This is a genomic window from Pseudoxanthomonas sp. Soil82, assembly GCF_040446535.1.
Lineage (GTDB): Bacteria > Pseudomonadota > Gammaproteobacteria > Xanthomonadales > Xanthomonadaceae > Pseudoxanthomonas > Pseudoxanthomonas kaohsiungensis.
The window spans coordinates 54,566-406,371 of sequence record NZ_JBEAAK010000005.1; the positions used below are offsets into that span (position 1 = coordinate 54,566).

The window sequence follows — 351,806 nt, forward strand, 5'->3', positions numbered from 1 at the left end:
GCCCACGCCCAGGGCCAGGCGAAGCCCGCGAACCCTTCCTGCCAGGCGGCAACCCATGCTCCGCTCATCGCCGGCCCTCCATCAGCTCGAGGAAGCGGGCGCGGGCCAGGGCCGAAACGGCGGCGAACTCGCCGTCATCGAGCCGGCGGCGGAACCCGCCTTCGAGGAGCAGGCGTCCCGGGCCATGGCTGAAGCGAGCGCCGGCCGCTCCGTCGAGGAATCGCAGCCAGTCCTCCCCCTGCAGCCGCTCGGCGCCCGCCCGGTGGCGGCGAGCCGCGCGCCGCAGCAGGCCCGACATCGCGGCCAACCGCTCGGGCAGGCCACCCTCGGCGCTGGAAGCGTCGAACCAGCGCGCCCAGCGCCGACGCCGCGCGGCCCGCCATGCCCGCCACCCAATCCATGCCAGCGCGGCCGCGACCAGCGCCGCCGCCACCAGCCACCAGCCCGGGGCCGGCGGCCACCAGGACGGGGCTGCGGTCAGGTGCACGTCGCGCAAGGGCAGTCGGCTCGGGTCCATGGGCTTTTCTTCAGTCGACCAGGGCTGCGTCGACGCGGTCTTCGTCCCGCAGCGATGCGTCCCGGGGCGCCAGCCAATCCGCCGCTTCGGCGTCGGTGGACAGGCAACGCACCTGCCAGCCGCGAGACGGGAGCGTGCGCACGAGTTCGTCGGCCGGCGCGACCAGCGCCTGCTTCCAGCGCAGGCGGACGGTGGCGTTGTCCAGCCCCAGCTGCAGCCGGCGCGCCCCGGCGCGGAACGCCAGTTCGCGCCGCGGCGGCGCCGTTTCCAATGGATCCTGCAGCAGCACCAGGGTGGCCTGGTGGTGGCGCGCCAGCGCGGTCCAGCGAACCGGCGGTACGCGCGAAGCCGCCACCGGGTCGGCCAGCACCACGACCTGGGCACCGGGACGCAGCAGGCGCTGCGCATGTTCGAGCGCCATGTCCAGGCCGGACTGGTCCCCGGGCGGGCACGCATACCAGCGCGCCAGCGCGTCGAGCACGCGCATGGCCCCGCGCATGCCGGTCGCCGGCGGGATCGCCGGCTCGCCGCCGCGCAGGGCCGCGATGCGATCGCCGGACTGCAGCGCCGACCACACGGCGACCGCGCCGGCGCGCGCGGCCTGCACCGACTTGAAGCGCACGCGCGTGCCGAAGTACAGCGCCGGATCGGTATCGGCGACCAGCAGGGTCAGCCGCTCGCGCTCGGCCTGGAACAGCTTGGTGTGGGCGCGGCCGCTGCGCGCGGTCAGGCGCCAGTCCATCCGGCGCACGTCGTCACCGATGGTGTACTCGCGCGATTCGGCGTACTCCATGCCGCGGCCGCGCAGGCTCGACGGCGCCGGTCCGTGCACGCCATGGCGGCCCCGCCTTGGTTGCGGCGCACGCCGCACCTGGGCGCGAAGCGCCACCAGTTCGGCCAGCGTCGGCACGATGCCTGGCGTTACGGCATCGGCCGCGGCGGAGGCCGGGCCGCGCCCGCTCACGGCGGCGGCACCCGTTCCAGCAGCGCGGCCACCAGGCGGTCGCCATCCCAGCCCTCGGCCAGCGCCTCGTAGCTGGGCAGCACGCGATGGCGCAGCACGTCCGGTGCCATGGCGCGGATGTCGTCCGGGGTGACGTAGTCGCGTCCGGCCAGCCAGGCTCTTGCGCGCGCGCAACGTTCCAGCGCGATCGAGCCCCGCGGGCTTGCGCCCCAGGCGATGCGCCGGCCGAGCGCGGCGTCGTAGCGGGAAGCATCGCGGGACGCGAGGACCAGTTCGACCAGGTAGCGTTCCAGGGCAGGCGCCACGTGCAGGTCGAGGACCTGCTCGCGCGCGGCGAACACCTGCGCCTGCGGCATGCGTTCGATCGGCGGCGGCGGGGCCTGCAGCGTCTGCCGCGCGCGATCGCGCGCCAGCCGCAGGATCTCCGCCTCCATGCCCGCATCCGGATAGCCGATGCGCACGTGCATGAGGAACCGGTCCAGCTGCGCTTCGGGCAGCGGGAACGTGCCTTCCTGTTCGATCGGGTTCTGCGTGGCCATCACCAGGAACAGCGGCGGCAGCGCGTAGGTGTGGCGCCCCACGGTCACCTGCCGCTCGCCCATCGCCTCCAGCAGCGCGGACTGGACCTTGGCCGGCGCGCGGTTGATCTCGTCGGCCAGCAGCAGCGGGTGGAAGACGGGGCCGGGCTGGAACTCGAAGCGTCCCTCCTGCGGCCGCCAGACTTCGGTGCCGGTCAGGTCGGCCGGCAGCAGGTCGGGAGTGAACTGGACGCGGGCGAACTCCGCATCCAGGTGTGCGGCCAGCGTGCGGATCGCGGTCGTCTTGGCCAGGCCGGGAGCGCCTTCGACCAGCAGGTGGCCGTCGGCCAGCAACGCGACGAGCAGGCGCTCGACCAGGGCGGACTGGCCGACAATTTCCGCCGAGAGCTGGTCACGCAGACGGAGGAAGGCCGCATGCGGGCCGGAGTCGGCGGCGGGACTGGAAGCAGCGTCGAGAGTATCCATGTCCCGATTCTGACCGATCCGGCACGCCTGTGGTTCCCGGCGCCGGGCTCCGAAAACCGGACCCCGGAATGTGAAACGGGGCCCGAAGGCCCCGTTCCCTATCCGCGCGGCTGCCGCGACTCCGGGATCTGAGCCTGCGGCATCCCACCGCGCTTCTCGACGCGCATGACCTTCGGGGTCAGGAAGATCAGCAGCTCGGCCTTGTCCTTGCTGCGGCTGGTCTTCTTGAAGAACGCGCCCAGGAACGGCACGTTGCCCAGGAACGGCACCTTGGCCACGCTGTTGGCGTCGGTGAACTCGTAGACGCCGCCGATCACCACGGTCTGGCCGTCGTCCACCAGCACCGCGGTGTTGATCTCGCGGGTGGCGATTTCCGGGACCTGGCCGATGCTGGTGTCGATGAAGCGCAGCACCTCGTCCTTGGTCACGTGCACGGCCATGAACACGCGGTCGTCGTTGGTGATGGTCGGGGTGACCTTCAGCTCGAGCACGACGTCCTTGAACTCGACCGTCGGGGTCGGGAAAGCCTGGCTGCCGCCGCCGGTCAGGGTGACGTAGCCGACCTCGCGGCCCTGGCGGATGACCGCCTCGCGCTGGTTGGAGGTCACCACGCGCGGGTTCGACAACACTTCGCCGCGACCTTCCTGCTGCAGGGCGGACAGCTCGATGTCGATGGCGAAGTTCGCACCCAGCAGCGTGTAGGCCAGCGCGCCCACGTTCATGCCACTGGCGGTGGTCGCCGGCAGGTCGAAGTTCAGGCCGCCGGGGATCTCGTACTCGCCGTTCTGGATGATGTTGACGTTGTTCTCGAGCGAGCCACTGATGACGCGGGTGTTGTTGCCGATCTCGCGGCCCTGCACGCCGAAGCGGGCGCCCAGGTCGCGGGCGAACGAATCGGTGGCGATGACGATGCGGCTCTCGATCAACACCTGGTCGACCGGCCGGTCGATCACGTTGATCAGCTCGCGCATCTGCGCGACCTTCTTCGGGATGTCGCTGATCATCAGCGTATTGGTGCGCTCGTCGGCGACGATGCGGCCGCGCGGCGACAGGAAGCCGTTTTCCTGATCGTTGCTGCCGCCGCCGCCGCCACCACCGCTCTGGTTGCCGATGCCCTTGGCCTCAGTCAGCGCCTTGAAGATCGCCGCGGCGTTGTGGTAGTTGATCTGGATGTAGTCGGTAACCAGGTCGACGCGGTTCTCGAGGTCGATGCGCGCATCTTCCTTGGCCTTCTCGAACGCGGCCAGCTCCGGCTGCGGCGCCACCCAGATCACGCTGCCGTCGCGGCGCTTGTCCAGGCCCTTGGCGCGCAGGACGATATCCATGGCCTGGTCCCAGGGCACGTTCACCAGGCGCAGGGTCACGTTGCCGGTCACCGTGTCGGACGCGACGATGTTGAGGTTGGATTCCTCGGCGATCAGCTGCAGGACCGTGCGCACCGGCACGTCCTGGAAGTTGAACGTCACCGGGCGACCCGAGTAGCCTTGCTTGGCAAGCCTGGCCTGGGCGCTGCTCACCCCCGGACCGCTCACCGCGCCCACTGCCGCGGTAGAGGTACGCGGCGTGATCTCGACCACGTATTCGTTGCCGGTCTGGTAGGCCAGCGACTCGTACTCGCCGCGCGTGCTCAGCACCAGCTGGGTACCGCCGCCGTAGGACTTGGCATCGATGCGCTGGACCGGGGTGGCGAAGTCGACCACATTGAGCGGCCGCTGCAGGTCGGCCGGCAGCGTGGCGTTGGCCACGTCGACCACGACGCTGCCGTCCTGGTTGCGCAGGTCCGGAGCGGCGCCCTCGCCGTCGAAGCGCAGTATCAGGCGTCCCGCGCCGCCGTCGCCGCGCTTGAAGTCGATCTGGGCCACCTTCGACTTGGCGGTCGCGGCGGCGGGCTGGGCCGCTGGATTGGCGGCGGCGGCCAGGCAGGGTGCAGCCAGGGCAAGCGCGAGCCCCAGGCCGCAGGCCCGCATGATTGCCGGGCGCCGGGCGCTGCTCAGGCTCTGGGCATTGGAAAAGGTCATCGTGCTATCCCCTAATCATTGATCTTCGAGCGCGATGGAGGCCGGACGTTCCAGCCAGCCGCCCGCACCATCGGGCACCAGTTCAACCAGTTCGATCTTGTCCTCGGCGATCGAGGTCACGCGACCGTCGCTTTGCCCCAGGTAGGCGCCCGGACGGATCCGGTGGGTCACCCGGTCCGGCGCCATTACCAGCGCGACCAGCCCACCGCCGGCACCGATCGTGCCCACCATGTCCAGGCTGTCCAGCGGGTACTGTTCAAGCGGTTCCTTGCGCCGGTTCGGATCCGGGCGCAGGCCCGAGCCGCCATCGGGATTGGCCCAGGCGTCGCTGAACGGATCGCGCAAGTCCTGTGCGGCGTACTCGAAAGTCTCGAACTGCTGCATCACCGGCAGCGGATCGAGCGGCGGTGCTGGGCGTGCACGCACCTCGGCGATCCACTTCTCGAGGTTGGGCGCCTCGCCCGGTGTGCTGGTTACGCCACGACCGCAAGCCCCCAAGGCGAGCACCAACATCGCTGCACCCAGCCACCGAAGCGTATGCTTTCCACGGTTACGGTCCATGCTCATGCGCCGCCTCCGGTCGTAGCATCCGCACCACTATTGCCATCGGCGCCCGCCGCCTGCTGGGCCGCCTTTTCCTGCTCTGCGATTTCAAGTTCGTCCAGGTAACGGTACGTCTTCACCGTACCGGACAGTTCCAGCGCACCGCCACGGGTGATCGCCTTGCCATCCTTCGGCTGCAGCTGGATATCGTGCATGGTCAGGATCACGACGCGCGGCAGCGAGGCCACGCCGCTGACGAAGGCGCCAAACTGGTGGTAGTTGCCCACCATCCGCAGCGCGATCGGCTTCTCGGCGTAGAACTCCTTGGGCGTCTCCGGACCTGGCTGGAACAGCTCGTTGGCCAGGCCGCTGGACAGCGCGGTCTGCGAGATGTCGATGATCAGGTCCGGCATTTCAGTCTTGCTCGGCAGCTGGCGCAGCATCTGCTGCAGCACCTGCTCCATCTGCGCCAGTTGCTGGCGCAGCGGCTCCAGGTTGGCGGCCTTGCCCTGCTCGTCCTCGAACTCCTGGCGCAGCGTGGCTTCCTGGCTCTCCAGGCCGCGCAGCTCCTCGACCTTGCCGCGGATCAACACCAGGTAGGCCATGATGAGGATGAACAGCGCCAGCAGTACGCAGAAGACGATCTTCGCCTGCTGCGGCCATCCACCGATGTTGTTGAAGTCCAGGTCGCTGATCTTGACCTTCTTCTTCTGGCTCATGACGCCGGCCTCCCCTCGGTCTGCGCGGCCGGTTGCGGCTGTGTTGTGTTGGCGGGCGCGGACGGCGCAGCGGGCGCGGGCGCGGTTGCAGGTGCGGTCGCCGGCGTGGCGGCTGGTTCAGCGACGGGCGCGACGCCAGCCTCGGGCGCCGCCGGGCCGGGCAACACGGCGCCTTCCACCATAGCCTCGTCCGCCGCCGGCACCCCGCCTTCGGCGGTGGCCGCGTTCGGGTTGGCCAGCTGCACCTTCAGACTGAAGGTGTAGGGCAGGGTCCTGCTGGCGCTGGTGGCGGCAGGTGCGCTCGCGTCGTCCTTCTTGACCTCGATGATCGACAGGTCAGGCTTGGTCATCCAACCCGAGACCTCCAGATTGCGCATGTACGCACTGACCCGCGCGTTGGACTGCGCGCTGCCCTGCAGCGTGAGGATCTCACCTTCCTGCTTGATGTTGTTGAGCGTCACCCCATCCGGGATGGTGCGCACCAGCGAATCGAACAGATGGACCATCTGCGAGCGGTTCGCCTGCAGTTCCTCAATGACCTTCTTGCGCGCGAGAAGGCGGTCCTTCTTGGCATCGAGCTCCTTGATTTCCTCGTTCTGCAGCTTGACCTTGGCGATCTCGTCCTGCAGGTAGTTGTTGCGGGTGTGCTGGCCGCTGATTTGCTGGCTGAAGTAGAACCAAACCAGGAACGAAAGCAGGACGCCGGCGAGCGCGGCCAGGCCGAGCATGCCCTGGAACTCCCGCTGGCGCTGCTTGCGGCGCTCGGCGCGCCACGGCAGAAGATTGATCCGTGCCATCAGTCGAAGCTCCTCAGGGCCAGGCCGGTGGCGATCATCAGCGCCGGCGCGTCCTGGGCCAGGGCGTGCGCCTGCACGCGCGGGCCGAGGGTCATCTGCGCCAGCGGGTTGGCGACCTGGGTCGGCACGCCCAGCTGCTCCTCGACCATCTCCGGCAGTCCGGCGATCGAGGCGCAACCGCCGGCCAGCACGATCTGGTCGACCCGGTTGAATTCGCTGCCGGCATAGAAGAACTGCAGCAGGCGGCTGATCTGCTGGACGGTGGCTTCCTTGAACGGCTCCAGCACCTCGACCTCGTAGGTCTCGGGCAGGCCGCCCTGGCGCTTGGCCTGGCCGGCTTCCTCGTAGGTCAGCCCGTAGCGGCGCATGACCTCGTCGGTGAGCTGCTTGCCGCCGAACACCTGTTCCCGGCTGTAGAGGCTGCGGCCACCGCGGAGGACATTCAGGGTGGTCATGGTCGCGCCGATGTCGACGAGTGCGACCACGCCATCGCGCCCCACTGGCAGCTCGTCGGCGATCAGGGCGAAGGCGTTCTCGACCGCGAAGGCCTCCACGTCCATCACCTTCGCCGTCAGGCCACCCAGCTCCAGCGCCGACTCGCGCAGCTCGACGTTCTCCGAACGCGAGGCCGCCAGCAGCACCTGGACCATCTCCGGATTGCTGGGCATCGGCCCGAGCACCTCGAAGTCGAGGTTCACTTCCTCGATCGGGTAGGGGATGTAGTTGACCGCCTCCAGCTCGACCTGGGCTTCCAGTTCGCCCTCGTCCAGCTCAGCCGGCATCGGGATGATCTTGGTGATCACCGCCGATCCCGCCACTGCCGCAGCGGCGTTCTTCACCTTTGTGCCGGAGCGGTTGACCGCGCGCCGGATGGCCTCGCCCACCGCCTCGACCTCGACGATGTTCTTCTCGACCACGGCATTGGGCGGCAACGGCTCGACCGCGTAATGCTCCACGCGGTAGCGGTTTCCACTGCGCGACAACTGCAGCAGCTTGACCGCAGTCGAGCTGATGTCGACGCCTATGAGCGGCGACTGACTTTTCGGGATGAGCCCCACGGTTTCTCCCCTGCCGACGGGCACTTGGCTGAACTACCTGTGCCCGCGCATTAGATAACGGTTTTTTCAGGCTTGGCAACACCCCCTTGCGCAGGCTGGGATGCCTGTCACGGGTGGTATTGGCCCCTGCCCCCTTGCTGTTCCCCGGGACACCCCCTGCCCTTGTCCCTGGCTAATCTATACTCTGCGGCCGCGAAATCTGCAATCGGATCCCTTCTCGATGCCCCGTCTCCGCCGCCTCCTGCGCTGGGCGCTGATCGCCTCCGCAGGCCTGGCCCTGCTGGCCGCCATCGGCCTGGGAACCCTCTACGTGGTGCTCTCCTCGCGGCTTCCCGAGGTGGAGTCCCTGCGCGAAGTGGAGATGCAGGAGCCCCTCTACGTCTACTCCGCCGACGGCAGGCTCATGGCCGTCTTCGGCGAGAACCGCCGTTACCCGGTCGCCATCGAGCAGGTGCCCGAGCGCCTGCGCCAGGCCTTCATCGCCATCGAGGATGCGCGCTTCTACGAGCACGGCGGGGTCGACTACAAGGGCGTGGCCCGCGCGGTGTGGCTGCTGGCGACCACCGACGGCAAGCGCGTCCCGGGCGGCTCGACCATCACCCAGCAGGTGGCGCGCCAGTTCTTCCTCAGCCCGGAGTACAGCTACCAGCGCAAGCTGGCCGAGATGCTGCTGGCCAGGAAGATGGAGCGCGCGCTGAGCAAGGACGAGATCCTGGCCCTGTACCTCAACAAGAGCTTCTTCGGCAACCGGTCCTACGGCGTGGCCGCGGCCGCCGAGTACTACTACGGCAAGAAGCTGGAGGACCTGTCGCTGGACGAGATGGCCTCGCTGGCCGGCATCCCCAAGTTCCCGTCCAGCGGCAACCCGATCAGCAATCCCGAGCGCGCCCGGATCCGCCGCGACTACATCCTCGACCGCATGGCCGAGCTGGGCTTCGTCAGCGCCGCCGAGGCGGCCGCGGCCAAGGCGGTGCCGATGCACGCCGCCCCGCACGAGCCGCCGGTGCAGGTCTCGGCCCCTTACGTGGCCGAGATGGTCCGCCAGGAAATGATCGCCCGCTACGGTCCGGAGGCGGTCACCCGCGGCTACCAGGTGACCACCACCATCCTGCCGGACCTGCAGGCGGCCGCCGACAAGGCCGTCCGCGACGGCCTGCACCTGTACGACCATCGGCATGGCTGGCACGGAGTGGAGCGCCAGGCCGAAGTGGCCGCCGATGCCGACGATGCCACCCTGGCCAAGGCCCTGGCCGGCACCCCGTCCCAGGCCGAACTCCTGCCAGCGATCGTCGCCGGCACCGCCGCCGACGGCAGCGCCCGGGTGGTGCTGGCGGACGCCAGCAGCGTCACCCTGCCCGCCTCCTCCGCCCGCTGGACGGGCAAGAACCCGGCCGCGCTGCTCAAGCGCGGCGACGTGGTCCGGGTCCGCCGCGGCGAGAAGGAAGGCGAGTTCCTGCTCGACCAGGTGCCGCGCGGCCAGTCCGCGCTGGTCTCGCTCGACGCCAACAACGGCGCCCTGCGTGCGCTGGTTGGCGGCTACAGCTTTGCCGGCAACAAGTTCAACCGCGCCACCCAGGCACGTCGCCAGCCGGGCTCCAGCTTCAAGCCGTTCGTCTATTCGGCCGCGTTCGAGAAGGGCTTCAACCCGGCCTCGATCGTGCTCGACGCTCCGGTGGTTTTCCGCGACCGCCGGGGCAACACCTGGTCGCCGCAGAACGACGGCGGCGGCTTCAAGGGCCCCATGCGCCTGCGCGAAGCGCTGGTGCAGTCACGCAACCTGGTCTCGGTGCGGCTGCTCGACGCGATCGGGGTCAACTTCGCCCGCACCTACATCGCCCAGTTCGGCTTCGACGAGGCCGAGCTCCCGCCCAACCTGTCCATGTCGCTGGGGACCGCCTCGCTGACCCCGCTCTCGATCGCCCGCGGCTACGCCGTGTTCGCCAATGGCGGGTCGCGCGTGACCCCCTGGTTCATCGACGAAGTCCGGGACCGCAACGGCGAGTTGCTGTTCAAGGAGGACCCGGCGGTCGCCTGCCGCAGCTGCGGCGCGATCGCGGCCAACGGCACCGCGCCGAGCCAGCCGCAGGTCGTCGACGGGTTCAACTTCGGTGCGGCTGCGCCCGCCTCCCCGCCGGCGCAGGCCCCTTCCAGCGAGGCCGTCGTGGCCGACGCGAAACCCGCCGCCCCGCCGCCGTCCGGGAAGGTCGCCCCCCGCGCGATCGACGAACGCTCCGCCTACCAGCTGGTGTCGATGATGCGCGACGTGGTCCAGCGCGGCACCGGCACCGCGGCGAAGGTGCTCGAGCGCGAGGACGTGGGCGGGAAGACCGGCTCGACCAACGACCACCGCGACGCGTGGTTCTCCGGTTTCGGCGGTCCGCTGGCGACCACCGTGTGGGTCGGCCGCGACGACTTCCAGTCCCTCGGCTACCGCGAGTACGGCGGCAAGGCCGCCCTGCCGATCTGGATCGACTACATGCGGGTGGCGCTCAAGGACCAGCCGATCGCCGCCAACGAGCCGCCGGCCGGCATGGTCCGCGTGTACGTCGACAACGCCGGGCACATGTCGACCGAAGGCGGCGGCCTGGCCGAGTACGTGAAGGTCGAAGACCTCGAGCGCATGCGCAACAACCTCGACTTCCTGGGACCCGAGCAGAGCGACGAGGAAGCGTTCGACATCTTTTGAGGTCGTCGGGATGCGCATCGGCGTGGGTGATTGAACCCTCACGCCGATGCGGTAGAGTCGCTCCACGCCCCGCCTGGAGTGTCGACATGCACCGTGCCCGCCAGCATGCCGAGACCCGCACCCGCGAACGCCGGCACCGCCTTGCCCACGAAGCCGCCCGACTCATGGCCGAAGGCGGCATCCGCGACTTCCACCAGGCCAAGCTGAAGGCCGCCGCGCGCCTGGGCATCCACGACGATGCATCGCTGCCGCGCAACCGCGAGATCGAAGACGCCCTGCGCGAGTACCAGCGCATCTTCCTCGGACAGGGCCAGGCCCGTGCGCTGCGCCAGCGGCGCGAGGCGGCGGCGCGCGCGCTGGAGTTCCTGGCGCCGTTCGAGCCACGACTGGTCGGCCCGGTGCTGGACGGCACCGCCGACACCACCTCGCCGGTACTGCTCCATGCCTATACCGACGATGCCGACGCCGTGGCACGCTTCCTGGACGAGCATGGGATCCCCGCCGAACCGCGCGAGCGCCAGCTGCGCCTGGACCGCGAACGCCGTGCCGATCTGCCGGTATGGGTGTTCGGCGCCGAGGACCTGGCCTTCGACATCACCGTCCTGCCCCTGCATGCCCTGCGGCAGGCGCCGCTGTCGTCGGTGGATGAGCGGCCGATGCGCAGGGCCTCGCTGGCGCAACTGCGGCAGCTGCTGGCCGAGGACGAGATCGCCGGCTACGAAGGCGGCCTGCCGTGACCGGCGTTCGCGCGCCTTCGTAGAGCGGGGCTCACCCCGCTGCTGCCTGGCTCTGCTTCGCACGGGACAAGGACAGCGGGGCGAGCCCCGCTCTACGCAGTGCAACCGCCGGGCAAAAGAAAACGCCCCGCGCAAGCGGGGCGTTCTGTCGACGCGAGACAGCGGCGCGGTCAGCGCTGGCCCATGCCCTTGTAGTCGCGCACGTCGTGGCCGGTGTAGATCTGGCGTGGGCGGCCGATCTTGGCTTCCGGGTCGACCTGCTGCTCCAGCCAGTGCGCCACCCAGCCGGCGGTGCGGCCGATGGCGAACATGACCGTGAACATCTCGGTCGGGATCTTCAGCGCCTTGTAGATGATGCCGCTGTAGAAGTCGACGTTCGGGTACAGCTTGCGCTGGATGAAGTACTCGTCCTTCAGCGCGGCCTCTTCCAGCTTCATCGCCACTTCCAGCAGCGGGTCGTTGACGCCCAGCTCGCCGAGCACCTTGTGGGTCATCTCGCGGATGATCTTGGCGCGCGGGTCGAAGTTCTTGTAGACGCGGTGGCCGAAGCCCATCAGGCGGAAGCCGGACTCCTTGTCCTTGGCCTTGGCGATGGCGCTCTCGACATTGTCGGGAGTGCCGATCTCCTCGAGCATCTTCAGCACCGCCTCGTTGGCGCCGCCGTGCGCCGGGCCCCACAGCGCGGTGATGCCGGCCGCGATGCACGCGTACGGGTTCGCACCGGTCGAACCGACCAGGCGGACGGTGGAGGTGGAGGCGTTCTGCTCGTGGTCGGCGTGCAGGATGAACAGCAGGTCCAGCGCCTTGGCCACGACCGGGTTCAACTCCAGCGGCTCGCTGGGCACCTCGAACATCATGTGCAGGAAGCGGCTGACGTAGTCGAGGTTGTTGCGCGGGTAGCGCGACGGCCAGCCGATCGAGTAGCGGTAGGCGGCGGCGGCCAGCGTCGGCACCTTGGCGATCAGGCGGATCGCGGCCTGGCGGCGCTGCTCCGGATCGTTGAGGTCCAGGGTGTCGTGGTAGAACGCCGACAGCGAGGCGACCGTGCCGGCCAGCATGGCCATCGGGTGCGCGTCGTAGTTGAAGCCCTGCAGGAAGTTCTTCAGGGACTCGTGCATCATCGTGTGATGCGTGACTTCATGCTCGAACTTGGCGAACTCGGCCTGGCTGGGCAGCTCGCCGTTCATCAGCAGGTAGGCCACTTCCAGGAAGCTGGAATGCTGGGCCAGCTGCTCGATCGGGTAGCCGCGGTACAGCAGCACGCCGTTGTCGCCGTCGATGTAGGTGATGGCCGACTTGCAGCTCGCCGTGGCGGTGAAACCGGAGTCGTAGGTGAAGAGACCGGTTTCCCTGGTCAGCCTGGAAATGTCGATGCAGTCGTTGCCCAGGGTCGGCTTGAGTACCGGCAGGGCTACCGACTTGTCGCCGGCATTCAACGTGACCTGGTCGAGATTGGACACGGTGTGCGCTCCTCTGTGGGGTAGGCGAGGCACGTGGCGCAGGTGCGCCGGGTGCGTTCGCGGGAGGGGGTCCGCGGCGCAGCGCCGCGAAGCCTCGGAATTATCGCACACCCCGTACGCCCGGGTACCCCGGACGGAAGTCGTATGGCGCGCGCGTCGGATCCCCGCGCCGCGCATGCATGCGCGCGCGGCGTGGCGGGCCGGTTGGCCTCGGGCGGCACGCATAGCAGAACGGCCGCGCAAGCGCGGCCGTCCCGGCAACATCGTCCGGCCACGCCCGCAGGGGGCGTGGGACCGGGATCAGCGCGCGTAACGACGCTGGAACTTGTCGATGCGGCCGCTGGTGTCGACGATCTTGTGCTTGCCCGTGTAGAACGGGTGCGACGCCGAGGAGATTTCGATCTTCACCAGCGGGTATTCGTTGCCGTCTTCCCACTTCACGGTTTCCTTGGAGCCGCCGGCCATGGTCGAGCGGGTCAGGAACTTGAAATCGGAGGTGACGTCGTGGAAGACGACTTCGCGGTAATCGGGATGGATGCCGGCCTTCATGGCGTACACCGTAAGCAGTTGACGGAACAGAGCCCGGCATTCTAGCCGGGCCACCTTCGCGGCGCAAGGCCGGGGTCAGGCGGCGGCCAGCGCGGCCTCGACCCGGGACTCGAACCGGGCCTGGTCGTAGCGCAGCAGGATCCGGGCATTGTCCGGAGCCCCGGTCTGCCGGTTCCAGTCCACCGCGGTCAGCCCCCGGGCCAGGCGCCCTTCCGTCTCCACCGCCACCGGCCGCTCGGCCTGCTCCAGCGCCCCTTCAGGCTCCAGCGCCCAGGCCATGGCCAGGGCGTCGGCCGAGTGCCACAGCTCTCCGCGGCGGTCCTCCGACCAGAGCCGGGTCTGCCTCGAGATGGCTTCGTAGAAGCGCGCGCGCGGCGAATCGGCGGCCAGCCAGGCCTCGGCCCGCCGATGGTGGAAGCCGTGGGCGATCGTCGCCTCCCAGTCGGCCAGGTCGTAGCGCGGGAATTCCGACAGGACCACGTGCGCCGACTCGGGGTCGAAGCCGATGTTGAACTCGGCCACCGGGGTGATGTTGCCGTGCGCGGTGACCGCCCCGCCCATCACCACCAGGCGCGCGATGCGCTGCGGCAGGGTCGGGTCCAGGCGCAGCGCCAGCGCCAGGTTGGTCAATGGACCCAGCGCGACCAGCAGCAGCCGGCCGGCGTGTTCGTGCGACAGGCGCAGGATCGCCAGCGCGGCGTGTTCGTCCGCCGCCGTCCCGGCCGGCTCCGCATAGCCGATGTCGCCGAAGCCGTCGCGGCCGTGCACGTGCGCGGCATCTTCGCGGGGCACGTGGACCAGCGGCCCGCTACAGCCGGGGAATACCGGCACGTCGGGCCGGCCGGCCACTTCGCGCAGCTTCAGCGCATTGCGCACCGTGTGCTCCAGGCCGACGTTGCCGGCGGCGATGGTCAGGCCGACCACTTCGTGGGCGTCGGAATGGAAGGCCATCAGCAGCGCCAGCGCGTCGTCGACGCCGGGGTCGGTATCGATCAGCAGCGGGATCTTCTCGCTCATGCGGCGTGGGTCCGGTGGTCCCTGGAGGACGGCCGGCCAGTGTCGCCATTCGACCGGACGAGGGCAAACCGCGCGTCCGGCGGCGGTGGAGCCGGTCAGGCGGCCGCGTAGCGCGAAGCGCCGCCGACCCAGCGTGCGACCAGGCGGTCCGCGGTATCCGGTGCGTGCGCGAGCAGGTGGTCGGCCAGCGCGTGCACCTGCGGCAGCAGGCCGGCATCGCGGGCCAGGTCGGCGATGCGGAACGCCGCCAGGCCGGTCTGGCGGGTACCGAGCAGTTCGCCCGGGCCGCGCAGCTCCAGGTCCTTCTCGGCGATGAGGAAGCCGTCGCTGGTCTGCCGCAGCACGTCCAGCCGCTGCCGCGCCAGCGCCGACAGCGGCGCCTGGTAGAGCAGCACGCAACTGGACGCCGCCGCGCCGCGCCCGACCCGGCCACGCAGCTGGTGCAGCTGGGCCAGCCCCAGGCGCTCGGCGTTCTCCACGATCATCAGCGAGGCGTTGGGCACGTCCACGCCGACCTCGATCACCGTGGTGGCGACCAGCAGGTCGATCGCGCCTTCCTTGAAGGCGCGCATCGTGGCCTGCTTCTGCGAGGCCTTCATCCGGCCGTGGACCAGGCCCACGCGCAGGCCGGGAAGCTGTTCGGACAACTGGGCGAACGTGCGTTCGGCCGCCTGCGCCTGCAGCTTCATCCCCTGCCCGGGCTTGCCCTCGTCCTCGGGCTCCTCGATCAGGGTGCACACCCAGTAGGCCTGGCGCCCCTCGGCACAGGCCGCGCGGATGCGCTCGACCAGCTCGGGCCGGCGCTCGGCGCTGACCGCCACGGTCTGCACCGGCGTGCGACCGGGCGGCAGTTCGTCGATCGCCGACACGTCCAGGTCCGCATAGGCGGTCATCGCCAGGGTGCGCGGGATCGGCGTGGCGGTCATCACCAGCTGGTGCGGCACGTGGCCATGCGCCGGCCCCTTGTCGCGCAGCGCCAGCCGCTGCTGCACGCCGAAACGGTGCTGTTCGTCGACGATGACCAGGGCCAGGTCATGGAAGGCCACGCCCTCCTGCATCAGGGCATGGGTGCCGACCACCACCTGCGCCTGGCCGGAGGCGACGTCCGCCAGCGCCTGCGCACGCGCCCTGCCGGTGACCTTGCCTGCCAGCCAGGCCACCTGGATTCCCAGCGGCTCCAGCCAGGCGCGCAGGTTGGCCAGGTGCTGTTCGGCGAGCAATTCGGTCGGCGCGGCCAGCGCGACCTGGCAACCGCGTTCCACCGCCATCGTCGCCGCCAGCGCGGCGACGACCGTCTTGCCGGAGCCGACGTCGCCCTGCACCAGCCGCTGCATCGGCGTGGGCCGGGCGAGGTCGGCGCGAACCTGCTCGAACACGCGCTGCTGCGCACCGGTCAATGCGAACGGCAGGCGCTCGCGCAGGCGCCGCGCGAGCACGCCCGGGCCATCGAGCGCACGTGCGCTCAGCGCCTGCTGGGCCAGCCGTTGCCGGCGCAGGCTCAGGTGGTGGGCGAGCAGTTCTTCCAGCGCCAGCCGGCGCTGCGCCGGATGGGTGCCTGCGCCCAGCGCGGCCAGGTCGGCATCCGCCGGCGGACGATGCAGGACCAGCAGCGAGTCGCGCAGCCCCGGCAACTGGGCCAGGCCCGGCAGCGAAGCCGGCAGGAGTTCGAGCGTGGCCGCCTCCGGCAGGAGGTCCAGCGCCTGGCCGATCAATCGCCGCAGCACCGCCGGGCCGACGCCCTCGATCGCCGGATAGACCGGATCGAGCGCCTCGCCCAGCACCGCCTCTTCCGTTTCGCCCAGCACGCGGTAACTGGGATGGACGATCTCCAGTCCGTGCTGGCCCGGCCGCGGCGTGCCGAAGCAGCGCAGGCGCACGCCCGGGCGGAACTGGGCCACCTGCGCGGCGCGGAAGTGGAAAAAGCGCAGCACCACGGTGGCGTGCGAATCGTCGCCGATCGCCACGCGCAGCAACGGCCGGTATCGGAAGCCGCGCTCGACCGCCTCGACCGTACCGTCCACCTGCGCCGGTACACCCGGCTGCAGCTGCCGGATAGGCGTGAGCCGGGTGCGGTCTTCATAGCGCAACGGCAGGTGCAGCCACAGGTCCTGCACCGTCGCCAGGCCGCGGGCGCGCAGCTTCTGCTCGACGCTGGCGCCGACGCCACGCAGCGCCGCGACCGGCGTGGCGCCGCCCGCCAGGACCGGAGCGGACGGCCGCGACGCCCCCATGCCCATGCCCGTCGGACTCAGCCGCGAGGCCTCACTCGACCACCATCACCGCATCGGCCTCGAACGCCACGCCCTTGGGCAGTGCCGACACGCCGATGGTCGACCGGGCCGGGAACGGCGCGGTGAAGTATTCCTGCATCACCGCATTGACCGCGGCGAACTGCGACAGGTCGGTCAGGTACAGGCCCAGGCGGACGATGCGGTCCAGCGAACCGCCGGCGGCCTCGGCCACGGCCTTGAGGTTGTCGAACACCTGCCGCGCCTGCGCGGTGATGTCGCCGGCGACCACCTCGCCGGTGGCCGGCACCAGCGGGATCTGGCCGGAGAAGTACACGGTGTTGCCGCTGCGCACGGCTTGCGAATACGGGCCGATGGCGGCGGGCGCCTTGTCGGTCTGGACGATCTGCGACATGCGTGGCTCCACGAATGGGGGGAATGCCGCGATTCTACCGGCTGGCGGGCCGGCGCATCGGGAACGACGCCGCCGTGGACCGGCCCGGCTTCCAGCATGGCAGCGTCGTAGAGCCGGGCTTGCCCGGCTCGGTGTCCGCAGAATCCGGGGCGGAGCAGCGGGGCAAGCCCCGCTCTACTGCCGGCGAACGGCCTGGACGACGTTCAGGCGGCGCAGGCGCCGGATCACTTCGGCCAGGTGGTTGCGGTCGCGCACCTGGATGGCGAAGCGCAGTTGCGCCGCATTGACGTCGCGGTCGAGGTAGTCGACCCGCTCGATGTTGGACTGGCTCTGCGCCACCGCCGCCGCCAGCTGCGCCAGCACGCCGGTGTGGTTCTCGACGTCCACGATCAGCGAGGTGTCGTAGTCGCCGGTCACGTTCGGATCCCAGTCGATCGGCACCCAGCGCTCGGGCGACTTGCGGAACTCGGCGAGGTTCGGGCAATCGAGCCGGTGCACGACCACGCCCTTGCCGGAGGTGTGGTAGCCCATGATCTCGTCGCCCGGGATCGGCTGGCAGCAGTTGGCGAAGCTGACCACCCCGCCCTCGGTGCCATTGATCAGGATCTTTTCCTGCGAATGCTTGGAGTGCCCGCCGCCGCGCAGTTCGGCGTACGCCATCAGCGCCTGCGCGGCCTGGCTGGGCATCCAGTTGCCCAGCGCGACCTCGGCCAGGAACGCCTCCAGCCGCGGGAACCGGTGCTCGACCAGGAACGATTCCAGGCGCTTGGCCGGCAACCGCTCCAGCGAACTGCCCATCGCCTCCAGCGCGCGGTCGAGCATGCGGTGGCCCAGCTGCACCGCGTCCTCGTGCTCGAGCTGCTTGAGCTGGTGGCGGATGGCGGTGCGGGCCTTGCTGGTGACCACGAACTCCAGCCACTGCGGCTTGGGCGAGGCCGACTTGGCGGTGATGACCTCCACCGTCTGCCCGCTCGACAGCTTGGTCCGCAGCGGCACCAGCTTCTTGTCCACCCGCGCGGCCACCGCCTGGTTGCCGACGTCGGTATGCACCGCATAGGCGAAGTCCAGCGCGGTGGAGTTGCGCGGCAGGGCCAGGATCCGGCCCTTGGGCGTGAACAGGTAGACCTCGTCCGGGAACAGGTCGACCTTGACGTTTTCCAGGAACTCCAGCGACGAACCGGCCGCGCGCTGCGAGTCGATCAGTTCCACGATCCAGGCGTGCGCGCGGCTCTGCGCGCTGTTGGGGCTGTCGCCACCGTGCTTGTAGGTCCAGTGCGCGGCGATGCCGCGCTCGGCGATCAGGTCCATCTCCTCGGTGCGGATCTGCACCTCGATCGGCGAACCGTACGGCCCGAACAGCACCGTGTGCAGCGACTGGTAGCCGTTGGCCTTGGGAATGGCGATGAAATCGCGGAAGCGGCCGTCCAGGGGCTTGAACTGCGCGTGGACCACGCCCAGCGACCGGTAGCAGTCCGGCACGCCGCGCACCACCACCCGGAAGCCGAACACATCCATCACCTGGTCGAAGCTCTTACCCTCGGCCTGCATCTTGTTGTAGATGCTCCAGGGGGTCTTGATGCGGCTGACCAGGCGGTGCTCCAGGCCGTCGCGTGCCAGGCCCTGCGACAGCTTCACCTCGACCTGGGCCATCGACTCGCGGCGCACCACCGGCTGGCTGCGGATGTGCTTCTCGATGATCGCATGGCGCCAGGGATGCAGCGCGCGGAAGCCCAGGTTCTGCAGTTCGGACTTGACCAGGCTCATGCCCAGCCGCTGCGCGATCGGCGCGTATATCTCCAGCGTCTCGCGCGCGATGCGGATCCGGGCCTCGGTGCTCTGCGCGCCCAGCGTGCGCATGTTGTGCAGCCGGTCGGCCAGCTTGATCATGATCACGCGCAGGTCGCGCGACATGGCCAGCAGCATCTTGCGGAAGCTCTCGGCCGCCGCCTCCTGGCGGTCGCGGAACTTGAGCTTGTCGAGCTTGGTGACGCCATCCACCAGCTCGGCCACGTCCTCGCCGAACTGCGAGGCGATCTCCTCGCGGCGCAGCGGCGTGTCCTCGATGGTGTCGTGGAGGATCGCGGCGATCAGCGTCTCCACGTCCAGCCCCAGCTCGGCCAGCACGCCGGCCACGGCGACCGGATGGGTGATGTACGGCTCGCCCGACTTGCGCGTCTGCCCGGCGTGGGCCGCCGCCCCGACCCGCCAGGCCTCGCGCAGCAGCGGCAGCTGTTCACGCGGCAGGTAGGCGGCGGCGCGCTCCAGCTCGAGGACGTAGTCCGGCACCGCGTCGCCGGGGGACGGCGAAACGGTGGCGACTGCCTGGGCGGAATGGCCTGGGTTCATGCGCAAAGCCTATGCCAGCGGCCTGCCGGCGGCAAACTGAACAGCGTGGCTGACGCGGCACTCCTGTCGTCGCGATCGCACGCCGGCATCGCGCCTCCTGGCCGCGCGGGCAGCCATCCAGGGGGGCGAACCCACTGCGACACCGCTCCCCGTCGTGTAGGAGCCGATCTTTATCGGCGACACGGGGCTCGGGGTCGCCGGGAAGTTGCCTGTGCCTGCGGCGTCGGGTCGCCGATAAGGATCGGCTCCTACAAAAAACGGCGCCGGCCATGGCCGACTACCCCAGCCGTTGCGCGCGCTCCACTCCCGGCAGCGCGTCCAGCTTTCCCAGCAAGGTCGACAGCTGGCCGTAGTCCGACACCCGCAGGCGCATGCGCAGCTGCACGCGACCGTCGGGGCGCACGTCGCTTCGGATGTCGGCCACGTGCGCGTCCTCCTGGGCGATCAGGGTGGTGACGTCCTTGAGCAGCCACTTGCGGTCCACGCCGCTGAGCGCGACGTCCACCTCGTAGCCGCCGCCGGCCGCGCCCCACTCCACCGGCAGCACGCGCTGCGGCGAGGCCGCGGCCAGCCGCGCGAACGCGGCGCAGTCGCCGCGGTGCACGGTGACGCCGCGGGCGCGGGTCAGGTAGCCGGCGATCGGCTCGCCGGGGACGGGCTGGCAGCAGCGCGCCAGCTGGACCAGCAGGTTGCCGACGCCCTGGACGGTGAAGCCGGCATCGGCCTTGCGCTTGCGTGCCTGCCGCGGCGGCGGCCGCGGCGACCCGGTGGCCGGCTGCGGTGCCGCGGCGCGCTCGAGCTCGTGCAGCGCGCGCCCGACCTGGTGCGGACCGACGTCGCCCAGCGCGACCTGGATGTAGAGGTCGTCGACCGTTTCGGCGTGGAACTTCTTCGTCACCGGCGCCAGGTCGGCAGGGTGCAGGCCCAGGCGCTTGAGCTCGCGTTCGAGCATCTCGCGCCCGGCCTGCACGTTGCGCGAGCGGTCGAGCTTGTGGAACCAGGCGCGGACCTTGTCGCGCGAGCGGCCGCTGGCCAGGTAACCGTTGGCCGGCAGCAGCCAGTCGCGCTTGGGATCGGGCTCCTTGCCGGTCATGATCTCGACCCGGTCGCCGCTGCGCAGGCGATGGCCAAGCGGCACGATGCGGCCGTTGACCTTGGCCCCGCGGTAGCGGTGCCCGACCATGGTGTGCACGTGGTAGGCGAAGTCGAGCGGCGTGGCGCCGAGCGGCAGGTCGACCACTTCGCCCTTCGGGGTCAGCACGTAGACGCGCTCCTCCACCAGCTCGGTGTCGAGCGCGCCGGCCAGGCCCTCGTCGCGGCCCTCGGCGGCCTGCTCCAGCAACTGCCGCATCCAGGCGATCTTGCGCTCGAACGCGCGCCCGGCGCCCTTGCCCGCCGCGCTGCCGCCGGTTTCCTTGTAGCGCCAGTGCGCGGCCACGCCCAGTTCGGCCTGCTCGTGCATCTCGCGGGTGCGGATCTGGACTTCCAGCGTGCGTCCTTCCGGGCCGACCACGGCGGTGTGCAGCGAGGCGTAGCCGTTCGGCTTGGGCCTGGCGATGTAGTCGTCGAACTCGCCGGGAACGGGCGCCCACAGTGCATGGACCACGCCCAGCGCGGCATAGCAGGCGGCGACGTCGTCGACCATCAACCGCACCGCGCGCAGGTCGTAGAGCTTGTCCAGCGGCAGGTGCTTCTTCTGCATCTTCCGCCAGATGCTGTAGATGTGCTTGGACCGCCCGCTGATGTCGGCCGCCAGCCCCTGCGCCTTCAGCGCCTTGCCCAGTTGCACCTTGACCGCCTCGATGTAGCGCTCGCGGTCGGCGCGCGTCTCGTCCAGCTCCCGCGCCAGGTGGCGGTAGGTGTCCGGCTCGAGGAAGCGGAACGCCAGGTCCTCCAGCTCCCACTTCAGCTGCCAGATGCCCAGGCGGTTGGCCAGCGGCGCGTGGATGTCGCGGGTGAGCTGGGCCAGCGCGCGCCGCGCGGCCTCGGGCTGGCGACCGGCCGCGCGCATCCGCGCCAGTTGCCGCGCCAGCAGCACCGGCACCACGCGCAGGTCCTGGATGATCGCCAGCAGCAGCCGGCGCAGGCCTTCGCCGTTGCGGCCGGCCTCGCGTCCGGCGTGCAGCGCCCAGACCTGGTCGGCCGCATCCTGGCCATCGAGCAGTCCGGGCACCGCCGGATAGGCGGAGGCGAGCCCGGCGGCGGTGGCCGCGCGCAGGCCCGGCAGGTCGAACAGCAGCGCGGCGATCAGCGCCGACTCGTCGGCTTCGAGCCGGACCAGGGTCTGCAGCGTGTCGGCGATTTCCGGCCAGCCGGCCCGCTGGACTTGGTCGGTGCCCGGCGCCTCCCATGCACGCAGCAGCGACTCCCGCAGCGCGGCGGGCAGCCGCGCCGCGGAAGCGCCCTGCAACAGGGCGTGCAGACCGTCGATGGGGGAGCGTGACAAGGCCGTTCCGGCGTCCTGGGATGCCGACTACACTAGCGAGCAACGTACCGGAGGAACAAGCATGAAACGTCGTCCGCTGCACGCATGGTCCCTGCTGGCGCTGGGGCTCGCCCTGGCCACCTCCGCCACCGTTGCCGCGGCGCAGTCGCCCGCGCCGGTTGCCACGCTGATGGAACAGCGGATGACGCCGGAGGAATTCAAGGCCGCCGGCCTGCACAAGCTCAGCCGCGAGGAACTGGCCGCGCTGCAGGACTGGATGCAGCGGCAGCAGGGGGTTGTCGCCGCACCTGCGGCGTCCGCGCCGGCCGCCGCTCCGCTGCCGGCCGGCGCTGCCGCCGCCGCCGGCGCCGTTGCGCTCAGCGCCGCCGACGTCGAGCGCATCCGCGAGGAAGCACGCGAGGAAGGCCGCAAGGAAGTGAAGGAAACCAATCGTGGCTTCTTCGACTTCGGCTCCGACGAACCGATCAAGAGCACGCTGGTCGGCGAGTTCCGCGGCTTCGCCAAGGGCAACACCTACACGCTGGCCAACGGCCAGGTCTGGGAGCAGGTCGAGCCGGCGCGCCTGGAGGGCGTCAGGAAGACCGACCCGGCGGTGACCATCAAGCCCGGCCTGCTCAACGTCTGGTTCCTGCGCATCGACGGCTACAACACCGCGGCGAAGGTGCGGCGGGTCAAGTAACGGCAAGGCCCGGAGCCCGGCCCATGACGGGAGCCGGGCACGCCGACGCGACGTCGTCGATCCGCGCGCCGCCTTGGCGATCGCGACTCCGTCGCATCGCCGGCAGGCGGCGCTTCTAACCCAGCGAGGCCAGCCGCTGCGCGAGCTTCTTCGGCGACACGCCGCCTCGCGAGCCCAGCTCCTGCGCGAACAGCGACACCCGCAGTTCCTCCAGGTCCCAGCGCAACGCCTGCCAGCTCGGCTCGTCGGCCTGGCCACGGCGGCGGGCCTGGGACAGCGCGTCGGCGAAGGGCTTGAGTTCCAGCATCCGCGCCTGGTCGCGCGCCGGGTCGCGCAGGGCGCGCTCGGCGCGCAGGACCATGCCCTTCAGCCAGCGCGGGAACTGCGCCAGCGCCTCGGCCGGCGTATGCCGCAGGAAGCCCGGGTGCACCAGCCCCTCCAGCTGCGCGCGCAGGTCGTCGAGGTTGCCGCTGGCCCAGCCCATCAGCGGTGCTTCCAGTTTCGGCTTGAGTTCGGCGACGACCGCCAGGATCTGCTCGGCCAGCTGCAGGCGCGCCATGGCCTCGGCGAACAGCTGGCGCCCGGCCGCCTCGGCGCGACGGCCGAACGCGCCGGCGTCGCGGATTCCGTCAAGGCCCTCGGCAAGCACGGCATTGAGCGCGGCTTCGACCAGGTCCGCGCGCAACTGCTCCTTCTCGCGCACCTTGGCGTCCGGCCCCGGGCCGAACTGCTCGATGGCCGCGTACAGCAGGCCCAGCTTCGGCGATACTGGCAGCTGCTTGCGCGCCTGGCGCGCGCGCTCGGCCAGGGCGATGCGCAGCAGGCGGTCGACGCCACGCGGATGCGCGGCCTGCGCCCCGGCCGGGTCGGCGAAGACCCGCAGCAGGACGTGGTCGCCTTGGTCCACCAGCGCCGGATAGCCGGGCACGCCGGCTTCGCCGGTGACCTGCTCCGGCAACGGCTCGGCGGGGAATTCGCGCAGCTCCAGGCTGGCGGCGGCCAGCGCGCGACCGGCGCGCGCCGCGAACGCCTGGCCGGCGCGCTCGCCGAACCGCGCGCGCAGCGCGTCCAGGTCGCGGGATTCGGCCAGCACCTCGCCGCCCCGCTCGGGTACCTCGCGCAGGCGCAGGTTCATGCGCAGGTGCGGTTCCAGGGCCGCTTCGTCGAAGTCCAGCGCCGATACCGCCGCGCCGGTGGCGCGCGACAGGAAACGCGCCAGCTCGCCCTGGACCGCGTCGGCCGACGGCGTGCGGAACGCCTCGGCGAAGGCGCGGCCGAAGTCCGGCGCCGGCACGTAGTTGCGGCGCATCGCCTTGGGCAGGCTGCGGATCAGGCCGGCCGCCTTGTCGGCGACGAAGCCCGGCGCCAGCCACGACAGCCGCGCTGGATCGAGCGCGTTGAGCAGCGGCAGCGGCACCTCCAGGGTGACGCCGTCGTCTGCCGCGCCGGGCTCGAAGCGGTAATGCAGCGGCAGGCGCGCGTCGCCGAGCGCGAAATACCTCGGGAACTGTTCCTCCTGGCCCCCTTCGCCGGGCAGCAGGTCGGAGGCGGTCCAGCGCAACGCCAGCGCCTGCTCGCGCGGCAGCTTGCGATACCACCCGTCCAGGCCGGCCGCGGAATGGATCTCGCCCGGCACCCGGTCCAGATACCAGCGCGCCTGCCAGCCCTCGTCGACGACCAGGCCGGCGCGGCGCAGCTTGGCCTCTTCTTCGCGTGCCTGTTCCAGGGTCTTCAGGTTGGCGTCCACGAAGGATGCCTTGGTATCGATCTCGCCGGTGACCAGCGCCTGGCGCACGAACAGCTCGTGCGCGCCGGCCGGATCGATCCGGCCGTAGTGGACCGGCCGCTTCGGCGCGAGCACCAGCCCGAACAGGCTGACCTGTTCGGAAGCCAGCACGTTGCCCTGGGCGCGCGACCAGCGTGGATCGAAGTGCTTGCGCGCCAGCAGGTGCGGCAGCTCGGTGATCACCCAGTCCGGTTCGATCGCCGCGGCGGTCAGGCCCCAGACCTTCTGCGTGTCCAGCAGCGTGGCCACCAGCACCCAGGGGGGTGGCTTCTTCGCCAGTGGCGAGGCGGGAAACAGCTGGAAGCGGCGCTGCCGGGGCGCCTGGTAGTCGCCCTTCTCGGTGCGATGGCCGACCTGCGTGGGCAGGCCGGCGAGCAGGGCGCGGTGCAGGGCCTGGTAGGCCGCTGCGCGTTCACGCGCGTTGAAACGCGACGCCTTGTCTGCCGCCTCGTCCCTGCCCGCTTTGCCGCCAGCGCCGGTGCCGGTGCCGGTGCCGGTGCCGGACGGTGTCGGCGCGGCGGCCGCAGGCACGGCCCTGCCCTCGCGCGCCAGCCGCGCGGCGCGGTGCAGCTCGCCACGGGTCGGTCGCGCGGAGGCAGAGTGCCCGTCGCTGGCCGGCGCACCCGCCAGCAGCGGCAACACTGACTGCCCTTCAGGCTCCTCGCTCCAGCCCAGCTCCCCGCACAGCAGCTTGAGCTGGCGGTGCAGCTCGCGCCATTCGCGCATGCGCAGGAAGCCGAGGAAGCGCTTGCCGCACCAGTCGCGCAGCCGTGACTGGTTGAGTTCCTCGTGGGCCGCATCGTAGGCCTGCCACAGGCGCAGGATGCCGACGAACTCCGAGCGCGGGTCGGCGAACTGCGCGTGCGCGTTGTCGGCGGCCTCGCGCGCCTCGGGCGGGCGCTCGCGCGGATCCTGCACGCCGAGGAACGCGGCGATCGGCAGCATCGCCCGCAGGCACCCATGCGACTGCGCCGCCACCAGCATGCGCGACAGCTTCACGTCCACCGGCAGGCGCGCCATCTGCCGGCCGGTCGCGGTCAGCCGGCGCTGGCCGGTGCCCGTCTCCTCGATCGCGCCCAGTTCGGCCAGCTGCTGCCAGCCGTCGGCGATGGCGCGCTCGTCCGGCGGCTCCAGGAACGGGAAGTCCTCGATCCGTCCGAGCCCCAGGTGGAGCATGCGCAGGATCACCCCGGCCAGGCTCGAACGGCGGATCTCCGGGTCGGTGAACTGCGGGCGGGCGAGGAAATCGGCTTCCGCATACAGGCGATAGCACACGCCCTCGGCAATGCGCCCGCAGCGGCCCTTGCGCTGGTTGGCGCTGGCCTGGCTGATCGGCTCCACGTGCAGGCGGTCGATCTTCGAGCGCGGGCTGTAGCGCTTGATCCGCGCGTCGCCCGGATCGACCACGTAGCGGATCCGCGGCACGGTCAAGGAGGTCTCGGCCACGTTGGTCGTCAGCACGATCCGCCGTTGCGGACCGGGATTGAACACGCGGTCCTGGTCGCGCGCGGACAGCCGCGCATAGAGCGGCAACACTTCGGTGGAGCGGTACTGGCGCTTTTCCAGCGCGCGGTGCACGTCGCGGATCTCGCGTTCGCCGGGCAGGAACACCAGCACGTCGCCACGCGGATCCTCGGCGGTGATCTCGTCGATGGCCGAGGTGATCGCCGCCAGCGGGTCCAGCTCGCGATTGCCGCGATCGCGCCGGGAAGAGAAGCCGGGGTCAGGGTCGCCTTTCCGTCGACCGGGCTCGGGCTCCGCCGCGCGCCCGGGGAAAGGCGGCCCTGACCCCGGCCTTTCCTCTCCCGGCGGGCGGTAGCGTACTTCCACCGGATAGGTGCGGCCCGCCACCTCCACCACCGGCGCATCGTCGAAATGCCTGGAGAAGCGCGCGGTGTCGATCGTGGCCGAGGTGACGATGACCTTGAGGTCGTCGCGCCGGCGCAGCAGCTCCTTGAGGTAGCCGAGCAGGAAGTCGATGTTGAGGCTGCGCTCGTGCGCCTCGTCGATGATGATGGTGTCGTAGGCCGACAGCCAGCGGTCCGAGGCGATCTCGGCCAGCAGGATGCCGTCGGTCATGAACTTGATCCGGGTGTCGGCGCCGACGTTGTCGGTGAAGCGCACCTGGTAGCCGACCAGGCCGCCCAGCGGCGTCTTCAGCTCATCGGCCACGCGCGCGGCGACCGCGCGGGCGGCGATCCGGCGCGGCTGCGTGCAACCGATGGTGCCGGCCACGCCGCGGCCGGCGGCCAGGCACAGCTTCGGCAGCTGGGTGGTCTTGCCCGAGCCGGTCTCGCCGGCGACCACGACCACCGGATGGTCGCGGATCAGCTGGACGATGCGATCCGCCTCGGCCGCCAGCGGCAGCGCCGCGTCGACCGTCACGACGGGCACGTTCGCCGCGCGCGCCTGGCGCGCGGCCCGCGAGGCCGCCAGGCCTTGCTCGAACTTCGCGCGCAACCCGGCGTCGGCCGGCTGGCTGCGCCACCGCGACCACAGGCCGTGGAGGCGGCCGCGGTCGCGGCTCAGCGCCTGCCCGATCCCGTCGCGGCCGGCTTGCAGTTGCGTGCGCAATTCCTGGGGGATCGATTCCATCGCTTCGGCCGTGTGAAACTTTGCATAACGCGCGGGGGTTTAGTGTCTATTGTGACAGCCCCATCTTCCCCCTGTGGACCACCCCCAAAGGAGCCGTTCATGGCCAAGACCAAGACCAGCAAGCCGAGCAAGTCCAGCAAGTCCAAGGCACCGGCCGCCCGGGCGCTCGACCCGGTCGCCTCGACCTCGCGGATCGACATCGGCATTTCCGCGGGCGACCGCAAGGAGATCGCCGAAGGACTTTCGCGCTACCTCGCCGACGCGTTCACCCTGTACCTGAAGACCCACAACTTCCACTGGAACGTGACCGGGCCGATGTTCAACTCGCTGCACAACATGTTCGAGGCCCAGTACACCGAGCAGTGGAACGCGCTGGACGAGGTGGCCGAGCGCACCCGCGCGCTGGGCTTCAACACCCCCGGCTCCTATGCCGAGTTCATCCGCCTGACTTCGATCCGCGAGGAGAAGGGCGCCGACGGCGTGCCGGACTGGAAGGGCATGGTGCAGCAGCTCGTTTCCGGCAACGAGGCGGTATGCCGCACCGCGCGCGCCGTGCTCAAGACCGCCGACGATGCCGGCGACGACCCGACCGTGGACCTGATGACCCAGCGCCTGCAGACCCACGAGAAGTACGCCTGGATGCTGCGCTCGCTGCTGGAGTGAAGTGTCGCGGCGGCCGGTCGGCCCCGCAGTTCGCACGACGACGGCCGCCCCACAGGCGGCCGTCGTCGTTTGGTGCGGCGACTTTTCACGTAGAGCGGGGCTCGCCCCGCGGCTCCTATTGCCGGCCTGGCTCTGGCAACCCTGGAGTTGCGACCGCCTCGCTCACCGGGACGGAGCAGCCGGGCAAGCCCGGCTCTACGCCCGGTCCGCCGCGCGTCAGCCCTTGGCGAACACCAGCTGCCCGCCCCCGGCATCGACCTTGACCGTGTCGCCGTTGCCGAACTCGCCGGCGAGGATCTTCTGCGCCAGCGGATTCTCGATCTGCGCCTGGATCGCGCGCTTGAGCGGGCGCGCGCCATAGACCGGGTCGAAGCCGACGTTGCCGAGCAGCTCGAACGCCTGCTCCGACAATTCCAGCTTCAGGCCGCGCTCGGCCAGCCGCTTCTCCAGGCCGCGCAACTGGATCCGCGCGATCTGCTTGATCTGCTGCTTGTCCAGCGGATGGAAGACCACGATGTCGTCGAGGCGGTTGATGAATTCCGGGCGGAAGTGCGCCTGGACCACGCCCATCACCGCCGCCTTCATCTGCGTGTAGGCCTCGGCGCTGCCGTCGCCGCTGAGCTCCTGGATCTGGTGCGAGCCCAGGTTGGAGGTCATCACGATGACGGTGTTGCGGAAATCGACCGTGCGGCCCTGGCCGTCGGTCAGGCGGCCGTCGTCGAGCACCTGCAGCAGGATGTTGAACACGTCCGGGTGCGCCTTCTCGACCTCGTCGAGCAGGATCAGCGAGTACGGCCGGCGGCGCACCGCCTCGGTCAGGTAGCCGCCCTCCTCGTAGCCGACGTACCCCGGGGGCGCGCCGATCAGGCGCGCGACCGAGTGCTTCTCCATGAACTCGCTCATGTCGATGCGCACCATCGCGTCGGACGAGTCGAACAGGAACTCGGCCAGCGACTTGCACAGCTCGGTCTTGCCGACGCCGGTCGGGCCCAGGAACAGGAACGAGCCGATCGGCCGGTGCGGGTCGGACAAGCCGGCGCGCGAGCGGCGCACCGCGTCGGACACGACCCGGATCGCCTCCTCCTGGCCGACCACGCGCCGCCCCAGGTCCGACTCCATGCGCAGCAGCTTCTCGCGCTCGCCTTCCAGCATCCGGTTGACCGGGATGCCGGTCCAGCGCGAGACCACCTCGGCGATCTCCTCCTCGGTCACCCGGTCCTGGACCAGCTTGAACTCCTTCTGCTCAGCCTCCTGGGCGGCGGCCAGCTGCTTCTCCAGCGAGGGCAGCGTGCCGTACTGGATCTCGCTCATGCGCGCGTAGTCCTGGCGGCGCTGGGCGCCTTCCAGCTCCAGCCGGGCCTGTTCGATCTGCTCCTTGATCTTGGTCGCGCCCTGCAGGGCGGCCTTCTCCGACTTCCAGACCTCGTCCAGGTCGGAGAACTCGCGCTCGAGCTTGTCGATGTCGCTTTCCAGGTCGGCCAGGCGCTGCCGGCTGGCGTCGTCCTTCTCCTTCTTCAGCATCTCGCGCTGGATCTTGAGCTGGATCAGCCGGCGCTCCAGCCGGTCGAGCTCCTCGGGCTTGGAGTCGATCTCCATGCGGATGCGCGACGCGGCCTCGTCCATCAGGTCGATCGCCTTGTCCGGCAGCTGGCGGTCGGTGATGTAGCGGTTGGACAGCGTGGCCGCGGCGACGATCGCCGGGTCGGTGATCTCCACGCCGTGGTGCACCGCGTAGCGCTCCTTCAGGCCGCGCAGGATGGCGATGGTGTCCTCGACGCTGGGCTCGCCCACGTAGACCTTCTGGAAGCGGCGTTCCAGCGCGGCGTCCTTCTCGATGTACTGGCGGTACTCGTCCAGGGTAGTGGCGCCGATGCAGTGCAGCTCGCCGCGCGCCAGCGCCGGCTTGAGCATGTTGCCGGCGTCCATGGCGCCGTCGGCCTTGCCGGCGCCGACCATGGTGTGCAGCTCGTCGATGAACAGGATGATCTGGCCTTCGTTCTTGGCCAGGTCGTTGAGCACGCCCTTCAGGCGCTCCTCGAACTCGCCGCGGAACTTGGCGCCGGCGATCAGCGCGCCCATGTCCAGCGACAGCACGCGCTTGCCGCGCAGGCCCTCGGGCACCTCGTCGTTTATGATGCGCTGGGCCAGGCCTTCGACAATGGCGGTCTTGCCCACGCCCGGCTCGCCGATCAGCACCGGGTTGTTCTTGGTCCGGCGCTGCAGGACCTGGATCGTGCGGCGGATCTCCTCGTCGCGGCCGATCACCGGGTCGAGCTTGCCCGACTCGGCGCGCGCGGTCAGGTCGATGGTGTACTTCTCCAGCGCCTGGCGCTGGTCTTCGGCATTCTCGGACTGCACGGTCTCGCCTCCACGGATCTTGTCGATCGCCGCCTGCACCTTGGCCTTGTTCGCACCGGCCGCCTTCAAAGCCTGGCCGGCCGCGCCGCCGTCCTCCAGCGCGGCCAGCACGAACCACTCGCTGGCGATGAACTGGTCGCCGTTCTGCTGGGCCAGCTTGTCGGTCAGGTTGAGCAGGCGGGTGAGGTCGTTGCCCACCGACAGGTTGCCGGCCTGGCCGCTGACCTTCGGCAGCTTCTCCAGCGCCTCGCCCAGGCGCTCGCGCAGCAGCGGCACGTTGACGCCGGCCTGAGCCAGCAACGGCCGGGTGCTGCCGCCGGACTGGTCCAGCAGCGCGGCGAGCACGTGCACCGGTTCGAGCAGGTTGTGGTCGCGGCCCACGGCCAGCGACTGCGCGTCGGCCAGCGCCTGCTGGAAACGCGAGGTGAGCTTGTCCATCCGCATCGGGAATCCCTCGTCGAGAACGTGGCCGGCCGTTGCCGGCGAAGGCTCCACCGCGGCGGAGCCGATCATGCTAGCCAGATGAGGTTGCGCTGGGCCGTTTCAAGTGCATGTGAGATGGATATTCAGGCCGCGTCGGCGGCCCGATAATGCCGGCATGGCCGACGCCCGCCCGTGGTACCTCTACCTGCTGCTGTGCCGCAACGGCGCCTGGTATGCCGGGATCACGCCGGACCTGGAAGCGCGGATGCGCGCCCATGCCGACGGCACCGGTGCACGCTACACCCGCGCCAACCCGCCGGTGCGCCTGCTCGCCAGCCGCGCCTATCCGGACCGTTCGGCCGCCTCGCGCGCCGAATGGCAGGTCAAGCGGCTGCCGAAGGCGCGCAAGCTGGCCTTCCTCCAGGAAGGGGCGACCAGCGTGGCGGACCGCCCGCCAGGCCGGGACGCTGACGGGCCGGCTCAGGCTCCCGCTTCGTCCGCCGGCTCCAGCCAGCCTTCGTAGCGGACCACGGGCCCGAGCAACGGCAGCGCCGCCTCGACGCGGAACTCGTAGCGGCCCGCGTAAGCCCGCTCCCGGCACTGCACGCGCCGGAACAGTCCCGCCGGCAGCGGCAGCAGGCCCAGCAGCCGCACCCCGGCCACGTTCCAGTAGATCGCGCCGTCGGCGATGTGCAGCAGGAAGCGCAACTGCAGCGGCCCCAGCCGCTCCACCAGCAACCCCTTGCGGCACCGGAGCCTGGAGTTCATCGGATGGCCGCCGAACGCACGCCGCCAGGTCTCGCTCCGGGCATCGGCAAGGAACTCCACCCGCAGCGGCGCATCGGCCATGGCCGGCGGCAATCCGGCGATGGCTGCGCACAGGCGCGCCAGCGGATTGCCGCCGCGCTCGACCGCCACGCGGCCGGCATACACGGCACGACCCCGGACGGAATGCAGCATCCGCACCGGATCAGGCAGGTTGAAGAACGGCGCCCGCAACACCTGCTGGAACACGGTGGGCTCGATGGCGGTCGACAGGGCGGGCGTGGAAACCATGCGGAAGGCGCGACCGTTGCGGAGGCCACAGCATAAGCCGGCGCGGGCGTCCCGGACGCGCCCGTCCGCTCAGCCCTGCGCCAGCGCGCCGCGGAGCGACCGCAGCTGGCGCTTGACCCGCTCCCGCTGGTCCGGCGACAGCCGCACCAGCGCCTTCTGGCCGACCGACAGGGCCTCCAGCACCGGATCGGCGAAGCGCACCTTGCCATCGGCGCCGTCGACCACCTGCAGCGGCTGCGCCGGCTCGGGCGCCTGCAGCAGGTGGTCGATCACCGCGACCAGGCGGTCGTTGAAATAGGCGTCGCCGCCGGCGATCTCGGCGTAGGCCTGCTGGAACAGCGGATAGAACCGCCGGTACGCGGCCGCCACGCGCTGCGGATCGGCCTGCGCGAACGCGGCCACGTACGGCTCGTAGCGCTGCGCGTTGGCCTGCGCGATCCAGCGCGTGGCGCCGTCGCCTTCCGCGGACAGCCCGCCCGGCAGCGGCCGCATCGCCAGCGCGCGCGTGGGCATCCGGGGCTCGGTCAGGTTGTCGATCATCACCACCAGGCGGCGGACGATATGCTCGCGCAGCAGCACGTCCAGCAACGCCGGATCGCCGGCCAGGCCGGACAGCGCCTCCCATGCCACCGCGTCGCTGTCGGCCAGGGGCGGGATCGCCGCGTCGGCGGCATCGATGTCGATCGGATGGGCGATCGCCGGTGCGCGCGTGCCATCCGGCGCCGGGCGCGCGGCCGGGTCCGCCGACGGCGTGGGCGCGGACGCGGCTCCGGGTGCGCCGGCATCGTGCCGGGGCCACAGCATCCACCCGGCCGCGGCGAGCACCACGGCGGCGACGAGCACCCAGGGCCAACGAGGGGAAGTCTTGCGCATGCACTTTCCTGGATTGCGGAACGTGCAAGCTACGACCCCGCAGGTGCGCGCAGGTTCCGCAACGGCGATGCGCCGGCCGGGAGGCGGTCAGCCTTCGGCAGCCGGATGCCTTTGCAGCGAGAGCAGCGCCAGCAGTGCCGCGAGCGCGGCATAGGCCGCCGCGAACTGCCAGGCGATCAGCCGCGGCAGGCCTTCCAGTGCCCAGGGCACGTAGATGCCGCCGCGCGGATCGACCGAGTGCACGAAGCCGAACAGGGTCAGCACCGCGCCCAGCAGCAGGACCGCCGCGGCGCGGCGCGTGTGGCCGTCGATCATCGCCACCAGCGCGGTGCCCCAGACCATCGCGGTGATGATGAAGCCGTTGCCCAGGGTCACGATCGCGGCCATTTCCGAGAGCCCGTGGCCGTCGCCCGCCGCATACAGCGCGGCGTGCTGCGCCGGCGCGATCCACCCCGGATTGCCCAGCTTGATCGCCAGCAGGTAGGCGACCGACGGCAGGAACGCCAGCGCCACCGCCGGCGCATGCCGGCGTTCGGTGGCATGGAACGCCTGCACCGTGATGTCCAGGCCGACGTAGACGATGATCGGCGCCAGCACCGCCACCGGCAGCCACTGCACCAGGCCCGCCAGGTAGCCGAAGACGCCGCCGAGTCCGACGAACAGGCCGGCCAGCAGCGTGTAGCCGTGGCGCGCGCCCATGTGCTTGTAGGCCGGCTGGCCGATGTAGGGCGTGGTCTGGGCGACGCCGCCGCAGACCCCGGCGACCAGCGTAGCCACCGCCTCGACAAGCAGTACGTCGCGGGTGCGGTAATCGTCGCCGGCCGCGCGCGCGCTTTCGGCCACGTTGATCCCGCCGACCACCATCAGCAGGCCGAACGGCAGCAGCAACGGCAGGTAGGGCACCGTGGCCGGCAAGCCGGCGATGAACCCGGCATTGGGCAGTGGCAGCGCGAACACCAGCGTCACCCCCTGCGGCAGCGCGAACCCGGGCATGCCCAGGCCGGAAAGCCCCAGTGCGTAGTACAGGAACGTGCCCACCAGCAGCGCCACCAGCACACCCGGCAGACGCACCGGAAGCGGGCCGCGCGCGACCAGCACGTACAGCAGCAGGCCCAGGGTCACCAGTCCCGCCACCGGCGAGCGCAGGGTCTCGACCAGCGGCAGGAAGCCGAGCAGGGTCAACGCCGCGCCGCCGATCGAGCCCAGCAGCGCCGCACGCGGCACGGCGCGGGTGATCGCGTCCCCGCAGAACGACAGCACCAGCTTGAGCGCGCCCATCACCACCAGCGAGGCCATGCCCAGCTGCCAGGTCGCCAGTGCGGCGGCCTGCTCGTCCAGCCCCTGCTGGCGGAAGGCGAGGAAGCCGGGCCCCAGCACCAGCAGGGCCATGCCGATGCTGGTCGGCGCGTCCAGGCCCAGCGGCATCGCGGTGACGTCGGCTCGCCCGCTGCGTAAGGCCAGTCGGCGCGCCATCGCGGTGTAGGCCAGGTTGCCGACCAGCACGCCCAGCGCGGTGCCGGGGAACATCTTCGTGTACACCACCTCGGCCGGGAACCCGAAGATCCCGACCAGCGCCAGCGCGATGAAGCCCAGGATCGACAGGTTGTCGACCACCAGGCCGAAGAAGCCGTTGAGGTCGCCGGCGACGAACCATCGCGGCGGACGGCGGGAATGGATGTCGGTCATCGGGATCCTTGTCGACTGCGGGCCGCGTTCCTGCCTTCTGTAGGAGCCGATTCATCGGCGACCGGCGTCGGAACACAAGGGCGACGCCTGTGCCGACGGCGTCGCGTCGCCGATGAATCGGCTCCTACAAAACCCCCGGCCCCCGACCGCTGGCTCAGAAGCTCCAGCGGAATTCAACACCCCAGGTCCGCGGCTCGTTGATGAAGCCGGTGAGGTTGTTGAAGTCGATGCCGCCCACGATCCGGGTCTGGTCGGTGATGTTGCGGCCGAACAGGGCCAGGTCGTAGGCGCCGTCGCCCCAGCCGTAGCCCACGCGCAGGCCGCCTTCCACGGAGGAGCGGCCGCGGAACTCGGCCGACTCGTACAGGAAGAAGTTGACCTCGCTGCGGTAGGCCCAGTCGGTGAAGAAGTACAGCTCGCCCTCGCTGAGCGGGATGCCATAGCGCAGGGTCAGGTTGTGGATCCACTTCGGCGCCTGCGGCAGCGAATTGCCGTCGATCAGCGCGTAGGTGCCGCCGCCGATGGTCACGGTCGGGTCGGTCACGGTGCAGCCGCCGCCGCAGACCGCCACGGCCAGGTCCTCGTCGTCGATCCGCGTGTCGTTGTAGCTGCTGCCCCAGGTCAGCAGCAGGCCCTCGGCCAGCCACGCTTCCAGGTCCAGCTCCACGCCCTGGCCGACGGTCTTGTCGGCGTTGAGCAGGGTGGCGATGTTGGCACCGCCGCCGACCGCGATCAGCTGCTGGTCGCTGACGTCGTAGCGGAACAGGTTGAAGCCCACGCGCGCGCGGCGGTCGAACAGGTCGGCCTTGATGCCGGCTTCGTACGAGATCACCGTCTCCGAATCGGCGGTGGACACGCCGCCGTTGGGTGCGGCGGCCGAGGCGAACAGCAGGCGGCCCTGGATCGACGGCGCGCGGAAGCCCTTGGCCACGCGGCCGTACAGGTTCACCGCCTCGTTGACCTCGTAGACCGCGCTGGCGTCCCAGCTGACGTCGTCGACGTCGGTGTCGACCGTGTACGGGCCGCCCACCGGCGCACCGAACGGCGCGCCTTCCAGCACGCTGGCCGAGAAGTCCTTTTCGTCCTTCGTGTAGCGCACGCCGCCGCGCAGCTTGAGCTTGTCGGTGGCCGCGTACTCGACCGAGCCGAACACCGCCCAGGCGGTGTTCTCCTGCTCCTGCACGGCATGGCCGGCCTGCGGGTTGCCCGGCGCCAGCGAGTCGTAGTTGAAGCTGTCGATGGTCAGGTCTTCGCGGTACCAGAAGAAGCCGGCCTGCCAGTCGAAGCGGCCGCCGTAATCCGATTCCAGGCGGAATTCCTGGGTGACCTGCTTGTGGTCGGGGATGCCGTCGGCCGATTCGGAGGCGAACGGAATGAAGCCGGGCCCGGAGTCGGGCAGGAACGCCGCGCCGTAGCCGCCGTCGATGTCGCCGCGGTTGAGCGACTCCAGCGTCTCGTAGCCGGTGATCGAGTGCAGGCTCAGGTTGCCGAAGTCCCAGCGCAGGCGGGCGCTGCCGCCCCAGGTCTCCAGGTCGGAGAAGTTGACGCCGTCCAGCGCCACCTCGTCCTTGTCGAAGCCGGGCACGAAGCGGTTGCTGCCCGGCTCGATGATGTTGGCGCGGAACAGGCGCGCGGTGCCGTTGAGGTCGCGGCGGTGCAGGTTCAGCAGCGCCTCGAACCCTTCGCCTTCGTACAGGAACTGCACGCGGGCGGCCGATTCGTCATAGCCCTCGAAACCGTCGTTCGGGCCCGGATAGGTGTTGGTCACCCAGTCGTCGCGGCGCTGGTACAGCGCCGACACGCGGCCGGACCAGTTGCCGCCCAGCGCGCCACCGACGGCGCCCTCGAAGTTGACCATCGCGTCGCTGCCATAGGCGAGCTGGGCGTAGCCATCCAGGTCCTGCGACGGCCGCACCGAGTCGAACTTGACCACGCCGGCCGGGGTGTTGCGCCCGAACAGCGTGCCCTGCGGGCCGCGCAGCACTTCCACCCGCTCGATGTCGAACAACGGGAAACCCTTGAGCAGCGGGTTCTCCTGGACCACGTCGTCGTACACCAGCGACACCGGCTGCGAGGCGTTGAGGTCGAAGTCGGTGTTGCCCAGTCCACGGATGTAGAAGCGCGGGAACGCGCGGCCGTAGGACGATTCGATGTTCAGGCTGGGCACGCGCGCGGACAGGAAGCGGATGTCGTTGCCGCCGGAGCCGAGCACGTGCAGCTTCTCGGCATCGATGCTGGTGATGGATACCGGCACGTCCTGGATGTTCTCCACCTTGCGCTGCGCGGTGACCTGGACCGCATCCAGGGTCGTGGCGGTGTCCTGCGCCAGCGCCGGCGGCGCCAGCAGGATGGCGGCAACGGCGAAGGCAAGCGTGCTGCGGGAGGGCGCAATCCGGGCCGGTCGGCTCATGGCGGGATATCCTGGGGTGGAGGGGGCATTAACGATAATGCAACATTCCGGACCCGCAGGCACGGCCCGGTCGGGGTCCGGGCCCCGGGGTTGGATCCCTGCCGGCAGGGGGCCCGGCGGACGCCGGCGGTGTCGGCGCGACCCGTCGCACCGCAACCGCCGCCAAGGCAGGGCAGCAATGGACCAGGACCAGCGCCACCGTGGCATGCGGCGCTGGTGCAATCCGCCGCGTCGCGGTGCCGTGCACGGGGACGGCAGCATCCGGACTTGGCGGCCCGGCAGGCAGGCGCGCAGCCGTTCGCGCCAGGCCCGTCGTCGCCATGTCCGTGGGGCGTTCGTGGATCGCGCTGCGATCGAATGCGCATGGCATGACCCGGGCATCACGGCCGGGTGGTGCACAATGGCTGCATGGCCGACGCGAATCCCCCACGCCCGTCGCCGCCCCCACTCGACGACGCCTGCGCGCTGTTCCTCGACGTGGACGGCACCCTGGTCGAGTTCAGCGACGATCCCGCAGCCGTGCGCGTGCTGCCGCAGGTCCTGGAGGCCATCGGCGCGATCAGCGACCGCCTGGGCGGTGCCGTGGCGCTGGTCAGCGGGCGGCCGCTGGCGCAGCTGGACGCGTTGTTCGCGCCGCTGCGGCTGCCCGCGGCCGGACTGCACGGGCACCAGTTCCGCAGCGACGCGCAGGCCGCGGCGGACCTGCCCGACGACACCTCCAGCTTCCTGCACGAGCTGCATCGCGAGGCGGCGCACCTGGCCGCCGCGCACCCGGGCGTGCTGGTCGAGGACAAGGGCGTGAGCCTGGCCCTGCACTGGCGCGCCGCACCGCATGCGGCCGAGGCGGTGTCCGGCTTCGCGCGCCAGCGGATCGGCGCGCTGCCCGGCTACCGCCTGCAGCCGGGCGACCATGTCGTGGAGTTCGTGCCCGAAGGCAGCGACAAGGGCCGTGCGCTGGAGCGGATGATGGCGCGCGCGCCGTTCGCCGGCCGCGTGCCGGTCTTCGTCGGCGACGACCTTACCGACGAATACGGCTTCGGCGCCGCCAACCGCGCCGGCGGCTGGAGCGTGCTGGTCGGCCAGCGCGACGGCAGCCTGGCCACGCATGCGCTGGCCGGCACCCGCGCCGTCCATGCCTGGCTGGTCGCCAACGCCAGCCCCGCGGGGGCCGGGCGATAGCGCCCGCGCCGCCGCCTCGCATCGAAAGGGGAACAACGCAATGCAAGTGAACGAATCGAACCTGCAGCTGGGCGTCATCGGCAACGGCAGCTTCGGCGCCCTGGTCGACGCGCGCGGGCGCGTGGTCTGGAGCTGCCTGCCGGCGTTCGACGGCGACCCGGCCTTCTGCGCGCTGCTGTCGCCGCGTGCGCACGACGGTGGCGACTTCGCCGTCGAGCTGGAGGACTTCGCCCGCGCCGAGCAGGCCTACGTGCCCAACACCGCGATCCTGCGCACCGTGCTGCACGATGCCCACGGCGGCGCCGTGGAAATCCTCGACTTCGCCCCGCGCTGGCGCCAGAACGGGCGCTTCTACCGCCCCGTCTCCATCGTCCGCCGGATCACCCCGCTGTCGGGCAGCCCGCGGGTCCGCCTGCGCGCCCGGCCGCTGGCCGACTGGGGCGCGCGCGTACCCGAGCACACCTGGGGCAGCAACCACATGCGCTGGCTGCTGCCCGCCTTCACCCTGCGCCTGACCACCGACGCGCCGGTGCGTTTCGTCCGCGACGGCCTGCCCTTCGTCCTCAGCCACCGGCTGCACCTGGTCCTGGGGCCGGACGAGCCGTTGACCCGTTCCATCGGCGGCTATGTCGAGGAAGCGCTCACCCGCACCCGCGACTACTGGTGCGAATGGGTGCGCTACCTGTCGATCCCGCTGGAATGGCAGGACGCGGTGATCCGCAGCGCGATCACGCTCAAGCTGTGCCAGTACGAGGACAGCGGCGCGATCATCGCGGCCATGACCACCTCCATCCCGGAAGCGCCCGGCTCGTCGCGCAACTGGGACTACCGCTACTGCTGGCTGCGCGACGCGGCCTTCGTGGTGCGCGCGCTCAACCGGCTCGGCGCCACCCGCAGCATGGAGGAGTTCCTGCGCTACATCTTCAACATCGCCACCCACGACGGTTCGCTGCAGCCGCTGTACGGGATCGGCTTCGAGGAGACGCTGGACGAGCACGAGGTCGAGTCGCTCGCCGGCTACCGCGGCATGGGCCCGGTGCGGCGCGGCAACCTGGCCTGGATCCAGAAGCAGCACGACGTCTACGGCAGCGTGGTGCTGGCGTCCACCCAACTGTTCTTCGACCAGCGCCTGGTCGATCCGGGCGACGCGCACACCTTCGCCCGGCTCGAGCCGCTGGGCGAGCGCGCCTTCGCCCTGTACGACGTGCCGGACGCGGGGCTGTGGGAGTTCCGCGGGCGCGCCGAGGTGCACACCTACACCGCCGCCATGTGCTGGGCCGCCTGCGACCGGCTGGCCAAGATCGCGCTGAGGCTCGGGCTGGACGAGCGCGCCGGCTACTGGCGCGGACGCGCCGACACCATCCACGCCGCCACGCTCGAGCGCGCCTGGCGCCCGCAGGCCAACCACTTCAGCGCCTCCTTCCAGAGTGACTACCTGGACGCGTCGCTGCTGCTGCTGGCCGACATCGGCTTCGTCGCCGCCGACGATCCGCGCTACGTGGCCACGGTCGAGGCCATCGGCGCCGAGCTGCGCCATGGCGACGGCGTGTTCCGCTACGTGGCACCGGACGACTTCGGCACTCCCGAGACCAGCTTCACCATCTGCACGTTCTGGTACATCGACGCACTGGCCGCGATCGGCCGCATGGACGAGGCGCGCGGGCTGTTCGAGCGGGTCCTGGCGCGGCGCAACGCGCTGGGCCTGCTGTCGGAGGACATGGCCTTCGAGGATGGTGAGGGCTGGGGCAACTTCCCGCAGACCTACTCGCACGTCGGCCTGATCATCGCGGCCATGCGCCTGTCGCGTTCCTGGCAGGAGGCCTCGTGAGCCGGCTGGTGGTGGTGTCCAACCGGGTGGCGATCCCGGGCGAGAACCGCGCCGGCGGCCTGGCGGTGGCGTTGCAGGGGGCGCTGGGCGAACGCGGCGGGCTGTGGTTCGGCTGGAGCGGCAAGACCGTGCGCGAGGCCAGCGGCGAGGTGCACGAACAGGTCGACGGCAACATCCGCTATGTCACCGTGGACCTCAACCGCGCGGACCTGGACGCGTACTACAACGGCTTCTCCAACCGCACGCTGTGGCCGTTGCTGCACTTCCGCCTCGACCTGGTCGACTACGACCGCGCCACCCGCGAGGGCTACCGCCGGGTCAACGCGCTGTTCGCCGACAAGCTGGCGCCGCGGCTGCGCCCGGACGACATCGTCTGGATCCACGACTACCACCTGATCCCGCTGGCATCGCTGCTGCGCGAACGCGGGGTCAACTGCAGGATCGGGTTCTTCCTGCACGTGCCGGTGCCCTCGGCCGACCTGCTGATGGCCATGCCCGACCACCAGCGCCTGATGTCGACCCTGTACGCGTACGACCTGATCGGCTTCCAGACCCGCCGCGACAAGGACCGCTTCCAGTCCTACGTGCGCCTGTACGGCGGCGGCCGCATCATCGACGAGGACGTGCTCGAGGCGCCCGGTGGACGCCGCTTCCGGACCGGCGCGTTCCCGATCAGCATCGACACCGCGCACATCGAGCAGCAGGCCGCCGCCGCGATGTCCAAGCCGGCGCTGCGCCAGCTGCATACCAGCCTGGAGCGGCGGATGCTGGCGATCGGGGTGGACCGCCTCGACTACTCGAAGGGGCTGCCGGAACGCTTCCATGGCTTCGAGCGCTACCTGCAGCGCCATCCCGACCAGAAGGGCAGCCTGACCTACCTGCAGATCGCGCCGGTGTCGCGCGGCGACGTCGGCGAATACCAGCAGCTGCGCAACCAGCTCGAGCAGATCGCCGGGCACATCAACGGCGGCCATGCCGAGCCGGACTGGACGCCGCTGCGCTACGTCAACCGCAACTTCCCGCACGCGACCCTCACCGGCTTCTACCGCAGCGCGCGCGTGGGCCTGGTCACGCCGCTGCGCGACGGCATGAACCTGGTCGCCAAGGAGTACGTCGCCTCGCAGGACCCGGAGAACCCGGGCGTGCTGGTGCTCTCGCTGCTGGCCGGCGCCGCGCAGGAAATGGACCAGGCCCTGCTGGTCAACCCGCACGACCTCGACGGCGTGGCCGACGCCATCGCCACCGCGGCAACGATGCCGCTGGAGCGGCGCAAGGAACGCTGGCACGCGATGATGGAACACCTGCGGAAGCACGACATCCATGCCTGGCGGCGGGACTACCTGCAGGCGCTGGAATCCGCCTGATTCGCGGGCAAGGGCAGCGGGGCAAGCCCCGCTCTACGGGGTCGACCGAGCGCCCCGACGCGTAGAGCCGGGCTTGCCCGGCTGCCGCGCTGAGTAGAGCCGGGCTTGCCCGGCTGCCGCGCCGGCAAGGCGTCGGTGGGCAAAGGCCAGCAGCAGCGGGGCGGGCCCCGCTCTACGTCGCGCTGCGCCAGACCAGGGTCGCCATGCGGCCGGTGCGCTGGTCGCGGCGATGCGAGTAGAAGCGCGCGGCGTCGCCGATGGTGCACAGGCCGCCGCCATGGATCGCATCGGCGCCGATGCCGGCCGCGCGCAACCGGCGGCGCGCCAGCGCATACAGGTCCACGCGCCAGTGTCCCGGGCGCGTGGCCACGAACGCCGACGCCGCGCCCGCATCGTGGCCGACGAACGCCTCGTGCACCTCGGTGCCGATTTCATAGGCCGCCGGACCGGCCGCCGGGCCGAGCCAGGCCTGCAGGTGCGCGGCCGGCGCGCGCATCGCGGCCACCGTCGCTTCCAGCACGCCCGATGCCAGCCCGCGCCAGCCGGCATGCGCGGCGGCCACCTCGCTGCCGTCGCGCGCGGCGAACACGACCGGCAGGCAGTCCGCGGTGAGGATGGCCAGCACGGTCCCCGGCGACGAGGTCACCGCGGCATCCGCCTCCGGCTCGGCTTCGATATCGCCAGCGATGGCCGCCACCGCGGGCGCGTCGAAGCGCAGCACGCCGGTGCCATGCACCTGGTGCAGCCAGTGCGGTGGCGAGGGCAGGCCGGCGCGATGCGCCAGTTCCGCGCGATTGCTGGCCACCGCGGACGCATCGTCGCCACAGCGGGCGCCGGCGTTGAAGGTGTCGAACGGCGCGACCGACACGCCTGCGCCACGCCGCAGCGTGGTGAAGGCGACCACGCCGGGCGGGGCCGGCCAGTCGGCCAGCAGCAACGCGGGATCGTGGCGGAGATCGGCCGGAGTACCCATGGTCCGCGCGGCTCAGCGCCGCTGGCTCTCCTCCCACGCGCGGGTGTCCTCGCGCAGCACCTGCAGCAGCCCGACCATGTCCGCCGGCAACGGGGCCGAGACGCGCACCGGCTCGCCGCTGACCGGGTGGGCGAACTCCAGCGTCTCGGCATGCAGCGCCTGCCGCTTGAAGCCGCGCAGCGCGGCGGCCAGCGCATCGGTCGCGCCCTTGGGCAGCTTCAGCGGGCCGCCGTAGAGCGGATCGCCGACGATGGGGTGGCGCAGGTGCTGCATGTGCACCCGGATCTGGTGCGTGCGGCCGGTCTCCAGCCGGCACTCCAGCGCCGTATGCGCGCGGAAGCGTTCGCGCAGGCGGAAATGGGTGACGGCATCGCGGCCGTCCTCGCGCACGGCCATGCGCAGGCGGTCGCGCGGATGGCGGTCGATGGCGGCGCTGGCGGTGCCGCCGGAAACCAGTGCGCCCACCACCACGGCCAGGTACTGGCGGTGGACCTCGCGCGCGGCCAGCTGCGCCACCAGCCCGGTGTGCGCCGGCAGCGTGCGCGCCACCACCATGACTCCGCTGGTGTCCTTGTCCAGCCGGTGCACGATGCCCGCGCGCGGCAGCACGGCCAGGCCGGGGTCCCGGTGCAGCAGCGCGTTGACCAGGGTGCCGGCCGGATTGCCGGCGCCGGGGTGGACCACCAGCCCGGCCGGCTTGTCGAGGACGAACAGGTCGGCGTCCTCGTACAGGATGTCCAGCGGGATGTCCTCGGGCACGGCCTCGGTCAGGACTTCGGCCACCGCCGCCAGGGTCACCGTCTCGCCACCGCGCACCGGGTCGCGCGGCCGCGCCGCCTGCCCCGCCAGCAGGGCGTCGCCGGACTTGATCCAGGCCGCCAGGCGGGAGCGGGAATACTCGGGGAACAGGTCGGCCAGGACCGCGTCGAAACGGCGGCCGGCGGCCTCGTCGGGGACGGTGGCCTGGCGGGGAGCGTCGGAGGGCTGGGACATGGGAGCAACCGGTGCGGGGACGGTCCGGCGCGCTGGAGTCAGTCGCCGGACAGGCCACTAGGCTATCATCGGCCTTTCCGTTTCCGCGCCGCTCGCCTTCCGATGGCCCATCGCCCCCGTTTCGCCCTCCCCGCCCCGCTGCGCCTGGCCGGCCTGCTGCTCGCCGTGGTCGTGCTGGCCACCGGCTGCGGCCGCAACAGCAAGGAAGACGCCGACGAAGGCCTGCCGGTCACCGAGCTGTACGAGAAGGCCCACAACCAGATGGTCCGCGGGAACTGGTCCGACGCCGAGCGGACGTTCAAGCGCCTGGTCGCCCAGTACCCGTACGGGCCGTACACCGAACAGGCGCTGATGGAAACGGCCTACGCCCAGTTCAAGGCCGGCAACCACGAGGACGCGGTCTCGACCATCGACCGCTTCATCCGCACCTACCCGACCCACCGCAACATCGCCTACTTCTACTACCTGCGCGGCCTGGCCAACTCCAACCGCGACGCGGTGTTCCTGCAGCGGGTGTGGTCGCTGGACCCCAGCCGCCGCGACCTGGCCTCGCCGCAGCAGGCCTACGACGACTTCGCACGCGTCGTCCAGCGCTACCCGAACAGCAAGTACGCGCCCGACGCGCGCCAGCGCATGGTCGAGCTGCGCAACCTGTTCGCCCGCCACGAAATGGACACCGCGCTGTACTACATGCGCCGCGGCGCCTGGCTGTCGGCCGCCAGCCGCGCCCAGTACATCCTGGAAACCTATCCGCAGAGCGAGTTCCAGAACGACGCGGTGGCCGCGCTGGCCGCCTCGTACGAGGCGCTGGGCAACGAGGCCTTGGCCGCCGATGCCCGCCGCGTGCTGCAGCTCAACGACCCCCAACACCCGTTCCTGAGCGGCGACTGGCCGGACTATCCGATGGCGATCCGCAAGCTGAACCCGTTCGCCGGCGAGGTTTCGCCGACCGGCAACCGCAACGCCACGCGCGACCGCTGAGGCCGGCGGGACAGGAAGAAAAAAGGCGCGCTTCGGCGCGCTTTTTTGTTCATGGATCGGCGGGAGCAGCCGGGCAAGCCCGGCTCTACGGGCGGTCTGCTGCCGGACAGGACCGGCGGCGCGTCGATCAGCCGGAAAATCCGTTGCTGATCGGATAGCGCCGCTCGCGGCCGAACGCGCGCCGCGACACCTTCGGCCCCGGCGCGGCCTGGTGCCGCTTCCACTCGCTGGTCCGGACCAGGCGCAGCACCCGGTCGACCACTTCGGCGGCGTAGCCGGCGGCGACGATCTCGTCGCGCGACTGCTCCTGGTCGACGTAGCGGTAGAGGATGCCGTCGAGCACGTCGTAGGCCGGCAGCGAATCCTGGTCGGTCTGGTTGGCGCGCAGTTCGGCCGAGGGCGGCCGCGCGATCACCGCCGGCGGGATCACCGGCGCCCCGCCGACCGTGTTGCGCCACTTGGCCAGGCCGAACACCTCGGTCTTGTACAAGTCCTTCAGCGGCGCGTAGCCGCCGCACATGTCGCCGTAGATCGTGGCGTAGCCGACCGCGTACTCGCTCTTGTTGCCGGTGGTCAGCAGCAGCCCGCCGAACTTGTTCGACAGCGCCATCAGGATCGCGCCGCGGCTGCGCGACTGCAGGTTCTCCTCGGTGACATCCGTATCGCGGCCCTCGAACATCGCGTCCAGCGCCTGCAGGAAGCCGGTGAAGGCCGGCTCGATCGCCACCGTTTCCAGCTTCACGCCCAGCGCGGCGCACTGCTCGGCGGCCAGGTCGTTGGACAGGTCGGCGGTGTAGCGCGATGGAAGGCGCACGGCGGTGACGTTCTGCGCGCCCAGCGCGTCGACCGCCAGCGCCAGCACCAGCGCCGAGTCGATGCCGCCGGACAAGCCCAGCCACACCTTCGAGAAGCCGTTCTTGCCGCAGTAGTCCTGGATCCCGCGCACCACCGCGCGCCAGGCCAGCGCGTCCATGCTCTCGTCGCCGTCGTCCATCCACTGCACCGGCGCGAAGCGGCGCCCGGCGACGTCGTAGTCGACCAGCAGCCACTGGTCGGTGAACGCGGCGGCGGCCGGATGCACGGTGCCGTCGCCGTCGGCCACCACCGAAGCACCATCGAACACCACCGAATCCTGGCCGCCGACCAGGTTGAGGTAGGCCAGCGCCGCACCGGATTCGCGGGTGCGCTCGGCCAGCAGCGCGTCGCGCTGGGCGTGCTTGCCGCGCTCGAACGGCGAGGCGTTGGGCACCAGCACCAGCTGCGCGCCGGCGGCCACCGTGTCGGCCAGCGGCTCGGGGAACCACAGGTCCTCGCACACCACCACGCCGACCGGCACGCCATCGACCTCGAACACGCAGGGCCCGCCGTCCGGGTCGACCTCGAAGTAGCGGCGCTCGTCGAACACCGCGTAGTTGGGCAGTTCGCGCTTGCGGTAGGTCGCCTCGACCCGGCCGTCGCGCAGCACGCTGGCGGCGTTGTACAGCACGCTGCCGGCCGACTCGGGCCAGCCGACCACGGCCACGATCCCGGTCGCCGCCTTCGCCACCTCGTGCAGCGCCGCCTCGCAGGCGGCCAGGAACGAAGGCCGCAGCAACAGGTCCTCGGGCGGGTAGCCGCTGATCGCCAGTTCCGGGAACAGGACGATGTCGGCATCGAACTCGTCGCGCGCCTCGGCGATCATCCTCGCGATCCGCTCGGCGTTGCGCGCCACCGCCCCGACCGGGAAGTCGAACTGGGCCAGGGCGATGCGCAGGGAATCCTTCATGGCGGCGACCGTTCGTGGGATGCGCCCATGATACCGGCGCGACGTTGCGGACTTGTGGTCGTGCCCGCCGCGGTCAGCCGCGCTCGAACTCGGCGATCTCGTCCAGCAGCGCGCGTCCGCGGCGGATCGCACCGCTCTCGTCGAGGAGCCCGCCCTCGCGCCCCGCGCGCCGCGCACGGCGGCTGGACAGCCAGGACAACGCATACGTGCCCAGCCACCCCGCCACGCCCAGCGCCAGGCTGATCTGGATCCACAGCGGCGTCCCGGCGGCCGGGTCCACCTGGCCCAGGCCGGCGAAGGCGACCACCACCAGCACCCACATCACCCACCAGGGCGCCCCGCAGACATTGGCGCTGGCCGCATAGACGCAGCGCAGCCGCGCCATCTGCTTCTGGATCCGCAGCACCGGTGCCGAGTAGTCGAACGTACCGATCATTCCCAGCGTGATACCGGCCAGGGCCACGTGCGCCACGCCGAAGGCATGCACCAGCACGCCCGTCCAGAACAGCCCCGGCACCGCGACGTTGCGCGTCCAGCAGGCCACGCCCAGCACGATCAGGCCGATGCCGAGCAGGAACTGCAGCGCCTGTCCCCAGGCGAGCGGGCGCAGGCCGCGGCGCACGTGCTCGAGCTTGCGCTCGCGCAGCAGCTGCCACTGCAGCGCCTCCTGCCGTTCCAGCTGGCGGCCCAGCACCTGCCAGGCATTCTTCAGTTCGTCGAGTTCCATGGTCGTGTCCATCAGGGGTCCGGTCGTGGGAATCAGTCGTGGAAGGAGGCGGCGGCGTAGTCGCGCAGGCGCTGCTTGATCCGCCCGATCCGCGTGGTGACGTTGCTCTCGCCGATGCCCAGCACCTCGGCGATCTCGCGCCCGCTGCGCTCCTCCAGGTAGAGCAGCAGCAGCGCCCGGTCCAGCGGCCCGAGCGTGGCCATGAACCGCTGCAGCAGGCGCAGGCGCTCGTGCGTCTCCGGGTCGAACGCCGCGCCACCGGCCAATGTGTCGGCGTGGTCGTCCAGCGGCACCGAGCGGTCCGCCTGCGCCTGGCCGCGCAGGAACGAGATCGCGGTGTTTAACGCGATCCGGTACATCCAGGTCGAGAAGCTGCGCGCCGGGTCATAGCCGGGCCACGCCCGCCACAGCTGCACCGCGATCTCCTGGGCCAGGTCGGCGCGGTCCTCTGCGCCGCGGGCGTAGCTGCCGGCGATCTTGAGCACGATGCCGCGATGCCGCTGCAGCAGCGCGTCGAAGGCCTGGGCCTGGGTGTCGGTCATGGGCGTGGCGAGTTCCATGCGGGATCGCTTCCGTGGGTCATTGTGTCCAATGCACGGGTGATTCGCCGGGCCAACCGGTTTGTCACAGGCCCCGCCTGCCGGGGTCGGCAGCGGGATCACAAGGCGAAAGCCCCGCGGCCGGGGCCCGGAGCCTTGCGCGCAAGAAAAAAAGCCTTGCGATCGGGGTTCGCAACCCTGCGCGCAAGGCAGGAAGCCCCGGCGTCGGGGCAAGAGAGCACCGGCGACGAGGCAAAAAGCCCTGATGCCGGCGCTCGGGAGCATCGGCGGCGAGGCCGAGAGCCACGATGCCGGGGCACGAAAGCATCGCCGGCGAGGCAGGAAGCCCCGCTGTCGGTGCTCGGAAGCATCGGCGGCAAGGCCCGCGAGCATCGGCGGCGGGGCCTCGGGGCACCGACAGCGGGACAGAAAGCCCTGGATCCGGAGCTCGGCGGCACCGGCGGCCCAGCAGAAAGCCGCGGCCGCGGGGGCCGGCATCGGGTGGGACAGCCGCAACAGCGCAGCTTCGGGCTGGGCCGTGGCAATACGTGTGTTGTCGAAGCCGCGACCTCGACGCCACCCGAGGACGCCGTCCTGCCGGGGCATGGCACAAGTGGCACATGGATGTGCCACGACCCGAGTGCGGACAGGGATGTCCGCCCGAGGGATGGGCCATGCCCCGGCAGGGCGGCGGCCCCCCGCCGAAGCCACCGCCTCGCTCGAACGCCCCCCGACCGAAACCCGCGCTCCTGCCCCGCAGCCTTGGCCAGAACACAAAAAAAGGCCGCCCGGAGGCGGCCTTTTCTCAGTGACGCACGGCAGCGCGGATCAACCGCCCAGGCGGGCCTTGATCGCCGCGCCCAGGTCGCCCGGCGAACGCACCGTGGTCACGCCCGCCGCTTCCATCGCGGCGAACTTGCCCTCGGCCGTGCCCTGGCCGCCCGACGCGATCGCGCCGGCGTGGCCCATGCGCTTGCCCGGAGGGGCCGAGGCGCCGGCGATGAAGCCCACGACCGGCTTCTTCACGTGCTGCTTGATGTACTCGGCGCCCTCTTCCTCGGCGCTGCCGCCGATCTCGCCGACCATGATGATGCCCTCGGTCTGCGGATCCTCGTTGAACAGCTTGAGGCAGTCGACGAAGTTCAGGCCGTTGATCGGGTCGCCGCCAATGCCAATGCAGGTCGACTGGCCCAGGCCCACGTCGGTGGTCTGCTTGACCGCTTCATAGGTCAGCGTGCCCGAGCGCGAGACGATGCCGATCTTGCCCGGCTTGTGGATGTGGCCCGGCATGATGCCGATCTTGCACTCGCCCGGGGTGATGATGCCGGGGCAGTTCGGGCCGATCAGGACCACGTCCGGATGGCCCTTGAGCACGTTCTTGACGCGCAGCATGTCCAGCACCGGGATGCCCTCGGTGATGCAGACGATGACCTTGATGCCGCCGGCGGCCGCTTCCAGGATCGCGTCGGCCGCGAACGGCGGCGGCACGTAGATGACCGAAGCGTCGGCGCCGGTCGCCTTGACCGCATCGGCGACGGTGTTGAACACCGGCAGGCCGATGTGGGTCTGGCCGCCCTTGCCCGGGGTGACGCCGCCGACGACCTGGGTCCCGTACTCGACCATCTGCTCGGCGTGGAAGGTGCCCTGCTGGCCGGTGAAGCCCTGCACGATCACCTTCGTGTTCTTGTTGATAAGAACGGACATGGTTTTAGTCCTTGTAGTTCGTATTGGACGCCGGCTCCGGAGACGCGACATCGGCTTGCGCCGATGTCCGGTGCGTTCCTCCAGATCCCCCGACCCGCCGCTTCGCGGCGGGCCACCCCCTTGACTCAAGGGGGATGGGATCGGAATCACGCCATCCGGATGCCGTCGATAATGATTAGGCGGCGACCGCGGCGACGGACTTCTTGGCGCCGTCGTTGATGTCGTCGGCGGGGATGATGGCCAGGCCGCTTTCCTTCAGCAGCTTCTTGCCCTCTTCCACGTTGGTGCCTTCCAGGCGCACGATCACCGGCACCTTGACGCCCACGTCCTTGACCGCGGCGATGATGCCCTCGGCGATCATGTCGCAGCGGACGATGCCGCCGAAGATGTTGACGAAGATCGCCTTGACCTTGTCCGAGGACAGGATCAGCTTGAACGCGGTGGTCACGCGCTCCTTGGTGGCGCCGCCGCCGACGTCGAGGAAGTTCGCCGGCTCGCCGCCATTGAGCTTGATCACGTCCATGGTCGCCATCGCCAGGCCGGCGCCGTTGACCATGCAGCCGATGTTGCCGTCCATGGTGACGTAGTTGAGGTCGTGCTGGCTGGCCAGCACCTCGGTCTCGTCCTCCTGGCTCTTGTCGCGCATGGCGACCAGGTCCGGATGGCGGAAGCTGGCGTTGTCGTCGGAGTTGACCTTGCCGTCGAGCGCGTACAGGTCGCCGCTGTCCAGGATCGCCAGCGGGTTCAGTTCGACCAGGGCCAGGTCCTTCTCGTTGAACAGCTTGTAGAGGCCGGTCATGATCTTGACCAGCTGGCCGACCTGCTTGGCGTTCAGGCCCAGGGCGAAGCCGACGTCGCGCGCCTGGTACGGCTGCAGGCCCTCGACGAAGTTCACGTTGAGGGTCTGGATCAGGTGCGGCGTCTCGGCCGCGACCTGCTCGATGTCCACGCCGCCCTCGGACGAGGCGATGTAGGTGATCGACTTGCTGCCGCGGTCGACCAGCACCGACAGGTATAGTTCCTTGGCGATCTCGCCGGCCTCGGTCACCAGCACCTGGTTGACCGGCAGGGCCACGCCGCCGGACTGGTAGGTGGCCATCTTCGTGCCGAGCATGCCGATGGCGGCGTTGAACACGTCCTCGGTCGTCTTGCAGAACTTGACGCCGCCGGCCTTGCCGCGGCCGCCCGCGTGGATCTGGGCCTTGACCATCCAGGGGCCGCTGCCGAGGGCCTTGGCCGCATCGACCGCTTCGGCCGGGGTGGACGCGACGCGCCCGGCCGGGACCGGGATGCCGTAGTCGGCAAACAGTTGTTTCGCCTGGTACTCGTGGAAATTCATGCTTCACCAGTGGGGTGGGGAACGACCGCCGGGCCGGCCGTGGGTCCGGGCCGATGGGGGCCGGGGCTGCGGGGCGGGGGGCGGTATTGTCGCCGACAAGCCCGCAGCGGTGCAAAACGCCCGCCCGGCGGGGCCGGCAGCGGCCGCGGACGCCCGGTGACTGCCCCTATACTGGCCGCCGGCCGCGTCACGGGAGCCACGGCTTGACCCCACCCTCGCTCATCGACCGCCTGGAATCGATCCCCCGGCGCGAGCTGTATTTCTTCAGCCTGTACCGGGTGCTGGAAGCCGCGATCATGGCGGCACTGGTGTTCAGCCCGCTCTCGGAGATGGTCGGCCAGGCGCGCAATGCCGTGCTCGGCGGCATCGTGGCGGTGGTCTACATGGTCGCCGCGGTGGTCCTGCTGCTGCTGGGCCGCAACGAGCGCTGGCTGGTGCCGCTGGTGTTCGCCGGGGCCTGCATCGACATCCTCGCGGCGACCCTGATGACCCATGCCCTGCCCCCGGTCGCGGCGGGCATCGCGATGATGCTGCTGTTCAACGTGGCCGCGGCGGCGATGCTGCTGCCGCTGCGCTATGGCATGGGCGTGGCGGTGCTGGCGAGCCTGGCCCTGGTCCTGGAGTTCCTCTGGTCGGCCTTCGCCGACGGCGAACGGCCGCGCTCGCTGGCCGAACTGTCGATGTTCGTCACCAGCTACCTGGCCCTGGCCTGGCTGGGCTACCAGATCGGCCACCGCGCCCGCTCCAGCCAGCGCCTGGCCGAGCAGCGCACCGCCGAGGTCGCCAACCTGGTGGAGATCAACGAGCTGATCATCCGCCGCATGCGCACCGGCGTGCTGGTGGTCGATGCCGACAACCACATCACCCTGGCCAACGAGGCCGCGTCGCTGCTGCTGGGCGATGGCGGGCAGAACGGGCCGACCAGCCTCAACCAGGCCGCGCCGGAACTGTCGCGCCGCCTGCAGCGCTGGCGCGGTGGCTGGCAGGTCGACGACACCCCGCTGCAGCTGTTCCCCGACCAGCCCGAGGTGCAGCCGCGCTTCGCCCGGCTGCTGGCCGACAGCGACCTGACCCTGGTGTTCCTCGACGACAGCACGGTGGTGTCGCGCCGCGCCGAGTCGCTGACGCTGGCCGCGCTGGGCAGGTTCTCGGCCAGCCTGGCCCACGAGATCCGCAACCCGCTGGCGGCGATCAACTACGCGGTGCAGCTGCTGGAGGAGTCGCGGAACGTCGATGACGCCGACCGGCGCCTGCTGCAGATCATCCACCAGCAGTGCCTGCGCACCAACGGCATCGTCGAGAGCGTGCTCGGCCTGGCCCGGCGCGAACGGGCCAACCCCGAGAACCTGGACCTGGGCGCGTTCGTCCGCCGCTTCGTCGAGGACTACCGGCAGACCCTGTCGATCGAGACCGACAGCCTGGAGGCGATCGTGCCCTCGCAGCCGGTCCAGTCCCTGGTCGATCCCAAGCACCTGCAGCAGATCCTGACCGCGCTGGTGCACAACGCGCTCAAGTACGGGCGGATGATGGACGAGCCGGCGCGGGTCCGGCTGCGCGTGTTCCAGGACGGGCGCAACGCCTACGTGGACGTGCTCGACCGCGGCCCGGGCATCCCGGAAGGCGTGGTGGCGCAGTTGTTCCGGCCGTTCTTCACCACCTCCGAGCACGGCACCGGGCTGGGCCTGTACATCGCGCGGGAACTGACCCGGGCCAACCAGGCCACCCTGGAATACGTGCCTGTCCCGGGGGGCGGGGCCTGCTTCCGGGTGGCCCTGCCGGGCCCGAACACCATCCTGTCCCTGTGACGGCCATCCCAGACTTGGCCCGGCTCCCCGACTCGGATATCGTGCCGGCATGAGCCAAACCCGCAGTGCCCTGATCGTCGATGACGAGCGCGACATCCGCGAACTGCTCGTACTGACCCTGGGGCGGATGGGCCTGCGCGTGGATACCGCGGCCAACCTGGCCGAGGCCCGCGAACTGCTGGGCCGCCACGCGTACGACCTGTGCTTCACCGACATGCGCCTGCCCGACGGCAGCGGCATCGAGCTGGTCGGCGAGATCTCCCGCAACCACCCGCAGACCCCGGTGGCGATGATCACCGCCTTCGGCAGCATGGACCTGGCGGTGGAGGCGTTGAAGGCCGGCGCCTTCGATTTCGTCAGCAAGCCGGTGGACATCAACGTGTTGCGCGGGCTGGTCCGGCACGCGCTGGAACTGAACAACGCCGAGCGGCCCAAGCCGCCGCCGCCGCCGCCGGAGCAGGCCAGCCGCCTGCTCGGCGACTCGCCGGCGATGGCGACCCTGCGCGCCACCATCGCCAAGGTGGCCCGCAGCCAGGCGCCGGTCTACATCCTGGGCGAGTCGGGCGTCGGCAAGGAACTGGTCGCCCGCACCATCCATGAGCAGGGCGCGCGCGCCGCCGGCCCCTTCGTCCCGGTCAACTGCGGCGCGATCCCGGCCGAGCTGATGGAAAGCGAATTCTTCGGCCACCGGAAGGGCAGCTTCACCGGCGCCCATGCCGACAAGCCCGGCCTGTTCCAGGCCGCCAGCGGCGGCACCCTGTTCCTGGACGAGGTCGCCGAGCTGCCGCTGCCGATGCAGGTCAAGCTGCTGCGCGCGATCCAGGAGAAATCGGTGCGCGCGGTGGGCGCCGCCAGCGAGGTCGCGGTGGACGTGCGCATCCTCTCGGCCACCCACAAGGACCTGGCCCAGCTGGTCGCCGACGGCCGCTTCCGCCACGACCTTTACTACCGCATCAACGTCATCGAGCTGAGGGTACCCCCGCTGCGCGAACGCACCGGCGACCTGCTGCAGCTGGCCGGCTCCATCCTGCAGCGCCTGTCCGCCGGCCAGGGCCGGGCGACGCCGGAGCTGACCGCGCCGGCGATGGCCGCGCTTGCCGCCTATCCGTTCCCCGGCAACGTGCGCGAACTGGAAAACGTGCTCGAGCGCGCCCTGGCCCTGGCCGATGGCGACAGCATCGACGCGGCCGACCTGCACCTGCCGCAGGCGCGCGCCCCCGGCCCGGCCGAGGCCGGCACGGCCCAGGCGCCGGCCGAAGCGGTGATCGACCTGGACCCGGGCACCGGCGCCCTGCCCTCCTACATCGAGCAGCTCGAGCGGGCCGCGATCCAGAAGGCGCTGGAGGAGAACCGCTGGAACAAGACCCGCACCGCCGCGCAGCTGGGCATCACCTTCCGCGCGCTGCGCTACAAGCTCAAGAAGCTGGGGATGGACTGAGGCGGCCTGGCGGCATCCATCGCCACGACCGGCGATAATGGCGCATGACCAGCAGCCACCAGCCCAAGAAATCCCTGGGCCAGAACTTCCTGCACGAGCGCGTCTACATCGAGCGCATCGTCCAGGCCGTCGATCCGCGACCAGGCGACCGCCTGGTCGAGATCGGTCCCGGCCAGGGCGCGATCACCCTGCCGCTGCTGCGCCGCCATGGCGCGCTGACCGTGATCGAGTTCGACCGCGACCTGGTCGGGCCGCTGGCGGCGATGGCCGAAGGCGTGGGCGAGCTGACCATCGTCCACCGCGACGTGCTGTCGGTGGACTTCACCGCGCTGGCCGCCGGCACGCCGTTCAAGCTGTGCGGCAACCTGCCCTACAACATCTCCTCGCCGATCCTGTTCCATGCGCTGGACCACGCCGCGGCGATCCGCGACATGGTCTTCATGCTGCAGAAGGAAGTGGTCGACCGCATGGGCGCGCCGCCCGGCAGCAAGGTCTACGGGCGGCTGAGCGTGATGCTGCAGGCCTACTGCCAGGTGCAGCCGCTGTTCGTGGTGCCGCCGGGCGCGTTCCGGCCACCGCCGAAGGTGGACTCGGCGGTGGTGCGGCTGGTGCCTCGCGATCCGGCCACGGTGGGCATCGACAGCCGCGCACGCTTTGCCGAGGTCGTGCGGGCGGCGTTCGGGCAGCGCCGCAAGACGCTGCGCAACGCGCTCAACGGCGTCTGCACGCCGGCCCAGTTCGAAGCGGCGGCAGTGGCGCCGGACGCCCGCGCCGAGCAGCTGGAAGTGGCGGCCTTCATCCGCCTGGCGAACGCCCCGTAGAGCGGGGCCTGCCGCGTTGTCCCCGGCGACGGCCGCAACCGTAGAGCGGGGCTTGCCCCGCTGCTTACGGCGCCGGCCGCAACACCGTAGAGCGGGGCTTGCCCCGCTGCTCGCGGCGACGGCCGGAATCATGCGGCACAACCCCGCCGTGCGACGGCAGCGATCGCGGAACGCGGCGGCGCCGGCTCCGTCGTCTCGGCCGTCACGCGCTTTTTGCTTACACTGTCGCCATGCCACAGGCCATGCCCTACGCGATCGAGGTCGCCGTCGAACCGCGCTTCCTCGACGATCAGTCCGAACCCGATGCCGGGCGCTACGTGTTCGCCTACACGATCCGCATCCGCAACCGTGGGAGCGTGGCCGCGCGCCTGCTGGCGCGCCACTGGGAAATCACCGACGGCAACGGCCGCGTCGAGGAAGTGCACGGCGACGGGGTGGTCGGCGAGCAGCCCTGGCTCGAACCGGGCGGGGACTACGAGTACACCTCCGGCGTGGTGCTGGAGACCAGCGAGGGAGCGATGCAGGGACGCTACGACATGCTGGCTGCCGATGGCACCCGCTTCGACGCGCCCATCCCCCCCTTCCTGCTGACCGTGCCGCGGACCCTGCACTGAGGCGGCCGCGATGAGCACCTGGGCCATCGGCGACCTTCAGGGCTGCTACGACGCCACCCAGCGCCTGCTGGAGAAGATCCGCTTCGACCCGGCCGGCGACATGCTGTGGTTCTGCGGCGACCTGGTGAACCGCGGGGGCCAGTCGCTGGAGACGTTGCGGCTGGTGCATTCGCTGCGCGAGCGCAGCATCGTGGTGCTCGGCAACCACGACCTGTCGCTGCTGGCCATCGGCGAGCGCGCGCCGGCGGAGAAGCGCAAGGTCAACCCGGACCTGCAGCGCGTGGTGCTGGCCGACGACGCCGACGAGCTGCTCGGCTGGCTGCGCCGGCAGAAGCTGGTCCATGCCGACCGCAACCTAGGCTGGCTCATGGTCCATGCCGGACTGGCGCCGCAGTGGACCACCCAGCAGGCCGAGCAGTACGCGCTGGAGATCGAGCGCCAGCTGCATGGCGACGGCTACCGCGGCCTGCTGCGCAACATGTACGGCGACAAGCCGAACTGGTCGCCGGGACTGCGTGGCTACGAGCGCTGGCGGGCGACCATCAACTGGTTCACCCGCGCCCGCTACTGCACCCCGCGCGGCCGCATCGCGATCGAGGAGAAGGGCCCGCCGGGCACCCAGGCCGCCGGCCTGTATCCCTGGTACGAGGCGCCCGGACGCGTGGAGCGCGACCTGAAGATCGTCTGTGGCCACTGGTCCACGCTGGGCCTGACCCTGACCGGCGGCATCCACGCCATCGACACCGGCGCGGTCTGGGGCGGCAAGCTCACCGCCCTGCAGCTGGACAGCGAGGACCTGCGCGTCGTGCAGGTGCCCGGCCGCGACGTGCCGGCATTGCCCCCGCACCTGCGCAAGGAATAACGGCACCGGCGGCGCGCCCAAGCGGGGCAAGCCCCGCTCTACGATGAAACGCGACGGTATTCGACGAATTCGAACGCATGCGCATGCCGGTCATCGGCCGCGCGCGCCTGGCGTTCGACCTCCCGCCACTGCGCGCGATCCCACGCAGGGAAGAAGGTGTCGGCATCGGCGACCACTGCGTCCACCTCGGTCAGGTGCAGCACGTCGGCGCGCGGCAGCGCCAGCGCATAGACCTCGCCGCCGCCGATCACGCACAGCTCCTGCGCGCCGCCGGCCCGTGCCACCGCCACGGCCTCGTCGATCGAGCCCACCGCCCGCATGCCCTCGAACGGCACCTGCCCACCGCGCGTGAGCACCAGGTTGGTCCGCCCGGGCAGCGCGCGGCCGAGCGATTCGGCCGTCCGGCGCCCCATCAGCACCGGCTTGCCCAGGGTCAGCGCCTTGAACCGCTTGAGGTCGTCGGGCAGGCGCCACGGCAGATCGTTGCCGCGACCGATGCCGCGCTGGCGATCGAGCGCGGCGACCAGCGAAACCTTCATGGCACCGTCCGCATCGCGGTCAGACCGCCACCGGCGCCTTGATCGCCGGCAACGGGTCGTAGCCTTCGATGGCGATGTCCTCGAAGGTGAACGCGAACAGGTCGTCCACGTCCGGGTTGAGCCGCAGCGTCGGCAGCGCGCGCGGCGTGCGCGCCAGCTGCTCGCGCGCCTGCTCGTAGTGGTTCGAATACAGGTGCGCGTCGCCCAGCGTGTGCACGAAGTCGCCGACCTCCAGCCCGGTGACCTGGGCGACCATGTGGGTGAGCAAGGCGTAGCTGGCGATGTTGAACGGCACGCCGAGGAAGATGTCGCCGCTGCGCTGGTACAGCTGGCAGCTCAGCCGGCCGTCGGCCACGTAGAACTGGAACATCGTGTGGCACGGCATCAGCGCCATCTTCGGCAGGTCCGCCACGTTCCAGGCGCTGACGATCAGCCGGCGCGAATCGGGATTGCGGCGGATCTCGTCCAGTACCCAGCGGACCTGGTCGATCTCGCGGCCATCGCTGCCGGTCCAGCGCCGCCACTGCTTGCCGTAGACCGGCCCGAGCTCGCCGTCGTCGTCGGCCCACTCGTCCCATATGCTGACCTTGTGGTCCCGGAGGTAGGCGATGTTGGTCTCGCCCTTCAGGAACCACAGCAGCTCGTGGATGATCGAGCGCAGGTGCAGCTTCTTGGTGGTGACCAGCGGGAAGCCTTGGGACAGGTCGAAGCGCATCTGCCAGCCGAACACGCTGCGGGTGCCGGTGCCGGTGCGGTCGGCCTTCTCGGTGCCGTGCTCCAGCACGTGGCCCAGCAGGTCGAGGTACTGCTTCACTTGGCGCCCTCCTGCCGCGTCGAGGCCAGCGGCTGCGGTTGCAGCACCGGCGCGCTGTGCGAGCGCCACAGCAGGAACAGGCCCAGCGCCACCAGCGGCAGGCTCAGCAGCTGGCCCATGGTCAGCCAGCCGAAGGCCAGGTAGCCCAGCTGCGCATCGGGCACGCGCACGAACTCGACCACGAAGCGGAACACCCCGTACAGCAGCGCGAACATGCCCGACACCGCGTAGCGCGGCCGCGGCCTGGACGAGAACCACCACAGCACCGCGAACATCACCAGCCCCTCCAGCACGGCCTGGTAGAGCTGCGACGGGTGGCGCGCGAAGGCGTCCAGCGCACCGGCGTCGAACTGCGCCTTCAGCGCGGCCGGGTCCAGGTGGCGGTACTGCTCGGGCAGCCCGGTCGGGAACACCACGCCCCAGCCGGCCTCGGTGTACTTGCCCCAAAGCTCGCCGCCGATGTAGTTGCCCAGGCGCCCGAAGCCCAGCCCCGGCGGCACCAGCGGCGCGATGAAATCCATGGTGTCGAAGAAATGCAGCCGGTGCCGGCGCGACCACAGCCAGGCCGCGGCCAGCACGCCGATCAGGCCGCCGTGGAAGCTCATGCCTCCGTCCCATACCCGGAACAGCATCAGGGGATCGCGCAGGAACTCGCCCAACCCGTAGAACAGGACGTAGCCGATGCGTCCGCCCAGGACCACGCCGAGCATCGCGTAGAACAGCAGGTCGGAGAACGCGTTGCCGTCCACGCCCGGCAGGCGGCCGGCGCGGATCCGGCGGTGGCCCAGCCACCATGCCAGCAGGAAGCCGAGCAGGTACATCACCCCGTACCAGTGCACCCGCACCGGGCCCAGCGAGATGGCGATCGGATCGATCTGGTGCAGGACGATCATTGCGTGTCGGCTTCCGGAACGTTGGGGCTATTGTGCCCGAGCCTGCCTGAGCGGGCGCGATGGCCCGGACCCGGCAGTCCCCGGCCGGCGGGCGACCCGGGCGCGGGCACACGAAGTATCGGCCGCGCCAGCGGCGTCGCGTCGCGGGCAAGCCCCCCGCTGCTACAGCAGCACCGGTCGATCGGGAAGCTCGTCGCCACTGCCGCCGCTGGCTGCCGGAAAGTGCATCGCCACCAGGGCCGAGAGCCGGGCGATGCCGTCGACCACGGCCTGCGCCGGATCGCCGCCGGCCAGGCCCGCCTCGATCGCCGCGCACACCGCCTCCCATTCGCCGTCGCCCACGCGGTCGCGGAAGCCGCGGTCGGCGACGAGCTCGATCGCGTGGTCGGCCAGGAGCAGGTACAGCAGCACGCCGTTGTTGGCCGCGGTATCCCAGACCCGAAGCCGGGCGAACACTTCGTGCGCACGGTCGCGCGGCGCAGTGCCGGCCACCAGTGCGGCCCAGGGCAGGCCGGCCTCGACCGCGAACACGATCTCGCCATCGTGCAGGCGCTCGCCGGCCGCGATCGCCTCGCCGATCCGCGCCAGCGCCGCTTCGGGAAAGCGGGCCGACGCCGATGGCGCGAACAGGTGGCGAAGCCAGCGTGTCGCGGCCATCACCAGCGCCCCGACGCCCCGCCGCCGCCGGACATCCCGCCGCCGCCCGACCAGCCGCCGCCACCGCCGAAACCGCCGCCGCCAAGGCCGCCGCCGCCCCAGCCACCACCACCGAAGCCGCCGCCGCCCCAGCCGCCGCCGCGCCCGGAGCGGACGTAACGCCCCGCCTTGAGGCTGGACAGGCCGATCATCAGCCCGACCAGGGCGCCCAGCCCGGCCGCGACCACGCTGGACGCGATCCACCATCCCACCGCGCCACCGGCCACGGCCACCAGCGGTCCGCGCAATGGCGCCGGCAACCAGCCGAACAGCGCGCGCAGCACGTTGGCGACGATGAAGGCGACCACCAGCGCCGGCAGCCACGCGCCACCGCCGCGCGCATCCCCGTCGCGGTTGCGGCTGACCGGCTCGGGCAATGGTTCGCCATCGACCAGCTTGACCAGCACCGCGGTCGCATCCTCGATCCCGCCACCGAAATCGCCGGCGCGGAACTTCGGCACCAGGTATTCCTGGATGACCCGGTTGGCGACCGCATCCGGGATCGCGCCCTCAAGCCCGTAGCCGGTTTCGATGCGCACGGCGCGGTCGTCCTTGGCCACCAGCAGCAGCACGCCGTCGTCCACGCCCTTGCGCCCGAGCTTCCAGGCCTCGAACACGCGCACCGCGTACTGCTCGATGCTGTCCGGCTGCGTGCTCGGCACCACCAGCACCTGCAGCTGGCTGCCCTTGCGCTGTTGCAGCGCGCGCGCCTGCGCGTCCAGGCGCTGCACCGTGGCCGCGTCGAGCGTGCCGGTGGTGTCGACGACCGGGGCGTCCAGCGGCGGAATGGCCGCAGGCGACGCCGGCTGCGCCCACGCGGCCAGGGTGGCCGCCAGCAGCAGCCAGGCTGCCATCAGGCGCACGCACAGTGCGCGCATGCCGGTCACCGGTTCAGTTGGCCGGCGCGGGCGCCGGAGGCGGCTGCGGGGGTTGCGGCGGCTGCGCCGGCGGGGTGGCGCCGAAATCGACGCTGGGTGCGCGCTGCACCTGCGCTTCGTTCTCCACCGTGAAGTTCGGCTTCTGGCCGTAGCCGAAGACCTTGGCCGTGATCACCTGCGGGAACGAGCGCACGAAGGTGTTGTAGTCCTGCACCGAGGCGATGTACCGGCCGCGGGCCACGGTGATCCGGTTCTCGGTGCCTTCCAGCTGCGCCTGCAGGTCGCGGAAGAACTGGTCGGCCTTGAGCGTCGGGTAGTTCTCGCTGACCACCAGCAGGCGCGACAGCGCCGAGGACAGCTCGCCCTGCGCGGCCTGGAACTGCTGCAGCGACGCCGGGTCGTCGGCATTGACCTGGACCTGGCCCACGCGCGCCCGGGCCTCGGTCACGTCGGTCAGCACCTGGCTCTCGTGGGCGGCATAACCCTTGACCGTGGCGACCAGGTTCGGGACCAGGTCGGCGCGGCGCTGGTACTGGTTCAGCACTTCGGACCAGCCGGCCTTGACCGCCTCGTCCTTCTGCTGGATGGCGTTGTAGCCGCAGCCGGAGAGCAGCATCGCCGTGGCCGCGACCGCCAGCATGGCGGCCCACCTGCGGATCGTCCCTTGCCTGGCAAACATGTCACCGCTCCCTTCGTGGAGCCGGCCGGTGGCCGGTGCGGTGCCATTCCAGCACCGCCCCGGACCGCCGCGCAAGCGAGGCGCCGTGAAGGCCGGCGCCGGGCTCAGAACTCGCCGGCGCCAGGCACGTGCTTGCGCGCGGCGTTGCGGCGCATGAACAGGTTGAGCGTCTCCACCAGCACCGAGAAGGCCATGGCGAAGTAGACGTACGGCTTGGGCACGTGCACCTCGAAGCCGTCCAGGATCAGGACCACGCCGATCAGCAGGATGAAGGCCAGCGCCAGCATCTTGATGGTCGGGTTGGCGTCGATGAAGCGGCCCAGCGGATTGGCGGCCAGGAGCATGATCGCCACCGCGGTCAGGATCGCGAAGATCATCACCGGGATGTGCTGGGCCATGCCCACGGCGGTGATCACCGAGTCCAGCGAGAACACGATGTCGATGATCGCGATCTGCACGATCACCATCCAGAACACCTGCGAGCTCTTGGTGGTGCGCGGGTCCTCGTCCTCGCCGCCGGTGATCAGCTCGCGGATCTCCATCGCGCCCTTCACCAGCAGGAACGCGCCGCCCAGGATCAGCACCAGGTCGCGGATCGAGAAGCCCATGCCGGCCACGGCGAACAGGTCGTTCTGCATCCGCGCCAGGAACGCCAGCGAGACCAGCAGCGCGATGCGGGTGATGCAGGCCACCGCGATGCCGAACTTGCGCGCGAACGCGCGCTGGTGCTCGGGCAGGCGGCCAACGGCGATCGAGATGAACACCAGGTTGTCGATGCCCAGCACGATTTCCAGCGCGCTCAGGGTCACCAGGGTCAGCCAGACGTTCGGGTCGGCCAGGAATTCGAGGTTCATCGTCGATCGGTTCCTACGGTTGGTTCATTCATAGCAGTCGCGGGCCGAGCACCAGGCCCCAGACCAGCAGGACGTTCATCATCAGCACGAACACCGCGGCCGACCCCATGTCCTTGGCCCGGCCGGCCAGTTCGTGGTGCTCGGCGCCGTAGCGCTCGATCACCGCTTCGACCGCCGAGTTCAGCAGTTCGGCCGACAGCACCAGCACCATCGAGCCCACCAGCAGCGCCCGTTCCACGCCGTCGGCGCCCAGCCACAGGGCCAGCGGCGCCAGGACGACGAACAGGTAGACCTCCAGGCGGAACGAGGACTCGTGCAGCCAGGCCGCGCGCAGTCCCTGCAGCGACCAGACGGTGGCCTTGAGGATGCGGCCGGGACGGCGCGGCAAGTGCCCGGTTTCGTCGGCCACGGCTCAGGCGCCTGCGGCGGCGTGCGCGCGGCCAGGCCGGGCACGGGGCGTCGTGGGCGGAAATCCGGGGAGCGGCATGGCGGGTTCGGGCGACAACGGGCTGCAGATTTTGCCACATCGCGCCCGGCGGCCCCGGGCACGGGAGCGCCCGCCCGGCCCGGCAGGCCCAGGAGAGCGCTCAGGACGCCTGTTTCGCCGCGCGTTGCAGCTGCTGCTCGGCCAGGGTCAGGGCGACGTTGTCGCGCAGGTAGGCCGGTTCGACCCGTTCGGGCGCCAGCGCCTGCCCGGCCGCGAAGGCCGCCGCGGCCAGCCGCGCCAGATGGGCGGCGCGCGGAAGCGCCGAGGCGTCGACCGCGGTCATCCTCGCGGCAAACTGCCGGGCCAGCAGGCCTTCGGCAGCGGCGAAACCGCTGCCCACGCCCTGCCACGTGCCGGTCGCGCCCGCGGGCAGCTGCACCGCCTCGGGATGCAGCACGCGTTCGGCGTCCAGCGGCACCAGCGCGGCGCCTTCCCGCCTGAAGCTGGCGGCGTAGACCTCGCCCATGCGCGCGTCGATCGCGGCGAGGATCTGTTCCGGGCCTTCGCCCGGCGCACCTGCGGCCAGCACCGCCAGGGTCGATACCGGCACCACCGGCCGGTCGAGGGCCAGCGCAATGCCTTGCGCCAGCGCGATCGCCAGGCGCACGCCGGTGAACGCGCCCGGGCCGCGGCCGACCGCGATCGCGTCCAGCTGCGAGCGCGCCAGCCCGGCCTCGGCGAGCAGCGCATCGGCCCACGGCAGCGACAGCTCGGCGTGCCTGCGCGGGGCGATGTCGAAGCGCTCATGCACCTCGCCGTCCAGGTACAGCGCGACCGAACAGGCCTCGGTGGCGGTTTCGAAAGCGAGCAGCTTCATCGGGGGCGGCAGGATCCGGCGGACGGACGGAAAGGGTAAACGATGGCCGGCAGTGGCGACGACGACGCCTTTGTAGGAGCACAGCTTGCTGGCGACACGGGCGCAGGGATCATGAGGGGCTTCGCCTGTGCCTGTGCCTGTGCCGGTGCCGTCGCTTCGCGGGCAAGACCGGCTCTACAACGACACGCGCGTCGGGAGCACGACGGCGTCGCCTGCGCCGACGGCGTCGCGTCGCGGGCGCTTTCCCACGGACGCATGTCCGGTCTCCCCGGCTCCTACGCGCGCGCGAAGAACGCCTGCACGTCCTCGATCCGCCGGGTCACGGTGAACCCGGGCAGGGACTCCATGAACACCCGTCCGTAAGGCTTGGCGGTCAGGCGCGGGTCGCACAGCACCAGCACGCCGCGGTCCGATTCGGTGCGGATCAGCCGGCCCACGCCCTGCTTGAGCGCGATCACCGCCTGCGGCAGCTGCTCGTCGCGGAACGGGTTGCCGCCACGGCGGCGCACCGCGTCCAGCCGCGCCTCGAACACCGGGTCGTCCGGCGCGGCGAACGGCAGCTTGTCTATCACCACCACGCTCAGCGCATCGCCGGCCACGTCCACGCCTTCGCGGAAGGTCGCCGAACCCAGCAGCACGCCGTTGCCGGACTCGCGGAAGCGGCGCAGCAGCTCGGCCTTGGGCGCCTCGCCCTGCACGAACAGCGGCCACGGTCCTCCACGCAGCGCTTCGGCGGCCTCGCGCAGGGCGCGGTGCGAGGCGAACAGCAGGAACGCCCGGCCTCCCGAGGCAGCCAGCACCGGCCGCACCGCCTCCAGCATGGCTGCGCCGAACTGGCGCGTGTTCGGCTCGGGCAGGTTGCGCGGCAGGTAGCACAGCGCCTGCCGTGGCCAGTCGAACGGGCTCGGCTCGAGCAAGGTGTCCGGATCGAACAGTCCCAGCTTGCGGCCGACATGGGTGAAGCCGCCGCCCACGGCCAGCGTGGCCGAGGTGAAGATCCAGGCCGCGTGCGAGCGCTCGCGATGCGCGCGCAGGGGCGCCGACACGTCCAGCGGCGTGCGCTGGCAGCGGAACCCGCGCGCGCTTAGCTCGTACCAGTAGACCTCGCCGCCCCTGGCTGCGGCCTCGGCCAGGCGCGCCGGGTCGAGCGCGGCATCGCCCTCGCCGGCCACCGCCTCGACCAGGGCCTGGTCCTGGTCGCCATCGAACGCATCGGACGCGGCGCCGCCGTCGCGCCAGCGCTCCAGCCGTTCGCGCAGGTCGCGCGCGCGCGCCACGCAGGCGTCGAAGCCGGGCGAAGTCGACGCCAGCGGCGCCATCGCCTGTTCCAGGGTCGCCAGCGCGTCGGCCAGCACGTCCAGGCCGTCGGCCACCGCCGGCAGGGTCAGCGCGCGATAGCGGGTGCCGCGCGGCGGCAACGCTTCCATCGCCGCGCGCAGCTCGCGCAGCGCCTGCTCCAGCGCGCGCACCGGCACCTGCACCACCGCCAGCGCGCCGGTGGTCTGCTTGCACTCGGCCACGCAGTCGCGGCCCAGTTCCTGCAGCTGGCGCATGCCGAAGCCCTCGCCGAAGAAGCTGGCCGCCAGCTCCGGCAACTGGTGCGCCTCGTCGATCACGAACGCCTGCGCACCGGGCAGGATCTCGCCGAACCCCTCCTGCTTGAGCGCCAGGTCGGCCAGCAGCAGGTGGTGGTTGACCACCACCAGGTCGGCGGCCTGCGCGCGCTGGCGCGCCTGCACGACGAAGCATTCTTCGTAGAAGGGACACTCGCTGCCCAAGCAGTTGTCGACGGTGGAGGTGACCAGCGGCAGCAGCGGCGAATCGTCGGGCAGGCCTTCCAGCTCGGCCATGTCGCCGGCGCGGGTGCGCCCGGCCCAGGCGACGATGCGCTGGAACTGCGAGGCCTGCTCGGGACTGGAGAAGCGCGCATCGCCCTTGGCCTGCTCGGTGCGGTAGCGGCACAGGTAGTTGGCGCGGCCCTTGAGCAGCGCGCTGCGCAGGCCGACGCCCAGCGCCTCGCGCACGCGCGGCAGGTCGCGGTGGTAGAGCTGGTCCTGCAGCGCGCGGGTGCCGGTGGACACGATCGTCTTCAGCCCCGACAGCAGCGCCGGCACCAGGTACGCGTAGGTCTTGCCGGTGCCGGTGCCGGCCTCGGCCAGCAGCACCTCGCGCTGGTCGATGGCCTCGGCCACCGCCGCGGTCAGGCGCTGCTGCGCCGGCCGCGCGACGAAGCCTTCGACGCGTTCGGCGAGCGCGCCACCATCGCTGAGCGCTTCGCGGCTGGCGTGGGCGAGACGGGACATCGGCAGGCGCGGACGCGTCGACACGGGCCGCGGGCGAGCGCCGGTCGGCGCTGCCTGCGGCCACCGCGCCTACATCCGCTTGAGGCCGGGCACCGTGCAGGTGCCGATCTGGGCCTTGGCCGAGGCGGCGTTCTCCGCCTGCCCGCGCGCCAGGCGCGACTGCTCGATCGTGGCCCAGTGCCGGCGGCACAACGGACCGACCCGGGAACCGACATCGAAGGCCCTGCGCGCCAGGGTTTCGGCGCGGTCGTACTGGCCCTGCAGCAGCGCCACCTCGGCCCGTTCCTGCAGCACGGCCGGATCGTCCGGGACGATCAGCAGCGCCTGGTTCAGGAAATCGGCTGCATCCGCGGGGCGGCCGGCAACCAGCGCCTGCGATGCCTTCTCGCGCAGGTCTTCGACCTGGGTGTCGCGCAGCGGCTGCACGCTCAGTTCGGTGTCTTCGGCACCGGCGGCCGCGTGCACGGCGGCGAGCCGCTCCTGCGGACCGGGGCCGGGCGCGACGACCGGCGATGGCGTCGTGGTGCCGCACGCGGCGAGCAGCAGGCACGCCGCGAGGACGGCGGAAAGGCAGCGAACGGGGGGATTCATGCCGCCCATTATGGCGCAGGCGTCGTGGCCGATCCGGCGGGTTCGGCCTGCGCCGGCTCGGCCGGCCTGTCGCGACCGAACAGGCGGCTCCAGAAACCAGGCTCGCCGGTATCGCCGCTGTCGGCGGCAGGCTCGGCGTAGGCAGGCGCGCACGGGGCGTAGGCCGGCACGGCGCCGGCGACGAACGCGAAGCGGCGCGCGCCCGGGCAGTCGGCATCGGTGATCGACGTGCCCTGCGGCAGCACCCACTGCCAGTCGAGGCCCTTGCCGGACACGCGCAACGGCGCGCTGGGCAGGCGCGCGAACAGGCCCGACCAGACCCGCATCGCGCCAGTCGCGCCATACAGCCCGGTCTGTTCGTTCTGGTCGTTGCCCATCCACACCACCGCCAGGTGGTCGCCGGTGTAGCCGGCGAACCAGCTGTCGCGGCCGTCGTTGCTGGTGCCGGTCTTGCCGGCCGGCGACAGCCGGCCCAGTCCATCGGCCAGCAGGCGGCGGCCGGTGCCTTCGCTGACCGCCTGCTGCAGCGCCACCGTGACCAGGTTGGCGGCGATCGAATCGCCTTCCTGCGCCGGTGCCGGCGCGGTGTCATAGCGCTTGAGCAGCTTGCCGTCCGGGTCGAGCACGCCGCGCACCGCGCGCAGCGGCTGGATCTCGCCGCCGGAGGCGAGGAACTGGTACAGCTGCGCCATCGCGTACGGGCTCTGGTCGGTCGAGCCGAGGATCAGCGACGGGTTCGGCTCGGCCTCGATCCCGGCCAGCACCTTGACCAGCTGCGCCAGCCGCTGCGGGCCGACCTGCATGCCGATCCGCACCGTGGCCTGGTTGTAGGAACGGGCGAGCGCGTCGACCAGGCGCACGGTGCCGTGGCTGGTGTTGTCGGAGTTGTCCGGCGACCAGGTCTTGCCGCGTGCCAGTTGCACGGTCACCGGCGTGTCCTCGACGAAGCTGGCCAGCGAGAACCGCTGCGGCTGCGCCAGCGCGAGCAGGTACACGTACGGCTTGAGCAGCGAGCCGACCGGGCGCTTCGCTTCGACCGCGCGGTTGAAACCATGGGTGGCCACGTCGCGCCCGCCGACCACCGCCAGCACGTCGCCGGCATGCACGTCGGTGACCACCACGCCGGCCTGCAGCGGTGGCCGCTTGCCGGTCTGCAGCGCCTCGGCCGCGCGCACCACCGCGCCTTCGGCATAGGCCTGCGCCGAGGGCGACATGCCGGTCAGCACGGTCAGGCCCGCGCCCTGGAGCGCGCTTTCCGGGTAATCGTTGGCCAGCTGGCGGCGGACCAGGTCGATGTAGGCCGGGAAGCGGTTGGCCGCGGCCACGCCCGGCTGCTTGGTCACGCCCAGCGGCGCGGCGCGCGCGCGCTCGTATTCGGCATCGTCGACCAGGCCGGTGTCGTGCAGCATCGACAGGGCGATGTTGCGGCGCTCCAGCGCGCGCTCCGGGTGCCGGCGCGGGTCGTAATGCGACGGCCCCTTCACCAGTCCGATCAGCAGCGCCACCTGTTCGGTGCTCAGGTCGCCCAGTTCCCGGCCGAACCAGAACTCGGCGCCGGAGGCCATGCCGTGGATCGCCTGGCCGCCCCGCTGGCCCAGGTAGACCTGGTTGAGGTAGGTCTCCAGGATCGTGCGCTTGTCGTAGCGCGACTCGAGGATGATCGCGTAGAGGATCTCGTTGAACTTGCGGGTCCAGGTCTGTTCCTTGCCGATCCCGAGCAGGCCGCTGCGCGCCAGCTGCTGGGTGAGCGTGCTGGCGCCCTGGCGCTTCTCGCCGGCCAGCAGGTTGACCCAGGCCGCGCGCGCCATGCCCGACACGTCGATGCCGTGGTGGTGGGCGAAGTCCCGGTCTTCCACCGCCTGCAGGCCGGTGACCAGCAGCTCCGGCACCTCGTCGATCCGGACCAGGCGCCGCTCTTCCTGGCGCTGGCCGTAGAGCGTGGCGATCCGCGCCGGATCCAGGCGCGCGGCCTTGACCGCCTTGCCGCTGCCGGCATCGCGCAGCCCGGCCACGCGGCCACCGGAAAGGGTGACCTGCAGGCGCCGCGCCGGCACCTGGCCGTCGACGTCGGCATAGCCGCGGCTGGAGATGGTGAAGCGGCCGCCGTCGGCGGCGTAGCTGCCGGGCCGCTCGCCGGCGCCATCGTCCTGGTAGCCGGCGGCATCCAGCTCGGTCTTCAGCGTGCGCACGTCCATCGCCAGCTGCGGCCGGAGCTGGAGCGGACGGGCGTAGACGCGGGTCGGGATCTGCCACTGCAGCGCGGCGAAGCGTTCGCTGACCTGGTGGTTCAGGTAGAGCGTGTAGGGAACCAGGAAGCCGGCAGCCAGCGCGGCCCCGGCCAGCACCGCGGTGAGGAGGTGACGGCGCCAGGCGGGGCTGGCGCTGGCACCGGGCTCCATGTCGTCGATGTCGTCGATGTCGTCCGGATCGTGGCGTCGGGGCACGGGAATGCGAGAATGCGTGGGTCGGCCGAGTCTAGCGCAGCCGTCCGCCTGCGCCGTTGGCGCCGTTCACCTGCCTTCAGTCGGAGTTGCAGACCGCAATGCCCCCCTCGCCGCTGGCCGACCTCCGCTACTGGCTGGCGCACCTGCGTGGGCTGCTGCGCCGCGGCCTGTCCAGCCTGCGCGCCCGCGGCTGGCGGGTAACCTGGCAACGGGCCGTGCTGCAGCTGCGACCGCCGCCGGCACCGCCGCGCACCCCCCTCTACCGCCCTGCGCCGGGCCCGTTCGCGCCGTTCGCAGTACCCGCGACGGCCGAAGGCGGCGTGCCGCGCGCCAGCATCGTCATCCCGGTCTACAACCACGCCGAAGCGACCCTGGCCTGCCTGCGTGCGCTGGCCGCGCACCCACTGGCGGCGGCTTGCGAGGTGATCGTGGTCGACGACGGCAGCAGCGACGAGACGTCCGCGTGGATGCCGCAGGTGGCCGGCCTGCGCTACCACCGGCGCGCCGCCAACGGCGGCTTCATCGCGGCCTGCAACGACGGGGCTTCGCTGGCGCGCGGCGAGGTGCTCGTGTTCCTCAACAACGACACGATCCCGCAGCCCGGCTGGCTGGACGCGCTGCTGGCCACGTTCGACGCGCGGCCGGACGCGGGGCTGGTGGCGGCGCAGCTGCTGTATCCGGATGGCCGCCTGCAGGAATCCGGCGGCGTCGTGTTCGACGATGGCAGCTGCTGGAGCTACGGCCGCTTCGAGGCGGCCGACGACCCGCGCTACGCCTACCTGCGCGAGGCCGACTACGGCTCGGGGGCGGCGCTGGCGATACCGCGCGACCTGTTCACGGCCCTGGGTGGCTTCGACTCCCGCTACGCACCGGCCTATTACGAAGACACCGACCTGGCCTTCGCCGTGCGCGCGGCCGGCAGGCGCGTGCTGGTGCAGCCGGCCAGCCGCGTGCTGCACGACGAGGGCACCACCGCCGGCACCGACACCGGCAGCGGGATCAAGGCCTACCAGGTGCGCAACCGCGGCGTCTTCGCCAGCAAGTGGAGCGATGCGCTGCGCGCACAGCCTCCGCCCGGCGTCGTGCCCGGCCCGGCCCTGCTGCATGCGCGGCAACGCCGCGTGCTGGTGGTCGACGAGGCCGTGCCGCGCCCCGACCGCGATTCGGCCTCGCTGCGCCAGTTCAACCTGCTGCGGATGCTGCGCGCCGCCGGCGCGCACGTCGCGTTCCTGCCCACCGGCCTGGCGCACGCGGGGGAAGCCACGCAGGCGCTGCAGCGGCTCGGCGTGGAAACCTGGTACGCGCCGTTCGCCACCTCCGCCCCGGCCTGGCTGCGCGACCACGCCGCGCGCTTCGACGTGATCGTGCTCACCCGCCACCACCTGGCCACCGCCTTCCTGCCGCTGCTGCGCCGGCACGCGCCCGGCGCGCGCCTGGTGTTCGATACCGTCGACCTGCACTACCTGCGCGAGCGGCGTGGCGCGGAGGTCGCGGGCGACGCCGCGGCCCTGCGCGCCGCCGAGGCGACCCGGGCGCGCGAACTGGCGGCGATGGCCGCCGCCGACCTGACCCTGGTGGTGAGCGCGGAAGAACGCACCCAGCTGCTGCAGGACGTCCCGGGACTGCGCGTCGAACTGCTCTCCAACCTCCATGACGTGGCGGGCGCGGGCGCCCCGTTCGACGAACGCAGCGACCTGGTGTTCGTCGGCGGCTTCCGCCATCCACCCAATACCGACGCGGTGCTCTGGTTCGCCCGCGAAGTGTTCCCGCGCATCCGCCGGCAGCTGCCGCAGGTGCGCTTCCACTGCATCGGCAGCGAGCCGCCGCCGGCGGTGCAGGCGCTGGCCGGCGAGCCGGGCATCGTGGTGCACGGCTATGTTCCGGACGTTTCGCCGTACATGGAGCGCGTCCGCCTGGCGGTGGCACCGCTGCGCTTCGGCGCCGGGGTCAAGGGCAAGGTCAACCTGAGCATGGCCCATGGCCAGCCGGTCGTGGCCACGTCGTGCGCGGTCGAAGGCATGCACCTGCATGATGGCGTCGACGTTTCCGTGGCCGACGATGCGGCCGGCTTCGCCGACGCGGTGGTGGCGCTTTACGGCGACGCGGCGCGCTGGGAGCGGCAGGCCCGCGCCGGGCTCGACAACATCGACCGGCACTTCTCGCCAAAGGCGGCCGAGGCGACCGTGCGGCGGGTGTTCTTCGACTGAGGCCTCAGCGCGTGGCCGGATCCGCGCGCGCCAGCCGCGCGGCGAAATCCTCCAGTCCCGTAGCCGACGGGTCCAGCCTGCGCGCCGCTTCCAGCGCGCCCGCCGCGGCCCCGACCTCGCCCGCGCGGAGCCGCTCGTCGCCGACCGCCAGCCAGCGCTGCGCCAGCCGCTGGCGTGCCTGCGCGAGCGCCGGATCCGCCGGCGCCAGCACCTGCCAAGCGTCGTGGCAGTCCTGCGCCGCGCGCAGGCGGTTGTCGCGCAGGGCATCGTCCACGCACGCGCTTGCGGCGCGGAGCATCCGCCCGACGGCAGCGCGCACCGCCGGATCCTGCGGGGCCATGGCCTGTGCGGCGCGCAACCGGTCGTAGGCGCTGCCGCCGGGTGGCTCGATCCAGTCGCCGCGCCGCATCGCCTCCTCGAAGCCGGCCAATGCGCGCTGCAGCGACGCCTTCATGGCCGGTGTGGCGCGCGCGGGCGGGCGCAGCCGCGCGGCGGCCTGCCGGCCACGCTCCAGGTCCATGGCGGCCCTGGCCACCTCGGCCTGGGCCGAGGGCGCCAGCGTACGCGCCGCTTCCAGTGCGGCGTCGGCCTGGTCGAAGCGGAAGTCGGAAGCGAGCCGGCGCGAGTGCGCTGCCAGCGCCCGGGCGGTCCGCTCGGCGGCCTGGTGGATGGCCGGATCGTCCGGTGCGGCTTCGCGCAGCGCGACAAGCAACGCGGCCGCCGGTTCCGGCCGTCCGCGGCGAAGCAGGTCCTCGGCGCGACGTACGTCACTGGCCACCGCCTGCGCCCACGCGGCGCGCAGCCGGGGAAGGTCCACGTGCCCGGGGTCCTGCCGGCGCGCCTGCTCGAGCCAGCGCGCCGCCGCGGCCAGGTCGCCCTCGTGCAGCGCCGTGGGCACCCGCTCCAGCAGCAGCGACAGCGCATCCTCGCGCCCCTCGAGCGCGGCACTGTCGCCCGGCGCGACCGCCAGCCACTGCGCGTACAGCGGCAATGCCGCGTCGGCATCACCGGCGGCCAGCGCGGCGGCGGCCCGCACGCGGACCCGTTCGAGGTCGATGCCGGCGGTCTCGGCCTGCCGCAGGGATGCGGCGACCGCGGCGACCTGCGCCCGCGGCACCTGCAGGTCGGCGGCCAGGTCCAGCCAGCGGCGCGCCTCGGCCAGGCGGCCGCCGCTGATCGCCGAGCGCGCGCGGGCGAGCGCCGCCTGGCCGACCTGGGCCAGCCCGGCCCGTGCCTCGCCGCGGTCGCTGTCCAGCGCCTGCGCGGCCTCGAACTTCTGCCGCGCGCCACCACCGCCGGCCTGGTCGAGCCGCCCCTCGGCCAGCGCCTGGCGACCCTCGGCGAGCAGGTGGTCGATCCGCGCCTGCGGCCAGAGCCGTTCGCCCAGGGGCTCGCGCAGCAGCACCAGCGACAGCAGGACCAGCACCACGACTCCGGCCAGCCATGGCGCGTGGCGGCGCCATGCGGCTGGCAGACGCCCCCTTCCGGGACGTGCCGACTCCATCCTCAACGGGCGTGGATGCGTTTCACCCGCGCAGCTTAGCGCCCGTTCGTGCAGGCCCCGTCAGCGCGATGCGGCGCGAAAAAAGCGAAGGCCCGCGCGAGGCGGGCCTTCAGCCGGGTGTCGCGGGCGCCGGGCGCTACGGTCAGTCGTCGCCCTTCGACAGGTCGTCGTCGGCGACCACCTCGGCGGCGGCCCACTCCAGCGCCTCGCGCTCGGCGCGCTCGCGCTCGGCCTTCTCGACTTCGTCGATGAGGGCGTTGTCGATGGTGCGGGCGGCGATCTCGCGCAGCGCCAGCACGGTCGGCTTGTCCTCGCTCTCGCTGTTGTCCAGCGTGGCCGGCACGCCATTGGCCAGCTGGCGGGCGCGCTTGGAGGCCATCATGACCAGTTCGAAGCGGTTGTTCACCACTTCCAGGCAATCTTCGACGGTGATACGGGCCATAGGGGTTCCAGGCGACTGCGGTCGCCGCTCGCGAAAGGGGGATCGGGCGCGGAGTTTAGCCGGCGACGCCTGCAGGGAGCAAGCATCCAGGCTGAACGGGCCTTTGCAATCAACCAGTTACCCGCGGACCCAGGCCAGTCGGCATGCGCCGCCTGCGCCGCCGCGGGCAGCCGGCCGTGCGCCCCAGGCGGCTCGGGCCCGGGTCCGGACGGGAACGGCCGCCCCGGCGGCCGCGCTCCCGTCGGCGTCGTTACGGGGTATCGGGTGCCAGCAGCGCCTCGATCAGCGCACCGTGCCGGACCTGCTGCTGCGCGCGGCGCAGCCGGCTGGCGACGAAGACCGCGCACATCTCGTCCACCGCGGTGTCGAACACCTCGTTGACGATCACGTAGTCGAACTCGCCGTAGTGCGACATCTCCTCGCGCGCTGCCGCCAGGCGCTGGGCGATCACCGCCTCGCTGTCCTGGCCGCGGTGGCGCATGCGCTGCTCCAGCGCCTGCCGCGACGGCGGCAGGATGAACACGCTGACCGCATCGGGCACCTTGGCCCGGACCTGGGCCGCGCCCTGCCAGTCGATCTCCAGCAGCACGTCGTGGCCGGCCGCCAGTTGCGGCTCGACCGACTGCCGCGCGGTGCCCTTCCAGTCGCCGTGCACGCGGGCGTACTCGAAGAAGTCGCCCGCGTCGATCATCGCCTGGAACTCGTCGGCCGAGACGAAGTGGTAGTGCTGCGCGTGGCGCTCGCCCGGGCGCGCGGCGCGCGAAGTGAACGAGATCGAAAGGCGGATCTGCGGATCGCGCGCCAGCACCGCGTTGACGATGCTGCTTTTCCCGGCGCCCGACGGCGCGGCGACGATGAAGAGGGTGCCACGCATGCTCATTCGATGTTCTGCACCTGTTCGCGGACCTGGTCGATCAGTACCTTCAGCTCGACCGCGGCGGCCGAGGTGCGCGCATCCACCGACTTCGAGCCCAGGGTGTTGGCCTCGCGGTTGAACTCCTGCAGCAGGAAGTCCAGGCGCCGGCCCACCGGCTCGCGCTGGCCCAGCACCCGGCGGATCTCGACGATATGGCTGTCGAGCCGGTCGAGCTCCTCGTCGACATCGAGCTTCTGCAGCCACAGCACCAGTTCCTGCTCGGCGCGGCCCGGGTCCACCGGGTGCGGCAGGTCGGCCAGGCGTGCGGCCAGCTTGGCGCGCTGTCCCTCGCGGATGGCCGGGATCAGTCCGCGCACCTGGCCGGCGATGCGCTCGACCGCGTCCACGCGCTCGGAGATCGCCGCGGCGAGCTTGGCGCCCTCGCGCTCGCGCGCCAGCACGAATTCGTCGATGACCTGGTCCAGCAACTCCAGCGCCTGCACCTGCAGTGCCTCGCCGTCGGCGACCGGCACCCGCAGCACGCCGGGCAGCTGCAGCAGCTGGGTGAACTCGACCCGCAGGCTGGGGAATTGCGGCTCCAGCCGCTGCGCCAGCGCGCCCAGCTGTTCCAGCAGCGGCTCGTTGACGGCGAGGGCCACGGCGCCCTCGGGCGTGCGCAGGCGCAGCGCCAGGTCGAGCTTGCCGCGCTGGATCCGCGAGGAGACGCGTTCGCGCAGCAGCGGTTCCAGCGCGCGCAGCTCGTCGGACAGGCGCAGGCCCAGTTCCAGGAAGCGGTGGTTGACCGAGCGCAGTTCACAGCCCAGCACGCCCCAGGGGGTGCCGCGTTCGCCGCTGGCGAAGGCGGTCATGCTACGGATCATGCGGGGTCCTTTCGGTGTGCCGCCCACGGCCAGGCGCGTCGGGCAAGGCGCGAATGGTAATCTAGCCGGCCATCGACGGCACGTCCGCGTCGCGTCGCGCGCGATCGGATCATCCCCGCCGCGGGCCCCGCCCCCACCCCCCACCGGAACTGCCCATGACCGTCGTCCGCCCCAGTGGCCGCGCCCCCGACCAGTTGCGCGAGGTCCGCATCGAGCGGCATTTCACCCGCCACGCCGAAGGCTCGGTGCTGGTCAGCTTCGGCCACACGCGCGTGCTGTGCACCGCCAGCGTCGACAACAAGGCGCCGCCGTTCCTGCGCGGCAAGGGCGAAGGCTGGGTCACCGCCGAATACGGCATGCTGCCGCGCTCCACCCACACCCGTTCCGACCGCGAAGCCGCGCGCGGCAAGCAGGGCGGGCGCACGCTGGAGATCCAGCGCCTGATCGGCCGCGCCCTGCGCGCCTGCGTGGACCGCTCCGCACTCGGCGAGCGCACCATCGTGCTGGACTGCGACGTGCTGCAGGCCGACGGCGGCACCCGCACCGCGGCGATCACCGGCGCCTACGTGGCCCTGGTCGATGCGGTGCGCTGGCTGCTGGCACGGCGCGAAATCAGCCGCGACCCGGTGTTCGGCGCGGTCGCGGCGGTATCGGTCGGCGTCTACCAGGGCCTGCCGGTGCTGGACCTGGACTATGCCGAGGACAGCGCCTGCGACACCGACATGAACGTGGTGATGAACGACGGCGGCGGTTTCATCGAACTGCAGGGCACCGCCGAAGGCCACGCCTTCCGCCGCGCCGAACTGGATTCGCTGCTGGCCCTGGCGCAGAAGGGCATCGGCGACCTGCTCGCGCTGCAACAGGCCGCCCTGGCGCGGCCATGAATGGCGTGGCCGTGGACCGGCGGATCGCCCTGGCGACCCTGGTGGTGGCCGATTACGACGAGGCCATCGCCTGGTACACCGGCGCGCTGGGATTCGAGTTGCTGGAAGACACCGCGCTGGGCAACGGCAAGCGCTGGGTGACCGTCGGCCCGGCCGGCAACGCCGGTGCGGCGCTGCTGCTGGCCAGGGCCAGCGGCGACCTCCAGCACGCACGCGTCGGCGACCAGTGCGGCGGCCGGGTCGGCTTCTTCCTGGAGACCGACGACTTCGCCCGCGACCACGCCGCCATGCGCGCCCGTGGGGTGGAATTCCTCGAGGAACCGCGCCACGAGGCCTACGCCACGGTGGCGGTGTTCCGCGACCTGTACGGCAACCGCTGGGACCTGCTGGAGCCGAAACGATGAGCACGCGCCTGGTCCTGGCCAGCGGCAATGCCGGAAAGCTCGCCGAGCTGCAGGCCCTGCTCGCCGACACCGGCGCGGAGCTGCTGCCGCAGTCCGCCCTGGGCGTGGAGGACATCGAGGAAACCGGCCTGACCTTCATCGAGAACGCGCTGCTCAAGGCGCGCAACGCCGCGCGGGTCACCGGGCTGCCGGCCCTCGCCGACGATTCGGGCCTGTGCGTGGACGCGCTCGGCGGTGCGCCGGGCCTGTACTCGGCCCGCTATGCCGGCGGCCACGGCGACAGCCTGGCCAACATCGGCAAGCTGCTGGGCGAGCTCGAAGGCCTGAACCCGCAATGGCGCACCGCCCACTTCTACGCGGTGATCGTGCTGTTGCGCCATGCCGACGATCCGCAGCCGCTGGTCGCCGAGGGCGTCTGGCCGGGCCTGGTCCTGGACGCGCCCCGCGGCAGCGGCGGCTTCGGCTACGACCCGGTGTTCCTGGACACCGAGCATGGCCTGTCGGCCGCCGAGCTCGATCCGGCGGTGAAGAACCGGATCAGCCATCGCGGGCGTGCGCTCGCGGTCTTGCGCTCGCGCCTGCCCGCGGTGCTGGCGACCTTGCGCTGAGCGCGGCCGCACCCTCCCACCCGCAAGCCGCCACCGCCGGTGCGCACGCCAACGCATGACTCCCGCCCTGATCCCGCCGCCGCTCTCGCTGTACGTGCACCTGCCCTGGTGCGTGCGCAAGTGCCCGTACTGCGACTTCAACTCGCACGCCGCCAACGGCGCGCTGCCGTTCGATGGCTATGTCGACGCACTCGTCCGCGACCTCGAGCACGACCTGCCGCTGGCCTGGGGCCGCACGGTGCACAGCGTGTTCTTCGGGGGCGGCACCCCGAGCCTGTTCCCGCCCGCGGCGATCGAGCGGATCCTGCAGGCGGCCAGCGCGCGGCTGCGCTTCGCACCCGACGCCGAAATCACGCTGGAGGCCAACCCCGGCACCGCCGAGCACGGCCGCTTCGACGGCTACCGCGCCGCCGGCGTGAACCGGGTCAGCTTCGGCATCCAGAGTTTCGACGACGGCTGCCTGCAGCGGCTGGGCCGGATCCATGACAGCGGCGAAGCCGAGGCGGCGGTGAAGCTCGCCCAGGACGCCGGCTTCGACAACATCAACCTGGACCTGATGTACGCCCTGCCGGGCCAGGACCTGGCGATGGCCGAACGCGACCTCGAGCGCGCCTTCGCGTTGCAGCCGGCGCACATCAGCCACTACCAGCTCACCCTCGAGCCGAACACGGTCTTCTTCGCCCGCCCGCCGCAGGGCATTCCCGACGACGACGCGGCCTGGGACATCCAGGAGCGCTGCCAGGCCCTGCTGGCGCAGGCCGGGTACGGCCACTACGAGACCAGCGCCTACGCGCGGCCCGGGCGCCAGTGCGCGCACAACCTCAACTACTGGCGCTACGGCGACTACCTGGGCATCGGCGCCGGCGCGCACGGCAAGGTCACCCTTGGCGCCGAGCAGTCGATCCTGCGGCGCTGGAAGCAACGACACCCGGCGGCCTGGATGGCAGCGGCCGGCAGCGCCGCGGCCATCGGCGGCGACGACCGGATCGACCCGCAGCGCCGTCCGTTCGAGTTCATGCTCAACGCCCTGCGCCTGCACGAAGGCTTCGCGCTGGCGGACTTCGAGGCGCGCACCGGGCTGTCCCGGGACACGCTCGCCCCGGCGCTGGCACGCGCGCGGGAACGGGAATGGCTGTCGGTTACGGACACTCGGGTGGTCCCGACCGCACTGGGCCGGCGCTTCGCCAACGACGTGATCGAACTGTTCCTCTGAGCGTGGCCCGCGCTGTAGTCGGGCCGCCGCAAACGTGTTAAATACGGCGCTCAGGGGAGCCGGGCCACCGGATGTCAGCCAACGTCGGTCCAACATCGAAAACCAGCGCCGGTCCGCGTACGCTCGCGGGCGCCGCGCTGCCTGCCCGCGTGCGCCACATACTCGAGGCGGTCAACACGCTGGCCGGCCAGAGCCTGACCACCTCGCTCAACCTCGCGCTGAACGAATTCGAGCGCCAGCTGTTCAAGCAGGCCGACCGCGCGCGCAGCAGCCAGCAGCAGTCCGAGCACTTCGCCGAGCTCCAGCGCCTGCGCCAGCATCGCGCCGACGTGGTGCCGCGCTACCTCGCCGGGCTGGAGACCTCGCTGGCGCGCCTGCGCGAGGCCGCCGAAGTCGAAAAGCCCGAGGAGCCGGCGCAGGATCCGCTGCAGTTCCAGCGCCTGACCCTGGTCGAGGACACCGACCTGGACCGCGACATCGTCCTGCGCGAGATCGGGCGGCGCGAGGCGCAGCGCGGCGGCACCCCGCTGCTGCTGCTGGGCCAGCGCTTCGGCGTGCTCGCCGGGCGGCCGGCATTCGATCCGGAGCGCCTGCCGATCGGCCCCTACGCGCTGTGCCGCGTGCTGCGCGATGCCGGCGAGGCGCTGCACATGAGCCTCGACTCGCAGCTGCTGCTGTACCGGGTATTCGAGCGCCAGGTGATGGAGCGCTACGGCGAGCTGGTCGAGCGCCTCAACGTGCTGCTGACCCACGAGGGCATCCTGCCCGGACTGGTCTACCTGCCCTACCGGCCGCGCACCCAGGGCCAGAGCCGCAGTCGCAGCCCGGCGGCAGGCTCGGCCGGCGCGGTCAGCCAGCGCCCGCTCACCGGCTGGCACGGCCAGGCCCGCCCCTCCGCCTGGAGCGGTGCGCTGATGGCCGGCCTGGCTGCCCGCCATCCGCACGCCGGGTCGGCCGACGGCGCCACCGGCGACGAACCGGCCGATGCCGGGACCGCGGCCGCGGACATGCCCGAGCAGGCGGTGTTCGCCGCCCTGCAGAACATGCTGGCCGATCACCGCGGCTTCGCCGGCGACGCGGCGCCATCGCCGCCCGGCGTGATCCTGCCGATAGACGCGGTGGTCAACGTGCTCGGCGCCATGCAGGCGCTGCCCGCCCCCGGCCGCAACGCGGGCCGCCCGCGCCGCACCGTGGACGACCTGCGCCAGGCGATGCTGGCGCGCATGCGCGAGTCGCACGGCCCCGACGCCGGGCTGTCGCAGGAACACAACGACACCTTCGATCTGCTCGGGATGCTCTACCGCGAGATCGGCCGCGAGGTGCACGTGGACGCGCCGGCCCAGGACCTGCTCGAGAAGCTGCAGGTGCCGGTGGTGCGCGCCGCGGTCCAGGACCGCAGCTTCTTCGTCCGCGACCAGCATCCGGCGCGCGAACTGCTCAACTCGGTGGCCGAGTCCGGCGCCACCTGGCTGGCCGACGACGACGCCGATCCGCAACTGGTCCTGCGCCTGGAACAGGCGGTGGACAATGTGGTGGAGGAATACGACGGCGACGAGACGGTGTTCGAGCGCGCCAACCGCGAAGTCCAGGAGCACTACCGCGCGCAGGCGCACAAGGCCGAGGTCAGCGAACGCCGGCAGATCGAGGCCGCGCGCGGCCGCGATCGCCTGGAGACGGCCAAGCAGAGCGCCGCGGTAGCGATCGCCGCGCGGCTGGGCGGACGCAAGCCGCCGCAGTTCGTGCAGGCATTGATCAACCAGGCCTGGGCTGACGTGCTCACCCTCACGGCGCTGCGCCATGGCGAGGAGTCGCCGGAATGGCACGAACGCGAGAGGGCGACCGAACGCATCATCGAGATTACCTGCGCCGCCGACGCGGTGCCGGACCCGGAGCTGGCGGGGCAGATCGACACCGCCCTGCGCCAGGTGGGCTACCACGAGGACGAAGCCAGCGCGATCGCGCGCCGGCTCTCGTGCAGCGACGAGGACGAGAACACCTCGCGCACCGAGCTGACCGCCAAGCTCAAGGCGCGCGCACGGCTGGGCGAGGGCGAACAGGCCGAGGCCCGCAAGGTCAAGCCGCCGCCGCGCACGGCCGCCGAACAGGGCTGCTACGAGCACCTGCGCACGCTGCCGTTCGGCACCTGGTTCGAATTCGTGCAGAACCAGCAGGGCGACGTGCGCCGCCAGCGCCTGTCGTGGTACAGCCCGGTCACCGACAACGCACTGTTCGTCAACGCGCGTGGCCACAAGGTCGGCGAGCAGTCGCTCGACAGCCTGGCCCGGCTCATGGCGCACGGCCAGGCGCGGATCGTCACCGAGGACAAGGGGCGCCTGATCGACCGCGCCTGGCAGGCCACCCTGCGCGCCCTGCGCGGACTGGCCGGCAAGCCCGCCGACGGCGCACTGGGAGCGGCCAGCGCATGATCCACGATTCCCGCCGCGCGCCGCGCCGCCACGTCACCGAGAGCATCCCGGTGATCGACACGATGACCGACGAGATCATCGGCCAGCTCGGCAACCTGTCGGAGAGCGGCATGCTGCTGATCGCATCCGCGCCGCTGGTCGAGGATGCGCTCTACCAGCTGCGTTTCCACCTCGGCGCCCGCGGCATGGGCGCGCCGGTGAACGTCGGCGTGCACCTGCTGTGGTCGGTCGACGCCAACACCCCCGGGCAGAGCTGGTGCGGGTTCCGTTTCCTCACCATCTCCGATGACCAGCGCGGGCATATCCGCGACTGGGTCCGCGCCGGGGAAGAAGCCGCCGCCGGCTGACGCCAGCGGCGCGGGCGCGCGGTTTTCAGCACGGGTTGGAGCCGGATCGGGCAGAATCCGCGGTTTCCGTTCCCGGACCCGCTGATGCATATCGTCGACCCCGCCCCGCTCTACCCGCACCACCTGGCCACGCTGTGCGCGCGCGCCGACGAGGCGCTGGCGCGCAGCGGGCACGACCACCTGCTCATTCCCAGCGGCCGCCGGCACTACCAGCTGTTCGACGACCGCGACTATCCGTTCGCGGTCAATCCACACTTCAAGCACTGGCTGCCGCTGACCCGCGTCACCGACAGTTGGCTGGCCTACACGCCCGGCCAGCGCCCGAAGCTGGTTTACCTGCAGCCGTTCGATTACTGGCACGTGGTGCCCGAGGCGCCGTCGGGCTGGTGGGTCGAGCACGTGGACGTGCACGTGATCCGCACCCCGGAAGAGGCGCTGCCGCTGCTGCCCGCCCCCGCCGCGCGCTGCGCGATCCTGGGCGAGGCCAACAGCGCGCTGGGCGACTACGTGCCGAACAACCCGGCTGCCGCGCTGGACTACCTGCACTACCAGCGCTCGTACAAGACCCCGTACGAGGTCGCGCTGATGCGCGTGGCCCAGCGCAAGGCCGCCCATGCGCACCGCGCCGCCGAGCGCGCGTTCCGCGCCGGCGCCGGCGAGTTCGACATCCACATGGCGTACTGCGAGGCCGCGCGCCAGGACGCCACCGAGGTGCCCTACCAGAACATCGTCGCGCTCAACACGCACGGCGCGGTGCTGCACTACACCGAGCTGGACCGCGACCCGCCGGCGCACTCGCTGAGCTTCCTGATCGACGCCGGCGCCAGCCATTGCGGCTACGCCTCCGACATCACCCGGACCTATGCGGCCGATCGCGGCAGCGAGTTCCAGGCGATGATCGACGCGGTCGACGCCGCCCAGCAGGCGATGTGCGCCGGCGTGCAAGCCGGCGTGGACTACCGGCAGCTGCACGTGGAGGCGCACCTGTCGCTGATGGGCATCCTGAAGGACTTCGGCGTGCTGAAGGCCTCGCCGGAAGCGGCACTGGCCACCGGCGTGAGCGCGGCCTTCTTCCCGCACGGCCTGGGCCACCCGATCGGCCTGCAGGTGCACGACGTTGCCGGCTTCGCCGCCAGCGACCGCGGCGGCACGATCGCCCGGCCGGAGGGCCACCCCTACCTGCGCATGACCCGCGTGCTCGAGCCCGGGATGGTCGTGACCATCGAGCCGGGCCTGTACTTCATCGACATGCTGCTGGAGGAGGTCAGGAAGAACGGCCACGCCGCCAGCATCGACTGGGCGCGCGTGGACGAATTCCGGCCCTACGGCGGCATCCGCATCGAGGACGAGGTGCTGTGCACGGACGGCGCGGCCGACAACCTGACCCGCCCGGCGTTCGCCTGATCCCACGTAGAGCGGGGCTTGCCCCGCTGCTTTCCACGACGCCTGGAACCGGCGGAAGAACCGCCGACCGGCATCGGTGGGAAGAGCAGCGGGGCAAGCCCCGCTCTACGGCCGCCGCCGGTGGCTTGCCCGACGCCGACGGTCGGGCCGTGCGGCTCAGACCGGGATCAGCGTGTTGATCACGTGCTCGAGGTACTCCTCGAACTCTTCGTGGGTCATCTTCGGCTGGTGCGGCCGCAGCTGCAGGAACCCGACATAGGCCGCGTAGGTCAGGCGCGCGCGGTTCTGCGCCTCGTTGCGGCCCAGTCCGGCCTGGCGGAACGAGGCGGTCAGGTATTCCAGGCGCCGCTGTGACACCCGCTGGATCACCGGACCGACCGCAGGATGGTCCAGGGCCTTGAGCAGCTCGCTGTAGATCGCGTGCGGCTTGGTCTCGTGGCCGACCAGCTGGAACAGCATGCGCAGGCGCTCGCGCGGATCCGGCACCTCTTCCAGGCTGCCGAACACCTGCTCCTGCTCCACCTCCTCCCAGCGTTCCAGTGCCGCCTGCAGCAGCGCATCGCGCGAGGGGAAGTGCCAGTAGAAGCTGCCTTTGGTGACGCCCAGCCGGCGCGCGAGCGGCTCGACCGCCACCGCGGCCACGCCTTGCTCGGCGATCACGTCCAGGGCGGTCTGGGCCCAGTCGGCAGCGCTCAGGCGCGCGCTGCGGGCGGGGGCGGGGGCGGGCGGAACAGCGGGTGTCGTGGTCATGTCCGGATTTAACCATACGGCGCAGTGCGTTGCAGTACGCCGTTGCCGGCGAAACCGTGACCGGTCAGCGGCTTGGGCCGAAACTGGGCCTCATGCTGCACTGCCATACGCCTTCGTATTGACTTTGTGGAAGCGACGTCCATACCATCTCGTATGGACTTGGCCGCCTCCCATCGCCCGTCGGTCACCGACCTTCGCCTGCCCGGCGCGGAATTGACCCTGGCCGCAAGCCTGCATGCGTGCGCGACGATGCCCGGCCAAGCGCCCGCGATCCTCTACGCCCACGGCTTCGGCCAGACCCGCCGGGCCTGGTCGGCGACGGCCGGCATCCTTGCCGCGCATGGCTACGCCGGCCTGGCGTTCGACGCCCGCGGCCACGGCGCCTCGGATCGCAACAAGGGCGACGATCCGTACACCGGGCACCAGTTCACCGACGACACGATCGTGCTGGCCGGCGAGATGGCGCGGCCACCGGTGCTGGTCGCCGCCTCGATGGGTGGCCTGTTCGGCCTGCTGGCCGAATCGCGCTGGCCGGGGCTGTTCCGTGCGATGGTCCTGGTCGACATCACCCCGCGCTGGGAAAGCGCAGGCCTGGAGCGGATCCTCGGCTTCATGACCGCTTTCCCGGAAGGCTTCGAATCGCTGGAGCACGCCGCCGAGCGCATCGCCGCCTACCTGCCGCACCGGCGCCGCGAACCAGGCACGGCCAAGTCGCCCGGTTCGCTGCGCGAGATGCTGCGCGAAGGGACCGACGGCCGCTGGCGCTGGCACTGGGATCCGCGCCTGGTCGACGAACTGGCGCGCGACAGCGAGCAGCACCAGGACGACATCGCGCAGGCCACCCGCGCGGTGCGCTGCCCGCTCCTGCTGATCAGCGGTGGCCGCAGCGACCTGGTGTCCGAACGCACCGTCGCCGATTTCCTCGAGCTGGCGCCGCACGCACGCCACGTGCAGCTGGCCGACGCCACGCATATGCTGGCCGGGGACGACAACGACCGCTTTACCGCCACCGTGCTGGAATACCTGGCGGAACTGGACCGGACCGAGGGGACCGGCAGTTCCGCCGTGCAAAGGGCGCACGCGCCCGTCACCGGAGCAAACCCATGAGCATTGCCGCGCCCATCCTGGCCTTCCTGTTGATCGGCGGGTTCGCCGCCTACCACCGGCTGCGGCTGGCCAGCTGGGCCGCGCTGCTGGCCGTCGCCCTGGTCGCCTGCTGGCTGCTGGGCGCCCATCGCCCGACGGTGGCGGTGATCGGCATCCTGTCGGCGCTCATCGCCGTACCGCTGCTGATCCCGGCGATCCGCAAGCCGCTGATCGTCGCCCCGCTGCTCAATGTCTTCCGCCGGATCCTGCCGCCGCTGTCGCAGACCGAGCGCATCGCGCTGGAAACAGGTTCGGTGGGCTTCGAAGGCGAGCTGTTCACCGGCGACCCGGACTGGAACATGCTGCTCAACTACCCCAAGCCGCAGCTCACTGCCGAGGAGCAGGCCTTCCTCGATGGCCCGGTCGAAGAGCTGTGCAGGATGATCAACGACTGGGAAATCACCCACGTCCACGCCGACCTGCCGCCGGAGCTGTGGGACTTCATCAAGAAGAACAAGTTCTTCGGCATGATCATCCCCAAGCAGTACGGTGGCCTGGGCTTCTCGGCGCTGGCCCACCACAAGGTGATCCAGAAGATCGCCTCGGTCTCCAGCGTGGTCAGTTCGACCGTGGGCGTGCCCAACTCGCTGGGCCCGGGCGAGCTGCTCAACCACTACGGCACCCAGGAACAGAAGGATTACTACCTGCCGCGCCTGGCGATCGGCCAGGAAGTGCCGTGTTTCGGCCTGACCGGCCCGTTCGCCGGCTCCGACGCCACCTCGATCCCGGACTTCGGCATCGTCTGCAAGGGCGAGTGGAACGGCGCCAACGTGCTGGGCGTGAAGCTGACCTTCGACAAGCGCTACATCACCCTGGCCCCGGTGGCCACGCTAATCGGCCTGGCGTTCCGCATGTACGACCCGGACGGGCTGATCGGCGACACCAAGGACATCGGCATCACCCTGGCGCTGCTGCCGCGGGATACCGCCGGCGTGGAGATCGGCCGTCGCCACTTCCCGCTGAACTCGCCGTTCCAGAACGGCCCGATCCGCGGCCGCGACGTGTTCATCCCGCTGAGCCAGCTGATCGGCGGCGCCGAACTGGCCGGCAAGGGCTGGAACATGCTCAACGAGTGCCTGGCGGTGGGCCGCTCGATCACCCTGCCGTCCACCGCCTCGGGCGGCGCCAAGTTCGGCGCGCGCGTGACCGGCGCCTATGCCCGCATCCGCAAGCAGTTCGGCCTGTCGGTCGGCCGCTTCGAGGGCGTGGAGGAAGCGCTGGCCCGGATCGGCGGCAAGGCCTACACCATCAGCGCGCTGTCGCAGGCCACCGCCGCGGCGGTGGACCGCGGCGACGTGCCGTCGGTGCCGTCGGCGATCGCCAAGTACCACTGCAACAACATGGGCCGCGAAGTCATCTCCGACGTGATGGACGTGATCGGCGGCAAGGGCATCATCCTGGGCCCACGCAACTTCGCCGGCCGCAGCTGGCAGGCCGCGCCGATCGGCATCACCGTCGAAGGCGCCAACATCATGACCCGCAGCCTGCTGATCTTCGGCCAGGGCGCGATCCTGTGCCATCCGTGGGTGATGAAGGAGATGAAGGCCGCGCAGGAACCCGACCGCGCCGCGGCACTGGACAGCTTCGACGAGAGCCTGTCCGGGCACGTGCGCTACGGCATCTCCAACGCGTTCCGTTCGTTCTGGTTCGGCATCACCGGTTCGAAGCTCGGCGGCGCCCCGGGCGACGACTACACCCGTCCGTTCTTCCGCAAGCTCGACCGCTACGCCGCCAACCTGGCGCTGATGGCCGACGTGTCCATGCTGCTGCTGGGCGGCAAGCTCAAGTTCAAGGAATCGCTGTCCGGCCGCCTGGGCGACGTGCTCAGCCACCTGTACATGGCCGGCGCCGTGCTCAAGCGGCACCACGACGAGGGCGCGCCGGAGGCCGACAAGCCGCTGCTGGCGTGGAGCATGTACAACAGCTTCCACGTGATCGAGACCGCGCTGTCCGACGCGCTTCGCAACTTCCCGATCCGCCCGGTCGGCTGGGCGCTGTGGGCGCTGGTGTTCCCGCTCGGCCGCCGCGCCGAGGCCCCGGGCGACCGCCTCAACCACCGCGTCGCCTCGCTGCTGATGACCCCGAACGAGGCGCGCGACCGCCTGGGCGTGGGCGTGTTCCTGACCCCGTGCCCGAACAACCCGGGCGGCCGCATCGACAGCTACCTGGCCAAGGCCGTGCAGGCCGAGCCGGTCGAGCGCAAGTTCCTGAAGGCGCTCAAGACCAAGGGCATCGAGGCGCTGGAGTTCCCGGCGCAGCTGGACGAGGCCGTGGCCGAGGGCGTGATCACCGCCGAGGAGCGCAAGCTGCTGGAAGAGCTGCGCGCGCTGACCCTGGAGACGATCACCGTCGACGACTTCGACGCGCACGAACTGCGCGCGGCCAGCTACTACGACCAGCCGCGCCCGGGCGCGCGCGAAGCGGCCTGAGCCCCCGGCCCGGGCCGCGCGCACCGCGAACGGCATTGCAGCAATTCGACGGCGGGCTTCGGCCCGCCGTTTTCATGTCGATGGCGTGGCAGCCGGGCAAGCCCGGCTCTACGTATCGACTACGAGCGAACCCCTTCTCGTAGAGCGGGGCTTGCCCCGCTGGCTCCCGGACCATCCACCACCGCCACCACAGGACGCTCCCATGGCCAATCGGCTCCTCGACACCTGGCACCGCCTGCAGCGCTGGCCGGCCGGCGATTGGCTGTTTTCGCGCGCGGTGTGCTTCAAGGCGCCGTATTTCGCCACCATCGCCCCGCGCATCACCCGGCTTGAACCGGGCCGCTGCGAGGCGCGCATCCGCCACCGCCGCAAGGTGACCAACCACATCGGCACGGTCCACGCGATCGCGTTGTGCAACCTGGCCGAGCTGGTCGCCGGGGTGATGACCGACGCCAGCCTGCCAGGCTCGATGCGCTGGATCCCGCGCGGCATGACCGTGGAGTACCTGAAGAAGGCCAACGGACCCATGCACGCGGTGGCCACGCCCGACGTGCCGCTGGTCGAAGCGTCCGAAGGCTACGACCTGCCGGTCGGGGTGGTGGTGCGCGACCGCGACGGCGAGGCGGTATTCCGCGCGCGCATCGCGATGTGGGTTTCGCCCAGGCCGGCGCGGCAGGGCTGAACCAGGCCGCCGCGCCGGCACGATCGAAGAATCCGTCCGGCGCCGACGCATCCACCTCCCCGACCCGATGCCGCTACCGAGGACACGATGTCCCAGGACCTTCCGCTCCTGCTTTGTGCCCTGCACAGCTTCGCCTTCGCCGCCTTCCACCTGGCGTTCTGGCGCCTGTTCGGCTGGAAACGCGAGTTGGCCAAGGTCGGCCTGGCGACCCGCGCGATCGCCCAGATCCTCAACCTGCGGCTGGTCTATGTCCTCATGGGCATCGGCACGGCCTGCCTGCTGTTCCCCGCCGAGCTTCGCGGCACCGCACTGGGCCGGGCGCTGTTGTGGTTCATGGTGGCCTTCTGGATCGGCCGGACGATCGAGCAAGTCGTGTTCCTGCGCATCAACCATGCGCTGGTGCATGCGCTGACCGTGCTCTTCGTGCTCGGCGCCGTGCTGTTCGCGCTGCCACTGCTGTCGACCTGAGGCGTCTCAGGCCGGCTCCGCGCCCGCGACCGGGGCCGCGTCGCGCATCCCCGGCAATTTCTTTTCCTGGCGCAGCAGCTGCAGCGCCGAGAACGTCATCATGCCGGCGACCAGCACGCCGAAGCCGAACACCGCGCTGGAGCCGAACGCCGACAGGAACTTGTGCAGCCAGACGAAGGTGAGGTCGGCGCCGCGGTAGATCACCGTGTCGATCGCCGCCCCGGCCTTGTAGCGCCATTCGCGCCCGACCCGGGTGTAGATCGTCTCGCGCGCCGGCTTGGCCAGCGAGAACTCGCTGGCGCGGGTGAACACCTGCACCACCGCGACCAGCATCGGCAACGGCGAGGCGGCCAGGATCGAGAAGCCCAGGATGATCGCCACGCCCGGAATCAGCAGCGCCGGGGCGATGCCGAAGCGCGACATCAGCGCGCGGGTGACCAGCAGCTGCACCACCAGGGTCAGCGAGTTGACCGCCAGGTCCAGGGTCGAGAAGAACGCGGCGCGCTCCTCGGCGGTGGCGAACGCGGTGCGCGCGATCCGGTTCTGCTCGTTGTACAGCAGGGTGCCGATGCCCACGCCCAGCACCACCAGCAGCGCCAGCCAGCGCAGCAGCGGCTCCTTCGCCACCAGCTTCAGTCCGGCCAATATCTGGCCGCCCATCGGCGTCTCGCCGCTGGCCAGGCCGCGCTCGGCTTCGCGCGCCACCGCGTACTGGCGCAGGCGCGCGATGCACACGACGCAGACCGTCAGCAGCGCCGCCGAGACCAGCATCATGTTGGCGATGCCGACCCGCTCGACCAGCACGCGGGTCAGCACCGGCCCCAGGAACGCACCCATGGTGCCGGCCGCGCCGATGTAGCCGTAGTAGCGCCTGGCCTCGGCGTTGCTGTAGATGTCGGCCATGAAGCTCCAGAACACCGCCACCGCGAACAGGTTGAACACGGTGATCCAGAGGATGAAGGCCAGCCCGCGGCCGGCCACGCCGCTGTCGAACATCGCGTAGAACAGCAGCAGCGTCGCGATGAAGAACACGTAGATCGCCGGCAGGAACACCCGCCGCGGGAACCGGCTGACCAGCCAGCCGTACACCGGCTGCAGCAACAGCATGATCACGAACACCGCGGTGAAGATGAACTGCAGGGTGAACTCGCCCAGCGCCACCCCGCGCTCGGCGAAGAACGCGATCAGCGCCGGCGGGAACACCACCTCGATGTCGCTGGAGGCGGCCATCGCCTCGCGCACCGGCCGCAGCACGTAATAGCCGCTGAGCAGGCAAAAGAAGTACGCGAAAGACCACAGCAGCGGCGGCGATTCGGCCAGCGCCGAGCGGAACCGGCCAAGCCGGGTGGAGGCCGTGTCTGCAGCAGTCATGGGCGAGGCAGTCCTGGAGGTCGCACCGGCCCGCGGCAAGGGCCCGGCCTTTGGCGCGCACGGTATCCGATGCACTGCAACATCGCCAGCGTCGGCAGCCGGCGGGCTTCGCATCGCCGCGGACGGGCGGCCAGCGGACCCGGGGGACTTGCGCCGGATGCCACGCCTTGGAGAGCATCGCCCAGGTCCGCGCCTCCGGCTGCGGCTTCGGGGAGAACGTGTACGACTACATCGTCATCGGCGCCGGTTCGGCCGGTTGCGTGCTGGCCGCCCGCCTCAGCGAGGACCCGGCCTGCCGCGTGCTGCTGCTCGAAGCCGGACCGCGGGACTGGAATCCGCTGATCCACATGCCCGCCGGCCTGGGCCGGCTGGTCAACAACCGCACCATCAACTGGGACTACAGCACCGAGCCGGAGTCGCAGCTGGACGGGCGCCGGCTGTGGTGGCCCCGCGGCAAGGTCCTGGGCGGGTCCAGTTCGATCAATGCGATGTGCTACACCCGGGGCGCGCCGCGCGATTACGACGAGTGGGAGCAGGGTGGCGCCGCGGGCTGGAGCTGGGCCTCGATCCTGCCGTACTTCCTGCGCGCCGAGGGCAACGCCCGCGGCGCCGGGCCGCTGCATGGCGGCCAGGGCCCGCTGCGCGTGTCCGACCTGCGCCACGTCAATCCGCTTTCACGGGCCTTCGTCGAGGCCGGTATCCAGGCCGGCTGGCCGCACAACGACGACTTCAACGGCCCGGTGCAGGCCGGCGTCGGCCTGTACCAGGTGACCCAGCGCGACGGCGCGCGCTGCTCGGCCGCGGCCGCCTACCTGGCACCGGTGCGTGGCCGGCCGAACCTGCAGGTGGTCACCGGCGCGCAGGTGCGGCGCATCGTGGTCGAGCGCGGGCGCGCCACCGGCGTGCAGTACCGCCGGCGCCGGCGCCTGCACCACGCCGGCGCCAACGCCGAGGTGCTGCTGTGCGGCGGCGCCGTCAACTCGCCGCAACTGCTGCTGGGCTCCGGCATCGGACCCGCCGGCGACCTGCACGCACTCGGCATCGGGGTCGCCGCGGACCTGCCCGGGGTGGGCGCCAACCTGCAGGACCACCTCGACATCTGCACCCTGCACCACTGCCCGCCCGGGGTCAGCTACGACCGCGCCAGCGAGCTGAGGATCGCGTTCGACTGGTTCCTGCGCGGACACCGGGGCGCCGGCAGCAGCAACATCGCCGAGGCGGGCGGCTTCGTGCGCTCGTCGCTGGCCCCTGACGAACGGCCCGACGTGCAGTTCCATTTCGTCCCGGCGATGCTCGACGACCATGGTCGCCACCGGCTGGACGGCGACGGCTTCACCGTGCATGCGTGCTTCCTGCGCCCCCGGAGCCGCGGGCGTATCCGCCTGCGCGATGCCGGCCCGGACACGCCGCCGCTGATCGAGGCGGGCTACCTGTCCGATCCCGACGGCTTCGACCTCCGGATGATGGTCGAATGCGCACAGCTTTCGCGCCGGTTGCTCGCCCAGCCCGCGTTCGACCGCTGGCGCGGCGCGCCGATCTTCCCGCCGCGCGTGGACCTGTCCGACGCGGAGCTGGCGCAGTTCGTGCGCGCCAAGGCCGAGACCATCTACCACCCGGTCGGCACCTGCCGCATGGGCACCGACGAGGGCGCGGTGGTCGACCCGCAGTTGCGCGTGCGCGGCATCGAGCGGCTGCGCGTGGTCGACGCCTCGGTGATGCCGTCCCTGGTCGGCGGCAACACCAACGCGCCGGTGATCGCGATCGCCGAGCGTGCAGCCGACCTGGTCCGCGGTCGCACCGCCCTGTAGCCGCCCGGCTCGCCGGCTGCGCGGCGCCGGGACGAAGCCGGCGGCGCCCGTGTCGACGCCGACACGCGCGCACCAGCCGGCGCCTACGCCCGCTCCAGCAGCGCCGGCAGCGGGCAATGCAGGACCGCGCATACCGTGCGCAGCAACTCGGCCTCGGCGACATTGACGCGCTGGTCCTGCGATACCGCATCGACCAGTGCCTCGACCAGCATCTCCTTGGCGGCCGGCACCAGCGCATCCAGCGGCTCCCAGACGGCGTCCAGCGCCTGCACGCCTTCGGCTGGCGGCGAGTACGGCAGGTGGTCGCGCGGCAGCACGCGCTGCAGGCCGGCCAGGTAGGCGCGCTGGGCCTGCGCCGGCGCATCGGGATGTCCGGCCTGGGCCAGCACCGCCAGCAGCGTGGCGAACTCCTGGCGCACGCCGGCGGCCTTGTTGCGGCCGAAGCGCGCGTGCCGGGACGGATCCAGCGCCTCGCGCACCTGGACCTGCAGGAGCTTCGACAGGCAGTACTCGAACACCGAGACCCGGCCGTCGGTGTGGACCATCGCGTCGATGGTGTCGAGGAAGCGCTCGAGCTCGGGACGCGGGCGCTGGCGCAACACCGGGAAGGCCAGCGAGGCCAGCGGCAGCCGCAGCGCCGGATGCAGCGCCTCCAGCTGCTGCCGGCGCAGGTCGAAGGCCTGCTGCGCGAGCGCCTCGCCGCAGCGGGCGACGATCTCGCTGCGCTGCCGCGCCGCGACCACCGCGTCGGTAGCCAGCAACAGGCCCAGCAGCAGCGGCATCACCGCCTCGCGCTGGCGCGCCAGCGCACGCAGGTCCGGGCCAAGGCTTTCGACCAGGTCGTGGGCGCGACGGTAGTCATCGTCGCCCGGGGCGGCGACCTGGCCCGCTACCATCGGCGGCGTGACCGCCAGCTGCGCGCCGGCGGACGGCAACGGCGGTGGCCCGCCCGCCACCACGTCGCGCCCGGCCAGGCCCAGCGCCAGGTCCTCGGCCAGGCCATCGGGTGGCGCGGTGCGCCAGCGGGCTTCGAGCTGCTGCAGCTGGCGTGCGTCGAAGGTCGGCTCCAGCCGGCGGATGCGCTCCACCAGTGGCGGATGCGTGGCGAACAGGCCCAACAGCGCTGCGCCCGGGCCGAACAGCATGTGGCTCACTTCCTCCGCGTCGGCCTTGTCCTGCAGCTTCGAGCCGGCGTCCAGGCCGCCGATCTTCTTCAGCGCGCCGGCCAGCCCGCGGGTCTGCCGGGTGAACTGCACCGCCGATGCATCGGCCAGCAACTCGCGCTGGCGGCTGACGCCCGCCTTGATCATGCGGCCGAAGAACACGCCGATCGCGCCCACCGCCATCGCCACCAGCGCGGCGACCAGGATTGGCGTGCCGTCGCGGCTGCGCCCGAGCCGGCCGTAGATGAGGATGCGCTGGCCGATCAGGCTCAGCATCAGGATCCCGAACAGCAGCCCGATCAGGCGGATGTTCAGGCGCATGTCGCCGTTGAGCACGTGGGCAAACTCGTGCGCGATCACGCCCTGCAGCTCGTCGCGATTGAGCCGGTCCAGCGCGCCCCGGGTCACCGCGATGGCGGCGTCCGACGGGCTGTAGCCGGCGGCGAAGGCGTTGATCCCCGCCTCCTGCTCCATCACGAACAGCCGTGGCACCGGCACGCCGGAAGCGATGGCGATCTCCTCGACCACGTTGCGCAGCCGCCGCAGCGAGGGCTCGCGGGTGTCCTCGGGGACGAAGGTGCCGCCCATCTGCGCGGCCACCACCGCCCCGCCGCCGCGCAGCGAGGCGATCCGGTACAGCGAGCCCAGCGCGATCACCAGCAGGGTGGCGACCGTCGCCGCCGCGGTCGCGCCCCAGCTGCCCGTGAACAGCAGCGTGGTCAGGTCGACCGCCAGCACGATCCCGGCCACTGCCAGCAAGAACAGCAGTACCAGCCGGCCCGAGCCGCGGCGTGCCGCAGCCTGATGCTCGAAGAAGTTCATCCGCCCCGGCTCCCCGTCTGTCGCGCCCGGCCCGGGCTCAGAACTGGACCTTCGGCGCCTCGCGCACCTGGGCCTTGTCGGCGGGGATGTCCAGCAGCGCGGCGTGCGCGAAATTGAACATGCCGGCCACCACGCTGGACGGGAAGGTCTCGCGCTTGTTGTTGTAGCCCATCACCGCGTCGTTGTAGGCCTGCCGCGCGAACGCGACGCGGTTCTCGGTGGACGACAGCTCCTCGCTGAGCTGCATCATGTTCTGGTTGGCCTTCAGGTCCGGATAGGCCTCGGCCACCGCCATCAGCCGGCCGAGCACGCCGTTGAGCTGGCCCTGGCTGGCGGCCAGCTGCGCCATCGCCGCCTCGTCGCCGGGATGGGCCTTGGCGGCGGCCAGGCCGGACTGCGCCGCCGAACGGGCGGCGATGACCGCTTCCAGCGTCTCGCGCTCGTGGCCCATGTAGGCCTTGGCCGTCTCCACCAGGTTCGGGATCAGGTCGAAGCGGCGCTGCAGCTGCACGTCGATCTGGGCGAAGGCGTTCTTCCAGGCGTTGCGGCTGGTCACCAGGCCGTTGTAGATGCCCACCGCCCACAAGGCCAGACCCACGACCAGCGCCAAAAACACCAACAGGATCAACAAACTGCCCATTCATCTTCTCCTGGTTTGTGCACACGCGAAATCCGGCGCTAGAATCGGCCGCAGCGGTAGCTTACAGGCATCAAAACCATGAAAGACGGGCGAGTCCGGACGAGCAGGCCACCGGCAATCCGACCACTGGCTATCCGCGCGGCAACCAGCGGTGCGCTGGCCCTGCTGCTGGCGATGGCCCTTCCCTCGACCGCGCAGACCCCGACACTGGCCGCCGGTGCGCTGCCGCCACCGACCCAGCCGTTGCCCTACCGCACCTACGTCCGCACCGACGCGCAACCGGTGGCCCCCGGATTCGATGTCGCCCGCTTCGAGGCGCTGGCCGAGCAACTGGTCCAGGGCCAGCGCGTGCCGGGCCTGGCCATGGCGATCGTGCAGGACGGACGGATCCTCAGCGCCCGCGGTTACGGCGTCACCGATGTCGTGCGCCCGCAGGCCGTCGACTCCCACACCGTGTTCCGCCTGGCGTCGCTGTCCAAGGCCTTCGCCGGCACCATGGCCGGCCTCCTGGTCAACGACGGCAGCCTGCGCTGGGACAGCAAGGTCATCGACTACGTCCCCGGCTTCCATCTGGTGGAGCCGGCCTACACCTCGCAGGTCACCGTGGCCGACCTGCTCAGCCACCGGGTCGGCCTGAAGGCCCACAACGCCTTCGACCGCGACATCGAAGGCAACGCCGAGTACTACCAGGTCGCGCAGAAGCTCGGCTCGGCTCCGCTCACCTGCGCACCCGGCCAGTGCTACGCCTACCAGAACGTGGCCTTCAGCCTGGTCGGCGACGTGGTCTTCGCCGCCTCCGGCAGCTTCTACGAACAGGAAGTGCAGCGCCGCCTGTTCAAGCCGCTGGGCATGAACGACGCCAGCCTGGGCCTGGCGGGCATCGAGTCGAGCCCGCACTGGGCGCGCCCGCATGTGCGCAGCCGCAACGGCTGGGTCTCGGTCAACCCGAAGCCGACCTACTACCGCCTGCCCCCCGCCGCCGGCGTCAACGCCAGCATCAGCGACATGGCGCAATGGCTGCTCGCCCACACCGGCCATCGCCCCGACGTGCTGCCCGCGCCGCTGCTGGCGACGCTGCATGCGCCGGTCGTGTCCACCCCCGGCGAGATGCGCTCGGGCTGGCGCCGCGATCGGCTCAATGCCGCCAGCTACGCGCTGGGCTGGCGGGTGTTCGACTATGCCGGCGAAGAGGTGGTCTTCCACGCCGGCGCCGTGCAGGGCTACCGCGGCCTGACCGCGCTGCTGCCCGGCCGCGACCTAGGCATTGCCATCCTCTGGAACAGCGAGAGCTCGCTGCCGAGCGGCCTGCTGCCCACCATCATCGACCGGGCCATCGGCCTGCCGGCCGAGCGGTGGCTGGACGTGGACGTCGACTTCGGTGCCGACAACCTGATGGCGGACGGCGTCGAGCCCACGGCCGCTCCACGCGGGCAGGGCACCTCGTCCTCCACCTCGGCCGCCTCGCCGCACTGACGGCCCGCCAGCGGCAGCACACCGCCGCCGGCCCGTTCGCCTCCCTCCGCGCCTACCCCACTACCCCACCCGCCTCCCGCGGGTGGTCCGCACGCGTCCGGGGCCCACGCGTGCCATGCCGGCGACGGCAGTGCAACGCGCATAAAAAAACTCCCCCCCCGCTGGGCTTCGGGGAGGGAGTCATTCTGGTACGGCTATCGGGGTTTTTTTAGATCAGCGGAGCCGGGGTTGCCGGCAGCGCGACCGGGGCCGCCTTCTTCTTGGCGACCTTCTTCTTGGCGGCCTTCTTGGCCGGCTTCTTGGCAGCAGCCTTCTTGGCCGGCTTCTTGGCAGCCTTCTTCGCAGCCTTCTTGGCGGTCTTCTTGGCCGGCTTCTTGGCGGCGGCCTTCTTCACCGCCTTCTTGGCGGTCTTCTTGGCGGTCTTCTTGGTCGCCTTCTTGGCGGCCTTCTTCACGGCCTTCTTGGCGGTCTTCTTGGTTGCCTTCTTGGCGGCCTTCTTCGCCGGCTTGCGGGCGACCTTCTTGGCAGCCTTCTTCGCCGTCTTCTTGGCGGCGGTCTTCTTGGCGGCCTTCTTCACGGTCTTCTTGGCGGCGGCCTTCTTGGCGACCTTCTTCACCGCCTTCTTGGCGGCCGGTTTCTTCTTCGCAGCTTTCTTCGTTGCCATGGTTGGCTCCTCGTCAGTGAACTACGGATGGGTAACGCCCAGTGCGAAAACCCGCGGCGGTGACCGCCGGGGGGAGTTCCGTCGGCGCGATACGCACGTCGATACGGATACGGGAAATCCCGCGCGGTGCGGCGGCGCGGGCGGTAGATCGGGGGTTCGCTGCTTTTCTTTGAGGGAAGCGGGCCTGCTCCACCGTCTGAAGGTTCCTGGCGGATGCCCGAGTTGTGCTTCGCGTTGTGGTGTTGATTCGACTCACTCGCTTCGGCAGGCAGCGTCTGCTGGGGCGAAACCTAATCACGCTTTTTTTCACTGTCAACACCCGCACGAAAAAATCTTCCGCCCGCGCCGCCCGTCCTTCGCCCCGCCGCGCGCGGCTGTGGCGGCGGCGCGTCGCGCCCGCCGCCGCCGCGGTCCGGGATGCATTTCAAACGGATGCGGAAAACAAGCGCTTTTCTTCGATGCGATCGGGACGGCGTCGCAACGGGCGTGTCGCGCTGGTGGTCGACGCCGGCGCCAACGGGGCGCTCCGGGCGGCTTTCGCGGAGGCAAAAAAAAATCGCCGGAAGCGGTCCGCTTTCGCGCCGCACAAGCCGATTTGCGCAGAACTGCGCGAACCCGAACGACGGGTTTCGCGTCGCCTGCACACCTGCCGGAGCGAACATCGCGGTCGCGAACAACGGTGCGCTTCGTGCTCCATCCCGGGTCGGGCATCCGGCGCGACGAACCACGATGTCCATCGCCCGCACCCGGGCTTCCACCACCCCCACCACGACCGGCGCGATCCTGGAAAAGAAAACGCCCGCACTGGGCGGGCGTCTCCGGACGAAGGGTGGCGGCCGACGCTCAGTCGTCCTCGCCCTCGATCAGCTCGGCGTAGTCGTCGGGGGAGAGCAGCTCGGCCAGCTGGTCGGCGTCGCTGGACTCGAGCACGAACAGCCAGCCTTCGCCGTAGGCGTCCTCGTTGATCGTCTCCGGCTTGTCGGCCAGGGCCGAGTTGACCTCGACCACCTTGCCACTGAGCGGGCTGTAGACGTCCGAGGCGGCCTTGACCGACTCGACCACGGCCACCGCGTTGCCGGCTTCGACGCTGTCGCCGACGTTGGGCAGCTCGACGTAGACCAGGTCGCCGAGCAGGCTCTGGGCGTGGTCGGAAATACCGACGGTGACGCGGCCGTTGCCTTCGACGCGCGCCCACTCGTGGGACTTGAGGAACTTGAGGTCGCCGGGGATCTCGCTCATGGGGCTGCTCCGGTCACGCGATGGGTCTGGATGGGGCGGCTAGTTTAGCGGAGGACTCCGCCGGGCAGGAACAACGGCGGCGGCGCACCTCACCGCCTGCCCGTCAGCCGAGCACGCCCGGTTGCGCCTGGCCTTCGCGCACGAACGGGAACTTCACCACGCGCACCGGCACCTCGCGGCCGCGGATGTCCACGCGCACCTGGCCCGGGTCGCCGGCCGGAACGCGCGCGAACGCGATCGCCTTGCCGAGCGTGGGCGAGAAGGTGCCGGAGAGGATCTCGCCCTCGCCCTGCGCGGTGAGCACCTTCTGCCCGTGGCGCAGCACGCCCTTCTCGTCCATCGCCAGGCCGATCATCTGCCGCGGGGCGCCAGCCGCCTTCTGCGCCTCCAGGACAGAACGGCCGATGAAGTCGCGCGGCTGGCCGGGCGCGGCATCGTCGAGCGCCACCGTCCACGCGAGCGCGGCCTCCCAGGGCGTGGTGCCCTCGTCCATGTCCTGGCCATAGAGGTTCATGCCCGCCTCCAGGCGCAGGGTGTCGCGCGCGCCCAGGCCGGCCGGCTTCACGCCCGCCTCCAGCAACGCGTTCCAGAAGGCGACGGCGTCGCCCTCGGGCAGCACGATCTCGAATCCATCCTCGCCGGTGTATCCGGTGCGCGCCAGGAACAGCGGCACGCCGGCGGCCGACTGCGCTTCGTGCGCGGCGAAGCGGCCGAGCTTGGCGGCGGCGGCGCGGTCTGATTCGCGCAACAGGCCGATCACGCTCTCGCGCGCCTGCGGGCCCTGCACGGCGACCATTGCGAAATCGGGGCGCTCGATGACCTCCACGCCGAACGCCTGGGCCTGGCGGCCGATCCAGGCCAGGTCCTTGTCGCGGGTGGCGGCGTTGACCACCAGGCGGAAGAACGCCTCGTCCATGTAATAAGTGATCAGGTCGTCGATCACGCCGCCGCGCTCGTCCAGCATGCACGAGTACAGCGCCTTGCCCGGGACCTTGAGCTTGTCGACCGAGTTGGCCAGCAGGTGCCGCAGGAACTCGCGCACGCGGGGGCCGCGCAGGTCGACCACGGTCATGTGGCTGACGTCGAACATGCCGGCCGCGCGCCGGACCAGGTGGTGCTCGTCGAGCTGCGACCCGTAGTGGATCGGCATGTCCCAGCCGCCGAAGTCGACCATCTTGGCGCCGAGCGCGCGGTGGGTATCGTTGAGGACGGTCTTGCGGGTCATGGCGGTCTCGCACCGGAGGAAAGACCGCCATTATCCCAGAGTCCTTTCACCCGGAACCAAATGCCGGGCGCGGCCGGCTGGATCCCGGCCGACGTTCCGGGATCAGGCTTCCTGGACCTTCAGCACCATGCCGTTGACCGCGACCACGCGCACCGCGGTGCCGGCGGGCAGCTCCGGGCCTTCCACCACCCAGAACGCGTCGCCCAGCTTGATCCGCCCGCGCCCGCCGACGATGGCCTGTTCCAGTGGCGCGACCAGGCCGATGGCCTGTTCGGCCCGGCGGTTGAGGAGGGGCTGGTCGCTCGCGCGTGCGGCCTTGCGGAACCACTTCCGGTAGACCTGGATCGAGACGAAGCTGAGCACCACGAACGCGGCCACCTGCGCCAGCACCGGGATGCCCGGCACCAGCAGAACGGCCACGAAAACCGCAACCGCGGCGAAGCCCATCCACAGCATGAAGGCGCCGGGCGCCAGGGTCTCGGCCGCGAGCAGCAGCAGCGCCAGCGCCGCCCATCCCACCACGTCGACGCGCATGGCTCAGGCTCCCAGCTTCGGCGGCGGCTGGCGCGGGGCCCCCGCCTTGCGCTGCTGGTCGGACAGCGCCTCGCGCGCCAGCTCGGCGATGCCGGCGATCGAACCGATCACGCCGCTGGCCTCCATCGGCATCAGCACGAACTTCTGGTTCGGCGCGGTGGCCAGCTCCTTGAACGCCTCCACGTACTTCTGGGCGACGAAGTAGTTGATGGCCTGGACGTCGCCGTTGGCGATCGCCTCGGACACCATCTGCGTCGCCTTGGCTTCGGCCTCGGCCAGGCGCTCGCGCGCCTCGGCTTCGCGGAATGCGGCCTCCTTCTGGCCCTCGGCCTGCAGGATCGCGGCCTGCTTGTCGCCCTCGGCGCGCAGGATCTCCGAGGAGCGGTGGCCCTCGGCCTCCAGGATCACCGCGCGGCGATCGCGCTCGGCCTTCATCTGCCGGGCCATCGAGTCGACCAGGTCGCGCGGCGGCTGGATGTCGCGGATCTCGATCCGGGTGACCTTGATGCCCCAGGGGTTGGTCGCGTGGTCGACCACGTTGAGCAGCTGGGCGTTGATCCGCTCGCGGTTGGACAGCGACTCGTCCAGGTCCATCGAACCGATCACGGTGCGGATGTTGGTCTGCACCAGGGCGATCATCGCCACTTCCAGGGTGGCCACCTCGTAGGCAGCCTTGGCCGCGTCCAGTACCTGGAAGAACACCACCCCGTCCACGCGGACCACCGCGTTGTCCTTGGTGATGACCTCCTGGCTGGGCACGTCCAGCACCTGCTCCATCATGTTCACCTTGCGGCCGACGCCGTAGATGATCGGGATCAGGAAGTGCAGGCCCGGATCGAGGGTATGGGTGTACTTGCCGAAGCGCTCGACGGTCCATTCGTAGCCCTGCGGCACCATGCGCACCGTCTTGAACAGCACGATCACGCCGGCGACCAGCAGCACCATCGCCAGAAAACCCGATGACATCATCCCCCTGCTCCCGGCCGCGCGCGGCCTCTCCCAAGTCCGGAGACCAGTATAGGCACGTTGCAGGTCCGGAAAACGCGGTTCCGCCAGCGCGCGAATGCAGGAGGCAGCGGCTGCGACATCGTCGCTGCGGCAGGTCTCCGCCCGCGACGTCGGTCGCGGGCGTGCCCGTGCGCGATCCGGGCTGGCGGCGCTGGCAGGTGCGTCCAATCCCGCGGCGCGCGCGGCCGGAAGCCGTCTGCGCTACTTGGTCAGGATCAGTTTGTCGTTGCTGGTGTGGCGCAGGCGGTAGAGCTTGTCGCCATGGCGGATCAGGATTTCGCGGCGGCCGTTGAGCAACTCTTCGCTGCCCAGCACGACCTCATTGGGGTAGAGCGCCGGCGCGGGGGCGCGGGCGGGTTCGACATGCGACAGGGTCAGGCGATGCACGTTCATGGCGGGCTCCAGCGGTAAGGGACGTGGAACACGGTTAATGATAATTATTCGCATTCATGTGTCAAGCGGCACGACAGCGGGCGCGTGCCCTCCCGCGAGCGCTGGTCGGCGCCGCAGCCGACACGCCCGTCCGCTGCGGCGGCCTGCGTTCACACCGCCGCAGCGACCTCCAGCCGTCGCCAGACCGGTTCGTCGTACTTGCCTGCCAGCTCCAGCGCGCGGAGGTTCTCCAGCAGCTGCGCCGTGGTGCTCGCGCCCAGGATCACGCTGCTCACGTGCGGATTGCGCAGGCACCAGGCGATCGCCAGCGGCGCCGGCCGTTCGCCGAGTTCGGCGGCGACCTCCACGAAGCGCTGCGCGCGATCCAGCCGGCGTTCCTCGCTGTGCCCGACGACCAGCCGCTGCAGCCATCCAGCGTCGGCCTGGGCCAGCCGGCCTTCCCGTTCGATGCCGCTGGCGTACTTCCCGGTGAGCAGGCCCGATGCCAGCGGCGACCAGGTGGTCGTGCCCAGCCCGAGTTCGGAGTAGAGAGAGGCGTACTCGAGCTCGACCCGTTCGCGGTGCAGCAGGTTGTACTGCGGCTGCTCCATGCTCGGGCCGGCCAGCTGGTTGGCGCGTGCGAACCGGGCGGCCTCGCGGATCAGCGCTTCCGGCCATTCCGACGTGCCCCAGTACAGGACCTTGCCTTGGCGGACGAGCAGGTCCATCGCCGCGACGGTCTCTTCCACCGGCGTGTCCGGATCGGGGCGATGGCAGTAATAGAGGTCCAGGTGCTCGACCCGCAGGCGCCGGAGCGCGGCATGGCAGGCCTCGACCACGTGCTTGCGCGACAGGCCGCGCTGGGTGGGGCGTGGATCCTCCACCGCGCCGAAGAACACCTTGCTGGACACGCAGAAACCGTCGCGCGGCAGGCGCAGGTCGGCGATCACGTCGCCCATCACGCGTTCAGCCTCGCCATTGGCATAGGCCTCGGCATTGTCGAAGAAGTTGATCCCGTGGTCCCAGGCGGCGGCAATGAGCTCCCGCGCCTGGCCACGCCCGATCTGGCGGCCGAACGTCATCCAGGCGCCGAAGGACAGGGCCGACAGCTGCAGGCCCGAGGCGCCGAGGCGGCGGTATTGCATGGGCGGATCTCCGGAAGGAAGGGAGCCAGTGTAAGCGCCGGCCCGGCCGGTCCCCGGCCACGAGGACCGGGGACTGGCCGCACGATCGCCCGTCATCGACCGAACCGGATTCTGAATCCGGTTCAGGCGACCGCGGCGCCGGGCGTCGTCGCTTCCGACCTGCTAGGCTTTCGCAATTATTTAACATCCGCAGGGAATTCAATGTTCGAGGCACTGGGTCGGATCGGTTTCGGCCTGTTCGGGTTGGCCGTGCTCATCGGCATCGTCTGGCTGTTCTCGAACAACCGCCGCGCGGTGGACTGGAAGCTGGTCGCCACCGGGCTGGTCCTGCAGATCGCCTTCGCGGCGGTCGTACTGCTGGTGCCGGGCGGGCGCGAGGTCTTCGACTGGCTCAGCCACGGCTTCGTCCGCATCCTGGGCTTCGTCGCCGAAGGCTCGAACTTCATCTTCGGCAGCCTGATGGACCTGGAGAAGAACGGCTTCATCTTCGCCTTCCAGGTGCTGCCGACGATCATCTTCTTCTCGGCGCTGATGGGCGTGCTCTACCACCTGGGGGTGATGCAGGCGATCGTGCGCGGCATGGCCTGGGCGATCACCAAGGTGATGCGCGTGTCCGGTGCCGAGACCACCAGCGTCTGCGCCAGCGTGTTCATCGGCCAGACCGAGGCGCCGCTGACCGTGCGCCCGTATATCGCCAAGATGACCCAGTCCGAGCTGCTAACCATGATGATCGGCGGCATGGCCCACATCGCCGGCGGCGTGCTGGCCGCCTACGTCGGCATGCTCGGCGGCGGCGACCCGGAGCAGCAGGCGTTCTTCGCCAAGCACCTGCTCGCGGCCAGCATCATGGCCGCGCCGGCCACCCTGGTGATCGCCAAGATCCTGGTGCCGGAGACCGGCGAGCCGCTGACCCGCGGCACGGTGAAGATGGAGGTCGAGAAGACCACCGCCAACGTGATCGACGCCGCCGCCGCCGGTGCCGGCGACGGCCTGCGCCTGGCCCTGAACATCGGCGCGATGCTGCTGGCCTTCATCGCCCTGATCGCCTTGGTCGACGCGCCGCTCAAGTGGTTCGGCGAGGTCACCGGGTTGGCCGCCGCGCTCGGCCAGCCGACCAGCCTGTCGACGATCCTCGGCTACCTGCTGGCGCCGATCGCCTGGGTGATCGGCACGCCGTGGGCGGACGCGACCACGGTCGGCGCGCTGATCGGGCAGAAGATCGTGCTCAACGAGTTCATCGCCTACAGCCAGCTGTCGAGCATCATCAACGGCCAGGTACCGGGCGTGGCGCTGGGCCCGGAAGCCACCCTGATCGCGACCTACGCGCTGTGCGGGTTCGCCAACTTCAGCTCCATCGCGATCCAGATCGGCGGCATCGGCGGCCTGGCCCCGGAACGGCGCCAGGACCTGGCCCGCTTCGGGCTGCGCGCGGTGCTGGGCGGATCGGTGGCCACGTTCATGACCGCGACGATCGCAGGCGTGCTGACCCACTTCAGCTGAGCCGTCGCCGCACCGCGCCCTCCGGCGGGCCCACCCGGCCCGCCATTTCCGTTTCCCGTTCTGATTCCCATCGCTCGAGGTCCCATGAATTCGGTCATCGTCGTCGGCTCCTTCAACGTCGACCATGTCTGGCGCTGCGCCGAGCTGCCGGCGATGGGCGCGACCATCGCCGGCCAGTACAGCACCGGGCCGGGCGGCAAGGGCTTCAACCAGGCCGTGGCGGCGGCGCGCGCCGGTGCCGCCACCGCCTTCGTCTGCGCGCTCGGCGACGATGCCGGCGGCGCGCTGGCGCGCCAGCTCGCACGGGCCGACGGCATCGACCTGCGCGTCGAGGCCAGCGACCAGCCGACCGGAACGGCGGGCATCTATGTCGATGCCCGCGGCCGCAACAGCATCGTGGTCGGCGCCGGCGCCAACGGCACGCTGGGCGCCGAACACATCACCGGTGATCCCGCGCTGCTGGAAGGCGCAAGGGTCCTGCTGGCCCAGCTGGAATCGCCGGTGGAGACGGTCGAGGCCGCACTGGCGATGGCCCGCCAGGCGGGCGTGACCACCGTGCTCAACCCGGCGCCGGCCAATGCGGCCAGCGGCATCGGCCTGCTGCGCCTCGCCGACGTGCTCACCCCGAACGAGACCGAGTTCGCCGCCCTGCTGGCACGGCATGTCGGCGAACGCGTCGACCCCGAGGCGGTGGCCACGCTGGACGGCGCCACCCTCCATGGCCTGAGCCGCAAGCTGCTGCCGCACGGCACGGTGGTGATCACGCTGGGCTCGGTCGGCGTGTTCGTCTCGCACGCCGAGGAACAGCTGCGCGGCGATGCCCAGCCCTACTACCGGATCGGCGCCGAAAGCGTGTCCGCGATCGACACCACCGGCGCCGGCGACGCCTTCAATGGCGCCCTGGCGACCGCGCTGGCCCGCGCGCCGGCGGAGCCCTTCTCGGTGCACGTGCGCTACGCGAACCGGTTCGCTGCCCTGTCGACCGAGCATCCGGGCGCGGCCGCGGCGATGCCCCGGCATGACGAGGTCGCCGCGCGCTTCGGCGCCTGACCGGACCGCGGCCGCCATGCAGATCGGTCCCTACCGCATCGAACCGCGCGTGGTCCTGGCGCCCATGGCCGGGGTCACCGACAAGCCGTTCCGGTTGCTGTGCAAGCGGATGGGGGCCGGGCTGGCGGTGTCGGAGATGACGATCAGCGATCCGCGCTTCTGGAACACGCCCAAGTCGCTGCGGCGCATGGACCATGTCGGCGAACCGGATCCGGTCAGCGTGCAGATCGCAGGCACCGAGCCAAAACTGCTGGCCGAGGCGGCGCGCTACAACGTCGACCATGGCGCGCAGATCGTCGACATCAACATGGGATGCCCGGCGAAGAAGGTCTGCAACGCCTGGGCCGGCTCGGCGCTGATGCGCGACGAGGCACTGGTGGGCCGCATCCTCGAAGCGGTCGTCGGTGCGGTCGACGTGCCGGTGACGTTGAAGATCCGCACCGGCTGGGATGCCGACCACCGCAACGCGCCGGCGATCGCGCGCATCGCGCAGGAAGCGGGCATCCTGGCACTGACGGTGCACGGCCGTACGCGCGACCAGCATTACACCGGCCAGGCCGAGTACGCGACCATCGCGCGGATCAAGGCCGATGTATCGATGCCTGTGATCGCCAACGGCGACATCGATTCTCCGCAGCGCGCCGCGCAGGTCCTGCGGGACACCGGTGCCGACGCGGTGATGATCGGCCGGGCCGCGCAGGGGCGACCGTGGATCTTCGGCGAGGTCGCGCATTACCTGGCGACGGGGCAGCTGCTGCCGCCCCCCGGCGTCGGCCAGGTGCGCGACATCCTGCTCGCGCACCTGCAGGCGCTGCACGGCTTCTACGGCGAGGAGCAGGGCGTGCGGATCGCGCGCAAGCACCTGGGCTGGTACGCCAAGGATCGCGCCGAGAACGCCGCTTTCCGCGCCGTGGTCAATCGCGCGCAGACAGCGCAGGAGCAACTGGCGCTCACGGCCGCGTATTTCGACGCACTCGAGGCCGGCGTGCCGGCCGCGCTGCACGCGGCCGCATAGTTGCGCGTGCGTACGGTTGCTTCATGTAACCGTCCTTCGAATAAACGTGACTCGGGTCACCCTGCACTTCGGCACTGGGCGGGTTGCGCCGGTAGCGCGACGCTGCCGGAGCCGGGAAACCGCCGGCCCGTGGCGACCCCACGGCCACCCGATGGGCCACCGCCCGCAGGAGGCAGTCATGTTGTTCGCACGCATCGCCGTTGTCGCGGCCGCGCTGGCCGCCGCTCCTTCCGCCTTCGCCAACGACGCCACCATCGCCGACCTGTCGCGCGAGACCGGCGTGAGCGAGCGCCATATCCGCATGGTCGCCGGCGCCCGCACCCCCTATCCCGAGTACCGCATCGTCTTCGACCGGGTGGAGCGCGAGCTCAAGGGCGCGCTCGGCGCCGATGGTTACAAGTACCTGCTGAAGGGCGAAGTCGCCGCCGCCGTCGAGGTCCGGCGCGCTCGCGTCGCCGAACAGGCCGCGCTGGCCGCACGCACCGAGGCCGCAAAGGCCAGGCAGCGCGAAGGCTGAGTGCGCCTGCGTCAGTCGTCGGCCCGGGCGTGCGGACCGGGCACGACGGCGACGGTCGGGCTGTTCCAGATGCGGTGCCACATCGTGCCCAGCCGGCGCCGGGCCTCCCACGGCGGGCGTAGCTGCTCGGGCGCGACCGGTTGCCAGGCGCCGGCGTCGCGCCGTGCGACCACGAAGACGAACGAGTAGTCCGGTTCGGCTCCCATCCGCAGGTCGCTCAGTTCGAGCCGGCCATCGCGCTCGCGGGCCTTCATGAAGCCGCGGTTGAACCAGGCCAGCCGGCGGACGGCCGGCAGGTCCCGTGCCTCGGCCAGCGCCTGGGTGTTGGAGGCGTAGCCGCGGAACTCCATCGGCCCGCGATCGGCCCACAGCGAACGTTCGCCTTCGACGAATCCGTCGGGCGTCATCGCCACCACGCGCCACAACAAGGTGTTGAACGGCATCGGCACCGAGAACCGCGGCGCATCGCCCAGGCCGAGCGCCGCCAGGCTGCGCTGGGCCTCGCGCTCGACCATGCCCTTGGCGATCAGCGACCAGCCCAGGTACGCGCTGCTCAGCGCCAGGCCGAACACCAGTGCACGCTGGGCGAGGACGCGTTCGCGCGCGAACCAGGCCACCACGCACGCAAGCAGCAACCACAGCGTGTAGCCCGGATCGATGATGAACACGCTCGACCACATCGTCGGCGCGACCGGCAGCGGCCACCACAGCTGCGTGCCGTACACGGTGAACGCGTCCAGCAGCGGATGGGTCGCCAGCGCCAGCTGGATCGCCCAGAACCAGCGGCGCGGCGCTTCGGCCACCCGCCCCTGGCCGAAGCGCAGGAACAGCCACCACACCAGCCACCCCACCAGCGGCAGCACGAACAGCGAGTGGCTGAAGCTGCGGTGCACGGTCATCAGCGTCACCGGATCGTCGCTGAAGAGCATGATCGGCAGCGAATCCAGGTCCGGCAGGGTACCCAGCGCGGCGCCTGCGAGCAGGGCGGCACGGCGGTGGCGGGCGGGGGCGACGGCGGCGGCGATGGCACCGCCGAGCAGAATCTGGGTCAGGGAATCCATGGGCGAATGCTAGCAGCGGCGGCCGGAGCGGCGGCCGGGATCCCGGGCGGCGGCGCGCGCGGGTTCAGGCCACCCGGCCGATCGGCAACCGCCATGGCTCGCGCGGCGCCAGGGTCGCCAGCACTTCGCCGCCGTGGGTCAGCAGGCGCAGCCCGCCGTCGGATTCCTCGACCAGCGCGGTCAGGCTTTCCACCCAGTCGCCGTCGTTGGCATAGACCAGGCCGTCGCGCTCGAACAGGCCGGCCCGGTGGATATGCCCGCAGACGATGCCATCGAGCCCGCGACGGCGTGCATCGTCTAGGCCTGCCTGCACGAAGCGGGCGATGTAGCGCTCGGCGACGCTGCTGCGGCGCTTGATCCAGTCGGCCAGCGACCAGTAGCGCAGGCCGAGCCGTCGCCGTGCCGCGTTCGTCAGCCGGTTGCCGGTGAGGATCCGGTAGTAGAGCCAGTCGCCGAAGCGCTCCTGGAGGCCGCCGAAGTGCGTCACCGCGTCGTAGTCGTCGCCGTGCACCACCAGCAGCCGGCGACCGTCCGCGGTCTCGTGGATCGCGCGTCGGCGCACCTGCATCGCCGGCAGAACCAGGCCGCAGTAGCGCCGCACCGGCCGGTCGTGGTTGCCGGGCACGTAGACCAGCTCGGTGCCGGCGGCGGCCAGCGCATGCAGCGCTTCGATCAACCGGTGCTGCCCGGCGCCCCAGGCGGCGCGGCGCTGGGCCATCCACCAGAAATCGACGATGTCGCCCACCAGGTAGAGCTGGCCGCAGCGCAGCTGGGCCAGGAAGTCGGCCAGCTCGGCGGCATGGCAGTGGCGCGAGCCGAGGTGGACGTCGGAAATGAAGACCGCGCGATGCCGGGGCGGGAGCATCGTCGCGGCCGGCCTCATCGCGCGGGCCTTTCCGGTTCGGTGAACGCTGCGGCCGCGGCCGCCGGCACCGGCAGCCGCAGGCTGCGTACCACGGGGGCCGGGCGCAACCGCGTCGGCGACGGCGTCCGCGAGGCGACGGGACGGGCGGCGCCGAAGGCGTGGATACCCATGGCGTCGGGATTGCATCGGACACGGCGCATACGGGTCTCCGGATCACGCTCCGGCCGGAAGGGTGGCCGTTTCCGGCGTCAGCGCCATTGCCGTCCCGCGACCGTGGCGTGACAGCGCGCGGCCGCCTTAACAGCGGACCAACCCGCCCCCTGCGACCATGCACCCCACCGCGCGGCCGTGTATCATGCGCACCCATCTTTTCATCCGAATACAGGGATATAGCCGAATGTCCAGCTATCTCTTCACCTCCGAGTCGGTCTCCGAAGGCCACCCGGACAAGATCGCCGACCAGATCTCCGATGCCGTGCTGGACGCCATCCTGGCCCAGGACAAGCGGGCCCGCGTGGCCTGCGAGACGCTGGTCAAGACCGGCGCGGCGATCGTCGCCGGCGAGGTCACCACCACCGCGTGGGTCGACATCGAGTCGCTGGCGCGCAAGGTGATCAACGAGATCGGCTACGACAACTCCGACGTCGGCTTCGACGGCCACACCTGCGCGATCATCAACATGCTCGGCAAGCAGTCGCCGGACATCGCCGCCGGCGTGGACCGCAAGAAGCCCGAGGAACAGGGCGCCGGCGACCAGGGCCTGATGTTCGGCTACGCCTGCAACGAGGCGCCGGAGTTCATGCCGGCGCCGATCTACTACTCGCACCGCCTGGTCGAGCAGCAGGCCAAGGTCCGCAAGAAGAAGAACTCGCCGCTGCCGTGGCTGCGCCCGGACGCCAAGTCGCAGGTCACCCTGCGCTACGACAACGAGCACAACGTGCTCGGCCTGGACGCGGTGGTCCTGTCGACCCAGCACGACCCGGGCATCAAGCAGAAGGACCTGGTCGAGGGCGTGTACGAGCACATCCTCAAGCCGGTGCTGCCGAAGAAGTGGCTCGAGTCGCTGCCGAAGAAGAAGGTCCATATCAACCCGACCGGGATCTTCGTGATCGGCGGCCCGGTGGGCGATTGCGGCCTGACCGGCCGCAAGATCATCGTCGACAGCTACGGCGGCATGGCCCGCCATGGCGGCGGCGCGTTCTCGGGCAAGGATCCGTCCAAGGTCGACCGTTCGGCCGCCTACGCCGCGCGCTACGTGGCCAAGAACATCGTCGCCGCCGGCCTGGCCGACCGCTGCGAGGTGCAGGTCTCCTACGCCATCGGCGTGGCCGAGCCGACCTCGATCTCGGTCACCACCTTCGGCACCGGCAGGATCAGCGACGAGCAGATCGAGAAGCTGATCCGCAAGCACTTCGACCTGCGCCCGTACGGCATCGTCAAGATGCTCGACCTGATCCACCCGGTGTACCAGGCCACCGCGGCGTACGGCCACTTCGGCCGCAAGCCGCAGCAGGTCACCTACATCGACGCGGCCGGCAAGAAGCAGGCCGCCACGGCGTTCTCGTGGGAGAAGACCGACAGGGCCGAGGCGCTGCGCGCGGATGCCAAGCTGAAGTAATCAGCGGACAACGCCGCCATGAAGACGGGCCGCTCGCGCGGCCCGTTTTTCTGCGTGGTGCCGGTGGGTAGTGAGTGGGGGATCGTGGGTGTCTGGAAGCGCTGGCGCCTTGGGGGGCCGCCGCACCCAGGGGCTATGGCCCACCCTTCGGGACGACATCCTGTCTTTACGAAGGGCCGTGGCACATCCATGTGCCACTTGGGCCATAGCCCCTGGGTGCGGCGACCTCCGCCCAACGTGCAGGTCATGGCTCCGATCGTAGGAGCCATGCCTGGTGGCTCTATGGCCTCGCAGACCAGCAATCCCGGCCATACCGATGTCCGCCATGGACCGCATCGCCTAACCGGATGCCGCGCCCCGCGGCGAAGGAACGAAGCCATGCCCCACCCGCGCCGAAGGACGTCGTCCTGTCGCCATGGGGGTCGAGCGGCACAGGGATGTGCCGCGGTCGCGAGCTGAGGCAGGGACGCCGGCGCGAGCGACGACCCCCATGGCGGCAGGACGGCGGCCCCGTCCGAAGCCCACGCAACACGATGCTCTTGCTTCGGCTTCCGCTTCCGCCCGGCTTCGGCGAGGACGTGCCGTCGTCGGCCTTCCATCCGGCCCGGCGCGGGAGCGCGGGCGCGCGGGCGCGCGGGCGCGAAGGCGGACCGGATCGGAACCCGCCGTCAGCCGGTGTTCTGAACGCCCTGCGAGACGCCATTGACGCTGGCCACCAACGCGCGCAGCAGCGCATCGTCCTCGCGGCCGCTGGCGCGCCACCGCTCAAGCAGGTCCGCCTGCAGCACGCTGATCGGATCCACGTACGGATTGCGCAGGCGGATCGACAGGGCCAGGCGCTGGTCGTGCTGCAGCAGGAACTCGTTGCCGTTCAGGGCCAGGACCCATCGCCGCGTGAGCGCATGCTCGGCCTGCACCCGCGGGAAGAACTCGCCGTGGAGTTCCTCGCCAGCCAGGCGCGAGAACATCCCGGCGATGCCCATGTCGCCCTTGGCCAGGACCATCGAGACGTCGTCGAGGAAGGTCTTGAAGAACGGCCAGTCCCGGCCCATCTCGCGCAGGGCTTCCTCGCCGAAACGGTCCACCGCCGCCTGCAGGCCCGTGCCCACGCCGTACCAGCCGGGGATCACCGCGCGCGCCTGGCTCCAGGCGAATACCCAGGGGATCGCGCGCAGGTTCGACAGCGCCGCGTCCTGGCCCAGCCGGCGCGACGGGCGCGAGCCCAGGGTCATCCGCTCGATGACGTCGATCGGGGTGGCGCTGCGGAAATAATCCATGAAGCGCGGCGCACCGACGAAGCCCCGGTAGGCCTGGCTGCTGGCCTGCGCCACGGCGTCCATCACCTCGCGCCATTTCGCCTCGCGCGGCTCCGGCGCGCGGGGCCGGATGCTGGACACCAGTACCGCGCCGGTGGCCTGCTCCAGTGAGCGGAGCGCCAGGGCGCGGATGCCGAACTTGCGGTGGATCGCCTCGCCCTGCTCGGTCACGCGCAGGCGGCCGTCTACGCTGCCGCGCGGCGACGCATCCACCGCGCGCGAGGTCTTGCTGCCGCCGCGGCTGAGCGAGCCGCCGCGGCCATGGAAGAACGTCAGCTTGATGCCCAGCTCCTCGGCCGCCTGCATCAGCTCGACCTGGGCGCGCTGCAGGCCCCAGCGCGACGCCGCGATGCCGCCGTCCTTGCCGCTGTCGGAATAGCCGAGCATCACCATCTGCACGTTGCCGCGCGCGGCCAGGTGTTGGCGGTAGACCGGGTCGGCGAGCAGGTCGCGCAGGGTGTCGGGACCCTGGCGCAGGTCGTCGACGGTCTCGAACAGCGGCGCGATGTCCAGCGGCACCTGCCCGTCCTCGACCAGGCCGCCGCGGCGGGCCAGCGCCAGCACGGTGAGCACGTCGGCACGGCTGCGCGCCATGCTGATGATGTAGGCGCCCAATGCGTCGGGGCCATGCCGGCGGCGCGCGTCGCTGAGCGCGGCAAAGACCGCGTCCAGGCGCGCGTTGCCCGGCTCGTCGACCGCCGGCAACACCCGGCTTCCGCCCGCATACGGGCCCAGCCGCGCCGCCTGCTCCACCGGTCCGCGCGACTCCCACTGCTCGTCTTCCAGCGCCGCGGCCACCGCGCGCGCGTGCACGCCCGATTCCTGGCGCACGTCCAGCCGCGCCAGGTGGAAGCCGAAGGTGCGCAGCCGCCACACCAGCCGGCGCACCGAGAACCAGCCCGCGTGCACGCCGCGGTTGTGCTCCAGGCTTTGCCGGATCAGGTCGATGTCGTCGGCGAACTCGCGCGGGGAACCGTAGCCCTCGGCGCGGTCTTCAAGCGTCGCCTGCAGGCGCGCGGCCATCAGGTCGATCAACAGGCGGTACGGCATGTCCGCATGGCGCGGGCGGGCGGCGGCGGCGGCCTCGGGCAGCAGCCCGCGGTAGCGCTCGACCTGCGCCAGCACCTGCGCATCGACCCCGACCACGCCGGTGGACTGGCTCAGCACGTGGGTCAGCTGCTGCAGCTCGGCGCGGTACCTGCCCAGGATCGCGCGGCGCTGCGCGTCGAGCGTGCTGCGGATGGTTGTCGCGTCGACATTCGGGTTGCCGTCCATGTCGCCGCCGACCCAGGTGCCGAAGCGCACCAGCCGCGGCAGGTCGGTGGCGATGCCGAAGTACTCGCCGATGGCGTGGTCCAGGGTCTCGTAGAACACCGGCATCACCCGGTACAGGACCTCGGTGAGGTAGAAGCCCACGTGCTCGCGTTCGTCCTCCACCCCCGGGCGCACCGGCGAGGAGTCGGCGGTCTGCCAGGCCGACGTCAAGGCCATGCGGAAGCGGGCCAGGTCGGCGGCGCGTTCGCCGGGCGTGCGTGCGCCGTCGAGGTCGTCGATCAGCGCCGCGACCATGATCTGTTCCTTCTCCAGCAGCGCACGCCGCACCGCCTCGGTCGGGTGGGCGGTGAACACCGGCTCGATATCGATGCGTTCCAGCCAGTCGCGCAGCTCGTCGGGCGAGACGTCCTGGCGCTTCAGGCGCAGCAGCGCATCGTGCAGGCTCTCCGGCTGTGGCGTCCCGGTATCGGCGCGCTGGTAGTCGCGGCGGCGGCGGATGCGATGCACGCGTTCGGCGATGTTGACCACCTGGAAGTACGTGCTGAAGGCACGCACCAGCGCCTCGGCGTGCGCCGGCTCCAGCCCGTCGAGCAGCGCCGACAGCGATTCCATCGACCCGCCGTTCTGGCGCCGCGCGATCGCGGTGGTGCGCACCCGCTCGACCTCCTCGAGGAAGGCCGGCGAAACCTGTTCGGCAAGCATGTCGCCGACCAGCGCGCCGAGGCGACGCACGTCGTCGCGCAGGGGCAGGTCCGGTGGGGCGAATTCGAGCTGGCGGGGAGCGTTCATCGACACGCGCGGCAGGAGTGGAAGGCGACCTCCGAGCTTAGCCGCGTTTTGTGCGGCGCCGCAAAAGTTTCAGCAGCACCAGATCCGGCCCGGCCCGAGGCGGGCCCGCCGCCGCGACCCCCAGGTGCCACCGGGTTCATCCACCGATCCCGATGGACCGATATAATGCGCGCCGCCCGCCGAGGGGCGCTGCGACCATGGACATGCGGATCTTCCGCAGAGCCGCACTTCGTGTGGCTTCGATCCACGGCCAGGCTCGGCATGGCATTACCGCGACAACGGCGCCCGGCGACAGCGAGACCCGTCTCGCCATAGACCCGGAGCACACCATGAACGCACTGCCCAAGACCTTTTCGACCGAGGGCGACTACAAGGTCGCCGACATCTCCCTGGCCGACTGGGGCCGCAAGGAGATCGACATCGCCGAGCACGAGATGCCGGGCCTGATGTCCATCCGCCGCAAGCACGCCGCCGCGCAGCCGCTCAAGGGCGTGCGCGTCACCGGCTCGCTGCACATGACCATCCAGACCGCGGTGTTGATCGAGACCCTGAAGGACATCGGCGCCGACGTGCGCTGGGCCTCGTGCAACATCTTCTCGACCCAGGACCATGCCGCCGCCGCGATCGCCGCGTCGGGCACGCCGGTGTTCGCCTGGAAGGGCGAGACCCTGGAGGAGTACTGGGACTGCACCCTGGACGCGCTCACCTTCACCCTGGCCGACGGCACCCTCACCGGCCCGGAGCTGGTGGTCGACGACGGCGGCGACGTGACCCTGCTGATCCACAAGGGATACGAGCTGGAGAACGGCAGCGACTGGGTCAACACCCCGTCGGGCAACCACGAGGAGCAGGTGATCAAGGACCTGCTCAAGCGCGTGGCCAGGGAGCGTCCCGGCTACTGGGCGCGCGTGGTCAAGGACTGGAAGGGCGTGTCGGAGGAGACCACCACCGGCGTGCACCGCCTCTACCAGCTTGCCGAGGCCGGCACCCTGCTGGTGCCGGCGATCAACGTCAACGACTCGGTGACCAAGAGCAAGTTCGACAACCTGTACGGCTGCCGCGAGTCGTTGGCCGACGGCCTCAAGCGCGCGATGGACGTGATGCTGGCCGGCAAGGTCGCCGTGGTCTGCGGTTACGGCGACGTCGGCAAGGGCTCGGCGCATTCGCTGCGCGCCTACGGCGCCCGCGTGATCGTCACTGAAATCGACCCGATCTGCGCGCTGCAGGCGGCGATGGAGGGCTTCGAGGTCGCCACCGTCGAGGACAGCCTCGGCACGGCCGACATCTACGTCACCACCACCGGCAACAAGGACATCATCACCCTCGAGCACATGAAGGCGATGAAGGACCAGGCCATCGTCTGCAACATCGGCCACTTCGACAACGAGATCCAGGTCGACGCGCTGTACGCGTCCGGCGCGGTGAAGACCAACATCAAGCCGCAGGTGGACAAGTTCACCTTCGCGGCTTCCAACGGGAATGCAGGCAACAGCATCTTCCTGCTGGCCGAGGGCCGCCTGGTCAACCTGGGCTGCGCCACCGGCCACCCGTCGTTCGTGATGTCCAACAGCTTCTCCAACCAGACCCTGGCCCAGATCGACCTGTGGGCGAACAGGGACGTCTACGAGAAGACCGTGTACCGCCTGCCCAAGAAGCTGGACGAGGAAGTGGCGCGCCTGCACCTGGAGAAGATCGGCGTGAAGCTGACCCGGCTGACCCAGGCCCAGGCCGACTACCTCGGCGTGGCCGTGGAAGGGCCGTACAAGCCCGAGCACTACCGCTACTGACCGCGACCAGCGATCGGACTGCAAGAGCGGGCGCCGCAAGGCGCCCGTTTCCGTTCCGGGCAGTGTGCGGGCGGCACGGAGCCGCCCCCAGGCAACCGCTCAGGCGGCACCGGCCGCGACCGGAACCGCTGTCGCGGGCGGCAACGGGGCGGCGGCATGGGGACGCTCCGGTTCCACATGGCGTATGCCGGTCTCCCCGGCGTCCGGCGCCGAAGCAACCTTCAGCGCGATCGAGCGCATCGCCTCGGTCACCGCGCCCAGCGGCACCCGCTCGGCCAGTCGCCGGAACGTGTCGCGGCTGTCGTAGCCGGAGCCATCGCGCGGATACATGTCGTACATCGACAGCAGCTCCTCGCAGGCCGCCGCGAGCGCCTGCTGGTTGCCGCCGGCCAGCGCCCGGCCGACCCGGTCGAAGGTATGCAGGCAGTCGGACAGCCAAAGCAGGTCGTAGCGGGCCTTCGCCGGTTCGGGGCCGTGGTGCCCGCGGGTGAACGCGCTGTAGCCGCGGATCGCCGCGGCCACGCGGGCCACGTGCTCGAACAGCAGGCCGATCTCGGCGGAGATGTCGAGGCTGTCGACCACCACCATCGGGAACGAACGCCCCGCAGCCGACTGGCCCTGCTCCCGCGCCTGCGCACCGGCGTCCGCGTCGACGTTCCGCTTCAGTGCCAGGTAGTCGCGTTCAAGCGCCTCGAACTGCGCGGCGGTGGCGGCCGCGCGCTCCTCGAGCCTGCGCACGGCGGCGCGATAGCGGGCGTTGTGCTGCTGCGCGGCCTCGTGGTCCAGGCGCTCGCGGCGCAGGCGGCCGCCCCAGACCAGGGCAAGGACCGTCGCCAGCATCGCCCAGCCACCGAGGACAGTCATGAGGATGATCGGGAACGTACCCATGCGCACCTGCGGGAATGGCCGACGAAGATTGGTCCCCGCGCTGCCACACGCTCGCGGCGACGCGACCACCCGGAGGGAGGGGGACCTGACCTACATCGGCAGCCGACGCCGGATCCTGAAGGCCTGCCGGCCCCGGGGAACACGGCAAGGCTCGAGGCCGGCCGCTCAGGGACGCCAGTTGGCGTTGGCCTCCCAAAACTCGACGCTGCGCCGGTAGGCCTCGCGGTCCAGCGGCACGCCCGACCCGCCCTCGTCCACGCCCAGCGCATTGCGCATCATGGTCACCGGCGCCATCGGGATCTCCTCCGGCTGCAGGGTGTAGAGGCAGCCGACCACGCCCCAGTCGGCTTCGATCGGCGTCCCCTCCCGTGCCAGCTGCTCGCGGCTGTAGAGGATCACGACCAGGTACTCGGCCACCGGCGGCTGCACGCCCTCGAACCAGCGCACCAGCACCGGCAACTCCTCGCGGCTGCGCGCCTCGTAGGCCGAACGCAGCAGGTGCCGGTTTTGCGCCGTCACCGGCACGGTCAGGCAGCGGGTCGAGGTCCAGTTGCGGTGGACGTGCAGCTTGCAGAACGGCGCGTAGCCATCCAGCACTTTCACAGGCGCGTGCCCGTTGAGATGGCGCTCGAACTGGTCGGGCGTGCAGTCCTGGATCGCATTGCCGCGCGGCGTGCGCGGGAACAGGCGGGCGCGGGCGAAATCGGTGAGGACAATCGACATGCGGCAGTCCGGCGGTGGGGGCGACAGGGTAAACGCGCCAGCGACCGGTGCTGCCGGGACCGCGACCGTCCAGCAATGCTTCACATCCATCGCGATAAAGAGATATTATCCGGGCCGACCCGCCGGAACCCTGCGATGACCGCCCCCGTCAGCTTCGAGTTCTACCCGCCCAAGACCGACGAGCAGCGCACCCAGCTCGACCGCGCCGCGGCCAGGCTGAAGGCGCACGCACCCGAATACGTGTCCTGCACCTTCGGCGCCGGCGGCTCCACGCTCAGCTACACCTCCGAGACCGTGCGCCACCTCAACCAGCACCACGGCTTCGAGGCCGCGCCGCACCTGTCCTGCGTGGGCGGCAACCGCGAGGAGATCCGCGAGCTGCTCAAGCTCTACCGGGCGATCGGCTGCCGCCGCATCGTCGCCCTGCGCGGCGACCTGCCGTCCGGCATGGGCTTTCCCGGCGACCTGCGCTACGCGGCCGAGCTGGTGCAGCTGATCCGCGCCGAACACGGCGACCGCTTCCGGATCGAAGTGGCCGCCTACCCCGAGACCCACCCCCAGGCCGAGGACGCGCTGGCCGACCTGCGCCACTTCAAGGCCAAGGTCGATGCCGGCGCCGATGCGGCGATCACCCAGTACTTCTACAACGCCGACGCGTACTTCCGTTTCGTCGACGACGCGCGCCGGCTGGGCGTGGAGGTGCCGATCGTCCCCGGGATCATGCCGGTGTCCAACTTCACCCAGCTGCGACGCTTCTCCGAAGCCTGCGGCGCGGAGATCCCGCGCTGGATCGGCAAGCGGATGCAGGCCTTCGGCGACGACGCCGAGGCGATCCGCGAATTCGGCGCCGACCTGGTCGCCGGCCTGTGCCGGCGCCTGGTCGCCGGCGGCGCCCCCGGCCTGCACTTCTACACGCTGAACCTGGCCAGGCCCACCGAGGCCGTGCTCGCGCGCCTGTGACCGGCGTGCTTTCCGCGGATGCAGGCCGCGGCTAGGCTGGCGGCATGGAACGGCTCCTGCCCCTGCTCGCGTGCGTGGTCCTCGCCGCGTCGCCGGCAACGGCGCGCACCCAGCAGGTGCAGCGCTGCATCGGCGCGGATGGACAGGCGGTCTACACCGACCGGCGCTGCGACGACCTCGGCGCGGTATCGCGCCTGCCACCGGCCGCGGCGGGAGAAGGGCCGCGCCTGTTCCGCGGCGGGTGCCCGCGCCGGCTGAGCCAGCTGGTCGGCGAGATCGGCGCCGCGATCCAGGGCCAGGACATCAACCGCCTGGCCAGCGTCTACGACTGGAGCGGGGTGTCCGACGCGTCGGCCGCGCGGCTGCTCGACCGCCTCGAAGGCGTGGTCGAACGGCCGCTGGTGGACATCGCGCCGGTCTACGCGGGCAACGACGCGCCGGCCTTGCCTGCGCCGCCGCCGGAAGTCCCGGCGGATGCGCAGGAGCCCACGACGACGCCCTCGAGCGGTCCGGCGGCATGGATGCCGAGCTGGAACAGCAGTGAAGGCGCCGGCGCCGCTCCGCCGACCGAAGCCGCCCCCGTCCAGGCGCCCGTTGCGGCGGCTGCGCCGGCACCCGCCCGGTCGCGACCGGTCGCCCTGCGCGTCGAGCAGACGCTGTCCGGCAGCGCTACCCCGGTCCGCACGGTCTTCGGACTGCGCAGGAATTACGGCTGCTTCTGGATCAGCCTGTAGGCGCCGTCCGATGGCGTGCCGGGTCGGGACGGACCCGGCGCTGCCCGCGCCCTGCCCTTGCGGCAGAATAGACCCCTCCCCCCGCGCGGAGCAGGCCGATGCAGTTCCCCGAGAAGATCTGGCACAACGGCGCGATCAAGCCCTGGGCCGAGGCCACCACCCACGTGATGGCGCACGCGATCCACTACGGCTCCTCGGTGTTCGAGGGCATCCGCGCATACGATACTCCGCAGGGCACGGCGATCTTCCGCCTGGCCGACCACAACCGGCGCCTGTTCAACTCGGCGAAGATCTACGACATCGCCATTCCGTACACGCTGGAGCAGATCAACGCGGCCTGCCGCGACATCGTCAGCGCCAACGGCCTGCGCGCGGCGTACCTGCGGCCGGTCGCGTTCCGTGGCGCAGGCAGCGTCGGCATCGCCGCCGACACCCCGATCGACGTCGCCGTGGCGGCGCTGGATTTCGGCCGCTACCTCGGCGCGGAGGCGCTGGAGCAGGGCATCGACGCCTGCGTGTCCAGCTGGCAGCGGTTCGCGCCCAACACCGTGCCCGCCGGCGCCAAGGCCGGCGGCAACTACCTGTCCGGACAGCTGGTCACGCGCGAGGCGCGCCGCCACGGCTATGGCGAAGGCATCGCCCTGGCCTCGACCGGGCTGCTGAGCGAAGGCGCCGGCGAGAACCTGTTCCTGGTGTTCGACGGCGTGTTGCACACCACCCCGGCCAGCGCCTCGATCCTGACCGGCATCACCCGCGACTCGATCATCCGGCTCGCGCGCGATGCCGGGATCGAGGTGGTCGAACGCGACATCCCGCGCGAGTACCTCTACCTGTGCGACGAGCTGCTGATGTGCGGCACCGCCGCCGAAATCACCCCGCTGCGCTCGGTGGATGGCAAACCGGTCGGCGACGGCAGGCCCGGGCCGGTGACGCGGCGGCTGCAGCAGCTGTTCTTCGGCCTGTTCGACGGCACCACGCCGGATACGCGCGGCTGGCTGGACTACATCTGAGGTGCGGCGGCGACAGGCGCGTGCAGGCAGCGGCGGGCTTCAACCAGCTCCACCCGCGGTGGCCGGCGGCCTGCCGCCTCCGAACGACAGCGTCGCCACCACGCCCTGCTCGCCGTCCTGCCGCGGACGCACGCTGACGTCCCAGCCATAGAGGTCGCACAGCCGGCCGACGATCGACAGGCCGATGCCCGCGCCCTGCGAGTGGCCGGCGTGGGTGCCGCGGTAGCCGCGCTGGAACAGCCGCGCCGCGTCCTCCTCGCTCAAGCCCGGGCCGGTGTCGACGACTTCGACCGCATCGGCCAGCAGGCGCAGCAGCACCTCGCCCTGCGGCGTGTACTTGACCGCGTTGCCGACCAGGTTGCCGAGCGCCACCGACAACGCCGCTTCCGGGGCATCGACCACCAGCCCCGGTTCGCCCTCCATCCGCAGTTCCAGCGGCTTGCCGCCGAGCTGGGCGCGGTGCGATTCGAGCAGCTGTTCGGCGACCCTCGCCACGTCGCTACGGCCCTGCCCGCGCTCGTTGCGCGAGAGCAGCAGCAGAGAGCCGATCAGGTCGCTGCATTGCTGTTCGGCACGCTGGATCCGCAGCAACCGCGCCCGCGTGCGCTCGTCCAGTTCCGGGCGCGACAGCAGCAGCTCGACCGCGCCCTTGATCACCGCCAGCGGCGTGCGCAGCTCATGGCTCACGTCGGCGTTGAACTCGCGGTCGCGCTGGACCACTTCGGTCAGCCGCTCGGAGTAGTCGTCGAGCGCCTCGGCCAGCTGGCCAACCTCGTCTTCCGGGAAATGCGGTGCCAGCCTGCGCGGCTGGCTGCTGCCGCGGTAGGCGCGCAGGCGCGCCGCCAGTTCGGTCACCGGCCGCATCACCCGGGCCGCCGACCACCAGCCGATCACCAGCGACAGTGCGCTGAAGATCAGGATGGAGACGTACAGCGCGCGCTTGAGCTGGGCCTCGCCGCGCAGCGTCTGGGTCATGTCGTAGGCGAGGAAGAACCACTCCTCGGGGGTCTTGCGCACCGCCAGCTTGTAAGCGAACTGCTCGCCGTTTTCGTCGCGGCCGGTGATGTTGTGGATGCCGTCCGGAAGTTCGTACCAGTCCGGCTGCATCACCCGAAGCAGCTCGAAGTCCTCGCGCTTCACCACCCGCCCGCGCATCTGCTGCACCGGCAGGTCGGGATTGCGACTGGGATCCACGTAGAAGCGGCGCGCGAACTCGTCGATATTGCTGTTCAGCACGTCCTCGACCAGCTGGTTCTCCACCCGCTGGCGCGAGTAGTCGGTCAGGAACGCGAACAGGGCCGTCAGGCCGGTGCCCAGTAGCAGGAACGAGAGGATGATGCGGGTGCGCAGCCGGCGGCGGAAACGCCGTGGGTTGCGCGCCGGGGGACCGGCGCCGTCGGCCGCCGCGCCGTCAGTTGCCAACGTCGGGCGCCGCGATGCGGTAGCCGATGCCGTGCCGGGTCTGGATGTAGGGAACGGGGAACGGCTTGTCGACCACCGCGCGCAGGCCATGGATGTGCACGCGCAGGGAGTCGGAATCGGGCAGCTCCTCGCCCCAGACCCGGGTTTCCAGTTCCTGGCGCGTGACCACCGCCGGGGACGCCTCCATCAGCGCCTGCAGGATCTTGAGCGCGGTGGGGTTGAGCTGCAGCAGCCGCCCTTCGCGCCGCACCTCGAGGGTGTCGAGGTTGTACTCGAGGTCGCCGGTGTTCAGCACCCGGGTCTGCACGCCCTTGCCGCGGCGCGACAGCGCGTTGAGCCGCACCTCGACTTCCTGCAGCGCGAACGGCTTGATCAGGTAGTCGTCGGCGCCGGAGTCGAAGCCGGCCAGCTTGTTCTCCAGGCTGTCACGGGCGGTGAGCATCAGCACCGGGGTCTGCTTGCGCGCTTCGTTGCGCAGCTTGCGGCACACCTCGATCCCGTCCATGCCCGGCAGGTTCAGGTCGAGCACGATGGCGTCGAAGTCGTGGACCACGGCCAGGTGCAGTCCGGTCACGCCATCTGCGGCGAAATCGACGGTATGGCCGCGGTCCTCGAGGTAGTCCCCGAGGTTGGCCGCGATGTCGCTGTTGTCTTCGATGACGAGGATGCGCATGGGGTCGGGTCGCAAGTGATCAGGTACCCGGGCAGCTCACGCCCGGCACGCACACCACCCGCATGTTGGTGCGCAGGGCACCCTGGCTCTGCTCCATGTCGCGGCGCCGTTCGGCGACCGTCTTGCACATGGTGGTGGTGCGGTGGGAGCCGACCTTCTTCTCGCGGGTGCAGACCTGGCGGCTGTCCTCGCGCGCTTCCGTCAGCAGCGTGTTGACCAGTTCCTGCTCGTTGAAGACCTCGACCCGGGCCTCGATCGCGAGCTGGTCCACGTTCTGGACGCCGCCCAGCAGGCCGGCGATGCGATCGAGCGAAGTGGTGACGCGTTTGCGGTCGTCGGGGCTGATCTCGCTGTAGGTCTTGCCGTCGCCGAGCGCCTTGATGATCGCGTTGCGCTGCGCCTCGAAGGACTGGCTGACGTCCAGGCCCTTCTCCGGCGAGAACGCGCTGCCCTGCGATGCGATCTTGGCAACGGCGAACGTGGGCGACAACACAAGGGCAATAAGCAGGACCAGCTTGTTCATCCGTGACCTCGCACGTGGGGATGGATTGGGGACTGCAAGGAGCCGCCAATGAGCGGCCGCACCTCGATTCTGCCTGCCGATGCCGGGCCGGGCAAACGGCGGAGTCCGGATACAAAAAGGCCCAGGCCGTGGAAACCGCCTGGGCCAAAGGATTGCCCCGATTACCGTATCTCGTATGACGGCGGGGACGAGGATCCCCGCCTGACGATGGAGCTGCGGTCCGACGGAGCCTAAGCCGGATTCGATTAAAGGGGTGTTAAACCGGGCGTTTCGAGACCCCCTGAGACGCCAACAAGTTCGATGCAAATATCTGATTCATATTGATATTTTTTTTGATACGAAGTCGATGATCGCCCCCGCCACGTCCGCCCGGCAGGCGCCTTCGACGCCCTCCAGGCCGGGGGTGGAGTTCACCTCCAGTACCAGGGGACCGCGCTGCGAGCGGATCAGGTCGACGCCAGCCACGCCCAGGCCCAGGGCCCGCGCCGAGCGCACCGCCACGGCCTGCTCCTCGGCCGAGGCCTCGGCGGGGGAGGCTTCGCCGCCGCGGTGCAGGTTGGAGCGGAACTCGCCCTCCGCCGCCTGGCGGCGCATCGCCGCCACGACCCGGTCGCCGACCACGAAGCAGCGCAGGTCCGCGCCGCCGGCCTCGGCAACGAACTCCTGGACCACGAAGCTGGCATAGAGCCCGCGCAGCGTCTCGACCACCGCCCGCGACGCCGAGACCTTCTCGGTCAGCATCACTCCCGCGCCCTGGGTGCCCTCGTTGAGCTTGATCACGTGGGGCGGCGGGCCGAGCAGGGACAGCAGGTCGTCGGTGTCGTCCGGGTTGTCCCCGAACGCGGTCGACGGCAGGCCGATGCCCTGCGCGGCCAGCAACTGGTGCGCGCGCAACTTGTCGCGGGCGCGCAGGATCGCGTCGGAGGGATTGGGCGTGTAGCTGCCCATCAGTTCGAACTGGCGCAGCACCGCGGTGGCATAGCGGGTGATCGAGGTGCCGATCCGCGGGATCACCACGTCGTAGCCGTGCACCGGCTTGCCCTTGTAGCGCATCGAGAAGCCGTCGGGCGCGATGCGCATGTAGCAGCGCAGCGGGTCCAGCACGCGCACGCTGTGGCCGCGCAGGCGCGCGGCCTCGACCAGCCGGCGGGTGGAATACAGCGAGGCGTTGCGGGAGAGGATCGCCAGCTTCATCGGTACGCCACCGGGGCCACGAAGGCCTTGAACGCGAAACGCCGCGGGTCTCCGCGGCGTCAGGCGAGGCTTGGAGCGGGTGATGGGAATCGAACCCACGTTAGCAGCTTGGGAAGCTGCAGTTCTACCATTGAACTACACCCGCGAGGTCCGGAAGTCTATGCGCCCGCACCGGGCCGCGCAACGCCGGCCCGGTGCGTCCTACCGGCCCCGCCCGGCGGTCAGAACGTGCCGCCCAGGCTGAGGAACAGGCTGGTGTCGCTGCCACCGTCCTGGCCCGCACTGGCACGCGCGCCGACATCGGCCGACAGGCCGAAGGCGTCGAAGCGCGCACCCAGCACCACGGTGCCGTAGTCGCCGTCGAACTCCACGGCGGGAACCGCATATTCCTGGCCCGGCATGGTCTGCAGGCGGGCGAAAACCTCCTCCTGCCCGTCCTCGAACTCGTGGTCCCAGGTGGCGCGCAGGTACGGCGACCAGCCGCCGGTGTCGTAGCTGGCCTGCCAGCCCAGGCTGCCGACCAGCGAATCCACCGACTGGTCCGAATAGGCCAGCGCGGTGGACGCGGGATTGCCCTCGCTGTAGCCGTCGACGTCGATGGCCTGCCACAGCAGGCCGGCGATCGGCCCGTGGCGGAACGCGCCCTCGCCGAACCCGTAGCCGCCGTTGATGCCGAAAGCGGTGTTGCTGCCGTCGGTGGACCCGGCATGGCGGCGCATCGCCGGCCCCATGCGCACGTCGCGGGTCACGTCGTAGTCGAGGCTGGTGTAGCTGGCCTGCGCATTGACCCAGCTGCGCTCGCCGTACCAGCCGAGGAAGCCGCCGAAGGTCGCATCGGCCTGCTGGAAGTCGCCGCGGTTGCCGCCGAAGTCGGCATCCATGCGGCCGTAGCCCAGGAAGCCGCCGGCGACCAGGCCGTTGCCATTGGCCCAGTCGAGGCCGAACAGGCCGGCCGGGGCCATGCCGTCGTAAAGGTCGGCATGGTCGTAGCGCTGGGTGTCCGCGCGCAACCCGCCCCACCAGCTCAGGCCGGCGGCTTCCGGCGCCTGCGGAAGGTGCCAGGCGACTTGGTCGGCGCGGCTGCGGCCGATCACCTGGGCGGAATGCGGCAGGATCCCGACCAGCTGCGGTCCCTCGAGCACGGAGATGGCGTAGTCGGCCAGGATCGCGTGCGCGCCGCCGCTGGGGTGCACGCCATCGGCGAACAGGTAGGTCGTGGCGGCGTCCGGCGCCACCAGCGACGACGGATTGCAGGTCAGCGAGCTGCCGCTGGGCGGCAGGCAGGCGGTCTGGGTGACGTTGCGCATGCCGTAGGTGCCTGGGCTGGCCACCACTTCGCGCAGCATGCTGAAAGTGTCCAGCGGGATCACCCGGTAGCCGGCCTGGGCCAGCGCGCCGTACATCGACGTGTTGTAGGTCGTGGCCAGCTGGGTCAGCGTCGCCTGCGCCACCGGGCCGGCGGCGATCGCATTCGGGGTGATGCCCATGTCCGGCAGGCTCGGCACCAGGATGTAGCGCGCGCCGGCCGCATCGAGCGTGCCGACGATCTGGACGACGCCGCCGACGGCGGTGGCGAGGGTCTCCTGCGGCGGTGCGCCGGCGGCGACCGCGAACAGGTCGTTGGCGCCCGTCCATACCGTGTACAGGGTGTCGGGATTGGCCTTGCCGCCGTTGGCGGCCAGGTAGCGGCCGACCTGCGACACCGTGGACTCGGCCGCGCCGTTCTGCACCGTCACCCGCGAGCCGCCCTGGGCGTAGTTGTCGCCGCCCTGGTTGTCGGTGAAGCCGTTGCCCTCGTAGCGCTCGGCCAGGTACTCGGCCCAGACCCAGGCCGGGTTGGTGGTGAACTTGCCGGTGACCGGCCGCACGCTGGGGGGCAGCTGGTTCTGGAAGTGCCCGGAATCGGTGAGGCTGTCGCCGAAGAAGACGGCACCTTCGAACTCGCCCGCGAGGGCCGGTGCGGCCGCGAGGGCCAGGGCAACGGCGAGCGCCGAGCGGAGCGGACGGGAAGCGGACATGGAATCTCCTGGTGGGTTCTTGCCTGGGGTCCGGCAGGACGGTCGGCGCATCACGTACGGATGCGCATGGTCGCCATGGTCCGCCCAAAGGCCGGCAGCACTCACGCTGCGCTGCGGCAAGCGGGGCGGCGATGCGACAATGCGCCCATGGACATCGCATTGAACGGGGAGCCGCGCACCCTGCCGGGCGGCACCACCATCGCCGGCCTGCTGCAGGCCGAGGGCCTGGCCGGGCGCCGGGTGGCGGTCGAGGTCAACGGCGAGATCGTCGCCCGCGCCGCGCACGACAGCCTTGCGCTGCAGGCGGGCGACCGGGTCGAGATCGTGCACGCGCTGGGCGGCGGTTAGGCCATGCAGCCGGGGGGCGGGAACCCGCGCCCGCGCGCCAGACGGCCTGGCGGTGGCCATTGGCCGTTGGCCGGTGCCCCGCTTGCCGATGCGGTTCGACCTCGAGTTCCCGCCTTCGGCCTGTTCCGGCCAGGCGTGGCGGGCGGACGGCCGCAACGATCCGGGCGCTGGCGACGGCGACGGTTCACGCCCCCGGCGCCGCGGGCCATAATCGTCCGATGGACAACACCCCCGCACGTGATCCGCTGGCCATCGCCGGCCGGACCTTCCACTCGCGCCTGCTGACCGGCACCGGCAAGTTCAAGGACCTCGACGAGACCCGCCGCGCCACCGAGGCCGCCGGCGCGCAGATCGTCACCGTCGCCATCCGGCGGACGAACATCGGCCAGAACCCCGGCGAGCCCAACCTGCTCGACGTGCTGCCGCCGGAGCGCTACACCATCCTGCCGAACACCGCCGGCTGCTACACCGCCGAGGACGCGGTGCGCACCTGCCGCCTGGCGCGCGAACTGCTCGACGGCCACAACCTGGTCAAGCTCGAGGTGCTCGGCGACCAGCGCACGCTCTACCCGGACGTGGTGCAGACGCTCAAGGCCGCCGAGCTGCTGGTCGCCGACGGCTTCGACGTGATGGTCTACACCAGCGACGACCCGATCCTGGCCCGCCAGCTCGAGCAGATCGGCTGCTGCGCGGTGATGCCGCTCGCCGCGCCGATTGGTTCCGGCCTGGGTATCCAGAACCGCTACACGCTGCTGGAGATCATCGAGAACGCCAAGGTGCCGATCATCGTCGACGCCGGCGTCGGCACCGCTTCCGACGCGGCCATCGCCATGGAGCTGGGCTGCGACGGCGTGCTGATGAACACGGCCATCGCCTCGGCGAAGGATCCGGTGCTGATGGCCAGCGCGATGCGCAAGGCGGTGGAGGCCGGGCGCGAAGCGTTCCTGGCCGGCCGCATCCCGCGCAAGCGCTACGCCAGCGCATCCTCGCCGGTGGACGGCCTGATCGCCTGACGATGACCAACCCGTTCGAAAGCGAAGGCGCCAAGGCTCCGCCGAAGCCCTACACCGCCGGCGAAGGCCGCCGCGAGATCCGCAGCTTCGTGCTGCGGCAGGGCCGCTTCACCCCGGCCCAGCAGCGCGCGTTCGACGACGCCTGGCCGCGTTTCGGGCTCGACTACACCGGCACCCCGCGCGACCTGGACGCCGCCTTCGGCCGCAGCGCGCCCAAGGTGCTTGAGATCGGCTTCGGCAACGGCGAGGCGCTGCGCTTCGCCGCCCGCCAGGATCCCGCCCGCGACTACATCGGCCTGGAGGTCCACGCGCCGGGCGTGGGCCGCCTGCTCAACGCGCTGGCCGAAGACGGCAGCGACCACGTGCGCGTGTACCACCACGATGCGGTGGAAGTGCTGCGCAACGAGATCGCCGACGGCGCCCTGGACGAGATCCGCATCTATTTCCCGGACCCCTGGCACAAGAAGCGCCACAACAAGCGCCGGCTGGTGCAGCCGGAATTCGCCGCCCTGCTGGTGCGCAAGCTTCGCCCGGGCGGGCGCCTGCACCTGGCCACCGACTGGGAGCCGTATGCGGAGCACATGTGGGACGTGCTCGAGTCCACGCCCGGACTGGCCAACCGCGCCGGGCCGCGCGGCCACGTGCCGCGCCCGGAATGGCGACCGGAGACACACTTCGAGCGGCGCGGCGTGCGCCTGGGCCATGGTGTGTGGGACCTGCTGTATGACCGCACCGACGCGGCGGCGCTAAACTCGCCCCCAGCATGAGCCACGCCCCGCCCGACCCGGACACAGCCCGGACCGCCTGCCCCGGTCGCGCCCGGCGCGTTGCCTCCGCCACGCCCTAAGGACCCCGGCGCGCAATGGAATCCGGCCTGACCCTGACCAACGACATGCGCCTGGTGCTCGGGTTGGTCGGGTTCACGATGGCCATGTTCCTGTTCGAGCGCATCCGCGCCGACCTGGTGGCGCTGTCGGTGCTCGTGGTGCTGGGCATCACCGGGCTGATCGCACCGGAGGAGATCTTCAGCGGCTTCTCCGGCAACGCGGTGATGAGCATCATCGCCACCATGGTGCTCGGCGCGGGCCTGGACCGTACCGGCGCGCTCAACCGCCTGGCCGGCTGGCTGCTGCGCCGCGGCCACGGCAAGGAGCAGCGCCTGCTGGCGATGACCTCGCTGGTGGCCGGCCTCAACTCCTCCTTCATGCAGAACCCGTCGGTGATGGCGCTGTACCTGCCGGTGGCCGCGCGGCTGTCCGGGCGCAGCGGCCTGGCGATGTCGCGCCTGCTGCTGCCGCTGGCGGCGGCGATCGTGATGGGCGCGGCGCTGACCATGGTCGGCAACTCGCCGCTGATCCTGCTCAACGACCTGCTGGTGTCGGCCAACAACAACCTGCCCTCGGGCATGGCCACGCTGGAGCAGCTGCCGATGTTCGCGCCCGCGCCGGTGGGCGTGGTGCTGCTGGCGGCTTCGCTGCTGTACTTCCGCTTCTACGGCAACCGCAAGCTGGCGGCGCTGGAAGACGGCGGCGGCGAGAACGTCACCCCGGCCCGCACCGAGAGCTACTTCGCCCGCACCTACGGCATCGAGGGCGACGTGTTCGAACTGGCGGTCAGTGCCGAAAGCCCGCTGGTGGGCATGTCGGTGGCCGAGGCCGAGTCGATGCACGATGCACCGCTGCTGCTGGCGCTCAAGTCCGGCAACGACACCCGGCTGGCGCCGCCGGCGGACATGCGCATCTGGGTCGGCAGCGTGCTCGGCGTGATGGGGCCGCGCCAGCAGGTCCACGATTTCGCCCAGAACCACTTCCTGCGCATGTCCTCGCGGCTGCGCAACCTGGGCGACCTGTTCAACCCGGCGCGCGCGGGCATCTCCGAGGCGGTGGTGCCGCCGACCTCGCGCTTCATCGGCAAGACCGCGCGCGAGCTGCGCCTGCGCCAGCAGGCCGGGATCAGCCTGCTGGCGATCAACCGCGACAAGCAGGTGATCCGCGACGAGGTCCGCTCGATGCCGCTGCGCGCCGGCGACATGCTGGTCTTCCACGGCATCTGGCAGGACCTGGCGCGCGCGGCCGAGAGCCGCGACTTCGCCGTGGTCACCGACTACCCCAAGGGCGAGCAGCGCCCGCACAAGTTCAAGATCGCCATGGCGATCTTCGCGGTGACGATCCTGATCGCCCTGTTCGGCAAGCTGCCGGTGGCGCTGACCCTAATGACCGGGGTGGTCGGCATGCTGCTGGCCGGCGTGCTGAAGATGGACGAGGCCTATGCGGCGATCAACTGGAAGACCGTGTTCCTCACCGCCGGCCTGATCCCGCTGGGCTGGGCGATGGACAGCAGCGGCGCGGCGGCGTGGGTCGCCGGCCACACCCTGGACAAGCTGCCCGACGGCACCCCGCCGTGGGCGCTGCAGATCGTGGTGGCGCTGCTGACCACCGGGTTCTCGCTGGTGATCAGCCACGTCGGCGCGACCATCGTGATGGTGCCGATCGCGATCAACCTGGCGCTGGCGGTGGGCGGTGACCCGACCGCGTTCGCGCTGATCGCCGCGCTGTCGGCCTCCAACAACCTGATGACCGCGTCCAACCCGGTGATGTCGATGATCACCGGCCCCGCCAACTACTCCGCACGCGACCTGTGGCGCGTGGGCGGGCCCCTGGCGCTGGTCTACACCGTGGTCGCGGTGGGCGTGGTCAACCTGATGTTCTGGGGCGGCCGCTAGGCGCATTCGCCAGGCTCGGACGCGGGCGAACGTGTCGGCGGCCGAATCCCCGTGCCCTGCATGGGCTCGTGCAGGGAACCGCCGCCCGCCATTGAATGTAGGAGCCGATTTATCGGCGACCCTAATCCCGTTCCAGTGCGGGTGATCCCGTATCGGGTCGCCGATAAATCGGCTCCTACAAAGGCGAGGGCGACAGCCAGACCTGGCCGTCTCGCACTTCCACCGCGACCGGGCGCAGCGCATCGCCGCGGCAGGGGCCGGCCACGCACAGTCCGCCATCCAGTTCGAACGACGCCCCATGCGCCGCGCAGACCAGCAGGCCCTCGCGACTTTTCAGGAACTGCCCCGGCGCCCAGTCCAGGCGGCGGCCGGCGTGCGGGCAGACGTTGAGCCAAGCGCGCACCGCGCTGGCCTGGCGGTACAGGATCAGCGATTCCGCGTCCTCGCCCAGGCGCACCTCGACCTCGGCCAGCGCGCCCTCCGGGATCGACTCCAGACTGAGCAGTGGTTCAGCGTTTAACGATCCCATCACAACCTCGCCGGCGCGGGCGCCGATACTGGCGACCGTTCGCCATTCTGGCACGTGGACTCCGATGCACGCCCGCTCCTTCCGTTTCGATACCACCCAGCTCCATGGCCTGTTCGCCGCGCCGCGCAAGCCACGGATGCCGCTCCTGCGCGTTGCGCTCGGCCTGGTCGGGCTCGCGCTCCTGGCCGTGCTCGTGTTCTTCGGGGTGTTCATCGGTGCGGCGATGCTGGCCGCGGGAATGGCCTGGCGCCTGTTGCGCAGGCCGCAGGCGCGCCGGCAGGCGGGAGGCCAGGTCGTCGACGCCGACTACCGGGTAGTGAGCAAGCCGGAACTGCCGACCCCGCGCTGAGCGCCCGCCCGGCCGCTGCGCGTAGACTGTCCGGCCCCCCGTCGCCGGACCGATCGATGAGTGACGCACGCGCCCACGAGGCCAGCCCCGCCGCCCCCCGGGCGGACGTGATTCCCGTTCCCGCCGTGCCGCGCGTGGACGTGCGCGGCGGCGGCCGTTTTCCGGTACACCGCATCTACTGCGTCGGCCGCAACTTCGCCGACCACGCCCGCGAGATGGGGGCGGTCGCGCCGGCCTCGAAAGCCGAGCGCGGCACGCCGGTGTTCTTCATGAAGCCGGCCGATGCGATCGTCACCGGCGAGGTGGTCGCCTATCCGCCGGGCACCGCCGACCTGCACCACGAAGTCGAGCTGGTGGTGGCCATCGGCCACGACGCACCGCCGGGGGTGCTGCCGGTGGAACAGGCCCAGGCGCTGGTGTTCGGCTACACGGTCGGGCTGGACCTGACCCGCCGCGACCTGCAGGCCGCGGCCAAGGCCAAGGGCCTGCCCTGGGACACGGCCAAGGGCTTCGACCAGTCCGCCCCGATCGGCGAGCTGGTGCCCGTCGCCGAGGCCGGCGAACTGGGTGCGCGGGTGCTCTCGCTGCACGTCAACGGCCAGCCGCGCCAGCAGGCGCCGCTGTCGGACCTGATCTGGGACGTCCCGGAAATCCTGCACGAACTGTCGAAACTGTACGCACTGCGTGCCGGCGACCTGGTGTTCATGGGCACGCCGGCCGGCGTCGCCGCGCTGCAGCCGGGTGACCGCTACGAGGCAAGCCTCGAGGGTATCGCGCGCCTGCAGGGACGCATCGAGGCGTGATCCGCCGGCGATGCGCCCCGGGTTAGGCTAGGCGGGCCCCGCACCGGGGCCGACATCAAGGAGACACGCATGGGCATGATCAGCGAGTTCAAGGAATTCGCGATGCGCGGCAACGTGATCGACCTCGCCGTGGGCGTGGTCATCGGCGCCGCCTTCGGCAAGATCGTCACCGCGCTGGTGGAGAAGGTGATCATGCCGCCGATCGGCCTGCTGCTGGGCGGCGTCGACTTCTCCAAGTGGGTCTGGGTGTTGAAGGAAGCCAGCGTGGACGCCGCAGGCAACCCGGTGCCGGCCGTGGGCATTGGCGTGGGCGAATTCCTCAATGCGATCGTCCAGTTCGTGATCGTGGCCTTCGCCATCTTCATGCTGGTCAAGGCGATCAACCGCATCTCGCGCCGCGAGGCGCCGCCGCCGCCCGGGCCGACCGAGGAAGTGCTGCTGCTGCGCGAGATCCGCGACTCGCTCAAGCGCTGAGCCACCGTCACCCGCCGCTCCCGTGACCATGCGCACGGGAGCGGGATGGTGGCGTTTGCTAGGCTCGACGGATTGCCTGCCGGAGTCCGTGATGCGCCTCGCCCTGCTTGCCACCGCCCCGATCGTTTCGATACTGCTCGGCTTCGCCACCCCGGCGACCGCCGCCGAAACACGCATTCCCGAACGGGCCCTGGCCCAGGCCGAACAGCTGCGCGAACGCGCGCTGGCCGACGACACCGGCTGGAAGGTCACCGAATCGCTGACCACCGAGGTCGGACCGCGCCTGGCCGGCAGCGAGGCCGATGCGCGCGCGGTCGCCTGGGCCAAGGCCAAGTTCCAGGAGCTGGGCTTCGACCGCGTCTGGACCGAGCCGGTGACGTTCCCGAAGTGGGTGCGCCGCAGCGAGAGCGCGGCGGTGGTCGGCGCGCATGCGCAGCCGCTGCAGATCACCGCGCTGGGCGGCAGCCCGGCCGGCACGGTCGAAGCGCAGGTCGTGCGCTTCGCCGACCTGGCCGCGCTGGAAGCGGCGCCGGACGGTTCGCTGGCCGGGAAGATCGCCTTCGTCGACTACCAGATGCCGGCCGCGCGCGACGGCAACGGCTACGGCAAGGGCAGCGCGGTGCGCTCGAAGGGCCCGTCGGCGGCGATCCGCAAGGGCGCCAGCGGCTTCCTGATGCGCTCGGCCGGCACCGACAACCACCGCGTGCCGCACACCGGCATTACCCGCTATGACGAAGGACTCACCCCGGTACCGTCGGCGGCGCTGAGCATTCCCGATGCCGACCAGCTCGCGCGGCTGCTGGCGCGCGGCCCGGTGACCGTGCGACTGGCGGTCGACGCCGGGTGGGACGGCGAGTACACCTCGCAGAACGTGATCGGCGAGATCACCGGGCGCAGCAGGCCGAAGGAGATCGTGCTGATCGGCGGCCACCTGGACTCGTGGGATCTGGGCACCGGCGCGGTCGACGATGCGGCCGGCATCGGCATCACCATGGCCGCGGCGAAGCTGATCGCGCAGCTGCCCAGGCGCCCCGCGCGCAGCATCCGCGTGGTCGCGTTCGCCAATGAGGAGCAGGGCCTGCACGGCGGCAAGGCATACGCCAAGGCGCATGCCGCCGATGTGGCCAGGCACCAGCTGTCGGCCGAGAGCGACTTCGGCGCCGGCCGCATCTACGCGTTCAACACCGGCGCGCCGGAGCATGCGCGCGCGGCCACCGCGCAGATCGCGCGGGCGCTGGCGCCGCTCGGCATCGAGTACGCGCCGGACAAGGGTGGCCCCGGGCCCGACATCGGTCCCCTGGCCGCCCAGGGCGCGACCTGGGCCTGGCTGGCCCAGGACGGCACCGACTATTTCGACCTGCACCACACCGCCGACGACACGCTGGACAAGATCGATCCGGCGGCGCTGGCGCAGAACGTGGCCGCCTACGCCGTGTTCGCCTACCTCGCCGCCGAGGCCGATGGCGATTTCGGCAGCAGCGCGAAGTCCGGCGACGCCGCGCCCTGAGCCCGCGGCGCGCTGCAGGCGGCGTATGCCGCCTGCGCCATGAGGGTATTCCAGACACGACGCGGACTTGCGGTTTACCCTGCCGGGCGTGCCCTGGAGGGATACCGGAATGCCTGCGAGTCGCGCCCTGCTCCTGACCATCGCCCTGCTGGGTTTTGCTCCGCGGGGCGAAACCGCTCCTGCCGCACCGCTGCAGCTGCAGTCGCCCGGCGGCCAGGCGAAGGTCGTACTGTCACTGGATGGCGAAGGCCGCCCGTCGTACGCGGTGGAATGGAACGGCAAGACGGTGCTGCTGCCCTCGCCGCTGGGCGTGCAGCTGGGGCCGGAGGACCGGCTGGATCGCGGGCTGCGCGTGGTCGACGCGCGCCGTGGCGGCAACGACAGCACCTACGAACTGGTGGCCGGCAAGGCCAGCCGCGCGCGCGACCACTACCGCCAGCTCGAAGTGGACCTGGCCGACGCCGACGGGCGCACCCTGGGCGTGGTCCTGCGCGCCTACGACGACGGCATAGCGCTGCGCTACCGCGTGCCGCTGCCCGCGCGCGGCGACCTGGTGGTGAAGGAGGACCTCACCGGCTTCCTGTTCCCGCGCGACTACGCCTGCTGGATGCTCAACCTCGGCACCTTCGGCACCAGCCACGAAGGCGAGTACGACCGCTTCGCCGCCTCGAAGCTGCGACCAATGCACCTGATCGAGTTGCCGCTGGTCTGCCGCACCGGCGACGGCGACGCCAGCTTCGCCATCGCCGAAGCGGACCTGGACCGGTTCGCCGGCCTGTACCTGAGCGGCCGCGGCGACGGACGCCTGGGCGTGGAAGCGCGCCTGTCGCCGCGCCTGGACGAACGCGGCATCGCGGTGCGCCTGCCGCGTGCCCAGGTCGCCGCCGGCGGCCACCTGACCCCCTGGCGCGTGCTGATGCTCGGCGACAGTCCCGGTGCGCTGGTCGAATCCAACCTCATCTCCAGCCTCAACCCGCCCACCCCGATCAAGGACACGTCCTGGATCCGCCCCGGCAAGACCGCCTGGGACTGGTGGTCGGGTGGCCTGGCCCCGGACGTGGCGGACGCGGGCATGAACACCGCGACGATCAAGCGCTACATCGACCACGCCGCGGCGCTGAAGCTGGAGTACATGCTGATCGACGACGGCTGGTACGTGGGCAGCCTCGGCAACGGCCTGTACAACCCTGAGGCCGACATCCTGCGCGCGGTGCCGGAGCTGGACCTGCCGGCGGTGGTCGAATACGCGCGCCAGCGCGGCGTCGGCATCTGGGTGTGGGCGCACTGGAAGTCGCTGGAACCGCGCATGGACGAAGTCTTCGCGCGTTACCGCGACATGGGCATCCAGGGCGTCAAGGTCGACTTCATGGACCGCGACGACCAGGACATGGTCGCCTTCTTCCACCGCATGATGGCCAGCGCCGCCGAGCACCGGCTGATGCTCGACCTGCATGGCGCCTACCGTCCCACCGGCCTCAACCGCACCTGGCCGAACTTCCTCACCCAGGAAGGCGTGCTCGGTGCCGAGTACAACAAATGGAGCCGGCGGATCACCCCGACCCACAACGTGACCCTGCCGTTCACCCGCATGCTGCTGGGACCGATGGACTACACGCCGGGAGGCTTCCGCAACGTGACGCCGGAACAGTTCCAGCATTCCTTTACCGGACCGAAGGTGATGGGCACGCGCGCCCACCAGCTGGCGATGTTCGTGGTCTACGAAAGCGCGCTGCAGATGGTGGCCGACAGCCCGGACGTCTACGTCGGCAAGGAGGGCGGCCTGGCGCCCGGCGCCGACTTCCTGTCGATCGTGCCGGCGACCTGGGACGAGACCCGCGTGCTGGCCGGCGAGATCGGCGAGTACATCGTGGTCGCCCGGCGCAGCGGTCGCGACTGGTACATCGGCGCGATGACCAACGAGCAGCCGCGCACGCTGGAGGTGCCGCTGGACTTCCTGGCCGGCGCGGACTACCAGGCCACGCTGTGGCGCGATGGAGGCGCGCCGACGGACGTGCGCCGCGAGGAGAAGCGGATCGATGCCGGGCACCGGACGCTGTCGCTCGAGCTGTCCGGCGGCGGCGGCGCGGCGGTGCACCTGGCGCCGCCGTCGCCCCGCATCACGACCGCTTCGCGGGCCCCGCGGTAGCCGGCGCCCTGCCGGCCGCACGCCCGCGGAAATCCAGGGAAGTCCGCTCGCGTCCGACGCCGCGGTCAACCGCGCGCCGCCTACGCCTGCCGGCGCGCCGCCCAGCGCGACAGGAACACCGCGGTCGCCGCCGCCACGTTGAGGCTTTCCACCGCGCCGCTGCCCGGAATCGACAGGCGGCGGTCGCAGGCGGCGGCGAGGGCCGCATCCATGCCCTCGCCCTCGGCGCCCATCACCAGGACCAGGCGCGCCGGAAGCTCCACCGCGAACAGGTCCTCGCCGCCACGCACGACCGTGGCGGCGAGCTGGAACCCTGCCCTGCGCAACGCGTCGATCGCCTCGACCGCCGGTGGCAGCCGCACCAGCGTCACGGCTTCGGCGCCGCCTTCGGCCACGCGCGCGGCCGCGCCGGAGAGCGCCAGCGGCGAACCGGCGGGCAGCAGCACCGAGGCGCCGAAATGCGCGGCGGTGCGCAGGATCGCCCCGAAGTTGTGCGGGTTGCCGACGCCATCGAGCCATAGCGCCAGCGCCGCCGGGCCCAGCCCGTGCAGCCAGCCGTCCAGCGGCTGCGGCTCCACCCGCAGCACGTCGGCCACCACGCCTTCATGGTGCGAGCTGGCAGCCAGGCGCTCCAGGTCGCCTTCCTCGACCACGCGGTAGCCGACCCGGTGCTTGACGCACCAGGCCAGCAACGGCTTCAGCGCGGGGATGCGGGATTCGACCAGGTAGAGCTTGCGGATCGCCTCGGGCCGGCGACGGAACACCGCGTCGACCGCATTGAGGCCGTACAGCCGCACTTCGCTGCGCGCGGCGGCCGGCACCGCCGGCTGCGGATCGCGCGACGCCGTCGGATGCCGACGCGGGCGATCGGCACCGGGGCGTGGACCGCTCGGGGGCTGTGCGCGCGGTGGTCGCTTGTCCCAGGGTCCGGCCATCTCAGCCGCGCGCCTTCCAGAAGTCGGCGTTGCGGATGCCCAGCGCCTCCGGGTCGAACACCGGGTCCAGGCCCAGCTTCTTCTGGCGCTCGTAGTCGCGCAGCGCCAGCAGGGCCGGCTTCTGCAGGATCAGGATGGCGATGACGTTCAGCCACGCCATCAGGCCGACGCCGATGTCGCCCAGGGTCCAGGCCATCGCGGCGTTGTGGTAGGCGCCGAACACCACCATGCCGATGATGCCCAGCCGCAGCAGCAACGTGGCCAGCGGGTGGGTCTTCTTCACCCCGGCCAGGTAGGTGAGGTTGGTCTCGGCCATGTAGTAGTACGCCATGATCGTGGTGAAGGCGAAGAAGAACAGCGCCAGCGCCACGAACCCCGCGCCCCATCCCGGCAGCACCGACTCCACCGCCGCCTGGGTGAACTGCGCGCCTTCCGAAGGCTGCACGCCGGGCACGCCCTCGACGATCGCCACCAGCGCCTGCTGGCCGTTCTCTGTCACGGCTTTGAACGTGTTGTACATGCCGGTGGACAGCAGCAGGAAGGCGGTCGAGGTGCACACCAGCATGGTGTCGAAGTAGATCGCGAACGCCTGCACGTAGCCCTGCTTGGCCGGGTGCGAGACCTCGGCGGCCGCGGCGGCATGCGGCCCGGTGCCCTGGCCGGCTTCATTGGCGTAGATGCCGCGCTTCACGCCCCAGGCGATCGCCTGGCCGATGATCGCGCCGAACGCCGCGTGTGCGCCGAACGCACTCGAGAAGATATCGGCGAACATCGCCGGCACCTTGCTGGCGTTGGCGATCATCACGATCACCGCCATCAGGATGAAGGCCAGCGCCATGAACGGCACCACGACTTCGGCGAAGGTGGCGATGCGCTTGATGCCGCCGAAGATGATCAGCGCCAGCACCGCCGCCACGCCCACGCCCAACCACAGCTTCAGTGCGCCGGGACCACCCACGGCCTCGCAGGCACCGGCGCCGCACAGCACGTTGCTGGCGCTGTCGGCGATGGCATTGGCCTGCACGCCCGGCAGCAGCAGGCCGGTGGCGACGACCGTGGCCACGGCGAAGGCCACCGCGTACCACTTCAGGCCCATCGCCTTCTCGATGTAGTACGCCGGACCGCCGCGGTAGCGGCCCTCCGCGTCCTTCTCCTTGTAGATCTGCGCCAGGGTGCATTCGATGTACGAGGTCGAGGCGCCAAGGAAGCCCATCACCCACATCCAGAACACCGCGCCCGGGCCGCCGTAGGCGATGGCGGTGGCCACGCCGGCGATGTTGCCGATACCCATGCGCCCGGCCATCGAGATTGCCAGGGCCTGGAACGAGGAGACACCGGCGTCGGACTTCTGGCCGGTCACGGTGAGCCGGCACATCTCGGCGAATCCGCGCACCTGCATGAAGCGGGTGCGGAACGAGAACCACAGGCCGGCACCCAGGCACAACGCGATCAGGGCGTTGCTCCAGATGATGCCGTTGATCCAGGCAAAAAAGGCTTCCACGGGGATGGGTCTCCGGCCGTCGTGTCGCGGGTAAGGGATGGGGCGGCGGTCGCCGTCCAGTGCCTGAAAGATACCCGTAACCTGCGCCGCTGCGCAGTCCCCGTGCGACGCGTCAGCGCGACCAGAGCCGCCCGAACAGCCGCAGGTCATGGAAACCGTCGGCCTTGAGGACCGCAGCGCGGCGCCGCCCTTCCTCCTGGAAGCCATTCTTCTCCAGCACCCGCGCCGATGCGGGGTTGCCGTCCAGCACGCTGGCCTCGACCCGTCGCAGTCGCAGCGCCGGCACCACCCAGTCGAGGTAGGCGGCGACGATCCGGGTCATGCGCCCCTGCCCCCAGTGGCGCCGGCCCAGCCAGTAGCCCAGCTCGGCCCCGTGCGCGCGCTCGCCCTGTCCGGGCCGCACGGCGACGCTGCCGCAGGCCTCGCCGGCGATCTCGATCGCCAGCACGGGGCCGTCCAGGTCGACCACGCGCCCGGCCAGGAAGGCTTCGCCGTCGGCGCGCGTGTAAGGATGCGGGAAGCGCTCGCTCAGGCCGCGCGGCACCTGCGGATCGTCGGCATGCCGGAGCAACGCGCCGAGGTCATCGGCGCTCCATGCGCGCAGGATGAAATCCTCGCCCTGGACGCGCACGCCGGCATACGGCCGCGAGCCCGCCTCAGCCATGGCCCCCGACCGGCGGCGTGTCGGCCTCCAGCTTCTCCAGCCGGTGCGCCAGCGCATCGGGCGAACGCGTGTACGGCGCCAGCAGCGAATAGAACGCCGGCACCACGTAGAGCGAGAGCAGCGTGGAGAAGGTCACGCCGAAGATGACCACGATGCCGATGGTCGCGCGGCTGGCCGACCCCGGCCCGCCGGCCAGTACCAGCGGCACCGCGCCCATGACCGTGGCCACCGAGGTCATCAGGATCGGCCGCAGGCGCACCTTGGCCGCCTCGGCGATGGCGCCGTGCACGTCCGCCCCGTCGTCGCGCAGCTGGTTGGCGAACTCCACGATCAGAATGCCGTTCTTCGCCGCCAGGCCGATCAGCATGACGATGCCGATCTGGCTGAACAGGTTGAGCGTGCCGCCGGTCACCCACAGTCCGATCAGTGCGCCGAGCACCGCCAGCGGCACGGTCAGCATGATCACCAGCGGATGCAGGAAGCTCTCGAACTGCGCGGCCAGCACCAGGTAGACGATCAGCAGCGCCAGGGTGAAGGTGAGGAGGATCGCGCCACCGGCCTCCTGGTACTCGCGCGATTCGCCCTTCCAGTCGACCTGCGCGTAATCGGGCAACTCCTCGGCGACCACCTGGCGGGTCCACTCCAGCGCCTCGCCCATGCTGTAGCCGGGCGCCAGGCCCGCGCTGATCGTGATCGCGCGCAGGCGGTTGAAGCGGTTGAAGCTGCCCGGCTCGGCCAGCTCGGATAGGGTCACCAGGTTGGACAGCGGCACCAGCTCGCCGTTGCCGCCACGCACGTAGGTCTGGGCCAAGTCGGAGGGATCCACCCGCTTCTCGCGGCCGGCCTGCAGGATCACGTCGTACTCCTCGCCGTTGTCCACGTAGGTGGTCACCTGGCGCGAGCCCATCATCGTTTCCAGCGTGCGGCCGATCTCCTGCACCGGCACGCCCAGGTCGGCGGCGCGGTTGCGGTCGATCTCCACGCGCATCTGCGGCCGCGTTTCCTTGTAGTCCGAGTCCGGGTCCTGGATGCCGGGATTGGCCTCCATCCGCTGCATCACGCGGTCGCGCCACTGGGCCAGTTCGGCATAGTCGGGGCCGCCGAGCACCAGCTGGTAGCGCTGGCCGCGGCTGCCGACCAGGCCACCGGGCACGTTGGCGCGCGCCTGCACGCCAGGCAGTTCGGCGAACTGGGCGCGCAACTTGCGCACGACCTCGTCGGTGGGCACGTCGCGTTCGTGCCAGTCGTCCAGGAACACGATCACCTGGCCCGTATGCATGTCCTCGCCGCCACCCCAGCCGCGCGGCACGCGCGAGTTGGCGCGCTGCACCGGCTTGCCGTCGCCGACCTCGGCCAGCACGATCTTCTCCACCTGCTGCATCTGGCCGACGGTGTAGTCGAAGCCCGCGCCCTCGGGGCCGTCGACCATCACGAAGAAGCGTCCACGGTCCTCCGCCGGCGCCAGTTCGCTGGGCACGCGGACGCCGAGCACCACGATCGCCGCCGCGCACAGCCCCATCGCCACCGCCAGCAACGCCAGCAGGCGCCGCCCGGGCACCGCGACCAGGCGCCCGACCTGCCGGCCATAGCCTTCGCCGATGCGGTTGAGGTTGCGCTGGGTCCAGGCATGCAGGCCGCGCGGGGTGCCGTGCGGGCGGACCAGCTTGGACGACATCATCGGGGTCAGGGTGAGGGCGACGAACGCCGAGATCGCCACCGCCGCCGCCAGCGCCACCGACAGCTCGCGGAACAGGCGCCCGGTGTTGCCCTCCATGAAACCGACCGGCAGGAATACCGCCACCAGCACCGCGGTGGTGGCGATCACCGCGAAGGCGACCTGGCGCGTGCCGCGGCGCGCCGCCACCAGCGGTGGCTCGCCCAGGTCGGCTCGGCGCTGGATGTTCTCCAGCACCACGATCGCGTCGTCGACCACCAGGCCGATGCACAGCACCAGCGCCAGCAGCGTCAGCAGGTTGATGGAGAACCCGAAGGCGTACAGGGCGATGAATGCCGACACCAGGCACACCGGCACCGTCACCGCCGGGATCAGCGCCGCGCGCAGGCTGCCCAGGAACAGCCAGATCACCAGGAACACCAGCGCCATGGCCTCGGCCAGGGTCCAGTACACGCGCTCGATCGAGGCCTCGATGAAGGTGGTGCTGTCGTAGGCAACGAAGATGTCGGTGCCTTCGGGCAGGGTCTTCTGGATGGTCTCGGCTTCCGCACGCGCGGCCCGGGCCACGTCGAGGGCATTGGCGGTGGAGGTGCGCACGATGCCCAGGCCGACGTTCGGCACGCCGTTGCTGCGCAGGTACGCGCGCCGCTCCTCCGGGCCCAGCTCGACCTCGGCCACGTCGCCCAGGCGCACGACGTAGCCGTCGACGCCCTTGCGCAGCGGCAGCTGGGCGAACTGCGCCGGCTCGCGGTAGCCGCGCTCCACGCGCAGGGTGAAATCACGGTCGAGCGACTCGATGCGGCCGGCCGGAAGCTCCACGTTCTGCGCGCGCAGTGCGTTCTCCACGTCGGAGGTGGTGATGCCGCGCGCGGCCATTGCCTCGCGGTCCAGCCATATCCGCATCGCGTAGCGCTGGCCGCCGCCGAGCTGGACGCGGGCGACGCCATCGAGCGAGGACAGCCGGTCGACGACATAGCGGTCGGCGTAGTCGGTCAGCTCCATCGTGTCCATCGCGGTGGAGCGCATGTTGAGCCAGACGATGACATCCGCGTCGGCCTCGACCTTGGATATCTCCGGCGGATCGGCCTCGTCGGGCAGGCGGTCCATCACCCGGCTGACGCGGTCGCGCACGTCGTTGGCGGCCGCCTCGATGTCGCGGGTCAGGTTGAATTCGATGGTGACGTCGGAGCGCCCGCTGCGGCTCTGGGACTGGATGGTGTTGATGCCCTCGATGCCGGCCAGCCCGTCCTCGAGGATCTGGGTGATGCGGGTTTCGACCACCGCCGCGGAGGCGCCCGGGTAGTTGACCTCGACCGACACGATCGGCGGATCGATGTTGGGCAGCTCGCGCAGGGTCAGGCGCATGAACGACATCACGCCCAGCACCACCAGCAGCAGGCTCACCACCGCGGCGAACACCGGGCGCTTGATCGACAGGTCCGAGAGATTCATCCGCTCAGTTCCCGTCCGGAGCCGTGGCGGCGGCGGCCGGTTCGGGGCCGGCCGGCGCCGCCTCGGCCACCACCACGCCCGGTCGCAGCTTGCCGGTGCCATCGACGACGATCCGGTCGCCCGGCTCCAGGCCCTCGATGATCTCGGCCTTGCCGTCGCGGCGCACGCCGACCCGCACCGCCGCCTGCTCGACCTTGCCGTCCTGGCCGACGCGGTACACGAACGAGTCGCGCCCGACCTGCACCACCGCGATCTCCGGCACCACCAGCGCCTGGCGTTCCGGACGGAACAGGCTCACGTCCAGCAACATGCCCGGGCGCAGCAGGCGTTCGGGATTGTCGAACACCGCGCGCACGGTCACCGCGCGGGTACCGGCATCGATCCGCGCGTCGGCGGTCTGCACCTCGCCCTCGAACCGCTTGCCCGGCCAGGCCGCGGTGGTCGCGCTCACGCGCGCACCCGGCACCATCGCCGACAGGGTCGCCTCGGGCACCTGGAAGTCGACGTACATGCGGGAGATGTCGTCGAGCGTGGCGATCACCGCGTTGGGCGTGAGCAGCGCGCCCGGGCTGACCTGGCGGATGCCGAGCACGCCGGCGAACGGTGCGCGCACGTGGCGGTCGCGGATGTCGGACTTCATCTGCCGCACGCGCGCGGCGGCGACGTCGCGCAACGCGCGCTGTGCGTCGAGGGTTGAGCGGGCGACCAGCTGCTGGTCGGCCAGGCCCTGCAGGCGCCGGTATTGCTGGTCGGCCTCGGCCAGCGTCGACTCGGCTTCGCCCAGCGCCGCCTCCTGCGCGTCCACGCGCAGGGTCACCAGCGGCTGGCCGGCTTCCACCTGCTGCCCGCTCTCGAAATGGACCTGGTCGACGATCTCGCTGACCTTGGCGGTCAGGGTCACCGATTCGCGTGCATGCGCGGTGCCCAGGGCCTGGACCGTATCGTTCCAGGCGACCGGCTGGACGGTGGTGGTGGTGACCGGGATCGCAGCCGGTGCTGAAGTCGCGGCGGCCGGGTCGCGGCCACAGGCCACCGTCGACCCCAGTACACCCGCCAAGACCAGTCCCCTGGCCAGGAATCGTGACACCATCGACCGCCTCGCTGCGTTCATCCACAAACCGCCGAGTGTAGCGAGCGCGTGTTAACGCCTGTATGTGCCGTTGGTTGACACGGGCGCGTGAACGAGGCGGCCGCGGGCGGTCCGCGCGGCCGGCTACAGCCAGGACGTGCCGCCGCTCCAGTCCGGGTCCAGCGCGTGCATCGCCTGCAGCACCTGCGCCACCATAGCCTCGGGCGTGCTGGTCGCCGCGTGCAGGTGGACCTCGGCGTGCTCGGGCGCCTCGTAGGGCGAATCGATGCCGGTGAAGTTGGGGATCAGGCCGGCGCGCGCCTTGCGGTACAGGCCCTTCACGTCGCGGGCCTCGGCCACCTCCAGCGGCACGTCGACGAACACCTCGATGAACTCGCCGTCGGCGAAGCGCTCGCGGGCCATGCGCCGCTCGGCGCGGAACGGCGAGATGAAGCTGACCAGCACGATCAGGCCGGCGTCGGCCATCAACCGGGCCACCTCGGCCACCCGGCGGATGTTCTCCACCCGGTCCTCGTCGGTGAAGCCCAGGTCGCGGTTGAGCCCATGGCGGACGTTGTCGCCGTCCAGGACGAAGGTGTGGTATCCCAGCGCGTGCAGGCGCTTGTCGACCAGGTTGGCCACGGTCGACTTGCCGGCGCCGGACAGGCCGGTGAACCACAGCACCTTCGGCACCTGGCCCTTGATCCGCGCGCGCGCGGCCCGGTCCACGTCCAGGTGCTGCCAGTGCACGTTGTCGGCGCGGCGCAGGGCGAAATCCAGGGTGCCGGCGGCGACGGTGTCGTTGTTCTGGCGGTCGATCAGGATGAAGCCGCCCAGCGCGTGGTTCTCCGCGTACGGAGCGAAAGCGACCGGCTCCTCGAGGCTCAGGTTGCAGTAGCCGACCTCGTTCAGCTCCAGGCGCTTGGCCGCCAGGTGCTCCTGGGTGTTCACGTCGACCCGGTGCTTGATCTCGCTGATGCTGGCCGACACGGTGCGGGCACCGATCTTCAGCCAGTACGGCCGGCCCGGCAGCAGCGGCGAGTCGCTCATCCAAAGCACGTGCGCGGCGAACTGGTCGGCCACCGCCGGCGGATCGCCGGCCGCGGCGATCACGTCGCCGCGGCTGACGTCCACCTCGTCGGCCAGGGTCAGGGTCACCGCCTGGCCGGCGAAGGCACGCTGGACCGGGCCATCGGGGCCCAGCACCTGGGCCACGGACGAACGGCGCGCCGAAGGCAGCACCACCACCGCATCGCCCGGGGCCACCTCGCCAGCGGCGATCGTACCGGCGAAGCCGCGGAAATCCTGGTTGGGCCGGTTGACCCACTGCACCGGCAGGCGCAGCCCACCGCCGGCATCACCACCACCCAGGACCACTGTTTCCAGATGTTCAAGCAGGGCCGGGCCCTCGTACCAGGGCGTCTTGTCCGAGCGCTGCAGCAGGTTGTCGCCTTCCAGCGCCGACAGCGGGATCGCCTGGACGTCGGCGATGCCCAGCTGCGCGGCCAGCGCCCGGTAGCCCTCGACGATACCGTCGAACACCGCCCTGTCGTAGCCGACCAGGTCCATCTTGTTCACCGCCAGCACGACATGGCGGATACCCAGCAGCGAGACGATGTAGCTGTGCCTGCGGGTCTGCGCCAGCAGTCCCTTGCGCGCGTCGACCAGGACCACGGCCAGGTCGGCGGTCGAGGCGCCGGTGGCCATGTTGCGGGTGTACTGCTCGTGGCCCGGGCAGTCGGCGACGATGAACTTGCGCTTGTCGGTGTCGAAGTAGCGGTAGGCCACGTCGATGGTGATGCCCTGCTCGCGCTCGGCGGCCAGGCCGTCCATCAGCAGCGCGTAGTCGATCCGCTCGCCCTGGGTGCCATGGCGGCGGCTGTCGACCTCCAGCGCCGACAGCTGGTCGTCGAACAGGCGCTTACTCTCGTACAGCAGGCGGCCGATCAGGGTGCTCTTGCCGTCGTCCACGCTGCCGCAGGTGATGAAGCGCAGCAGCGGCTTGTCCTCGTGCTGGCGCAGGTAGGTACTGATGTCGGCGCTGGTCGCGCCGGTCGCGTCGGCGGCCATCAGAAGTATCCCTCCAGCTTCTTCTTTTCCATCGAGGCGGTCGGGTCCTGGTCGATGACCCGGCCCTGGCGCTCGGAACTGGTGGCCACCAGCATCTCGGCGATGATCTTCTCCAGCGTGTCGGCCTGCGACTCGATCGCCCCGGTGAGCGGATAGCAGCCCAGCGTGCGGAAGCGGACGTTGCGCAGTTGCGGCGTTTCGCCGGGGCGCAGGGGCAGGCGTTCGTCGTCGACCAGGATCAACGCGCCGTCGCGCTCGACCACCGGGCGCGGGGCGGCGAAGTACAGCGGCACCACCGGGATCTTCTCGCGGAAGATGTACAGCCACACGTCCAGCTCGGTCCAGTTGGACAGCGGGAAGGCGCGCACGCTCTCGCCCTTGCGCACGCGGGCGTTGTACAGGCTCCACAGTTCCGGGCGCTGGCGCTTGGGGTCCCAGCGATGGTTCTCGTTGCGGAAGGAGAACACCCGCTCCTTGGCCCGCGACTTCTCCTCGTCGCGGCGCGCCCCGCCGATGGCGGCATCGAACTGCCACTGGTCCAGCGCCTGCTTGAGGCCCTGGGTCTTCATCACGTCGGTATGCACGGTGGCGCCGTGGGTGAACGGGCCGATTCCCTGGGCGACGCCATCGGGATTGATGTGGACCCGCAACTCCACCCCGGTCTCGGCGGCGCGACGGTCGCGGAAGGCGATCATCTCGCGAAACTTCCAGCGGGTATCGACGTGCAGCAGCGGGATCGGCGGCGGCGCCGGCGCAAACGCCTTGAGCAGCAGGTGCAGCAGCACCGAGCTGTCCTTGCCCACCGAGTACAGCAGCACCGGGTTGCGGAACTCGGCGGCGACCTCGCGCAGGATGTGGATGCTCTCCGCTTCCAGGCGGTCGAGGTGGGACAGGCGGTGCGGCAGGGTCATCGACGGTTCGGCGGTGGGAACGGGGCGTGGGACGGGGCGGCACGGGCCGGGGCGTCCCCAGGCCGCGCAATGCCCCGCAGCCCGGGCGCGGGCCCGGGACGGCGAATGTTCGGGGCGCAGGCCGGGCCAGCGAAATAAGCGCAGAGCATAAGCCAATAACCACAAGCCGTTTCAGCTTGGTGTCGTGGATTCCTACCATCGGTGGCCCGTCTAGCCAAGACGCCCCGCCGAGCCCGCCAGGATGACCGCTGCGTCCACCGCGCTGCCCCCCAGTCCGCTCAACGAGGACCGCAAGGTCCTGTTGGCCCGGCTGGTCGAGGGTCTGGACGGCCCGTCGCTGTGGTGGCTGTCCGGCTATACCGCTGGCCTGGCCCAGGTGCAGGCCCCGCCGCACCTGGCGGTCCTGCCGGGTGGTGCGGCCGCGGCCGCGCCACAGGCCGGCCAGCGCCTGACCGTCCTCTACGGCAGCCAGACCGGCAACGCCCGCCGCGAGGCGGAGAAGATCGCCCAGGCGGCCGAAGCGGCCGGCCTGGCGGTGCGCCTGGTCCGTACCGATGCCTATGCCACCCGGGAGCTGGCCGGCGAGCGCCTGCTGTACCTGGTGATCAGCACCCAGGGCGAGGGCGATCCGCCGGACGATTCGATCGGCTTCACCGAATTCCTGCTCGGCAAGCGCGCGCCGAAGCTGCCGGAGCTGAAGTTCGCCGTGCTCGGCCTGGGCGACACCAGCTACGCCGACTTCTGCGGCATCGCGCGCAAGCTCGATGGCCGCCTGGCCGAACTGGGCGCGCAGCGGGTGGCCGAGCTGGGCCAGGCCGACCTGGACATCGATACCGTCGCCGGACCCTGGCGCGAGCGCGCGCTGGTCCAGGCCCGCGAGCTGCTCAAGTCCGCCGCCGCGCCGGCCGCGCACCTGGCCACGGTGACCCCGCTGCGTCCGGCCGCCGCGGCCTGGTCGCACGAGCGCCCGTTCCCGGCCGAAGTGCTGGCCAACCAGCGCATCAGCGGCCGCGAGTTCAAGGGCCAGGGTTTCCTGCAGTACGGCAGTGGCGACAAGGACGTGCGCCACATCGAACTGTCGCTGGAAGGGTCCGGCCTGGCCTACGAACCGGGCGACGCGCTGGGTATCCGCCACCGCAATCCGCCGGCGCTGGTCGATGCGGTGCTGGGCGCCACGCGCCTGGACGGCAACGCCGCTGTCACTTCCGGCGAGCAGACTCTGCCCCTGTCCGAGTGGCTGGCGACCCGCCGCGAGCTGACCCGGCTGTCGCGCCCGTTCCTGGCCGCGCATGCCGAACGTTCCGGCGCCAGGGCGCTGACCGAGCTGCTCGACCCCACCCAGTCCGCCGGCCTGGCCGCGCTGCTGGCCGACCACCAGCTGGTGGACGTGCTGCGGCGCTGGCCGGCGGATTGGGACCATGACGCGCTGCTGGCCGCGCTGCGTCCGCAGGCCCAGCGCCTGTACTCGATCGCCTCCAGCCGCAAGCGCGTGGGCGAGGAAGCACACCTGACCGTGGACGTGCTCGGCTACCACGCGCACGGCCACGAACACGGCGGCGCCGCCAGCGGTTTCCTGGCCGCGCTCGACGAAGGCGGCCAGGTGCCGGCCTACATCGAGCCCAACGAGCGCTTCCGCGTGCCGGCAGACGGCGCGCGCGACATCGTGATGATCGGCCCGGGCACCGGCGTGGCCCCGTTCCGCGCCTTTGTCCAGGAGCGCGCCGAGACCGGCGCCACCGGCCGCAACTGGCTGTTCTTCGGCGCCCAGCGCTTCAACACCGGCTTCCTCTATCAGGTCGAGTGGCAGGATGCCCTGCGGCGCAAGGAACTGCATCGCCTCGACCTGGCCTTCTCCCGCGACCAGGCCGACAAGGTCTACGTGCAGCACCGCCTGCGCGAGCGCGGCGCCGAGCTGTACGACTGGCTGCAGAACGGCGCGCACCTGTATGTCTGCGGCGCCATCGCCATGGGCAAGGACGTGCACGCCGCGTTGCTGGACATCGTCGCGGCGCACAACGGCGGCGATGCCGAGGCCGCCGCCGAGTACCTCACCTCACTGCAGACCGGGGGCCGCTACAGCCGCGACGTCTACTGACGCCCGGCCCAGCCAACGCATGAGCACCACCACGCACTCCGTCGAAGACATCAAGGCCGACAGCCACCGCCTGCGCGGCTCGCTGCTGGAAAGCCTGGCCGACCCGGTCACCGGCGCGCTGCGCGAGGACGACCAGACCCTGATCAAGTACCACGGCAGCTACCAGCAGGACGACCGCGACATCCGCGACGAACGCCGTCGGCAGAAGCTCGAGCCGGCGTACCAGTTCATGATCCGCACCCGCACGCCGGGCGGCGTGGTCACCCCCGAGCAGTGGCTCAAGCTGGACGCGGTCGCCACCCGTTTCGCCAACCACTCACTGAGGGTCACCACCCGCCAGGCCTTCCAGTTCCATGGCGTGATCAAGCGCGAACTGAAGGCGACGATGCAGGCGATCAACGCCGCGCTGATCGACACCCTGGCCGCCTGCGGCGACGTCAACCGCAACGTGCAGGTGGCGGCCAACCCGCTGCTGTCGCGCGCCCACGCCGACCTGTACGGCGATGCAGCCGCCACCTCCGAGCACCTGCTGCCCAACACCCGCGCCTACTACGAGATCTGGCTGGACGAGGAACGCGTGGCCGGCAGCGGCGAGGAAGAGGAACCGATCTACGGCGACAAGTACCTGCCGCGCAAGTTCAAGATCGGCTTCGCCCTGCCCCCGGTCAACGACGTGGACGTGTACGCCAACGACCTGGGCTTCATCGGCGTGCTCGGTGCCGATGGCCAGCTCGAAGGCTACGACGTCACCATCGGCGGCGGCATGGGCTCGACCCATGGCGATGCGGAGACCTACCCGCGCCTGGCCAACAACGTCGGCTTCATCCCGCGCTCGGCCCTGCTGGACGTGGCCACGGCGGTGGTCACGACCCAGCGCGACTTCGGCAACCGGGTGCTGCGCAAGCGCGCGCGCTTCAAGTACACCATCGACGACCACGGCCTGGAGTTCATCGTCGCCGAGATCGAGCGCCGCGCAGGCGTGGCGTTCGCCGCACCGCGCGCCGCCGCGTTCGAACACAATGGCGACCGCTACGGCTGGACCGAGGGCGAGGACGGCCGCTGGCACCTGACCCTGTCGCTGCCGGCCGGCCGCATCGCCGACCGCCCCGGCGCGCCGCACCTGACCGGGCTGCGCGAGATCGCGAACGTGCACCGGGGCGAATTCCGGATGACCGGCAACCAGAACCTGGTGATCGCCGGCGTACCGGCCGGCGAGCGCAAGCGCATCGACGCGCTGGTCCGCGACCACGGCCTGGACGCCGGCAACCGCGCCCCGACCGCGCTGGCGCGCGCGGCCATGGCCTGCGTTGCATTGCCGACCTGCGGCCTGGCCATGGCCGAGGCAGAGCGCTACCTGCCCGACTTCGCCGCGCGCCTGGAGCCGCTGCTGGAACGCCATGGCCTGCGCGATGCGCCGATCCTGGTCCGCATCTCCGGCTGCCCCAACGGCTGCTCGCGTCCCTACCTGGGCGAGATCGCCCTGGTCGGCAAGGCGCCTGGCCGCTACAACTTGATGCTCGGCGCCGACCACCGCGGCCAGCGGCTGAACACGCTGTACCGCGAGAACATCACCGAGGCCGAGATCGTCGAAGCGCTCGACCCGCTGTTCGCGCGCTACGCCGCCGGACGCGAAGACGGCGAAGGCTTCGGCGACTTCCTGCACCGTGCCGGCATCGTCGCCCTGCCCGCCTACCCGACCCACGTCCGCGTCGACCCGGCTTCGGCCGCGCTCGGCGAGGCCGCCTGACATACCCATGCCAACACGAAGCCTGCGTCCGGAGCCTCCGATGAGCCTCACCGCCCCCGTCGAACACGAAGCCGCCAACAGCCCGGAAGCCGTGCCGGCGCTGGACCTGGCGGCGATCAACGCACGGCTGGAAACCCTGGACGCCGAACAGCGCGTGGCCTGGGCGCTGGAACACGGCCCCGGCACCGCGGCGTTGTCGTCAAGCTTCGGCGCGCAGTCGGCGGTGACCCTGCACCTGCTGACCCGGCAGCGGCCGGACATCCCGGTGATCCTGGTCGACACCGGCTACCTGTTCCCGGAAACCTACCGCTTCGCCGACGAACTGGTCGCGCGGCTGGACCTCAACCTCCAGGTCTATCGCCCGCTGGTCAGCCGCGCCTGGATGGAAGCCCGGCATGGCCGGCTCTGGGAGCAGGGCGTGGTCGGCCTGGACAACTACAACCAGCTGCGCAAGGTCGAGCCGATGCGTCGCGCGCTGGACGAACTGGGCGTAGGCACCTGGTTCACCGGCCTGCGCCGCAGCCAGTCGGCCAGCCGCGCGGACACCCCTATCGTGCAGCAACGCGGTACCCGCCTGAAGATCAGCCCGATCGCCGACTGGTCCGACCGCGACATCTGGCAGTACCTGAAGAAGCACGACCTCCCCTACCACCCGCTGTGGCACGAAGGCTACGTCTCGATCGGCGACTTCCACACCACCACCCGCTGGGAACCGGGCATGCGCGACGAGGACACCCGCTTCTTCGGCCTCAAGCGCGAGTGCGGGATCCACGAGGACATCTGACTGGATAGACACCCCAGGAACGGCCGACCGGCTGGAAGCCGTACGACCGGCTCCGCCATCAAGGCCCGCAAAGCGGGCCTTGTGCATTTCTGCGCGAGGATGAACCAGGCCCTTGCCGGGCCATTGCCTCGCGCTCCGGGGCGATGCCGCATGGCGGAGAGGCGGCCTGCTGGTCCGCGCCCGGCGCTTCCAGCGCAAGGCCGGACTATCGAGCGGATCGCCGATGTCCGCCCTGCCTTGCAACCTGCGCCCGCGGAGGAGCCGCGGCAGCGCCCCCCCCCCCGCCAAAGCGTCTGTCGACGGGGCAGCGCCCCGCGATCTAGTTGCGGTCGGCCGACGCGTGCGCCTCGTCCGCGCGCTGCGCGGTGGCGCGGCTCTGCGCGAACTCGGGGAAGGTCTCCGCCAGCGAGGCCTTGTCCGGCAGGATGTAGAACACGCCGCCGCGCTCGAACGTCGGGCTGACAATCGCCTCGTAGAACTCCGGCGAGACATTGATGCAGCCATGGGTGACGCGGTTGTCGTCCGGCGAAGGCGATGCGAGGCGTTCCGGACGCCGCTCGGCCGGGACGCCCGTCGCCGTGGGATGCATGGAAACCGCCGAATCGTAGTCCACCCACAGGACGCGGCCGGCATCGACGGAGGGGCCGAAACCGCCCACGAAGCGACCGGCAGGAGTGGTGCGATCCCGTCCGGGGATCTCCCGCAGCGCGAGGCCGGCGATTCCCGGCGCCGTGTGGTCGCCGACCGCCGAACCGAACAGACCCGGGGCGGCGCCACGAAGCCGGCCATCACCGCCGAACACCAGGACCTGCGCTGCCGCCTTGTCCATGATCACGAAGGGGTAACCGTGGCTGTCCCTGGTCGCGACGATCCAGCCGGCCAACTCGATCACCGTGTCGGAAACGTCCTGACCGGGAGGCAACTGGTCGCCGGGGACTGCGGCCGGCGCACCGGCATCCTGCTGGGCGCTGGCAACGCCAACGCTTGCGAACCCCAGCGCCAACACGAGCGCGCAACCAGCGACGCGTATCGCGGGATGAATAGACGTACGGATGGGACGGTTCCTCGCAACTGGGTAGTCAGGAAAGGAGACCGGCGGCCAGCAGGGGCCGCCGGTTCCAGGGTTCAAACGTTTCGATACACGCTGCGCAGGAAGGAATTACCCGCGCGGCTTGCGGGTCGGCGCCGATTCGAGCTGCTGGACGCGGCTTTCCAGCTGGTCCAGCCGCTGGTTGGCCTGCTGCGCGGACTGGTTGGCGGATTCGGCGCTCTGCGCCGCACCCTGCACCCGGGTATCGAGTTGGTCGAGGCGCGAGTTGATGGTCGCGAACTCGTCGTCGTAGGTAGCGCAGCTGGCAAGACCGAGAGTGGCGACCATCGCCACGCCGAGCATGCGGGCCGTTCTCAGATGGTTGGCAGAAAACATGACAATCCTCCTTCGTCCATGGGGCATCGGAATATAGCGGGCTTCGTGCGGAAGCCGTGAAGCGCCTTCAGCTAACGTTGGAATACGTTTATGGACTGTGAAGGCAGGGAGAACAACGAATCCGTTGCGTTTGATCGGCCACCTGAATACGGAATTTTGCGTCGAATCGCGGTCATACCCGCGAATTCGGTTGGCCTCGGTCGAGCACGCAACCGCCGGCGGTGCCGAACCGCATGTGACGGGCGACACACTCGCGCATGCGCATGGCGAGACGCCGCATGAGGAGCGAACCCGGGCCGCCCCGGAGCGGATCCCTCCCCGATCGATGTCGAGGAACGACCGCATCGCCATCAGCCCACGGGGCCGAGAGCGCCCGGGTGCCGGCGCTCAACGGTACTGCTTTTCCTCCACGAACTGGGAACCGGCCAGGCGGTTGATCTCGTTCTTGAAGCCGACGCGCTCGCCGTTGCGTGCGGCCACCGCGCGCGCCAGCTCGATGAACCCGCTACCGAAGTCCTGCGCCGCTTCCTTGGCGCGCAGCGCGTCCTGCACGTCCCACATGCGCTCGTTCACCGCGCGCAGCTGCGCCTTCAGGCCAGCCAGTTCGGCCGAGCCTGCCGACAGCGATTCCCACAGCGGCAGCAGGCCTTCGAGTTCGACCCGCACGTTGTGGCGCTTGTCCGGCGCGGTGATCCGCTCGGCCTTGATCTCGAGGATGGTGATCTTGTCGGTGAGCTCCCCGACCGAAACGGGAACCATGATCGTGTTCATGCGGGCGACCGGCTGCGTGGGAAGCAGTCATTCTAGCGGCCGCGCACGACACCGCCGTCGCGCAAGGTCCACGCAGCTGCGACGGCGGCAACGAGGGGCGCTCAGCTGGTGATGGTCTGGGTCAGCGATTCCCAGGTGGGCGGCTCGGGCCAGTCCGGCGCCTGGTTGCCGTCGAGCACGCGGCGCAGGTCGCGCTTGTCGATCTGCGGCGCCAGCACGTTGACCATTTCCAAGGCGTAGTCGCGCAGCACCCGCTCGCGCGGCAGCACCGCCCAGGCGATGCATTCGCTCATTTCCTTCGGCGCCGGCCAGCCGCGCAGGTCGGTGTCGCCCACGCCCACCGCCATCTCCGCCAGCAGGCCCACGCCCAGGCCGGCACGCACGTAGGTCTTGATCAGGTCCGCGTCGAGCGCGGTCAGGGCCAGGTTCGGCTCCAGGCCGACGCTGGCGAAGGCGCGCTGCAGCGAGGATTCGGGGCGCACCGACGACTCGTAGCTGATCAGCGGATGCCGCGACAGCTCGGCCATGTCCGGCGCCCGCCCGGCGCGGTCGAGCTCGTGGCCGCGCGGAACCAGCGCCAGGCGGCGCCAGCGGTACAGCGGCACCGCGATGCCGCCCTGCGGCTCGCCGCCGGCCGTGCTGACCACGGCCATGTCGGCGTCGCCCTGGCTGAGCAGGTCCAGCGCGGCGCCTTCGGCGGACTGCTGCAAGTGCACGCTCACCTGCGGGAACTCGCGCTTGATCCGCGCGATCGCCGGCGGCAGCACGAAGCGGGCCTGGGTATGGGTGGTGGTGATGGTCAGCTGGCCATGGCTCTCGCGTCGCTGGTTGGCGGCGTAGGCGCGGATGTTGGTGGTCTCGGCCAGGATCACCCGGGCCCGCTCCAGTACCTCGGCGCCGGCCGGGGTGATCGCCTCGAGGCTGCGGCCCTTGCGCACGAACAGCAGGAAGCCCAACTCGTCTTCCAGCTGCTTGAGCTGCTTGGACAGGCCCGGCTGGGTGGCGTGCACGCGCGCGGCCGCCAGGGTGATGTTCAGCCCGGCATCGGCAATGGCGACGAGGTAGCGCAGCTGGGTGAGCGTCATCGGAGGGGTGCCGGGGGCACTCGGGGAACGCGGAAGGGGCAGGCCAAGGACTGTAGAGGCAATCGCCCGCCCAGCATATAACCGGAAGGCATGAGCACGGTGCGGCAAGTTATTTCCGGCGGTTATGAGCCGGCGCTACGGTCGGCATCCCGGCTCCCTCCGCCCCGCCCTTCCTGCCGTGACCCCATCACCGCCCCCCGCCAGCGCGCCCTTCGACCTGCCGCCCGGCGGCGTGGCCCTGGTCGGCGCCGGCCCGGGCGACCCGGGCCTGCTCACCCTGCATGCGGTGCGGGCGCTGGAGGCGGCCGAGGTGGTGCTGTACGACCGCCTGGTGGGCCCGGGCGTGCTGGCCCTGGCCCATCCCGACGCCGTGCTGGTCGAGGTCGGCAAGTCCGCCGGCCGCCACAGCATGGCGCAGGAAGACATCCATGCGCTGATGCTGGAACACGCCCGCGCCGGCCGTCGCGTGGTCCGGCTCAAGGGTGGCGACCCGTTCGTGTTCGGCCGCGGCGGCGAGGAGCTGGAAGTCCTGCGCGCGCACGGCATTCCGTACCGGGTGGTGCCGGGCATCACCGCCGCGGTCGCCTGCGCGGCCTACGCCGGCATCCCGCTGACCCACCGCGACCACGCCCAGTCAGTCCGCCTGCTCACCGCGCACTGCCGCGACGGCGTGGACACGCTGGACTGGGATGCGCTGGCCCAGGAGCGGCAGACGCTGGCCGTCTACATGGGCGTGGCCGGGCTGGAGCGGCTGCGCGAGCGCCTGCTGGCCGCCGGCCGCGACCCAGGCACGCCGTTCGCGCTGGTCGAAAACGGGTCGCGGCCCGAACAGCGGGTGGTCACCGGCACCCTGGGCGACCTGCCCGACACCGCGCGCGCGCACGACGTCGCCTCGCCGGCGCTGCTGATCCTCGGCGAGGTGGCCGCGCTGGCCGCGCACCTGCACTGGTTCGGGGCCGCGCCCCTGGGCCCGCCGGTCGCTGAACCGGCCTTGGCCCGCGCCGCCTGATTAACGCGTATCCCCTCCCACTTCCCGCCTTCCCGCGACTTCCGGAACAACGCAATGGCCATCTACAACAGCATCCTCGACACCATCGGCCGCACCCCGGTCGTCAAGCTGCACCGCGTCGCGCCCGCGCACGTGGAGCTCTACGCCAAGGTCGAGGCGTTCAACCCGGCCGGCTCGGTCAAGGACCGCCTGGCGCTGGCGATCGTGCTCGACGCCGAGGCCAAGGGCCTGCTCAAGCCCGGCGACACCATCATCGAGGCGACCTCGGGCAACACCGGCGTGGCCCTGGCCGCGGTGGCCGCCGCGCGCGGCTACAAGTTCGTGGCGACGATGGTGGAGACCTTCTCGATCGAACGCCGCAAGCTGATCCGTGCCTACGGCGGCAAGGTGATCCTCACCCCGGCGGCCGAGCGCGGCAGCGGAATGGTCCGCCGCGCCGAGGAACTGGCGAAGAAGCACGGCTGGTTCCTGGCCCGCCAGTTCGAGAACCCGGCCAACCCGGCCTACCATCGCCAGACCACCGCGGCGGAGATCCTGCGCGACTTCGCCGGCCGCCGGCTCGACCATTTCATCACCGGCTGGGGCACCGGCGGCACGCTGACCGGCGTCGGCGAGGTGCTGCGTGTGGCTCGGCCCGAAGTGAAGATCACCGCCGCCGAACCGGTCAACGCCTCGCTGCTGGCAGGCAACGAGTGGAAGCCGCACAAGGTCCAGGGCTGGACCCCGGACTTCGTCCCGGCCGTGCTCAACCGCGAAGTCGCCGACCAGATCCTGGGCGTGGGCGACGACGAATCCATCGCGACGTCGCGGCGCCTGGCGGCCGAGGAAGGCATCTTCGTCGGCATCTCCGCCGGCGCCACCGTGGCCGCCGCGCTGAAGGTCGCCGCCGACGCGCCCAAGGGCTCGGTGCTCCTGGCGATGCTGCCCGACACCGGCGAGCGCTACTTCTCCACGCCGCTGTTCGAGGGCGTCAACGAGGGCTCGGACGACGAGTGGCTTGCATCGCTCGGCTGAGCCTTCGACACATCGCGTGAATCGACGGGCGGCACGCAGGTGCCGCCCGCTTTTTTTTCTGCATCGACCCGTGCGCACCCCAGCGCGCGGACCCGGAAGCGAAGCGCGGACGCGCGCGCCTCGCGGGAACCGGAGGCGGAGGCCCTGGGGTCAGGCCCGCATCGTGCCCGTCTCTAGGAAACGCTGGTGCCAGGACAGCGCCTCGGGCAGCAGGTGCGGCGTGTGCCGGCCGCGGCTGTGCAGGCAGGCGCGTTCGAAGTAGTCCTGCAGCATCGGCCGGTAGTCCGGATGCGCGCAGTTCTCGATGATCTTGCGCGCGCGCTGCTTGGGCGACAGGCCGCGCAGGTCGGCCAGGCCCTGCTCGGTGACCACCACCGCCACGTCGTGCTCGGTGTGGTCGACATGGCTGACCATCGGCACGATCGCCGAGATCGCGCCGTTCTTGGCCGTGCTCGGAGTGAGGAAGCAGGAAAGGAAGCCGTTGCGGGCGAAGTCGCCCGAACCACCGATGCCGTTGATGATGCTGGTGCCGGCCACGTGGGTGGAATTGACGTTGCCGTACAGGTCGGCCTCGACCATGCCGTTCATGCCGATCACGCCGAGGCGGCGGATCAGTTCGGCGTGGTTGGACATCTCCTGCGGGCGCAGCACGATCCGCTCGCGGTAGCGGTCGATGTTGGCGACGAAGTCGGCGACGCCCTGCGGGCTGAGCGCGAATGAACTGGCCGAGGCGACTTCGATGGTGCCGTCGCCGATCAGCTCGAGCATGCCGTCCTGGATCACCTCGGTGAAGGCGGTCAGGCCGCGGAACCCGGCGTCGCGCAGGCCGGCGAGCACCGCGTTGGCGACGTTGCCCACGCCCGACTGCAACGGCAGCAGCTGCTCGTGCAGGCGCCCGGCGCGGATCTCGTGGCGGAAGAAATCGACCAGGTTCGCGGCGATGCGGCGCGAGGTGTCGTCCGGCGGCGCGAATGCGCCGAGCCGGTCCGGCGCGTCGGTCTCCACCACGGCGATCACCTTGGCCGGATCGCAACGCAGGTACGGCTCGCCGATGCGATCGCCCGGGTGCACCAGCGGGATCGGCTTGCGCGCCGGCGGCAGCGCGGTGCCGTAGTAGATGTCGTGCATCCCGTCCAGGCCGGGCGGCTGGCGGTGGTTGACCTCCAGGATCACCTTGTCGGCCAGGTCCAGCCAGGTCTTGTTGTTGCCCACCGAGGTCGACGGCACCAGCCGCCCATCGGGCAGGATCGCGCTCACCTCGACCACCGCCACATCCATGTGGCCTAGGAAGCCGAACCAGGTGTACTGCGCGACATGGCCCAGGTGGATGTCCATGTACTCGATCTCGCCGGCGTTGATGCGCGCGCGCAGTTCCGGGTCGGACTGGTAAGGCAGGCGGAAGTCGATGCCGCCGGCACGGGCGAGCGCGCCGTCGAGTTCGGGCGCGGTCGAGGCGCCGGTGAGGATGCGCAACGCGAAGGGTTCGCCACGGTCGCGCGCCGCGGTGATCCGTGTCGCCAGCGCCAGCGGAATCGCCTTCGGGTAGCCGGCGCCGGTGAAGCCGCTCATGCCGACCGACATGCCCGGGCCGATGAGCGCGGCGGCCTGCTCGGCGCCCATCCGCTTCGCGGCCAGTCCAGCGTGCGCGATCCTGTTGCTCATTGGTGGTGTTCCGGTGGGGATGCGGCAATTCTATCGACCCTGTCCCGTGCGGCCGTGATCCAGCACATTGCGCGGACTTCGATCTTCGGCTAATTGCATCGGCTTGCGGCCCGTGTGCAAGACCGCGGCCACCTAGCCTTCGTAGAGCTCCAGCGGCAGCCCGTCCGGATCGGCGAAGAAGGAGAAGCGGCGTCCGGTGTACTCGTCCACCCGCACCGGCTCGCAGTCCACGCCATGCGCGCACAGGTGCGCCCGTGCGGCGTCCAGGTCGGCGACCCGGAACGCCAGGTGGCGCAGCCCGCAGGCCTCAGGGCGCGACAGTCGTGGTGGCGGTGCGGGGAACGAGAACAGCTCCAGCTGGGTGCCGTCGGCCAGTCGCAGGTCGAGCTTCCACGAGTCGCGAGCCTCGCGGTACGCCTCGGCGACCACCTCCAGGCCAAGCACGTCGACATAGAAGCGCTTGGAACGCCCGTAGTCGGAGGCGATGATCGCGACGTGGTGGATGCCTGCGAGTTTCATCCGCCGATCATCGCCCGGATCCGGCGGCCCCGCGCTCAATGCGCGGCCGCCGCCGCATCGGAGGCACTGCTACCGGTGTCGTGGCGCCCGCTGTGCATCAGCAGCACCAGCGGCATCGCGCACAGGGTCAGCACCATCATCAGCCAGAAGTCGTTGGCGTAGCCGATCGCGGCCGCCTGGCGCGTCACCTCGGCGTTGAGCATCGCCGCGCCGGAAGCGGTGGCTGGATTCCAGATCGCCGGCAGCAGGCCCTGCTCGGCGCCGTAGGCGGGAATCCGCGCGGCGATCTCGGCGTGGTTGACCTGGGTGGCGCGCGCCAGCAGCGCGACCACCATCGAGATGCCCACCGAGGAGCCGATGTTGCGGACCAGGCTGAACAGTCCGGCGGCCTCGGTGCGCTGCGCCGCGGGCAGGGTCGAGTACGCGATCGTGGAGATCGGCACGAACACCAGGCCCAGGCCCATGCCTTGCAGCACACCCAGCCAGACCACCGCCTCGATCGAGGCCTCGGTACCGAACTGCGACATCCCGTGCAGGGATAGCACCATCATAGCCATGCCGACCAGGATCGGGATCCGCGCGTCGATCCGTCCCAACATCCGCCCGACCAGCATCATTGTGAACATGGTGCCGATGCCGCGCGGCGCCAGCACCAGGCCGATGGTCAGCACCGGATAGTGCATCAGCGTGTTGAGGTACGGCGGCATCAGCGCCAGCGTGGCGAACAGCACGATGCCCACGACGAAGATCAGCACGCAGCCGACGGCGAAGTTGCGGTTGCCGAGCATGCCCAGGTCCAGCAGCGCGCGATCGCGCCGGCTCCACCACCACAGCCCGTACAGGTACAGGGCCAGGAAGGCGAGCGCCGCCTCGACCTGGATCTCGAGGCTGCCGAACCAGTCCATGGTCTCGCCGCGGTCCAGGAACAGCTGCAGCGCGCCGATGCCCAGCGCCAGCAGGGCCAGGCCGATCGCATCGAGCGGACGCGGGCGCGGCGTCTCGGGCTTGACGCTGGCCAGGATGCCGACCAGCGCGATCACGCCCACCGGCAGGTTGATCAGGAACACCCAGTGCCAGCTGTAGTACTCGGTCAGCCAGCCGCCCAGCGGCGGTCCCAGGATCGGGCCCACCATGATCCCCATGCCCCACATCGCCATCGCCGCGCCGTGCTTTTCCCTGGGGAACGCATCGAGCAGCAGCGACTGCGAGATCGGCACCAGCGAGGCGCCGAACACGCCCTGCAGGATGCGGAACATGACCATCTGGCCGATGCCGGTGGCCATCGCGCACAGCACCGAGGCCGCGGTGAAGCCGCTGACCGCGATGATCAGCAGGCGGCGCCGGCCCAGCCGCGCGGCGAGCCAGCCGGTGACCGGGGTCAGGATGGCGGCCGCCACGATATAGCTGGTCAGCACCCACGAGGCCTGGTCCTGGGTGGCCGACAGCGAACCCTGCATGTCCGGCAGGGCGACGTTGGCGATGGTGGTGTCCAGCGCCTGCATCAGCGTGGCCAGCATCACCGAGCCGACCAGCAATGCGCGGCTACCGCCTTCGGAACGATTCAGGCGCGGGATCATGTCGGGTACCGGTTCGATGGCGTCACGGCCAAGGGCGCGTCCGTGAGCGGGCGGGTCAGTGCTGGCCGGCGGCCACGGCCGTGGCCGCGTCGGCGGCAGGCGCATCGCGCAGGTCGACCTTGACCTCGGCGCTCATGCCGGCACGCAGCACCGGCGGATCGTCGCGGTCGGCGCCGTCCAGCTCCAGGCGGACCGGGATGCGTTGCACGATCTTGACCCAGTTGCCGGTGGCGTTCTGCGCCGGCAGCACGCTGAACTCGGCGCCCGAAGCCGGTGCGATGGAGGCCACGTGCGCCTTCCACTCCACGCCCGGATAGCTGTCGACCTCGATGGTGGCCGCCTGGCCGACCTGCATCTTCGCCAGCTCGGTCTCCTTGAAGTTGGCCTCGATCCACACCGGATCGGCGGCCACCAGCGGCATCGCAGTCTGGCCGACGTTGAGGAACTCGCCGACCTGCAGGTCATGGGTGCCGATCACGCCGTCCACCGGCGCGCGCACCTCGGCATGGGCCAGGTCGAGCCTGGCCTTGGCCAGCATCGCCAGCGCGGCGCGGTAGTCGGGCAGGTCTTCGGTCGGCGTGCTGGCCTTGCCGCTGAGCGAGGCGGCGGCTTCGCTCTGCGCGGCGATGGCGTCGGCCAGGTCGGTGCGCGCTTCGGCCACGGCGTGGCGGGCGTCGTCGACCATCTTGCGCGAGACCAGCTGCTGGTCGCCCAGCTGCTGCAGGCGCTGCAGGTCGCGCTGGGCCCAGGCCAGGGTTTCGCGCGCGGCCTGGATCGAGGTGCCGGTGCCGGTCACCTTGGCCCGGCTGGCGTCGACTGCATTGGCCATGTGCGCCAGCAGCGCCTCGTTCTGCGCCACCGCGATCTCCAGCGGCTGGGTATCGATGCGGAACAGCAGGTCGCCCTTCTTCACCGGCTGGTTCTGGCCGACCGCCACTTCGACCACGCGGCCGCCGACCTGCGGCGCCACCAGGATGCGCTCGGCCTTGACGTAGGCGTTGTCGGTGTCGACCTCGCGGCCGGCGTACAGCCATTGCCAGCCGAAGAAGCCGGCCACCGCGAGCGGGCCGGCGACCCACAGCCACAGCGGCACGCGGCGCTTGCGGACGGGAACCTGGGCCGCCTGCGCGGCGGCGTTGTCGGACTTGCTGGTCATGGGGCTCAACTCTGGGAAGAAGGTTCGCCGCGATCTTCGCGGTCGATCCGGGAAAGGTTGTCGCGGACGCGGTCCAGCACCGCCAGCGTGGTCGCCAGGTCGGCGGCGGAGATGCCGGCGGTGGCCTCCTTGCGCAGCGCCTGGGCGACCGCTTCGACCGGACCGGTCACCCGCGCAGACTGCGGCAGCAGGTACAGGCGCCAGACCCGGCGGTCGGCGGGATCGGCGCGGCGCTCGACGAAGCCGGCCTTCTGCAGCCGGTCGATGACCCGGCCCAGCGCGATCGGCTCCATGTCCAGGCGGTCGGCCAGCTCGACCTGGGTGACGCCTTCGGCGTGGCCCAGGTGCTTGAGCGCGCGCCACTGCACGCGGGTCAGCTCCAGGTGGGCGACGCGGCGGTCGAAGACGCGCCCGAACAGGCGGTGCAAGTCGGCGACCTGGTAGCCGAGGCTTTCGCGGGGATCGGTCTTGGTCATGGCTGCACAGGATATAGATGCCTAGGCAGGTATTTCAACCCGTCCGGCTCCGCCATTCACCGTAGAGCGAGGCTCGCCCCGCTACCCACGCCCGGGATGCCGGCCACACGAGCCCCCACCTCGTCCGCCCGCGCACGCATGCGGCGTCAGGCGGGGTACGCCGGACGCTGGAAAAACCCGGGAACCAGCCGGGGGAAGCGGGGCGAGCCCCGCTCTACGCGGCCATGAACGCTTCGATCTCGTCGGCGGAGCGGGCCAAACCGTCGCTCAGCACGCGGTGGCCGTCGGCGGTGATCAGCACGTCGTCCTCGGTGCGGATGCCGATGCCGCGCCACTTCGCGTGCACGGCCTTGTCGTCGGCGGCCACGTACAGGCCCGGCTCGATGGTCAGGACCATGCCCGGCTCGAGCAGGCGCGACTCGCCGTCGATGCGGTAGTCGCCCACGTCGTGCACATCCAGGCCCAGCCAGTGGCCGCTCTTGTGCCGGTAGAAGCGCTTGTAGTGGCCGTCGGCGATGTTCTTTTCCAGCGAGCCCTTGAGCAGGCCCAGCCGCAGCAGCCCTTCGGTGAGCGCTTCAACCGCCGCGTCGTGGATCGCCAGCCACGGCACGCCAGGGCGGGCGCATGCGCGCGCCGCCGCCTGCGCCGCGCCGACCAGGTCGTGCAGGGCCCGCTGCTCCTTCGAGAAGCGGCCGTTGACCGGAAAGGTGCGGGTGATGTCGGCGGCGTAGTTGCGGTATTCAGCGCCGGCATCGACCAGCACCAGCTCGCCGTCGGCCGCGCGCGCGGAGTTGGCCACGTAGTGCAGCACGCACGCATTAGCGCCGGCGCCGACGATGCTGTTGTACGCCGGGCACGCGTCGGATGCGCGGAACACGCGTTCGAGCTCGGCCTGCAGTTCGTACTCGTGCACGCCCGGGCGCGTGGCGCGCATCGCCGCCTCGTGGGCGCGCACGCTGATCTGCGCCGCCTTCTCCATGAGCCGGATCTCGTCGCGCGACTTGAACAGCCGCTGCTCGTGCAGCAGGTGGCCCAGCTCGAGGAACTCGTGCGGCGGCTGCGCACCATGCCGGACCTGCGCCCGCACCCGGTTGACCCAGCCGATCAGCTTGAGGTCGAACTCGGCGTCGCGGCCGAAGTGGTAGTAGACCCGCGAGCGCCCCTCCAGCAACCCGGGCAGGATCTCGTCCAGGTCGTCGATCGGGTACGCGTCGTCCATGCCGAAGTCGGCGACCGCGCCTTCCTGGCCGGCGCGCGGTCCGTCCCAGCCCTCGCGCTCGGGATCGCGTTCGCGGCAGAACAGCAGGGTTTCGCCGTGCTTGCGCCCCGGCACCAGGACCAGCACCGCCTCCGGCTCCGGGAAGCCGCACAGGTACCAGAAGTCGGAGTCCTGCCGGTACGGGTAGTGGGTGTCGTGGCTGCGGACCCGCGCCGGCGCGGCGGGCAGGACCAGGATCGCGTCCTCGCCGGCCATGCGCATCAGCTGGCGGCGACGGCGCGCGTACTCGGCCGCGGTGATGCCGGTGAGCTGGCGCAGCATGTCAGTTCAGGCTGCGGCGGTGACGCGGGCCCAGCACGCAGTCGCCGTGCAGCAGCAGGACGGCGACGCGGACGAACTCCTCCAGTTCCGACAGGGCCGACTCGTCTTCGTCGTCCTCGTCGATCTCCTGCACGCTGGCGCCGGCGAGGCGGGCCAGGTCCTGCAGCGCTTCGGCGCCCTCTTCCGACAACGGCGGCTGCGCGCCGGCGGCCAGGCCGAATCCGCCCAGGAAGCTGCGGCACCAGTCGAACAGCGCCTGCGCGCGCTGGCGCAGCGGCAGGTCATCGTCGCCGAGCAGCAGCTCGAAGGAGAACTCGCCGTCGCCCAGCTGCGCGACCGTGGCCCGGCGCAGGCCATCCAGCGCGCTGCCCGGCGCCGGCGCCGGCAGCCCCGGATCCGCCAGCACGCGCGCCGGCCAGGCCGCGGTGTCCTCGCCGCCGCCGGCCAGCCAGCCGCACAGGCCGCCGTGCAGTTCGGCCACGCTGGCGCCCAGTTGCAGCGCGCGGCTGGCTTCGTCGATGTCTTCGGGGGTCGGCAGGTCGGGCATTCGGTTCGAGCGGTTGGCGAGGCGGAAATCCAGCGGCAGTGTATCAATCGCCCCGGTGGCGCCGCTTGTGGCCGTTCCCCAGGCATGCCTACACTCGGGGGGATCGCCCATTCAGCCCGCCTCCCATGCCGTCCGACGTCGTTGCGCGATACCGCAAGGCAGGACCCCGCCGGACCGGCCCCCGATGACCGCCGCGCTCATGGCGGTCGCAGCGGGACTGACGATCGCGGTCCTGCTCCTGCTCTGGCGCTGGCGCAACAGCCACCTGCGCCAGCACGAGGCGCTCAAGACCCGTGAGGAACACCTGACTGTCGCCCTGTGGGGCTCGGGCGAACAGTTCTGGGATTTCGACCTCGACCGTCGCGAACTGCACCTGCTCCATGCCGACGAATCCGGAGCCGAACCCGGCATCGGCCTGTCGGTGAGCAGTCGCCGGGTATCGCTGCCGGTGGTGCATCCGCACGACCGCGCCAGCCTGCGCCGGCGGCTGCGCGCGCACCTGCGCGGCCGCGACCCGGTGTTCTCGTCCGAGCACCGGGTCGATGCCGACGGCGACGGCAACTGGGTATGGATGCGGGTCCACGGGCGCACGGTCGAGCGCGATGCGGCCGGGCGGCCACGGCGCCTGGCCGGCACCGCGCGCGACACCACCTCCAACCGCCACGCCGAAGCCGAGCGGCGCATCGCCAGCGAAGTCCTGCGCAGCATGAGCGAGGCGGTGGCGGTACTGGACCGCGAGCTCAACTTCGTCGCGGTCAACCCGGCGTTCTCCCAGATCACCGGGTACGACGACGTGGAGGCCCTCGGCCGCCCGTTCACCATGCTCGACAGCGACCACAGCGAGGGCCGCGGCAGCGCGCTGCGCCAGGACCTGGGACGCCAGCACTGGCAGGGCAACGTATGGATGACCCGCCGCGACGGCGAAGAAATCCTGTGCCACGTCAAGCACAACGGGATCCTCGATGCCGGCGGCGAGGTCAACTTCCACGTGGTCGTGCTCAGCGACATCACCGAGCAGAAGCGCGCCGAGCAGGAGCTGCGCTACCTGGCCAACTACGACGCCCTGACCAGCCTGCCCAACCGCTCGCTGCTGTCGGAACGGTTGGCGCGCGCGATCGTGCGGGCGCGCCGCGAGGGCGGGCACGTCGCGGTGCTGTTCCTGGACCTGGACCGGTTCAAGGACGTCAACGATTCGCTCGGCCACGCCACCGGCGACCGCGTGCTGCGCGCGGCCGCCGAGCGCGTGCAGCATGCGGTCGGCCCGCAGCACACCGTGGCGCGGCTGGGCGGCGACGAGTTCACCGTGGTCCTGGAGGGCCTGGCGGCGCCGGAGGAGGCCGAGGAGGTCGCCCGCCGGGTGATCGAATCGTTCGCGCTGCCACTGGCGCTGGACGAGCACCACGAGATCACCGTGTCGCCGTCGATCGGCATCAGCCTGTTCCCGGACCACGCCCAGGTCCCGACCGAACTGCTCAAGCATGCCGACACCGCGATGTACCAGGCCAAGGCCGCCGGTCGCCGCACCTGGCAGGTGTACTCGGCGCGGATGGACGAGGCCACCCGCCGGCGCGCGACCCTGGCCGGGCTGCTGCGCCGGGTGGTCGAGCGCGACGAGCTGACCCTGGTCTACCAGCCGCGCTACTCGCTGCACGAGCAGCGCGTGGTCGGCACCGAGGCCCTGGTGCGCTGGCACCACCCGGACTTCGGCCTGGTCCCGCCGGACCAGTTCATCCCGCTGGCGGAGGACACCGGGCTGATCCTGGAGATCGGCGAATGGGTCCTGCGCGAGGCCTGCACCACCCTGCGCCGGTGGCACGAGGCGGGGCTGGAGGGCATGCGCATGTCGGTGAATGTCTCGGCGATCCAGCTGCTGCGCGGCGACCTCGCCGCGACCCTGGCGCGGATCCTGGCCGAAACCGGCGTCGCCTCCGGCCAGCTGGAACTGGAGCTGACCGAAAGCGCGATCATGGCCAACGTCGGCCGCAGCGCCAGCGTCCTGCACGCCTGCCGGATCCTGGGCGTGGGCGTGGCGGTGGACGACTTCGGCACCGGCTACTCCTCGCTGGCCTATCTCAAGCGCCTGCCCCTGACCACGCTGAAGATCGACCAGGAGTTCGTCGGCGACCTCACCCGCGACCCGGACGACGAGGCCATCACCAGCACGGTAATCGCGATGGGCCATTCGCTGTCCCTGACCGTGGTCGCCGAGGGCGTGGAGACCGCCGGCCAGCTCAAGTTCCTGCGCGACCACGGCTGCGACGAGGTCCAGGGCCATTACGTCGCCGCGGCGATGGACCGGGACGAGTGCCTGGCCTTCCTGTCGCGGCCGGTACCGGTCCCGGCCTGAGCCGCCGCGCCGCTTGACCGCCCGTACGGGCGCTGCCTATCGTGGCCGCCATGGATCCTTCCGACGCCATCGCCCAGCTCCGCGCCCTGGCCGCGCGCGTGGAAGCACTGGTCGAGCGCAGCCAGCGCCTGGCCGACGAGAACCGCAGCCTGCGCCAGCAGCAGGAGCAGCTGTTCGCCGAACGCGCGCAACTGCTGAACAAGAACGAGCAGGCACGCTCGCGGGTGGAAGCGATGATCGCCCGCCTCAAGTCGCTGGAGCAGCACACGTGAGCAACAGCGAACCGGTAGGCGTCCGCGTCCTCGATCGCGAGTACACCGTCGGCGTCAGTGCCGAGGAACGCGACGGGCTGCTCGCCGCCGCCCGCCTGCTGGACGCGCGCATGCGCGAATTGCGTGGCAACAACCGGATGGTCGCGCTGGACCGGATCGCGGTGCTGGCCGCGCTCAACCTGGCGCACGAGGTGCAGCAGCTGCGCCAGGAACGCGATTCCCAGCAGCGCGAGCTGGCCGGCACGCTGGAAGCGCTGAACAGGCGCCTGGACGGCCTGCTCGGTAGCAGCGCCGGCTGAATGCGCCGTCGCGTCGTTGTGCGTCGATAGGCGCGATCTTGCATGGCTGAACCCTGCATTGCCGATTTCTTCCCGCCTACCGACGGACGGGCTAGGCAGGGAGAGGCGGAGCGCTATAATTCCCCTGCGTTCTCTGCCGTGTTCGACAGCTGGCAAAACATTCGCCTTGTCCCTTAAAAACGACACCGGGGATGCGACGACGCCGGGTGTGCATGTCCGCCACGTAGCGGAAAGCCCGATGGTTTCCTAGCGTTCCCACTTGGACCTCGGGTTCAAGGTCGTTTCGCCGCATCGGCATGGTGGAGAATGCCTTCTTCTGGCCAACGCCTCCTTCGGGAGGCGTTGCCGTTTCCGCGCAGGCATCATTGCCGTGGGCGCCTTGGCGCCGGTGCCGAAGTCCGCGATCATGCGCGCCACCGCTCCCGCTTCCGATGGCCATCCGCCAATGACCCAGGACCGCGCCTCGCTGCGCCGCGAATTGCGCCAACGCCGCCGCGGGCTTCCCGCCGCCGCGCGGATCGCCGGCGCCGAGGCACTGGCCGCGCGGATCCTGGCCCTGCCGTTCCTGCCACGCGAAGGTTATGTCGCCGGCTACTGGGCGCTGGACGGCGAAATCGGACTGCATGTGCTGCAGCTGCGCCTGCCGCCGGGGCTGGTCTACTGCCTGCCCCTGCTGCACGGCGACGATCAGTTGCGCTTCGCGCCGTGGCGTCCGGGCGACCCGCTGGTCACCAACCGCTTCGGCATCCCCGAACCCGACGTGGAGCCTGCCTCCGGCCTGCCCGCCGAGGCGCTGGCGATGGCGGTGATGCCGCTGGTGGGCTTCGACGACGCCGGCCGACGGCTGGGCATGGGAGGCGGTTGGTATGATCGCGCCTTCGCCTTCCGCCACCGGCGCTCGGCCCCGCCCTGGCTGGTCGGCGCCGCATTTTCCGCGCAGCAGGTGCCGGCGCTGGACGCGGCCGGTTGGGACGTCCTGCCCGACGCGATCTGCACCGAAAACGCCACGTTCCTTCCCCGCCGCGAACCCCGAAGCGAGCCTGCATGACCGCCCGCAAGCGCTACTGGCTGATGAAGTCCGAACCGGACGCCTTCTCCATCGACGACCTGCAGCGGGTCGGCACCGAGCCCTGGAACGGGGTGCGCAACTACCAGGCGCGCAATTTCATGCGCGACGGCATGAAGGTCGGCGACGGCGTGCTGTTCTACCACTCCAACGCCAAGGTCCCCGGCATCGTCGGCATCGCCCGCGTCGCCAGCACCGCCTATCCCGACGAGACCCAGTTCGACCCCCGGTCGGACTACTACGACCCCAAGGCTACCCGCGAGCAGCCGCGCTGGTTCCTGGTCGACGTAGCGTTCGAGCGCAAGCTCGCGCGCACCATCGCCCTGGACGAGATCAAGCAGCACGCCGAGGCGCTGGGCGAAGCCTTCCCGCTGGTGGCGCGCGGCAGCCGGCTGTCGGTGTTCCCGGTCACCGCCGCGCAGTGGAAGCTGCTGCTGTCGCTGGAATGAGCCTGCCGCCGCGTCCCGGGAGCCCCCCGCCCGGCCGGCACCTAAACTAACCGCATCCCCGAGCGAGCCCGCCCCATGTCCGAAGCGAAACGCCTGGCCGGCGAAAAGGCCATCGATTATGTCGAGGACGGCATGGTCGTCGGCGTCGGCACCGGCTCCACCGTGGCCTATTTCATCGATGCGCTCGGCCGGATCCGCGACCGCATCGCCGGCGCGGTGTCCAGCTCGGAGCAGAGCACGGCGCGCCTGCGCGCGCTCGGGATCGAGGTCCTGGACGCCAACGCCGCCGGCCCGCTGAAGCTCTACGTCGATGGCGCGGACGAGTGCGACCCGCACAAGCGCCTGATCAAGGGCGGCGGTGCCGCGCTGACCCGCGAGAAGATCATCGCCGAAGCCAGCGAGACCTTCGTGTGCATCGTCGACCCGGCCAAGCAGGTGCCGGTGCTCGGCCGGTTCCCGCTGCCGGTGGAGGTGATCCCGATGGCGCGCAGCCTGGTCGCGCGACGAATCCTGGCCCTGACCGGCGGCCAGCCGGTGTGGCGCGACGGCGTGGTCACCGACAACGGCAACTGGATCCTGGACGTGCACAACCTGGCAATCACCGATCCGGTGGGCATGGAGACCGAGCTCAACCAGATCCCGGGCGTGGTCAGCGTCGGCCTGTTCGCGCGACGGCCGGCCGACGTGGTGATCGTGGGCGGCGAGCCGCCGCTGGTGCTCTGAACCATTCCCACCCCCCTGCGGAGCCGCGCCGATGATCCGATCCCTCGCCCGCCTGTCCCTGCTGCCGCTGCTGCTCGCGCTCAGCGCCTGCGCCTCGGCGCGCACGCCGTGGGTCGAGGTCGGCGGCGAGCGCTTCCAGGTCGAGGTCGCCGACGACGACGCCGAGCGCGCACGCGGGCTGATGTTCCGCGACGCCATGGCCGACGACCACGGCATGCTCTTCATCCACGACCGCCAGGAACCGCAGGCGTACTGGATGAAGAACACCCGGATTCCGCTCGACATCCTCTACTTCGACCGCGACCGGCGGCTGGTGTCGCAGCAGCGCGACGTGCCGCCCTGCTCGGCCGGCGACCGTTGCCCGCCCTATCCCAGCCGCGCCCCCGCGCAGTACGTGCTGGAGCTCAACGCCGGCCAGGCCGCGCGCCTGAAACTGGAGGACGGCGCGCTGCTGACCTTCGGCCCGGGCATCGCCCCCGAGGCCGGCGACTGAGTCCGGCGCGCGGCCCCGCCGCGCACGCCGGCGCGGCGCCTGCGGGGCTTGATTGTCGCCATCGCTGGCCCCAGTCTTGCGCCATGGGGATCGATCGCATGCCACTGCCTGACTGGACCGCACTGGCCGCGCTGGATGACGATTCGCTGCCGCTGCTGCCGGCCGCGCTGCTGATCGCCCGCGACGAGTATCCCGACCTGGACCCGGCCCCGTACGAGGCGCTGGTGCAGGCCCATGCCGACCACCTGCGCGAGGAAGTCGCCGCCATCGGCCAGCCACCGCTGAAGATGGCGGCGATCAACCGCCACCTGTTCGAGGAAGTGGGCTACAGCGGCAACCACGACGAGTACTACGACCCGCGCAACAGCTATCTCAACCAGGTGCTGGACCGGCGCCTGGGCAATCCGATCTCGCTGGCGATGGTGCAGATGGAGGTCGCGCGGAGGCTCGACATCCCGCTGGACGGCGTGTCCTTCCCCGGCCACTTCCTGGTCCGCCTGCCGGTGGATGGCGGCCTGCTGGTGATGGATCCGTTCAATGGCGGCCGGCCGCTGGCGGTGGAGGAGCTGCGCGAGCGGGCCAAGCCGCACCTGGGCCAGGCGCCGGACGACAGCGTCCTGCTGCAGATCCTGAGCCCCGCCCCCGCGCGCGCGATCCTGGTCCGGGTGCTGCGCAACCTGCACGGCGTGTACGCCGAGAAGAACGAGTGGGACCGCGCGGCGCGCAGCGCCGACCGCGTGCTCCGGCTGATGCCCGGCCAGTCCGAGGCCCTGCGCGACCGCGGCCTGGCCTACCTGGAACTGGACCACCTGCGCGGCGCCCGCCAGGACCTGGCGCGCTACCTGGAGCTGGTGCCCGACGCGGCCGACGCCGAGGCCATCCGCGACCGCCTGGTCGATGCGGGCGGCATGCGCGCCTCGCTGCACTGAGCCGATGCCGGCGGCCTGGCGCCGTGGTGGCGGATGCCATCGACGGGGACGGCGTGGGTTCGCGGCTGGACCGGCGCCTACAGCTCGACCATCTCGAAGTCGTCCTTGGTCACCCCGCAGTCCGGGCAGGTCCAGGTGTCGGGGATGTCTTCCCAGCGCGTACCCGGGGCGATGCCCTCTTCCGGCAGGCCGTCGGCCTCGTGGTAGATGAAGCCGCAGACCACGCACATCCAGCTGCGGTAGGTGGTGGCATCGGGTTCGCTCATCGGATAATGCAGGCTTCGGCACGGGCGCGGGACGGCATTGTCCCACTGCCGCCGCCGCAGCGGAAACCCCGATGGAACCCCGGCAAGGCCGGCCGCCCCGCGGCCTCTACCTGATCACGCCAGACGAAACTGACACCGCGCGCCTGCTGGCGCGGGTGGCGCCGCTGCTGGGGCAGGACGTGGCCTGGCTGCAGTACCGCAACAAGGCCGCCGGCGCGGCGCTGCGGCGCGAGCAGGCGGCCGCGCTGCAGGGGCTGTGCACGCCCGCCGGCGTGCCGCTGCTGGTCAACGACGATGCCGCACTGGCGCTGGCGATCGGCGCCGCCGGCGCGCACCTGGGCGAGGACGACGGCGAAGTCGCGGCCGCCCGCGCCCTGCTTGGACCCGACGCGATCGTCGGCGCCTCCTGCTACGACCGCCTGGACCTGGCCGGGCGCGCCGTCGCGGCCGGCGCCAGCTACGTGGCCTTCGGTGCGTTCTTCCCCACCAGCAGCAAGGCCACCACCCGCCGCGCCACGGTCGACCTGCTGCGCGATGCCGCCCCACTGGGCGTGCCGCGGGTGGCCATCGGCGGGATCACCCCGGCCAACGCCGGCCCGCTGGTGGACGCCGGCGCCGACCTGGTCGCGGTGATCGGCGGGGTGTTCGAAGCGCCCGACCCGGTCGCCGCGGTCCGCGCCTACGCGCGCTGCTTTCTGTAAGAACCGATTCATCGGCGACCCGGGGGCGTCGGCACAAGCGACGCCCCCGCCATCCCGATGCTCGTGTCGCCGATGAATCGGCTCCTACAATGTCCCTCTCGCCGTACAGGATTCCGCCGATGAACCACGACCGCTCCCACGCCCTTTTCTCGCGCGCCCAGCAGTTGCTGCCGGGCGGGGTCAACTCGCCGGTGCGCGCGTTCAAGTCGGTGGGCGGCGAGCCGTTCTTCGTGCAGCGCGCCGACGGGCCGTACCTGTACGACGTCGACGGCCACCGCTACATCGACTACGTCGGCTCCTGGGGCCCGATGATCGTCGGCCACAACCACCCGGTGGTGCGCGCGGCGGTGGAGAAGGCGATCGGCGACGGCCTGTCGTTCGGCGCACCGTGCGCGGCCGAGGTGACCATGGCCGAGACGATCACCCGGCTGGTGCCGTCGTGCGAGATGGTGCGCATGGTCAACTCCGGCACCGAGGCCACGCTGTCGGCGATCCGCCTGGCGCGCGGCGCCACCGGCCGCCAGCGCATCGTCAAGTTCGAGGGCTGCTACCACGGCCACGGCGATTCGTTCCTGGTCAAGGCCGGCAGCGGCATGCTGACCCTGGGCGTGCCGACCTCCCCCGGCGTGCCGGCCGGGCTGAGCGAGCTGACCGCCACGCTGAGCTACAACGACTTCGAGGGCGCGACCAGGCTGTTCGACGAGATCGGCGGCGAGATCGCCGCGCTGATCATCGAACCGGTCGTCGGCAATGCCAACTGCATCCCGCCGCGCGAAGGCTACCTGCAGCACCTGCGCGCGCTGTGCACGAAGCACGGCGCGCTGCTGATCTTCGACGAGGTGATGACCGGCTTCCGCGTCGCCCTCGGCGGCGCGCAGGCGCACTACGGCATCACCCCGGACCTGACCACCTTCGGCAAGATCATCGGCGGCGGCATGCCGGTGGGCGCCTATGGCGGCCGTCGCGACCTCATGCAGCAGATCGCGCCGGCCGGCCCGATCTACCAGGCCGGCACGCTGTCGGGCAATCCGGTGGCGATGGCCGCCGGCCTGGCGATGCTGGAGCTTGTCCAGGCACCGGGCTTCCACGACCGCCTGGCCGCGGCCACCGCCGCGCTGTGCGAAGGCCTGGAAGCGGCCGCGCGCGACGCTGGCGTGGCCGTGACCACCACCCGCGTCGGGGCGATGTTCGGCCTGTTCTTCACCGACCAGCAGGTCGAAACCTACGCCCAGGCCACCGCCTGCGACATCGCCGCGTTCAACCGCTTCTTCCACGCGATGCTCGAGCGCGGGGTGTTCCTGGCGCCGTCGGCATACGAGGCCGGCTTCATGTCCAGCGCACACGACGAGGCCGTGGTCGCCGCCACGATCGACGCCGCACGCGGGGCGTTCAAGGCGGCGGCCGCGGGCTGACGGCGGTGGCGGCCTGCGCGATGGCGGTGCGACGGTCGACGGACCGGTGGCGGCGCCGGGCGCATGCCTCGCGATGATCCCGCCGCACCTGGACCTGCTGCTGCTCGACTTCGACGGCGTGCTCGCACGCTATGAACGGGCGCGCCGTTGCGCGCACCTGGCGTCGACCGCAAGTTGCGAACCGGCAAGGGTCGCCGAAGTGCTGTTCGCCTCCGGCCTGGAAACCGCCTACGACAGCGGCGCCCTGGCCACCGGCGACTACCTGCGCCGGCTCGGCGATGGACTGGGTGCCCGGGTCGACGAGGACGCCTGGATCGAGGCCCGTGTCGCCGCCTGCCGCGCCGAACCGCGGGTCATGGCGATGGTCGCGGCGGTGGCTCGGCAGCTGCCGATCGCCGTGCTCACCAACAATGGTCCGCTGATGGCCAGGGCGATCCCGCGGATCGTCCCGGACCTGTTTCCCGCGCTTGACGACCGCGTGCTGTGCAGCGGCATGTTCGGTGGCCGCAAGCCGCATGCGGCGGTCTACGCACAGGCGCTCGCGCGGCTGGGCGGCCAGGCCGCGGGTACGCTGTTCGTCGACGACCTGTTCGTCAACGTCCAGGGTGCGCGCCGCGCCGGCCTGCATGCGGATACCGTCCGCGATGCCCGCTCGATGCGCCGCGTGCTGTCGCGGTACGGCCTGCTCGCGGCCGCCTGATGCGACGGCGGCCGGGAAAGCCCGGCCGCCGTCGCTTCCCGCTTCGGGCGTTCGCGACCGTCAGTGGCCCACGCCGCCGGCATTGCAGCGGTCGCCCTGGCCACGGCAACGCCTCCCGCGATCCTCTTCGTACCCCAGGCCGGGCTCGTCGATGTACACCGGCGCTACGCCCGGCTGGCTGCCGTAGCGCACCTGCAGGCCGATGCTGTTGCTGCGCAGGCTGTTGCGGCCCTGCTCGTGGCCCAGCAGCAGCGAGAACATCCAGCCGCTGTCCAGCTGCAGGTCCAGGCCCGCCCCCAGCGCCAGCATGTCGTCGTTGTAGCTGCGCATCGCTAGCGCGTAGTCGTTGCCCAGCGGGCGCTGCACGTAGTTGATCGCCACGTCGCCCTGGTTCTCCAGCGCAATCCGGTACTCCACCGTCCAGAACGGACGCCAGCTCGCACGGATGCCCTTGAACGGATGGTCGCCCTCCAGGCCCACCGCCAGCGCGCTGTTGTCCACCTGCTGGCGGCCGTAGACCAGGTCGTACATGCCCAGCCCCGTCTCGACGTAGCCGTCCAGGTCGGCGCGATGCCCGTCGTAGCGGCCGTAACCGGTCAGGCTCATGCCGCTGGCGCCGCGATGCTCGTAGCCGAACGTCAACGAGCCGAACCACTGGTCGCCATCGCGGGTGGCGTGCGCGGTCGCCCCGGCAGCCTCGCTCCAGCGCGCCAGCTCATAATCGAGCCGGCCGGTGGCGAGCATGCCGTCGACGAACAGGTGCTCGCCGGCGCGCCACAGGCCGTACACCGCCAGCGAGCGCTGGTCGGCGTCGACCTTCGACGGCGTGCCGTCGAAGTCGGTGCCCTGCCGGCCCCAGCTGGCGGCCATGCCCAGCAGCGTGTGCTCGCCCAGCGTGCGGTCGGCGCCCAGGGTGATGCCGCCGGTGTCGAAGTCGAATGCGCCACCCGCACTGCCATTGCGGCCGCTCTTGCCGAACGTGGCCGTACCGGCCAGCCACACGCCCCACCCCTGCGGCATCGCCGGTATCGCACCCGTGGCCGCCTGGCCGACCGGCACCGACAGTCCCGGCATGTGCTCGCTGCCGGCATAGGCCAGGGTGAGATTCGTACTGGACGGGTTTTGCCCGTTGCGGACCTGGCGCAGGCGGTCGCGGATGTTCGCCTGCTGGACCTGGGCGAAGCGCACCGCGGCATCCACCTGCGCCTGCAGGCCGCCGGTGACCTGGCTGTCGTTCGTGGGATCCGGCCGCGCCGACACGGTCAGCTGTACCTGCACCGATGCGGCCAGGTAGCTGCCGCTGGCAGCCTGGGTGGCGACCAGCATGGCGGTACCTTCACCGACCAAGCGGACGGTGCGGCCGCTGACCGTGGCCACGGCCGGATCGCTGCTGGTGAAGGCGAACGCCCCGGCGCTGTTGCTCTGCGGGTCGGGCAGGTCGAAGTCCTCCTCGCCGAGTACCTTGCCCAGTTCGGCCAGCCAGCTCAGCACCGGCGTGGCCGCGGCAATGGTCACCTCCAGCCGCGCCTGCGGGGCGGCCTGGTACACCGCATCACCGGCCTGGTCGGCGGTCAGCGCGCACACGCCGGCGGACAGCATGGTCACCGTGCCGTCGTGCACCGAGCACACCGCCGGGGTAGTGCTGGCGAACAGCACGGCATTGCCCGAAGCGCCACCGCGTGCGGACACGCCGAAAGTCCCGCCCTGTGCGTAGACCGGTTCGGTCGGGTTGGCCAGGAAGTCCTCGATCGTCTGGGCGACCGCTTCCACCGTGAGGCTGAAGGCGTGCTCGCCGGTGAACCCGTGCGCATCCGCGGCCTGGACGGTGAACGCATAGCTGCCCGCGGCCGTGGGCGTGCCGGAGAGGTCGCCCGACGCGGACAGGGTCAGTCCGTCCGGCAGTTCCCCGGCGGTCACGCTAAAGCGGTAGGGCGCCACGCCTCCGGTGGCGGTCACCGCCTGGTGGTAGTCGCTGGCGCCGGCCGCGGCGGGTAACGCGCCAGGGCCGACCGCGATTGCCGGCGCATTGACCTGCAAGGTGTAGCTGTACGCGGCGGTGAACGGGCCCGCACCGGTGCTGCTGTCGGTGGCGGTGACGGTAAAGGCGAACGCGCCGGCCACCGTGGGCGTACCCGAGAGCATGCCATCCGGCGACAGCGTCACGCCTGCCGGCAGCGCGCCGGCGGTGACCGCATAGCTGTAGGGCGCCGCGCCGCCGCTGGCCGCCAGTGCCTGCGTGTACGCGCTCCCGGCGGTGGCCTCGGCCACGCTGGTGGTATCGATCGCCACCACGGGCGCCGAGACGGTGATGCTCACCGTGGCCGGGGCCGACGTGCTGAATGCGTCTGACGCGGTGTAGGTGAAACTGTCCGTGCCCGCATATCCGGCCGCCGGGGTGTAGCTGAGGGTGGTGCCGCTCACCGCGACCGTGCCGTGCGCCGGCGCGGTATCCACGGCCACCGAGGTCGGCGTGCCGGTGATGTCCAAGGTGATGGGCGTTGCCGCCGCGCCGAAGGCGACCGTGGCGCTGACCGGCCCGGCCACCAGCGGAGGCAGGAGGGTCACGCTGTTGGAGGCGGCCGAGGGGCTGCCCGTTCCGGACGAATTGGTCGCGGCGACGGTGAACGTGTAGGTACTCCCCGGCACCAGGCCGCCCACCCGGATCGGGCTGGCGCTGCCGGTACGGGTCGCACCGCCCGGATTGACCGTCACGGTATAGCCAGTGACTGCGGCGCCGCCGCTGAACGCCGGCGGGGTGAACGCGACGTCCGCCTCGCTGCCGCTGGCGGCCACCGCCGTGCCAATGGTGGGTGCGCCTGGGACCACGGCATTGACCAGGAACGAGCGGGTGACCTGGGGGGCCGCCAGGTAGCTGCCATTGCCCGCCTGGTCGGCATTGATGGTGCAGGTGCCGGCCGCGACGAAGGTGACCGCGCCGCCGGACGTGATCGTGCACACGGCCGGCGTCGACGAGGTGAAGGTCGGACTCAAGCCGGCGTCGGACGTGGCGGTGAACGTCGGCGTGGTGCCGAAGTTCTGCGCGCCCGGATTGTTGAACGTGACGGTCTGCGTCGCCTTCGGCGTGATCGAGTTGGACGCGGACGATGCCGGGCCGGTACCGGCGGCGTTGTCGGCCGTCACGGTGAAGGTATAAGCCTGGCCGTTGGTCAGGCCGGTGACCACGATCGGCGAACCCGCGCCGTTCACCGGCGCCACGTCCGCCGGCGAAACCGTCACGGTGTAGCCGGTGATGGCCGAGCCGCCGATGTTGACCGGCGCGACGAAGGCGACGGCGGCCTGGGTATCGCCGGCGGTCGCCACCACCGAGGTGGGTGCGTGGGGCACGACCGGCGCGACGGTGAACGAATGGGTGACCTGGGGGGCCGGCAGATGGCTGCTGTCGCCAGCCTGGTCGGCGTTGATGGTGCAGGTACCGGCGGCGCCGAAGGTGAGCACGCCACCGGTGGTGATCGTGCACACGCCGGGCGTGGAGGAGCTGAAGGTCACCGCGAGGCCGGAGGTGGCGGAGGCGCCGCCGCCCAGGATGCTCAGGTCCGGATTCGTGCCGAAGTTCTGCGTGCCTGGATTGGCGAAGGTGATGGTCTGCGGCTCGGCCGGGACCACCGCGTTGGAGACCGCCGAGGCCGCGCCGGTGCCGGCGGCGTTGGTGGCGGTGACGGTGAAGGTATAGGACACGCCATTGGTCAGGCCGGTCACCGTGATCGGCGAACCGGCGCCGGTACCGGTGGCGCCGCCAGGATTGGCGGTGACCGTGTAGCCGGTGATGGCGGCACCGCCGCTGGAAGCCGGTGCGCCGAAGGCGATGCTGGCCTGGGTGTCGCCGGCGGTCGCGGTGCCGATGGTCGGGGCGCCAGGCACGATCGCGTTGACGGTGAAGGTCTGCGTCACCGTGGCGGCCGCGTTCCAGGCGCTGTCGCCCGCCTGGTCGGCATCGATGGTGCAGCTGCCCGCGGTCACGAAAGTGAGCGCGCCCCCCGAGCTGATGGTGCACACGCCGGTGGTGGAGGAGCTGAACGTCGGCGCCAGCGGGGAAGTCGCGGTGGCCGACAGGGTCGGGGCCGTCCCGAAATTCTGCGCACCCGGATTGGCGAAAGTGATGGTCTGGTTGGCCTTCGGCGTGACCGCATTGGAAGCGCCCGAGGCCACGCTGGTGCCGACGGCATTGGTCGCGGTCACGGTGAAGGTGTACGCGGTGCCGTTGGTGAGGCCGGCGACGGTCGCGGTGCAGGCCGCCGGGCCCGCGCAGCTGCCGGATGCGCCGCCGGGGCTGGCGGTCGCGGTATACGTGGTGATCGCCAGGCCGCCATCGCTGCCGGGCGCAGTAAAGGTCACCGTGGCCTGTCCGTCGCCCGCCGTGGCGGTGCCGATGGTCGGGGCACCTGGGGCGGTCGGCACCGCCACCGTGTGGGTGGTGCCGCTGGTGTAGGACGGGACGCCGTTGCCGGCGTCGTCAACGATGTTGGTCGAGCCGTTGAGGTTGACCTTGATCGTGCCGTTGCCGCTGATGCCGGCGACATTGACGTTGAAGGAGTTGCCGCTGGAGGTCGACACGCTGGCGATGGTGCCCGAGGCGCTGCCGGTGCCCACGAGGGTGAAGTCGTCGGTGGAGACGCCAGCCACCGCCTCGTCGAAGGTGACCGTGAAGGCGACCGAGGTGTCGGTCGAGGCGGGCGAGCCACTCGCCACGATGCTGGTGACACCGGGTGCATCGTTGTCGACGGTCGCGTTGGTCGTGTCGGAGGTGCGGGTCGCATTGCCCGCGTTGTCGATTGCGGTCACCGAGACGTTGCGGTTGGTCGCGTCGATCGATCCGGAGACGATCGTGTAGGTGGCCGTCCAGGTACCCGAACTGTTCGTCGCCGTGACTGCCGCGCCGCCGCCGAAATCGGTGAAGTCGACGGTGACGCCGCTGATCGCGTCGGAGTTGTTGTCGCCTCCGGCGGTGTTGTTCCAGGTGGCGGTGACGGTATCGCCGATCTTGTAGGCGCCTGCCGTTCCGGACGCCCCGCTGATGCTGATCCGCGCATCGGTTACGGTCGGCGCGATGTTGTCGACCACGGCATTGGCGGTGTCGGCGGTGGTGGCACTGCCGCCGGGCCCGGTGGCGGTCGCGCTGACGTTGCGGCCGGTCGCGTCGATCGCGCCGGAGACGAGGGTGTACGTTGCGGTCCACGTGTTGCTGCTGTTGGTCGCGGCCACGGAGGCGCCGCCACCAAACTGGCTGAAATCGATGGTCACGCCGGTAACGCCGCTGTTGTTGTCGCCGCCGACGGTGTTGTTCCAGGTCGCGGTGATGGTGTCGCCGATCTTGAATGCACCACCCATGCCGCTCGCGCCGCCGATGCTGATGTTGCCCGCGGTAACCGTCGGCACGCCCGATGTCACGACCAGGCCGAGGCCGCCGCTGGTCCATGTGTACGGACCCGTGCCGGTGGAGCTGTCGGTGATCTGGACGGTGAAGTTGAACGTGCCCGTTTGCGTGGGCGTCCCGGTGATGGCGCAGTTGGAGTTGAGCTGCGTGCCAGCCGGCAACGATCCGGACGCGAGCGTGGTGGCGCAGGTGTAAGGCGCCCTCCCCCCGCTGGTCTGCACCGAGACGCCGGACAAGGAGATGCCCAGCACGCCGGATCCGTCCACGCTGGAGGACGGGGCCGGATTTCCGACCACCAGGGTGACGGTCGCCGGGTTCGAGGTCCCGCTCGCATTGGTCGCCGTGTAGGTGAATGCGTCGTTCCCACGGAAGCCGGCTGGCGGCGTGTAGCCGACGTCGCCGGCCGCATTGATGGTGACGGAGCCGCCGTTGGCGGTGGTCGCCGAGCCCACGGCGTAGCTGGTCGGCGACTGGCTGACGGCGAATGCCAGGTTGAAGTTGTACGGGACGTCGGCGCCATCGTTATAGGCGACCACCGAACCGTGGGTGAAGCTGCTGGCGACTGGAGCCCCGTTGTAGGTGACGTTGAATGTATTGAGCGTATTTGCCGGTGCGTAGGGCGGGCCACCGCCGGGCAGATCGGGGCCGTCGTACGAGTAGAGGGTGATGGTGTCGGTACTACCGGCAGGTGCGGTCTTCAGCGTGATGCTGACCACGCCGGTGCTCAGGTTGTGCGAGAACGTGTAGACGCCGCCATTACTGACATTGCTGCCATCGACGTCTGTCGGCTGGGGCGCACCGGTCACGGCATCGACGCCTATGCCGTATACATTCTGCGCATCCGTTCCCGCGACTCGGAACAACCCGCCATACTCGCCCCCGGTGGCAGCGTAGGAATCGCAGCTACTGGTGTTCACCTGGATCGTCTGGCCGACGCTGGTGAAGCTGAGCGGCCAGTCGCACGCGGCCAGGGCGCTGGCGGCCGGGACAAGCCAAGCCAGCAGGAGCGGCAAAGCGCTGCACCTGATCCTCGACATCAACGAATGGGGCATCTTTCCGGGCATGCGGGTGTCCTGGTGCGTGCGTCGATCGTCCGCCTCGGTGCGGATGGCATCCGGGCTGGCTTTGCGGTTTGCGTAGGCGTGGGTGCGCCCCGCATGTTTCCGTTCCACGGCGATGCTTCCCCGATCGCCGAGGTGTGCGCGGATCTCGGGACCGCATCCAGCCGTCAGGTCAATTGACCCGGCCATCGCCGAAGTTGCGCGCAGAGGCACGATCGCCCCATCGTCCAGCGCGTGGACGAGCCTGGCCAATGACATCTATTTCCCCCTGAATCGTCGATACGCGCACGGCACGCCCTCGATGGACGTGCCCTGCTGCATTGCGGTTCTGCAACCCCAGTTACACAACTACCGCGAAAAACGGGTACATCCCATCACCCACGGAAAACCCGGAACTGCGTCACAGTCAGCGAGGCGCAAGTCTACAGGCTCGAAGGCCTCCTGAGTCTGGTTTCGACCGGATCGACCGGATGCCTGTCCCGTGGCGTGGGCCGCCTCCGTCCACAGCCGCCGGTGGGGCAGCTCGAGCCTCGACGCGAACGGACCCGGAGCGGCGTGGTGCCCGCAGCAGTTCAACCGCGAGCCAGGAACCCCGCCACTGCCGCGCGCAGCCGCGCCAGCCCCTCCGCCACGTCGGCGTCGGTGAGGTTCAGCGCCGGCACCAGGCGCAGTACGTCCGGGCCTGCCTGCAGCAGCAGCAGGCCGTGCGCGGCGGCGTGGTCGAGGATCTCGCCGGCGCGACCGGCGAACGCCGGCTCGAGCACCGCCCCGAGCATCAGGCCGCGGCCGCGGACCTGCTCGAACAGGTCGAATTCGGTGCCGATCGCCAGCAAGCCCTCGCGCAGCGCGTGCGACTGCCGCGACACATTCGCCGAGACCTGCGGCGAGGCGATCTTGCGCAACGCCACCCGCGCCACCGCCGCGGCGAGCGGATTGCCGCCGAAGGTGGTGCCGTGCGCGCCGAACTGCATCACCTGGGCGACCTTCGGCCCGGCCAGCATCGCGCCGATCGGGAAGCCGCCGCCCAGCGCCTTGGCCAGGGTCACGATGTCCGGCACCACGCCGTCCTGCCAATGCGCGAACAACGTGCCGGTGCGGCCCATGCCGGACTGGATCTCGTCCAGCACCAGCAGCGCGCCATGGTGGTCGCACAGCTCGCGCACCTGGCGCAGGAAACCCGATGCGGCCGGCATCACCCCGCCCTCGCCCTGCACCGGCTCGAGCATCACCGCGGCCACGTCGCCGGCGGCCATCGCCGTCTCCAGCTGGGTGATGTCGTTGAAGTCGACGTAGCGGAAGCCGCCGGGCAGCGGTTCGTAGCCTTCCTGGTACTTGGGCTGGGCGGTGGCGGTGACCGCGGCCAGGGTGCGGCCGTGGAAGCTGCCGCGGAAGGTCACGACCACCCGCTGCTGCGGTGGCCGGCCCTGCGAGGCGGCCCATTTCCGCACCAGCTTGATCGCCGCCTCGTTGGCCTCGGCACCGGAGTTGCACAGGAACACGCGTTCGGCGAAGCGGCTGGCGACCACCAGTTCCTCGGCCAGGCGCAGCGGCGGCTCGCTGAAGAACACGTTGCTCGTGTGCCAGAGCTTGCCGGCCTGCTCGACCAGTGCGGCGTGCAGGTCCGGATCGTTGTGGCCCAGGCCGCAGACGGCGATGCCGGCGGCCAGGTCGACGTACTCGCGGCCCTCGCTGTCCCACAGGCGCGCGCCCTGGCCGCGCTCCAGCACCAGCTCGCGCGGGCGGTAGACGGGCAGGTAGTAGCGGTGGCCCAGATCGAGCAGGGCGGCGGTGCCGTCGGCGGGAAGCGTGGTGTCGTTCATGGCGTGGCGATCGCGTCCGGTGTCGCCGGCGGCGGCCGGCGGGCGCATTATCGGCCGGCTCCGCGGCCGTCCGCCATCGCCGGCGGCCGGCGCAGGTTGACCCGATGCCTTCCGGCGACGATCCTCCGGCGCATGCGCCTGTTCATGGCTCCCCAGCTCAATCCCGCGCGCGATACCGGCTGGCGTCGGACCTGGTACGACATCATCCACCGGCACGACACCCCACCGTCGCGCAATTTCGACCTGCTGCTGGTGGCCGCGATCGTGGCCAGCATCGGGGTGGTGATGCTCGACAGCGTCGAGCGGCTCCACCAGCGCTATGCCGCCGTGTTCTACATGGTCGAGTGGGCCTTCACCCTGCTGTTCACCGCCGAGTACCTGCTGCGCATCGCGGTGGTCAAGCGCCCGCTGCGCTACATGCTCAGCGTGTGGGGCGTGATCGACCTGCTGGCGATCCTGCCGACCTACCTGTCGCTGCTGGTGCCCGGCGCGCAGAGCCTGCTAGCGGTGCGGGTGATGCGCATCCTGCGGCTGTTCCGGATCCTCAAGCTCACCCGATACGTCGAGGAGAGCGGCATCCTGCTGCAGGCGCTGTGGCGCAGCCGGCGCAAGATCCTGGTGTTCCTGTTCTCGGTGCTGACCATCGTCACCGTCGCCGGCGCGCTGATGTACGTGATCGAGGGGCCGCGCAACGGCTTCACCAGCATTCCCACCAGCATGTACTGGGCGATCGTGACCATGGCCACGGTGGGATTCGGCGACATCGTCCCGCAGACGGTGCTCGGCCGTTTCGTCACCTCGCTGCTGATCCTGACCGGCTACAGCATCATCGCCGTGCCCACCGGCATCTACACCGCCGAGCTGGCGACCAGCCTGCGCCAGAGCGAGGACGAGGCACGCCGCTTCGACCAGCGGGGCTGCCCGGAGTGCGGGCTGGAAGGCCACAGCCGCGATTCGCGCCACTGCCGCAGCTGCGGGCACCGGTTGCCCGATCCGGCCTAGGGCGTCGCGGGCAGCGCGGTCGCGGCCAGTGCGGCGGGTGGAGGCAGCGGGGCAAGCCCCGCTCTACGCTCGCCTACCGGCGAAGCGGGGGGCTTTCCGGCGGCGCGCGGTTCACCAGCTGCCGGTATTGGGCATCGACAGCCAGGGCTCGGCCGGCGGCAGCGCGTCGCCCTTCTGCAGCAGCTCGATCGAGATCAGGTCCGGCGTGCGCACGAACGCCATGCGGCCGTCCCGCGGCGGGCGGTTGATGGTCACGCCCAGCGACTGCAGGTGCGTGCACAGGGCATAGATGTCGTCGACCTGGAACGCCAGGTGGCCGAAGTTGCGCGCGTTGCCGTAGTCCTCCGGCGGCGAGCCGTCGGCCGGCGGCCAGTTGTACGTCAGCTCGATTTCCGCCTCCGGGTTCTCCGGCGCGCCGAAGTACACCAGGGTGAAGCGCCCGGCCTCGTGGTCCATGCGCCGGGTCTGGCGCAGGCCCAGGCCCTCGGTGAGGAAGCGGCTGGTCGCGTCCAGGTCGTGGACGCGGATCATCGCGTGCAGGTACTTCATGGTTCGGCTCCCTTGGAGAGACGTGGTTGGTGGCGGTGCGCCCAGGCGTTGGCCAGCAGGCAGGCGATGATCAGCACGCTGTACTCGGCGCCGTTGCGGCCGAGGCCGACCACGAACCAGCCGGCCGGGGCGTGCACCAGCCAGATCCCGCAGGCGTAGATCGCGGCGAACACCAGTGCGACCGGCGTCACCCACCGGCCCCAGGCCATCACCGGCGCGGCCACCAGCTCGAACACGGTCACCGCCCACGCCAGCACCAGTCCGGCCGGGAAGCCTTGCGCATCGAGGAACGCGCCGAACGGTGCCACGCCGCCTGCCAGCACGCGGGCCAGGCCATGGATGAACAGCAGCGTCGCCAGCACCCGGCGGACCAGGTCCAGGCCCTGCCTTGCCGCAAGGGTCGTCATCGCCGCGCCTCGCATCGGGGCGGGCCAGCATACGCCGGTGGCCTGCGGCACCCGGCGCGGAACCGGCGCATCCGGCTCACGGGTCGAGGAACAGGTCGGGCAGCAGCGGCTGCGAAGGGTCCACCGCGTAGCCGGAGAGGTCGGCGACACCGGCCTCGGCCAGCACCTCGTCGTCGACCAGGAAGCGCCCGCTGAACCCGGCCGCCGGCCGCACCAGCACCGCATGCGCCGCATCGGCCACGATCTCCGGGCGCCGGCCGTTGCCGGCGCTCACCCCGGGGATCATGTTCAGCGCATCGGTGCCGATCAGCGTGCGTGGCCACAACGCGTTGACGGCCACGCCACGTGGCCCGAATTCGGCGGCCAGGCCGAGGGTGACGAAACTCATGCCCATCTTGGCGAGGGTATAGCCGGTGTGCGCTCCCCACCACTTCGGATCCAGCGACGGCGGCGGCGCCAGGGTCAGGATATGCGGATTGGGCGCCTCCAGCAGGTGCGGCAGGCAGGCCTGCGAGCAGAGGAAGGTGCCGCGGGCGTTGACCTGCTGCATCAGGTCGAAGCGCTTCATCGGCGTGTCCAGGGTGCCGCGCAGCCAGATCGCGCTGGCGTTGTTGACGAGGATGTCGATGCCGCCGAAGGCGTCGACCGTCGCCGCCACCGCCGCGCGCACCTGGTCCTCCTCGCGGATGTCGCATCTCAGCGCCAGGCCCTGGCCGCCGGCGGCGGTCACCGCATCGGCGGCGCTGTGGATGGTGCCGGGCAGCTTCGGGTTGGGCACCGAGGACTTGGCCGCGATCGCCACGTTGGCGCCATCGCGCGCCGCGCGCAGGGCGATGGCCAGGCCGATGCCACGCGAGGCACCGGTGATGAAGAGGGTCTTGCCAGCCAGCGTGGCCATCGTGTCGCCTCGGGATCGCGGATCGCGTAGTTGGCGCATTGTCGCGCGGATGGCCGCTGTTGTAGGAGCCCGGGAGACCGGACATGCGTCCGTGGGAAGGCACCCGCGACGCGATGCCGCCGGCACGGGCGGCGTCATCAAGGCTCCGGCGCCCATGTCGCCGGCAAGCCGTGCTTCTAGCCCCGCACGACGGGAACTCCCGGCGGCCAAGGCCCGCCAGCCATCCGCGCTTAAGCCTGGCGCCGGGAGGCGCCACCTATAATCCGCGCCATGGATTCCTCCTGGATGGACGCCGTACTGGCCTGGATCGGGAACCACCCCATCCTCGCCGGTGCGGTGGTTTTCGCCGTCGCCTTCCTCGACGCGCTGATCGTGGTCGGCGCGGTCGTGCCCGCGTTGCCGCTGCTGTTCGCGGTCGGGGTGCTGATCGGCATGGGCGAGATCTCCGGCCCGTATGCGGTGGCCAGCGCCACCCTGGGCGCGTTCCTGGGCGACGGCCTGAGCTACTGGATCGGGCGGCGCTGGGGCGACCGGCTGCACGGCGTGTGGCCGTTCCGCCGCTATCCGCAGTTGCTGGGACGCGGCGAGATCCTGTTCCGGCGCAATGCCTTCACCAGCATCCTGGTCGCCCGCTACGTCGGCGCGGTGCGGCCGTTCGTGCCGGCCATCGCCGGCATGGCGCGGATGCCGGTCCGCCGCTACCTGTTCGCCAGCGGCCTGGCCAGCCTGTCGTGGGCGTTGCTGTTCCTGGCGCCGGGCTGGGTGCTGGGCCGCGCCTACGATGCGGTCGCGGCGGTGGCCGGCCACCTGTTCATCGTGCTGGGCCTGCTCGTCTTGGTGCTGGCGCTGGCCTGGGCCTGGGTGCTCTATACCTACCGCTGGTTCGCCGACCATGCCGACTCGCTGCTGGCACGCGCGCTGGACTGGTCGCACCGGCATCCGGTGATGGGCCGGCATTCGGCGGCGGTGTTCGATCCTTCGCACCGCGAATCGACCTCGCTGGCGCTGCTGGCGGTGCTGCTGCTGGCGATCGGCTGGGCCTGGTTCGCGCAGCTGGTGGTGGTGATCGGGCACGGCGAGCCGCTGGCCATGGACCTGGCGGTGCACCAGATGATGCTGGCGCTGCGCAACCCGCTGGCCGACTATCCGATGGCGGCACTGGCCTCGCTCGGCGACTGGCCGGTGCTGGCGCCGGCCTGCGCGATGGTGCTGGGCTACTTCGTCTGGCGCCGGCGCTGGATGGCCGCGGCGCACTGGCTGGCCGCGCTGGCCTTCGGCCTGGCCCTGACCTGGTTGCTCGGCAATACCGTCGACGTGGTCCGCCCGCCGGGCGCGAGCAGCGGCTTCGGCTTTCCGTCGATCGCGGTCACCATGACCACGATCGCCTTCGGCTTCTTCGCAGTGCTGATCGCGCGCGAACTGCCCGGGCGCGACCGGGTCTGGCCGTACCTGGTCTCCGGCGCGGTGGTGGCGGTGATCGGTTTCGCCCGGCTGTACCTGGGCGCGCACTGGCTCAGCGACGTGATCGGCGGGATGCTGCTGGGCATCGTCTGGCTGCTGGTACTGGGCATCGCCTACCGCCGCCGCTTCAACCGTTCGTTCTGGATCAAGCCGATCGGCTGGCTGTTCTACGGCACCTTCGCCGCGGCGGCGCTGTGGTACGCGCCGCGCAACGTCGAGGCCAAGCTGGCCAAGTTCGAGCCGCCGCCGGCGCTGCCGGTGGTGCAGGACCTGGAGGACTGGTGGAGCCACGAGTGGATGCTGCAACCGGCACGGCGCAACGAGTTCGACGACCAGCTGCGCTGGCCGCTGGACGTACAGGTCGCCGGGCCGCTGGCGCCGCTGCAGCAGCGGCTGGTGGCCGCCGGCTGGCGGGTGCAGCCACAGGCGAAGTGGATGCAGGCCATCAGCCTGCTCGACACCGACTCCGGGCCGGACCAGGTGCCGGTACTGCCGGCGACGCTGGACGCGCGCACCGAAGCCCTGCTGATGGTCCACGATACCGCCGACGGCAAGCTGCGCCACGTGCTGCGGCTGTGGCCGACGCCCGTGCACCTGCAGCCGGGCGACGTGCCGCTGTGGGTGGGCACGGCGCAGACCCTGCACTTCAAGCACGACCTCGGGCTGCTGGTCACCTGGCGGCCGCTGCCCGGCGCCGATCCGGCGCTGGAACAGGCGCTGGGCCCGCTGCGCGACCTGCCGCACGTGGTCGCCCCGCATCCGGAGTCGCACCTGCCGGTGCTGCGCCTGCGCACCGACGGCATCGCCGTGCCGCCGGCTACTGCTACTCCTCGTCCATCCACTCCAGCAGCCGGTCCAGGCGCCGGTGCGGATCGTCCTCCTGCAGCAGCGCCAGGCGCTGCTCGTCGCTGAGCGGCAGCAGCTCGGCCAGGCGCCAGCCGACCCAGGCGGCATCCTCCAGCTGGCGGAGGTTGGCGCCGGCATGCCCCAGGCCGGGATATTCGCCGCCGACCTTGTCCAGCAGTTCGCCCAGCAACGTGGCCAGCGCGGCATGCTGCGGCAGCAGCGACGGCGTGCCGGCGTCCTCGCACCACAGCACGTCGCCGACCAGCAGGCCGCTGTCGCGGGCCCGGCTGCGGGCCACGCGGAAGCGACGCTGGCCGCGCACCTGCAGGGTCAGCAGGCCGTTGCTGTCGCTGCCGAAATCCTCGATCCGCGCTTCCACGCCGAACGCCGCCGGCGTGGCCGGCGCGCCGACCTCTTCGCCTTCCAGGATCATGCAGATGCCAAAGCCGCGACCGTTGCGGCCGCATTCGGCGACCAGGTCCAGGTAGCGCCGCTCGAACACGCGCAATCCCAGCGGCGCGCCAGGGAGCAGCACGGTGTGCAGCGGGAACAGCGGCAAAGGTTCGGTGGGGGTCACGGCGTGGCGGTGGCGTGCATCCGGCTCAGGTTAGCGCGAACCCGGCGCGGCGTGCGTCCATGTCCCGTCAAGGGCGCGGTCAGGGAACCCCGCCGAGCATCGCCACGAAGCGACGCGGCGCGCCGTCGAAGCCGCCGTTGGACATGAACACGACGTGGTCGCCGGGCGCGGCCATGTCGCGCAGCGTCTCCAGCAGGGTATCGGCGTCGGCCACGGCGCGCGCGTCGCCACGCACCGCCGCAACCACCTTGCCGGCATCCCAGGCCAGCCCGGGCCGGTGCAGGAACACCACCGCATCGGCCAGTTCCAGCGAGGGCGCCAGTGCGTCGGCATGCGCGCCCAGCCGCATCGAGTTGCTGCGTGGCTCCATCGCCACCACGATCCGCGCGGCACCGACCTTCGCGCGCAGGCCCTCGAGGGTGGTGCGTATCGCGGTGGGATGGTGGGCGAAATCGTCGTAGACGGTGATGCCACCCTGCGTGCCGAGCACTTCCAGGCGGCGCTTGACGCTGCTGAAGGCGGCCAGTGCGCCGGTCACCTGCGCCGGCGCGACTCCGATCGCATGCGCGGCGGCCAGCGCGGCCAGCGCGTTCATGACGTTGTGCCGCCCGACCAGCGGCCAGCGCACGGTGCCGGCTTCCTGTCCGCGATGCAGCATGGCGAAGGCGCTGCCATCGGCATCGAGCAGGCGCGCGCTCCAGTCGAAGCCGGCGCCGCCGTCGGCGCGCGCGATGGCCACGGCCGCCTGCTCGATGCCGAAGGTCTCCACCGGCGTCCAGCAGCCCATCGCCAGCACCTGCGCCAGGTGCGCGTCCTCGCCGTTGACGACCAGGCGGCCGGCGCGCGGCACCGTGCGCACGAGGTGGTGGAACTGGCGCTGGATCGCGGCCAGGTCGGGGAAGATGTCGGCGTGGTCGTACTCGAGGTTGTTGAGGATCGCGACCCGCGGCCGGTAGTGGACGAACTTGCTGCGCTTGTCGAAGAACGCGGTGTCGTATTCGTCGGCCTCGACCACGAACTCGCGACCGCCGCCCAGGCGCGCGGACGTGCCGAAATCCTCGGCGACGCCGCCGATCAGGAAGCCCGGGTCGCGCCCGGCCGCCTGCAGCAGGAAGGCCAGGATCGAGGTGGTCGTGGTCTTGCCGTGGGTGCCGGCCACCGCCAGGGTGGTGCGCCCGGGCAGCACGCGCTCGGCCAGCCACTGGGCGCCGGAGATGTAGCGGCGGCCATCGTCGAGCACCTGCTCCACCGCCGGGTTGCCGCGCGACAGCGCGTTGCCGACGACGATCTCCCCGGCATCGGCGGAGATGTTCTCCGGCAGGTAGCCCTGTTTCAGCTCGATGCCCAGCCGTTCGAGCTGGGTCGACATCGGCGGGTACACCGCCTGGTCGCTGCCCTCGACGGTGTGGCCCAGTTCGCGCGCCAGGGCGGCGACGCCGCCCATGAAGGTCCCGGCGATGCCGAGGATGTGGATCTTGCTCATGCCGGTGATTGTCGCCGAAGCGTCGCGGTTTTTGGGCTGTTCGGCTGGGTGGCCTGGCTGCGGGCTTGCTTCCATTCCCAATGCACCGGTTTTCTTCGGAGCCGCGCTAAAGGCGCGGAATCCTGGAACCACCGTGAACCTGGGTATTTGAGCCGGGTCGCGGGGCGTCGGCTTCGGAAGGGGCCGCCGTGCCCTGGGGGCGGGGCGCATCCCTCGGGCGGACGTCCTGTCCGTACGCGGGTCGTGGCACATCCCTGTGCCACTTGCGCCCCACCCCCAGGACACGACGTCCTCGGGCAGCTGGCAGTTCGTCGCTTCGATCAGAAGCAGAACGCGGTTTTCTGGAGAACGTGATGCTGCTTCCTGGCCGCCGTCGCCGCAGGTGGGCGCGGCGGAGCCCGGCTGTCGGCCTGGACGCTGGATCCGTGGCAACGCCGCCGATCCCGACGACACCGGGCACCGGGGCAAGGCCGGCTCTTGCCGGGATCAACGCCACGATCTGGAAGCCCCAGAAGACGTGGCAGGCCGGGGGTGTCGCAGCAGCGGCCATGGATGGCCGCGGTAGCGAGTGCGTACAGGGATGTACGCCCGAGCGGCTGCGACACCCCCGGCCTGCCGCGGCTCCCGCCGAAGCCAGCCGCGCTGCCGTTACAGCGGTTGCCGTTGCGGTTCCAGTGGCCGTTGCGTCGCGCGGCCGCAAGCACACGCCGCCGCCCCACCCGGAATATCGCCCAAAAGAAAACGCGCGCCGCCCCGGGGGCGACGCGCGTCGATTTCCAGCGCGGCGGACTCAGCCCTTGAGCGCCGCCAGCACCCGCGCGGTGATCTCGTCCATGCTGCCGACGCCGTCGATCCGGGTCAGCGTGCCGCGGTTCTCGTAGAAGCCGATCACCGGGGCAGTGGAGTCGTTGTAGACCTGCAGGCGCTTGCGCACCGATTCGGGATTGTCGTCGGCGCGGCCCTCGGCCTGGGCGCGGCCGGCGATGCGCTCGACCAGCAGGTCGGTGCCCACGTCCAGCTGCACCACCGCGTCCAGCGGCTGGCCGATCTTGGCCAGCAGGCCGTCCAGCGCGCCGGCCTGGGCCAGGTTGCGCGGATAGCCGTCGAGGATGAAGCCGTTGTCGACGTCGTCGCGCCCCAGGCGCGATTCGAGCATGCCCAGCAGGATCTCGTCGGAGACCAGGTCACCCCGGGCCATCACTTCCTTGGCCTGCAGGCCCAGCGGCGTCCCGGCGGCCACCTCGGCGCGCAGCAGGTCGCCGGTGGAGATGTGGGGGACGCCGAGGGTTTCCTTCAGGCGCGCGGCCTGCGTTCCCTTGCCCGAGCCGGGCGGGCCCAGAAGTACCAGTCGCATCGATCGCTCCGATGAAGAAATGTCCCGTGGCGGCCGGGGGCGCTAGACTTCCGTCGCTGCGCACCACTGCATTGCACCGCACCATTCGGGTGCAGCTTACCGCATCCAGTGGCGCTGTCCCAGAATTGTCCCCTCCGGAGGAACCGCGTCCATGGCCCGAGCCACCCCGCAAGGCACCCTGCTCTATGCCCAGTCCGGCGGCGTCACCGCCGTCATCAATGCCACCGCCAGCGGCGTCATCAGCGAGGCGCGGGCGAAGGGAATCAAGGTGCTGGCCGCCCGCAACGGCATCCTCGGCGCGCTGCGCGAGGAACTGGTGGACACCTCGAAGGAGTCGGCCGCGGCCATCGCCGCGCTGGCCCACACCCCGGGCGGCGCATTCGGCTCGTGCCGCTACAAGCTCAAGTCCGTCGATGCGGACCGGGCCAAGTACCAGCGACTGCTGGAGGTGCTCAAGGCCCACGACGTGCGCTGGTTCCTCTACAACGGCGGCAACGACTCGGCCGACACCGCCTGGAAGGTCTCCCAGCTGGCGGCCGAGTTCGGCTATCCGCTGACCTGTATTGGTGTTCCCAAGACCATCGACAACGACCTGGCGGTGACCGACACCTGCCCGGGCTTCGGCTCGGCCGCCAAGTACACCGCCGTGTCGGTGCGCGAGGCGGCGCTGGACGTGGCCGCCATGGCCGAGACCTCGACCAAGGTGTTCGTCTACGAGGCCATGGGCCGCCACGCCGGCTGGCTTGCCGCCGCGGCCGGCCTGGCCGGGCAATCGCCCGATGACGCCCCGCAGATCATCCTGTTCCCCGAGCGCGCCTACGACGAGGCCGCGTTCCTGGCCCAGGTCGACAAGGTGGTGAAGAAGGTCGGCTGGTGCGTGGTGGTGGCCAGCGAGGGCATCCGCGATGCCGATGGCAAGTTCGTCGCCGATGCCGGCGGCGGCAAGGACGCGTTCGGCCATGCCCAGCTCGGTGGCGTGTCTTCGTACCTGGCCGGCAAGGTCAAGGACCGGCTCGGCTACAAGGTGCACTGGACCCTGCCCGACTACCTGCAGCGTTCCGCGCGCCATGTCGCCTCCAAGACCGACTGGGAGCAGGCGCAGGCGGTCGGCAAGGCGGCGGTCCAGTACGCGCTCAAGGGCATGAATTCGGTGATGCCGGTGATAGTGCGCACGTCCAGCGCGCCCTACCGCTGGAAGATCGAGCCGGCCCCGCTGCACAAGGTCGCCAACCACGAGAAGACCATGCCGGCCAACTTCATCCGCAAGGACGGTTTCGGCATCACCGCCAGGGCGCGCGAGTACCTGGAACCGCTGATCCGCGGCGAGGCACCGCTGCCCTGGGGCCGCGATGGCCTGCCGAAGTACGTGGCGCTGAAGAACGTGGCGGTCAAGAAGAAGCTGCAGGCCTGGGAAGGCTGATGCGATGACTGCGCGCGCGCCGCTGGCGGCCGCGCTGCGGCCTTACGTCGGCAGCCTGTGGGTCGGGCACTCCGTGCGCGCGCGACGCGAGCACGTCATTCCCTCCGGCGAGATGCACCTGGCGGTCCGCATCGACGGGCCGCCGCTGCAGTTGTATGCCGGTCGCGGCGACCGCGCCGGCCAGGCGATCGACACCGCGGTGGTCTGCGGCGCGCGCAGCCGCTATTACGCCAAGCGCACCGAGCCGGGCTGCACGGTCGGCGCGCAGCTGCTGCCCGGCGCGTCCTGGGCGCTGCTGGGCGTCTCGGCCGCCACCCTGGCCGAACGGCACGCACCCCTGCGCGACTTCTGGGGCGAGGCGGTCGACGAACTGCACGCCAGGTTGGCGCGCGCCGACACGCCCGATGCACGCCTGGCGGTGCTCGAGCGCTCCCTGCTGGCGCAGCTGCGACCGGTCGCGCCGCTGGCCGCCGAAGTGGACCATGCCATCGCCGCGCTCGATCGTGGCGCCGACCTGCGCGACGTGCTGGCGCAGGCAAGCTGCAGCCATCGCCATCTCATCGCCCGGTTCCTCGACGCGACCGGGCTGGCGCCCAAGCGCTACGCGCGCCTTCGCCGGTTCCAGCGCGTGCTGGCGCAGGTGGACGGGTGCCCGGACTGGAGCGGGCTGGCCGCCGAGCACGGTTATTTCGACCAGGCGCACCTGGCGCGTGACTTCCGCCAGTTCGCCGGCCTGCCGGCCCGTTGCTACCGGGACGGCCGCCTGCATCCACGCCACGTCCGGGTGGATTGAGCGGTCAGTTTTTTCCAATATCCGGTGGCCGGCGACGGGCCATCCTGCCGGCCGGTCCCCTTCCGCCAGCGAGGCAGCCATGGCTACCCACGAACTGTTCGCCTACCTCTGCGTCGCCGACGCCGCGCGCGCGATCGACTTCTACCGGCACGCCTTCGGCGCCACCGAGAAGTTCCGCCTGGTCGAACCGGGCGGACGCATCGGCCACGCGGAAGTGGATTTCGACGGCACCATCCTGATGCTGTGCGAGGAATTCCCGGAGCTGGGCATCCGCAAGCCCGACCCGGCGCACGGCCACAGCACCACCCTGCACCTGCACGTGGACGATGCCGACGCCACGATCCAGCGCGCCGTCGCCGCCGGCGCCACGCTCGAGCGCGCCGCCAGCGACGCCTTCTACGGCGAGCGCTCCGGGGTGGTCATCGATCCGTTCGGCCACCGCTGGAACATCGGCCACAGCATCGAGGAGGTGACGCCGGAGGAGATGCAGCGGCGGTATGTGGCGCTGTTCCCGGAAGGCTGACGCGGCTCAGCCGCAGCGGCCCGCGAGTTCCAGCTGCGCCGAATATTCCGGAAGCTCGCGCATCTGCCCGGCGGCTGCCTGCTTCTGCGCATCCTGCAGGTAGATCCGCACCCGGCCCTGTCCGTCCAGCTCCAGGGTCTGGTCCACGGGCTTGCGCCATACCCGCACCAGCGCCTGCCGATCCGGGCAGGCCGCATCCGGAACGCGGACCAGGTCATCGAGCACCCATCCGGCACCGGCGTCCGGCCGGGCCTGGGCCGGGTCCACGTAGCGCGCCCGCTGCCGGCATCCGGGTGCGGTGTCCACCGGCTGCAGCCGGTACGGCTGCGCCGGATCGCCCGTGTACATGCCTTCCAGTCGGGTGCACGCCTCGGGGATGGTGCGGACCGTGTGCAGCGCCCCGGTCGCCTGCGGCGTCCCGGTGCGCTCGCGCTGCGGCGCCTGGGCCTGCAGCGGCGCGGCGACGGCCGCGACCGCCACGAGCACGGCGAGCAGGAAGGCCTGGCGGAAGATCTCGGCCGGGCCCGGACGCGGTTCCATCGACGCCGGGTGCGGCCGGGACTGCTTCTCGGGTGGCGAGTGGGGCGCGTGGACGGGCATCGGCGCTCGATCGGCGGGGAGGGGCATCGATCCTGTCACCGTCCGCATGAACGCCATGTGGCCTTCCGGCCGGCCATGCGGTCATACTCGGGCTGCTCCAGGGATGTTGAACACGGTGTGACGCGCCTCTCGGGTCCGCTCCAGTGCTTCACGACTTGCCCGGCGTGCCCTCCTGTTCACCCGTCCACTGGGTGGCATCCATCAACCTTGGGAGGGGTTCATGCTGGAACAATACGGTTTGGCGTTGGCACTGCTCTGCGCCGTCCTCGCAATCCTCTACGGCATCGTGTCCGCGCGCTGGATCCTGGCGCAACCGGCGGGCAACGAACGCATGCAGCAGATCGCCGCTGCCATCCAGGAAGGCGCCCGCGCCTACCTCAACCGTCAATACCTGACCATCGCCATCGCCGGCGCGGCGCTGTTCGTGCTGGTCGGGTTCTTCCTCAGCTGGTACACCGCCATCGGCTTCGCCATCGGCGCGGTGCTGTCCGGCGCGGCCGGCTACATCGGCATGAACGTGTCGGTCCGCGCCAACGTGCGCACCGCCGAGGCCGCGCGCCGTGGCCTGGGCCCGGCGATGGACGTGGCCTTCCGCGGCGGCGCGATCACCGGGATGCTCGTGGTCGGCTTGGGCCTGCTCGGCGTGGCCGGCTACTACTGGCTGCTGCAGCGGCTGGGCCTGAGCCAGGCCGACAACCTGCACGCGCTGGTCGGCCTGGCCTTCGGCTCCTCGCTGATCTCGATCTTCGCCCGCCTCGGCGGCGGCATCTTCACCAAGGGTGCCGACGTGGGCGCCGACCTGGTCGGCAAGGTCGAGGCCGGCATCCCCGAGGACGACCCGCGCAACCCGGCGGTGATCGCCGACAACGTCGGCGACAACGTCGGCGACTGCGCCGGCATGGCCGCCGACCTGTTCGAGACCTACGCGGTCACCGTGATCGCGACCATGCTGCTGGGCGGGCTGATGATCGACGAGGTCGGCCGCAATGCCGTGCTCTACCCGCTGGTGCTGGGCGGCGTGTCGATCGTGGCCTCGATCATCGGTGCGTTCTTCGTCAGGGTGAAGCCCGGCGGCTCGATCATGGGCGCGCTGTACAAGGGCGTGATCGTGTCCGGCGTGCTGGCGGCGATCGCGTTCTGGCCGATCACCATGTCACTGATGGGCGACAACAGCCACGGCGCGCTGAACCTCTATATCTGCGCGCTGATCGGCCTGGTCCTGACCGGCCTGATCGTGTGGATCACCGAGTACTACACCGGCACCCAGTACGGACCGGTCAAGCACGTGGCCCAGGCCTCGACCACCGGCCATGGCACCAACATCATCGCCGGCCTGGGCGTGTCGATGAAGTCGACCGCACTGCCGGTGGTGGCGGTCTGTGCCGCGATCTGGTTCGCCCACCTGCACGGCGGCCTGTACGGCATCGCCATCGCCGCCACTGCCATGCTGTCGATGGCCGGCATGATCGTGGCGCTGGACGCCTACGGCCCGATCACCGACAACGCCGGCGGCATCGCCGAGATGTCCGAACTTCCGCCGGAGGTGCGCAACGTCACCGACCCGCTCGACGCGGTCGGCAACACCACCAAGGCGGTGACCAAGGGCTATGCGATCGGTTCGGCCGCGCTTGCGGCACTCGTCCTGTTCGCCGACTACACCCACAACCTGCAGGCCAATAACCCGGGTGAAGTGTTCGCGTTCGACCTGTCCGACCACACCGTGATCATCGGCCTGCTGATCGGCGGCCTGATCCCGTACCTGTTCGGCGCGATGGCGATGGAGGCGGTCGGCCGCGCCGCCGGCGCGGTGGTGGAGGAAGTGCGCCGCCAGTTCCGCGAGATCCCGGGAATCATGCAGGGCACCGGCAAGCCGCAGTACGACAAGGCAGTGGACATGCTCACCCGCTCGGCGATCAAGGAGATGATCGTGCCGTCGCTGCTGCCGGTGGCCGTACCGATCGTCGTGGGCCTGTTGCTGGGACCGAAGGCGCTCGGCGGCCTGCTGATCGGCACCATCGTGACTGGCCTGTTCGTGGCGATCTCGATGACCACCGGCGGCGGCGCCTGGGACAACGCCAAGAAGTACATCGAGGATGGCCACTTCGGCGGCAAGGGCAGCGAGGCGCACAAGGCCGCGGTCACCGGCGACACCGTCGGCGACCCTTACAAGGACACCGCCGGCCCGGCCATCAACCCGCTGATCAAGATCATCAACATCGTGGCGCTGCTGCTGGTGCCACTGCTGTAACGGAGCGCCACGGTTCCGGATGACCCGCACGGCGGCCTACGGGCCGCCGTGCTGCTTCGGGTCACACTGCACACGCGGCCCTGGCGGCGCGGCGCCGTCGCAACAGGCGCACGATCGCCCATCCCGCCAGGGCCAGCGCCGCCACGAGGGCGGCCGCGAGCACCGCGAGATTGCGCACGGGATCGGTGAGCACGAAGTTCGCATGGCGTGCGTAGAAGCCGTTGAATCCGGCCAGCGCATCGGGCAGCGCGAGCACGTCCGCCTTCGCCAGGCCCAGGCCACGCTCGCGCGGATGGTGGGTCGCGCCGTGGGGATAGAGTTCGCCATCGACATCGAGTTCGACGTGGCCACCCAGCACGTGCGGGATCGAACGGTCGCGCACGAACGCGGCGATGCGCCGGGCGCTCGCCTCGAAGGCGTCGGCGTCATCGACGGTGATGCGGCCCGGCAACAGGAAGTCGCCCGTGAACAGGACCCCGGTCTGCCCATCGTGAAAGACCACGTGCGCGGGATGGTGCCCCGGTGCGGGCAGCACCTGCACGACGCGCGCGCCCAGGTCCAGGCGCGCGCTGCCCTCCGGCCAGCGGTCGAACCCGTAGAAGCGGCGCATGCCGTCCACGTCCGCCGGCACGATCCGCACGCCTGGCAGCGCGGCGAACTGCGCATCGCCCTCGCGATGGTCGCGATGCCCATGGGTGTGCGCCACGAGCAGCGGCAGCTTCGCGCCTTCGCGTTCGGGGAGTAGCGCGATCACCCGCCTGGCGAGCGGCATGAGCGCGGGATCGGCGACCGCGCCGCTGTCGATCAGCAGCGCGCGCTCGTTGCCGATCAGCAGGTAGAGGAAATTCGCCTCGAAATCGACGCAGAGCCCCTGACGGAGAACGAAGGTCGTGGCGTCCAGGCGCCGTACCTGCAGCGGCGGCTGCGAGGCGGCCTCGCAGTCATCGGCCCCCTCGTTCCACGCCATGGCCTGCCACGCCGCCGGCTGCGTCGGCGCGGCCGTTGCCAGTGCCGCCCACAGCAGCCCGGCAAGACCTGCAGCGAACCGTCCGTTCATGGCCCCCTCCGGCTTCAACCACCCGCAGGGTATGGGGTCCAGGCGGAAATCCCCACGGCCGGAAGTCACTTTCGCCCCGGTCCGGCCGGAACCATGTCCCTGCCGCTTCCGCTTTGTGCGCCGCAGCAGCCGAAGGCGTAAAATGGCCGCCTTTCCCCCCATCCAGCATCGCAACGGAGCAGCACATGGGCCTCGACCAGGTCAGCGCCGGGCGCAATCCGCCCGAGGAAATCAACGTCATCATCGAGATCCCCAAGGACTCCGAGCCGGTGAAGTACGAAGTGGACAAGGAAAGCGGCGCGATCTTCGTCGACCGCATCCTCTCCACCCCGATGCGTTATCCGTGCAACTACGGCTACGTGCCCGACACCCTGTGCGGCGACGGCGACCCGGCCGACGTGCTGGTGGTCCTGCCCCTGCCGCTGATTCCCGGCTCGGTGGTGCGCTGCCGCCCGGTTGGCGTGCTGAAGATGACCGACGAGGCCGGCAGCGACGAGAAGATCCTGGCCGTGCCGGTGTCCAAGGTGTTCTCCGGTTACGCGCACGTGGAAGACATCGGCCAGGTCTCGCCGCACTGGCTGGAGCGCATCGGCCACTTCTTCGAGCACTACAAGGACCTGGAAAAGGGCAAGTGGGTCAAGCTCGACGGCTGGGGCGACGCCGCCGAGGCCAAGCAGATCCTGGTCGACGCGATGAAGCGCGCGGCCGACAAGGCCTGACCGCCGCGCCCCGGCGCCGGCTGCGGTCGGCGCCGGGGGCCTTGCCGGTCCACCGGACCCCGGCAAGGCCGGCACCGGCCGCCGGCGATCGGCCTGCCGCGGCAGCAAACGGGAACTGACGCACAGTTCCGCATCTTCGCGGCGCCACCCGGCGCCACCCGCTCAACTTTCCCTGCCCTCCGACCGATACCGGTTACGGACATCCGGCCCAGGCCGGCCCTCCGCCTGTTCCCGCGTCGCCCCATGGGAGGTTTTTCGTGCGCATTCTGTTTGTCGGCGATGAAGCCGTGTTTCCGGCCACCCTGGTCGAGCTGGTGGCCGAGCTGGGCCAGGACTGGGAAGTGGAGCGTTGCGACGACGCCGGCGGTGCGATGGCGCGCGTCGCCGCCCAGCCACTGGACGTGATCCTGGTCGCACCCACCCTTCCCGACATGCCGCCGGCCACCCTGCTGGGCCAGGTGCGCACCCTGCGCGCGGAAGCCTCGCGCGTGGCGGTGATCGACGGCGACCAGAACCCGCCGGCGCGTATCATCGGCCTGGCCCACCGCTTCCTGCCTGCGCCGCTGGCGCCGGAAGTGCTGCTGGAGGCGATCGGCAGCCTCGAGGAACTGCGCGAACTGCTCGACAACCCGGTCCTGCGCGAGCGCATCGGCCGGGTCGAGCAGCTGCCCTCGCCGCCGCAGCTCTACCTGCGCCTGATGAACGCGCTGGAGACCGACGAGGACACCAGCGCCTCGGACATCGCCCGCCTGGTGGCCGGCGACCCGGCGATCGCGGCGAAGGTGCTGCAGCTGTGCAATTCGGCCTATTTCTCCAACGGCCGCACCATCGCCGACCTGCGCGCGGCGGTGACCCGCCTGGGCATCTCCACGCTGCGCGACCTGGTCCTGGCCAGCGAGGTGTTCTCGCTGCCCGGGGCATCCGGCGTGGACCGCGCGGCGCTGCAGCAGCGCGCCCTGCTGGCCTCGCGCCTGGCCAAGCGCATGCTCCCCGAATCCAGCGCCGAACTCGGCGCCACCGCCGCGCTGCTGGCCGACATCGGCCTGCTGCTTCCGGGCGTGCGCGACGAGCGCGAGGCGGCGATCGATGGCGATGCGCGCCCGGGCCATGCCGAGGCCGGCGCCTACCTGCTGGGCCTGTGGGGCCTGCCGATGCCGATCATCGAAGCGGTCGCGTTCCACCGCTCGCCGTCGCGCTCGAGCACGCGCAGCTTCTGGGTCACCGGTGCGGTCCACACCGCCATGGCCCTGGCCGCCGGCGAGGAACCCGACGAGGCCTACCTGACCCGCACCGGCGTCGTGTCGCGCCTGGGCGACTGGCGCGGCTACGCCGAAGCACTCAACGCCACCCCGCTGGCGGCGTGAATGAACCGGCGCCGCCGCGTCAGCGGCGGAGCAACGCCTCCGCGCGCGCAGCGGCGGGCTCCCACAGCGGGCGATGCGCCTCGATCGCCGCTTCGTGGCGACGCCATTTCTGCGGATCGGGCGCGGTGAGCGTGTAGCGCGAGAGCGGCAGGCTGGACCCCAGCCGCCGGTCCCAGTCCAGCCCCGCCCAGCCGCACAGGCGCTCCATCTCGCCCTGCGGATCGGCCAGGAAACGGGCGTGCACGATCGAGGTCCAGGTATCGGCGGGCAACGCCTGGAGATCGTCCAGCAGCGTGGTCGCGGCGCTGGCCCATTGCCGGGCGACGACCTCCTCCAGCGGCCGGCCGCTGCCTTCCCGCCAGCCCGGCGTCAGCAGGAACGACCAGGCCGGCCCCTCCCAGCCCGGCAACTGCGGGTACATGCGGAAGTCGCCCGATCGCCAGCCATCGATCATGCTGCCCAGCACCTGCCGGGGATCGCGATACAGGAACACGAAGCGCGCTTCGGGGAACACCGCACGCAGGAACGGAATCCGCAGCGCGTTCTTGGGCGTCTTCTCCAGCATGCGCACCGGTGCGGCACCGGCTGGACGACCGCCGCGGTCCCGGAGCTGGCGATGGAAGCGCTCGCGCAGGATCGCCGCCGTCTCCGCATCGGCATCGGTGGCCAGCAACCGGTTCGAATCCCAGCCGTGGGCCGCCGGGGAAAGGCCGCGGAGGCCTTCGATCAGCGCATGGCTTTCGTCCCCCGGCGAGAACAGTCCAGGCGCGCCGGCCAGGGTCTCGAACAGCAGGGTCGACCCCGACCGCGGCGGACTGATGATGAACAGCGGGCGATCGAACACGGGATCGCGCGACCCGGCACCGGGCACGCGCAGCGCCGGCCTTTCCGGCACCGCGGCCGCGCCCGCGTGCATGCCGCCATGCGGATCGCCGTGAGAGTCGCCGTGCCGGTCCATGCGCGATTCGTCGCCGGCGGACGCCGGCGAGGCCACCGCCATGTCGAGCACGTGCGAGCGCAGCGCATGCAGGAACCCGAGCTCGTTCTTCAGCCCGATCTCGCCCGCACCGAGGGATTGCAACTCGCCACCGATGCCTTCGAGCAGCGCGCGGTAGCGCGGCACACCCGCGTCGCCGTCGCCGGTCGCGGCCCACAAGGCCTGCCAGCGCCGGGCGAAACGCAACAGCGCCTGCTGGATCGCGGGCATGCGCGGATCGGCCACCGCCTCGCCGAGCAGGAAGACGATGTGCTCGCGCAGTTCCCAGGGCGACATGACCTTGGGCGCGTTGAAGTTCTCGAACTCCAGCGCCGGCGCGGGCCGCCCTGGTTGGGGCGCGACGAGCGCAGGCCGCCACTCCGGACCGCGTTGGCCCGGCGGCCGCGCCTGCGCCAGCAGGTCCCAGAAGCGCTCGCCGCCGACGGTGTCGACCACCAGGTGGATGCGGGTCTCGTTGCCCGCGTTGAGCACCCGGTGCCGGCGCCAGGTATCGAAGATCCAGCACTCGCCCGCGGCCATGTTGACCTCGCCTTCGCCGCACTGGAAACGCACCGACGGCGTGGTCACGATCGGCACGTGCACGCGCATGCGCTCGCGCCAGTAGTAGTTGATGTCCACGTGCGCGCGCACTTCGGCCTGGCCGGACAGGCGCATCAGCCGCGAGCGGCCGAGGGTGACGCCGAGGGCTTCGAGCACCTGCATCAGGTACGGGCATTGCGCCAGCGCCGGCGTCGGCCGCATCGGCCCGCTGAGCTCGTCGCTGTCCGGATCGCCGTGGGTGGTGACCAGGGTCAGCGCGCTGTTGCCGTCGTCGTTCTGGGTGCGGCCGCGCCACCAGCGCGCATCGATCGCCGCGATCTCCGCGGCCAGCGCGGCATGGTCGAACAGGAGCGGCAGCTGGAGGAAGGGAACCTGCAGTTTCATGGCGTTGCTGGATGCGTCGGAGGCACGCAGTCTGGCAGACCCGGCCGCGGCTGGCACAGTGCCGGCCGCCATGGGTCGGCGTTCAACCCCCGCGGCCGCGCCTTACCACGCTCAAACCGATCAGGCGCGATACCACCAGCGCGATGTACATCACGCCGGCGAACTGGGCCAGCATCGCCAGCGCGCGCGCCTGCGGCAGCACCGGCACGACGTCGCTCAGGCCCACGCCGGAGAGCAGGCTGAAGCTCAGGTAGAGCAGCTCCATCCAGGTGCGCTGTGGCAGTTCGGAGGTCGCATCGAAGCTGCCCGGATTGACGATCTGGCAGACCGAGAAGGCGAACGCGAACGCCCAGGCCAGCAGCGTGAAGGTGGCGCCACACGCATACAGTTCGTCGCGCGTGACCTCGTGGTCCTCGAGCATGTACGCGGTCAGGCTGCCGGCCGCGTAGAAGTACAGCAGGCTTTCCAGCGCCTGCGACATCGCGGTCAGGGCCGGCTTGCCGAGCAGCGCCGCGGCGATCGACAGCAGCACAGCCGGCAGCGCCAGGCACCAGGCGACCCAGCCCAGGGCCGGGCTGCGCTTGACCACCCAGACCGCCAGCAGCAGCACGACGATGCCGAACGCGCCGAACAGCGCGCGCCCGGCGGCGGCCTGTTCCATCACCGGGTACAGCATCACCCCCAGCAGCTGCACGGCCAGCAGCAATGCCGACGGATGGCGGCGGATCCGGACCACCCAGCGCAGCGGCGCGAACGCGGCCATCGTTCAGCCGAAATGCTTGAACAGCGCGTAGTAGACGACGTAGATCCAGCCCAGGATGCCGTGGATGATCACCCACAGCAGCGACTTGTTGGCGGTCCACGAAAGGGTGATCGCCAGGGCGGTGCCGAAGCCGATCCCCGCCCTGACCACACTGGTGCCTGCGCTCATTGCCATTCCTTGCCGGTTCCGGGACAGCGGCGACGATAGCGCATCGCCGCCGCTACCGGCAGGTCACCCCGGGCGGTAGACCTGCGCCCCCTGCTCCAGGAACTGCGCCGACTTCTCGGCCATTCCGGCCTCGAGCGCGGCCTGCTCGTCGACCCCGTGCTCGGCGGCGTAGTCGCGCACGTCCTGGGTGATCTTCATCGAGCAGAAATGCGGGCCGCACATCGAGCAGAAATGCGCCAGCTTGTGCGCATCCTTGGGCAGGGTCTCGTCGTGGAACTCCCTGGCCTTCTCCGGATCCAGGCCCAGGTGGAACTGGTCCTCCCAGCGGAACTCGAACCGCGCCTTGCTCAGCGCGTTGTCGCGCACCTGCGCGCCCGGGTGGCCCTTGGCCAGGTCGGCCGCGTGGGCGGCGATGCGGTAGGCCATGATCCCGTCGCGCACGTCCTGGCGGTTGGGCAGGCCCAGGTGCTCCTTGGGCGTCACGTAGCAAAGCATCGCGGTGCCGAACCAGCCGATCATCGCCGCGCCAATGGCCGAGGTGATGTGGTCGTAGCCGGGCGCGATGTCGGTGGTCAGCGGGCCGAGCGTGTAGAACGGCGCCTCGCCGCACTCGCGCAGCTGCTTGTCCATGTTCTCCTTTATCAGCTGCATCGGCACGTGGCCGGGGCCTTCGATCATGGTCTGCACGTCGTGCTTCCAGGCGATCCTGGTCAGCTCGCCCAGCGTCTCCAGCTCGCCGAACTGGGCCGCGTCGTTGGCGTCGGCAATGCAGCCCGGGCGCAGGCCGTCGCCCAGCGAGAAGGCCACGTCGTAGGCCTTCATGATTTCGCAGATGTCCTCGAAGTGCGTGTAGAGGAAGTTCTCCTTGTGGTGCGCCAGGCACCACTTGGCCAGGATCGAACCGCCACGCGACACGATTCCGGTGACGCGCCTGGCGGTGAGCGGCACATAGCGCAGCAGCACGCCGGCATGGATGGTGAAGTAGTCCACGCCCTGCTCGGCCTGCTCGATCAGCGTGTCGCGGAAGATCTCCCAGGTCAGTTCCTCGGCGCGGCCGTCGACCTTCTCCAACGCCTGGTAGATCGGCACGGTACCGATCGGCACCGGCGAGTTGCGGATGATCCACTCGCGGGTCTCGTGGATGTGCTTGCCGGTGGACAGGTCCATCACCGTGTCGCCGCCCCAGCGGATCGCCCAGACCAGCTTTTCCACTTCCTCGGCGATGCCCGAGGACACCGCGGAATTGCCGATGTTGGCGTTGATCTTGGTGAGGAAGTTGCGGCCGATGATCATCGGCTCGCTTTCGGGATGGTTGATGTTGTTGGGCAGGATCGCGCGGCCGCGCGCGATCTCGTCGCGCACGAACTCCGGGGTGATGATCTTCTGGATGCTAGCGCCGAAGCTCTCGCCCGGGTGCTGGACCAGCAGTCCGGCGTCGCGGACCGCGTCCAGGCGCTGGTTCTCGCGGATCGCCACGTACTCCATCTCGGGCGTGACGATGCCACGGCGCGCGTAGTGCATCTGGGTGACGTTGGCGCCGGCGACGGCCTTGCGCGGCAGCGGCCGGCCGGGGAAGCGCACCGCAGCCAGCTTCGGATCGTGCTCGCGGGCGCGGCCGAATTCCGAACTCAGCGCCGGCAGCGCCTCGGTATCGCCGCGCTCGGCGATCCACTGCGCGCGCAGCGCGGGCAGGCCGGCAGCCAGGTCGATCCGCGCGTCCGGGTCGGTGTACGGACCGGAGGTGTCATAGACGGTGACCGGCGGATTCTCCTCGCCGCCGAACACGGTCGGGGTTCGGGTCAGCGCGATCTCGCGCATGGGCACGCGCAGGTCCGGGCGCGAACCCTGGACGTGGATCTTGCGCGAGCCCGGAATCGGGCGGGTCACGGACTCGGAAAGCTGCTCGGTCTGCTGCAGCAGCGTGGCGGGGATGGCATTCATGCTGGGTGTCCGCTGTAGGTGCTCGGGGGCCACCGCACCGGAGTGCGGTCCACGGCAAGCGGGCACGCGTGCATGCATGCACGACGCGGCCCGTTGCCCGGAGCGGGCGGACACAGGACGGACGGGGGTGATCGCACCTGGCGAGCAGGCCGCAAGTCCTGCGAAAGCTTCCCTACGCCGGTATCAGCCGGATCAGGTTCCAAGGGACTGTCTCAACCATCGACCCGTGCCGGCGTCGGCGGTACCCCCGCTTCCGCCGGCATTAGACCATACCGGGGCGGCGGCCGACATGCCGCCGGCGGCCCCGGCCAGCCATCAATCCGGCAGCGCGTGCACGGACCGGGCGTGGCCGGACACGATGCCCAGGGTGGAGGTATCGCTGTCGAACAGCGAGAACAGCCCTTGCGCCTCCTGCGGCGGATCGCCGGTGAACGGGTCGCCCGGCGCCCACATCCAGTCGGCGTTGGTGGTGCGGCCACGGCCGCCCCAGGCCCAGAAGTTGGAACCGGCGATGGCGTCGCCGGCCTGCATCCGCTCGAGCAGGCGCGCGTAGATCGCGCGGTAGAAGCGGTCGCGCGCCTGCGTGCCCGAGGCCGGGTCGTAGGCCCCCTGGTCGCGGTTGAGGCCGAACTCGGACAGGACGATGGGTTTGCCCAGTTTCCCCGCCACTTCGACGTGCCGGTCGATGTAGTCGAGCGAGGTCGCCAACCCGGCTTCCAGCCTGGCCGCCGGGTCCTTGTGGTCGATCCAGCTCCAGTTGGACGGCCACAGGTGGAAGGTCAGGTAGTCGACGTTCGGCGTGTCGTGGGCGCGGACGAACAGCGCCATGTCGCCCGCCGAACCCTTCTCGCCCTCGCTGCCGGTGCTGACCAGCTGCCTGGGCGCGAGGCCACGGATGTACCCGGCGGTCTCGTCGATCCAGCGCACGTAGGCGTCGGCATTCGCCTTGCCGCCGGCATCGCTGCCTGGCCGCGGCTCGTTGGCCAGCTGCCAGGACATCACCGTGGGATCGTCCACGTAGGCCACGCCGGTGATGCTGTTGGTGCGGCCGACCACGGTGGCGATCGCGTCGCGATACCAGGCCTGGGCCTCCGGGATCGCGTAGAAGCGGGCCGAGTTCTGCATGAACCCGTTCCAGTCGCCGGTCAGGTCCGGGTCGTGCTCGGACACCGAGCCGCCGGTGGCCCAGGCCACGTACTGCGACATGCCGCCGGACCACTGCCAGAAGTTGTTGAGGTAGAGCACGGCCTTCATGTCGCGGCGGGCCATCTCCGCCAGCAGGTAGTCCAGTCCCTGCAGCATCGCCTCGTCGTACTGGCCGGGCGCGGACATGATCGCCGGCCGCACGCCGCGCTTGAAGCCGCTGGCCTCCGCCATGGCCAGCACGCGCAGGTTGTCGATGCCTGCGGCCTTGAGCTGGTCGAGTTCGGCGCGCAGGCGCTCGCGGTCGCCGACGCCGTCGGGCGCGCCCAGGTAGGCGCCGTACCAGAAGTTCGCGCCGGCGAAGCGGTAGGGCTTGCCGTCGAGCACGAAGCGCGTGCCCTCGACCGTGACGAATCCGGACTGACTGTCCGGCACCGCCGGGCGGTCCGCAGCGGCGGGCGCTGCTTCGGCCTTCGCAGCGGCGGCGTCTTCCGCCGCAGGCTTGCCCGAACACGCAGCCAGCAGGCCGGTCAGCGAAAAGACAACGCACAAAGCGATGCGGCCGAAACCGTTGGTCCACCCGGCAGACACGTGCATGGAAGCGCTCCCCGTCCAGTCAGCCCGCGATCGCACGCGGATGCGCCGCACCTTACACGTTGGCGGCGCCCCCGCGACACGCATGCGAACGGCGCATATCACCTATTCCGCGCACGCGTCGCCCATGGACGGGAAGGGAATCGAGTCGACGGCGCGTGGCGCGGCGATGCGTGGTCCGGAGAACATGCTCAGTAGCCGGCGGCTTGGCCGTCCTTGCGGCTCTCCGAAGCGCCGAAGTACACGCCGTTGTCCGCCCGCAGGATCGCCTGGTAACCGCCGTAGGGACCGTCGGCGAAGATGATGCGATGGCCCTTGCGCATCAGCTCGCGCACGGTCTCGTAGGGGAATCCGGTTTCGAGGTTGACCTCGCCGCCGTCGCTCATCGCCGTGCCCTGCCCGGTCGGTTCGGTCGAGCCCTCGTGCTGGATCCGCGGCGCGTCGCCGGCTTCCTGCAGGTTCATGCCGAAGTCGACCAGGTTCATCACGATCTGCACGTGGCCCTGCGGCTGCATCGCGCCGCCCATCACGCCGAAGCTCACCCAGGGCTTGCCGCCCTTCGTGATGAAAGCCGGGATGATGGTCTGGAACGGCCGCTTGCCCGGGGCGTAGCAGTTCGGATGGAGCGGTGCGCGGTCGCAGCCGGCCAGCACGAACATCTCGCCGCGGTCCTGCAGGATGAAGCCCAGTCCCGGCGGCGCCATGCCGCTGCCCATGCCGCGGTAGTTGGACTGGATCAGCGAGACCATCATCCCGTCCGCGTCGGCGGTGGTCAGGTAGATCGTGTCGCCCTCCTCCAGCTGCTTCGGGGTGCCCGGCTGGGCCTCGCGCAGGGCCCTGTCCATCGAGACCAGCTGGCGACGCTGGGCGGCGTACTCCTTCGACACCAGCTTCGCCACCGGCGCCGGCTGGAATGCCGGGTCCGCGTAGAACCGCGCGCGGTCGGCGAAGGCCAGCTTCTTCGCCTCTACGAACAGGTGCACGTGCTCGGGGGAGCCGAAGGCGATCTTCGAGAAGTCGTAGCCTTCGAGCACGTTGAGCATCTGCAGCGCGGCGATGCCCTGGCTGTTGGGCGGCAGCTCCCACACGTCGACGCCGCGGTAGTTGGTCGACACCGGCTCGACCCACTCGCCCTGGTGCGCGGCCAGGTCCTCGTAGCCGAGGAAACCGCCGTTGGCGCGGAAGTAGGCGTCGATGGTGCGGGCGATGTCGCCCTTGTAGAACGCGTCGCGCCCGCCGTCGGCGATCTTCTGCAGGGTGTCGGCCAGGTTGGGGTTCTTCCACAGTTCGCCCTTGCGCGGGGCGCGGCCATCGATGGTGAACTGCTCCTTGAAGCCGGGATACTGCGAAAGGCGCGGCACCGAGCGGTCCCAGTAGTAGGCGATCACTTCGTGCACCGGATGGCCTTCGCGCGCATAGCGGATCGCCGGCGCCAGGTTGTCGGCCATGGCGCGACGGCCGAACCGGCCGTGCAGCGCGAACCAGCCGTCCACCGTGCCGGGCACCGATACCGGCAGCGGGCCGGTCGGCGGGATATCCCTGAGGCCGCGGCGCTGGAATTCGGCCAGGGTCAGCGATTTCGGCGAGCGACCGGAGCCGTTGTAGCCGTAGAGCTTCTCCGTCTTCGGATCCCACACGATCGCGAACAGGTCGCCGCCGATGCCATTACCGGTCGGCTCCATCAGCCCCAGCGCGGCGTTGGCGGCGATCGCCGCGTCCACCGCCGAACCGCCCTGCTTCATCACGTCCAGCGCCACCTGGGTGGCCAACGGATGCGAGGTGGCGGCCATCGCGTGCGGTGCGATCACCTCCGAACGGGTGGCGAACAGCTCGCCGGTGATGCGGTCGGCGGCGGAGGCGCCGGCCGGCAGCAGCAGGGCGGCGCACAGCAGGGAACGACGGAGCAGGGACATGGGGTCGGACCGTGGACGATTTACCGGAAAGATAGCCGATCGCGGCGCACGGCCGCCGGGACCGGGTTCGCGTCCGGGTCAACCAGCCGGGATCGTCACCAGCGGCGAACCGGAGCCACCGCCGGTGTCGGCGATCGACATCATCACCTGGGTGAGCAGGAACATTCGTTTGGACGGCTCGTCATGCCCGTCGATCCAGAACCAGGAATCGCCGGAGCGCACCGCCACGTGCGCATCGGCTGGCGCCTGCGCGCCGCTGCGGATCCGCACCAGGGCCGACGCCGGCGGCGGCGAACCCGGCATCTGCACGCCCTGCGCCAGCTCCATCAGGATCTCGAACATCGAGCGGGTGGCGATCGCCAGCTCGCCGCGGTCGTGCGGGTAGGTCGAGAACACCACCCGCAGCTCGCCGGCGCCGCGTTCGATGCCCAGCCGCTCGGAGAGGAAGGTGATGTCCGCCAGTTCCTGCGGATCCAGCGCCGGGCGCACCCGCGCCAGTGCCTGGAAGGTCTCCTCCTTTTGGCGCACGCGGATCGCGAGCGCCTGGGTGCGCTGCAGCCGGCGCAGCGCGGCGACCACCGCGGCGAAGTCCGGGTCGGCCCGCTGCTCGAACAGCGGCGCGCTGCTGCCGTTGCCGACGCCGTTGATGGAGCGCACCGCCAGCGGGAACAGCAGGTCCGAGGCCCAGCCCGCCTCCATCGTGGCCAGCACCACCGCCGGCGTCAGCGGCGCCAGCATGCTGCGCGAGAAGCGCTCGCCGGTCAGCGGGGTGTAGGTCACCGTGGGCGATTCGCGCAGGACCACCGATCCGCCGATGGCGCCGGCGTCGTTGTCGACCGCCGGGGCGATCGCGGCCTGCAGCTCGCCGGTGCTCTCGCGGCTGTACTGGCTGATGACCGAACTGACCTCCAGGAACATCGGCGCGTCGCCGTGGCGCAACGCCACGATGTTGGCCAGCAGCTGCTCCTTGTCGCTCTGCCGCAACTGCCGCGTGTAGTCGGTGCGGTCGATCCCGACCCGCTGCACGCCGATGCTGGTGCAGCCGGCCAGGGTGGCGGCCAGCATGACGGCTGGCAGCAGGGCCAGCCACTTTCCCGCAGCGCGTCCCATCGCCCTCTCCCTCGCCGAGCCGTCGCCAGATTACGCCAACTGGCGCCGGCCGCGGCCTGGCCGAACGCCCTTCCGGACCGCACAGCGCGGGAGCGGCATCCGGGCGGCGGGGCCCTCCGCTCAATCGGCCTGCGGCAGGTCCAGCGGCATCGGCGGTGCCGGCACGAAGACACGGGCATCGCCGAACTCCGGCCACCCGGCGCGCAGTGCCGCCATCACCGACGGGTCGCGCGCATGCGCCTCCAGCAGCCACGCGGCGATGTCGTCGCAGGGCACGGTGGCGGCCATCCGGCACAACAGCGGGCCGGGCGGGATCGGCGCGGAGCGCCACAGCTCGTGCAGGCCCGCCGGCGAGGCAGCGTCGTAGACGTCGGCGGCCAGCGCGGCGACATCGGCGTGCCCGTCGAGCAGGACCTGCAGCGCCGCCGCATGCGAGCCGGCATGGGCCACCGAGTCGAAGTCCGCCTGCGGACGCAGTCCCATCGCCCGCAGACCGGCGACCGGAACGAATCCGCCGGACGCCGAGTCCGCCCCGACCAGGACCAGCCTCAGGCCCGCGGCCTGCGCCTGCAGCGCCCGGATCGAATCGATCCCGCCGCGGGCCACGATCACCGCGCGGTAGCGGTCGGCCTGCGCGACCGGCACGTCGGGCACCGGCAGTGCACGGATGTCGCCGGAACCGGGCCGCGCCTGCAGGTAACCGTGCAGGTTCGGTACCGCCACGTCGACCTGGCCCCGGCGCAAGGCATCGACCAGCGCGGTCGGCGACGGCAGCACGGCCACCCGCACCGGATGGCCCCCACGGTGGCCGAGATAGTCGGCCAGCGGCCGGATCGCGGCGGCACGGTCGCGCTGCGGGTAGGCGTAGGTGGCCACCACCCACGGTGCGGCCTCACGGGCCGGCGCCGGCAACGGCGCCAGCAACGCGAGCGCGGCGGCGGCGAAAAGCGACCTGGCGAGCCTCACGCGCCGTCGAGCAGCGCCTTGTCGCGCACCGCTCCCTTGTCGGCGCTGGTGGCCAGCAGGGCGTAGGCCTTCAGCGCGGTGCTGACCTTGCGCGGACGCGGCTCGGCCGGCTTCCAGCCCTTCGCGTCCTGCGCGGCGCGGCGCGCCGCCAGTTCCGCCTCCGGCACCAGCAGGTTGATCGTGCGCGCCGGGATGTCGATCCGGATCCGGTCGCCGTCGCGGACCAGGCCGATCGCCCCGCCGGCCGCCGCCTCGGGCGAGGCGTGGCCGATCGACAGCCCCGAGGTGCCGCCGGAGAAACGGCCGTCGGTCAGCAGCGCGCATTGCTTGCCCAGCCCCTTCGACTTCAAGTAGCTGGTCGGATACAGCATTTCCTGCATGCCCGGCCCGCCCTTGGGGCCTTCGTAGCGGATCACCACCACGTCGCCGGCCTGCACCTCGTCGCCGAGGATGCCCTTCACCGCCGCGTCCTGGCTTTCGTACACGCGCGCGTTGCCCTCGAACACGTGGATCGATTCGTCCACGCCGGCGGTCTTCACCACGCAGCCGTCGACGGCGATGTTGCCGTGGAGCACGGCCAGGCCGCCCTCATTGGAGAACGCATGGGCCATGTCGCGGATGCAGCCTTCGGCGCGATCTGTATCCAGCGACGGCCAGCGCGTGGCCTGGCTGAAGGCGACCTGGGTTGGGATCCCGGCCGGACCGGCCTTGTAGAACGTGTGCACGGCCTCGTCGGCGGTGGCGGTGACGTCCCAGGCGGCGATCGCCTCGCCCAGGGTCTTCGCGTGCACGGTCGGCACCGAGGTGTCGAGCAGTCCGCCGCGCGCCAGCTCGGCCAGGATCGCCATGATCCCGCCAGCGCGGTGCACGTCTTCGATGTGGTACTTCTGCGTGTTCGGCGCCACCTTGCACAGTTGCGGCACGCGCTTCGACAGCCGGTCGATGTCGCGCATGCCGAACGGCACCTCGCCCTCCTGCGCGGCGGCCAGCAGGTGCAGGATGGTGTTGGTCGAGCCGCCCATCGCGATGTCCAGCGTCATCGCGTTCTCGAACGCGGCGAACGTGGCGATGCCGCGCGGCAGCGCGCTGGCATCCTCCGCGCCGTACCAGCGATGGCACAGTTCCACCGCGGTCACGCCGGCGCGCTTGAAAAGCGCCTCGCGGTCGGCATGGGTGGCCAGCACGGTGCCGTTGCCCGGCAGCGACAGGCCCAGCGCCTCGGTCAGGCAGTTCATCGAATTGGCGGTGAACATGCCCGAACACGAACCGCAGGTCGGGCACGCGCTGCGCTCGACCGCGGCGACCTGCTCGTCGCTGGCGCTGGGATCGGCGGCCATCACCATCGCGTCGATCAGGTCGAGCTTGTGGTCGGCCAGGCGTGTCTTGCCCGCCTCCATCGGCCCGCCGGAGACGAACACCGTGGGGATGTTCAGCCGCAGCGCGGCCATCAGCATGCCGGGGGTGATCTTGTCGCAGTTGGAAATGCACACCAGCGCGTCGGCGCAGTGCGCGTTGACCATGTACTCGACCGAGTCGGCGATCAGCTCGCGGCTGGGCAGCGAATACAGCATGCCGTCGTGGCCCATGGCGATGCCGTCGTCCACCGCGATCGTGTCGAACTCCTTGGCCACGCCGCCGACCCGCTCGATCTCGCGCGCGACCAGCTGGCCGAGGTCCTTGAGGTGGACGTGGCCGGGCACGAACTGGGTGAACGAGTTGGCGATGGCGACGATCGGCTTGTGGAAGTCGTCGTCCTTCATGCCGGTGGCGCGCCACAGCGCGCGCGCGCCGGCCATGTTGCGGCCGTGGGTGGAAGTCCTGGAACGGTAGTCGGGCATGGTCGGGAGAACGCTGGCGGACGCTGGCGCGTGGGTGGAGGGCAAGCCGCGCTCCTGCGGGCGCGCGGTCGGGACGGCGTGGAATCCGGTACCGGAAGCGGCACGAATCGTGCTCGATTGTGCGGCGTGCGCGGGCCATGTCCACGGTTGCAACTGCAACAGTAGCGCGTCCCTACGATCGCTTGACAAGCCGCGAACGGGCGTGCTTTCCTCCGTTCCATGCTGCATCGCCACACGCCCTCGACCAACGCCAGCAACGCGCCCCGCGGCGCGTCGTCGCTCGTCGTCCTCGTCCTTATTACCTCGCCAACAGGTGCGGGACGAACCGGCGCGTAAGCAGAAACACCACGCCAGATTCGCAAAACCCCGCACCGAAAGGCGCGGGGTTTTTTGTTGGCCGTCACGGCGGCCGGAAATTATCAGCAGAAACAAATCGTTTACGGCACATTCCACCCCCTTCGCTTCCACCATCACCTCCACGCAACCGCACAGGACCACGCCATGACCAGCAGCACCTCCTCCCACGCTCCCATCAAGAGCGTCGCGATCGTCGGCTACGGCAGCCAGGGACGCGCGCATGCGCTGAACCTGCGCGACTCCGGGTTCGACGTGGTCGTCGGCCTGCGTCCGGGCGGCCCGACCGAAGCCAAGGCCCAGGCCGACGGCTTCGTGGTCAAGTCGCCGGCCGACGCGGTCAAGGATGCCGACCTGGTCGCGGTGCTGACCCCGGACATGGTCCAGAAGAAGCTCTACGAGGACGTGCTGGCGCCGAACATGAAGCCCGGCGCCTGCCTGCTGTTCGCGCACGGCCTCAACGTGCACTTCGGCATGATCAGCCCGCGCGATGACCTGGACGTAGTCCTGGTCGCGCCGAAGGGCCCGGGTGCGCTGGTCCGCCGCGAGTACGAGATCGGCCGCGGCGTGCCGTGCATCTACGCCGTCTACCAGGACAAGTCCGGCAAGGCCGAGCAGCTGGCCCTGGCCTATGCCGGCGGCCTGGGCGGCGCGCGCGCCAACATCATCAAGACCACCTTCAAGGAAGAGACCGAGACCGACCTGTTCGGCGAGCAGGCCGTGCTGTGCGGCGGCGCCTCCTCGCTGGTCCAGGCGGGCTTCGAGACGCTGGTGGAAGCCGGCTACCAGCCGGAAATCGCCTATTACGAGGTCCTGCACGAGCTGAAGCTGATCGTCGACCTGTTCTACGAAGGCGGCATCACCCGCATGCTGGAGTTCGTCTCCGAGACCGCGCAGTACGGCGATTTCGTCAGCGGCCCGCGGGTGATCGACGCCTCGGTCAAGGCGCGGATGAAGGATGTACTGACCGACATCCAGAACGGCACCTTCACCCGCAACTGGCAGGCCGAGTACGACGCCGGCCTGCCGAACTACCGCAAGTTCCAGCAGGCCGACAAGGACCACCCGATCGAGAAGGTCGGCAAGGAACTGCGGGCGAAGATGGTCTGGCTGCAGGCCAACGCCAGCCAGCCCGATACCGATGACGCCAACGCGAAGAGGACCGCCGCCGCATGAACGCGACCTCCCCCACTGCGGCGGCCGGGCTGCGCAATGGCGCGGCCTGGGTCGCGCATGCGCTGGAAGCCGAGGGGGTGGACACGATCTTCGGCTATCCGGGCGGCGCGATCATGCCGTTCTACGATGCGCTCGTGGACTCGGGGCTGAGGCACGTCCTGGTCCGCCACGAACAGGGCGCGGCGCTGGCCGCCAATGGCTATGCGCGCGCCAGCGGCAAGGTCGGCGTGTGCGTGGCCACCTCCGGCCCCGGCGCGTCGAACCTGGTGACGGGCATCGCGGACGGGCTGCTGGACTCGGTGCCGATGGTCTGCATCACCGGCCAGGTCGCCACGCCGCTGCTGGGCACCGATGCGTTCCAGGAGCTGGACGTGTTCGGCATGACCCTGCCCATCGTCAAGCACAGCTTCCTGGTGCGGAAGGTCGACGACCTGCCGCACGTGCTGGCCGAAGCCTTCCGCCTGGCCCGCGAGGGCCGGCCCGGACCGGTGCTGATCGACCTGCCCAAGGACGTGCAGGTGGGAAGCGCCGCACACCTGCCGGCGCACGTGCCGGCCGAGGTGGCGCGCGAGCCGGCGCCGGCCGACGCGGCGCTGGCCGAGGCCATCGCCGCGATCGCCTGCGCCGAGAAGCCCGTGGTCTACGGCGGTGGCGGCATCGCCCTGGGCGAGGCGGTGGAAGAGTTCCGCCAGTTCGTCGAGGCCACCCGCATCCCGACCGTGCTGACCCTGCGCGGCCTGGGTGCGCTGCCCGGCAACCATCCGCACTTCCTGGGCATGTTGGGCATGCACGGCACGCGCGCTGCGAACATCGCCGTGCAGGAGTCGGACCTGCTGGTGGTGGTCGGCGCCCGCTTCGACGACCGCGCCACCGGCAAGCTGGTCGAGTTCGCGCCGTTCGCCCGCGTCATCCACCTGGACGCGGACGCCTACGAGATCTCCAAGTTGCGCACCGCCGACATCGCCCTGCCCGGGGACGTCGCCGCCGGCCTGCGCACGCTCGCCTCCGGTGCGCGCAAGGCCACCGCCAACCGCGCCCAGGACGAATGGCGCCTGCGTTGCGCCAAGAACCGCGAACGCCATGCCGCCCGCTACGACGCGCCGGGCCAGGACATCTATGCCCCGGCCCTGCTCAAGCGCGTCAGCGAACTGGTGCCCGATGCGGTGGTCGCCTGCGACGTCGGCCAGCACCAGATGTGGGTCGCCCAGCATTGCCGCTTCAGCCATCCGCGCAACCACCTCACCTCCGGTGCGCTGGGCACGATGGGCTTCGGCCTGCCGGCGGCGATGGGCGCCCAGTTCGCCTGCCCGGAGCGGCCGGTGGTGCTGGTTTCCGGCGACGGCAGCTTCATGATGAACGTGCAGGAGCTGGTCACCGTGGCGCGCTGCAAGCTGCCGGTGAAGATGATCCTGCTGGACAACAGCTCGCTGGGGATGGTCCGGCAGTGGCAGGAGCTGTTCTTCGACAAGCGCTACAGCGAGATCGACCTGTCCGACAACCCGGATTTCGCCGCGCTGGCGCGGGTGTGCGGGATTCCCGCCACGCGCATCGAGAAGCGCGCCGAGGTCGACGATGCGCTGGCCGCGCTGCTGGCGTCGCCCGGCCCGGGGCTGCTGCACGTGGCGATCGACGCACGCGCCAACGTCTGGCCGCTGGTGCCGCCGAACACCGCCAACAGCACCATGCTGGAGTCCAACCCCAACGAACAGAAGGCGGAGTCCGCGCATGCGTTACCGGCTTGACCTGGTGCTGAAGCCCGTGGAGGGCGCGCTGGTCCGGGTGATCGGGATGACCGAGCGCCGCGGCTTCGCGCCGCATGCCATCGCCGGGGGCTCCGACGGCGAAGGCGGGCGCTGGCGCCTGCAGCTGGTGGTCGACGGCGGCCGGCCGGCCGAGACGCTCAAGCGGCAGCTGCAGAAGGTCTACGACTGCGAGTCGGTCGAGATAAGCCCGATGGAAACCGCTCCGGTCGCGGCGAGTCCGGTCGAAGCCCGGCCGCTGGAGGCCGCGTCGTGAGCCTGCGCGCGGCCACTCCCCGTTCCGCCATGGCCGCCCGCGCTGAGGCCGTGGTGCGGAGGTGCCTTCTTCGACATCGCCCGGCGACGGTCGCGCGGCATGCCTGACACCGGTCGCGCCAGCGCCAGCAGCGGAGAGCCCGACGTCGGCGACGTCGGTCGCTCCGGCGTGGTGCCTGCCGGGAACGCGGCTGCCCAGGCCATCCGGCCCGGGGCGGACCCCACGGAAGTCGGCGTCGCCGACGTCCTGGCCGCGCAGTCGCGGTTGCGCCGCTACCTGCCGGTGACGCCGATGCATCACGCCGAACGCTTCGGCGTCATGCTCAAGCTGGAGAACCTGCAGCGCACCGGCTCGTACAAGGTGCGCGGCGCGCTCAATGCGATGCTGGCCGCGCGCGAGCGTGGCGACCAGCGCCCGGTGATCTGCGCCTCCGCCGGCAACCATGCCCAGGGCGTGGCCTGGGCGGCCTACCGCCTCGGCGTGCAGGCGATCACGGTGATGCCGCATGGCGCGCCGGCAACCAAGATCGCCGGCGTCGCCCACTGGGGCGCCACCGTGCGCCAGCACGGCGACAGCTACGACGAGGCCTATGCCTTCGCCCGGCAGCTGGCCGAGCAGAACGACTACCGCTTCCTGTCGGCGTTCGACGATCCGGACGTGATCGCCGGCCAGGGCACCATCGGCATCGAGATCGCCCCGCACACGCCGGACGTGGTCATCGTCCCGATCGGCGGCGGCGGTCTGGCCTCGGGCGTGGCCCTGGCGCTGAAGTCGCAGGGCGTGCGCGTGGTCGGCGCCCAGGTCGAAGGGGTGGATTCGATGGCCCGCGCGATCAAGGGCGACACCGCCGCGATCGATCCGGCGCGCACCCTGGCCGACGGCGTGCGGGTCAAGGTGCCCGGCCTGCTCACCCGCCGGCTCTGCGCACGCCTGCTGGACGACGTGGTGATCGTCCGCGAGGCCGAGCTGCGCGAGACCCTGGTCCGGCTGGCGCTGGAGGAGAACCTGATCGCCGAGGGCGCCGGCGCCCTGGCCCTGGCCGCCGGCCGCCGCGTCGCCGGCAAGCGCAAGTGCGCGGTGGTGTCGGGCGGGAACATCGATGCGGCCATGCTGGCCACCCTGCTGTCCGAGGTCCGGCCGCGGGCGCCGCGCAAACCGCGCCGGCGCACCGCTGAACTGGTGCCCCCCGACCCGCCCAAACCGCGACCGCGGCCGCTGGAAAAGCGCCGCGCAACCGCTACCCTGTCCGCCCCGCCCGTCATCCCCGCCCCAATGGCGCCCAGCGCGCCGCAGCCCGTCAGTGAAGAGGAGTTCACCTGGTGAACGCGCCCCAGTCCCCCGCCCACCCCCAGGTCTCCCCGGCCCGCATCCGGGTGTTCGACACCACCCTGCGCGATGGCGAGCAGTCGCCCGGCTGCAGCATGACCCCGCCGCAGAAGCTGGTGATGGCGCGCGCCCTCGCCGAGCTGGGCTGCGACATCATCGAGACCGGCTTCCCGGCCAGCTCGCAGTCCGACCGCGAGGCCATGGCCATGATCGGCCGCGAGCTGCGCGAACCGGTGCTGGCGGTGCTCTCGCGCTGCCTGCGCGCCGACGTCGACACCTCGCTGCGCGCACTGGAGGCCGCCGCGCGTCCGCGCCTGCACGTGTTCGTCTCCACCAGCCCGCTGCACCGCGAGCACAAGCTGCGGATGAGCCGGCAGCAGGTGCTGGACATGGCGGTGGACAGCATCCGCCACGCCAGGCAGTACATCGACGACATCGAGTTCTCGACCGAGGACGGCACCCGCACCGAGGAGGACTTCCTGCACGAGGTGGTCGCCGCGGCGATCGCCGCCGGTGCCACCACGATCAACGTGCCCGATACCGTCGGTTTCACCACGCCCGAGGAGATCCGCGGGCTGTTCCAGCGCCTGATCGCCAACGTGCCGGGTGCCGGCGACGTGGTTTTCAGCGCGCACTGCCACAACGACCTGGGCCTGGCCGTGGCCAACACGCTCGCGGCGATCGAGGGCGGCGCGCGCCAGGTCGAGTGCACCATCAACGGCATCGGCGAGCGCGCCGGCAACTGCGCGCTGGAGGAGATCGTGATGGCGCTGAAGGTGCGCGGCGCGTTCTTCAACGCGGACACCGGGATCGACACCCGCCGGCTGGTGCCGACCTCGCAGCTGCTGCAGCGGCTGGTCGGCATGCACGTGCAGCGCAACAAGGCGGTGGTCGGCGCCAATGCGTTCGCGCACGAGTCGGGCATCCACCAGCACGGCATGCTGCGCCACCGCGGCACCTACGAGATCATGCGTCCGCAGGACGTGGGCTGGCCCGATACGCAGATGGTGCTGGGACGGCACAGCGGCCGCGCCGCGGTCGAGCAGCGCCTGCGCGCGCTGGGCTACTACCTGGAAGAGGGCGAACTGGACCTGGTGTTCGCCGACTTCAAGGCGCTGTGCGAACAGCAGCGCGTGGTCACCGACGCCGACCTGCAGGCACTGATGCAGGACACCGGCGACGCCGAGGGCTACCGGCTGGCCTCGATGACGGTCAGCGACCGCGGCCAGCGCGCGATCGCCACGGTCGAGCTGTCCGACCCGGAAGGCAATCGCGTGCTGGAGAGCGCCGAGGGCGACGGCCCGGTCGACGCGCTGTTCGCGGCGCTGTCGGCGGCCACCGGCGTGCGCCTGGCGCTGGAGAGCTACCGCGTGCACAGCGTCGGCCTGGGTGCCGACGCGCGTGGCGAGGCCAGCCTGAGCGTGCGCCACGGCGAGGCCGAGTACGAGGGCACCGGCACCAGCCGCGACATCATCGAGGCCAGTGCGCTGGCCTGGCTGGACGTGGCCAACCGGCTGTTGCGCCAACGGCGCGTGGTGGCCGGCAGCGAACAGCTCGCCACCGCCTGAGCGGCGGCACGCTTCTTGCACCGGACCGGCGGTCCCTGCCGCCGGCGACGGTCGCCCGCAGCGCGTGCCGCGCCCACACCCGGCCAGGGGATGGCCGACACTTCCCAATCCACCGCTTCTCCGGACGTCGCCCCGACATCCGCCGCCAGGAACGTTCCCGATGCCGATCGCCGACACCAACCAGGCCGCCGCGCTGACCTTCGACGCGGCAGTGAACCGCGCGCTCGCGCGACGCCTGTCCGATACGCCCTATCCGCACAACGGCGCGCACGCGGCCTCCCCCGCGACTTTGCGTGGCGACGGCGACGCTGACGCCGCCGCCGCACCGGCCACCCCGCCGGCCGAGTAACCGGCGCTCCGCCGCGCGTCCGCGCCGGCCGCCTTCCCTACCCACGCATCCACGAGGCCCCATGCACGCCAACATCGTCGTCCTGCCCGGTGACGGCATCGGTCCGGAAATCATCGCGGCCACCCTGCCCGTGCTCGAAGCCGTCGCCGCGCGCCACGGCCACACCTTCGAGTTCGAAGAGCACGACATCGGCGGCATCGCGATCGACCGCCACGGCGTGCCGCTGCCGGATACGACGCTCGAAGCCGCGCGCAAGGCAGACGCCATCCTGCTGGGCGCGGTCGGCGGCCCGAAGTGGTCCGATCCCAATGCCAAGGTACGCCCGGAACAGGGCCTGCTGGCGATCCGCAAAGGCCTGGGCCTGTTCGCCAACCTGCGCCCGACCAAGCCGCATCCGGCCGCACTGGGCGCCTCGCCGATCAAGTCGCACCTGCTCGAAGGCGTGGACATCCTGGTCGTGCGGGAACTGACGGGCGGCATCTACTTCGGCGACAAAACCCGCAGCGACACCGACGCCACCGACCTGTGCCGCTACACCGTGGCCGAGATCGAGCGCGTGGTGCGCAGCGCCGGCCGGCTCGCCCGCCAGCGGCGCGGCCACCTCACCTCGGTGGACAAGGCCAACGTGCTGGAGACCTCGCGGCTGTGGCGCGACGTGACCAGCCGGGTGATGCGCGAGGAGTTTCCCGACGTGGCGGTCGAGCACCAGCTGGTCGACTCGATGGCCATGCACCTGCTGTCCAAGCCGCGCGCCTACGACGTGGTCGTCACCGAGAACATGTTCGGCGACATCCTCACCGACGAGGCCTCGATGCTGGCCGGCTCGCTGGGCCTGCTGGCTTCGGCGTCGCTGGGCGACGGCAAGGTCGGCATCTACGAGCCGATCCACGGCTCGGCCCCGGACATCGCCGGCAAGGGCATCGCCAATCCCTACGCGACCATCCTCAGCGCCGCGCTGCTGCTGCGGCACTCGCTGGGACTGGAAGCGGAAGCCGCGCAGATCGAAGCCGCGGTGTCCGCCGCGCTGGATGCCAAGGTGTTCACCGCGGACCTGGCCGCGCCGGGGCAGGCGGTCGACACCCGGCAGGCAGCGCAAGCGGTGCTCGCGCGCCTGGGATGAGCCAGGCCCGGATTTCCGCCCCTCCAACGCGGCAGGCCTGAAAACGAAGACGCCGCCCGCGGGCGGCGTCTTCGTTGCAGGCAGGCACCGGGGTCAGGCGCCGGCGTCGAACAGCCAGGGCTGCGCGGCGCGATGCCTGGCCTCGAACGCGCGGATCGCCTCGCTTTCCTGCAGGGTCAGGCCGATGTCGTCCAGGCCGTTGAACAGGCAGTGCTTGCGGAAGGCGTCGATCTCGAAGTGGTACTGCACGCCGTCCGGACGGGTCACGCTCTGCGCGGCCAGGTCGACGGTCAGCGTGTAGCCTTCGCTCGCCTCGCACTGCGCGAACAGTGCGTCCACCTCATCGGCGGCCAGCACGATCGGCAGCAGGCCGTTCTTGAAGCTGTTGTTGAAGAAGATGTCGGCGAAGCTGGGCGCGATAATCGCGCGGAAGCCGTACTCCTCCAGCGCCCACGGCGCATGTTCGCGCGAGGAGCCGCAACCGAAGTTCTCGCGCGCCAGCAGCACGCTGGCGCCGCGGTAGCGGGGGAAGTTGAGCACGAAATCCGGGTTCAGCGGCCGGTTCGAGCTGTCCTGGCCGGGCTCGCCGACGTCGAGGTAGCGCCACTCGTCGAACAGGTTCGGGCCGAAACCCGAACGCTTGATCGACTTCAGGAACTGCTTGGGGATGATCTGGTCGGTGTCGACGTTGGCGCGGTCCAGCGGCGCGACCAGGCCGGCATGGGTGGTGAAGGCTTTCATCTCGACGGTCTCCTCAAGTGCCCATCAGCTCGCGCACGTCCACGAAGCGGCCGGCCACCGCGGCGGCCGCGGCCATCGCCGGGCTGACCAGGTGGGTGCGCCCGCCAGCGCCCTGGCGGCCTTCGAAGTTGCGGTTGGAAGTCGAGGCGCAATGCTCGCCATTGCCCAGCTTGTCCGGGTTCATCGCCAGGCACATCGAACACCCCGGCTCGCGCCACTCGAAGCCCGCATCGAGGAACACCTTGTCCAGGCCCTCGGCCTCGGCCTGGGCCTTGACCAGGCCCGAGCCGGGCACGACCAGCGCCTGCTTCACGCTCGCGGCGACCTTGCGTCCCCTGGCCACCGCCGCCGCGGCGCGCAGGTCCTCGATCCGCGAGTTGGTGCAGGAACCAATGAACACCCGGTCCAGCCGGATCGTGGTGATCGGCTGGTTGGGCTGCAGGCCCATGTACTTGAGCGCGCGCATGATCGAGTCCTTCCTGACCGGATCGGTTTCGCGCTCGGGATCGGGCACGTTCTGGTCCACCGCCAGCACCATCTCCGGCGAGGTGCCCCAGCTGACCTGCGGGCGGATGTCCTCGGCGCGCAGTTCGACCACGGTGTCGAAATGCGCGTCGGGATCGGACACCAGCGTGCGCCACAGCGCGACCGCGCTGTCCCAATCGGCGCCCATGGGCGCGAACGGGCGGCCCTTCACGTAGTCGATGGTCTTGTCGTCGACGGCGACCATGCCGACCCGTGCGCCGGCCTCGATGGCCATGTTGCAGATCGTCATCCGGCCCTCGACCGACAGGTCGCGGATCGCGCTGCCGGCGAACTCCAGCGCATGGCCGTTGCCGCCGGCGGTCCCGATCCTGCCGATCACCGCCAGGACGATGTCCTTGGCGGTGATGCCAGGGCCCAGCGTGCCTTCGACCCGGACCTGCATGTTCTTCATCTTCTTGGCGACCAGGCACTGGGTGGCCAGCACGTGCTCGACCTCGGAGGTGCCGATGCCGTGCGCCAGCGCGCCGAACGCGCCGTGCGTGGAGGTGTGCGAATCGCCGCAGACCACGGTCATGCCCGGCAGCGTCGCGCCCTGCTCCGGGCCGACCACGTGGACGATGCCCTGGCGCACGTCGTCCATCTTGAACTCGAGGATGCCGAAGTCGTCGCAGTTCTCGTCCAGGGTCTGCACCTGCAGGCGCGAGACCTCGTCGACGATCGCCTGCAGGCCGCCGGCGCGCTCGGCGCGCGTGGTCGGCACGTTGTGGTCGGGCGTGGCGATGTTGGCGTCGACCCGCCACGGCCTGCGCCCGGCCAGGCGCAGGCCCTCGAACGCCTGCGGTGAAGTCACTTCGTGGAGGATGTGGCGGTCGATGTAGACCAGCGAGGAGCCGTCGTCGCGACGGGTCACCTCGTGCATTTCCCACAGCTTGTCGTACAGGGTCTTGCCGGCCATGCGCTGCCTCGGATCGTCTGGCGGTGGCAAGCGGCCACGAGGGCGCCGGGCCACCGGGCGGAAGGCCATCCTGCCCCCTTGCCATCGATAACTCAAATGGATATTTTTCATCCATTGGATTCCAACAAGGAATCGATTGACCGGGAGCCGGGATGGACTGGGCCAGCCTTTCCGCGTTCGTCGCCGTGGCCGACCATGGCGGGTTCTCGGCCGCCGCCGGCCAGCTGCACCTGACCCAGCCGGCGATCAGCAAGCGCATCGCGTTGCTGGAGGCGTCGCTGCAGGCGCGCCTGTTCGACCGGCTCGGCCGCCAGGTGGTCCTCACCGAGGCCGGGCGCCTGCTGTTGCCGCGCGCCCGGCAGATGCTGGCCGAAGCCGAGGCGGCGCGCCGTGCGCTGCAGGACCTGGGCCAGGACATCGGTGGACGGCTGAGCGTGGCCACCAGCCACCACATCGGCCTGCACCGGTTGCCGGCACCGCTGCGGCGCTTCACCGCGCTGCACCCGCGCGCGGCGCTGGACATCCGTTTCATGGATTCAGAGCAGGCCTACGCGCAGGTGCTGCACGGCGAGGTGGAGCTGGCGGTGACCACGCTCGGACCCACTGAAGCACCGCTGCACGCGACCATGGTCTGGGACGACCCCCTGCACTTCGCCGTGGCGCCCGATCATCCGCTGGCGCGATTGACGAAGGCGACCCTGGCCGACATCGCCGCGCACCCGGCAGTGTTGCCGGACCCGGGCACGTTCACCCATCGCATCGTCGCCGACGTCTTCGCCCGCCGTGGCCTGTCGTTGCAACTGCGGATGACCACCAACTACATGGAGACGATCAAGATGATGGTCTCCGTCGGCCTGGCCTGGAGCGCGCTGCCGCAGACGATGGTCGACGCGCAGGTGCAGGTGCTGCCGGTGGCCGGGATACAGCTGTCGCGGCGGCTCGGCTACGTGGTGCACGGCGGCCGCACGCTGTCGCGCGCGGCGCAGGCGTTCATCGCGTTGCTCCAGGGCGAGGCTTCGTCGTCCTGATATGCGAGGGCGGCGGCGAGGTGCCTGAGGGTCCGCCGTGATGCCTCCTGACCTCCATGTCCCCCGGCGCGGCCCTGCGGCCCGCACCTCCTCCTTTACTTACGGTCAGGAGGCATCACGGCGAACCCTCCAGAAGTGGGGAGCGCCTTGGAGGACCAGCCGCTGGGACCCCGGTTGATCGCGGGAGCTCGTCCTGGCGCTCGTCCGCCTACAGGAGGCGACACGGGAACGAAGCGATAGCAATCGGACGCCGGAAGACGTGGCCGGCCAGGGGTATCGAGGCAGCGGCCATGGATGGCCGCGGTAGCGAGTGCGTACATGGATGTACGCCCGAGCGGCCTACCCCTGGCCGGCGGCGGCTCCCGCCGAAGCCGATCGACCTGCCGCCCCAGTGCCTTGGTGCTGTCGGATTGCGCGCTGTCGCGAACCGGAGAAAGAAGCTCCGCTCTTCGTTCCCTTCGGGCTCCCGTCAGCCCGCCGCTTCCTCCGGCTTCACCCGGAACCACGCCGCGTACAGCGCCGGCAGGAACAGCAACGTCAGCGCGGTGGCCACGATCAGGCCGCCCATGATCGCCACCGCCATCGAACCGTAGAACGCACTGCGCGACAGCGGGATCATCGCCAGCACCGCGGTGAGCGCGGTCAGCACGATCGGCCGGAACCGGCGCACGGTCGCGTCGACGATGGCGTGCCAGCGGTCGTGGCCGGCGGCGATGTCCTGCTCGATCTGGTCGACCAGGATCACAGAGTTGCGCATCACCATGCCGGCCAGCGCGATCGTGCCGAGCATGGCCACGAAGCCGAACGGCATGCGGAAGACCAGCAGGAACCAGGTCGCCCCGATCAGGCCCAGCGGCGCGGTGACCAGCACCATTACCGTGCGCGAGAAGCTGCGCAGCTGCAGCATCAGCAGCGTGGTGACGACGATCAGGAACAGCGGCATGCCGGCGGCGATCGAGTTCTGGCCGCGCGCCGAGTCCTCGACCGAGCCGCCGACCTGCAACAGGTAGCCCTGCGGCAGCCCGGCGCGGATCTCGTCCAGGGTTGGGTCGATCTGCGCGGTCACCGCCGCCGGCAACAGCTCGTCGCTGAGGTCGGCGCGCACGGTGATGGTAGGCAGGCGGTCGCGGTGCCAGATGATGCCGTCCTCGAACACCTGGTGCAGGCGTGCCACCTGCGACAGCGGCACGCTGCCGCCATCGCCGGTCGGCACCGCCAGGCTGCCGAGCAGCTCGAGCTGGTCGCGGTCGCCGGCACCGCCTCGCAGCATGATCCCGACCAGCTCGTTGCCCTCGCGGTAGGTGCTGGCGGTATAGCCGGACAGCTGCGCGCTCAGGAACTGCGCCAGCTGCGCGCTGCTGATGCCAAGCGCGCGGGCACGGTCCTGGTCGACCTCCATCCGCACCACCTTGCTCGGCTCGTCCCAGTCGAGGTTGACGTTGGTGGTATGCGGGTTGGCGCGCACCTTCTCCGCCACCTGGCGCGCGATCGCGCGGACCTGTTCGACGTGCTCGCCCGACACGCGGAACTGCACCGGGTAGCCGACCGGCGGGCCGTTCTCCAGCCGGGTCACGCGCATCTGCAGTTCGGGGAACTGCGGCACCACGTCCTTGAGCAGCCAGTTACGCAGTTCCTCGCGGGCGCGGGTGTCCTCGGCGAGCACCACGAACTGGGCGAAGTTGGTCGCCGGCAGCTGCTGGTCCAGCGGCAGGTAGAAGCGCGGCGAACCCGTGCCCACGTAGGCCACGTAGTTGCGGATGTCGGCGCGCTCCTCCAGCAGCGTTTCCAGCTTCTTCGCCTGCGCCTCGGTGGCGCGCAACGACACGCCCTCGGCCAGTTCCAGGTCGACCATCAGTTCAGGACGGGTCGAATCGGGGAAGAACTGCTGCGGCACGAAACGGAACAGCACCAGCGACAGCACGAACAGGCCGATCGTCGCGCCGATCACGAGCCAGCGCCGGCGCAGGCAGGCATCGAGCAGGCGCCGGAAGCGCTGGTAGAACGGGCGCTGGTAGGGGTCGTGGTGGTGCGCGTCCAGCGGCGCCGGCGCCAGGGCGAAGGCGAACTGCGGCCAGCGGTCGGCCAGCCGTTCGCGGAACGCGCGGCGGCGCGCGGCCAGGCTGCCGGGTTTCGGCGGCTGCGGATGGGCCAGGTCCGGCAGCATCCTGTCGCCCAGCCACGGGATGAACAGCACCGCGGCGATCCACGACACCAGCAGGGCGATCGTCACCACCTGGAACAGCGAACGGGTGTACTCGCCGGTGCTCGAAGCGGCTGTTGCAATGGGCAGGAAGCCGGCCGCGGTGATCAGCGTGCCGGTCAGCATCGGGAAGGCGGTCGACTCCCAGGCGAAGCTGGCCGCGCGTAGGCGGTCGAAGCCCTGCTCCATCTTGATGGCCATCATCTCCACGGCGATGATCGCGTCGTCCACCAGCAGGCCGAGCGCCAGCACCAGGGCGCCGAGCGAGATCTTGTGCAGGCCGATGCCGAAATAGTGCATCACCGCGAAGGTCATCGCGAGCACCAACGGGATCGACACCGCCACCACCAGTCCGGTGCGGAAACCGAGCGAAAAGAAGCTGACCAGCAGCACGATGGTCACCGCCTCGGCGAGCACGCGCACGAACTCGCCGACCGAGTCGCGCACCGCCTCGGGCTGGTCGGAGACCTTGCGCAGCTCCATGCCGGCGGGCAGGGTTTCCTGCAGATCGGCGAAACGCGCCTCCAGCTCGTCGCCCAGGCGCAGGATGTGGCCGCCGTCCTTCATCGCCACCGAGATGCCGATCGCATCCTGGCCCATGAAGCGCATGCGCGGCGCGGCCGGATCGGAGAAGCCGCGGTGCACCCGCGCCACGTCATCCAGGCGGATGGTGCGGCCGCCGGCGCGGATCGGGAACGCCCGGATTTCCTCGACGCTGCGGAACGGGCCATCCACGCGCAGCTGCACCCGCTCGCCGGCGGTCTCGAAGAAGCCGGCCGGTACGACCGCGTTCTGGCCTTCGAGCGCCTGCTGCACCACCTGCAGCGGGATGCCCAGGGTGGCCAGCTTGGTGTTGTCGATCTCGATCCAGACCTTCTCGTCCTGCAGGCCGACCAGCTCGACCTTGCCCACGTCGGCCACCCGCTGCAGGTCCAGCTGGATGCGGTCGGCGTAGTCCTTGAGGATCGCGTAGTCGAATCCCGGACCCGTCAGCGCGTAGATGTTGCCGAAGGTGTCGCCGAACTCGTCGTTGAAGAACGGGCCGACCACGCCCTCGGGCAGGGTCGGACGGATGTCCCCGACCTTCTTGCGCACCTGGTACCACAGGTCGGGCACGTCCTTGGAAGGCATCGAGTCGCGCGCCATGAAGATCACCTGCGACTCGCCGGGCCGCGAGTACGAGCGCACGAACTCGTACTTGCCGGTGTTCATCACCGCTTTCTCGACCCGCTCGGTGACCTGCCGGGACACCTCCTCGGCGGTGGCGCCCGGCCACAGCGTGCGCACCACCATCGCCTTGAAGGTGAACGGGGGATCCTCGCTCTGCCCCAGCCGCAGGTACGACCAGCTGCCGATGATCGCCAGCGCGACCATGAAGTACAGCACCAGGCCGCGGTTGTGCAGCGCCCACTCGGAAACGTTGAAGCGGCGCATGGCTCAGTCTGCCTTCGGCTGCGCAGCGGCCGCCGCGGCGGCCCCGGCGACCGGACGGTTTTCGCGATCCACCGGGGCCACCGCCTCGCCCTCGCGCAGCAGGTGGCCGCCGGCGGCCACCACCCAGTCGCCGGCCTGCAACCCGCCGCTGACCGGCACGCTGTCGCTGCCGAACTTGCCGGCGGTCACCGGGATGCGCAACGCCTTGCCCTGGCGCACCACCCATACCGCCGCCGCATCGCCTTGCCCGCGCTGCAGCGCCGACAGCGGCACCTGCAGGCTGCCGTCGCCGCCGGCCTGCGCCAGGTAGACGCGCGCGCTCTGGCCGAGTTCGACCTGGTCCCGGGCGCCCGCATCCAGCGCGACGCGCGTGGCGAAGCTGCGGGTCTGGGCGTCGGCGGCCGGGGCGATCTCGCGGATCGTGCCGGGCAGGCGCCGGCCCGGTGCGCTCCACAGCTCCACCTGCGCCGCATCGCCGACCTTGAACTGGCGGATGCGATCCTCGGGCAGGTCGATCGCGACCTCCCTCCCGCCGTCGGCCGCCATCACGAAGATCGTCTGCCCGGCGGCGACGACCTGGCCGGCCTCGGCCTGGCGCGATGCGATCACCCCAGCGTCCGGGGCGCGCAGTTCGGCGTAGCCGGCCTGGTTGCGGGTCACTTCCCATTGCGCGCGCGCGGCGCGGGCCTGGCCGGCGGCGGCCTCGTAGGCGGCCTTCTGCGCGTCGTAGGTGGAACGGCTGACCAGTTGCTGGTCGACCAGCCGGGCGTAGCGGTCCAGGTCACCCTTGGCACGCACGAGCTCGGCTTCGGCCGCCGCCAGCTGCGCCTGCGCGGCTTGCGCCTGCAGCGCCTGGTCGGCCGGGTCCAGTTCGGCCAGCACCTGGCCGCGTTCGACCCGCGCGCCGGCGTCCACCGCCCGCCGCACCAGCTTGCCGCCGACACGGAACGACAGCGGGCTTTCCTCGCGCGCACGCACCTCGCCGGGAAAGGCCAGGGCCGCGCCGCCGCCGGGCTGGGGCTGGACCACCCATACGGGACGTCGCGCATCGACCGGCGCATCGTCGCTGCCGCAGGCGGACATCAGTGTCACCATCACCGCGAGGGCCGTGCCGCGCAGGGCCTGGAATCCGTTCTTCATCACCGCCGCCATCCTGCTGTTCAATATTGAACCAGCGGGTATGGTATAAATAGAAAACCGAGTAGTCTAGTATTCCCGCATGACCCCGAAGCACGCCACCACGCCCCCTCCTGCCAGGTCCGCCGGCCCCGGCCGCCCCAAGGACCTGGGCAAGCGCGCGTCGATCCTCGCCGCCGCCAAGCGTCTGTTCCTTGAACAGGGCTACCAGGGCGTGAGCATGGACCAGATCGCCGCCGCCGCCGGCGTTTCCAAACTGACCGTCTACAGCCACTTCGGCGACAAGGAGTCGCTGTTCTCCGCGGCCATTACCGACAAGTGCCAGGAAGTGCTGCCGGACGACCTGTTCGTGCGCCCGCCGGAAGGCACGCTGGACGAGCAGCTGCGCGCCATCGGCCATGCCTTCTTCCGGCTGATCACCAGCGAGGAGGCGATCAGCATGCACCGCATGATGAACACCCCCGGCACCACGGAAAACACGCTGCGCGAGCTGTTCTGGAATGCTGGTCCGCGCCGCGTGCAGGAGGTGTTCGCGCAGTTCCTGCAGGCGCGGATCGACCAGGGCCAGCTGCGGATCGACGACACCGCGCTGGCTTCGTCGCAGTTCTTCAGCCTGCTCAAGGGCGAGCTGCACCCGATGATGGCCTGCGGCCTGTGCACGCAGCCGACCCCGGCGGAGGTCGCGCGGCACATCGATGCCACGGTCGAGTTCTTCCTGCGCGCCTATGCGGCCTGAGCCGGCCACGCAGGCCTCGGGGACGGAGGTCGCGGTGACTTCCGGCACTGCGAGGCGCCCGGCGCCCACAGCGATCCTTGCCGGCAAGCCGCGGCCGGGCCCGGTAGAATGCCCGGCCTCCCGCGTTGGATGACCCCCCATGACGATCGATTACGCCCGCGCCCGCGAACTGATGGTGGAGCAGCAGGTCCGCCCCTGGGACGTGCTGGACATGGCCGTGCTCGACGTGATCGGGCGCCTGCCGCGCGAAGCCTTCGTGGCCGAACAACACCAGGCGTTGGCCTATGCCGACATCGAGCTGCCGCTGGGCCATGGCGAGAAGATGATGAAGCCGGTGGTCGAGGGCCGCGCGCTGCAGGCGCTGCAGCTGCGCCCCGGTGACAGCGTCCTGGAAGTGGGCACCGGCAGCGGCTACCTGAGCGCCTGCCTCGGAATGCTGGCCCGCGAGGTCGTCAGCCTGGAGCTGGTGCCGGAGCTGGCCGCCGCCGCGCGCGCGCGCCTGGACGCCACCGGCCTGGGCAACAATGTCCGCATCGAGGTCGCCGACGCGCTGCGTTACGACGGCAGCCGCCAGTTCGATGCGGTCTGCGTGACCGGCGCGGTGGCCGAAGTGCCGGAGCGCTTCCTGCAGTGGCTGCGTCCCGGCGGGCGCCTGTTCGTGGTCCGCGGCCATGCCCCGTCGATGGAAGCCGTGCGCCTGGTCAAGGGCGAGGCGGTCAACGCCGTGGCCGCCGAATCGTTGTTCGAGACCGAGCTGGGCTACCTGCACGGCGCCGGCCCGGTCCCCAAGTTCCTGTTCTGAGGTCGCGCCAGGCGGCGTGGCCAGCACCGACATTCCCCCTCGACGGCCGGCAACCCACCGCTGGCCGCACACCTAGAAAGGAAGCCGCTGATGATCCGCCGTTCCCTCGCCCTGGCACTGGCCGCCGCCCTCGCCTCCGGCTCCGCGCAGGCCACCGACCTGCTCGAGACCTACGAGATGGCACGCAATGGCGACCCGCAGCTGGCGATCGCCGAATCCTCCACCCTGTACGACAAGGAAGGCGAGGTCCAGGCGCGCGCCGCCCTGCTGCCGCAGGTTACCGGTGACGCGTCGCTGCGCAGGTCCCGCACCGAGTACGAAGGCACCAGCGGGACCTTCACCACCACCTCGCGCAGCTACGGCGTCAACGCGACCCAGACCCTGTTCAACTGGGGCCAGTTCTCCAGCCTGCGGGCGCAGCGCTCCCTGAGCCAGGCCGCCGACTTCACCCTGGAAGCGGCCAACGACGACCTGGTCGTGCGCACCGCCGCGGCGTATTTCGACGTGCTGGTGGCGATCGAGTCGCTGGCCGCCGCCGAAGCCAACGAGGCCGCGGGCAAGCGCCAGTTCGACTACGCCGACAAGCGCCTGGAGGTCGGCCTGGCGCCGATCACCGACGTGCACGAAGCTCGCGCCCAGTACGATGACGCCCGCGCCAACACCATCCTCGTGCGCAACGCGCTGGCCGACGCCTACCAGGCGCTGGCCGAGCTCACCGGCCAGCCGGTCCAGAACCTGCGCGGCCTGCCGGCCGACTTCCGCCCCGAGTTGCCGGCCGTGCATGCCGACGCCGACGGCTGGGTCACCCGCGCGGTCGAGAACAATCCGGCCCTGCGCGCCTCGCAGCTGCAGACCGACGCGGCCGAGACCAGCGTGCAGATCGCGCGCGCCGGCCATTACCCGACCCTGTCGCTGGGCGGCGGCTGGGGCAAGGACGCGGCGTGGGGCGACAGCATTGGCGGCGGTGGCGGCGCCACCGGCGACAGCACCGGCACCAGCATCGGCCTGACCCTGAGCGTGCCGATCTTCAGCGGCGGCGAAACCCAGTCGCGCGTGCGCCAGGCGCTGGCCCAGCGCGACCAGGCCCAGGACGGCTACGAGCAGCAGCGCCGAGCGCTGGACCGCAATACCCGCAACCTGTACCAGGCACTGGTCGCCGGCGTCAGCGAAGTGGAGGCGCGCCGCCTGGCGGTCGTGTCGGCGCAGAGCGCGTTCGACGCTTCGCAGGTGGGCCTCGAGGTGGGCACCCGCACGGTGCTGGACGTGGTCCAGAACCAGCGCACGCTGTTCCAGGCGCAGGTCGAGTACGCGCGCTCGCGCTACAACTTCCTGCTCAACCGCCTGCTGCTGACCCAGGCCACCGGCGACCTCGACATCGAGCAGCTGCGCAACATCAACGCGATGCTGACCGTCGACGCCGAGGCCCAGCTGGCCAACCCGCCGTCGCAGCAGTAAACGCAGGCGGTCGCCTGCCGGACCAAGGGGCCGCCGCAGGGCGGCCCCTTCGTTTTTGCGCTCAGGACGGGGTGGCCACCGCGCTGGCGATTTCCTCGGCGGAAGCCGGCAGGTCGGCCGCCACCAGCGCCAGCGTCCGCTGCAACGCCCCCTGGCCCTGCTCGATCAGCGTGGTGCCGGCCTCGACCATCGCCCGGCGTGCGCCGGGATCGGCCAGCAGGGCTTCCAGCGCCGCAGCGACCGCATCGGCATCCTCGCCGATGCGCAGGGCGCCGGCCTCGTCCATGCGCCTGGAGATCTCGGCGAAGTTGTGCAGGTGCGGGCCGGTAACCGCCGCCGTGCCCACCGCCGCCGGCTCCAGCAGGTTGTGCCCGCCGATCGGCTGCAGGCTGCCACCGACGAAGGCGACGTCCGCGCAACCGTAGAACGCCATCAGCTCGCCGAGGGTGTCGATCACGAACACGTCGTCATCCGGCCGCGGCCAGTGCCCGCCCCTGCGGGTGCCGACCTTCCAGCCGGCTTCGGCGGCCAGCGCCTGGACCCGCGCGAACCGCTCGGGGTGCCGCGGCGCCCACAGCAGCAGCAGGTCCGGCCAGCGCGCGCGAAGGCGCCGGTGGATCGCGATCACAGCCGCTTCCTCGCCCTCGTGCGTGCTGGCGGCCAGCCACACCGGGCGCGGCCTGGCCAATGCGGCGGAGAACGCCGCGCGCACCGCGTCCAGGCCTTCGGGCACGGCGACGTCGTACTTGAGGTTGCCGATGACCTGCACCTGCGCGGCGGTCGCCCCGAGCTTCTGGAAGCGGCGTCCATCGGCCGCGGACTGCGCCGCCACGCACTTGACCGTGCGCAGTGCGCGACCGATCAACGGCCGCAGCAGGCGATAGCCGCGCAGCGAGCGCGCCGACAGCCGTGCATTGAGGATGTAGACCGGGATGCCCAGGTCGCGGCAGCCGAAGAGCATGTTCGGCCACAGCTCGGTTTCCATGATCAGGCCCAGGCTGGGCTGGAAGTGCTGCAGGAAACGCGCGGTGCTCCCCGGCAGGTCGTAGGGGAGGTAGACATGCTCGACCCGCTCGCCCCACAGCGCGCGCACGCGCTCGGAGCCGGTGGGGGTGATGGTGGTGATGACCCAGCGGATGTCGGGCCGCTGCCGCAGCAGGACGTTCACCAGCGGCGCGGCGGCATTGACCTCGCCCACCGACACCGCATGCAGCCACACGCACGGGCGCCGCGGCTGGCTGCCGTAGGTGGCGTAGCGCTCGTCCCAGCGGCGGAAGTATTCGTGGACGCGGAAACCACGCGAGATCAGGTGGTACAGGGTGAACGGCGAGAGCACGTACAGCGCGAACGAATAGAGCGCGCGCAGCACTCCCTCGCCCGGTTCCTTCCGCTTGGCTACGTTCGGCATGCGCGCAGCATAGCCGAGGCGATGGGCCCGGGCTGTGCACGAAGCCGTAGAATCGGCCCATGACCGCGCCCGACACCCCGCCGCCGCGTCCGCCCCTCACCCCGCGCCACTGGCCGATGTGGCTGGGCCTGGGCGTGATGGTCGTGGCCGCGCGCCTGCCCTGGCTATGGCAGCGCGCGATCGGCCGCGGCGTCGGCTGGCTGGCGCTGCACCTGGCCGGTACCCGCCGGCGCGCGGCGCAGGTGAACATCGACCTGTGCTTCCCCGACGAACCGCCACAATGGCGCGCCCGGCTGCTGCGCGACAGTTTCGATGCGCTGGGCATCGGCCTGTTCGAGTTCGCCCGCGCCTGGTGGGGTGGCATCGGACCGATGCGCCGCGACCTTCGCATCGAAGGACTGGAGCACCTGCGCGCGTTGCAGGCCGAAGGCCGTGGCGTGCTGCTGGTGTCCGGACACTTCATGACCCTGGAGATGTGTGGCCGGCTGATGTGCGACCACGTGCCGCTGGCCGGCATGTACCGGCGCCACCGCGATCCGGTGATGGAATGGGCGGTCAAGCGCGGCCGCCTGCGCTACGCATCGGCGATGTTCGGCAACGGCGACATCCGCGGCGCGGTGCGGCACCTCAAGCGCGGCGGCTTCCTCTGGTACGCCCCGGACCAGGACATGCGCGGCAAGGACACGGTATTCGCGCCGTTCTTCGGCATGCCCGCCTCGACCATCACCGCCACCCACCAGCTCGCGCGGCTGACCGGGTGCGCGGTGGTGCCGTTCTTCCACCGCCGCGAAGGCGGGCGCTACATCCTGCGCGTGGCGCCGCCGCTGCCGGCATTCCCGGGCGAGGACGTGGTTGCCGATACCGGCCGCGTCAACGCGGCGATCGAGGCGATGGTGCGCGAGGCGCCTGCCCAGTACCTGTGGATCCATCGCCGCTTCAAGCGCCAGCCCCAGGGACGCAGCACGTATTACGAGCGCGGATGAGCGCCACCGCGGCAACCGCCTTCCGTAGAGCGGGGCTTGCCCCGCTGCTTTCGTTACGAAGGGGTCGGTGGCTCCGGGGAGCAGCGGGGCAAGCCCCGCTCTACGGGCGCTCGTCGCGCCCGTGCAGCGCGCCGGCATAGAGCCCGGCCAGCAGCAGCGCCAGCCCACCCCAGAAGGTCGAGTAGAACGCAAGGTGGGTGTTGAGCGGAAACACGGTGACCGCCAGCGCGAGCAGCGCGGGACGGGCGCGATCACGGGCGACGGCGTCGGCGCGACGCCAGCTCCGCCACACGATCCAGGCGCCCGCCAACCACAGCAGCAGGCCGATCGCGCCAGTCTCGCTGAGCAGTTCCAGTAGCAGCTGGTGGGCGTGGTAGGCCTCGCCACCGCCCCAGGCCGGCGCCTGTCCCGGTGCCGGATCGCAAACGGGCCAGGCCACGCGGAAGCCGCGCACGCCGACGCCATTGAAAGGATGCGCTTCGATCATGCAGGCCGCGCCGGTCCAGATCCTGCCGCGGCCGGAGAGCGCGCCATCGATGCCGGCGCCCTGCCCGGCCTGGAACGCCAGCGCAGTCCGCTCCGCGCGCTGCTGCAGCTGCGGCGACGCCGCATACAACACGACCAGGCCGACCAGGCCGGCCGCGGCGAAGGCCAGCAGCTTGGGACCACCCAGCGTGCGCCAACCGGAAAACAGCAGCACCAATGCATAGGCGATCCACGCTGCGCGCGCGCCACCGAGCAGGATGGCGATGCCCAGCGCCGCCGCGGCCACGCACCAGCCCGCCGCGCCGAAGCGCCGCGCCGCCTCCAGCGCGAACGGCGACAGGCTCGCCAGCACCAGTCCGAGCTTGAGGTTGCACGGACCGAAAACGCCGCCCAGGCGATCGACCGCGGCGACCTCGGCGGCGGTGCAGAAACCCTCGCCGCCGAAGGCGCGCTTGAGCGCATCCAGGCTCCAGAACAGCGGACTGGTGCCCACTGCCGCCTCCAGCAGGGCATCCACCGTCCACAACGCGAGGATCGCGGCCAGCCCGCCAAGGACCACGCGCCGGCCGGCCGGCGCATGCAGCGCGATCGCCACGCCCCACAGGAACGGCAGGTAGCGCAGGTCGGCCGCCACCTCCTTCCAGGCGCGGCCCCGGTCGAGCGCGTCGGGTGCGGACAGCAGCTCCGGCAGCCAGTACACGGCGAACAGCGCGGTCGCCAGGCCTGCGGCCCACCGGTCCAGCGGCAACTTGCGGGCCTTGCCGAGCGTGACCGCCAGCTGCACCAGCACTGCCAGCGCGCCGAGTGCAAGCACGCCCTCGGCCGGCCCGGGCAACGGCCACAGCGCGACGAATGCCAGTACCCAGTACGGCGTCCAGGCGAACGCGCGCAGGCGCGCGATGTCGTGCTCAGCCGGCCAGTTCGGCATACAGTTCCAGGGTCGCCTGCTGCATCGCCTGCAGCGTGCAGGGAATGGTGTCCGGAGGGCGCGGCGGCGCGCGCAGCAGGGCGGCCGCGGTGGCGGCCAGCGCCGTCGCGTCGAAGGGCGCCACCGCCCCCCGGGGTTGCAGCTGCGCAAGCAGTTCGCCCACGCCGCCATGCGCCCAGCCGAGCACCGGCCTGCCCACCGACAGCGCCTCGACCACGGTGCGCCCGAACGCTTCGGGCTTGCGCGAGAGCTGCAAGACCAGGTCGCTGGCGGCGTAGGCCGCGGCGATGCGCGAGGTGGGCGCGCTGAATAGCACCGCCTCGCCCACGCCCAGTTGCGCGGCCTTCGATTCGAGCTCGCCGATGTAGGCGTCGCGCCCGGCCTCGCGCGCGCCGGGCAACCACAGGCGCGCATCGGGGAACGGCCCGGCGCGCAGCGAGGCCAGCAGGTGCAGTGCGTCGGCATGGCCCTTCAGGCGGGTACCACGGCCCGGCAGCAGCAGCAGGGGACCCTGCCCGGCCAGCACCGGGTGTTCGGCGGCCAGCTGCGCGCGCGCCTGGGGATCCGGGTGCGGGCGCCGCGGGAACCGCGCCGGATCGATCCCGCGCGGAATCACCCGCATCCGGTGCGGGTCGGTCGCCGGGTAGTGCTCCGCCACGTAGGCGCGCACGGTTTCCGACACGCAAACCACGCGTTCGCCGCTGGCCATCACCGCGCTGTAGCGGCCGGGTGAGTTCAGCCCGTGCACGGTGGTCATCCAGTGCGGGCGCCCTTGCGCGGGCAAGGTACGCAGTGCGATCCGGCCGAGCCAGGCCGGCAGGCGCGAACGCGCGTGGACGATGTCGACGCCTTCGCGCTGGAACAGCGCACGCAGCGCCGGCACGCGCGCCAGCACCGCCGGCGACTTGCGGCCGATATCCAGGGTCACGTGCTCACCGCCGCAGTCGCGCAGCGCCGGCAGCAGCCGGCCGCCGGCTGACACGACGATCGCGCGATGCCCGGACGCGACCAGCGCGGCGGCAACTTCGAGGGTGGAGCGTTCGACGCCGCCGGACTCGAGCGCCGGCAGCAACTGGACCACGGTCAGGCGGCGTGGCACGGGTCGGCCGGCCTGCTTGCGGGTCGCGGGATCAGTCGGCCAGCTGGTAGACCGCGCCGCAGTACGGGCACTGGGCCTGGTGGCCCGGGTCGTCCTGGATTGGCAGGTAAACGCGTGGATGCGAGTTCCACAGCGCCATCTCCGGGGTCGGGCAGCTCAGCGGCAGGTCGGCGCGGTGCACGGTGTAGCGCTTCTCGGCGTTGGCGGGCGCGTTGGCGATGGTGGTCATGGTGGGCGTCGACGATGCGGAAGCAAGGCGCCAATTCTAGCCCCCCGCCGGTCGCGGCGGACCGTTGCGGGAGAAAAAGGCCGGCTTGCGCGGGGCTGCGGGGATCCGGACCGCGACGTTCCCGGGCTCGAGCGCACGGGAAACACCAGCCCCTTGCAGCCGGTACCCAGGAGCCCGTCGCTCACCCGGACGGAGGTATGAACGCCAACGCCGCGTGCAAAAAAACGCCAGCCCGTCGAAACGGGCTGGCGCGCGGCGGTGGGGAGGGAGACCCGCCGGCTTGCGTGGCCAGGCTTGCGGCCCGGCTTGCCTGGTCGGCTTACTTGGCCTTCGGCACCGAGGCCTCGGTGGTGATGCGCAGGCTGACTTCGTCGCTCACCGCCGGGGCGTAGTTGCCGACGCCGAACTCGGTGCGGCTGAGCGTGGTGGTCGCGTCGAAGCCGATCGTCGGCGCCTTGGTCATGGGGTGGTCGGCGGCCTTGTTCAGGGTGACGTCGAGCACGACCGGGCGGGTGGTGTCCTTGATGGTCAGGTCGCCGGTGACCTTGAGCTTGCCTTCGCCGGCGGCCTCGACCTTGGTGCTCTTGAAGGTCGCCTTCGGGAACTTGGCCGCGTCGAAGAAGTCGGCGCTGCGCAGGTGCTCGTTGAACTTGGCGCTGAAGCCTTCCAGGCCCGACAGCGGCAGGGTCACCTCGACGCTGGACTTGGCGACGTCGGCCACGTCGTAGACGAGCGTGCCCTCGACGTTGCCGAAGCTGGCCGAGGGGTTGGAGAAGCCGAAATGGTTCCACTGCGCCAGCACGGTGGTGTGCGTCGGGTCGATCTTGTAGGTCACCGGGGCCGCGAACGCCGGGGCGGCGGCGAAAGCGAGCAGGGCGGCGGCGGAAAGCAGGCGGATGCGCATGGGATGCTCCTTGTGTAAAGCGGACGGGGTGGGTCGAGGCGGCGCGCGCGTCACTCGATGCGCGCGGCCTCGTCGAACGACAGCCGCGGCGAGCGCGGGTAGATGCTGGCGGGATCGCCCTGGCCGAGATTGACCAGGATGTCGGACTTGATGTTCGTGCCGGCGAAGAACGCCTCGTCGACCTTGCCGTTGTCGAAGCCGGTCATCGGGCCGGCGTCCAGGCCCAGCGCGCGGGCGGCGACGATCAGGTAGGCGGCCTGCAGCGAGCTGTTGCGCAGCGACGGCTTTTCGCGGCCTTCGCGCGGGCCGTCGAACCAGGACTTGGCGTCGGCGTGCGGGAACAGGTACGGCAGCTTTTCGTGGAAGTCCTCGTCGCGGCCGATGATGACGGTCACCGGCGCGGCCATGGTCTTCTTGTAGTTGCCTTCCGCCAGCGCCGGGCCGAGCTTGGCCTTGGCCTCGGCGGACTTCACGAATACGAACCGGGCCGGGGTGGTGTTGGCCTGGGTCGGGCCGAACTTCAACAGGTCGTAGAGCTGGCGCAGGGTGGCGTCGCTGACGTCGCCGGTGAAGGCGTTGTAGGTGCGGGCGGTGCGGAACAGCTGGTCCAGCGCGGCATCGTTCAACGGGTGCGGCATGATCGGTCCTTGGAATGGCGGGTCGGAAGGCCGGTGGTGCGTCCCCTGCCCGGCCTCCAGGCAGGCGGCCAGTGTAGAGTGTTGCATCCATGATTTTGTGAACCCATTCCGGAACGAATTGATGTCGTTTCCGCAACAAAAAGCACTGGATTCCACGACCTGGCTGCTGACCGACGGACATGCCGGCAACGTCCGCCAGGCCGCGGCGCTGGCCCGTGCGTTGGGCGTCGCCGCGCCAGTGACGCCGGCGCTGGACCCCGCCGCACCCTGGCGCTGGCTGGCGCCACGGCGCCTGCCGGGGGCCGCTCGCGCCTTCGGCCCGGCATTCGCCGCAGCACTGGCCGGAACGATCCCCGCGCTGGCCATCGGTTGCGGCCGCCAGGGCGCGCTGGCCACGCGGCTGGTGGGCGCGCGTGGCGCGCGCACCGTGCAGGTGCTGGATCCACGCATCGATCCGCGGCACTGGGACCTGGTGGTCGCGCCCAGCCACGACCGCCTGCGCGGCGCCAACGTGGTCCCGATGCTCGGTAGCCTCAATCCGGTCGACGACGCCTGGCTGACCGACGCGAGCGCGCGCTTCCCCGCGCTGCTGGCGCTGCCGCGGCCACGCATCGTGCTGCTCGTGGGCGGACCCACCCGGCATGCGCCCTGGACGACCGCGGCGCTGCAGGTGCTGCTGGCGCGGTTGCGCGAGCGGATACGCGCCGAAGGTGGAAGCCTGCTCGCCACGGTCTCGCGGCGCACGCCGGCTCCGGTTGCCGCCTGCCTGCGCGAAGGCCTGCGCGACATGCCCGGCCTGCTGTGGGACGGTGCCGGCGACAATCCCTATGCGGGCCTGCTCGCCTGCGCCGACCGGCTGGTGTGTACCCCGGACTCGGTCAACATGCTCTCGGAGGCCTGCGCCACCGCAGCCCCGGTGTTCGTGCTGGACCCCGGTTGCGCGGGCGGCCGGATCGGCCAGTTCCTGGGGGCGCTGCAGGACCGGGGGCGGGTCCGCGCGGTGGGCGACGGGAGCCTACCATCGTTCGCCGCACCGGCGCTGCGCGAGACCGCGCGGGTGGCCGCGGAAGTGCGCATGCGGCTGTGGCCGAAGCTGGTCGACGGCGACGGGACATCGCGCGGCTGAGCGAAACTCAGGCGTCGCTGCCGGCGGCCGGCTCGAAATCGAGACCGCATGCGCGCAACGCCTCGTCCACCGCCGCGCGTGCCTGCGCGATCGCCTCGGTGGGCGCGGCCAGGCGCGGGCGCCGGTCGAGGGTGCAGGCCAGGCCCACGTCCAGCAGCACCGCGTGCGCCGCGTGCAGCGAACGGGCGATGTCCGGCGCGAGCCATCCGCAGGCGGCCAGCGCGTCCAGCAGCGCCGGCGTGTCGCGCGGCTGCAGCAGGCCGGCATGGGCGGACGCCTGCGCCAGCACGCCGAACTGCACCAGGAATTCCAGGTCGACCAGCCCACCGGCGCCCTGCTTGAGGTCGAACCTCGCCGCATCGCTGCGGTCCAGCTCGGCGCGCATGCGCCGGCGCATGTGCATCACGTCGCCGGCCAGCGCCGGGACGTCGCGGTGGCGGCCGAGCGTCTGCGCGCGCACCCGCTCGAACGCTTCGCGCAGCGAAGCATCGCCTGCCACCGGCCGCGCCCGCACCAAGGCCTGGTGCTCCCACGTCCAGGCACGTTGCCGCTGGTAGTCCTCGTAGCTGGACAGGGTCGAGACCAGCAGGCTCTTGCCGCCGTCGGGGCGCAGGCGCATGTCGGTCTCGTAGAGCCGGCCGGCACTGGTCACCGCGCCGAGCAAGGCGACGACCTTCTGCGCCAGCCGCGCGTACCAGCGCGACGCCTCCAGCGGCCGCCTGCCTTCCGAGACCGCGGCCGGATCGGCGTCGTAGAGGAACACGAGGTCCAGGTCGGAGCCGAAACCCAGCTCGCGTCCACCCAGGCTGCCGTAGCCGATGACGGCGAAGCGGCCACCGGGCAGCGCGCCATGCGCGGCGAACACCTCGGCTTCGGCCATGCGCAGCACCTCGTCCACGACCGCATCGGCCAGGGCCGCCAGCTGCCGGGCGCTGTCCTCTGCCGGCTGGCGGCGATCCAGCGCGGCCAGCGCGATGCGGAAGCTCAGGGCCTGCCGCACCTCGTTGAGCGCGCGCAACGCCGCTTCCGGATCGCCCTCGTCCTGCGCCTTGACCGCGGCCACGCAGGCGGCGCGCATCGCCGCCTCGTCCGGCATGGTGCCGGCGACGCGCGCATCGAGCAGTTCATCCAGCAACAGCGGATAGCTGGCGATGCGCTCGGCCAGCAGCGCGCTGCGCGCGAGCACGTCGACCAGCCGCGCCAGCGCGCTGGGCTGCTCGTCGAGCAGCGCCAGGTAGCTCGCGCGACGCAGGATCGCCTGCAGCAATGCGAGCAGGCGCCGCAGGGCAGCTTCCGGCTGCGCCGAGCGCGCCGCCGCGGCCAGCAGTGCCGGCACCACGCGATCGAGCCGCTTGCGCGCCGCATCGGACAGCGCGCGCACGCCATTGCCGCGGGCGAAGTCGCGCAGCGACGCGTCCGCCCCTTCGGCATCGCCGAAGCCCGCATCGGCCAGCACCTGCGCCTGCCCCGCTTCCGGCAGGCCGCGCCAGTAGCTCTCGAGCGCGTCCGGCGCGGCTTCGCCGCGGCGCGGCACCAGCAGCGCGTCGAACTCGGCCGACACCTGCGCCCGGCATCGCGCCAGCGCCCGGGCCAGCGCATCCCAGTCGGCGTAACCGAGCGCCAGCGCCACCCGCGAGCGGTCCTCCGCGTCGGCCGGAAGCGCGTGCGTCTGCGCATCGCGCAGCATCTGCACGCGGTTCTCCAGCCGGCGCAGGTAGCGGTAGGCGTCTTCCAGGTCCCGGCCGTGGTCCGGCGCGATCTGCCCGGCCGCGACCAGCGCGCGAAGCGCGGGCAGCAGGCGCCGTCCGCGCAGTTCCGGTTCGCGACCGCCGCGGATCAGCTGCAGCGACTGCACCAGGAACTCGATCTCGCGGATCCCGCCGGGGCCGCGCTTGAGGTCGTCGGCCATGTCGCGGCGCTGCACCTCGGCGACGATCGCCGCCTTCATCGTGCGCAGGCCGTCCAGGGCGGTGTAGTCCAGGTAGCGGCGGTAGACGAACGGACGCAAGGTCTCCAGCCATGCTTCCCCGGCGGCGGTGTCGCCGGCCACGGCACGCGCCTTGAGCCAGGCATAGCGCTCCCAGTCGCGGCCCTCGCGCTGGAAATACTGGTCCATCGCCGCGAACGACCACGCCACCCGGCCGGCGTTGCCGAACGGGCGCAGCCGGAGGTCGACCCGATGGCAGAAGCCGTCGGCGGTCGCCTCGTCGAGCAGCTTCGCCAGGCGCTGGCCCAGGCGCGCGAAATAGTCCTCGGCCGCCAGCGTGCGGCGTCCGTCCGACTCGCCGTCGTGCGGGTAGGCGTAGACCAGGTCGACGTCGGAGGAGAAGTTCAGCTCGCCCCCGCCGAGCTTGCCCAGCCCGAACACGACCAGGCGCTGCGCACGGCCGTCTGCATCGCGGACCACGCCATGGCGTTCTTCGAATTCGCCCTCGACCGCCGCCAGCGCCAGGCGCAGGCACGATTCGGCCAGGCGGGTGCTGCCGGCCAGGGTCGCATCCACGTCGTCCAGGCCCAGCACGTCCCGCCATACCAGCCGGGTGGATTCGGCGGTGCGGTACAGGCGCAGCAGGGTGGGCCAGGCCAGCGGCTGCGCCGGATCGAGCTCCGGCTCCGGCCACGGGCCCGGATCGGCCGCCGCCAGGTGCGCCAGCAGCGCTGGCTGGCGGCGCAGGGTTTCGATCGCGAAGTCGCTGGCCAGTGCCACCCGCGCGATCCGCTCGCGCAGGCCGGGATCTTCGAGCAGCAATTCCACCTGCGGCGAGGTGGCGCCAAGGGTAGCCAGCGCGCGGGCACCGATGCGCTCACGCAGCACGGCAGGACTGGCGGATGGCGTTGCGGAAGCGTCGTCGGGTGGCAGGCTCATCGCGCCGATTGTGGCACGCGCCTCCGCGGCCCTCCGCCGCGCGCCGCGCGCCGCGCCCCGCACCGGGCGCCGGACCACGCTTCGGCAGGCATCGGCGCCGCCACTTCGCGACGCGGCCACTACGGCACGCCACCCTGCGCATGTGCGCCCCACAGGCGCCAGGCAATAAAAAAGCCCGCTTGCAGCGAACTGCCAGCGGGCCTGCTCCCTCCCCCACGTCGGGATGCGGGGCCATCGTGAAGGAGCCGTTAGGCGCTTTGCACGCTGCACTGCAAAACAGCACCGGGAGGTTCAATTTCCCGCTTTTTTCCGGCCAAAACTGAATACGGATAACCGACGGGATGACACCGGTGCCACCGATACCAGTCGCTCTAGCGCAGCATGGCCGGCTGGGCGTTGAACCACTCCTGGGCGCGGACCAGGTGCATGTCGCGCTGTCCGTTCCGCAGGTCGACACCCGCCGACAGCAGGCCCATTCGCGCGAGCAGTTGGCCCTGGCGTTGGCCATCGGCCAGGCGCAGGCGCGCCTGCACTTCGTAGCGGTCGTTGCTGGCATGCACGCTGTCCAGGACCAGGGTGTCGCCCTGCCACCGCACCTGCGCGCGCGCCTGGACCTGGCCCGAGTCGACCAGCCGGTCCATCCAGCGCGGATACCCCTGCCCGCTGCCGAACAGGTCAAGCAGGAAACCGACGTCGCGCGCCTGCACCTTGACCTTGCCGGACACCGAGTCCGGCGCGGCCAGGTCGATCCGCGCGCTAGGCAGGTCGACATTGGCCCACCAGCCCTGCCGCGCCTGCCCGTCCGCGGACTTGAAGCTCACGTTGCGCAGCCGCACCTGGCTGCCGTCGAGGACGAACTCGCGTTGGGCCAGGTCGGCGCGCCGCAGTTGCGCGTCGAGCGCCACGTCGCCCTTGAGCTGCCGTCCACCCATCGACATGCGCGCTGCATGGCCCTCCACGCCCACCGTGCCGTGGCCGATGTTGCCGACGCCGTCCAGCCGCAGGTCGGCGCTGGCAGTGCCGCTGCCGCCATCGATCCGCATCTGCTCGGACAGGAAGCGGTTGTAGACGCGCAGGTCCGGCACCTGCGCGTCGGTGAAGCGCAGGTGCGCGCTGGTCGCACCCATGGCCCCGCCCTGCATCGGCCGGCCTTCGATGGTGAGGTCGAGCTGCAGGTCGTCGCCCTTCGCATAGGGCGCCCCGGTACCGGCGGCGCCGGCGATCGAGTACCCGTCCAGCTGCACCGCCAGGCGGGTCTGCAGCGGACCGTCGCCTTGGGCGACCAGGTCGGCACGCACCCGCCCCTGGCCGCTGATGTGGTTGTCCATGACCACCGCCGTCACCGCCACCTGCGGCAGCTCCACGTGGCTGCCCGGGGCCGGCCGGCCCTGGTCCAGCCGCAGGTCGGCGACCAGGTCGCCCGAGCCGTCCAGTTGCAGCCAGTCCGGCGCGTTGAACATCGTGGTCACCCAGGCCAGCGACGGGAAGCGCCAGTGGCCGACGACGTGTCCCGAGGCGCGCGGCAGGACGGCGGGCAATCCGCCCTGGGTCGGGAGCTCGCGGCCCTGCAGGCGCATCTCCGCGTCGACGTCGAGGACGCCACCGTCGCGCTGGGGCACCTGCAGGCGCAGCGCAATGTCGTCGTCGACGCTGGCCTGCACCTGCAGCTGGCCGCCCAGCGGTGCACCGGTGATGCCGACGCCCCGCATCGGTGCGGTCCAGCTCAGCGTTCCGCCCGGCTGCAGCACGCCATCGCGCATTTCCAGGCGCGCATGCAGCTGGCCGCCACCGGGCGTGGTGGCGACATGGAAACGCCCCTGCGGATCGAAGTAGCCGCGCAGCGAGGAGCCCTCGCCGTCGATCGACACGCTGCCGTCGGTGAGCAGCAGCTTGCGCATCCCGGGCGCCTGGGCGCGGGTATGGCGCTTGATCGCGAAGCTGCCGTCGACCCGGATGCGGTCCAGCAGCGGGTCGCCGTCGGCCAGCAGGCGCGCACTGTCGAAATGCAGCGACGAGGGCAGGATCTGCATCGGTCCGCCGCGCAGCTGCTTGGAGAAGCCGAACACCGCCTGGCCATCGCCTTCCAGCACCAGTTCATCGAAATGGCCGCGCAGGACGTGGTCGGCGGCGATCCGGTCGAACAGCAGGGTCCAGCCGCCCGGGCGTGGTGGTGGCGGCTCGCGGTTGCGCTCCACATGGCGCGCACCGCCGGTGACGCCCGAGGCGACCACCTCGGGTACGCGGATCTCCTTGCGCAGCAGCGGCCACAACGCCAGCCGGCCGCGCATCCGCTGCGCCTGGACGTCCCAGTAGATCTGCCGGACCTGGCCCTGCAGGCGCACGTCGCGCGCGACGACATGGCCCGGATAGAGGGTGAATGCCCGGCCCCACTGCGCCTGGAACTTTTCCGGCTGGCGGTTTGCCGTCCAGGGGCCGACCGGGGTGTTGAGGAACAGGTTGCCCAGCAGCAGGTACGCGCCGTAGGCGACCAGCAGCGTCCACAACGTGCGTCGCAGCCAGCGCGGCCGGCCGCGCCAGAAATCCAGCCAGCCGGCCCACCCTCGCCGGATCGCGCCGCTTACCGAATCGAACGTCCGCGTGCGTGCTTCCATGGTCGACGACCTTCCTGCAGCCGGGGCCAGCGCACGCTACCGCGAATGCGGGCGACGCGCACCTGCGTGGAAGCGCCCGGCGCGCCGCCCGGTGGCGACCCGGACCGCCGGCTGCCGTCGCGCCGCAACCAGGCAGCGATCAGGCCGCCACCTCGGCTGCGGCCTGCATGCGGCGCACGCGCACCGCCGCGGCCAGGCGCTCGAGCACCTGCACCGAACGTTCCCAGTCCAGGCAGCCGTCGGTGATGCTCTGCCCGTAGACGAGCGCGCGGCCGTCGACCAGTTCCTGGCGGCCACCGACCAGGTGGCTTTCCACCATCACCCCGATGATGCGCCCGTCACCACCACCGACCTGGGCGGCAATGTCGTCCACCACGGCCGGCTGGTTGTCCGGGTTCTTGCCGCTGTTAGCGTGGCTGGCATCGATCATGATCCGCGGCGCGATCCCGGCCTTGACCAGCACGTCGCTGGCCGCCTGCACGCTGGCGGCGTCGTAGTTGGGGGCCTTGCCGCCGCGCAGGATGACGTGGCTGTCCGGATTGCCGCGGGTGGCCACGATCGCCGTGCCGCCGGCCTTGGTCACCGAGAGGAAGTGGTGCGGATGCGAGGCCGCGCCGACCGCATCGGCGGCGATCTTCACGTCGCCGGTGGTGCCGTTCTTGAATCCGACCGGGCAGGACAGGCCCGACGCCAGCTCGCGGTGCACCTGGCTCTCGGTGGTGCGCGCGCCGATCGCACCCCACGCCACCAGGTCGGCGATGTACTGCGGCGAGATCACGTCGAGGAACTCCACGCCTGCCGGCAGGCCGAGCTCGTTGATCTGCTCCAGCAGCCCGCGCGCCACGCGCAATCCCTTGTTGATGTTGAAGCTGCCGTCCAGGTCGGGGTCGTTGATCAGGCCCTTCCATCCCACCGTGGTGCGTGGCTTCTCGAAGTACACGCGCATCACGACCTCCAGTTCGCCGGCCAGCGCGTCGCGCAGCGGGCGCAGGCGGCGTGCGTAATCGAGCGCGGCGTCCGGATCGTGGATCGAACATGGGCCGATCACCACCGCCAGGCGGTCGTCCTGGCCATGGAGGATGCGGTGCAGCGCCCGGCGCGAGCCGTCCACCGTTTCGGAGGCGGTCTCCGAGCACGGCAGTTCTGCGATCAGCTGGGCGGGTGGAACCAGTGCATCGATGCGGCGGATGCGCAGGTCGTCGGTATGGGGGGCCATGGGGGGAAACTCCTGGGATCGTGTTCGCTTCCCGCCGGAGGCTGGCGACAAAAAAGCCGCCAGGATCTCTGGCGGCTTTCAGGGGATGTGTTCTTCGGATCAACTCAGAACGCGCGTACCCCTTCCTCCGCCAGTGGCTTCGGAAAGTAATACCAGAAGTAAAAGCGGGCGCGCTGCGTGTTCACGGCGCCATTGATAACAGCCGGTTCCGGGGCGCGCAACCGTTTCAGCGGCAACGTGGCCGGGGTGCGTGCGAGCGTCTGCGCGTAGAAGAAGCGGCCTTCTAATGCGGGGCGTCGGCCACCGAGGCTTCTGACTTCCAACTTCGGGCGTGCTTGGCTGAAGCGCGGCTCCGGAAGGGGCCGCCGCAGAGCGTGGCTTCAGGTGCATATGGCCACGGAGGAAGCAGAGGGTAATGAGAGGCAGGACGCCGGCGCGAGCGACGACCCCCATGGCGGCAGGACGGCGGCCCCGTCCGAAGCTAGATCGCCCCCCAACAAATTTCGATCCGGCCCGGCAACGGATGCGCATCGGCCACTCGGGCCAGCAACGTCCCGCAACCGTGGGGAGAGGCAAAGAAAAACCCCGCCAGGCGGCGGGGTTTTCCGTGGTGCTTGCAACAGAGGCGGAGCGGATCAGAAATCCATGCCGCCCATGCCGCCCATGCCACCGGCGCCCGGCATCGCCGGCTCGTCCTTCTTCGGGGCCTCGGCCACCATCGCTTCGGTGGTGATCATCAGGCCCGCGATCGAAGCGGCGTTCTGCAGCGCGGTGCGGGTGACCTTGGTCGGGTCCAGGATGCCGAACTGCACCATGTCGCCGAACTGGCCGTTGGCGGCGTTGTAGCCGAAGTTGCCCGAACCGGCCTTGACCTGGTTCACGATCACCGACGGCTCTTCGCCGGCGTTGGTGACGATCTCGCGCAGCGGCGCTTCCATCGCGCGCAGGGCGATCTGGATGCCGTGGTTCTGGTCTTCGTTGATGCCCTTCAGGCCTTCGATCGCCGCCTTGGCACGCAGCAGGGCGACGCCGCCGCCCGGGACCACGCCTTCTTCCACCGCCGCACGGGTCGCGTGCAGGGCGTCTTCGACGCGCGCCTTCTTCTCCTTCATCTCCACCTCGGTGGCTGCGCCGACCTTGATCACGGCCACGCCGCCGGCCAGCTTGGCCACGCGCTCCTGCAGCTTCTCGCGGTCGTAGTCCGAGGAGGTCTCCTCGATCTGCGCCTTGATCTGCTTGATGCGCGACTCGATGGCGGCGGTGTCGCCGGCGCCGTCGATGATGGTGGTGTTCTCCTTGGAGACCTGCACCTTCTTGGCGCGGCCCAGGTCCTTGATCGTGGCCTTTTCCAGCTGCAGGCCGACTTCCTCGGAGATCACGGTACCGCCGGTCAGGGTGGCCATGTCTTCCAGCATCGCCTTGCGGCGGTCGCCGAAGCCCGGGGCCTTCACGGCCACGACCTTGACGATGCCGCGGATGGTGTTGACCACCAGGGTCGCCAGGGCCTCGCCCTCGACTTCCTCGGCGACGATCAGCAGCGGCTTGCCGGCCTTGGCCACGCCCTCGAGGACGGGCAGCAGGTCGCGCACGTTGGAGATCTTCTTGTCGTGCAGCAGGATGAACGGGTCATCCAGGTCGGCGCTCTGCGACTGCTGGTTGTTGATGAAGTACGGCGACAGGTAGCCGCGGTCGAACTGCATGCCCTCGACCACGTCCAGCTCGTTGTCCAGGCCCGAGCCTTCCTCGACGGTGATCACGCCTTCCTTGCCGACCTTCTTCATCGCCTCGGCGATGATGTTGCCGATCGACTCGTCGGAGTTCGCCGAGATCGTGCCGACCTGGGCGATCGCGTTGTCGTCGGCGGTCGGCTTGGACAGGTTCTTCAGTTCGGCGACGGCGGCCACGACGGCCTTGTCGATGCCGCGCTTGAGGTCCATCGGGTTCATGCCGGCGGCCACGGCCTTCATGCCCTCGCGGATGAAAGCCTGGGCCAGCACGGTGGCGGTGGTGGTGCCGTCGCCGGCGTTGTCGGAGGTCTTGGAAGCGACTTCCTTGACCATCTGCGCGCCCATGTTCTCGAACTTGTCGGCCAGCTCGATCTCCTTGGCGACGGACACGCCGTCCTTGGTGATCGTCGGGGCGCCGAAGCTCTTCTCGAGCACGACGTTGCGGCCCTTCGGGCCCAGGGTCGCCTTGACGGCGTTGGCGAGCACGTTCACGCCGCGGACCATGCGGGCGCGGGCGTCTTCACCGAAACGAATATCCTTGGCAGCCATTGCGGAATTACCTCAGTTCTGTGATTGCGGGTTTGGGATGCGGCGAAGCGGCGGGCTCAGCCCAGCACGGCGAAGATGTCGTCTTCCTTCACCACCAGGTATTCGGTGCCGTCGAGCTTGACCTCGGTGCCGGCGTACTTGCCGAACAGCACCTGGTCGCCGACCTTGACCTTCGGCGCGCGCACGTTGCCGTTGTCGAACACCTTGCCCTCGCCCACGGCGACGACCTGGCCCTTGATCGGCTTCTCGGTGGCCGAATCCGGGATCACGATGCCACCGGCGGAGACCTTCTCTTCCTCGGTGCGCTTGATGACGACGCGGTCGTACAGCGGCTTGATGTTGCTCATGTTTCAATCCCTCTCAAGTGATTGACTGGGTTGGAAAAAGGGCGGTAACTCTAGCACTCGCCTGTTGCGACTGCCAGCACCGCGGGCGCAGAAAACCCGGATCGGGGACCGGGATGAAAGGGCAGATGGGGCGCGGACGCCGGGCTTTCAAGGGCCGCCCGGCGAGGTTTCTCCCGGACGGGTCCGGGGCGACGCCGGCTCCCGTGGAGGACCCGGCCGGGGCGTGGGAAGTCCGCGCGCGTCGCCTGCGCCCACGGCCCAGCGTTGCCGGCAAGCCGGGCGCCCGGGGGCGAGCCCCGCGCGCCCGGCCCGGTACACTTCCGCCATGCCGGTCCACCTCGTGTTCTGCAGCTGCCCCGACTCCGACACCGCCCAGCGCCTGGCCGCCACCCTGGTCGAGGCCCGGCTGGCCGCGTGCGTGAGCCTGCTGCCGCCGATGCGCTCGGTATACCGCTGGCAGGGCGCCATCGAGCAGGCCGACGAGGTCCTGCTGCTGGCCAAGACCGCGGCCGACCGCACGCCGGCCCTGGTCAGCCGGCTGCGCGAGCTGCATCCCTATGAACTCCCCGAGATCGTGGCGGTCGAAGCCGCCGCCGGCCTGCCCGCCTACCTGGACTGGGTGGCCGATGCCACCCGCGAGTGAACCCCGCCCCATGCCATCCACGTTCCGTCGCCTGATCCCGGCCCTGCTCCACTGCCTGCTGGCCGCTCCCGTGCTGTTGGCGGCGCTGCCCGCCGCCGCGATCGACCAGGACGACCTGCTGCCGGTCGACGAGGCCTTCGTCCTCACCGCCAGCGCCCCCTCGCGCGACCGCATCGACCTGCGCTGGAAGATCGCCGACGGCTATTACCTGTACCGGCACCGGACCGCGGTCACCGCCAGCGGCGGCTTCAGCGGCGGCACCCTGCGCCTGCCCGACGGCACCCGCCACACCGACGAGTTCTTCGGCCCGGTGGAGACCTACCGCCGCGAGCTGGTCGCCACGCTCGACGGCAAGGCGCTGGGCGACGGCCCGGTGCAGCTGGAGGTCAAGTACCAGGGCTGCGCCGACGTGGGTATCTGCTACCCGCCGCAGACGCGGCGCCTGCAGGTGGCGCTGCCCGCGGCCGCATCCACCGGCCGGGCGCAGGGGACGCCGTCGGGCCTGCCCGGCCTGGCCGCTTTCGGCGGCACCGCCGCCGGTGCGCCACGCGGTCTGGCCTTGCCCGGCCAGGTGCCGCTGCCCGACGCCCAAGCCTTTGTCGTGGAGGCGATCGCCGACGGTGGCAACCGGATCCTGGTGCGGATGCAACCGGCCCCTGGCTACTACCTCTACCGCGACCGCAGCCGGTTCGTGCTGGAGGGGGATCCGGGCCTGGCGGCGCAGGCGCCGCGCTGGCCCGAAGGCACGCGCCACCACGACGAACACTTCGGCGAAGTGGTGGTGTTCTTCGACCCGGTCGAGGTCCAGGTGCCCGTGCGGCGGGCCCATGCCGACCCGGCCCAGGCCACCCTGGTGGCGACTTTCCAGGGATGCCAGACCGATGGCATCTGCTACCCGCCGATGACGCGCCGCCTGCCGGTCGACCTTCCGGCCGGACGGATCGATGCCGCCGCGCTGGTGCCGGTGCAGGCCGGTCCCGTTGCCCCCGCCGAAGCGCCTGAGGTGGCGACGGCCGCGCAAGCCGGCGAAGGCGAGCCGGTCGCGGCCACCGCAGGCGAGGCAGCGGCCGGCCCGTCGACGGATGCATCCGCCGGCAACGCGCAACGCACGCGCGCACCGCCGCCGGTCCAGGCGCCGCGCCTGGCCGGGATCCTGCTGCTGGCCCTGCTCGGCGGCCTGGTCCTGAACCTGATGCCGTGCGTGCTGCCGATCCTCTCGCTCAAGGCGCTGGGCCTGGCGCAGAGCGGCGAGAGCGCGCACCGCGCGCGCCGCCACGCCCTCTGGTACACGGCCGGCGTGCTGGTCGCCTTCGCCGCGGTAGGCGCGCTGGTGGTCGGCCTGCGCGCGGCCGGACAGGCGGCCGGCTGGGGATTCCAGCTGCAGCAGCCCTGGTTCGTGGCCGCGCTGGCCTACCTGATGTTCGCCGTCGGCCTGAGCCTGTCGGGCGTGTTCACCCTCGGTGGCGGGATCGGCGGCGGACTGGCGGCGACGCGCAGCGGACCGGCCGGCGACTTCCTCACCGGGGTGCTGGCCTGCGTCGTCGCCAGCCCCTGCATCGCGCCGTTCATGGGTCCGGCGCTGGCCTACGCCTTCGCCGCACCGGCATGGACCGGGATGCTGGTCTTCCTGGCCCTGGGCCTGGGCCTGGCGCTGCCGTTCCTGCTGATCGGCTTCGTGCCCGCGCTGGCCCGCCGCCTGCCGCAGCCTGGCGCGTGGATGGAGACGCTCAAGCAGCTGCTCGCCTTCCCGATGTACCTGACCGCGATCTGGCTGCTGTGGATCCTGGGCCGCCAGCGCGGCGCGGATGCGATCGCGCTGGTGCTGGCAGGGGCGACCTTGCTGGCACTGGCGTTGTGGTGGTTCGAGCGCAGCCGCTGGCAGGGGCGCCGGGCCGGTACCGCGCTGGCCGCGGCGCTGGCGCTGCTCGCCCTGGCGCCGGTGTGGGGCGTGACCCGGATCGCCCCGGCGGCCGCCGCGGCGCCGACCGACGGCGTCGTCGCCTACTCCGCCGACGCGCTCGACCGCCTGCGCGCCGGCAACCGCGTGGTGTTCGTCAACATGACCGCCGACTGGTGCGTCACCTGCAAGGCCAACGAACGCAACGTGCTTTCCAGCGACGCCTTCCATGGCCTGCTCGAGCGCACGCAGGCGGTCTACATGCGCGGCGACTGGACCAACACCGACCCGGCGATCAGCGCGTTCCTCGAACAGCACCACGCGGTCGGCGTGCCGCTGTACGTGGTCTACGGACCCGGCGCGCCCCCGGCGGTCCTGCCGCCCGTGCTGACCCCGGCCATCGTCGAAGACGCGCTGCTGCGCGCCGCGGCGCGATGACGCCCGGGCGCCTCCTGCTGGTGGTCGCCGCCGCGGCCGCCGCGCTCGGCCTGGTGGCCGGCCTGTGGCACGGCCGCAGCCCGCTGCAGGACAGCGAAGCGGGGCAGCGCGCCTTGCAGGCGGCCGCCAACGCCAGCGCGCCGGCCCCGCCCGCCGGGGTACATCCGGCACGTCCGGGCGACCCGCTGCCGCCGATCCGGCTGCCCGACCTGGACGGCAACGCCGTCGATCTGGCCTCGATCGCGCCGGGCCGGCCGCTGCTGGTGAATGTCTGGGCCAGCTGGTGCGGACCCTGCGTGGAGGAGATGCCGGAGCTGCAGCGCTTCGCCCGCTCCCAGCCTGCGGATGGGGTGCAGGTGGTGGGGCTGGCCCTGGACACGCCCGAGGGCGTGCGCGGCTTCCTGGCGCGGGTGCCGGTGGACTATCCGATCCTGCTGGAAACACCGGGACCGGCCGATGCCAGCGTCTGGCTCGGCAACACCCGTGGCCTGCTGCCGTACACCGTCCTGGTCGACGCCCAGGGGCGGGTGCGGAAGCAGAAGCTGGGTCCGTTCGCCGAGGGCGAGGTCGCGGACTGGGCGGTGCATTGACGGCCTGCGCACGCGGAGTGCGCACCCGTCCGCAGTTCACCCGGATTCAATCATTCGCTTGAAACGCGCTTAACTTCGCCGAACTGGACAGTAATGGCGCCTTCGCGCAGACTGCCGCCCTTTCCGGTCCCGCAACCCCGATGGCCCGACTGCTGGTCCTGCACGGCCCCAACCTCAACCTGCTCGGCAGCCGCGAGCCGGAGGTCTACGGGCGCACGACGCTGGCCGACATCGATGCCGGCCTCAGCGCACAGGCCGCCGCGGCCGGCCATGTGCTGGAGTCGTTCCAGTCCAACGCCGAGCACGCCCTGGTCGACCGGGTCCAGGCCGCCCGCGGCGACGGCACCGCCTTCATCCTGATCAACCCCGCCGCCTTCACCCATACCTCGGTCGCCCTGCGCGACGCGCTGGCGGCGGTGGCGATCCCGTTCATCGAGATCCACCTGTCCAACCCGCACGCCCGCGAACCGTTCCGCCAGCACAGCTACTTCAGCGACAAGGCGGTCGGCGTGGTCTGCGGGTTCGGCGCCGACAGCTACCGCTACGCCCTCGATGCCGCGCTGGCGCGGCTGACCGGCTGACGTTTCCCCCTGTAAACCGCGCGCCCCCGGCGCGGCGCTCCCACCACAGAGGCCACCATGGACCTGCGCAAGATCAAGAAGCTCATCGACCTGCTCGAAGAATCCAACCTCGCCGAGATCGAGATCAAGGAGGGCGAGGAGAGCGTGCGCCTGTCGCGCATCCCGACCGGCGTGGCCGTGGCCGCCCCGGCCGCCGCGCTGGAAGTGCGCTCGCCGGCGGCCGCCGCGCCTGCCGCCGCGCCGATGCCGATGAGCTCGCCCACCGAATCGGCCACCGGCGGCACCGCCAAGGCCGGCGCCGACCTGCCGCCGGGCCATGTCGTGCGCGCACCGATGGTCGGCACCTACTACGCCGCGCCGGCGCCGGACAAGCCGGCCTTCGTCACCGTCGGGCAGCAGGTCAAGGCTGGCGAGACCCTGGGCATCATCGAGGCGATGAAGATGTTCAACCCGATCGAGGCCGACGTCGCCGGCACGGTGGTCGCGATCCTGTGCGAAAGCGGCCAGCCGATCGAGTTCGACCAGCCGCTGTTCGTGATCGGGTAAGCGGGACGTTCGCGCGCCAACGGCGCCGAGCCCGCGAACGCCCACCGGCCTGCTGGCCGGCGGCTGGAAGAACGAACTGGGAAACGAACATGCTCGATAAAGTCGTCATCGCCAACCGTGGCGAGATCGCCCTGCGGATCCTGCGCGCCTGCCACGCCATGGGCATCCGCACCGTAGCCGTGCATTCCACGGTGGACCGCAACCTCAAGCACGTAGCCATGGCCGACGAGTCGGTCTGTATCGGCCCTGCGCCCTCGGCCGACAGCTACCTCAACATGGCCTCGATAATTGCTGCCGCCGAGGTCACCGACGCGCAGGCCATCCACCCCGGCTACGGCTTCCTGTCCGAGAACGCCGACTTCGCCGAGCGGGTGGAGCAGTCCGGCTTCATCTTCATCGGCCCCAAGGCCGACACGATCCGCCTGATGGGCGACAAGGTCGAGGCGATCCGCGCGATGAAGGCCGCCGGCGTGCCGTGCGTGCCCGGTTCGGGCGGCCCGCTGGGCGAGGACATCGTCGCCAACACCAAGATCGCCCGCGAGATCGGCTACCCGGTGATCATCAAGGCCGCTGGCGGCGGCGGTGGTCGCGGCATGCGCGTGGTCCATTCGGAAGCCGCGCTGGCCAACGCCATCACCACGACCAAGACCGAAGCCAAGGCCGCGTTCGGCAATGGCGAGGTCTACATGGAGAAGTTCCTGGAGAATCCGCGCCACGTGGAGATCCAGGTGCTGGCCGACGGCCAGGGCAACGCCATCCACCTGGGCGAGCGCGACTGCTCGATGCAGCGCCGCCACCAGAAGGTGGTCGAGGAAGCGCCAGCGCCGGGCATCACCACCGAACAGCGCGCGCAGATCGGCAAGGTCTGCGTGGAAGCCTGCATCCGCATCGGCTACCGCGGCGCGGGCACGTTCGAGTTCCTGTACGAGGACGGGCGCTTCTACTTCATCGAGATGAACACCCGCATCCAGGTCGAGCATCCGGTCACCGAGATGGTCACCGGCATCGACCTGGTCGCCGAGCAGCTGCGCATCGCCGCCGGCAACAAGCTGTCGATCCGGCAGGAGGACGTCGTCCTGGAAGGCCACGCGATCGAATGCCGGATCAACGCCGAGGACCCGGAGACCTTCATCCCCAGCCCCGGCCTGATCCAGCACTTCCATGCCCCGGGCGGTCCGGGCGTGCGCGTGGACACCCATATCTACGAGGGTTACCGCGTGCCGCCGAACTACGACTCGATGGTCGGCAAGCTGATCGTGCACGCGCCCGACCGCGCCACCGCGATCGCGCGCATGCGCGTGGCGCTGAGCGAGATGGTCGTGGACGGGATCAAGACCAACATCCCGCTGCAGCAGCGGATCATGCGCGACCAGGGGTTCCAGGCCGGCGGCCAGAACATCCACTACCTGGAAAAGCGCCTGGCCGAGCGCAAGAACAAGTCGATCGCGCTGGGCTGAGCGGTGTAGCGGGGACCAGCTCCCCGCGTACGCTGTTGTAGGAGCCGATTCATCGGCGACCCGAGGCCGCGGGCACAGGCGATGCCGCCCGCGATCCAGGCGCCCGTGTCGCCCATGAGGATGGGCTCCTACACAAATGCCGACATGGCGGCCCTGGGTAGGAGCCGATTCATCGGCGACCCGACGCCGCAGGCACAGGCGACGCCGCCCGCGCTCCAGGCGCCCGTGTCGCCCATGAGGATGGGCTCCTACACAAATGCCGACATGGCGGCCCTGGGTAGGAGCCGATTCATCGGCGACCCGACGCCGCGGGCACAGGCGATGCCGCCCGCGATCCAGGCGCCCGTGTCGCCCATGAGATGGGCTCCTACACAAATGCCGACACGGCGGCCCTGGGTAGGAGCCGATTCATCGGCGACCCGACGCCGCAGGCACAGGCGACGCCGCCCGCGATCCAGGCGCCCGTGTCGCCCATGAGGATGGGCTCCTACACAAATGCCGACATGGCGGCCCTCTGTAGGAGCCGATTCATCGGCGACCCGACGCCGCGGGCACAAGCGACGCCGCCCGCGCTCCAGGCGCCCGTGTCGCCCATGAGGATGGGCTCCTACAGCAGATCGGCGGGTGGGCCGCGTGAGACAATCGGCGTCCGCCCCACGCGCCACCGCCGACATGCCCTACCTGGAACTGAGCCTGCGCAGCACCGAGGCCGAGCAGCCGCGCTACGAGCGCGCGCTGGAGGACGTCGGCGCGCTGTCGGTGACCCTGCTCGACGCCGACGCCGACACGCCCAACGAGCGCGCGATCCTCGAACCGGGCGTGGGCGAAACCCCGATCTGGAAATCGCTGGTGCTGACCGCGCTGTTCGACGCCGACACCGACGCGCTGGCCCTGCTGGCGGCGCTGGAGGCGTTCGACCCCGGGCTGGACTGGGCCAGTGCCGGCTTCCGCAAGGTCGAGGACGAGGACTGGGAGCGCGCCTGGCTGGACCAGTTCCAGCCGATGCGCTTCGGCGATCGCACCTGGATCGTGCCCTGGAACCATGAACTGCCGGCGGAGGCCGACGTCCCCGGCGCGGCAGTGGTGAGGCTCGACCCGGGCCTGGCATTCGGCTCGGGGACCCATCCGACCACCGCCCTGTGCCTGCGCTGGCTCGATGCGCTGGCCGGCGATGGCCTGCTGCGCGATGCGCGCATGCTCGACTTCGGCTGCGGCTCGGGCATCCTCGCCCTGGCCGCGCTGAAGCTCGGGGCCGCGGCCGCGGTCGGCGTGGACAACGACCCGCAGGCGCTGCTCGCCACCCACGACAACGCGCAGCGCAACGCGGTCGACGCGCGCCTGGCCGTATACCTGCCGCAGGACGAGCCGGCTTCGACATACCCCGTGGTGGTGGCCAACATCCTGGCCACCGCGCTGGACGCGCTGGCCGAAGTGCTGGCCGCACGCGTGGCTCCCGGCGGGCGCATCGCCCTGTCGGGCATCCTGCAAGGCCAGGAGCCGGAGCTGCTGCAGCGCTACGCCGCCTGGTTCGACGACCTGCAGGTCGCCGTCGACGGTGACTGGGTACGGATCGACGGCGTCCGCCGCTGACCTGCTGGCAAACGGGTGCGGGAAGCAGCGTCGACATGCTTGAATAGCCGCATGTTCTTCCCCTGCCCGCACTGCCAGTTCCTGGTCGCCTACCACCCGCAGTCGCGGCCGCTGCCTGCGCAATGTCCGCGCTGCGGCCGGCCGTTGCAGGAGGACATCGACACGACACCTGGCGCCAGCGAGGGGCCACTGGACGGACAGGCGCAGGACAGCGCCGCGCCCGTCGATGCGCCGATGCCCGGATCCGGCCGGGACGCCGATGCGGTGCCCGGCGAGGCATCGATCGCGATCGAAGCGCAGGCCAACCCTACGGCGCCCGCGCCTCCAGCCGGCACCGGTTTCGCAGGACGACTGCACCGCCGGGGCTGGGAACGCTGGCAGTGGCCGCTGGTCGCCCTGCTCGCGCTGCTGCTCGCCTTGCAGGTCCTGTTGGCCGACCGCGCCAACCTTGCCGCCGACCCGCGCTGGCGTCCGCTTGTCGGAACGCTCTGCGACGCGCTGGGCTGCGAGTTGCCGGCCTGGCACGAGCCGACCGCGTTCACCATGCTCGACCGCAAGGTGCGGCCCGAAGCCGGGCGTCCCGGAGCGCTGCGCGTGGACGCGACCTTCCGCAACGATGCGCGTTGGCCGCAAGCCTGGCCAGCGTTGCAGCTGGCCCTGTCAGATGCGGACGGGCGGGTGCTCGGCAGCCACGTGTTCGCCCCCGGCGATTACCTTGGCGCCGAGCCGGGTACGTTGCTGTCGCCCGGACAGAGTGCGCAAGTCACCTTTCTGGTGCAGGAACCGTCGCCAGGCACGGTCGCCTTCTCGTTCGAGTTCCGCTGAACACGCACGGGCGCGGCCGGCCAATGGCAGCGGGGGGAATCCCGCGCTAGACTCCCCTGCCCGCTTCGAAGCGGCCCGCACTTTCCCGGAACTCCCGTGCAGCAGAACGCCACCGCCCGCGCCGATACCGGCCGCACCGCTTCCCGTCCGCCGTTGCGCGAGCACGTGGCCCAGTCGGTCCGCCGCTACCTGCGCGACCTGGATGGCGTCGACGCGAACGACGTCTACGAGATCGTGCTGCGCGAGATGGAGATCCCGCTGTTCGTGGAAGTGCTCAACCACTGCGAAGGCAACCAGAGCCGCGCCGCGGCGCTGCTGGGAATCCATCGCGCCACTCTGCGCAAGAAGCTCAAGGACTACGGCCTGGCGTAGAGCCGGGCTTGCCCGGCTGGGGTCCCGCCGGCGATTCCGGTCCGGCCAGGCAACCCCGGCCCCGACGGTAGCCATATCCAGCGGAGCGGAGCGATCCGGCCCGGTACAATACCGGCCCCGTTCCGCTGCCCCCTCCCCCATGACCGCCGATTTCCTGCCCGTCCGCCGGGCATTGCTGTCCGTTTCCGACAAGACCGGCCTGCTTGAGCTGGCCCGCGCCCTGGCCGCGCTTGGCGTCGAACTGCTCTCCACGGGCGGCACCGCGCGCGCGCTGCGGGAAGCCGGCCTGGCGGTGAAGGACGTGGCCGACGTCACCGGCTTCCCGGAAATGATGGACGGGCGGGTCAAGACCCTGCACCCGCTGGTGCACGGCGGCCTGCTCGGGCGCGCCGGCGTGGACGAGGCGGTGATGGCCCAGCACGGCATCGGCGCGATCGACCTGCTGGTGCTGAACCTGTACCCGTTCGAATCGGTGACCGCCAAGGCCGACTGCACGCTGGCCGATGCGGTGGAGAACATCGACATCGGCGGCCCGGCGATGCTGCGCTCGGCGGCCAAGAACTTCGCCCGCGTCGCCGTGGCCACCTCGCCAGGCCAGTACCCGGCATTGCTGGCCGAACTGCAGGGCAACGACGGCGCGCTGTCGGCGGCGACCCGCTTCGCGATGTCGGTGGCCGCGTTCAACCGCGTCGCCCAGTACGACGCGGCGATCAGCAACTACCTGTCGGCAGTGACCGACACCGCCGCGCAGGTGCCGGTGCGCGCCGAGTATCCGGCGCAGATGAACTCCACCTTCGTCAAGGTCATGGACCTGCGCTACGGCGAGAACCCGCACCAGTCCGGCGCCTTCTACCGCGACCTGTACCCGGTGCCCGGCACGCTGGCCACCTTCACCCAGCTGCAGGGCAAGGAACTGAGCTACAACAACCTGGCCGACAGCGACGCGGCCTGGGAATGCGTGCGCCAGTTCGACGTGCCGGCCTGCGTGATCGTCAAGCACGCCAACCCGTGCGGCGTGGCCGTGGCCGCCGACGTGGGCCAGGCCTACGAGCTGGCCTACGCCACCGACCCGACCTCGGCGTTCGGCGGCATCCTGGCGTTCAACCGCACGCTCGACGCGGCCACCGCCAAGGCGATCCTGGACCGCCAGTTCGTCGAGGTGCTGATCGCGCCGGACTACGAGGAAGGCGCGCTGGATTACGCGAAGAAGAAGGCCAACGTGCGCGTGCTGCGCATCCCCCACGGCGCCGGCCTGAACAACTACGACTCCAAGCGCGTCGGCTCCGGACTGCTGCTGCAGTCCTCGGACAACCGCGGCATGAGCGCCGGCGAACTGAAGGTGGTGACGAAGCTCGCTCCGACCGACGCGCAACTGGGCGACCTGCTGTTCGCCTGGCGGGTGGCCAAGTTCGTCAAGTCCAATGCGATCGTCTATGCCAGGGACCTGCGCACCATTGGCGTGGGCGCCGGCCAGATGAGCCGCGTGTATTCGGCGCGCATCGCCGGGATCAAGGCGGCCGACGCCGACCTGGTGGTGGAGGGCTCGGTGATGGCCTCCGATGCGTTCTTCCCGTTCCGCGACGGCATCGATGCGGCGGCCGCGGCCGGGATCAAGGCGGTGATCCAGCCGGGCGGCTCGATGCGCGACGCCGAGGTGGTCGCCGCGGCCGACGAGCACGGGATCGCCATGGTGTTTACCGGCGTGCGCCACTTCCGCCACTGAGGCGGCGAGCGCCGCACGGTCGCGACGCGGGGTCATCTTCGGCGCGCTGGCGGCGGCAACGCCGGCCCGGCGCTCGGCCAGCGATTCCGCGCGCATGGCGTGCCCGTCCGCCGGGCGCATAACGCGCCTTGACGCCGGACCGGCTAGGCTGGCTGCCTGTCCATCCAGGGAGGCGGCGCCATGTGGATCCGCGAGGAAGGCCCCGACGACGTCGATGCGATACACGACCTCGTGCGCAAGGCCTTCGCCGGCTATCCCGGCGAAGGCAAGCTGGAAAGCCGTACCGTCGACACGCTGCGCGCCGATCACGCGCTGGCCGTGTCGCTGGTGGCCGACATCGACGGCCGCATCGCCGGCCATGTCGCCTTCTCGCCGGCGCGGCCCTCGCGCGATGGCGATCGCTGGTACGTGCTCGGCCCGATCGCGGTCGACCCCGCCGACCAGGGCCATGGCATCGGCGCCGCGCTGGTGCGCGCCGGCCTGCGCATCCTCGAGGAGCGCGAGGCCAATGGCTGCGTCGTGCTGGGCGATCCCGCGTACTACGCGCGCTTCGGTTTCCGGCCCGACCCGTTGCTGACCCTGCCCGCCGCACCGGACGGCGCCTTCCAGGCGCTGCGGTTCACCGACGCCGGTTCGGCCGGCGAGGTGGTGCTGCACGCGGCGTTCGGCCACCACGAGTACGACTGAAACGATCGACGGCCGCGCCGCGGCGGCTGGGCGGCACGGGCGGGCACGGTAGAATCGCGCTCCCTCCCCAGCCATCGAGCCCGCCCGCATGTCCAAAGTCCTCGTGATCGGATCCGGTGGCCGCGAGCACGCGCTGGCGTGGAAGCTCGCCCAGTCGCCGCGGGTGACCGAAGTGATCGTCGCGCCGGGCAACGCGGGCACCGCCACCGAGGCGCGCTGCCGCAACGTGGCGGTCAAGGTCACCGACATCGAGGGACTGCTGGCGCTCGCCCGGGACGAAGGCGTCAGCCTGACCGTGGTCGGTCCGGAGGTGCCGCTGGTGGCCGGCGTGGTCGACCGCTTCCGCGCCGCCGGCCTGCGCATCTTCGGGCCCACCGCGGCGGCCGCGCAGCTGGAAGGCAGCAAGGCCTTCGCCAAGGATTTCCTCGCCCGCCACGGCATCCCGACCGCGTTCTACGCGGTGCACACCGATGTCGACGCCGCGCTCGCCTACATCCGCTCCAAGGGCGCGCCGATCGTGGTCAAGGCCGACGGCCTGGCCGCCGGCAAGGGCGTGATCGTGGCCATGACCCTGGAGGAAGCCGAGGACGCGGTGCGCGACATGCTCTCCGGCAACGCCTTCGGCGACGCCGGCGCACGCGTGGTGATCGAGGAGTTCCTGGAGGGCGAGGAAGCCAGCTTCATCTCCATGGTCGACGGCCGCACCGCCCTGCCGATGGCCACCAGCCAGGACCACAAGCGTGTCGGTGACGGCGACACCGGCCCCAACACCGGCGGCATGGGTGCCTACTCGCCCGCGCCGGTGGTCACGCCCGAGGTGCACGCGCGGGTGATGCGCGAGGTGGTCGAACCGACCGTCCAAGGCATGATCGCCGATGGCGTCGCGTTCACCGGCTTCCTCTACGCGGGCCTGATGATCGACGCCTCCGGGGCGCCCAAGGTGATCGAGTTCAACGTGCGCTTCGGCGATCCGGAAACCCAGCCGGTGATGCTGCGCCTGCAGTCGGACCTGGTCGAACTGGTGGAGGCGGCGATCGATGGCCGCCTGCACGAAGCCCGGGCGCAATGGGATCCGCGCCCCTCGCTGGGCGTGGTGATGGCGGCGCGGCCCTATCCGGAAACGCCAGTCACCGGCGACGTGATCAACGGGCTGAACGCCGTTCCGGCGGGGGCCAAGGTTTTCCATGCCGGCACCGCGCTGGACGCGTCCGGCAACGTGGTCAGCGCCGGTGGCCGGGTGCTGTGCGTGGCCGCGCTGGGCGACTCGGTGGGCGACGCGCAGCGGCGCGCCTACGCGGGCGTCGACGCGATCCACTGGGCCAACGAATTCCACCGCAACGACATCGGCTGGCGCGCGATCGAGCGCGAGCGCGGCTGAGCCGCGGCGCCCGCCACGCAGGCATTCAGACGTTGGCGTCCTCGGGAGGCAGGCCCGTGGCCAGCGGCGCGGCGCCGGGGGCATCGGCAGCGGTTTCCGGGCAGCGCGCGTCGAGCGTGTAGGCGGTCATCGACAGCGAGCCGTACGCGTACCCGTCGACCAGCACCTCGGCGGCCCGCCCGGCCGCCGCGGACAGACCCGCCACGTACAGCAACGGCAGGAAATGGTCCGGCGTGGGCACCGCCAGGCGGAAGTCCGGGTGCGAGCCCAGCGAGGGCACGTCGTGCGGCCGCTCGAGCATCAGCTGGCGCGCATGCTCGTCGAAGCGGCGGGCCCAGTCGAACGCGCCGTCGGGCTGCTGCCAGTCGATCGCGCGCAGGTTGTGCACGACGTTGCCGCTGCCGACCACCAGGACCCCACGCTCGCGCAGCGCGGCCAGCTTCGCGCCAAGCGCCAGGTGCCACTCCGGCGGCTTGCGCGCGTCGATCGACAGCTGCACCACGGGGATGTCGGCCTCGGGGAAGGCATGCACCAGGACCGACCAGGTGCCATGGTCGATGCCCCAGCCGTCGACATCGGCGCCGACATGGTCGGGACTGACCGCGTCGGCGACCTCGTCCACCAGGTCCGGCAGGCCCGGCGCCGGGTACTGCACGTCGAACAGCGCCTGCGGGAAACCGTAGAAGTCGTGGATGGTGCGCGGCCGCGCCATCGCCGTCACCGCCGTGGCGTTGACGTACCAGTGCGCCGACACGGCCAGGATCGCGCGCGGCCGCGGCACCGCCGCGCCGAAGGCGCGCCAGGCCTCGGTGAAGCGGTTGCGCTCCAGCGCGTTCATCGGGCTGCCGTGGCCGAGGAACGCGGCCGGCATCGGCCGCGCTGCGACCGTGGTCGGAATGCTCATGGGAACCTCGCGACGCATGGGGGCCACCACTCTAGCCAAACGCGCGGCCGCGGGACGCATGCGCGGCGCAACGCACCGTGCCAGTCCGGCCGCGCGCGGCCGTTGCCCCGCCGCCGACGCGCCGCGGCCATTCCGGTCTGCTAGGCTCCGCGCAGCCCCGCGGAGACCTGCATGTCCGGCCACAGCCAGTTCGCGCTGCTGACCCAGCGCCGCTTCCTGCCCTATTTCATCGTGCAGGCGCTGGGCGCCTTCAACGACAATGTCTACCGCCAGGCGATCATCGGCCTGCTGTTCTTCCTCGGGGTGACCACCGAGCAGCGTTCGCTGTACGCGATGCTCGCGCCGGCGATCTTCATCCTGCCCTACTTCCTGTTCTCGGCCATCGCCGGCCAGGTGGCCGAGAAGCTGGAGAAGCAGCGCCTGATCGTGATCACCACGGCCATGGAGATCGCGATCATGTCGCTGGCCGCGGCCGGCTTCCTGCTGCAGAACATGCCGGTCCTGCTGGTGGCGCTGTTCTGCACCGGCGTGCAGTCGACCCTGTTCGGCCCGGTCAAGTACTCGGTGCTGCCCGCGATCCTCAAGCCCGAGGAGCTGACCGGCGGCAACGGCCTGGTCGAGATGGGCACGTCGATCTCGATCCTGTTCGGCATGATCTTCGGCGGCCTGATCTTCCAGTTGGCCGGCGCGCAGGGCCCGGCCGTGGCCGCCACCGCGATCGTGCTGCTGGCGGTCACCGGCAACCTGGTCGCGCGGCGGATCCCGCGCGTGGATGCCGGCGCCCCCGGCTTGAAGGTGCACTGGAACCCGCTGCCCGAATCGCTGGCGGTGCTGCGCATGGCCCGGCGCCAGCCGGCGGTGCGCAACGCGATCCTCGGCGTGTCCTGGTTCTGGTTCTTCGGCACGCTGCTGACCTCGCAGCTGCCGGCCTACGCGGAAGTGAACCTGGGCGGCGCATCCGGCTCGGCGGCGCTGTACATCGGTGCGCTGGCCCTGTTCTCGATCGGCACCGGCGCCGGTTCGCTGCTGTGCGAGAAGCTGTCGGCGCGCACGGTCGAGATCGGACTGGTGCCGCTGGGCGCGTTCGGGATGAGCGCGTTCCTGCTCGACCTGTATTTCGCCCGCTCGGGCGCGGCACCGGTGGGCGGGCTCGACATCGCCGGCTTCCTGGACCAGCCCGGCAGCGTGCGCATCATCGTCGACCTGCTGGGCATCGGCCTGTTCACCGGCTTCTTCGTGGTGCCGCTGTTCGCGCTGGTGCAGAGCCGGACCCCCGCATCGGAGATGTCGCGGGTGTTCGCCGCGGTGAACATCCAGAACTCGCTGTTCATCGTGACCGCCGCGCTGGTCGGCATCGCCCTGCAGCAGGTGCTGGAATGGACGATTCCGCAGGTGCTGCTCGCCCTGGCCATCGCCAACCTCGTGGTCGCGGGCTGGATCTTCGCCCTGGTGCCCGAGTTCCTGATGCGGTTCCTCAGCTGGCTGATGGTGCGCGCGCTGTACCGCATGCGGCCCCGCGGCATCGAGGACAACGTACCCGACGAGGGCGCCGCGCTGATCGTGTGCAACCACGTCAGCTACATGGATGCGCTGATCCTGGCGGCGAGCATCCCGCGGCCGGTGCGGTTCGTCATGTACTACCGGATCTTCAACATCCCGGTGATGCGCTGGATCTTCCGCACCGCCAGGGCCATCCCGATCGCCGGCGCGCGCGAAGACCCGGCATTGATGCAGCGCGCGTTCGACGAGATCGACGCGACCCTGGCCGAAGGCGAACTCGTGTGCATCTTCCCCGAAGGCGCATTGACCAAGGACGGCGCCATCGCCCCGTTCAAGTCCGGCGTGGAGAAGATCCTCGAGCGCGCCGCCCAGGCCGGCCGGCCGGTGCCGGTCGTGCCGATGGCCCTGCGCGGCATGTGGTCGAGCATGTGGAGCCGTCGCGACGGCCGGCTGGGCCGCATGCGCGTGCCGCGCCGCTTCCGCGCGCAGGTGGAAGTGGTCGCCGCCCCCCCGCTGGACGGGCAGCCGTCGGCCGCGGAGCTCGAAGCGCGCGTGCGCGAACTGCGCGGCGATGCGGCCTGAACGGCGCGCCCGCCTTTGCCGCCGGCAGCCGGTCGGTTAGGCTTGCCAGGACGCGCCGGGGGACGCGGAGCGGCGACCGGGAGGCCCGGCGCCATGGATTACCCGTCCGCCGCACCACGCGGCGGCGCAGACGTACCGCCGTAGCGCACGATTCCATTACCCGAAACCGCCAGGAGGCACTGCCATGAGTTACGTCCCGCCGCCCACTCCGAACGCCGCGCCGGTCCACGAGCCGATCCCGAACCACCTGGCCTGGGCGATCGTGTCCACGGTGCTGGCGACCTGCCTGTGCTGCCCGCTGGGCCTGGTCGGCATCGTCGCCATCGTGTTCTCGGCCAAGGTCAACGGCCTGCTGCGCGCGGGCGACCTCGACGGCGCGCGCCGCGCCTCGGCCAACGCCAAGACCTGGTGCTGGGTCGCCACCGCGCTGGCCATCATCGGCCTGCTGATGAACATCTACTTCTTCTCGACCGGTGGCATGGCCGAGTACCAGCAGATGCTCGAGCAGATCGAGTCGATGCAGTAACGGTCCATGGCAGTCTCGCGCACGCTGCGCATTGCAGGCGTGGCATCGGCCGCGGTCGCGGCCGGTGCCGGCGTCTGGCTGTTGCGGACGTTCGACCCCAACGCGGCGGGAAGTCCCTTCCCGCCGTGCATGTTCCATGCCTTCACCGGCCTGTACTGCATCGGCTGCGGGCTGACCCGCGCGCTGCACGCGCTGGTGCACGGCGACCTCGCCGGCGCCCTGGCCATGAACCCGCTCGGCGTGCTGATGCTGCCGCTGATGGCGCTGATGGTCGCCTGGTCGCAGGGCTGGCAACCGCGCGTGCTGCGGCCGCTGATGGATGTGGCGATGGAGCCGAAGCTGTGGCTGTGGGTGCTGCCGGGCTACTGGGTGGCGCGCAACCTGCCGTGGCTTCCGTTCACCCTGCTGGCGCCGGGCTGAGGCGCGGCATCGCACGCGCTGCGGCGGCCCGCTAGATCCGTACCACGTAGAGCGGGGCTCGCCCCGCTGCCCGCACGCACCATCTTTCCATCAATGCGTGGGTGACCGGGCTGGAACCGGCTCGATCGCCATGGAGCGCAATCAGCTCACCCAGCCGGCGATGACCAGCAGCGCCAGCAGCGCCAGCCACAGCAGCAGCATGCGCCAGACCAGGCTCATCGCATCGCGCAGCTCGACCAGCTCGCCCATCACCGGCACCAGTCCTTCGCTGCGGTAATCCTCGATCTCCTCCGCCAGCTCGCCGCGCACCGCGGCGCGACCGGCGGCCTCGAGGAAACCGCTCGCCGGCTGCCAGCGGTCGCCGCCGGCCGCGCGCCAGGTGCGGAACACCAGGTCGAAATTGCCGGCCAGCGCCAGGGCCAGCGTCATCAGGTGCGCCACCGGCCACTCCAGCCATTGCAACAGGACGCGTGCACCGGCCGCGTTCTCCGCCGGGAGCACCGGTCCATCGACGACCACTGCACGCTCGACCAGGCGGTACAGCACCGCGCCGGCCGGGCCGAGCAGCAGGAACCAGAACAGCGGCGCGAACCAGCGGCGCAGCGCACTGCGCATCACCACGCCGGGCAACGCCGGGCCTTCGACGACCGCAACGCCCGGCTCCGGTGCCAGCCGTGCAAGGCGCTCGGCACGTGCCTGCGGATCGGATGCATCGAGCACCGACTCGACGTCGATGTCCAGGTCGCGCGGACCCCAGGTGCAGACCAGCACGACCACGCCGAACAGCAGGGCCGGAAGTCCCATGAGCCAACCGGACAGGGCTAGCTGCACGGCGCCCACCAGCAGCACCAGTGGCAGCAACGCCAGCCAGATCCCGTGCCGGCCGTACCAGAGGCCACCGTCGTCAGGGTGCGACCCGAGCCACAGCAGCCACCGGGCGTACCAGGGGTGTTCGCGCAGCGACCGGGCCAGCGCCGGTGCGACATGCCCCAGCACCAGCGCAGCGATGACGGCGACCAGCGTAGTGAACATCGGTGTGGACCCTCCCTGCGCCGATTCTAGCCGCAGGCCGGCATCGCGGACGCTAAGCGCGCGTGAGCATCGCCCCGTTCGCATGCCAATGGCGGATGAGGGACCGCGCGATCGAAATCGGCGGCGACAGCAACAGGCCCTCGGGTTCCGATCCGTCGCGCGCCAGCGCCTCGCCGATCTCCTCGCGGGTGAACCAGCGCGCGTCCTCCAGCTCGCCGTCGACCCGTGGCTCGTCCGGTTCGGCCAGCGCCTCGAACCCGAGCATCAGGGCACCGGGAAACGGCCACGGCTGGGCCCCGAGGTAGCGGCAGGCACGCACCCGCACGGCGGTCTCTTCATGGACTTCGCGGACCACGGTCTGCTCGGGTGCCTCGCCGGGTTCGACGAAACCGGCCACGACCGACCAGCGCCGTGGCGGCCAGCCGGGCTGGCGGCCCAGGAGCAGGCGCTCGCCATCGCTCACCGCGACGATCACCGCCGGGTCGACCCGCGGGTAGTGGTCGTTGCCGCACTTGGCGCAGTGGCCGAGGAACCCTGCGCGATCGAAGGCCACGTTGCCGCCGCACACGCCGCAATAGCGGTTGCGTGCATGCCAGTACAGCATCCCGCGCGCATAGGCGAAGAGGCTGGCCAGGTCGGCGGGCCACTGCGCCGCGGCGCTGCGCAGGTCGATCCAGCGCGGCACGTCCACGCCCGACAGGGTGGCCGCCTCCAGCGCGAACCAGGCCTGTCCCGCGGACAGGCCCAGGAAAGTCGAGGCCCCCGGCCCGCCGCCAAGCCGCGCGCCGCCCAGTTCGAGCACCCTGCCCTCGGCATCGGCGGCGGCGCGGCCTTCGCCATCGAGCACCAGCAGCCGCGCTTCGGGCCACAGGCCGCGCAGGGCCGCGGCATCGGCGCGCAGCGCATCGGCGCGATCGAACGCGGGGGAGCCCGCGAACGCGAATCCATCCAGGCGCTGCGGGAATGGCACCGCGTCGCCCATACGGCTCAGACGCTGAAACTGCTGCCGCAGCCGCAGGTGGTCTTCGCGTTCGGGTTGCGGATCACGAACTGGGCGCCGCTCAGGCCCTCGCTGTAATCCACCTCGGCGCCCATCAGGTACTGCAGGCTCAGCGGGTCGACCAGCAGGGTCACGCCGTCGGTGTTGACGGCCATGTCGTCCTCGGCCTGGTTCTCGTCGAACTCGAACCCGTACTGGAAGCCGGAGCAGCCGCCGCCCTGGATGTAGACGCGCAGCTTGAGGTCGCCGTTGCCCTCCTCGGCGATCAGCTCGCGGACCTTGGAGGCGGCGGCCAGGCTGAAACGCAGCGGCTGCTCGAGTTGCTGGTAGCTGGGCAGGATTTCCATGGCGCCAAGATGGGGGCGGCGGGCGCCCCGATCAAGTCTTTCACGCCTTGGCGGCCTTGGCCGCGGTGATCGGCGTGGCGCCGGTGTCCTGCGCCTGCAGCGCGCGCGCCTCCTGCGACTGGACATGGACCAGCCGCCCGGTGAGCTGGGCGCCGGCGCTCATCTCCACCACCGAGTAGTGCACGTTGCCCTCGACCCGCGCCTTCTGCGCCAGTTCGATCCGCTCGCCGGCATGGACGTCGCCCACCAGGGTGCCGTTGATGATCACCACCGGGGCGCGGATCTCGCCCTCGACCGTGCCCTGCTCGGCCAGCAGCAGGCTGGCCGGCTTGCCCTCGGCCGCGACCACCTTGCCCAGGATCCGGCCCTCCACGTACAGGCCGCCGCTGAACTCCAGGTCGCCCCGGATGACCACTTCCGGCCCGATCAGGGTGTCGATGGCGAAGCCGTCGCGCTGGGTGGACTTGTTCTTGAACATGTTCATCTCGCTCCCCCGCTACCCGCGAGTTTCCAGTCGAAAGTCTGCTCGGTGCCCCCCGCGCCGCCTCGCAGCGAGACTCGCACATGCTGCGGGGTGAAATCCTTGGGCAGCATCACGTTGCCGGTCAGTTCCTGGAAATACCGGAACGAATAGTCCTGGCCGGGCGCGTCGTCGCGCTGGTTGAGGTCGCCCCAGTCCAGGGTGGCCAGCTTGCCGGCGCGCACGCCCTCGATCGAGAAGCGCAGCTGGCCCTGGCTGATCGCGCCGCGGTTCAGGTTCTGGGTCAGCACCGCGCGGTAGTTCCAGCTGCCGGCCTCGGTGGGCGCGAACTCGATCGAGTGCACGTTCAGGCCCTTGCGCTGGGCGGTGGCGCCGACCAGCCGCTCGTAGAAGGCCACGTCGGCCCGCAACGCGGCGATCTCCTCGTCGCGCTCGGCCAGGGACGACTGCAGCTCGGTGTTGGCCGCGCGGCTGATCTGGTCCGAACGCGACAGGGTGACCATGCGCTGGCTCAGTTCCTCCAGCTGGCGCTGCTGCTGGGCGGCGGTGCGCTCGGCCGTGCGCAACTGGCCGCGGGTGTCGCCCAGGCCCGGGGCGGCGAACCAGGTCGCCAATGCCCAGGCGCCCGCCAGCGACAACAGCCAGGCGATCGCGATGGCGATGATCCAGCCGCGGGCCGGGAATCCGGGCTGGCGCGGAACCACGCGGAAGCGGGGAACGGGTTCTGTCATGGGGGACTGGGCAGGCCGGCGTCGGACCGATTCTGCCTATACTGCGGATCGACCGGGCCGGCTAGTGTAGCCCGTGTTTCCTGACCCCACCCCGCGACGCGGCGGACCCGGGAGGAGTGCCCATGACCGATGCCCACATCTACGTGATCGGGATCCTGCTGGCCTGGATGGCGGGCATCCGCGCCTACCTGACCGTCTTCGGCGTCGGCCTGGCCGGCCTGATGGGCTGGGTCGACCTGCCGCCGGCGCTGGCGCCGACCCAGTCCTGGTGGGTGTTGGGCACCTCCGGCGCGCTGGCCCTGGCCGAGTTCTTCGCCGACAAGATCCCGGGCGTGGATTCGGTCTGGGACCTGCTGCAGACCCTGGCCCGGGTACCCGCCGGCGCCTTCCTGGCCGCGGCCACGCTCTCGCCCGACGGCCAGCTGGGGGCGGGCGCGCTGGCGGCCGGCGCCGGCGTGGCCCTGGTCAGCCATGGCCTGAAGTCCGGCACGCGCGCACTGCTGAACACCTCGCCCGAGCCGGCCAGCAACTGGGTCGCATCGGCCGCCGAGGACACGGTGGTGGTCGGCGGCCTGGCCCTGGCCATCGCCCATCCGTGGATCGCGCTGCTGCTGGTGGTCGGCGCCAGCCTCTTGGGCGCGTTGCTGGTGTGGTGGGTCTGGCGCACCCTCAGTCGCGGCGTGCGCCGCCTGTTCGCCTCGCCACCGGCCTGAAGCGCATGCCCCGCGCACTTGTCCTCACCCGCGCAGTTGGTCACATAATGCGGTCCCAGCAGGGGGAAGACTGATGGCCGTGAGAGAACCCGCTTCGTTGCCGGAGGATGCGGCCGCGCGCCAGCGCATGCGCGCGGAAGCGCCGCCCCCGCATTACTGGCGGCGCTGGACCGGGGACGCGGCCACGATGCCGGCCGCGGCAACGCCCGCCGCCGACCCGACTCCCCCCGCACCGGCCGCCTCCCCTTCCACGGGTGGCGAAGCGCCGCGCGACAGCAATGCCGAATCGCCTTTCCGCATCCTGATCGTCGAGGACGACCGCACCCAGGCCCTGTTCGCGCAGAGCGTGCTGCACGGCGCCGGCATGAAGGCCGAGGTGCAGATGCAACCGGACGGCGTGATCGATGCGATCGGCCGCTTCGACCCCGACCTCATCCTGATGGACCTGCACATGCCCGGCCTGGACGGCATGCGCCTGACCACCCTGATCCGGCAGCAGCCGGAGTTCCAGCTGCTGCCGATCGTGTTCCTGACCGGCGACCCGGATCCGGAGCGCCAGTTCGAAGTGCTCGAGAGCGGGGCCGATGATTTCCTGACCAAGCCGATCCGGCCGCGCCACCTCATCGCCGCGGTGTCCAACCGCATCCAGCGCTCGCGGGCGCAGCAGCGCCAGCCGTCGCCGCAGGCAAGCGCGGTGCTGCGCAGCCACCCGGAAACCGGGCTGGCCACGCGCGGCTGGTTGCTGCAGCAGGTCGACGAAGCCTTGCGCGCAGGTGCCAGCGGCGGCCTGTTCTTCATCGAGATCGCCAGCGCCCTGGGGTTGCGCGAGCGCTACGGCTATGCGGCCTTCGAGCGCCTCATGGCCCAGGCTGGCATGTGCCTGGCGCGGATCGACGCGACCGCGCCGCTGGCCCGCCTCAACGACAACAGTTTCCTTGCCCTGGCCCGCGGGCTGGACGAATCGGCGCTCGAATCCCATGCGCAGCGCCTGCGCGCAGGCCTGGCCGAACATGGCTTCGCCGTACGCGAGGACGAACAGGTGCAGCTGCGCAGCGCGGTCGGCTATACCGCGCTTTCCCTCGGATTCGAGGATGCCGGCTCGGCGCTGGAGGCGACCGAGCGCAGCGCGCTGCAGGCGCGCCTGCACAGCGAAGGCGTGGCCGCCTACGTGCCGCCCAGCGACACCGAGGCGCAGGAGCGCCTGGCCCTGCTCGAAGGCCAGCTGGAGCTGGCCTACCAGCCGATCGTGGCCGTGGCCGGCAACGAACAGGCCCAGTACCAGGTGCTGCTGCGCCTGCGCCGGCCCGATGGCACCCTGCTGTCCGCCGGCCAGGTCGTGCCGGCAGCGGAGGCCAGCGGACGCATCGCCGACCTCGACCAGCAGGTGATGGAGCACGCGTTGGACATGATCGCGCAGCGCGGCGCCGAAGGCCGGCCGTTGCGCCTGTTCGTCTCGCAGTCGCCGAGGACGCTGGCCCGCGAAGCCTTCGCCGACTGGCTGCTGCAGACGATCGCGCAGCGCGGGATCGACGGCACCTCGGTGGTGATCGACCTGCGCCTGGGCGATGCGCTGATCCACAGCGTGACCCTGGGCGAATTCTGCCGCCGGCTGATGGCAGCCGGGGTGCAGTTCTGCCTGAGCCAGTTCGAGCCCGGGACCGAGGCCGACGCCCTGCTCAACCAGTTGCCGCTGGGCTACGTGCGCATGGCCGCGCGCTTCGCCGGCGCCCATGCCGACGCCACCCTGCGCGACCAGTTGCGCGGCGTCATCGACCAGGCCCATCGCCTGGGGCTGCAGGTGATCGGGCAGCAGATCGAGGATCCGCAGGCCGCCGCGGCGATGTGGATGGGCGGCATCGATTACATCCAGGGCAACCTGGTCAGCTCGGTGGGCAGCGAACTGGACTTCGATTTCCAGAACGCGGTGCTGTGATGGCGGCGATGCCGGCGCAGCGCCGATTCTGGCCCGTGGTCACCGCCATGTCCGGGGCCTGCACGCTGCTGGCCATGGGCCTGGGACTGAGCGGCAACGGCGGCACGTCCTGGGGACTGGTGTCGGCCGGACTGGCGTTGCTGACCATGGTGTCGGCGATGTTCGCGCTGTTCTCCAATGCCGCGCTGGCGCGCGACCTCAACGAGGCCAGCGCGCGCGCGACCGCCGCCGAGGACGAGTGCAACCTGCTGCAGCGCGACGTCAACCGCCACGACCAGCTCGAGCAGCAGCTGCTGCAGGCCAAGCGTGCGGCCGAGTCCGCGGCGATGGCCAAGGGCGAGTTCCTGGCCACCATGAGCCACGAGATCCGCACGCCGCTCAACGGCATCATCCCGATGCTGGACCTGATCGCGCGGGGCAGCCTGGCGCCGGACCAGCGCGAGATGCTGCGCACCGCGCACGAATCCTCGCAGCAGCTGCTGCGCATCGTCGACGACATCCTCGACTATTCCAAGCTCGAGGCGAACCGGCTGGAGCTGGAGATCACCAGCTTCAACCTGCGCGAGCTGCTGGAAGCGGTGATGCAGCTGATGCAACGCCAGGCCGAGGGCAAGGGCCTGCGCCTGGACCTGCAGATCGACCCCAACGTGCGCCTGCCGGTGCGCGGCGATCCGGTGCGGCTGCGCCAGGTGCTGACCAACCTGATCGGCAACGCGGTCAAGTTCACCGAGCGCGGCGGCATCCAGCTGGGCGTGCGCCGGCTGGGCGAGACCGCGGCCCAGCACATGCTGCGCTTCGAGGTGTGCGACACCGGCATCGGCATCGGCCAGGCGCAGCAGCAACGGCTGTTCCGCGCCTTCACCCAGGCCGACGCGTCGACCACCCGCCTGTACGGCGGCACCGGCCTGGGCCTGGCGATCTGCAAGCGCATCGTCGACCTGATGGGCGGCCGCATCGGCGTACAGTCCGAGCCGGGCCAAGGCTCGACCTTCTGGTTCGAGATCCCGCTGCTGAAGGTGATCGGCGACGTGCAGATACGGCAGACCTCGCAGGACGCGCGCCGCGTGCTCGCGATCACCCCGAACCTGCGCCTGCGCCAGCGCATCGCCCTGCTGCTGCCCAACTGGGGCATGACCGTCAGCATCGTCGAGACCACCCAGGAGGCGCTGGAGCGGCTGCGCCAGCAGACTGCGCCAGGGCAATCGGCCGGCTTCGTGGCGGTGGTCGCCGATTACGACGGCCTGCGCCACAGCGCCCGCGCCCTCCACCGCGCCCTGCTGCGCACGCCGGCCTATGCCGGCGTGCGCCTGCTGTGGCTGTACGGCGACGAGGAGATCCCCGAGGAACTGCGCGCCGGCACCGACCTGCTGCCGCGGCTGGCGCCCGACGTGGACCTGCGCGGCGCCCTGCTCGAACCGGCCGGGCGGGCGGCGCCGCCGCCAGCGGCCAGCGAACCGGCCCCGGCGCCGGAACCGCTCGAGGTCGCAGCTGCCGAACCGGTCCATGCCGGGCCGCCGCCGCGCCTGCTGCTGGTCGAGGACAACCCGGTCAACCTGCTGGTCGCGCAGAAGCTGCTGTCGGTCCTGGGATACGAGTGCGATACCGCGCCCAATGGCGAGGTGGCGTTGTCGCACATGGCCAGCGGCAGCTACGACCTGGTGCTGATGGATTGCCAGATGCCCGTGCTCGACGGCTATTCGGCGACCCGGCGCTGGCGCGAACACGAAGCCGGCCAAGCCCCCGGAAAACGCCTGCCGATCGTGGCGATGACCGCCAATGCCATGGCCGGCGACCGCCAGCGCTGCCTCGACGCCGGCATGGACGATTACCTTTCCAAGCCGGTGGCGCGCGACCAGCTCGACGGCGTCCTGCGCCGCTGGCTTCGCACCGCACCGTCGCGCACGGCTGCCAAGGCGGCACTTGCGCCGGCGGCCAGCGCCGCGGCACCTGCGGCCACCGACGCTCCGCCGTCCGGAGTATCCCGGCCGGTGGTGCCGCCTGCAGCGACCCCGGCAGAGCCCGTCGCTCCAACCGCCAATGCTCAGCCGGTCGAAGCGCAGGCTGCCGCGGCATCCTTGCGCGCGCCCGCCCCCGCGCCAGCACCTGCTCCCGCCCAGCCTCCAGCAGTGGCGATGACGCCGGACATGCCGATCTTCGTTCCGCCGCCTGGCAGCCCGCCACCCGAGGCGTCCGCGGGCCCGTCCGAGCCGCGGGCCGAGGAAGACGCGCCCACCGTACAGGCGCCGCCGCCGCCGGTGCTGGAGCCGGAGATGCTCGACGAACTGCGCGAGATCGCTGGCGACGAGGCGCTGTCGATCGTCAACCTGTTCCTCGAGGATGCGCCGCGCCTGATCCGGCTGATGGAGCAGGCCTCGGCGATGCCGGACCTGGAGGTCATGCGCGAGGCCGCGCATGCGCTGAAGTCGTCGAGCGCCAATGTCGGCGCGCTGGCCCTGTCGGCCGCGGCCAAGCGCATCGAACTGGGCGCGCGCGCGCATGCGCTGGAGCGGCCGGCCGTGGCCGTGGCCCTGCTGATCGCCGAGTTCGCGCGCGCGCGCGTGGCCCTGCAGGGCTGGCTGTCGACCGCCGGCTCGCCCGCTCAGTCCTCGAGCTTGCTGAGCAGGTAGTTCGGTTCGCCGATCCGGCCGATCAGGTCGAGCTGGGTTTCCAGCCAGTCCACGTGCTCCTCCTCGGAATCGAGGATCTTCACGAACAGCTGCCGGCTGACGTAGTCCCCGATCGAATCGGCGTGTGCGATGGCCTCGCGCAGCAACGGCAGCGCCTCCATTTCCAGGGCGAGGTCGCACTCGAGCAGCTCGCGCGGCGTCTCGCCGATGCGCAGCTTGCCCAGCGCCTGGAAGTTGGGCAGGCCTTCGAGGAACAGGATCCGCTCCGACAGCCAGTCGGCGTGCTTCATCTCCTCGATCGATTCCTTGTACTCGTGCTCGGCCAGCTCCTTCAGGCCCCAGTTCTTCAGCATCTTGGCGTGCAGGAAGTACTGGTTGATGGCGGTGAGCTCGTTGTAGAGAGCCTTGTTGAGGTACTCGATGACCTTGGCGTCGCCTTTCATCGGGCTGCGCTCCTGCTGCCGGAAACCGCGCGCACTGTATCGCGCCGCGGGCGGCGGCGAAGTAACGCGAATCGTGTTCATTCCGGCGCGATCGCCGGGGCTGCCCTCAGGCGGCGCAGGCCAGTACCGGCAGCGGCAGCTCCGCCTGCATCTGCGCGATCATGTCGGCGGCCATGTCCAGGCACGAACCGCAGTTGGCGCCGCAGCCGGTGCGCATGGTCAACTCGCCGATGCTGCCGCAACCGTTGTCCACGGCTTCGCGGATCTGGCGATCGGTGACTCCATTGCAGAGGCAGACGTACACGGGCGGGAACCGGCTGGAGCGATGGTCCCATTCCAGCAAGAATGAGAATGGTTGTCAATTAAGAGGGGGTCGCATCGCTGCCCGTCTCCCCAGCCGCCATTCAGCCCGATGAACGCCGCCCCCGCGAACCGTTCGGCCTGCGCCGCGGACGGTCATGGCCGGCGCTGCTGCCCGGCAGCCACGCCTGCTGGGCGGCGGCCGGCATCTGGCGGAGCGAGGCGCCTACGCCCTCGGCGAGCGGCGCCAGGTGGCGCAGGGCGCGGGCATAGACGCCGCGCTTGAAGGTCACCACGTGCTCGACCGGGTACCAGAAGTCGACCCAGCGCCAGTGGTCGAACTCCGGCGTATCGGTCGCGTCGAGCCGGACCTGGGATTCCTCGCCGACCAGGCGCAGCAGGAACCAGACCTGCTTCTGGCCGATGCACAAGGGGCCATCCCCGCCGCGGCGGATCGCCCGGCCCGGCAGGCGATAGCGCAGCCAGCCCGGCGTGGCGCCGAGCAGCTCGACGTGCTCGGGCAACAGCCCGGTCTCCTCCTGCAGCTCCCGGTACATGGCCTCGGTCGGGGTCTCGTCGCTGCGCATGCCCCCCTGCGGGAACTGCCAGCCGTCCCGGCGCACGCGGCGCGCCCAGAACACCTGCCCGTCCGGGCGCATGAGCACGATGCCGACGTTCGGCCTGTATCCGTCCGGATCGATCACGATGCGGACTCCCAATTCGACTGGCTTGGACTGTGCCACGGGGCCGGCAGGCCGACAAGCGCCGGATTGACAGCCGGCCGGCGAAGGTGAAGAATTCGCGGTTCTCCGCGAGGCTATGTAGCTCAGCCGGTTAGAGCACAGCACTCATAATGCTGGGGTCGGTGGTTCGAGTCCACCCATAGCCACCATGCGGAAACCACGGAGAACCCCGCCAGTGCGGGGTTTTTTGTTGCCCGGCCGCGGTGCTCAGGGCGTGTCCTTGTAGACCACGCCATCCTTCATGATCACCTTGAAGCTCTGCTCGGGCCGGGCGACCAGCGAGATGTCCACGGTCGGGTCGCCGTCGACCAGCAGCAGGTCGGCCAGGGCGCCTTCCTCGACCACGCCGATGGTGCCCGGGTAGGGATTGCGCTTGCCGCTCAGCTGCAGCAGCTCGCCGTTGGTGCCGGTGGCCATGACCAGGGCCTCGGCGGGGGTGTACCAGCGGGTGAGGCTGGCCAGAATCGCACCCTGCTGCGCGGCCAGCGCGGCGGAGAACAGCACGTCCGTGCCCCATGCGGTCTTGAGCCGGTGCTTCCTGGCCAGCTCGTAGGCGTGGTTGTTGCCGGTGAACACTTCCTCGAACTTGGCGCGCTCCTCCGAACCGGGCGGGAAGGCGTTGCCCAGTTCGCGCGGGAACGGCTGGATGCTCAGCCACACGCCCTTCTGCGCGATCAGGCGCGCGGTGGCATCGTCCATCAGGCTGCCGTGCTCGATCACCTTGACCCCCGCTTCGACCGCCTCGCGCACGGCCGCGGCCGTGTAGGCATGCACGGTGACGTAGGTGCCCCAGTTGCCGGCCGCCTCCACCGCCGCGCGCAGTTCGGCCGGGGTGAAGGTGATCGCGTCGAGCGGGCTGTGCGGCGAGGACACGCCGCCGCCGGCGGTCAGCTTGATCTGCGCCGCGCCGCGCATCAGCTGCTCGCGCACGCGCATGCGCACCTCGTCGGGACTGTCGGCGATGGCGGTATCGCCTTCCAGGTCGGTCGGGCCCGGCGCTCCCATCGTCCGCGGCAGGTCGCCGGCCTGGCGGAAATCGCCGTGCCCGCTGGTCACGCTGATCATCGCCCCGGACGCATAGATGCGCGGGCCGGGCAGCACGCCCTCGTCCACCGCCTGCTTCAGGCCGAAGGCATTACCGCCGACGTCGCGCACGCTGGTGAAGCCGCGCATCAGGGTACGGGTGGATTCGGCGGCGGCGATCGCGGTCAGGTAGCGCTGGTCGCCATTGAGTATCGCACCCAGCGAAGGGGCGGCCATCATGCTGTGCCAGTGCGCATCGATGAGGCCGGGCATGAGCACCCGGCCGCCACCGTCGATCACCCGTGCCGCCGGATCCGGCGCCAGGCTGACGCCGATCCGCTCGATCCTGTTGCCACGCACCAGCACATCGCTCGGACCGGACACGCGGCCGGACTTGCCATCGAAGATCCGCACATTCCTGAAGAGCACCATGCCCGGCGCGTTGGCCGCCGGCGCCACGGCCTGCGCTGCTTGCGCGGCCAGGGGGAAGTCATGCGCGCCGGCACTGCCGGCGGCCATGCACGACGCGAGGAAAGCCACCGCAGCAACCCGAAGACGTGGAACGGGTCCCATGTTTCCTCCTGCCGTACTGGACGGCCCGATCATGGCACATCTGTCCGGCGGGCAAGGTGACCCGTCCGAGGCGGCCTACTTGATGAAGTCGTACTTCAGCGAGGTCTGCAGCCGGAACGCATCGCCATCGGTTCCGTCCTGCTGTTGCAGCTTGCCGTAGACCAGTTCCAGACCCCAGCTCCAGCTGGGCAGCGGTGCATAGATCAGGTTGGCCGCGGCATAGTCGCTGCGGCGGAACGCCTCGGGCGCCAGCGCATCACTCCGCTCCAGGTACAGCCGGCCCCAGGTCACGGTCGAACGCCAGTGCGCGTTCCATGGATGGCCGTAGCCGATCCAGCCGCCCCATTCGTCGAGCGGCGCAAGCGAGCCGTCGTCGTCCACCACCGCGTCCAGCCCGATGCCTCCCAGGTCGCCGACATAGGTGGCGATTCCGCGGCCACCGACCGCGCCCCAGGTGATGTAGTTGCCAGCCTCCGCGCCCCAGGCGCCGCTGACCGTCAAGCCGCCGGCCATGGCCTCGTCACTGGCCGCGTCGTCGCGCCAGGCCAGCTGGCGCACGACCGCACCCACCTGCATGTGCCCGGCCGATCCTTCGTGGCGTGCCGCAAGGACCAGGTTCGGCGCGGTCGTCCGCGCCCCACCGGCGGCGGCCGTGATCTCCGGTGGCGCATGCTCCAGCGCGAACACCAGCTGGTTGCCGTTGGACAACGGCAGGTACTGGCGGACGCTGGCCAGGCGCGCGAACGGGACCGCGCCCGGACCGGCGAAATCGAGCGTATCAGGCCCGGAGTCCAGGTCCAGGAACGCCGAGAACCCGTAGCCGGCGTAGGTGTTGCCGAGCTGGCCCCAGGCATGGCGCAGGTTGTAGCCGTACGAACCGCCTGACCCATAGAAGTCGTTCTGAAGCACGAAGCGCAGCCAGCCGTAGTCGGTCTGCCGGCGCGCTTCCACGGTGAAGCGGGTCTGGCGCGCGTGCATGTTGAAGCTGTGGTCGCCGCTCTGCTCGCCCGCCGGGATGGTCGAAGTGATGAACTGGTCGCTCTCGCCCGCGTCGTCGCTGTCGACCATCGCGTCCAGCTTGGCGTAGCCGCTCAGGCGCAGCCATGTGGAGGTTCCGCGGACCGGGAAGAAGCCCTCCTGCCCGTCTTCGCCGGGGGCCAATTCGTTGTCCACCCGCGAGGTCGCCAGCTCGTCCTCGCTGAAGGAGGGATGGGCGGGCAACGGCGATTGCCCCGGAACCGGCATCAGCATCGGTTCCGACGGACCATTGGAAGGCGCGGCAGCTGACATCGCCTGCGGCCGCGGCGGTGGTTCCGCTGCCGGTGGTATCGCGGCCGTCACCGGCACGCCCGCGCCTGCGGATGGCGGCATCGCCTGCGATGACCCCGGAACCGGGGACGCGGGTGTCGAAGCGGCCGGTACCGAGCGCTCGGCTTCAAGCACTTCGATCCTCCGCACCAGCCGGTCGACCGTCTGCCGCAGCCGCTCGATCTCCGCGTCGCGCTCGTCGTCGGTCTTCTGCGCCTGCGCGGGCAGTGCGAACGAGAACGCCAGCAGCCAGGCCACCCCTGCCGCAACCCAAGCCCTGCGCATGATCCACCTCCCTGCTGGCCGCGGAGGCATGCGGCGTTCGCCGCGCCTTCCGCCAAGCCACCACGTGGGCACGGGCGCGTACGCTCCGGCCCTATCCTTGCGGCACGCCAGCCATGTTGGGCAGCTGGTGGGCGATGCCCTTGTGGCAATCGATGCAGGTGCGCTCACCGGTGCCCAGCCACAGCCGGTGGATCTGCGCGGCGCGGGGGCTCTGCCGGGTCAGGTCCATCGAATCGAAGTCATGGCAGTTGCGGCACTCAAGCGAATCGTTGGCCTTGAGCCGCGACCACTCGTGCGTGGCCAGCACCAGGCGCTCGTCGAGGAACTTCTCGCGCGTATTGATGGTGCCGAAGATCTTGCCCCAGACCTCCTTGGACGCCTGCATCTTGCGCGCGATCTTGTCGGTCCAGTTGTGCGGCACGTGGCAGTCCGGGCAGGTGGCGCGCACGCCGGAACGGTTGGTGTAGTGGATCGTGCCCTTCAGTTCCTGGAAGACGTTGTCGCGCATCTCGTGGCAGCTGGTGCAGAACTCCTCTGTGTTGGTGGCCTCCAGCGCGGTGTTGAAGCCGCCCCAGAACATCACCCCGGCGACGAACCCGGCCACGGTCAGGAAGCCCAGGCTGTAGTAGCGGCTGGGCGAACGCAGGGTCCGCCAGAACCCCAGGGCGTGCCGCTTGGTCCATGCCCACATGGCTCACTGCCCTCCCGGCGGCGGCTCGGCGGCCAGGACGGTGTCGATGTCCTTGAAGCCGTTGGCCACCAGGGTCGGCGCGTCGGTCTGGACGACGTGGCACTGGCTGCAGAAGTAGCGCCTGGGCGACACCGTCGCCAGGAACTGGTCGTCGCGGTCCATGTAGTGGGTCACGCTGACCGGTGGCGCCTGGAAGGTCGCGGCATTGGCGCGCGCGTGGCACAGCATGCAGCGGTTGCTGTTCTTGTCGACCTGGTAGCCATCGATGGTGTGCGGGATGGTCGGCGGCTGCATCGGATAATTGCGCACCCGGCGGATGTCGGTGTTCTGCACCCGCGCCATCGGTGGCGGATGGCCTTCCTGGTCGACCGGGACACCGCGGCGCAGCGCATCGATCTCGCTGCCGCCGGGGATGAAGATGGCCCGCGCGTCCACCGGCGTGGAGGTGGCGGCCGATGCCTGCACCGGTGCCGGGCGCTTGAGGCCGCCGAACATCCAGCCGGCGGCGAATGCCAGCACCGACAGCAGGGCGACCAGGGCGACCGCGACGATCAGGGGTTTGTTGCGCATGGCATGTCTCCTAGGCGATCACGACCTTGCAGGCGCACTTCTTGTAGTCGGTCTGCTTGGAAATCGGGTCGGTCGCGTCGAGCGTGACCTTGTTGATCAGCTGGCCGGCATCGAACCAGGGCACGAACACCATGCCCACCGGCATGCGGTTGCGCCCGCGCGTCTCCACCCGCGAGCGCATCTCGCCGCGCCGCGACACCACGCGCACCTCGTCGCCACGCTTGAGGCCCCGCGCGCGCGCATCATCCGGATTCATGAACACGACCGCCGCCGGGAACGAACGGTACAGCTCGGGAATGCGCATGGTCATCGAGCCGGAATGCCAGTGCTCCAGCACGCGCCCGGTCACCAGCCACATGTCGTACTCGGCGTCGGGGGACTCGGCCGGTGGCTCGTACGGCAGCGCCCACACCACCGCGCGGTTGTCGGGGAAGCCGTAGAACTTGTGGCCCTCGCCCGGCTTCACGTACGGGTCGGCGCCCTCGATGTAGCGCCGGCGCGTCTCCTTGCCGTCGACCACCGGCCAGCGCAGGCCATGGGCCTGGTGGTACATGTCGAACGGCGCAAGGTCGTGCCCGTGGCCACGCCCGAACGCGGCGTACTCCTCGAACAGGCCCTTCTGCACGTAGAAGCCGAAGGCTTCCGACTCCTGGTTCGCGTAGCCCTCCTCGATGTCCGACACCGGGTAGCGGTCGACGTTGCCGTTGCGGAACAGCACCTCGAACAGCGTCTTGCCCTTGAACTCGGGGTTGGCGGCCAGCAGTTCGGCCGGCCAGCACTCGTCGGTGGTGAAGCGCTTGGAGAACTCCATCAGCTGCCACAGGTCGGACTTGGCCTCGCCCGGCGCGTCGACCAGTTGGTGCCAGAACTGGGTGCGGCGTTCCGCATTCCCGTAGGCGCCCTCCTTCTCCACCCACATCGCCGCGGGCAGGATCAGGTCGGCCGCCTGGCAGGTCACGGTCGGATAGGCGTCGGAGACGACGATGAAGTTGTCGGGGTTGCGGTAGCCCGGCCACGTCTCCTCGTACAGGTTCGCCGCCGCCTGCATGTTGTTGTTGACCTGCACCCAGTAGGCGTTGAGCTTGCCGTCGCGCAGCATCCGGTTCTGCTGCACGGCGTGGTAGCCGGGCTTGGGGTTGATCAGGCCGTGCGGGACCTTCCAGATTTCTTCGGCGTGCTTGCGGTGTTCGGGGTTGGCCACCAGCATGTCCGCCGGCAGGCGGTGGCTGAAGGTGCCGACCTCGCGCGCGGTGCCGCAGGCCGACGGCTGCCCCGTCAGCGAAAACGGGCTGTTGCCGGGCGTGGATATCTTCCCGGTCAGCAGGTGGATGTTGTAGACCATGTTGTTGGCCCACACCCCGCGGGTGTGCTGGTTGAAGCCCATGGTCCAGAACGAGGTGACCTTCACCTCCGGGTCGGCGTAAAGTTCGGCCAGCTGCTGCAGCCAGCCACGCTCGACCCCGCTCATCTCGACGGCCTTGTCGAGCGTGTACGGCTTCACGAACTCGGCGAACTCCTCGAAGGTGATCGCCTCGCCGCCGCCCGGATCGTCCGCGTTCTCGGCCGCCAGCTCCAGCGGGTGGTCCGGGCGCAGGCCATAGCCGATGTCCTGGTTGCCGCGCTTGAAGTTCAGCCGGTTCTCGACGAAGGACTTGTTGACCTTGCCGGTCTGGATGATGTGGTTGGCGATGTAGTTGAGGATGACCAGGTCGGTCTGCGGCCTGAACACGATCGGGATGTCGGCCAGCTCGAAGCTGCGGTGCTCGAACGTGGACATGACCGCGACCTTCACGTGCGGATGCGACAACCGCCTGTCGGTGACCCGGGTCCACAGGATCGGGTGCATCTCGGCCATGTTCGAGCCCCACAGCACGAACGCGTCGGCGGCCTCGATGTCGTCGTAGCAGCCCATCGGCTCGTCCATGCCGAAGGTGCGCATGAAGCCCATCACCGCCGAGGCCATGCAATGGCGCGCATTGGGATCGATGTGGTTGCTGCGGAACCCGGCCTTCATCAGCTTGTTGGCGGCGTAGCCCTCCCAGATCGTCCACTGGCCGGAGCCGAACATGCCGATCGCATCGCCGCCCTTGGCCTTGAGCACTTTCTTGAACTGCTCGGCCATGACATCGAAGGCTTCCTCCCACTCCACCGGGGTGAAGTCGCCGTCCTTGGCGTAGACCCCGCCCTTCTTGCGCAGCAGCGGCTTGGTCAGGCGGTCCTCGCCGTACATGACCTTCGAGAGGAAGTAGCCCTTGACGCAGTTGATGCCGCGGTTGACCTCCGAATGGACGTCGCCGTGCGTGGCCACGACGCGGCCATCGCGCACGGCCACGTTGACCCCGCAGCCGGTGCCGCAATAGCGGCAGGGCGCCTTGCTCCACTTCAGCGAGGTGAGGTCGCCCTCGGTGATGACGTTGCTGCCGCCACCGGGGAGCGGCAGGCCGGCGGCGGCCGCGGCGGTGGCGACGGCGCTGCTGCGGATGAAATCTCGGCGTGTGGTGCTCATGCGGGTGTACTCGCGTCGGCAACGGGAAGGGGTTCGTCGAGGGCGTGGCCCGGCTCGGCGTGGTGGTAGACCAGCAGCACGTTCAGCACGCCGGGCACCTCCTTGAACTGGTCCACGCGGTCCATCACCGCGTGGCGATCGGCGGACTCGCACAGCACGACGCTGCGGGTGTCGCCGGGCACGGCAAGTTCGAGATCGGCATGCGCGGCGATCATCGCCGCCAGCGCGGGCCCGGCGCCCTCGCGGTGCTGGACCACGAAGCTCGCGATATGGACTTCGTCGTCACGGCCATTCGCATTCATGCGGGCATCTCCATCGGCTCGATCGACAGTGCGATGGCGCCGGCCGGGCAGATGCCGACACAGGCGCCGCAACCGGTGCAGCGCTCGGCGTCGATGACGGCCGGGCCGCGCGCGCCCGGCGCCACGTGGATGGCCGTTTCCGGGCAGGCCTCGCGGCAGCTGGCGCAGACCACGCCGCGCGCCGACAGGCAGCCGCCCCCCACCCGCGCGCTCAGCTCCCACGGCGGCGAGATCGACGCATCCAGCGCAGCGCTTTCGCACGCCTTCACGCAATCGCCGCAGAACGTGCATTCGCCCGATGTGGCTACAAAGCGCGGCAGTCCATCCCCGCCGCGCACCAGCACCTGTTCCGGGCAGGCGCGCACGCACGCATCGCAGCGGGTGCAGCGCGAGGCGAAATCGGATTCGGGCAGGGCCCAGGGCGGGCGAAGGGCGGGCGCTTCAGTCGCCTGGCGGCCGAACAGCAGGGAGCGTCGGGTCAGCATCGACATGGCGATCGCTCAACCGGTCGGCGGCCCGACGAACAGCAGCTGCCACATCCAGACCAGGAAGCCGTAACCGGCCACGATCATGATCGCCAGCAGCGGGAATATCACCGCCACCACCAGCAGGAACGCGAGGCGCTCCTGGTTGCGGGTCGCTCGGACCTCCTGGCCGTCCTGCTCCATGTGCCTGCCCTGTCTGGGAATGGGTGCGCAGCAGTGCTCGGCCCGGAGGCTACCACACCCCCGTGCAGACGGGGTGGTGATCGGCGGGCACGAGGCACGGGCCTGCAGCGTGCGGAGGAAACCGACCGGGTACCGGCCTTCGATCTGCTGCAGCGCGATGGTGCCGGCCTACCAGTCGATCGTGACCTGCAGTCCTCCCAGGGCCGAGCTGCCGAAGTGCAGCCTGCCTTGGCTCGAGCGCACCAGGTCGCGGACGATGAGCAGGCCCAGGCCGTCGCCGGCGTAGCCGCTGCTGTCCAGCGACTGGCCCTGGTCTTCCTGCAACGCGCGCAGCCGCCCCACCGGCAGGCCCGGGCCATCGTCCTCCACCGCCACCCGCACGCCCGTCGCGGTTGGGGCCGCGGTGACCCTGATCTGCCGCAATGCGTGGCGCGCGGCGTTCTCCATTAGCGCACCCATGATCTCCGACAGCTGTTCGGGTTCGAACGGCAGGCGCAGGCCCGGCGCGACGTCGATGCCCAGGGCCAGCGTTTCGCCCTTCTCGGTGTGCTCGATCACGTTGGCCAGGCGCTCCACTACTTCGCCCACGTCGGCGCTGGCGCCGCGGTTACCGCGCAATCGCGCCAGCCGCATGCGTGCCAGCTCCCCATCGACTACCAGCCTGATCGTGGAGATCGCCTGTTCCATGCCGTCGGCGGCATCGGCCGCCCCGGCTTCGCGCGCGCGCCGGCTCTGCGCCGCCAATGCGGCCAGCGGGGTCTTCAGCCCGTGCGCCAGGTCCGAGGCGCGACGGCGCGCCTGTTCCAGGTCCTTCTGCCGCACGTCGGCGAGCGCGTTGATCGAATCCACGAGCGGCTGCACCTCCTGCAGCGACTGCGGCGGAAGGCGCGCGTCGGCGCTGCGCTCCATTGCCTCCAGCTCGGCCGGAATGCGTCGCAGCGGTCGCAGGCCGACGCTCACCTGCAACCAGGCCGCCACGGTCAGTACGCACCACAGCACCAGCAAGAACACCGCCAGCTCGCGGCCGAACTCGCCTCGCGCGGTCGACAGCGCCGTGGTGTCCTGGGCCAGTTGCACCACCACCGCGGGACGATCGGAATCGATCAGCAGGGTGCGCTCCAGCACCATGACCGACTGGTTGAATGGGCCGGGCTGGCGTTGCAGCCGCCAGCCATCGGCGGGCACCTGCGGCGGCACCGGCAGTGCGCTGTCCCACAGCGAACGCGAGCGCAGCACGCCGGCCGGCGACGACACCTGCCAGTAATAGCCGCCCGCCGGCTTGTCCATGCGCGCGTCGACAGGCTGGCGTTCCAATGCCAGTCGGTCCTGCGCATCGAACGCCAGGTCAGCCACCAGGCCCAGCGCATCGCGGGTCAGCTCCACTTCCAGCCGACGCTCCAGGTGGCGTTCGAACAGCAGGGTCATGAACACCCATGCCAGTGCGAGCGCGAGCAGGATCGCGCCGGCCGCGGCCAGCAGCAGCCGCCAGCGCAGGGAACGTGCGATCACTCCCCCTCCAGCAGGTAGCCGAAGCCGCGGCGCGTGCGGATGAGATCGTTGCCGAACTTGCGACGCAGGCGCGCGACGATCGCCTCGATCGCATTGGCGTCGCCGCTGCCGTCCACGCCGTAGAGATGCTCGGCCAGTTCACCGGCCGACACGGCGCGGCCGGCCTGGTGCGCCAGGTGGTCGAGCAGGCGGAATTCCAGCGGCGAGATCCGCACCGGCGCGCCGTCGAAGGTGGCGGTCATGCGCACGGTATCCAGGCGCAGGCGCCCGGCCACCATCGTCGGAGACAACCTGCCGGCGCCGCGCCGCACGATCCCGCGCACGCGCGCGACCAGCTCGCCCATCTGGAACGGCTTGGCCAGGTAATCATCGGCGCCGGCTTCGATGCCTTCGACCTTCTCGGTCCAGTCGCCGCGCGCGGAGACCACGATCACCGGGAACGCACGGCCGGCCGCGCGCCAGCGGCGCAGCACGCTCAGACCGTCCAGGCGCGGCAGGCCCAGGTCGAGCACGGCCACTTCGTAGTCCTCCACATCGCCCTGGAACCAGGCCGATTCGCCATCGCCCAGCGCGTCGACGGTGAAGCCGGCGGCCTCCAGCGCGCGCGCCAGGTCGGATCGGATGTCAGGCTCGTCTTCGACCACCAGGCAGCGCATCAATCATCCTTGATCTTCAGCACCACGCCGTTGCGCGCATCCAGGTACAGCTTGCGCACACGGCCGGTGGGCGTGAGGACCTTGACCTTGTATTCCCACAGACCGTCCTCGCGTTCGAGTTCGACCTCGATAACGTCGCCGGGCACGCGCTGCTGCACGACTTCCAGGATCCGCGCCAGCGGCACGATCTCGCCGCGCTTGAGCAGTTCGCGCGCTTCGATGTGGTCGTTCTTGTCGGCCAGCGCGTGGTGCGCGGGCACCGCGGCCAGCAATGCGGCCAGGATCAGGACGGGAAGGCGGCGGCGGGTCTTGGAAACCCGGGGAGCCGGCGGCGATGTGTGGTTGGCTGTCGTGTTCATGGCGCCGAGCATGGGTAAGGCTTCCTGACAACGACCTGACATGCGCAGTCGACGGCATGTCAGCGAGGTCAGTCTAGCCTGCCGGGCATTCTTCGGGGAATCGGCCGGACATGCGCCAGAACAGGACACACACCCTCGTGCACGGATGCCTGCTGCTGGCGGCCGCATTCGCACCCCCGGCGCATGCGCAGACCGCTGCGTCAGGCCAGGGCGGGCGCAGCGCGTACCCCCCTGAGTACTTCAGCGACACCGCACCGGCCAATGCCTACGACATGGTCCTGCGCCTGCCCGGCTTCACCCTGGTCGAGGCCGATGCCGACGTGCGCGGCTATGCCGGCGCCTCGGGCAACGTGCTGTTCGATGGCACCCGCCCCACCAGCAAGCGCGAAAGCCTGTCCGGGCTGCTCAAGCGCATCCCGGCGCGGTCGGTGGAGCGCATCGAGCTGATCCAGGCCGGCACGCCGGGCGTGGACATGGGCGGCTATCCGGTGCTGGCCAATGTCGTGCGCCGCAGCGCGGCCAGCACCGAGCTGGCGCTGGAAGCGGGCATGATCGCGTCCCCGAACGGCTGGACCGCACCGCAGGGCGAGCTGGAATACGGCCGCCGATGGAACGAGCAGGCACTGGACCTGGCCCTGAAGCTGGAACCGGAACTGGACGACGACACCGGCAAGGGCAGCATCGTGGAGCAGGAGGTCGGCAGCGACATCGTGCGCAGCGACTGGGATACGCGCACCACCAAGCGCAAGGAAGAAGCCAGCGCGAGCTGGCGGCGGCCGATCGGCGCAGGCCAGTTGAGCCTGGTCGGCGCGGCACGCGCCGAGTACACCGACACCGACGGCACGATCAGCGGCGGCGGCGACGGGGACGACGAGGTCAGCCGCGAGCGCGAGACCTACCGCGAGACCGAGCTGGGCGCGCGCTACGTGCTGCAGATGCGCGGCCGCACCACGCTGGAGATGATGGCCAGCCGGCAACGCGCCGACATCGACAACGTGGAGGAGTCGTTCGAGGGCGACGACGAGGAGCGCTTCGACGAGGACGGGCGCAGCGGCGAATCCATCGTCCGCCTCGACCTGACCCACGCGGCCACCGACACGCTCGCGTTCAACGCCAGCATCGAGGGTGCCGACAATTTCCTCGAGCGCGACAATCGCCTGCTGGAGAACGGCCAGGTAGTAGAGGTGCCCGGTTCGCGGGTGCGTGTGACCGAACGACGCATCGAAGCGGCCATGGGCCTGACCTGGCAGCCGGCCGACGACTGGACGCTGGAAGCGGGCATGCGACAGGAGAAGTCGGACCTGGCCCAGACCGGCGACGAGGATCTCGAACGCCGTTTCACCTATCCCAAGCCACGCGTGGCGCTGCGCTGGAATCCGGACGACGCCAACCAGTGGCGCCTGTCGGTCTCGCGCGAAGTGGGCCAGCTGGATTTCTCCGACTTCGCCGCATCGGCTTCGCTGGAAGGCGGCACGGTCAGCGCGGGAAACGCGCAATTGAAGCCGGACAGCAGCTGGCGCACGGCGTTCTCCTGGGAGCACCACTTCAGCGAGGACGCGGCCGTGACCCTGGGCTGGATCCACGACCGGATCAGCGACGTGGTCGACCGGGTGCTGGTGCAGCAGGGCGACGAGATCTTCGATGCGCCCGGCAACATCGGCGACGGGCGCCGCGACACGTTGTCACTGGACCTGTCGGTGCCGGTGGCCGTGCTGCCGAACGCGCGCATCCGCACCACCGCGCTGTGGCGCACCAGCCAGGTCACCGATCCGGTGACCGGCCAGGCGCGCGGAATCTCCGAGGAAAAGCCGTTCGAAGGCGAGATCGAGTTCACCCAGGAAGTGGCTTCGCTGCAGCTCAACTGGGGCATCCTGCTCGAACACCTGGGCGAGCGCGAAACCAAGTACCGCTACGACCGCGTCACCCGCGAATCGGAAGATGCCGGCTGGACCCTGTTCGCCGAACACCGCATGGGCGAGCACTGGCGGCTGCGCGCGGAGGTCACCGACCTGTTCGGCCGCGACTTCCGCGAGCAGCGCTGGAACTGGGACGACACCCGCGCCAACGGCCCGGTATCCGACACCGAACTGCGCAAGCGCGTCTCGCCCGGAACGGTCAGTCTGACGATCCGTCGTAGTGTGGGCGGTTAGGCCAGCCTTCGGGCGGATCGAAACCGTAATAACCCTTGCCCTGGCGGAAGCGCTCAAGCCGCTCCAGCTCCTTGGGATCGGACTTGCGGTCCCAGGTGCGCACGCCATTGCGCAGGTCGGCCGGGGTCAGCACCAGCGGATCCCACACCGGCTCGCCCATCACGTCGTACAGCGCGTAGGTCAGCGTGGGCGTATCGCCGGTCATGTCGAAGCGCATCAGGCCGACGTTGACCGAGCGGGTCCAGGTATCGCGCACGCGCACTTCCGGTACCTGGCGGATGTTCTTGTTGGCCGGCATCTGCGCCAGCGGCGAGGAGCACATGTCGTAGATGTCGTAGCCGCCCTGCTCCGAGCGCGGGATGCAGTTGAGCTCGCCCATGTGCGAGTCGCCGGAGATGCATACCACCCCGCCGATGTTCTCGTCGCGGATGAAGTCGAAGATCTCGTTGCGCTCGGTCAGGTACACGCCCCACGAATCGCCGCCGTCCTCGTTCTCCGCCGACGACCAGCCGCCGCCGATGGCCAGCACCTTGAACGGCGTGCGCGAGGCCTTGAGCTCGCGCTTGAGCCAGGCCTTCTGGCGGGCGCCGAGCATGGTCTTGTTCGCATCGTCGACCTGGTCGGTCGGGTCGCGGTGGTAGCGCCCGTCGAGCACGAAGAAATCCACGCCGCCGTAGTGCTGCTTGAAGTAAACGCCGGGATTGTCGGCCTCGCCGTAGGACGGGTTGGCCCAAAAGCTGCGGAACACACGCAACGACTCGGCTTTAAAGGGACTGCGTCCGTCGGAGTCGTTGAAGCCGAAGTCGTGGTCGTCCCAGGTCGCCAGCTGCGGGGTGGAGCGCAGCAGCGGCTCCAGCCGTTCGACCGCCCGGCCACGGCCGTACAGGTCGACCATGGTGGAGACCTGGTCGCTGTCGGAATAGATGTTGTCGCCCAGCCAGACGAACATGTCCGGCTCCAGCGCGCGCACCGCATTCCAGATGCGCTGGTCGGCGTCGTACTGCAGCCGGCAGCACGAGCCGAACGCGATCCTGAAATCGGCCGCGCCCGCCGGCGCGGTGCGGGTGCGGTGCGGCAGCGGCTGGAAGCGGTCCAGCTCGCCATCGAAGCGCAGCCGGTACCAGTACGGGGTGCCGGGCTTCAGGCCGGTGGCGCGCAGGACGACGCAGCCCTCGTCGCTGGCGCGCGCGCGCGCCGTGGGGCCGGTGACGAACGTATCGAAGTCGCGATCGGTCGAATATTCCAGGGTCACGTCGAACAGGCCGCTCGCGCGCACCCACACGCTGAAGTGGTCCGGACCTGGCGCGCCGACCATCGGCCCCTGCAGCGCGCGTGGATAGCCGATCGCTTCGGCCTGCGCGCGCGGCCAGGCACCGAACAGCGCGACCAGGCCACCCAGGCCGCCGAGCTTGGCGAAACCGCGTCGGGAAACCTTCATGCGTGGCCGTCCCGCGCCTGGTTGAGCGCCTCGATCAGCACGCCATGCACCGCGCCGTTGGAGACGCACACATTCTGGCCGTGCAGGTCCAGCGGCGATCCGTCCACCGCGGTGGCCACCCCGCCCGCCTCCTGCACCAGGATCACGCCCGGAGCCATGTCCCAGGCATTGAGCGCCCGTTCCCAGTAGGCATCCCAGCGCCCGGCCGCAACCCAGGCCATATCGACCGCACAGGCACCGGTGCGGCGGATGCCGGCGACATTGGCGCTGAGCAGCGCCATCTCGCGGGCGAATATCGGATGATCGGGCTTGCCTGCGAACGGTATGCCGCAGGCCAGCACCGACTCGATCAGGCTTCCACGGTTGGACACATGGATCCGCTGCCTGTTGAGCCAGCAGCCCTTGCCCTGCTCGGCCACATACAGCTCGTTGATCATCGGCAGCCAGGTCACCCCGGCGATCACCTGGCCGTCGCGGGCCAGGGCCACGTTGACGCCCCACAGCGGATTGCCGAACAGGAAGTTGGTGGTGCCGTCGAGCGGATCGACGATCCACAGATGGCGCGCGTCGCCGCCACCGAAGGTGCCGCCCTCCTCGCCGAGGAAGCCGTAATCCGGGCGCGCCTGGGCCAGGATCGCGCGGGTGGTGCGCTCGGCCTCTTCGTCGGCGATGGAGACCAGGTCGGCCGGGCCGCTCTTGGCGCGCACGCCCAGCTCGGACAGCCGTGCGAAATGCGCCTGCAATCCGGCGCCGGCCGCCTGCGCGGCCTGGATCATCGCCTTCAGTTCGTCGGAAGCCTGCAACACGTCATCCATCACTTCATCCGCCTCGATCGCCGTTCAGCCGCGCAACGGATCAGTCGCGCAAGCGGGTACGCCACAGGCTGGCCGCCAGCAGCATGGAAACCACCGACGATCCGATCCAGAACCAGATCACCGGGCCGAAATCATAGGTGCGCACGCCATCGGTCACCTGCATGCCGCGCTCGATCAACGAGCCGGAGACATGCTCCTGCACCGCCGCGCCGATGTAGCTGAAGATGCCGATCACGCCCATCGCCGCGCCGGCCACGCGCTTGGGCGCGATATCCACCGCGAACAAACCGCCCAGCGAAGTCACCAGGCCGGTCAGGCCCATGCCGAACAGCAGCATCGACAGGACCAGCATCGGCATGGTGTTGGGGCCGAAGAAGAACAGGCACAGCCCGGTCAGCTCGAGCACGCCGAACAGCAGGTTCGCCGGTGGACGGCGCGCGCCGAACCACTTGTCGGAAATGAAGCCGAACGCGAGCGCGCCGACGATGCCGGCCAGCGTGCTGGTCATCAGCAACGTGCCGGCCGCCGGCAAAGAGAAGCCGCGCGCTTCCTGCAGGTACAGGATTCCCCACGAGTTGATCGCGTATCGGGTCACGTACGTGGTGGCGCTGGCCAGGCACAGCACCCAGATCGCGGGGATCTTCAGGATCGACAATTGCAGGGCCAGCACCGACTTCATGCCCGGCTTGTTGCCTTGATCGTAGCGGTCCTGCTTCCAGTCGTTGACGTTGGGCAGCCCCAGCGTGCCCGGCCGATCCTGGATGAGCAGGTAACAGCCCAGCGCGGTGACCAGGCCGATCAGGCCCGGCCCCCAGAAGCCCCAGCGCCAGCCCAGCGAACTGACCGCCACGCCCACCACCAGAAAGGTCAGGCCCTCGCCGATGGAGTGCGCCGTGCTCCAGATGCCGTAGGCGCGGCCGCGCTCGCGGTTGGAGAACCAGTGGGTCATCGCCACCACGCCGCCAGGCGCGCCGAAGCTCTGGAACCAGCCGTTGAGTCCCCACAGCATCACCGCCAACCACAGCGTGGTCGCAAAACCCATCGCCAGGTTGCACAACGCCGTCATCATGAAGGCGAAGGCCAGGAACCTCTTCATGTTGGCGTGGTCGGCCAGAAAGCCATTCGTCAGCTTGCCGATCGCATAGGTGTAGAACAGCGCCGAGCCGATCATCCCCAGGTCGGCCGGCGAGAACACGCCGGCATCGATCAGCGGCTTCTTGACCACGCCCAGCGCCAGGCGGCAGGTGTAGATCAGGCCGTAGCCCAGGGTGATGGCGAGCATCACCCGGAACCGGTGCTTGCGGAACAGTTGGGTGATCTGGCTGCTGTCGTCGAGCGGCGCGCGATCGGCGCCGGTGGCGAAGAACCTCAGGAATCCCGTCACGCTCCCCTCCCAGGAATGCATGGCGACGTGCGCGGCCCGCGCACAGGGCCAGGCAAGTTCACTCAGCGCATGGTCGGCATCACGAAACTCTGGTCGGCCACCGCGCCACCGCGCGGCCAGCGCTGGGTCACGGTCTTGGTCCGGGTGAAGAAGCGCACGCCATCCTGGCCGTACTGGTTGAGGTCGCCGAAGCCCGAGCGCTTCCAGCCGCCGAAGCTGTGGTACGCCACCGGCACCGGGATCGGCACGTTGATGCCGACCATGCCCACGTCGACCTGCTCGGCGAACTCGCGCGCCGCATCGCCATTGCGGGTGAAGATCGCCACGCCGTTGCCGTACTGGTGCCGGCTGGGCAGTGCCAGCGCCTGCTCGAAGCTGTCGGCGCGCACGATCTGCAGCACCGGGCCGAAGATCTCCTCGCGATAGGTGGTCATCGTGTCGGTGACCCGGTCGAACAGGCTGGCGCCGAGAAAGAAGCCGTCCTCGTGGCCGGGCAGGCGGAAGCCGCGCCCGTCGATCACCAGTTCGGCACCTTCGTCCACGCCCATCTGGATGTAGTGCTCGATGCGCGCGCGATGCGCGGCCGTGACCACCGGCCCGAACTGCGCCTGCGGATCGGTGGAGGGGCCCACATGCAGGGCCGGGATCCTCGCCACCAGCTTCTCGCGCAGCGCCTGCGCGGTGGCCTCGCCCACCGGCACCACCACCGGCAGCGCCATGCAGCGTTCGCCGGCCGAGCCGTAGGCGGCGCCGAGGATGTCGGCCACGGCCTGGTCCAGATCGGCATCGGGCAGGACGATGCCGTGGTTCTTGGCCCCGCCCATGCACTGCACGCGCTTGCCGTTCTGAGCGCCCAGCGAATAGACCGACTGGGCGATGTCGGAGGAACCGACGAAACTCACCGCGCGGACCTGCGGATGCTTGAGGATCGCCTCGACCACGTCCTTGTCGCCGTGCACGACATTGAGCACGCCTTCGGGCAGGCCGGCCTCGATCATCAGCTCGGCCAGACGGACCGGCACCGACGGATCGCGCTCGGACGGCTTGAGGATGAACGCGTTGCCGGCCGCGATCGCCGGCCCGAACATCCACATCGGGATCATCGCCGGGAAATTGAACGGTGTGATCCCGGCGACCACGCCCAGCGGCTGCCGCATCGAGTACACGTCGATGCCCGGGCCCGCGCCCTGGGTGTATTCGCCCTTGAGCAGGTGCGGGATGCCGCAGGCGAACTCGATCACCTCCAGCCCGCGCTGGATGTCGCCGCGCGAGTCGCCCAGCACCTTCCCGTGCTCGCTGGACAGCAGCGCCGCCAGTTCGTCCATGTTCGCCTCGAGCAGGCGCTTGAACTCGAACATGACCCGCGCGCGGCGCTGCGGGTTGACCTTGGCCCAGCCGCGCTGGGCGGCGACCGCGCCCTGCACGGCGCGGTCCAGCTCCGCCGCGCTGGCCAGCGCCACGCGCGCCTGTACCTGGCCGCTGTTGGGATCGAAGACCTCGCCATACCTGCCGGAGGTACCGGGGACGCGGCGTCCGTCGATGAAATGGTCGATGCTGCGCATGCCTTGCCTGCCTTGTCTGGTTCAGCCCTTGCGCACGATCCAGTCGTGCGCCGGGTCGTTGCGGAAGATCCAGCGGCGCTCGGGCCCCGCCATCACGTTGAGGTAGTACAGGTCGTAGCCGTGCGGAGCGCCGACCGGGTGGTAGCCGCGCGGCACCATCACCACATCGCCGTCCTCCACCGCCACGGTCTGGTCGATCGAGCGGTCGTCGGTGTACACGCGCTGGAAGGCGAAACCCTGCGGCGGCTGCAGCCGGTGGTAATAGGTTTCCTCCAGCAGCGTTTCCTCGCCGACGGTGGCCGTGTCGTGCTTGTGCGGCGGATAGCTGGACCAGTGGCCACCGGGGGTGATCACCTCCACCACCAGCAGGCTCTGCGCCGGCTCGCCCTCGGGCAGGATGTTGCGCACGTAGCGGGTGTTGCTGCCGCCGCCGCGCGTTTCGCGCGACATGCGCGCCGAATCGATCGCGCGGACTTTGCCCTCACCATTGCCCGGTGCGGTACACACCGCCAGCTCGACCGCGCCGCGCGCGGTGACCGTGTAAGCGACACCGGCGGGCACGTAGACCGCTCCCGGTGCGCGATCCTCGAACGGCGAAGCGCGACCGCCCAGTGCGCCGAAGCGGCTGTCGCCGGCGACGACATCGGCGCTGCCGGCCACCAGCACCAGGCAGGCCTCCCTGCCCGGCTCGCCACCGGAATACGAATGACCGTCGTCCAGCTTCACCACGCGGAAGCCGACATGCTCCCAGCCCGCGCTGGCTGGCGTGACCGCCAGCACCGTGCCGTCCGCGGCCGGCGCATGCGGGCGCACACGCAGCGAGGCGTTCATTGCAGACCCGCCTTGGATGCCTCGTTGCGCAGCGTGCGCAGGCCAAGCTCGGCGTAGGTGCGCGGATCGGCCAGCGCCGGATCCTGCTCGGCCTCGATCACGATCCAGCCCGAGTACCCGATGCGCTTGAGCTCGGTCATCACCTGCGCGTAATCCAGGCCGCCATCGCCGGGCACGGTGAACATGCCGGCCAGCACGCCATCGAGGAAGCTGGCACGGTCCTGCACGACCTTGTCGAAGGTCGCGCCGCGCACGTCCTTGCAATGCACGTGGGCCACGCGGCCGGGATAGTCGCGGATCACCTTCAGCGCATCGATGCCACCCAATGCGGCATGCCCGGTGTCCACGGTCAGGCCCACCGACGGACCGGTGTGAGCGATGAACGCGTCCAGGTCCTCGCCGCGCTCGACCACCGTGCCCAGGTGGTGGTGGTAGGCGAACTTGATGCCGTGGGACTGCACGTAATCGGCGACCTGGGTCAGGCGTCGGCCGAATTCGACCCAGCCCGCTGCCGGCAGCCGCGGCGTGTCGGACAGTGCAACCCCGCGATTGCCATGGACCGCGTTGCTGGTTTCGGCGAACACGAACACGGTGCTCCCGAGCGCCTTGAGCAGGGCCAGGTGATCCTGCATCGCGGCGATCTCGGCCTGCGCGTCCTGGACCAGCAGCGAACCGCTGTACCAGCCGCCGATCAGGTCCAGCTTGTAGCGCGCGAGCAGCGCCTTGAGGGTGGCTGGATCGCGCGGGAACTTCCCGCCCAGTTCCACGCCCTCGAAGCCGACTTCCTGGATGTCGCGCAGGATGTCTTCCAGCGGCGTGTCACCGCCCAGCTCGGGCATGTCATCGTTGGCCCAGGCAATGGGGCTGACACCAAAACGTATGCTCATGACAGGTCCCGTTTCATGCGCGCGCCGGCCTCGTAGGCGCGACGCGCATCGTTGACTTCCTGCCGCGCGGAAACTTCCGGTACGGCCACGTCCCACCACCAGCCGCCGGCTTCGGTGGTCTTGCGCGGGTCGGTATCGATAACTACCACGTGTGTGCGGTCCGCCGCGCACGCGCGCTCCAGTGCCGCGCGGAGTTCCCCGAGGGTCCCCACGTGCTCGGCATCGGCTCCCAGGCTGCGCGCGTGCGCGGCGAAATCGATCCGCGGCAGCGTCTCGTGCGCGCTGTCGGCCAGCAGGTTGTTGAACCCCGCTCCGCCGGTGGCGTGCTGCAATCGGTTGATGCAACCGAAGCCGCGGTTGTCCAGCACCACCACGACCAGGTTGAGGCCGAGCATCACCGAGGTGGCCAGCTCGGAATTCATCATCAGGTAGCTGCCGTCGCCGACCATGACCACGACCTGGCGATCGGGCTGGGCCAGTTTCACGCCCAGCGCGCCGGCGATCTCGTAGCCCATGCACGAGTAGCCGTACTCGAGGTGGTAGCCACCGGGACGGCTGCAGCGCCACAGCTTGTGCAGCTCGCCCGGCAGGCCGCCGGCGGCGCAGACCACCACCGCGTCGTCGTCCACGCTCGCCTGGACCGCGCCGATCACCTGCGCGTCGCTGGGGAGCAGCATATCGTTGGCGCCAGCTGTGGCCGCCTGCACGTCGGTGTTCCAGCGCGCCAGTGCGCCGGCATCGGCGTCATGCACGTCCTGCGCCACGCGCCAGCCAGCCAGCCGCTCGCGCAGCATGGCGAGCACGACGCGCGCATCGCCCACCACCGGGAGCGCGCCATGCTTGTGTGCATCGAACGGTTGCAGGTTGACCTGGAACAGGCGCGCGTCCGGGAACAGGCTGCGCGAGCCGGTGGTGAAATCCTGCAGGCGCGTGCCCAGGCCGACCACCAGGTCGGCCGTCTGCGCGGCGCCGTTGGCGGCGCTGGAGCCGGTGACGCCGATCGAGCCGAGATTGCGCGGATGGTTCCAGGGCAGCCCGCCCTTGCCGGCCTGGGTTTCGGCGACCGGCAAGCCAGTGGCATCGGCCAGCGCGGCCAGCTCGCCTTCGGCCAGGCTGTAGAGCACGCCGCCACCGGCAACCAGCAGCGGTCGCTTCGCGATGCGGATCGCGGTGACCAGGGCGTCGAGTTCAGCGGCATCCGGCGTGGGGCGACGCGTCGGCCACAGGCGCGGCTCGAAGAATTTCACCGGGTAGTCGAACGCCTCGGCCTGCACGTCCTGGCAGAACGCCAGGGTCACCGGACCGCACGCGGCCGGATCGCGCAGCACCGCCATCGCCTTGGGCAACGCGTCCAGGATCTGCTCGGGACGGGTAATGCGATCGAAATAGCGCGACACCGGGCGGAAGCAGTCGTTGGCCGATACGGTGGCGTCGGCGAAGTCTTCGATCTGCTGCAGCACCGGATCCGGACGCCGGCTGGCGTAGACATCGCCGGGCAGGAACAGCACCGGCAGGCGATTGACGTGGGCCACCGCCGCGGCGGTCACCATGTTGGTGGCACCCGGACCAATCGAGCTGGTGCACACCATCGCCCGCTGCCGGCGCATCTGCTTGGCATAGGCCACCGCCGCGTGCGCCATGCCCTGCTCGTTGTGCGCGCGCAGGGTGGGCAGCACATCGCGGTGCGCGTACAGCGCCTCGCCCAGGCCTGCGACATTGCCGTGGCCGAAGATCGCCCAGGCACCGGCGAAGTACGGCATGCGTGCGCCGTCGACTTCCACCTGCTGGGCCGCCAGCCAGCGCACGGTCGCCTGCGCGGCGGTGAGTCGGATCGTGTCCATGAGGTTGCTCATGCCGTCAACGGGGCTTCGTGGTTCGCCTTGGCCGCGCGCCAGGCATCGACCAGCACGCTGAAGCGGCGCGCCAGGTCTTCGATCGCGGCCTCGTCGTCGATCTGCCCGGTCAGCCAGCGCTCGGCGGCATCGGCGAAGATCGTGCGGCCGACCGCGAAGCCCTTGACCACCGGCACCGAAGCGGCGGCCTGGAACGAGGCGATCAGTTCGTCTTCCGGCGCCGACAGGCCGAGCAGCACCACGCCGCGGCAGCGCGGATCGTTGGCGGCGATCACCGCTTCGATGTTGCGCCAGGCGTTCGCGCTGTCGTTGGGCTCCAGCTTCCACCAGTCCGGGCGCATGCCCAGATCGTACATGCGCTGCATGGCGCGGGCGACGGTGGCATCGTCCACCGCGCCATTGCGCGAGGCGATGATCTCCACCAGCAGTTCGTGCCGGGTCTGGCGCGCGGCGTCGTGCAGGCGCAGCAGCTGGCGCTCCTGGCGCTCGCGCAGGTCGGCCGGATCGTCCGGGTGGTAGAACACCAGGCACTTGACCACGTGGTTGGCCGGCCAGGTCGACAGTTCGGTCGCCACGTCCGGGCTGCTCTCGAATTCCAGCGGGCACGAGCCTGGCAGTTCGATCGGCCGGCCGATCCAGTACGGATGGTCGGCCGCCGCTTCCAGCCCGCGCATGCCGAAACGGCCATCGAGCAGCAGGCCGAAACCGGAATCGCCGCCGGCCAGGCGATCGACCGCCTTGAGCGCCAGCGCCTTGAAGTTCGGAATCAGCGCCGGGTCGGCGCCGGTCTGTTCGCACAGCGCCTCGAACTGGCTGCGATGGTCCATTGCCAGCACGGTCAGGTGCGGCCAGTCGCCCACACGCGTGGTCGCCCAATGGGTCTGCTCCAGCGCCAGGTCATCGCGCAGACGATGCGGATGCGCGCTGGCCAGGAACTGCTGCAGCTCGTCCCAGGTCGGCATCGCCGGCGAGCAGCCGTGCCGGGACACCACGATCGCCCCGCAGGCATTGGCGTAACTGCACGACTGCTCCAGCGGCTCGTCGCGCAGCCAACCGCGCAGGAAGCCGGCCATGAATGCATCGCCGGCGCCGAGCACGTTGAACACCTCCACGCTGAACCCGCGGCCGACCACGCCCTGTTCCAGGCGATCGGGCACCTGCACGGGGAAGGCGACGCAGCCCAGCGGGCCGCGCTTGCACACCAGCAGCGCGTCGGATTTTTCGCGGATCGCGCGCAGCGCGGCGATCGTGTCGGTGGTGCCACCGAGGATGTGCACCTCTTCCTCGGTACCCACGATCAGGTCGCACAGCGGCAGCACCTGTTGCAGGCGCGCGGTGACGCCGGCATCGGCGACGAAGCGGTTCTCGCCCATGTCCTTGCGGGTCAGCCCCCACAGGACCGGCCGGTAATCGATGTCGAACACCACCCGCGCGCCATTGGCGCGGGCGATCGTGCAGGCGCGCAGGCACGCCTCGAACACGTTGTCGCGCGACAGGTGGGTGCCGTTGATCAGCACCGCGCCCGACGAACGGATGAAGGCTTCGTCCACGTCGGCCCCTTCCAGTGCCATGTCCGCGCAGTTCTCGCGGTAGAAGATCAGCGGGAAGGTGTCCGGATCGCGGATGCCAAGGAACACCAGCGCGGTGAGCCGCGAAGGGTCTTCCAGCACGCCGTTGGTGGCCACGCCTTCGCGCGCCAGCTGCTCGCGGATGAAGCGGCCGAAGTGGTCCGCACCGACGCGGGTCAGCAGGCCGCTGCGCAGGCCCAGGCGCGAAGCGCCGACCGCGGTGTTGGTCGGGCTGCCGCCGATGTACTTGGCGAAGGACGTCATGTCCTCCAGGCGTCCGCCGATCTGCTCGCCATAGAGGTCGATGCAGGACCGGCCGATCGTGATCAGGTCCAGTTGTCGCTCCGCCGCCATGCAGACCGCCCCTTGCCCGTGCGCGGCGACCATCGCCACGACACGTGTAACGTATATTCTATTTTTTAGAACAACGCAACATTCGTTTCATTTTCTACGGGCTTTCTTCCCGCTCCCCGCCGGCGCGCCGCCGCCAGTGGTGGCAAACGCATACGAGATCACCAGCGCCTGGGCCAGGCACATCGACGCCGACAGCGAGCGGAACTTGCGGATCTCCGCCTCGCGAACCTGCAGCACCTGGGTCGCCGGCTTGGCTACCGGGCTGACCAGGCTGTCGCTGATCGACAGCACTTTGCAGCCGCGGTCGGCGGCCGCGTGCACCAGCTGTACGCTTTCCTCGGCATAGGGGTGATAGCTGACCGCGACCAGCAGATCGCGCGGGGACAGCGCATGGGCCTGCTGCATCGCCATGCCGCCGATCCCGTCGATTAGCACCGTGCGCTTGTCGGCCTGGTGCAGCGAATAGGCCAGGTACGAGGCCACCGCGAAGGACCGGCGGAAGCCGGCGATGAACACCGTCTCGGCCTGGACCAGCAGCTTCACCGCGCGGGCCAGCTCGTCGCGGCTGACCATCTTGGCCAGGTTCTCCAGCGCCAGCGTGTTGCCCTCGACGAACTCGGCCAGCACCTGCCCCGGATCGCCGACGGCCTTGTTGTCCACCGCCTGGGTGAACTCGCGCACGCGCTCGCCATAGCCCTGCTGGGCGCTGCCGAGCAGGCCGTCGACGAACAACCGCTGCATCTGGCTGGCGCCGTCGAAACCGAAGTGCTTGGCAAAGCGCACGATCGCCGAGGGCTGCACCTCGGTGCGCTCGGCCAGCACCGCCACCGTCTCCAGCGCCACCGCGCTTGGCTCGTCCAGCACGTAGCGCGCGATCTGCTTGAGTCGTTTGCTCAGGCCCTCATACTGCTCAAGGATCGCCGAGCGCAGTTCCTCTGCGGTCGCGGGCGGGACGGTGCGCTGGGTCATGCGGGGGCTCCTTGCGGCTGTGCGGGGGTCAGGAGCGACCCGGAAGGACGGTCGCTCGCTGCGGACAGTGTAAATTCTATTTGCATTCCAAAAAAGAACAAATATTCTATTCGCTGCATCCGGCGCCGTGGAGGGCATTGTGGAGCGAATCGATGTGGCGCTGATCGGCGCCGGCAGGATGGGGCAGGTCCACGGGACCAATGCCGCCACCCACCCCGCCCTGCGCCTGAAGTACGTGATCGACCCCCGCCCGGAGGCCGCCGCGGCGATGGTCGGCCGCTTCGATGCACAGATCGCCCCGCTGGAACAGGCCCTGGCCGACCCGTCCGTGGCCGGCGTGCTGGTCTGCAGCTCCACCGACCAGCACCTGCAGCATGCGCTGGCCGCGGTGCGAGCCGGCAAGGCGGTGTTCTGCGAGAAGCCCATCGACCTGGACCTGGACAAGGTCCGCGAAGCGGCACCGGAGTTCGCCGGCACCCGCTTCCAGCTCGGCTTCAACCGGCGCTTCGACCCGCACTTCCGCGCATTGCGCGAGCGCCTGCTCGCCGGCGAGATCGGCCGGCTGGAGACGCTGCACATCGTCAACCACGACCCGGCTGCACCGCCCCCTGGATTTGTTCCCACCAGCGGCGGCCTGTTCAAGGACTTCACCATCCACGACCTGGACATGGCCCGCTGGCTGCTGGGCGAGGATCCCAGCGAAGTGTTCGCCCTGGCCAGCTGCCTGGTGGATCCGGAGATCGGCAGGCTCGGCGACGTGGACACCGCACGCACGCTGCTGCGCACGCCCAGCGGCCGGCTCTGCGTGATTTCCAACACCCGCCGCAGCGGCTACGGCTACGACCAGCGGATCGAAGCCTGCGGCTCGGGCGGCATGCTGGTGGCCGGCAACGTCCAGGCCGACACCGTGCTGGCGCTGACCGAGGGCGGCACCGCAGGTGCGCCGATCCAGCCCGATTTCCCGCGCCGCTATGGCGAGGCCTACCGCCTGCAGCTGGATCATTTCGCCAGCGTCCTGCGCGGCCAGGCGCAGCCGCAGGTCGGCTACACCGATGGCATCGCCGCGCTCGTGCTGGCCGAAGCCTGCCAGCAATCCGTGCGCTCCGGCGCGCCCGTCCTCCTCTGAAGGAACCGCCATGCATGACATCGTCCTGATCGGCGCCGGCCGCATCGGCCGCATCCACGCCCGCAACGCGGCGCTCAATCCGCGCCTGCGCCTGGCCGGCGTCGTCGATCCGGTGGACGCGGCCGCGCAGGCGCTGGCCGCCGAGTGGAACACCGCCGTCACCACCCTGGACCACGCGCTGGCCGATCCGGCCGTGGCCGGGGTGATCATCGCCAGCTCCACCGACACGCACCTGGAATACAGCCTGCGTGCCGCCGCGGCCGGCAAGGCGGTGTTCTGCGAGAAGCCCATCGACCAGGACCTGGCGCGGGCGCGTTCGGCGGCGCGCGAACTGTCCGCCGCGCGCCTGCTGCTGGCCTTCAACCGCCGCTTCGATCCGAACTTCCAGGCGCTCAAGGCGCGCCTGGACGGCGGCAGCGTCGGCAGCCTGGAAACCCTGCAGATCACCTCCAACGATCCCTCGCCGCCGCCACCGGCCTACGTCGCCATCTCCGGCGGCCTGTTCAAGGACATGGCGATCCATGACTTCGACATGGCCCGCTGGCTGCTGGGCGAGGAACCAGTGGCGGTGTTCGCCAGCGGCAGCTGCCTGGTCGATCCGGAGATCGGCAAGCTGGGCGACGTGGATACCGCGCGCACGCTGCTGCGCACCGCGTCGGGCAAGCTGTGCGTGATCTCCAACAGCCGGCGTTCGGGCTTCGGCTACGACCAGCGCATCGAGGCCTATGCCTCGGCCGGCATGGTCCGCGCCGACAACGTCACCGAATCCACGGTGCAGGTCTGGGGCGAAGGCGGCGCGGCGGCCGATCGCTTCCAGAACTTCTTCCTGGACCGTTACGCCGAGGCGTACCGCCGCGAGATGGAGCACTTCGCCGACATCCTCGACGGCGCATCGCCTTCGGTGGGCTATGTCGACGGCGTGGCCGCGCTGGCGCTGGCCGAGGCGGCCGCCGAATCGGCCCGCACCGGCAAGGTCGTGCAGCCCTGAATCGCAGGCTGCATTGGCCGGAATGAAAAGACCCGGCGATGCCGGGTCTTTCTTTGCAGCCGCGCTGGCAGTCAGTGCGTGGTAGCGGCCGCAGCGGCAGGCAGCGGCGCGACCAGCTTGGCGCGGACCATCTGGCCGAAGCGATCCAGGCTGCAGGGCTCGGCGCAGCCGGGGATCGGCAGGTATTCCAGCGCGGCCGGATTGGATGCATCCAGCGTCTGCAGTTCGCGCACCTGCGGCATGGTCTGCGAGCGGTAGAACGCGCGCACGAACTGCTGGCCCTTCGCGTCGGACAGCACCTCGAAGCCGAGCGCGCCGCCCGGTGGCGGGTCGTCGCGCGGATAGCCCGGCACGGTCCAGTGCAGGTCCAGGAAGCCGCCCAGGTCGGCGATGTTGGTGTCGTGGCCGACCAGCACGGTCAGCCTCGGCCCGTCCTCCATCGCCGCCAGCATGCGCGTGGCCAGCGGCGAGGCCGCGCGCGCGGCGACATACGGCGTGCGCCCTTCGTAGCGGAACTTGAGCGAATGGAATTCCAGCAGCTGCCCGATCTGCTCGGGAGTGAGCCGGCCCCAGGCCACCTCCTCCATCGGCTTGCCCTCCAGGTACTCGAGCAGGAAGGTCTGGCTGATCGTGGAGGCCAGCCCGAACGGATCGCCGACGTCGGGACGGTCGTCCGCGTTGCGCACGATGCCCGGCGTCATCCGCGAGATGTCGCAGGCCTGGCCGGCCTGACATCCCAGCGCCTGGTTCAGCAGCGCGAACAGCGGTGCGCGTGCGCGCAGCTCCGCTTCCATGCCGCCCGGCGGCGCCATTGCCTGCATCGCACGAAAGGCTTCGTCCGGATCGATCGGCATGACCCCGGCATCGAGCGGATGGAATTCCACGTCGGCCCCGGGGCTGGCCGGGAAGGCGATATCCACCGCGCACCCGGGCCACATGCCGGCCACCAGCGCGCGTGCGGTGTCCTGCGTGCGCGACTTGGAGCTGGCGGCCACTTCGACATCGCCCGGCGCCGGACAACCACTGGCCGCCAGCAAACCGCGCTGGCGCCATTGCGCGATGTCCCAGGCGCCCAGTCGTTCCACGGCATCGAAGCCGTGTCCGGTGAGCTCGCCATACCCGACCGGCCACGCCGGCCAGGGCTGGTCGGCGACGCCGTCGGGCGCCACCTTGGGCTTGGTCGGCGGCCGCACGCCGTGGCGCATGAGCATGACCACGCGCTCGAGCTTGGGGGGTTCCTGCGCGGCGGACGCCTCGACGGAAGACGCTGCGGCAGTTTCGGCCTGCGGCGAGTTCGCGCCGCGGTCGGTGCAGCCGGCGATCGCCAGGGCGACGGATGCGGCCAGCAGGCCGCGGAACAACGGCGTGTTTCTCATGGTTTCCGTACTCCGGACAAAACTGGCGGCCCCGCAGGGCCGCCACAAGCACGTCAGCACGCGGGGAGCGTCAGAACTTGTACTGCAGGCCCAGGCGGATGGTGGCGCCGTAGATCTCCTTCTCGCCCAGCCGGTCGCGGTAGCCCATGTAGGTTCGCATGGCCGCGTCATTGAGGTTGCTGCCCTCGACGAACACGGTCAGGTCCTCGCCGAAGGTGTAGGCCACGCGCGCATCCCACTGGTCCAGGCGGTCCAGGTAGATGTCCTCTTCCGGATCGCCGCCCACTTCCATCAGCTGCTCGGAGCGGTAGGTGTAGGCCACGCGCGCGGAGAACCCGTACTTCTCGTAGGTGATCTGCGCCGAGGCGACGCGGTCGGACTGGTCGATCAGCGGCAGGGTGTCGTCGCGGCCGGGCAACCCTGAGGCCTCCGAGTCGGAGAACGTGATGTTGCCGCCCACGCTGAAGCCATCGAACGGCGCGGGCAGGAAGCTCAGCTCGTACTGGGCGTTGAGTTCCAGGCCCTTCAGCTTGGCCGAGTCGGCGTTGGTCCAGGTGCCGACCTCGGCATTGACCAGGTCCATGCCGCCGAAGGTGCCGTCCTGCCCTGGACTGGTGGACTCGAAGATGGGGTTCTCGATGTCCTTGTAGAACACGGCCGCCGACAGCAGGCCCATGTTGCCGACGTAGTACTCCACGGACAGGTCGAAGTTGTTCGAGTACAGCGGGTCCAGATCGGGGTTGCCCATCGTGACCTGCGGCTCGGAACTGTTGGCATCCTCGATCTGCACGAACGGCGCGAGCGATTCGTAGTTTGGCCGGCCGATCGCCCGGGTCGCCGCGGCGCGCACCACGAAGTTCTCGCTGGCGTCGAAGCGTACGTTCAGGCCCGGGAAGAAGTCGGTGTAGCTGCGCGATCCGAAGCTGTTGAACGGGTCGTCCAGCGCGGCGTCGTCCAGGTCGAAGGCGTAGGCGGCGTAGTCGCCCTTGGTGTGCTCCATGCGCACGCCCGGGATCCAGGTGAAATCGCCGAAGCGCAGCCGGCCCATGACGTAGGCGGAGGTGATCTTCTCGGTGATGCGGTAGTCGCCGGCCAGCGAGGTCGACAGCGTACCCGCCTCGTCCTCCTCGAACTCGCCGGTGTTGGCGTTGAAATAGGCATTGGCGGCCGGGCCGTAGATCGTCGGCCCGAAGCGGTAGCGCCCGTTCCAGATGCTTCCGATCGGCCTGCCGGCGACGTCGGACAGCACCAGGTCGCCGTCGTCGTATTCCCAGGCTTCGCCGTCCTGGTTGTTGGTCTTGCGGCGGTCGATGTACTTGGCGCCGAACTGCAGGTCGGAGCCATCGCCGATCTGGATCGGCATCATGTAGTCCACGCGCGCCTGGTACAGGTCCTCCACGGCGCGGCGCGACTCGGGCTCGTAGAAGTCCGGTTCGTACAGCGACGCGTCGTAGGGCTCCTCGCCCCACGGCACGACCAGGTACGGATCGGGCACCAGGTTGTACTCGCCGCTGATGCCGTCCTGCTTGAAGCCCCATTCGTCCCGGTGCGGGTCGCGCTTGTCGGCGCGCGAGTAGGTCAGCTCCGTGCGCAGCTCGCTGTCGTCGTCGAACTCGAACTTGCCGCCGATGGAGGACGTGAACGTGCTGGTGTCCTCCTGGCGGGTACGCAGCGCGCGCACGCCCTCGGCGTCGGTGAAGGTTCCGGCGTCCGCATTCAGCGGGACGATCCCGTCCTCGTCGAATTCCACGGAGAACCGGTCGCGGGTCTCCGAGTCCTCGTACTTGGAGTACATCAGGCGCAGGAACAGGCTGGTGTCCTCGTTGGGCCGCCAGTCGAGGTTGGCGACCGCGCCGCTGCGCTGGCGGTGCGTGTTGTACTGGCGCATGTCCAGGCCCTCGGGGACGATCTCCCCGTCGACCTCGATCCAGTCGCCGGTGTTCTGCACGTTCTGCGTTCCGATCTTGCGATCGGAGTAGTTCAGCGCAACGACCGCGCCGAACTGGTCGTCCGCGCCGAAGCGGCCGCCGAACGAGCCATCGAACTCGTACGGGTTGGAGTTGTTCAGGTCGTTGTGGCCGTAGGCCCCGCGCAGGTTGCCGAAACTGCCTTCGCGGTCGAACGCGCTGAGCGTCTCGATGTTCACCGCGCCGGCGATCGCGTTGGCGTCCATGTCCGCGGTAAGCGTCTTGGACACGGTGACCGCGCCGATCAGCGCCGACGGGATGTCGTCCAGTTTCACCTGCCGCCCGTCCGGTTCCGGCGCGGGCGCCGTCTGGCCGTTCAGGGACACGTTCAACAGGTCCGGCGAAACGCCGCGTACGGTGAGGTAGCGGCCCTCGCCCTGGTCGTTCTGCGTGGTCACGCCGGGCAGGCGGCGCACGGCCTCCGCCACGTTCTGGTCGGGCAAGCGGCCGACGTCGTCGGACCGGATCGCGTCCACCTGTGCATCTGCGAATCGCTTGTCGTCGATCGCCGCGCGGTCCGCCGCACGCCGGCCGGTCACCTGCACGGTGTCCAGCTGGGTGACATCGGCCTTGCCGTCCGCCGTACCGCCTGGATCCTGGGCCGAGACCTGGCCCGCCATCACCGCAAGGTTGCTCAAGATGAATGCCGCCAGGGCATTCCGTCGGATCTTCCGCATCGTCTAGTCCCTCCCAAGGACAACGGCCGCGAGCCCGTGCAGTACCGCCGGACCGGAGGCTGCGGGACCACATTACGAACAAAAATTCCATTTTGCAACTGTTTTGGAATTTCTCTTGCAAACGGCGGAAATCGCCATGTAAGGTGGCCGCACGCCCGACACGGCGCTTCCGGGGAGGAAACCTCATGAAATCCAAGCACGCCCTTGCCTTCGGCATCGCGGCCGCGCTCGCGCTTCCTGTCATCGTGGCCGGCTGCCGGTCGCAGGAGGGGGATGCAGGCGCGGACAAGGCCGCCGCCGCAACCCTCGTTCCGGCAACCGGCCAGACCGAGCCGACCGCCAGCGGCCAGACCAATGCGGCCATTCTGGTGCGCGACGCCGCCGATCCGGCGCGCGCGCAGCTGATCGCCACCGCCGCACTGGGCGGCCTTGAAACCTATGGCGTGGACGGCAAGCGCGTGGCGACCACGCCGGCCGGCGAAGTCGCCGCGCTGGATATCGCCAGCGGCGTGCGCCTGGGCGGCGGCCGCGTGGCCGATGTCGTGGCCGCGGTGGATACCACCGGCAATTTCCTGCGGCTGTTCCAGAAGACCGGCGAAGGCCTGGTCGAAGTCGGCGCGCGGCCGTTGCCGCTGGGCTTCGCCGGCGAAGGCATCTGCCTGTACCAGCACCGCCTGGACGGCTCGCTGCATGCGTTCATCGTCGGCGACGGCGGCGAGGTGGACCAGCAGGTGATCTTCGACGCCGGCGACGGCAAGCTCGATGCCCGGCCGGTACGCCGCATCAGCCTGCCCTCCCCGCTCAAGCAGTGCGTGGTCGACAACAACGGCCACGTGTTCGCTTCCGAAGAGACGGTCGGCATCTGGCGCTTCAATGCCGATCCGGAAGCCGATGTCTCGGCCACGCTGATCGACGCGCCGCGACTGGGCCACATCGAAGAGGAAGTGGGCGGCCTGGCCGTGCATGACGGCGGCGAAGGCCGCCAGTGGCTGTTCGCTTCCGATGCCACCGCCGGCCGCATCAACATCTACGACCGCGCGAAGGACGGCGCCTACCTGGGCAGTTTCCAGGTCTCGGCACCGGGCGAAGGCGCCGAAGCGGTGAAGGAACCGGGCCTGCTGTTCGCCGACAGCCGCCCGCTGGGCACCGATTTCCCAGCCGGCGTGCTGCTGGTCAACGACGAAGATGGCGCGAACACCAAGCTGGTTTCGCTGGCCGCGATCGGCAAGGCGCTGGGCCTGGATCCGGGCAAGCCCGCACCGGCCGCTGCGCCGCCAAAGGTGGCCGCGGTGACCGCGCGCGTGGAGACCGTGCCGGCCGGTAGCTACGGCGACGCGGCCGACGATCCGGCGATCTGGGCGCACCCGACCGATCCGGCGCGCAGCCTGGTCATCGCCACCGACAAGAAGGCCGGGCTGTACGTGTACGACATGCAGGGCCAGGTGGTGCAGTTCCTGCCCGACGGCAAGATGAACAACGTCGACCTGCGCGAGGGCTTCGACCTGGGCGGCCGTCCGGTGGTGCTGGTTACCGCCAGCAACCGCACCGACAAGAGCATCGCCATCTACGTGCTGGACACCGACAAGCGCCAGCTGGTCAATGTCGCCGACGGCGTGCAGCCGACCGGCCTGGGCGATCCCTACGGCCTGTGCATGTATCGCGCGGCCGGCAGCGGCGATACCTACGTGTTCATCAACGGCGACGACACCGCCATGCGCCAGTGGCGGCTCGTGCCCACCGCCGACGGCAAGGTCCGCGCCGAGCACGTGCGCGACCTGGCCTTCGATTCGCAGACCGAAGGCTGCGTGGTCGACGACGCCAGCGGCACGCTCTACGTCAACGAGGAGGACGTGGCGTTGTGGCGCCTGTCGGCCGATCCGGTCGCCGGCGACACCAAGGTCGCCGTGGCGCGCGTCGCCGACAACCCGGCGATGAAGGACGACCTGGAAGGCATCGGCATGTACGACCTGGGCGATGGTCGCGGCTACCTGGTGTTCTCCAGCCAGGGCAACGACACCTATGCGGTGTACCGGCGCGAGGGCAAGCAGGAATACCTGGGCTCGTTCGCAGTGGTCGCCGATCCGGCGCGCGGCATCGACGGCATCTCCGAAACCGACGGACTGGAGATCACCAGCCGCAACCTGGGCCCGGGCTTCGAGCACGGCGCGATGGTCGCCCAGGACGGGCGCAACGTCATGCCGGTGGAGAACCAGAACTACAAATACGTTTCCTGGGAAGACATCGCCAAGGCGCTGGGCCTGGAGATGCGCTGACCGGGCCGGCGGGCGCGTGGTGCAGGCCACGCGCCCGATCCGGTTTGCCGCATCGCGACGCCGTCGCGATCGCCGGCGCCCGGCATGGAATCATCCACGTGGCTCGCCACGCTACTGCGCCGCGCAGCGTTGCCGGCCATCGCCCGCATCCTGGTCCATCGCCGAACCATCGACGGCCTCGGCCAATGCCGGCCCGACCAGGATCACGCCCGGCTGCCCCACCTCCAACGAAAGCGACGACCGCGCCAGCGCGCGCAACGCCAGCACCTGGCGACGCTCACCCGGCTGGCTGGCGGCCTGGACCACGGCCACCGGCGTATCGGCCGGCAGGTGCCGCAGCAACGAAGCGGCGATCGAGCCGATCCGGCCTATGCCCATGTAGATCGCCAGGGTGGTGCCGCCGCGCGCCAGCGCCTCCCAGTCCGGCTCGCCGTGGTCGGCGGTATGCGCGGTGACGAAGGTGATGCCGTGGCAGTGCTCGCGGTGGGTCAGCGACACGCCCAGCGAAGCGGCGGCGGCGAACGCGGCGCTGATCCCGTTGACGATGCGCACCGGCACGCCGGCTTCGCGCAGGAACGCGATCTCCTCGCCGGCGCGGCCGAACATCAGCGCATCGCCGCCCTTCACCCGGACCACGCGCAGTCCCTGCAGCGCGTAGCGGCGCATCAGCCGGCAGATGAACGACTGCGGCGTGGAGCGGCAACCGCCGCGCTTGCCCACGCGCACCACGCGTGCCTGCGGCGCCAATCCGACGATGTCCGGGTTGACCAGTTCGTCCAGCAGCAGCACCTCGGCCTGTGCCAGCGCGCGCACCGCCTTGAGCGTGAGCAGCTCCAGGTCGCCGGGACCGGCCGACAGCAGCACCACTTCGGCCCGAATGCGGCGCGGCCCGGAAGGAAGGGGTGACGTGGTGGATGGCATCGCGGGCTCCGGGGAGGAAGGAGGATTCATGCGCTGGCGACCTCGCGGGCGAGACGGGTCAGTTGGGGTAGGCAGGAGCCGCAGACCGTGCCGCAGCCCAGGCGCTGCTTCAGCGCGGGCACGTCGGCGCCGGCACGCACCTCGGCGCGGATCGCCGATTCGGTGACCTGGCGGCAGGCGCACACCACCGGGTCGCGCGCGACTTCGGCGACGGCGGCGAACGCGGCCAGGCGCGGGCCCCGCCAGGCGCCCCCGCCCACCGCCGTGCGCAGCAGCGATTCGCCGCCCGGCTGCGCGTCGGTCCACAGCAGGCCGTCGACGAAGTTCGCGCCGGCCTCGACGCGCCAGGCGACGCGCTTGAGCAGTCCGCGGCGCGCATCGCGGTACTCGAGGGTGTCGGGGCCCGCGCCCAGCGCCAATGCCGCATCCAGCGCCGCCAGCCACTCCGCCGGCATCGCCTGTTCGGTCGCGGCGCGCATCACCAGCCAGGCGACGCCATCGTCCGCGCCCGGCCCGGCCTGCAGTGTCAGGCTGGCGTAACCGCAATCCCTCAACAGCGGCTGCACCGCCGCGCGCAAAGCCAGCGCGTCGCCACGGCGCGCGGCCAGCAGGTGCCAGCCGAACGCAGCCTTCTCCACCCGCACCGCCGCGTGCTTGAGCTCGGGCTGGCGCGAGCGCGCGTCGAACGCCGGCTGGCTGACCTCGTTGATGCCGCCACTGGACAGGTGCTGCCCGCTCCAGTGCATGGCCGCGAACACGGTGCCGGAGCCGACCTCGTCGGACAGCTCCAGCGGCAGCACCAGCGCGCCACGCTTGCTGGCGATGCGCACGAGCTCGCCGGCTTTCAGGCCGCGACGGGCGGCATCGTCCGGATGCATGCGCAGGCCGGGCTCGGGACTGTGCGCGAACAGCTGCGGCACCCGGCCGGTGCGCGACATGCCGTGCCACTGGTCGCGCAGGCGGCCGGTGAGCAGGCGCAGCGGATAGCGCGCCGAGGTTGGCTCGGCCACCGGCTGGTAGGCGGTGGCGTGGAAACGTGCGCGGCCGTCGGCCGTGGCGAACACGCCGTCGGCGTAGCGGCGGGCCTGCCCGCGGGATCGCCCGGCCGGAAACGGCCACTGCTGCGGGCCGTCCTGTTCCAGCTTCGCGTAGTCCAGTCCGCCGATGTCGAGGTCGCGGCCGACGGTCAGCGCGCGATGCTCCTCGAAGATCGCCGCCGGCGCGTCGGCCAGGAACAGCGGCTGCGCGCCCGGAGCCCCCAGCCGCGCCTCGACCCGGCGCGCGACCTCGCGCACGATCCACCAGTCCGCCCTGGCCTGGCCCGGGGCCGGCACGGCCGCTCGCACCCGCGAGATGCGGCGCTCGGAATTGGTGACGGTGCCTTCCTTCTCGCCCCAGGTGCTGGCCGGCAGCAACGCGTCGGCATAGGGCACCGTATCGGTGTCGGCGAACGCCTCCTGCACGACCACGTACTCGGCGCGCTGCAGCGCCTCTCGCACCTGGCCGATGTCGGGCATCGAATGGACCGGGTTGGTGCAGGCGATCCACACCGCCTTGACCTTGCCGGCGCGCACCGCCTCGAACAGCTCCACCGCGGCCAGCCCCGGCTTGCCCGACAGGCTGCCCGGCGCCAGCTTCCACAGCGCCTCGACCTCGGCGCGATGGTCCTCGTCGGCGATCTCGCGGTGCGCGGCCAGCATCGTCGCCATCCCGCCGACCTCGCGCCCGCCCATCGCGTTGGGCTGGCCGGTGAGCGAGAACGGACCGGCGCCGGGGCGGCCGATCTGGCGCGTGGCCAGGTGCAGCTGGATCAGGGCGAGGTTCTTGTCGGTACCGTGCGCGGACTGGTTCAGGCCCATGCAGTACAGCGACAGCGCCGCCGGGCTGCGGCCGAACCACTCGGCGGCGGTGACCAGGTCCTGCGCCGGGATGCCGCAGATCTCGGCGGCCATGCGCGGGGTGTACTCGCGCAGCAGGGCCTTCAGCGCGGGGAAGCCGCTGGTGTGCGCGTCGATGAACGCCTGGTCGAGCAGGCCTTCCCACACCAGGTGGTGGAGCATGCCGTTGAACAGGGCCACGTCGGTGCCGGGCTGGATCGCCAGGTGCAGGTCCGCCATCGCGGCGGTGTCGGTGCGGCGCGGATCGACCACGATCCAGCGCACCCCGGGATCGCGCGCCTTCGCATCCTCGAGCCGCCGGAACAGCACCGGGTGCGCGTAAGCGGCATTGCTGCCGGCGAACAGCACCGTCTTCGCCAGCTCGAGGTCCTCGTAGCACGTCGGCGGGCCGTCGGCGCCGAGCGCCAGCTTGTAGCCGGTTACCGCGCTGGACATGCACAGGCGCGAGTTGGTGTCGATGTTGTTGGTGCCGATCAGGCCCTTGGCCAGCTTGTTGAAGACGTAGTAGTCCTCGGTCAGCAGCTGGCCGGAGATGTAGAACGCCACCGCGTCCGGACCATGCCGCTCCACGATCCGGGCCAGCCGCTCGGCGACGGTGTCCAGGGCCAGCGCCCAGTCGACCGCGCGACGCGGCTCGTGGCGCTGGCCGCGCACCTCCGGCGCCAGCACCCGGCCATCCAGGCGGCGGGCGCTGTCGGCCAGGGCCAGCCCCTTGCTGCACAGCCGGCCAAAGTTGGCGGGATGCTGCGGATCGCCCTCCACGCCCGTGATGCGCTCGCCGCCGGCGGTGCGCTCGCTGTGGATGAGCACGCCGCAACCGACGCCGCAGTAGCAGCAGGTCGAGCGCGTGGTCCGGCGCTCGCCGGGCTGCAGCGGGGCGCCGGCGCCATCCATCAGGCAACCGCCTCCGCCACCGTGGCCGGCGGTGCAGCCACGTCGTCGACCGGCCCGGGCGAAAGCCACACGTACCCGTCGCGCACCTGCACCGGGTACCGGCGCGCGCAGCCCACGTCCGGCGCGCAGGCCTGGCCGCTGTCGAGCTGGATGTTCCAGCCGTGTAGCGGGCAGGTCACGGTGTCGCCGGAGACGATTCCCTGCGACAGCGGCCCGCCCTTGTGCGGGCAGCGGTCGGCGAGCGCGAACACCCGCGCCGCCGCCGGCCGGAACAGGGCGATGTCGTCGCCGCCCTCGCGCTTCAGCACCCGCGAGCCCAGCAGCGGGATGTCCTCGACCGCGCACACGCGGACCCAGTCCTCGACGGTTGCGTCCATGTCATTCCTCCAGGGCCACGGCGATCCGCCGGCCGGTCTTTGGCGATTCGAGCGTCAGCGGCGCGTACTCGCGCGCCTGGGTCCCGGCGATGCGCGCCGCCCACGGATCGGGCAGGCCTTCCAGTGCGTAGAGCAGGCGTTCGAACAGTGCGCGGCGGCTGGCGGCGTCCTCGACCACCTTCTGCTTCACGTAGTCCAGGCCCACGCGCTCGAGGTAGTGCACGGTGCGGTCGAGGTAGTAGGCCTCCTCGCGGTACAGCTGCAGGAAGGCGCCGGTGTGTTCCTTCACCTCCTCGGCGGTCCTGACCTTGCACAGGAAGCGGGCGACCTCGGTCTTGATCCCGCCGTTGCCGCCGACGTGGATTTCCCAGCCCGAGTCCACGGCGATGATGCCCACGTCCTTGATCCCCGACTCGGCGCAGTTGCGCGGGCAGCCGGACACGGCCAGCTTGACCTTGTGCGGGCTCCACATGTTGGCCAGCATCGTCTCCAGGTCGATGCCCATCTGCGTGCTGTTCTGGGTGCCGAAGCGGCAGAACTCGCTGCCCACGCAGGTCTTCACCGTGCGGATCGACTTGCCGTAGGCATGGCCGGAGTTCATGCCCAGGTCCTTCCAGACCGAGACCAGGTCCTCCTTCCTCACCCCGAGCAGGTCGATGCGCTGGCCGCCGGTGACCTTGACCATCGGCACCGCGTACTTGTCGGCTACGTCGGCGATCCGGCGCAGTTCGCTCGCATTGGTCACCCCGCCCTTCATCTGCGGGATCACCGAGAACGTGCCGTCCTTCTGGATGTTGGCGTGGGCGCGCTCGTTGATGAAGCGGCTTTGCGGATCGTCCACCGCCTCGCGCGGCCAGGTCGAGAGCATGTAGTAATTGATCGCAGGCCGGCAGGTGGCGCAGCCGTTGGGCGTGCGCCACTCCATGAATGCGTACGCCTGGGGGTGGCTGACCAGGTGGTGCTCGCGGACCGCCTGGCGGACCTCGCCATGGGTCAGCGCGGTGCAGGCGCACACCGCCTTGGTCTTGGGCGTCTCCTGGAAGTTGGAACCCAGGCAGTTCATCAGGATCTGCTCGACCAGGCCGGTGCACGATCCACAGGAACTGGCCGCCTTGGTGTGCTTCTTGACCTCGTCGACGGTGAACAGCCCCTGCTCGCGCACCGCCTTGACGATCGTGCCCTTGCAGACGCCATTGCAGCCGCAGACCTCGTCGCCATCGGCCATGCTCGCGGCGCGGTCCTGGCCGGCGGTCCCGGCGTCGCCCAGCGCGGTCTCGCCGAAGGCCAGGGTGTCGCGGCGCTCGCCGATCGCGCTGCCGTCCTTGATCTGGCGGAAGTACCAGGCGCCGTCGCCGGTGTCGCCGTACAGGCAGGCGCCGACCAGCCTGTCGTCGCGGATCACCAGCTTCTTGTACAGCCCGCCGGCCGGGTCGGAGAGCACGATCTCCTCGGTGCCCTCGCCCCCCATGAAGTCGCCGGCGGAGAACAGGTCGATGCCGGTGACCTTGAGCTTGGTCGAGGACACCGAGCCCTTGTAGATGCCGATGCCGTAGGTCGCCAGGTGGTTGGCGCAGATCTTGGCCTGCTCGAACAGCGGCGCCACCAGCCCGTAGGCGATGCCGCGGTGGCTGGCGCACTCGCCGACCGCGTACACGCGCGGGTCGTAGGTCTGCAGCGTGTCGTTGACCACGATGCCGCGGTTGCAGTGGATGCCGGCGGCCTGGGCCAGGGCGGTGTTCGGGCGGATGCCGGCGGCCATCACCACCAGGTCGGCCGGGATCTCCTCGCCGTCGGAGAAGCGCACCGCCGCCACCCGGCCATCGGCGTCGCCGACGATCTCGGTGGTGGCGGTGTTGAGCCGGAACGCCAGGCCGCGCTCGGCCAGCGACTTTTCCAGCAACGCGCCGGCGACCGGGTCGAGCTGGCGCTCCAGCAGCCAGCCGGCCAGGTGCACGACGGTCACCTCCATGCCGCGCAGCTTCAGGCCGTTGGCGGCCTCCAGGCCGAGCAGCCCGCCGCCGATCACCACCGCATGCTTCTTCTGCCTGGCGGTGTCGATCATCGTCTGCGTATCGTGGATGTCGCGGTAGCCGATGACGCCTTCCAGGTCCTTGCCCGGGACCGGCAGGATGAACGGCACCGAGCCGGTGGCCAGCAGCAGCCGGTCGTACTCGGCCTCGGTTCCGTCGGCGGCGACCACCCGGCGGCGCACGCGGTCGATCCTGGTGACTTCCTTGCCCAGGTGCAGGGTGATGCCGTTGTCGGCGTACCAGGACAGCGGGTTGAGCACGATCTCGTCGAAGGTCTGTTCGCCCGCCAGCACCGGCGAGAGCAGGATCCGGTTGTAGTTGGGGTGCGGCTCGGCGCCGAACACGGTGATCTCGTACATGTCCGGCTGCAGCTTGAGCAGCTCCTCGAGGGTGCGGATGCCGGCCATGCCGTTGCCCACCACCACCAGTCTTGGCTTCTTCATCGTTCGTCCCGGTTGTGCGCACCGGCGAGGGTGCGCGTCATGAAGGTGCTGCACGGATCCTCGGCATAGCCGCCGAACGGCCCGCATGGCGCGAAGCCGAAGCGCCGGTACAGCGCGCGCGCCGGCGCGAACTCGGGCTGCGAGCCGGTCTCCAGGCTCAGCCGGCGGTAGCCGCGCTGTTCGGCCTGCTCGAAGATCCGTCGCATCAGCGCCGCGCCCACCCCGCGACCGCGATGGGCGGCGGTGGTGCGCATTGACTTGACCTCGCCGTGCCAGCCGTCCAGTTCGCGCAGCGCCGCGCAGCCGACCAGCCCGCCGTCCGACCACGCACTCCAGAAGGTGATGTCGGCCTGGCGCAGCTTGGCCAGGTCCAGCGCGTGCACGCTCTCCGGCGGCGAGATCCGCTGCATCTCGTCCAGGTGCTCGCGCAGCAGCGCGGCGACCTCCGGCCCGGTCAGCGGGTCGATGCGGATCTGCAGGTCCATCGCTCAGAGCCGCGCCGCGCCGGCGGCGGCCCAGTGTAGGCGCCAGCGCTGCTTGACCCCGACCAGGCACAGCGAGGCGGCCAGGGCGATGGCGGCGAAGGCCCACAGTCCCGGCGCATACGAACCGGCATGCTGCTTGACCACGCCCAGGCCGGCCGCGAGCAGGAAGCCGCCGACGCCGCCGGCCATGCCGATCAGCCCCGTCATCAGCCCGATCTCGGCGCCGAAGCGCTGCGGCACCAGCTGGAACACCGCACCATTGCCGGCGCCCAGGCACAGCAGGGTCAGCACGAACAGCGCCACCGTCGCCTGCGCGCCGCCGATGCCCAGCGCCGCAGTCGACACCAGGACGGTCACCGCGACATAGACCATCTGCAACGAGCGGGTGCCGCCGATGCGGTCGGCGATCACCCCGCCCAGCGGGCGCATCAGCGAGCCGGCCAGCACGCACGCCGCGGTGGCCCAGCCGGCGATCTTCGGCGCGAAGCCGAACTGGTCGTGGAAGTAGCCCGGCAGCGCGCTGGCGAAGCCGGCGAAACCGCCGAAGGTGATCGCGTAGAAGAACATGAACCACCACGAGTCACGGTTGCCGAGCAGCACCCGCCCGTAATCGCCCAGGCTCTTGCGCGCCACCGGCACCGGCGCGTCCTTGGCGCAGGCGGCGAAGATCGCCAGCACCACCAGCAGCGGGAGCGCGGCCAGGCCGAACACGTTCTGGAAGCCGAACGCGGTCGCCAGCACCGGCGCGAACAGCGCGGCGAACACGGTGCCGGAATTGCCCGCGCCCGCGATCCCCATCGCCGTGCCCTGGTGCTCCGGCGGATACCAGCGCGAGGCCAGCGGCAGGGCCACCGCGAACGACGCCCCGGCCACGCCCAGCATCGCGCCCAGCAGCAGCACCTGGCCGAAGCTGTGCACGCCCAACCGCCAGGCGGCGACCAGCGCGACGATCACCACGACCTGGGCGATCACGCCGGTACGCTTGGCGCCGATGCGGTCGGCCAGCAGGCCGAGGAACAGGCGCAGCACCGCCCCGCACAGGATCGGCACGGCGACCATCAGCGCGCGCTGCTGGGTGTCCAGCGCGAGTGCCTGCGCGATCTGCACCTGCAGCGGGCCCAGCAGGTACCAGACCATGAAGCTGACATCGAAGTAGAGGAACGCCGACAGCAGGGTCGGTGCGTGTCCGGCTTTCCAGAAGGATCGGTTCATGCCAGGCCATCTCCGGATTGGCCGCTCGCTGGAGCGGGGGTGGGACGGGTGAGCGGGAAAACAAAAACGGCGCCTCCCGGTTCGCACCGGGAAGACGCCGTTGTCTGCGTGGCCGCGGCCGTCGTTGGCCTGGCTACGTGATCGGGTTGTGGGCAGGCGCGCCGTTGCACCTGCGCTTTGTTGCAACGCAATGGCCGTGCCAGTTTCTGGCGCAGCGCAGCATCAGCCACGGAACCGGATTGTTTTCATGGACTTGGCGTGCGCCGGCACGCCCCGCCGATCGCCACGCGCACCGGCGGACCGCATCCACGTTGCACCCTGCCGGTGCGTGGAGCACCGCGATCGTGCAATACGCACCAACGCGGCTCATGCGGGCAGGTCACCGTGGTGGTGCCGCATCGGCAAGAAGCAGCGGGGCGAGCCCCGCTCTACGGGGGCCGTCGTGAAACCGGGCCTGCCCGGCTGGCCACGTCCGCTGGCGCGGCATTGGCAGAAAGCAGCGGGGCGAGGGATGCCGTCGTAGAGCCGGGCTCGCCCGGCTGGCCACGCCGGCTGGCGCCGCATTGGCAACACGCAGCGGGGCGAGCCCCGCTCTACGGGGGCGGGAACACCGCGCGGGCGTCGCGTGCCGGCACGGGCACGCCCAGCTCGCGCGCGGCGGCGCGCCAGGTGTCGAGGCGGTAGACGTCGTCGAGCCACGCATCACCATCGCCGGCAGGCGGCAGCCAGCCCAAGCGGCGAAACTGGCCCAGGAACCATTCCCCGTCCGCCCGCCACGGGTAGTTGGCCTGGCCATCGGCATGGAACTGCAGCGCCTGGTGCGGCGGCAGGCTGCCATCCGGGACCATGCAGGCTTCCAGCCTTGCCACCGGCAGGCCGATCGCCTCGGGCACCGACAGCCACCGCGCCGCCTGGCGGCGATGGTCCGCGCCGGCGTCGAGCCAGCGGCAGGCATCGAGCACCACCGCGGTCAGCGCCGTCGCCAGTTCCGGCTGCAGGGCGGCGAAGTCGCGGCGGCAGGCCAGCACCTTTTCCGGATGTCCCGGCCACAGCTGGCCGCTGCGCAGCACGCGGCGCCCGGCACCGGTGGCCTCGGCCTGCTCGCCCCAGGGTTCGCCGGCACAGAAGCCGTCCAGGTCGCCGTCGGCCAGCGCCTGCGGCATCTGCGGCGGCGGCAGCGTGACCGCCTCGATGTCGCGCATCGGGTCCACTCCCTGCGCCGCCAGCCAGTGGTAGAGCCACAGCGCGTGCGTGCCGGTCGGGAAGGTCTGCGCGAACACCGGCCGCCGCGGCAGCGAGCGCAGCGCCTGCGCCAACGGCGGCCCGCCGCTGGCGGCGCCGGCCAGCGCGTCGGCCAGCGGCGGCGACAGCGCGATCGCCTGGCCGTTGCGGTTCAAGCCCGCCAGCACGGCCAGGTCGGCCTGGGGCCCGCCGATGCCGGTCTGCACCGCCAGCACCAGCGCGGCCATCGCGTGGGCCGCGTCCAGCTCGCCCGACAGCAGGCGGTCGCGCAGCGTGGCCCAGGACGATTGCCGGTGCAGGCGCAGCGCCAGCCCATGCCGGCGGTCCAGTCCCAGGTGCACCGCGGCCACCAGCGGCGCTGCGTCGAGCAACGGCATGAAGCCGATCTCGAGCGTGCGGGGATCGTTGGCGGCGCGGGTCGTCATGCTCGGTTCCTTCTCATCGCAGGCTTACAACAGGTCGGCCATGGCCACGATCCGGCGCGCCACGTCGGCCAGCTTCAGGCCCTGGTTCATCGCCTGCTGGCGCAGGGCGGCGTAGGCCTCGGCCTCGCCCATCCCGCGCCGTTCCATCAACAGCGCCTTGGCGCGGTCGATGTCCTTGCGGTCCTCCAGGGTGCGTTCCAGCGCGTCGAGCCGCTGGCGCACGTGTGCCTGCTGCTCGAACCGTGCCAGCGCCACGCTCAGCACCGGCGCCAGCCGCGCCGGGGACAGGCCGTCGACCACGTAGGCGGCCACGCCGGCGCCGACCGCGTCGCGGATCAGCGCGTCGTCGCCGTCGGCCGAGAACATCACCACCGGCCGCGGCGCGTGCCGGTGCAGCATCGCCAGCTGCTCGAGCGTGTCGCGCGAGGGCGATTCCACGTCCAGGATCACCACGTCCGGCTGCTGCTCCTGCACCGCCTTGAGCAGCCGGGCGGCGACCGCCACGTGCGGCAGCACCTCGTAACCGGCCGCGCGCAGCGCCTGCGCCAGGTCGGCGATGGGCTTGTCCGTATCGTTGACCAGCAGGACGCGGAGCATGGGCGCGGGCGGGCCGGGCAGAGGGGGGGCGGGTTCGATGTTGCCATGCAACATTAACCGGCGGCGAGCCCCGCCCGGGCCCGGAGCCTTCCGCGGCCACGGGCCGCGGCACCACCCCGGGCCGGATTGACCTGCATCAAGGACAGCCGGGCGGCGCGCCCCTAGCCTGTCCGCATGGCCAGCCTGCCCCCCCTGTTCGACCCGGACCTGCTGCGGCGCCACGACAAGCCCGGGCCACGCTACACCTCCTATCCGACCGCGCCGCAGTTCGGCGCCGGCTTCGGCGAGGTGGACCTGCGCCGGATGGCCGCGGCCACCAACGGCGACCCGATCCCGCGGCCGATCTCGCTGTACCTGCACATCCCGTTCTGCACCAGCCCGTGCTTCTACTGCGGCTGCAACCGCATCATCACCCGCGACAGCGCGCGCGGCGCGGCCTACCTCACCCGCCTGTACCGCGAGATCGCGATGGCCGCGGCGATGTTCGACCGCGACCGCGACGTGGAGCAGGTCCATTTCGGCGGCGGCACGCCCAACTTCCTCTCCCCGGAGCAGATCGCCGAGGTGCTGGACGTGCTCCGCCACCACTTCCGCTTCGCCGCCGGCGAGCGCATGGACTGCTCGATCGAACTGGATCCGCGCTTCATCACGCCCGCCGAGGTCGGACAGCTGGCGCAGGCCGGCTTCAACCGCGCCAGCCTCGGCGTGCAGGACTTCGACCCGGCGGTGCAGCAGGCGGTCAACCGCGTGCAGGGCGTGGAGCAGACCCTGGGCATCATCGAGGCCTGCCGCGCCCACGGTTTCCGCTCGGTGAACGTCGACCTGATCTACGGCCTGCCGAAGCAGACGCTCGATGGCTTCTCGCGCACGCTGGACATCACCCTGGAGGCGCGCCCGCACCGGCTGGCCATCTACGGCTATGCGCACCTGCCGAACCTGTTCCGCCCGCAGCAGCGCATCGACGCAGCGGAGCTCCCCAGCCCGGAAGCCAAGCTCGACCTGCTGCGCCTGGCGATCGAGCGGCTCGGCCAGGCCGGCTACCAGTACATCGGCATGGACCATTTCGCCCTGCCCGACGACGAACTGGCGCGCGCGCAGCGCGAGGGCGGGCTGCACCGCAACTTCATGGGCTACACCACGCACGCCGAGAGCGACCTGGTCGGGCTGGGCGTGAGCGCGATCAGCCATATCGGCGCCAGCTTCAGCCAGAACCCCCGCGACATCGCCGGCTGGGAGCAGGCCATCGACGCCGGGCGCCTGCCGGTCTGGCGCGGCATGGCGCTGGACGAGGACGACGTCATCCGCGCCGACGTGATACAGGCGTTGATGTGCCACGGCGCACTGGACTACGACGCGCTGGGCCAGCGCCACATGATCGACTTCCGCGAGTACTTCGCCGACGCGCTGGCGCAGCTGCCGGCACTGCGCGACGACGGGCTGGTGGAGCTCGATGAGGGGGGCCTGCGCGCGACCTCGCGCGGACGGCTGCTGCTGCGTATCATCGCCATGTGCTTCGACCGCTACCTCGCCACCACCGCCGACGCGGCCACGCCCCGTTACTCCCGCACCGTCTGAGTGCGCCGGGAGCCACTGCGTGAGCCCATCGCGCCCGCCGGGCCCGCCCGCGCGAACGGTATTCCCGCGGACCAGCCCCTCGGTCCTGGCCGACGACGGCGACGCCCTCACCTTCTGCACCACCTGCGCATTCTCCCAGGCGTGCCTGTCCGAGGGCATGGACAAGAGCGCGCTGATGGACCTGCACGTGCTGGTCGAGCACGTCGGTCCGCTGCATGCCGGCGAGCACGTGTTCCGCGAGGGCGACCCGTTTACCGCCATCGCCGCGGTGCGCGCCGGCACGGTCAAGACCTACCAGGTCGACCGCAACGGCCACGAGCAGGTGCTCGGCTTCCATCTCCCGGGCGAAGTCATCGGCCTCAACGCGATCCACGGCGACCGCTACCCGTGCAACGCCATCGCCCTGGACACGGTGATGCTGTGCCGGTTCTCGTTCCCGCGGATCGCGACCCTGGCCCAGCGCCTGCCGAACCTGCAGCAGCACCTGTTCCGGCTGATGAGCCATGACATCGGCGTGGCCTCGCTGTTCGCCCGCGACAACAGCGCCGACGAGCGCATGGCCGCGTTCCTGATCGGGCTGTCGCGGCGGCTGGCCGCGCGCGGCTTCTCGCCGCGCCGCTTCCAGCTGACCATGTCGCGCACCGACATCGCCAACTACCTGCGCCAGGCGCCGGAGACGGTGAGCCGCGTGCTGCGCCGCTTCGAGCAGGACGGCCTGTTGCACATCAAGCAGCGCGACGTCGAGATCGTCGACCTGCCGCGGCTGGAAGCCCTGGCCCTGGCGGTGTTGCGTTCGTAGAGCGGGGCTTGCCCCGCTGCTCTTCGCAGCACGCTGCAGGATGCAGCAAGGGCAGCGGGGCAAGCCCCGCTCTACGTGGGGACGGACAGTCGGACGCATGGCGGCTGGTTCGAGGCGACTGGTTCGCGCCTGGCCTCCGGCCCCGCTCATGGTGGCGTCGCGGCCGCATCGCACGGCCGCAGGCGTTCCTCGTGCAGGATGCCCAGGACGTGCGCGATCACTTCCGGGTCGCTGTAGAGCGTGTGGCCGCGGTCGACCACCCGGGTCGAGTCGGCGCCCGGCAGCCATGCGCTGGCCAGCGGCACCACGCCATCGCCGCCCTGGCCGTGCAGGTCGCCGGCGATGGTGTGGTAACGGACGCCGGCCACCGGCAGCAGCGATTCGCCCGCGCGCCGCACCGGCTGCATCGCCTGCAGGGTGGAAATGCTGTTGAGCCGTGCGAACCGGTAGCTTTCGGCCACTTCCGGGCGGACCGCGTGCGGATGGTCGCGCGCCAGCCGCTTGAGCGCCTGGATCTCCGGAGCGCACCGGCCGACCAGCACCCGCGCAGGCGGCCGGCCAGGCTGGACGCGGTCGGGCTGCCCTTGTGCGGGGCGGCGAGCATCACCAGCGCGCACGCACCCGGGTAAGGCCTGAGCAGGAAGGTGTCGCGGATGCCGGCGAGCTCGTCGGCAGGCCCCGGCACCCGCTCCGGCGGCCGACATCGGCGCGGCGCGCCATCGGCCCCGGCTTGACCTGCGTCATGGAGCCGGCCGCGGTGCGCGCCGAACATGCGGCCATTCCCCGCAGGAGAGAACCGCGCCATGAATTCCACCCGCAAGCTTTGGGCAGGCCTGGCGGTCCTGCTCATCGCCTCGTTCGCCGCCCTGCTGTGGGTCGGCAGCGAGATCCACCGCCAGGCGCCACCGATGCCCGAACGGGTGGTCAGCACCGACGGCAGCGTGGTCTACACCCGCCAGGACATCGAGACCGGCCGCCAGGTGTGGCAGTCGATCGGCGGCCAGCAGCTGGGCTCGATCTGGGGCCACGGTGGCTACGTCGCCCCGGACTGGGGCGCGGACTGGCTGCACCGCGAGGCCGAGGCGATCCTCGACCGGTGGGCGCAGCGCGAACACGGCGTGGACAGCTACAAGAAGCTGGACGCGCCCACCCAGGCCGCCTACGCACGGCGCGTGCAGGACCTGCTGCGGCCGAATACCTACGACGCGGCCACCGGCACGATCACCATCGACGCCGACCGCGCCGCCGCGATCCGCACCGTCGCCGCGCACTACGTCGACCTGTTCGGCACCGACCCGGCCACCGCCGGGCTGCGCGAGGCGTACGCCATGCGCAACGACACGGTGCCCGACGCCGAGCACCGTCGCCAGCTGGGCGGCTTCTACTTCTGGGCGGCCTGGTCCTCGGTGACCGAGCGCCCGGGTTCGGACATCACCTACACCGCCAACTGGCCGCACGACGAGCTGGTCGGCAACACGCCGCCGTCGAACCTGTTCATGTGGACGGTGTTCAGCGTGCTGTTCCTGGTCGCCGGCATCGGCCTGCTCGGCTGGCACTATGCGGCCAACCATGGCGAGGAGATGTCGCCGGTCCTGCCCAAGAGCGACCCGCTGGCCTCGATCAAGGTCACCCCGTCGATGCGCGCCACCGCCAAGTATTTCTGGGTGGTGATCGCGCTGTTCCTGGTGCAGATCCTTCTGGGCGCGACCACCGCGCACTACCAGGTCGAAGGCCAGGAGGCGTACGGCTTCGCCCTGTCCGAGATCCTGCCCTACGCGCTCACCCGCACCTGGCACACGCAGCTGGCGGTGCTGTGGATCGCGACCGCGTGGCTGGGCATGGGCCTGTACATCGGCCCGGCGATCTCCGGGCATGAGCCGAAGTTCCAGCGCCTGGGCGTCAACGTGCTGTGGACCTGCCTGATCGTGATCGTGGTCGGCTCGTTCGCCGGGCAGTGGCTGGCGGTCATGCAGAAGCTGGGCCTGGACAAGAACTTCTGGTTCGGCCACCAGGGCTGGGAGTACGTCGACCTGGGCCGCTTCTGGCAGTGGTTCCTGTTCATCGGCCTGCTGCTTTGGCTGACCCTGGTGGGCCGCGCGCTGTGGCCGGCGATGCGCACGGGCACCGAGTCGCGCTCGATCGTCAGCCTGCTGTTCCTGTCGGTGGTCGCGATCGGCATCTTCTACGCGGCCGGGCTTATGTGGGGCGAGCACACCCACCTGTCGATGGTCGAGTACTGGCGCTGGTGGGTCGTGCACCTGTGGGTCGAGGGCTTCTTCGAGGTGTTCGCGGTGGCCGTGATCGCCTTCCTGTTCACCCGCCTGGGCCTGCTGCAGACCCGCACCGCGACCATCGCCGTGCTGTTCGCCACCATCGTGTTCATGGCCGGCGGCGTGCTGGGCACCCTGCACCACCTGTACTTCACCGGCACGCCGACGGCGGTGATCGCCCTGGGCGCGAGTTTCTCGGCGCTGGAAGTGGTGCCGCTGGCCTACGTCGGCTTCGAGGCCTACCACAATTACAGGCTGGGCAAGGCCACGCCGTGGATGGCCAGGTACAAGTGGCCGATCATGTTCTTCCTGGCGGTGTCGTTCTGGAACCTGGTGGGCGCCGGCCTGTTCGGCTTCCTGATCAACCCGCCGCTGCCGCTGTACTACATGCAGGGCCTGAACCTGACCGCCAACCACGGCCACACCGCGCTGTTCGGCGTGTACGGCATGCTCGGCATCGGCCTGATGCTGTTCTGCCTGCGCGGCCTCAAGCCGGACCTGAAGTGGAGCGACAAGCTGCTGGGCACTTCGTTCTGGGCGCTCAACATCGGCCTGGCCGGCATGTCCGCCTTCACCCTGTTGCCGCTGGGCATCCTGCAGCTCAACGCCGCGATCAAGCACGGCTACTGGTACGCGCGCTCGGCCGAGTTCATGCAGCAGCCGATCGTCGACCTGCTGGTGTGGATGCGGGTGCCGGCCGACACGCTGTTCAGCGTCGGCGCGGTCGCCCTGGCCTGGTTCGTGTTCCGCCTGTGGGTCGCGCCGAAGCGCGAAGCGCCGGTGCCTTCGGCGACCGCGGTGGCTGCTGCCGCGATCACGGCCAAGTACTGATCCACGCAGCAACGGCTACATCCATCGGGGCCGCCTACGTGCGGCCCCGATGCGTTGCAGGCCAACTTCCGATGGATTGAATCCGGTGTCCGGCGTGGCGCCGGTAGAGCGCAGCATCGGGCGGCGAGCCGGCGGTGCTGCGCCGCCGGCTCCGCCGCGCGAGCTCGACTAGCCTTGCCCGCTGCGGCAGCCGCAACCGCAGCACGCGTCCGCGCCCGCGTCATCCGCGGCGGTGGACAGCGTGGCCGGCTCGCCCAGTTCGCGCAGGATCCGCACCACCTCGGCCTCGGGCAGCACGGTAAGCACCTTCATCCGCCCGCTCGCCGCTTCCAGCGCGACCTGCGCATCGGGGTCGAGCCGCCGCAACGCGGTGTTGATCATGGCCAGGCGCGAGAGCCGCGCGGTCGGGTCGGACAAGGTGTCGGGCAGGCTGGTCATGCGGCGGCTCCGGTGGTGGGTGGTGGGTGGGTGGCGCATGGGCGCCGATGGCGGTGATGGACGATGCCGTCGACTGTAGGCAGTGGTGGCCGGAGCAGCCTTGACCGGTGTCAAGGCGCGTACCGGCGCGCGCACGCACACTCGATCCACACCCGCGCTGGAGCCTTCGCATGAGCGTGCTGCACCTGGACCTGCGCGACAGGCCGCCACCCGAACCGATGGAGCGCATCCTCCAGGCACTGCCGATCCTCCCGGACGGCTGGCGGCTGGTGGCGCTGACCCCCATGCGTCCCCTGCCGTTGTTGCCGATACTCGAAGCCGACGGCTACGCGTGGCGCGTGCTCGACCTCGAGCAGGGCGGCGCGATGGTGACCATCTGCCGCGGCCAGGAAGCGCACCTGCTGGACCGCGCCGACGGCCGATGACCGGCCTGGCCTTCGGCCAGGCGCCGCCGCCATCGCTGCCGCTTCGCTTCCTGCTGGCGGCGCCGGCCTGGGGCGTGGTCGCCGGCGCGTGGCTCGCGCTGCATGGCGCGGAAATCATGGCCTCGCGCTGGACGCCGGCCACGCTGGTGCTGGTCCACGTCCTCGCACTGGGCGTGCTGGGCAACGCGATGCTCGGCAGCCTGGTCCAGTTCCTGCCGGTGGCGGCGGGAAGCCCGATGCCGGGACGGCGCGCCGTGCCGGCGCTGCACCTGGCGTTCAACGCCGGCATCGCCGCGCTGCTGCCCGCGCTGGTCCCCGGCACGGCGGTGCCGGCATCGCTGGCGGCAGTCTTGCTGGGTGGATCGCTGTGCGCATTCGCCACCCTGGCGCTGGCCGGGTTGGCACGCGGCAGCGGCCCCTTCGCGACGCGCGCGGGCATCGCCGCCGCGCTGCTGGCCCTGCTGGCGACGATGGCGATGGGCCTGCGCCTGCTCGCCGCGCGCCACGGCTGGCTCGGTCCACTGGCCTGGCCGCTGGTCGACCTGCACGCGGCCACCGGCATCGGTGGCTGGATGCTCGGCTTGCTGGTGGCGGTGGGCGCGACCGCGATGCCCATGCTGCAGGGCACCGCGGCATGGACGACACGGCAGGTCGCGATCGCCTGGGCGCTGCTGGCCACCGCGCTGGTGGTCGCCGCCGCAGCCGCCGCCGGCGCCGTGCCCGCCCCGGCGTGGCGCGTGGTCGCGCTGCCGCTGGCGCCCCTGGCATTGGCCGCGTGGTGGCGGCAATGGCGGGCGCCGCACCACCGCGGCCCGGTCCTGCGGCGCTTCTGGGCCAGCGGCTGCATCGCCCTGCTGTTCGCAGTTGCTATCGCCGCCTGGCCGGAACCGCTCGCGTTCGACCGCACGCTGGCGGTGGCGGCGCTGGTGCTCGCCGTGGCGCTGCCCCTGCTGGTGGTAGGGATGCTGCTGGAGATCGTGGCGTTCCTGGCCTGGATCCGGCTACGCCAGCAGGTGCCGCGCGGAACGCGGATCCCCGGCGTCGGCAGCCTGTTCCCCGGACCGGACAAGCGCCGGGTCTGGACGTTGCACGTGCTGGCGTCGCTGGCGACGGTCGCCGCGGTGGCCCGGCCGACGATCGCCGGCGCGGCTGGCATTGCGATGGCCTGGGCCTACGCGGCAACGCTGCGCGGCGCATGGCGCTGCTGGCGGACGCCGCTCAGTAGCTGAAGTTGAGCTTGACCCAGGCGGTGCGTCCCGGCTCGTTGATCCGCTCCGGGTCGGCGGGGTAACCGAAGGCGCTGTTGCCGGCCAGGTTCAGGTGCTCGCTGTAGGCGCGGTCGAACAGGTTGTCGATGCCGGCGGCCAGCTGCAGCCGCTCGTCGAAACGGTACCTGCCATTGATCGAGAACACCGCGAAGCCGGCGCTCGGGCCGAGGTCGCGGCCCACGACATTGCCCTGGTCGGTCTTGACCCGCTCCTGCGCGGCGGCGATGCGCAGCAGCGCGCCCCACGACCATGCCGCACGCTCGCCGCTGGCCGACAGCCGCGCTTCCAGCGGCGGCATCTGCGGCAGCGGGCCTTCGCCGGTTTCGCCCCACGCATAGGCCAGGACGCCGGACAGCTTCAGCCCGTCGCGCGGCTTCCAGTCCACGCCGGCCTCGCCGCCGGCGATGTCGGCGTCGAGGTTCCGCGCGCGCGTGGTCGAACCCATCATGCCGCCACCCAGGTAGTCGAACACGATGTAATCGTCGATGCGGCCGGCGTAGGCCGTCAGCCACGCCTCGACACCGCCCCGGCGCCACTGCAGTCCTGCGTCGAGCTGGGTGGTGCGCTCGGGCTGCACGCCGGCGAACGCGTTCGGCGCGCCCGCCGGGCCGCTGGTGGGCGAGAACAGCTCCCAGTAGTCGGGCATGCGCTCGGCATGGCCGATGCCGGCGTACCAGCCGGCCGCCGTGTCCATGCCGTGCTCGTAGCGGATGAATCCGCCGGGCAGCGTGTCGCCGCGGCGCTGGCCGGCGGTGGGGTTGGGCATCGGCATCATCCCGTTGCCCGTGGTGGCGCGCAGGTCCTCGACCCGGGTACGGTCGATGCGCAGGCCCGACATGAGGTGGTGCACGTCGCTGAGGTGCCAGTGCGACTCGGCGAACGCGCCCAGCGTGCGGAAACCCGCGTCGTCGGTCCACGGCTGCGCCAGGTACGTACCGCGACCCGTCGCGCTGCGCTTGCGGTGCTCGCTCTGCCGTCCGTCGACGCCGGCGGTCACTTCCCAGCGGTCGCGCTGCCAGGTCAGCGCCGCGCGCCCGCCCTGCGTGGTGTCGCCGACATTGCTGGCCATCGGCATCGGCATGCTGCTGCCCGGGTCGGGATCGCGCAGGCTGTAGTTGTCCATGACGTGGTCGACCTCGTTGCGGTAGACGTTGGCCGCCACCGCGTCGAGCACGCCGCCGATGTGCTTCTTCTCGAAGCGCAGGCCGACGCCGTCGCGGCGGAAGCGCGCGCCGTCCATGCCGCGGCCGGCGTAGCGCGCCTGCGCATCGCCGGTGCCGGCGGACAGTTCCAGCACGCTGTCCGGGTCGGGCGTCCAGCCCAGCGCCGCGTCCGCGTTCCACTTGCGCCATGCCGACGGCACCTCGTCACCGTTGCCGTCGCGGTAGTCGTCGGCCTCCGAACGGTTGGCCGACAGCCGCGCGTAGCCGGCGGTAGTGCCGGCGCTGATGTCGGCGACCTGGTCGTTGCGGTTGCGGCTGCCGGCGAGCAGGCTGCCCTGCGCGCGCACGCCGGGGCGGTCGAAGTACGGGATCTCGCGCTCGAACCGCACCGTGCCGGCCGAAGCGCCGCCGCCCCACAGCACCGTCTGCGGACCCTTGACCACGGTCAGCCGGTCATAGGTCTCCGGCGCGATGTAGGACATCGCATTGTCCATCCGCGAGGGGCAGGCGCCGCTGAGCGCGCCATCGTTGGTCAGCAGCGCGATGCGCGAGCCGAACATGCCGCGCAGCACCGGATCGCCATTGGTGCCGCCGCTGCGCAGGGTCGAGAACCCGGGGATGGTCTTCAGGTAGTCGGCGCCGTCGCTGGCCGGCACCGGTTGCCGTGGCAGCCTGGGATCGGTGACGAAGGTGCTGGCGGCGATCGGCGCCACGCCCAGCACCACCACGCCGTCGAGCGTGGCGACCGCGGCGTCCTGCGCGGGATGGGCATGGTCCGGCGCGGCCGATGCCGGTCCCGGGGTGGCCGCGGCGGCGAGGGCCGCGGCAAGCAGTGCGCGCTTCATGGGTCGTTCCTTCCCGATCGGTCCGTTTTGTCGGTTGCGATTCTGGGCCCGTGCCTGCGCGCCGCCATTGGACAAAACGTCCACTCCGCCGTTCGCTTGACCTGCGTCAACCGGAACGCCGGCGCCTGCGCCGGCTTGATGCAGATCAATGAATGGGCGCCGCCCTGGCCCCAACCTTCGTGCCGTGAACAACGACCGAAGAGAGAAGACCATGAAGACCCGCCACCATCCCCTGCTCGCCTGCGCCCTCGCCGGCGCGATCGCTGCCACGCTCGCCGGCCACGCCGGCGCCGCCGGGCCCGCCGCCGGCGCACCGCTGGAAACCATCCAGGCGGTGTTGACCGCCCCGCCGCACGTGCCGGCGCCGATCACGCGCAAGACGCCGGCCAAGGTCGTCGTCGACCTGGAGATGGTCGAGAAGGACATGCCCCTGGCCGACGGCGTGACCTACAACTTCTGGACCTTCGGCGGCACGGTGCCGGGCAGCTTCATCCGCGTGCGCGAAGGCGACACGGTCGAGTTCAAGCTGAAGAACCACCACAGCTCGCACATGTCGCACAACATCGACCTGCACGCGGTCACCGGCCAGGGCGGTGGCGCCGAAGCCACCTTCACCCTGCCCGGCAAGGAAACGCAGTTCACGTTCAAGGCCCTCAACCCCGGCCTGTACGTGTACCACTGCGCCATGGCCCCGGTGGCCATGCACGTGGCCAACGGCATGTACGGCCTGATCCTGGTCGAGCCGGAGGAAGGACTGGAACCGGTGGACCAGGAGTTCTACGTCATGCAGGGCGACTTCTACACCGAAGGCGCCCACGGCGAGCCGGGGCTGCAACCCTTCAGCCTGGAGAAGGGCATCGCCGAGCACCCGGACTACGTGGTCTTCAACGGCTCGGTCGGCGCGCTGACCGGCGACAACGCCCTGACCGCGAAGGCGGGCGAGAAGATCCGCATGTTCGTCGGCAACGGCGGCCCGAACCTGGTGTCGAGCTTCCATGTCATCGGCGAGATCTTCGACAAGGTCTACGTCGAGGGCGGCACCAAGTACCAGGAGAACGTGCAGACCACGCTGATCCCCGCCGGCGGCTCGGCGGTGGTGGAGTTCAAGGCCGACGTGCCCGGCAACTTCGTGCTGGTCGACCACAGCATCTTCCGCGCCTTCCACAAGGGCGCGCTGGGCATCCTCAAGGTCGACGGCGAGAAGAACCCGGCGATCTACACCGGGCAGCAGCACGACATCGAGTACCCCGAAGGCACGCCGCAGGGCAGCAAGTAAGAGGCCCCGGGAAGAAGCGATGGACTGGAAACCGCCCCTGTTGCTGCTGGCCCTGGCCCCGGCCCTCGCCGCCGCCGGGCCGAGGCACGACGAAGGGATCGCCTGGCGGGCGATCCCGGGTGGAAGCTTCCGTTCATCGGTACGCTTCGAGGAAACGGCCGGCACGCTGCCGGTGGCGTCCTACGCCCTGATGGAACGGCCGGTGAGCAATGCCCAGTTCGCCGCCTTCCTCGCCCGCCAGCCGCGCTGGCGGCGCGACCACGCGCCGTCGCTGTTCTCCAGCCCGGCCTACCTGGGCCACTGGGCCCAGGCCGACGTGCCCGGCGCCGCCATCGACCCGCATGCGCCGGTGGTCCATGTCACCTGGTACGCCGCCGACGCGTACTGCCGCGAACAGGGTGCGCGCCTGCCCACCTTCCTGGAGTGGGAGTACGCCGCGGCCGCCGGACCGGCGCGCCGCGACGCACGCGGCGACCGCGGCTGGCGCATGCGCCAGGTCGACGACGGCACGCCCAGGGCGATGGATGCGCAGGCCGATGCGCCGGCCAATGCCTATGGCGTGCGCGGCCTGCACGGCGCGTACTGGGAATGGAGCGCGGACTTCGCCTCCCTGCTCGGTGAAGGCGATCGCCGCGGCCAGGACGACGGCGACAGCCTGCGCTACTGCGGCGCCACCGCGCTGGCCTTCAGCGACCCGGGCGACTACGGCGTGGTCAAGCGCTTCGTGCTGCTGTCGGCGCTGCAACCACGCGACACCCTCGGCAACCTCGGTTTCCGCTGTGCAAGGAGCCAGCCATGACCCTGTCCTTTCCGCGCCTGCCCGTCCCGGTGGCGCTGGCGCTTGTATCCGTGCTGGCTGCCTGCCCGCTGCAGGCGGCTGACCGCGATGCCGCTGCCCTCCCGGGCGACTCGCTCTACCAGCTCGACGCGCGCGCCGTCGACGCGCACGGCCGTCCGCTGCAATGGTCGGACCTGGCCGGCAGGCCGCAGCTGGTGTCGATGTTCTATGCCAACTGCCACCTGATGTGTCCGCTGATCATCGAGAACGCCAAGGCGGTGCAGAAGCAGTTGCCCGCGGCCAGCGGCGCGCGCCTCGGCGTGGCGATGGTCAGCCTGGATCCGCAGCGCGACACGCCTGCGGCGCTGGGGCGGGTCGCCCGCGACCATCGCGTGCCCGAGGACTGGCGCTTCCTGCGCCCGGCCATCGACGACGTGCGCGCGCTTGCCAGCGTGCTGGACGTGCGCTACCGCTTCCGCGAGGACGGCAGCATCAACCACACCAGCGTGCTGGTCCTGCTCGATGCACAGGGGCGAGAATTGGCCCGCTCGGAAGTCGAGGGCATCGCGCCCGACCCGGCCTTCGTCGAGCAGGTCCGCCTCGCCGTGGCATCGTCCCCCTGACGACGGCGCGTGCGCCGTCCCGACCCATCCTCCCACCACACCGCAACAGGAGTACCCATGAACGCCACCCGCACCCTCCTCGCCCTCGCCCTGCTCGGCGCCGCCGGCATGGCCCACGCCGCGGGCAACTGCACCATCGCGCTCAAGGGCGACGACGCGATGAAGTTCGACCTCAAGGAAGCCACCGTTTCGGCCGGCTGCGCCACCATCACCATCGAGCTGACCCACACCGGCAAGCTGCCGGCCACCGCGATGGGCCACAACGTCGTCATCTCCAAGACCGCCGACCTGGCGGGACTGGCGCGCGACGGGATCAAGGCCGGTGCCGCCAAGGACTACCTCCCCGCGGGCGATGCCCGTGCGATCGCGCACACGAAGATCATCGGCGGCGGCGAGAAGACCAAGGTCACCTTCCCCGGCAAGGCGCTCACCGCCGGCGGCGACTACAGCTTCTTCTGCAGCTTCCCCGGCCACTCCACCCTGATGAAGGGCAAGCTGGTCGTCACCAAGTAACCCACCTCCCCGGTGGTTGCGCCGTGCCGCCGGGTCGACGGCGGCACGGTCCTTTTTTCCCGCCGCCCGCCTTGCGACGGAAGCGGCGTCGTGGAGCGCGCGCATGCAACTCGACATCCCCCTCCAAGGCCGCCAGGTCGACGTAGCCCGCATCGAGCAGCGCTTGCTGGAGGCGGACCCGGCCGTCGTGGTGGATCGCGACCCGGCCACCGGCCACCTGCGCATCTCCACCTGCGCCGGCCGCGACGAGGTCGCCGCCCTCCTGCGCGCGACCGGGCTCGCGGTCCAGGAAGGCGACATCGCAATCGTCCCCTCGGTCTGCTGCGGTGGCTGCAGCGGTTGAGGCGGCTGCTGCGCGCCGCCTAGGCGCGCAACGGCGAAGATCACTTTCCCGCCGTGGATGCCTGCCGCGTACCGGCCGGCAACGCCGTTGCGCGGATGCGCCTGCGAGGCGGCAACGCGGGTAGCGGCGGCTCAGTCCCTGCGCTCGCGGACGACGCAGCGGAAGCCGACATGGCTGGTGGAGGTGTCTACCGGCTGCGCCATGCGCGCGGCAGGACGGTAGCGCCGGCAGTAGTTGGGCGCGCAGGCGTGCGATCCGCCCTTGGTGACGCGGCGCGGGATGCGTACCTGGGGGCTGCGCGGATCGATGCTGTCGTCGCGGTCGCCGCCGCGCGGATTCTCCCGGGTGCAGCAGCTGCGCACGATGGCGCCATGCTCCTGGTACCAGTCGCTGGTCCATTCCCACACGTTGCCGATCATGTCGTGCAGGCCGTAGCCATTGGCCGGGAACGCGCCCACCGGCGAGGTGAACTCCCACCCGTCCAGCCGCAGGTTCTCCCAGGGAAACTCCCCCTGCCAGGTATTGGCCATGTAGCGGCCGCCGGGAACCAGTTCGTCGCCCCAGGCGAACTCGGTGCCGTCGTTGCCGCCCTTGCTGGCGTACTCCCACTCGGCCTCGCTCGGCAGTTCCTTGCCGACCCATTGCGCGTAAGCCGCCGCGTCCTCGTAGGCCACGTGCACCACCGGGTGGTCCTCGTGGCCCTTGATCGAACTGCCCGGCCCGCGCGGATGGCGCCAGTCCGCGCCGGCGACGTACTGCCACCAGTTGTAGTGGTTGGCCAGGTCGACCCGTCCCGGCGGCGGCACCAGCACGACGGAAGAAGGGGCCAGCAGTGCCGGATCGGCACCGGGGTAGTCCGCCGGGTCGGCCGGCTTCTCGGCCAGCGTCACGTGGCCCGTGGCATCGACGAAGCGGGCGAAGTCACGGTTCGTCACTACATGGCGGTCGATCCAGAAAGCATCCACCCGCACCCTGTGCGCGGGCTTCTCCTCCGCGTAGTGGTGGTCCGACCCCATGGTGAAGGCCCCGCCCCCGATGCGCACCATGCCGTCCAGCGACAACGCCATGCCTGCCTCCCTGCCCCGGTCCGGGCCACGCCCGCCAGCGTATACCGGCGCATGCACCGTCGCCATCGGGCCGACCGCGATCGTGCGAAACACCGGGCGGTCCGGTGGTCACACGGGAGGGGCACGTGATCGCCCGCGGCCGCTCCTCCGGTCATCCCCGCCAGCACGTTGCCGATGGCGAAGGCCCTGGGCGCATGGACGAGCGCGACCGGTACGTGACCCCGTCGGTGCCCGCCTTCAGTCCCACTCCATCCGGAACCAGGCCTGCAGAGACTGCCCGGGCGCGAGCACGCGCGGGGCGATGTTGAACGCGTCGGCCGGCCCGGTCTGCGGTTCGATGCAGGTGCTGTGCGCGGTCTCGTCGTAGACCACCCAGTGGTCGCAGTCCGACCTCAGCCGCAGGCGCTGGCCGTGGCGATGGACGATGACTTCCTGCGTGTTGACGAAGCAGTCGTCCCAGGGACCGGGGGTCGGTGCGACCGGCGGCATCGTGGCGATGCCATGGCCGTCCCGCGGATAGATCGCCGCGGGATGGAACTCGATCCGCCCGGGCTTGCGCAGCCACGGATGCCAGCCGAAGGCGACCGGCATGGGCTGGTCGCCGGCGCCCACCGACAATGTCATCGCCAGCGTGCGCGGGCCGACCTCGATCCGCTGCAGCGCGCTGCCACCGAACGGCCAGCGGCGGTCCCGCGGCAACGCCAGCGACAGCTCGATGCGGTCGGCAGCGTGCGCATCGACCTGCCAGGGCAGCCACATCGACACGCCGTGGATCGCGTGCCCGCCGAGGTTGGCCGGCAACTGCCATTGCCGGCCGGCGAACTCGAAGCGGCCGTCGCGGATGCGTCCGGCCCACGGCAGCATCGGATAGCTGCCCCAGGCGATGGCGGCCGGGAAGCCGTCGTCGGGACCCACCAGTTGCTCCACGCCCTGGTAGCGGATCTGCGCGATGCGCCCGCCGGCCTGCGGGGCGATTTCCAGCTGGAGCTCGCCGCTGCCGATCCGCAGCAACGGCCCGGGGGCGAGCGGTGCTTCGGGATCGCCTGCCTCGGCCGACCCGTCGCCGCCTTCGTCAGACACCATAGGGATTGATCGGGACGATGCGTCCTTCCGCATCGTGCTGCAGCTCGACCATCTTCACCGAGCGCAGGTGGGTGACGCCGCCCGACAGCAGGGAGTCGTGGTAGAACAGGTACCAGCGGCCCTCGTACTCGCAGATCGAATGGTGCGTGGTCCAGCCCACCACCGGGCGCAGCACCTGGCCCTGGTAGGTGAACGGGCCATACGGGTTGTCGCCGACCGCGTAGCACAGCAGGTGGGTGTTGCCGGTGGAGTACGACAGGTAGTAACGGCCCTCGTACTTGTGCAGCCAGGGCCCTTCGAAGTAGCGGCGGTTGTGGTCGTCCGCGCGCAGGGGCCGGCCCTGCTCGTCGAGGATCTGCACTTCGCGGGTGGGCTCGTCCAGCTCCAGCATGTCCGCGCGCAGGCGGGCGATGCGCGGACCAAGCGCCGGCTCGCCGTCGCCCGGCTCCTCGTTGCCGGCGTCGTAGGCATTGTCGCGGTACTTCTGCAGCTGGCCGCCCCAGATGCCGCCGAACAGCAGGTAGTGCTCGCCGTCGTCGTCGGCGAACACCGAGGGATCGATCGAGTAGGTGCCATCGATGGGCCGGGGCTGGGGCGTGAACGGCCCGGCCGGGCGCTCGCCGACCGCCACGCCGATCCGGAACAGGCCCTCGGCGGTCTTGGCGGGGAAGTACAGGTAGTAGCGGCCATCGCGGCAGGCGGCATCCGGCGCCCACATCTGCCGCTCGGCCCAGGGCACCTCGCTCACGTGCAGCGCCAGCCCGCAATCGGTGGCCGGGCCGTCGGGCGAGTCCATCGACAGGACGTGGTAGTCCTCCATGCAGAAGTGCGCGCCGTCGTCGTTGAACGCCACCCCGCCCTCGATGTCGTGCGAGCAGTAGACGTACAGCTTGCCCTCGAACACGTGCGCCGATGGATCGGCGGTGTAGATGTGCGTGACCAGCGGCTGGGAGATGGCGCGGGCGGCGAGGTCCTTCAGGTCCTCGTCCAGCGCGGGCGTTTCGTTTGAGGGTTGGTCTGCCATTGCCGTTTCGGCTCCTCGTGTGTTCATGCCGGCGCTCCGGACGCGGCCCGGCGCTGGGCCAGCTCGCGCTCGATGCGCGACTCCATGGGCTTGTTGATCTCGTAGAAGAACAGCAGCGCCACGCAGGCCAGGAACGGCAGCGAGGCGTAGACGCTCACCGCCAGGCGGATGCCGTCGACGGCCTGCTGCGGCTGGGTGGGCGCACCCGCCTGGTACGCGTAGTGGGCCAGGATCCCCGCGACCAGCGCGCCGCCGATGCTCAGGCCCAGCTTCAGGCCGCACAGCATGGCCGAGAAAATGATCGCCGTGGCCCGGCGGTGGTTCTTCCACTCCGAGTAGTCGGCCACGTCCGCGATCATCGCCCACAGCAGCGGGATGGTGATGCCGTAGAAGAAGCCGTGCAGCACCTGCGACAGGAACACCACGCCGATCGCATCCGGTGGGTAGAAGTAGAAGCCGAGCAGGAACAGCGTGGAGACGAACAGCGCGATGCCGAACACGTCGCGCTTGCCGAAGCGGTCGGCGAGCTTCTTGGAGAAGCCGATGCCGACGATCATGAAGATGATGCCGCCTGCGTTGAACAGGCTGAAGGCGGAGGTCGCCGCGTCTTCCGGCCACTGGAACTCGGTCAGGCCGATGCCGGTGAGCAGCGCGTTGAGCCCGTCGATGAAGCCGTTGAAGCCGACCCACTGCAGGAACGCGGCCAGCGCCGCCTCGTCGAGGTAGTACTCAAAGTAGTAGACGTAGGTGCCACCCTTCAGCGCCAGGTTGGTGAACACCAGGATGGTCAGCACCAGCATCACCAGCCACGGCCGGTTGGTGGCGAGGTCGGCCAGGTCCTGGCGGATGCTGGACTTCTGCTCCGGAGCCGGTACCACGCGCTCGCGGGTGGTGGCGAAGGTGATCAGGAGGAACACGGTACCGACGATCGCGAACAGCATCATCGCGTTGTGGAAGCCCTGCACCTTGTCGCCGCCACCGAGGATCAGCACCAGCGGCAGCAGCAGCGACTGCACCACCAGCTGCGCGATCATCACCGCCACGAAGCGGTACGCCGACAGGCTGTTGCGCTGGCCCATGTTGCCGGTAAGCACGCCGCTGAGCGCCGCATACGGGAGGTTGTTGGCCGCGTAGACCAGCACCAGCAGGGTGTAGGTCGCGGCCGCGTAGAAGACCTTGCCCTGCGGGCCGAGGTCGGGCGTGCTGAAGGCCAGCAGCGACAGTGCGCCGAACGGCACCGCCGTCCACAGCACCCACGGCCTGAACTTGCCCCAGCGGCTCTCAGTGCGGTCGGCCAGCACCGCCACCAGCGGAGTGAAGGCGAAGGCGCCGAGCAGGCCGACCACGAAGATGATCGTCGCCGCGGTGCCCGCGGGGATGCCGAACACATCGGTGTAGAAGAACGCCAGGAAGGTGATCAGCGTCTGGAAGATCAGGTTGGCGGCGAGGTCGCCCAGGCTGTAGCCAACCTTTTCGGTGACGCTGAGGGTTTCCTGCTGGGTACTCATGTTGCCTCGTTGCTGTCTGTCGGATAGGGGTCGGCGAAGGCCGGCTCCGGTTCCCCGAGCGCTACCCGCCCCCCGGCGCCAGGCGCAGGGGGGCGGGAATGATTCATCGAAAGGATGCCGGCGGATCGAGCCTTACCAAGATCCCCGCACGCCGAGCATCACCGTGCGACCCGGCTCGTAGTACTCGTACGGTGCGTTCTCGAACGCGAAGTACTGGCCGCGCGACTGCTCCTCGGTCAGGTTCTGGATGTTGAGGGTGAGCTGCGGCCGGGTCGGCAGGGAGTTGAAAGTGTAGCTGGCCGACAGGTCGAGCTGGTCCTTGTCGTAGAAGTAGCGTCGGGCGTAGGTGACGCCATTCTCGTTCAAACCGCTGGTCGGGAAAGCATCGGTGTGGTTGTAGGAGACGCGGATGGAAGCGACGTCGTTTTCCCAGTAGAGCGTGGTGTTCCACATCACCGGCGCGATGCCGTAGAGGTTGCCGGCGAGCGCGGTGGCCTGCCGGCCATGGGTGCTCAGGTCGATGTCACTGTAGTTGGCCATGAAACCCAGGCCGTCAAAGACGAAGTCCAGCGGCTGCACCCAGATAGCTTCCCACCCGCGGATACGCAGCGTCGCGTCCGCGTTGACCTGCTGGGTGACGTTGACGGTCGCCGCGTTGGGGCCACCACGCAGGTCGATCGCCGCCTGCTGGGTGTCGCCCAGGTCGTCGTAGGGAACGCCCAGCTGGAGGAACGGGATGGTCCGGGTGCCCTGGTAGGTGTAACCCTCCACTTCCTTCTGGAACAGGGTGAGACCGACCATGCCTTCGTCGCCGGTATACCACTCCGCACCCAGGTCCAGGTTGTCGGACAGGTAGGGCTTGAGGTCCGGGTTGCCCTGGCTGGCCTGGGTCGCCGACGGATCGGTGAAGCTGGTGGCCGGCAGCATCGAACTCGGGTTCGGCCGCGTCATGGTCCGCGACGCGGCAAAGCGCACCACCCAGTCGTCGGCCACGTCCCAGGCAAGGTTCATCGACGGCAGCGACTGGCGGTAGTCGCCGCTCAGGGTCTGGTACTGGCGCACGCCGCCGATGGTCACCGGACCGGTGATGTCCTGCTGGGTCGCGACGAAGCGGACACCGGCGTTGTAGCGCAGGTTCCGTCCGAACAGGTCCCAGTCGCCATTGGCCTCGATGTACGCGCCGATGTTGGTCTCGGCGATGGCGCCGGACGGCGTGCCGGTGGAGGTGTTGTTGTTCGTATCCGTATTCCGGGCGGCGTACTCGTGCCAGTCGGTCGCGTCCTTGAACGCATCGTAGTCGAAGGTGATGAAGCCGAACGGGCCAGGAACGAGGTAGTTCACCAGCTCGGCGTCGGTGATCGTCGCCTGGACGTGTGCGAAGTAGTCAGGGTTGGAGGAAGAGACCAGGCGCCTGGATACCTCGTCGTAGGCCAGGCCGAAGCGCAGGTTGCGGCTGTCCTCGCCAAACTGGAAGTCTACCCGGCCGCTGGTCGTCTCGGTCTCGCGCCTCTCGGAGTCGGTGTTGAAACGCCCCCCCGCGATGGTCCAGCCAGCCGCGGGATCGTTCAGGTCGAGCTCGCTGGTGATCACCGGCAGGTCGCCGGTGCCATCGTAGGTGACGTTGGTGTAGGGCGAATTGACGAAGAAGGTCGGCAGCGAACGATCCATCTCGCTGCGGCTGTGGCTGGCCTGGGCGTCGACGCGCACGCTGTCGCCTATCCACCAGGTGGCACCGGGGTTGATCCGCCAGTAGTCCGCGTCCTGGATGAACGGACGCGCCTCCAGGAAGTATTGCGCGTTGGCGAATGTGGCCGTCTGCACCACCCAGTTCTGGTCCGTGGGCGCCGATCCCGGGTCGCCACCATCGATTGTCATGTCGATGGGGATCAGCTGGCCGCTACGGCCGATCAGGTTCATGTCCACGCGGTTGTTTACCGTGTGCTTCTTCGTGTACATCAGGTCGAGGTAGTAGTGCGCTGCCTCGGACGGTCGCCACTCGAGCGAGGCGACATAGGCGTCCCGGTCGCTGTCGCCGGCGGTGTGCATCGGACGCGCCAGCCGCGGGATCAGCGCCTCGCTGATCTGCTCAATGGTCAGGCCGGGATTGTTGGCCAGCAGCCAGGCCTGGTCGATGGTCTGTCCAGGGACCAGGCCGGCACGAATGTTCGACGGCCGGTCCGGCACCGTGTTGGGAATGCTCCAGTTGCCGCCGCCATATACGTTGCACGCCGGCGCCTGGCTGTTGGCCGCACTGCCGGGCGGCGGTGTGAGGCCGCATTGCTGCCAGGTCAGGCCCGGGTTGGTCCAGCCGATGGATTCGAAGCCGGTGGCACCGGTCTTGCCGCGGACAATCGAGGCGCCGCCGAGCACGCCGAAGGTGCCTTCCTCATTGGTCCAGCTGCCGAACACCGAGCCGCGCGGCGAGATCTTGTCGACGACCTCGTTGCGGTCGAACTGCAGGTTGTAGACACCATGAGTGCCGGGGTTGTCGAACGGGCGCACGCTGCGCATGTCGACCACACCGCCGATGCCACCTTCCTGGAGGCTGGCCTTGGATGACTTGTTCACCGTGAGCTGACTGAAGAACTCGGTCGGGAACAGGTTCAGGTCGACTTCGCGGTTGCCATTGCCATCGATCAGGCCCACCGAGGCGGTTGCGACCTCGCCCCCGTTGATGAGGGTCTTGGTGAAGCTGTTGCCGAGGCCGCGGATGGCCACGTTCAAGCCTTCGCCGTTGACGTCGCGCTGCAGCTGGATGCCCGGCACGCGCATCAGCGACTCCGCGATGTTCTGGTCGGGGAACTTGCCGATGTCCTCGGCAAAGATCGAATCAGTGAAGCCGGTCGCATCCCGCTTGGCCTGGGTCGAGTACTGGATGCTCTGGCGGAACCCCCTGACCTGCACGCTGTCGAGCTGCGTGACCTCGTCGGCGGGATTTGCCTCGGCCGGCGGCGCGGGAGTGGCGGCTTGTTCCTGCGCCATTGCCGCAGTGGACACGCCGAGGATGCCCAGGGCGACTGCGCTCGAAAGCGCGCTTCTTGCCAGAAGTTTCTGCACCGTACTCCCCTCCCGTTTCTGGTGATGTGCCGCCTGCCTGGGTGGCGGACGGTAGGCGTCGTAACGTGGATGCAGGAACCGGTGGACACGGTCCGGAGCCAAGCCTGCCGACGGTCGCCGGATGGTAGCGCTACCACTCCTGGGCGTGCACGCTGCATAGCAACATGGCCATCGGCCCCGGCCCGGCGCAGCCGCGGAATGATGCAATGCACCATGTTTTCAGCGGTTTCCCGCCGGTTCGCATGCCCACGGAGGCGAATTGGGCATGTGCGCCGTGCTGTGATAATGATAGCGCTATCAGCAGAACCGGCCCCCGGGCCGCGCCCTGGGAGGGGCGTGACATGCATCACGCGCGATTGGGCCGGCGCATCGCCGGCGTGCCGGCATGAGTGTCGAAACCGTCGCCGGGGCGGCGGCGCGACCGGTCGGGCGCTACCGCTGGCGCGTCTGCGCGATGCTGCTGGCGGCGACCACGATCAACTACATCGACCGCCAGGTACTGGGCGTGCTGGCGCCGTTCCTGCAGGACGAGATCGGCTGGAGCGAGATCCAGTACGGCTACATCGTCATGGCCTTCCAGGGCGCCTATGCGATCGGCCTGCTCTGCGCCGGCGCGCTGATCGACCGCTTCGGCACGAGGATCGGCTATGCGCTGGCGATCAGCGTGTGGTCGCTGGCGGCGATGGGCCATGCACTGGCGGCCAGCGTGGCCGGCTTCGTCGTCGCCCGCTTCCTGCTCGGCCTGGGCGAGGCCGGCAATTTCCCCGCGGCGATCAAGACCGTGGCCGAGTGGTTCCCGCGGCGCGAGCGCGCGTTCGCCGTCGGCATCTTCAATGCCGGTTCCAACATCGGCGCGATCGTTGCGCCGCTGATGGTTCCGGTCGTGGCGGCGGCGTGGGGCTGGCAGGCGGCGTTCCTGTGCACCGGCGTGCTCAGCGCCGCCTGGCTGGTGACGTGGCTGGTGTTCTACCGCACGCCGGAACAGCACCCGAAGCTGTCGGCGGCCGAACTGGCGCACATCCGCAGCGATCCGCCCGAGCCGGCGGTGAAGGTGCCGTGGCTGCAGCTGCTGCGCCACCGCCAGGCCTGGGCGTTCGTCGCGGCGAAGTTCATCACCGACCCGGTGTGGTGGCTGTTCCTGTTCTGGCTGGGCAAGTTCCTGGCGTCCGAGTACGAGCTGTCGCTGGCGAAGATCGGCCTGCCGATGATCGTGGTCTACCTGATGGCCGACGTGGGCTCCATCGCCGGCGGCTGGCTCGCGGGGCGCTTCATGCGCCTGGGCTGGAGCGCCAACCGCGCGCGCAAGGGCGCGATGCTGGTCTGCGCACTGTGCGTGGCGCCGGTGACCCTGGTCACCCAGGTCGACAACCTGTGGCTGGCGGTGGGCCTGATCGGCCTGGCGATGGCCGGCCACCAGGGCTGGTCGGCCAATGTGCTGACCCTGCCTTCGGACATGTTCCCGCGGCAGACGGTGGCCTCGGTGGTGGGCATCGGCGGTTTCGCCGGCGCCTTCGGCGGCATGGGCATGTCGTACTTCACCGGCAGCCAGCTGCAGTCCACCGGCAGCTACGGCACGGTCTTCCTCATCGCCGGCTCGGCCTACCTGGTCGCGCTGCTGTGCGTGCACCTGCTGGCGCCGCGGCTGGAACCGGCGCCGTTCGACATGCCGCGGCCGCCCGGCGGCTAGGCCCGCGCCCAACCCGTCCATGGCGTGACCGCGAAGTTCCCGTGTCGCCGCGGTCCACAGGTACCGAGAGACCCGCGATGATGCTGCAACGCCTCGCCCTGATGTTCTGCGCCGCCCTGCTGCCGGGCACCGCGCTGGCCGCCCGCGACTGCGCGGCGCCGGCCGCCGTATGCGAAGCGCGCGGCGACGGCGGCCTTGCGCTGATCGAACGCGGCACGCCGCTGCCGGTGCTGGTCGATGCAGGCGACTTCACCGCGGTGCAACGCGCCGCGGAGGCATTGCGCGGCGACCTGGCCGCGGTCGCCGGCAAACCGGCCGACGACGCCGCGAGCCCGTCCATGGCGATCATCGCCGGCACCCTGGGCCACAGCGCGCGGATCGACCGGATCGTGCGCGACGGCCAGGTCGACACCACGGGCGTCGCCGGCACCTGGGAGTCCTACCTGCTGCAGGTGGTCGAGAATCCGGAACCGGGCATCGACCGCGCCCTGCTGGTGGTCGGTGCCGACCGGCGGGGCACGGCCTTCGGCCTGTACGAACTGTCGCGCCGGATCGGCGTGTCGCCGTGGACCTGGTGGGCCGACGTGCCGCCACCGGTGCGCCCCACCCTGCATGTCGCGCCCGGGCGCTTCGTCGACGCGCCGAAGGTCCGGTACCGCGGCATCTTCATCAACGACGAGGAGCCTGCGCTCGGCGGCTGGATCAGGGCCACCTACGGCGGTCCGAACCACCAGTTCTACGAGCGCGTGTTCCAGCTGCTGCTGCGGCACAAGGCCAACTACCTGTGGCCGGCGATGTGGCAGCCGCGCGCGTTCTACGACGACGATCCGCGCAACGCGGGGATGGCCGACGAGTACGGCGTGGTCATCGGCACCAGCCACCACGAACCGATGATGCGCGCCCACGACGAGTGGAACCGCTACGGCAAGGGTCCGTGGGACTACACGAAGAACGCTGCCACGCTCCAGCGGTTCTGGCGTGGCGGGATCGAGCGTCTGCAGGGCCGCGAGGCGGTGGCCACCCTGGGCATGCGTGGCGACGGCGACGAAGCCATGACCGAAGGCACCGCCACCGCCCTGCTCGAACGCATCGTCGCCGACCAGCGCAGGATCATCGCCGACGCCACCGGCAAGCCGGCCGAGGCGACCCCGCAGGTCTGGGCGCTGTACAAGGAAGTGCAGGACTACCATGACGCCGGGATGAAGGTGCCCGACGACGTCACCCTGCTGTTCGCCGACGACAACTGGGGCAACATCCGCCGCCTGCCCGACCCGGCCAGCCGGCGCGCCGGCGGCTATGGCGTGTACTACCACTTCGATTACGTCGGCGGCCCGCGCAACTACAAGTGGCTCAACACCACCCAGGTCGAGCGCAGCTGGGAACAGATGCGGCTGGCGTGGGCGCACGGCGTGGAGCGGCTGTGGATCGCCAACGTCGGCGACATCAAGCCGATGGAACTGCCGATCAGCGCCTTCCTCGACCAGGCCTGGGACCCGGACGCGGCCGACCTGGCATGGATCGAAGGCTATCCGGCGGCCTGGGCGGCCGAGCAGTTCGGGCCGGAGCACGCGAAGGACATCGGCGAAATACTCACCCGCTACACCCAGTACAACGCGCGCCGCAAACCCGAGCTGATCTCGCCCGACACCTGGAGCCTGGTCCACGAGCGCGAGGCCGAACGCGTGCTCGCCGGCTGGAACGCGCTGGTCGGGCGCACCCTGCTGCTCGGGGCGAAGATCCCCGCCAGCCACCGCGATGCCTGGTACCAGCTGGTCGAGTACCCGGTGCTGGCCAGCGCCAACCTCAACCACCTGCACGTGGCGGTGGGCCGCAACCGCCTCTACGCCGCGCAGGGCCGCGCCTCGGCCAATGCCTGGGCCGACAGGGCGCGCGAGCTGTTCGCGCGCGACGCCGAGCTGCAACGCGTCTACGAACGCGAGATCGCCGGCGGCAAGTGGACGAGCATGATGTCGCAGCCGCGCATCGGCTACACCCACTGGCAATCGCCCGAGCGCAACATCCTGCCGGCGCTGGCCACGGTCGACGTCCCCGAGAAGGGCGTGACCGGCGTGGCCATCGAGGGCGATGCGCGGCGCTGGCCGGTGCCGCTGGCCAGCGCGCGCCTGCCGGTGCTCGACCCGGTCGCCGCGCCGACCCGCGAGGTGGTCGTGTTCAATGGCGGCCGTCAGCCCATCGGCTTCACCGCTTCCAGCCGCACCCCATGGCTGAAGGTGTCGCCCGCCTCCGGCGAGGTCGTCGACACGCAAGCGCTGGATATCCGGGTCGACTGGGCCGCGCTGCCGGAAGGCGAGCACGAGGGCCTGATCCACATCCGCGGCAAGGACTGGACCGAGGTCACCGTCGTCGTGCCGGTGCACAAGCCACCGGCTCACCGCGGCGTGCGCGGCTTCGTCGAGGGCAACGGCCTGGTCGCGATCGAGGCCCAGCACCATGCCCAGGCCGTGGCGCCGGCGGACGGCCAGTGGCAGGTGGTGCCGAACCTCGGCCGCACCCTGTCGGGCGTCACCGCCTGGCCGGCGACCGGCGCCCCGGCCACGCCCGGCGGCGACGGCGCGCGCCTGGAGTATCCGCTGGTGATGGATCACGACGGCGAAGTCGAGGTACGCGTGGTGCTGTCGCCGACCCTGGACATCCGCCACCGTGGCGGCCTGCGCTACGCGCTGTCCATCGACGACGAGACCCCGCAGGTGGTCGGCATGCGCCTGGATCCGACGCCCGGTGATCCCGATTTCCGCGCCTGGGAGGCGGCGGTGATCGACAACGCCCATGCGGCGACCTCGCGCCACCGCGTGCGCGCCGGCGCCAACACGCTCAAGCTGTGGCTGGTGGACCCGGGCCTGGTGTTCCAGCGCATCGAGGTCGTGCGCCGGCCGCTGCCTCCCACCACCCTCGGGCCTCCCGAAAGCACGCGCCGCTGACGCGCACCTCCCGCTCCGCAGGATCCGATCCGCCATGACCTCCGACGCCAAGCCCCTGCACCTGCATCCCGACCGCCTGTTCCCGTCCGACCCGGCGCAGCGCTCGATCGCGCGACGCCTGTACACCCAGGTCGCCGGGCTGCCGATCATCAGCCCGCACGGGCACACCGATCCGGCCTGGTTCGCCGGCGACGAGGCCTTCGCCAACGCCACCGAGCTGCTGCTGGTCCCGGACCACTACGTGTTCCGCATGCTCTACAGCCAGGGCGTTCCGCTGGACGCGCTGGGCATTCCCCGGGCGGATGGATCAAGGGCGGCGGTCGATCCGCGCGCGGCCTGGCGCGTGTTCGCCGAGCGCTTCCACCTGTTCCGCGGCACGCCCTCGTCGATGTGGCTCAACCATGTCTTCCACGACGTGTTCGGGCTGCGCACGCGCCTCGACGCCGGCACCGCCGACGAGTACTACGACACCATCACCGCCGCGCTGCAGACCCCGCAGTTCCGGCCGCGCGCGCTGTTCGAGCGCTTCGGCATCGAGGTGATCGCCACCACCGAGTCGCCGCTCGATCCGCTCGAACACCATGCCGCGATCCGCGCCAGCGGCTGGAAGGGCCGCGTCATCACCGCCTACCGCCCCGATGCGGTGGTCGACCCGGAGCACGAGCAGTTCCCCGAGGCGCTGCGCCGCTTCGGCGAGCTCACCGGCGAGGACGTGCACAGCTGGCAGGGCTACCTGCGCGCGCACCGGCAGCGCCGCGCGTTCTTCGCCTCGATGGGCGCGACCTCCTCCGACCACGGCCACCCCACCTGCGCCACCGCCGACCTGCCGGCCGACGAGGCGCGGCTGCTGTTCGCCAAGGTCGTGTCCGGCCGCTTCACCGCCGCCGAGGCCGAGCTGTTCCGCGCCCAGGTGCTGACCGAGATGGCGGCGATGAGCCTGGACGACGGCCTGGTGATGCAGATCCATCCCGGCTGCTTCCGCAACCACAACCGCGGCCTGTTCGAGCGCTTCGGGCGCGACAAGGGCGCCGACATCCCGTTGCGCACCGAGTACGTGCACGCGCTCAAGCCGCTGCTGGACCGCTTCGGCAACGAGCCCGGCTTCACCCTGATCCTGTTCACGCTGGACGAGAGCACCTACTCGCGCGAGCTCGGCCCGCTGGCCGGCCACTACCCGTGCCTGTTCCTCGGGCCGGCCTGGTGGTTCCACGACGCGCCCGAAGGCATGTGGCGCTTCCGCGAGCAGACGCTGGCCACGGCCGGCTTCTACAACACCATCGGCTTCAACGACGACACCCGTGCGTTCCTGTCGATCCCGGCACGGCACGACGTCGCCCGCCGCATCGACTGCGCGGTGCTGGCCAGGCTGGTGGCCGAGCACCGGATCGACGAGGACGAAGCGATGGACGTGGCGATCGACCTGGCCTACCACCTGCCCAAGCGGGCCTATCGGCTGTGAGCGCGCCAGCGCCTGCGCTGTCTCCGCCGGGGTCACGACACGTAGAGCGGGGCTTGCCCCGCTGCCCTTCGACGACCGTGCCGGGCACAGGCAAGGCACAGCGGGGCAAGCCCCGCTCTACGGTGGCCGCCTGGCTGGGCGTGGTGATGGTCGCGTTCCTGGCCATGCCGGCACCGGCCGCGGCGGCCGGGTCGCTCCCGCGCGAACAGGTCCGCCTCGACGATGGCTGGCGCTTCCACCGTGGCGACCCGCCCGGTGTGGATGGCAGGCTCGACTACGACGTGCGGCCGGAGGTGGTGCAGAGCGCGGACGGCAAGGTCGCCGATGCCCGGCCGGACGCGGCCGTGAAGGTCGCCGCGTCGCGGCCGGTACTCAAGCCCTGGATCCTGCCCACCGCCAACCCCTTCATCGCCGATCCGGCACGACGCCACGCGCGGCCGCTGGCCGAGCCGGCGGTCGGCGACGTGGCCTTCCTGCGGCCGGGCTTCGACGACAGCGGCTGGGAAGAGGTGACCCTGCCGCACGACTGGGCCATCGCCGGTCCGTTCATCGAGGAGGGGCCGTACGGCGGCATGGGCCGGCTGCCGAGCTGGGGCGTGGGCTGGTACCGCCGCGCGCTCGACATTCCCGCCGCCATGGCCGGACGCCGCGTGTTCCTCGACATCGGCGGCGCGATGTCCTACGCGACCGTGTGGCTCAATGGCCGGCTGGTCGGTGGCTGGCCCTACGGCTACAACTCCTGGCGCGTGGACCTGACGCCGTACGTGGAATTCGGCGGCCGCAACCAGCTGGCCATCCGCCTGGACAACCCGCCCGAATCGGCGCGCTGGTACCCCGGTGGCGGCCTCTACCGCGACGTGTGGCTGACCGTGACCGACCCGGTGCATGTCGGCCAGTGGGGCACCTACGTGACCACCAGCGCGGTGTCGGAGGCGTCGGCGACGGTGAGCCTGCGCGTGGACGTGGACAATACCGGCGGCGACGGCGCACGGCTGCAGGTGGCCAGCGAGATCTTCGCGCTCGACGCATCCGGCGCGCAGCAGGGCGAGCCCGTCGCGCGGATCGCGCCGCAATCCCTGGACGTAGCCGCCGGCGCCAGCGCGCGCCTGCAGTCGTCCACGCGCATCGACAACCCGCGCCTGTGGGGCCCGCCACCGACCCAGCAACCGCACCGCTACGCCGCCATCACCACCGTGGCACGGGACGGCCGCATCGTCGACCGCTACGAAACCCGCTTCGGCATCCGCGAGGTGCGCTGGGATCCCGGCCGCGGCGTGGTCGTCAACGGCGAGCACATCCCGTTGCGCGGGGTGAACCAGCACCACGACCTCGGCGCGCTGGGCGCGGCGTTCAACGTGCGCGCCGCCGAGCGCCAGCTGGAGATCCTGCGCGGGATGGGCGTGAACGCCATCCGCATGGCGCACAACCCGCCCGATCCGCAGCTGCTCGAGCTCACCGACCGCATGGGCTTCCTGGTCGTCGACGAGATGTTCGATTCCTGGGAAAAGAAGAAGACCCCGCTGGATTTCCACCTGGTCTTCCCCGAGTGGCACGAGGCCGACCTGCGCGCGATGCTGCGCCGCGATCGCAACCACCCTTCGGTGATCCTGTGGAGCGTCGGCAACGAGGTCGGCGAGCAGTACGACGGCGAGGCCGGCGCGGCGATCGGCCGCGCGCTGGTGCGGATCGTGCGCGAGGAGGATCCGACCCGCCCGGCCACCGCCTCGATGAACTGGGCCAAGGCCGACATGCCCTTCCCCGCGGCCTTCGACGTGGTCAACCTCAACTACCAGGGCGAAGGCATCCGCCAGGACCCGGAGTTCGAGGGCACCGAGCGGATCCGCACGCCACCTTCGTACCCGGCGTTCCGGGAAGCGTTCCCGGGGAAGGTGATCTTCGGCAGCGAGACCGCCTCGGCCTTCAGCAGCCGCGGCGTGTACCTGTTCCCGGTTTCGCAGCAGATGAGCGCACCGGTGCGCGACGGCCGCGGCGGCGATTCGACGATCCGCCAGGTCAGCAGCTACGAGTTGCACGCGGTGGATTTCGGTTCCAGCGCCGACAAGGTCTTCGCCACGCTCGACCGCCATCCCTACGTGGCTGGCGAATTCGTCTGGAACGGCTTCGACTACCTGGGCGAACCCACGCCGTACTACGACTCGCGCAGCTCCTACAGCGGCATCGTCGACCTGGCCGGCTTCCCCAAGGACCGCTACTTCCTCTACCAGTCGCGCTGGCGCCCGGAGCTGCCGATGGCCCACATCCTGCCGCACTGGACCTGGCCGGGACGCGAGGGCGCGGTGACGCCGGTACACGTGTTCACCTCCGGCGACGAGGCCGAGCTGTTCGTCAACGGCGTCTCGCAGGGACGCAGGAAGAAGACCGCAGCGGCGAACCTGGCCGCAGGGCGCGCACCGGGTGTCGAAGACTACCGCCTGCGCTGGGACCAGGTGGTCTACCAGCCCGGCGAAGTGCGCGTCCAGGCGTACCGCGACGGCAAGGCGTGGGCCAGCGAAACCGTGCGTACCGCCGGTGCGCCGGCGAGGCTGGAGCTGTCGCTCGACCGCGGCCACATTGCCGGCGACGGCCGCGACCTGACCTTCGCCACGGTGCGCATCGTCGACGCCGAGGGCAACCCGGTGCCCGACGCCAGCGACCGCATCCGCTTCAGCGTCGACGGCCCGGGCCGGATCGTCGCCACCGACAACGGCGATGCCACCGACATGACTCCGTTTCCCTCGCCCGGGCGCGATGCCTTCGGCGGCCTGGCGCTGGCGATCGTCGCCGGCACGCCCGGTGCCCAGGGCACGCTCACCGTGCGCGCCGAGTCCGGCGGGTTGCGGGGCGCCAGCGCCACGCTGCAGGTCGGTGGCCGGCCTTACGTCAAGGATCCGCGCCACTGGCCGACGCCGGTGATGGACACGCTGCCGCCGGAGCTGCCGGCATTCGGGCGCGAGCATGCGGTGCTGGTGTTCTCCAAGACCAATGGCTTCCGCGACGACGCGCAGATCCAGGCCGCCAATGCCGCGGTGCGCACACTGGCCGAAGCGCGCGGCTGGGACGTGTTCGTCACCGAGAACGCGGCGGTGTTCAATCCCGACGCGCTGGCCCGCTTCGACGTGGTCGTGCTCAACAGCACCAGTGGCGACATCTTCCTGCCCACCCAGCGCGACGCCTTCCGCCACTGGCTGGAGCAGGGCGGCAGCCTGCTCGCCCTGCACGGCGCCGGCGGCGATCCCCGTTACGACTGGCGCTGGTACGTCGATACCGTGCTCGGCGCGCAGTTCATCGGCCACACCTACTCGCCGCAGTTCCAGCAGGGCGTGGTCGAGGTCGCCGAACCGGCGCACCCGGCGATGCGCCCGCTGCCGGCACGCTGGCAGCGCAAGGAGGAGTGGTACGCCTTCGACCGCGTGCCGAGTGGCCATGGCACCCGGATCCTGGCGCGCCTGGACGAACGCAGCTACGCACCCGAACCGGGCCAGCGCATGGGCGACCACCCGGTGGTGTGGACCCGCTGCATCGGCCAGGGCCGCGTGTTCTATTCCGCGCTCGGGCACAAGGCCGAGACCTATTCCGAACCGTTGCACCTGCGGATGATCGATGGCGCGCTCGGCTGGGCCGCCGAGGCCCGCCGCGACGGCTGCGACTGATCCACGACCATGCGCCGACGTCCGCACGGCGCCACCGCAAGGACCACCCGATGAGAAGGCACTACCCCATGACCCTGACCCTGCTGGCGCTGCTGGCCGGCGTCGTTCCCGCCGGCCACGGCGCAACGCCGCAGCGGTCCGCGGCACCGTCGCTGAAGCAGGCCTTCGCCGACGCCTTCCTGCTCGGCACCGCGGTCAACGACGACATCGTCAGCGGCCGCGACGCGCGCGCGCAGGCGCTGGTGCCGCGGCACTTCAACGCGATCACGCTGGAGAACTCGATGAAGGCCGAGGTGGTCAACCCGAGGCCTGGCGAGTACGACTTCGCCGCCGCCGACGCCTTCGTCGCGTTCGGCGAGCAGCACGGCATGTTCATCGTCGGCCACACCCTGGTCTGGCACAACCAGACTCCGGAATGGTTCTTCCAGCAGGCCGATGGCACGCCGGTGGGGCGCGAGGCGCTGGCCGAGCGCATGCGCCAGTACATCGAGGCGGTCGCCGGACGCTATGCCGGGCGCGTCGATGCCTGGGACGTGGTCAACGAGCAGATCGGCGAGAACGGCCAGTACCGCGACACCACCTGGGTCAAGGGCATCGGCGATGGCGACGAACTCATGCGCCTGGCCTTCACCCATGCCGCCCGCTACGCACCGGATGCCGAGCTGTACTACAACGACTTCAACGCCTGGCGACCCGAGAAGCGCGACGGCATCGTGCGCATGGTGAAGATGCTGCAGGCGCATGGCATCCGCATTGACGGCATCGGCATCCAGGGCCACTGGGGCCTGGACTACCCGGCCACGGCCGACATCGAGGCGGCGATCGACGCCTACGCCGCGCTCGGGGTCAAGGTGATGATCACCGAGCTGGACGTGGACGTGCTGCCGCTGACCAAGGAGGGCCAGATCATCGGGCAGGGCATGATGCATCCGCAGTTCCAGCTGCCCGAGTTCAAGCGCTTCCTCGATCCGTACCGGGACGGCCTGCCGGCTGCGGTGCAGGAGCGGCTGGCCGCGCGCTACGCCGAACTGTTCGAACTCTTCCACCGCCGCCGCGACGTGATCGACCGGGTCAGCGTGTGGGGCGTGCACGATGCGATGTCGTGGAAGAACGACTACCCGATCCCGCACCGGACCAATTACCCGCTGCTGTTCGACCGCGACTACCGGCCCAAGCCGGCGCTGGAGGCGGTGCTGGCCGTGCCCGCGCGCGACTGAGCGCGCGCCGCCGGCCTACTGCTCCGGGCCGGCGTTCACCACCGCCCAGAAATAGCCCAGGGTCTTGACCGCGTCGAGGAACTGGCTGTCGTCGACCGGCTTGACCACGTAGGCGTTCACGCCCAGGTTCCAGCTGTCGACCAGGTCGCGGTCTTCGCGCGACGAGGTGAGGATCACCACCGGCATGGTCCGCAGCCGCTCGTCGGCACGGACCTGGCGCAGCAGGTCCAGCCCGTTCACCCGCGGCATGTGGATGTCGAGCAGCACCAGCGCCGGGTTCTCGGGCGAGCGGCCCGCGAACGCGCCCTTGCAGTGCAGGTAGTCCAGCGCCTCGGCGCCGTCCTCGACGTGCACGATCGGGTTGGCCAGCTTGGCCTCGCGCAGCGCGTCGATGGCCATCTCCGCATCGGCGGGGCTGTCTTCGACCAGCAGGATCGTCTTGAACCTGTCCATGGGTGCATCCGTTGTGGCGTTGTGACGTGGCATGAGGGTAGCGCATGGCCGGCCCCGCCTGTTCATCACCACGACCGCGGGCTGAACGGCGCCCGCGATTTGCCTTTCCTGTACCCCGGACTCACCGCCCGATGACGGCGTTCGCGGTGCAATCGGCGCACGCCCACCCGGGAGCACGCGATGACGCGCGACCAAGCCACGACCCCGCCCGCCACCCACCCCAACCGTCGCAGCGACGAGGCGCATGTGCCCGCCGCCGACAAGCTGCGCAATGACAAGGCGCGCTGGAAGGACCACGACCAGCCCGACGATCCGCGCAGCGATCGGCCCGATCCCGAACACGACTACCCCGATGCCGGCACGGCCGTCCCGCGCTGAGTCTGCCGCCGCCATCGGTCCCGACCGAAGCGCCGCCATGCATACGCGTCCCGACATCGATGCCGAACTCGAGCGCCTGCAGCAGCGGCTGCGATGCTGGTGGAGCAGCTGCCCGCCGACCAGGTGCTGGCCGCGTTCGCCCGCGAAGCCGGGCCACTCAACGAGCGCGTTCCGGAAGAGCACCGCGCCTACGTCACCGGCCGCCTGAACTGCATGCTGGCCGCCGCCGGCCTGGTGCCGGGCGAGACCGAGGGCGAGCCCTGCCCGACCGGCGACTGACGGCGGCGGCAACCCTGCACGGCGGGGGCAATCCGCAGGCGGCCGGACGCCGGTCGCCACGCGCGGCCCACGCCGCGTCCGGGCCGGCTCGCTCGTCGGGGACGCCGGATGCCGTTGCGCTCATGCCCCGCGCCCGAAACCGAACAACGCCTGCAGCGGATGCGATCGCCGCTTGACCAGCGCGGCCAGCAGCCCCGCGCCCAGCACGCTGTATGTAATGCCGTTGCCGCCATAGGCCATCGCGAAATGCACCCGCGGCCCCCACTGCCGGTGCGGGCCGAAGAACGGCAGCCCGTCGCCGGTTTCGGCGAAGGTGCCGGCCCAGGAGAACGCCGGGGTCAGCTGCAGCTGCGGGAACAGCGCGCCGAAGCGCTTGATCAGCGTGCGCGCCTTCTTCTCCACCCGTGCGTCGCGTCGTGCGGGCACGTCGACCGCGTCGTCCTCTCCGCCCAGCAACAGGCGGCGGTCGGCGGTCGAGCGTGCGTACAGGTACGGGCGCGCCGTCTCCCACAGCAGCGTGTCCTGCAGGAAACCGAGCTCGCCCTCGCCCAGCGGATCGCTGATCAGCGCGTAGCTGCTGCGGTTGCGCGCCACCGCCTCGGCCAGCCAGTGCTGGCTGGCATAGCCGGCGGCCAGGACCAGGTGGCCGGCGCGGACCACCGGCCCGTGCTCCATCCGCAGCGTCACCGTGCGCGTACCGACCTCGAAATCGAGCATCCGGGTGCGGTCGAACACCGCCACGCCCTCGCCCTGCAGGCGCTGCAGCAGGCGGTGTGCGAGCCGGTACGGGTCCACCCGCGCGCCGTCGGCGCTGAGCAGCGCGGCGGGCGCATCGAGGCCGTATTCGCGGCGCAGCGCCTCGCGCGAGAGGTATTCGACCGCGATCCCGTGGCGGGTGCGCGCGGCATGCTCCTCGCGAAGGGCACGGACGTCGCGCCGCCGGCTGGCGAAGTACAGGCTCCCATTGCGCGCGAACTCCACGTCGCGCCAAGGCGCGGCGATCGCGCGCAGCTGCTCCAGCGCATCGACGCAGGCCCGGTAGGCCAGCGCGGCCTGCGCCTCGCCGTGGCGCCTGGCCAGGTCGACCAGGTGGGTGTCGATCTCGTACTGCAGCAGCGCGGTGCTGGCGGCGGTGCTGCCCCAGCCGATGTCGCGCTGCTCGACCACCGCCACGTCCAGCCCCTCGCCGGCCATCGCCTGCGCGATCAACGCCGCGGTGATGCCGCCGCCGACGATCGCCACGTCGCAGCGGTGGTCGGCCTCCAGCCGCGGGAACGGCTTCATCAAGCCGTTCTTCACCGCCCAGTACGGGTAACCGCTCTTGAGGTCCATGCCTGACTCCGAAGTGGGCACGCATGCTCCCAGCGCGGGCCGGTGCGCCGGGTGAAGGCCGCGGGTCGCACCGGCTCCCGATGGTGTGGGCTTCACGCAGCCGCGACGGCCGGTTCGGCAGTTTCACCAAACTGAACTTCCCACCCCGGAACCGACCATGCGCCAGACCACCGGAATCGTCCTGATCGTCGAGGACAACCGCAGCCTCGCCGAGACGCTCGGCAACTACCTGGAAAGCCAGGGCTTCGATGTCGACTACGCCGCCGACGGCCTGGAGGGCTACCGCCTGGCCGCGGAGAACCACTACGACGCCATCGTCCTGGACGGCAACCTGCCGCGCATGGACGGGCTGGAAGTGTGCCGGCGCCTGCGTGGCGAAGCGCGCAACTCCACCCCGGTGATCATGCTCACCGCGCGCGACACCCTGGACGACAAGCTCGCCGGCCTGGACAACGGCGCCGACGACTACCTGACCAAGCCGTTCGCCGCGCAGGAGCTGGATGCTCGCCTGCGCGCGGTGATGCGCCGCAACCGCAAGGAGCTGGGCCAGCAGGTCCTGACCGTGGGCGACCTGGTGTTCGATCCGGCCAGCCACCGCGTCACTCGCGCCGGCCAGGAACTGATGGTCTCGCCGATCGGCACCAAGCTGCTGCATATCCTGATGCGCGAATCCCCGCGCGTGGTCACCCGGCGCGAGATCGAGGGCGAGATCTGGGGCACCAGCCTGCCTGACTCGGACACCCTGCGCAGCCACCTCTACAACCTGCGCAAGGTCATCGACAAGGGCTTCGACACTCCGCTGCTGCACACCGTGCAGAGCGCCGGCTACCGCATGGCCGACCTCGCCCGCCCCGTGCAGAAGACCGCCGCGGCCCAGCCGGCCGCCAGCGCCGATCCGATCGCCGCCTGAGCCGGAGCCGCCGCCACCCGCCCGACGCCGTACGCGCATGAGCCGACCCGCCATGCGGTTCCCGGTGGACCCCGAGCACCTGCTGCTGTCCGGGGTCACCGACTATGCGATCTACATGCTCGACCCGTCGGGCGTCATCCTCAGCTGGAACACCGGCGGCGAACGGATCAAGGGCTACTCCGATGCCGAGGTGCTCGGGGAGCACTTCTCGAAGTTCTACACCGCCCAGGACCGCGCTGCCGGCGAGCCGGCCAGGGCCCTGGCCACCGCCGCGCGCGAGGGCCGCTACGAGGCCGAAGGCTGGCGCGTGCGCAAGGACGGCTCGCGCTTCCGCGCCAACATCGTGATCGACGCGATCTGGCACGAGGGCCGGCACGTGGGCTTCGCCAAGATCACCCGCGACATCACCGAGCGCTACACCGCCCAGCAGCAGCTGCGTGCGGCGCAGCATTCGCTGGCGCAGGTGCAGCGGATCGACGCGCTGGGCCAGCTCAGCCTCGGCCTGGCGCACGACTTCAACAACCTGCTGGCGGTGGTCACCGCCAGCCTGGACCTGCTGCCCGGGGCCGACGAGGCCCGCCGCCAGCGCCTGGTCGACGTGGCCCGCCAGGCCACCGAGCGCGGCCAGCGCCTGACCGGGCAGATGCTGGCCTTCGCGCGCGGGCAGCGGCTGGCGCCGGCGCTGCATGACATCAACGCGCTGGTGTTCGATGCGGCCGACGTCTACCGCCGCGCCGCCGGCGCCATCACCCAGTGCGAGTTCGCCCTGTCCGAGGTGCCGCCGGTGATGGTCGACGCCGGGCAGCTCGAGGCGGCCCTGCTCAACCTCGTGGGCAACGCGCGCGACGCGCTGCAGTCGCCCGGCACCATCCGCATCTCGACCCGTCGCGCGCGACCGGACCCGCGCGAGCACGTCGAGGCCCGCGAGGGCACCGACTACGTCTACGTCACCGTCGCCGACGACGGCCCCGGCATGGACGAGGAAGTGCGCCTGCGCGCGATGGAACCGTTCTTCACCACCAAGGACGTCGGCCACGGCAGCGGCCTGGGCCTGAGCCAGGTGTTCGGCTTCGCCAGCCAGTCCGGCGGCTTCGCCTTCATCGACAGCCAGCCCGGGCGCGGTACCCGCGTCACCCTCGCCCTCCCGATACCGGTCCCTGCCCCATGACCCGCCTGCTCTACGTCGAAGACGACCCGCTCCTGCGCACCGTCACCACCATGGCCCTGGAAGACGCCGGCTACGAGGTGGTGCTGGCCGAGGACGGCCGCGAGGCCCTGCGCCTGCTCGAAGAGCACGGCGGCTTCGACTTCGTGGTCAGCGACATCAGCATGCCCGGCGGCGTCAGCGGCCTGGACGTGGCCCAGGCCGCGCGGCAATCGCGCCCGGGCTGCCGCATGGTGCTGATGTCCGGCTACGCGACCTCGCAGTTGCCGGCGCTGCCGGACGACGCCCTGTTCATGACCAAGCCGTTCCGCGTGCCCGATCTGCTGGCGATGCTGGCCGACGGTGCGCAGCCCAGCGCGGCGGCCTGATCCGCCCAGGCGACGGCCCTGGCCCGCTCGAAGAACCCGCGTCGGCGGACCCAGCGCCGGTCGGCGCCATGCGCCTAGCCGCCGCGCCCCGCGGCGATATCGCCAGGACGATCGCGACCAGGAGGATCAGCGCCCCGGCGAGCTGGAAGCCGCCGTTGCCCGTGTACAGGCCGACCGCCAGGACCAGCATTGCGGCGACCACCAGTGCAAGCGTTCCGGAAGTGATCCGCTTCGGGTTCACGGGGGCGCTCCGCGTGAGGGACGCCGGGATGGTACCGCCGTGCTGTCGGCGGCGTGGCCCGGCCGACTACCGGAAGTGCTCGGCCGCGGCCGGTGGCACGACCCAGGCATGCATGCGCTCCTCGTACACCGACACGGTCGGCGCCGGGAAACGCGGATCGGCGAACGCACCGACCGGAATGCTGACGTAGTCGGGCAGGCCGAGCGGCTCGTAGTAGACGGTAGCCCCGCAGCGGGGGCAGAAATGGAAGCGCGCGCCCGGGCCTTCGTCGCCCGCCTGCACGTACTGCGACGACTCGCCGGCAGGCGCGACGTCCGCGCGCGGGAACCGCGCCTGCGCGCTGAACGGACCCCCGGTGCGCCGCTGGCACGCCAGGCAGTGGCAGATCGACACCCGCACCGGTCCGCCGACGACGCGGGCGGTGAGCTGGCCACAACTGCAGGAGGCGATCCGTTCCATCATCCGTTTCCGTGGTGAAGCCATCGCGGGAGCCCGGTCGCGTGGCAAGCCACGTTCGCCTGCGACCACGACCTAGGTGCCGAGCCTGAGCGCCAGCACGTGGTCATCGTACGCCTTCCCGCCGACGTGGAACGTCCGCTCGGCGACATGCGAGAAACCCTGCTTGAGGTAGAAGCCAGCGCCGCCTCGTTGCCCGCATACACAACCCGGAGCGACTGGCGCTTCTAAGCCGTGCCTGCCTGGCGCGCCTTGTCGATCCTGTAACGCAGCTCAGCCATACCCTCGTTGACATGCCGCACAGAGACAAGCTGAAGGGCGGGACTGAGGACCCGACGTGGGAAAACGGGCTTGCCGGACCCAAGGGACACCGAGCCGATCTGGACGATGATCTCGTCCAGAAGACCGGCGTCGTAGAACTGCCCCGCCAGATCCCCTCCCCCCATGACCCAGATGTTCCTCGAGCCGGCGACTTCCTGCATCTGGGCATGGACGGGACGAACATCGCCCTGGACGAAGCGGATGTCCGCCCCTGCTGGGGCTTCGAGCTCGCGGCTGGAGAATATCCAGACGGGCTGGGAATAAGGCCAGTCGCCCTCGTCCGCAGCGCCTGGCTTGACCGCGTGCTCGAGCAGCCATTCGTAGGTGGACGAGCCCATTGCGATGGCGCCGACCTCCGCAATGAAGGCGGGGTAGCTCGTTTGCTCCAGCTCTGCCAGCGGGAACAGCCAATCCAGCGAATCGTCTTCAGTGGCAATGAAGCCATCGATGCTCGAGGCGGTGTAGTACTGGGTCGTCATTCTTTCCTTTTCCATTCAAGCGAACGCGGGCGGAGTCGCCCAAGGCTTGAGTCAAGCCGCGCCGCGGAGCGGTGTCGGCTTGAGTGATGGGATGGACTCCTCCCGCGTCACCACACGGCTTCGATGAGCCAGACCGATACTGGATCGGGACACGGGATCACGAGAGGAGTCCACGCCATGCATGCTAGTACCGTTGCCATCGACCTG

At 70.7% G+C, this 351,806-nt stretch carries 296 protein-coding genes, 2 tRNA genes, 1 other RNA gene, 3 pseudogenes and 2 riboswitches (1 of these 304 cut by a window edge); of the genes and pseudogenes, 129 read left to right on the forward strand and 173 right to left on the reverse strand.

Annotated elements, in window-relative coordinates; all coding sequences use genetic code 11:
- The 9 genes from ABKA19_RS14065 to ABKA19_RS14105 all read right to left on the reverse strand — a co-directional run.
- On the reverse strand, nt 1–68 hold the beginning of the coding sequence (locus tag ABKA19_RS14065; protein ID WP_353689434.1) for a vWA domain-containing protein. The gene continues 961 nt to the left of window position 1, outside the view; 68 of the gene's 1,029 nt are visible here — the first part of the coding sequence; the start codon lies at nt 66–68; its stop codon lies beyond the left edge, outside the window.
- The gene (locus tag ABKA19_RS14070; protein ID WP_353689435.1) at nt 65–517 is read right to left on the reverse strand and encodes a DUF4381 family protein; all 453 of its coding nucleotides are present in this window, start codon (nt 515–517) and stop codon (nt 65–67) included. The genes ABKA19_RS14065 and ABKA19_RS14070 overlap by 4 nt, the downstream gene beginning before the upstream one ends.
- A gap of 10 nt (nt 518–527) precedes the next feature.
- Nucleotides 528–1,481 carry a DUF58 domain-containing protein gene (locus tag ABKA19_RS14075; protein ID WP_353689436.1) on the reverse strand — a complete coding sequence of 318 codons (954 nt, stop codon included), beginning with the start codon at nt 1,479–1,481 and terminating at the stop codon, nt 528–530.
- Entirely contained in the window at nt 1,478–2,485 is a 1,008-nt protein-coding gene (locus ABKA19_RS14080) for an AAA family ATPase (protein WP_353689437.1), read from the reverse strand. Before ABKA19_RS14080 ends, ABKA19_RS14075 begins: the two co-directional genes overlap by 4 nt.
- 98 nt (nt 2,486–2,583) lie before the next feature.
- Nucleotides 2,584–4,503, reverse strand: coding sequence for a type IV pilus secretin PilQ (locus ABKA19_RS14085; protein ID WP_353689438.1), 1,920 nt, complete (start codon nt 4,501–4,503; stop codon nt 2,584–2,586).
- A gap of 15 nt (nt 4,504–4,518) precedes the next feature.
- The gene (locus ABKA19_RS14090) at nt 4,519–5,016 is read right to left on the reverse strand and encodes a pilus assembly protein PilP (RefSeq protein ID WP_353689675.1); all 498 of its coding nucleotides are present in this window, start codon (nt 5,014–5,016) and stop codon (nt 4,519–4,521) included.
- A 50-nt stretch (nt 5,017–5,066) separates the two neighbouring features.
- The gene (locus ABKA19_RS14095; protein WP_353689439.1) at nt 5,067–5,765 is read right to left on the reverse strand and encodes a type IV pilus inner membrane component PilO; all 699 of its coding nucleotides are present in this window, start codon (nt 5,763–5,765) and stop codon (nt 5,067–5,069) included.
- Nucleotides 5,762–6,562 (reverse strand): PilN domain-containing protein, encoded by an 801-nt coding sequence (locus ABKA19_RS14100; protein ID WP_353689440.1) that lies wholly within the window; start codon nt 6,560–6,562, stop codon nt 5,762–5,764. The genes ABKA19_RS14095 and ABKA19_RS14100 overlap by 4 nt, the downstream gene beginning before the upstream one ends.
- Nucleotides 6,562–7,620: a pilus assembly protein PilM gene (locus ABKA19_RS14105; RefSeq protein ID WP_162376449.1), complete on the reverse strand. Its 1,059-nt coding sequence runs from the start codon at nt 7,618–7,620 to the stop codon at nt 6,562–6,564. The genes ABKA19_RS14100 and ABKA19_RS14105 overlap by 1 nt, the downstream gene beginning before the upstream one ends.
- Nucleotides 7,621–7,840: 220 nt before the next feature.
- Here ABKA19_RS14105 and ABKA19_RS14110 point away from each other — a divergent pair, with 220 nt between their 5' ends.
- Both ABKA19_RS14110 and ABKA19_RS14115 read left to right on the forward strand, forming a co-directional pair.
- Nucleotides 7,841–10,306, forward strand: a complete 2,466-nt coding sequence (locus tag ABKA19_RS14110; protein WP_353689441.1) for a penicillin-binding protein 1A — start codon at nt 7,841–7,843, stop codon at nt 10,304–10,306.
- An 86-nt stretch (nt 10,307–10,392) separates the two neighbouring features.
- Nucleotides 10,393–11,043: a hypothetical protein gene (locus ABKA19_RS14115; protein ID WP_353689442.1), complete on the forward strand. Its 651-nt coding sequence runs from the start codon at nt 10,393–10,395 to the stop codon at nt 11,041–11,043.
- Between the two features lie 170 nt (nt 11,044–11,213).
- On the opposite strand, the gene ABKA19_RS14120 is transcribed toward ABKA19_RS14115, so the two are convergent.
- The 7 genes from ABKA19_RS14120 to ABKA19_RS14150 all read right to left on the reverse strand — a co-directional run bounded on the left by ABKA19_RS14120 (nt 11,214) and on the right by ABKA19_RS14150 (nt 21,504).
- The gene (locus ABKA19_RS14120; RefSeq protein ID WP_353689443.1) at nt 11,214–12,503 is read right to left on the reverse strand and encodes a citrate synthase; all 1,290 of its coding nucleotides are present in this window, start codon (nt 12,501–12,503) and stop codon (nt 11,214–11,216) included.
- 300 nt (nt 12,504–12,803) lie between these two features.
- On the reverse strand, nt 12,804–13,052 hold the full coding sequence (locus tag ABKA19_RS14125; RefSeq protein WP_162376445.1) for a type B 50S ribosomal protein L31: 249 nt from the start codon (nt 13,050–13,052) through the stop codon (nt 12,804–12,806).
- Nucleotides 13,053–13,127: 75 nt separating this feature from the next.
- On the reverse strand, nt 13,128–14,069 hold the full coding sequence (locus tag ABKA19_RS14130; protein ID WP_353689444.1) for a nucleoside hydrolase: 942 nt from the start codon (nt 14,067–14,069) through the stop codon (nt 13,128–13,130).
- A gap of 95 nt (nt 14,070–14,164) precedes the next feature.
- On the reverse strand, nt 14,165–16,300 hold the full coding sequence (recG, locus tag ABKA19_RS14135; protein WP_353689676.1) for an ATP-dependent DNA helicase RecG: 2,136 nt from the start codon (nt 16,298–16,300) through the stop codon (nt 14,165–14,167).
- Between the two features lie 31 nt (nt 16,301–16,331).
- Nucleotides 16,332–16,712, reverse strand: a complete 381-nt coding sequence (locus ABKA19_RS14140) for a RidA family protein (protein ID WP_353689445.1) — start codon at nt 16,710–16,712, stop codon at nt 16,332–16,334.
- Between the two features lie 174 nt (nt 16,713–16,886).
- On the reverse strand, nt 16,887–19,058 hold the full coding sequence (locus ABKA19_RS14145; protein WP_353689446.1) for a RelA/SpoT family protein: 2,172 nt from the start codon (nt 19,056–19,058) through the stop codon (nt 16,887–16,889).
- 277 nt (nt 19,059–19,335) lie between these two features.
- Nucleotides 19,336–21,504 (reverse strand): RelA/SpoT family protein, encoded by a 2,169-nt coding sequence (locus tag ABKA19_RS14150; protein ID WP_353689447.1) that lies wholly within the window; start codon nt 21,502–21,504, stop codon nt 19,336–19,338.
- Between the two features lie 61 nt (nt 21,505–21,565).
- Here ABKA19_RS14150 and ABKA19_RS14155 point away from each other — a divergent pair, with 61 nt between their 5' ends.
- Nucleotides 21,566–22,183: a hypothetical protein gene (locus tag ABKA19_RS14155; protein ID WP_353689448.1), complete on the forward strand. Its 618-nt coding sequence runs from the start codon at nt 21,566–21,568 to the stop codon at nt 22,181–22,183.
- Between the two features lie 115 nt (nt 22,184–22,298).
- On the opposite strand, the gene ABKA19_RS14160 is transcribed toward ABKA19_RS14155, so the two are convergent.
- Nucleotides 22,299–26,564 (reverse strand): DUF3418 domain-containing protein, encoded by a 4,266-nt coding sequence (locus tag ABKA19_RS14160; protein WP_353689449.1) that lies wholly within the window; start codon nt 26,562–26,564, stop codon nt 22,299–22,301.
- A 99-nt stretch (nt 26,565–26,663) separates the two neighbouring features.
- Between ABKA19_RS14160 and ABKA19_RS14165 the strand changes: the two genes are divergently transcribed.
- Nucleotides 26,664–27,227 (forward strand): Dps family protein, encoded by a 564-nt coding sequence (locus ABKA19_RS14165; RefSeq protein ID WP_353689450.1) that lies wholly within the window; start codon nt 26,664–26,666, stop codon nt 27,225–27,227.
- Nucleotides 27,228–27,443: 216 nt separating this feature from the next.
- Here the strand turns inward: ABKA19_RS14165 and clpB are convergent, their stop codons facing one another.
- Nucleotides 27,444–30,029: an ATP-dependent chaperone ClpB gene (clpB, locus tag ABKA19_RS14170; protein WP_353689677.1), complete on the reverse strand. Its 2,586-nt coding sequence runs from the start codon at nt 30,027–30,029 to the stop codon at nt 27,444–27,446.
- A gap of 154 nt (nt 30,030–30,183) precedes the next feature.
- On the opposite strand from clpB, the gene ABKA19_RS14175 reads away from it, so the two are divergent.
- Nucleotides 30,184–30,531 (forward strand): GIY-YIG nuclease family protein, encoded by a 348-nt coding sequence (locus ABKA19_RS14175; protein WP_162376436.1) that lies wholly within the window; start codon nt 30,184–30,186, stop codon nt 30,529–30,531.
- Here ABKA19_RS14175 and ABKA19_RS14180 read toward each other — a convergent pair.
- The 4 genes from ABKA19_RS14180 to ABKA19_RS14195 all read right to left on the reverse strand — a co-directional run bounded on the left by ABKA19_RS14180 (nt 30,489) and on the right by ABKA19_RS14195 (nt 36,033).
- Nucleotides 30,489–31,064 carry a DUF4166 domain-containing protein gene (locus ABKA19_RS14180; protein ID WP_353689451.1) on the reverse strand — a complete coding sequence of 192 codons (576 nt, stop codon included), beginning with the start codon at nt 31,062–31,064 and terminating at the stop codon, nt 30,489–30,491. The genes ABKA19_RS14175 and ABKA19_RS14180 overlap by 43 nt on opposite strands.
- Nucleotides 31,065–31,133: 69 nt before the next feature.
- On the reverse strand, nt 31,134–31,937 hold the full coding sequence (locus ABKA19_RS14185) for a DUF3014 domain-containing protein (RefSeq protein ID WP_353689452.1): 804 nt from the start codon (nt 31,935–31,937) through the stop codon (nt 31,134–31,136).
- Between the two features lie 87 nt (nt 31,938–32,024).
- Entirely contained in the window at nt 32,025–33,623 is a 1,599-nt protein-coding gene (locus tag ABKA19_RS14190) for a SulP family inorganic anion transporter (RefSeq protein WP_353689453.1), read from the reverse strand.
- A 154-nt stretch (nt 33,624–33,777) separates the two neighbouring features.
- Nucleotides 33,778–36,033: a TonB-dependent receptor gene (locus tag ABKA19_RS14195; protein ID WP_353689454.1), complete on the reverse strand. Its 2,256-nt coding sequence runs from the start codon at nt 36,031–36,033 to the stop codon at nt 33,778–33,780.
- Nucleotides 36,034–36,441: 408 nt separating this feature from the next.
- Here ABKA19_RS14195 and otsB point away from each other — a divergent pair, with 408 nt between their 5' ends.
- Genes otsB through otsA form a run of 3 tightly spaced genes read left to right on the forward strand, consistent with a single transcriptional unit; the run spans nt 36,442 to nt 40,404 of the window.
- Nucleotides 36,442–37,212: a trehalose-phosphatase gene (otsB, locus tag ABKA19_RS14200; RefSeq protein ID WP_353689455.1), complete on the forward strand. Its 771-nt coding sequence runs from the start codon at nt 36,442–36,444 to the stop codon at nt 37,210–37,212.
- Between the two features lie 46 nt (nt 37,213–37,258).
- Entirely contained in the window at nt 37,259–39,040 is a 1,782-nt protein-coding gene (locus ABKA19_RS14205) for a glycoside hydrolase family 15 protein (protein ID WP_353689678.1), read from the forward strand.
- A complete protein-coding gene (gene otsA, locus ABKA19_RS14210; RefSeq protein WP_353689456.1) occupies nt 39,037–40,404 on the forward strand; it encodes an alpha,alpha-trehalose-phosphate synthase (UDP-forming) in 1,368 nt (455 codons plus the stop codon). Before ABKA19_RS14205 ends, otsA begins: the two co-directional genes overlap by 4 nt.
- Before the next feature lie 172 nt (nt 40,405–40,576).
- Here the strand turns inward: otsA and pgeF are convergent, their stop codons facing one another.
- Together pgeF and rluD are read right to left on the reverse strand one after the other, a co-directional pair.
- A complete protein-coding gene (pgeF, locus tag ABKA19_RS14215; protein WP_353689457.1) occupies nt 40,577–41,377 on the reverse strand; it encodes a peptidoglycan editing factor PgeF in 801 nt (266 codons plus the stop codon).
- Nucleotides 41,378–41,389: 12 nt separating this feature from the next.
- Nucleotides 41,390–42,370, reverse strand: a complete 981-nt coding sequence (gene rluD, locus ABKA19_RS14220; RefSeq protein WP_353689458.1) for a 23S rRNA pseudouridine(1911/1915/1917) synthase RluD — start codon at nt 42,368–42,370, stop codon at nt 41,390–41,392.
- Between the two features lie 102 nt (nt 42,371–42,472).
- Between rluD and ABKA19_RS14225 the strand changes: the two genes are divergently transcribed.
- On the forward strand, nt 42,473–43,351 hold the full coding sequence (locus tag ABKA19_RS14225; protein WP_353689459.1) for an outer membrane protein assembly factor BamD: 879 nt from the start codon (nt 42,473–42,475) through the stop codon (nt 43,349–43,351).
- Between the two features lie 127 nt (nt 43,352–43,478).
- Here ABKA19_RS14225 and ABKA19_RS14230 read toward each other — a convergent pair whose 3' ends face one another.
- The 5 genes from ABKA19_RS14230 to sucC all read right to left on the reverse strand — a co-directional run bounded on the left by ABKA19_RS14230 (nt 43,479) and on the right by sucC (nt 49,425).
- A complete protein-coding gene (locus tag ABKA19_RS14230) occupies nt 43,479–45,116 on the reverse strand; it encodes an NAD+ synthase (RefSeq protein ID WP_353689460.1) in 1,638 nt (545 codons plus the stop codon).
- A 73-nt stretch (nt 45,117–45,189) separates the two neighbouring features.
- Complete coding sequence (locus tag ABKA19_RS14235; RefSeq protein ID WP_353689461.1) at nt 45,190–45,855, reverse strand: serine/threonine protein kinase; 666 nt, start codon at nt 45,853–45,855, stop codon at nt 45,190–45,192.
- A 20-nt stretch (nt 45,856–45,875) separates the two neighbouring features.
- Complete coding sequence (locus tag ABKA19_RS14240) at nt 45,876–46,385, reverse strand: sigma-70 family RNA polymerase sigma factor (RefSeq protein WP_353689462.1); 510 nt, start codon at nt 46,383–46,385, stop codon at nt 45,876–45,878.
- An 825-nt stretch (nt 46,386–47,210) separates the two neighbouring features.
- On the reverse strand, nt 47,211–48,086 hold the full coding sequence (gene sucD, locus ABKA19_RS14245; protein ID WP_162378607.1) for a succinate--CoA ligase subunit alpha: 876 nt from the start codon (nt 48,084–48,086) through the stop codon (nt 47,211–47,213).
- 175 nt (nt 48,087–48,261) lie between these two features.
- Nucleotides 48,262–49,425: an ADP-forming succinate--CoA ligase subunit beta gene (gene sucC / locus ABKA19_RS14250; protein WP_353689463.1), complete on the reverse strand. Its 1,164-nt coding sequence runs from the start codon at nt 49,423–49,425 to the stop codon at nt 48,262–48,264.
- Between the two features lie 203 nt (nt 49,426–49,628).
- On the opposite strand from sucC, the gene ABKA19_RS14255 reads away from it, so the two are divergent.
- From ABKA19_RS14255 to ABKA19_RS14275, 5 genes and pseudogenes are all read left to right on the forward strand, one after another.
- Complete coding sequence (locus ABKA19_RS14255) at nt 49,629–51,230, forward strand: sensor histidine kinase (RefSeq protein WP_353689464.1); 1,602 nt, start codon at nt 49,629–49,631, stop codon at nt 51,228–51,230.
- 49 nt (nt 51,231–51,279) lie between these two features.
- Complete coding sequence (locus ABKA19_RS14260; RefSeq protein WP_353689465.1) at nt 51,280–52,668, forward strand: sigma-54-dependent transcriptional regulator; 1,389 nt, start codon at nt 51,280–51,282, stop codon at nt 52,666–52,668.
- 44 nt (nt 52,669–52,712) lie between these two features.
- Nucleotides 52,713–53,489 (forward strand): 16S rRNA (adenine(1518)-N(6)/adenine(1519)-N(6))-dimethyltransferase RsmA, encoded by a 777-nt coding sequence (gene rsmA / locus ABKA19_RS14265; RefSeq protein ID WP_353689466.1) that lies wholly within the window; start codon nt 52,713–52,715, stop codon nt 53,487–53,489.
- A gap of 230 nt (nt 53,490–53,719) precedes the next feature.
- Nucleotides 53,720–54,103, forward strand: coding sequence for a Co2+/Mg2+ efflux facilitator ApaG/CorD (gene apaG, locus ABKA19_RS14270; RefSeq protein WP_353689467.1), 384 nt, complete (start codon nt 53,720–53,722; stop codon nt 54,101–54,103).
- 10 nt (nt 54,104–54,113) lie between these two features.
- Nucleotides 54,114–54,956, forward strand: a pseudogene (locus ABKA19_RS14275) (symmetrical bis(5'-nucleosyl)-tetraphosphatase); the annotation flags it as partial.
- Between the two features lie 47 nt (nt 54,957–55,003).
- On the opposite strand, the gene ABKA19_RS14280 reads toward ABKA19_RS14275, so the two are convergent.
- From ABKA19_RS14280 to mrcB, 12 genes are all read right to left on the reverse strand, one after another.
- The gene (locus ABKA19_RS14280) at nt 55,004–55,504 is read right to left on the reverse strand and encodes a dihydrofolate reductase (protein WP_162378597.1); all 501 of its coding nucleotides are present in this window, start codon (nt 55,502–55,504) and stop codon (nt 55,004–55,006) included.
- A gap of 19 nt (nt 55,505–55,523) precedes the next feature.
- The gene (locus tag ABKA19_RS14285; RefSeq protein ID WP_353689469.1) at nt 55,524–56,318 is read right to left on the reverse strand and encodes a thymidylate synthase; all 795 of its coding nucleotides are present in this window, start codon (nt 56,316–56,318) and stop codon (nt 55,524–55,526) included.
- Nucleotides 56,315–57,211, reverse strand: coding sequence for a prolipoprotein diacylglyceryl transferase (gene lgt, locus ABKA19_RS14290; protein ID WP_353689470.1), 897 nt, complete (start codon nt 57,209–57,211; stop codon nt 56,315–56,317). Before lgt ends, ABKA19_RS14285 begins: the two co-directional genes overlap by 4 nt.
- Before the next feature lie 162 nt (nt 57,212–57,373).
- A complete protein-coding gene (locus tag ABKA19_RS14295) occupies nt 57,374–57,868 on the reverse strand; it encodes a TPM domain-containing protein (RefSeq protein WP_353689471.1) in 495 nt (164 codons plus the stop codon).
- Entirely contained in the window at nt 57,868–58,785 is a 918-nt protein-coding gene (locus tag ABKA19_RS14300; RefSeq protein ID WP_353689472.1) for a TPM domain-containing protein, read from the reverse strand. Before ABKA19_RS14300 ends, ABKA19_RS14295 begins: the two co-directional genes overlap by 1 nt.
- A 13-nt stretch (nt 58,786–58,798) precedes the next feature.
- The gene (locus ABKA19_RS14305) at nt 58,799–59,425 is read right to left on the reverse strand and encodes a LemA family protein (RefSeq protein WP_353689473.1); all 627 of its coding nucleotides are present in this window, start codon (nt 59,423–59,425) and stop codon (nt 58,799–58,801) included.
- A gap of 143 nt (nt 59,426–59,568) precedes the next feature.
- Nucleotides 59,569–60,318: a TerC family protein gene (locus ABKA19_RS14310; RefSeq protein ID WP_162378574.1), complete on the reverse strand. Its 750-nt coding sequence runs from the start codon at nt 60,316–60,318 to the stop codon at nt 59,569–59,571.
- Between the two features lie 28 nt (nt 60,319–60,346).
- Nucleotides 60,347–60,727: a diacylglycerol kinase gene (locus ABKA19_RS14315; RefSeq protein ID WP_162378575.1), complete on the reverse strand. Its 381-nt coding sequence runs from the start codon at nt 60,725–60,727 to the stop codon at nt 60,347–60,349.
- A 178-nt stretch (nt 60,728–60,905) separates the two neighbouring features.
- Nucleotides 60,906–61,622 (reverse strand): tRNA (adenosine(37)-N6)-threonylcarbamoyltransferase complex dimerization subunit type 1 TsaB, encoded by a 717-nt coding sequence (tsaB, locus tag ABKA19_RS14320; RefSeq protein ID WP_353689474.1) that lies wholly within the window; start codon nt 61,620–61,622, stop codon nt 60,906–60,908.
- Nucleotides 61,623–61,897: 275 nt separating this feature from the next.
- Nucleotides 61,898–63,925 carry a DNA repair helicase YoaA gene (yoaA, locus tag ABKA19_RS14325; protein WP_353689475.1) on the reverse strand — a complete coding sequence of 676 codons (2,028 nt, stop codon included), beginning with the start codon at nt 63,923–63,925 and terminating at the stop codon, nt 61,898–61,900.
- 69 nt (nt 63,926–63,994) lie between these two features.
- A complete protein-coding gene (locus ABKA19_RS14330) occupies nt 63,995–64,525 on the reverse strand; it encodes a tetratricopeptide repeat protein (RefSeq protein WP_502945805.1) in 531 nt (176 codons plus the stop codon).
- Nucleotides 64,525–66,960: a penicillin-binding protein 1B gene (gene mrcB, locus ABKA19_RS14335; RefSeq protein WP_353689477.1), complete on the reverse strand. Its 2,436-nt coding sequence runs from the start codon at nt 66,958–66,960 to the stop codon at nt 64,525–64,527. The genes ABKA19_RS14330 and mrcB overlap by 1 nt, the downstream gene beginning before the upstream one ends.
- 98 nt (nt 66,961–67,058) lie before the next feature.
- Here mrcB and ABKA19_RS14340 point away from each other — a divergent pair, with 98 nt between their 5' ends.
- Nucleotides 67,059–69,167 (forward strand): glycosyltransferase, encoded by a 2,109-nt coding sequence (locus ABKA19_RS14340; RefSeq protein WP_353689478.1) that lies wholly within the window; start codon nt 67,059–67,061, stop codon nt 69,165–69,167.
- A gap of 4 nt (nt 69,168–69,171) precedes the next feature.
- Here the strand turns inward: ABKA19_RS14340 and ABKA19_RS14345 are convergent, their stop codons facing one another.
- The 4 genes from ABKA19_RS14345 to ABKA19_RS14360 form a co-directional block, all read right to left on the reverse strand.
- Complete coding sequence (locus ABKA19_RS14345) at nt 69,172–70,593, reverse strand: hypothetical protein (RefSeq protein ID WP_353689479.1); 1,422 nt, start codon at nt 70,591–70,593, stop codon at nt 69,172–69,174.
- Between the two features lie 220 nt (nt 70,594–70,813).
- Nucleotides 70,814–71,113: a DNA-directed RNA polymerase subunit omega gene (rpoZ, locus tag ABKA19_RS14350; RefSeq protein WP_162378582.1), complete on the reverse strand. Its 300-nt coding sequence runs from the start codon at nt 71,111–71,113 to the stop codon at nt 70,814–70,816.
- Nucleotides 71,114–71,363: 250 nt separating this feature from the next.
- Nucleotides 71,364–71,987, reverse strand: a complete 624-nt coding sequence (gene gmk / locus ABKA19_RS14355) for a guanylate kinase (protein ID WP_353689480.1) — start codon at nt 71,985–71,987, stop codon at nt 71,364–71,366.
- Nucleotides 71,988–71,989: 2 nt separating this feature from the next.
- Complete coding sequence (locus ABKA19_RS14360) at nt 71,990–72,850, reverse strand: YicC/YloC family endoribonuclease (protein WP_353689481.1); 861 nt, start codon at nt 72,848–72,850, stop codon at nt 71,990–71,992.
- A 155-nt stretch (nt 72,851–73,005) separates the two neighbouring features.
- On the opposite strand from ABKA19_RS14360, the gene rph reads away from it, so the two are divergent.
- From rph to pepQ, 7 genes are all read left to right on the forward strand, one after another.
- Nucleotides 73,006–73,734, forward strand: a complete 729-nt coding sequence (gene rph / locus ABKA19_RS14365; RefSeq protein ID WP_353689482.1) for a ribonuclease PH — start codon at nt 73,006–73,008, stop codon at nt 73,732–73,734.
- An 11-nt stretch (nt 73,735–73,745) separates the two neighbouring features.
- Nucleotides 73,746–74,138 (forward strand): VOC family protein, encoded by a 393-nt coding sequence (locus ABKA19_RS14370; RefSeq protein WP_353689679.1) that lies wholly within the window; start codon nt 73,746–73,748, stop codon nt 74,136–74,138.
- Nucleotides 74,135–74,746, forward strand: coding sequence for an RdgB/HAM1 family non-canonical purine NTP pyrophosphatase (gene rdgB / locus ABKA19_RS14375; protein ID WP_353689483.1), 612 nt, complete (start codon nt 74,135–74,137; stop codon nt 74,744–74,746). The genes ABKA19_RS14370 and rdgB overlap by 4 nt, the downstream gene beginning before the upstream one ends.
- A 55-nt stretch (nt 74,747–74,801) precedes the next feature.
- Complete coding sequence (gene hemW / locus ABKA19_RS14380; RefSeq protein ID WP_353689484.1) at nt 74,802–75,959, forward strand: radical SAM family heme chaperone HemW; 1,158 nt, start codon at nt 74,802–74,804, stop codon at nt 75,957–75,959.
- A 71-nt stretch (nt 75,960–76,030) separates the two neighbouring features.
- The gene (locus tag ABKA19_RS14385) at nt 76,031–78,385 is read left to right on the forward strand and encodes a DUF1631 domain-containing protein (RefSeq protein ID WP_353689485.1); all 2,355 of its coding nucleotides are present in this window, start codon (nt 76,031–76,033) and stop codon (nt 78,383–78,385) included.
- Nucleotides 78,382–78,732, forward strand: coding sequence for a PilZ domain-containing protein (locus ABKA19_RS14390; protein WP_162377719.1), 351 nt, complete (start codon nt 78,382–78,384; stop codon nt 78,730–78,732). Before ABKA19_RS14385 ends, ABKA19_RS14390 begins: the two co-directional genes overlap by 4 nt.
- 84 nt (nt 78,733–78,816) lie before the next feature.
- Nucleotides 78,817–80,136 (forward strand): Xaa-Pro dipeptidase, encoded by a 1,320-nt coding sequence (pepQ, locus tag ABKA19_RS14395; RefSeq protein ID WP_353689486.1) that lies wholly within the window; start codon nt 78,817–78,819, stop codon nt 80,134–80,136.
- A gap of 156 nt (nt 80,137–80,292) precedes the next feature.
- Here the strand turns inward: pepQ and ABKA19_RS14400 are convergent, their stop codons facing one another.
- Nucleotides 80,293–80,886, reverse strand: coding sequence for a TetR/AcrR family transcriptional regulator (locus ABKA19_RS14400; RefSeq protein WP_353689487.1), 594 nt, complete (start codon nt 80,884–80,886; stop codon nt 80,293–80,295).
- A gap of 153 nt (nt 80,887–81,039) precedes the next feature.
- Between ABKA19_RS14400 and ABKA19_RS14405 the strand changes: the two genes are divergently transcribed.
- The 4 genes from ABKA19_RS14405 to ABKA19_RS14420 all read left to right on the forward strand — a co-directional run bounded on the left by ABKA19_RS14405 (nt 81,040) and on the right by ABKA19_RS14420 (nt 85,611).
- Nucleotides 81,040–81,993, forward strand: a complete 954-nt coding sequence (locus tag ABKA19_RS14405; protein WP_353689488.1) for an alpha/beta fold hydrolase — start codon at nt 81,040–81,042, stop codon at nt 81,991–81,993.
- On the forward strand, nt 81,990–84,461 hold the full coding sequence (locus ABKA19_RS14410) for an acyl-CoA dehydrogenase (RefSeq protein WP_353689489.1): 2,472 nt from the start codon (nt 81,990–81,992) through the stop codon (nt 84,459–84,461). Before ABKA19_RS14405 ends, ABKA19_RS14410 begins: the two co-directional genes overlap by 4 nt.
- 202 nt (nt 84,462–84,663) lie before the next feature.
- Nucleotides 84,664–85,143 carry a hotdog fold domain-containing protein gene (locus ABKA19_RS14415; RefSeq protein ID WP_162377714.1) on the forward strand — a complete coding sequence of 160 codons (480 nt, stop codon included), beginning with the start codon at nt 84,664–84,666 and terminating at the stop codon, nt 85,141–85,143.
- An 87-nt stretch (nt 85,144–85,230) separates the two neighbouring features.
- Complete coding sequence (locus ABKA19_RS14420; RefSeq protein WP_353689490.1) at nt 85,231–85,611, forward strand: hypothetical protein; 381 nt, start codon at nt 85,231–85,233, stop codon at nt 85,609–85,611.
- Nucleotides 85,612–85,617: 6 nt separating this feature from the next.
- Here the strand turns inward: ABKA19_RS14420 and ABKA19_RS14425 are convergent, their stop codons facing one another.
- A complete protein-coding gene (locus ABKA19_RS14425) occupies nt 85,618–86,982 on the reverse strand; it encodes an NTP/NDP exchange transporter (protein WP_353689491.1) in 1,365 nt (454 codons plus the stop codon).
- 218 nt (nt 86,983–87,200) lie between these two features.
- On the opposite strand from ABKA19_RS14425, the gene ABKA19_RS14430 reads away from it, so the two are divergent.
- The gene (locus tag ABKA19_RS14430; protein ID WP_353689680.1) at nt 87,201–88,790 is read left to right on the forward strand and encodes a GMC family oxidoreductase; all 1,590 of its coding nucleotides are present in this window, start codon (nt 87,201–87,203) and stop codon (nt 88,788–88,790) included.
- An 83-nt stretch (nt 88,791–88,873) separates the two neighbouring features.
- Here ABKA19_RS14430 and ABKA19_RS14435 read toward each other — a convergent pair whose 3' ends face one another.
- Nucleotides 88,874–90,775 (reverse strand): M48 family metallopeptidase, encoded by a 1,902-nt coding sequence (locus ABKA19_RS14435; RefSeq protein ID WP_353689492.1) that lies wholly within the window; start codon nt 90,773–90,775, stop codon nt 88,874–88,876.
- A gap of 37 nt (nt 90,776–90,812) precedes the next feature.
- Nucleotides 90,813–91,415: a LemA family protein gene (locus tag ABKA19_RS14440; protein WP_353689493.1), complete on the reverse strand. Its 603-nt coding sequence runs from the start codon at nt 91,413–91,415 to the stop codon at nt 90,813–90,815.
- 78 nt (nt 91,416–91,493) lie between these two features.
- On the opposite strand from ABKA19_RS14440, the gene ABKA19_RS14445 reads away from it, so the two are divergent.
- Nucleotides 91,494–92,888 (forward strand): serine hydrolase domain-containing protein, encoded by a 1,395-nt coding sequence (locus tag ABKA19_RS14445; RefSeq protein WP_502945806.1) that lies wholly within the window; start codon nt 91,494–91,496, stop codon nt 92,886–92,888.
- Between the two features lie 208 nt (nt 92,889–93,096).
- Here the strand turns inward: ABKA19_RS14445 and ABKA19_RS14450 are convergent, their stop codons facing one another.
- The 8 genes from ABKA19_RS14450 to ABKA19_RS14485 all read right to left on the reverse strand — a co-directional run bounded on the left by ABKA19_RS14450 (nt 93,097) and on the right by ABKA19_RS14485 (nt 99,075).
- On the reverse strand, nt 93,097–93,552 hold the full coding sequence (locus tag ABKA19_RS14450) for a hypothetical protein (protein WP_353689495.1): 456 nt from the start codon (nt 93,550–93,552) through the stop codon (nt 93,097–93,099).
- 290 nt (nt 93,553–93,842) lie between these two features.
- Nucleotides 93,843–94,289, reverse strand: coding sequence for a hypothetical protein (locus ABKA19_RS14455; protein ID WP_353689496.1), 447 nt, complete (start codon nt 94,287–94,289; stop codon nt 93,843–93,845).
- 106 nt (nt 94,290–94,395) lie between these two features.
- The gene (gene gcvH / locus ABKA19_RS14460; RefSeq protein WP_353689497.1) at nt 94,396–94,791 is read right to left on the reverse strand and encodes a glycine cleavage system protein GcvH; all 396 of its coding nucleotides are present in this window, start codon (nt 94,789–94,791) and stop codon (nt 94,396–94,398) included.
- Nucleotides 94,792–94,894: 103 nt separating this feature from the next.
- Nucleotides 94,895–96,016 (reverse strand): glycine cleavage system aminomethyltransferase GcvT, encoded by a 1,122-nt coding sequence (gene gcvT / locus ABKA19_RS14465; protein ID WP_353689498.1) that lies wholly within the window; start codon nt 96,014–96,016, stop codon nt 94,895–94,897.
- Between the two features lie 102 nt (nt 96,017–96,118).
- On the reverse strand, nt 96,119–96,550 hold the full coding sequence (locus tag ABKA19_RS14470) for an NfeD family protein (protein ID WP_353689499.1): 432 nt from the start codon (nt 96,548–96,550) through the stop codon (nt 96,119–96,121).
- Between the two features lie 3 nt (nt 96,551–96,553).
- Nucleotides 96,554–97,519, reverse strand: coding sequence for an SPFH domain-containing protein (locus tag ABKA19_RS14475; protein ID WP_353689500.1), 966 nt, complete (start codon nt 97,517–97,519; stop codon nt 96,554–96,556).
- A gap of 240 nt (nt 97,520–97,759) precedes the next feature.
- On the reverse strand, nt 97,760–97,951 hold the full coding sequence (gene hemP / locus ABKA19_RS14480; protein WP_353689501.1) for a hemin uptake protein HemP: 192 nt from the start codon (nt 97,949–97,951) through the stop codon (nt 97,760–97,762).
- Between the two features lie 149 nt (nt 97,952–98,100).
- Nucleotides 98,101–99,075, reverse strand: coding sequence for an aldo/keto reductase (locus ABKA19_RS14485; protein ID WP_353689502.1), 975 nt, complete (start codon nt 99,073–99,075; stop codon nt 98,101–98,103).
- A 201-nt stretch (nt 99,076–99,276) separates the two neighbouring features.
- Between ABKA19_RS14485 and ABKA19_RS14490 the strand changes: the two genes are divergently transcribed.
- The 4 genes from ABKA19_RS14490 (at nt 99,277) to ABKA19_RS14505 (ending at nt 103,157) form a co-directional block, all read left to right on the forward strand.
- Nucleotides 99,277–100,575 carry a NupC/NupG family nucleoside CNT transporter gene (locus ABKA19_RS14490; protein ID WP_162377701.1) on the forward strand — a complete coding sequence of 433 codons (1,299 nt, stop codon included), beginning with the start codon at nt 99,277–99,279 and terminating at the stop codon, nt 100,573–100,575.
- An 84-nt stretch (nt 100,576–100,659) separates the two neighbouring features.
- Entirely contained in the window at nt 100,660–101,625 is a 966-nt protein-coding gene (locus tag ABKA19_RS14495) for a ribokinase (protein WP_353689503.1), read from the forward strand.
- Between the two features lie 16 nt (nt 101,626–101,641).
- On the forward strand, nt 101,642–102,640 hold the full coding sequence (gene dusB, locus ABKA19_RS14500; RefSeq protein ID WP_353689504.1) for a tRNA dihydrouridine synthase DusB: 999 nt from the start codon (nt 101,642–101,644) through the stop codon (nt 102,638–102,640).
- 178 nt (nt 102,641–102,818) lie between these two features.
- Nucleotides 102,819–103,157, forward strand: a complete 339-nt coding sequence (locus ABKA19_RS14505; RefSeq protein ID WP_353689505.1) for a hypothetical protein — start codon at nt 102,819–102,821, stop codon at nt 103,155–103,157.
- 11 nt (nt 103,158–103,168) lie between these two features.
- On the opposite strand, the gene ABKA19_RS14510 is transcribed toward ABKA19_RS14505, so the two are convergent.
- Nucleotides 103,169–104,218 carry a metal-dependent hydrolase gene (locus tag ABKA19_RS14510; RefSeq protein WP_162377697.1) on the reverse strand — a complete coding sequence of 350 codons (1,050 nt, stop codon included), beginning with the start codon at nt 104,216–104,218 and terminating at the stop codon, nt 103,169–103,171.
- Between the two features lie 64 nt (nt 104,219–104,282).
- Nucleotides 104,283–105,083 carry a UDP-2,3-diacylglucosamine diphosphatase gene (locus tag ABKA19_RS14515; RefSeq protein WP_502945807.1) on the reverse strand — a complete coding sequence of 267 codons (801 nt, stop codon included), beginning with the start codon at nt 105,081–105,083 and terminating at the stop codon, nt 104,283–104,285.
- Nucleotides 105,084–105,480: 397 nt separating this feature from the next.
- On the opposite strand from ABKA19_RS14515, the gene metK reads away from it, so the two are divergent.
- Nucleotides 105,481–106,701 carry a methionine adenosyltransferase gene (metK, locus tag ABKA19_RS14520; protein WP_353689507.1) on the forward strand — a complete coding sequence of 407 codons (1,221 nt, stop codon included), beginning with the start codon at nt 105,481–105,483 and terminating at the stop codon, nt 106,699–106,701.
- A gap of 668 nt (nt 106,702–107,369) precedes the next feature.
- On the opposite strand, the gene ppc is transcribed toward metK, so the two are convergent.
- Nucleotides 107,370–110,081 (reverse strand): phosphoenolpyruvate carboxylase, encoded by a 2,712-nt coding sequence (gene ppc / locus ABKA19_RS14525; protein ID WP_162377694.1) that lies wholly within the window; start codon nt 110,079–110,081, stop codon nt 107,370–107,372.
- 175 nt (nt 110,082–110,256) lie between these two features.
- A riboswitch (S-adenosyl-L-homocysteine riboswitch) is annotated at nt 110,257–110,375 on the forward strand.
- 35 nt (nt 110,376–110,410) lie between these two features.
- Between ppc and ahcY the strand changes: the two genes are divergently transcribed.
- Nucleotides 110,411–111,868: an adenosylhomocysteinase gene (ahcY, locus tag ABKA19_RS14530; RefSeq protein WP_353689508.1), complete on the forward strand. Its 1,458-nt coding sequence runs from the start codon at nt 110,411–110,413 to the stop codon at nt 111,866–111,868.
- Nucleotides 111,869–111,967: 99 nt separating this feature from the next.
- Here ahcY and ABKA19_RS14535 read toward each other — a convergent pair whose 3' ends face one another.
- Together ABKA19_RS14535 and ABKA19_RS14540 are read right to left on the reverse strand one after the other, a co-directional pair.
- Nucleotides 111,968–112,756, reverse strand: a complete 789-nt coding sequence (locus ABKA19_RS14535; protein WP_353689509.1) for a hypothetical protein — start codon at nt 112,754–112,756, stop codon at nt 111,968–111,970.
- A gap of 165 nt (nt 112,757–112,921) precedes the next feature.
- The gene (locus ABKA19_RS14540; protein ID WP_353689510.1) at nt 112,922–113,479 is read right to left on the reverse strand and encodes a DUF3228 family protein; all 558 of its coding nucleotides are present in this window, start codon (nt 113,477–113,479) and stop codon (nt 112,922–112,924) included.
- Between the two features lie 135 nt (nt 113,480–113,614).
- On the opposite strand from ABKA19_RS14540, the gene metF reads away from it, so the two are divergent.
- The 3 genes from metF (at nt 113,615) to ABKA19_RS14555 (ending at nt 116,183) form a co-directional block, all read left to right on the forward strand.
- Nucleotides 113,615–114,439: a methylenetetrahydrofolate reductase [NAD(P)H] gene (metF, locus tag ABKA19_RS14545; RefSeq protein ID WP_353689511.1), complete on the forward strand. Its 825-nt coding sequence runs from the start codon at nt 113,615–113,617 to the stop codon at nt 114,437–114,439.
- Between the two features lie 44 nt (nt 114,440–114,483).
- The gene (locus ABKA19_RS14550; protein WP_353689512.1) at nt 114,484–115,173 is read left to right on the forward strand and encodes a hypothetical protein; all 690 of its coding nucleotides are present in this window, start codon (nt 114,484–114,486) and stop codon (nt 115,171–115,173) included.
- A gap of 98 nt (nt 115,174–115,271) precedes the next feature.
- Nucleotides 115,272–116,183, forward strand: coding sequence for a branched-chain amino acid transaminase (locus ABKA19_RS14555; RefSeq protein ID WP_353689513.1), 912 nt, complete (start codon nt 115,272–115,274; stop codon nt 116,181–116,183).
- 39 nt (nt 116,184–116,222) lie between these two features.
- On the opposite strand, the gene ABKA19_RS14560 is transcribed toward ABKA19_RS14555, so the two are convergent.
- The 6 genes from ABKA19_RS14560 to ABKA19_RS14585 all read right to left on the reverse strand — a co-directional run bounded on the left by ABKA19_RS14560 (nt 116,223) and on the right by ABKA19_RS14585 (nt 122,013).
- Entirely contained in the window at nt 116,223–117,605 is a 1,383-nt protein-coding gene (locus tag ABKA19_RS14560) for a sensor histidine kinase (protein WP_353689514.1), read from the reverse strand.
- On the reverse strand, nt 117,595–118,278 hold the full coding sequence (locus tag ABKA19_RS14565) for a response regulator transcription factor (protein WP_162377687.1): 684 nt from the start codon (nt 118,276–118,278) through the stop codon (nt 117,595–117,597). The genes ABKA19_RS14560 and ABKA19_RS14565 overlap by 11 nt, the downstream gene beginning before the upstream one ends.
- 19 nt (nt 118,279–118,297) lie before the next feature.
- On the reverse strand, nt 118,298–118,801 hold the full coding sequence (locus tag ABKA19_RS14570; protein ID WP_353689515.1) for a hypothetical protein: 504 nt from the start codon (nt 118,799–118,801) through the stop codon (nt 118,298–118,300).
- 315 nt (nt 118,802–119,116) lie between these two features.
- Entirely contained in the window at nt 119,117–119,995 is an 879-nt protein-coding gene (rimK, locus tag ABKA19_RS14575) for a 30S ribosomal protein S6--L-glutamate ligase (RefSeq protein WP_353689516.1), read from the reverse strand.
- A 71-nt stretch (nt 119,996–120,066) separates the two neighbouring features.
- Nucleotides 120,067–120,140 (reverse strand) — tRNA-Gly (locus tag ABKA19_RS14580).
- 76 nt (nt 120,141–120,216) lie between these two features.
- Nucleotides 120,217–122,013, reverse strand: coding sequence for an autotransporter outer membrane beta-barrel domain-containing protein (locus ABKA19_RS14585; protein ID WP_353689517.1), 1,797 nt, complete (start codon nt 122,011–122,013; stop codon nt 120,217–120,219).
- 147 nt (nt 122,014–122,160) lie between these two features.
- On the opposite strand from ABKA19_RS14585, the gene thiS reads away from it, so the two are divergent.
- The 4 genes from thiS (at nt 122,161) to ABKA19_RS14605 (ending at nt 126,096) form a co-directional block, all read left to right on the forward strand.
- Entirely contained in the window at nt 122,161–122,361 is a 201-nt protein-coding gene (gene thiS / locus ABKA19_RS14590; protein ID WP_162377684.1) for a sulfur carrier protein ThiS, read from the forward strand.
- Nucleotides 122,362–122,579: 218 nt separating this feature from the next.
- Nucleotides 122,580–123,374 (forward strand): thiazole synthase, encoded by a 795-nt coding sequence (locus ABKA19_RS14595; protein WP_162377683.1) that lies wholly within the window; start codon nt 122,580–122,582, stop codon nt 123,372–123,374.
- A 2-nt stretch (nt 123,375–123,376) separates the two neighbouring features.
- Nucleotides 123,377–124,141 (forward strand): tRNA (guanosine(46)-N7)-methyltransferase TrmB, encoded by a 765-nt coding sequence (trmB, locus tag ABKA19_RS14600; RefSeq protein WP_353689518.1) that lies wholly within the window; start codon nt 123,377–123,379, stop codon nt 124,139–124,141.
- A gap of 95 nt (nt 124,142–124,236) precedes the next feature.
- A complete protein-coding gene (locus ABKA19_RS14605) occupies nt 124,237–126,096 on the forward strand; it encodes an SLC13 family permease (RefSeq protein WP_353689519.1) in 1,860 nt (619 codons plus the stop codon).
- A gap of 175 nt (nt 126,097–126,271) precedes the next feature.
- On the opposite strand, the gene ABKA19_RS14610 is transcribed toward ABKA19_RS14605, so the two are convergent.
- The gene (locus ABKA19_RS14610) at nt 126,272–126,625 is read right to left on the reverse strand and encodes a Rieske (2Fe-2S) protein (RefSeq protein ID WP_353689520.1); all 354 of its coding nucleotides are present in this window, start codon (nt 126,623–126,625) and stop codon (nt 126,272–126,274) included.
- 64 nt (nt 126,626–126,689) lie between these two features.
- On the opposite strand from ABKA19_RS14610, the gene ABKA19_RS14615 reads away from it, so the two are divergent.
- The 5 genes from ABKA19_RS14615 to ABKA19_RS14635 all read left to right on the forward strand — a co-directional run bounded on the left by ABKA19_RS14615 (nt 126,690) and on the right by ABKA19_RS14635 (nt 131,904).
- Complete coding sequence (locus tag ABKA19_RS14615; RefSeq protein WP_353689521.1) at nt 126,690–126,974, forward strand: hypothetical protein; 285 nt, start codon at nt 126,690–126,692, stop codon at nt 126,972–126,974.
- Between the two features lie 56 nt (nt 126,975–127,030).
- The gene (locus ABKA19_RS14620; protein WP_353689522.1) at nt 127,031–127,777 is read left to right on the forward strand and encodes a fumarylacetoacetate hydrolase family protein; all 747 of its coding nucleotides are present in this window, start codon (nt 127,031–127,033) and stop codon (nt 127,775–127,777) included.
- 69 nt (nt 127,778–127,846) lie between these two features.
- The gene (gene mscL, locus ABKA19_RS14625) at nt 127,847–128,251 is read left to right on the forward strand and encodes a large-conductance mechanosensitive channel protein MscL (RefSeq protein WP_162377677.1); all 405 of its coding nucleotides are present in this window, start codon (nt 127,847–127,849) and stop codon (nt 128,249–128,251) included.
- Nucleotides 128,252–128,342: 91 nt separating this feature from the next.
- Nucleotides 128,343–129,758 (forward strand): M28 family peptidase, encoded by a 1,416-nt coding sequence (locus ABKA19_RS14630; RefSeq protein ID WP_353689523.1) that lies wholly within the window; start codon nt 128,343–128,345, stop codon nt 129,756–129,758.
- A 109-nt stretch (nt 129,759–129,867) separates the two neighbouring features.
- Nucleotides 129,868–131,904 carry a glycoside hydrolase family 97 protein gene (locus ABKA19_RS14635; RefSeq protein ID WP_353689524.1) on the forward strand — a complete coding sequence of 679 codons (2,037 nt, stop codon included), beginning with the start codon at nt 129,868–129,870 and terminating at the stop codon, nt 131,902–131,904.
- 80 nt (nt 131,905–131,984) lie between these two features.
- On the opposite strand, the gene ABKA19_RS14640 is transcribed toward ABKA19_RS14635, so the two are convergent.
- From ABKA19_RS14640 to cysD, 7 genes are all read right to left on the reverse strand, one after another.
- The gene (locus ABKA19_RS14640; protein WP_353689525.1) at nt 131,985–132,839 is read right to left on the reverse strand and encodes a TrmH family RNA methyltransferase; all 855 of its coding nucleotides are present in this window, start codon (nt 132,837–132,839) and stop codon (nt 131,985–131,987) included.
- Nucleotide 132,840: 1 nt separating this feature from the next.
- Nucleotides 132,841–134,340: an alanine/glycine:cation symporter family protein gene (locus ABKA19_RS14645; RefSeq protein WP_353689526.1), complete on the reverse strand. Its 1,500-nt coding sequence runs from the start codon at nt 134,338–134,340 to the stop codon at nt 132,841–132,843.
- A 112-nt stretch (nt 134,341–134,452) separates the two neighbouring features.
- Nucleotides 134,453–135,004, reverse strand: a complete 552-nt coding sequence (locus ABKA19_RS14650; protein ID WP_353689527.1) for a GNAT family N-acetyltransferase — start codon at nt 135,002–135,004, stop codon at nt 134,453–134,455.
- Entirely contained in the window at nt 134,997–138,131 is a 3,135-nt protein-coding gene (locus ABKA19_RS14655; RefSeq protein ID WP_353689528.1) for an efflux RND transporter permease subunit, read from the reverse strand. The genes ABKA19_RS14650 and ABKA19_RS14655 overlap by 8 nt, the downstream gene beginning before the upstream one ends.
- A 4-nt stretch (nt 138,132–138,135) precedes the next feature.
- Entirely contained in the window at nt 138,136–139,221 is a 1,086-nt protein-coding gene (locus ABKA19_RS14660; protein ID WP_353689529.1) for an efflux RND transporter periplasmic adaptor subunit, read from the reverse strand.
- Nucleotides 139,222–139,344: 123 nt separating this feature from the next.
- Entirely contained in the window at nt 139,345–141,270 is a 1,926-nt protein-coding gene (gene cysN, locus ABKA19_RS14665; RefSeq protein WP_353689530.1) for a sulfate adenylyltransferase subunit CysN, read from the reverse strand.
- Nucleotides 141,270–142,181, reverse strand: coding sequence for a sulfate adenylyltransferase subunit CysD (cysD, locus tag ABKA19_RS14670; RefSeq protein ID WP_162377668.1), 912 nt, complete (start codon nt 142,179–142,181; stop codon nt 141,270–141,272). Before cysD ends, cysN begins: the two co-directional genes overlap by 1 nt.
- A 241-nt stretch (nt 142,182–142,422) precedes the next feature.
- Here cysD and ABKA19_RS14675 point away from each other — a divergent pair, with 241 nt between their 5' ends.
- Genes ABKA19_RS14675 through ABKA19_RS14685 form a run of 3 tightly spaced genes read left to right on the forward strand, consistent with a single transcriptional unit; the run spans nt 142,423 to nt 146,807 of the window.
- Nucleotides 142,423–144,276 carry an assimilatory sulfite reductase (NADPH) flavoprotein subunit gene (locus tag ABKA19_RS14675; RefSeq protein ID WP_353689531.1) on the forward strand — a complete coding sequence of 618 codons (1,854 nt, stop codon included), beginning with the start codon at nt 142,423–142,425 and terminating at the stop codon, nt 144,274–144,276.
- A 19-nt stretch (nt 144,277–144,295) separates the two neighbouring features.
- Entirely contained in the window at nt 144,296–146,023 is a 1,728-nt protein-coding gene (gene cysI, locus ABKA19_RS14680; RefSeq protein ID WP_353689532.1) for an assimilatory sulfite reductase (NADPH) hemoprotein subunit, read from the forward strand.
- A 40-nt stretch (nt 146,024–146,063) separates the two neighbouring features.
- Nucleotides 146,064–146,807 carry a phosphoadenylyl-sulfate reductase gene (locus ABKA19_RS14685; protein WP_353689533.1) on the forward strand — a complete coding sequence of 248 codons (744 nt, stop codon included), beginning with the start codon at nt 146,064–146,066 and terminating at the stop codon, nt 146,805–146,807.
- 319 nt (nt 146,808–147,126) lie between these two features.
- Here ABKA19_RS14685 and ABKA19_RS14690 read toward each other — a convergent pair whose 3' ends face one another.
- The 4 genes from ABKA19_RS14690 to ABKA19_RS14705 form a co-directional block, all read right to left on the reverse strand.
- Nucleotides 147,127–147,810 carry a hypothetical protein gene (locus ABKA19_RS14690; protein WP_353689534.1) on the reverse strand — a complete coding sequence of 228 codons (684 nt, stop codon included), beginning with the start codon at nt 147,808–147,810 and terminating at the stop codon, nt 147,127–147,129.
- Between the two features lie 156 nt (nt 147,811–147,966).
- Entirely contained in the window at nt 147,967–148,233 is a 267-nt protein-coding gene (locus ABKA19_RS14695) for a hypothetical protein (RefSeq protein ID WP_162377664.1), read from the reverse strand.
- Between the two features lie 387 nt (nt 148,234–148,620).
- Nucleotides 148,621–149,004 (reverse strand): DUF6165 family protein, encoded by a 384-nt coding sequence (locus ABKA19_RS14700; RefSeq protein WP_353689535.1) that lies wholly within the window; start codon nt 149,002–149,004, stop codon nt 148,621–148,623.
- Nucleotides 149,005–149,105: 101 nt separating this feature from the next.
- On the reverse strand, nt 149,106–150,089 hold the full coding sequence (locus tag ABKA19_RS14705) for a LysR family transcriptional regulator (protein WP_353689536.1): 984 nt from the start codon (nt 150,087–150,089) through the stop codon (nt 149,106–149,108).
- A gap of 166 nt (nt 150,090–150,255) precedes the next feature.
- On the opposite strand from ABKA19_RS14705, the pseudogene cobA (ABKA19_RS14710) reads away from it, so the two are divergent.
- A pseudogene (cobA, locus tag ABKA19_RS14710) lies at nt 150,256–151,098 on the forward strand (uroporphyrinogen-III C-methyltransferase); the annotation flags it as partial.
- 54 nt (nt 151,099–151,152) lie between these two features.
- Nucleotides 151,153–152,112, forward strand: coding sequence for a cysteine synthase A (gene cysK, locus ABKA19_RS14715; RefSeq protein ID WP_353689537.1), 960 nt, complete (start codon nt 151,153–151,155; stop codon nt 152,110–152,112).
- Nucleotides 152,113–152,262: 150 nt separating this feature from the next.
- Here the strand turns inward: cysK and scpC are convergent, their stop codons facing one another.
- The 7 genes from scpC to ABKA19_RS14750 form a co-directional block, all read right to left on the reverse strand.
- On the reverse strand, nt 152,263–153,774 hold the full coding sequence (gene scpC / locus ABKA19_RS14720) for a succinyl-CoA:acetate CoA-transferase ScpC (RefSeq protein ID WP_353689538.1): 1,512 nt from the start codon (nt 153,772–153,774) through the stop codon (nt 152,263–152,265).
- Between the two features lie 132 nt (nt 153,775–153,906).
- The gene (gloA2, locus tag ABKA19_RS14725) at nt 153,907–154,293 is read right to left on the reverse strand and encodes an SMU1112c/YaeR family gloxylase I-like metalloprotein (protein WP_353689539.1); all 387 of its coding nucleotides are present in this window, start codon (nt 154,291–154,293) and stop codon (nt 153,907–153,909) included.
- Between the two features lie 35 nt (nt 154,294–154,328).
- Nucleotides 154,329–155,870, reverse strand: a complete 1,542-nt coding sequence (locus tag ABKA19_RS14730) for an MDR family MFS transporter (protein WP_353689540.1) — start codon at nt 155,868–155,870, stop codon at nt 154,329–154,331.
- A gap of 55 nt (nt 155,871–155,925) precedes the next feature.
- The gene (locus ABKA19_RS14735; protein ID WP_353689541.1) at nt 155,926–157,026 is read right to left on the reverse strand and encodes an HlyD family secretion protein; all 1,101 of its coding nucleotides are present in this window, start codon (nt 157,024–157,026) and stop codon (nt 155,926–155,928) included.
- Between the two features lie 5 nt (nt 157,027–157,031).
- The gene (locus ABKA19_RS14740; protein ID WP_162377656.1) at nt 157,032–157,502 is read right to left on the reverse strand and encodes a MarR family winged helix-turn-helix transcriptional regulator; all 471 of its coding nucleotides are present in this window, start codon (nt 157,500–157,502) and stop codon (nt 157,032–157,034) included.
- Between the two features lie 214 nt (nt 157,503–157,716).
- Nucleotides 157,717–159,039, reverse strand: a complete 1,323-nt coding sequence (locus ABKA19_RS14745) for an aminopeptidase P N-terminal domain-containing protein (RefSeq protein WP_353689681.1) — start codon at nt 159,037–159,039, stop codon at nt 157,717–157,719.
- 4 nt (nt 159,040–159,043) lie between these two features.
- Nucleotides 159,044–159,589, reverse strand: coding sequence for a UPF0149 family protein (locus ABKA19_RS14750; RefSeq protein WP_162377655.1), 546 nt, complete (start codon nt 159,587–159,589; stop codon nt 159,044–159,046).
- Between the two features lie 184 nt (nt 159,590–159,773).
- Here ABKA19_RS14750 and ABKA19_RS14755 point away from each other — a divergent pair, with 184 nt between their 5' ends.
- The 9 genes from ABKA19_RS14755 (at nt 159,774) to ABKA19_RS14795 (ending at nt 166,167) form a co-directional block, all read left to right on the forward strand.
- Complete coding sequence (locus tag ABKA19_RS14755; protein ID WP_353689542.1) at nt 159,774–161,936, forward strand: putative bifunctional diguanylate cyclase/phosphodiesterase; 2,163 nt, start codon at nt 159,774–159,776, stop codon at nt 161,934–161,936.
- A gap of 50 nt (nt 161,937–161,986) precedes the next feature.
- On the forward strand, nt 161,987–162,208 hold the full coding sequence (locus ABKA19_RS14760; RefSeq protein ID WP_162377653.1) for a TIGR02449 family protein: 222 nt from the start codon (nt 161,987–161,989) through the stop codon (nt 162,206–162,208).
- A complete protein-coding gene (locus tag ABKA19_RS14765) occupies nt 162,205–162,507 on the forward strand; it encodes a cell division protein ZapA (protein WP_353689543.1) in 303 nt (100 codons plus the stop codon). The genes ABKA19_RS14760 and ABKA19_RS14765 overlap by 4 nt, the downstream gene beginning before the upstream one ends.
- A gap of 127 nt (nt 162,508–162,634) precedes the next feature.
- Nucleotides 162,635–162,817, forward strand: a non-coding RNA gene (gene ssrS / locus ABKA19_RS14770) — 6S RNA.
- Nucleotides 162,818–162,952: 135 nt separating this feature from the next.
- Entirely contained in the window at nt 162,953–163,555 is a 603-nt protein-coding gene (locus ABKA19_RS14775; RefSeq protein ID WP_353689682.1) for a 5-formyltetrahydrofolate cyclo-ligase, read from the forward strand.
- Nucleotides 163,552–164,022, forward strand: a complete 471-nt coding sequence (locus ABKA19_RS14780; protein ID WP_353689544.1) for an EVE domain-containing protein — start codon at nt 163,552–163,554, stop codon at nt 164,020–164,022. The genes ABKA19_RS14775 and ABKA19_RS14780 overlap by 4 nt, the downstream gene beginning before the upstream one ends.
- A 75-nt stretch (nt 164,023–164,097) precedes the next feature.
- The gene (gene rpiA / locus ABKA19_RS14785; protein WP_162377649.1) at nt 164,098–164,745 is read left to right on the forward strand and encodes a ribose-5-phosphate isomerase RpiA; all 648 of its coding nucleotides are present in this window, start codon (nt 164,098–164,100) and stop codon (nt 164,743–164,745) included.
- Nucleotides 164,746–164,776: 31 nt separating this feature from the next.
- Complete coding sequence (locus ABKA19_RS14790) at nt 164,777–165,238, forward strand: DUF192 domain-containing protein (protein ID WP_353689545.1); 462 nt, start codon at nt 164,777–164,779, stop codon at nt 165,236–165,238.
- A gap of 83 nt (nt 165,239–165,321) precedes the next feature.
- Nucleotides 165,322–166,167, forward strand: a complete 846-nt coding sequence (locus ABKA19_RS14795) for a SirB1 family protein (RefSeq protein WP_353689546.1) — start codon at nt 165,322–165,324, stop codon at nt 166,165–166,167.
- A 77-nt stretch (nt 166,168–166,244) separates the two neighbouring features.
- On the opposite strand, the gene ABKA19_RS14800 is transcribed toward ABKA19_RS14795, so the two are convergent.
- Nucleotides 166,245–166,433, reverse strand: coding sequence for a rubredoxin (locus tag ABKA19_RS14800; RefSeq protein ID WP_162377647.1), 189 nt, complete (start codon nt 166,431–166,433; stop codon nt 166,245–166,247).
- A 71-nt stretch (nt 166,434–166,504) separates the two neighbouring features.
- Between ABKA19_RS14800 and thiE the strand changes: the two genes are divergently transcribed.
- From thiE to ABKA19_RS14815, 3 genes are all read left to right on the forward strand, one after another.
- Entirely contained in the window at nt 166,505–167,134 is a 630-nt protein-coding gene (gene thiE / locus ABKA19_RS14805) for a thiamine phosphate synthase (RefSeq protein WP_353689547.1), read from the forward strand.
- Between the two features lie 119 nt (nt 167,135–167,253).
- On the forward strand, nt 167,254–168,546 hold the full coding sequence (hemL, locus tag ABKA19_RS14810) for a glutamate-1-semialdehyde 2,1-aminomutase (RefSeq protein WP_353689548.1): 1,293 nt from the start codon (nt 167,254–167,256) through the stop codon (nt 168,544–168,546).
- Nucleotides 168,547–168,619: 73 nt separating this feature from the next.
- Nucleotides 168,620–169,246: an HAD-IA family hydrolase gene (locus ABKA19_RS14815; RefSeq protein WP_353689549.1), complete on the forward strand. Its 627-nt coding sequence runs from the start codon at nt 168,620–168,622 to the stop codon at nt 169,244–169,246.
- A gap of 60 nt (nt 169,247–169,306) precedes the next feature.
- On the opposite strand, the gene ABKA19_RS14820 is transcribed toward ABKA19_RS14815, so the two are convergent.
- A complete protein-coding gene (locus ABKA19_RS14820; protein WP_353689550.1) occupies nt 169,307–175,444 on the reverse strand; it encodes a fibronectin type III domain-containing protein in 6,138 nt (2,045 codons plus the stop codon).
- Nucleotides 175,445–175,547: 103 nt separating this feature from the next.
- Between ABKA19_RS14820 and ABKA19_RS14825 the strand changes: the two genes are divergently transcribed.
- The gene (locus ABKA19_RS14825) at nt 175,548–175,778 is read left to right on the forward strand and encodes a hypothetical protein (RefSeq protein ID WP_353689551.1); all 231 of its coding nucleotides are present in this window, start codon (nt 175,548–175,550) and stop codon (nt 175,776–175,778) included.
- A gap of 493 nt (nt 175,779–176,271) precedes the next feature.
- On the opposite strand, the gene ABKA19_RS14830 is transcribed toward ABKA19_RS14825, so the two are convergent.
- Nucleotides 176,272–177,519 carry an acetylornithine transaminase gene (locus tag ABKA19_RS14830; protein ID WP_353689552.1) on the reverse strand — a complete coding sequence of 416 codons (1,248 nt, stop codon included), beginning with the start codon at nt 177,517–177,519 and terminating at the stop codon, nt 176,272–176,274.
- A gap of 132 nt (nt 177,520–177,651) precedes the next feature.
- On the opposite strand from ABKA19_RS14830, the gene ABKA19_RS14835 reads away from it, so the two are divergent.
- Entirely contained in the window at nt 177,652–178,521 is an 870-nt protein-coding gene (locus ABKA19_RS14835; RefSeq protein ID WP_353689553.1) for an ion transporter, read from the forward strand.
- A gap of 111 nt (nt 178,522–178,632) precedes the next feature.
- Here the strand turns inward: ABKA19_RS14835 and ABKA19_RS14840 are convergent, their stop codons facing one another.
- The 3 genes from ABKA19_RS14840 to ABKA19_RS14850 all read right to left on the reverse strand — a co-directional run bounded on the left by ABKA19_RS14840 (nt 178,633) and on the right by ABKA19_RS14850 (nt 180,375).
- Nucleotides 178,633–179,070 carry a VOC family protein gene (locus ABKA19_RS14840; protein WP_353689554.1) on the reverse strand — a complete coding sequence of 146 codons (438 nt, stop codon included), beginning with the start codon at nt 179,068–179,070 and terminating at the stop codon, nt 178,633–178,635.
- Complete coding sequence (locus ABKA19_RS14845) at nt 179,067–179,477, reverse strand: DoxX family protein (protein WP_353689555.1); 411 nt, start codon at nt 179,475–179,477, stop codon at nt 179,067–179,069. The genes ABKA19_RS14840 and ABKA19_RS14845 overlap by 4 nt, the downstream gene beginning before the upstream one ends.
- Before the next feature lie 76 nt (nt 179,478–179,553).
- Entirely contained in the window at nt 179,554–180,375 is an 822-nt protein-coding gene (locus ABKA19_RS14850) for an SDR family oxidoreductase (protein ID WP_162377640.1), read from the reverse strand.
- Between the two features lie 270 nt (nt 180,376–180,645).
- Here ABKA19_RS14850 and ABKA19_RS14855 point away from each other — a divergent pair, with 270 nt between their 5' ends.
- Entirely contained in the window at nt 180,646–182,748 is a 2,103-nt protein-coding gene (locus tag ABKA19_RS14855; RefSeq protein WP_353689556.1) for a VTT domain-containing protein, read from the forward strand.
- Here the strand turns inward: ABKA19_RS14855 and ABKA19_RS14860 are convergent.
- From ABKA19_RS14860 to ABKA19_RS14870, 3 genes are all read right to left on the reverse strand, one after another.
- Nucleotides 182,660–183,259: an LON peptidase substrate-binding domain-containing protein gene (locus ABKA19_RS14860; protein ID WP_353689557.1), complete on the reverse strand. Its 600-nt coding sequence runs from the start codon at nt 183,257–183,259 to the stop codon at nt 182,660–182,662. The two genes, ABKA19_RS14855 and ABKA19_RS14860, sit on opposite strands and share 89 nt — an antisense overlap.
- A gap of 79 nt (nt 183,260–183,338) precedes the next feature.
- Nucleotides 183,339–184,742, reverse strand: a complete 1,404-nt coding sequence (mpl, locus tag ABKA19_RS14865) for a UDP-N-acetylmuramate:L-alanyl-gamma-D-glutamyl-meso-diaminopimelate ligase (RefSeq protein WP_353689558.1) — start codon at nt 184,740–184,742, stop codon at nt 183,339–183,341.
- 790 nt (nt 184,743–185,532) lie between these two features.
- Complete coding sequence (locus ABKA19_RS14870) at nt 185,533–186,096, reverse strand: adenylate kinase (protein ID WP_353689559.1); 564 nt, start codon at nt 186,094–186,096, stop codon at nt 185,533–185,535.
- A gap of 151 nt (nt 186,097–186,247) precedes the next feature.
- On the opposite strand from ABKA19_RS14870, the gene ABKA19_RS14875 reads away from it, so the two are divergent.
- The 3 genes from ABKA19_RS14875 to ABKA19_RS14885 all read left to right on the forward strand — a co-directional run bounded on the left by ABKA19_RS14875 (nt 186,248) and on the right by ABKA19_RS14885 (nt 188,832).
- Nucleotides 186,248–187,516, forward strand: coding sequence for a 6-phosphofructokinase (locus tag ABKA19_RS14875; RefSeq protein WP_353689560.1), 1,269 nt, complete (start codon nt 186,248–186,250; stop codon nt 187,514–187,516).
- Between the two features lie 4 nt (nt 187,517–187,520).
- Nucleotides 187,521–188,309, forward strand: a complete 789-nt coding sequence (locus tag ABKA19_RS14880) for a helix-turn-helix domain-containing protein (protein WP_353689561.1) — start codon at nt 187,521–187,523, stop codon at nt 188,307–188,309.
- Nucleotides 188,310–188,388: 79 nt separating this feature from the next.
- Complete coding sequence (locus ABKA19_RS14885) at nt 188,389–188,832, forward strand: VOC family protein (protein WP_353689562.1); 444 nt, start codon at nt 188,389–188,391, stop codon at nt 188,830–188,832.
- 6 nt (nt 188,833–188,838) lie between these two features.
- Here ABKA19_RS14885 and ABKA19_RS14890 read toward each other — a convergent pair whose 3' ends face one another.
- Nucleotides 188,839–189,372 carry a hypothetical protein gene (locus ABKA19_RS14890; protein ID WP_353689563.1) on the reverse strand — a complete coding sequence of 178 codons (534 nt, stop codon included), beginning with the start codon at nt 189,370–189,372 and terminating at the stop codon, nt 188,839–188,841.
- A gap of 280 nt (nt 189,373–189,652) precedes the next feature.
- Between ABKA19_RS14890 and ABKA19_RS14895 the strand changes: the two genes are divergently transcribed.
- On the forward strand, nt 189,653–191,680 hold the full coding sequence (locus ABKA19_RS14895; protein WP_353689564.1) for a sodium-translocating pyrophosphatase: 2,028 nt from the start codon (nt 189,653–189,655) through the stop codon (nt 191,678–191,680).
- Between the two features lie 61 nt (nt 191,681–191,741).
- On the opposite strand, the gene ABKA19_RS14900 is transcribed toward ABKA19_RS14895, so the two are convergent.
- Nucleotides 191,742–192,806 (reverse strand): MBL fold metallo-hydrolase, encoded by a 1,065-nt coding sequence (locus ABKA19_RS14900; RefSeq protein WP_353689565.1) that lies wholly within the window; start codon nt 192,804–192,806, stop codon nt 191,742–191,744.
- A gap of 116 nt (nt 192,807–192,922) precedes the next feature.
- Between ABKA19_RS14900 and ppa the strand changes: the two genes are divergently transcribed.
- Nucleotides 192,923–193,456 carry an inorganic diphosphatase gene (gene ppa / locus ABKA19_RS14905; RefSeq protein ID WP_162377631.1) on the forward strand — a complete coding sequence of 178 codons (534 nt, stop codon included), beginning with the start codon at nt 192,923–192,925 and terminating at the stop codon, nt 193,454–193,456.
- A 257-nt stretch (nt 193,457–193,713) separates the two neighbouring features.
- On the forward strand, nt 193,714–194,820 hold the full coding sequence (locus ABKA19_RS14910) for an HDOD domain-containing protein (RefSeq protein ID WP_353689566.1): 1,107 nt from the start codon (nt 193,714–193,716) through the stop codon (nt 194,818–194,820).
- Nucleotides 194,821–194,839: 19 nt separating this feature from the next.
- Here ABKA19_RS14910 and ABKA19_RS14915 read toward each other — a convergent pair whose 3' ends face one another.
- The 9 genes from ABKA19_RS14915 to ilvD all read right to left on the reverse strand — a co-directional run bounded on the left by ABKA19_RS14915 (nt 194,840) and on the right by ilvD (nt 207,177).
- The gene (locus ABKA19_RS14915) at nt 194,840–196,741 is read right to left on the reverse strand and encodes a sulfotransferase (protein ID WP_353689567.1); all 1,902 of its coding nucleotides are present in this window, start codon (nt 196,739–196,741) and stop codon (nt 194,840–194,842) included.
- A gap of 82 nt (nt 196,742–196,823) precedes the next feature.
- Entirely contained in the window at nt 196,824–197,504 is a 681-nt protein-coding gene (locus tag ABKA19_RS14920; RefSeq protein WP_353689568.1) for an ion channel, read from the reverse strand.
- A gap of 3 nt (nt 197,505–197,507) precedes the next feature.
- Complete coding sequence (locus ABKA19_RS14925) at nt 197,508–197,672, reverse strand: hypothetical protein (RefSeq protein ID WP_162377618.1); 165 nt, start codon at nt 197,670–197,672, stop codon at nt 197,508–197,510.
- A gap of 63 nt (nt 197,673–197,735) precedes the next feature.
- Nucleotides 197,736–199,613, reverse strand: a complete 1,878-nt coding sequence (thiC, locus tag ABKA19_RS14930; protein WP_353689569.1) for a phosphomethylpyrimidine synthase ThiC — start codon at nt 199,611–199,613, stop codon at nt 197,736–197,738.
- A gap of 151 nt (nt 199,614–199,764) precedes the next feature.
- Nucleotides 199,765–199,872, reverse strand: a riboswitch (TPP riboswitch).
- A 56-nt stretch (nt 199,873–199,928) separates the two neighbouring features.
- Complete coding sequence (locus ABKA19_RS14935; RefSeq protein WP_353689570.1) at nt 199,929–201,353, reverse strand: glycoside hydrolase 5 family protein; 1,425 nt, start codon at nt 201,351–201,353, stop codon at nt 199,929–199,931.
- Nucleotides 201,354–201,541: 188 nt separating this feature from the next.
- Nucleotides 201,542–203,263 carry a gamma-glutamyltransferase gene (gene ggt / locus ABKA19_RS14940; protein WP_353689571.1) on the reverse strand — a complete coding sequence of 574 codons (1,722 nt, stop codon included), beginning with the start codon at nt 203,261–203,263 and terminating at the stop codon, nt 201,542–201,544.
- A 78-nt stretch (nt 203,264–203,341) separates the two neighbouring features.
- Nucleotides 203,342–204,373, reverse strand: a complete 1,032-nt coding sequence (locus ABKA19_RS14945) for a hypothetical protein (protein WP_353689572.1) — start codon at nt 204,371–204,373, stop codon at nt 203,342–203,344.
- A gap of 120 nt (nt 204,374–204,493) precedes the next feature.
- Entirely contained in the window at nt 204,494–205,339 is an 846-nt protein-coding gene (locus tag ABKA19_RS14950; protein WP_353689573.1) for a phosphate/phosphite/phosphonate ABC transporter substrate-binding protein, read from the reverse strand.
- Nucleotides 205,336–207,177 (reverse strand): dihydroxy-acid dehydratase, encoded by a 1,842-nt coding sequence (gene ilvD / locus ABKA19_RS14955; protein ID WP_353689683.1) that lies wholly within the window; start codon nt 207,175–207,177, stop codon nt 205,336–205,338. Before ilvD ends, ABKA19_RS14950 begins: the two co-directional genes overlap by 4 nt.
- Before the next feature lie 501 nt (nt 207,178–207,678).
- Here ilvD and ilvC point away from each other — a divergent pair.
- The 7 genes from ilvC to leuB all read left to right on the forward strand — a co-directional run bounded on the left by ilvC (nt 207,679) and on the right by leuB (nt 215,086).
- On the forward strand, nt 207,679–208,707 hold the full coding sequence (gene ilvC / locus ABKA19_RS14960; protein ID WP_353689574.1) for a ketol-acid reductoisomerase: 1,029 nt from the start codon (nt 207,679–207,681) through the stop codon (nt 208,705–208,707).
- On the forward strand, nt 208,704–210,449 hold the full coding sequence (ilvG, locus tag ABKA19_RS14965) for an acetolactate synthase 2 catalytic subunit (RefSeq protein ID WP_353689575.1): 1,746 nt from the start codon (nt 208,704–208,706) through the stop codon (nt 210,447–210,449). The genes ilvC and ilvG overlap by 4 nt, the downstream gene beginning before the upstream one ends.
- A complete protein-coding gene (locus ABKA19_RS14970) occupies nt 210,433–210,723 on the forward strand; it encodes an ACT domain-containing protein (RefSeq protein WP_353689576.1) in 291 nt (96 codons plus the stop codon). The genes ilvG and ABKA19_RS14970 overlap by 17 nt, the downstream gene beginning before the upstream one ends.
- Nucleotides 210,724–210,822: 99 nt before the next feature.
- Nucleotides 210,823–212,046: a threonine dehydratase gene (locus ABKA19_RS14975; RefSeq protein WP_353689577.1), complete on the forward strand. Its 1,224-nt coding sequence runs from the start codon at nt 210,823–210,825 to the stop codon at nt 212,044–212,046.
- Nucleotides 212,043–213,617 (forward strand): 2-isopropylmalate synthase, encoded by a 1,575-nt coding sequence (locus tag ABKA19_RS14980; RefSeq protein WP_353689578.1) that lies wholly within the window; start codon nt 212,043–212,045, stop codon nt 213,615–213,617. The genes ABKA19_RS14975 and ABKA19_RS14980 overlap by 4 nt, the downstream gene beginning before the upstream one ends.
- Before the next feature lie 160 nt (nt 213,618–213,777).
- The gene (locus ABKA19_RS14985; RefSeq protein WP_353689579.1) at nt 213,778–213,966 is read left to right on the forward strand and encodes a hypothetical protein; all 189 of its coding nucleotides are present in this window, start codon (nt 213,778–213,780) and stop codon (nt 213,964–213,966) included.
- A gap of 61 nt (nt 213,967–214,027) precedes the next feature.
- The gene (gene leuB / locus ABKA19_RS14990; protein ID WP_353689580.1) at nt 214,028–215,086 is read left to right on the forward strand and encodes a 3-isopropylmalate dehydrogenase; all 1,059 of its coding nucleotides are present in this window, start codon (nt 214,028–214,030) and stop codon (nt 215,084–215,086) included.
- Nucleotides 215,087–215,179: 93 nt separating this feature from the next.
- Here the strand turns inward: leuB and leuD are convergent, their stop codons facing one another.
- Together leuD and leuC are read right to left on the reverse strand one after the other, a co-directional pair.
- The gene (leuD, locus tag ABKA19_RS14995; RefSeq protein ID WP_353689581.1) at nt 215,180–215,827 is read right to left on the reverse strand and encodes a 3-isopropylmalate dehydratase small subunit; all 648 of its coding nucleotides are present in this window, start codon (nt 215,825–215,827) and stop codon (nt 215,180–215,182) included.
- Between the two features lie 13 nt (nt 215,828–215,840).
- Nucleotides 215,841–217,268, reverse strand: coding sequence for a 3-isopropylmalate dehydratase large subunit (gene leuC, locus ABKA19_RS15000; RefSeq protein WP_353689582.1), 1,428 nt, complete (start codon nt 217,266–217,268; stop codon nt 215,841–215,843).
- Nucleotides 217,269–217,420: 152 nt separating this feature from the next.
- On the opposite strand from leuC, the gene ABKA19_RS15005 reads away from it, so the two are divergent.
- Complete coding sequence (locus ABKA19_RS15005; RefSeq protein WP_353689583.1) at nt 217,421–218,296, forward strand: LysR family transcriptional regulator; 876 nt, start codon at nt 217,421–217,423, stop codon at nt 218,294–218,296.
- A 469-nt stretch (nt 218,297–218,765) separates the two neighbouring features.
- Here ABKA19_RS15005 and ABKA19_RS15010 read toward each other — a convergent pair whose 3' ends face one another.
- Together ABKA19_RS15010 and ABKA19_RS15015 are read right to left on the reverse strand one after the other, a co-directional pair.
- A complete protein-coding gene (locus ABKA19_RS15010; protein ID WP_353689584.1) occupies nt 218,766–221,930 on the reverse strand; it encodes an efflux RND transporter permease subunit in 3,165 nt (1,054 codons plus the stop codon).
- 3 nt (nt 221,931–221,933) lie between these two features.
- The gene (locus tag ABKA19_RS15015; RefSeq protein ID WP_502945808.1) at nt 221,934–223,070 is read right to left on the reverse strand and encodes an efflux RND transporter periplasmic adaptor subunit; all 1,137 of its coding nucleotides are present in this window, start codon (nt 223,068–223,070) and stop codon (nt 221,934–221,936) included.
- Between the two features lie 79 nt (nt 223,071–223,149).
- Here ABKA19_RS15015 and ABKA19_RS15020 point away from each other — a divergent pair, with 79 nt between their 5' ends.
- The 3 genes from ABKA19_RS15020 to ABKA19_RS15030 all read left to right on the forward strand — a co-directional run bounded on the left by ABKA19_RS15020 (nt 223,150) and on the right by ABKA19_RS15030 (nt 226,060).
- The gene (locus ABKA19_RS15020) at nt 223,150–223,803 is read left to right on the forward strand and encodes a TetR/AcrR family transcriptional regulator (protein WP_353689585.1); all 654 of its coding nucleotides are present in this window, start codon (nt 223,150–223,152) and stop codon (nt 223,801–223,803) included.
- 139 nt (nt 223,804–223,942) lie between these two features.
- Nucleotides 223,943–224,605 carry a protein-L-isoaspartate O-methyltransferase family protein gene (locus tag ABKA19_RS15025; RefSeq protein WP_162377859.1) on the forward strand — a complete coding sequence of 221 codons (663 nt, stop codon included), beginning with the start codon at nt 223,943–223,945 and terminating at the stop codon, nt 224,603–224,605.
- 90 nt (nt 224,606–224,695) lie between these two features.
- Complete coding sequence (locus ABKA19_RS15030) at nt 224,696–226,060, forward strand: TolC family outer membrane protein (RefSeq protein ID WP_353689586.1); 1,365 nt, start codon at nt 224,696–224,698, stop codon at nt 226,058–226,060.
- 61 nt (nt 226,061–226,121) lie between these two features.
- On the opposite strand, the gene waaA is transcribed toward ABKA19_RS15030, so the two are convergent.
- Nucleotides 226,122–227,468 (reverse strand): lipid IV(A) 3-deoxy-D-manno-octulosonic acid transferase, encoded by a 1,347-nt coding sequence (waaA, locus tag ABKA19_RS15035; RefSeq protein ID WP_353689587.1) that lies wholly within the window; start codon nt 227,466–227,468, stop codon nt 226,122–226,124.
- Between the two features lie 59 nt (nt 227,469–227,527).
- Here waaA and ABKA19_RS15040 point away from each other — a divergent pair, with 59 nt between their 5' ends.
- Nucleotides 227,528–228,451, forward strand: a complete 924-nt coding sequence (locus ABKA19_RS15040) for an LpxL/LpxP family Kdo(2)-lipid IV(A) lauroyl/palmitoleoyl acyltransferase (protein ID WP_353689588.1) — start codon at nt 227,528–227,530, stop codon at nt 228,449–228,451.
- Between the two features lie 100 nt (nt 228,452–228,551).
- Here ABKA19_RS15040 and ABKA19_RS15045 read toward each other — a convergent pair whose 3' ends face one another.
- The 5 genes from ABKA19_RS15045 to ABKA19_RS15065 all read right to left on the reverse strand — a co-directional run bounded on the left by ABKA19_RS15045 (nt 228,552) and on the right by ABKA19_RS15065 (nt 232,735).
- The gene (locus ABKA19_RS15045) at nt 228,552–229,865 is read right to left on the reverse strand and encodes an O-antigen ligase family protein (protein ID WP_353689589.1); all 1,314 of its coding nucleotides are present in this window, start codon (nt 229,863–229,865) and stop codon (nt 228,552–228,554) included.
- Nucleotides 229,846–230,964 (reverse strand): glycosyltransferase, encoded by a 1,119-nt coding sequence (locus tag ABKA19_RS15050; RefSeq protein WP_353689590.1) that lies wholly within the window; start codon nt 230,962–230,964, stop codon nt 229,846–229,848. The genes ABKA19_RS15045 and ABKA19_RS15050 overlap by 20 nt, the downstream gene beginning before the upstream one ends.
- A gap of 31 nt (nt 230,965–230,995) precedes the next feature.
- On the reverse strand, nt 230,996–231,193 hold the full coding sequence (locus ABKA19_RS15055) for a zinc-finger domain-containing protein (protein WP_353689591.1): 198 nt from the start codon (nt 231,191–231,193) through the stop codon (nt 230,996–230,998).
- Between the two features lie 319 nt (nt 231,194–231,512).
- The gene (locus ABKA19_RS15060; RefSeq protein ID WP_353689592.1) at nt 231,513–232,097 is read right to left on the reverse strand and encodes a YceI family protein; all 585 of its coding nucleotides are present in this window, start codon (nt 232,095–232,097) and stop codon (nt 231,513–231,515) included.
- 50 nt (nt 232,098–232,147) lie between these two features.
- Nucleotides 232,148–232,735: a malonic semialdehyde reductase gene (locus ABKA19_RS15065; protein ID WP_162377867.1), complete on the reverse strand. Its 588-nt coding sequence runs from the start codon at nt 232,733–232,735 to the stop codon at nt 232,148–232,150.
- A 121-nt stretch (nt 232,736–232,856) separates the two neighbouring features.
- Between ABKA19_RS15065 and ABKA19_RS15070 the strand changes: the two genes are divergently transcribed.
- On the forward strand, nt 232,857–233,861 hold the full coding sequence (locus ABKA19_RS15070; protein ID WP_353689593.1) for a mitochondrial fission ELM1 family protein: 1,005 nt from the start codon (nt 232,857–232,859) through the stop codon (nt 233,859–233,861).
- Between the two features lie 7 nt (nt 233,862–233,868).
- Here the strand turns inward: ABKA19_RS15070 and glnE are convergent, their stop codons facing one another.
- The 5 genes from glnE to groES form a co-directional block, all read right to left on the reverse strand.
- Nucleotides 233,869–236,727: a bifunctional [glutamate--ammonia ligase]-adenylyl-L-tyrosine phosphorylase/[glutamate--ammonia-ligase] adenylyltransferase gene (glnE, locus tag ABKA19_RS15075; protein WP_353689594.1), complete on the reverse strand. Its 2,859-nt coding sequence runs from the start codon at nt 236,725–236,727 to the stop codon at nt 233,869–233,871.
- 371 nt (nt 236,728–237,098) lie between these two features.
- Nucleotides 237,099–239,339: an AsmA family protein gene (locus tag ABKA19_RS15080; RefSeq protein WP_353689595.1), complete on the reverse strand. Its 2,241-nt coding sequence runs from the start codon at nt 239,337–239,339 to the stop codon at nt 237,099–237,101.
- Between the two features lie 139 nt (nt 239,340–239,478).
- Nucleotides 239,479–240,555, reverse strand: a complete 1,077-nt coding sequence (locus tag ABKA19_RS15085) for a 3-deoxy-7-phosphoheptulonate synthase (protein ID WP_353689596.1) — start codon at nt 240,553–240,555, stop codon at nt 239,479–239,481.
- A 635-nt stretch (nt 240,556–241,190) separates the two neighbouring features.
- Nucleotides 241,191–242,831, reverse strand: coding sequence for a chaperonin GroEL (gene groL, locus ABKA19_RS15090; RefSeq protein WP_353689597.1), 1,641 nt, complete (start codon nt 242,829–242,831; stop codon nt 241,191–241,193).
- A 56-nt stretch (nt 242,832–242,887) separates the two neighbouring features.
- Complete coding sequence (groES, locus tag ABKA19_RS15095; RefSeq protein ID WP_052631102.1) at nt 242,888–243,178, reverse strand: co-chaperone GroES; 291 nt, start codon at nt 243,176–243,178, stop codon at nt 242,888–242,890.
- Nucleotides 243,179–243,503: 325 nt separating this feature from the next.
- On the opposite strand from groES, the gene cutA reads away from it, so the two are divergent.
- The 12 genes from cutA (at nt 243,504) to purD (ending at nt 255,905) form a co-directional block, all read left to right on the forward strand.
- A complete protein-coding gene (gene cutA / locus ABKA19_RS15100; RefSeq protein ID WP_353689598.1) occupies nt 243,504–243,821 on the forward strand; it encodes a divalent-cation tolerance protein CutA in 318 nt (105 codons plus the stop codon).
- Nucleotides 243,822–243,831: 10 nt separating this feature from the next.
- Nucleotides 243,832–246,156: a protein-disulfide reductase DsbD family protein gene (locus ABKA19_RS15105; RefSeq protein ID WP_353689599.1), complete on the forward strand. Its 2,325-nt coding sequence runs from the start codon at nt 243,832–243,834 to the stop codon at nt 246,154–246,156.
- Complete coding sequence (locus ABKA19_RS15110) at nt 246,153–246,746, forward strand: TlpA family protein disulfide reductase (RefSeq protein ID WP_353689600.1); 594 nt, start codon at nt 246,153–246,155, stop codon at nt 246,744–246,746. Before ABKA19_RS15105 ends, ABKA19_RS15110 begins: the two co-directional genes overlap by 4 nt.
- A gap of 140 nt (nt 246,747–246,886) precedes the next feature.
- On the forward strand, nt 246,887–247,327 hold the full coding sequence (gene aroQ, locus ABKA19_RS15115; RefSeq protein WP_162377876.1) for a type II 3-dehydroquinate dehydratase: 441 nt from the start codon (nt 246,887–246,889) through the stop codon (nt 247,325–247,327).
- Between the two features lie 57 nt (nt 247,328–247,384).
- A complete protein-coding gene (gene accB / locus ABKA19_RS15120) occupies nt 247,385–247,873 on the forward strand; it encodes an acetyl-CoA carboxylase biotin carboxyl carrier protein (RefSeq protein WP_162377877.1) in 489 nt (162 codons plus the stop codon).
- 89 nt (nt 247,874–247,962) lie between these two features.
- On the forward strand, nt 247,963–249,330 hold the full coding sequence (accC, locus tag ABKA19_RS15125; protein WP_353689601.1) for an acetyl-CoA carboxylase biotin carboxylase subunit: 1,368 nt from the start codon (nt 247,963–247,965) through the stop codon (nt 249,328–249,330).
- A 672-nt stretch (nt 249,331–250,002) separates the two neighbouring features.
- Nucleotides 250,003–250,920, forward strand: a complete 918-nt coding sequence (prmA, locus tag ABKA19_RS15130) for a 50S ribosomal protein L11 methyltransferase (protein WP_353689685.1) — start codon at nt 250,003–250,005, stop codon at nt 250,918–250,920.
- Nucleotides 250,921–250,971: 51 nt separating this feature from the next.
- On the forward strand, nt 250,972–251,745 hold the full coding sequence (locus ABKA19_RS15135) for a DUF3426 domain-containing protein (RefSeq protein ID WP_353689602.1): 774 nt from the start codon (nt 250,972–250,974) through the stop codon (nt 251,743–251,745).
- Between the two features lie 96 nt (nt 251,746–251,841).
- Entirely contained in the window at nt 251,842–252,117 is a 276-nt protein-coding gene (fis, locus tag ABKA19_RS15140) for a DNA-binding transcriptional regulator Fis (protein WP_353689603.1), read from the forward strand.
- 139 nt (nt 252,118–252,256) lie between these two features.
- The gene (purH, locus tag ABKA19_RS15145) at nt 252,257–253,840 is read left to right on the forward strand and encodes a bifunctional phosphoribosylaminoimidazolecarboxamide formyltransferase/IMP cyclohydrolase (protein ID WP_353689604.1); all 1,584 of its coding nucleotides are present in this window, start codon (nt 252,257–252,259) and stop codon (nt 253,838–253,840) included.
- Nucleotides 253,841–254,020: 180 nt separating this feature from the next.
- Nucleotides 254,021–254,527 (forward strand): GNAT family N-acetyltransferase, encoded by a 507-nt coding sequence (locus tag ABKA19_RS15150; RefSeq protein WP_353689605.1) that lies wholly within the window; start codon nt 254,021–254,023, stop codon nt 254,525–254,527.
- Between the two features lie 88 nt (nt 254,528–254,615).
- A complete protein-coding gene (purD, locus tag ABKA19_RS15155; RefSeq protein WP_353689606.1) occupies nt 254,616–255,905 on the forward strand; it encodes a phosphoribosylamine--glycine ligase in 1,290 nt (429 codons plus the stop codon).
- Nucleotides 255,906–255,930: 25 nt separating this feature from the next.
- Here purD and ygiD read toward each other — a convergent pair whose 3' ends face one another.
- Nucleotides 255,931–256,809 carry a 4,5-DOPA-extradiol-dioxygenase gene (gene ygiD / locus ABKA19_RS15160; RefSeq protein ID WP_353689607.1) on the reverse strand — a complete coding sequence of 293 codons (879 nt, stop codon included), beginning with the start codon at nt 256,807–256,809 and terminating at the stop codon, nt 255,931–255,933.
- Nucleotides 256,810–256,980: 171 nt separating this feature from the next.
- Here ygiD and ABKA19_RS15165 point away from each other — a divergent pair, with 171 nt between their 5' ends.
- The 3 genes from ABKA19_RS15165 to ABKA19_RS15175 all read left to right on the forward strand — a co-directional run bounded on the left by ABKA19_RS15165 (nt 256,981) and on the right by ABKA19_RS15175 (nt 259,837).
- The gene (locus ABKA19_RS15165; RefSeq protein WP_353689608.1) at nt 256,981–258,891 is read left to right on the forward strand and encodes an MFS transporter; all 1,911 of its coding nucleotides are present in this window, start codon (nt 256,981–256,983) and stop codon (nt 258,889–258,891) included.
- Between the two features lie 184 nt (nt 258,892–259,075).
- On the forward strand, nt 259,076–259,417 hold the full coding sequence (locus ABKA19_RS15170) for a CD225/dispanin family protein (RefSeq protein WP_162377885.1): 342 nt from the start codon (nt 259,076–259,078) through the stop codon (nt 259,415–259,417).
- A gap of 6 nt (nt 259,418–259,423) precedes the next feature.
- Nucleotides 259,424–259,837 carry a DUF2752 domain-containing protein gene (locus ABKA19_RS15175; RefSeq protein ID WP_353689609.1) on the forward strand — a complete coding sequence of 138 codons (414 nt, stop codon included), beginning with the start codon at nt 259,424–259,426 and terminating at the stop codon, nt 259,835–259,837.
- Between the two features lie 141 nt (nt 259,838–259,978).
- Here the strand turns inward: ABKA19_RS15175 and ABKA19_RS15180 are convergent, their stop codons facing one another.
- From ABKA19_RS15180 to ABKA19_RS15200, 5 genes are read right to left on the reverse strand one after another with little or no spacing between them, the layout of a single operon-like run.
- Nucleotides 259,979–260,869, reverse strand: coding sequence for a hypothetical protein (locus tag ABKA19_RS15180; protein ID WP_353689610.1), 891 nt, complete (start codon nt 260,867–260,869; stop codon nt 259,979–259,981).
- Nucleotides 260,870–260,921: 52 nt separating this feature from the next.
- Complete coding sequence (gene nudC / locus ABKA19_RS15185) at nt 260,922–261,851, reverse strand: NAD(+) diphosphatase (protein WP_353689611.1); 930 nt, start codon at nt 261,849–261,851, stop codon at nt 260,922–260,924.
- A gap of 5 nt (nt 261,852–261,856) precedes the next feature.
- Complete coding sequence (gene erpA / locus ABKA19_RS15190) at nt 261,857–262,216, reverse strand: iron-sulfur cluster insertion protein ErpA (RefSeq protein ID WP_162377889.1); 360 nt, start codon at nt 262,214–262,216, stop codon at nt 261,857–261,859.
- Between the two features lie 40 nt (nt 262,217–262,256).
- Nucleotides 262,257–262,694, reverse strand: a complete 438-nt coding sequence (locus tag ABKA19_RS15195) for a bactofilin family protein (RefSeq protein WP_162377943.1) — start codon at nt 262,692–262,694, stop codon at nt 262,257–262,259.
- 2 nt (nt 262,695–262,696) lie between these two features.
- The gene (locus tag ABKA19_RS15200) at nt 262,697–263,428 is read right to left on the reverse strand and encodes a DUF6776 family protein (protein WP_353689612.1); all 732 of its coding nucleotides are present in this window, start codon (nt 263,426–263,428) and stop codon (nt 262,697–262,699) included.
- Between the two features lie 122 nt (nt 263,429–263,550).
- On the opposite strand from ABKA19_RS15200, the gene ABKA19_RS15205 reads away from it, so the two are divergent.
- The 3 genes from ABKA19_RS15205 to ABKA19_RS15215 all read left to right on the forward strand — a co-directional run bounded on the left by ABKA19_RS15205 (nt 263,551) and on the right by ABKA19_RS15215 (nt 268,701).
- Nucleotides 263,551–264,141 carry a DUF4126 domain-containing protein gene (locus ABKA19_RS15205; protein WP_162377891.1) on the forward strand — a complete coding sequence of 197 codons (591 nt, stop codon included), beginning with the start codon at nt 263,551–263,553 and terminating at the stop codon, nt 264,139–264,141.
- Nucleotides 264,142–264,214: 73 nt separating this feature from the next.
- Entirely contained in the window at nt 264,215–266,074 is a 1,860-nt protein-coding gene (locus ABKA19_RS15210) for an EAL domain-containing protein (RefSeq protein WP_353689613.1), read from the forward strand.
- Nucleotides 266,074–268,701 carry a hybrid sensor histidine kinase/response regulator gene (locus ABKA19_RS15215; protein WP_502945809.1) on the forward strand — a complete coding sequence of 876 codons (2,628 nt, stop codon included), beginning with the start codon at nt 266,074–266,076 and terminating at the stop codon, nt 268,699–268,701. Before ABKA19_RS15210 ends, ABKA19_RS15215 begins: the two co-directional genes overlap by 1 nt.
- Here the strand turns inward: ABKA19_RS15215 and bfr are convergent.
- From bfr to ABKA19_RS15230, 3 genes are all read right to left on the reverse strand, one after another.
- A complete protein-coding gene (gene bfr, locus ABKA19_RS15220) occupies nt 268,674–269,144 on the reverse strand; it encodes a bacterioferritin (RefSeq protein WP_162377893.1) in 471 nt (156 codons plus the stop codon). The two genes, ABKA19_RS15215 and bfr, sit on opposite strands and share 28 nt — an antisense overlap.
- A 106-nt stretch (nt 269,145–269,250) precedes the next feature.
- Nucleotides 269,251–269,448, reverse strand: a complete 198-nt coding sequence (locus ABKA19_RS15225) for a (2Fe-2S)-binding protein (RefSeq protein WP_162377894.1) — start codon at nt 269,446–269,448, stop codon at nt 269,251–269,253.
- A gap of 100 nt (nt 269,449–269,548) precedes the next feature.
- Nucleotides 269,549–270,148: an RNA pyrophosphohydrolase gene (locus ABKA19_RS15230; RefSeq protein ID WP_162377895.1), complete on the reverse strand. Its 600-nt coding sequence runs from the start codon at nt 270,146–270,148 to the stop codon at nt 269,549–269,551.
- Nucleotides 270,149–270,259: 111 nt separating this feature from the next.
- Between ABKA19_RS15230 and ABKA19_RS15235 the strand changes: the two genes are divergently transcribed.
- Nucleotides 270,260–270,336: transfer RNA gene (locus ABKA19_RS15235), tRNA-Met, on the forward strand.
- A gap of 58 nt (nt 270,337–270,394) precedes the next feature.
- On the opposite strand, the gene ABKA19_RS15240 is transcribed toward ABKA19_RS15235, so the two are convergent.
- The 11 genes from ABKA19_RS15240 to ABKA19_RS15290 form a co-directional block, all read right to left on the reverse strand.
- Nucleotides 270,395–271,750, reverse strand: a complete 1,356-nt coding sequence (locus ABKA19_RS15240; RefSeq protein ID WP_353689614.1) for a metal-dependent hydrolase family protein — start codon at nt 271,748–271,750, stop codon at nt 270,395–270,397.
- Between the two features lie 108 nt (nt 271,751–271,858).
- Complete coding sequence (locus ABKA19_RS15245; RefSeq protein ID WP_353689615.1) at nt 271,859–273,376, reverse strand: DcaP family trimeric outer membrane transporter; 1,518 nt, start codon at nt 273,374–273,376, stop codon at nt 271,859–271,861.
- 91 nt (nt 273,377–273,467) lie between these two features.
- Complete coding sequence (locus ABKA19_RS15250) at nt 273,468–274,067, reverse strand: cytochrome c3 family protein (protein ID WP_353689616.1); 600 nt, start codon at nt 274,065–274,067, stop codon at nt 273,468–273,470.
- Between the two features lie 3 nt (nt 274,068–274,070).
- Nucleotides 274,071–274,637, reverse strand: coding sequence for a nitrate reductase cytochrome c-type subunit (locus ABKA19_RS15255; protein ID WP_353689617.1), 567 nt, complete (start codon nt 274,635–274,637; stop codon nt 274,071–274,073).
- Nucleotides 274,638–274,647: 10 nt separating this feature from the next.
- Nucleotides 274,648–277,143, reverse strand: a complete 2,496-nt coding sequence (gene napA / locus ABKA19_RS15260; RefSeq protein ID WP_353689618.1) for a periplasmic nitrate reductase subunit alpha — start codon at nt 277,141–277,143, stop codon at nt 274,648–274,650.
- Nucleotides 277,140–277,445 carry a chaperone NapD gene (locus ABKA19_RS15265; RefSeq protein ID WP_353689619.1) on the reverse strand — a complete coding sequence of 102 codons (306 nt, stop codon included), beginning with the start codon at nt 277,443–277,445 and terminating at the stop codon, nt 277,140–277,142. Before ABKA19_RS15265 ends, napA begins: the two co-directional genes overlap by 4 nt.
- Nucleotides 277,442–277,936, reverse strand: coding sequence for a ferredoxin-type protein NapF (gene napF / locus ABKA19_RS15270; protein ID WP_353689620.1), 495 nt, complete (start codon nt 277,934–277,936; stop codon nt 277,442–277,444). The genes ABKA19_RS15265 and napF overlap by 4 nt, the downstream gene beginning before the upstream one ends.
- Before the next feature lie 9 nt (nt 277,937–277,945).
- Complete coding sequence (locus tag ABKA19_RS15275) at nt 277,946–278,113, reverse strand: periplasmic nitrate reductase, NapE protein (RefSeq protein WP_353689621.1); 168 nt, start codon at nt 278,111–278,113, stop codon at nt 277,946–277,948.
- Nucleotides 278,114–278,281: 168 nt separating this feature from the next.
- Nucleotides 278,282–279,622, reverse strand: coding sequence for an ATP-binding protein (locus ABKA19_RS15280; RefSeq protein WP_353689622.1), 1,341 nt, complete (start codon nt 279,620–279,622; stop codon nt 278,282–278,284).
- Nucleotides 279,619–280,278 carry a response regulator transcription factor gene (locus ABKA19_RS15285; protein ID WP_353689623.1) on the reverse strand — a complete coding sequence of 220 codons (660 nt, stop codon included), beginning with the start codon at nt 280,276–280,278 and terminating at the stop codon, nt 279,619–279,621. Before ABKA19_RS15285 ends, ABKA19_RS15280 begins: the two co-directional genes overlap by 4 nt.
- On the reverse strand, nt 280,278–280,637 hold the full coding sequence (locus ABKA19_RS15290; protein ID WP_353689624.1) for a PepSY domain-containing protein: 360 nt from the start codon (nt 280,635–280,637) through the stop codon (nt 280,278–280,280). Before ABKA19_RS15290 ends, ABKA19_RS15285 begins: the two co-directional genes overlap by 1 nt.
- Nucleotides 280,638–280,747: 110 nt before the next feature.
- On the opposite strand from ABKA19_RS15290, the gene ABKA19_RS15295 reads away from it, so the two are divergent.
- Entirely contained in the window at nt 280,748–282,787 is a 2,040-nt protein-coding gene (locus ABKA19_RS15295) for a TonB-dependent receptor plug domain-containing protein (protein ID WP_353689625.1), read from the forward strand.
- Here the strand turns inward: ABKA19_RS15295 and ABKA19_RS15300 are convergent.
- The 9 genes from ABKA19_RS15300 to ABKA19_RS15340 all read right to left on the reverse strand — a co-directional run bounded on the left by ABKA19_RS15300 (nt 282,753) and on the right by ABKA19_RS15340 (nt 294,448).
- The gene (locus tag ABKA19_RS15300) at nt 282,753–284,225 is read right to left on the reverse strand and encodes an alkaline phosphatase D family protein (RefSeq protein ID WP_353689626.1); all 1,473 of its coding nucleotides are present in this window, start codon (nt 284,223–284,225) and stop codon (nt 282,753–282,755) included. The genes ABKA19_RS15295 and ABKA19_RS15300 overlap by 35 nt on opposite strands.
- Complete coding sequence (locus tag ABKA19_RS15305) at nt 284,222–285,040, reverse strand: inositol monophosphatase family protein (RefSeq protein ID WP_353689627.1); 819 nt, start codon at nt 285,038–285,040, stop codon at nt 284,222–284,224. Before ABKA19_RS15305 ends, ABKA19_RS15300 begins: the two co-directional genes overlap by 4 nt.
- A 40-nt stretch (nt 285,041–285,080) precedes the next feature.
- Nucleotides 285,081–286,424, reverse strand: a complete 1,344-nt coding sequence (locus tag ABKA19_RS15310; RefSeq protein ID WP_353689628.1) for an MFS transporter — start codon at nt 286,422–286,424, stop codon at nt 285,081–285,083.
- 62 nt (nt 286,425–286,486) lie between these two features.
- A complete protein-coding gene (locus tag ABKA19_RS15315; RefSeq protein ID WP_353689629.1) occupies nt 286,487–287,986 on the reverse strand; it encodes a CoA-acylating methylmalonate-semialdehyde dehydrogenase in 1,500 nt (499 codons plus the stop codon).
- A gap of 21 nt (nt 287,987–288,007) precedes the next feature.
- Nucleotides 288,008–288,817 carry a 5-deoxy-glucuronate isomerase gene (gene iolB / locus ABKA19_RS15320; protein ID WP_353689630.1) on the reverse strand — a complete coding sequence of 270 codons (810 nt, stop codon included), beginning with the start codon at nt 288,815–288,817 and terminating at the stop codon, nt 288,008–288,010.
- Entirely contained in the window at nt 288,814–289,704 is an 891-nt protein-coding gene (gene iolE / locus ABKA19_RS15325; RefSeq protein WP_353689631.1) for a myo-inosose-2 dehydratase, read from the reverse strand. The genes iolB and iolE overlap by 4 nt, the downstream gene beginning before the upstream one ends.
- Nucleotides 289,701–291,545, reverse strand: coding sequence for a 3D-(3,5/4)-trihydroxycyclohexane-1,2-dione acylhydrolase (decyclizing) (gene iolD, locus ABKA19_RS15330; protein ID WP_353689632.1), 1,845 nt, complete (start codon nt 291,543–291,545; stop codon nt 289,701–289,703). Before iolD ends, iolE begins: the two co-directional genes overlap by 4 nt.
- Nucleotides 291,546–291,553: 8 nt before the next feature.
- Nucleotides 291,554–293,479, reverse strand: a complete 1,926-nt coding sequence (locus ABKA19_RS15335; protein ID WP_353689633.1) for a bifunctional 5-dehydro-2-deoxygluconokinase/5-dehydro-2-deoxyphosphogluconate aldolase — start codon at nt 293,477–293,479, stop codon at nt 291,554–291,556.
- An 87-nt stretch (nt 293,480–293,566) separates the two neighbouring features.
- Nucleotides 293,567–294,448, reverse strand: a complete 882-nt coding sequence (locus ABKA19_RS15340) for a MurR/RpiR family transcriptional regulator (RefSeq protein ID WP_353689634.1) — start codon at nt 294,446–294,448, stop codon at nt 293,567–293,569.
- 139 nt (nt 294,449–294,587) lie between these two features.
- On the opposite strand from ABKA19_RS15340, the gene iolG (ABKA19_RS15345) reads away from it, so the two are divergent.
- Nucleotides 294,588–295,574: an inositol 2-dehydrogenase gene (gene iolG, locus ABKA19_RS15345; RefSeq protein WP_353689635.1), complete on the forward strand. Its 987-nt coding sequence runs from the start codon at nt 294,588–294,590 to the stop codon at nt 295,572–295,574.
- A gap of 10 nt (nt 295,575–295,584) precedes the next feature.
- Entirely contained in the window at nt 295,585–296,562 is a 978-nt protein-coding gene (gene iolG, locus ABKA19_RS15350) for an inositol 2-dehydrogenase (RefSeq protein ID WP_353689636.1), read from the forward strand.
- A gap of 71 nt (nt 296,563–296,633) precedes the next feature.
- Here the strand turns inward: iolG (ABKA19_RS15350) and ABKA19_RS15355 are convergent, their stop codons facing one another.
- Together ABKA19_RS15355 and ABKA19_RS15360 are read right to left on the reverse strand one after the other, a co-directional pair.
- Nucleotides 296,634–297,938, reverse strand: a complete 1,305-nt coding sequence (locus ABKA19_RS15355; RefSeq protein WP_353689637.1) for a histidine-type phosphatase — start codon at nt 297,936–297,938, stop codon at nt 296,634–296,636.
- Nucleotides 297,939–298,008: 70 nt separating this feature from the next.
- A complete protein-coding gene (locus ABKA19_RS15360; protein ID WP_353689638.1) occupies nt 298,009–300,543 on the reverse strand; it encodes a TonB-dependent receptor in 2,535 nt (844 codons plus the stop codon).
- A 224-nt stretch (nt 300,544–300,767) separates the two neighbouring features.
- Here ABKA19_RS15360 and ABKA19_RS15365 point away from each other — a divergent pair, with 224 nt between their 5' ends.
- Nucleotides 300,768–302,855 carry a phytase gene (locus tag ABKA19_RS15365; protein ID WP_353689639.1) on the forward strand — a complete coding sequence of 696 codons (2,088 nt, stop codon included), beginning with the start codon at nt 300,768–300,770 and terminating at the stop codon, nt 302,853–302,855.
- A gap of 111 nt (nt 302,856–302,966) precedes the next feature.
- On the opposite strand, the gene cobA (ABKA19_RS15370) is transcribed toward ABKA19_RS15365, so the two are convergent.
- From cobA (ABKA19_RS15370) to ABKA19_RS15405, 8 genes are all read right to left on the reverse strand, one after another.
- The gene (cobA, locus tag ABKA19_RS15370) at nt 302,967–303,722 is read right to left on the reverse strand and encodes a uroporphyrinogen-III C-methyltransferase (protein WP_353689687.1); all 756 of its coding nucleotides are present in this window, start codon (nt 303,720–303,722) and stop codon (nt 302,967–302,969) included.
- A gap of 80 nt (nt 303,723–303,802) precedes the next feature.
- Nucleotides 303,803–306,568 carry a nitrate reductase gene (locus tag ABKA19_RS15375; RefSeq protein ID WP_353689640.1) on the reverse strand — a complete coding sequence of 922 codons (2,766 nt, stop codon included), beginning with the start codon at nt 306,566–306,568 and terminating at the stop codon, nt 303,803–303,805.
- Complete coding sequence (nirD, locus tag ABKA19_RS15380) at nt 306,568–306,945, reverse strand: nitrite reductase small subunit NirD (RefSeq protein ID WP_353689641.1); 378 nt, start codon at nt 306,943–306,945, stop codon at nt 306,568–306,570. Before nirD ends, ABKA19_RS15375 begins: the two co-directional genes overlap by 1 nt.
- A gap of 1 nt (nt 306,946) precedes the next feature.
- A complete protein-coding gene (gene nirB, locus ABKA19_RS15385) occupies nt 306,947–309,418 on the reverse strand; it encodes a nitrite reductase large subunit NirB (protein ID WP_353689642.1) in 2,472 nt (823 codons plus the stop codon).
- Nucleotides 309,415–309,903, reverse strand: coding sequence for a GNAT family N-acetyltransferase (locus ABKA19_RS15390; protein ID WP_353689643.1), 489 nt, complete (start codon nt 309,901–309,903; stop codon nt 309,415–309,417). The genes nirB and ABKA19_RS15390 overlap by 4 nt, the downstream gene beginning before the upstream one ends.
- A gap of 3 nt (nt 309,904–309,906) precedes the next feature.
- Nucleotides 309,907–311,076, reverse strand: coding sequence for a nitrate/nitrite transporter (locus tag ABKA19_RS15395; protein WP_353689688.1), 1,170 nt, complete (start codon nt 311,074–311,076; stop codon nt 309,907–309,909).
- 632 nt (nt 311,077–311,708) lie between these two features.
- The gene (locus ABKA19_RS15400; protein ID WP_353689644.1) at nt 311,709–312,782 is read right to left on the reverse strand and encodes a CmpA/NrtA family ABC transporter substrate-binding protein; all 1,074 of its coding nucleotides are present in this window, start codon (nt 312,780–312,782) and stop codon (nt 311,709–311,711) included.
- Between the two features lie 24 nt (nt 312,783–312,806).
- Nucleotides 312,807–313,379, reverse strand: a complete 573-nt coding sequence (locus ABKA19_RS15405; protein WP_162377910.1) for an ANTAR domain-containing response regulator — start codon at nt 313,377–313,379, stop codon at nt 312,807–312,809.
- 174 nt (nt 313,380–313,553) lie between these two features.
- On the opposite strand from ABKA19_RS15405, the gene hemN reads away from it, so the two are divergent.
- Together hemN and ABKA19_RS15415 are read left to right on the forward strand one after the other, a co-directional pair.
- On the forward strand, nt 313,554–314,954 hold the full coding sequence (gene hemN / locus ABKA19_RS15410) for an oxygen-independent coproporphyrinogen III oxidase (RefSeq protein WP_353689645.1): 1,401 nt from the start codon (nt 313,554–313,556) through the stop codon (nt 314,952–314,954).
- 19 nt (nt 314,955–314,973) lie between these two features.
- Nucleotides 314,974–315,753: a helix-turn-helix domain-containing protein gene (locus ABKA19_RS15415; protein ID WP_374319999.1), complete on the forward strand. Its 780-nt coding sequence runs from the start codon at nt 314,974–314,976 to the stop codon at nt 315,751–315,753.
- Between the two features lie 146 nt (nt 315,754–315,899).
- On the opposite strand, the gene ABKA19_RS15420 is transcribed toward ABKA19_RS15415, so the two are convergent.
- Complete coding sequence (locus tag ABKA19_RS15420; RefSeq protein WP_353689646.1) at nt 315,900–316,295, reverse strand: hypothetical protein; 396 nt, start codon at nt 316,293–316,295, stop codon at nt 315,900–315,902.
- A 261-nt stretch (nt 316,296–316,556) separates the two neighbouring features.
- Here ABKA19_RS15420 and ABKA19_RS15425 point away from each other — a divergent pair, with 261 nt between their 5' ends.
- Nucleotides 316,557–318,854, forward strand: a complete 2,298-nt coding sequence (locus ABKA19_RS15425; RefSeq protein WP_353689647.1) for a nitric-oxide reductase large subunit — start codon at nt 316,557–316,559, stop codon at nt 318,852–318,854.
- 168 nt (nt 318,855–319,022) lie between these two features.
- On the opposite strand, the gene ABKA19_RS15430 is transcribed toward ABKA19_RS15425, so the two are convergent.
- A complete protein-coding gene (locus ABKA19_RS15430; protein WP_353689648.1) occupies nt 319,023–319,292 on the reverse strand; it encodes a hypothetical protein in 270 nt (89 codons plus the stop codon).
- A 170-nt stretch (nt 319,293–319,462) separates the two neighbouring features.
- Between ABKA19_RS15430 and ABKA19_RS15435 the strand changes: the two genes are divergently transcribed.
- Together ABKA19_RS15435 and ABKA19_RS15440 are read left to right on the forward strand one after the other, a co-directional pair.
- Nucleotides 319,463–319,717, forward strand: coding sequence for a DUF2249 domain-containing protein (locus ABKA19_RS15435; protein WP_353689649.1), 255 nt, complete (start codon nt 319,463–319,465; stop codon nt 319,715–319,717).
- Entirely contained in the window at nt 319,714–320,946 is a 1,233-nt protein-coding gene (locus ABKA19_RS15440) for a hypothetical protein (protein WP_353689650.1), read from the forward strand. Before ABKA19_RS15435 ends, ABKA19_RS15440 begins: the two co-directional genes overlap by 4 nt.
- Here ABKA19_RS15440 and ABKA19_RS15445 read toward each other — a convergent pair.
- Nucleotides 320,936–322,993: a TonB-dependent copper receptor gene (locus ABKA19_RS15445; protein WP_353689651.1), complete on the reverse strand. Its 2,058-nt coding sequence runs from the start codon at nt 322,991–322,993 to the stop codon at nt 320,936–320,938. The genes ABKA19_RS15440 and ABKA19_RS15445 overlap by 11 nt on opposite strands.
- Before the next feature lie 211 nt (nt 322,994–323,204).
- On the opposite strand from ABKA19_RS15445, the gene nirK reads away from it, so the two are divergent.
- The 5 genes from nirK to ABKA19_RS15470 all read left to right on the forward strand — a co-directional run bounded on the left by nirK (nt 323,205) and on the right by ABKA19_RS15470 (nt 326,526).
- A complete protein-coding gene (gene nirK, locus ABKA19_RS15450; RefSeq protein ID WP_162377918.1) occupies nt 323,205–324,269 on the forward strand; it encodes a copper-containing nitrite reductase in 1,065 nt (354 codons plus the stop codon).
- Nucleotides 324,270–324,288: 19 nt separating this feature from the next.
- On the forward strand, nt 324,289–325,068 hold the full coding sequence (locus tag ABKA19_RS15455) for a formylglycine-generating enzyme family protein (RefSeq protein WP_353689652.1): 780 nt from the start codon (nt 324,289–324,291) through the stop codon (nt 325,066–325,068).
- Nucleotides 325,065–325,670 carry an SCO family protein gene (locus ABKA19_RS15460; protein WP_353689653.1) on the forward strand — a complete coding sequence of 202 codons (606 nt, stop codon included), beginning with the start codon at nt 325,065–325,067 and terminating at the stop codon, nt 325,668–325,670. The genes ABKA19_RS15455 and ABKA19_RS15460 overlap by 4 nt, the downstream gene beginning before the upstream one ends.
- 57 nt (nt 325,671–325,727) lie before the next feature.
- A complete protein-coding gene (gene azu / locus ABKA19_RS15465) occupies nt 325,728–326,183 on the forward strand; it encodes an azurin (protein ID WP_353689654.1) in 456 nt (151 codons plus the stop codon).
- A 103-nt stretch (nt 326,184–326,286) separates the two neighbouring features.
- On the forward strand, nt 326,287–326,526 hold the full coding sequence (locus ABKA19_RS15470; protein ID WP_162377922.1) for a hypothetical protein: 240 nt from the start codon (nt 326,287–326,289) through the stop codon (nt 326,524–326,526).
- A 131-nt stretch (nt 326,527–326,657) separates the two neighbouring features.
- Here ABKA19_RS15470 and ABKA19_RS15475 read toward each other — a convergent pair whose 3' ends face one another.
- The 5 genes from ABKA19_RS15475 to ABKA19_RS15495 all read right to left on the reverse strand — a co-directional run bounded on the left by ABKA19_RS15475 (nt 326,658) and on the right by ABKA19_RS15495 (nt 334,265).
- The gene (locus ABKA19_RS15475) at nt 326,658–327,593 is read right to left on the reverse strand and encodes a formylglycine-generating enzyme family protein (RefSeq protein WP_353689655.1); all 936 of its coding nucleotides are present in this window, start codon (nt 327,591–327,593) and stop codon (nt 326,658–326,660) included.
- Nucleotides 327,594–327,830: 237 nt separating this feature from the next.
- Nucleotides 327,831–328,676 carry an aldose 1-epimerase gene (locus tag ABKA19_RS15480; RefSeq protein ID WP_353689656.1) on the reverse strand — a complete coding sequence of 282 codons (846 nt, stop codon included), beginning with the start codon at nt 328,674–328,676 and terminating at the stop codon, nt 327,831–327,833.
- The gene (locus tag ABKA19_RS15485; protein ID WP_353689657.1) at nt 328,666–329,700 is read right to left on the reverse strand and encodes a glycoside hydrolase family 43 protein; all 1,035 of its coding nucleotides are present in this window, start codon (nt 329,698–329,700) and stop codon (nt 328,666–328,668) included. Before ABKA19_RS15485 ends, ABKA19_RS15480 begins: the two co-directional genes overlap by 11 nt.
- A 23-nt stretch (nt 329,701–329,723) precedes the next feature.
- Complete coding sequence (locus ABKA19_RS15490) at nt 329,724–331,208, reverse strand: MFS transporter (protein ID WP_353689658.1); 1,485 nt, start codon at nt 331,206–331,208, stop codon at nt 329,724–329,726.
- Between the two features lie 132 nt (nt 331,209–331,340).
- A complete protein-coding gene (locus tag ABKA19_RS15495; protein ID WP_353689659.1) occupies nt 331,341–334,265 on the reverse strand; it encodes a TonB-dependent receptor in 2,925 nt (974 codons plus the stop codon).
- Between the two features lie 385 nt (nt 334,266–334,650).
- Between ABKA19_RS15495 and ABKA19_RS15500 the strand changes: the two genes are divergently transcribed.
- The 6 genes and pseudogenes from ABKA19_RS15500 (at nt 334,651) to ABKA19_RS15525 (ending at nt 345,217) form a co-directional block, all read left to right on the forward strand.
- On the forward strand, nt 334,651–335,952 hold the full coding sequence (locus ABKA19_RS15500; protein WP_353689660.1) for an MFS transporter: 1,302 nt from the start codon (nt 334,651–334,653) through the stop codon (nt 335,950–335,952).
- Nucleotides 335,953–336,029: 77 nt separating this feature from the next.
- On the forward strand, nt 336,030–338,891 hold the full coding sequence (locus tag ABKA19_RS15505; RefSeq protein WP_353689661.1) for a glycosyl hydrolase 115 family protein: 2,862 nt from the start codon (nt 336,030–336,032) through the stop codon (nt 338,889–338,891).
- A gap of 34 nt (nt 338,892–338,925) precedes the next feature.
- On the forward strand, nt 338,926–340,350 hold the full coding sequence (uxaC, locus tag ABKA19_RS15510; protein WP_353689662.1) for a glucuronate isomerase: 1,425 nt from the start codon (nt 338,926–338,928) through the stop codon (nt 340,348–340,350).
- 122 nt (nt 340,351–340,472) lie between these two features.
- Nucleotides 340,473–343,214 (forward strand): annotated as a pseudogene (galB, locus tag ABKA19_RS15515) (beta-galactosidase GalB); the annotation flags it as partial.
- A gap of 48 nt (nt 343,215–343,262) precedes the next feature.
- Nucleotides 343,263–344,000 (forward strand): ThuA domain-containing protein, encoded by a 738-nt coding sequence (locus ABKA19_RS15520; RefSeq protein ID WP_353689689.1) that lies wholly within the window; start codon nt 343,263–343,265, stop codon nt 343,998–344,000.
- Nucleotides 344,001–344,068: 68 nt separating this feature from the next.
- Nucleotides 344,069–345,217: an endo-1,4-beta-xylanase gene (locus ABKA19_RS15525; RefSeq protein ID WP_353689663.1), complete on the forward strand. Its 1,149-nt coding sequence runs from the start codon at nt 344,069–344,071 to the stop codon at nt 345,215–345,217.
- 15 nt (nt 345,218–345,232) lie between these two features.
- Here the strand turns inward: ABKA19_RS15525 and ABKA19_RS15530 are convergent, their stop codons facing one another.
- Nucleotides 345,233–345,670 carry a response regulator gene (locus ABKA19_RS15530; protein ID WP_162377931.1) on the reverse strand — a complete coding sequence of 146 codons (438 nt, stop codon included), beginning with the start codon at nt 345,668–345,670 and terminating at the stop codon, nt 345,233–345,235.
- A 180-nt stretch (nt 345,671–345,850) separates the two neighbouring features.
- On the opposite strand from ABKA19_RS15530, the gene ABKA19_RS15535 reads away from it, so the two are divergent.
- Entirely contained in the window at nt 345,851–346,048 is a 198-nt protein-coding gene (locus ABKA19_RS15535) for a hypothetical protein (protein ID WP_353689664.1), read from the forward strand.
- A gap of 93 nt (nt 346,049–346,141) precedes the next feature.
- On the forward strand, nt 346,142–346,327 hold the full coding sequence (locus tag ABKA19_RS15540; protein ID WP_353689665.1) for a hypothetical protein: 186 nt from the start codon (nt 346,142–346,144) through the stop codon (nt 346,325–346,327).
- A gap of 120 nt (nt 346,328–346,447) precedes the next feature.
- Here the strand turns inward: ABKA19_RS15540 and ABKA19_RS15545 are convergent, their stop codons facing one another.
- Nucleotides 346,448–347,659 (reverse strand): NAD(P)/FAD-dependent oxidoreductase, encoded by a 1,212-nt coding sequence (locus ABKA19_RS15545; RefSeq protein WP_353689666.1) that lies wholly within the window; start codon nt 347,657–347,659, stop codon nt 346,448–346,450.
- Nucleotides 347,660–347,816: 157 nt separating this feature from the next.
- Between ABKA19_RS15545 and ABKA19_RS15550 the strand changes: the two genes are divergently transcribed.
- The 3 genes from ABKA19_RS15550 to ABKA19_RS15560 are packed head-to-tail and all read left to right on the forward strand — an operon-like array spanning nt 347,817 to nt 350,102.
- Nucleotides 347,817–348,569, forward strand: coding sequence for a response regulator transcription factor (locus tag ABKA19_RS15550; protein WP_353689667.1), 753 nt, complete (start codon nt 347,817–347,819; stop codon nt 348,567–348,569).
- Between the two features lie 37 nt (nt 348,570–348,606).
- On the forward strand, nt 348,607–349,737 hold the full coding sequence (locus ABKA19_RS15555; RefSeq protein ID WP_353689668.1) for a two-component system sensor histidine kinase NtrB: 1,131 nt from the start codon (nt 348,607–348,609) through the stop codon (nt 349,735–349,737).
- On the forward strand, nt 349,734–350,102 hold the full coding sequence (locus ABKA19_RS15560; RefSeq protein WP_353689669.1) for a response regulator: 369 nt from the start codon (nt 349,734–349,736) through the stop codon (nt 350,100–350,102). The genes ABKA19_RS15555 and ABKA19_RS15560 overlap by 4 nt, the downstream gene beginning before the upstream one ends.
- A 307-nt stretch (nt 350,103–350,409) precedes the next feature.
- On the opposite strand, the gene ABKA19_RS15565 is transcribed toward ABKA19_RS15560, so the two are convergent.
- Both ABKA19_RS15565 and ABKA19_RS15570 read right to left on the reverse strand, forming a co-directional pair.
- Nucleotides 350,410–350,802: a GFA family protein gene (locus tag ABKA19_RS15565; protein ID WP_353689670.1), complete on the reverse strand. Its 393-nt coding sequence runs from the start codon at nt 350,800–350,802 to the stop codon at nt 350,410–350,412.
- A gap of 224 nt (nt 350,803–351,026) precedes the next feature.
- On the reverse strand, nt 351,027–351,599 hold the full coding sequence (locus ABKA19_RS15570; RefSeq protein WP_353689671.1) for a dihydrofolate reductase family protein: 573 nt from the start codon (nt 351,597–351,599) through the stop codon (nt 351,027–351,029).
- Nucleotides 351,600–351,806 lie beyond the last annotated feature (207 nt).

Coding starts and splice junctions, on each gene's coding strand:
- ygiD (WP_353689607.1), bottom strand. CDS start 256,809: ATGAGCATTCCGACCACGGTCGCAGCGCGGCCGATGCCGGCCGCGTTC.
- ABKA19_RS15025 (WP_162377859.1), top strand. CDS start 223,943: ATGACGATCGATTACGCCCGCGCCCGCGAACTGATGGTGGAGCAGCAG.
- ABKA19_RS14585 (WP_353689517.1), bottom strand. CDS start 122,013: ATGTCCGCTTCCCGTCCGCTCCGCTCGGCGCTCGCCGTTGCCCTGGCC.
- ABKA19_RS14510 (WP_162377697.1), bottom strand. CDS start 104,218: ATGGATTCCCTGACCCAGATTCTGCTCGGCGGTGCCATCGCCGCCGCC.
- ABKA19_RS15015 (WP_502945808.1), bottom strand. CDS start 223,070: ATGAAGAACGGATTCCAGGCCCTGCGCGGCACGGCCCTCGCGGTGATG.
- rimK (WP_353689516.1), bottom strand. CDS start 119,995: ATGAAGCTGGCGATCCTCTCCCGCAACGCCTCGCTGTATTCCACCCGC.
- hemW (WP_353689484.1), top strand. CDS start 74,802: ATGACTCCCGCCCTGATCCCGCCGCCGCTCTCGCTGTACGTGCACCTG.
- ABKA19_RS14540 (WP_353689510.1), bottom strand. CDS start 113,479: ATGTCGATTGTCCTCACCGATTTCGCCCGCGCCCGCCTGTTCCCGCGC.
- ABKA19_RS15340 (WP_353689634.1), bottom strand. CDS start 294,448: ATGACCCAGCGCACCGTCCCGCCCGCGACCGCAGAGGAACTGCGCTCG.
- ABKA19_RS15400 (WP_353689644.1), bottom strand. CDS start 312,782: ATGACGACCCGCGCCGCCAACGATCCCCGCACGCTCGAGATCGGCTTC.
- clpB (WP_353689677.1), bottom strand. CDS start 30,029: ATGCGGATGGACAAGCTCACCTCGCGTTTCCAGCAGGCGCTGGCCGAC.
- ABKA19_RS14085 (WP_353689438.1), bottom strand. CDS start 4,503: ATGACCTTTTCCAATGCCCAGAGCCTGAGCAGCGCCCGGCGCCCGGCA.
- ABKA19_RS15430 (WP_353689648.1), bottom strand. CDS start 319,292: ATGACCAGCCTGCCCGACACCTTGTCCGACCCGACCGCGCGGCTCTCG.
- ABKA19_RS15085 (WP_353689596.1), bottom strand. CDS start 240,555: ATGGCCCCCCATACCGACGACCTGCGCATCCGCCGCATCGATGCACTG.
- ABKA19_RS14515 (WP_502945807.1), bottom strand. CDS start 105,083: ATGCTCCCGCCCCGGCATCGCGCGGTCTTCATTTCCGACGTCCACCTC.
- groL (WP_353689597.1), bottom strand. CDS start 242,831: ATGGCTGCCAAGGATATTCGTTTCGGTGAAGACGCCCGCGCCCGCATG.
- ABKA19_RS14260 (WP_353689465.1), top strand. CDS start 51,280: ATGAGCCAAACCCGCAGTGCCCTGATCGTCGATGACGAGCGCGACATC.
- aroQ (WP_162377876.1), top strand. CDS start 246,887: ATGGCCCGACTGCTGGTCCTGCACGGCCCCAACCTCAACCTGCTCGGC.
- purH (WP_353689604.1), top strand. CDS start 252,257: ATGACCGCCGATTTCCTGCCCGTCCGCCGGGCATTGCTGTCCGTTTCC.
- ABKA19_RS14700 (WP_353689535.1), bottom strand. CDS start 149,004: ATGAACACGATCATGGTTCCCGTTTCGGTCGGGGAGCTCACCGACAAG.
- ABKA19_RS14635 (WP_353689524.1), top strand. CDS start 129,868: ATGCCTGCGAGTCGCGCCCTGCTCCTGACCATCGCCCTGCTGGGTTTT.
- nirK (WP_162377918.1), top strand. CDS start 323,205: ATGAAGACCCGCCACCATCCCCTGCTCGCCTGCGCCCTCGCCGGCGCG.
- ABKA19_RS14755 (WP_353689542.1), top strand. CDS start 159,774: ATGACCGCCGCGCTCATGGCGGTCGCAGCGGGACTGACGATCGCGGTC.
- ggt (WP_353689571.1), bottom strand. CDS start 203,263: ATGTCCCTGCTCCGTCGTTCCCTGCTGTGCGCCGCCCTGCTGCTGCCG.
- ABKA19_RS14410 (WP_353689489.1), top strand. CDS start 81,990: ATGAGCATTGCCGCGCCCATCCTGGCCTTCCTGTTGATCGGCGGGTTC.
- ABKA19_RS14630 (WP_353689523.1), top strand. CDS start 128,343: ATGCGCCTCGCCCTGCTTGCCACCGCCCCGATCGTTTCGATACTGCTC.
- ABKA19_RS14455 (WP_353689496.1), bottom strand. CDS start 94,289: ATGGACATCGTGGTTCGTCGCGCCGGATGCCCGACCCGGGATGGAGCA.
- accC (WP_353689601.1), top strand. CDS start 247,963: ATGCTCGATAAAGTCGTCATCGCCAACCGTGGCGAGATCGCCCTGCGG.
- rsmA (WP_353689466.1), top strand. CDS start 52,713: ATGACCAGCAGCCACCAGCCCAAGAAATCCCTGGGCCAGAACTTCCTG.
- ABKA19_RS14505 (WP_353689505.1), top strand. CDS start 102,819: ATGTTGTTCGCACGCATCGCCGTTGTCGCGGCCGCGCTGGCCGCCGCT.
- ABKA19_RS14920 (WP_353689568.1), bottom strand. CDS start 197,504: ATGGCCGCGTTCGCGCCGCTGCGCTGGGTGGTCCGGATCCGCCGCCAT.
- ABKA19_RS14840 (WP_353689554.1), bottom strand. CDS start 179,070: ATGAAGTACCTGCACGCGATGATCCGCGTCCACGACCTGGACGCGACC.
- nirD (WP_353689641.1), bottom strand. CDS start 306,945: ATGGACGCAACCGTCGAGGACTGGGTCCGCGTGTGCGCGGTCGAGGAC.
- ABKA19_RS14640 (WP_353689525.1), bottom strand. CDS start 132,839: ATGGCCGGACCCTGGGACAAGCGACCACCGCGCGCACAGCCCCCGAGC.
- ABKA19_RS14400 (WP_353689487.1), bottom strand. CDS start 80,886: ATGACCACGACACCCGCTGTTCCGCCCGCCCCCGCCCCCGCCCGCAGC.
- thiC (WP_353689569.1), bottom strand. CDS start 199,613: ATGAATGCCATCCCCGCCACGCTGCTGCAGCAGACCGAGCAGCTTTCC.
- ABKA19_RS15055 (WP_353689591.1), bottom strand. CDS start 231,193: ATGACCACCATCGCCAACGCGCCCGCCAACGCCGAGAAGCGCTACACC.
- ABKA19_RS14730 (WP_353689540.1), bottom strand. CDS start 155,870: ATGATCCCGCGCCTGAATCGTTCCGAAGGCGGTAGCCGCGCATTGCTG.
- ABKA19_RS14870 (WP_353689559.1), bottom strand. CDS start 186,096: ATGCGACTGGTACTTCTGGGCCCGCCCGGCTCGGGCAAGGGAACGCAG.
- ABKA19_RS15530 (WP_162377931.1), bottom strand. CDS start 345,670: ATGGACAGGTTCAAGACGATCCTGCTGGTCGAAGACAGCCCCGCCGAT.
- ABKA19_RS14985 (WP_353689579.1), top strand. CDS start 213,778: ATGCCGATCGCCGACACCAACCAGGCCGCCGCGCTGACCTTCGACGCG.
- ABKA19_RS15545 (WP_353689666.1), bottom strand. CDS start 347,659: ATGGACCTCAAGAGCGGTTACCCGTACTGGGCGGTGAAGAACGGCTTG.
- ABKA19_RS14855 (WP_353689556.1), top strand. CDS start 180,646: ATGGATTCCTCCTGGATGGACGCCGTACTGGCCTGGATCGGGAACCAC.
- ABKA19_RS14280 (WP_162378597.1), bottom strand. CDS start 55,504: ATGAAGGTTTCGCTGGTCGCCGCGCTCGATCGCCAGCGCGGCATCGGT.
- ABKA19_RS14390 (WP_162377719.1), top strand. CDS start 78,382: ATGATCCACGATTCCCGCCGCGCGCCGCGCCGCCACGTCACCGAGAGC.
- rluD (WP_353689458.1), bottom strand. CDS start 42,370: ATGTCCCAGCCCTCCGACGCTCCCCGCCAGGCCACCGTCCCCGACGAG.
- iolD (WP_353689632.1), bottom strand. CDS start 291,545: ATGGACACGATCCGACTCACCGCCGCGCAGGCGACCGTGCGCTGGCTG.
- leuC (WP_353689582.1), bottom strand. CDS start 217,268: ATGGCCGGCAAGACCCTGTACGACAAGCTGTGGGAAATGCACGAGGTG.
- ABKA19_RS14295 (WP_353689471.1), bottom strand. CDS start 57,868: ATGGCCGCGACACGCTGGCTTCGCCACCTGTTCGCGCCATCGGCGTCG.
- ABKA19_RS14705 (WP_353689536.1), bottom strand. CDS start 150,089: ATGACGCTCACCCAGCTGCGCTACCTCGTCGCCATTGCCGATGCCGGG.
- ABKA19_RS14225 (WP_353689459.1), top strand. CDS start 42,473: ATGGCCCATCGCCCCCGTTTCGCCCTCCCCGCCCCGCTGCGCCTGGCC.
- ABKA19_RS14815 (WP_353689549.1), top strand. CDS start 168,620: ATGATCCCGCCGCACCTGGACCTGCTGCTGCTCGACTTCGACGGCGTG.
- ABKA19_RS15215 (WP_502945809.1), top strand. CDS start 266,074: ATGGCGGCGATGCCGGCGCAGCGCCGATTCTGGCCCGTGGTCACCGCC.
- yoaA (WP_353689475.1), bottom strand. CDS start 63,925: ATGTCCCGTCTCGCCCACGCCAGCCGCGAAGCGCTCAGCGATGGTGGC.
- ABKA19_RS14740 (WP_162377656.1), bottom strand. CDS start 157,502: ATGACCAAGACCGATCCCCGCGAAAGCCTCGGCTACCAGGTCGCCGAC.
- ABKA19_RS14300 (WP_353689472.1), bottom strand. CDS start 58,785: ATGCGCGCACTGTGCGTGCGCCTGATGGCAGCCTGGCTGCTGCTGGCG.
- ABKA19_RS15435 (WP_353689649.1), top strand. CDS start 319,463: ATGAGCGTGCTGCACCTGGACCTGCGCGACAGGCCGCCACCCGAACCG.
- ABKA19_RS14495 (WP_353689503.1), top strand. CDS start 100,660: ATGAATTCGGTCATCGTCGTCGGCTCCTTCAACGTCGACCATGTCTGG.
- ABKA19_RS14595 (WP_162377683.1), top strand. CDS start 122,580: ATGGACAACACCCCCGCACGTGATCCGCTGGCCATCGCCGGCCGGACC.
- ABKA19_RS14070 (WP_353689435.1), bottom strand. CDS start 517: ATGGACCCGAGCCGACTGCCCTTGCGCGACGTGCACCTGACCGCAGCC.
- ABKA19_RS15255 (WP_353689617.1), bottom strand. CDS start 274,637: ATGCGCAACAAACCCCTGATCGTCGCGGTCGCCCTGGTCGCCCTGCTG.
- ABKA19_RS14660 (WP_353689529.1), bottom strand. CDS start 139,221: ATGGTGTCACGATTCCTGGCCAGGGGACTGGTCTTGGCGGGTGTACTG.
- ABKA19_RS14435 (WP_353689492.1), bottom strand. CDS start 90,775: ATGAACTTCTTCGAGCATCAGGCTGCGGCACGCCGCGGCTCGGGCCGG.
- hemL (WP_353689548.1), top strand. CDS start 167,254: ATGAACCACGACCGCTCCCACGCCCTTTTCTCGCGCGCCCAGCAGTTG.
- cysK (WP_353689537.1), top strand. CDS start 151,153: ATGGCCATCTACAACAGCATCCTCGACACCATCGGCCGCACCCCGGTC.
- ABKA19_RS14935 (WP_353689570.1), bottom strand. CDS start 201,353: ATGCACGTGTCTGCCGGGTGGACCAACGGTTTCGGCCGCATCGCTTTG.
- ABKA19_RS14180 (WP_353689451.1), bottom strand. CDS start 31,064: ATGGTTTCCACGCCCGCCCTGTCGACCGCCATCGAGCCCACCGTGTTC.
- ABKA19_RS14565 (WP_162377687.1), bottom strand. CDS start 118,278: ATGCGCATCCTCGTCATCGAAGACAACAGCGACATCGCGGCCAACCTC.
- ABKA19_RS15285 (WP_353689623.1), bottom strand. CDS start 280,278: ATGCGCTGCCTGGTGGTCGAAGACGAGCCTGACATCCGATCCGACCTG.
- ABKA19_RS14795 (WP_353689546.1), top strand. CDS start 165,322: ATGGGGATCGATCGCATGCCACTGCCTGACTGGACCGCACTGGCCGCG.
- iolG (WP_353689636.1), top strand. CDS start 295,585: ATGCATGACATCGTCCTGATCGGCGCCGGCCGCATCGGCCGCATCCAC.
- ABKA19_RS15250 (WP_353689616.1), bottom strand. CDS start 274,067: ATGTGGGCATGGACCAAGCGGCACGCCCTGGGGTTCTGGCGGACCCTG.
- ABKA19_RS14235 (WP_353689461.1), bottom strand. CDS start 45,855: ATGGACACGACCATGGAACTCGACGAACTGAAGAATGCCTGGCAGGTG.
- napF (WP_353689620.1), bottom strand. CDS start 277,936: ATGTCGATGCTGACCCGACGCTCCCTGCTGTTCGGCCGCCAGGCGACT.
- ABKA19_RS14880 (WP_353689561.1), top strand. CDS start 187,521: ATGACTGCGCGCGCGCCGCTGGCGGCCGCGCTGCGGCCTTACGTCGGC.
- hemP (WP_353689501.1), bottom strand. CDS start 97,951: ATGAACGTGCATCGCCTGACCCTGTCGCATGTCGAACCCGCCCGCGCC.
- ABKA19_RS14925 (WP_162377618.1), bottom strand. CDS start 197,672: ATGAGCGCAGGCACCAGTGTGGTCAGGGCGGGGATCGGCTTCGGCACC.
- ABKA19_RS15355 (WP_353689637.1), bottom strand. CDS start 297,938: ATGAGAAACACGCCGTTGTTCCGCGGCCTGCTGGCCGCATCCGTCGCC.
- ABKA19_RS14415 (WP_162377714.1), top strand. CDS start 84,664: ATGGCCAATCGGCTCCTCGACACCTGGCACCGCCTGCAGCGCTGGCCG.
- ABKA19_RS14405 (WP_353689488.1), top strand. CDS start 81,040: ATGGACTTGGCCGCCTCCCATCGCCCGTCGGTCACCGACCTTCGCCTG.
- waaA (WP_353689587.1), bottom strand. CDS start 227,468: ATGCCGAACGTAGCCAAGCGGAAGGAACCGGGCGAGGGAGTGCTGCGC.
- ABKA19_RS14550 (WP_353689512.1), top strand. CDS start 114,484: ATGGAACGGCTCCTGCCCCTGCTCGCGTGCGTGGTCCTCGCCGCGTCG.
- ABKA19_RS15295 (WP_353689625.1), top strand. CDS start 280,748: ATGCGCCAGAACAGGACACACACCCTCGTGCACGGATGCCTGCTGCTG.
- ABKA19_RS14185 (WP_353689452.1), bottom strand. CDS start 31,937: ATGCGCAAGACTTCCCCTCGTTGGCCCTGGGTGCTCGTCGCCGCCGTG.
- ABKA19_RS15470 (WP_162377922.1), top strand. CDS start 326,287: ATGCAACTCGACATCCCCCTCCAAGGCCGCCAGGTCGACGTAGCCCGC.
- ilvG (WP_353689575.1), top strand. CDS start 208,704: ATGAACGCGACCTCCCCCACTGCGGCGGCCGGGCTGCGCAATGGCGCG.
- ABKA19_RS14090 (WP_353689675.1), bottom strand. CDS start 5,016: ATGTTGGTGCTCGCCTTGGGGGCTTGCGGTCGTGGCGTAACCAGCACA.
- pepQ (WP_353689486.1), top strand. CDS start 78,817: ATGCATATCGTCGACCCCGCCCCGCTCTACCCGCACCACCTGGCCACG.
- ABKA19_RS14140 (WP_353689445.1), bottom strand. CDS start 16,712: ATGTCGCAGATCGTCCAGACCGACAAGGCGCCCGCCGCCATCGGCCCG.
- ABKA19_RS14970 (WP_353689576.1), top strand. CDS start 210,433: ATGCGTTACCGGCTTGACCTGGTGCTGAAGCCCGTGGAGGGCGCGCTG.
- ABKA19_RS14780 (WP_353689544.1), top strand. CDS start 163,552: ATGACCGCCCGCAAGCGCTACTGGCTGATGAAGTCCGAACCGGACGCC.
- rpoZ (WP_162378582.1), bottom strand. CDS start 71,113: ATGGCCCGTATCACCGTCGAAGATTGCCTGGAAGTGGTGAACAACCGC.
- ABKA19_RS15570 (WP_353689671.1), bottom strand. CDS start 351,599: ATGACGACCCAGTACTACACCGCCTCGAGCATCGATGGCTTCATTGCC.
- ABKA19_RS15110 (WP_353689600.1), top strand. CDS start 246,153: ATGACGCCCGGGCGCCTCCTGCTGGTGGTCGCCGCCGCGGCCGCCGCG.
- ABKA19_RS15315 (WP_353689629.1), bottom strand. CDS start 287,986: ATGCGCAGCATCGACCATTTCATCGACGGACGCCGCGTCCCCGGTACC.
- iolE (WP_353689631.1), bottom strand. CDS start 289,704: ATGAGCATACGTTTTGGTGTCAGCCCCATTGCCTGGGCCAACGATGAC.
- sucD (WP_162378607.1), bottom strand. CDS start 48,086: ATGTCCGTTCTTATCAACAAGAACACGAAGGTGATCGTGCAGGGCTTC.
- ABKA19_RS14470 (WP_353689499.1), bottom strand. CDS start 96,550: ATGCGCGTCGACGTGGTGGGATGGGCGGCGCTGGCGCTGCTGCTGCTC.
- ABKA19_RS15535 (WP_353689664.1), top strand. CDS start 345,851: ATGACGCGCGACCAAGCCACGACCCCGCCCGCCACCCACCCCAACCGT.
- ABKA19_RS14890 (WP_353689563.1), bottom strand. CDS start 189,372: ATGGAACCGCGTCCGGGCCCGGCCGAGATCTTCCGCCAGGCCTTCCTG.
- ABKA19_RS14620 (WP_353689522.1), top strand. CDS start 127,031: ATGAGTGACGCACGCGCCCACGAGGCCAGCCCCGCCGCCCCCCGGGCG.
- azu (WP_353689654.1), top strand. CDS start 325,728: ATGAACGCCACCCGCACCCTCCTCGCCCTCGCCCTGCTCGGCGCCGCC.
- ABKA19_RS15265 (WP_353689619.1), bottom strand. CDS start 277,445: ATGAATGCGAATGGCCGTGACGACGAAGTCCATATCGCGAGCTTCGTG.
- rph (WP_353689482.1), top strand. CDS start 73,006: ATGACCGTCGTCCGCCCCAGTGGCCGCGCCCCCGACCAGTTGCGCGAG.
- ABKA19_RS14110 (WP_353689441.1), top strand. CDS start 7,841: ATGCCCCGTCTCCGCCGCCTCCTGCGCTGGGCGCTGATCGCCTCCGCA.
- ABKA19_RS15525 (WP_353689663.1), top strand. CDS start 344,069: ATGACCCTGACCCTGCTGGCGCTGCTGGCCGGCGTCGTTCCCGCCGGC.
- ABKA19_RS14130 (WP_353689444.1), bottom strand. CDS start 14,069: ATGAGCGAGAAGATCCCGCTGCTGATCGATACCGACCCCGGCGTCGAC.
- ABKA19_RS14685 (WP_353689533.1), top strand. CDS start 146,064: ATGAGCCTCACCGCCCCCGTCGAACACGAAGCCGCCAACAGCCCGGAA.
- ABKA19_RS15375 (WP_353689640.1), bottom strand. CDS start 306,568: ATGGATGGCGCCGGCGCCCCGCTGCAGCCCGGCGAGCGCCGGACCACG.
- groES (WP_052631102.1), bottom strand. CDS start 243,178: ATGAGCAACATCAAGCCGCTGTACGACCGCGTCGTCATCAAGCGCACC.
- nudC (WP_353689611.1), bottom strand. CDS start 261,851: ATGGGCGACGCGGTGCCATTCCCGCAGCGCCTGGATGGATTCGCGTTC.
- ABKA19_RS15500 (WP_353689660.1), top strand. CDS start 334,651: ATGAGTGTCGAAACCGTCGCCGGGGCGGCGGCGCGACCGGTCGGGCGC.
- ABKA19_RS15475 (WP_353689655.1), bottom strand. CDS start 327,593: ATGGCGTTGTCGCTGGACGGCATGGTGCGCATCGGGGGCGGGGCCTTC.
- ABKA19_RS14485 (WP_353689502.1), bottom strand. CDS start 99,075: ATGCAATACCGCCGCCTCGGCGCCTCGGGCCTGCAGCTGTCGGCCCTG.
- cysI (WP_353689532.1), top strand. CDS start 144,296: ATGAGCACCACCACGCACTCCGTCGAAGACATCAAGGCCGACAGCCAC.
- ahcY (WP_353689508.1), top strand. CDS start 110,411: ATGAACGCACTGCCCAAGACCTTTTCGACCGAGGGCGACTACAAGGTC.
- ABKA19_RS15555 (WP_353689668.1), top strand. CDS start 348,607: ATGAGCCGACCCGCCATGCGGTTCCCGGTGGACCCCGAGCACCTGCTG.
- ABKA19_RS14835 (WP_353689553.1), top strand. CDS start 177,652: ATGCGCCTGTTCATGGCTCCCCAGCTCAATCCCGCGCGCGATACCGGC.
- ABKA19_RS14490 (WP_162377701.1), top strand. CDS start 99,277: ATGTTCGAGGCACTGGGTCGGATCGGTTTCGGCCTGTTCGGGTTGGCC.
- ABKA19_RS15560 (WP_353689669.1), top strand. CDS start 349,734: ATGACCCGCCTGCTCTACGTCGAAGACGACCCGCTCCTGCGCACCGTC.
- ABKA19_RS14330 (WP_502945805.1), bottom strand. CDS start 64,525: ATGGGCGGCATGAATCCCCCCGTTCGCTGCCTTTCCGCCGTCCTCGCG.
- ABKA19_RS14760 (WP_162377653.1), top strand. CDS start 161,987: ATGGATCCTTCCGACGCCATCGCCCAGCTCCGCGCCCTGGCCGCGCGC.
- ABKA19_RS14915 (WP_353689567.1), bottom strand. CDS start 196,741: ATGAAACTGCAGGTTCCCTTCCTCCAGCTGCCGCTCCTGTTCGACCAT.
- ABKA19_RS15445 (WP_353689651.1), bottom strand. CDS start 322,993: ATGAAGCGCGCACTGCTTGCCGCGGCCCTCGCCGCCGCGGCCACCCCG.
- cysD (WP_162377668.1), bottom strand. CDS start 142,181: ATGACCCTGCCGCACCGCCTGTCCCACCTCGACCGCCTGGAAGCGGAG.
- ABKA19_RS14850 (WP_162377640.1), bottom strand. CDS start 180,375: ATGGCCACGCTGGCTGGCAAGACCCTCTTCATCACCGGTGCCTCGCGT.
- ABKA19_RS15175 (WP_353689609.1), top strand. CDS start 259,424: ATGGCAGTCTCGCGCACGCTGCGCATTGCAGGCGTGGCATCGGCCGCG.
- ABKA19_RS15135 (WP_353689602.1), top strand. CDS start 250,972: ATGTTCTTCCCCTGCCCGCACTGCCAGTTCCTGGTCGCCTACCACCCG.
- ABKA19_RS14845 (WP_353689555.1), bottom strand. CDS start 179,477: ATGACGACCCTTGCGGCAAGGCAGGGCCTGGACCTGGTCCGCCGGGTG.
- ABKA19_RS15080 (WP_353689595.1), bottom strand. CDS start 239,339: ATGGAAGCACGCACGCGGACGTTCGATTCGGTAAGCGGCGCGATCCGG.
- ABKA19_RS15455 (WP_353689652.1), top strand. CDS start 324,289: ATGGACTGGAAACCGCCCCTGTTGCTGCTGGCCCTGGCCCCGGCCCTC.
- iolB (WP_353689630.1), bottom strand. CDS start 288,817: ATGAACGCCTCGCTGCGTGTGCGCCCGCATGCGCCGGCCGCGGACGGC.
- ABKA19_RS14440 (WP_353689493.1), bottom strand. CDS start 91,415: ATGGGCAGTTTGTTGATCCTGTTGGTGTTTTTGGCGCTGGTCGTGGGT.
- ABKA19_RS14175 (WP_162376436.1), top strand. CDS start 30,184: ATGGCCGACGCCCGCCCGTGGTACCTCTACCTGCTGCTGTGCCGCAAC.
- mpl (WP_353689558.1), bottom strand. CDS start 184,742: ATGAGCAAGATCCACATCCTCGGCATCGCCGGGACCTTCATGGGCGGC.
- ABKA19_RS15165 (WP_353689608.1), top strand. CDS start 256,981: ATGTCCGGCCACAGCCAGTTCGCGCTGCTGACCCAGCGCCGCTTCCTG.
- ABKA19_RS14145 (WP_353689446.1), bottom strand. CDS start 19,058: ATGAACCCAGGCCATTCCGCCCAGGCAGTCGCCACCGTTTCGCCGTCC.
- ABKA19_RS14420 (WP_353689490.1), top strand. CDS start 85,231: ATGTCCCAGGACCTTCCGCTCCTGCTTTGTGCCCTGCACAGCTTCGCC.
- cutA (WP_353689598.1), top strand. CDS start 243,504: ATGCCGGTCCACCTCGTGTTCTGCAGCTGCCCCGACTCCGACACCGCC.
- ABKA19_RS14555 (WP_353689513.1), top strand. CDS start 115,272: ATGCAGTTCCCCGAGAAGATCTGGCACAACGGCGCGATCAAGCCCTGG.
- ABKA19_RS14115 (WP_353689442.1), top strand. CDS start 10,393: ATGCACCGTGCCCGCCAGCATGCCGAGACCCGCACCCGCGAACGCCGG.
- uxaC (WP_353689662.1), top strand. CDS start 338,926: ATGACCTCCGACGCCAAGCCCCTGCACCTGCATCCCGACCGCCTGTTC.
- ABKA19_RS14190 (WP_353689453.1), bottom strand. CDS start 33,623: ATGACCGACATCCATTCCCGCCGTCCGCCGCGATGGTTCGTCGCCGGC.
- hemN (WP_353689645.1), top strand. CDS start 313,554: ATGGCCAGCCTGCCCCCCCTGTTCGACCCGGACCTGCTGCGGCGCCAC.
- ABKA19_RS14570 (WP_353689515.1), bottom strand. CDS start 118,801: ATGAACAAGCTGGTCCTGCTTATTGCCCTTGTGTTGTCGCCCACGTTC.
- ABKA19_RS15520 (WP_353689689.1), top strand. CDS start 343,263: ATGGACACGCTGCCGCCGGAGCTGCCGGCATTCGGGCGCGAGCATGCG.
- ABKA19_RS15300 (WP_353689626.1), bottom strand. CDS start 284,225: ATGAAGGTTTCCCGACGCGGTTTCGCCAAGCTCGGCGGCCTGGGTGGC.
- ABKA19_RS15195 (WP_162377943.1), bottom strand. CDS start 262,694: ATGTTCAAGAACAAGTCCACCCAGCGCGACGGCTTCGCCATCGACACC.
- ABKA19_RS14790 (WP_353689545.1), top strand. CDS start 164,777: ATGATCCGATCCCTCGCCCGCCTGTCCCTGCTGCCGCTGCTGCTCGCG.
- ABKA19_RS14610 (WP_353689520.1), bottom strand. CDS start 126,625: ATGGGATCGTTAAACGCTGAACCACTGCTCAGTCTGGAGTCGATCCCG.
- ABKA19_RS15070 (WP_353689593.1), top strand. CDS start 232,857: ATGTCGTTTCCGCAACAAAAAGCACTGGATTCCACGACCTGGCTGCTG.
- ABKA19_RS15275 (WP_353689621.1), bottom strand. CDS start 278,113: ATGGAGCAGGACGGCCAGGAGGTCCGAGCGACCCGCAACCAGGAGCGC.
- ABKA19_RS15440 (WP_353689650.1), top strand. CDS start 319,714: ATGACCGGCCTGGCCTTCGGCCAGGCGCCGCCGCCATCGCTGCCGCTT.
- ABKA19_RS15105 (WP_353689599.1), top strand. CDS start 243,832: ATGCCATCCACGTTCCGTCGCCTGATCCCGGCCCTGCTCCACTGCCTG.
- ABKA19_RS14445 (WP_502945806.1), top strand. CDS start 91,494: ATGAAAGACGGGCGAGTCCGGACGAGCAGGCCACCGGCAATCCGACCA.
- ABKA19_RS14450 (WP_353689495.1), bottom strand. CDS start 93,552: ATGGCAACGAAGAAAGCTGCGAAGAAGAAACCGGCCGCCAAGAAGGCG.
- mscL (WP_162377677.1), top strand. CDS start 127,847: ATGGGCATGATCAGCGAGTTCAAGGAATTCGCGATGCGCGGCAACGTG.
- ABKA19_RS15040 (WP_353689588.1), top strand. CDS start 227,528: ATGACCGCGCCCGACACCCCGCCGCCGCGTCCGCCCCTCACCCCGCGC.
- ABKA19_RS15200 (WP_353689612.1), bottom strand. CDS start 263,428: ATGACAGAACCCGTTCCCCGCTTCCGCGTGGTTCCGCGCCAGCCCGGA.
- ABKA19_RS14885 (WP_353689562.1), top strand. CDS start 188,389: ATGGCTACCCACGAACTGTTCGCCTACCTCTGCGTCGCCGACGCCGCG.
- ABKA19_RS14310 (WP_162378574.1), bottom strand. CDS start 60,318: ATGAACCTCGAATTCCTGGCCGACCCGAACGTCTGGCTGACCCTGGTG.
- ABKA19_RS14675 (WP_353689531.1), top strand. CDS start 142,423: ATGACCGCTGCGTCCACCGCGCTGCCCCCCAGTCCGCTCAACGAGGAC.
- otsB (WP_353689455.1), top strand. CDS start 36,442: ATGGCCGACGCGAATCCCCCACGCCCGTCGCCGCCCCCACTCGACGAC.
- cysN (WP_353689530.1), bottom strand. CDS start 141,270: ATGGCCGCCGACGCGACCGGCGCGACCAGCGCCGACATCAGTACCTAC.
- ABKA19_RS14875 (WP_353689560.1), top strand. CDS start 186,248: ATGGCCCGAGCCACCCCGCAAGGCACCCTGCTCTATGCCCAGTCCGGC.
- ABKA19_RS15045 (WP_353689589.1), bottom strand. CDS start 229,865: ATGCCGAACTGGCCGGCTGAGCACGACATCGCGCGCCTGCGCGCGTTC.
- leuD (WP_353689581.1), bottom strand. CDS start 215,827: ATGAAAGCCTTCACCACCCATGCCGGCCTGGTCGCGCCGCTGGACCGC.
- ABKA19_RS15335 (WP_353689633.1), bottom strand. CDS start 293,479: ATGGCGGCGGAGCGACAACTGGACCTGATCACGATCGGCCGGTCCTGC.
- ABKA19_RS15245 (WP_353689615.1), bottom strand. CDS start 273,376: ATGCGCAGGGCTTGGGTTGCGGCAGGGGTGGCCTGGCTGCTGGCGTTC.
- lgt (WP_353689470.1), bottom strand. CDS start 57,211: ATGATCGTCCTGCACCAGATCGATCCGATCGCCATCTCGCTGGGCCCG.
- ABKA19_RS14775 (WP_353689682.1), top strand. CDS start 162,953: ATGACCCAGGACCGCGCCTCGCTGCGCCGCGAATTGCGCCAACGCCGC.
- tsaB (WP_353689474.1), bottom strand. CDS start 61,622: ATGAAGCTGCTCGCTTTCGAAACCGCCACCGAGGCCTGTTCGGTCGCG.
- ABKA19_RS14975 (WP_353689577.1), top strand. CDS start 210,823: ATGCCTGACACCGGTCGCGCCAGCGCCAGCAGCGGAGAGCCCGACGTC.
- accB (WP_162377877.1), top strand. CDS start 247,385: ATGGACCTGCGCAAGATCAAGAAGCTCATCGACCTGCTCGAAGAATCC.
- ABKA19_RS14830 (WP_353689552.1), bottom strand. CDS start 177,519: ATGAACGACACCACGCTTCCCGCCGACGGCACCGCCGCCCTGCTCGAT.
- ABKA19_RS14615 (WP_353689521.1), top strand. CDS start 126,690: ATGCACGCCCGCTCCTTCCGTTTCGATACCACCCAGCTCCATGGCCTG.
- ABKA19_RS15425 (WP_353689647.1), top strand. CDS start 316,557: ATGAATTCCACCCGCAAGCTTTGGGCAGGCCTGGCGGTCCTGCTCATC.
- rdgB (WP_353689483.1), top strand. CDS start 74,135: ATGAGCACGCGCCTGGTCCTGGCCAGCGGCAATGCCGGAAAGCTCGCC.
- pgeF (WP_353689457.1), bottom strand. CDS start 41,377: ATGGGTACTCCGGCCGATCTCCGCCACGATCCCGCGTTGCTGCTGGCC.
- ABKA19_RS15060 (WP_353689592.1), bottom strand. CDS start 232,097: ATGCGCATCCGCCTGCTTTCCGCCGCCGCCCTGCTCGCTTTCGCCGCC.
- ABKA19_RS15305 (WP_353689627.1), bottom strand. CDS start 285,040: ATGGATGACGTGTTGCAGGCTTCCGACGAACTGAAGGCGATGATCCAG.
- ppa (WP_162377631.1), top strand. CDS start 192,923: ATGGGCCTCGACCAGGTCAGCGCCGGGCGCAATCCGCCCGAGGAAATC.
- scpC (WP_353689538.1), bottom strand. CDS start 153,774: ATGAGCAACAGGATCGCGCACGCTGGACTGGCCGCGAAGCGGATGGGC.
- ppc (WP_162377694.1), bottom strand. CDS start 110,081: ATGAACGCTCCCCGCCAGCTCGAATTCGCCCCACCGGACCTGCCCCTG.
- thiE (WP_353689547.1), top strand. CDS start 166,505: ATGGAACCCCGGCAAGGCCGGCCGCCCCGCGGCCTCTACCTGATCACG.
- ABKA19_RS14800 (WP_162377647.1), bottom strand. CDS start 166,433: ATGAGCGAACCCGATGCCACCACCTACCGCAGCTGGATGTGCGTGGTC.
- ABKA19_RS15550 (WP_353689667.1), top strand. CDS start 347,817: ATGCGCCAGACCACCGGAATCGTCCTGATCGTCGAGGACAACCGCAGC.
- ABKA19_RS15180 (WP_353689610.1), bottom strand. CDS start 260,869: ATGTTCACTACGCTGGTCGCCGTCATCGCTGCGCTGGTGCTGGGGCAT.
- apaG (WP_353689467.1), top strand. CDS start 53,720: ATGCCACAGGCCATGCCCTACGCGATCGAGGTCGCCGTCGAACCGCGC.
- ABKA19_RS14945 (WP_353689572.1), bottom strand. CDS start 204,373: ATGGGACGCGCTGCGGGAAAGTGGCTGGCCCTGCTGCCAGCCGTCATG.
- ABKA19_RS15365 (WP_353689639.1), top strand. CDS start 300,768: ATGAAATCCAAGCACGCCCTTGCCTTCGGCATCGCGGCCGCGCTCGCG.
- trmB (WP_353689518.1), top strand. CDS start 123,377: ATGACCAACCCGTTCGAAAGCGAAGGCGCCAAGGCTCCGCCGAAGCCC.
- dusB (WP_353689504.1), top strand. CDS start 101,642: ATGCAGATCGGTCCCTACCGCATCGAACCGCGCGTGGTCCTGGCGCCC.
- ABKA19_RS15150 (WP_353689605.1), top strand. CDS start 254,021: ATGTGGATCCGCGAGGAAGGCCCCGACGACGTCGATGCGATACACGAC.
- ilvC (WP_353689574.1), top strand. CDS start 207,679: ATGACCAGCAGCACCTCCTCCCACGCTCCCATCAAGAGCGTCGCGATC.
- ABKA19_RS14160 (WP_353689449.1), bottom strand. CDS start 26,564: ATGGAATCGATCCCCCAGGAATTGCGCACGCAACTGCAAGCCGGCCGC.
- gmk (WP_353689480.1), bottom strand. CDS start 71,987: ATGCGTGGCACCCTCTTCATCGTCGCCGCGCCGTCGGGCGCCGGGAAA.
- ABKA19_RS14100 (WP_353689440.1), bottom strand. CDS start 6,562: ATGGCACGGATCAATCTTCTGCCGTGGCGCGCCGAGCGCCGCAAGCAG.
- gloA2 (WP_353689539.1), bottom strand. CDS start 154,293: ATGAAACTCGCAGGCATCCACCACGTCGCGATCATCGCCTCCGACTAC.
- ABKA19_RS14125 (WP_162376445.1), bottom strand. CDS start 13,052: ATGAAGGCCGGCATCCATCCCGATTACCGCGAAGTCGTCTTCCACGAC.
- leuB (WP_353689580.1), top strand. CDS start 214,028: ATGCACGCCAACATCGTCGTCCTGCCCGGTGACGGCATCGGTCCGGAA.
- ABKA19_RS15005 (WP_353689583.1), top strand. CDS start 217,421: ATGGACTGGGCCAGCCTTTCCGCGTTCGTCGCCGTGGCCGACCATGGC.
- ABKA19_RS15390 (WP_353689643.1), bottom strand. CDS start 309,903: ATGGACCTGCAGATCCGCATCGACCCGCTGACCGGGCCGGAGGTCGCC.
- ABKA19_RS14095 (WP_353689439.1), bottom strand. CDS start 5,765: ATGAGCCAGAAGAAGAAGGTCAAGATCAGCGACCTGGACTTCAACAAC.
- glnE (WP_353689594.1), bottom strand. CDS start 236,727: ATGAGCCTGCCACCCGACGACGCTTCCGCAACGCCATCCGCCAGTCCT.
- ABKA19_RS15205 (WP_162377891.1), top strand. CDS start 263,551: ATGACCGATGCCCACATCTACGTGATCGGGATCCTGCTGGCCTGGATG.
- recG (WP_353689676.1), bottom strand. CDS start 16,300: ATGGGGGCGTCGCGGCCGTCCGCTCCGGTCCTGGCGGGCGGCGCCACG.
- metF (WP_353689511.1), top strand. CDS start 113,615: ATGACCGCCCCCGTCAGCTTCGAGTTCTACCCGCCCAAGACCGACGAG.
- ABKA19_RS15565 (WP_353689670.1), bottom strand. CDS start 350,802: ATGGAACGGATCGCCTCCTGCAGTTGTGGCCAGCTCACCGCCCGCGTC.
- ABKA19_RS14750 (WP_162377655.1), bottom strand. CDS start 159,589: ATGCCCGACCTGCCGACCCCCGAAGACATCGACGAAGCCAGCCGCGCG.
- ABKA19_RS15290 (WP_353689624.1), bottom strand. CDS start 280,637: ATGAACACGACAGCCAACCACACATCGCCGCCGGCTCCCCGGGTTTCC.
- ABKA19_RS14535 (WP_353689509.1), bottom strand. CDS start 112,756: ATGGGTACGTTCCCGATCATCCTCATGACTGTCCTCGGTGGCTGGGCG.
- ABKA19_RS15505 (WP_353689661.1), top strand. CDS start 336,030: ATGATGCTGCAACGCCTCGCCCTGATGTTCTGCGCCGCCCTGCTGCCG.
- ABKA19_RS15065 (WP_162377867.1), bottom strand. CDS start 232,735: ATGCCGCACCCGTTGAACGATGCCGCGCTGGACCAGCTGTTCCGCACC.
- thiS (WP_162377684.1), top strand. CDS start 122,161: ATGGACATCGCATTGAACGGGGAGCCGCGCACCCTGCCGGGCGGCACC.
- ABKA19_RS15210 (WP_353689613.1), top strand. CDS start 264,215: ATGGCCGTGAGAGAACCCGCTTCGTTGCCGGAGGATGCGGCCGCGCGC.
- bfr (WP_162377893.1), bottom strand. CDS start 269,144: ATGAAAGGCGACGCCAAGGTCATCGAGTACCTCAACAAGGCTCTCTAC.
- ABKA19_RS14650 (WP_353689527.1), bottom strand. CDS start 135,004: ATGGCTGAGGCGGGCTCGCGGCCGTATGCCGGCGTGCGCGTCCAGGGC.
- ABKA19_RS15485 (WP_353689657.1), bottom strand. CDS start 329,700: ATGGCAGACCAACCCTCAAACGAAACGCCCGCGCTGGACGAGGACCTG.
- purD (WP_353689606.1), top strand. CDS start 254,616: ATGTCCAAAGTCCTCGTGATCGGATCCGGTGGCCGCGAGCACGCGCTG.
- erpA (WP_162377889.1), bottom strand. CDS start 262,216: ATGGAAATCCTGCCCAGCTACCAGCAACTCGAGCAGCCGCTGCGTTTC.
- ABKA19_RS15170 (WP_162377885.1), top strand. CDS start 259,076: ATGAGTTACGTCCCGCCGCCCACTCCGAACGCCGCGCCGGTCCACGAG.
- ABKA19_RS14240 (WP_353689462.1), bottom strand. CDS start 46,385: ATGACCGACACCCAGGCCCAGGCCTTCGACGCGCTGCTGCAGCGGCAT.
- ABKA19_RS14895 (WP_353689564.1), top strand. CDS start 189,653: ATGCTGGAACAATACGGTTTGGCGTTGGCACTGCTCTGCGCCGTCCTC.
- ABKA19_RS15490 (WP_353689658.1), bottom strand. CDS start 331,208: ATGAGTACCCAGCAGGAAACCCTCAGCGTCACCGAAAAGGTTGGCTAC.
- ABKA19_RS14155 (WP_353689448.1), top strand. CDS start 21,566: ATGAAACGTCGTCCGCTGCACGCATGGTCCCTGCTGGCGCTGGGGCTC.
- ABKA19_RS14695 (WP_162377664.1), bottom strand. CDS start 148,233: ATGTTTTCTGCCAACCATCTGAGAACGGCCCGCATGCTCGGCGTGGCG.
- gcvT (WP_353689498.1), bottom strand. CDS start 96,016: ATGACCCGCAAGACCGTCCTCAACGATACCCACCGCGCGCTCGGCGCC.
- ABKA19_RS15020 (WP_353689585.1), top strand. CDS start 223,150: ATGACCCCGAAGCACGCCACCACGCCCCCTCCTGCCAGGTCCGCCGGC.
- ABKA19_RS15480 (WP_353689656.1), bottom strand. CDS start 328,676: ATGGTGTCTGACGAAGGCGGCGACGGGTCGGCCGAGGCAGGCGATCCC.
- gcvH (WP_353689497.1), bottom strand. CDS start 94,791: ATGAGCGAGATCCCCGGCGACCTCAAGTTCCTCAAGTCCCACGAGTGG.
- ABKA19_RS14605 (WP_353689519.1), top strand. CDS start 124,237: ATGGAATCCGGCCTGACCCTGACCAACGACATGCGCCTGGTGCTCGGG.
- ABKA19_RS14655 (WP_353689528.1), bottom strand. CDS start 138,131: ATGAATCTCTCGGACCTGTCGATCAAGCGCCCGGTGTTCGCCGCGGTG.
- ABKA19_RS14195 (WP_353689454.1), bottom strand. CDS start 36,033: ATGAGCCGACCGGCCCGGATTGCGCCCTCCCGCAGCACGCTTGCCTTC.
- sucC (WP_353689463.1), bottom strand. CDS start 49,425: ATGAATTTCCACGAGTACCAGGCGAAACAACTGTTTGCCGACTACGGC.
- ABKA19_RS15405 (WP_162377910.1), bottom strand. CDS start 313,379: ATGCTCCGCGTCCTGCTGGTCAACGATACGGACAAGCCCATCGCCGAC.
- ABKA19_RS14385 (WP_353689485.1), top strand. CDS start 76,031: ATGTCAGCCAACGTCGGTCCAACATCGAAAACCAGCGCCGGTCCGCGT.
- ABKA19_RS14165 (WP_353689450.1), top strand. CDS start 26,664: ATGGCCAAGACCAAGACCAGCAAGCCGAGCAAGTCCAGCAAGTCCAAG.
- ABKA19_RS14475 (WP_353689500.1), bottom strand. CDS start 97,519: ATGATGTCATCGGGTTTTCTGGCGATGGTGCTGCTGGTCGCCGGCGTG.
- ABKA19_RS15010 (WP_353689584.1), bottom strand. CDS start 221,930: ATGCGCCGCTTCAACGTTTCCGAGTGGGCGCTGCACAACCGCGGCCTG.
- ABKA19_RS14305 (WP_353689473.1), bottom strand. CDS start 59,425: ATGCTGGCGGTCGCGGCCACGGCGATGCTGCTCTCCGGCTGCGGCTAC.
- metK (WP_353689507.1), top strand. CDS start 105,481: ATGTCCAGCTATCTCTTCACCTCCGAGTCGGTCTCCGAAGGCCACCCG.
- ABKA19_RS15460 (WP_353689653.1), top strand. CDS start 325,065: ATGACCCTGTCCTTTCCGCGCCTGCCCGTCCCGGTGGCGCTGGCGCTT.
- ABKA19_RS15030 (WP_353689586.1), top strand. CDS start 224,696: ATGATCCGCCGTTCCCTCGCCCTGGCACTGGCCGCCGCCCTCGCCTCC.
- ABKA19_RS14425 (WP_353689491.1), bottom strand. CDS start 86,982: ATGACTGCTGCAGACACGGCCTCCACCCGGCTTGGCCGGTTCCGCTCG.
- prmA (WP_353689685.1), top strand. CDS start 250,003: ATGCCCTACCTGGAACTGAGCCTGCGCAGCACCGAGGCCGAGCAGCCG.
- ABKA19_RS14080 (WP_353689437.1), bottom strand. CDS start 2,485: ATGGATACTCTCGACGCTGCTTCCAGTCCCGCCGCCGACTCCGGCCCG.
- ABKA19_RS14360 (WP_353689481.1), bottom strand. CDS start 72,850: ATGATCCGTAGCATGACCGCCTTCGCCAGCGGCGAACGCGGCACCCCC.
- ilvD (WP_353689683.1), bottom strand. CDS start 207,177: ATGCCCGACTACCGTTCCAGGACTTCCACCCACGGCCGCAACATGGCC.
- ABKA19_RS14340 (WP_353689478.1), top strand. CDS start 67,059: ATGCCCCCCTCGCCGCTGGCCGACCTCCGCTACTGGCTGGCGCACCTG.
- nirB (WP_353689642.1), bottom strand. CDS start 309,418: ATGAAGAAGCCAAGACTGGTGGTGGTGGGCAACGGCATGGCCGGCATC.
- ABKA19_RS14230 (WP_353689460.1), bottom strand. CDS start 45,116: ATGAAGGATTCCCTGCGCATCGCCCTGGCCCAGTTCGACTTCCCGGTC.
- napA (WP_353689618.1), bottom strand. CDS start 277,143: ATGAGCACCACACGCCGAGATTTCATCCGCAGCAGCGCCGTCGCCACC.
- rpiA (WP_162377649.1), top strand. CDS start 164,098: ATGTCCGAAGCGAAACGCCTGGCCGGCGAAAAGGCCATCGATTATGTC.
- ABKA19_RS15540 (WP_353689665.1), top strand. CDS start 346,142: ATGCTGGTGGAGCAGCTGCCCGCCGACCAGGTGCTGGCCGCGTTCGCC.
- ABKA19_RS14735 (WP_353689541.1), bottom strand. CDS start 157,026: ATGACCAGCAAGTCCGACAACGCCGCCGCGCAGGCGGCCCAGGTTCCC.